The sequence below is a fragment of the Anaerolineales bacterium genome (assembly GCA_030583885.1).
In the GTDB taxonomy this organism is placed as follows: domain Bacteria; phylum Chloroflexota; class Anaerolineae; order Anaerolineales; family Villigracilaceae; genus Villigracilis.
In genome coordinates this window covers 2,184,037-2,643,407 of record CP129480.1, presented here as the reverse complement: position 1 = coordinate 2,643,407, position 459,371 = coordinate 2,184,037, and the positions used below count along the sequence as shown (strand labels likewise).

The 459,371-nt window shown below is 53.2% G+C and carries 447 protein-coding genes, 3 tRNA genes and 3 pseudogenes (2 of these 453 only partly in view); 228 read left to right on the top strand and 225 right to left on the bottom strand.

Annotation, left to right across the window (positions count from 1 at the left end; all coding sequences use genetic code 11):
• Nucleotides 1-1,352, bottom strand: partial view of a hypothetical protein gene (locus QY332_13185; protein WKZ34567.1) — the 5' portion only. It extends 697 nt beyond the left edge of the window; the window shows 1,352 of its 2,049 coding nt (coding positions 1-1,352); it begins with the start codon at nt 1,350-1,352; the stop codon falls past the left edge of the window.
• Nucleotides 1,353-1,487: 135 nt separating this feature from the next.
• Here QY332_13185 and uvrB point away from each other — a divergent pair, with 135 nt between their 5' ends.
• Nucleotides 1,488-3,527, top strand: a complete 2,040-nt coding sequence (uvrB, locus tag QY332_13180) for an excinuclease ABC subunit UvrB (protein ID WKZ34566.1) — start codon at nt 1,488-1,490, stop codon at nt 3,525-3,527.
• Between the two features lie 2 nt (nt 3,528-3,529).
• Nucleotides 3,530-3,796: a hypothetical protein gene (locus QY332_13175; protein ID WKZ34565.1), complete on the top strand. Its 267-nt coding sequence runs from the start codon at nt 3,530-3,532 to the stop codon at nt 3,794-3,796.
• Nucleotides 3,797-3,823: 27 nt separating this feature from the next.
• Here the strand turns inward: QY332_13175 and QY332_13170 are convergent, their stop codons facing one another.
• Genes QY332_13170 through fni form a run of 3 tightly spaced genes read right to left on the bottom strand, consistent with a single transcriptional unit; the run spans nt 3,824 to nt 5,613 of the window.
• Nucleotides 3,824-4,111 (bottom strand): toll/interleukin-1 receptor domain-containing protein, encoded by a 288-nt coding sequence (locus QY332_13170; protein ID WKZ34564.1) that lies wholly within the window; start codon nt 4,109-4,111, stop codon nt 3,824-3,826.
• Nucleotides 4,108-4,545 (bottom strand): toll/interleukin-1 receptor domain-containing protein, encoded by a 438-nt coding sequence (locus tag QY332_13165; GenBank protein WKZ34563.1) that lies wholly within the window; start codon nt 4,543-4,545, stop codon nt 4,108-4,110. The genes QY332_13170 and QY332_13165 overlap by 4 nt, the downstream gene beginning before the upstream one ends.
• A 42-nt stretch (nt 4,546-4,587) precedes the next feature.
• Nucleotides 4,588-5,613, bottom strand: coding sequence for a type 2 isopentenyl-diphosphate Delta-isomerase (fni, locus tag QY332_13160; GenBank protein ID WKZ34562.1), 1,026 nt, complete (start codon nt 5,611-5,613; stop codon nt 4,588-4,590).
• Between the two features lie 88 nt (nt 5,614-5,701).
• On the opposite strand from fni, the gene acpP reads away from it, so the two are divergent.
• Entirely contained in the window at nt 5,702-5,938 is a 237-nt protein-coding gene (gene acpP, locus QY332_13155; GenBank protein WKZ34561.1) for an acyl carrier protein, read from the top strand.
• 120 nt (nt 5,939-6,058) lie between these two features.
• Here the strand turns inward: acpP and sucD are convergent, their stop codons facing one another.
• From sucD to rlmN, 4 genes are all read right to left on the bottom strand, one after another.
• The gene (gene sucD / locus QY332_13150; GenBank protein ID WKZ34560.1) at nt 6,059-6,916 is read right to left on the bottom strand and encodes a succinate--CoA ligase subunit alpha; all 858 of its coding nucleotides are present in this window, start codon (nt 6,914-6,916) and stop codon (nt 6,059-6,061) included.
• Between the two features lie 2 nt (nt 6,917-6,918).
• Nucleotides 6,919-8,058: an ADP-forming succinate--CoA ligase subunit beta gene (gene sucC, locus QY332_13145; protein WKZ34559.1), complete on the bottom strand. Its 1,140-nt coding sequence runs from the start codon at nt 8,056-8,058 to the stop codon at nt 6,919-6,921.
• A gap of 115 nt (nt 8,059-8,173) precedes the next feature.
• A complete protein-coding gene (locus tag QY332_13140; GenBank protein WKZ34558.1) occupies nt 8,174-11,701 on the bottom strand; it encodes a TIGR03663 family protein in 3,528 nt (1,175 codons plus the stop codon).
• Nucleotides 11,702-11,842: 141 nt separating this feature from the next.
• Nucleotides 11,843-12,940: a 23S rRNA (adenine(2503)-C(2))-methyltransferase RlmN gene (gene rlmN, locus QY332_13135; protein WKZ34557.1), complete on the bottom strand. Its 1,098-nt coding sequence runs from the start codon at nt 12,938-12,940 to the stop codon at nt 11,843-11,845.
• A gap of 173 nt (nt 12,941-13,113) precedes the next feature.
• Between rlmN and QY332_13130 the strand changes: the two genes are divergently transcribed.
• Nucleotides 13,114-13,869: an NBR1-Ig-like domain-containing protein gene (locus tag QY332_13130; protein WKZ34556.1), complete on the top strand. Its 756-nt coding sequence runs from the start codon at nt 13,114-13,116 to the stop codon at nt 13,867-13,869.
• 71 nt (nt 13,870-13,940) lie between these two features.
• Here QY332_13130 and QY332_13125 read toward each other — a convergent pair whose 3' ends face one another.
• The 4 genes from QY332_13125 to QY332_13110 form a co-directional block, all read right to left on the bottom strand.
• Entirely contained in the window at nt 13,941-14,726 is a 786-nt protein-coding gene (locus QY332_13125) for an HAD-IIA family hydrolase (protein WKZ34555.1), read from the bottom strand.
• 114 nt (nt 14,727-14,840) lie between these two features.
• Nucleotides 14,841-15,452: an ATP-dependent Clp protease proteolytic subunit gene (locus tag QY332_13120; GenBank protein WKZ34554.1), complete on the bottom strand. Its 612-nt coding sequence runs from the start codon at nt 15,450-15,452 to the stop codon at nt 14,841-14,843.
• Between the two features lie 142 nt (nt 15,453-15,594).
• Nucleotides 15,595-17,004, bottom strand: coding sequence for a trigger factor (tig, locus tag QY332_13115; protein ID WKZ34553.1), 1,410 nt, complete (start codon nt 17,002-17,004; stop codon nt 15,595-15,597).
• A gap of 104 nt (nt 17,005-17,108) precedes the next feature.
• Nucleotides 17,109-17,190 (bottom strand) — tRNA-Leu (locus tag QY332_13110).
• Between the two features lie 168 nt (nt 17,191-17,358).
• On the opposite strand from QY332_13110, the gene bcp reads away from it, so the two are divergent.
• The 8 genes from bcp to QY332_13070 all read left to right on the top strand — a co-directional run bounded on the left by bcp (nt 17,359) and on the right by QY332_13070 (nt 25,039).
• Entirely contained in the window at nt 17,359-17,823 is a 465-nt protein-coding gene (gene bcp / locus QY332_13105) for a thioredoxin-dependent thiol peroxidase (GenBank protein ID WKZ34552.1), read from the top strand.
• 271 nt (nt 17,824-18,094) lie between these two features.
• Nucleotides 18,095-19,096: a cytochrome c oxidase subunit II gene (gene coxB / locus QY332_13100; GenBank protein ID WKZ34551.1), complete on the top strand. Its 1,002-nt coding sequence runs from the start codon at nt 18,095-18,097 to the stop codon at nt 19,094-19,096.
• A gap of 20 nt (nt 19,097-19,116) precedes the next feature.
• A complete protein-coding gene (locus tag QY332_13095; GenBank protein WKZ34550.1) occupies nt 19,117-21,009 on the top strand; it encodes a cbb3-type cytochrome c oxidase subunit I in 1,893 nt (630 codons plus the stop codon).
• Nucleotides 21,010-21,023: 14 nt separating this feature from the next.
• On the top strand, nt 21,024-21,791 hold the full coding sequence (locus QY332_13090) for a cytochrome c oxidase subunit 3 (GenBank protein WKZ34549.1): 768 nt from the start codon (nt 21,024-21,026) through the stop codon (nt 21,789-21,791).
• Nucleotides 21,792-21,880: 89 nt separating this feature from the next.
• Nucleotides 21,881-22,483, top strand: a complete 603-nt coding sequence (locus QY332_13085) for an SCO family protein (protein WKZ34548.1) — start codon at nt 21,881-21,883, stop codon at nt 22,481-22,483.
• 18 nt (nt 22,484-22,501) lie between these two features.
• The gene (locus QY332_13080; GenBank protein ID WKZ34547.1) at nt 22,502-23,008 is read left to right on the top strand and encodes a hypothetical protein; all 507 of its coding nucleotides are present in this window, start codon (nt 22,502-22,504) and stop codon (nt 23,006-23,008) included.
• Nucleotides 22,986-23,717, top strand: coding sequence for an SURF1 family protein (locus QY332_13075; protein ID WKZ34546.1), 732 nt, complete (start codon nt 22,986-22,988; stop codon nt 23,715-23,717). Before QY332_13080 ends, QY332_13075 begins: the two co-directional genes overlap by 23 nt.
• Before the next feature lie 5 nt (nt 23,718-23,722).
• Nucleotides 23,723-25,039 (top strand): heme o synthase, encoded by a 1,317-nt coding sequence (locus QY332_13070; GenBank protein WKZ34545.1) that lies wholly within the window; start codon nt 23,723-23,725, stop codon nt 25,037-25,039.
• Nucleotides 25,040-25,058: 19 nt separating this feature from the next.
• Here the strand turns inward: QY332_13070 and QY332_13065 are convergent, their stop codons facing one another.
• From QY332_13065 to QY332_13025, 9 genes are all read right to left on the bottom strand, one after another.
• Nucleotides 25,059-25,847 (bottom strand): hypothetical protein, encoded by a 789-nt coding sequence (locus QY332_13065; GenBank protein WKZ34544.1) that lies wholly within the window; start codon nt 25,845-25,847, stop codon nt 25,059-25,061.
• Between the two features lie 103 nt (nt 25,848-25,950).
• Nucleotides 25,951-26,768, bottom strand: a protein-coding gene (locus QY332_13060) for an IS5 family transposase (protein ID WKZ34543.1) whose coding sequence is annotated in 2 segments (ribosomal slippage) — nt 25,951-26,387 and nt 26,387-26,768 — 819 coding nt in all. Because the reading frame shifts where the segments join, the coding sequence is not laid out codon by codon here.
• Nucleotides 26,769-26,786: 18 nt separating this feature from the next.
• On the bottom strand, nt 26,787-27,413 hold the full coding sequence (locus tag QY332_13055; protein ID WKZ34542.1) for a glycosyltransferase family 39 protein: 627 nt from the start codon (nt 27,411-27,413) through the stop codon (nt 26,787-26,789).
• On the bottom strand, nt 27,403-28,866 hold the full coding sequence (locus QY332_13050; protein ID WKZ34541.1) for a hypothetical protein: 1,464 nt from the start codon (nt 28,864-28,866) through the stop codon (nt 27,403-27,405). Before QY332_13050 ends, QY332_13055 begins: the two co-directional genes overlap by 11 nt.
• Before the next feature lie 57 nt (nt 28,867-28,923).
• Nucleotides 28,924-30,138 carry a sigma-70 family RNA polymerase sigma factor gene (locus QY332_13045; protein WKZ34540.1) on the bottom strand — a complete coding sequence of 405 codons (1,215 nt, stop codon included), beginning with the start codon at nt 30,136-30,138 and terminating at the stop codon, nt 28,924-28,926.
• A 181-nt stretch (nt 30,139-30,319) separates the two neighbouring features.
• On the bottom strand, nt 30,320-31,030 hold the full coding sequence (locus QY332_13040) for a DUF4340 domain-containing protein (protein ID WKZ34539.1): 711 nt from the start codon (nt 31,028-31,030) through the stop codon (nt 30,320-30,322).
• Nucleotides 31,031-31,033: 3 nt separating this feature from the next.
• A complete protein-coding gene (locus tag QY332_13035) occupies nt 31,034-32,629 on the bottom strand; it encodes a Gldg family protein (protein WKZ34538.1) in 1,596 nt (531 codons plus the stop codon).
• Entirely contained in the window at nt 32,629-33,372 is a 744-nt protein-coding gene (locus QY332_13030; GenBank protein WKZ34537.1) for an ABC transporter permease, read from the bottom strand. Before QY332_13030 ends, QY332_13035 begins: the two co-directional genes overlap by 1 nt.
• A 9-nt stretch (nt 33,373-33,381) precedes the next feature.
• Nucleotides 33,382-34,308, bottom strand: coding sequence for an ATP-binding cassette domain-containing protein (locus QY332_13025; GenBank protein ID WKZ34536.1), 927 nt, complete (start codon nt 34,306-34,308; stop codon nt 33,382-33,384).
• A gap of 184 nt (nt 34,309-34,492) precedes the next feature.
• Between QY332_13025 and QY332_13020 the strand changes: the two genes are divergently transcribed.
• Nucleotides 34,493-35,212: an alanyl-tRNA editing protein gene (locus QY332_13020; protein ID WKZ34535.1), complete on the top strand. Its 720-nt coding sequence runs from the start codon at nt 34,493-34,495 to the stop codon at nt 35,210-35,212.
• Between the two features lie 92 nt (nt 35,213-35,304).
• Nucleotides 35,305-35,727 (top strand): hypothetical protein, encoded by a 423-nt coding sequence (locus QY332_13015; GenBank protein WKZ34534.1) that lies wholly within the window; start codon nt 35,305-35,307, stop codon nt 35,725-35,727.
• Nucleotides 35,728-35,848: 121 nt separating this feature from the next.
• Here the strand turns inward: QY332_13015 and QY332_13010 are convergent, their stop codons facing one another.
• A complete protein-coding gene (locus QY332_13010; GenBank protein ID WKZ34533.1) occupies nt 35,849-36,043 on the bottom strand; it encodes a hypothetical protein in 195 nt (64 codons plus the stop codon).
• Between QY332_13010 and QY332_13005 the strand changes: the two genes are divergently transcribed.
• Nucleotides 36,042-36,206: an aldo/keto reductase gene (locus tag QY332_13005; protein WKZ34532.1), complete on the top strand. Its 165-nt coding sequence runs from the start codon at nt 36,042-36,044 to the stop codon at nt 36,204-36,206. The genes QY332_13010 and QY332_13005 overlap by 2 nt on opposite strands.
• Before the next feature lie 44 nt (nt 36,207-36,250).
• Here the strand turns inward: QY332_13005 and QY332_13000 are convergent, their stop codons facing one another.
• Complete coding sequence (locus QY332_13000) at nt 36,251-37,198, bottom strand: pyridoxal-phosphate dependent enzyme (GenBank protein ID WKZ34531.1); 948 nt, start codon at nt 37,196-37,198, stop codon at nt 36,251-36,253.
• A 46-nt stretch (nt 37,199-37,244) separates the two neighbouring features.
• Complete coding sequence (locus QY332_12995) at nt 37,245-38,159, bottom strand: D-2-hydroxyacid dehydrogenase (protein WKZ34530.1); 915 nt, start codon at nt 38,157-38,159, stop codon at nt 37,245-37,247.
• 75 nt (nt 38,160-38,234) lie between these two features.
• Between QY332_12995 and QY332_12990 the strand changes: the two genes are divergently transcribed.
• Together QY332_12990 and fahA are read left to right on the top strand one after the other, a co-directional pair.
• On the top strand, nt 38,235-39,143 hold the full coding sequence (locus QY332_12990; protein WKZ34529.1) for a hypothetical protein: 909 nt from the start codon (nt 38,235-38,237) through the stop codon (nt 39,141-39,143).
• A gap of 80 nt (nt 39,144-39,223) precedes the next feature.
• A complete protein-coding gene (gene fahA / locus QY332_12985) occupies nt 39,224-40,465 on the top strand; it encodes a fumarylacetoacetase (GenBank protein ID WKZ34528.1) in 1,242 nt (413 codons plus the stop codon).
• Nucleotides 40,466-40,521: 56 nt separating this feature from the next.
• Here the strand turns inward: fahA and QY332_12980 are convergent, their stop codons facing one another.
• From QY332_12980 to purB, 4 genes are all read right to left on the bottom strand, one after another.
• The gene (locus QY332_12980) at nt 40,522-40,785 is read right to left on the bottom strand and encodes a GlsB/YeaQ/YmgE family stress response membrane protein (GenBank protein WKZ34527.1); all 264 of its coding nucleotides are present in this window, start codon (nt 40,783-40,785) and stop codon (nt 40,522-40,524) included.
• A 77-nt stretch (nt 40,786-40,862) separates the two neighbouring features.
• The gene (locus QY332_12975; GenBank protein WKZ34526.1) at nt 40,863-41,186 is read right to left on the bottom strand and encodes a BrnT family toxin; all 324 of its coding nucleotides are present in this window, start codon (nt 41,184-41,186) and stop codon (nt 40,863-40,865) included.
• A 27-nt stretch (nt 41,187-41,213) separates the two neighbouring features.
• Nucleotides 41,214-42,479: an adenylosuccinate synthase gene (locus QY332_12970; GenBank protein ID WKZ34525.1), complete on the bottom strand. Its 1,266-nt coding sequence runs from the start codon at nt 42,477-42,479 to the stop codon at nt 41,214-41,216.
• Between the two features lie 24 nt (nt 42,480-42,503).
• On the bottom strand, nt 42,504-43,853 hold the full coding sequence (purB, locus tag QY332_12965; protein WKZ34524.1) for an adenylosuccinate lyase: 1,350 nt from the start codon (nt 43,851-43,853) through the stop codon (nt 42,504-42,506).
• Nucleotides 43,854-43,950: 97 nt separating this feature from the next.
• Here purB and guaB point away from each other — a divergent pair, with 97 nt between their 5' ends.
• The 5 genes from guaB to QY332_12940 all read left to right on the top strand — a co-directional run bounded on the left by guaB (nt 43,951) and on the right by QY332_12940 (nt 49,633).
• The gene (gene guaB, locus QY332_12960; GenBank protein ID WKZ34523.1) at nt 43,951-45,393 is read left to right on the top strand and encodes an IMP dehydrogenase; all 1,443 of its coding nucleotides are present in this window, start codon (nt 43,951-43,953) and stop codon (nt 45,391-45,393) included.
• A 97-nt stretch (nt 45,394-45,490) separates the two neighbouring features.
• Nucleotides 45,491-45,871, top strand: a complete 381-nt coding sequence (locus QY332_12955; GenBank protein WKZ34522.1) for a DUF559 domain-containing protein — start codon at nt 45,491-45,493, stop codon at nt 45,869-45,871.
• 13 nt (nt 45,872-45,884) lie between these two features.
• Nucleotides 45,885-47,222, top strand: coding sequence for an aspartate aminotransferase family protein (locus QY332_12950; protein ID WKZ34521.1), 1,338 nt, complete (start codon nt 45,885-45,887; stop codon nt 47,220-47,222).
• A 12-nt stretch (nt 47,223-47,234) separates the two neighbouring features.
• Complete coding sequence (locus QY332_12945; protein WKZ34520.1) at nt 47,235-49,265, top strand: molybdopterin biosynthesis protein; 2,031 nt, start codon at nt 47,235-47,237, stop codon at nt 49,263-49,265.
• Complete coding sequence (locus QY332_12940) at nt 49,265-49,633, top strand: response regulator (protein WKZ34519.1); 369 nt, start codon at nt 49,265-49,267, stop codon at nt 49,631-49,633. The genes QY332_12945 and QY332_12940 overlap by 1 nt, the downstream gene beginning before the upstream one ends.
• A gap of 36 nt (nt 49,634-49,669) precedes the next feature.
• On the opposite strand, the gene QY332_12935 is transcribed toward QY332_12940, so the two are convergent.
• Nucleotides 49,670-50,428, bottom strand: coding sequence for a hypothetical protein (locus QY332_12935; GenBank protein WKZ34518.1), 759 nt, complete (start codon nt 50,426-50,428; stop codon nt 49,670-49,672).
• The gene (locus tag QY332_12930) at nt 50,425-51,462 is read right to left on the bottom strand and encodes a histone deacetylase family protein (protein ID WKZ34517.1); all 1,038 of its coding nucleotides are present in this window, start codon (nt 51,460-51,462) and stop codon (nt 50,425-50,427) included. Before QY332_12930 ends, QY332_12935 begins: the two co-directional genes overlap by 4 nt.
• A 46-nt stretch (nt 51,463-51,508) precedes the next feature.
• Between QY332_12930 and QY332_12925 the strand changes: the two genes are divergently transcribed.
• Entirely contained in the window at nt 51,509-52,069 is a 561-nt protein-coding gene (locus tag QY332_12925) for a nitroreductase (GenBank protein ID WKZ34516.1), read from the top strand.
• 22 nt (nt 52,070-52,091) lie between these two features.
• On the opposite strand, the gene QY332_12920 is transcribed toward QY332_12925, so the two are convergent.
• Nucleotides 52,092-52,973, bottom strand: coding sequence for a glycerophosphodiester phosphodiesterase (locus QY332_12920; protein ID WKZ34515.1), 882 nt, complete (start codon nt 52,971-52,973; stop codon nt 52,092-52,094).
• Nucleotides 52,974-53,100: 127 nt separating this feature from the next.
• Between QY332_12920 and QY332_12915 the strand changes: the two genes are divergently transcribed.
• The gene (locus QY332_12915; protein ID WKZ34514.1) at nt 53,101-53,298 is read left to right on the top strand and encodes a hypothetical protein; all 198 of its coding nucleotides are present in this window, start codon (nt 53,101-53,103) and stop codon (nt 53,296-53,298) included.
• A gap of 85 nt (nt 53,299-53,383) precedes the next feature.
• Complete coding sequence (locus QY332_12910) at nt 53,384-53,794, top strand: cytochrome c (GenBank protein WKZ34513.1); 411 nt, start codon at nt 53,384-53,386, stop codon at nt 53,792-53,794.
• 78 nt (nt 53,795-53,872) lie between these two features.
• Here QY332_12910 and QY332_12905 read toward each other — a convergent pair whose 3' ends face one another.
• Nucleotides 53,873-54,235 carry a response regulator gene (locus QY332_12905; GenBank protein ID WKZ34512.1) on the bottom strand — a complete coding sequence of 121 codons (363 nt, stop codon included), beginning with the start codon at nt 54,233-54,235 and terminating at the stop codon, nt 53,873-53,875.
• 204 nt (nt 54,236-54,439) lie between these two features.
• Here QY332_12905 and QY332_12900 point away from each other — a divergent pair, with 204 nt between their 5' ends.
• The 3 genes from QY332_12900 (at nt 54,440) to QY332_12890 (ending at nt 55,936) form a co-directional block, all read left to right on the top strand.
• A complete protein-coding gene (locus QY332_12900) occupies nt 54,440-55,144 on the top strand; it encodes a hypothetical protein (protein WKZ34511.1) in 705 nt (234 codons plus the stop codon).
• 90 nt (nt 55,145-55,234) lie between these two features.
• A complete protein-coding gene (locus tag QY332_12895) occupies nt 55,235-55,498 on the top strand; it encodes a DUF4404 family protein (GenBank protein ID WKZ34510.1) in 264 nt (87 codons plus the stop codon).
• Between the two features lie 69 nt (nt 55,499-55,567).
• Nucleotides 55,568-55,936 (top strand): hypothetical protein, encoded by a 369-nt coding sequence (locus QY332_12890; protein WKZ34509.1) that lies wholly within the window; start codon nt 55,568-55,570, stop codon nt 55,934-55,936.
• A gap of 86 nt (nt 55,937-56,022) precedes the next feature.
• Here QY332_12890 and QY332_12885 read toward each other — a convergent pair whose 3' ends face one another.
• Genes QY332_12885 through QY332_12875 form a run of 3 tightly spaced genes read right to left on the bottom strand, consistent with a single transcriptional unit; the run spans nt 56,023 to nt 57,437 of the window.
• Nucleotides 56,023-56,646, bottom strand: a complete 624-nt coding sequence (locus tag QY332_12885) for an NBR1-Ig-like domain-containing protein (protein ID WKZ34508.1) — start codon at nt 56,644-56,646, stop codon at nt 56,023-56,025.
• Between the two features lie 21 nt (nt 56,647-56,667).
• Entirely contained in the window at nt 56,668-57,030 is a 363-nt protein-coding gene (locus tag QY332_12880) for a hypothetical protein (GenBank protein ID WKZ34507.1), read from the bottom strand.
• On the bottom strand, nt 57,027-57,437 hold the full coding sequence (locus QY332_12875) for a hypothetical protein (GenBank protein WKZ34506.1): 411 nt from the start codon (nt 57,435-57,437) through the stop codon (nt 57,027-57,029). The genes QY332_12880 and QY332_12875 overlap by 4 nt, the downstream gene beginning before the upstream one ends.
• A 66-nt stretch (nt 57,438-57,503) precedes the next feature.
• Here QY332_12875 and QY332_12870 point away from each other — a divergent pair, with 66 nt between their 5' ends.
• Together QY332_12870 and QY332_12865 are read left to right on the top strand one after the other, a co-directional pair.
• Entirely contained in the window at nt 57,504-58,157 is a 654-nt protein-coding gene (locus QY332_12870) for a deoxynucleoside kinase (GenBank protein ID WKZ34505.1), read from the top strand.
• Between the two features lies 1 nt (nt 58,158).
• The gene (locus QY332_12865; GenBank protein ID WKZ34504.1) at nt 58,159-59,433 is read left to right on the top strand and encodes a SpoIIE family protein phosphatase; all 1,275 of its coding nucleotides are present in this window, start codon (nt 58,159-58,161) and stop codon (nt 59,431-59,433) included.
• Between the two features lie 30 nt (nt 59,434-59,463).
• Here QY332_12865 and QY332_12860 read toward each other — a convergent pair whose 3' ends face one another.
• Both QY332_12860 and QY332_12855 read right to left on the bottom strand, forming a co-directional pair.
• On the bottom strand, nt 59,464-60,603 hold the full coding sequence (locus QY332_12860) for a cystathionine gamma-synthase (GenBank protein ID WKZ34503.1): 1,140 nt from the start codon (nt 60,601-60,603) through the stop codon (nt 59,464-59,466).
• Nucleotides 60,604-60,647: 44 nt separating this feature from the next.
• Nucleotides 60,648-62,273, bottom strand: coding sequence for an ABC-F family ATP-binding cassette domain-containing protein (locus QY332_12855; protein WKZ34502.1), 1,626 nt, complete (start codon nt 62,271-62,273; stop codon nt 60,648-60,650).
• 253 nt (nt 62,274-62,526) lie between these two features.
• Here QY332_12855 and QY332_12850 point away from each other — a divergent pair, with 253 nt between their 5' ends.
• From QY332_12850 to QY332_12820, 7 genes are all read left to right on the top strand, one after another.
• The gene (locus QY332_12850) at nt 62,527-63,372 is read left to right on the top strand and encodes a PIG-L family deacetylase (protein ID WKZ34501.1); all 846 of its coding nucleotides are present in this window, start codon (nt 62,527-62,529) and stop codon (nt 63,370-63,372) included.
• Between the two features lie 88 nt (nt 63,373-63,460).
• Nucleotides 63,461-63,802 (top strand): PilZ domain-containing protein, encoded by a 342-nt coding sequence (locus QY332_12845; GenBank protein WKZ34500.1) that lies wholly within the window; start codon nt 63,461-63,463, stop codon nt 63,800-63,802.
• Between the two features lie 199 nt (nt 63,803-64,001).
• Complete coding sequence (locus QY332_12840) at nt 64,002-64,367, top strand: hypothetical protein (GenBank protein ID WKZ34499.1); 366 nt, start codon at nt 64,002-64,004, stop codon at nt 64,365-64,367.
• Nucleotides 64,368-64,378: 11 nt separating this feature from the next.
• The gene (locus QY332_12835; protein WKZ34498.1) at nt 64,379-64,675 is read left to right on the top strand and encodes a hypothetical protein; all 297 of its coding nucleotides are present in this window, start codon (nt 64,379-64,381) and stop codon (nt 64,673-64,675) included.
• A gap of 2 nt (nt 64,676-64,677) precedes the next feature.
• On the top strand, nt 64,678-64,992 hold the full coding sequence (locus QY332_12830; protein ID WKZ34497.1) for a putative quinol monooxygenase: 315 nt from the start codon (nt 64,678-64,680) through the stop codon (nt 64,990-64,992).
• A 192-nt stretch (nt 64,993-65,184) separates the two neighbouring features.
• Entirely contained in the window at nt 65,185-66,489 is a 1,305-nt protein-coding gene (locus QY332_12825; GenBank protein ID WKZ34496.1) for an aminotransferase class I/II-fold pyridoxal phosphate-dependent enzyme, read from the top strand.
• A 112-nt stretch (nt 66,490-66,601) separates the two neighbouring features.
• Complete coding sequence (locus QY332_12820; protein WKZ34495.1) at nt 66,602-69,415, top strand: M20/M25/M40 family metallo-hydrolase; 2,814 nt, start codon at nt 66,602-66,604, stop codon at nt 69,413-69,415.
• Between the two features lie 188 nt (nt 69,416-69,603).
• On the opposite strand, the gene QY332_12815 is transcribed toward QY332_12820, so the two are convergent.
• Nucleotides 69,604-70,797, bottom strand: coding sequence for an OFA family MFS transporter (locus tag QY332_12815; GenBank protein WKZ34494.1), 1,194 nt, complete (start codon nt 70,795-70,797; stop codon nt 69,604-69,606).
• A gap of 359 nt (nt 70,798-71,156) precedes the next feature.
• Here QY332_12815 and QY332_12810 point away from each other — a divergent pair, with 359 nt between their 5' ends.
• Together QY332_12810 and QY332_12805 are read left to right on the top strand one after the other, a co-directional pair.
• Nucleotides 71,157-71,636 (top strand): winged helix-turn-helix domain-containing protein, encoded by a 480-nt coding sequence (locus QY332_12810; GenBank protein ID WKZ34493.1) that lies wholly within the window; start codon nt 71,157-71,159, stop codon nt 71,634-71,636.
• A 25-nt stretch (nt 71,637-71,661) separates the two neighbouring features.
• Nucleotides 71,662-72,150, top strand: coding sequence for a transposase (locus QY332_12805; GenBank protein ID WKZ34492.1), 489 nt, complete (start codon nt 71,662-71,664; stop codon nt 72,148-72,150).
• Nucleotides 72,151-72,186: 36 nt separating this feature from the next.
• On the opposite strand, the gene QY332_12800 is transcribed toward QY332_12805, so the two are convergent.
• The 11 genes and pseudogenes from QY332_12800 to QY332_12750 all read right to left on the bottom strand — a co-directional run bounded on the left by QY332_12800 (nt 72,187) and on the right by QY332_12750 (nt 81,275).
• Entirely contained in the window at nt 72,187-72,441 is a 255-nt protein-coding gene (locus QY332_12800) for a Smr/MutS family protein (protein WKZ34491.1), read from the bottom strand.
• Complete coding sequence (locus QY332_12795; protein ID WKZ34490.1) at nt 72,441-73,067, bottom strand: histidine phosphatase family protein; 627 nt, start codon at nt 73,065-73,067, stop codon at nt 72,441-72,443. The genes QY332_12800 and QY332_12795 overlap by 1 nt, the downstream gene beginning before the upstream one ends.
• On the bottom strand, nt 73,067-74,473 hold the full coding sequence (locus QY332_12790) for an AAA family ATPase (GenBank protein WKZ34489.1): 1,407 nt from the start codon (nt 74,471-74,473) through the stop codon (nt 73,067-73,069). The genes QY332_12795 and QY332_12790 overlap by 1 nt, the downstream gene beginning before the upstream one ends.
• Before the next feature lie 72 nt (nt 74,474-74,545).
• Nucleotides 74,546-74,896, bottom strand: a pseudogene (locus tag QY332_12785) (STAS domain-containing protein).
• A 122-nt stretch (nt 74,897-75,018) separates the two neighbouring features.
• Nucleotides 75,019-75,912, bottom strand: coding sequence for a DMT family transporter (locus QY332_12780; protein ID WKZ34488.1), 894 nt, complete (start codon nt 75,910-75,912; stop codon nt 75,019-75,021).
• Nucleotides 75,913-75,938: 26 nt separating this feature from the next.
• Nucleotides 75,939-76,682 (bottom strand): HAD family hydrolase, encoded by a 744-nt coding sequence (locus QY332_12775; GenBank protein WKZ34487.1) that lies wholly within the window; start codon nt 76,680-76,682, stop codon nt 75,939-75,941.
• Between the two features lie 68 nt (nt 76,683-76,750).
• A complete protein-coding gene (locus QY332_12770) occupies nt 76,751-77,527 on the bottom strand; it encodes a CoA-transferase (protein WKZ34486.1) in 777 nt (258 codons plus the stop codon).
• A gap of 53 nt (nt 77,528-77,580) precedes the next feature.
• A complete protein-coding gene (locus QY332_12765; GenBank protein ID WKZ34485.1) occupies nt 77,581-78,426 on the bottom strand; it encodes an alpha/beta hydrolase in 846 nt (281 codons plus the stop codon).
• Nucleotides 78,427-78,431: 5 nt separating this feature from the next.
• Nucleotides 78,432-79,334: a CoA-transferase gene (locus tag QY332_12760; protein ID WKZ34484.1), complete on the bottom strand. Its 903-nt coding sequence runs from the start codon at nt 79,332-79,334 to the stop codon at nt 78,432-78,434.
• 1 nt (nt 79,335) lies between these two features.
• Nucleotides 79,336-79,614 (bottom strand): hypothetical protein, encoded by a 279-nt coding sequence (locus QY332_12755; protein ID WKZ34483.1) that lies wholly within the window; start codon nt 79,612-79,614, stop codon nt 79,336-79,338.
• 86 nt (nt 79,615-79,700) lie between these two features.
• Nucleotides 79,701-81,275, bottom strand: coding sequence for an aldehyde dehydrogenase family protein (locus QY332_12750; protein ID WKZ34482.1), 1,575 nt, complete (start codon nt 81,273-81,275; stop codon nt 79,701-79,703).
• Nucleotides 81,276-81,453: 178 nt separating this feature from the next.
• On the opposite strand from QY332_12750, the gene QY332_12745 reads away from it, so the two are divergent.
• Together QY332_12745 and QY332_12740 are read left to right on the top strand one after the other, a co-directional pair.
• The gene (locus QY332_12745) at nt 81,454-81,753 is read left to right on the top strand and encodes a hypothetical protein (GenBank protein ID WKZ34481.1); all 300 of its coding nucleotides are present in this window, start codon (nt 81,454-81,456) and stop codon (nt 81,751-81,753) included.
• Nucleotides 81,754-81,768: 15 nt separating this feature from the next.
• A complete protein-coding gene (locus QY332_12740) occupies nt 81,769-81,993 on the top strand; it encodes a hypothetical protein (protein ID WKZ34480.1) in 225 nt (74 codons plus the stop codon).
• 83 nt (nt 81,994-82,076) lie between these two features.
• On the opposite strand, the gene QY332_12735 is transcribed toward QY332_12740, so the two are convergent.
• Nucleotides 82,077-83,150, bottom strand: a complete 1,074-nt coding sequence (locus QY332_12735) for a hypothetical protein (protein ID WKZ34479.1) — start codon at nt 83,148-83,150, stop codon at nt 82,077-82,079.
• A 96-nt stretch (nt 83,151-83,246) separates the two neighbouring features.
• A complete protein-coding gene (locus tag QY332_12730) occupies nt 83,247-84,614 on the bottom strand; it encodes an MFS transporter (protein WKZ34478.1) in 1,368 nt (455 codons plus the stop codon).
• A gap of 262 nt (nt 84,615-84,876) precedes the next feature.
• Between QY332_12730 and ffh the strand changes: the two genes are divergently transcribed.
• The 7 genes from ffh to QY332_12695 all read left to right on the top strand — a co-directional run bounded on the left by ffh (nt 84,877) and on the right by QY332_12695 (nt 92,663).
• A complete protein-coding gene (ffh, locus tag QY332_12725; GenBank protein ID WKZ34477.1) occupies nt 84,877-86,199 on the top strand; it encodes a signal recognition particle protein in 1,323 nt (440 codons plus the stop codon).
• Nucleotides 86,200-86,220: 21 nt separating this feature from the next.
• Nucleotides 86,221-87,858 (top strand): hypothetical protein, encoded by a 1,638-nt coding sequence (locus tag QY332_12720; GenBank protein WKZ34476.1) that lies wholly within the window; start codon nt 86,221-86,223, stop codon nt 87,856-87,858.
• 86 nt (nt 87,859-87,944) lie between these two features.
• Complete coding sequence (locus QY332_12715; protein ID WKZ34475.1) at nt 87,945-88,415, top strand: DinB family protein; 471 nt, start codon at nt 87,945-87,947, stop codon at nt 88,413-88,415.
• Between the two features lie 121 nt (nt 88,416-88,536).
• Entirely contained in the window at nt 88,537-89,646 is a 1,110-nt protein-coding gene (locus tag QY332_12710; GenBank protein WKZ34474.1) for an aminotransferase class I/II-fold pyridoxal phosphate-dependent enzyme, read from the top strand.
• A 12-nt stretch (nt 89,647-89,658) separates the two neighbouring features.
• Nucleotides 89,659-90,531, top strand: coding sequence for a UbiA family prenyltransferase (locus QY332_12705; GenBank protein WKZ34473.1), 873 nt, complete (start codon nt 89,659-89,661; stop codon nt 90,529-90,531).
• A gap of 1 nt (nt 90,532) precedes the next feature.
• Nucleotides 90,533-91,777, top strand: a complete 1,245-nt coding sequence (locus tag QY332_12700) for a molybdopterin-binding protein (protein WKZ34472.1) — start codon at nt 90,533-90,535, stop codon at nt 91,775-91,777.
• Nucleotide 91,778: 1 nt separating this feature from the next.
• Nucleotides 91,779-92,663 (top strand): homocysteine S-methyltransferase family protein, encoded by an 885-nt coding sequence (locus QY332_12695; protein ID WKZ34471.1) that lies wholly within the window; start codon nt 91,779-91,781, stop codon nt 92,661-92,663.
• On the opposite strand, the gene QY332_12690 is transcribed toward QY332_12695, so the two are convergent.
• The 10 genes from QY332_12690 to QY332_12645 form a co-directional block, all read right to left on the bottom strand.
• A complete protein-coding gene (locus QY332_12690; protein WKZ34470.1) occupies nt 92,664-93,743 on the bottom strand; it encodes an alpha/beta fold hydrolase in 1,080 nt (359 codons plus the stop codon).
• A gap of 78 nt (nt 93,744-93,821) precedes the next feature.
• Nucleotides 93,822-94,697: a dihydropteroate synthase gene (locus QY332_12685; GenBank protein ID WKZ34469.1), complete on the bottom strand. Its 876-nt coding sequence runs from the start codon at nt 94,695-94,697 to the stop codon at nt 93,822-93,824.
• A gap of 103 nt (nt 94,698-94,800) precedes the next feature.
• The gene (locus QY332_12680; protein WKZ34468.1) at nt 94,801-95,958 is read right to left on the bottom strand and encodes a M20 family metallopeptidase; all 1,158 of its coding nucleotides are present in this window, start codon (nt 95,956-95,958) and stop codon (nt 94,801-94,803) included.
• Nucleotides 95,959-96,106: 148 nt separating this feature from the next.
• On the bottom strand, nt 96,107-97,525 hold the full coding sequence (locus tag QY332_12675; GenBank protein WKZ34467.1) for a trimethylamine methyltransferase family protein: 1,419 nt from the start codon (nt 97,523-97,525) through the stop codon (nt 96,107-96,109).
• 122 nt (nt 97,526-97,647) lie between these two features.
• Nucleotides 97,648-99,438: a S9 family peptidase gene (locus tag QY332_12670; protein WKZ34466.1), complete on the bottom strand. Its 1,791-nt coding sequence runs from the start codon at nt 99,436-99,438 to the stop codon at nt 97,648-97,650.
• A complete protein-coding gene (locus QY332_12665; GenBank protein ID WKZ34465.1) occupies nt 99,431-100,933 on the bottom strand; it encodes a trimethylamine methyltransferase family protein in 1,503 nt (500 codons plus the stop codon). The genes QY332_12670 and QY332_12665 overlap by 8 nt, the downstream gene beginning before the upstream one ends.
• 85 nt (nt 100,934-101,018) lie before the next feature.
• Nucleotides 101,019-102,497, bottom strand: a complete 1,479-nt coding sequence (locus QY332_12660) for a trimethylamine methyltransferase family protein (protein ID WKZ34464.1) — start codon at nt 102,495-102,497, stop codon at nt 101,019-101,021.
• Nucleotides 102,498-102,589: 92 nt separating this feature from the next.
• Nucleotides 102,590-104,041 carry a trimethylamine methyltransferase family protein gene (locus QY332_12655; GenBank protein ID WKZ34463.1) on the bottom strand — a complete coding sequence of 484 codons (1,452 nt, stop codon included), beginning with the start codon at nt 104,039-104,041 and terminating at the stop codon, nt 102,590-102,592.
• 90 nt (nt 104,042-104,131) lie between these two features.
• Nucleotides 104,132-104,797 carry a corrinoid protein gene (locus tag QY332_12650; GenBank protein WKZ34462.1) on the bottom strand — a complete coding sequence of 222 codons (666 nt, stop codon included), beginning with the start codon at nt 104,795-104,797 and terminating at the stop codon, nt 104,132-104,134.
• A gap of 12 nt (nt 104,798-104,809) precedes the next feature.
• A complete protein-coding gene (locus QY332_12645) occupies nt 104,810-105,544 on the bottom strand; it encodes a GntR family transcriptional regulator (protein WKZ34461.1) in 735 nt (244 codons plus the stop codon).
• 118 nt (nt 105,545-105,662) lie between these two features.
• Here QY332_12645 and QY332_12640 point away from each other — a divergent pair, with 118 nt between their 5' ends.
• From QY332_12640 to QY332_12620, 5 genes are read left to right on the top strand one after another with little or no spacing between them, the layout of a single operon-like run.
• Nucleotides 105,663-107,510 carry an NAD(P)H-dependent oxidoreductase subunit E gene (locus QY332_12640; GenBank protein WKZ34460.1) on the top strand — a complete coding sequence of 616 codons (1,848 nt, stop codon included), beginning with the start codon at nt 105,663-105,665 and terminating at the stop codon, nt 107,508-107,510.
• Nucleotides 107,511-107,522: 12 nt separating this feature from the next.
• Nucleotides 107,523-108,221, top strand: a complete 699-nt coding sequence (locus QY332_12635; GenBank protein WKZ34459.1) for a 2Fe-2S iron-sulfur cluster-binding protein — start codon at nt 107,523-107,525, stop codon at nt 108,219-108,221.
• Nucleotides 108,218-110,434, top strand: a complete 2,217-nt coding sequence (gene fdhF, locus QY332_12630) for a formate dehydrogenase subunit alpha (protein ID WKZ34458.1) — start codon at nt 108,218-108,220, stop codon at nt 110,432-110,434. The genes QY332_12635 and fdhF (QY332_12630) overlap by 4 nt, the downstream gene beginning before the upstream one ends.
• Nucleotides 110,435-110,488: 54 nt before the next feature.
• Nucleotides 110,489-110,869 (top strand): AraC family transcriptional regulator, encoded by a 381-nt coding sequence (locus tag QY332_12625; GenBank protein ID WKZ34457.1) that lies wholly within the window; start codon nt 110,489-110,491, stop codon nt 110,867-110,869.
• Nucleotides 110,870-110,875: 6 nt separating this feature from the next.
• Nucleotides 110,876-111,274 (top strand): VOC family protein, encoded by a 399-nt coding sequence (locus QY332_12620; GenBank protein WKZ34456.1) that lies wholly within the window; start codon nt 110,876-110,878, stop codon nt 111,272-111,274.
• A 266-nt stretch (nt 111,275-111,540) separates the two neighbouring features.
• Here the strand turns inward: QY332_12620 and QY332_12615 are convergent.
• Nucleotides 111,541-112,313, bottom strand: a protein-coding gene (locus QY332_12615) for an IS5 family transposase (GenBank protein WKZ34455.1) whose coding sequence is annotated in 2 segments (ribosomal slippage) — nt 111,541-111,980 and nt 111,980-112,313 — 774 coding nt in all. Because the reading frame shifts where the segments join, the coding sequence is not laid out codon by codon here.
• A gap of 235 nt (nt 112,314-112,548) precedes the next feature.
• On the opposite strand from QY332_12615, the gene QY332_12610 reads away from it, so the two are divergent.
• On the top strand, nt 112,549-113,187 hold the full coding sequence (locus tag QY332_12610) for a YigZ family protein (protein ID WKZ34454.1): 639 nt from the start codon (nt 112,549-112,551) through the stop codon (nt 113,185-113,187).
• 147 nt (nt 113,188-113,334) lie between these two features.
• Here QY332_12610 and zwf read toward each other — a convergent pair whose 3' ends face one another.
• The 3 genes and pseudogenes from zwf to pgl all read right to left on the bottom strand — a co-directional run bounded on the left by zwf (nt 113,335) and on the right by pgl (nt 116,576).
• Nucleotides 113,335-114,819 (bottom strand): glucose-6-phosphate dehydrogenase, encoded by a 1,485-nt coding sequence (zwf, locus tag QY332_12605; GenBank protein ID WKZ34453.1) that lies wholly within the window; start codon nt 114,817-114,819, stop codon nt 113,335-113,337.
• Between the two features lie 117 nt (nt 114,820-114,936).
• Nucleotides 114,937-115,851 (bottom strand): annotated as a pseudogene (gene gnd / locus QY332_12600) (decarboxylating 6-phosphogluconate dehydrogenase).
• A gap of 20 nt (nt 115,852-115,871) precedes the next feature.
• Nucleotides 115,872-116,576: a 6-phosphogluconolactonase gene (pgl, locus tag QY332_12595; GenBank protein WKZ34452.1), complete on the bottom strand. Its 705-nt coding sequence runs from the start codon at nt 116,574-116,576 to the stop codon at nt 115,872-115,874.
• A 40-nt stretch (nt 116,577-116,616) separates the two neighbouring features.
• Here pgl and QY332_12590 point away from each other — a divergent pair, with 40 nt between their 5' ends.
• Nucleotides 116,617-117,459, top strand: a complete 843-nt coding sequence (locus QY332_12590) for a crosslink repair DNA glycosylase YcaQ family protein (GenBank protein ID WKZ34451.1) — start codon at nt 116,617-116,619, stop codon at nt 117,457-117,459.
• A 13-nt stretch (nt 117,460-117,472) separates the two neighbouring features.
• Here the strand turns inward: QY332_12590 and QY332_12585 are convergent, their stop codons facing one another.
• Both QY332_12585 and QY332_12580 read right to left on the bottom strand, forming a co-directional pair.
• Nucleotides 117,473-117,856 carry a YkvA family protein gene (locus QY332_12585; GenBank protein WKZ34450.1) on the bottom strand — a complete coding sequence of 128 codons (384 nt, stop codon included), beginning with the start codon at nt 117,854-117,856 and terminating at the stop codon, nt 117,473-117,475.
• A gap of 253 nt (nt 117,857-118,109) precedes the next feature.
• Entirely contained in the window at nt 118,110-118,277 is a 168-nt protein-coding gene (locus tag QY332_12580) for a YqaE/Pmp3 family membrane protein (protein ID WKZ34449.1), read from the bottom strand.
• 190 nt (nt 118,278-118,467) lie between these two features.
• Here QY332_12580 and QY332_12575 point away from each other — a divergent pair, with 190 nt between their 5' ends.
• The 4 genes from QY332_12575 to QY332_12560 all read left to right on the top strand — a co-directional run bounded on the left by QY332_12575 (nt 118,468) and on the right by QY332_12560 (nt 121,758).
• A complete protein-coding gene (locus QY332_12575; protein ID WKZ34448.1) occupies nt 118,468-119,163 on the top strand; it encodes a TetR/AcrR family transcriptional regulator in 696 nt (231 codons plus the stop codon).
• A 46-nt stretch (nt 119,164-119,209) separates the two neighbouring features.
• Nucleotides 119,210-120,160 (top strand): SDR family oxidoreductase, encoded by a 951-nt coding sequence (locus tag QY332_12570; protein WKZ34447.1) that lies wholly within the window; start codon nt 119,210-119,212, stop codon nt 120,158-120,160.
• A 142-nt stretch (nt 120,161-120,302) separates the two neighbouring features.
• Nucleotides 120,303-120,755, top strand: coding sequence for a DUF2214 family protein (locus QY332_12565; protein WKZ34446.1), 453 nt, complete (start codon nt 120,303-120,305; stop codon nt 120,753-120,755).
• 88 nt (nt 120,756-120,843) lie between these two features.
• Nucleotides 120,844-121,758 (top strand): LLM class F420-dependent oxidoreductase, encoded by a 915-nt coding sequence (locus QY332_12560; protein WKZ34445.1) that lies wholly within the window; start codon nt 120,844-120,846, stop codon nt 121,756-121,758.
• 42 nt (nt 121,759-121,800) lie between these two features.
• On the opposite strand, the gene QY332_12555 is transcribed toward QY332_12560, so the two are convergent.
• Both QY332_12555 and QY332_12550 read right to left on the bottom strand, forming a co-directional pair.
• Entirely contained in the window at nt 121,801-122,904 is a 1,104-nt protein-coding gene (locus tag QY332_12555) for a glycosyltransferase (GenBank protein WKZ34444.1), read from the bottom strand.
• Entirely contained in the window at nt 122,901-123,947 is a 1,047-nt protein-coding gene (locus tag QY332_12550; GenBank protein WKZ34443.1) for a glycosyltransferase family 1 protein, read from the bottom strand. Before QY332_12550 ends, QY332_12555 begins: the two co-directional genes overlap by 4 nt.
• A gap of 43 nt (nt 123,948-123,990) precedes the next feature.
• Between QY332_12550 and QY332_12545 the strand changes: the two genes are divergently transcribed.
• The 11 genes from QY332_12545 (at nt 123,991) to QY332_12495 (ending at nt 135,011) form a co-directional block, all read left to right on the top strand.
• Nucleotides 123,991-125,322, top strand: a complete 1,332-nt coding sequence (locus QY332_12545) for an O-antigen ligase family protein (protein WKZ34442.1) — start codon at nt 123,991-123,993, stop codon at nt 125,320-125,322.
• 1 nt (nt 125,323) lies between these two features.
• Entirely contained in the window at nt 125,324-126,826 is a 1,503-nt protein-coding gene (locus tag QY332_12540; GenBank protein WKZ34441.1) for a glycosyltransferase family 2 protein, read from the top strand.
• A gap of 12 nt (nt 126,827-126,838) precedes the next feature.
• Nucleotides 126,839-127,753 carry a hypothetical protein gene (locus QY332_12535; GenBank protein ID WKZ34440.1) on the top strand — a complete coding sequence of 305 codons (915 nt, stop codon included), beginning with the start codon at nt 126,839-126,841 and terminating at the stop codon, nt 127,751-127,753.
• Nucleotides 127,750-129,174, top strand: coding sequence for a radical SAM protein (locus QY332_12530; protein WKZ34439.1), 1,425 nt, complete (start codon nt 127,750-127,752; stop codon nt 129,172-129,174). The genes QY332_12535 and QY332_12530 overlap by 4 nt, the downstream gene beginning before the upstream one ends.
• A 25-nt stretch (nt 129,175-129,199) precedes the next feature.
• Complete coding sequence (locus tag QY332_12525; GenBank protein WKZ34438.1) at nt 129,200-130,003, top strand: class I SAM-dependent methyltransferase; 804 nt, start codon at nt 129,200-129,202, stop codon at nt 130,001-130,003.
• A complete protein-coding gene (locus tag QY332_12520; protein ID WKZ34437.1) occupies nt 129,978-131,180 on the top strand; it encodes an oligosaccharide flippase family protein in 1,203 nt (400 codons plus the stop codon). Before QY332_12525 ends, QY332_12520 begins: the two co-directional genes overlap by 26 nt.
• Complete coding sequence (locus QY332_12515; GenBank protein WKZ34436.1) at nt 131,158-131,937, top strand: nucleoside phosphorylase; 780 nt, start codon at nt 131,158-131,160, stop codon at nt 131,935-131,937. The genes QY332_12520 and QY332_12515 overlap by 23 nt, the downstream gene beginning before the upstream one ends.
• The gene (locus QY332_12510; protein WKZ34435.1) at nt 131,934-132,830 is read left to right on the top strand and encodes a class I SAM-dependent methyltransferase; all 897 of its coding nucleotides are present in this window, start codon (nt 131,934-131,936) and stop codon (nt 132,828-132,830) included. The genes QY332_12515 and QY332_12510 overlap by 4 nt, the downstream gene beginning before the upstream one ends.
• Nucleotides 132,831-132,918: 88 nt before the next feature.
• Complete coding sequence (locus QY332_12505; GenBank protein WKZ34434.1) at nt 132,919-133,449, top strand: hypothetical protein; 531 nt, start codon at nt 132,919-132,921, stop codon at nt 133,447-133,449.
• Nucleotide 133,450: 1 nt separating this feature from the next.
• On the top strand, nt 133,451-134,233 hold the full coding sequence (locus QY332_12500; GenBank protein ID WKZ34433.1) for a DUF5668 domain-containing protein: 783 nt from the start codon (nt 133,451-133,453) through the stop codon (nt 134,231-134,233).
• A gap of 13 nt (nt 134,234-134,246) precedes the next feature.
• A complete protein-coding gene (locus tag QY332_12495) occupies nt 134,247-135,011 on the top strand; it encodes a hypothetical protein (GenBank protein WKZ34432.1) in 765 nt (254 codons plus the stop codon).
• Nucleotides 135,012-135,089: 78 nt separating this feature from the next.
• On the opposite strand, the gene QY332_12490 is transcribed toward QY332_12495, so the two are convergent.
• Both QY332_12490 and QY332_12485 read right to left on the bottom strand, forming a co-directional pair.
• Complete coding sequence (locus tag QY332_12490) at nt 135,090-135,335, bottom strand: NifU family protein (protein ID WKZ34431.1); 246 nt, start codon at nt 135,333-135,335, stop codon at nt 135,090-135,092.
• Nucleotides 135,336-135,349: 14 nt separating this feature from the next.
• Nucleotides 135,350-135,748 carry a cyclic nucleotide-binding domain-containing protein gene (locus QY332_12485; protein ID WKZ34430.1) on the bottom strand — a complete coding sequence of 133 codons (399 nt, stop codon included), beginning with the start codon at nt 135,746-135,748 and terminating at the stop codon, nt 135,350-135,352.
• 209 nt (nt 135,749-135,957) lie between these two features.
• Here QY332_12485 and QY332_12480 point away from each other — a divergent pair, with 209 nt between their 5' ends.
• Nucleotides 135,958-136,539, top strand: coding sequence for a redoxin domain-containing protein (locus QY332_12480; GenBank protein WKZ34429.1), 582 nt, complete (start codon nt 135,958-135,960; stop codon nt 136,537-136,539).
• A 22-nt stretch (nt 136,540-136,561) separates the two neighbouring features.
• Here the strand turns inward: QY332_12480 and QY332_12475 are convergent, their stop codons facing one another.
• From QY332_12475 to QY332_12425, 11 genes are all read right to left on the bottom strand, one after another.
• Entirely contained in the window at nt 136,562-137,857 is a 1,296-nt protein-coding gene (locus tag QY332_12475; GenBank protein ID WKZ34428.1) for a peptidoglycan DD-metalloendopeptidase family protein, read from the bottom strand.
• 193 nt (nt 137,858-138,050) lie between these two features.
• Nucleotides 138,051-139,625, bottom strand: coding sequence for a peptidoglycan DD-metalloendopeptidase family protein (locus QY332_12470; GenBank protein ID WKZ34427.1), 1,575 nt, complete (start codon nt 139,623-139,625; stop codon nt 138,051-138,053).
• Nucleotides 139,626-139,696: 71 nt separating this feature from the next.
• Nucleotides 139,697-141,283: a LysM peptidoglycan-binding domain-containing protein gene (locus QY332_12465; protein ID WKZ34426.1), complete on the bottom strand. Its 1,587-nt coding sequence runs from the start codon at nt 141,281-141,283 to the stop codon at nt 139,697-139,699.
• 80 nt (nt 141,284-141,363) lie between these two features.
• Complete coding sequence (locus QY332_12460; GenBank protein ID WKZ34425.1) at nt 141,364-141,810, bottom strand: CBS domain-containing protein; 447 nt, start codon at nt 141,808-141,810, stop codon at nt 141,364-141,366.
• Between the two features lie 72 nt (nt 141,811-141,882).
• On the bottom strand, nt 141,883-144,654 hold the full coding sequence (gene fdhF, locus QY332_12455) for a formate dehydrogenase subunit alpha (protein WKZ34424.1): 2,772 nt from the start codon (nt 144,652-144,654) through the stop codon (nt 141,883-141,885).
• A gap of 32 nt (nt 144,655-144,686) precedes the next feature.
• Complete coding sequence (locus tag QY332_12450) at nt 144,687-146,399, bottom strand: NADH-ubiquinone oxidoreductase-F iron-sulfur binding region domain-containing protein (protein WKZ34423.1); 1,713 nt, start codon at nt 146,397-146,399, stop codon at nt 144,687-144,689.
• 150 nt (nt 146,400-146,549) lie between these two features.
• Nucleotides 146,550-147,323 carry a formate dehydrogenase accessory sulfurtransferase FdhD gene (fdhD, locus tag QY332_12445; GenBank protein ID WKZ34422.1) on the bottom strand — a complete coding sequence of 258 codons (774 nt, stop codon included), beginning with the start codon at nt 147,321-147,323 and terminating at the stop codon, nt 146,550-146,552.
• Nucleotides 147,298-147,570 (bottom strand): hypothetical protein, encoded by a 273-nt coding sequence (locus QY332_12440; protein ID WKZ34421.1) that lies wholly within the window; start codon nt 147,568-147,570, stop codon nt 147,298-147,300. The genes fdhD and QY332_12440 overlap by 26 nt, the downstream gene beginning before the upstream one ends.
• On the bottom strand, nt 147,567-149,285 hold the full coding sequence (locus QY332_12435) for an alpha-glucosidase (GenBank protein WKZ34420.1): 1,719 nt from the start codon (nt 149,283-149,285) through the stop codon (nt 147,567-147,569). Before QY332_12435 ends, QY332_12440 begins: the two co-directional genes overlap by 4 nt.
• Before the next feature lie 15 nt (nt 149,286-149,300).
• Nucleotides 149,301-149,561, bottom strand: coding sequence for a cytochrome b5 domain-containing protein (locus QY332_12430; protein ID WKZ34419.1), 261 nt, complete (start codon nt 149,559-149,561; stop codon nt 149,301-149,303).
• A gap of 169 nt (nt 149,562-149,730) precedes the next feature.
• Nucleotides 149,731-150,240: a GNAT family N-acetyltransferase gene (locus QY332_12425; GenBank protein WKZ34418.1), complete on the bottom strand. Its 510-nt coding sequence runs from the start codon at nt 150,238-150,240 to the stop codon at nt 149,731-149,733.
• A gap of 125 nt (nt 150,241-150,365) precedes the next feature.
• On the opposite strand from QY332_12425, the gene QY332_12420 reads away from it, so the two are divergent.
• Nucleotides 150,366-151,199, top strand: coding sequence for a tyrosine-protein phosphatase (locus QY332_12420; GenBank protein WKZ34417.1), 834 nt, complete (start codon nt 150,366-150,368; stop codon nt 151,197-151,199).
• A gap of 21 nt (nt 151,200-151,220) precedes the next feature.
• Here QY332_12420 and QY332_12415 read toward each other — a convergent pair whose 3' ends face one another.
• On the bottom strand, nt 151,221-151,442 hold the full coding sequence (locus tag QY332_12415) for a hypothetical protein (protein ID WKZ34416.1): 222 nt from the start codon (nt 151,440-151,442) through the stop codon (nt 151,221-151,223).
• Nucleotides 151,443-151,447: 5 nt separating this feature from the next.
• Nucleotides 151,448-152,104 (bottom strand): hypothetical protein, encoded by a 657-nt coding sequence (locus QY332_12410; protein WKZ34415.1) that lies wholly within the window; start codon nt 152,102-152,104, stop codon nt 151,448-151,450.
• A 253-nt stretch (nt 152,105-152,357) separates the two neighbouring features.
• On the opposite strand from QY332_12410, the gene ftcD reads away from it, so the two are divergent.
• Together ftcD and QY332_12400 are read left to right on the top strand one after the other, a co-directional pair.
• Complete coding sequence (gene ftcD / locus QY332_12405; protein WKZ34414.1) at nt 152,358-153,890, top strand: glutamate formimidoyltransferase; 1,533 nt, start codon at nt 152,358-152,360, stop codon at nt 153,888-153,890.
• Nucleotides 153,891-153,978: 88 nt separating this feature from the next.
• On the top strand, nt 153,979-154,926 hold the full coding sequence (locus QY332_12400) for a M23 family metallopeptidase (GenBank protein WKZ34413.1): 948 nt from the start codon (nt 153,979-153,981) through the stop codon (nt 154,924-154,926).
• Nucleotides 154,927-154,975: 49 nt separating this feature from the next.
• On the opposite strand, the gene acs is transcribed toward QY332_12400, so the two are convergent.
• The 7 genes from acs to QY332_12365 are packed head-to-tail and all read right to left on the bottom strand — an operon-like array spanning nt 154,976 to nt 162,103.
• The gene (gene acs, locus QY332_12395; protein ID WKZ34412.1) at nt 154,976-156,883 is read right to left on the bottom strand and encodes an acetate--CoA ligase; all 1,908 of its coding nucleotides are present in this window, start codon (nt 156,881-156,883) and stop codon (nt 154,976-154,978) included.
• A gap of 60 nt (nt 156,884-156,943) precedes the next feature.
• On the bottom strand, nt 156,944-158,239 hold the full coding sequence (locus tag QY332_12390; GenBank protein WKZ34411.1) for an FAD-binding oxidoreductase: 1,296 nt from the start codon (nt 158,237-158,239) through the stop codon (nt 156,944-156,946).
• 2 nt (nt 158,240-158,241) lie between these two features.
• On the bottom strand, nt 158,242-158,733 hold the full coding sequence (locus QY332_12385) for an alpha/beta fold hydrolase (protein WKZ34410.1): 492 nt from the start codon (nt 158,731-158,733) through the stop codon (nt 158,242-158,244).
• Nucleotides 158,726-159,703, bottom strand: coding sequence for a DNA alkylation repair protein (locus QY332_12380; protein WKZ34409.1), 978 nt, complete (start codon nt 159,701-159,703; stop codon nt 158,726-158,728). The genes QY332_12385 and QY332_12380 overlap by 8 nt, the downstream gene beginning before the upstream one ends.
• A 48-nt stretch (nt 159,704-159,751) precedes the next feature.
• On the bottom strand, nt 159,752-161,191 hold the full coding sequence (gene proS / locus QY332_12375; GenBank protein ID WKZ34408.1) for a proline--tRNA ligase: 1,440 nt from the start codon (nt 161,189-161,191) through the stop codon (nt 159,752-159,754).
• A 58-nt stretch (nt 161,192-161,249) separates the two neighbouring features.
• Entirely contained in the window at nt 161,250-161,780 is a 531-nt protein-coding gene (locus QY332_12370) for an LOG family protein (GenBank protein WKZ34407.1), read from the bottom strand.
• Nucleotides 161,777-162,103: a nucleotide pyrophosphohydrolase gene (locus QY332_12365; protein ID WKZ34406.1), complete on the bottom strand. Its 327-nt coding sequence runs from the start codon at nt 162,101-162,103 to the stop codon at nt 161,777-161,779. The genes QY332_12370 and QY332_12365 overlap by 4 nt, the downstream gene beginning before the upstream one ends.
• Before the next feature lie 159 nt (nt 162,104-162,262).
• On the opposite strand from QY332_12365, the gene QY332_12360 reads away from it, so the two are divergent.
• Entirely contained in the window at nt 162,263-163,516 is a 1,254-nt protein-coding gene (locus tag QY332_12360; GenBank protein ID WKZ34405.1) for a hypothetical protein, read from the top strand.
• A gap of 65 nt (nt 163,517-163,581) precedes the next feature.
• Nucleotides 163,582-164,235, top strand: a complete 654-nt coding sequence (locus QY332_12355) for a DUF2726 domain-containing protein (protein WKZ34404.1) — start codon at nt 163,582-163,584, stop codon at nt 164,233-164,235.
• Here the strand turns inward: QY332_12355 and QY332_12350 are convergent.
• The 8 genes from QY332_12350 to ricT form a co-directional block, all read right to left on the bottom strand.
• The gene (locus tag QY332_12350) at nt 164,232-164,711 is read right to left on the bottom strand and encodes a hypothetical protein (protein ID WKZ34403.1); all 480 of its coding nucleotides are present in this window, start codon (nt 164,709-164,711) and stop codon (nt 164,232-164,234) included. The two genes, QY332_12355 and QY332_12350, sit on opposite strands and share 4 nt — an antisense overlap.
• Nucleotides 164,708-165,613, bottom strand: coding sequence for an NAD(P)H-binding protein (locus QY332_12345; GenBank protein ID WKZ34402.1), 906 nt, complete (start codon nt 165,611-165,613; stop codon nt 164,708-164,710). Before QY332_12345 ends, QY332_12350 begins: the two co-directional genes overlap by 4 nt.
• Nucleotides 165,610-165,957: a hypothetical protein gene (locus tag QY332_12340; GenBank protein WKZ34401.1), complete on the bottom strand. Its 348-nt coding sequence runs from the start codon at nt 165,955-165,957 to the stop codon at nt 165,610-165,612. The genes QY332_12345 and QY332_12340 overlap by 4 nt, the downstream gene beginning before the upstream one ends.
• 8 nt (nt 165,958-165,965) lie before the next feature.
• Nucleotides 165,966-166,496, bottom strand: coding sequence for a hypothetical protein (locus QY332_12335; protein ID WKZ34400.1), 531 nt, complete (start codon nt 166,494-166,496; stop codon nt 165,966-165,968).
• Between the two features lie 100 nt (nt 166,497-166,596).
• Nucleotides 166,597-167,175 (bottom strand): hypothetical protein, encoded by a 579-nt coding sequence (locus QY332_12330; protein WKZ34399.1) that lies wholly within the window; start codon nt 167,173-167,175, stop codon nt 166,597-166,599.
• A gap of 114 nt (nt 167,176-167,289) precedes the next feature.
• Nucleotides 167,290-168,480, bottom strand: coding sequence for an amidohydrolase (locus QY332_12325; GenBank protein ID WKZ34398.1), 1,191 nt, complete (start codon nt 168,478-168,480; stop codon nt 167,290-167,292).
• 82 nt (nt 168,481-168,562) lie between these two features.
• Nucleotides 168,563-169,285 carry a PIG-L deacetylase family protein gene (locus QY332_12320; protein ID WKZ34397.1) on the bottom strand — a complete coding sequence of 241 codons (723 nt, stop codon included), beginning with the start codon at nt 169,283-169,285 and terminating at the stop codon, nt 168,563-168,565.
• Between the two features lie 35 nt (nt 169,286-169,320).
• Entirely contained in the window at nt 169,321-170,250 is a 930-nt protein-coding gene (ricT, locus tag QY332_12315; protein WKZ34396.1) for a regulatory iron-sulfur-containing complex subunit RicT, read from the bottom strand.
• Nucleotides 170,251-170,418: 168 nt separating this feature from the next.
• Between ricT and QY332_12310 the strand changes: the two genes are divergently transcribed.
• Nucleotides 170,419-171,594 carry a transposase gene (locus QY332_12310; protein WKZ34395.1) on the top strand — a complete coding sequence of 392 codons (1,176 nt, stop codon included), beginning with the start codon at nt 170,419-170,421 and terminating at the stop codon, nt 171,592-171,594.
• Between the two features lie 229 nt (nt 171,595-171,823).
• Here the strand turns inward: QY332_12310 and QY332_12305 are convergent.
• The 6 genes and pseudogenes from QY332_12305 to iscX form a co-directional block, all read right to left on the bottom strand.
• A protein-coding gene (locus tag QY332_12305; GenBank protein ID WKZ34394.1) for an IS5 family transposase occupies nt 171,824-172,641 on the bottom strand; the annotation gives its coding sequence in 2 pieces (ribosomal slippage) (nt 171,824-172,260 and nt 172,260-172,641; 819 coding nt in all).
• A gap of 31 nt (nt 172,642-172,672) precedes the next feature.
• Nucleotides 172,673-173,752 carry an Mrp/NBP35 family ATP-binding protein gene (locus QY332_12300; GenBank protein WKZ34393.1) on the bottom strand — a complete coding sequence of 360 codons (1,080 nt, stop codon included), beginning with the start codon at nt 173,750-173,752 and terminating at the stop codon, nt 172,673-172,675.
• 83 nt (nt 173,753-173,835) lie between these two features.
• Complete coding sequence (locus tag QY332_12295) at nt 173,836-174,453, bottom strand: 4Fe-4S binding protein (GenBank protein ID WKZ34392.1); 618 nt, start codon at nt 174,451-174,453, stop codon at nt 173,836-173,838.
• A gap of 16 nt (nt 174,454-174,469) precedes the next feature.
• A complete protein-coding gene (locus QY332_12290; protein ID WKZ34391.1) occupies nt 174,470-176,215 on the bottom strand; it encodes an NADH-quinone oxidoreductase subunit C in 1,746 nt (581 codons plus the stop codon).
• A 146-nt stretch (nt 176,216-176,361) separates the two neighbouring features.
• Nucleotides 176,362-176,850 (bottom strand): annotated as a pseudogene (locus tag QY332_12285) (NADH-quinone oxidoreductase subunit B family protein).
• Nucleotides 176,840-177,049, bottom strand: a complete 210-nt coding sequence (iscX, locus tag QY332_12280; GenBank protein ID WKZ34390.1) for a Fe-S cluster assembly protein IscX — start codon at nt 177,047-177,049, stop codon at nt 176,840-176,842. The pseudogene QY332_12285 and the gene iscX overlap by 11 nt, the downstream one beginning before the upstream one ends.
• A gap of 205 nt (nt 177,050-177,254) precedes the next feature.
• Between iscX and QY332_12275 the strand changes: the two genes are divergently transcribed.
• Nucleotides 177,255-177,842, top strand: coding sequence for an ArsR family transcriptional regulator (locus tag QY332_12275; protein WKZ34389.1), 588 nt, complete (start codon nt 177,255-177,257; stop codon nt 177,840-177,842).
• Between the two features lie 592 nt (nt 177,843-178,434).
• Here the strand turns inward: QY332_12275 and QY332_12270 are convergent.
• Both QY332_12270 and mutS read right to left on the bottom strand, forming a co-directional pair.
• Entirely contained in the window at nt 178,435-179,160 is a 726-nt protein-coding gene (locus QY332_12270) for a hypothetical protein (protein ID WKZ34388.1), read from the bottom strand.
• A gap of 52 nt (nt 179,161-179,212) precedes the next feature.
• Nucleotides 179,213-181,756 carry a DNA mismatch repair protein MutS gene (gene mutS, locus QY332_12265; protein WKZ34387.1) on the bottom strand — a complete coding sequence of 848 codons (2,544 nt, stop codon included), beginning with the start codon at nt 181,754-181,756 and terminating at the stop codon, nt 179,213-179,215.
• Between the two features lie 164 nt (nt 181,757-181,920).
• Here mutS and gpmA point away from each other — a divergent pair, with 164 nt between their 5' ends.
• The 9 genes from gpmA (at nt 181,921) to QY332_12220 (ending at nt 196,066) form a co-directional block, all read left to right on the top strand.
• A complete protein-coding gene (gpmA, locus tag QY332_12260) occupies nt 181,921-182,667 on the top strand; it encodes a 2,3-diphosphoglycerate-dependent phosphoglycerate mutase (protein ID WKZ34386.1) in 747 nt (248 codons plus the stop codon).
• Nucleotides 182,668-182,745: 78 nt separating this feature from the next.
• On the top strand, nt 182,746-185,688 hold the full coding sequence (locus tag QY332_12255) for an FAD-linked oxidase C-terminal domain-containing protein (GenBank protein ID WKZ34385.1): 2,943 nt from the start codon (nt 182,746-182,748) through the stop codon (nt 185,686-185,688).
• Nucleotides 185,689-185,732: 44 nt separating this feature from the next.
• Complete coding sequence (locus QY332_12250; GenBank protein ID WKZ34384.1) at nt 185,733-188,477, top strand: DEAD/DEAH box helicase family protein; 2,745 nt, start codon at nt 185,733-185,735, stop codon at nt 188,475-188,477.
• 15 nt (nt 188,478-188,492) lie between these two features.
• Nucleotides 188,493-190,865, top strand: a complete 2,373-nt coding sequence (locus QY332_12245) for a P-loop NTPase fold protein (protein ID WKZ34383.1) — start codon at nt 188,493-188,495, stop codon at nt 190,863-190,865.
• A gap of 7 nt (nt 190,866-190,872) precedes the next feature.
• Entirely contained in the window at nt 190,873-192,681 is a 1,809-nt protein-coding gene (locus tag QY332_12240; protein ID WKZ34382.1) for a class I SAM-dependent DNA methyltransferase, read from the top strand.
• Nucleotides 192,671-193,789, top strand: coding sequence for a restriction endonuclease subunit S (locus QY332_12235; GenBank protein WKZ34381.1), 1,119 nt, complete (start codon nt 192,671-192,673; stop codon nt 193,787-193,789). The genes QY332_12240 and QY332_12235 overlap by 11 nt, the downstream gene beginning before the upstream one ends.
• Before the next feature lie 362 nt (nt 193,790-194,151).
• Entirely contained in the window at nt 194,152-194,538 is a 387-nt protein-coding gene (locus tag QY332_12230; GenBank protein WKZ34380.1) for an NfeD family protein, read from the top strand.
• A 115-nt stretch (nt 194,539-194,653) separates the two neighbouring features.
• Entirely contained in the window at nt 194,654-195,316 is a 663-nt protein-coding gene (locus tag QY332_12225; GenBank protein ID WKZ34379.1) for a TIGR02594 family protein, read from the top strand.
• A gap of 273 nt (nt 195,317-195,589) precedes the next feature.
• Entirely contained in the window at nt 195,590-196,066 is a 477-nt protein-coding gene (locus QY332_12220) for a CarD family transcriptional regulator (protein ID WKZ34378.1), read from the top strand.
• Between the two features lie 89 nt (nt 196,067-196,155).
• Here QY332_12220 and QY332_12215 read toward each other — a convergent pair whose 3' ends face one another.
• On the bottom strand, nt 196,156-196,350 hold the full coding sequence (locus QY332_12215; GenBank protein WKZ34377.1) for a PspC domain-containing protein: 195 nt from the start codon (nt 196,348-196,350) through the stop codon (nt 196,156-196,158).
• 131 nt (nt 196,351-196,481) lie between these two features.
• Between QY332_12215 and QY332_12210 the strand changes: the two genes are divergently transcribed.
• The 4 genes from QY332_12210 to QY332_12195 are packed head-to-tail and all read left to right on the top strand — an operon-like array spanning nt 196,482 to nt 200,123.
• A complete protein-coding gene (locus QY332_12210; protein WKZ34376.1) occupies nt 196,482-198,173 on the top strand; it encodes a sugar phosphorylase in 1,692 nt (563 codons plus the stop codon).
• Nucleotides 198,174-198,215: 42 nt separating this feature from the next.
• Complete coding sequence (locus QY332_12205; GenBank protein WKZ34375.1) at nt 198,216-198,584, top strand: hypothetical protein; 369 nt, start codon at nt 198,216-198,218, stop codon at nt 198,582-198,584.
• Nucleotides 198,544-199,554 (top strand): glycosyltransferase family 4 protein, encoded by a 1,011-nt coding sequence (locus QY332_12200; protein ID WKZ34374.1) that lies wholly within the window; start codon nt 198,544-198,546, stop codon nt 199,552-199,554. The genes QY332_12205 and QY332_12200 overlap by 41 nt, the downstream gene beginning before the upstream one ends.
• On the top strand, nt 199,551-200,123 hold the full coding sequence (locus QY332_12195) for a histidine phosphatase family protein (protein ID WKZ34373.1): 573 nt from the start codon (nt 199,551-199,553) through the stop codon (nt 200,121-200,123). The genes QY332_12200 and QY332_12195 overlap by 4 nt, the downstream gene beginning before the upstream one ends.
• Nucleotides 200,124-200,137: 14 nt before the next feature.
• Here QY332_12195 and QY332_12190 read toward each other — a convergent pair whose 3' ends face one another.
• The 5 genes from QY332_12190 to QY332_12170 all read right to left on the bottom strand — a co-directional run bounded on the left by QY332_12190 (nt 200,138) and on the right by QY332_12170 (nt 204,481).
• On the bottom strand, nt 200,138-200,788 hold the full coding sequence (locus tag QY332_12190) for a TrmH family RNA methyltransferase (protein ID WKZ34372.1): 651 nt from the start codon (nt 200,786-200,788) through the stop codon (nt 200,138-200,140).
• A gap of 12 nt (nt 200,789-200,800) precedes the next feature.
• Complete coding sequence (locus QY332_12185; GenBank protein ID WKZ34371.1) at nt 200,801-201,433, bottom strand: response regulator; 633 nt, start codon at nt 201,431-201,433, stop codon at nt 200,801-200,803.
• 40 nt (nt 201,434-201,473) lie between these two features.
• The gene (locus tag QY332_12180) at nt 201,474-202,205 is read right to left on the bottom strand and encodes a hypothetical protein (protein WKZ34370.1); all 732 of its coding nucleotides are present in this window, start codon (nt 202,203-202,205) and stop codon (nt 201,474-201,476) included.
• Nucleotides 202,202-202,876, bottom strand: a complete 675-nt coding sequence (locus QY332_12175; GenBank protein ID WKZ34369.1) for a hypothetical protein — start codon at nt 202,874-202,876, stop codon at nt 202,202-202,204. Before QY332_12175 ends, QY332_12180 begins: the two co-directional genes overlap by 4 nt.
• Nucleotides 202,877-202,993: 117 nt before the next feature.
• Entirely contained in the window at nt 202,994-204,481 is a 1,488-nt protein-coding gene (locus tag QY332_12170) for a methylenetetrahydrofolate reductase C-terminal domain-containing protein (protein WKZ34368.1), read from the bottom strand.
• Nucleotides 204,482-204,577: 96 nt separating this feature from the next.
• Between QY332_12170 and QY332_12165 the strand changes: the two genes are divergently transcribed.
• The 5 genes from QY332_12165 to QY332_12145 all read left to right on the top strand — a co-directional run bounded on the left by QY332_12165 (nt 204,578) and on the right by QY332_12145 (nt 209,111).
• Complete coding sequence (locus QY332_12165; GenBank protein WKZ34367.1) at nt 204,578-205,588, top strand: LysM peptidoglycan-binding domain-containing protein; 1,011 nt, start codon at nt 204,578-204,580, stop codon at nt 205,586-205,588.
• A 99-nt stretch (nt 205,589-205,687) separates the two neighbouring features.
• A complete protein-coding gene (locus QY332_12160; protein ID WKZ34366.1) occupies nt 205,688-206,575 on the top strand; it encodes a formate/nitrite transporter family protein in 888 nt (295 codons plus the stop codon).
• Nucleotides 206,576-206,590: 15 nt separating this feature from the next.
• Nucleotides 206,591-206,821, top strand: a complete 231-nt coding sequence (locus tag QY332_12155; protein ID WKZ34365.1) for an Lrp/AsnC ligand binding domain-containing protein — start codon at nt 206,591-206,593, stop codon at nt 206,819-206,821.
• Between the two features lie 84 nt (nt 206,822-206,905).
• A complete protein-coding gene (locus tag QY332_12150) occupies nt 206,906-208,396 on the top strand; it encodes an acyltransferase (GenBank protein WKZ34364.1) in 1,491 nt (496 codons plus the stop codon).
• A gap of 70 nt (nt 208,397-208,466) precedes the next feature.
• Entirely contained in the window at nt 208,467-209,111 is a 645-nt protein-coding gene (locus tag QY332_12145; protein ID WKZ34363.1) for a HAMP domain-containing sensor histidine kinase, read from the top strand.
• A gap of 156 nt (nt 209,112-209,267) precedes the next feature.
• Here the strand turns inward: QY332_12145 and QY332_12140 are convergent, their stop codons facing one another.
• Together QY332_12140 and panB are read right to left on the bottom strand one after the other, a co-directional pair.
• Entirely contained in the window at nt 209,268-210,530 is a 1,263-nt protein-coding gene (locus QY332_12140) for a hypothetical protein (protein ID WKZ34362.1), read from the bottom strand.
• A 20-nt stretch (nt 210,531-210,550) separates the two neighbouring features.
• Nucleotides 210,551-211,420 (bottom strand): 3-methyl-2-oxobutanoate hydroxymethyltransferase, encoded by an 870-nt coding sequence (panB, locus tag QY332_12135; protein ID WKZ34361.1) that lies wholly within the window; start codon nt 211,418-211,420, stop codon nt 210,551-210,553.
• A 165-nt stretch (nt 211,421-211,585) separates the two neighbouring features.
• Here panB and QY332_12130 point away from each other — a divergent pair, with 165 nt between their 5' ends.
• The 5 genes from QY332_12130 (at nt 211,586) to QY332_12110 (ending at nt 216,892) form a co-directional block, all read left to right on the top strand.
• Nucleotides 211,586-211,867, top strand: a complete 282-nt coding sequence (locus tag QY332_12130; GenBank protein WKZ34360.1) for a DUF4258 domain-containing protein — start codon at nt 211,586-211,588, stop codon at nt 211,865-211,867.
• Nucleotides 211,868-212,163: 296 nt separating this feature from the next.
• Nucleotides 212,164-213,261 (top strand): alpha/beta fold hydrolase, encoded by a 1,098-nt coding sequence (locus tag QY332_12125; GenBank protein ID WKZ34359.1) that lies wholly within the window; start codon nt 212,164-212,166, stop codon nt 213,259-213,261.
• A gap of 322 nt (nt 213,262-213,583) precedes the next feature.
• Nucleotides 213,584-214,609, top strand: a complete 1,026-nt coding sequence (locus tag QY332_12120) for an RIO1 family regulatory kinase/ATPase (GenBank protein ID WKZ34358.1) — start codon at nt 213,584-213,586, stop codon at nt 214,607-214,609.
• A 126-nt stretch (nt 214,610-214,735) separates the two neighbouring features.
• Nucleotides 214,736-216,154 carry a trimethylamine methyltransferase family protein gene (locus QY332_12115; protein ID WKZ34357.1) on the top strand — a complete coding sequence of 473 codons (1,419 nt, stop codon included), beginning with the start codon at nt 214,736-214,738 and terminating at the stop codon, nt 216,152-216,154.
• Nucleotides 216,155-216,190: 36 nt separating this feature from the next.
• Nucleotides 216,191-216,892 carry an NBR1-Ig-like domain-containing protein gene (locus QY332_12110; GenBank protein ID WKZ34356.1) on the top strand — a complete coding sequence of 234 codons (702 nt, stop codon included), beginning with the start codon at nt 216,191-216,193 and terminating at the stop codon, nt 216,890-216,892.
• Nucleotide 216,893: 1 nt separating this feature from the next.
• On the opposite strand, the gene QY332_12105 is transcribed toward QY332_12110, so the two are convergent.
• The 3 genes from QY332_12105 to QY332_12095 form a co-directional block, all read right to left on the bottom strand.
• Entirely contained in the window at nt 216,894-218,075 is a 1,182-nt protein-coding gene (locus QY332_12105) for a creatininase family protein (protein WKZ34355.1), read from the bottom strand.
• A gap of 95 nt (nt 218,076-218,170) precedes the next feature.
• Nucleotides 218,171-218,593, bottom strand: coding sequence for an N-acetyltransferase (locus QY332_12100; protein WKZ34354.1), 423 nt, complete (start codon nt 218,591-218,593; stop codon nt 218,171-218,173).
• Between the two features lie 3 nt (nt 218,594-218,596).
• Nucleotides 218,597-220,450: a S9 family peptidase gene (locus QY332_12095; protein WKZ34353.1), complete on the bottom strand. Its 1,854-nt coding sequence runs from the start codon at nt 220,448-220,450 to the stop codon at nt 218,597-218,599.
• Nucleotides 220,451-220,681: 231 nt separating this feature from the next.
• Here QY332_12095 and QY332_12090 point away from each other — a divergent pair, with 231 nt between their 5' ends.
• The 6 genes from QY332_12090 (at nt 220,682) to QY332_12065 (ending at nt 228,061) form a co-directional block, all read left to right on the top strand.
• Nucleotides 220,682-222,316 carry an ABC transporter substrate-binding protein gene (locus tag QY332_12090; protein WKZ34352.1) on the top strand — a complete coding sequence of 545 codons (1,635 nt, stop codon included), beginning with the start codon at nt 220,682-220,684 and terminating at the stop codon, nt 222,314-222,316.
• 64 nt (nt 222,317-222,380) lie between these two features.
• Nucleotides 222,381-223,409, top strand: coding sequence for an ABC transporter permease (locus QY332_12085; GenBank protein WKZ34351.1), 1,029 nt, complete (start codon nt 222,381-222,383; stop codon nt 223,407-223,409).
• A gap of 3 nt (nt 223,410-223,412) precedes the next feature.
• A complete protein-coding gene (locus tag QY332_12080) occupies nt 223,413-225,338 on the top strand; it encodes a dipeptide/oligopeptide/nickel ABC transporter permease/ATP-binding protein (protein WKZ34350.1) in 1,926 nt (641 codons plus the stop codon).
• On the top strand, nt 225,335-226,321 hold the full coding sequence (locus tag QY332_12075) for an ABC transporter ATP-binding protein (GenBank protein WKZ34349.1): 987 nt from the start codon (nt 225,335-225,337) through the stop codon (nt 226,319-226,321). The genes QY332_12080 and QY332_12075 overlap by 4 nt, the downstream gene beginning before the upstream one ends.
• A 26-nt stretch (nt 226,322-226,347) precedes the next feature.
• The gene (locus tag QY332_12070; GenBank protein ID WKZ34348.1) at nt 226,348-227,148 is read left to right on the top strand and encodes an RNA methyltransferase; all 801 of its coding nucleotides are present in this window, start codon (nt 226,348-226,350) and stop codon (nt 227,146-227,148) included.
• Nucleotides 227,114-228,061 (top strand): alcohol dehydrogenase catalytic domain-containing protein, encoded by a 948-nt coding sequence (locus tag QY332_12065; GenBank protein WKZ34347.1) that lies wholly within the window; start codon nt 227,114-227,116, stop codon nt 228,059-228,061. Before QY332_12070 ends, QY332_12065 begins: the two co-directional genes overlap by 35 nt.
• A 33-nt stretch (nt 228,062-228,094) precedes the next feature.
• On the opposite strand, the gene QY332_12060 is transcribed toward QY332_12065, so the two are convergent.
• Genes QY332_12060 through QY332_12050 form a run of 3 tightly spaced genes read right to left on the bottom strand, consistent with a single transcriptional unit; the run spans nt 228,095 to nt 232,270 of the window.
• The gene (locus tag QY332_12060; protein WKZ34346.1) at nt 228,095-228,403 is read right to left on the bottom strand and encodes a hypothetical protein; all 309 of its coding nucleotides are present in this window, start codon (nt 228,401-228,403) and stop codon (nt 228,095-228,097) included.
• Nucleotides 228,404-228,463: 60 nt separating this feature from the next.
• Nucleotides 228,464-230,383 (bottom strand): ABC transporter ATP-binding protein, encoded by a 1,920-nt coding sequence (locus tag QY332_12055; GenBank protein ID WKZ34345.1) that lies wholly within the window; start codon nt 230,381-230,383, stop codon nt 228,464-228,466.
• 48 nt (nt 230,384-230,431) lie between these two features.
• Nucleotides 230,432-232,270 (bottom strand): ABC transporter ATP-binding protein, encoded by a 1,839-nt coding sequence (locus QY332_12050; protein ID WKZ34344.1) that lies wholly within the window; start codon nt 232,268-232,270, stop codon nt 230,432-230,434.
• Between the two features lie 302 nt (nt 232,271-232,572).
• Here QY332_12050 and QY332_12045 point away from each other — a divergent pair, with 302 nt between their 5' ends.
• The 14 genes from QY332_12045 to QY332_11980 all read left to right on the top strand — a co-directional run bounded on the left by QY332_12045 (nt 232,573) and on the right by QY332_11980 (nt 250,195).
• Nucleotides 232,573-233,202, top strand: coding sequence for a hypothetical protein (locus QY332_12045; protein ID WKZ34343.1), 630 nt, complete (start codon nt 232,573-232,575; stop codon nt 233,200-233,202).
• A gap of 72 nt (nt 233,203-233,274) precedes the next feature.
• Nucleotides 233,275-234,171 (top strand): aminotransferase class IV, encoded by an 897-nt coding sequence (locus QY332_12040; GenBank protein WKZ34342.1) that lies wholly within the window; start codon nt 233,275-233,277, stop codon nt 234,169-234,171.
• Nucleotides 234,172-234,245: 74 nt separating this feature from the next.
• On the top strand, nt 234,246-234,794 hold the full coding sequence (locus QY332_12035) for a transposase (protein ID WKZ34341.1): 549 nt from the start codon (nt 234,246-234,248) through the stop codon (nt 234,792-234,794).
• Nucleotides 234,795-234,959: 165 nt separating this feature from the next.
• Nucleotides 234,960-236,306, top strand: coding sequence for a hypothetical protein (locus QY332_12030; protein ID WKZ34340.1), 1,347 nt, complete (start codon nt 234,960-234,962; stop codon nt 236,304-236,306).
• Between the two features lie 13 nt (nt 236,307-236,319).
• Nucleotides 236,320-237,183, top strand: coding sequence for an Mrr restriction system protein (locus tag QY332_12025; GenBank protein WKZ34339.1), 864 nt, complete (start codon nt 236,320-236,322; stop codon nt 237,181-237,183).
• Nucleotide 237,184: 1 nt separating this feature from the next.
• A complete protein-coding gene (locus QY332_12020) occupies nt 237,185-238,489 on the top strand; it encodes a hypothetical protein (protein ID WKZ34338.1) in 1,305 nt (434 codons plus the stop codon).
• A complete protein-coding gene (locus tag QY332_12015) occupies nt 238,482-240,446 on the top strand; it encodes an ATP-binding protein (protein WKZ34337.1) in 1,965 nt (654 codons plus the stop codon). Before QY332_12020 ends, QY332_12015 begins: the two co-directional genes overlap by 8 nt.
• A 23-nt stretch (nt 240,447-240,469) precedes the next feature.
• Complete coding sequence (locus tag QY332_12010; GenBank protein WKZ34336.1) at nt 240,470-241,159, top strand: response regulator transcription factor; 690 nt, start codon at nt 240,470-240,472, stop codon at nt 241,157-241,159.
• A 234-nt stretch (nt 241,160-241,393) separates the two neighbouring features.
• Nucleotides 241,394-241,831 carry a hypothetical protein gene (locus QY332_12005; GenBank protein ID WKZ34335.1) on the top strand — a complete coding sequence of 146 codons (438 nt, stop codon included), beginning with the start codon at nt 241,394-241,396 and terminating at the stop codon, nt 241,829-241,831.
• A gap of 31 nt (nt 241,832-241,862) precedes the next feature.
• Nucleotides 241,863-242,546, top strand: a complete 684-nt coding sequence (locus QY332_12000) for a response regulator transcription factor (GenBank protein WKZ34334.1) — start codon at nt 241,863-241,865, stop codon at nt 242,544-242,546.
• Between the two features lie 96 nt (nt 242,547-242,642).
• Entirely contained in the window at nt 242,643-243,908 is a 1,266-nt protein-coding gene (locus tag QY332_11995) for a hypothetical protein (GenBank protein ID WKZ34333.1), read from the top strand.
• Nucleotides 243,901-246,615, top strand: coding sequence for a tetratricopeptide repeat protein (locus QY332_11990; protein WKZ34332.1), 2,715 nt, complete (start codon nt 243,901-243,903; stop codon nt 246,613-246,615). The genes QY332_11995 and QY332_11990 overlap by 8 nt, the downstream gene beginning before the upstream one ends.
• 17 nt (nt 246,616-246,632) lie before the next feature.
• Nucleotides 246,633-248,579 (top strand): tetratricopeptide repeat protein, encoded by a 1,947-nt coding sequence (locus tag QY332_11985; protein WKZ34331.1) that lies wholly within the window; start codon nt 246,633-246,635, stop codon nt 248,577-248,579.
• A gap of 14 nt (nt 248,580-248,593) precedes the next feature.
• Nucleotides 248,594-250,195 (top strand): tetratricopeptide repeat protein, encoded by a 1,602-nt coding sequence (locus QY332_11980; GenBank protein ID WKZ34330.1) that lies wholly within the window; start codon nt 248,594-248,596, stop codon nt 250,193-250,195.
• A gap of 27 nt (nt 250,196-250,222) precedes the next feature.
• Here QY332_11980 and QY332_11975 read toward each other — a convergent pair whose 3' ends face one another.
• Complete coding sequence (locus QY332_11975; protein ID WKZ38470.1) at nt 250,223-251,398, bottom strand: NBR1-Ig-like domain-containing protein; 1,176 nt, start codon at nt 251,396-251,398, stop codon at nt 250,223-250,225.
• On the opposite strand from QY332_11975, the gene QY332_11970 reads away from it, so the two are divergent.
• Nucleotides 251,388-254,099, top strand: a complete 2,712-nt coding sequence (locus tag QY332_11970; protein WKZ34329.1) for a hypothetical protein — start codon at nt 251,388-251,390, stop codon at nt 254,097-254,099. The two genes, QY332_11975 and QY332_11970, sit on opposite strands and share 11 nt — an antisense overlap.
• A 318-nt stretch (nt 254,100-254,417) precedes the next feature.
• Entirely contained in the window at nt 254,418-254,714 is a 297-nt protein-coding gene (locus tag QY332_11965; GenBank protein WKZ34328.1) for a hypothetical protein, read from the top strand.
• Between the two features lie 561 nt (nt 254,715-255,275).
• Here the strand turns inward: QY332_11965 and QY332_11960 are convergent.
• The 4 genes from QY332_11960 to QY332_11945 all read right to left on the bottom strand — a co-directional run bounded on the left by QY332_11960 (nt 255,276) and on the right by QY332_11945 (nt 258,351).
• Nucleotides 255,276-256,310 (bottom strand): tyrosine-type recombinase/integrase, encoded by a 1,035-nt coding sequence (locus QY332_11960; protein WKZ34327.1) that lies wholly within the window; start codon nt 256,308-256,310, stop codon nt 255,276-255,278.
• Nucleotides 256,311-256,546: 236 nt separating this feature from the next.
• Complete coding sequence (locus tag QY332_11955) at nt 256,547-257,314, bottom strand: hypothetical protein (protein ID WKZ34326.1); 768 nt, start codon at nt 257,312-257,314, stop codon at nt 256,547-256,549.
• Between the two features lie 8 nt (nt 257,315-257,322).
• Nucleotides 257,323-257,478: a hypothetical protein gene (locus tag QY332_11950; GenBank protein ID WKZ34325.1), complete on the bottom strand. Its 156-nt coding sequence runs from the start codon at nt 257,476-257,478 to the stop codon at nt 257,323-257,325.
• 63 nt (nt 257,479-257,541) lie between these two features.
• Entirely contained in the window at nt 257,542-258,351 is an 810-nt protein-coding gene (locus QY332_11945) for a 4Fe-4S binding protein (GenBank protein WKZ34324.1), read from the bottom strand.
• Nucleotides 258,352-258,390: 39 nt separating this feature from the next.
• Here QY332_11945 and QY332_11940 point away from each other — a divergent pair, with 39 nt between their 5' ends.
• The 4 genes from QY332_11940 (at nt 258,391) to QY332_11925 (ending at nt 261,658) form a co-directional block, all read left to right on the top strand.
• Nucleotides 258,391-258,534, top strand: coding sequence for a hypothetical protein (locus QY332_11940; protein ID WKZ34323.1), 144 nt, complete (start codon nt 258,391-258,393; stop codon nt 258,532-258,534).
• Between the two features lie 68 nt (nt 258,535-258,602).
• Nucleotides 258,603-259,760: a radical SAM protein gene (locus QY332_11935; GenBank protein WKZ34322.1), complete on the top strand. Its 1,158-nt coding sequence runs from the start codon at nt 258,603-258,605 to the stop codon at nt 259,758-259,760.
• A 183-nt stretch (nt 259,761-259,943) separates the two neighbouring features.
• Nucleotides 259,944-260,432, top strand: a complete 489-nt coding sequence (locus QY332_11930) for an SET domain-containing protein-lysine N-methyltransferase (GenBank protein WKZ34321.1) — start codon at nt 259,944-259,946, stop codon at nt 260,430-260,432.
• A 65-nt stretch (nt 260,433-260,497) separates the two neighbouring features.
• On the top strand, nt 260,498-261,658 hold the full coding sequence (locus QY332_11925; protein WKZ34320.1) for a glycosyltransferase family 87 protein: 1,161 nt from the start codon (nt 260,498-260,500) through the stop codon (nt 261,656-261,658).
• Here QY332_11925 and QY332_11920 read toward each other — a convergent pair.
• From QY332_11920 to QY332_11900, 5 genes are all read right to left on the bottom strand, one after another.
• A complete protein-coding gene (locus QY332_11920; protein WKZ34319.1) occupies nt 261,620-262,588 on the bottom strand; it encodes an O-antigen ligase family protein in 969 nt (322 codons plus the stop codon). The two genes, QY332_11925 and QY332_11920, sit on opposite strands and share 39 nt — an antisense overlap.
• Before the next feature lie 319 nt (nt 262,589-262,907).
• Complete coding sequence (locus tag QY332_11915; GenBank protein WKZ34318.1) at nt 262,908-264,320, bottom strand: sugar transferase; 1,413 nt, start codon at nt 264,318-264,320, stop codon at nt 262,908-262,910.
• Between the two features lie 9 nt (nt 264,321-264,329).
• Nucleotides 264,330-265,058: a WecB/TagA/CpsF family glycosyltransferase gene (locus tag QY332_11910; GenBank protein ID WKZ34317.1), complete on the bottom strand. Its 729-nt coding sequence runs from the start codon at nt 265,056-265,058 to the stop codon at nt 264,330-264,332.
• Nucleotides 265,048-266,469, bottom strand: a complete 1,422-nt coding sequence (locus QY332_11905; GenBank protein WKZ34316.1) for an O-antigen ligase family protein — start codon at nt 266,467-266,469, stop codon at nt 265,048-265,050. Before QY332_11905 ends, QY332_11910 begins: the two co-directional genes overlap by 11 nt.
• A 14-nt stretch (nt 266,470-266,483) precedes the next feature.
• Entirely contained in the window at nt 266,484-267,290 is an 807-nt protein-coding gene (locus QY332_11900) for a DUF115 domain-containing protein (GenBank protein WKZ34315.1), read from the bottom strand.
• Nucleotides 267,291-267,394: 104 nt separating this feature from the next.
• On the opposite strand from QY332_11900, the gene QY332_11895 reads away from it, so the two are divergent.
• The 3 genes from QY332_11895 to QY332_11885 all read left to right on the top strand — a co-directional run bounded on the left by QY332_11895 (nt 267,395) and on the right by QY332_11885 (nt 270,936).
• A protein-coding gene (locus QY332_11895; protein ID WKZ34314.1) for an IS5 family transposase occupies nt 267,395-268,212 on the top strand; the annotation gives its coding sequence in 2 pieces (ribosomal slippage) (nt 267,395-267,776 and nt 267,776-268,212; 819 coding nt in all).
• A gap of 317 nt (nt 268,213-268,529) precedes the next feature.
• Nucleotides 268,530-269,426, top strand: coding sequence for a class I SAM-dependent methyltransferase (locus tag QY332_11890; protein WKZ34313.1), 897 nt, complete (start codon nt 268,530-268,532; stop codon nt 269,424-269,426).
• A gap of 61 nt (nt 269,427-269,487) precedes the next feature.
• Nucleotides 269,488-270,936: an oligosaccharide flippase family protein gene (locus QY332_11885; protein ID WKZ34312.1), complete on the top strand. Its 1,449-nt coding sequence runs from the start codon at nt 269,488-269,490 to the stop codon at nt 270,934-270,936.
• 45 nt (nt 270,937-270,981) lie between these two features.
• On the opposite strand, the gene QY332_11880 is transcribed toward QY332_11885, so the two are convergent.
• Nucleotides 270,982-273,264 (bottom strand): sodium-translocating pyrophosphatase, encoded by a 2,283-nt coding sequence (locus tag QY332_11880; GenBank protein WKZ34311.1) that lies wholly within the window; start codon nt 273,262-273,264, stop codon nt 270,982-270,984.
• 229 nt (nt 273,265-273,493) lie between these two features.
• On the opposite strand from QY332_11880, the gene QY332_11875 reads away from it, so the two are divergent.
• Nucleotides 273,494-273,910, top strand: a complete 417-nt coding sequence (locus tag QY332_11875; GenBank protein WKZ34310.1) for an iron-sulfur cluster assembly accessory protein — start codon at nt 273,494-273,496, stop codon at nt 273,908-273,910.
• 53 nt (nt 273,911-273,963) lie between these two features.
• Here QY332_11875 and QY332_11870 read toward each other — a convergent pair whose 3' ends face one another.
• Nucleotides 273,964-274,554: a hypothetical protein gene (locus tag QY332_11870; GenBank protein ID WKZ34309.1), complete on the bottom strand. Its 591-nt coding sequence runs from the start codon at nt 274,552-274,554 to the stop codon at nt 273,964-273,966.
• Nucleotides 274,555-274,587: 33 nt separating this feature from the next.
• Nucleotides 274,588-275,196, bottom strand: a complete 609-nt coding sequence (locus QY332_11865; GenBank protein ID WKZ34308.1) for an SH3 domain-containing protein — start codon at nt 275,194-275,196, stop codon at nt 274,588-274,590.
• Between the two features lie 49 nt (nt 275,197-275,245).
• Here QY332_11865 and QY332_11860 point away from each other — a divergent pair, with 49 nt between their 5' ends.
• The 5 genes from QY332_11860 (at nt 275,246) to QY332_11840 (ending at nt 280,558) form a co-directional block, all read left to right on the top strand.
• A complete protein-coding gene (locus QY332_11860) occupies nt 275,246-275,848 on the top strand; it encodes a zinc ribbon domain-containing protein (protein WKZ34307.1) in 603 nt (200 codons plus the stop codon).
• A gap of 95 nt (nt 275,849-275,943) precedes the next feature.
• Nucleotides 275,944-276,759: an FHA domain-containing protein gene (locus QY332_11855; GenBank protein WKZ34306.1), complete on the top strand. Its 816-nt coding sequence runs from the start codon at nt 275,944-275,946 to the stop codon at nt 276,757-276,759.
• Entirely contained in the window at nt 276,756-277,232 is a 477-nt protein-coding gene (locus QY332_11850; protein ID WKZ34305.1) for an FHA domain-containing protein, read from the top strand. Before QY332_11855 ends, QY332_11850 begins: the two co-directional genes overlap by 4 nt.
• Nucleotides 277,222-278,085, top strand: coding sequence for an S-methyl-5'-thioadenosine phosphorylase (gene mtnP / locus QY332_11845; protein WKZ34304.1), 864 nt, complete (start codon nt 277,222-277,224; stop codon nt 278,083-278,085). Before QY332_11850 ends, mtnP begins: the two co-directional genes overlap by 11 nt.
• Nucleotides 278,086-278,137: 52 nt before the next feature.
• Nucleotides 278,138-280,558 (top strand): FtsW/RodA/SpoVE family cell cycle protein, encoded by a 2,421-nt coding sequence (locus QY332_11840; GenBank protein WKZ34303.1) that lies wholly within the window; start codon nt 278,138-278,140, stop codon nt 280,556-280,558.
• Nucleotides 280,559-280,604: 46 nt separating this feature from the next.
• Here QY332_11840 and QY332_11835 read toward each other — a convergent pair whose 3' ends face one another.
• Both QY332_11835 and QY332_11830 read right to left on the bottom strand, forming a co-directional pair.
• Complete coding sequence (locus QY332_11835; GenBank protein ID WKZ34302.1) at nt 280,605-281,018, bottom strand: ferredoxin family protein; 414 nt, start codon at nt 281,016-281,018, stop codon at nt 280,605-280,607.
• Nucleotides 281,019-281,208: 190 nt separating this feature from the next.
• The gene (locus tag QY332_11830) at nt 281,209-281,814 is read right to left on the bottom strand and encodes a superoxide dismutase (protein ID WKZ34301.1); all 606 of its coding nucleotides are present in this window, start codon (nt 281,812-281,814) and stop codon (nt 281,209-281,211) included.
• A 131-nt stretch (nt 281,815-281,945) separates the two neighbouring features.
• Between QY332_11830 and QY332_11825 the strand changes: the two genes are divergently transcribed.
• From QY332_11825 to QY332_11800, 6 genes are all read left to right on the top strand, one after another.
• Nucleotides 281,946-282,869, top strand: coding sequence for a DMT family transporter (locus QY332_11825; GenBank protein WKZ34300.1), 924 nt, complete (start codon nt 281,946-281,948; stop codon nt 282,867-282,869).
• A gap of 108 nt (nt 282,870-282,977) precedes the next feature.
• Nucleotides 282,978-284,240, top strand: a complete 1,263-nt coding sequence (locus QY332_11820; GenBank protein ID WKZ34299.1) for an aconitase X catalytic domain-containing protein — start codon at nt 282,978-282,980, stop codon at nt 284,238-284,240.
• 125 nt (nt 284,241-284,365) lie between these two features.
• The gene (locus QY332_11815) at nt 284,366-284,800 is read left to right on the top strand and encodes a DUF126 domain-containing protein (GenBank protein ID WKZ34298.1); all 435 of its coding nucleotides are present in this window, start codon (nt 284,366-284,368) and stop codon (nt 284,798-284,800) included.
• Nucleotides 284,801-284,963: 163 nt separating this feature from the next.
• Complete coding sequence (locus QY332_11810; GenBank protein ID WKZ34297.1) at nt 284,964-285,434, top strand: gluconokinase; 471 nt, start codon at nt 284,964-284,966, stop codon at nt 285,432-285,434.
• Complete coding sequence (locus QY332_11805) at nt 285,431-285,913, top strand: YbaK/EbsC family protein (GenBank protein WKZ34296.1); 483 nt, start codon at nt 285,431-285,433, stop codon at nt 285,911-285,913. The genes QY332_11810 and QY332_11805 overlap by 4 nt, the downstream gene beginning before the upstream one ends.
• 245 nt (nt 285,914-286,158) lie before the next feature.
• The gene (locus tag QY332_11800) at nt 286,159-286,563 is read left to right on the top strand and encodes a DUF1801 domain-containing protein (GenBank protein WKZ34295.1); all 405 of its coding nucleotides are present in this window, start codon (nt 286,159-286,161) and stop codon (nt 286,561-286,563) included.
• 160 nt (nt 286,564-286,723) lie between these two features.
• Here QY332_11800 and QY332_11795 read toward each other — a convergent pair whose 3' ends face one another.
• Complete coding sequence (locus QY332_11795) at nt 286,724-287,671, bottom strand: IS110 family transposase (protein ID WKZ34294.1); 948 nt, start codon at nt 287,669-287,671, stop codon at nt 286,724-286,726.
• Between the two features lie 55 nt (nt 287,672-287,726).
• On the opposite strand from QY332_11795, the gene QY332_11790 reads away from it, so the two are divergent.
• From QY332_11790 to QY332_11755, 8 genes are all read left to right on the top strand, one after another.
• A protein-coding gene (locus QY332_11790; protein ID WKZ34293.1) for an IS5 family transposase occupies nt 287,727-288,544 on the top strand; the annotation gives its coding sequence in 2 pieces (ribosomal slippage) (nt 287,727-288,108 and nt 288,108-288,544; 819 coding nt in all).
• A 410-nt stretch (nt 288,545-288,954) separates the two neighbouring features.
• Nucleotides 288,955-290,121 (top strand): glycoside hydrolase family 99-like domain-containing protein, encoded by a 1,167-nt coding sequence (locus tag QY332_11785; GenBank protein WKZ34292.1) that lies wholly within the window; start codon nt 288,955-288,957, stop codon nt 290,119-290,121.
• Between the two features lie 258 nt (nt 290,122-290,379).
• Nucleotides 290,380-290,982, top strand: a complete 603-nt coding sequence (locus tag QY332_11780) for a hypothetical protein (protein ID WKZ34291.1) — start codon at nt 290,380-290,382, stop codon at nt 290,980-290,982.
• A 115-nt stretch (nt 290,983-291,097) separates the two neighbouring features.
• Complete coding sequence (locus QY332_11775; protein WKZ34290.1) at nt 291,098-292,546, top strand: AbgT family transporter; 1,449 nt, start codon at nt 291,098-291,100, stop codon at nt 292,544-292,546.
• Nucleotides 292,547-293,668 carry a M14 family metallopeptidase gene (locus QY332_11770; GenBank protein ID WKZ34289.1) on the top strand — a complete coding sequence of 374 codons (1,122 nt, stop codon included), beginning with the start codon at nt 292,547-292,549 and terminating at the stop codon, nt 293,666-293,668. It abuts the gene before it with no gap.
• A 45-nt stretch (nt 293,669-293,713) separates the two neighbouring features.
• Nucleotides 293,714-293,848 (top strand): hypothetical protein, encoded by a 135-nt coding sequence (locus tag QY332_11765; protein WKZ34288.1) that lies wholly within the window; start codon nt 293,714-293,716, stop codon nt 293,846-293,848.
• 29 nt (nt 293,849-293,877) lie between these two features.
• Entirely contained in the window at nt 293,878-294,282 is a 405-nt protein-coding gene (locus tag QY332_11760; GenBank protein WKZ34287.1) for a F0F1 ATP synthase subunit gamma, read from the top strand.
• Nucleotides 294,282-294,419, top strand: coding sequence for a F0F1 ATP synthase subunit gamma (locus tag QY332_11755; protein WKZ34286.1), 138 nt, complete (start codon nt 294,282-294,284; stop codon nt 294,417-294,419). The genes QY332_11760 and QY332_11755 overlap by 1 nt, the downstream gene beginning before the upstream one ends.
• Nucleotides 294,420-294,473: 54 nt before the next feature.
• On the opposite strand, the gene QY332_11750 is transcribed toward QY332_11755, so the two are convergent.
• From QY332_11750 to QY332_11710, 9 genes are all read right to left on the bottom strand, one after another.
• Nucleotides 294,474-295,439, bottom strand: coding sequence for a hypothetical protein (locus tag QY332_11750; protein WKZ34285.1), 966 nt, complete (start codon nt 295,437-295,439; stop codon nt 294,474-294,476).
• Between the two features lie 74 nt (nt 295,440-295,513).
• Nucleotides 295,514-296,551 carry an SIS domain-containing protein gene (locus QY332_11745; protein WKZ34284.1) on the bottom strand — a complete coding sequence of 346 codons (1,038 nt, stop codon included), beginning with the start codon at nt 296,549-296,551 and terminating at the stop codon, nt 295,514-295,516.
• Nucleotides 296,552-296,562: 11 nt separating this feature from the next.
• Nucleotides 296,563-298,167, bottom strand: a complete 1,605-nt coding sequence (locus QY332_11740) for a glycoside hydrolase family 3 N-terminal domain-containing protein (protein WKZ34283.1) — start codon at nt 298,165-298,167, stop codon at nt 296,563-296,565.
• A gap of 1 nt (nt 298,168) precedes the next feature.
• Nucleotides 298,169-299,011: a carbohydrate ABC transporter permease gene (locus QY332_11735; GenBank protein WKZ34282.1), complete on the bottom strand. Its 843-nt coding sequence runs from the start codon at nt 299,009-299,011 to the stop codon at nt 298,169-298,171.
• A gap of 10 nt (nt 299,012-299,021) precedes the next feature.
• Nucleotides 299,022-300,176, bottom strand: coding sequence for a sugar ABC transporter permease (locus QY332_11730; GenBank protein ID WKZ34281.1), 1,155 nt, complete (start codon nt 300,174-300,176; stop codon nt 299,022-299,024).
• 71 nt (nt 300,177-300,247) lie between these two features.
• On the bottom strand, nt 300,248-301,618 hold the full coding sequence (locus QY332_11725; protein WKZ34280.1) for an extracellular solute-binding protein: 1,371 nt from the start codon (nt 301,616-301,618) through the stop codon (nt 300,248-300,250).
• Between the two features lie 117 nt (nt 301,619-301,735).
• Nucleotides 301,736-302,584, bottom strand: a complete 849-nt coding sequence (locus tag QY332_11720; protein ID WKZ34279.1) for a PIG-L family deacetylase — start codon at nt 302,582-302,584, stop codon at nt 301,736-301,738.
• A 10-nt stretch (nt 302,585-302,594) separates the two neighbouring features.
• Entirely contained in the window at nt 302,595-303,980 is a 1,386-nt protein-coding gene (locus tag QY332_11715; GenBank protein ID WKZ34278.1) for an ROK family protein, read from the bottom strand.
• On the bottom strand, nt 303,980-305,128 hold the full coding sequence (locus QY332_11710; protein ID WKZ34277.1) for an ROK family transcriptional regulator: 1,149 nt from the start codon (nt 305,126-305,128) through the stop codon (nt 303,980-303,982). Before QY332_11710 ends, QY332_11715 begins: the two co-directional genes overlap by 1 nt.
• Nucleotides 305,129-305,301: 173 nt before the next feature.
• Between QY332_11710 and QY332_11705 the strand changes: the two genes are divergently transcribed.
• The 14 genes from QY332_11705 (at nt 305,302) to QY332_11640 (ending at nt 317,022) form a co-directional block, all read left to right on the top strand.
• Entirely contained in the window at nt 305,302-305,976 is a 675-nt protein-coding gene (locus QY332_11705) for a metal-dependent transcriptional regulator (protein ID WKZ34276.1), read from the top strand.
• A 28-nt stretch (nt 305,977-306,004) separates the two neighbouring features.
• Nucleotides 306,005-306,598: an isoprenylcysteine carboxylmethyltransferase family protein gene (locus QY332_11700; GenBank protein ID WKZ34275.1), complete on the top strand. Its 594-nt coding sequence runs from the start codon at nt 306,005-306,007 to the stop codon at nt 306,596-306,598.
• 84 nt (nt 306,599-306,682) lie between these two features.
• Nucleotides 306,683-307,309 carry an isoprenylcysteine carboxylmethyltransferase family protein gene (locus QY332_11695; protein WKZ34274.1) on the top strand — a complete coding sequence of 209 codons (627 nt, stop codon included), beginning with the start codon at nt 306,683-306,685 and terminating at the stop codon, nt 307,307-307,309.
• Between the two features lie 14 nt (nt 307,310-307,323).
• Entirely contained in the window at nt 307,324-308,250 is a 927-nt protein-coding gene (locus tag QY332_11690) for a zinc ABC transporter substrate-binding protein (protein WKZ34273.1), read from the top strand.
• 1 nt (nt 308,251) lies between these two features.
• On the top strand, nt 308,252-309,010 hold the full coding sequence (locus QY332_11685) for a metal ABC transporter ATP-binding protein (protein WKZ34272.1): 759 nt from the start codon (nt 308,252-308,254) through the stop codon (nt 309,008-309,010).
• Between the two features lie 78 nt (nt 309,011-309,088).
• The gene (locus QY332_11680; GenBank protein WKZ34271.1) at nt 309,089-310,216 is read left to right on the top strand and encodes a metal ABC transporter permease; all 1,128 of its coding nucleotides are present in this window, start codon (nt 309,089-309,091) and stop codon (nt 310,214-310,216) included.
• 2 nt (nt 310,217-310,218) lie between these two features.
• A complete protein-coding gene (locus QY332_11675; protein WKZ34270.1) occupies nt 310,219-311,328 on the top strand; it encodes a metal ABC transporter permease in 1,110 nt (369 codons plus the stop codon).
• A gap of 93 nt (nt 311,329-311,421) precedes the next feature.
• Nucleotides 311,422-312,441: an iron dependent repressor, metal binding and dimerization domain protein gene (locus QY332_11670; protein WKZ34269.1), complete on the top strand. Its 1,020-nt coding sequence runs from the start codon at nt 311,422-311,424 to the stop codon at nt 312,439-312,441.
• Nucleotides 312,438-313,277 carry a FeoB small GTPase domain-containing protein gene (locus tag QY332_11665; protein ID WKZ34268.1) on the top strand — a complete coding sequence of 280 codons (840 nt, stop codon included), beginning with the start codon at nt 312,438-312,440 and terminating at the stop codon, nt 313,275-313,277. Before QY332_11670 ends, QY332_11665 begins: the two co-directional genes overlap by 4 nt.
• A 41-nt stretch (nt 313,278-313,318) precedes the next feature.
• Nucleotides 313,319-314,755: a nucleoside recognition domain-containing protein gene (locus QY332_11660; protein WKZ34267.1), complete on the top strand. Its 1,437-nt coding sequence runs from the start codon at nt 313,319-313,321 to the stop codon at nt 314,753-314,755.
• A 94-nt stretch (nt 314,756-314,849) separates the two neighbouring features.
• Entirely contained in the window at nt 314,850-315,140 is a 291-nt protein-coding gene (locus QY332_11655) for a metalloregulator ArsR/SmtB family transcription factor (protein ID WKZ34266.1), read from the top strand.
• 36 nt (nt 315,141-315,176) lie between these two features.
• A complete protein-coding gene (locus QY332_11650) occupies nt 315,177-315,533 on the top strand; it encodes a rhodanese-like domain-containing protein (GenBank protein WKZ34265.1) in 357 nt (118 codons plus the stop codon).
• A 135-nt stretch (nt 315,534-315,668) separates the two neighbouring features.
• Nucleotides 315,669-316,094, top strand: a complete 426-nt coding sequence (locus tag QY332_11645; protein WKZ34264.1) for a rhodanese-like domain-containing protein — start codon at nt 315,669-315,671, stop codon at nt 316,092-316,094.
• A 1-nt stretch (nt 316,095) separates the two neighbouring features.
• A complete protein-coding gene (locus QY332_11640; protein WKZ34263.1) occupies nt 316,096-317,022 on the top strand; it encodes a cation diffusion facilitator family transporter in 927 nt (308 codons plus the stop codon).
• A gap of 53 nt (nt 317,023-317,075) precedes the next feature.
• On the opposite strand, the gene QY332_11635 is transcribed toward QY332_11640, so the two are convergent.
• On the bottom strand, nt 317,076-317,540 hold the full coding sequence (locus QY332_11635; GenBank protein WKZ34262.1) for a hypothetical protein: 465 nt from the start codon (nt 317,538-317,540) through the stop codon (nt 317,076-317,078).
• Between the two features lie 129 nt (nt 317,541-317,669).
• On the opposite strand from QY332_11635, the gene QY332_11630 reads away from it, so the two are divergent.
• Nucleotides 317,670-318,098, top strand: coding sequence for an acyl-CoA thioesterase (locus QY332_11630; GenBank protein WKZ34261.1), 429 nt, complete (start codon nt 317,670-317,672; stop codon nt 318,096-318,098).
• Nucleotides 318,099-318,123: 25 nt separating this feature from the next.
• On the opposite strand, the gene QY332_11625 is transcribed toward QY332_11630, so the two are convergent.
• Entirely contained in the window at nt 318,124-319,341 is a 1,218-nt protein-coding gene (locus QY332_11625; protein ID WKZ34260.1) for a glycosyltransferase family 4 protein, read from the bottom strand.
• Between the two features lie 51 nt (nt 319,342-319,392).
• Here QY332_11625 and QY332_11620 point away from each other — a divergent pair, with 51 nt between their 5' ends.
• Nucleotides 319,393-320,322, top strand: coding sequence for a hypothetical protein (locus QY332_11620; protein ID WKZ34259.1), 930 nt, complete (start codon nt 319,393-319,395; stop codon nt 320,320-320,322).
• A complete protein-coding gene (locus QY332_11615; GenBank protein WKZ34258.1) occupies nt 320,323-321,882 on the top strand; it encodes a PQQ-binding-like beta-propeller repeat protein in 1,560 nt (519 codons plus the stop codon).
• A gap of 82 nt (nt 321,883-321,964) precedes the next feature.
• Here QY332_11615 and QY332_11610 read toward each other — a convergent pair whose 3' ends face one another.
• From QY332_11610 to QY332_11565, 10 genes are all read right to left on the bottom strand, one after another.
• On the bottom strand, nt 321,965-322,402 hold the full coding sequence (locus QY332_11610; GenBank protein ID WKZ34257.1) for a CBS domain-containing protein: 438 nt from the start codon (nt 322,400-322,402) through the stop codon (nt 321,965-321,967).
• Nucleotides 322,403-322,469: 67 nt separating this feature from the next.
• A complete protein-coding gene (locus QY332_11605) occupies nt 322,470-322,706 on the bottom strand; it encodes a FeoC-like transcriptional regulator (GenBank protein WKZ34256.1) in 237 nt (78 codons plus the stop codon).
• The gene (feoB, locus tag QY332_11600; protein WKZ34255.1) at nt 322,707-324,386 is read right to left on the bottom strand and encodes a ferrous iron transport protein B; all 1,680 of its coding nucleotides are present in this window, start codon (nt 324,384-324,386) and stop codon (nt 322,707-322,709) included.
• Nucleotides 324,387-324,388: 2 nt separating this feature from the next.
• Complete coding sequence (locus QY332_11595) at nt 324,389-324,889, bottom strand: FeoB small GTPase domain-containing protein (protein WKZ34254.1); 501 nt, start codon at nt 324,887-324,889, stop codon at nt 324,389-324,391.
• Nucleotides 324,882-325,133 carry a FeoA family protein gene (locus QY332_11590; protein ID WKZ34253.1) on the bottom strand — a complete coding sequence of 84 codons (252 nt, stop codon included), beginning with the start codon at nt 325,131-325,133 and terminating at the stop codon, nt 324,882-324,884. Before QY332_11590 ends, QY332_11595 begins: the two co-directional genes overlap by 8 nt.
• A gap of 13 nt (nt 325,134-325,146) precedes the next feature.
• Entirely contained in the window at nt 325,147-325,812 is a 666-nt protein-coding gene (locus tag QY332_11585) for a metal-dependent transcriptional regulator (protein ID WKZ34252.1), read from the bottom strand.
• 204 nt (nt 325,813-326,016) lie between these two features.
• A complete protein-coding gene (locus QY332_11580; protein WKZ34251.1) occupies nt 326,017-326,964 on the bottom strand; it encodes a LysR family transcriptional regulator in 948 nt (315 codons plus the stop codon).
• A 190-nt stretch (nt 326,965-327,154) separates the two neighbouring features.
• Entirely contained in the window at nt 327,155-328,885 is a 1,731-nt protein-coding gene (locus tag QY332_11575; GenBank protein WKZ34250.1) for a rhodanese-like domain-containing protein, read from the bottom strand.
• Between the two features lie 46 nt (nt 328,886-328,931).
• Complete coding sequence (locus QY332_11570) at nt 328,932-330,203, bottom strand: cytochrome c3 family protein (protein ID WKZ34249.1); 1,272 nt, start codon at nt 330,201-330,203, stop codon at nt 328,932-328,934.
• Between the two features lie 9 nt (nt 330,204-330,212).
• The gene (locus tag QY332_11565; GenBank protein WKZ34248.1) at nt 330,213-330,443 is read right to left on the bottom strand and encodes a hypothetical protein; all 231 of its coding nucleotides are present in this window, start codon (nt 330,441-330,443) and stop codon (nt 330,213-330,215) included.
• Nucleotides 330,444-330,781: 338 nt separating this feature from the next.
• Between QY332_11565 and QY332_11560 the strand changes: the two genes are divergently transcribed.
• The 4 genes from QY332_11560 to QY332_11545 all read left to right on the top strand — a co-directional run bounded on the left by QY332_11560 (nt 330,782) and on the right by QY332_11545 (nt 333,991).
• Nucleotides 330,782-331,870, top strand: coding sequence for a vitamin K epoxide reductase family protein (locus QY332_11560; GenBank protein WKZ34247.1), 1,089 nt, complete (start codon nt 330,782-330,784; stop codon nt 331,868-331,870).
• 480 nt (nt 331,871-332,350) lie between these two features.
• Complete coding sequence (locus QY332_11555) at nt 332,351-332,734, top strand: endonuclease domain-containing protein (GenBank protein ID WKZ34246.1); 384 nt, start codon at nt 332,351-332,353, stop codon at nt 332,732-332,734.
• Between the two features lie 85 nt (nt 332,735-332,819).
• Entirely contained in the window at nt 332,820-333,134 is a 315-nt protein-coding gene (locus QY332_11550) for a transposase (protein WKZ34245.1), read from the top strand.
• A complete protein-coding gene (locus tag QY332_11545; GenBank protein ID WKZ34244.1) occupies nt 333,131-333,991 on the top strand; it encodes an IS3 family transposase in 861 nt (286 codons plus the stop codon). The genes QY332_11550 and QY332_11545 overlap by 4 nt, the downstream gene beginning before the upstream one ends.
• A 525-nt stretch (nt 333,992-334,516) precedes the next feature.
• Here QY332_11545 and QY332_11540 read toward each other — a convergent pair.
• Genes QY332_11540 through deoC form a run of 4 tightly spaced genes read right to left on the bottom strand, consistent with a single transcriptional unit; the run spans nt 334,517 to nt 338,581 of the window.
• Nucleotides 334,517-336,946 (bottom strand): aldehyde dehydrogenase family protein, encoded by a 2,430-nt coding sequence (locus tag QY332_11540; GenBank protein ID WKZ34243.1) that lies wholly within the window; start codon nt 336,944-336,946, stop codon nt 334,517-334,519.
• Nucleotides 336,947-336,992: 46 nt separating this feature from the next.
• Nucleotides 336,993-337,343 carry a DUF5615 family PIN-like protein gene (locus tag QY332_11535; GenBank protein ID WKZ34242.1) on the bottom strand — a complete coding sequence of 117 codons (351 nt, stop codon included), beginning with the start codon at nt 337,341-337,343 and terminating at the stop codon, nt 336,993-336,995.
• A complete protein-coding gene (locus QY332_11530; GenBank protein WKZ34241.1) occupies nt 337,343-337,576 on the bottom strand; it encodes a DUF433 domain-containing protein in 234 nt (77 codons plus the stop codon). Before QY332_11530 ends, QY332_11535 begins: the two co-directional genes overlap by 1 nt.
• A 42-nt stretch (nt 337,577-337,618) precedes the next feature.
• Nucleotides 337,619-338,581 carry a deoxyribose-phosphate aldolase gene (deoC, locus tag QY332_11525; protein WKZ34240.1) on the bottom strand — a complete coding sequence of 321 codons (963 nt, stop codon included), beginning with the start codon at nt 338,579-338,581 and terminating at the stop codon, nt 337,619-337,621.
• 81 nt (nt 338,582-338,662) lie between these two features.
• Between deoC and QY332_11520 the strand changes: the two genes are divergently transcribed.
• The 3 genes from QY332_11520 to QY332_11510 are packed head-to-tail and all read left to right on the top strand — an operon-like array spanning nt 338,663 to nt 341,595.
• Nucleotides 338,663-339,196 (top strand): DinB family protein, encoded by a 534-nt coding sequence (locus QY332_11520; GenBank protein WKZ34239.1) that lies wholly within the window; start codon nt 338,663-338,665, stop codon nt 339,194-339,196.
• Nucleotides 339,197-339,202: 6 nt separating this feature from the next.
• Nucleotides 339,203-341,272, top strand: a complete 2,070-nt coding sequence (locus tag QY332_11515; GenBank protein WKZ34238.1) for a S9 family peptidase — start codon at nt 339,203-339,205, stop codon at nt 341,270-341,272.
• Nucleotides 341,273-341,331: 59 nt separating this feature from the next.
• Nucleotides 341,332-341,595, top strand: coding sequence for a hypothetical protein (locus QY332_11510; GenBank protein WKZ34237.1), 264 nt, complete (start codon nt 341,332-341,334; stop codon nt 341,593-341,595).
• 48 nt (nt 341,596-341,643) lie between these two features.
• Here QY332_11510 and QY332_11505 read toward each other — a convergent pair whose 3' ends face one another.
• From QY332_11505 to trxB, 3 genes are all read right to left on the bottom strand, one after another.
• Nucleotides 341,644-342,960 carry a citrate (Si)-synthase gene (locus tag QY332_11505; protein ID WKZ34236.1) on the bottom strand — a complete coding sequence of 439 codons (1,317 nt, stop codon included), beginning with the start codon at nt 342,958-342,960 and terminating at the stop codon, nt 341,644-341,646.
• A gap of 73 nt (nt 342,961-343,033) precedes the next feature.
• On the bottom strand, nt 343,034-343,972 hold the full coding sequence (gene mdh, locus QY332_11500) for a malate dehydrogenase (GenBank protein WKZ34235.1): 939 nt from the start codon (nt 343,970-343,972) through the stop codon (nt 343,034-343,036).
• 163 nt (nt 343,973-344,135) lie between these two features.
• Nucleotides 344,136-345,077: a thioredoxin-disulfide reductase gene (trxB, locus tag QY332_11495; protein ID WKZ34234.1), complete on the bottom strand. Its 942-nt coding sequence runs from the start codon at nt 345,075-345,077 to the stop codon at nt 344,136-344,138.
• A 227-nt stretch (nt 345,078-345,304) separates the two neighbouring features.
• Between trxB and QY332_11490 the strand changes: the two genes are divergently transcribed.
• From QY332_11490 to QY332_11430, 13 genes are all read left to right on the top strand, one after another.
• A complete protein-coding gene (locus QY332_11490) occupies nt 345,305-346,270 on the top strand; it encodes an NAD(P)-dependent alcohol dehydrogenase (GenBank protein WKZ34233.1) in 966 nt (321 codons plus the stop codon).
• 79 nt (nt 346,271-346,349) lie between these two features.
• On the top strand, nt 346,350-347,897 hold the full coding sequence (locus QY332_11485; protein ID WKZ34232.1) for an aminotransferase class V-fold PLP-dependent enzyme: 1,548 nt from the start codon (nt 346,350-346,352) through the stop codon (nt 347,895-347,897).
• A complete protein-coding gene (locus QY332_11480) occupies nt 347,894-348,865 on the top strand; it encodes an NAD(P)-dependent alcohol dehydrogenase (GenBank protein WKZ34231.1) in 972 nt (323 codons plus the stop codon). The genes QY332_11485 and QY332_11480 overlap by 4 nt, the downstream gene beginning before the upstream one ends.
• 249 nt (nt 348,866-349,114) lie before the next feature.
• Complete coding sequence (locus tag QY332_11475; GenBank protein ID WKZ34230.1) at nt 349,115-349,798, top strand: response regulator transcription factor; 684 nt, start codon at nt 349,115-349,117, stop codon at nt 349,796-349,798.
• Nucleotides 349,799-349,820: 22 nt separating this feature from the next.
• Nucleotides 349,821-350,879, top strand: coding sequence for a HAMP domain-containing sensor histidine kinase (locus QY332_11470; protein ID WKZ34229.1), 1,059 nt, complete (start codon nt 349,821-349,823; stop codon nt 350,877-350,879).
• Between the two features lie 30 nt (nt 350,880-350,909).
• A complete protein-coding gene (gene uvrC, locus QY332_11465; GenBank protein WKZ34228.1) occupies nt 350,910-352,781 on the top strand; it encodes an excinuclease ABC subunit UvrC in 1,872 nt (623 codons plus the stop codon).
• Nucleotides 352,778-353,158 carry a response regulator gene (locus QY332_11460; GenBank protein WKZ34227.1) on the top strand — a complete coding sequence of 127 codons (381 nt, stop codon included), beginning with the start codon at nt 352,778-352,780 and terminating at the stop codon, nt 353,156-353,158. Before uvrC ends, QY332_11460 begins: the two co-directional genes overlap by 4 nt.
• Nucleotides 353,159-353,165: 7 nt before the next feature.
• Nucleotides 353,166-353,315 carry a hypothetical protein gene (locus QY332_11455; GenBank protein WKZ34226.1) on the top strand — a complete coding sequence of 50 codons (150 nt, stop codon included), beginning with the start codon at nt 353,166-353,168 and terminating at the stop codon, nt 353,313-353,315.
• A 155-nt stretch (nt 353,316-353,470) separates the two neighbouring features.
• On the top strand, nt 353,471-354,547 hold the full coding sequence (prfA, locus tag QY332_11450) for a peptide chain release factor 1 (protein WKZ34225.1): 1,077 nt from the start codon (nt 353,471-353,473) through the stop codon (nt 354,545-354,547).
• Nucleotides 354,548-354,584: 37 nt separating this feature from the next.
• Nucleotides 354,585-356,699 (top strand): ABC transporter permease subunit, encoded by a 2,115-nt coding sequence (locus QY332_11445; GenBank protein WKZ34224.1) that lies wholly within the window; start codon nt 354,585-354,587, stop codon nt 356,697-356,699.
• Entirely contained in the window at nt 356,692-357,540 is an 849-nt protein-coding gene (locus QY332_11440) for a carbohydrate ABC transporter permease (protein WKZ34223.1), read from the top strand. Before QY332_11445 ends, QY332_11440 begins: the two co-directional genes overlap by 8 nt.
• A 2-nt stretch (nt 357,541-357,542) precedes the next feature.
• Nucleotides 357,543-358,406: a peptide chain release factor N(5)-glutamine methyltransferase gene (prmC, locus tag QY332_11435; GenBank protein ID WKZ34222.1), complete on the top strand. Its 864-nt coding sequence runs from the start codon at nt 357,543-357,545 to the stop codon at nt 358,404-358,406.
• Nucleotides 358,396-359,004 carry an L-threonylcarbamoyladenylate synthase gene (locus QY332_11430; protein WKZ34221.1) on the top strand — a complete coding sequence of 203 codons (609 nt, stop codon included), beginning with the start codon at nt 358,396-358,398 and terminating at the stop codon, nt 359,002-359,004. The genes prmC and QY332_11430 overlap by 11 nt, the downstream gene beginning before the upstream one ends.
• A gap of 126 nt (nt 359,005-359,130) precedes the next feature.
• Here QY332_11430 and tsaD read toward each other — a convergent pair whose 3' ends face one another.
• The 6 genes from tsaD to QY332_11400 form a co-directional block, all read right to left on the bottom strand.
• Entirely contained in the window at nt 359,131-360,180 is a 1,050-nt protein-coding gene (gene tsaD, locus QY332_11425) for a tRNA (adenosine(37)-N6)-threonylcarbamoyltransferase complex transferase subunit TsaD (protein ID WKZ34220.1), read from the bottom strand.
• 4 nt (nt 360,181-360,184) lie between these two features.
• Nucleotides 360,185-360,955, bottom strand: a complete 771-nt coding sequence (locus QY332_11420) for an AAA family ATPase (GenBank protein WKZ34219.1) — start codon at nt 360,953-360,955, stop codon at nt 360,185-360,187.
• A gap of 93 nt (nt 360,956-361,048) precedes the next feature.
• Nucleotides 361,049-362,299, bottom strand: coding sequence for a M24 family metallopeptidase (locus tag QY332_11415; GenBank protein ID WKZ34218.1), 1,251 nt, complete (start codon nt 362,297-362,299; stop codon nt 361,049-361,051).
• Nucleotides 362,296-363,666 (bottom strand): L-seryl-tRNA(Sec) selenium transferase, encoded by a 1,371-nt coding sequence (selA, locus tag QY332_11410; protein ID WKZ34217.1) that lies wholly within the window; start codon nt 363,664-363,666, stop codon nt 362,296-362,298. The genes QY332_11415 and selA overlap by 4 nt, the downstream gene beginning before the upstream one ends.
• Nucleotides 363,647-364,066 carry a hypothetical protein gene (locus tag QY332_11405; protein ID WKZ34216.1) on the bottom strand — a complete coding sequence of 140 codons (420 nt, stop codon included), beginning with the start codon at nt 364,064-364,066 and terminating at the stop codon, nt 363,647-363,649. The genes selA and QY332_11405 overlap by 20 nt, the downstream gene beginning before the upstream one ends.
• Nucleotides 364,067-364,159: 93 nt before the next feature.
• Nucleotides 364,160-364,345 carry a hypothetical protein gene (locus QY332_11400; GenBank protein WKZ34215.1) on the bottom strand — a complete coding sequence of 62 codons (186 nt, stop codon included), beginning with the start codon at nt 364,343-364,345 and terminating at the stop codon, nt 364,160-364,162.
• A gap of 445 nt (nt 364,346-364,790) precedes the next feature.
• Between QY332_11400 and QY332_11395 the strand changes: the two genes are divergently transcribed.
• From QY332_11395 to QY332_11380, 4 genes are all read left to right on the top strand, one after another.
• Complete coding sequence (locus QY332_11395) at nt 364,791-365,303, top strand: nitroreductase family protein (GenBank protein WKZ34214.1); 513 nt, start codon at nt 364,791-364,793, stop codon at nt 365,301-365,303.
• A gap of 324 nt (nt 365,304-365,627) precedes the next feature.
• The gene (locus tag QY332_11390) at nt 365,628-366,200 is read left to right on the top strand and encodes a sigma-70 family RNA polymerase sigma factor (GenBank protein ID WKZ34213.1); all 573 of its coding nucleotides are present in this window, start codon (nt 365,628-365,630) and stop codon (nt 366,198-366,200) included.
• The gene (locus tag QY332_11385; protein ID WKZ34212.1) at nt 366,193-366,801 is read left to right on the top strand and encodes a zf-HC2 domain-containing protein; all 609 of its coding nucleotides are present in this window, start codon (nt 366,193-366,195) and stop codon (nt 366,799-366,801) included. The genes QY332_11390 and QY332_11385 overlap by 8 nt, the downstream gene beginning before the upstream one ends.
• Nucleotides 366,802-366,861: 60 nt before the next feature.
• Nucleotides 366,862-367,965, top strand: a complete 1,104-nt coding sequence (locus tag QY332_11380) for a hypothetical protein (protein WKZ34211.1) — start codon at nt 366,862-366,864, stop codon at nt 367,963-367,965.
• Nucleotides 367,966-368,069: 104 nt separating this feature from the next.
• On the opposite strand, the gene ftsH is transcribed toward QY332_11380, so the two are convergent.
• From ftsH to QY332_11365, 3 genes are all read right to left on the bottom strand, one after another.
• A complete protein-coding gene (gene ftsH / locus QY332_11375; protein WKZ34210.1) occupies nt 368,070-369,869 on the bottom strand; it encodes an ATP-dependent zinc metalloprotease FtsH in 1,800 nt (599 codons plus the stop codon).
• Between the two features lie 186 nt (nt 369,870-370,055).
• Nucleotides 370,056-370,619: a YdeI/OmpD-associated family protein gene (locus QY332_11370; protein ID WKZ34209.1), complete on the bottom strand. Its 564-nt coding sequence runs from the start codon at nt 370,617-370,619 to the stop codon at nt 370,056-370,058.
• Nucleotides 370,620-370,625: 6 nt separating this feature from the next.
• Nucleotides 370,626-371,153, bottom strand: coding sequence for a dihydrofolate reductase family protein (locus QY332_11365; GenBank protein WKZ34208.1), 528 nt, complete (start codon nt 371,151-371,153; stop codon nt 370,626-370,628).
• A gap of 68 nt (nt 371,154-371,221) precedes the next feature.
• On the opposite strand from QY332_11365, the gene QY332_11360 reads away from it, so the two are divergent.
• Nucleotides 371,222-372,928: a discoidin domain-containing protein gene (locus tag QY332_11360; protein WKZ34207.1), complete on the top strand. Its 1,707-nt coding sequence runs from the start codon at nt 371,222-371,224 to the stop codon at nt 372,926-372,928.
• Between the two features lie 19 nt (nt 372,929-372,947).
• On the opposite strand, the gene QY332_11355 is transcribed toward QY332_11360, so the two are convergent.
• From QY332_11355 to QY332_11340, 4 genes are all read right to left on the bottom strand, one after another.
• Nucleotides 372,948-375,395: a GAF domain-containing protein gene (locus QY332_11355; GenBank protein ID WKZ34206.1), complete on the bottom strand. Its 2,448-nt coding sequence runs from the start codon at nt 375,393-375,395 to the stop codon at nt 372,948-372,950.
• Nucleotides 375,396-375,428: 33 nt separating this feature from the next.
• On the bottom strand, nt 375,429-375,866 hold the full coding sequence (locus tag QY332_11350; protein WKZ34205.1) for a response regulator: 438 nt from the start codon (nt 375,864-375,866) through the stop codon (nt 375,429-375,431).
• An 11-nt stretch (nt 375,867-375,877) separates the two neighbouring features.
• Complete coding sequence (locus QY332_11345) at nt 375,878-377,347, bottom strand: PAS domain S-box protein (protein WKZ34204.1); 1,470 nt, start codon at nt 377,345-377,347, stop codon at nt 375,878-375,880.
• Between the two features lie 615 nt (nt 377,348-377,962).
• Nucleotides 377,963-379,591: a GMC oxidoreductase gene (locus QY332_11340; GenBank protein WKZ34203.1), complete on the bottom strand. Its 1,629-nt coding sequence runs from the start codon at nt 379,589-379,591 to the stop codon at nt 377,963-377,965.
• Nucleotides 379,592-379,685: 94 nt separating this feature from the next.
• Here QY332_11340 and QY332_11335 point away from each other — a divergent pair, with 94 nt between their 5' ends.
• Nucleotides 379,686-380,291 carry an isoprenylcysteine carboxylmethyltransferase family protein gene (locus QY332_11335; GenBank protein ID WKZ34202.1) on the top strand — a complete coding sequence of 202 codons (606 nt, stop codon included), beginning with the start codon at nt 379,686-379,688 and terminating at the stop codon, nt 380,289-380,291.
• Nucleotides 380,292-380,349: 58 nt separating this feature from the next.
• Here the strand turns inward: QY332_11335 and QY332_11330 are convergent, their stop codons facing one another.
• Both QY332_11330 and QY332_11325 read right to left on the bottom strand, forming a co-directional pair.
• A complete protein-coding gene (locus QY332_11330) occupies nt 380,350-381,264 on the bottom strand; it encodes a DUF5667 domain-containing protein (protein WKZ34201.1) in 915 nt (304 codons plus the stop codon).
• 2 nt (nt 381,265-381,266) lie between these two features.
• The gene (locus QY332_11325; GenBank protein ID WKZ34200.1) at nt 381,267-381,797 is read right to left on the bottom strand and encodes a sigma-70 family RNA polymerase sigma factor; all 531 of its coding nucleotides are present in this window, start codon (nt 381,795-381,797) and stop codon (nt 381,267-381,269) included.
• A gap of 154 nt (nt 381,798-381,951) precedes the next feature.
• On the opposite strand from QY332_11325, the gene ggt reads away from it, so the two are divergent.
• On the top strand, nt 381,952-383,583 hold the full coding sequence (gene ggt / locus QY332_11320) for a gamma-glutamyltransferase (GenBank protein ID WKZ34199.1): 1,632 nt from the start codon (nt 381,952-381,954) through the stop codon (nt 383,581-383,583).
• Between the two features lie 69 nt (nt 383,584-383,652).
• Here ggt and QY332_11315 read toward each other — a convergent pair whose 3' ends face one another.
• The 16 genes from QY332_11315 to QY332_11240 all read right to left on the bottom strand — a co-directional run bounded on the left by QY332_11315 (nt 383,653) and on the right by QY332_11240 (nt 398,140).
• A complete protein-coding gene (locus tag QY332_11315; GenBank protein WKZ34198.1) occupies nt 383,653-383,991 on the bottom strand; it encodes an STAS domain-containing protein in 339 nt (112 codons plus the stop codon).
• Between the two features lie 127 nt (nt 383,992-384,118).
• Nucleotides 384,119-385,087, bottom strand: coding sequence for a hypothetical protein (locus tag QY332_11310; GenBank protein ID WKZ34197.1), 969 nt, complete (start codon nt 385,085-385,087; stop codon nt 384,119-384,121).
• Between the two features lie 111 nt (nt 385,088-385,198).
• Nucleotides 385,199-386,527, bottom strand: coding sequence for a C69 family dipeptidase (locus QY332_11305; protein ID WKZ34196.1), 1,329 nt, complete (start codon nt 386,525-386,527; stop codon nt 385,199-385,201).
• A 113-nt stretch (nt 386,528-386,640) separates the two neighbouring features.
• On the bottom strand, nt 386,641-387,660 hold the full coding sequence (locus tag QY332_11300; protein ID WKZ34195.1) for an SH3 domain-containing protein: 1,020 nt from the start codon (nt 387,658-387,660) through the stop codon (nt 386,641-386,643).
• A gap of 247 nt (nt 387,661-387,907) precedes the next feature.
• Entirely contained in the window at nt 387,908-388,471 is a 564-nt protein-coding gene (locus QY332_11295) for an SH3 domain-containing protein (protein ID WKZ34194.1), read from the bottom strand.
• 58 nt (nt 388,472-388,529) lie between these two features.
• On the bottom strand, nt 388,530-388,955 hold the full coding sequence (locus QY332_11290; GenBank protein ID WKZ34193.1) for a hypothetical protein: 426 nt from the start codon (nt 388,953-388,955) through the stop codon (nt 388,530-388,532).
• Between the two features lie 18 nt (nt 388,956-388,973).
• Nucleotides 388,974-389,270 (bottom strand): class I SAM-dependent methyltransferase, encoded by a 297-nt coding sequence (locus QY332_11285; GenBank protein WKZ34192.1) that lies wholly within the window; start codon nt 389,268-389,270, stop codon nt 388,974-388,976.
• Nucleotides 389,271-389,320: 50 nt separating this feature from the next.
• Nucleotides 389,321-389,737 (bottom strand): DUF1801 domain-containing protein, encoded by a 417-nt coding sequence (locus QY332_11280; protein ID WKZ34191.1) that lies wholly within the window; start codon nt 389,735-389,737, stop codon nt 389,321-389,323.
• 63 nt (nt 389,738-389,800) lie between these two features.
• A complete protein-coding gene (locus tag QY332_11275; protein WKZ34190.1) occupies nt 389,801-391,483 on the bottom strand; it encodes an amidase in 1,683 nt (560 codons plus the stop codon).
• A gap of 24 nt (nt 391,484-391,507) precedes the next feature.
• Entirely contained in the window at nt 391,508-393,010 is a 1,503-nt protein-coding gene (locus tag QY332_11270; GenBank protein WKZ34189.1) for an aminotransferase class V-fold PLP-dependent enzyme, read from the bottom strand.
• Nucleotides 393,011-393,119: 109 nt separating this feature from the next.
• Nucleotides 393,120-394,694, bottom strand: a complete 1,575-nt coding sequence (locus QY332_11265; GenBank protein WKZ34188.1) for an FGGY-family carbohydrate kinase — start codon at nt 394,692-394,694, stop codon at nt 393,120-393,122.
• A 9-nt stretch (nt 394,695-394,703) separates the two neighbouring features.
• On the bottom strand, nt 394,704-395,348 hold the full coding sequence (locus tag QY332_11260; protein ID WKZ34187.1) for a hypothetical protein: 645 nt from the start codon (nt 395,346-395,348) through the stop codon (nt 394,704-394,706).
• Nucleotides 395,349-395,430: 82 nt separating this feature from the next.
• Entirely contained in the window at nt 395,431-395,733 is a 303-nt protein-coding gene (locus tag QY332_11255; protein WKZ34186.1) for an alcohol dehydrogenase catalytic domain-containing protein, read from the bottom strand.
• On the bottom strand, nt 395,734-396,360 hold the full coding sequence (gene upp / locus QY332_11250) for a uracil phosphoribosyltransferase (GenBank protein WKZ34185.1): 627 nt from the start codon (nt 396,358-396,360) through the stop codon (nt 395,734-395,736). It abuts the gene before it with no gap.
• A gap of 60 nt (nt 396,361-396,420) precedes the next feature.
• Nucleotides 396,421-397,764, bottom strand: a complete 1,344-nt coding sequence (locus QY332_11245; GenBank protein WKZ34184.1) for a GH1 family beta-glucosidase — start codon at nt 397,762-397,764, stop codon at nt 396,421-396,423.
• A gap of 16 nt (nt 397,765-397,780) precedes the next feature.
• Nucleotides 397,781-398,140: a hypothetical protein gene (locus QY332_11240; protein ID WKZ34183.1), complete on the bottom strand. Its 360-nt coding sequence runs from the start codon at nt 398,138-398,140 to the stop codon at nt 397,781-397,783.
• Between the two features lie 83 nt (nt 398,141-398,223).
• Here QY332_11240 and QY332_11235 point away from each other — a divergent pair, with 83 nt between their 5' ends.
• From QY332_11235 to QY332_11210, 6 genes are all read left to right on the top strand, one after another.
• A complete protein-coding gene (locus tag QY332_11235; GenBank protein ID WKZ34182.1) occupies nt 398,224-400,194 on the top strand; it encodes an AMP-binding protein in 1,971 nt (656 codons plus the stop codon).
• Nucleotides 400,191-400,433, top strand: a complete 243-nt coding sequence (locus tag QY332_11230; GenBank protein WKZ34181.1) for a hypothetical protein — start codon at nt 400,191-400,193, stop codon at nt 400,431-400,433. Before QY332_11235 ends, QY332_11230 begins: the two co-directional genes overlap by 4 nt.
• Before the next feature lie 124 nt (nt 400,434-400,557).
• Entirely contained in the window at nt 400,558-401,046 is a 489-nt protein-coding gene (locus tag QY332_11225) for a GNAT family N-acetyltransferase (GenBank protein ID WKZ34180.1), read from the top strand.
• Nucleotides 401,047-401,124: 78 nt separating this feature from the next.
• Nucleotides 401,125-401,370, top strand: coding sequence for a hypothetical protein (locus tag QY332_11220; protein WKZ34179.1), 246 nt, complete (start codon nt 401,125-401,127; stop codon nt 401,368-401,370).
• A gap of 83 nt (nt 401,371-401,453) precedes the next feature.
• Nucleotides 401,454-402,296: a pirin family protein gene (locus QY332_11215; protein ID WKZ34178.1), complete on the top strand. Its 843-nt coding sequence runs from the start codon at nt 401,454-401,456 to the stop codon at nt 402,294-402,296.
• Nucleotides 402,297-402,339: 43 nt separating this feature from the next.
• A complete protein-coding gene (locus tag QY332_11210; protein ID WKZ34177.1) occupies nt 402,340-402,804 on the top strand; it encodes an NUDIX domain-containing protein in 465 nt (154 codons plus the stop codon).
• Between the two features lie 24 nt (nt 402,805-402,828).
• Here the strand turns inward: QY332_11210 and QY332_11205 are convergent, their stop codons facing one another.
• Genes QY332_11205 through QY332_11165 form a run of 9 tightly spaced genes read right to left on the bottom strand, consistent with a single transcriptional unit; the run spans nt 402,829 to nt 412,589 of the window.
• Nucleotides 402,829-403,719, bottom strand: a complete 891-nt coding sequence (locus QY332_11205; protein WKZ34176.1) for a phosphatidate cytidylyltransferase — start codon at nt 403,717-403,719, stop codon at nt 402,829-402,831.
• Nucleotides 403,716-406,124, bottom strand: coding sequence for a PEP/pyruvate-binding domain-containing protein (locus QY332_11200; protein WKZ34175.1), 2,409 nt, complete (start codon nt 406,122-406,124; stop codon nt 403,716-403,718). The genes QY332_11205 and QY332_11200 overlap by 4 nt, the downstream gene beginning before the upstream one ends.
• On the bottom strand, nt 406,121-407,041 hold the full coding sequence (locus tag QY332_11195) for a UbiA family prenyltransferase (GenBank protein ID WKZ34174.1): 921 nt from the start codon (nt 407,039-407,041) through the stop codon (nt 406,121-406,123). The genes QY332_11200 and QY332_11195 overlap by 4 nt, the downstream gene beginning before the upstream one ends.
• The gene (locus QY332_11190; GenBank protein WKZ34173.1) at nt 407,038-408,645 is read right to left on the bottom strand and encodes an AMP-binding protein; all 1,608 of its coding nucleotides are present in this window, start codon (nt 408,643-408,645) and stop codon (nt 407,038-407,040) included. The genes QY332_11195 and QY332_11190 overlap by 4 nt, the downstream gene beginning before the upstream one ends.
• Nucleotides 408,642-409,673 (bottom strand): hypothetical protein, encoded by a 1,032-nt coding sequence (locus QY332_11185; GenBank protein ID WKZ34172.1) that lies wholly within the window; start codon nt 409,671-409,673, stop codon nt 408,642-408,644. The genes QY332_11190 and QY332_11185 overlap by 4 nt, the downstream gene beginning before the upstream one ends.
• Complete coding sequence (locus QY332_11180; protein ID WKZ34171.1) at nt 409,670-410,296, bottom strand: CDP-alcohol phosphatidyltransferase family protein; 627 nt, start codon at nt 410,294-410,296, stop codon at nt 409,670-409,672. Before QY332_11180 ends, QY332_11185 begins: the two co-directional genes overlap by 4 nt.
• A complete protein-coding gene (locus tag QY332_11175) occupies nt 410,293-411,171 on the bottom strand; it encodes a diacylglycerol kinase family protein (GenBank protein WKZ34170.1) in 879 nt (292 codons plus the stop codon). Before QY332_11175 ends, QY332_11180 begins: the two co-directional genes overlap by 4 nt.
• Nucleotides 411,172-411,208: 37 nt before the next feature.
• Entirely contained in the window at nt 411,209-411,826 is a 618-nt protein-coding gene (locus tag QY332_11170; GenBank protein ID WKZ34169.1) for a hypothetical protein, read from the bottom strand.
• 58 nt (nt 411,827-411,884) lie between these two features.
• On the bottom strand, nt 411,885-412,589 hold the full coding sequence (locus QY332_11165; protein ID WKZ34168.1) for a methyltransferase domain-containing protein: 705 nt from the start codon (nt 412,587-412,589) through the stop codon (nt 411,885-411,887).
• 57 nt (nt 412,590-412,646) lie between these two features.
• Between QY332_11165 and QY332_11160 the strand changes: the two genes are divergently transcribed.
• From QY332_11160 to QY332_11125, 8 genes are all read left to right on the top strand, one after another.
• Nucleotides 412,647-413,309 carry a class I SAM-dependent methyltransferase gene (locus tag QY332_11160; protein ID WKZ34167.1) on the top strand — a complete coding sequence of 221 codons (663 nt, stop codon included), beginning with the start codon at nt 412,647-412,649 and terminating at the stop codon, nt 413,307-413,309.
• Nucleotides 413,310-413,331: 22 nt separating this feature from the next.
• Complete coding sequence (locus QY332_11155) at nt 413,332-413,811, top strand: YbaK/EbsC family protein (GenBank protein ID WKZ34166.1); 480 nt, start codon at nt 413,332-413,334, stop codon at nt 413,809-413,811.
• A 12-nt stretch (nt 413,812-413,823) separates the two neighbouring features.
• Nucleotides 413,824-414,567 carry a TIGR02206 family membrane protein gene (locus QY332_11150; protein ID WKZ34165.1) on the top strand — a complete coding sequence of 248 codons (744 nt, stop codon included), beginning with the start codon at nt 413,824-413,826 and terminating at the stop codon, nt 414,565-414,567.
• Between the two features lie 72 nt (nt 414,568-414,639).
• Nucleotides 414,640-415,494 (top strand): SH3 domain-containing protein, encoded by an 855-nt coding sequence (locus QY332_11145; protein ID WKZ34164.1) that lies wholly within the window; start codon nt 414,640-414,642, stop codon nt 415,492-415,494.
• A 104-nt stretch (nt 415,495-415,598) separates the two neighbouring features.
• Nucleotides 415,599-416,726, top strand: coding sequence for a 4-hydroxyphenylpyruvate dioxygenase (gene hppD / locus QY332_11140; protein WKZ34163.1), 1,128 nt, complete (start codon nt 415,599-415,601; stop codon nt 416,724-416,726).
• A 15-nt stretch (nt 416,727-416,741) separates the two neighbouring features.
• Entirely contained in the window at nt 416,742-417,620 is an 879-nt protein-coding gene (locus tag QY332_11135) for a hypothetical protein (protein ID WKZ34162.1), read from the top strand.
• Nucleotides 417,621-417,638: 18 nt separating this feature from the next.
• Entirely contained in the window at nt 417,639-418,802 is a 1,164-nt protein-coding gene (locus QY332_11130) for a homogentisate 1,2-dioxygenase (GenBank protein ID WKZ34161.1), read from the top strand.
• Between the two features lie 52 nt (nt 418,803-418,854).
• On the top strand, nt 418,855-419,568 hold the full coding sequence (locus QY332_11125) for an SH3 domain-containing protein (protein ID WKZ34160.1): 714 nt from the start codon (nt 418,855-418,857) through the stop codon (nt 419,566-419,568).
• Nucleotides 419,569-419,636: 68 nt separating this feature from the next.
• Here the strand turns inward: QY332_11125 and typA are convergent, their stop codons facing one another.
• From typA to QY332_11080, 9 genes are all read right to left on the bottom strand, one after another.
• On the bottom strand, nt 419,637-421,496 hold the full coding sequence (gene typA / locus QY332_11120; GenBank protein ID WKZ34159.1) for a translational GTPase TypA: 1,860 nt from the start codon (nt 421,494-421,496) through the stop codon (nt 419,637-419,639).
• 206 nt (nt 421,497-421,702) lie between these two features.
• Entirely contained in the window at nt 421,703-422,443 is a 741-nt protein-coding gene (locus QY332_11115) for a polyprenol monophosphomannose synthase (GenBank protein WKZ34158.1), read from the bottom strand.
• 9 nt (nt 422,444-422,452) lie between these two features.
• Nucleotides 422,453-423,307: a response regulator gene (locus QY332_11110; GenBank protein WKZ34157.1), complete on the bottom strand. Its 855-nt coding sequence runs from the start codon at nt 423,305-423,307 to the stop codon at nt 422,453-422,455.
• 14 nt (nt 423,308-423,321) lie between these two features.
• Nucleotides 423,322-423,957, bottom strand: a complete 636-nt coding sequence (locus QY332_11105; protein WKZ34156.1) for a 4-vinyl reductase — start codon at nt 423,955-423,957, stop codon at nt 423,322-423,324.
• 10 nt (nt 423,958-423,967) lie between these two features.
• Nucleotides 423,968-424,339: a roadblock/LC7 domain-containing protein gene (locus tag QY332_11100; protein WKZ34155.1), complete on the bottom strand. Its 372-nt coding sequence runs from the start codon at nt 424,337-424,339 to the stop codon at nt 423,968-423,970.
• A 154-nt stretch (nt 424,340-424,493) separates the two neighbouring features.
• Complete coding sequence (locus QY332_11095) at nt 424,494-425,861, bottom strand: hypothetical protein (protein WKZ34154.1); 1,368 nt, start codon at nt 425,859-425,861, stop codon at nt 424,494-424,496.
• A 30-nt stretch (nt 425,862-425,891) separates the two neighbouring features.
• A complete protein-coding gene (locus tag QY332_11090) occupies nt 425,892-427,010 on the bottom strand; it encodes a hypothetical protein (protein ID WKZ34153.1) in 1,119 nt (372 codons plus the stop codon).
• A 12-nt stretch (nt 427,011-427,022) separates the two neighbouring features.
• The gene (locus QY332_11085; GenBank protein ID WKZ34152.1) at nt 427,023-427,538 is read right to left on the bottom strand and encodes a hypothetical protein; all 516 of its coding nucleotides are present in this window, start codon (nt 427,536-427,538) and stop codon (nt 427,023-427,025) included.
• A gap of 202 nt (nt 427,539-427,740) precedes the next feature.
• Nucleotides 427,741-429,078, bottom strand: coding sequence for an Npt1/Npt2 family nucleotide transporter (locus QY332_11080; GenBank protein WKZ34151.1), 1,338 nt, complete (start codon nt 429,076-429,078; stop codon nt 427,741-427,743).
• 198 nt (nt 429,079-429,276) lie between these two features.
• Here QY332_11080 and QY332_11075 point away from each other — a divergent pair, with 198 nt between their 5' ends.
• Nucleotides 429,277-430,026 (top strand): NYN domain-containing protein, encoded by a 750-nt coding sequence (locus QY332_11075; protein ID WKZ34150.1) that lies wholly within the window; start codon nt 429,277-429,279, stop codon nt 430,024-430,026.
• A 26-nt stretch (nt 430,027-430,052) separates the two neighbouring features.
• Here the strand turns inward: QY332_11075 and QY332_11070 are convergent, their stop codons facing one another.
• Nucleotides 430,053-431,306, bottom strand: a complete 1,254-nt coding sequence (locus QY332_11070; GenBank protein WKZ34149.1) for a glycosyltransferase — start codon at nt 431,304-431,306, stop codon at nt 430,053-430,055.
• Nucleotides 431,307-431,389: 83 nt separating this feature from the next.
• Between QY332_11070 and QY332_11065 the strand changes: the two genes are divergently transcribed.
• The 9 genes from QY332_11065 to QY332_11025 all read left to right on the top strand — a co-directional run bounded on the left by QY332_11065 (nt 431,390) and on the right by QY332_11025 (nt 440,301).
• A tRNA-Thr gene (locus QY332_11065) sits at nt 431,390-431,462 on the top strand.
• Between the two features lie 469 nt (nt 431,463-431,931).
• The gene (locus QY332_11060; protein WKZ34148.1) at nt 431,932-432,612 is read left to right on the top strand and encodes an FCD domain-containing protein; all 681 of its coding nucleotides are present in this window, start codon (nt 431,932-431,934) and stop codon (nt 432,610-432,612) included.
• Between the two features lie 22 nt (nt 432,613-432,634).
• On the top strand, nt 432,635-434,581 hold the full coding sequence (locus QY332_11055) for a 2-oxoacid:acceptor oxidoreductase subunit alpha (GenBank protein WKZ34147.1): 1,947 nt from the start codon (nt 432,635-432,637) through the stop codon (nt 434,579-434,581).
• Between the two features lie 12 nt (nt 434,582-434,593).
• Complete coding sequence (locus QY332_11050; GenBank protein WKZ34146.1) at nt 434,594-435,649, top strand: 2-oxoacid:ferredoxin oxidoreductase subunit beta; 1,056 nt, start codon at nt 434,594-434,596, stop codon at nt 435,647-435,649.
• Nucleotides 435,650-435,710: 61 nt separating this feature from the next.
• Nucleotides 435,711-437,036 carry an MFS transporter gene (locus QY332_11045; GenBank protein ID WKZ34145.1) on the top strand — a complete coding sequence of 442 codons (1,326 nt, stop codon included), beginning with the start codon at nt 435,711-435,713 and terminating at the stop codon, nt 437,034-437,036.
• 103 nt (nt 437,037-437,139) lie between these two features.
• Nucleotides 437,140-438,372 (top strand): hypothetical protein, encoded by a 1,233-nt coding sequence (locus QY332_11040; protein ID WKZ34144.1) that lies wholly within the window; start codon nt 437,140-437,142, stop codon nt 438,370-438,372.
• Nucleotides 438,373-438,398: 26 nt separating this feature from the next.
• Nucleotides 438,399-438,800: an alternative ribosome rescue aminoacyl-tRNA hydrolase ArfB gene (gene arfB / locus QY332_11035; GenBank protein ID WKZ34143.1), complete on the top strand. Its 402-nt coding sequence runs from the start codon at nt 438,399-438,401 to the stop codon at nt 438,798-438,800.
• Between the two features lie 60 nt (nt 438,801-438,860).
• Nucleotides 438,861-439,244 carry a hypothetical protein gene (locus QY332_11030; protein WKZ34142.1) on the top strand — a complete coding sequence of 128 codons (384 nt, stop codon included), beginning with the start codon at nt 438,861-438,863 and terminating at the stop codon, nt 439,242-439,244.
• A gap of 154 nt (nt 439,245-439,398) precedes the next feature.
• Nucleotides 439,399-440,301 (top strand): DMT family transporter, encoded by a 903-nt coding sequence (locus QY332_11025; protein WKZ34141.1) that lies wholly within the window; start codon nt 439,399-439,401, stop codon nt 440,299-440,301.
• Nucleotides 440,302-440,399: 98 nt separating this feature from the next.
• Here the strand turns inward: QY332_11025 and pyk are convergent, their stop codons facing one another.
• The 9 genes from pyk to QY332_10980 form a co-directional block, all read right to left on the bottom strand.
• Nucleotides 440,400-441,881, bottom strand: coding sequence for a pyruvate kinase (pyk, locus tag QY332_11020; GenBank protein ID WKZ38460.1), 1,482 nt, complete (start codon nt 441,879-441,881; stop codon nt 440,400-440,402).
• Nucleotides 441,874-443,073 carry a hypothetical protein gene (locus tag QY332_11015; protein WKZ38459.1) on the bottom strand — a complete coding sequence of 400 codons (1,200 nt, stop codon included), beginning with the start codon at nt 443,071-443,073 and terminating at the stop codon, nt 441,874-441,876. The genes pyk and QY332_11015 overlap by 8 nt, the downstream gene beginning before the upstream one ends.
• Before the next feature lie 269 nt (nt 443,074-443,342).
• On the bottom strand, nt 443,343-444,653 hold the full coding sequence (locus QY332_11010) for an acetyl-CoA hydrolase/transferase C-terminal domain-containing protein (GenBank protein WKZ38458.1): 1,311 nt from the start codon (nt 444,651-444,653) through the stop codon (nt 443,343-443,345).
• A complete protein-coding gene (locus tag QY332_11005; protein WKZ38457.1) occupies nt 444,650-445,741 on the bottom strand; it encodes an alanine dehydrogenase in 1,092 nt (363 codons plus the stop codon). The genes QY332_11010 and QY332_11005 overlap by 4 nt, the downstream gene beginning before the upstream one ends.
• Nucleotides 445,742-445,797: 56 nt before the next feature.
• Complete coding sequence (rocD, locus tag QY332_11000; GenBank protein ID WKZ38456.1) at nt 445,798-447,000, bottom strand: ornithine--oxo-acid transaminase; 1,203 nt, start codon at nt 446,998-447,000, stop codon at nt 445,798-445,800.
• 110 nt (nt 447,001-447,110) lie between these two features.
• On the bottom strand, nt 447,111-448,037 hold the full coding sequence (gene argF, locus QY332_10995; GenBank protein ID WKZ38455.1) for an ornithine carbamoyltransferase: 927 nt from the start codon (nt 448,035-448,037) through the stop codon (nt 447,111-447,113).
• 80 nt (nt 448,038-448,117) lie between these two features.
• Complete coding sequence (locus QY332_10990; protein ID WKZ38454.1) at nt 448,118-449,020, bottom strand: MBL fold metallo-hydrolase; 903 nt, start codon at nt 449,018-449,020, stop codon at nt 448,118-448,120.
• Complete coding sequence (locus QY332_10985; GenBank protein WKZ38453.1) at nt 448,993-450,306, bottom strand: DUF58 domain-containing protein; 1,314 nt, start codon at nt 450,304-450,306, stop codon at nt 448,993-448,995. The genes QY332_10990 and QY332_10985 overlap by 28 nt, the downstream gene beginning before the upstream one ends.
• Complete coding sequence (locus tag QY332_10980; protein ID WKZ38452.1) at nt 450,303-451,277, bottom strand: MoxR family ATPase; 975 nt, start codon at nt 451,275-451,277, stop codon at nt 450,303-450,305. The genes QY332_10985 and QY332_10980 overlap by 4 nt, the downstream gene beginning before the upstream one ends.
• 117 nt (nt 451,278-451,394) lie before the next feature.
• Here QY332_10980 and QY332_10975 point away from each other — a divergent pair.
• The 9 genes from QY332_10975 (at nt 451,395) to QY332_10935 (ending at nt 456,094) form a co-directional block, all read left to right on the top strand.
• Nucleotides 451,395-451,467: transfer RNA gene (locus tag QY332_10975), tRNA-Arg, on the top strand.
• A gap of 170 nt (nt 451,468-451,637) precedes the next feature.
• Complete coding sequence (locus QY332_10970) at nt 451,638-451,901, top strand: hypothetical protein (GenBank protein WKZ38451.1); 264 nt, start codon at nt 451,638-451,640, stop codon at nt 451,899-451,901.
• Between the two features lie 39 nt (nt 451,902-451,940).
• Entirely contained in the window at nt 451,941-452,213 is a 273-nt protein-coding gene (locus QY332_10965) for a glutaredoxin domain-containing protein (GenBank protein ID WKZ38450.1), read from the top strand.
• 7 nt (nt 452,214-452,220) lie between these two features.
• Complete coding sequence (locus tag QY332_10960; GenBank protein WKZ38449.1) at nt 452,221-452,874, top strand: hypothetical protein; 654 nt, start codon at nt 452,221-452,223, stop codon at nt 452,872-452,874.
• An 84-nt stretch (nt 452,875-452,958) separates the two neighbouring features.
• Nucleotides 452,959-453,705 (top strand): LysM peptidoglycan-binding domain-containing protein, encoded by a 747-nt coding sequence (locus QY332_10955; GenBank protein WKZ38448.1) that lies wholly within the window; start codon nt 452,959-452,961, stop codon nt 453,703-453,705.
• A gap of 148 nt (nt 453,706-453,853) precedes the next feature.
• A complete protein-coding gene (locus QY332_10950) occupies nt 453,854-454,318 on the top strand; it encodes a hypothetical protein (GenBank protein WKZ38447.1) in 465 nt (154 codons plus the stop codon).
• Between the two features lie 62 nt (nt 454,319-454,380).
• Nucleotides 454,381-454,761: a YtxH domain-containing protein gene (locus QY332_10945; protein WKZ38446.1), complete on the top strand. Its 381-nt coding sequence runs from the start codon at nt 454,381-454,383 to the stop codon at nt 454,759-454,761.
• Between the two features lie 55 nt (nt 454,762-454,816).
• A complete protein-coding gene (locus QY332_10940; protein WKZ38445.1) occupies nt 454,817-455,440 on the top strand; it encodes a methyltransferase domain-containing protein in 624 nt (207 codons plus the stop codon).
• A gap of 12 nt (nt 455,441-455,452) precedes the next feature.
• A complete protein-coding gene (locus tag QY332_10935; GenBank protein WKZ38444.1) occupies nt 455,453-456,094 on the top strand; it encodes a hemolysin III family protein in 642 nt (213 codons plus the stop codon).
• 6 nt (nt 456,095-456,100) lie between these two features.
• On the opposite strand, the gene QY332_10930 is transcribed toward QY332_10935, so the two are convergent.
• Nucleotides 456,101-458,134 (bottom strand): fused MFS/spermidine synthase, encoded by a 2,034-nt coding sequence (locus QY332_10930; protein WKZ38443.1) that lies wholly within the window; start codon nt 458,132-458,134, stop codon nt 456,101-456,103.
• Between the two features lie 68 nt (nt 458,135-458,202).
• Here QY332_10930 and QY332_10925 point away from each other — a divergent pair, with 68 nt between their 5' ends.
• Nucleotides 458,203-459,371, top strand: the 5' portion of a protein-coding gene (locus tag QY332_10925; protein WKZ38442.1) for a hypothetical protein. It continues 217 nt past the right edge of the window; the window shows 1,169 of its 1,386 coding nt (coding positions 1-1,169); it begins with the start codon at nt 458,203-458,205; its stop codon lies beyond the right edge, outside the window.

Sequence of the window (459,371 nt, the reverse complement as noted above, 5' to 3'; positions counted from 1 at the left end):
ATGATGCCCATGATCTCTTCGTCGGTAAAAATGGCGGTGCCTTTTTCGATCATCGGTGCGCGCCACAGCAGTTGCTGGAAGAAGCGCTGCTGCTTCGACCATGCGTATTCGAATTCCTTGGTATTGTCCAGGTGGAAGTTGACCGCCAGCGCGAGCAGCAGGGCGAGGAAGATGTTTTTCTTGTTCCTGTCGCCGATGAAATATCCCGCCAGCCAAAAAACGAGCAGGGCGGCGCCGAACATGGTGGGGATTCCAAAGCGCGAAGCAGAGAGCAGGTTCTTGCTTTCGACGATGTTGCGCCCGGCGAACCAGATCGGCAGCCCGCTGGTCATCAGCGCAGCAAGCGCCAGCATGACGGATGATTTTTTCCAGTCGTCGGCGGGCTGGTCATGTGCGGGGAGAAGTTTTCTCAGGTAGAGCCAGGCAAGCCCAAAAACGAACAGGCAGACGACCAGTTTGTAGCGAACGAACACCGACGAGAAATCGAACTGGGCGGCATCGGTTGCCCCTTGCCATCCGATGGTCAAAACGGAGACAGCGTCGGTGAAGAAGGCGGTGAACAGAAATCCAATCGCCTTGAATGGTTCGCTGAACAACTGGTTAAAGATCACCGGCTCATTGCGCGTCATCTCGAAGATGAAGATGCGCCAGTACATGAAAAGTCCCATCACGAACAGGTAGGGGAGCCAGTTCAGGAAGACATGCGCCGCGCGCTTGGGGAACGTCATTTTCTTGCGCGCAGCCAAAATCCACAAAATAACGATTCGGATCAATTCAAGCCCCGCAAAATACTCGCTGGTGAACAGATGCGCCGCCTCCAGTCCAAGTGCAGGAGCGATCCACAACCAGCGGCGGGGGGATTCTTCCCGAAAGCCGATCACCATCAGGATGAGTGAAGTGTTGAACGCTAGGAAGCCAAACCAATGGTGCGTGGACCCGACGGCAAACGGCTGGAGCATGAAGAACGGATACACCGCGAACAAAAGCGAAGCGACAACTGCCTCCCATTTTCGTTCGCTCCACATCAGGCGCATGAAAATATAGAACGTCACCGCCGTCCCGATCCGCATGACGAGTGCAAAGAGATGCCATGCCAGCGGATTGAAGTCCCACAGGCGGAACGCCGTCATGTACAGCCACGCGGCGTTCGGGCGTCCGTCATAAAACAGCAATTCGCGCAGTCCCTCGATGCCCTTTGTCCGCGCATAAAAAATATAGGGCCAATCGTCCATGTAAAATCCAAGACGCGGGATGAGCGAGCCGAAGGCAAGGACGCACAGGACGACCAGCGCGGCGGGCGCGCTTTTTTCGGTGAAGGATAAATTTTGGAAATATGCCCGGACTTTTCTCATAACGCCCGTGATTATAACCCTGATGCCGAATTCGCCTCTTTCCCCGTCCGAACCTGATTCTGTTTCACTGGTTTTTCCTCCGCCTTTGGAGTAGAATAGAACAGACGTTCCCATAATCAGACGAAAAGAAAACCAATGGAATTCAAACTTCAAGCACCCTTCATTCCCATGGGCGACCAGCCCGAAGCCATCCGCGGACTCGTGGAAGGCGTGAACAAAGGACTCAAGCACCAGGTTCTGCTCGGCGCAACCGGCACGGGAAAGACCTTTACGATTGCATCCGTCATTCAGGAGGTGCAGAAGCCCGCGCTGATCATGGCGCACAACAAGACGCTGGCGGCACAACTATACGCCGAGTTCAAGGAATTTTTCCCCGAGAATGCGGTTTCGTATTTTGTGTCGTACTATGATTATTACCAGCCAGAGGCATATGTTCCACGCCACGACCTGTTTATTGAGAAGGAAACCCAGATCAATGAAGAGATCGAACGTTTGCGGTTGGCGGCCACGACTGCGTTAATTTCACGGCGGGATGTGATCATCGTCGCATCGGTCTCGTGTATCTACGGTTTGGGTTCGCCGGAGGAATTCGGCAAGGGGACGGTCACTTTGCAGGTGGGGCAGATCTATCGACGCAATGCCCTGCTGCGCCAGTTGGTCGAGAGCCAGTACCAGCGCAATGACATGGAGTTGCGCCCCGGCACTTTCCGTGTGCGCGGCGATACATTGGAGATCGTCCCTGCTTATGAAGAAAAGCGGGGTTTTAAAATCACGTTTTTTGGCGATGAAGTGGAACGCATCATGCAGTTCAGCCCGTTGACGGGCGAGGTCTTCGAGGAGTGGAAGGAAGTTTCGATCTATCCCGCCAAGCAATATCTGACCGATTCGGATCGCTTGAAGGAATCGATCAGCAATATCGAAGCCGAGTTGGAGGAGCGCCTTGCCTTCTACAAAAGTCAGGGAAAGTTATTGGAGGCGCAGCGTATAGAACAGCGCACGCGCTATGACCTTGAGATGTTGAAGGAAGTGGGGTATTGTTCCGGCATCGAGAATTACTCGCGTCATCTGGATGGGCGCGAGCCTGGCACCCATCCATGGACGATGATCGATTTTTTGCCGAGTGACTATCTCCTGGTGATCGATGAGAGTCATATGACCGTGCCACAGATCCGCGGGATGTATAACGGCGACCGCGCACGCAAGGAAACGCTGGTGGAATATGGTTTCCGTCTGCCTTCCGCCATGGATAACCGCCCGTTGAAGTTCGAGGAATTCGAGCAGGTGATGGGTTCGACGATCTACACCACTGCAACACCGTCCACGTACGAGATGGGGCATGCCGAACAAGTGGTCGAGCAGATCATCCGCCCGACGGGCCTGGTGGACCCCGAGGTGATCGTGCGCCCAACCAAAGGGCAGGTGGATGATCTGGTTGGGGAGATCAGCCAGCGGGTGGAAAGAGGCGAGCGTGTTTTGGTCACGACCTTGACGAAGCGTATGTCGGAGGATCTGACCAAGTATCTGAAAGAGTTGGGGGTCAAGGTTCAATATTTACATTCGGAAGTGGAAACGCTCGAACGCGTCAGCATCCTGCGCGATCTGCGCCTGGGAACATTCGATGTGCTTGTTGGCATCAACCTGTTGCGCGAAGGGCTGGACCTGCCGGAAGTTTCCCTGGTTGCGATTCTCGATGCGGACAAGGAAGGCTTCCTGCGCTCGGATACGGCGCTGATCCAGACCATCGGGCGGGCGGCGCGCAACGTGAATGGACGCGTGATCATGTATGCAGACCGCGAGACGGATTCGATGAAACGTGCGATTGAGGAGACCAACCGCCGCCGTGCGAAGCAGATTAAGTTTAACGAGGAGAATGGCATTGTGCCGATCAGTATTCACAAGGAGATCCACGACCTGACCGAGGGAATGTCCGAGAAGGCGGTGGGCGAGCTGAGAGGTGAATATAAAGTGAAGGGCGCAGGCGCCATGCCGCGCGGCGAATTGCGCAAGATCGTTGCCGAAGTGGAAAGGCACATGAAGGAGGCGGCGAAGAACCTTGAGTTTGAAAGAGCTGCAGCGTTTCGTGACGAGTTGTATGATCTGAAGACGTTACTGGCCGAGGACGAAAGTTTGAAGCCCTGGGAGCGGATCAAATTGATGACGGGTGAGGAGGATTGACCATGCAGACTGATCCCGCCTCCCTTGACCCCGAAGAGCGGTTGAATAAATTTTATGCGCTTGCATCTGCTGCGCTCGGTGTATTGTGTCTGTGTACGGGTTTGGTTCCCATTCTTGGTGTCGGGCTAGGGGCCGCAGGAATCGTTTTGGGGGTATTCGGCAGAAGGTCGGAATTCAGAAAAGCCGCCACGGTGGGGATTGGGCTGTGTGTCATCGGGGTGTTGACGGCGATCATCTTTTCGATTTTGGTGTATGTGGAGACGTATTAGGCGGTTGGACATTTCATTCACTCGCCTTTAAAATCTGGAACGGTTCCTTGATCGCGGTTTTTGCGTCTGCTTCTCGAAATCAATATATTGCTTCTTAATGAGACCAATGGGAATCTCGCATTTTTTCAAATGCAGCGGGATGATCGTTTTCTGCGCGTTGCTGGCATAGGTGATTTCATTCCCAACCCACTCGGACGTAGCTGCGTCAGGCGTAAGAACGACGAGGAAGAAGTCGCATTGCTTGATGCCGCGTTCGATCTCTTTTTGCCAGTCCTGTCCGCCTTTGAGCCCCTCGAAATCCCACCAGACTTTCATGCCTTGACTTTTACTTTCATGCCTTGACGTTCCAGTTCACCTGCGAGTTTTTTGGCGAAGGATTTGTCTTGATGGGAATAACTGATGAACACCTTCACAGCTTGGTTCTTGGATGGACGAATCCCGTTCAATAATTCGCGCACGTTGATATCCACGATCTTGCCGTCAATGCTAGTGGGGAAGGAGTCGCGTTCGAGTTGCAAGAGAAAAGCGGGATCAATGGGATCAGCATTCGGGTAATTTGGAAGTGGTACTTTTTCCGTTGCCTCTATCTTGGCGATGGTTTTGTGAATGGCGTCGAACTCCATGCGAATGGCAGACAACTCGGCGTGTTCAATCGACTTCTCAATCGATTTATAGATTTCTTCAATTCTAGAAAGGTCTTGATGGCACAAAGTCAACCTATTTTGTATATACCTTTGTAGTGTTGCCATGGGTGTTTCCTTTCTGTGAGCGGATTGCCAACTTCCCGGCCTTCATCCTTCGACCAGGCTCTGGACAAGCCCTTCCAACGTTTCAACTCCACACGCAAACATGGTGACTTCGATCTGGCGTTTGGTCAGCTTCATTAGCTCAACGGCTTTTTCTGTCGAAACTGCCGCGGCTTTGAGGAATTGACCTGCCATGCCGCCGAGGGTCGCGCCAAGGGCGATGCATTTGGCGATGTCGAGTCCGTCTTTGATGCCGCCGCTGGCGAAAATCGTCATATCGGGGACGGCTTTCTTCACGTTCAAAATCGAGTCTGCAGTTGGTATGCCCCAGCCAACGAATGTGGCGGCGAGTTGACGGGTGAATTCGTCGGGCGCGCGGTGCATTTCGACCTGCGACCAGCTGGTCCCGCCCGCGCCTGCCACGTCAATCGCTTGCACACCGCAATCGGCTAACAGTTTGGCTGTTTTTTCGGAGATGCCCCAGCCGACTTCTTTTGCGATGACAGGCACTTCGAGTTTCTTGCACACGTCTTCGATCTTCATTGCAATGCCCATCCAGTTCGTGTCGCCCCCGTCCTGGACGGCTTCCTGCAAGGGATTCAAATGCAGGTAGAGCGCATCAGCCTGGATCATGTCCACGGCCCGGCGGCAATGGTCAATGCCATAGCCGTAGTTGAATTGTACTGCTCCGAGATTTGCGAATAATAAAATGTCGGGCGCGACCCTCCGCACTTGAAAGGTTCTCGCCTGTTCAGGATGCTCGATGGCGGCGCGCTGAGATCCGACGCCCATGGCGATGCCGCACTCCTGCGCAGCTTCGGCGAGACGTACATTTATCGTCTCGGCTTCGGGTGTACCGCCGGTCATCGAGCTGATCAGGGTGGGAGATGCCAGGGCCCTGCCGAACAGGTTGACGGTCGTGTCGAGGTGGTTCAAATCCAATTCGGGCAGGGCCTCGTGGGAGAAATGAAATTTTTCCAGGCCGCTGGTCAGGGCAGAACGCACATCCTGCTCTAAGTTGATTTTAATGTGGTCGGCTTTTCGCTGGTCTATCGGCGCAACTTTTGTCATGGGGTAGTGTTCCTGTGTTTGATAACTGGCTTGACAGGCTTTGTCAAGCGATTACAATAAAACACTCAACTAAAACTTGGAGGCTGTAATGTCCGAAACCTATACTGAACTTAAAGCGATTGTCAAGGATCTGCTCGGCGTGGATGAGCAGAAGATCACTATGGAAGCGCGCTTCCGTGAGGACCTTGAAGCTGATTCGCTGGATCTCGTGGAATTGATCATGGCTTTTGAAGATAAATTTGGAGCCGAGATTTCCGACGAAGATGCCCAGAAGATCACCACGGTTGGCGAGGCGGTTAACTATATTGAAGCCCGCAAGAAGTAATTGATTGTTGGGATTATAACCGTAGAGCCGCCCTTATGAGGCGGCTCTATATGATTTAAAGATGTCATTGCGCGGCGGAGTTTTTCCGTCCGAAGCAATTTCCTCGAAACGCCATGATGACTAGAGCAAGGTGGGGATTTCTTCCGGATGTTTTGCGACCTTCACGCCTGCGGCTTCGAGGGCTTTGATCTTGTCTGCCGCTGTGCCCGCGCCGCCTTCGATGATCGCGCCTGCGTGCCCCATGCGTTTGCCGGGAGGAGCGGTCTGCCCGGCAATGAAGGATGCAACCGGCTTGGTCATTTTGGCAGCGATATAATCCGCGGCTTTTTCCTCTTCGTTGCCGCCGATCTCACCGATCATGATGACCTTTTCGGTCTTGGGGTCGTGCTCGAACATTTCCAGCACATCGAGGAAATTCGTCCCATTGACCGGGTCGCCGCCAATGCCGACGCAGGTGGATGCGCCCATGCCGAGTAGTTTCATGGCGTACAGCACTTCGTAGGTCAGCGTGCCGGAGCGGGAGACGACACCCACGCTGCCCGGGATGGCAATATCACCGGGGATGATGCCGACTTTCGCTTCGCCGGGCGTTAGCAGGCCCGGGCAATTCGGTCCGATCAGGCGGACTTTTCTCTGGTCGAGGTAGTTGCGCACACGCATCATGTCTTGCACGGCGACGCCTTCGGTGATGCAAATGATGAGGGGAATGCCTGCGTCGGCGGCTTCGAACATGGCGTCCGGCGCGAAGCGGGCCGGGACGAAAATGATCGTGGCGTTTGCGTCCGTTGCGTCCCGGGCGGTCTTGACCGAGTCAAAGACGGGGATCTTTTCCAGCACCCATTCACCGCCCTTGCCGGGCGTCACGCCGCCCACGATGTTCGTGCCATAGGCGGCCATTTGCGTGGTGTGAAACAAGCCTTCATTGCCGGTAATGCCCTGAACAATGAGGCGGGTGTTTTTATCAACAAGGATGCTCATGATTATTTCCCTTTCTTCGCGGCCTGGACAGATTTCTTCGCCGCGTCGGCGAGGGTTTCTGCGGTGATCATTTTTGCATTTTCGAGCAGGCGGCGTCCTTCTTCGGCATTTGTGCCGACGAGGCGGACGACCATCGGAACTTTCGGTTTGACCTCATCCATGGCGGTGAGGATGCCTCTTGCGACTTCATCACATCGGGTAATGCCGCCGAAAATGTTGAAAAGCACGGCTTTGACATTCGAGTCGGTGAGGATGATGCGCATTGCCGCGGCGACCTTCTTCGAGTCTGCGCCGCCTCCCACGTCCAGGAAGTTGGCAGGCTCGCCCCCAAAGAGTTTGATCACGTCCATGCTGGTCATGGCAAGCCCTGCGCCGTTGACCATGCAGCCGATGTCCCCGTCGAGTTTGATATAGGAAAGCCCGTACTTGCGGGCTTCGATCTCAGCCGGCGCATCTTCGTCCGTATCACGCATTTCCGCGAGGTCGGGCTGGCGGAAGAGGGCGTTATCGTCGATCATCATCTTGCCGTCGAGGGCGATCAGCTTTTTATCCTTGGTGATCACCAGCGGATTGATCTCTGCCAGTGTCGCATCGGTGTTTTTGTAGACGTCCCACAATCCCATCGCCACTTTGACAAAGTCCTTCCAGTAATCGCGGGGAAGGTCGATGGCAACAGCCACGTCACGTGCCTGGTATTCGCGCAGACCGAGCAGAGGGTCAATGTGAACCTTGATGATCTTGTCGGGGTCTGTTGCGGCCACTTCTTCGATGTCCACGCCGCCTGCAGAGGATGCGATCATCACGGGTTTCTTCGCGGCGCGGTCATTGGTGATGGAGAAGTAAATCTCCTGGTCGATGGCGGAGGCTTCGTCCACAAGCACTTTACGGACCGGCAGTCCCTTGATATCCATGCCCAGGATTTGAGTGGCAAGCTGTTCGGCTTCCGTGGAATCTTTGGCGAGCTTTACACCGCCTGCTTTTCCGCGTCCACCCACCAATACCTGTGCTTTAATGACAACGCGGCCACCCAGCTCTTCGGCGATCTGCTTTGCCTCCTGAGCGGTAGCCGCAACCCTGCCCTTCGGAATCGGGATGCCATACTTCGAGAAAATTGTTTTTGATTGATATTCGTGGAGTTTCATACTTCTCCCTCGGGGGATATTTTGCTTGGAAGCAACGGCATTATACCACCATAAAATTTAGCGGCAATAAAAGTCCCGTGAGTATGATTGCTCACGGGACCTTCTGATTGACATGTTACGGCAGCGTGAACCTCATGATGCGGTTGAATGAGCCGTCCGTCACCCATACCTGACCATCGGCATCCACTGCAATTCCGGAAGCAAGACCAAAACTCAAGGCGGTGTTGCCGTAATCGCCCCAGGTGCGGACAACATTGCCATCCGGGTCAAACTCGATCACCCGAAATCCCTCAGGGTCGGTGATGAAAACATGCAAGTCATTGTTTACGGCAATGAACGGCTTGTTGTCCAGCGATTGCCCGAACCAGGCAAAGATGTCCCATTGCTTGTGCGGGATGAAGGTCAGGATGTTTTCGACATCCACCGGCAGAAAGACCTGCACACGTTGATTCCATGTGTCCGTTACATAGACAAGGCCATTTTTATCTATCGCGATGCCGACCGGCTCGTCAAACTCGCCGGGAGCAAAGCCCGCCGTTCCAAACTCGGTGATGAAATTCGCGCTCGCATCGAACACAACGACGCGCTTGTTGCCCGTATCCACGACATAAACCCGCCCCTTGTCATCCACCGCCAAGCCGCGCGGACCGTAGAAGGACTGAGGTGTATCACCCTGACCGAACACCCCCCAGGCTGTGATAAATCTGCCGCTTGCGGAAAATTTCTGAACGCGGTGATTCCAGGTATCGGTCACATAGACGGAGCCATCTTTTCCAATGGCGATGCCCCATGGTTCGTTGAACGTGCCGGGTCCAGCCGGGGTGTTGAGGCCGTCTGCAAAACTGCCCCATTCATGCAGGATATTCCCCTGTGTGTCCAGATGCAGGATGCGGTGGTTGCGGGAGTCTGCCACATACATTGTGCCATCCTTTGCAAAGGCGAGTGAACGTGGTGCATTCAACACCACAGGATTTGCCTGCGTGGCGTCAAGGATGAGATCTGCGGCAAGCGGCGTGTATTTGCCCTCGGTTGGGTCTTCCACCATTTGCTGGGGAGCCGGCGGGACGCCGTAATTCCAAATTTGCGCGGCAACATCCTGACGAATGTAAAGGCGCATCGGGTCGGCGGGCTGCCAGGTCGTGAGGGTCAGGTCCTGCCGTCCTTTTGCCTGCGCATACAGGCTGTAATCACGATTGAGCCAGATCTGTACGATGCCAGCGCGGATCTGCGGATTGGTGAATCCCTCGCAGAACCTTGCATAATCCCTTGATTTTCGCAATTTTAGAAAACTCATGACGCCATTGCAGGCGTAATCTTCCGGGAAGGGGGTGTTTGGGTCGCGCTGACTCACCAGGCCGAAATAATCCTGCATGGGCCACCACATGCGGATGTAATCCTCGCGGTAATATCCCGGTCCGATGGCGGGTTCGATCTTGTCGAAATTCTTTTCGTCCACGATGATGAGGACTGAATCGCGCAGGGAGCGCGTGGGCTGGTCAAAGGAACGCTGGTTGGTGAAATCGCGCAGGTACCAGACGAAGGGCCAGGAGACGCCTGTGTCGGGCGCTGAGGCGTCGTATGCAATTGCTACGCCCATGCCGCCCGTCGTGCGCTGTGAAATTTCCCTCGCCTGTTCGGTGATTTGCTTGATGCCTGTTGCGCCATGGGCGTAGACAAGGTATTCCGTTGCCTGATCATAGGTGATGTATGCGGCACGGAATGCAGCCCGGGTGGTAAGTAATGTCAGGAAGCCGAAAAATAGCAGCGTGAAGACGTGCCTGATCTCCTGGAAGGTCCACTCCCGCAGGATGTAGCTCAAGCCTGCACCGCTTAGGATGGTAACGACCAGCGGCAGGAGGAAGGAACTGGTTGCCTGCAGCTGCTCCAACTCCTGTCCCTGGAATGGGGGAGTTGGCCCGTTCAGGGCAAGGACGATGCCGGTTGTGCTGGCGATGAATACGGTTAAGGATGCCAGCGCGAGCGGCATACGCCGTTCCTTTAAATTTTCCCAATTGGTGGCATCGATCACCCGCCCCAATGCCCAGCCCGTGATCAGAATCATGGGCCACGCCATGTGATAGGTGAGCCAGGGCATTCGTTCGCCCGCATACGAGAATGCGGCCACACTGCTGATCGTCCACCAGATCAGCAGACTGAATGTGTTCGGGAAGTTTGTTTCCTCGGTTTCTGTGTGGTTGAACAGGCTGGCGACTTCAGCCTCATCCTGGCGGTCGACTTCAGACCTGAGCGCAGGCTTTCTTTTGAACCCGAGCACAAGTGCAAGAATAAAACCAAGAGCGGGCAGGAATTCATAGATGGGAATCTGTATCAGCAGATAGTAATACCAGGGCTGACTCCCGCGTTCCACATCCTGCTGGACGATCCAATAACCAAGCGAGCCGATGGTGCCGGTGAAGAATCCGTCGCTGTTGGTGAAGACAGTGGTGTATAAGATCGTGAATGGCACCCAGAAGATAAGTGCGGTCTTCCACCATTTTTCAGGATTCCACAACAGTCCGGCCGCGGCGGATAGGATGAACATAAGCAGGAGGAATCCGCCAATGATGAGGATGGAGCGCATATCCGCGCTCATGGCCTGGACTTCCGGTGCGGAGGTGGGGATCGCGACAGTTAGCATGCTTTCAAGGAACTTTATCGGGAATGGGGCCAGTTGCGGCAGGACGATTGTTCCGGAGACGATGAGCAGGTCGAAGGAACGTTCGTTGCGGATTCGCTCCCAGCCGTAGCCGCGGATGAGAAAAAAGGCGGTAACGATGAGGGCAATCAGCGCAGCTACGGCGAGGATCATTGTCGGGGAAAGCGGAGCAGATTCAGGTGTTGAGAGAGGCGCTGTGAGATCCGCCGGGTCCGCCGGCATGGCAGTCTCTGCTCCGGTGAGGGTTCTTTCCTCATGCGTGTAGAGTCCATACCCGGCGGCTATGCCGGCGAGCAGCACGGTGACACTAAGCGCAATGATGAAGGATCGGTATTCCTTTTCTGCATTATTCCACGAGCGGCGGGTGATCTGTGCGATGAAATAAATGGCGAGAAAGACAAGTGCCTGGGCGGTGTAGATAAACGAGGTTTCCTTTGACGTGTAATGCAGGGCAAGTGCGCCGGCAAGCATGAAGAGGTATTTTTTACCGCCGACTTCCAGATGACGAAGTACGGCGTACAGCATGAGAATGCCGGAGAAGCCGACAAATGATTCGTTTCGCACGTACCGCCCGTAATACAGCATAAACGGTGAAATGACCAGCAGAATGCCCGCGATGAGCGCCCCCCATTTGCCAAGATACCGCCGCCAGTACCAGACCATCCAAACCGTGGCGATGCTGAATAACACGGCCGGGATGCGCGAGGTGAAATCGGATACTCCGAAGATGAAGTACACCAGCGCAAGCGCATGGAACTGGAAAGGCCCATGCATCATGGGGGAGTGTTCGTAGCCCTGCCCGCGGTATAGAAGCCAGGAGAAATATGTATGCAGGCTTTCGTCGTGACTCATCACACGCGATTCAAGGTCGTAAAAACGCGTGACCAATGCAAGCAAAATAACGACCGCAAAAATTGCGATCTCATGGGTGATTTTGGGGAATGTGGGATGAATGGGGCGTTCGAGCCAGTTTCGTTTTTGATCCATTGAGTTTTCACCTTCGATAAAGTGGGTTGACCATGTTTCGATCGATTTCCAATTGCAAATAATAGCCGCAAAAGTTTAATGCGAAGTGAGAGGTATTATAACAAGAATATTGACTGCCTTCGTGTAGATGGCAAGGGTGTCCTACTTTGATTCGGCTCCTGCAAGCTGACCGCAGCCTGCGTTGATATCGATTCCGCGGCGCATACGGATCGTGCATGGAATTCCAGCCTGCTCCAGGGTTTCCTTGAATATGCCCGCCCGCTGACGGTCCGTAGCTTTGCCGCCAAACCCTGCGGTGGGATTGAGGGGAATGGCGTTGACATGGCACATCAGTCCGCGCAATTTGGATGCGAGTTTTTTGGCAATTTCCGGTGTGTCGTTCACGCCGTGGATCAGCGCCCATTCAAAAGTGACGCGGCGGCTGGTCTTTGCGACATAATATTCGCAGGCTTCCAGCACTTCGTCAATTTTGTAGCGTTTGTTGACTGGCATCATTTCGGTGCGGGCGTCATCGTCAACGGCGTGGAGCGAGATGGCCAGGTTGATCTGCCGCTGCTCGTCGGCAAAACGCCGAATCTGCGGGACCAGCCCGACGGTCGAGATGGTGAAGCGCCGCGCGCCAAAGTTATATCCATCAGAGTCGTTCAGCCTGTCAATTGCGGCCATCGTGTTCTCGTAATTGTGGAAGGGTTCGCCCATGCCCATGAAAACGATGTTGCTGACGGGTTGGTTCTGTTCCTTTAACATCTGCGCGTAATACATGACCTGTGCGACGATCTCCCCGCTGGAAAGATTACGCTTGAATCCCAGTTGACCTGTCGCGCAGAACACGCATCCCATCGCGCAGCCCGCCTGCGTGGAGATGCACAACGTCCTGCGATTCTTTGCACCGCGCAAATTTGCGCTGATAGGAGCGGCCGGGGTGATCTGTGGGTTGTCCGCAGGGTCGCCATAGCGCATCAACACTGCCTCGATCAAATTCCCATCGGGCAATTGGAACAAGGTCTTGCGCGTGGACTTGTCTGAAGAATCCTGATAGACCCTTACTGAAAATGGCGAAAAGGTAAAATTTTCCGCCATCTTCTCGCGCAGGGATTTTGGTAAATTTGTAAACTGTTCAGGGGAACAATAAAGATGCCCGTACAGTCCCTGCCAGACCTGCTTCGCGCGGTAGGCGGGCTCATCCCATTCTTTGAATGTGTTTGTAAGTGTGGGTTTATCGAGGTCGTAGATGAGCATGTGTCCCTATTTTAGCAGACATCAAGGGGAACTTATCCACCCCTTTTTCCGTTTGTTTTTTGCAAGGAGAATCATTTGCCATAAAACGAGAGTATGGAATTCGTAGGGAAACACCCATATTCCTTTAATTTCTTCACGCTATAATCCCAACCTTGTACTACAATGGAGGAACCATGTTGAAATCGAAATCGACCATACCGAACACAACGATCATCTGGGGGCTGGTCGCGCTATTGCTGATCGCCGGGGTTGTCGCCCTGATCTTTGCGTTCAGAAGCCCGAGAAATGCGCAGGATGAAGTTAACGCGATCTACACCAACGCAGCAATGACCCTCGAAGCCCAGCAATTGACCTTGCAGGCGGCAGAGCCAACTGCCACCGCCACATTTACCATGATGCCGACAGAGACCCCGACACTCTTCGTTACCATCACGCTTCCCGCCCAGCCTGTAATTGGCTCCCCTGCGACAGGCGGCGGATCCGGTGCAGCAGGTTGTGACAATTCAGTCTATGTTGCTGATGTGACCATTCCGGATGGCACAGTCATGGTGCCCGGACAATCGTTTACAAAAACCTGGAAGGTGCAGAACAACGGAACCTGCGCATGGACAGCCGCGTATCAACTCACCTTTGTCAACGGCGAAGTAATGGGCGGCAGGACAACGCCCATCGGCAGTGCCGTTGGGGCCGGCCAAACCGTGGATGTTTCCGTTTCAATGGTCGCACCCACGAAAGCAGGCGAGGTGATCGGGTACTGGAAGATTTTCAACGACAAGGGACAGCCGTTTGGCACGTTCCTGTCTGTGGAGATCAAGGTCGGCACTCTAACAGCAACCGCATCGTCCGGCACGCCGACAGCTACTTCCCCTGCGGCAACGACGGCTCCATCCAATACACCTGAAACGCCCACCGATGTGCCCCCCCCTTAAATCCGGGTGGACAATTTTTGTCAATTTTTGTATTGAAGAGACCTGCGGTTTTGCAGGTCTCTTTTTTTTGATTAACCAATCAGCGATGCCAGATCATCCATGATGATATTCGGAGCAGGCTTCCACGCCCGCGCCTGTTCCATGGATGAAACGCCGCTCAGCACCAGCGCGGTTGGGCAGCCCACCGCTTGTCCAGCTGCGATGTCTGTTTCCAGTCTGTCGCCGATCACGAGGGTTTCCTCTTTCCCTGTCCCAAGCTTTTCAAGGGACAGTTCCATCAGATACGGAAACGGCTTGCCTGCCACGGTCGGTTCCACGCCTGTTGCGGTGGTGATGACCGATAGCCACGCGCCCGACCCGGGGATTTCTCCGCGCGGGGTGGGGAAGGTGCGGTCTGTATTCGTTGTGTAGAACGGGATGCCCGCCCGCACAAGCAGGGCCGCTTCGGCGATTTTCTGAAAGGTGATGCCCCGGTCAATGCCCATGACAACTGCCCGCGCTTCGGGTGCAGTGTCCACGCCGAGGATCTCAAACCCCTCCTGCTCCAGCGCCACGCGGATGCCGTCTTCGCCGATCATGTAGACCTTTGTCCCGCGCGGATATTTTTGTGCAAGCAGGAAGGAAATGCCCAAAGCGGAAGTGACCATCTGGGAAGCATCGATCTCCACTCCAAGCCCGGTTAATTTTTGTTGATATTCTTCGGGCGTTTTTGTGCCGTTATTGGTGGCAAAGACAAATTTCAGACCGCGTTCGCGGATTCTGTTGAAGATGGATGGCAGGTCGCCGATCGGTGCATCGCCTTTCCAAATGACACCGTCCATGTCGAGGATGAGAGCTTTTATATTTGAAGGGATCATGTGATTTTCGTTTTCTTTTTTTATGCTGTCGTGCAGGGGCGAGTGCCGGTCCATTATAAACGCAAGACCTCGAAGAGGCTCCTCGAGGTCTTCATAAAAGTGGACTGTCAATCGCTACTTCGCCACTTTTTCCGGTGTTTCGATCACCTGATCGACCAAACCGTACTCCACAGCCTGTGCGGCATCGAGATAGAAGTCGCGGTCTAGATCGCGTTCGATCACTTCCAGCGGCTTGCCGGTGTGTTTTGACATGATTCCATTGAGCAAGGACTTCAAACGCAGGATCTGCTTGGCTTGAATCTCAATGTCCGTGGCCTGGCCCTGTGCGCCGCCGAGGGGCTGGTGCATGTGGACGGTGGCATGCGGCAGGGCGTAGCGGCTGCCTTTCGTGCCGGCGGTCAGCAAAACGGTCCCGAACGAGGCGGTTACGCCGACGGCAACCGTGCTGATCGGGTTCGAGATGATCTGCATCGTGTCGTAGATCGCAAGTCCTGCGTAGATCTGTCCGCCGGGCGAGTTGATGTACATGCGAATTTCCTTTTCAGGATCTTCGTGGTTAAGGAACAGCAGTTGGGCAACGATCACATTCGCAACCTGATCATCGATCGGCGTGCCGAGGAAGATGATGTTGTTGCGCAGCAGCAGCGAATAAATATCATAGGCACGCTCGCCGCGGCCCGTATTTTCAACGACCATTGGAACAACATTTTTGATATCAGGAATCATATTTGTCTCCTTTAAGTTGGGACAATCATACACAAAGTGTATTGGATTTTTATTATAATTTGATTGGCGGTGTCATTGCGGGGAATGACCGAATTCGCTTCTCTCTTAACATTGGCCTGTCGGCCGTCCACAAGCATCCTAGCTATTCGGAAGCCTTTTCCTGCTCATCCTCGGCTGGCGCGGATTCCTCCTTCGCCACTTCCTCCGCAAGATCTTCTTCCGCATTTGTCTCTTCAACAGGTTTGTATTCGCCCATCGCAATCGACTTGATCATATTGAGCGCCATGCGCGTCATCACACGGCTGGCGGATTCCATCGCGATGGCTTCGCTTAATTGTTTCTGTCCCTTGCGCCCGCCGCGGATCTTGCCAAAGTCAACACCCTGCATGGCAAGACCGTTGAGTGTGTTGTTGTATTCCTCCTCCAGCGCCTCATTATTGATCTGGATCTTTTCCCTGCGGACGATCTCGTCGAGAATGAGTCCGCGCTCCAGCCGTTTCTTCGCGACGGGCTTTACCTCATCTTCGATGAACTGTTCGCGCGTGGTATTGCGGACTTTGAAATAGGTATCTAAATCCATGCCCTGCTGGGAGAGGCGGTTGGACAGGTCCGAAAGCACATGCTCGCCTTCATGTTCGAGTGTATGCTCGTGATACTTGAGGGTTGCACCTTCCTTGATCTTTTCAATCAATTCAACAAAATATTTGTCATCGTATTCCGCCTGTGAACGGTTTTCCACGTCCTTTTTCACAGCTTCCATTAAAGCGTCCAGGGTTTCGCCCGCGCCTGCTGTTTTGGCGAACTCGTCATTGAGGTCGGGCAGGGTCACGGCGCGCACGGTCTTGACGGTTACTTCGATTTCGGAACTTTTTCCCTTCAACTCCTCCACTTCCCAGTCCTTGGGGAATTTGTGTTTGATGGTTGTGCTGTCGCCGGATTTTAGCCCGATCAGTTCCTTTGCGAAACCGTTGTAGGGCCATTCGGTATCCCGGTCTTCACTGCGGACGAAGGCGGCGAATCCCGTGCGGTTTAATTCGGCGGTTTCAGATTTTACGTCCACTAAAACATAATCACCGGTCTCAATGGCACGCTCTACGGTTTCCGTTGTGGCATACATTTGGCGCAGGTCTTCGATGGCTGTATCCACGTCTTTTTGTCCGGGAGTTTTCCACTCATATGGCAGGCGGACGGAGTGATAATCGCCAAGGTCCACATCCGGGGCAAGCGGTACACGGAAGGTAAACTTGGGCGGCTCGAGGCTGTCGATGGATTCGAGCGAGCCGGCTGCGCCGGGGTTTATATCCGCTTCTTTGAGGATATTCGAATATTCCATGTCGATGAATAGGTCCACAGCCTGTTCGGTGATCGCGCCTTCACCATAGGTGCGCACCACGACATCATAGGGCGCCTTGCCGGGGCGAAAGCCCGGGATATTTCCGCGTGAGGCGATTTTCGTTGCCGCGCGGCGTTTGTAGGTGGTCATCTTCTCCGCATCAACTTCCACGAGAAGTTTGATGGTGTGGTCTTCCTGATATTGTTTTTCGATGTTCAAGGTAAGTTCCTTTTTACGTCCTTGCGAGGAGGTGATTTTCCGACGATGCGATCCCGCTTACAGGGGTTGCATCGCGAAGTGCGCTCGTAAAGACGGGGTTGTAGTGAGGATGGTGGGAGTCGAACCCACACGCCTTGCGGCACATGATCCTAAGTCATGCCTGTCTGCCAGTTCCAGCACATCCCCGGGGATGATTTTTGTCTGCAAGAGCGCCGCAATTATACCGTAAGGAATGCCCGATGTTTGGATTTATGGATTTTATCAGGGTTTTCACAAGACGACTCTCACGAAGGCGAGTCTGCTTGATTGCAGTTATAATTGACAGTATCAACTCGCGATAGGAGAACCCATACCATGCCGATCTCTTCCGGGATTCCCGCGCCTGATTTCGAATTGTTGGACGATACAAACACATCCCGAAAACTTTCCGATTATCGTGGGAGGAATGTCGTGCTTTATTTCTACCCCAAGGACGATACGCCGGGCTGCGCGAAGGAAGCCTGCAATTTCCGTGATGATTACACCGCCTATGAAAAGGCGGGCGTGGTGATCTTGGGCGTCAGCCCGGATTCTGTTGAGTCTCATGTGAAGTTCAAGAAGAAGTTTCAGCTGCAGTTCCCGCTCCTTGCGGATGATGGGCATCGGGTCTGTGACTTGTACGGCGTGTGGGGTCCGAAGAAATTCATGGGCAAGGAATATGAAGGCGTCCTCCGTACCACCTTTCTGATCGATACGGATGGAAACATCAAGCGTGTGTTTGAAAATGTACGCCCTGCCGAACACAGCGCGGAACTGCTCGCTGTTTTGGGAGTGAAATAAGAATTGATTAATTTGGTTGAAGGGATATAACACGCGCATGCCGACGGTGGTGATGGAAAGGCCGTCGGCATGATTCTGTAAATGTATGGCGGACAGGTTGCAGGTAAGGAAGATGCGTACAATGTCCACCATAAATAGTGACAATTGTTAAAGAATTTGGTATATTGGTCTGGTTGTGAAAATAGTGACAATTCGCACAGGGTTAGTCCGATTTTAGGGCAACGAAACTTGGGGTGGTTTCCCCGTTTGAAAATTCATTAGGAGAGAGCGTATGCAACATTTTGTAATTGTTGGAATCCTGATCATTGTGATGTCCATCCTCACTTATTTTGGTCTGGATTCCGCAGGGCTTATGCCGGAACAGGCGAGCGCACAGGCGGTTTCAATTGACTGGCTGTGGAACTGGCAGGTGATCGCCATGTCCTTCCTTTTTGCGCTCATTGTTGTACCGTTGTTTTACAGTCTGGTCGTTTTTCGGCGCAGGAAGGGCGAAACAGGTGACGGCGAACATATTGAAGGCAACACCAATCTGGAGATCACATGGACTGTGCTGCCTCTGTTTGTGGTTCTGATTTTTGCCTATATGGGCGCGTACTCGCTCGGGGAAACCACCCGTGCCGACCCTGAGGCCATGGTGGTAAAAGTGCGCGCACAGCAATTCACCTGGATTTTTGAATACCCTGAATTCGGCATTGTCAGCAGTGAACTGCGCCTGCCCGTGAATAAACAGGTTGTGCTTAAGATGGAATCGGCGGATGTGATCCACTCATTCTGGGTTCCTGAGTTCCGCGTCAAACAGGACGTTGTGCCTGGGCGCGTGACCGAGTACAGGATCACCCCGACGCTGCTCGGCGATTACAAAGTCCGCTGCGCGGAGCTGTGCGGCATGTCTCATTATGCGATGGAAAACCCTGTCATTGTTAATACGCAGGCGGAGTATGATGCCTGGATTGCCGAACAGAGCGCGATTGCCGCCGCATCGCAGACTCCCGAAGGACAGGGACAATTGTTGACTGTAAAGAATGGCTGTATCGGTTGCCATTCCCTGGACGGTTCGAAGCTCGTCGGACCTTCCTGGCTGGGTGTGTACGAATCCACACGTGAATTTGCGGACGGTACCTCCGCAGTGGCGGACGATGCCTATATTGTCGAATCCATTCTTGACCCGAAGGCGAAGGAAGTGGCTGGATATTCCCCAACCAGCATGCCTCCTTATGTGTTCACGGACGAAGAAATCGCGAACATCATCGCGTATCTTAAAACGCTGAAATAAGTGGCGAAGGACTTGCAACCATGAAGAAATTCTTTAATACCGCCTTTGCTCGCGGATTGTTCTGGCAGTTGATCGGCACCCTGCTGGGGGCCGGCCTGGTGACGGGCATTCGTTTTGTAATGGGCCTAAGCACAATTGATACATTTTTCTTTACCGAACCGGCCTGGGTGCTGGGAGGATTTTTTGGCGTGCTTTTCTTCCTGGCCGGCAACGGCTCGGTGAGCGACTGGTACAAGTGGGCGCGCGGCATTGATACCCCTGAACATCATGAAGAGCATTACTCCGGCTGGGAGAAATATTTCCATGTTTCCCTCGACCATAAGGTGATCGGCATTCAATATACGGTGGTGGCGCTAGCGTTGATCAGCATCGGCGGTTTGTTCGCCCTCATCTTCCGCACCGAGCTTGCTGCGTCCGAATTACAGTTCCTGACGACGGATATGAAATTGTTCGGTCAGAATGGGCCGCAGCTTTACAATACACTCATGTCCCTGCACGGCATGATCATGATCGTATCCATTCTGCTGGGTATCGCCGGCATTATCAACTATGTGGTACCGTTGATGCTTGGCGCGCAAGACATGGCGTTCCCGCGCTTGAACGCTTTTTCGTTCTGGGTGGCTGTACCTGCATCGGTCCTGTTGTTGATGAGCCTTGTACTTGGCGGCTTCGATACGGGCTGGACCGGGTATCCTCCGCTTTCAGCCCGCGCCCCGGTGGGTATTCAGATGTTCTTTCTCGGCGTTTTTACCGCCGGCTGGTCGTCCATTCTCGGCGCGCTTAACGTAATTGCGACGGTTGTTCGTATGCGTTCGAAGGGAATGACTGCCATGCGCATGCCGATCTTTGTCTGGGCAGCTGTCGCCACATCCATCATTGCGCTGACCGCCACACAGTTGATCGGTCTATCCTTTCAATTGGTCATGTTCCAGCGTCTCTTCGGCATGGGTTTCTTTGATCCTGGCAAGGGTGGTAACCCCGTTCTCTTCCAGCATCTATTCTGGTTCTATTCACATCCCGCGGTATATGTGTTCGTACTCCCGGGCCTTGGTGTGATTTCCGAGCTGTTGCCGGTCTTTGCCCGCAAGCCTCTGTTTGGCTATCGCTGGGTTGCCATGTCCTCGCTGGGCATTGCACTGGTGGGCTTCCTGGTCTGGGCGCATCACATGTTCACCTCCGGCATGAACGAATACCTGCGTGTGCCGTTCATGTATAGTACCCTGCTGGTAGCCATCCCAACCGGGGTTAAGTTTTTCTCCTGGGTGGCGACCCTTTGGAAGGGAAAGATTGTATTTCCCACACCGATGCTTTTCGTCCTTGGTGCCGTTGTCGTGTTCCTTCTCGGAGGCCTCACAGGTCCCCCGAACGCCACGGTTTCCGTGGACCTGCATCTTCACGATACTTACTTCATTGTTGGGCACTTCCACGATACCATCTTCGGCGGTTTCGTCTTCCCCTTCTTTGCCGCGCTGTATTACTGGTTCCCCAAGGCAACGGGGCGCCGCATGAGCGAGGCACTTGGTAAACTTCATTTCTGGCTGATGACCCCCTCGTTCTTCGTCCTCACCTTTGGCATGATGCGTGTCGGGCTGCTCGGCATGCGCCGCCGCATCGCGGATTATGATCCTGCACTTGGCTTTGACAATGCTCATTTGGTTATGACCATCGCCGGTTATCTCATCGGCGTATCGGTGCTGATCTTCATCTACAACTTCTTCAACAGCATCAAGAATGGCGAAAAGGCGGATGGAAATGTATGGAATTCACGTTCGCCGGAGTGGCAGGTAACATCGCCAATGCCTATGCATAACTACGACCGGCCTTTTGAGGTTGTCGGTGAGCCATATGATTATGGCCTGCCCGGTTCGAAGTATGTTGAATTCATCGAGCCTGCCAAAAGCAGGCATCATTAAAGGGGAGGAGTCAAATGTCACATATTTTGGATAAAACTTCTGCTTTCCGCCAGGGCGTGGTCATCTTCGTTTATCTTGCCGTATTGACTGTGCTGGAATACTTTGTAGCGGTTACGTTCGAGGCGGTCTCGATTCTTGTCATTGTGGCGGTCATCAAGGTCGCGCTGGTCATGTATTATTACATGCATATCTATAAATTGAACGAAGATGGCGATTCCGACCCGCATTCCTACTCATTCAAAACCGCTACCAACCGCCTTGGTTTATGGCTCTTTCTGCTTTCCGATGCCTTTGTCTTTGCGGGCTTGTTGGCTGCGCGCGTCAACCTGCTGGGACTCACGCGTCCGCATTTGAATCAGACCCTCGGTCTGGTGGTGACCGCCGTGTTGTTGATCTCATCCTTCTTCATGAATCGCGGAGAGACTGCCATGGCGCACGGCGACAAAAAAGGATTCATGGTCAATACCATCATCACCTTTGTGCTTGGCCTCGGCTTTTTGCTCGGCGTGGTTGCCGTGGAATGGCCCCTCGCCGCCCACGAGGGGCTGACTGCCAGCAGCGGTGCAGCCGGTGCTGTCTTTTACATGATGACCGGCATGCATGCCTTCCATGTTTTCACCGGCTTGATCTTCCTGATCGTGGTGCTCAATAATGGTCGCAAAGACATCTATTCCGCCGACCGGCACTGGGGCGTGGAGGCTGCCGCCGTCTATTGGCACTTTGTGGACCTTGTCTGGATTTTCTTCTACCCCGCCCTGTACCTGATCGGGATTGCTTTATAAACCGTTGTTTTTCTGGTATATATAAGGTGTAACGAAACAAATGAGCGGGGCGGTCCTGTGAGGGGTCGCCCCGTTTTGGAGTAAAAAACATGGATAAAAGAGTCATCTGGGTTGGCATTGCCTCGTTTTTGATCATCGGCTTTACCCTTGTATTAAATATGCTCTTTACGCAAAATGTGGATTTTCGCGGCAGTTCTTACGTTGAACCGTACCCGGTCGCTGCGGATTTTGAATTGCTGCGCTCGAATGGAGATGTATTCCGCTTAAGTGGACAGCGCGATAAAGTCATCCTGCTCTTCTTTGGATACACAACCTGCCCGGATGTCTGTCCCACGACGCTTGCCGAATTGAACATGGCCTTGAACCAACTCCCAGACAAGGCGAAACAGGTTCAGGTTGTTTTTATCTCAGTGGATCCTGACCGTGACACCCTGCAAGCTGTGCAGGAATACGTTGGGCGTTTCAACCCGTCCTTCATCGGATTGAGCGGCTCCTTCGATGAACTTCAAAAGATATGGCAGGACTATGGTGTCTTCCGCGAAGTCACGCAGAGCGATTCGGCGGCCGGGGTCATCATCAACCACACCGCGCGCGTGACCCTGATTGACAGGCAGGGCAATCTGCGCCTCTCGTACGGTTTTGGCACTCCCGTTGAAGACATTGTTCATGATCTGAATTTGATATTGAAATAATCCTCCGAAAGAAAACTCATGCCTCCTGTTCGAATTGCAGTTAAACGAATACTTAACTCCCTGTTGATAGGCCTTGCGATTGGGATTCTCATTAACGAGTTTACCTTCCTGTTTTTGCGTGAAACTGCGCGCCCGCCGCAGGTGATCGAACTGGTCATTCCTGCAGGCACAGCTGAGGGGATTGCGCGCGGCGAGGCCCCGCCGAGCATCCCGGCATCCATGACCTTTGTGGTGGGCGACACATTGCTTGTACGCAACAACGACTCGGCCGATCACGAGCTCGGTCCGTTGTGGATTCCGGCCGGCTCCTCTGCCAGCCTGCCTTTGGACGCCGTTCAATCCTACGCCTATTCCTGTTCGTTTCAACCCGGCAACTACTTTGGCTTGGATGTGCGCGAACCGCTCACCGCTGGAACGCGGCTGTACGGGATTTTGTACTCCGGCATTCCACTCGGCGGGCTGATCGCCCTCTACTCGCTCATTATGCCGGCAAAGAAGAAACATGATCATAAAAAGGATGTTTAGCCGTGCGTGGTGGTTCACCACCATGCTGGTGTTTTTAGGCACAGCCGTGTGTATCCGTCTCGGCGTCTGGCAGTTGGAGAGGCTCGAAGGACGCCGCGTCTTCAATGCGCAGGTCGAATCCATGCGTGTCGCGGAGATGCTGGATTTGAATCAGGTTTTGCCTGGAGATCTTGCTGCGCTGGAATGGCGCGCTGTTCGTGTCACTGGCGAATATGATTTCGGGAATCAGGTTGCCTTGCGGAATCGCTATAACGGCGATCAATATGGCTATCATCTCATCACGCCTCTTCGCTTTAACAGCTCGGCTGTTCTGGTGGACCGGGGCTGGATTCCCGCTGATGGAAATTCCACTCCCGCCGATTGGCGAAAATACGATGAAATTGGAATGGTCACTGTCACAGGGCAGATCAGGCTCGGGCAGGACAAACCAGCTTTCGGTGGAGTTGCTGACGCGCTGCCCGCGAACGGTGAAATGCTTTATGTGTGGAATAATCTAAGTGTGGAGAGAATATCCGCACAGATTCCGTTCCCCATTCAGGATGTTTATATCCAGCCGAATGCAGATGCCGGGGATGCAACACCACCCATCCCGTTTCAGCCCGTGGTGGAAATCAGCGAGGGCTCGCATTTTGGATACGCCCTGCAATGGTTTACGTTTGCATCGATCTTGTTCCTTGGGTATCCGGTATATTTGAGAAAGCAGATGTAGTGAAAATGAAATATTCCTTGCGTTCATCCTTTTCGCGTTTGACGCTGGCATTGTTAGCCGTTGTTTTTTTGTTGACCGTTGTTGGGCGCATCGTTTCCGTAACGGGCGCGTGGGTCCATTGCATGGGCTGGCCCCTCTGTGTGCCTTCGAGCCCGCTGGGGTATTTGAAGCTTGCACATCTCCTTTTGGTGGGTGTGGCTTCGGTCTTCATGGCGGCGGTGTGGCGAAAAGCTTGGCGCGAACAGCGTGATCAGATTTTGCTTCTGCCGCTAACCACGGTAACGGGTGTTTTGTTTTTTGGGCAGGCGCTTGTCGGCGCGATTGAAGTGACACGCGCGTATCCGTTGCATTTGGTTGTGCTGCACGTCATGACCGCTGTTGTGTTGTGGATCTCGCTTGGTTTTTTGGTATTTGCTTCCGGCGCGCTGGCGCAGGATAAAACTGAGGTTATGAAATTTGACTTTCGACAGCGGTCGAAGGATTTTTTTATCCTCTCAAAACCTTTGATCGTGACGTTGCTGTTGGTGACAACATATAGCGGCCTGGTGGCAGGGAACAAGGCCTGGCCCTCCGCTTCGCTTACATTTTGGACGTTGCTTGGTGGCATGCTGGCGGCGGCCGGCTCAAGCGCATTGAACCAATATATAGACCGTGAATTGGACCGGAACATGCAGCGCACAGCCAAGCGTCCGCTTGCGGATGGGCGCCTGACCGCCGCAGAGGGATTGTCGTACGGGCTCGCGCTTTGTCTTGCCAGTTATTATGTGATGGCAGGCTTCGTCAATTTACTTGCAGCCTTGCTGTCGCTGGCGGGAATTTTTTATTATGTGATTTTCTATAGCGTTTTACTGAAGAAGACAACGGTACAGAATATTGTCATTGGGGGCGGCGCAGGGGCGATTCCGCCGATGGTTGGTTGGGCAGCGGCTACCGGGGAACTCAGCCTCGCTGCATGGATATTATTTGCCATCGTATTCATGTGGACTCCCCCGCATTTTTGGGCATTGGCGATTGTCCGTATGAAGGATTACGAGAAGGCCGGTGTGCCGATGATGCCAGTAGTGCATGGCGAGGAAAAGACTCGCAGGCACATCCTGATCTATACGATTGAATTGATTGCTGTGACTTTACTGCTCCCCATCTTCAACCTGGCTGGGACCGTGTATCTCATCTCTGCAATGGTGCTGGGTGGTTTGTTGCTGTATGCCGCGTGGCGGGTATTCAGGGTTGGCGGCAACAAGGCTGCCTGGACGATGTACCGCTGGTCGAGCATGTATTTGGCGTTTATATTTTTGGCGATCATGATCGATGCAGTGATGTGATTTTTCCTGGTGCGGCTGGTCAGGGAATTTTCCTGCTGTAAAGCAGGAGATTGATATCCTCCCGGGTCTCGGCAGCAAGAAGGGTAAAGTTGGCGTCCAAATACTCGAGATGCGGATGTTTCGTTGTATTCATCGACGTAAACTCGTCGATCGATTTTTGATAGATAACAAGCCATGTCCTGGTTGAGTTGGCAGTTGCGTCTTCAATCGTTGCGTAGTCGTTTAGGTTTAGGATTTCCCTTGTTGCCGGAGCAAGAGTATCTGTACTGCTGCCGGGAGGGTCAATGATGAAGCCTTGGGGAAGTGTCGGGGCATAATACAGCGTGGGCAGGTAGGATAGTTTTGACGAGTGGATGACCGCATCTCCCGGTTGTAGTTTGTTTTGAATTGATACACTTAATTCGTAATATGGTCCATATGGAAATCCCTTGTAGGTAATATGCTGATATATTCCCATGGAAGCACTTGTTATGACAAGAATTGCCAGCACACCTTGAATGACACGCGGGATTCTGGTTTGAGTCAACGACCATGCCAGCCAGATGCAGAAGATGGCATGAGAGGGGAGAAGAGCGCGTTCGATGTATATTGGCGAGACTTGTGAAGCCAACCAGAGTAATAAAGGAGGCGTAAACGACAGATACGCAAGCCAGAGTCCGCTATTTGCCTGCGGAGAATTTTCCTTGTAGGCGCGATAGGTTTGATGCGTTGCAAGGGCGACGATCAACGTGGCAACCAAGAGGCCAGGCAGGAGCAAGGAATTTGGAAGCGGCAAGTGTGGCAGGTACATCAAGAAGAGAGTGAACAACTTTTCAACACCTGGTTTCTCGATCCAAAAATTGGATGTGACTTTTGAAATCTGCGCAGGGAGTTGATACAGCCACGGGGAGTAAATAGACCTCTTGCAAAAGTCAAATTGAGTTGAGTTCAAGGTTGTAAATAGCAGCAATCAGGTTGAAGCGCAAAGCAAATCTCTTTCTACGATTGCGATACCTCTCGCTCAAAATGCGAAACACTTTCAACTTACGGAATATATGCTCAATCACAATCCGTTTCCGTGCCAAGCTTCGATTGCTCTGTTTCTCTCGTTTCGTCAGAGCATGGTATTTGGATTTCTTGAAGGGTGTTTGACTGTTCTGATGAAACTCCATCAATCCTTGATAGCCCGCATCTGCCAGAATACGCAGATGTTCAGAGAACTCACAGGCATCGTCTTTGAACAGTTGGAAGTCGTGTTTGCTTCCATGACTAAAGGCGGTGGTTATGATTTGGGTACTTTTTCGATCAGCCATCACCTGCGCTTTTTGGGTGTGACGCTTCTTTTTGCCACTGTAATGCCGTTTTTGGCTTTTTTTGGACGTTCCACTGGCTGTTCGCTGACATCAACCAGCACTACCTCGAACACCGTGTCACTGGCTTGGAGTGCCTTTTTGCCAGGCAAACGAAACTTTTTTGAACGGACTAAGGCCTCCTCTACCTTGCGAATGGTGCGGCAAACGGTTGCTTCACTGACACCATAGGATTGCGCAATATGAAATTCTGTGCGATATTCTCGCCAGTACATCAAGGTCATCAACAACTGATCGGCTCGGCTCAGTTTTGGCGGTCTCCCGAAGTCTCGCAGCCCTTTCTCAATGACTGTGAGCATCTGCTCGAAGGTTTCGCGCTGGACGCCAGTTAGCCGTTTGAAGTCACTACCTTTGAGATGTGCGATTGTCTTATAGTTCATGTGCCTATTATGGCACACTTATGCAAGAGGTCTAATGGTGATTGCAGCAAGCCCGGCCCAAATTAAAGAGCGAAGCGTTTTCCAATCCCGCTCAAAAACGGGCGAGAGAGCAAGCGGAAGCAAATAAAAGGCTGCCAGGTTGTGCGTGTATTGGGCGAGGGCGGCGGCGATGCTGAATAAAATCCACTGGCGCTTGAGGAAGGCATAAGTTGCCAGGCATAGCCAGAAGGTTAGCAAAACATACATGCGGATTTCCTGCCCGTAGTGGATTTGAAATGGCAGGATGGCAGCGAGAAACGCAGCGATAAGCGCGGTGGGCGGCTCAAATAACCGACTCGCAATCACGTAAATGAAAAGGACAATTCCGAGTGACAAAAGGATGGGAAGTATTCGGACAGAAATGAGCGAGTTTCCAAATACTTGAATCCAAGCCCACAGTGTGAAATAAAACGCAGGTGGATGCTCTTCTGCAGTGGCCGAGTCTGCGTCAGGTGTAAGCGTCCCACTGAGGACTGCGGCGGGTCCTTGTTCTGCAAAAAGGATCGAAAAAGTCTCGTCGTACCAAATGGGTCGCGAAGCAACACCGGCCAACCGAAGAGTCAAGGCAAGCAAAAAAACCAGAATGAGTTTTGTTTTATTCCGCATCTTTTTTTAGAATAGTGCCAGTGTCATCTTGATAAATAATGAGCCAATCGTCCTGTTGAAGCAATGTAGTTTCGAGGGCGGATCCTGTTGGCATGATGACGATGGAAATTTGATATTTTTCCAGGACACTATCCCATTTGTTGGACAGACTGATGACTTGCTCGTATTCCCTTGTAAGGGCCTCACCATAGAAATCGGTTTGACCATCTATAAATACCAATTGATCAGGCCATGTGCGATAAAGCAAATATCCTCCCCAGGGGAAGTGATTAAATATACGGCCTTCCTGTGGATTTTCAATCAACCAGTTGACGGCATTCACCGGAAATACGGACGGATCGTATCTATCGTACGCCTGAAGCGGCTTGGTACTTAATAGAATTATTGCCAGCCCCACACACAGCAGCGGCCAGAGCGCTCCTCGAACAGACCGGTCGATTTTCAAAAGCTTTGATTCAACGGCCATCCAGCGTGATTTTGAGATGGAATTCAATAGTGTCTCTGTCAGAATCGGCGCGGCGGCAATCACATACAGTGGAATGTTGCGCGCGCTATAGAGTCCCATAATTGTCCAGCCTGCGAGCAGCAGGGCGTGACTTGCGGGCAGGCGATGCTGCTTAAGGCTTAAAGCGAGGATTGAGAGGAAGATCATCAGCAGGAACGGCAGCGAGCCAGGGGTATGGAAGTTTATGGATTGGTATTCCTGAGTATGGCTGACCAGATAGGTGTTTCCTATGAAGCCAAAGCTTGTCATCCAAAGGCGGATGCCGTGCGGGTTAAATAAGGTCGCTATAAATGAAAGCAGCCCAATGCGTAGCCAGGTTTTCAGCTCTTTTTCCCGCCATTGTTTTTGTATCAAAGATTCGAGTATATGGCCTGCGGTATATGCTCCCCATGCTGCAAACCCGGCGATGAATGCGCCGTGTGTATTCGCCCAGAGCAGCATGATGAGCCCAAGGATCCAGGCGGGCACATTCTTTCCCCTCTGAATATTTTCCAGCAAATAGATCCAAACAGCTAAATATAAAAAAGTGAACGCATGTGGTCGGGCGAGCCAATGAAGGCTGGATGCCGCTGCCGCTAAAATTGTCATTCCCAAGGATAGAAAAGGCATGGTGCTGCGTTGACGGCTGTCATAATAAACCAGCACAAATGTGACTGTGATCAATATGGCGGTGACCAGAACAGGTCCGCCAAGAGATAGGCCTTTATGCGCCAGCGCAAAGATCAATTGGGACAGCCACTCATGCGGTGTGAGCGGTTCACCAAACAGGGTGTGGGAAAAGATATCCTGTGTGGGTATGGAGCGACTGTTTAATATGTGGCTGCCAATGGTAATATGACGCCCCAAATCCCCGTCGAGGTTAAATGTCCTGGGTCCAAGTAATATGACTGAAATGAACAAGGACAAAAATATCATGTCGCTTATTCTTGGAAGAATATATTTTGCCATGCGTCGAATAAAACAAGCAGAGACTGATCATCTTGACCAGTCTCTGCTTGTAGTTGCCTATTCGCCCAAATAATCCCGCAATTTTCTGCGGATGGATGGGTGGCGCAGGCGGCTCAAGGCTTGCGCCTCGATCTGCCTGACGCGCTCACGTGTGACACCCATTTTGCGTCCCACCTCTTCAAGAGTGTAGGCTTGTCCGTCGAGCAGGCCGTAACGCAGCTGCAAAATGCGTACTTCGCGCGGAGGCAGGCCATTCAAAACTTCGCCGAGATGCTCTCGCAGGAGGTTGTACGTGGCTGTATCATCAGGTGGAGGGGCTTCATCGTCTTCGATGAAATCACCAAGTACGGAGTCTTCCTCATCATCCGTTGGCGTTTCCAGTGAAAGCGGGCGGCGCGCCACCTGGATCATGTTTTCCACCTTCTTGGGCGGCACGTCCAGTGCGACGGCCAATTCGTCAACGCTGGGTTCGCGTCCGAGACGCTGCGTGAGTTGATGTTGAACACGCAGCAGCTTGTTGATCTGGTCACCCATGTGAACAGGCACGCGGATGGTGCGTCCCTGATCTGCAATGGCGCGGGTGACAGCCTGGCGAATCCACCATGTGGCGTAGGTGGAGAATTTATGCCCGCGCCGGTAATCGAATTTCTTTGTGGCGCGGATGAGACCGATATTTCCTTCCTGAATCAGGTCGAGGAAGGGAACACCGCGTCCCATGTATTTCTTGGCAACCGAGATCACGAGGCGGGAGTTCGCCGTAATGAGATGTTCGCGCCCAGCCCAGCCGTCCTCAATGGACCGGCGAAGTTCCAGCCTGCGCTTGGGAGGTACATTGCCATGCGCCAGTTCCTCGCGGGCGGTGCGTCCGCGCTCGATGCGCTGGGCAAGCTGTACTTCTTCGACGGCGGTCAGCAACGGTACGCGGCTGACCTCCTTGAGGTACAAGCCGATTGTGTCGTCCGTGTCAATATTCGCCAGATAGTCGTCCAGCGCCAGGTCTGGTTCGGGTTCGGCTTCTCCGCTTTCCTCCACCGCTGCAAGTTCATCCTCGGTGGGTTCAGGCAGGGCAACATCCTCCATGAATGGAATGCCCGCGCTTAATAAGGCGGAAAAAGCCTCTTCCAGTTGTTCCACATCCTGCTCGGCTTCGGGGAAGAAATGCAGGATGTCGTCCAGGGTTACGTATGATTTTTGGCGTCCCAGTTCAATGAGACGCGCAATGGCGGGAAATTCCTCTTCGTCGTCAACGATCAATATTTTCTCTACATCCATTCAGAGATCCAACTTTCGCTAATAATTTATCTTCAAAGCTCGAAATTAGAATACACTTTTTTAAGGTCAAAAGCAATACCTTCCTGGATTTAAGATGCTTTGCAATGGTTTTGTATTACGGCTGTCCACTGTAATACAGTGGACAGCCGTAGTGTGCCATTGACATCCCTTTTAAAACACCTTAAGGGGATGGGGTTACGGTTATTTCAGGAGCGGGTGCTTCATCAGGCGGCGAATCAGGCGTCGGCGTGGCGGGAAGCGAAGTGGGCGTGGGTGTATATAGGCGGGGCGGGAAGATGACCAGGTTGATGAGCGACTCGATTCCGCCGAGGGCAACGATCAATGTTTTTTTTCTGTCCAGGCGCACATAATATCCGCTGTTGGACGGTGTGTTCTCGCCGATTTCAAGTGTGTGTTTTTCACCGTCCGTGAATTCAATGATGATGATGTAGGCGGGCTTGTCGAGGCCGAGGATTTTCAGATCGGCATCCACTTCGCTGATGATCCTCAAGGCTGTGAGTTGGGATGCCGCCGCCTCCACCAACCCCTGGTCCGCCTCCGCGTCGTCCGGCAGCTTCAACACCCAGGTATTTTCCGCATTTCGCACCACTTTAACGGTTTCTCCATCGGCAGGTGTTATCTCGATGCCAGCAACGGTCCTGTCTTGATCAAAGACAAATGCAATTTCACTGGTTGGGAGCGCGTCAATATCTTCGCCGTCTTCCTCCCGATTCATATAATAGGTGACGCCGATCAATACGGCCAGCAGGAGCAGTGTGGCCCATGTGCCGGTTCGAAAGACCGGCTTTATCTGTTTGAAGGACGCAGCTTCCTGTGTTTTTCGGGCAGTTCTCTTTTTTTGTGCGGTCGATCTTGTCGTTTTGCGAGCCATTCTTTAACCTCTCTTGCGGCGGGCGAACCACGAGTAAACACCGGAGAACACCACCATTCCAGGAATGACCAATACTGCAATGATCACGAGGATCAGGAACCTCCCCTGTGTGGGCGGAATAAATACCCGCGGAGTGGACGGACGGGTCGTAATTTCAAGCAGGTCTTTCTGTTCAGCAGCCCAGTCCACCGAGTTGATGAACATGTTGCCGTTGCCGTAGGCGTCAAAGATGTCATCGGTCGCGTAGAGCGAGTTGCCGAACACAACCACGCGCCCCTCTGTTTCCGTATTTTCAGCGGCGACCGCCAGGTTTAGTGGTCCCGGGGTGTCGGTTTCAGGATCAAAACTTGGCACTTCTTCAGGGAGCAGTTGCGTTTCTCCCCAGGATTGTTCCGTGGTGCTGATAAGCGGGGTGGGGAAGACATTTTCGATCTGGGCGGTGATGCTGACGCTGCGTGCCTGTGGGAGGATGACGATGTAATTATCGGTCAGGTTTTGTGTGATCGGATGGCTGTTGTATTGTGAAGAGATCGCCTGGAACGGGTTTTGCGAGTTCACAAGGTCGATCACGATATCCTCATTCAAGCTGATGCCCCAGTCTGTTTCCAGATAATCAGCAAGCGGATCGGGGGCATCTCCAAACTCGGTGAAGAAGCGCGGATCCTGCATGACTACCAGCGAGCCGCCTGCGTCCACATATTTTTTGAGAAGGTTTACTTCCTGCCTGCTGACGGGTTTTAACGGTCCCGCAATGATGACAGCAAGCGCATCCTCGGGGATGCTGTTCGTGGAGATCAGGTTTAGCGTCCCTACCGTGTAGTTCTTCGATTCCAAGGTACTTTTGGCGATGGAATAGCTTAACTCGCCGCCCGGTTCAAGGCCGGCTTCTCCATGTCCCTGCAGGAAGTACACTGCACGGGGTTCCGGGCTGATCAGGCGGTACATGGTGCGGACAAGTTCCACTTCGGTCGCAAAGGATGCGATTTCCTTTGTATCGCCCATTTGTAATAAAATCTTGCCGTCCCCGGTGACGCCTGCCGCGCGGGCGGATGCGGGGTCAAGATCGGGATTTATAAATCTGTAGTCAAATTTTCCGTTGCTGTTGGACTTGAACTTCATCAGGAGTTCTTCAGCGGCGGCAGGATTAAGGTTCTGCGAGTAGAAGGCGGTAGCCGTTACTTTGGCCGGCAGGACGTCAAGGATATCCATGGTTTCCGGCGCAAGTGTATTGGATTGGTCCTGCGTGAAATCCCAGGACTTGGGATTGTTGAAGACGATGTAATTCGCCACAAACAGAACGCCCAGGAATGCCAGGGTGAGGATCAATGAATTTGAGCCGTAGCGCGCCTGACGCCCGGTAAAGAAGCGGCGGACGTTGTCTGGTGCCATGATTGCATATGCTGCCAGTCCGATCACGAGCACAGCGATGCTGATCTGCAGGGCGAGATTGAGGGCATCCGTATTTTCAAGGGTGAACATTTTCATTGCGAGCAGTGCGTTTGCTGAACCGATCAGCCCTGTGGAAATACAGCCGACCAGGGCGACGATAAGTCCGATGAAAGCGTACTGCGCGCTTGGGTTTTTCTTTTTGCCAGCCATTAGCGCCATCTCCGAATTTCAATTGCGGTGGTGCCGATGAACAAGCCCAGCGCAGTGAGGCTTAAGTAGTAGACAATATCTCCCAGGTTGATCTTGCCGACATTCATGTACTGGGAAAAATGAGTGGAGAGACTGAGGTAATTGAGCACCTCGCCGCCTTCCTGCAGGTAGCCAGCCGGCAGGCTGACCATGAACCATAGAAAGAAGAACAGCCCGAGGGTGGTGAAGAATGCCGCGAACTGGTTCGTGAAGATCGCCGAGATCCCCGTGCCGAGCGAAAGGAGTGCGGCACAGACCAGCACCAGGCCGATATAAGATGAGATGAGCAGCTTCCAGTCAAGCCCGGGTGAGATGAAGTTGTTCATGATGATCGGGTAGACAAGTGTGAGCAGGGCAAGAGACAGCACAAAAAGCATGGCACCCAGCCATTTGCCCGCCACCAGTTCAAAATCGCGCACAGGAGCGGTAAGCAGGAGTTCCAGTGTGCCCATCCGCGCTTCATCGGAAAGCAGGCGCATGGTCAGTGCCGGGCTGAGGAAGATCATTAAGAAAACGAACAGCCAGTTGATCGGGGTGGCTTCCGGCGCACCCCCGCCCATAAAGGCCTGCTCCGCGCTGACCCACATGATCAGAGCGAAATAAATGCCCAACGGCAAAAGGATGGCAAAGGCCACCACATATGCCAGCGGACTGTTGAAGTAATTGTCGTATTCGCGTTTTGCGATGGTCCAGATATTTCTCATGAGTTCCTCTTATTTATTCTTTGAGTCAGAGCCAGTGAGTTCGAGGAAGATTTCCTCAAGGCTCATGCCGAGAGGACGCAACTCAAGCAGGTCGTAGCCGGATTTGATGACCTGCTTGGCGACTTCCGGGCGCAGGTCCTTGCCGGATGCAAATTCAAATTCGACAGCGCCGTCTTGCTTGGTTTCCACGCCGCGCACGCCTTTTACCATTTTGATGGTATCAGCAAGTTCGTCCGCTTCGCCGCGCACGCGGACAATGACACGTTCCGCACCGATCAGACGGGCTTGCAGGTTTTCCGTGGTATCCTCCGCAACGATCCTGCCCTTGTTGATGATCAACACACGGTCGCAGATATTTTGCGCCTCGTGCAAGAGGTGGGTGGAAAGCAGAACCGTTCGTTCCTTGCCGATCTCGCGGATTAACTCGCGCACTTCGACGACCTGACCGGGATCGAGACCGATCGTCGGCTCATCGAGGATGAGTACTTCGGGCCTGTGGAGAAGCGCCTGGGCAAGCCCCACTCTCTGGCGCATCCCTTTAGACAGATTGCCGATGTAGCCGCTGGCGCGGTCAACCAGGCCCACCATATCCAAAACTTCATCGACTCGGTCTTCCACGTTGGGGATGTGGCGCAGATCGCCCATGAATTTCAAATAATCGAAAAGCACCATGTCCGTATAAAGTGGGACAGTTTCAGGCAGGTAGCCAACCCGCTTGCGAACCTCGAGCGATTCCTCCACAACATCATACCCGGCCACAATTGCCTCGCCATCGGTGGGCGGCATGTAGCCAGTAAGGATGCGTAAGGTGGTAGTTTTGCCTGCACCATTGGGACCGAGAAACCCCACAATTTCACCCTGTTGAGCCTCGAAACTCACATTGTGAACAGCGCGGCGCGCACCGTAGTCCTTTGTAAGACCACTTACTTTGATCATTGCCTCTCCTCTTGCAATAAAATTACGTAAAAATGGATTTTGACAAACAAAAGACACAGCCCGTGGGCGGTGCCTTAAACTTTGTGCCGTTGATTACTATACAATATGTCGAGTCGCAAAGTCAAGCGGGTAATCAACTTCTAATCCAATCCTAATCTTCAAAACAGCGCGCTATAATTACCGTATGACAGAACTGCTCTATCAAACCGATTCGTATCTCAGGGAATTTTCCGCATTCGTCACTTCCGTGGATGCTGAAACCCGCGCTCTGGTGCTGGATCGTTCAGCCTTCTATCCCGGTGGAGGCGGACAGCCCTGTGATTTTGGAACCCTGGAAGTCGGCGGCTTGACCCATCCAGTGGTTAAGATGAAGAGGCGGGGGAATGATGTTTTGCATTTCCTTGGTGGCAACGCGCCTTTGCCTGCCTCAAAATCCGCTTCGACTGGGACCTTGGATTGGGTGCGGCGATATGAATTGATGCGTACCCATACCGCCTTGCATATCCTGTGCGGAGTTGTCTTTCGTGATTATGGAGCAAAAGTTACAGGCGGTGACATGGATCCGCTTAAAGGCCGCATGGATTTTGAATTCGAGACCATGCGCGGGGATTTGGTGCGTGCGATCGAAGCCTCGGTCAACCTCGAGGTCCGGCAGGGACGCGAGATTAAAGTAAAGATATTGCCGCGGGAGGAGGCCTTCCAGATCCCGGACCTGATCCGCACAAAGATCAATCTTCTGCCGGATGGAATTTTGCAGGTGCGGACGGTTGAGATCGCCGGTCTTGACCTGCAAGCCGATGGCGGCACGCATGTGAGGATTACTTCCGAAGTGGGAAAAATAAAGGTCGTTGATTATAAGAGCAAAGGCGCGGTCAATAAAAGAATCTATATTGAAGTGGAATAATAAAAACTGAACGGCGAATTTGCATCGTGATGGTGTATAATGCTGCGAAATTCGGCAGCAGTATCTGCCTTAAACCAAAGGAGAATGTACAAATGAAATCAAAAAAACTTCCCATCCTTCTGGCTGTGGCTGCGTTGATTGTTTCAACGCTGGCATGCGCTGCCGGAGAACTCAGCCTGGAGAACGCCCGCCTTTCAAAGGACGACACCGGCGCACAGGCGGTTACCACTTTTGCGCCCGCTGACACGTTTTATGTCGTGGCCGATTTGAATAATGCCACTACCGGCACAGCTGTTGAGGCAAAGTGGTATCTGGTTAATGCGGCTGACTTCGAATCCGGACCAATTTCAGCCGACACTCCTGCTGTGGTGACGATTGAAGAGGATTCCTGGACCGGCACCGTGAACTTCTCGCTGTCCAGTGTTGACAGCGCCGGCTGGCCAGTCGGCGACTACCAGGTTGAATTGTATTTAAACGGGGCATTAACTCATACCCTGGATTTCAACGTTCGCTAGTGTGCGAAGAATAGTGGATGCCGTTTCCGGCGTCTGATGCGGCCGTCTATTTGGCGGCCGCATTTTTTTGTTCTTGAAGAAGGAAACCGATATGGAGTCTAGAAGACTTGGCAGAACCGGACTAGCGGTGACGCCTTTGTGTATGGGGGGCCATGCAGGTTGGCCAGTCGCTGGTCCCGTACAGCCCGCTGGTGGGAGACTTCTTCACTGGAAATTCCGCCAGGGACAGCCCCTGCCCAATAGCAAACGCGCCGAAGGGCGTAAGCGTGCCATGACCGAGAGTTAATGACGCCCTTTTATACGAAATGGAAGCCATGGTGCTACTTCACAAGGCAACCAGTGCACAGGTTGCCCTGGCCTGGATGCTGGCCGACCTCGTTAGTACCAGCCCGATCATTGGGGCAACATCCATCCTCCAAATAAATGAAAACCTCGGTGCATTAAGTGTGCTCCTGTCCATGACGAATGTGCATCCCTAGATAGTATGGCGGCGTGGAAAACAGATTCTTGATGTGTTGAATCCTTACATTTGCCACGGCAGCCTTGCCAGATCCACATTGCCGCCACTGACGATAACGCCGATCTTCAATCCATTCAGGTCAACCTTCTTTTCCCACAGTATGCCGATTGGAACTGCCGCAGACGGCTCGATGATGATTTTTGCACGTTCCCATACGAATTTCATCGAGGCGATGATCCCTGCTTCGCTGACCGTGACGATCTGTTCCACATTCTTATGAATGATCGGAAACGTCAGTTCACCCAACGAAGTCAGCAATCCATCCGCAATCGTTTTTGGATTTTCGGATGGAATGATTCTGCCTGCCTGCATCGAACGGAACGCATCGTCTGCCATTTTAGGCTCGCCCGCGATCACGCGAATGTTCGGCTTGATGCCCTTCGCCGCAATGGACGTGCCGCTCAGCAACCCGCCGCCACCGACGGGCGCGATGACCACATCCAGGTCGGGGACATCCTCCAGCAGTTCCAGCGCCGCTGTCCCCTGACCTGCGATGACGCGTTCATTATTGTAGGGATGCACGATGCTTGCCCCTGTTTTCTCGCGGATTTCTTCCATCGTACTTTCGCGGGCTTGCAAGGTTGGCTCGCAGAAGGTGATCTGTCCGCCATAGCCTGCCACCGCATCTTTCTTCACCTGCGGTGCATTGCTCGGCATGACGATATACGCAGGGATTCCGCGATTCCACGCCGCCAACGCCAGCGCCGCCGCATGATTCCCAGACGAGTGCGTGACCACGCCGCGCGCGGCTTCTTCGTCTGTGAGCGAAAATACGGCATTCGTCGCCCCGCGGAATTTGAACGCACCCACTTTTTGCAGGTTCTCGCATTTCATGAAGACCTGCGCGCCAACCTGCTGATTCAGACTTTGATTTGTCATAATTGGTGTGCGATGCGCGTATGGCTTGATACGTTCAGCGGCTTGTTGGATGTCGGTGAGTGAGACGGTCATTATTTCTCCTGTTTAATGCAACTTTTTAACCTTCAAACATTCAAACTTAATAACCCCGTTCAAAATCAACCTGATACTTCAGCGGCTTGCCTTCCACGTGCAGCCGATAATTTTCGATGAATACTTTGGCAATATCCTCCGGGAAACTCGGCGCGGACGTGTGGAAGGTCATTTGCAGGTTCTTCGTCGTCCAAAAGGGATGCTCTTTCGGCAGCGGCTCCTGCTCGAAGACATCCAGCACTGCGCCAGCGAGTTTGTCGTTTTCAAGCGCCCGAATCAAAGCGGATTCATCCACCGCCGAGCCGCGCCCGACGTTGATGAAGATGGCATGAGGCGGCAGCGCGGAGAGCAGGGTTGCGTCCATGATTTTGCGTGTTTTATTTGTATTGGGAAGAATAGAGACAAGGTAATCCAATCCATGTGCAAATTGCAATAATTCGTCTCCGTGAAAGTATTTATCCACGTGTTCACTTGCTTCACTTCCTCTCGTATATCCCCACACGGTCATGCCGAAGGATTTTGCCGTCCGCGCCACCTCCGCGCCAATGGAGCCGACGCCCAGCAGACCGATGGTCTTGCCGCGCAGTGTCCCCGTGATGGAACGATTCCATTCTTTTGCCCGCTGCGCTTGTGCGCGTTCAAAGATTTTGCGTTCATGCGCCAGCAAATACCCGAACACGAATTCAGACATCAATCCGCCGAAGACGCCGCGCGCATTCGTCAAAACATAATCGCGGCGCAGCGCGGGATCCAGCAACGGCTCGACGCCCGCCCAGGTGGATTGTACCCATTCTAGGCTGGGGAGTTTATCCAACTCCTTGCTGATCAATGACGGTGCGCCAAGAACGATCTCGCACTCATTCGTTGGCTCTGTGACGATCTTTAAATCAGGTAATCCTGCCGCTTCGATGATGGAGCGATACTCCTGATGATCTTTTGTAAGAATAAGAATGGTCTGCATAATGGCTCAATTGTACCCATGTTTCATACTATAATTGCGGACATGACCCCTCGGAAACCAGCGTTTCAAAATTTCATGTCCCGTATCATTGACTATGCGGGAATGTATCCGCCCGCGAATTTATCGTTGGAAGATGCCTTTCAGAATTTTGTGGAGTATCAAGACTCGCCCGACTCGTGGATGCTTGCGCGATTCGTCATCCCCGCCAAACGGCTTCCGCATCTGACTCCGCTCATGCCTGCTCCTGTTTCCGAATTATCTTTTACAACCCTCGGGCGGAGCAGCTCTAGCACGGACGAATTCCTCGCCAACCTCAAACTTGATATCGACGATATTCTTGCCTTCCGCGAAACGCATGGAGCAACCGTCGTCGTGGATATGTTCGAAGTTGCGCTCCCATCGTCCGCATTGATTGATCCCACCCAAGCACATGACCTAGTCAAAGAATCTTCCGACATGCTCAACAAGAATGGCATCACCGTCTTTTTTGAGTCTTCATCTGGCGAAGGCTGGCAACCCCGCGCGGAGAATCTCGTCCGCGCCCTGCGCAAACTCAAGGACCGTCACGTCGGATTCAAACTCCGCACTGGCGGCGTGACCGCGGACGCATTCCCACCCACCGAGCAAGTTGCATGGGCGATTGCCTCCGTCCGTGACGCGGGCGTGCCGCTCAAATGTACGGCGGGACTTCACCATCCCATCCGCCACTACAACGACGGCGTCCAAACCAAAATGCATGGCTTCCTCAACGTCTTTGGGGCAGGGGTGCTGGCAGAAGCAAAAGATTTATCGCAAGCGCAAATTCAGTCCATTCTTGAAGATGAAAATCCTGAACACTTCACCTTCGATGAAAACGGCTTCACCTGGAAGGGTTTTCGCGCAGCCACTTCAGAGCTCGCCTCAAGTCGCTTGTTTGCTGCCTCCTTTGGCAGTTGCAGTTTCGACGAACCGCGTGAAGATTTGCGAAGGTTGCGATTTCTGTAGGGGCGACCCTTTCTTAATGGATTGACGTAACGTTAAGCCCTGACGGGTCGCCCCTACTTCATGGAAATGGAAAATAGACAATGCTCAAACCCTTTATCGAAGTATCCCTCGAATCCGAATTTCCCATCCAAAACCTGCCGTATGGAATTTTCTCCGCCAAAGATAATCCGTCCCCGCGCGTGGGTACGCGGTTGGGTGATTTTGTTGTTGACCTTGCCTTCCTCGACGAGCAAAAATTATTCGGCCAGCCATACGGATTCTTTGCGGATGCGTCCCTCAACCGCTTCATGTCCGCGGGGCGCGAGACGTGGCGGGAAATCCGTCAGCGCTTGACCGACCTGCTCAGCGAAGGCGGTGACACGGTCTGGGAGGAAGCGATGCGTTTACGGGCATTGATTCCCGTGGGCGATGTCCACATGCATCTGCCCGTCCTCATCGGCGATTACACCGATTTCTACGCCTCGCGCGAACACGCCACCAACGTCGGCATCATGTTTCGCGGCAAAGAAAATGCGCTCATGCCCAACTGGCTGCATCTGCCCGTCGGCTATCATGGGCGTGCCAGTTCGGTGGTGCTTTCGGGCACGGATGTCTTCCGTCCGCGCGGGCAGGTCGCTATCAAAGATGCGCCGCCTGAATTCGTCGCATCGCGCTCGCTCGACTTTGAATTGGAGATGGGCTTCTTCATCGGCACGGGCAATAACCTCGGTGAGCCGATCTCCATCGAAAACGCGCATGAACACATCTTTGGCATGGTCTTGCTCAACGACTGGAGTGCGCGCGACATTCAGGCGTGGGAATACCAGCCGCTTGGGCCATTCCTCGCGAAAAATTTTGCGACGTCGATCTCCCCGTGGGTGGTGACGATGGACGCGCTCGAACCCTTCCGCGAGCAGGGACCCAAACAAGACCCCGTGCCTCTGCCTTACCTTCGATCTGATTCTCCAAATGGAATTGATATTACGCTGGAAGTGACTCTGCAGTCCGCAACGATGGACGAAGCGCTGACCATCAGCCGCTCGAATATGAAGCACCTGTATTGGAGCCTGACACAAATGCTGGCGCATCACACCGTCACAGGCTGTAACATGCGCACAGGCGACTTGTGCGGCACAGGCACCATCAGCGGACCGACCGAAGACAGTTACGGTTCAATGCTCGAACTCACCTGGCGCGGTGAGAAGCCAATTGAATTATCCAATGGGGAGACGCGAAAATTTTTACAGGACGGCGACACCGTGACGATGAAAGGCTACTGTCAGGGAGACGGCTATCGCGTGGGTTTTGGCGAAGTGACGGGGAAGATTCTGCCCGCGAAATAACAAAATAAAAAATTCCCGAAAATTTTGCGGGAATTTTTTTTGGCGAAAAATCTGAATTAACGGCGTCCGCTGATCAAGCCCACGACCCAGATCAGAACCACCGCCCCCAGGATCGCCACGAACAGGCTCCACAGGTCGAAGCCGGTAAACCCCTGATAGCCTAAGAAATTCATGATCGCGCCGCCGAGAAATGCGCCGACGATGCCCGTGACGATGTTGGCGAGCGCACCCATTTTGCGGTTCTTGCCGGTGATGATGCTGGCGATCCAGCCCGCGAATGCGCCGAAGATGATCCACAGGATGATATTGAGTAAACTCATGTCTGCCTCCGTAAAAATTTTTTGGACAATTATAACGCAGGGAATTTTCAACCCATGCAGATTAATTCCGATAAAGTCTACTGTATCTGATACCTGACCTTTTTCTCGGAATTTTCTTCATATTCCTGCTTCTCACCATGCGTGGAGCGGCGTGCGCTGATGATGTGGACCACGCCGTTGACGCTGGTGAAGAAGCAGGTCAACAGCCGCTTGCGGGCGGGCGACTTCCCGATGACCATTTCCCGTTTTTCCTTTTGTGAATGTTCGGCGTCGTCAAGGTAGATCGCATAACGATCAGTGAATACGGTGGCTGCTTCGTCAAAGGTGATGTCATATTTCTCCATATTCCTGACCGCTTTTTCAGCATCCCAGTTGAATTTGAGTGGTTTGTGTTTTGCCATGCGGAGGAGTATAGCATATCGAATTTGCTATCTCCGTATCGTCGCTTCCCGTTCGGGACCCACCCCAATCCATTTCACAGGCACGCCCGCCGCATCTTCGACCATCCTGACATACTTTTGTGCATTGACGGGCAACTCTTCAAACGACCTTGCCTTGCTGATGTCCTCGCTCCAGCCGTGGACGGTTTCGTAGACGCATTCCACCTTGTCCAAGCCGTACGCGTCCACATCCGCATAACGGACGGGGTCGCAGCTCAACTCGTAACGCGTACAAACTTGAATCTCTTCCAGTCCGCTCAGCACATCCAATTTGGTCAGGCAGATCTCGGTCATGCTGCTCAGTTGGGCCGCGGTTTTAACGAGTTCCAAATCCAGCCAGCCGACTCTCCGTGTGCGTCCTGTGGTCGCTGCCACTTCACCGAATTTTTTATAGGCATCGCTGTCGGCGTCGTGTATCTCCGTCGGCAACGGACCCGCTCCCACGCGGGTGGTGTAGGCTTTGGTTACGCCGATGACATTCGTAATGTACTTTGGCGGGATGCCAAGTCCGGCCGATGCCGCTGAAGGAATGGTCGTCGAAGCGGTCACGAACGGATACGTACCCCAGTCGGTATCCAAAAACGTGCCCATCGCCTGCTCGAGCAAAAAGGTCTTATCCGCTTTCAAACCGTCCTGCACCAGCGAGAACAATTCCTTGATGTACGGTTTTATTTTCAAATAATATCCGCGATATTCATCGCGCACGGCTTCATACTTCAACGCTTCGCCGCCTAATGCCGCGATGATCTTATTCTTCAATTCCAGTTGCATTGCCAGTCGCTTCTCGAACATATCGCTTGTAAAATCCGACCAGCGGATGCCGTTGTAGCTGACCTTGTCCGCAAAGACGGGACCAATTCCGCGCCGCGTCGTCCCCGTCGCGCCTGCGCCTTTGGCTTCTTCGTACAAACCGTCCAGCACTTTGTGATACGGCATGATGACGTGCGAACGCGGCGAGACCCACAAACGCCCGTCCACACCCACGCCTGCCTTGTTGAGCATTTCGATCTCTTCGATCAACACCGCCGGGTCGATTACCATGCCGCCGCCGATAAGCCCCGTCGTGTTCTGTGCGAAGATCCCCGATGGCACGAGATGAATCTTGAACGTCCCGAACTCATTGATGACCGTATGTCCCGCGTTGTTCCCGCCGTTGAAGCGCGCCACATAATCCGCGCGCTCCGCCAGGAAATCCACCGCCTTGCCCTTGCCCTCGTCGCCCCATTGCGAACCGATCACTGCGATTACAGACATTCGACCTCCGATATTCGATACTCGTTATTCGGTGTTTCGATTTTCGACTATCGAATCTCGAAGCACTTGATCAGCCAATTCGACCGCCAGCCCAATATACAATTCTGGGGATAAGGCTGACAATTGAATTCGCGTTTTTTCATCCACCTCCAACGCCTCGACCCAGACTTTATAACTGGTCCCATCCATCTGGCGTCCCCTCGTCTGTGACTTGAGCGTCTCGTATGCGTCGCTGCGTCCCGCCGCGCGGAGGATCGTTTGCGCCCCTTCGCTGACGACTTCCCAGTGGGCGTTCAACTCGGCTTTGATTTTCTCCTCATCCGCATCCACGCGGGACATGCCTTTGGCGATATTTGTCCATGCCAATAGGGTATGTCCGAGCGCAGTGCCGAACGTGCGGCGTACGGTCGAGTCGGATAGATCGCGCTGTAATCTGGAAACGGCTAACTTCTGTGAATAATGTGTCAGCAGGGAGTTGGCAACGCCGAGATTCCCTTCCGCGTTTTCAAAGTGGATCGGGTTGACCTTTTGCGGCATGGTCGAAGACCCGACTTCGCCTTGAATCACTTTCTGCTTGAGCCATCCATCGCTAATATATCGCCATATATCCTGCGTGTAGTCAAGTAATATGGTATTGGTTCGTTGAATGGATTGGAAATAATGAATCCAATTGTCATATGGCAGGATTTGGGTTGTGACAAGGTTGGGTTCAAGTCCCAGGCTTTGGATAAAGTCGCGGCTGAATGAAATCCAGTCAATGTTTGGAAAAGTGGCATGCAGCGCGTTGAAGTTTCCGACTGCGCCCGTCAGTTTCGCTTTAAATTTGTGATTCGCGATTTCATCACGGCAGCTTTTCAGACGGGCGATATAGACCGCGATCTCTTTTCCCAGCGTGGTCGGCACGGCAGGCTGGCCGTGAGTCTGCGCGAGCATGGGCAGGGCGCGGTGTTTGCGCGCGAAATCACGCAGGGAAGTGAGTACATCGTCTAATGCGGGGAGCAGGACCTGGTCGCGTGAATCACGCAGGGCCAGGGCTTGGGCGATGTTGTTGATGTCTTCGGAGGTCAGTCCGAAATGAATCCATTGATGAAGTTCAGGAGAAAGCTCTTCGCGTAAATAGTACTCGATGGCTTTCACGTCATGCCGCGTGGTCTTTTCGTACTCTTGAATTTTCAAGGCATTTTCGTCGGTGAAGGAGTCGAGCAAAAGGTTCGGGGGTGGGCAAATGCCCGTTTTGGAAAGAGCAGACAGGAAGTCCAGTTCGAGGCGGGCGCGGGCGCGGATGTAGGCAAATTCGGAGAAGAAATCCCGCAGGGGGGAGGTCTCTTTTTCGTAACGTCCATCCAGGGAGGAAAGCGCGTACAGACTCATCATCAAGCATTATATAATACCCACAGCCACAAATGGCGATTTCCACCATTAGAAAACGGCCATTTGTGGCTGCACTGGGTATAATTCGAGCGAGAGGAATATGATGAAGATTTTGCCGGATGTTGCCCTGACGTATGACGATGTGCTTTTGGTGCCGCAGTATTCGGATGTGGATTCGCGGCGTGTGCTTTCGACGAAAGGCTGGTTGACGAAAAAGATCGCATTGCAGGCGCCGATCGTTGCGGCGAACATGGATGTTGTGACCGAAAGCGAGATGGCCATCGCGATGGCGCGCGAGGGGGGGATCGGGATCATCCACCGCTTTATGACGATCGCCGAACATGCGCGCCAGATCGAGCGTGTGAAGAAGGCGGAATCATTCATTGTGGATAAACCCATCACGATGGCAGAGGCGCATACGGTTGGGGATGTGAAGCGTGTGGTGGAGGAAACGGGCACGGGGGGTATTTTGATCCTGGACAAGGACGATAAACTGATCGGCATCGTCACGACGCGCGACCTGTTGTTCGAAACCGATGATGCCAGGCCTGTAACTGAAATCATGACCTGTGAAGTTCACAGCGCGCCGCCGGATACGTCGTTGAAAGATGCGGAGCGATTATTGCACGAATACCGTGTGGAGAAACTGCCCCTGACCGATGCGAATGGCAAAGTGGCGGGATTGATCACGTTGAAAGATATCATGAAGATCACGCAGTTCCCGAAGGCGACGAAGGACTCGAAAGGACGGCTGGCTGTCGGCGCGGCGGTTGGCGTGCGGGACATGGAGATGCGGCGTGTCGAAGCTGTTTTGCAGGCGGGCGCGGATTGCATCGTGGTGGACATCGCGCACGGCGATTCGCACATGGAAATCGAAACGATCAAGAACATCCGCAGGCATTTCCCTAAGGCACAGATCATTGGCGGGAATGTGGCAACTGCGGATGGGGCGAAACGCTTGATCGAAGCAGGCGTGGATTCGGTAAAAGTCGGCGTGGGACCTGGCTCGATCTGTGTGACGCGCCAGGTGGCGGGTTCGGGTGTTCCGCAGTTGACGGCAGTGATCGAGTGTTCAGAGGCTGCGCGTCCCTATGGAATTCCCATCATCGCGGATGGCGGCATTCGTCATCCTGGCGATGTGGCGAAAGCGATTGCCGCAGGCGCAAGCACGGTGATGATCGGTTCGTTGTTCGCTGGCACGGACGAAAGCCCAGGTCTCATCATGACGCGCAGGGGTCATCGTTACAAGGCGTCGCGCGGTATGGCGTCATTGACGGCGAACATTGAACGAAATAAACGCGAAGGCAATGATTTGACGCGTGAAGAAATCGAAGACTACGTTGCCGAGGGCGTGGAAGCGGCGGTCCCATATCGCGGCAAGGCGCGGGAAGTGTTGACTCAACTTGTCGGCGGGTTGCAATCGGGGATGAGTTACAGCGGCGCGCATTCGATTGAGGAGTTTCAACAGAAAGCCATCTTCGTGCGGATGACGGGGGCTGGGCTGAAAGAGTCGGGTCCGCATGATGTGGAGGTTCTGGGATGACCCCCCAGCCCCTCCCCGACGAGCAGGGAGATGAGTGAGTACACCATGAAAAAACGATTTTCCACGACTGGATGTTTCCCCTGAAATTCGACGCAAATTGCTTGAAATTGCGCGTACAGTTAGGAGGGAGCCGACGAGAAGCGAGGCGATTCTCTGGCAGGCTTTGCGCGGGAAGAAACTGGATGGAATAAAGTTTCGACGACAACAACCGATTGGTAATTTTATCGTGGGTTTTTACAATTCCGCATATCGGCTTGTTATTGAAGTGGATGGCCCTGTCCATGTGGGTCAGGTTGAGTTGGATCGTGCCCGACAGGATGTTCTTGAACAACTTGGGCTGAATGTTTTTAGAGTTGGGTCAGATGATGTTGAAAAGAGCCTTTCGTCCGTTCTTGAGATGATACGCTCAAAAATCAATGAACTCAAAATAAATACCAGCGAGTCCCCCTCTCCGCCCGAGAGGCTGGATGAAGAATAAAATTGGAGATACCATGAGCCAAACAGACACTGCAACCTGGATCGAAAAAGATAAAAAACAATTACATCCCGTCTATCATCCCAAGTCCCATGCAAATCCTCTCGTGATCGAGCGCGGGGAAGGGGTGTGGTTGCACACTACCGACGGACGAAAAATCCTGGATGGTATGGCAGGGTTGTGGAACGTCAACGCGGGCTATGGGCGGGAGGAACTTGCCAAAGCCGCATACGAACAAATGAAGGAACTGGCGTTCACTTCCAATTTCTCGGGGATGACCAACCTGCCTTCGATCCAACTTGCCGATAAACTGGCGGGTTTCGCCTACGAGGGTTTGAACACCACCTTCTTCACATCCGGTGGATCGGAGGCAAATGATTCCGCGTTCAAAACTGCGCGTTATTACTGGAAACGCAAAGGCAAGCCGACCAAGTACAAGGTCATTGCGCGGCGCGGTTCGTATCATGGCATTACGCTTGCCGCCACCTTTGCCACGGGATTGGAAAAATATCACGCCATGTTTGGTCCTGCGCTGGATGGATTTGTCCACATCCCCGCACCGAACCGGTACCGCTATGAAGGTCAGTTGAAAGATGGGGAAACCGTCGGTCGGGCTGCGGCTCGGGAATTGGAAGAAGCCATCCTGCGCGAAGGAGCGGATACCGTCGCCGCTTTCATTGCCGAACCTGTCATGGGCGTCGGAGGCGTGATCGTTCCACCTGACGATTATTTCCCGCTTGTCCGCCAAATCTGTGACAAATACGAAACCCTTTTCATCGCGGATGAAGTCATCACAGGTTTTGGGCGCACAGGCGAATGGTTCGCGCTAAAACATTGGAATGTCAAGCCCGATATTCTTTCCTTTGCCAAAGCCGTGACCAGCGGATACGCCCAACTCGGCGGAATCCAAATTTCGGACGAAATTCGCGAGACGATGGAATCCGCGGTGGAATCCGAAACCTATATGCACGGCTATACATATTCAGGTCATGCCATGGCGTGTGCCGTGGGATTGAAGAACCTTGAGATCATGGAAAGGGAAGAATACCCGAAACGCGCGCGTGAACTTGGGAAACGTCTGCTTGAAGGGCTGCAATCGCTGATGGAATTCCCCTTCGTCGGCGACGTGCGCGGACTGGGCCTGGTCTGTGGCGTCGAAATCGTTTCAGATGTATCCACGAAAGCTGCCGACCCCGTACTGACGATGAAAATCTTCAAAGCCGCCGAGTCGCAAGGTTTGCGTTCACGCCCGCTTGGGAATACGCTTGCCTTTTCCCCGCCGCTCTCCATCCATGAAGAGGAAGTAGACGAGATTGTCAAGCGTCTCGGTGCGGCGATGGATGGAATCTCCTAAACCATAAACTCCATGTCTGTCTACCTGCATGATATCCCCCTTTCTCAAGCCCAGGCCCGCCTGGGTGAAGCCTTGCAGGATGCGAATCTCTGGCGCACGCTCGGCGTGGAAGAAATTTCCCTCGATGAACACGCGCTCGGACGAGTTACCGCCGAGCCGATCTGGGCGGAAATTTCCTCGCCGCATTACCACGCCTCCGCCATGGACGGGTTTGCCATCCGCGCTGCCGAGACGAACGGCGCACAGCCATCCGCGCCAGTGACCTTGTACACGGGCCCGCAGGCGCAGTACGTGGATACGGGTGATCCGCTGCCAGAGTGGGCGAACGCGGTCATCCCAATTGAAAACGTCGAATCCCTGGATGAAAACGGGGAGATCACCTCTGCCATCCGCCAACCAGTGTCCATTCGCATTCGCTCGGCGGTGGCTCCGTGGGCACATGTCCGCCCGTTGGGAGAGGATATTGTTGCAACACAGTTGGTCCTGCCTGCGGGACATGTCCTTAAACCTGTGGATTTGGGTGCCGTCGCTGCGGCGGGACATCAAACGATGCGCGTCGCGCGCAAGCCGAAAGTGGCGATTCTTCCAACCGGGACGGAACTCGTCCCCATCGGTTCGAAACTCAAGGCGGGCGATATTCTCGAATACAACTCGCTTGTGATCGCTTCTCAAATCCGACAAATGGGCGGCGAACCGACGCGCTATCCCATCACCGAAGATGACTTTGATCTGATCTGCCAACGCGTACAGGAAGCCGCGCAAACGCATGATTTGGTCTTGTTGAATGCAGGTTCCTCGGCAGGCGCAGAGGATTTTTCGGCACAGGTGGTTGAGAAACTCGGAACGCTATTGGTGCATGGTGTCGCTGTTCGCCCTGGGCATCCTGTAATTTTAGGTGTCATTGCGAGCAGAGCGAAGCAATCCCCTCATGCTGGAGAGATTGCTTTGTTGCCTGCTTCACAGTCTCCTCACAATGACATGGTTCCCATCATCGGCGTCCCCGGCTATCCCGTCTCCGCCGCGTTGACAGTGGATATTTTCGTTGAACCCCTCATTGCAAAATGGCTGGGGCGGCGGCCGTTGGAGTTGTCGACCGAGACCGCAATTCTCACACGCAAACTGGTCTCTCCTGCAGGGGACGATGACTTTGTGCGGGTTGTGGTTGGAAAGGTGGGCGAGAAACTGCTTGCGGCTCCGCTTTCGCGCGGGGCAGGGGTGATCACGTCGCTCGTGCAGGCGGACGGGCTGGCCTTGATTCCAAGTGGAACACAAGGCATGGAAGCGGGAGAGAAAATACAGGTCCGTTTGTATCGCAATCGGAACGAGATCGAAAAGACGATCCTGGCCATCGGATCGCATGATCTGACGCTCGATCTGATCGCGCAATTCCTTGCCGAACATGACCGCAGGCTGGCTTCCGCCAATGTCGGTTCGCAGGGCGGGTTGGTGGCGTTGCGGCGCGGGGAGGCGCACCTCGCAGGTTCGCATCTGCTCGACACGCAGACGGGCGAATACAACATTTCCTACATCCGCCAGTACATGCCGAATATTCCCGTCAAGGTCGTTGCGCTGGTGGGGCGTGACCAGGGTTTGATCGTGAGGAAGGGAAACCCGAAGGGGATCAAGAGCCTGGGAGACCTCGCAGGTTCGGGTCCGCCTGGAGGCGTGCGGTTCGTCAACCGCCAGCGCGGTGCGGGCACGCGCGTCCTGCTCGATTATCATTTGAACTTGATGACAATTTCCCCCGAGTCCATTGTCGGTTATGCTCAGGAAGAGTATACTCATCTCGGTGTTGCCGCCGCAGTTGCCTCGGGGCGCGCAGATTGCGGGCTTGGCATCGCCGCCGCCGCGCAGGCCTTGGGACTGGATTTCATCCCGCTGTTTCAGGAACGCTATGACTTGGTGATTCCCGGCCAATTTTCAGACGACAGTCTGCTTGCGCCTCTTTTCGAACTCCTGGCTGATATGCGTTTTCGGGAGGCGGTATCAGAACTGAAAGGTTATGACGTGTCTGTGATGGGCACGGTAATTTTGGAGGACTAATGTCAGAAGGTTTAATCATTGACGATAATCGTCAGACTGCAGATGCGCTGCAGCAAATGCTGGAATTATTGGATCTACCTGCACGGGTTGCTTATGGCTCCAGCCCCGCACTGGCTTATTTGGGAAGCCAGCTTCCCCGTTTTGTCTGTCTTGATATCAACATGCCGGGCGTGGATGGAACGGAAGTATTGGCCTACATCCGCCGCGAACCGCGTTTGATGAATGTGCCCGTGATCGTCATCACCTCCGACGACCAGCCCGAGACCCGCCAGCATGTTTTGAAGGGGGGTGCGCAGGCGATGTTAATCAAACCTGCCACGATCGACTCTCTGGAAGATGCATTGAAGAAAGCGGGAGTGCTTTCTTAAACAAAAAGCGGGCGCTGATCAGCGCCCGCTTTTTGTTTAAGGCTGGGGCCATGGAATATCCACCGGGTCGGAGTATCCGTGTTTTTCCACTGTGTAAAGTTTCCCATACGAAGGTGAAGCGCAGCCCGCCTCGTCTTCCACTGTATAGCTGGTCGTGTATTGGTCGGGATACGAAAATGTCCACCATATGTAGAAAGTGTTCTGGCAGACAAAGGCTTCGATGAAGTAGCCTCTGTCCTTGTCTTTTGTCATTTCCATTTGATCCCAGCTTATCGTGACCATGTCTCCATCGCGGACAGCGCTTACATTGCGCGGCGAACCGTATTGATTGCTGCCGATGGACTGTAAATTTGGCTCCACTCTTTTAAGTGTACTGACATCCCCGACAACATCCACCACGGAAGGGGCGACCCAGCACGAATAATCGAGTTTGTGGAATTTAACATACAGCCACTGGCTGTACACCCCTTTCCAGCGGGCGGCACCTGTATCTCCCGCATACAGGTCTGCGGCGTGTAAATAAGCGGCACTAGGCCCGTAGCGGCAATGAGCCTGCTTGTTGACGGTGACGGTCGGCAGGGCGGTAGTGGGAGTTGCAGCGATGGTGGGGGTGAATGTGAGCGTCGGCGTAAACGTGACGGTTGGGGTGGGAGTGAAAGTGGATGTGGACGTGGGTCTTCGCGTCGGTGTGGCCGTCCAAGCCACAGCGGTCAAGGTTGCCTGTTCTTCGGGAGAGGGTCCGCAGGCGGTGAGCAGGAAAATTACACTCCATGCAATTAATATGTGTTTTCTCATTTGAAATTCTCCAATAAGGTGACAACATTGTCGCCAAGCACCTCGTTGGCGTAGCCGCCCTCCATGATAATGGCGGTCGGGAGATTTAATCCAGCAACTCTTTTTCCGATTTCTGCAAACCCGTCCCGCGTAAGGCGAAACATGCCCAGCGGGTCACCATCAAAGACATCCATGCCTGCGGAGAGTACCAGGAAATCGGGCGCGAACCTGCGGATCATCCCCAGCACTTCGTCTAGGGCGGAGAGATAATCCTCATCTCCCGTGTCTTTTGGGAGCGGGAAATTTTTGTGAAAGCCAAGACCTGCACCCGCGCCGGTTTCGTCCGCGAAGCCGGCGTAATGCGGATACTCGTAATCGGGATCGCCGTGGATGGATATGGTTAACAAATCTCCGCGTTCGTAGAATATGTCCTGCGTACCGTTTCCGGCATGGTAGTCAATATCCAGAATGGTAACCTTTCCTTTTGATGAAAGTGAGTTTGCTGCAATTGCGGCGTTGTTGAAGAAGCAGTATCCGGCGGCATAATCCCTCCCGGCATGATGTCCGGGCGGGCGGCATAGCGCGAATGCCGCCCGCCGGGTGTTGAATACTGATTCTGCTGCACTCAATGCGCAGTTCACAGATGCAAGCGATGCTTGATACGTCCCCTCCACGATGCAGGCGGAAAGATCCATCAGGTAGTAGCCGCCTCGTCCGCGCAGGGAACTGGTGGCGCGAGCCTTGCGCCTCAGCGCAAAGGTGGCTGGCAGGAAGGCATGTCCTTCGGGTGAGGCTGCAATCTCTGGCTCAGAAGCCAGCCACTCGGTCCAGCAGGACGCGATGAAGTTAATGTAATCCTTGTCATGCACGGCAAGGACTGGGTCAAGTCCGAAATCCTGCGGTGCGTTAAAGTCCGCCCAATCTGTTTTTTGAAGTGCGGCGACGATCCGATCCATACGGTCCGGGTTTTCGTAATAAGGCACACGTATGCCGCCGTCAAAGACTTCAAACGGTGGGTAATGTTTGCGATGTTCTTCCGAGTAAAATATTCTCATGGTAAGACAATTTTACCCGCAAGCGTCTTTGTGACACGGAGGAACAATGGATGTATTTGATGCAATTCATGGAAGGCAAACGATCAGCAAGGTGAGACAGGATGCTGTGCCACGCGACATGGTCGAAAAACTCCTGAGCGCGGCTGTGCAGGCACCGAATCATTATAAAGTCCGCCCCTGGCGTTTCGTAGTATTGACTGGAGATGGGCGTAAAAAACTCGGCGACGAATTTGCCGCCTCTTTTCTGGAACGCAATCCGCAAGCACCAACGGCGGCGGCGGATAAGCCCCGTTCATTGCCGCTTCGCGCGCCTGTCGTCATTGCCATCGGCGTGGATAAACCCGCCCCGGACACCAAAGCCATCGAGATCGAGAACAGCGCGGCAGCATCTGCTGCCGCGCAAAATATCCTTCTCGCCGCCCATGCGCTTGGCCTTGGCGCGATCTGGCGCACGGGCGAGTGGGCGCGCGATTCCAGGGTGAAGGAATTTCTCGGCTTTTCCGCAGACCAGCATATCATCGGATTTATCTATATCGGCTTCCCCGAATTTTTACCGGAACCATATACCCGTGCGGGATTTGAAGATCGGGTGACATGGATGGAGTAGCGCTAAAGGGAACGAGATAAAGTTATCTGCCCAGCACGTCCAACAGGATATCCGGGCGGTCGGTGATGATCCCGTCCACTCCCCATTCGATAAAGAGGCGCATAATTTCGGCGTCGTTGATGGTCCACGGCTCGACGGCAAGGTTGCGGGCGTGAGCAGCCTTGACAAAGGATCTTGTCATCACGGTGATGCCACCAGATTCCTGCGGCACTTGCAATGAATAAAAGTGCGGCGAGTAAAATCCGCCGAGAAACGCTTTTGTGAGCAGGACGAAAACCGTGGTTTCATCCTTTGCGCTGGAAGTGGCAACCTCGGGACATTCCGTGCGGAATTCCCTGAGTCGTTCATCATGGAAGGATGCGACCAGTACTTTCTCAGCCATACTGTATTGGCGGATGAGGGCGCAGAAAGGTTGTGCCATCGAGGCGTTGGTCTTTTTGAGTTCGATGGTCATGCGCATGTGGGGGAATTCCGCAAAGACAGCCTCCATTGTCGGCACCGTGATACCCTGCCCGCGAAAAGGGAAGGTGGCTCCATCGTCACGAGTCCAGTCGTGGCCGGCATCAAGCTGTTTGAGTTCGCCCAGGCTCATGGATTCGATCTCACCCGTACCGTCCGTGGTTCTATCCACGGTTTCATCATGCATAAGGACGAGGATGCCGTCTTGTGTGATGTGCAGGTCCATTTCGAGTACGTCCACGCCAAGGTCAACCGCATTTTGGAAGGCGTGCATGGTGTTGCCTGGCCAGAGGTGATCTCCACCCTGATGGGCGATGACGAGCGGAAAGTTCAAGTTTGCGGCGTAATAGGGATGCTCAGGCGCGGACCTGGATGTGATGCGCATGAGGATGGTGACTGCCAGAATGAAAATGAAGGTCTTTTGCCAGGTTTTGAATTTCAGCATGAGTGCTCCGTAATGGTTTTTTTGATTTTAACTCATGTTGTTTGATTTCGTTTTATGCACCCACGTGTAGTAATTGACAAGCCTCGTTTTTTCACGTATAGTACTCATAAAACACATGGAGGCAGATATGCTTGCGTTCCGTTACCTTGCTGGAGGCGGCGAGATCCCAAATACCGCGTTGTCCTGGCTGATGTATGCCGGGATCGCTTTATTCGTTTTGGTCATTGCTGTCGGGTGGCTGACCAGCCCAAAGGAATCGGATCAGGTCGAGACAGAGCATGACGCGGTAAAGTCAAAGAGAAAGGTCAGGCGAAAGAGCGGGTAATGTGTAACTTAAGTCACTGCATGGCGTTTCGCAGCGCATATAATTCGGGTTGTTGTATGATATCCATTTTAACTGGAGGTCGTTGATGAAGAAAGTTTTGTTCGCGGTTCTACTTCCCGCCGCGCTCGTTCTTGCGGCTTGTGGAGGCGGGGGCGGCTCAGGATCGGACACATCCACCGTGTTGGAATCTGTTCCTGCGGATTATGCGGGGCAGTCCAATCCCTTTGGCGCGGATGCCGCGTCAGCTGGTGCGGCGGTATTCAAGACCAATTGCGAGTCCTGCCACGGCCCGGCAGGTGCTGGTGATGGCCCTGCCGGCGTTGCGCTTGATCCTGCCCCGAAAAATCTTGGCGATTTGCAGGCCAGAGCCGGCGATGACTATTTATTCTGGCGTGTTGCCACTGGCAAACCCGGCACTTCCATGGTTGCGTGGAAGGGGATCCTGACTGACGAGCAGATCTGGCAAATCGTTGCATTCATCCGCACGCTCAAATAAGGAAACAATCAGAGCGCAGCCAACTCCAAAAGACACGCTTGATATCAAGCGTGTCTTTTGGAGTATTCCAGGGCGGCATTATGCAAGTAATTCGTTTATTCTTTGCGCCAGATCGTTGGGACGAAAGGGTTTGGTGATATAGTCATCTGCTTCCGCGCCAAACGCAATCGCCCTGCTGTCCTCGTCATCCAGCGCGGTGATGATAATGATGGGGGTGTTGGTAAAATAGGGCTCCTGGCGCAGCATTCTGCATAATTTAAATCCATCTGGTTGCGGCATCATCAGGTCGAGCAGGAACAGATCGGGCTTGACCTGTTTTGCCATTTCGATGGCTTTTGAACTTTCGTTCAGGATGGCCGTCTCGTGTCCCGCCATTTTAAGCAAATCTTCGAGCAGGTTCGTTATGAGTGTGTCGTCGTCAACCACCATGATTTTCGCCATAGGTTTCCAATTCATTTCCTTGATTTTCGCTGGGCTGGTCAATCATATACTTAAGAGCAGTTTGTGACAAGGCTGTTGGTAATTGCAGCGCACCCTTCCGGCAACAGGAAACAGATCGCTTCTTTCCCCCAAACGGGGGAGTTTACGGTTGTGTAAATAATGGTACCATCCTTGGGTAATCAATTGTTCAAGGAGAATGTGTCCATGGAATTTTTAGCCCCCGGCTTGATCACGGTTTTTACTTTGTTGTGTGTGGGGTTGACCACCCTCATATCGCTTGGCGTGGCAGGTTTTTTCATCTATAGCGTTTTTAAGAACATGTCGGGCAACAGCACTGTGCTTAAGTCCGGCGTTTCCGCGCCGGCCGTCATCATCGGCGTGGAGGATACGGGCGTCACCATGAATTACAGTCCGCAGGTGCGCCTTACCCTTCAAGTAACACCTGCGGATCGCCCGCCGTTTCATGCTGTTGCCACTACGTTTGTGGGCCGTGTTCAAATTGGCATGATCGTCCCGGGTGCTTCTGTAACCATCCGCTACGACCCGAACGACACGAGCAAGGTGGCGATTGAGTCCATCGGTGCGCCGACCATGAATCCTACCGCCATCGCTGCTGTTCAGTCCGCCATGCAGGTCCAGGATCAATATTACGAGACGCTTCGCCGGACAGGCGAGGAAGCCGGAGCCAGAATCCTGACCGCTGAGGAAATGAACATCCGCGTGGAAGGCGGTGGTTCGATGGTCCGTTTTACCTTTGAGGTTATACCCAGGATCGGAGATCCTTTCAAGGCTGAGACTCAAGCCGCCGTTGCGGATGCATCGCGCGAGAAATACTCTGCAGGCAAGCTGGTATATGTCCGCTATGACCCTGCGAATAAGGCGCAAGTCGCGCTGGACCGTGCTGCTTAAGCGGGGAGGCAGCGGACATCAAACCGATGTAAAATAAAGGATGGAACGATCCATGCGAATATGTCTATATTATAAAAAGGAGTGTTTCCCATGCTGGACAAAAAAGTTCGTGAACTCCTTGAGCAATTGCAGGATGAACTCGATCATGTCGATTCCCTGGATCAAAAGGGACGCGACCTATTAAATAACATCGCCGCAGATATTAACAGGCTGCTGAAGAGCCCCAGCATAGAGCCGGACGAATCTGTATTGCGGCGTTTAGAGGATACGATCGACCATTTCAAAATTGAACACCCAAAACTGACAATGGCGCTTTCTGAAATGATGACGATCTTGAGCAATGCGGGAATCTAACCAAGGTACAGACCGCCTTCGATGGGTATAATTGGGAACAGAACCACATTTTAAGCAGGAGAGGATTACATGCATAAAAGGACTTCCTTCCTTTGGGCCCCGGTAATTGGTTTGCTGTTCCCTTTTTTGAACACGGCGGTTTTGGTGTTCGGTTTTGGGCAACTTCATGCGGAGGCTTCACTGGCTGATTATTTGATGTTTTTTCTGGCCGGCTCATTGATCGGTATCGGTCTGGTTTATTTCCTGCGCCGCAGCGAGGACCGGGGTGTCTTTCGGACTGTCCTTATCGCGTTTGTGGTGAGCCTGCCCTTCGCTTTGTTTGGGATGTTTTTCGGCGGTGCGATTGGAGGGGTCGGCATCTTCCTGCTGGGGGTATCTCCCGCAATATTTATTATTGGCGTGGGCTATTTTGCTGGCAGGATGCTGGCAAAGAAATAATGGTTGTGTGGCATGTAAATAGAACACAACAAGGGATTTGCCGACACGCAAATCCCTTGTTGTGTTAATACTCCGATTTTTTAGATTTACGGGGCGCTCGTTACTGTGGACGTGAGGTTGTTTCCGACAACAATGTTCACAGACAGGGTGTCGCCAAAGAAGTTGCCGTTTTCATCCGCCATGCGCCATGCGCTTTGGATCAACCCGCTTTGCCCGCTGGGAACCACAAGTTGAATCGAGATTTCGCGTATCGAGCCGGTTTGAATTGCATCCGGGAGTGTGATCGTGCTTCCGCGCATCAGGTCGCCGCCCACATGTTGAAATGTAAAGCCCGCCCTCCATGCACACCCACCGATGTTTTGCACGCGCCAGGCTTTTGTGAACACTTCGCCCGCCTTCATTTCCATTCCATCAGGGATGGTTACGTCTGCGATATACATCAGATTGTAGCAAGGGTTGACAGTTGGGGATGCTTCGATTGTGGCGGTGATGACGGGCGGGGTGCGGGTCGGCCCAACTGTCGGGGCGGGGGATGCCGGGGCTGGCGGTGATAGGGTCCCGGTCAGGGATGAGGCGTACGTAGCAACAGCTTCCGTGCGTATTGCGTCCCCGTCCAGCTTCTCGGATGGGGCAGAGTCTTTGATTCCGCATGAAAAAAGCAATACCCCCATGGTAAGAAGCATGACAAGGGTTAGAATTCTGGTTTTCATGTCTTTGATCAGCAGCACGCATTAACCCAATGTCAGCCAATCCTTTGCTTCAGATTCATTGTTGAAGTACATCAGGGGCTGCCCGGTGATCCTGGAGAGCAGGTCGCCAAGGGCGCGCTTGATGCCGGTGACGCCAAGTACTGCGGTCTTGCGGACATGTGCCTTGGTTTTTTGGGAGGATTCGTTGAGAAGGGGCATAAGGTTCATGGTGATCTCGGTATTGGAAAAATTTGAAAGCACGAGGACTGAATTTTCCGGCTGGCTGCGTACGATGGCTTGCACTGCGTTCAATTCCTCGATGACCGCTTGTTCGTTAAAAAAGAAATTTGAAAAATCCTGGTACAGGAATTGTTTTCCGTTGTGTTCCCGCCATGCGGATTTCATAGCTGCCTCTTATGGTCTTCCCTGTAAAGGGTAACGGCGGTGGCGAGCGCCCCGGCAAGTTCCCACAAGGCGACCCCGATGAATTTTTGCGGGGCGATTTCCAGGAAGACAATTATGCTGAATACAACAAACGTAAGCGTGCGGAAGGGTACTGTCCAGCGATAGAAGATTTTTACGTTGTTGAGTGCGGCGAGCATGTAATAAATGCCCACGTTAAATGACGCCATGGACGAGGCTGTCATGAAGACGATGGTGTAATCACCTGCTGCGCGCTGGACGCGCTCGATTACGTCAAAGCCGAGGATGGACAGAAGGATTTCAGGACGGATCAGCCCCAGGATTCCCAGCAGGAATGCAAGGATACCGAAGATAAATATGGTCCAGCCGGATGCGTCACGTATGTTCATTTGCGGAAATCTCCTGATTGAAAATTATACCCTCAATCATCATACATGATAAAATACGTCGCATCTATGGCGAAGCATTTGGTTTTGGTGGCAGGGAATATCGGCGCGGGCAAAACGACGCTTACCGAACGCATCGGTACACGCCTCGGCTGGTGGACAGGATATGAATCTGTTGCCGACAACCCATACCTTTCCGATTTTTACGGGGATATGCATGCCTGGTCCTTTCATTTGCAGGTATTCTTTTTAGGACATCGCGCAGACCAATACCTGGAGGCGGCGCGCGATGCGCGTTCCGCCATTTTGGACAGAAGCATTTATGAAGATGCGCATATCTTCGCGCGCGCCCTGCATCACATGGGGAATTTAGGCGAGCGCGATTATCTGGCATACCGCAGGTTGTTTGATGTTGTCGTCAACGGCTTGCCGCGCCCCGACCTTTTGATCTATCTGAAAGCGCCGGTGTCTGTGTTACTGAACCGCATCCGCAGACGCGCAAGGAATATTGAAACCGGGATTACCCCCGAATACCTTTCGCTGCTGGATTCCTTTTATGATGAATGGCTCGGCTCCTTCGACCTCTGTCCTGTATTGACCATCCAGACGGATGATCTGGACTATGTGAACCATCCCGGCCACCTCGACCTGGTCACGCAACGGATTCAGGACAAACTGGCTGGAAAAGAAGTCATGGACCTGACGAAAAAGAAGCCTTTGTAATATGAGTGTCAACCTGCTTTCCACAATCCCTTTATTCGCCGCCCTGCCTCCAGAGGAGTTGGACGCGTTGCTCGCTTCCCTGGATGTATGCAAGCTTGAAGACCGCGAAATCCTTTTTCGTGAAGGCGACCCCGGCGAGCATTTTTATGTGGTCTTGAAAGGGATGCTGGAGGTGCTTATGGCGGAGGATACGCCGGATGAACTCCTGCTTAATGTTTTGTACGAGGGAGAATATCTCGGCGAGATGAGTCTTATCACGCCCGGAGGGCAGCGCACTGCCAGCGTGCGTGCCCGCGGAAAATCCACGCTGCTTTCAATGAGTCGCGCCCAATTCCTGACCATGACGAAGAAGCATCCGGAACTGGCGCTTTCGATGGTGCGTGTGTTAAGCCAGCGTCTGGATGCGACCAATACCGCCACCTTCCGAGACCTGACCGAGAAGAACCGTCAATTGCAAACTGCGTATGATGAATTGAAGGCGGCACAGGCGCAACTGATCGAAAAGGAACGCCTTGAACGCGAGCTGCAGGTTGCCGCCGACATCCAATTAAGCATCCTGCCCGACGTCCTGCCCGATTTCGATGAATTTGGATTCGGAGCGTGTATCCTGCCCGCCCGTCAGGTGGGAGGTGATCTGTACGATGTCTTTCCTCTCAAGGATAACCGCGTGGGAGTCTTGATCGGCGATGTGGCGGACAAAGGCGTACCGTCCGCCTTGTTCATGGCGCGCGCCCACGCGCTTATCATGGCGGAGGCGGATATTGGGCTGACAGCCGGGGAGGTGCTCCGTCTGGTGAATATGCACATCACGCGCCTGCAGAAATCGACCCAGTTTGTAACAGTATTGTATGGAATATTGGATTTGAAGACCCGCGAGTTTTCCTATGCGCGTGCCGGACATGAACCGCCTCTGTTGTTGCATGTGGACGGCAGCGTCGAGCGCATCCCGCACGGCACAGGCATGGCCCTTGGCTTGTGGGATGTGGTCACCCTGGACGAACGTTCAATTACATTGCTGCCCGGCGACACGTTGCTGCTTTATACGGACGGGATGACCGATTGCCGCAATCCAAAAGGCGAGCCTTTTGGATTGGAGCGCATTAAGAAAATATTGAGCGGTTACGCATATCTCAGTGCGCAACAGGTTTGCGACAATCTTTTGGAGATGTTGAAGAATTATCAAAGCGGCTCCAAGCAGGATGACGATGTTACGCTGGTTGCGGTTAATACGGCGAGCGCCGCGTCAACAATACGATTGAAAAAAGGCGATCAATAAACGACGACCTCCCGTTCGGGAGGTCGTCGTTTATTTCAATAATGCCTGTTCAAGGTCTGTGATCAAATCCTCCGCATTTTCAATCCCGACCGATAGGCGCACGAGACCGGGATCGACCTCCAGCGTGGAGCCTTGTGTGGAGAGATGCGTCATCGCCGCGGGGACTTCGATCAGCGACTCGACGCCACCCAATGATTCTGCCAGCGTAAATAATTTGGTGGATTCCGCGACCTTGACCGCCGCATCGCGTCCGTCCTTCATGATGAAGGAGATCATCCCGCCGCCATTCTTCATCTGCCGCTTCGCGATCTGGACTTGGGGGTGACTCTCGTGATATGGGTAGATCAGCCTGCTGACCTTTTTCTGCTTCTCCAAAAACGAAACAATTTTTTCCGAGTTTTCGGCGTGTCTGTCCATGCGGATGGGGAGCGTCTTGATGCCGCGCAACACGAGGAATGAGTCCATCGGTCCCGGCACGCCGCCGATGGCGTTTTGTAGATAGGCAAGTTGTTCGCCGAGTTCTATATCTTTTCCAACTATCGCGCCGCCGACCACATCCGAATGTCCTCCGAGATATTTGGTCATCGAGTGGACGACCAGATCCGCGCCCAGTTCGAGCGGACGTTGAAGATATGGTGTGGCGAAGGTGTTATCCACGACGAGGATCGGTTTGTTCGGGTGACTCTTCACCACTTCCGCCACCGCGCGGATGTCCGTGACTGCCAGCAGGGGATTGGTGGGAGTCTCCAGCCACACGATGCGGGTTTGCGCGGTCAAGGCGTCGGCGAGGTTCTCAGGATCGGTCGTGTCGGCAAATGTAAAGTCCAGACCGAAGCGGCGCAGGACTTTATCGAAGAGACGGAACGTCCCCCCGTACACGTCATTGCCAGCGACGACATGGTCGCCATTCGAGAGCAGGCGCAGGACCGTATCGGTTGCCGCCATGCCCGAAGCGAACGCCAGTCCCCACTGTCCGCTTTCAAGTTCAGCGAGACAATCCTGCAATGCCTTGCGGGTGGGGTTGAGCGTGCGCGAATACTCATACCCCTGTCGTGGTTTACCGATGCCGTCCTGCTTATACGTGGACGTGAGATAGACGGGTGTCATCACCGCGCCGTTGTTGGGGTCGGGCTCCTGCCCGGCGTGGATGGCGAGAGTTTCAAATTTCATTCATGCTCCTTTGGCGGGGCACAACAACATTGAGCCCCTACGGGTTATTTTGAAATCTTACCATCTTTTGCAACCCAAACGTCGGTGGCGAACCGCTCGATAAAACTGCGGTCATGGAGGATGGCAAGGATCGTCCCGTTGAAATTTTCCAGCGCTTCTTCAAAGTGTTCGTGCGAGGGGATGTCGAGATGGTTGATGGGTTCATCCAGGATCAGGAAGGTGCATCCCTGTGCGACGAGCAGCGCCAATTGCAAACGTGCTCGTTCGCCGAAGGAAAGTTCACCTGCGGGACGCAGAGCGGCATCCCCTTTGAAGAGGAAATAGTGGAGGAAGTTCCGCGTCTCTGTCTCGTTGATGCTTGATACGGCTTGGATGGTTTGTACGCCACTGAGGGCGGGATTCAGCAATTCCTGCTCCTGCGCAATGTAGCCGAGTTTGACCGCGCGGCCCAAACAGAACGATCCTGCCAGCGGGGCAATCTTGCCAACGATGGTGCGGATGAACGAGGTTTTGCCTGAGCCGTTCGCGCCCGTCAATACTACGCGCTGACCTGCGCGGATGAACAGGTTGATATCCGTAAGCAGCGGATTTTCCTGCGTGTAGCCAATTGAGAGCGAATCTGTGACGAGCACGTCCTTTGATTGATGTTCAGGTGTACCGAAATCGAGTTTGAGTTTCCATGAGCCGTGCGGCTTTTCGATTCTTTCTTCGGTGAGCAGGTGATCAATGCGGGCTTCGATATTCTTGGCGCGTCCCGCCACTCGTTTGGTGGCACGGTTGCCGAAGAAACCTTTGGCGAACTTGTCGCCGCCATCCGCTTTGCCGCCTTTCTTCATCACGGTCAAACTGCGGATGTGTCTTGCTGCGCGGCGCAATTGGGCGAGTTCATCCTGCTGGTCTTGATAGGCTTGCGCTTGTTTGTCGAATTCGAGTAATTTTTGTTCGAGGTAGTTGCTGTAATTGCCGTCGAATGCGCGGATGGTGTGCGTGACTGAATCCAATTCGAGAATCGCGGTAACCGTGTTATCCAAAAACGTGCGGTCGTGTGAGACAATGAGCGCCGCGCCATGGAAGCGCTTCAGCCAGTCTTCCAGCCATTCGAGCATTTCGATGTCGAGGTGGTTGGTGGGCTCGTCCAACAACAGCAAGTGTGGGTCTTCGAGCAGTACCTTGGCGAGCAGCAGGCGCGTCTTCTGTCCGCCGCTGAGGTGGGCGATAGGGGCGTCGGCGGGGAGGTGGGCAAGCCCTAATGGACCGAGGACGATGGACAGTAGACCGTGGGAAGATGACAGTTTATGAAGCGCGTCGTCGTATTTGGCTTGGAGGGCTGGGTCGTTTGGGTGTTGGGATAAGGCTTGGGCGAGGGACTCCACTTCGAGGGCTGGGTCGCTTTGGGAATCAGAATCAAGCCCAAGCGCGGAGTGAAGCGTCTGCCCGGGTTGGATTTCCATGCTTTGGGCGAGATAGCCGATCCGTAGATTTGGGCGCGTCGAAGCGACATTCCCCGAATCAGGATGTTCGAGACCCGCGAGGATGCGCATGAGGGTGGTCTTGCCCGAGCCATTGGCGCCGATCAGACCGATGCGCTCGCCTGTGCTGATATGGAAGTTGATGTTTTGTAGAACGGGCTGGATGCCGAAATGTTTTGAAAGGTTGTGGATACTAAGCATGATGACACCTGTGGTTTCGATACGCGCTTCGCGCTATTCAACCAACTTAAAAAGAACACCGAGGGCAAGCCTCGGCTGTGTGGAACGCCATAGGGAACTGCCCTGAACACTTTGGTTGGCTACAAGTTGTCTGTCATTCGCTGGATATCCTTTTCGACGGGCGGATTGTATCACTGTGGGGTAAACTTGTGAATTGTTTGCGCGTCCATCAATGGACGAAATTTACTGAAAAAAGTTCCAACCCGAGGTGAATATGACGAAGAAGATTTTAGCAGTGCTGGCGCATCCCGACGACGAGTCGTTTGGCTTGGGCGGGACGCTGGCGTTGTACGCAAAACGCGGATATGAAACGTATTACGTGTGCGCCACGCGCGGCGAGGCTGGCACGGTGGACGAGGAGCACCTGAACGGCTTCAAAGATACGGCGGAACTGCGCACGCACGAGTTGATGAACGCCGCGAAACATCTGGGTTTGAAGGAAGTTTTCTTTTTGGGCTACCGCGATTCAGGCATGCCCGGCATGGAGGAGAACAACCATCCCGATGCGCAGATCCAGCATCCCATCGAGGAAGTGGCGGGGAAGGTCGTGAAATATATCCGCGAGTTGAAGCCTGATGTGGTCATCACGTTCGACCCGATCGGCGGATACAGGCATCCCGACCATATCCACATCCACAAGGCGACGACCTTTGCCTTTGCAAATGCGGACAATGACTCTTTTTACCCCGAGGCGGGTGCGCCGTTCAAACCGCGCGCGCTGTATTACCAGGTTTTCCCGCGCTGGTTCCTGCGTGTGATGACGCGCATCATGCCCATTCTCGGCAAAGACCCGACCAAGTGGGGACGCAACGGCGACATTAACTTGAAGGAACTCGCCGAAGTGGATTTCCCTGTGCATGTGCGCGTGAACATCCGCTCTGTGGGCGAGGAGAAGCGGCTGGCGAGCGCGGCGCACGCTTCGCAAGGCGGCATTATGATGCGGCGCGGGCTGATGGGATTTATCACCAAGGTGTTCGGCGAAAAGGAGGATTTCATGCGCGCCTATCCGCTCGTGGACGGGAATTTTCGCAAAAAACATGATTTGTTTGATGGGATTTAGTGAAGCGGCTGGATTTTTTCCAACCGCCTCACTGTTATTTATGTATAATCAGGGAAACGGTCTGATTGTCTAGCGAAAGTGAGGTCACATGCCTGAACGAAGGACCACTCCGCGAAAGAATTTTCCTTTTTATATGCGGGTCCTGAACGACGATACACAGGAGCTTCTTGGCCACATGGTGGAGATCAGTTCCGTCGGACTGAAACTGGAGACAATAGCACCTCTACCCATCGATAAGGATTATTATCTTCGCCTTGAATTGACCGCCGACTTGGCGGATCTCCCCTATATCGTGCTGATCGCCCGCACAAAATGGTGCGAGCAGGATACCATCGAGCTGACCCTCTACCGCGTTGGCTTTGAGCTTGTGGAGATCATGCCCGAAGACAGGGATATTTTCGTTCGTATTCTGGAAAAGTTTGGCAAATAAATAGAAAAACGAAGTATAAGAAGTCCTGCTAAACACGGGACTTCTTTGTTTCGGGGGGCAGGTGCACGGTCCGGCACGAAGCGTATTTGCATGTATTTGGCGGTGGATTGGAAAGAAATTCCATTTCTGGCGCTTGCGTTATTAGAAATAATGTTCTAAAATATATCAACTTTATCCGTTTTTAGAAAAGGAGAATATTATGTCCAAACGCAATGTTGTCCACGTTGAGATCCCCGCCGCAAATGGGGAAGCCGCTGGAAAATTCTATGCCGGTCTATTCGGCTGGAAACTCCAGCATATACCTGACATGAATTACACCTTGTGGGAGGCGGCGGATGGGACGGGCGGCGGCTTCCCACAGATTTCCAAAGAAAACCCAGCCGGACAGGTGCTCGTTTATATTGGTAGCGATGATATCGAGACGGACTTGATGAATGTGGAAAAACTTGGCGGAAAAATCCTGTATAAAAAACAGAGATCCCCGGTTTTGGCTGGATGGGGGGTTTTTCAGGACCCAACCTGGAACGTGCTTGCTTTGTATACGAGCATGAATCCCTCAGAGTAGGCAGGTGCATCATGTCTTCGGATGAAACGGTTCTTGCTCTTAACCCCGACCCGACGAAGCAGGCTGTCCGCATTGAGAAAGCAAAATACGATATTGTCCGCAGGGCGATTCTTGAGAATCTGCAGGCCTTCGGCCCCATGACGTTTATGAAATTAGGCGGGCTTGTCGCGGATCAGTTGCAAGAGGATTTTGACGGGTCGATTTCGTGGTATTACACCACCGTAAAGCTGGACATGGAGGCACGCGGCGAACTTCGCCGCGTGCCGAAGTCCAGGCCACAATTGGTAGAATTGAATGCGGGGAAATAATCATGTATGCAATGACGGGAAAATTGATCGCACGGGACGGGAAACGCGCCCAACTTGCAGAAATCCTGAAACAAGCCGCACAGGTTGTGGCAGCCATCCCTGAATGTCAAATGTACATTGTAAGTGAAGACCTTTCCAATTCAACCCATCTTTGGGTGTTTGAAATTTGGGACAGCAGGGATGCGCATGATGCATCCCTGGGCAACGAGCAGGTGCACGCTCTTATCGCGCAGGCAAGACCACTGCTTGCGGCCGCGCCAGACGGCGTAGAATTATTTCCAATTGGCGTACATGGATTAAACCATTCCATTGCTTGACGCAGATTGAGCGCGGTGGTATCCTTGCGCGCAATGTTCAACCTTTTGATCGTGGATACAAACACCAATTCCAACCTCACCAATTCAGCGGCGGGGTTTTGGTTGTTGTCGGGTGAACAGGAGCAGATTTGACCTTACCAGATACACCAAACGCCCCGATGCTCGGGGCGTTTTTCTTAAGGAGAAGAAAGCATGTCCACTTCCAACACCACCCCGGTCTTTGCTGTTGACGAACAGAACCTTATTCCTGTCAACAACCATCTCAAACAAATGATGGAAATCCCGCCTTCACGCATGTTCCTTATCAACAAATCATTGAAGGTATATCAGGAAAAGAATCCCGACTCGGCGGTTTATGATGCTTCACAAGGCGATGGAGGCGCATCATTGCCTGGAACTCCCAAACCGATCCTCGAACGCGCGCTTCAACTCCAGCTCGAGCATGGGACGTCCTACGATATGCCCTTCGGCACAGACGCCTATCGCAAGTCCGTGATCGAGCAATATTGGAAACTGGATTCCTCCTCAGGCCGGGGACCCGCCAACGTGCTCGGCACTGCGGGCGGACGCGATGCGCTCATCAAAGCCTATCAAGCCATGCTGGCGCTCGGTCACGGACGTCAGGGCGACCTCGTTATGGTCTCGCGCGTCCCGTGGATCTCCTACAACTGGGGACCATACGGAGTCGGTGCGAACGTCCTCTGGGCGCCGGGCGACCCCGCACAGGGATGGGCGTATTCTGAAGATGCGATTCGTGAAAGCGTGAAGTTTGCCGAGTCAAAAGGGCGCAAACTCGCAGGTCTCATCATCACCAATCCCGATAACCCCACTGGCTTGACCATAACCGTTGAAAAACAAGTTTCGCTCGCCAAGGCTGCATTGGAAGCCGGCGTCGCCTTTGTGCTCTTCGATTGGATGTATCACTACGTCACGGATGCATCTGCCATGGACTTGAATTCCTTCCTCAAGAACTTCACCCCCGAAGAGCGGATGCGTATCATGTTCCTCGATGGCATCACCAAATCACTCGGCGGTTCCAACATCCGCAATTGTCATTTGATCGCAGATGAAGCCGTGATCAAATTCATCACCGCCCGCGCCTCGCATGGGGTCATCCCCTCGTTCTATTCACTCGCCGTCGCCATGGCGGCCTACGAAATGGGATTTGCCGAAGCCGCCAGAACCATCATCGAGCCAACCAATGCCAGCCGTGTGGTCTTGAAGAAACTCCTAGCCGAAAGCGGACTGCAGCACATCATCGGGAAGGGTTATTATGCCTTCATGAACGTCGGCGAGTTCATCAAAGCAAAGGGATGGGCAGACAGCGAGCCGCTTGGCCAATACCTGGCGGAAAATCACGGTGTTGCCATTGTCCCCGGTGCGTTCTTCTCACCCTTCGGCAGCGAGTGGGTCCGCTTCTCCTATGCCACCCCTGCTGAACGGACAGAAGGGGCATTCCAGCGATTGATGGAAGGCTTGAACGCGCTGAAATACTAATTTCCCAAAATAATCTGCTGGTTCGGTGATTGGCAAAGCCGCCGTATCGAAATCACTAGCTCACTTATCGCCTATCCCTGTTTATCTCCGTTTATCTGTGGTTAAAAAGACTATGCCATCACAAAAATTCGCCGACAAATACCTTCTTGCAGTGGAGCAAGCCATCAAAGAAAGACCGCTGGGCGGACTCAACGGTTTTGAACAGGAGTGGAACCTTCTGGATGCTGAGTTGCGTCCCCTGCTCACCGTCGGCGCGGGTCCCAGCCGTCAATCCTTTGTGGATTACCTGCGCGCCGAGTGCATCCCGCACTGGCAGGCACAGTTCAGTCAACTCGAGATCTTTCACTGGATGGTCGAGTGGGCAACGCGTCCGTATTACAGTCCGCGCGGGACGATCTTTGAAGCGCGCCTCATCGAAGCTTCGCTCATCAACGCACTGCATCGTGCAAGTGTCAACTTCGGTGATCGTTTGCATTACTGGCATGGAAACCTCCTATTCCTCACGGAGATCAGCCATCATTCCATCCCTGATAGTTGGGAGATCGCGAAGCGCCGTTATCTCAAAAAATGTGTTGATCTGTATGGCGATACGCTTGCAACCGCGGGCATTCACAGCAACCTCTCCCTGCCCGATCCGCTCTTTGCATGGGATTTCATGCATCTTTCATCGAGTGAACGCGGCGATACACATCTTGATGAGTTCAAATCGGAATTCTATATAACGGCAACGCGCCTCCTGCGCGCGTTTGCCAGCCTGTTCATTGCGACCGCTGCGTCCACGCCGATGCAGGCTCAGGTCAGGGATGGACGCGCGGTGGTTGTCCTCACCGGGCATGATTCGGTCCGTAATCTCACCTTCCCCAATCCGCGCGAGCTTGATCTCCCTGATCTCTACCGTTCGTACAACGATTACCTGCAGCTCTCTTATGACCTCGTGCGCCGCGGCATGCGTTTCGGAAATAACAACTGGACTCCTGTGCGCGCGCGTTCATTTGCGGAGCCGGTCGAGCGGTTGATCTCCACCACAAGTGACGAGTTGACGCATCTTTATACCCGCGGCCTGTTTGCCGTGGGGCAGGCGGCGCCTCCCGAGGAGATGGCCCTGCAGATCGAAAAACAGAATCTCATGGCACGCATTAACCTGCCGATGGGGCGCGTCGAAATCCGCGTGGATGATGGCGGCCACAGCCTCGATCTGGATATTGCGAATCTGACCCTTAAACACCTTCTGCTTTTGCGCATCTATTCAGATCCGCAGTTTGCACGTGGTTTCCGATACGACCGCGAAGACATCGCCCGCGCCCGGGCCAACGAGACCCTCGCCGCGAAATTCAGCATGCGCGCCGAGATCGAAAATCCGCTGACTGCCAAGCCAACGGGCATGCGCGATTTCCTCAAATGGACACTTAATGAAGTCAGGCCGTTGGCTGAGGCATTGAACTTGTGGAACGATTTACATCCCCTCGTCGAAATGTCCGAAGGTGCCCGCAGCACTGCTGAAAAAATCCGTGCCCGCCTGCAAAGTCAATTGGGCGGCGGCAGCGAGGTGCCGCTGGATGTTTTGAAGGAGATTCATTTTGAGCGCGAAGCGCAGGTCAAAAGCGATGTGGAACGGATTGCATCTGATTACAAGATGCTCGGCGGTGACGCATCCAGGATCGCGGAATTCCTTCAGCGCGGGCGTGACGCGGCGAGGCAGTCATCTCAAACGCCAATCCAATTTCGCCCGCGTGCCCAGGCGGTTATTGAAGTTTCCTATCCGGATAAAACCAGCGAAATTCTTGATCTCGCCCAGCAATTGATTCGCATTCCGTCTGTTACGGCCAGTCCTGACGAACGCCATGATGAAGTCCATCGCGCAGGTTCATTGATCGATGATTACCTGCGAAATGTCGGCCTGGACGTAAAATTCTTTGATGGAAAATATCCCGCAGTATATGCGGCCTTTCCGCCGTTCACCTCCCGTCCGCACGAGAACCATCAACCCCTGATTCTGTTAACAGGTCACTTTGACGTTGTCGAACCCGAACCTGACGATTCGCAATTTACCCCGTATATCGAGGGGGATTATCTCTGGGGCCGTGGCGCAGCGGACATGAAAACCGTTGTAGCGACCTATATGGTGTGGATGAAGGATATGCTGAAATCGGGAGCGCCATCCCCCAATATTTCATTACTGCTGGTCGGTAACGAAGAAAATGGTGAAGCGGAGGAGTGGGGAACGCCGCATGTGCTGAAGGAATTAAATCTCATCCCCTCGTTGTTCGTCGCAGGCGAGCGGACAGGTGAAAAAGGCGACGAGCTCTTCGGCGAAATCTGCGTGGAGAATCGCGGCGTGATGCGCTTTGATGTCATCGCACGAGGAGCAAAAGGTCACAGCGGCGTGGCAGGCACAGGCGACTTGAGCGAAAAACTCATCGCCGCGCGTTCTGCGTTGAATGAAATCTTTTCCAAGCACCTCACACTGAAATCATCCGATGGCTGGCAATCGCAGGCGAAATTCCCGTTCATCAATGTCGGAACGCCGGGCGTGTACAACGTCACAGCCGGGGAGGGGATTCTCGGCGTGGAAATCCGTCCCATCCCGCAGGATGATGTCGAAGGGTTAAGGTCGCAGGTCGAAGCGTATTGCGAATCCAACGGACTGGAAGTCAACTTTTCGGTGATGGAAAACGGCGTGGCGTGCGACCCGAATACCCCGGCGTTGAAAGCGCTCATCCAAGCGGTCAAACAGGCGTCGGGTGGGAATGAACCGAGGATCGGGAAGAAGTTACCCGGTACCAGCGCGAGATTCGCCCCCGGCGGACAAGCCGTCGTCTGGGGTCAGTCGGGGATCGGTCCCCATGCAAAGAACGAGGCGCACTTCATCCCCAGCATCGAGCCGTATTACAAATCGCTGAACGAGTTGGCAAAGTTGTGGAAGTAAGATAACTCTCGGGCCTGCTATAAAAAGACAGGTCTGAGGGTTATTGTGCACCCTCGAACAATGCCTTGGAGAAAATTCATCATGTTAAAGATGGATTTTATTTAAGGCACTGTCAGCAAGTTCTTTAAGAGGAATTTCTGCTCAAGTCGTCGAGAACAATCTTGTTTAGAATACTTTTCGATATCTACTTAAGCCGCTGACTTTCCTGTTGCAAGCTCGGATTTCCTTTCGGTTAGCATAAACGCGATGGCAAGCCCTGCTGCAACTGCAAAGGTGGAAAAGATAAAAGTAGTTGTATAGCTTCCCACCAGAGATTTCAAGAAAATACCCGATAGCGCGGCGAGACCATACGCTTGATAGACGACGCCATAATTCGACGCATAGCGGTAGGAGCCAAATTCCTGATTTGTGAAAGTTGGAAATAAAGCCAGGAAACCGCCATAACCGACAGCCACGCCAATAACACCAAGGTAGAAGAACAGTTTAATTTGGGCTAAAAAGCTCAAGAACAATAAAGAGAGAATGGTGATTGTAAATATCCCTTTGAATACCTTCAATGTGCCAAGCTTGTCAGACAACGAGCCAGACACAAGCCTGCTGCCGGCATTGGAAATAGCCAGAATGGATATCACTGAGGTTGCGGCTACAGCCTCAAGCCCCGCCACCTCAATCCCAATATTCTTGGCGGCGCCAAGAACAAGCAAACCAGGTATGACTGCAAGCCAGTACATAACCCAAATCAGCTTAAACTTCCTCGTCTTAACCATCTCGGCAGTTGTGTAATCCCCTTCACCCTTTTCCCCGGCTTTCTTAACAAAGCCTACAGGGTTATTTGTGAGCAGGGCGCCAACCAAGATTACGCCCATGGAAATCATCCCCAGATATAAGAAGGCACCAGACACATCTGTAATCGTTAAAAAGTTTGAGATAACCCATTGAAAAATAATGCTGCCGCCGCCGAACACACCCACCGATAAACCTGTAATCATGCCGCGATTTTTTGGGAACCACTTGATTAATGTTGACAATGGGCAGACATATACAAATCCAACCCCTGCCCCAGACAACACACCGTAGGTTAAATACAATAGAATCGGCGAGGTAACGAACGAGGATAAAATCAGACCGCCGCCGTACAACAAGCCGCCGATAACCAACGCAATCCTCGGTCCCTTTCTGTCAACCAACCACCCCGAAAACAATGTACTGAACGCGAAGACAAACTGGGCTAACGCGTAAGGAACCAAAATCTCATTAGGTCCCCATCCCCTTTCCACTTCAAGGGCTCTCCCAAATATGCTCCATGCGTACAAACCCGCAATTGTCACTTGCGCAAGCAAGGCGCCTATTAATACTACGTACCTATTTTTTATTGTCCACATATTTTCTCCTCAAAATTAGTGAATACCGCAATTCGGCGCTGGATGCTATCACACTCAAGGCGTTTGTCATAGCGCGGATTCCGGCAGCAGCATGGCTTTTCCGCGGCTTTCTTCTCTTCCTTTTTCGGCTCCCTGGTGATTTGTACGGCTTGAAAGGGATGCGATTGCCGTTCCCGAACATCGATCAATGAAATGACAAGGAATGATAATCCAGCGATTGCCGGGTTTTGCAGGCTGGAGAAAAAACGCCGGGCGTACGCGCTGGCGTTTTTTGAAGATACCATACTATTCAGGTTTACTTAGATTGATTTACAATAGTCGGTATGACATGGAAACCATCATACCTAACCCGAGAACAAATGGAAGAAAGACGGCTTGAAGGTGGACGGCTGTTGAAAGCTGGAAAAATGTCAAAAGCCGAAATCTCAAGACACCTCGGAGTAAGCCGGGCCACGGTCGGCCAATGGGCCAGAATCATAGAAACAAAAGGTATGCGCGGACTCCAAAAAAGAAAAGCGGCTGGTAGCGAGCCGAAGTTGAGTAATCCACAAAAGCAAAGCTTAAAGAGGAAGCTGGAACGAGGGGCTTTGGCGAATGGATATCCAACTGATCGCTGGACATTGGACCGTGTCCAAAAATTGATCAAAAGAGAATTTGATGTCACTTATCATCCGAATTACCTCAATCGATTGTTGCGCAAACTAGGTTTCAGTCCACAAAAGCCAATGCCACAGGCTATTGAACAGGAAAAAGAGTTAGTGGAAGCTTGGTTGCTAGGAGATTGGCCAAGGATAAAAAAAGTCACATCGTCTCAAAGCAAAAATCGTATTTTGGGATGAATTTGGGTTCTCCTTTCAAGAAATATTGGCTACGACGTGGGCTCGGACTGGCAAGAGACCCGTTTTTCGACGGGTAACCAAAGATCGTCGAGCGCTATCGACAGCCGTAGCGCTGACACTTACAGGCAAGATCTACAAGAAATGTTTTGAAGGTTCGATAAAAAGCGATAACTTGATTGAGGCACTTGAACACCTCCGTAGGCAGGTACCTGGAAAAATCATCTTGATCTGGGATCGAGCCCGTATTCATCTTAGCAAGCTCACCAAAGCTTATCTCTGCCAGCATCCTGAGATCATGATTGAAGAGTTACCTGCTTACGCTCCACAGCTCAATCCGGAAGAGTATTGTCACGGAAATGTTAAACAACATCTCAGAAATGCTCGTCCAACTTCTAAAGAGGAGATTCGCTCAATGCTTGATCGTGGTTTTGCTCGCTTGCGTCGTCGACCAGACTTACTTCTTGGCTTCTTTCATGCCGCCGGTCTTTCTGTTAGGCAACTTCAGTTAACCTGAATAACAAGCTCGACTTGCATGTCTAGTGCGTTCACTTTAGAACCTGAAATGGATAAAAATCCGCCCGAAGTTCTTGTCGTCCTTCTCTACGCGGTGATACAGTTTTTTGATGTGATTTTGATTTAAAAAACGCATGACTTTTTTCTTGAGCTGTCCGCTGCCCTTGCCGGGAATGATCTCGACCAGTGCGATCTTCCTGTCAATGGCTTCCTCCACGATGCGGTTCAATTCCGCATCGATCTTGTCTCCGCGATTGTAGATCTCATGCAGGTCGAGCTTTAATTTCGCCATTATTTCTTCTTCGGCAGGAAATCGAACGGTGGACGCTGGTTCAACTTCATCAAGTGTGCGCCCATTTCGTTCACGTGCAATGCGGTCAGAGAGCCGGTATCGCAGCCCAGCCTCTGGAACTGGTCGAGCGGCATACCGAGAAAATGTGCCACCGCCAGCTTGATCGGGTCGGCGTGGAAAACAACCGCAACAACATCCTTTGGTTTACTATGCGCGTGAACGATTCCCTCCAACACATTCACGATGCGCAATTGACATTCGGGAAACGACTCGCCTTCGGGAAACCGAAACCGCGACGGGGCGTTCTGGATGATCTTCCACGACCTGGTCAGCCGCATGACCTTCCACGAACGCCCCTGCCATTTGCCGATGTGCGTATCCTTCAGGTCGGGTTCCTCGATGATCTTCAACTTATGCGACCCGCCAATCGGACCCGCTGTTTCCATTGCCCGATCCAGGGGACTGGAATACACTACCCTTAGCGGGACATCCTTCAACGCCTCTGCCAGCGCCTGAGCCTGTTTCTGTCCCCTTTCATTGAGATGCACGCCCGGAATGTGTCCTGCCATTTTTCCCGTCTTGACATAATCATTCTCGCCGTGGCGGATTAATAATAATAAAGTCATTACTTGATTTTCCTCTTCATTTCCTGGATTTGTTCCTCGCTCATATCGGGAATATTCTCCACCTTCGTGATTCCCAATGCTTTGCGCTGTGCCTCTCGCCACATCTCCAGACGGGACTTGACCTGTGACTCATAGCCTTCTTCCGATGGCGAATAAAAATATGTGCCGAGCAGCCGCTTGGGGAGATATTGCTGGGGTGTAAAGTGACCCTCGAACTCGTGCGGGTAGACGTAATCCCTGCCGTGTCCCATTGCGGCGGCATCGCGGTTGCCGTCCATGAGGTGGCGTGGCACGGAAGTTTGACCCTCTTCCTCGATCTTCTTCATTGCTTTGAAATATGCCCCCGCCGTGTTGGATTTGGGCGCGGCGGCGAGATACAACGTCGCTTCGACGATGGGATATATCCCTTCAGGCAGGCCAATATAATCAAAGGCTTGTGCGGCGGATGATGCCACTACCAGCCCCATCGGGTCTGCCAGTCCAATGTCCTCGCCTGCCAGAATGATCAATCGGCGGATGATGAATTTCGGGTCTTCGCCGGCGTAGATCATTTTTGCGAGCCAGTATAGGGCGGCGTCCGGGTCGGAGCCGCGCACAGATTTGATGAATGCGGAGATGGTGTCGTAATGTGCGTCGCCATCCTTGTCGTAGAGTACGGCTCTCTGCTGGATGGATTCCTGGGCCACATCCAGTGTAATGTGTATGACTCCATCGCTATCTGGCGTTGTGGATTCCACCGCCAATTCCAGCGCATTGAGCGCATTCCGTGCATCGCCGGATGCAACTTCAATTAAGTGGGATCGGGCCGCGAGGTCCAGATTGATGCGTTTGTTGCCGTAGCCGCGTTCCGTGTCCACGAGGACTCGGTCAAGCAAAATGCCGGTCTCCGCCTGGTTCAAATTGCGAAGTTGAAATACCCGCGAGCGGGAGATCAATGCCTTAATGACTTCGAAATATGGATTTTCAGTGGTCGCGCCAATGAGCGTAAATGTGCCGTTCTCGACGTGGGGCAGAAGGGCATCCTGTTGCGCCTTGTTCCATCTGTGAACTTCGTCCACAAAGAGGATGGTGCGTTCGTTGTGGAGGCGCCTGCGTTCAAGGGCTTGGTCAATGACAACGCGCAGGTCTGCTTTTCCTGCAAGGATGGCGGAGATGGTGACGAAGTGACTCTTTGTGGTATTTGCAATCACCTGTGCGAGGGTGGTCTTGCCCGTACCGGGCGGTCCCCACAAAATGATGGATGAGAAAAGCCGGTCCGCTTCGATGGCTCGGCGCAGGAGTTTGCCCTGGCCTACAATATGCTCCTGCCCGATGTATTCATCGAGGGTGCGTGGACGCATCCGTGCGGCAAGAGGAGCTTCCTGTTTCATGCGTTCGCGCATGGCATGGTCGAAGAGATCAGGCATGTATTGATTCTACCATGCGGGTTTTTGGGAATATAAAAAGGCACACATGGCGCGCCCAGGAGGGAATCAGGGTTAGAAGGATGCGATTGCTGTTTGCAGGCCGGAATGGATCTCAACGTACATGTCGAAGCCGGCCGTCTCGAGCGTCTTTCTTGACTGTTCCGACGGTTTAAGTAATTTTAGATGTGGCGATTTGTAGGTTCCCCCGCTGATGCCCTTGCGGAGTTGGTCATCGTCAATGTCTTTGTTGGGGGCGCGAAGCCGGTTGAAGATTACATGCAGCGCACGCAACCCCGCGCTGCTGACAAAGACTGCGTGTGACAGATCGACGAGGATACGGCGGGCACCGTTATTTATCAGACCTTCCATTTCGGCCTGAAAGGTTTCGTAGGAGGCCGAGTCGATATTCCCGTCCACGTGAACGACGGTAACGGGGACCCTGCCCGTTTCGGTCCTTGTTTTTAATTCCTTTTGCCATCTCCTCTAAAGCTTGAAAATAAATTGGATGTGCCTTGCAGGATATATATTTTATCCTGAAATTGGGCTTAGGCGTTCGGGGTTTCGCTTGTGGTCCGGGCATGGGACTGGTTGACAATATAGATGCCGGCCAGGGCGATTGCTCCCCCCAGCCATTGCAACGTGGCGGGCACCTCTCCAAGCAGGGGAATGGCAAGTATGGCCGTCAGGATGGGCTGCCCGATCAATGTGGGCGCAACGATCGATGCTGGCAAATGACCCAGTGCATAGGAAATTGCAAGATACCCTATCATTTGCGAGACGACGGCTGTTGCCAAAAAAATCATCCAGGTCTGCAGCGAATAATTCACAAGCTGATGTCCCAGAACGAGATTCATGATCAGCATCCCGATCGTGGCGCTGATGCCCACAAACCATATATAACGAAGCGGGTCGATGTGCCTGCGCCCACGCTGGGTGACGATCTGATAGGATGCGTAAAAGATGGCGGCTGTGCTTGCCATGAGATCGCCAAGCCCAAGGGTGGGGTGGCGCAGATAGTCGCTCCCCATGACAAGTGCAGCCCCGGTCAATGCAAGTATCAGTCCGGCCCAAAACGTATGGCGTAATTTCTCACGGAAAATAAAAAGCGCGCTGAGTGCGACCCATAGCGGCGAAGTATTTCCAAGCAGGGTGGCGTTTGCAGCGGTCGTGTACTGGAGCGAAGAATTCCAAAAGGCAAAGTCGAAGGCCGTGAATATGCCGGCAACCAGGGGAAAGATCAGATATTGTTTGTCGATGCTTTCCAGTTGTTTTTGTTGTCGGATAAAAAGAGGGGTTAGCAGGATTGTGGAAATCAGCAGACGATAGAAGCCGGTGACGGTGCCGGGCGCATCCGCCCAGCGCACGAACATGGCGGAAAGGCTCAACGCAAGGATGCCCACCGCAAGGGCGATGTATGCAAATAGCCGGGTTTGGGTCATCGGGGTGGATTGTACCGTGAGACTCGTTAAACGCGCGTAACAGAGAGTCTTTCCAAGGTGGGTAAAAGTTCATCAAGTTTTCGAAGGCTGAAGTCGGGTTTGACGCGGTGCATTTCCTCATTCGTAAATTGCGCGCGGCGCATGATCCAGATTGTTTTCATGTTCACTTGTTTCGCGCCGTGTATATCCGCTTCGAGACTGTCGCCGATCATTACCGCTTCATTGGGCGGGATGTTCCATTGGGCGAGCGCGATCTCGAATGCGCGTGGATGGGGCTTGCGATAAAAGCAGGCAGCGGAGGTCAGCACGAAATCAAAATACAGTCGGATGCCAAAGTTTTCGATCAATTGCTGCACATCCTTGTCATCGCCTGCGTTGGAAAAAATCCCCAGTTTAAAGTTGTTTGTTTTGAGCTTTTGGAGCGTTTCAACCGTATCCTTTTCAAGTTGCCAGTTGGTTTGCGTGACGGAATACATCGCGTCCAGTGCGGACCTGATGACTGGTTCGACGACTTCGGCATGTCCCAGTTCCTTGAGAAGTTCGTCCAGAACAAAGTGATACGTGGTTTCATGAAAATCCTTGTCGCGCTGGCTGTAATATTCGTGCAAACGCGCGCGAAAAATTTTCGGTTCGATCTGGATGTCGTGTTCAAGCAGTTTTTCGCCAAGCGCCTGGTCTGCACGCTTGTGGATGGCCTCCCACTCATTGCATGCATGCATGAGAGTGCCCCCAAGATCAAAGAGGAGATGGCGGATTAAAAAGGAGCTCATCAATTTTTGTATACCCCCGATGTCTGTTTACGGAAAGGGGTCATTGGTGGGATATGCGACTTGGGAGGCTATGCTGTGTTCTTAAGATAAATCCCAGTGGGATCAAGTTCTTTGCGCAATATGCTCAATTCCTTTTTTGTGACAGGCTCGGTGGTCCTTAATTCCGCTGTGACCTTCAAATCCCAGCCGGTGTTGGTTTTGGCCTCTTCCACGGTTTTACCGGGATGCAGGGCTGTGAGGATCATTTCGCCGGTTTCATCGGGCTCCAGCATGCCAATGTCAGTGACCACAGCCAGCATGCCTCCGCCTCGCAAGCCGGCGTTCCTGCGATCATCGTTTCCATTGATGAAGCCGGCTGAAGTCATAAATCCAACCTTTTCAGGGAAGCGGCGTTTCTGGTGCGGGGTCATGATATAGCAGCGGTTTGCCCATGCGGCGATTTCCTGCGAGCCGCCGGAGCCGGGCAGTCTGACCTTCGGCTGCGCGTAGTCACCAATGACAGTGGCGTTGATGTTTCCGTATTTATCGATCTGTGCGCCGCCCATGAAGCCCACGTCTACATTGCCACGCTGGAGGTAATTGGAAAAAATGTCATACATGCTCACAACCGAAAGTGCACCGCTGACGAGCGTTGGATCGCCGATGGAGAGGGGCAGACGTTCGGGTTCTGCACCGATGACACCCGCTTCGTAGATCATGACCAGATTGGGGGCGTGGGTTCGCTTTGCAAGGTTGCAGGCGAGGTTGGGTTGCCCCACGCCGACAAAGACTGTATCGCCATCGCGTAACAGGCGCGCGGCGTTGATGATCATCAGTTCGGCGGAGGAGTAGGTGAGTTCGGACATTTTAGTCTCCTGTTTGTAGAGTGGCCTCGCTACGGGCGGGAAAGGCATCCGTCCTACTCGACCAGCCTTGTAATCACAAAATTATCGATTATTTCCGCCACTTCCTGCGGGTGTTCGAGCGGCAGAATATGAGTGGCTTTATTAATCGTGTGAACTTGTATCTTCGGGTTCCTCTTTTTTACAAGTCTTTCGGCATTTGGTAGAAAGGTGTCTGTCTCTGCACCACGGATGATGAGGGCGGGTACTTTGAGGTTTGGTATTCCTCGCCAGAGATCAAAATCGCGGAGGCCGGTCAGGTAAATATGGGTTTCCCATTCGGGTGTGTAGGCAAGCTCGTACCCGCCGTCCGCTTTTGGCTTGGTTATGCCTGCGATGTAGGATTTCAACCCATCATCGCTCAGGTAGCGGAATATGGACTTGGAACGATAACTTCGAAATAAAGCATCAAGGTCATCAAATTCGCGTCTGCGTTTCTTTGCCGCTGGAATCAACGGGTGGGTCTTTTCTCCCAGGCCGATGGCGCGGATGAAATTCCACCCAACTAAGAAGGATGGAGCGAAGAATACGGGGTCAAGCAGGATAATCGCTCGGAATTTCCCTGGGTCGCGAATCGCTGCGCGCAGGGTGACAATGCCTCCAATGGAGTGGCCGACTCCAATGACAGGGCCAACCTCGAGGTCGGCGAGGAGGCGAATAAGATCACCTGAAAGCGGATGCCAGTCGTGTAGTGCTTCGATTGCCGCGCCATCCCACAACGGGCGAAGTTTCATTCCGAAAACATGATATTGTTCTTGTAAAAGTTCAAGGAGCGGCTTGTAACATTCGGGCGGATATCCGTTGGCGTGCAGGAAATGAAGCGGCAAGCCACCCCCGCCGAGATCGAAGTGTGCAATTTTCATTTACGTCAATACTGTCCGTAATTGACCTTTTCGCTGAAACGTACTTTTACCTTAAGGCGTTTGTGCGCTTTACCGCCGATTTTCTTCCAATAAGCATTACGGTCCTTCACGCCAAACACCCACTCATTGAGATACTTTTTCACACTTTCCTTTGATTCGCTGATCTTGTCCCATCCAAGGTAGAACTCATTGTCGCGGTCGTAATATCCCTGTGAGTAGGATGGATGACTTGCAAACGGGACATGACATACCGCGCTGACAACAATGCCGGGAATCATCGTGCGGTTCGGGTCGGACCGTATGACTGATTCGTCCACGATTTCTTCCGCCGTGAGAATGACCTTTTTTGCAGCGAACGCGGCCTCCTTTTGTTCGCCGATGATGCCCCACAAATGCGCATTACCGTTCTTGTCCGCCCGCTGCACATGGACAATCGCCACATCGGGATTCAAGGCCGGTACAACAATCACGTCCTTGCCGCCGTAGGGATCGGGGATTCGTTTGATGTTGGGATTTGCCTTTTCCAAATCCGTTGCGCCCGTTTGATTCATGGGCAGGAACGGCAGACCTGATGCGCCCGCCTGCAGGCGGGTGATCATGCCAAAATGGGAATACTCCTCCCATTCCAGTTCGCCCTTTTCAATGGCAGAGCGGACGATGCGCAGGGAGCCGACACCGGGATTCCCCATGTATGAAAAAATGATTTTTTTTGCGCATCCCGCCGCCGCCATTTGGTCGTAAAGCAAGTCCGGCGTTGCGCGTGCAAGGGTGAGATTTTTTCTGCCCTGACGGATGATCTCGTGTCCTGCAGCGAATGGGATGAGATGTGTGAACCCGGCCGCGTAAACGACATCGCCATCGTTCACAAATTCTGAAACTGCTTTTTTTAGTGGCATCAATTTTGGCATATTATTCTTCATCACTTGTTGGCGGAGCAACACTGCCGCCTTGTCCCTTTTGGTTTTTCCTGAAAACCCCTTTTATTCCTGAAAACCTGCCGGCCGGCGGGGGGGGTGCCTTCCTGCGCCGAAACACCCAACCAATGCCGATCAAGAGCATGGCTATAAAAAGATAATCAAAATCGACCTGATCGGCAAGGTCGGATGTTACAAACAGGATAAATGCGCCTCCCCCCATAACCATAAAGAATGTTCCCACACGGGCAAGGATCGGATCGGGGTTATCCATGTCTCTATTTTACCAAAGGCTTGCCTGTATTTTCCTCAATGAAAAGCCCCTTTTTCCAGCGAGAAGGGGCGGGTGGATAGTGCAAGTTATTTGATGAGCGTTCGGATCTGCTCGTGCATATAAAGCGGGAGATAATAGTGGCCGCCGGCATTCTTGCCGCTGGAGCCGGAGCCTTTCCATCCGCCGAAAGGCTGGAAGCCGGGCCACGCGCCCGTTGTTGCGCCCTGCGGACGATTGGCATAGGTCACGCCTGCCTCGATCTTGTCGAAGAACCAGTCGGTTTCCTCCTGCGAGCCGTAAAAGCCGGCGGTGAGACCGTAGTTTACGTCATTTGCGATACTCATGGCCTCGTCGAGATTTTTCACTTTACCGATGGTGGTGATGGGCAGGAACATTTCGTGTTTCCAAAGCCGATGGGTGAAGGGCAGGTCGGTGACAAAAGTGCTTTCGCAGAAATAGCCCTTGTCAAACAAGCCGCCGGTCTTGACATTACCGCCGACGAGGAACTTGCCGCCGCCCTGATCGGCCTCTTCACAGAAATTCTTGAAATCATGGTAGGACGATTTGTTGATGACTGGACCGTTATAGGTGGCCTTCTCCGTCGGGTCGCCGATGACCAGTTTTTCGGCAGCTTCCTTTAATCGGCTGACCATTTCATCGTAAACAGATTCCTCCACGAGGACGCGTGAAGCGGCAGAGCATTTTTGTCCCTGCAACCCAAATGCCGAGCGGACGATCCCGATGGTGGCGCGTTCCAGATCCGCATTCTTTGAAATGATGACAGGATTCTTTCCGCCGAGTTCAAGGATCACCGGGCGCACATATTTCCCCTTCGCGAAATCCTGGTACATTTTCATGCCGACATCGAAGGAACCTGTGAAGGTAACGCCATCCACTTCAGGACTGTCCACGAGTGCCTGCCCAAGTGTGGAGCCGGGGCCTGTGACAAAGTTCACCACGCCGTCGGGGATGCCCGCATCGCGGAAACAATCCACCAGCAGGCGTACGATCCAGGTTGTATCTGAAGCGGGCTTGATGACAAGTGTATTGCCAGTGACGAGTGCCGCGCCTGCAGGTCCGCCCGTGAGTGCATGCGGAAAGTTGAAGGGGGAAACCACCAGCCATACGCCATAGGGACGAAGCACGGAGACGTTTCGCGCTTCATAACCAACAAGCGGGTCCTTGCCCATCTCAACGATGTAGCCGTCATTCTTTTCCATTTGATGGCAGGAATAATAAATAAGATCGGCGGTTTCCTGCACGTCCCCCAAAGACTCCATGCGATTCTTGCCGACCTCCAGCGCCATTGCCGCGCCCAGTTCAAAAATGCGTTCCTCGATCAGTGAAGCCGCTTTGCGCAGCAGTTCTACACGCTTTTGCCACGGTGTACGGCTCCACATCGGGAACGCCTTGCGTGCCGCCGCCATTGCATCCTGGGCGTGCTTGGCGTTGCCTTTCTGCATCTTCGCCAGCACCCAATCGGTGTTAATGGGGGAGCGGTCTTCCAGCTTTTCATCGGCAAGCACTTCCCTGCCGTTGATGTACATGCCATACTCCACGCCCATATTCTTCTTAAGATTTTCCACCGCCTTGTCGAAACCGGTGTGTAATTCATCGGGCGGGTTGAACATGGTCGCGTAGGTGAGTTTGAAATCTGCCATAGGAATTCTCCTTTTGATGGTATCAGCTGGTCTGTAAATCAAGTATAGCGTAGGATGTACCCTCCGTCAAAGTGGTGAAACGATAATGAGTGTCACAAAAAAACATATAAGCGTATGGTGAATTTTACGTAAGAAGTGGCCAATACAGGGTATCATTTAATCATCGAATAGGAGAATTATGATCAAACCCCGCCTCTTTTTTTGGACCTTTGGCCTGTTTGCCGTTCTAATGTTATCTTCCTGCGCCTCGGCTGAGACTGTGCCTGCCGTTGTCCCGACAGTGGAAGCCATCCCTGCCACCGCCGCCCCTGCCGACTCGGTCAGTACTCCCGCCGCGACTGCAGATTCTCCCGCCCAAATTGCGGATGTGCAAGCCGTGCCCACCTCCCGCGGACCTGACCTGCACGCCAGTGACCCGGCCACTGTGTCGCTGGCATCCGGTGAATTGCAACTTGTTGAGTTTTTCCGCTTTACCTGAGGTACATGCCGTTCAATGGCGTCCATGGTTCATGGACTCGAAGTGGAATACTGGGGCAGGGTCACATTCACCTATCTCGATGCAGACGATCCCAACACGGTCGCCTTCCAGCGGGAACTCGGATTTTATTACCAGCCCGAGTTCTATCTCTTGGACGGAAACGGGAGATTGATCAAAAAACTTATTGGATTCGTCTCGGAAGATGAATTCAGAAGTTTATTCGATGCAAACTTGCAGTAATGGAACCGCCCGCCGTTTCAGGCGGGCGGTTCTTATGCAGGCCCTTGACTTTCAACTATTTGCAAACCAATTTCTTTGTCCGCCTAATTCGCGACAATGAGATTGCTCACGATATTGATAAAGATCTCGAAAAGGATCAACAGAAATGGGGAAACCAGTGTTGCCGTTAACCTGTACACCGTCGTGCCCTGGAACGGCCAATCACGGGCGTGTGAAACGGATTGGATGGTCTTTTCCAGTTGCGCCAGAGATGCGGCCTCCTTTGTATAGGCGGCAAGGCTGTCACTCTTCCCGAGTTTATTGTACAACCTTTGTGACTCTTCCTGAAAATCGTAATGAAGTTTATCCAGCATGATGTTCTTGATCCTGGACATGCGCTTCTGTGCCTCCCAGAGCGGCAGGAAGAAGCTTGCGGGGGCAACAATGAAATACAACGTAACGTAGATGGAGTACTCCAGGATGGGTGGATTGATGAATAACGGCTGCAATCCCAGATTCAAGGCGATGATCGCGCCGACGCCGACGAATTCAAGCGCAAAATTCTTAATACTGCGGAACACTTCAAGGCGGTCGGAATCCAAGGTCAGGGGCAGGTCTGCCCGCTCGAAGAGCGAGTTTAAGACAAGGGAGGCTGCAATATGGCGGCAGGTGGAGACGCCGATGCAGTAAAACGCAAGAAAACGGATGAATTGAACGAAGAGGATCTCGAACCAGTTGGCGCTGTACCAATACTCGCCAAAATATTGGACGCTATATGAAACCCCAAGCCCCGCGCCGAGCACTCCAAATAGTCCGCCGATGATCCACCAGATTTTGCCTGCATGGGTTGCCGCAATTTTGTCCAGATGGAACAGGTATGTTTGATCTTCCCCGCGCAAGTACCTTAAGACACTGTTGTATGTGCGCAGGATGCTTTTGGGCTGTTGGACGTAGAAATAACCCGCGGCGGGGAATACAAGGATGATGTTGATCAGATTGACCCCATCGATTTCAAGCGGATAGCCCCACAGGCGGGGCAGGACCGCAGCGTACAGGATGCCGCTGACGATAAAGAACAGCGCCATCACAACAGGCTTGAGCTGCAATCGATTCACTGCAAACCTGCCCAGCGGATCGGAACCGTGTATGTCCTTAATGGTCAATTCCCTTGAAGGCATTCGTTGTTCGATCCTTTATTTGCGTGTGGAATTATTTCGCGACATGCAAAAGAGTGCGGATAGAACGTGTCCGCACTCTTTTGCATCCAAATGGTTTTACACCGCTTTGGTGCCGTACTTCTTCGCGTCATCAATGGCTTTCTGCACGTTCACAAACGGCAGCAGGATCAAGCCCATGATGAAGAAGAAGATCAGCGAGAGGATGGCAATGCGCAGGTCTCCAAATATCTGGTTTGCGAGACCGAAGATTAAAGGCCCGATCCACGACGTACCACGTTCACTGACCTCGTAGAATGAGAAGAACTCGGCCTCCTTGCCGTTGGGGATCATCTGCGCAAACAGACTGCGGCTGATCGCCTGTGACCCGCCCATCACGAGGGCAATGAATCCTCCAAGGATGAAGAATTCAAGCACGCGTCCCTCACCTCTCAAGCCGCCGTATGCGTAGATCACAACTCCGGACCAGATCACGAGACTGACAATGACCGATTGTTTTGCGCCGATCCAGCCTGCCAGCTTGCCCCAGAACAATGCCCCAAAGAACGCCACGAACTGGATCATCAGGATGACAGCCGTCAGCGTGGTCTGATCGAGTTCGAGCCCGCCCTGGATGAGAGGCGCGGCCGCAAATGTCGCAGCGACAGCGATCACGGTCTGAATGCCGTCGTTGTAGAGGAAATATGCCAGCAGGAATTTCAGGGTTTCAGGGAAATGTTTTACTTCGCGGAAGGTCTTTGCCAGCTGTTTGAAGCCAATGCTTGCATAAGTGTCACCCGCAGGTAGGGCGCGTGCCGCGCGGCGGGAGCGCAGTCGCGACCATGTCAGGAATGAGAAACCCAGCCACCACAGACCGGCGGATGCGAGATTAATGCGCACTGCAATGGAACTGGGCACGCCGATGTCTTCACTAAAGATGAAGAACGCGAGATTGAGCGCGAGTAAAATACCTCCGCCCAGGTATCCCATTGCCCATCCATAGGAGGATACGCGGTCTCTTTCATCCTCGCTGGCGATATCGGGCAGGTATGCGTTGTAAAAAACGATTGCCGCGCCGAAGGACAGGTTCGCAACAATGAAGAGCAGACCGCCCAGCCACCATAAATTCCCGGTGACCAGGAACATCAGGATCGTGGCGACAGCCCCGATGGTCGCAAAAAGCTGCATCATGCGTTTCCTTAAGTGCGAATAATCCGCAATGGCACCAAGGATTGGCAGGAACAAAACCTGCATTCCGACCGAAAACGAAATACAATAAGGCAGAAATGAATCAGGTGCGACAGGGATTCCAAAAAAGGAGGCAGTGCTCGTCCCGGCTGCTTCCGCCGCGGCGCGTGCCAGCGATGCGACGTACGGTCCCAGAAATACGGTTCCCACCGTGGTGCTGAAGGCTGAATTCGCCCAGTCGTACATTGCCCAGCCGAAGATCTCTTTTTTGTCGTTGACCATTGGTATTTCTGTTGCCATAACTCCTCCATGCAGTGAACAGGATGCTAGCCGGAATACGCGCCAGTATAAGGAGTTTTGCCCCATGTGTAAAGAAGCAAAGGTAAAGGAATTGTACATGGATTCCCCGCCTCTTTCTTGACCCTCGACCTGCTACGCGCTACAATGCATTTCCTATGCCCCACCCTTCGTCATCGCGAGGAGCCCATACGGGCAATGCGGCGGTCCCTATGCAGGTGGGATTGCCGCGGGCTATCGCCCTCGCAATGCCATTGTGAATCCCATGTTTGAAACCCTGACTGGACGCCTCAACCAAATTTTCGATGGACTTCGCCGCCGCGGCAAACTCTCCGAAGCGGATGTGGATGCCGCCATGCGCGAGGTGCGCCTTGCACTCCTCGAAGCGGATGTGCACTTCAGCGTGGTCAAATCCTTCATTGCCAAAGTGCGTGAGCGTGCCGTTGGCGCGGAGGTATCGAAGGCGCTCAACCCCGGACAACAGGTCATCAAGATCGTCAATGAAGAATTGGCAGGCACATTGGGTGAACCTGCCCCGTTGAATTTGACGGGACCCAAGCCGCGCGTGGTGATGCTGGTCGGTTTGCAAGGCGCGGGCAAGACGACTGCTGCGGGAAAACTGGCGCGCCTGATGAAATCCAAAGGCGAGCGCGTTCTGCTCGTCGCCGGGGACCCGTATCGCCCTGCTGCGATCAAACAATTGCAACAGCTTGGCGAACGGCTGGATGTGGACGTGGAAGCGGATACGTCCGTCTCGCCGCCGCAGCTTGCGAAGCGGGCATTGGACAAGGCTGAAAAGGGTGGATTCAGCCTGATGATCGTAGACACAGCCGGACGGTCCCAATTGGATGCGGAGTTGATGGATGAATTGAAATCCATTGCTGCGAATATCAATCCTGTGGACATCCTGCTCGTCATCGATTCGATGATCGGTCAGGAGGCGTTGAATATCGCCCAGGGATTCAAGGAAGCCATCGATCTTTCCGGACTCATCCTCACAAAAATGGACGGCGACTCGCGCGGCGGCGCGGCGATCTCCATCCGCTCGGTGACGGGCGTGCCGATCAAGTTCATTGGTACCGGCGAAAAACTGGATGCGCTTGAAACGTATGACCCCGCACGTTTGTCGTCGCGCATTTTGGGCATGGGCGACATGATCGGCTTGATCGAAAAAGCCGAAGCGGTGTTCGATCAGCAGACTGCTGAGAAGCAGGCGCAGAAGATGATGACGGGCGGCTTCTCGCTGGAGGACTGGCTCGATCAAATGAAACAGATGAAAAAAATGGGACCGCTCTCGCAAATTATGGATATGCTGCCCGGGCAGATGGGCCAGGCGGCGCGGGGTGTAGACCCGTCAACAGTGGAGAAATCCTTCAAACAGTCCGAAGCCATCATCAATTCGATGACGATCAAGGAGCGGCGCAATCCTGATATTTTGAATGCGTCCCGCCGCCGGCGAATCGCTTCCGGTGCCGGCATGCAAGTTCAGGATGTGAACCGCCTCATAAAACAATTCCGTGAAGCACAGAAAATGATGAAGATGATCCAGAAAACCGGCGGCAAGGGCCTGGGGAAGATGTTTGGGTAGGCACTGGCAACAGGGAAAATCATGAACCTCCTTCACCGAAACCGCACCACCTTGCTCGATCTATTTGTATCGTTTCTTCTCATTGCCTGCACAATCTTCTATGCGGCTCGGTATGTGGATTTTGCCATCCCGCCGTTTGAGGATGCCGCCATGCTCATGCGCTATGCCCAGCATCTCGCCGGCGGCCATGGAATTGTCTGGAACATCGGCGAACATCCCGTGGATGGCGCCACTGATTTTCTCTTCATGGCCGCATCCGCCGCGCTTATCAAACTCGGCTTCACTGTCGGTCAGGCTGTGCGCGGCATCGGCTTTGCCTCGCATATCTTCACCATCATCATCATCTATTGGGTGAACCGGCGCATTCATAACGGCACCATCCCCTTTTCTTTCATAAGCGGGCTTTATCTGGCCGTTGGAACGGGCCTCTCCTACGTGTCTGCCTATTTCGGGACGCCGTTCTTTGCCCTCGCCGCCGCCTCCACATGGACCCTCGGCTTGATCCTGATGAAGCAGGAGCATCCCCGCTGGTGGCTTTCACTCGCCTTCGCCCTGAGTGGCCTCGTCACCGGCTTGATCCGCCCCGAAGGCGTCATCCTCGCTGTGTTGATGCTGCTTGCTGTCATCGTCATGCGTGGATTCAAAAATTCCATTTTGATCATTGTTGTGTTTGGCGCAGTCTTCCTGACCCTCGGCGGGGCGTACTTCCTCTGGCGCTGGGATTATTTTGGTTACCCTCTGCCGAATCCGTTTTACAAAAAAGGCGAAGGCGGATGGCAATGGGCGACGTTTGAAGCATCCATTCTGAATACATTGCGATTGTCCCTGCCGGTCGTCTTTGCATTCATCCTCGGTTTTCGCTCCAAAGAGATGATGAAGACAACCCTTGTCCATCTTATTCCCATACTCGGCTTCGCCGCCGCCTTTGGCATGATCTCCGACGAGATGAACTTTGGCGCGCGATTCCAATACGCGACCGTCCCGCTTGCGCTCATGTCCTGGATCCCGCTCGTGCGTGGATTCAAATTCGACTGGCTGAATCAACTTTCCGTCCAGGAAAGAGGCGTGTATCTCGTTGCATTGGCCGGCCTATCCGCGGGTCTCGTCTATTATGCGTGGTTCCAAAATTGCTTCATGGCGTTGCACCAACAAAGATGCGCCACCCCCTACGAGCGTGACGGCCGCCTGGAAATGGCGCGCATGCTTGCGGAATTTCGCAGCAGGGGTTATCTGATCGCCACCACGGAAGCGGGGCTCCTGCCTTATTATTCGGGCTGGGATGCCATCGATACCTGGGGCCTGAACGACCAGTACATCGCGCATAATGGCTTGTCGGTGGAATACCTGGACCGAAACAAACCGCACATCATCATGTTCCATGATTATTATTCGCCGCTCGTCCCGCCACGGTTGACCGAAGCCAACCTCGCCCAGCGCTGGTTCAGCATGACCATTCTGATGAAGACGTATGCCGAGGAGAACGGCTATGTGCTTGCCGCCGTCTTCGGTGACAGTCCTTACGACACGCATTATTATTATGTTCGTTCTGACTTTGAGGATAGTGAACGATTGATTGAACGTATTTCCACATTCCGTAATTATTTCTACCCGACCACGGGCAAACGCTCGATCAATTACGCAAATTTTCTCGAGCCTTAATGCTTGTACCGCCAAGAGTGCCAGGAACGCCAAGTAAATTTTTCTTCGCGTTCTTCGCTCCTTCGCGGTGAGAAAAGGAGAGCCACATGAATGAAACAGCCGAACTTGCCGAAAAACTTAAAATCGAAGGCGAACGCATGGCGCAATTCTTTTCCGAATTGACCGCCGAGCAATGGACGAACGAAGTCTACACCGAAGGGACGACGTGGAGCATCCGCAACGTGCTGGCGCATTTCGTCACTTCCGAACGTGGACTGGTCAAACTCTTCGAGCGGATTCGCACCACCGGCGAAGGTGCGTCAGATGATTTCTCGATTGACCGCTACAACGCCGCCCAGCAGGAAAAGACAAAGGACTTACCGCCCGCCGAGTTGCTGGAACAATACAGGCAGGTCCGCGCGGAGGCGGTGGCGTGGGTGAGCGGCTTGAAGGACGAAGAACTTGATATTAATGGACGGCACCCATTTCTCGGTCAGACCGTCATCCGTGAGATGATCAAGATGCTGTACCTGCATAATCAGTTGCATTATCGCGATGCGAAACGGGCGTTGAAATAATATGTCATTGCGAGGAGCCGCGTTGGTTGAGTGGCAGGCGTATCAAAACCGGCGGGGACGAAGCAATCCCCAGCGGCTTCGTGCATCTTCGTGACACTTTGTGGTTAAAGAGGTTTTTAAAATGCAGCTCCCTCCTTTCAAGCTTGAACGCTACTTCGCCAAATACGAGTTCACTACCGAATTCCTGCTCTGCTCCTCGGACTGTGAAGCCATGCCCATTGCGGACCTGCTTGCCCTCGAAGCCGGCGCGGCGGAGAAATTCCAAAACGTCTGGCTCGGGTATACCGAATCGCGGGGAAGTCCGCCGTTGCGGAAGGAAATATGCAATCTCTACACAATCATTCAACCGGAAGATATTTTAGTGCATACGGGCGCAGGGGAGGCAATTTACCTGTTTATGCATGCCGCCTTCCAAACAGGAGACCATGTCATTGTGCATTCGCCCGGTTATCAATCCCTTGCGGAAGTTGCGCGCGCCGCCGGCTGTGACGTCAGCCCGTGGCTGGCGCGTGAAGAGGGCGGCTGGGCGCTGGACGTGGACGAACTCCGCCAACTTCTGCGCCCAAACACCAAAGGCATTGTTATTAATACGCCGCATAACCCGACGGGCTATTTAATGTCCCGCACGGATTTTGAAGACTTGAACAAATTTGCACAGGAAAATAATTTGATCCTGTTTTCTGACGAGGTGTACCGCGAATCGGAATATAACCCCGCGGATAGACTCCCCGCCGCCGCGGACTATGGCGACCATGCTGTCTCGCTCGGCGTGACCTCGAAGACCTATGGACTGGCAGGCTTGCGCATCGGATGGATTGCGACGAAAAATAGAAGTGTGTACGAAAAGATGGCGTCGCTCAAAGACTACACCACCATCTGCAATTCCGCACCCAGCGAGTTCCTCGCGGAAGTTGCCCTGCGTCACCGTGCAAGACTCGCACAGCGAAACCTGGAAATCATCAAAAACAACCTGACCGTCATTGACGACTTGTTCGCCCGCCACTCGTCTTTATTCTCATGGGTTCGTCCGCAGGCAGGCTCGATGGGCTTTCCCAAACTGCTCAAGGGAAATGTCGAAACCTTCTGCGATGACCTCGTCAAGAAGGCCGGCGTGCTCCTGCTGCCCGGCTCGGTCTATGATGATACCCACAACCACTTCCGCTTGGGCTTGGGACGCAAGAATCTCCCGCAGGCTGTTGCGCGCTTGGAAGAATATCTTTCAAAAAATTGACCACCATTTTCCATGATCTCCTATCTCAAACTTTCCCGCCCTCTCCACCTGCTGCTCGCCGCGCTGACCTACCTGCTTGGCGCAAGCATCCCCGCCTATTTGGGCAAGCCCTTTCAGCTTGCGCCATTCCTGCTCGGCTTCGCAGGGATTCTCCTCGCGCAGGCCAGCATGGCGTTGCTGGGCGAGGTCTTCCGTCCGCACAATGAGCCGCTGGTCCCAGGCGAGACTCCCAGACAAAAGGAAACCCTGCGCGGTAACATGCTCCACCTCTCCATCGGCATGATCGCGTCGGTCGCCGTCATTGCCTTCATCATTTATCTAAATCACACGCTGTCCCTTTCTTCTTTTCTATTCCTTCTTTCCTCCATCGTTCTCATCCTGACCTACTCCATCCATCCCTTCCGCCTCGCGGATCGCGGCTTTGGGGAACTGCTCCTTGCCCTGCACATTGCCTATGTGATCCCTTCCATCGGCTTTCTGCTCCAGGCGGGGGAAAATCATCGCCTGCTTGCCGTCCTTGCGATTCCGCTGACTTCGCTGGCCCTCGCCTATTTTTTGATCATCAACTTCGCCGCGTTCAAAGGCGACGAAAAATATCAACGTGGCACGCTTCTCCGCTTCCTCACTTGGGAACGTGCCGTGCCGCTCCATCACGTTCTCGTCGCGTTCACGTATGTCATGTTTGCCCTCACGCCGTTGCTTGGCTTTTCCAGCGAGCTTATCTGGCCAGCCTTCCTCACCCTGCCCTTCGCTGTTTTTCAGATTCTCCAACTCCGCGCCATCGCTCTTGGCAATCCGCCCAACTGGACGTTGCTCACATCCACAGCCCTCGCCGTCTTCGGGCTGACCACATACTTTTTAACATTGACCTTTTGGCTTCGATAACATGCCTGAATTTTTGACTCTCCTTCCTCCAGACCAGGCGCGTGATAAATTATTCGCGCATCTTTCCATGCAGACAATTGACTCTGAAACCATTGTAGTCGATTCCGCTTTGGGTCGGGTCACCGCTGATGACATCCTTGCCCCGCATCCATTGCCTGAATTCCCGCGAACCAGCGTGGATGGATATGCCGTCCGCGCACAGGATAGTTTCGGCGCGACGGATTCGCTGCCCGCGTATCTCAACCTCATTGGCGAAGTGCCAATGGGGGATGCGCCGTCGTTTGAGATTGATGCCGGTCAATGTGCGATGATCCACACCGGCGGCATGCTCCCCAAAGGCGCGGACGCTGTGGTGATGTTGGAATATGCCCAATCCGCGCAAACGGATGAAATCGAAATCTTCAAATCCGTTGCGGATGGCGAGAACGTCATCCGCATTGGCGAGGACGTGGCAAAAGATCAGGTTGTTATCTCCAAAGGGACGATCCTGCGTCCCGCAGAGATTGGCGGCTTGCTGGCGTTGGGGATTACGGCTTTGCGTGTAGCCAGAAAAGTGAAAGTGGGCTTGATCTCAACTGGGGATGAGGTCATCGAGCCGGGTGGACGTCCGCGCCCCGGACAGGTACGTGACATCAACTCGTACACGCTGGGAGCGCTCGTCGAAAAAAGCGGAGGCATGGCGGTCCGCTATGGGATCTTTGGCGACCAGTTCGAGGTTCTGAAAGAGGCGGCGGCAAAGGCGCTCACCGAGTGCGACCTGGTCATCATCACCGCAGGCTCATCCGCATCCACGCGGGACATGACCGCCGATGTCATCCGCGGGTTGGGGGAGCCGGGCGTGCTGGTGCATGGCATCAACACGCGTCCCGGCAAACCGACCATTTTGGGCGTGTGCAAGGGCAAGGCAGTGATCGGCTTGCCCGGTAATCCCGTCAGCGCGCTGGTGAATGGATATTTGTTTGTCACGCCTGTCATCGAAAAATTATTGGGCGCCCTGCCAAAGCCAAAGGCAAGTGTGCGGGCCAGGCTCACGGTCAACCTTCCATCCCAGGCGGGGCGCGAAGACTGGTGGCCGGTCAAGTTGATTGAAAATCGTAAACCCGAGATCGCACAGTACGATGCCGAGCCAATCTTTGGAAAATCCAACCTCATCTTTACACTTGCTGCTGCGGACGGATTGTTAAAGATCCACCCGGACGCAACGGGCTTGAGTGCCGGCGAAATTGTGGAAGTGATGCTGGTCTGATATGGATTTTATTACCGCCCTTTCCCAACCTCGCAAACTCATCCTTGACGGTGCGACGGGCACGGAACTTAACCGCCGTGGCGTGGACACGGGCCTGCCGCTCTGGTCCGCCAATGCATTGCTGAACGAGCAGGATACAAAAATCCTGCAACAGATCCATGAAGATTATCTTCGTGCAGGTGCGGACATTATTACAACAAACACATTTCGAACGCACCACCGAGCTCTCGCGCCAAGCGGAAATGCTCATCGCGCGCTTGAACTGACTCGCCGGGCGGTGGATACGGCTCGGGCGGCAGTGACAGCTGTCCCGTCGGAATCGAGGCGTTTTATCGCCGGTTCGATCTCCACCCTGGATGATTGTTATCGTCCAGACCTTGTCCCAAACGATGTTGCGCTTCGCGCTGAACATTCCGAACGCATCCATCACCTCATTGAATGCGGTGTGGATCTGATTCTCATCGAGACCATCAATTGCATTCGCGAGGCGGTGATCATGGCGAAACTGGCGGTCATCACTGGTGCGCCGGTTGTTGTGAGTTTTGTTTGTAACAAGGATGGGAGGATTCTTTCCGGCGAATCGCTGACCGAAGCCGCGCATGAACTGCTCCCACTGGACGTCGCAATCATGGGCGTCAACTGCGGACCGACGCCCGATATCGCCAAGCCGCTGGCGGAATTGCGGATTGTGTGTGGGCAAGAATTTCCCTTAACTGCCTATGGCAATATCGGCTATGCGGATGATGATGTGGGCTGGGTCAATACAGATTCCGAGGACCCAAAAAAATATTGCCAGCATGCAATGTATTGGGATGCAAAGATCATTGGCGGGTGCTGCGGCACAACGCCCGGGCACATCCGCCAGCTGCGTACCACGCTAAAGTAATCATTTCAAATACGTGTCGAAGAATTCAATCGTCCGTTTCATGGCGGTGGAAAAGTATTTCGAGATGTTGTGGTTGTCGCCTTCGTAGATATATAGATCGGCGATTTGGTTCACAGCCCGGGCCTGTTCGGCAAGGCGGATGGAAAATTCCACAGGGACGTCCTCGTCATTGGTTCCATGGTGCAGTTGCAAAGGTCCGGAGAGATCGGCAAGATGTGAGTTCGCCGATACCGAATCCCAGAAAACGGGATTTTGCTCCGGTGTGCCGAACTGTTCGATCCAGCCCGAACGCCAGCCGATGCCGCGCGAACTTGGCGATGGCGTGAACGACCCTACGCGCCGCCAGTTGTACAGCATTTCCGGATATGAAGCGACCACGCCCGCCCAGATCACGCCGGCTTTTATATCGTTGGAAATAACCATCGTGCGCAGGGTGAGATAGCCGCCCATCGAATGTCCCCACATGCCGACCTTATCCGCGTTTACCTTGGGCAGCAGCTTGATCGCCGCAACCGCATTCAGCACGTCGATCTGATAACCAGGATTGCCGTACGCGCCGGAGGGTTCTCCTTCAGAGCGGTCGTGTCCGCGATAGTCAATGCGAAAGACAACGTAGCCCGCCTTGGCGAGTTCGTCCACGTAGGCGAGATATCTCTCCGTGGTGCGATAGACATTTGGCGGGATGTAGCCGTGATTGAAAACAATGGCCGGGAAGCCGCCTTCAGGCGGCGCGCTGTTGGGAATGGTCAGCAGGGCGTAGATCTTCAATCCCTCTGAAAGATAATATGCATAATATCGGCCGTAATTTGAGCCGCGGTCCAGTTCGCGGACGATGGCCACCTCACTGCCGGGGTAATCACCATTCCGCATGGCGATGATGCTCATCGGGTGGGAAACGGGTGTTGCACTTGGCAGTGGTGTGGATGGGGCAATCTCTTGGATGGTGGTTGGAAGAAGGGTTTCCGTACTGGCGGGTGTTTCCAAAACAGGGGCCGGCAGGCTTGTTGGCGCTGCCACCTGCGTCATGCACGCGGATATCATTAAAACAATACAGGTTAATACGAATAAGGTTTTTCTCATTTCCAAGGTCCTTTGCAGATTAAGATAACAAAAAGAGGCAGTTTATTACCGCCTCTTTAAGGACCACCAGGTTGACGATTACTGCTTTGCAGCTGCTTCCGCCTCGCGTAATTTCTCCGTGGCGCGGAAGTATTTGAGATAGCGCATGGAATTGGCGTCCCTTCCCAAGAGCAGGTCCGTCGCGCGGATGGCGCTGCCCAGCCTGATTGGGTCGGTGATGGAGCAGGTTGCCCCTGTTTGCATCGCAATTGCGAGGAGTGCCGCATTGACCGAGTGGCGGTCCGGCAAACCAAACGACACATTGCTTGCGCCCAAGCTGATGTTTACACCAAATTCCTTCCGCACCAATTCAATCGTTTTGAGCGTCACCATCGCCGCCTTGCTGTCGTGACCGACTGTCATCACCAGCGGGTCGATGATGATGTCTTCGATGGGGATCCCGATTTTTGCGGCGCGTTCGATGATCTTCCCTGCCGCGGCGAGGCGTCCTTCCGCGGTGGGCGGGATGCCGTCATCGCCAATCGCCAATCCGATGACGGCTGCGCCTCTTTCCCTGACGATGGGCAGGACCGTCGCCAGCTGCTTCTCCTCCCCGTTGACAGAGTTCACCAGCGGCTTGCCGCCTTTAATGGCGTTCAGGCCTGCTTCGAGAATCCTTGGTTCGTTGGAGTCGATGCACAGCGGGACATCCGTCACAGACAGCACGGCTTCCACGACCAGTGGCATGACCTCCGCCTCCTCGATCTGCGGATGACCGACGTTCACATCCAGGACATCCGCGCCCCAATCCACCTGGCGTTTGGCAAGCTGTTTGACGTACTCCATATTGCGTTCGACAAGTGCCTGCCCGAGTTTTTTTATACCCGTCGGGTTGAGTTTTTCGCCGATGACTACGAATGGTTTGTCGAACCCAATCATGACTTCCCTGCTTTTTGACTTTAATATGGTATGCATAGATGCCCTCCGATTTTGATTATGTCATTGCGAGGCGCGTTCCGCTGGGCGAAGCGATCCGATGGCGCAGGAGTCTGCTTCGCGGCAATCGCCCGCAGTGATTTTAAGATTTTAAAAACCTCAAGGCTGTCTCGGCCAATACCGCCGTGCCGACCGGCAAGGCGCGCTCATCCAGATCGAACTTGGGGTGATGAAGTTCGTACACTTCACGCCCTTCGATTTTTGTGCCGAGTGTGTACATCGCGCCCGGCGCATTCTTAAGGAATTCAGGAAAGTCTTCCGCCCCGAGCGTCTTGTGCATCGGGTGTACTTTGTCCTTCCCGAGCAGATCCCTCCCGACCTTTTCGATGACTTCCGCAACATGTTTGTCATTGATCAGCGGCAGGCCTCCGAACAGGAAGTCCAGTTCATAATCGCCGCCAAGCGTTTTGACGATCTCAAAAACCCGGGTCACTTCCTGACGGAGTATTTTCTGAACATCCAGTGAAGTGAAACGGATCGTGCCTTTCATTTCCACTTGGTCAGGGATGACGTTTTCCGTAAATCCGCCATGGACCGCGCCGATGCTGATGACCGCAGGCTCGAATGGGTCCAGCCTGCGCGGGATGATCGAGTTGATGCCCATGATGACATGCGCGAGCATGGCGAATGGATCCATGGATTTATGCGGATACGCCCCATGACCTCCCTTGCCTTTGATGGTGGCAGCGAACGAATCCACGCCGCCGCCGCTGGGACCTTCGTTGATGCGGATCGTTCCCACCGGGCTGGTCGGGTCCACGTGCTGGGCAATGACGTAATCCACGCCGTCCACTGCGCCTTCGGTGAACATGCGTTGCGCGCCGCTTTTTCCCTCGTCGTCTGCGGTTTCTTCGCACGGTTGGAATAAAAAGCGCACGCGTCCATTTATTTTTTTCTTTGCAAGGATCTGTGCGGCGCCCAGCGCCATTGCTGTATGCGAGTCGTGTCCACAGGCGTGCATTTTGCCTTCGTTCTTAGAGACATATTCTGTTTCGTTTTGCTCGAAGATCGGAAGTGCATCCATATCAGCACGGATGGCGACCATTTTGCCGCCCTCGCCGATCTCTGCGACGACACCGGTCTTTCCCACCCCGCGCCTGACCCGGTATCCCATCTTCTCCAATTCGTCCGCGACGATTCCCGCCGTGCGGTGGACGTCAAAACCTGTTTCCGGATGCATGTGGAAATCCCGCCGCCATTCGATCAGTTCCTCTGAAATTGCATGTGCCTGTTTGATCATAGTTTCTCCTTGTTCGGTGATCGAGTAGCCGTGAGTGATCTTCGAGCGGTGTATCGAGACCACCTGTTATTGAAATCATTTTAGTTAACGTATGGTCTCGATACGGGCTTCGTTTAACTCAGCCCTACTCGACCACCAGGTTTTGTAATTATTTTTTCTTCACCGTCTCCCGCTCTGCCGCTGCGAGAATTTTATCCAATTCCGCTTCCTGCGCAGCGTCCAATGGCGGGACAACATGTTCGCGCAGGATGCGCTCGGCTTCATCAACGGCATAATCTGCCATTTGCTTGCGGTTGAGTTTTTCCTCCCATGTTTCCCAGGAGTTGCGTTCGGCAAGCTTTGTCAGCGCAAGTTCGCCGCCGCGCAGGTGTTTCAGGGTGTGCTTCTGCCCAAGGAAGTTGCGCGTGCCGTTCATTACATCCAGAATAATGTTCACGGCGAGATGTCCCGCGTCTGCCGAAAGTCCTTTGCGCAGACGCTGCACACTGCTGGCCAATTCATTGTCCAATACCATTTGGGCAAAGGAGCCCATCACTCCCGCTTCCATTTCGCCGATGCCCGAGAGTTCATCAGCCCCAGCCAGAGCGGGGATGGCGGCGTTGAGTCCGCGCTCGAAGGCGTTCTGCGCATCGAGTGTGTGGGCATTGGTTGAGAATCCATAAACATTGACACTGAACCCGTAATGATGCCCGAGTTGAACCGTGGCGGCAGACGATAAACCCAACTCCACGCCACCCCAGATCAGACCCGTGCGCGGTTCCAACATCCCAAGCCTTCCGCAATAGACGAAACCACAGCCAGGGTTGATGATCTGCGCCAGCACCAGCGGAGCGAGCGACTCGGCGCTCTGTTGCACGATACTGCCCGTGATGGTCATCGGCGAAGTCGCGCCGCCTGTGGGGCAGGGCAGGTTGGCATGGATCACACCGTATTTTGCCATTTCCATGATCGCTTCGGCGGCAATATCGTGCATCGTCAATGGGCTGACGGGTGAAAGAGAAAGAGTCAATTCTTCGGGCTTTGTTCCCGCCACAGTTGCCATTTCCACGGCAAGGCGCACTTCATGTCCGAATTGGATGCCAGGTCCCTGAACAGGCTTGACCGTATTCGAAAGCGCATGGCGGTACATGTGCAGGGACAGCATTTCATTGCTGACATCTGGCGGCGTGAAGAAGGGTGTGACCGTATTGCAATTGGGCAGCGCATCCAATAGACGCACGGCATCGGTACAATCTTGTACAGTTGCCACGCGGCGGGTGTCGGTTCGTGCATCATACACATCCCGCGCGCCGCCAAGATTGTGAAAGTACAATGTGCCGTTGCCCAACTCATTAACCTGTCCATTGCGCCCGCGGATGACGGGGCGTTTGTTCGCCTTTGCAATTGAATCCATCACAAGGTCAGGCGGGAAGAAGACGCGATTATCCTTTACAATACACCCAGCGCCTTGCAAAATATCCAAACTTGGTTTGTGCGTCCAAAAAACACCCGCCTCATGCAACACTTGCATGGTTGCTTCGTGCATTGCTTGTATATCTTCGTCTGATAAAAACTTTAGTGGCTGCATAGATTCTCCTCTAAAAATTTTTTCACCACGAAGTGTCACGAAGGAGCACGAAGGAAACAACTTGAAATCCTTTGCCTGCACTGTGCGCAGGCACACGTGTGACCCTTTGTGTTCCTTTGTGGCTAATCTCTCAACACCTTCTCCAAAAACTCCACACGTTTTGTCTCTGAATCGATCACATTATTAATATTCAAAAACGAATGGCCTTCGCCCTTGTAAAGCAAAAACTCAACTTCTTTTCCAAGTTGAATGAGTTTATCACGCGCCTCCAGCGAATCCGATGAGGGGCAGCGCGGATCGTTCCCGCCGCAGATCAATTGTACGGGTGCATTGACCCTGTCCAAAAAGAAATACGGCGACCGCGCAATCCATAATTCCCGGTTCTCTTCAGGATCGCCCATGTTTTCGATGTTCCAATGTTGCAGGTCTTCACGCGAATCCTTGTGTGACTTGAACCAATTCAAAAACGGCACGACCGCCGAACCACCGGCAAACAATTCAGGGTGCGTCGTCAGGCAGGTCATCGTCAAATATCCGCCGTGACTGCGCCCTGTCACTGCAACTTTTTTTGCAAGCCCATTCTTCAACAAATACTTCGCCCCCGCCGCGCAATCATCATTGTCCAAGCCGCCCATGTCGTAACGGCTGGCATTCTGCCACGCCTTGCCGTACCCCGTTGAGCCGCGATAATTCGGCGCGAGCACCGTCCAGCCACCCGCCGCCATATAACTCATGAACGGATTCCACCCGAACGAGAAATGCCAGTTCGGTCCGCCATGAATATCCAGCACTGCGCGCTCATTCCCTGCGCGATACAACAGCGCGGGCACTTGCGTACCGTCCAAACCTGCATATGAAATTTCTTCGGGCTGCACAAAATTTAATTTTTCATCCAACCACTTCGTGAGCTGCTTGGCTTCTCCGCTTTCGAAATGCATCTTCCATAAATCAGGCGGATGATTGACATCCTCATAGACAAGGATGATCCCATCGGATACGAACTGCGGAAATGCATGGACGCCATCTCCAACTTTGATTTGGCGAAGTTCACCGCCTCCTTTCCTGATCTGAAGGCTGGTTCGTGCTCCCTCGGAATGAATCCACCCGATGAGTTCCCCGCCCTGCGACCACGCGGGCTGTGTGTCATCCCCCACGGATTGATTGATCCAGGCGATCTCCTGGGTTTCGACGTTGAACAAGCCTATGTCGTACCATTCATCCCGCTCAGCGGAGAAAGCCAGGGACTTCGAGTCTGGTGACCATGCAGGATGCTGTGCATTCAAGACTTTGCCGCCGATCTTCAACTGGACCGTATTTGCCTTTACGCCTTTGCGCCGACGGTTGACGGGCACAACATGAATACTTCGGTCGCTTGCCGTGGATTCGGACTCGACTGCGATCCATTGTCCATCCGGCGACCAAACTGCGTCCCAGCATGGATGGAATATGTTTCTCAGCAGCCGTGGACCGCTTCCATCCACAGGAAGCAGGTATAACGCGAACTGTCCCTTCGCATCGGAGAGTACTGCCAGCATTTTTCCGTCCGGAGACCAGGCGATATTCGGCTGGTGTGCGTGGATAATTCGAGGGGTGAGATCAGTTGTTGCGTTGTTCTTAATATCGTGGACGACGATGTGATACGACTCGCTCCCGTCAATGTCCAGTGCAAAGGCGATCATGGAGCTGTCCGGGGAATATTTGGGCGCAAATTTTGATCCCTGGATTTGCGCTATTGCTCCATACAATCTGATTTGCGGCTCATCCTCCCGCACTGAGATTTCGTACAATTCCCATTTGCCGGATTTGTTCCATGAAAAAGCGGCCTGCCTTCCGTCGGGTGAGATGTCAAATGGCAGGCTGTTATCGACGTGAGGAATGCGCAGAAGTTGAGCAAGATCGACCTTTTTATGCAAATTGAAAATCCTCCATCATTGGCAATTGCTTCATGCCTGCTTTTTTTGCGAGATCCAAAACATAGGCGTGGAGTTCCGCCTCTTTGGCGGGATCAAGCCCGGGGCGGGTATAGGAGGCGAGGATTTCCGTCACGCGGTTTCTTGCGCGGGTGAAGGTGTCCAACGATCCTGATTCCTTCCAGCCGCGCATCGAGTCGCGGTCGATCACCTTGCCCGGCATGTGCTGTTCCTTTTGGAAGAGCTGCATGGTGATCCTTTGCTTTAGAAAGTCACCGCCTTTGAAGTTGACACCTTCATAAAAACCCGTGGCAAGCGTTTCGGTCTGGATCTTCATGCCCTGCACCATGCGCTTGGCCATGGCGATGCTTTCCGCATCCACAACGAGTTTTTCCGGGCTTTGACAGAGCAGTGAATCAAGCATGCCGGAGCCGGAGATCATGTTGATGCCGCTCAACGCACCGACCAATGCTCCCATGCCGCTTTCGAGGCCTGCCTGCATATCCAAAATTTTCGACTCGGTCGCGCCGAGATAGGCGTGTGTCGGCAGGCCGAGGGACTTTCCAACCTGCGCGTAGGACGAATCGATCATCGCGGTTTCAACAGAACCAAACGGTGTGCCGCCCTTGCGCATGTCGAAAATGGATGGCGCCCCGCCCCAGACGATGGGCGAGCCCGCGTGCGCAAGTTGATGAATGGTGATGCCGGACAGGCATTCCGCCGCATGCTGTGTGACCGCGCCGAGCAGTGTCACGGGGGCGGCGGCGCCAGCCAATGGCATGGATACAATTTCAGCCGGCACGCCTGCGCGTGCCAGGGTTATCAGATTGCCTGCGCCAAAGTTCGACCAGATCAATGGCGGGGATGGACATGCATCAAATATGGCACGTGGATGTTCACGCAGGTTTTCGCGCCCGCCGGCAAAGATGGCAAGCATGTCGATCATGTGGTGTACGGTTGTGTTGGTGAATGCGCCCGTGACGATCGGCTTTTTTGAATACAACATGACGAGATACAAACGATACAGGTCATGCAGGTCCTTTGGCACATCATGACATACCACCGCTGTGGACTGCGCATCGTATTGTGGCAGGCTTTCCGCGACTTTCAAAAGGCGAATCAGATCCGCGGTTTCGGCCGTCTTGTGTTCCATCGTCTCCGGAATGAGGACGGAAATCCCAGAGGAGCCGGGATCGAAATGAACCGCATCGCCTCCGTACTGGACCTTGGGGTTGCCGTCGTAATCATACAGATGGAACTGGCGGGGAACAGTTTCCAGCGCCTTCCTGACGATCTGGGCAGGGAGGCGGACGACCAGCGTCTCTTCGTCCACTTGTGCGCCTGCCTCGGCAAGCAGTTCCCTTGCTTCGGCATTCTGTACTTTGATGCCCGGCTTGAGCATCAATTGGTACGCTTCCTCAATGATCCGGGCGATCAGTTCATCGTCTAACAGGGACAGTTTGGGTTGCATCATGCGACTCCTGGGTGGTTGATTCATGGGATGCGGGTAACGATCTGCAAGTTTGCCACTCGTTACAACTTAACTTTTATGAATTTGGCAATCACCCGGGCAGGCAGAGATGTTATGCGGGTTGGTAATCCTCTAGCGCGGGTAATTGTTCAAGACCCGCCTTTTTGGCGAGGTCCAGCATGAACGTGTGGAGTTCACTTATTTTGGCAGTGTTAATTTCAGGCCGGCGGTAGGAGGCGAGCAATTCCTTTACCATCACTTTTGCGCGCTCATAGGTGTCCAGTGAGCCCGCTTGTTTCCAGTCTCGCATGGAAGCACGGTCGATGACATTGCTCGGCAGGTGCTGTTCCTCGCGAAAGAGCTGCATGGTGATCTTCTGCTTGAGGAAATCGCCGCCTTTGAAGTTGATCTTGTCATCGTAAAAACCGGTGGCCAGCGTTTCTGTGTGGATCTTTACGCCTGTCAGCATGCGCTTTGCCATGGAGATGCCTTCTGCATCCACGACGAGTTTTTCCGCACTATGGCAGGAGAGGAAATCCAGCATGCCGGAGCCGGAGATCATGTTGATGCCGCTTAATGCGCCGATCATGGCGGTGATGCCGCTTTCCATGCCCGCCTGCGCGTCCACGAGTTTCGAATCGGTCGCGCCAAGATAAGTGTGCGTGGGCATCCCAAGCGATTTTGCAACCTGCGCATACGAGCAATCAAGCATGGCGGTTTCGACTGCGCCCATGGGGGTGGCGCCCTTGCGCATGTCGAAGATCGCCGCGGCGCCGCCCCAGACGATGGGGGAGCCTGCCTTTGCAAGTTGATGGATCGTGATGCCGGCGAGGCATTCTGCTGCGTGCTGGGTGACCGTGCCGAGCATGGTGACTGGAGCCGCCGCTCCCGATAATGGGACGGAAACGATCTCGGCAGGAATCCCCGCCCGTGCCAGTGCGATCAAATTGCCTGCGCCGAAATTGCTCCAAATGAGGGGCGGCGCGGGGCAAACATCGAAGATGGCGCGCGGCTTTGTGCGGGATGCGTCATGTCCACCGGCAAGGATGGCCAGCATGTCGATCATTTCGCTGACGGTTTTATTCGTAAACGCGCCCGTAACGATCGGTTTCCTTGAGTAGATCAGCGCCAGGTACAGGCGGTATGAATCTTGGATCGTTTGCGGCACGTCATGGCAAACCACTGCAGTGGACTGCGCATCGTACTGCGGCAGTTGCTCGGCCACTTTCAGCAGCCGAATCAAGTGCGGTGTTTCGGTCGTATCATGCTCCAATGTTTCCGGGTTGAGCATGGCGATACCTGATGAGCCCGGGTCGAAGTGCACGGCATCGCCTCCGTATTTGACCGTTGGGCTGCCCTCGTAATCATAAAGATAAAACTCGCGAGGGACGGTTTCCAGCGCCTTGTGGACGATCTGTTCTGGAATCCTCACAACGTTCGTTTCAGGATGCACTTGTGCGCCGGCGGATGCGAGCAAGTCCCTTGCTTCATCATTGTTCACTTTTATGCCGGGTTTCAACAATAGTTGATAGGCCTCGTCCAGAATGCGGGCAATCAACTCGTCGTTAAGGAGTGTGAGTTTGGGTTGCATAAGACACCTCTAAATTAAGATTTTCTTCTCTTTGGCGAAGAGTTCTTTGATGCGTGCAATACGTTATGGTTTGGAGACCCTGTACTTTTCAACTATTTCTCAACCGACTTGATGATCCCGTCGAACTCCCTTGTGATCTTTTCATCCAGCGGGTCCGGTTGATGTTCCTTCAATATTCTGCGGGCCTTGTTCACTGCCCAATCACGGGCATCGTCCTTCCTGGCCTCCCACTCTGAGTATGGACGGCGGTCCAGGAACTGCGGGAGGAATAATTCACGCATGTGTTTTTTTGTATGTTTTTGGGCGAGATAATGCCCGCCGGGGCCGACGGCAGCGATGGCGTCCAGTGCGAGCGTCTCGTCGTCTACAACGATGCCCTGCATCATTTTGTGGATGATCGAGAATATCTCGCAATCCATCATCATCTCGGCATAGGACCAGATGCGGCTGCCGTGCAGGAAACCGCATCCCAGCAGCATATCGGACATGACCACGCTTGCCATGAAGGTGGAAAGACTTCCTTCAACACCCGCCTGCCAGTTCGGTTCCTTGGCGCCGGTTGCAAAGGAACCCATCGAAAGCGGGATGTTATAGAAATCAGCCAGTACATTGGTGGCGGCGCCGAAAAGGAAGTCTTCGGGTCCGCCGCCTGTATAGGCGCCGGTGCGCAGGTCTGATGCAGTTTGTGCCGCGGCATAAAAGACAGGTGCGCCGGGATATGCGAGCTGCAAAAGTGCCGTTGCTGCAATCACTTCTGCGTTGCCAACCGTAAGAGTGCCTGCCATGGTCGCGGGTCCCGTTGTGAGACAGGCAGACATTGTCATGAAGCCGGTTGGGATGCCGGCCTCCGCAGCAAGAAGCGCCGCATCCAAACTTCCGCCATCGTGGCCCAGGGGCGGGGCGGTGCATTGCATCAAAGAGAGGACGGGGCGCTCGCGCAGTTTCTCTTTCCCCCCAACGAGAAGCGCAGCCATCTCGATTGCAGCTTTCGCTTCATGCACATTATAGATGGATTCGGATTGCACGTGTTTGGTGGAGTTCTCCCAAACCGCCTTGAGTTCATGCAGTCCACGTGCCTCCACCGGCGCATCCTGGGCGGAGACGGGAACCCAGTGGAAGGCGACTTCCTCGGTTGCATCGGCGATCCGCGCAATGTCGCGGACATCCTGCAGACATGAGGTGCGCTTCTCCTTTGTATGAATGTCGATCACTTCCACGCCGCAACCATCCGTGCCAAGATTGACATGATTTCCATCAAGTTGAAGATCCTGCTGCGGATCGCGTGCCGCGAGTTTGTACGCGGGCGGGGCTTTCTTGAGGGCATCTTCAATGACCTGCGGTTTGACGCGCACGATCTTCTTCTCGTGGTCCACCTTTGCACCATTGGCTTCCCATATCTCCAATGCGCGTTTGGACGGGAATTTCACGCCGACATGTTCGATGATGTGCAATGTAGCATCGTGAATTTTTTGCACTTCTTCAGTTGTTAAGATTTCAAGTTTCAACTTTGGATTGCTGATGGTCTTGATGTTTTTATGAGACATAAAGCCCTCCCGAGGCTATGTCTCCCTGCTCTCTCTGTGTTGATTTATTATGGTGCTGCGGGGGGATGGTCTTCCGCCTCGCAACAAATTTTATTGGTTTGATTTTCCAACCAATTCCTTGGCGATCTTCACTGCGCCGACAGCATCCTCGGAGTAGCCGTCGGCCTTGATCTTTTCGACCCAGTCCCGCGTGATCGGAGCGCCGCCGACCATCACCTTGATGCGCGGGCGCAGGCCCTCCTTATCCAACTCTTCGATCACCTCGCGTTGACGGACCATTGTGGTCGTCAGGAGCGCGCTCATGCCGATGATCTGTGCGTCAATTTCAAGAGCCTTGCCGATGATCTTGTCTGCGGGCTGGTCAACGCCCAGGTCGGTCACTTCGAAACCTGAAGCGCTCAGCATGGTGCCGACGAGCGTCTTGCCGATCTCGTGGATATCGCCCTCCACCGTGGCAAGCACGACACGTCCCATGGTTTCGCGGGTCTCTCCCAGCTTGAGCAACTCGGGTTCCAGCGTGGCTACGGCGGCTTTCATTGCTTCGCCTGCCATCACCAGTTCAGGCAGGAACGCCTCCCCCGCCCCGAACTGGTCGCCGATGTAATTGACACCCACCACAAAGCCTTTTGTGATCGCATCCAATGGATGCATTTTCAATTCGATGGCTTTCCTGGCAAGTTCGACGGATACATCAGAGTCTCCGTCAATGATACATTGCGCCATATCCTTGTACAATTTCTCCAGATCTTCCGACATGCTGCCTCCTGATTATTTTGATTTCTTCAACAAGGGTAATACCTGCTGTTCCTTTTCCCTTAATAACTTTGCAGGGATGTTGAGATAGTCTTCCAGCCATTTGCCGGAATCCATCACATGCTCAATCGATGCCTTTACGGTTTTTTCCGCATCACCCTTGGCAAGCGCATCCAATATCGCCACGTGTTCGTCGTGCGTTTGGGCGACACTGCCTGCCAGCAGTTCGGGCTTGCGATAGAGTGCTTCATATAAAAGCCAGTCAGGGAATGCGTTTGCCACCACGGCGTACAATTTAACCAACAGGTCGTTTCCCGAAGCGTCCGCAATGGCGGAATGGAACTCGCGGCTTAGCTGCCGTTCCTGCGGCATTTCGCTTAAATCAACGTGCCTGTTCATTTCATCCAGTATCTTTTTCAGGTTGGAGAACTGCGCAGGCGTGATGTTCATTGCCGCTTCCCTGGCTATCATTGCTTCGAGCATCAAACGCAGTCCGTATGCCTCCACAATATCCTTCGTGGACATTTCACGCACGCGCACACCTCGATACGGCACGCGTTCGGCCAGCCCTGTTGAAACAAGCAGATCGAGCGCCTCTCGAACAGGCGTCATGCTGACGCCCATCTGGCTGGCAATATCCTCCTGCCTCAGCCAGTCGCCGGGCGCGTATTTACCCGCAATGATCTGCCGATGGAGCGCATCGTAGATTTCCTCTTTTAGGGGTTTGTGGGTAAGTTCTTTATCGACCATTGACGCCATGATTATATATTATATATAATTCCGCCTGATTTCGGAAGTGCTGTGTGTCACGAAAAATGTCATCGGTTATATATTGCCCGTCGGGTATACTCGGTGTATTGGAGCCTTAATGTCTGAAATTGACCTCACCCTACTGAAACCTGCAATCGAAAAATATGCCCCCTTGGGCCGTTCAGGGCTTTTGCCCGCCCTGCATGCCGCTCAAAGCCTGTATGGCTGGCTGCCACAGGATGTCGTTTCGCAGGTTGCGCGAACCCTGCACGTGCCGCTTGCCGATGTACATGGTGTGATCGAATTTTATGCCCTGTTTTACAACGAGCCGGTCGGCAGAAAGGTGATTCGTGTCTGCACGGACCCCGCCTGTGGGCTCAAGGACTCGGATGGACTTCTAAAAAAACTTTGTAAACAATATGGCGTAAAACCGCATCCCGCAGGGGGACACGGTCAGACTCACCCGAAGTTGGATCTGACCATCGAGCCGAGTCCGTGCCTGGGCATGTGCGAACTTGCGCCTGCGGTGTGGACGATGGACAGTGGACGATGGACGGTGGGTGACGGCTCCATTGAAGAAGACCGCCCACGGTCTTTGATCTACGGTCCAATCCGTGTGTTGACGAAGAATTGCGGGAATGGCACGACCACCCTTGCCAGGTATGGTGAATATGATGGGCTGAAAAAGGTCCGCTCGCAAAGCCGCCTGGACGTGATCGATGAGATCAAAGCTTCCGGGCTGGTGGGGCGCGGCGGCGCGGCCTTCCCGACGGGTATCAAATGGGAAGGGGCGTTGAACGCTCACGCCGATCAAAAATACATCATATGCAATGCGGATGAGTCCGAACCCGGTACGTTCAAAGACCGCATTCTGCTGCTGGATGATCCGCACCGGACAATCGAAGGCATGTGCATTGCCGCGCACGCCGTTGGCGCAACAAAAGGGTACATCTACGTGCGCGCGGAATATCCGTATATCATCCCTGTTTTGGAGAATGCTTTGAAGGAAGCAAAAGAAGCGGGGTATTTGAATGATTTTGACATTGAAATCCGCGTCGGCGCTGGTGCCTATATTTGCGGCGAGGAGACCGCGCTGTTCGAATCCATCGAAGGGAAGCGCGGTTTCCCGCGTGTGAAGCCGCCCTTCCCGACGACTCATGGTGTGTTTGGAAAACCAACCGTCATTAATAATGTAGAAACGTTATGTAACGTGCCCCTCATCTTTGAAAAAGGCGCAGCGAACTACCGAAAGATCGGCACGGAGAAATCCCCCGGGCCCAAGTTGTTTTGTCTTTCCGGTGATGTAATCCGGCCGGGGTTGTATGAAGTCCCATTTGGGCTGACTTTGCGCGAACTGCTGGATATGGCGGGCGGCGTTGCAGACAAGAAACAATTGAAATCCGTTCTGTTCGGCGGCGCGGCGGGAGCTTTTGCCACATCCGAACATCTTGATGTAAGAATGACCTTCGAAGACCTGCGTGCGGCGGGACTTCCGCTCGGTTCGGGCGTGGTAATGGTCTTCGACGAAACCCGCGACATGCGCGACGTATTGAAACGGCTTGGGAAATTCTTCGCGCATGAGTCCTGCGGGAAGTGCTATCCCTGCCAGTTGGGAACCCAACGCCAGATGGAAATTTTGGACCGCATTGCCGAGGGAAGGATTGAGGAAGGCGACCTGATCCGCCTGCAGGATGTCGGCTGGACGATGACGGACGCCAGCATCTGCGGACTTGGGCAGACGGCGGCGAGCGCGACGCTCTCCGCGATGAAATTGTGGCCCGAGTTGTTCAGTGCGGAGGCTGGGAGTTCGCTTCCGAAGAAGAAAGATGAAAGAGGAAAGAAAGCGGCGGGCGCAAAGGCAAAGATTGTGAAAAAAGCCGGCGCTAAAAAGGCTGTGAAGGCAAAGCCTGCAAAGAAAAGTTCGGCAAAGAAAACAATAGCGCACAAATCCGCGAAGAAACGCTAAAGGCTGAGAGACATGATTGAGACAATCACCCTAAATATTGATGGACAGGAAGTAACCGCCGAGCAGGGCAAGACCCTGTTGGATGTGGCGCGCGAAATGGGCAAGGACATTCCCACGATTTGCTTTCACGAAGCGACGACGGCGAATGCGGTCTGCAGGATCTGCATCGTGGAGGTGGAGGGGCAGAGAGTGCTCCAGCCTGCCTGCATTGTCAAGGCGGGAGCAGGCATGCAGGTCCAGACGCGAAGCGAAAAGGTCATCCGCGCACGGCGCACCATTTTGGAGATGCTTGCGTCCACGATGGATCTGTCCGAGGCGCCCGAGATCCAGGGGATGATGCGCGAGTATGGCGCCTCAACAAATCGCTTCCCCGACGCCGAGCGCCGCGAGTCGGAGGTCAAGGATGACAACCCGATGTACATCCGTGATTACTCGAAGTGCCTGCTGTGCTGGCGCTGTGTGCAGGTCTGCGCGGACGATGCGCAATATACCTTTGCGATCAACTTCGACGGGCGCGGATACGAGACGCAGATCGGCACGTTCTTTGATAAAACCATTCCGGAAACGTCCTGTGTGCTGTGTGGACAGTGCGTGGCTGTTTGTCCGACCGGCGCGCTAAAACCGAAGCGTGAATTTTTATTGGAACAAGGCATGAGCCCGAATGAGATCAGCGTGATGAATACGGGCAGAAAGCAGAGAAAACCGCGATGATCAAATCAGACCGGGTGACCACCACCACCTGCCCCTACTGCGGGGTGGGCTGTACGTTGGAATTGCATGTGAAGGATGACTTTATTTACAAAGTCACCAGCCCGTTCGATTCGCCTGTCAATCACGGGAATTTGTGCGTGAAGGGACGTTTCGGTTATGATTTTGTCTATCATCCCAAGCGCGTGACCACGCCGCTTGTGCGCCGCTATTTGCTCGAAGGCAAACCAAAGCCCGAAGGACGCGAACAGGTCTTTGCTGTCAGTGTGGATGGCAAACCAATCCCTACTTCACAAATTTCCAACGATTGGGACTGGGTCGAAACCGATTGGGACACTGCACTGGATTTCGTCGCTGATAATCTCGTCCGCATCTGTCAACGCGACGGCTCGGACGCGATGGCGGTCTATTGCTGCGCCAAAGCCACAAACGAAGACAATTATCTGTTGCAAAAAATGTATCGCGCGATCTTCCGTACCAATAATGTAGATCACTGCACGCGTCTCTGTCACGCAGGTTCGGTGGTGGCATTGCAACAAGCGACGGGTTCGTCTGCGATGAGCAACACCGCCTCGCAGGTCATTATGAACGACGTGTTCATTGTGACTGGCTCGAACACGTCCGAGAACCATCCCATCATTGCTTTGCAAATGAAGGAAGCTGTGATGAAGCATGGCGCAAAGATGATCGTCGTGGACCCGCGCCGCATCGACCTGGTGGACATGGCGGAACTCTGGCTGCCGCTCAAGCCTGGCACGAACGTGCCTGTCTTTTCCGCGATGGCGCATGTGATCGTGAAAGAGGGATTGGTAAATTGGGAATTTGTAAAATCACGCACAGAGGGATTTGATGAGTTTGCCGAATCCCTTGAAAAGTTCACCCCAGAATACGCTGAAGAAATTTCAGGCGTGCCTGCTGAAGACATTCGCAATGCAGCGCGCATGTATGCCAAAGCAAAGAACGCCGCCATTTATTGGGGCATGGGCATCTCGCAACTTTCACACGGCACTGCCAGCGCCTTGGCGTTGATCAACCTCGCATTTCTCACGGGTCACATTGGACGCGACGGCACGGGGCTGAATCCATTGCGCGGACAAAACAACGTGCAAGGCGCGAGCGACATGGGCTGTATGCCTTTTCATTATCCCGGTTACATGCGCGTGGATAATCCCGACAACCGCGCCAAGTGGGAAAAGACGTGGAATATCGAAGAAGGCGGGTTGAGCCTCAAGCTGGGGCTCACCACCACTGAAATTCTCAGCCATGCGCACGAAGGCGGCGTCCGCGCGTTGTACATCATGGGCGAGAACCCAATGATGTCCGAGCCGAACCTCAACGAGACCCGCAAACACATGCAGGCACTTGAGTTCATCGTCGCGCAGGACATTTTCATCAATGAGAGTGGTGCGTTTGCGGATGTCTTCCTGCCCGCCACGCCCTTCGCCGAAAAAGACGGGACGTTCTCGAATACGGATCGCCGCGTACAGCGAGTCCGCGCCGCGCATCCGCCGCGTGGGGATGCAAGACCTGACTGGCAGATCATCTGCGATTTGGCGCTGCGCCTCGAATCACGCCTCGGCTTGCCCACTGCGAAATGGACCTATTCCAACCCCGAAGAGATTCTGCGCGAAATGGCGAGCGTCAATTCAGATTACGCGGGCATCACCTACGAGCGCATCGAAAAGGTCGGCTTGATCTACCCCGTGCCAACGCTCGATCACCCTGGCACGCCGACCCTCTTTACCGAATCCTTCCCGCGCGGACGAGGCAAGTTCCACCAACTCGATTACGTCCCCGTCATGGAAGAAGCGGACGATGAATTCCCGTTCATCCTCACCACGGGGCGCGTGCTCGAACATTGGCACGGAGGTACGATGACCCGCAACTCGGCGTTGAATGAGGCATACCCCGAAGCCCGCGTGGAGATTCACCCCGCCGATGCGGACATCCACGGCATACGGCATAACGACCCCGTGCGCGTAAAATCCCGCCGCGGGGAGGTCGTCCTGCGCGCCAGCATCACCGAGAAGACCTCCGTCGGCGTGGTCTTCATCCCCTTCCACTTCGCCGAAGCCGCCGCGAACCTGCTGACGAACGACGCGCTCGACCCGCAGGCGAAGATCCCCGAATTCAAAGCCTGCGCCGTGCAGGTCTTCCCCGCAAGGGAGAAGGATCTACCCAATCCCGAAGTGGTGTTGGAGCGTGGAAGATATTAGATAATGATACATTTGGAGTAGCCCGCAAGGTGTTAGGTGCAATAGACTTGGCGCATGGTCGCCACCATTCAAACCATGCAAGATCATTCGGACTGCATCGAGAACGTCAAACTCTACATCCGCGAGCATCTCAATGAGCCGCTGCCTCGTGACGTGCTGGCGGAGGTGGCGGGATTCTCCATCCCCCACTTCCACCGAGTCTTCACCGCGCAGACCGGCGAAAGCGCCGCCAGTTACATCCGCCGTATGAGGCTGGAACGTGCCGCGCGCAAACTCCGCATGGGCGCGGTGGATATCACCGAGGTCGCGCTCGCCGCTGGCTACGATAGCCACGCGGCCTTCGGTAAGGCGTTCAAAGGGCAGTTCGGTCTGAGTCCGAGCGAGTTCCGTGCCCTGGGTTGCAGCGCGGCGACACAACTCTTGAGAAAAGGATAACTCCACATGAAAATCAAACTGACCAGCGTTTCGATAGATGATTACGACAAGGCACTGAAGTTTTATACTGATGCCATGGGCTTTGTTCTAAAACGAGATATTCCCTTGGGAGACGGCGCGCGCTGGATCACCGTGGTCTCACCTGATGAGCCGAATGGCACCGAACTGCTGTTGGAGCCAAATGCCAACTACCCGGCGATGAAGGCGCTTAAGGAAGCGCTTGTCAAAGACGGGATCCCGTTCACAGCCTTCGAGGTCAGCGACATGCAAAGAGAATATGAACGTATGAAACAACTTGGTGTGGAATTCACGATGGAGCCGACGAATATGGGTCCCACCACTGTGGCGGTGCTGAACGACACATGCGGAAACTTAATACAGATTTATCAGGTCACGGGTGAGTGATACTTTAAACAAAACGGGACCGTGATTGAATACAGTCCCGTTTTGTTGATTACAATCAGGAGATCCGAGATTTCCGAAATCTCGGATCTCTATTTATATTTTGCCGATTTACTCAGTCTTGAACTCTAGTCACCAAAAGGCTAAGTTCTACAATTTCAAAAGTATTATCTCCCTTGTGATTTACGGAGTATTCCTCGGTGGTTGTCGCTCTTTTCAACCCGGGTATATGTGACATGTTTCCATCATGCGAATGGCTAGAAGTCATCTCAAAAACACGATCTGAATAAAATGATCATGCAGCCCAACAAGACAAAGGCAAGATAGTTTTCAAGGATCCGTTCATGTCGAGTCTGTATTCTCCGAAAGTTTTGCAGCCAAGCAAACAACCGCTCGATCTTCCAACGGTTTCGATAACGCCGCAGAGGCCTGCCATCTTGGGTGCGTGGCTTTGTGCGGTTGGTCTTGTGAGGTGCGATCAGCTCAATGCCTTGTTTTCGCAACCTCTCGTCAAGTGGGTCACTATCATACGCTCGGTCACCGATCAGTTTTCCCGGACGCTCCTTGGTGAAACGGCTTTTGAGCGTGCTTTCGACCAGTCTGACTTCATGCGGCGAAGCACTTTCAACGGATATGGCGATAGGAAGACCAGCGCGATCTGCCACTGCCATGAGCTTTGTACCCTTGCCCCGCTTGGTTTTTCCCACCCCTCGGCCCCCTTTTTTGCGATGACAAAGCTGCCATCGATGAAACACTCTGTCAAATCCAGCTTGCCACGCTCTTTCACGTCTCTCACCAGAGCCTGCAGCACCTTTTCGAAGACCCCCGCCTGCACCCACTCTTGAAAGCGTCGATGGCAAGTCTGGTATGGCGGGTAGCGCTCTGGCAAATCCTGCCAACGTGCTCCCGTTCGCAAAATCCAAAGGATGCCATTTAGGATCTCGCGATCATTGACCCTCGGCCTGCCGCGTCCATCCGCTCTTCTAACAGGCTTAGGAAGAAGGGGTCTGACAATTGCCCATTGTTCGTCTTTGATGTCCATTGGCTCGCTCCCAGTTCGGGTTTGAGCCCCAGTCTACCATTTTTGAGATAGCTTCTAATAATAAATGTTTGATGAACAACCAATGTGAAAACTCTGCCGTCTTCTGAAACTACATCAAACCTATCAACTTCTTTTATTTCTTTTTCACTCATGCGCCTCCATAATTCATTCGTTAAGGCGGTCTTCTCGATGCGCCCTGTCAGGTCTGCTATGATCTTCAAGTACAATCCCCCTCATGTCCAACCCCTACCTCGTCCCGCTCAACGAAATCCGCCGCGAGCAGACGGTGGTCAACTCGCGCTTCATTGCCACGCTCGCGCCCGCATTCTCCAGTGACGAAGCGCGGGCGTTCATCGCGCGCATCAAAAAGGAATTCGCGGATGCGACCCACAACGTCCCTGCGTATATCATTGGCGGCGGGAACACGGTCACGGAGTATTTTTCGGACGACGGAGAGCCGAGCGGCACGGCGGGCAAACCTGCGCTGACTGTCCTGCGTGGTAGTGGACTTGGTGATGCGGTTCTGGTCGTCACCCGCTATTTCGGTGGGACCCTGCTTGGCACGGGCGGATTGGTCAAAGCCTACACCGAAGCGGCGCAGTCGGTGGTCAATGCCGTGGAGCGGGGACGGAGAGTCCCAGTCCACGTGGCGATGGCGGCGATTCCATACAACCTGCTGGAGCGGATGCGTTTGTTGGTGTCAAAGAATCATGGGAAGGTTTTGGGCGAAGATTACGCGGGGGATATCACTGCGACTCTTCAATTCCCCGTGGAGAATTTCGAAGCGTTCCAGGCTGACCTGCGCGAACTATCTGCGGGGAAGATTCAGGCGGAAGTGATCGAGACCAAGGAAGAGATTGTGCCTGTCAAGTAGAACCATTGTTATGGAGGGTTGCCTGCGGTCATTACATAATTCCGCCCAGAATTTTTTGCGTGATAAAGTGCGTTGTCCGCCGCGCGTAGTACTTCATCCGGATCCTCCCCATGCAATGGGAACGCGGCAACCCCGGCTGTAGCGGAATCATGCCTGCTTTTCCAGCATCAGGCTGGCTTCTTCATTAAGCCAGCGGCGTCCGTCGCGGGCGAGCAGGGTATCTGCCTCGGGTGGGCCCCAGCTGCCTGGTTTGTAAACAGCCAATGGCGGAGTCTGATGCGTTTCCCACGTTTGCAAAATTGGGTCGATCAGCGCCCAGGCGGCTTCCACTTCATCTGCGCGGGTGAAGAGCGCGGCGTCGCCTTGAATGGCATCGAGCAGGAGTCTTTCATAGGCTTCGGGGATGGCGGTTTTGCCAAAGGCTTCGGCGTATTTGAATTCCATGTCGACCGAGCGCGTTTCAGAGACGGTATCGGGGGCTTTGGCCTCGAAGCGCAGGTGCACGCCTTCATCGGGCTGCAGGTAAAGCACGAGCATGTTCGCCTTCAATGTTTGCATGGGGAACATGGCGAGCGGGGGTTCCTTGAACTGGATGATGATCTGTGAATGTTTTTCAGTGAGATTTTTGCCCGAACGCAAAAAGAACGGCACGCCCTTCCAGCGCCAGTTGTTCACGAAGAGACGCAGTGCTGCGTACGTGGCCGTGGCAGAATCGGGGTTGACCTGGCCCTCCTTTCGATAGCCTTTATATTGAGCGCGTACCGTATTTGCTGACACCTGCTCGGAGGTCATCGGCTGGATCGCACTGAGGACTTTCACTTTTTCATTCCGCAAGTGGCCCGCGCTGAACGAGGCAGGAGGCTCCATTGCAACGAGGGTGAGCAATTGAAGCAGGTGGTTTTGGAACATGTCGCGCAGGATGCCAATGCCGTCATAGAATTTTGCGCGGTGCTCCAGGCCGACTTTCTCGGCAACCGTGATCTGGACATGGTCAATATAGGTGCGGTTCCAGACGGGTTCGAAGATGGTGTTTGCAAAGCGCGTAAACAGGATGTTCTGTACGGTTTCCTTGCCGAGATAGTGATCAATGCGGTAGATCTGATTTTCACTCAGTACCTTGTGGACTTGTTTGTTAAGCGTCACAGCAGACTCAAGGTCTGTGCCGAATGGCTTTTCCAGAACCACGCGTCGCCAGGCTCTATTCTCATGCAGTTGACCCGTCGAATCAAGGTTGTCCAGGATGGCAGGGAAGAGGGTGGGCGGAAGTGCCATGTAGTACAGGCGGTTCGCTTCGCCGTCTTCCAATTTGGCGAGTTGTTCACTAAGCCTTTGGAAGGCGCTTATTTCATTATATTTCCCGCACAGGTACCGCAGTTTTGGTGCAAAGAGGTTCCAGTCCTCATCAGTGAACGGATAACCCGCGTATTCCTTCAGTCCTTTGTGCAGGTGCTCGCGGAACTGCTCGTCGGTAAAATCCGTGCCGCCGAAACCGATGATCCGGAGATTCTTAGGCGTACGCCGTTTGTGGAAGAGATTGAACAGAGAGGGGATCAACTTGCGCTGCGTCAGGTCGCCTGATGCGCCAAAGATGATGATCGTGGCGGGGAGTCCGTTATAAAGTGGGATGGTCATAACACTAATTCCATATTTACTCCGAGGGAATACTGTTAAACTTCCTGCTTTTCATCAACTGGTGGTTTCGATACATCCCGCGAAAAACACGCGGGGTTACTCAAACACCGGATATGATTATTTCGCCTTTTTGACCGCATGCCCGCCGAACTGGTTGCGGAGCGCTGCCAGCATTCGGGCAGGGTAGTTCTCCTCATCGCGGCTGGCGAAGCGCATTTGCAGCGCGAGGGTGATGACAGGTGCGGGCACATCGAGGTCAATGGATTCGAACACCGTCCAGCGGCCTTCGCCCGAGTCCGCCACCCAGGGTTTGATGTCCTTTAGTCCGGGGTCTTCGTCGAGGGCATTTGCCGCCAGATCCAACAGCCATGAGCGGACCACGCTTCCGTGCTGCCAGATGTGCGAGACCTGCGCGAGGTCGAGTCCAAATTCATCCTTTGCTTTCAGGATGCCGAATCCTTCAGCAAAGGCTTGCATCATGCCGTACTCGATGCCGTTATGCACCATTTTGACGTAATGTCCTGCGCCATGTGGACCAACGCGCCCCCAACCCAAATCTTTTGCGGGGGCAAGCGTTTCGAAGATGGGGCGCAGGATTTCGGTCGCCTCGACCTTGCCGCCGATCATCAGGCTGTAGCCTTCGGCGAGTCCCCAAATCCCGCCGCTGGTGCCGCAGTCCACAAAGTGGATGCCCTTGGTGGCGAGCATTTCCGCATGCTGGATGGTGTCCTTGTAATTCGAGTTGCCGCCGTCGATGATGATGTCACCTTTGCGTAGCAACCCGACGAGATTTTCGATGAGTTTCTTGGTGGGCTTTCCCGCAGGAACCATCACCCAGATGATCCTCGGATGGGATGTCAATTTGCCGACGGCCTCTTCCAGCGAAAACGCGCCGTCCACACCGTTTTGGATCGCGGCTTCCACGCCTTCTTTTGAGCGGGTATGTCCGATAACACGATGTCCGCCGCGCACGAGGCGGGTCGCCATATTTAATCCCATTTTGCCAAGCCCGATCATTGCCAGGTCCATGTTGGTAAACTCCTTTGGGTCTTTTACAAAAAACTCCCCGCCGCTTCAGCAACCATCCAAACCAGATTCCCATCCACGGGCTGGATTCGTTGTGCGGGATATTTTTCAAGATTTCTTTCACCCTTCAAGACGTTTCGCAATGTCTCCGCTTTGCCGGCGCCTGTCACCAAAAACCAAATCTCTCTTGCCTGATTGAATACCAGCGGAGACAGGGTCACGCGGTTTGCGGGGCGATCTTGATAGTGCGCGGTTACAGCGAGTGCGGGTGTTTTAATGTCAATGGGCGATCCGGGGAACAATGAGGCGGTGTGACCGTCATCGCCCATGCCGAGCAGGACAAGATCGAAACGGGGAAAGCTGAACGGCGCGTCCGCGAATCCGCTCAGGGTTTGGGCATAGTCCTTCGCAGCGGAACCGGGTTCGAGTTCGGAACTGATGCGGTGAATGTTTGTCTTCCCGATTTTGTCGAAGAGGACTTTTTTTGTTTGTCCGTAATTATTGCCAGCATCGTCCACAGGCACACAACGTTCGTCGCCCCAAAAGAAATGAACGCGGCTCCAATCCAGTGTTTCCGAAGCGAGCCGTCCATATAACTTCATGGGCGTGCTGCCGCCAGAGAGCGCGACCAAAAAACGCCCGCGCTTTGCGATGGACTGGTTCGCGGTCTCGATGAATGCCACCACCGCAAATTGACTTAGCTCGTCCGTGTCCCTAAAGATTTTGATCATTTTCTTTGCGATTGTAACTCACATGGACTAAAATGCAGGCATGCTCAATGTTAAGAAATTGCAAACGCTTCGCGCGCGGACCTTCAACCTGCCTCCCGCAAAACGGCTTTCGACTCTGCGCCAGGCATTGACTTTTGTCAATCAGCGCGGCTTCGTCTATTTCTGGCCCATCAAAGGGATTGTCCTGCCCTCGCTGTGGACGGCGGTTGCAGGCGACCGACCTGTTGCCGACAAACACGATGATCCCGGTCACATCACCTGGGGCTGGAAGGATGATGCCCTCGATAAAAAGATATGGTATTACGGGAAAATTATGCGCGGCAAAGCGACGATGATCTCGCTGGAGATCGCACCCTATTTTTATGCGCTCTCCGAGAATTATGGTGAGCCTGAAGAAGATTATCTGATTGCCTATCACGAGGGACGCTTGACGCAAGCCGCGAAGCAGGTCTATGAAACTCTGCTCGAGCATGGCAAATTGAACACGCTGGACTTGCGGAAACTGGCGAAACTTTCCAATGTAAAGGATACGGAATTCAGCAAGGCGTTGGAATATTTACAGCGCGATTTCAAAATATTGCCGGTTGGCGTGGCACAGGCGGGTGCGTGGAAGTATTCGCACATCTACGGGATCACCACACATCATTTCCCCGACCTGTCCGAGCAGGCACGCAAGATCACCCAGTCACAGGCGCGCGCGAAACTGCTGGAGTTGTATTTCGACATGGTCGGTGCGGCTCAATTGCGCGATGTGCAGAAGTTGTTCGGCTGGGGGAATGAGGTGGTGAAGAAGAGCGTTGGTAAATTGGTTGAAATTGAAAAATTGTCAGCAGCCCAACATCCGAAACATGCCGGCGAGTGGATCGCTCTGTGGGGATTATAGACGGCTCAATTTTTCACGCCTGCCCCTGTTTCCAGTCATTATACTTGTGCAGATCCTGCTCGATCAGGATCAAACACGCTCCCATGACCGCAACATCGTCCAGTTGACCGATGAACGGCAGCATATCCGGTATCAAGTCGAAGGGATTTAGGACGTAAATGAGCGTGAACACGATCGATGTGATGGTGCCATAAGGGATCTTGCGATACGCGCCTGACCAGTAATCCTTGACGATCGCGATCAGAAGTTGACCATCCTCCCTAAACCGCGCCAGCGGACCCCTGGCGCTGAATTTCTTTTTGAGTTCTTCAGATTTGCTGATAATTTTTTCAACATCTTTTTCCGTGACGGTTTGCGCCCCTTCTTTGACAAACTCTTCGTTTGGTTTTTTAAACATGGTGCCTTGCTCCTTTTCAATCCACAGAAAACACGAGTTAGTGTGGTCTCATTGTATCAAAAAAGGAGATTAGCTTATTAATACCTGACATGCAACGCACAGTGGGGAGTTGTCGGAAAGCGGGAAATTGACCTGGGCTAAACATTCCAGGTCTGCGGGGGGGGGGGGGGGTGAAGGAAGTAATGTAGATTGCAATATTAAAGGACTTCCGAGGCTGTGACAGCCTCGGAAGTCCTTTAATATATGCGCAGCTTTACCTGGCGAAGATCACATACCAGGCGTGGAGCAAGCCGGGGATGCCGCCGAGAATGGTCAAGACGATATTCAACCAGAAGGTGTTGTCGATCTTGCCCGTTTTCATGTACACGGCGAGCGGGGGAATGAAAAGCGAGACGATGAATTGCAGGAACTTGTTATCCATTTGCGCATTTCTCCTTGGGGAATAATTTAGACTGACTGTATCTAATTATACCGCAATGCCAGCTGGTTTGCTATTTGTGATTTCATTACAGGGGAATCTCTGCGCGGACAAAGTTTTATCTCCTGGATATATCTTGATAAAATATACTTTACGATGTATATTTACATCGTAAAGTATATTGGGAGCCAACATGGCCAGGCCGAGCAAAAAACACCAAATCACTAATCTTCAAGAAGTCATCAAGGAAACATCATGGAAACTGACTGCCAAGTTTGGTGCGCCAGCTTTGTCGCTGCGTGCGATTGCGCGCGAGTTGAAGATAACTGCTCCCGCCATCTACAACTATTTCCGAGACCGCGACGCGCTGGTCACCGCACTCATCATTGATGCATACACTACGTTTGGCGATGCGCAGATTGCGGCGCGAGATGCTGTCCCGGAAGCCGATTTGGTGGAGCGGCTGCGCGCAATCGGAATGGCATACCGTCAGTGGGCGATCGAATACCCCCAGAGATACCAGCTGGTCTTTGGTACGCCCATTCCGGGATATGTCTCTCCGGTGAAGGAGGTCCTTCCTTCTGCGGCACGTTCGCTCAGTGCCTTGGTCAGTGTAATTGACGGTTTGCGTATAGCCAATAATCTGTCTGCGGAGAATTTTCCCGCCGTTCATTCCGGGTACGAACAACAATTAGATGTTCGGCAGGATTTTGCGGGAGATTACCATATTTTCTCGCTCTCTGTTGCAATGATCGTTTGGAGCCGCGTGCATGGACTGGTTTCACTTGAAATTTCAGGCAAAATGCCGCCATTTGGCATGGATGGAGCGGACTTGTATCGTTACGAGATCGATTCGATCATCAAACAATTTGTGAAAAGCGGGAACTAGGCATGGAAAATATTATCATTGCTCAAGCATAAACGGAGAAAATAGGATGTCTGTAAATCATGTTGTTTTTGGAACAGGTGCAATCGGACGCGCGATTGCGGTAGAACTTGTCAAACGCGGGGAATCCGTCCGCATGGTGAACCGCTCGGGGCGGATGGACGAAGTACCTGCCGGGGTGGAGGTCAGAGCCGCAGATCTGTATGACCAGGCACAGGTCAAAGAAGTGACGCGTGGCGCGAAGGTCGTGTATCAGGCGTCTCAACCCGAATACCACCAATGGGTCGAAAAATTCCCGCCGTTGCAAAAATCCATCATCGATGGTTTGACGGGAGGTGACGCCAAATTGGTGTTGGTTGAAAATCTATACATGTATGGCGACACAAACGGCGCGCCGCTGACGGAGGATTCGCCGCACAATGCTCATACGCGCAAGGGACGCGTGCGCAGTGAGGTCAGCGATGCCGCGTTTGAAGCGCATCACACGGGTAAATTACGCGTGACTACCGGGCGCGGATCGGACTTCTTCGGTCCGTGGGGGCTGCCGACGGCGGCGATGGGCGAGCGGACGTTCTATCCGCTGCTGCATGGAAAGGCGGCGAATTTGGTGGGGAATATCGACCTGCCGCACACGCATACGTTTGCGCCTGATTTTGGAAAGGCGCTTGTGATTTTGGGCGGTCGTCCCGAAGCGGATGGGCAGGCTTGGCACGTACCGAACGACTCGCCGCGCGTGACCCAGCGCGAGATGGTGACGATGATCGCCGAAGAGATGGGCATCCCACCTGCATTCAGCGCGATGGGACGGGCGATGATGTGGATCGGCGGTTTGTTCATCTCTGAAGCGAAGGAGATGGTTGAGATGATGTACGGGTTTGAGAAGCCCTTTATTGTGGATTCAAGCAAATTCGAGAATACCTTCGGAATGAAGGCTACACCGATGCGCGAAGCGATCAAGGAAACGGTGGCGTGGTATCGAAGTCATCCTGAAAAGAAATAAACGTCACTGAGTGTCACGGTCGGTTGAGCAGGGCGAAGCCCGTACCGAAACCAGGTGGCAAAGCAATCCACTATTGTGGCGGGGAGATTGCTTTGCCGCAACGAGCGCTCGCTCGCAATGACACGGCAAAAAGGAGAACATTATGATTATCGTAAATTCCATCATGGCAAGCCTGCACCACATCCTTGCATTCGCGCTGACGGCGGCGCTGGTGTATGAATTCGTCGCCTACCGCAAGGAACTGACCGTCCCCGAGGCGCGCCGCATCCAGCGTGTGGATTTGGTCTATGGCATTTCGGCGGGCTTGCTGATCATCGTCGGGTTACTGCGCGTGTATTTCTTCGAGAAGGGACCGAATTACTATCTGTACAACCACATCTTCTGGACAAAGATGGCGTTATTCGTGATCATCGGTATGTTGTCTGTTTACCCGACCATCCGCTACATCAAATGGAATCCGATGCTGACGCAAAATAAAGCGCCTGAAATCCCGGACAACGAGTATAAAAACATCCGCCTGCTGCTTTGGCTGGAAATGATCGGGCTGGTGTTGGTCTTGTTCGCCGCTCCGCTCATGGCAAGAGGGGTGGGATGAAAAATGCAGGATCGACAATAGTTCTTGGCCATTGTTCGCGGTCGCCCCTGCAGTATTTTTAATGTACACTCAGGGGGAAGGAGCCACCATGCTTGAAATCGCCATCATGATCGAAGGTCAAAACGGATTGAACTGGGCGCGCTGGCGGAACATCGCCCGCCTTGTCGAAGATTTAGGCTTTGTCGGCTTGTACCGCTCCGATCACTTCACCAACATGAATCCGCCCAACAAGGATTCGCTCGAGTTATGGGTCTCGCTGACCTGGCTGGCGTGCAACACCGAGCGCATCGAGTTCGGTCCCCTGGTCACGCCGTTTTCATTTCGGCATCCCGCGCACACCGCCCGCATGGCATCCGCCGTGGACGACCTCTCGAACGGACGGCTGACACTCGGTCTCGGCGCAGGCTGGCAGGAACGCGAGCATCATCTCTACGGTTTCGATTTGCTGGATGTAAAATCCCGCATGGAGCGCTTTGAAGAAGGCTTGCAGGCGGTGACTCAATTATTGAAAAGCGACTCGCCTGTTTCATTCGACGGGATGTATTACCAGATCCGCGAAACGACTCTGCTCCCACGTCCAAAACGCCTCGGCGGTCCCCCAATCCTGATCGGCGGGAACGGAAAGAATCGTACGCTGAAACTTGCCGCCCGCTATGCCGACGAGTGGAATATCATCTTTGCCCCGCCTGAGACGGTCAAAGAGTTGAATGGATTGATGCAAGAAGCCTTGAAAGCCGAGAACCGCGAGCCAAAGTCCATGCGGCGCTCGATGATGACGGGCTGTGTTTTCGGTCATACCGAATCCGCTTTGAAAGAAAAAGTCGAAGCCCGCGGACAATCGCTTGAGCAATTGCATCAGCGTGGAATTGTGGCTGGTTCCGCGAGTGGTGTCAAGGAGCAATTGCGCAAACTCGAAGAAAGCGGACTTCAACGGGTCATGCTCCAATGGCTGGACCTGGACGATCTCGCAGGCCTGGAGGCATTGGCGAAGGCTGTCATGTAATGTGTGCGAAGGCGACGGGTTTCGATGCGGTCTTGGGTCTGCTCAATCAAGGCCGCCCGAAGCAATCTCCTCAAAGTAGGCTGAAAACTCTTTCTTAAATCTCTCTCTCGAAAAGCGAGCCGCATTTTCTCTTGCGGCTTTGTTTTTTAATTCCTTCCCTTCAGATCGAAGAACCGCCTCGCACAAACCATCAGCCGTCTGATCGCTGAACAACAACCCTGTCTCTCCATCTCGAACGATCTCCGTCGCGCCGCCTGTCCGATATGCAATCACGGGACATCCCGCCGCCTGCGCTTCGACCATTGCGATCCCAAAGTCTTCGGTAGCCATGTACACGAATGCTTTAGCGCGGTTGAGCAGGTCGGTAACTACATCGTCAGGTTGATACCCCAGCAGTTTGACGTTTTCTTTCGTCAGTTTTTGCAGGTGTGACATTTCAGGTCCATCGCCGATGACGATGAGCGGAAGTTTCAACGCATTGAACGCTTTGACGATCTCCGTCGTCATTTTGTAGGGAACCAGCCGTGAAACGTGGATGTAAAAATCATCGCGCTCTTTGGCTGGCGAAAACCGCTCCACATTCACAGGCGGGTAGATGACATGCGACTCGCGTCCCCATGCCTGTTGAATCTTCTGTGCCGTCCATTGCGAGATGGCGAGCAGGTGATCCGCCCGGGCGGCGGAGACTTTGTCCCAACGGCGAAGCAGGCTCAAGGTCAGGCGCGCGGCGGAGCCGAGAATCGGCTTGTCCAAATGGTGTAGATGCAGGTAGTCGTCCTGCAAGTGCCAGGCATAGCGCATCGGCGTGCAGATGTAGGAAATGTGGATTTGATTTTTATGAGTTTTGATGCCGTGTGCAACAGCGTGGGAAATGGACAACACCATATCGTACTCGCGGACATTCATGCTCTCGATGGCAAGCGGCATAATCGGGAGCAGTCCGCGGTAGAGATGTTCGACACGGGGGATATGTTGCAGGAAGGATGTTTTGACGCTTTGCCCGTCGAGCGGTGTGCCGATGAGATTTGATTTGTTGTGGATCAGCGCGTGCACTTGCGCTTGTGGATGAAGTTTAAGGATTTCGGAAAGTAACTTCTCGGCTCCGCCGAACACATTCAGCCATTCATGGATGATCGCTAGTTTCATGGGATGTTCCTGATGATGGATTGCGTTTTTCGCGCGGATTCATCCCACGAAAGCTGTACCGCTTTTTCAAACCCGCGCTGGCGCAGGTTCTCTGCAAGCGATTTGTCTTCGATTATGTTCCGCATGGCGTGTGCGAGTTCCTGCGGCTCGCGCGGATTGATTGGAATCGCGGCATCGCTGTAGATTTCCCTGAACACTGCGCTGTCTGATGCGATAACGGGCGTTCCACATGCCATTGCCTCCAGAATGGGCAGACCGAATCCCTCATACAAAGATGGATAGACAAACGCCGTCGCGCCGGCGTACACGGCGGGCAAATCTTCGTCACTGACGTAGGTCACGCTAAGTGCCCTGAAAGGGTATGCAGCGTGACGGGCTACAGAAATTAGATCGGTGACGTTGAAAACATGACCTACGGATTCCGCGCCTGCAATGAACAACCCGTACCCTTTCAAATTTGCCAATTCCCAAGCACAAATCAAAGCCTTCAAATTCTTTCTAGGCTCCAGCGTACCGACAGAAAGAAAATAGGGTTTGTTCAGCCCGAATTTTTTCTTCATTTCATTAATTTGTTTTTGGCCCTGCGGTTTGAACGACTCCCCAACCCCGTTATACACCACATGGATTTTTTCAGCAGGGATGTTAAGGAAATGCTGTAATCTCTGCTTTGAAAACTCGGAAACCGTGACGATCGCCTTTGCCCGCTTCGCGAGTATTTTCCATGAAAGTCTCGTCCATGATGCAAAGGCGGGACGAAACCATTCGGGGTGGTCGAACACGCTTGCGTCGTGTATGGTCACCACCTGATTCGCCACACTCCACGCGCTGGAGTTGGCGGGCGACCACAGGATTTCACCTTCTTGAATTAATCGTGGCAAAACGAACTGCTCCCACAAATGCCCCGCTACCCGTCCAAGCGAACGGTTCGGTTTGATAAATCGTTTTTGCACGTTCAGTCGACGGGATATTTCATCGGCGTATCGATCCACGCCGGTGACGCGCCTGTGTTGAAAACGCCCATTGATGGCAAGTTTCAAATTCATTCACCGATTATAATAAGAAAGAGGATTATTAAGGTCTGATTTAATGTCATTATCTTTGCCGAATCGAGTATCGCACTATTTTCTGATCGCCGCACGCGTTGCATTTGCGTTGACGGTTCTCCTCCTTCCTCTGCGCTGGCGGCTGGACGTGTGGCAGCGTCCATTCTTCCCTGTTTATTCCGATTACACTGATTTTCATCTGTTTGGAAGTGACTGGACGTTGCTGTACATGCTTGTCTTTTGGGGCTGCTCATTATTGGTGAAGCCTCACAGGGTGCGTATGGGGAATGGATTGATCTGGATCTGTCTTACGGGCTTGGTTGTTGCAGGGTGGGTCTCTGTCATTGGGAGTGTGGATCCGTTCCTCTCTCGGTATCATGCTGCCCGGTTGCTACTTCTGCTTTTCTTATATTTTTTTATTGTCAATGAAATTCATTCCCCTGTTTGGGTGATTGTCCCTGTCATGCTTCAAGTTATCATTCAGTCCATGGTTGCTATTGGACAGTCGCTCGCTCAGTCCTCTTTGGGACTGCAGATCCTTGGCGAACATTCGCTTGACCCTGTCCGCTCCGGTGTGAGTGTTGTCATCGCGGATGGATCTCGCTTCCTGCGCGCCTATGGCTTGAGCGATCACCCGAACATTCTCGGCGGCTGTATCGCCTTCGGATTCGTCCTTATGCTGGCGGTGGTCTTGTACGGGAATCGCCGCCAGCACAGGCTGGCGGCGGTTGTCTTTTTGGTTGCATTTCCCGCGCTGGTGATGACCTTCTCCCGTTCGGCGTGGTTAAGCCTGATGGTGGCCGGCAGCTTCATGGTCGGATTTGAAGCGTCTGCCCGCAGGTGGGATTCTGTCAAACGGGCGATTCTGCTTGGGGTGTTGAGTCTGCTAGTCGTCACGCCATTCATCACAAAAAATATTTCCCTGTTCCAGTCACGGATCAATTCCGGGAACATCGCGCAGGACGATCAAATGCGGGAGCGCGTGTTTTTGCTGGGTGCAGGCAATACGTTATTCGTGGAGCACGCCGCGATCGGGATTGGTTTGGGCGCATCGCCGCTGGCAATGAAGAACCGTTTTGAAAATTTTCCCCTGGATTTTCAGCCGCCCCATTACGCGATGTTGAACGCTGCAATGGAGACGGGCGTGTTTGGCGGCGTATTTTATCTATTGCTATTGATTATCCCATTGATCATATTTGCCGTGCGCTGGCGTGACTTGATAAGCAGGCCTCTGGTGATGGGCTCACTTGCCTTGTTGCTTGCGGTGTTCGTGGTCGGGTTATTCGACTATTACACGTGGATGTATGTACCGGGGCGTTTGTGGCAATGGCTGGGCTGGGGCTTGTTTTCTGCGGCAGTGATAAGGACGACGTAGAATGAGTTTGTTGCCATATCTTCTTTCGCCTGTTCTGACCGCATATGTGTTTGCCATGGGGATGCTGGTTGCATATATTTTTAATATGCTTTTCCTTGCGTTACGTGGATTGAAACAGCGGGATAAACTTTTGGAGGCGAAGACGGGGGAATTGCAGGCATTTCCTTTTGTCACCGTGCAGCTGCCAATTTACAACGAGTGGTACGTGACGGCGCGCCTGCTGGATGCCTGCGCGGATCTGGATTATCCGCGTGGCCTGCTTGAAATCCAAGTCTTGGACGACTCGACCGATGATACTGCCGCATTGATCGCTGAAAAAGTGATGCGGCTGGAAGCGCAAGGGATCGATGTCATTCACATCCACCGCACGAACCGTGATGGATTTAAAGCAGGCGCGCTTGCCAATGGACTTGAGACCGCAAAGGGTGACTTCATCGCCATCTTCGACGCGGATTTCCTCCCGCAGCGTGATTTTCTGCGCCGCATGGTGCCGCATTTTCTCCATGATCGAGTGGCTTTTGTCCAGGCCCGCTGGGGACATTTGAACCGCGATTATTCACTGCTTACCCTCCTGCAATCCTTCTCATTGGATGCGCATTTCGCGATTGACCAGCTTGCACGTTCGAGCGCCGGGTACGTGTTCAATTTCAACGGCACGGCGGGCATCTGGCGCAAATCCGCCATTCTGGATGCGGGCGGCTGGCAGGCGGATACGCTCACCGAAGACATGGACCTGTCCTACCGCGCCTTCCTGCGCGGCTGGACCGCGCGCTACGCAGGTGATGTGGAAGCGCCCGCCGAACTGCCAGTCAGTTTTACGGCATATCGCCGGCAGCAATATCGCTGGGCACGCGGCAGCCTTGAATGCGCTGTGAAATATATTCCCGTGATCTGGAAATCGGATTTTTCATTTGCGCGTAAAACTCAAGCCACGCTTCATCTCACAGGCTATTTGCTTCATCTGCTCACCGTTGCACTGATGTTGTTTTACCCGCTGCTTCTTTGGTTTGCGAGTCAATACCCAACCCTGCTTCAACCCATCGGGCTTGGCTTGGTGATGAACTTCCTCGCGCTTGTGCCTGCGATCTATTTTTCCACCGCCCAGCAGCTTCTCCGCCGCCGCTGGTTTCAAGCTTTTCCGCTCATCTTTTTGATGTCCATGTTCGCGTCCGGCATGGCGCTCAACACGATGCGCGCCGTGTTCCAGATTGTCCGAAAACGCTCCGTACCATTCGAGCGCACGCCGAAGTTCGGCATCACGCATCGCGCCCAGCCATGGCTGGGCAGCCGCTATCAGGTCAAGGTTGATTCTCTCATCGTCTTCGAAATCCTTCTTGGCATTTTCAATCTTTTCACCGGCTGGTTCGCCTTTCATCTCGGTTATTATCTGGTAATGATCTATGCCTTTTTCTTCGCGTTGGGGTTATTTTTCTGCTCAGGCTTGACCATCGCCCAGTCCATCTCGGCCCGCTTCGCCCACGACGCCAAGCCTGCTTCTGCATAAAGGACCATGCTTTTGTCCCTGACATTCACATCCCAACCGCCCGCCCTTGTTGACTCTTCCCTGCTCGAACATGCCATCCTCGCCACGCTGGCATATTCCGACATTTTTGACCATCCGCTGACCATGGACGAGTTGCAGAAATTTCTCACCATCCCCGCCGGACGAAACGAAATCAAACTCTGCGCATCTCAAATGGACAAAGTATCTTTCAAAGACGATTGTTACTTCATCACAGACCGCCCCGAGATCGTGAACATCCGCAAACAGCGCGAAGCCGATTCCCACAAAGCCTTTGAGCGCGCCATGTTCTACGGGCGCCTCATCGGCAAACTGCCATTTATCCGCATGGTTGCACTGACGGGTTCCCTTGCCATGCTTAACCTCTCGAAAAACAATGACATGGATTACATGCTCGTCGTCAAGCCTGGGCGGGTATGGGCCGCCCGTGCTTTTGTTCTGTTGTTTGGCAAGCTTGCTCGCTTGTTCGGGGATGTCATCTGCCCGAATATCATTGTCTCTGAAAACGCGCTGGCATGGGATGTAAGAAATCTCTACACCGCCCGCGAATTCGCCCAGATGATTCCCGTCAGCGGGATGGATGTATTCAACTGTTTGCGCATGGTCAATTTATGGGTTTTGGATATTTTGCCAAATCTCAACACAAATGTCATCTTGAGCGATGCGAAGGACCTCAAAGCTGGCGTGGCAATCCAGATTTTTATTGAAACTCTTCTTGCCGGCAAACACGGCGATCTCCTTGAATCCTGGGAAATGAACCGCAAGATCGCCCGCTTCAAAAAACAAGCGGGCTATGGCGCCGAAACCAACTTTTCTGCCGATATCTGCCAGGGAAACTTCGACAATCACGGCTCAAGGGCGATGAGTGCCTATCAAGAGCGGCTTCGAGAATTGAAGGTGCATGCATGAAGAAAATTCTCTTCGGACAATCCTACTACCTGCGCTTCGACCCCAAACTCTGGGCTGCGATGATGCCCTACCCGCCGCTTGGGACGTTGTATGCCGCCAGTTACATCCGCGAAAAGGGGTATGATGTGGCGCTCTTCGATGCGATGCTGGCTGAATCCGAAGACGAATGGGCAAATTCGCTTGATGAACACCAGCCGCAATACGCGGTCATCTTCGAGGATAATTTCAACTACCTCTCCAAGATGTGTCTCCTGCGGATGCGCGAAGCCGCCTTCACGATGATCCGCATGGCGAAGGAGCGCGGATGCACTGTCATCCTGTGCGGCGCGGACGCGACCGATCACTACGACAAATATCTCGAACATGGCGCGGACTACTGTCTACTAGGTGAGGGAGAAGAAACGCTCGGGGAATTGCTGGACCAACTGTCGGCTGGGAAGGAAGCGAGCGATGTCATCGGTCTTGTGTCACGCATCACGCATCACGCATCGCGCCGACCTGATATCAAAAATCTCGATGCTTTGCCTTTTCCTGCGTGGGATTTAATAGAAATCCAAAAATATAAAACGATCTGGCACGAGCGTCACGGTTATTTCTCGATGAACATGGTCACCACGCGCGGATGTCCATATCACTGCAACTGGTGCGCCAAGCCGATCTGGGGACAGCGCTACAACTCGCGCTCGCCTGAAAATGTGGCGGCGGAGATGAAATGGCTGAGGGAAAATTTCGCGCCCGACCACATCTGGTTTGCGGATGACATCTTCGGGCTGAAGCCGAATTGGATGGAACGGTTCGCGGAGTTGCTCATCGAAGCGGATGCGGTCATCCCGTTTAAATGCTTGAAACGCGCGGACTTGGTCAACGAAAAGACGGCGTCCGCGCTGGCGAAGGCGGGATGCAAGACCGTGTGGATCGGCGCGGAGTCGGGTTCGCAGAAAATTCTGGATGCAATGGACAAGGGCGACAAAGTGGAAGACATCCACCGCGCTGCCGAGTTGCTGCACGCAAATGGAATCGAAGTGGGATTCTTTTTGCAGTTCGGTTATCCCGGTGAGATGTGGGAAGACGTGCAAAAGACCTTGAAGATGGTGCGCGAATGCATGCCTGATGACATCGGCGTTTCGGTTTCTTATCCGTTGCCTGGGACGAAATTCCACGAGCGCGTCAAAATGGAACTGGGTGAAAAACAGAATTGGTTGGATTCGGATGATTTGGCAATGTTGTATCGCGGACCGTTCCCGCAGGAGTTCTATCGTATCCTGCATGGACGAGTCCATCACGAATTCCGCCTGCGCCGCGCATGGCAAAAACGGGATTGGCGCAGGATCGCGCGCACGCCGTATTATCTGCTTGGGATGCTGCGGAGCGAAATGAGATTGAAAAGATTTGCCACAGATACCCATTCGGGTACGATGTGAACGCAGATGAATAGGTTTGCTTTCCATGCTTGATTTGAGCGCCGTGGATGAAGGCTTCTCGCGCAAAGCGGAAGTCTATGATGCCTATTGTGAAGGACATCCCGTCATCCGCTGGGCGCGGGATGTGATTCGGTGCGAAGTGATGGAGCGGATTCCAAGAGATGGTTCGATACTGGAACTGAACGCAGGCACAGGCTCGGATGCGGCTTATTTCTTTCAGCACGGATACCGAGTCCATGCCACGGATGTGGCGGGCGGCATGGTCTCGGCGATTCAAGCGAAGATCAAAAACCTGAATGGCGGGAATCGTTTTACTGCCCAGCAGGCTTCGTTCACGGATTTGGATGCCGTGCAAGGCGCACCATTCGATCTGGTCTTTTCCAATTTCGGCGGGCTGAACTGCATCCCCGATCTGCATGTCGTGACGAAATTCCTGCCGCGCCTGCTCAAACCGAATGGACATGTCGTCTGGGTCGTCATGCCGCCGTTCTGTCCGTGGGAAACCCTGCAAGCCCTGCGCGGACAGTTCCGTGTGGCGTTTCGGCGCTTTCATCCGAACGGCGTTTCCGCCAACGTGGAAGATGCGAACATCATGACGTGGTATCACAGCCCAAAGGCGGTACGCGATGCGTTTGGCGCGGACTTCCATCTTCTGCGCCGACGCTCCATTTCGTTGTTCTGCCCGCCGTCCTACATGGATCGCTTCCCGCACCGCTTTCCGCGTCTGACGAATGCGTTTCTTAAACTGGACGAGCGCATTGGCGCGTCCTTTCCATTCAATCGCTGGGGCGATTTTCTGATGTATGCGTTTCAGTATGCGCCTGTATAAAAACATCCTGTGGACGGTCGGCTCGCGCTATGGTTCACAGGCGCTGGCGGTAATATCCAATCTTCTGCTGGCGCGATACTTGGGAAGCGCAGGCTTTGGCGAATACGCATTCATCACAGCGGTTGTGTTGATCGGTAACGCCTTCTCCACCTTTGGCACCGACATGATTCTCATCCGCCGAATCTCCTCCGCAAATGATTTTTCAGACCTGCCCGCCGCGCTGGTTTTACAATTATCCATCTCGGTTGTTTTCATTTTGCTGGCGTTCGTCCTTGCGCCATTCCTGCCCGTCCAACGCCCGCTATTGATCTATGTCTTTGCGCTATTGCCCTTGTCATTCTTCACAATCTTCACCACCATCTTGCGCGGTGTTCAACAAATGGATGGATTTTCCATCATGCATTTCGCTTCCGCGCTGACGCACTTGCTGGCGGTCTTGCTCCTGCTCGGTATGCGCGGCTCGGTGGCGCAACTCGCATTTTATTTGCTCTGCGTTCACGTCATTGGCGCGGCGCTTGGATTCTTCCTTTGTCGCGGCTTTCTCGAAAAATGGATATTTGCCCCCCGTCGTATCCCAGCCCTGATAAAGTCCAGCGTGCGCATGGCGTTGATCGGGACTCTGCGCTTGCTGTATGAAAAGATAACTTTGACCATCCTCCCCGTCCTGACCACGGTCAGCGAGACGGGACTCTTCGCCTCCTCCGCGCGGACAGTTGATGCGGCAAAACTCGGGCATCTCTCCGCGTTGACGGCGATCTACCCCGAAATGGCGCGGACGAAATTGGCAGGCGCACATCTCAATCGAAGTGGATTATGGTTATTCGCCGCCGCTGTGATGATCGCGTTGATATTGTTTCTCTTTGCCGAACCGATCCTTCTGCTCTTGTTCGGACGCGAATTTTCTTCATCCGCTTCTGCGTTGCGGATTCTCGCATGGACGGTTATCCCGTATTATGTCGTCTCGTATTATTCGCTGGCGTTTGTCGCCGTCGAACGCGAGATGACAGTCCTGTCCGCGCTGGGATTTGCGTTTCTGATCTTGGTCGCTCTGCTGGTTTGGTTGGTCCCGTTGTACGGATTGCGCGGTGCAGCGGGGTCAATCTTGATTGCTGAAATTGTCCAAGCCGCCCTGCTCTGGCTTCATTGGAGAAGATATGTCCGTGCCAACCCTGCCTGAAAAATACAAAAGCGAAGCAATCATCCAACCCGCTGATATGCTTGCCCTCCGCCGAAAGGCTGGGAAATTTCCGAACATCCTGCCACCTGATGGCATGGTCATCTGCATGCGCGCGGATATTTTGCGCCGACTGCGCTGGCGTTTTCGCCTGAAGAAGATCACGCGGACGCTCGGCGATATTCATCTTGTCAAATCCACGCAGGGACGGGTGGGCGTGCTTTCCGATTTTGGCATCGGCGCGCCTGCGCTGGTCGCGTTCGTAGAAGAGATGACCGCCTGGGGCGTGAAACGCTTTATCCTGCTTTCGTGGGGTGGCGCGTTGAGTTCTTCTCTGCATGAAGCCAGCGTCGTGCTGGTTGACAAAGCTGCCCGCGATGAAGGTGTGTCGTACCATTACCTGCCTCCCGAAAAATACGTCCATGCGGATGATGCCTTCATCCAAAAGGTGGCATCGCGGTTGTCCGAACGTAACATAAAATTTATGTCAGGAGCGGCGTGGACGACCGACGCTCCCTACCGCGAGACACAGGCGGAAATAAAGCAATATCGGTCCGAAAATGTGCAGGTGGTGGAAATGGAAACCGCTGGCTTGTACGCGCTTGCCAAAGCGAGAAATGTCGGCGCGGCATCCATAATCATCGCAGCGGACAGCCTCGCGGATTTGTCCTGGCATCCACCCGTTGATATGCGGCGCATCAACCGCGCATTCGACGATTGTCTTCGCGTTGCGATTGACCTGCTCGATGAGGGCGCATGAAATTCGTTTGTCCGCGTTGTCGCGCTGAATTGCAGAAAATAACCGAGGCGGAGTTGCTCTGTCTGCGGGATTGGTTGACCTTCGAGCAAAGGGATGGGATTTGGCGTTTTCTGCTACCCGAACGCGAATCGCACTATGCCCGCTTCATCGCAGACTATGAAACTGTCCGCCGCGCGGAAGGTCGCTTCTCGGCGGACGCTTCGTACTATCGTTCCCTGCCATTCAAAGACCTGAGCGGACGCTTCTCCGCTGATTGGCGAATCCGCGCGGCGAGTTTTCGGGCACTGAAGGGATTACTGCGGGCGGAGTCGAAGGTTCTGGATGTGGGAGCAGGCAACGGCTGGCTGTCGAACCGTCTGTCGTCGCTTGGGCATCACGTTTGGGCGGCGGACTTGCTCGTCAACCCCGAAGACGGCTTGGGCGCATGGACTTTCTACGAAACGAAATTCGCACCCGTTCAAGCGGAGTTTATCCATTTGCCGTTTGCGGAGCAGTCTGTGGACGCGGTCATTTTCAATGCATCCTTTCATTATTCCGAAAGGTACGAAGTGACCTTACGCGAGTCACTGCGCGTGCTTTCACCCACTGGCAGGGTCATCATCATGGACACGCCTGTGTACCGCGATACGAACTCAGGGGTTAAGATGCTGGAGGAGCGCAGTGCGCGCTTTCTCGCGGGCTGCGGTTTCGCATCGGATTCGATTGCGAGCGAAGGCTTTTTGACCTACGCCCGCCTGGACGAGTTGGGGCGGACGCTGGGCATCCGCTGGCGGCATGTGCGTCCGTTCTATGGGTTGCGGTGGGTGCTTCGTCCGTGGTTGGCGCGTCTGCGCGGCGGTCGGGAGCCTGCCGAATTTGGCTTGTGGGTCGGCGAAATTGGGAAACCCGTCTGATGTTTGTGCGTATATCTTCAAAGGCTTTCAATTTCCAGCGAAAAGTTATACACTAGGAAATGAACCTCACAACAAAGGAGAATCAATTATGAGCAATTCAGGTCGTTCCCAACTGGCGCTCGGCGTCATTTTGATCTTGATCGGGGCGTGGTTCCTGCTTGACCGCACCGTGCCAGCCTTCAGCGCGTTCTTCTCAGCGTACACGCAATGGCCCACCAATCTGGTGCTGATCGGCGGGGTCATCTTCATTCTGGGGCTGGTGCTCGGCTCGCCCGGCCTGTCCGTCCCTGCCGCCATCGTGGCGGGATTGGGCGGCATTTTCTATTGGCAGGAGACCACCGGCGATTACGCATCGTGGTCGTACATGTGGGCGCTCATCCCCGGCTTTGTGGGAGTGGGGAGCATCCTCGCAGGCCTGCTTGGCGACCACACAGCGCACAACCTCAAGCGCGGGATGAACCTGCTGGTCCTCAGCGCCGTACTGTTCCTCGTCTTCTCCGCATCCTTTGGCGGGTGGAACATCCTTGGCAATTACGGTCCCGCCATTTTGTTGATCCTGCTCGGGTTGTATGTGCTGGGCAGCGGGTTGTACCGTTCGTATCGCAACAGGGATGAATGACATGCGCCGCTATCAGTTGTTCTGGGGCGGCATCCTGCTTCTGGTCGGTTTTTTGATGCTTGCCAGCGCCATGGGAATCACACTCCCGAACGGCAGCTCGTTGATGAGTATTTTCTGGCCCCTGCTGCTCATCGGTTTTGGGGTTTGGGTTCTGGCTGGCGTGTTCCTGCGCGGCAAAGTGGAAGAAGAGTCCGCCAGCATTGAATTGCAGGACGCATCCACAGCCAGCCTGCGGGTCAATCACGGTGCGGGCGAACTGCGCCTGCACAGCGGCGCTTTATCGCATGAACTCGCGCGCGGGATGTTCGTCGGAGGGTTGGAGCACAAAGCCTCTCGAAACGGCGACAGGCTCGAAGTCAAGATGCGACCCGCGCGGGATATTTCGTTCCCGTTCATCGGTCCGCGCTTCAGCCTCGATTGGGACGTCGCGCTCAATCCCTCCATCCCAACGGATTTGGAGTTCAATCTCGGCGCGAACAAATCCGTGATCGACTTGCGCGACATGAACATCACGGGACTGCACTTCAAGACGGGAGCCAGCGATTCGACCATCACCCTGCCGGCAAGCGGGCGCCTCAGCGCGGACTTTGAAATTGGCGCGGCATCCCTGACCTTGATCGTACCCGACGGCATTGCCATCCGCGTACGCGCGACGCTTGGCGCGGGCGACATGAGCGTGGACCGTTCTCGTTTCCCGCAGGACGTATCCCCCGATTTCGACACCGCCGCCAATGCAGTGGATATCAACGTCAAAGGCGGCGCGTGTTCCGTGCGCGTGAGATAAAAAAGGTGCTGACATGAAACGATTTGATCTAAGGATTGTCTTTGGTCTGCTGCTTATCCTCGGCGGCGGACTGGCACTGGCGCAGGCTATGGGCTACCTGCAAAACGCCTCCGACTATCTCTGGGGTGCGGTATTTCTCATTGGAGGGCTTGTCTTCCTGGCCCTGTTGTTCGGCGGCCATTGGTGGAGTGCGTTTCCCGGTTTTGCGCTTGCCGCACTTGGCATTTTGATCCTGCTTCCTGATTCCATGGACGAATTGGGCGGCGCGGTCTTTATGGGCGGCATTGCGCTTTCCTTCTGGTATGTGTATTTCACCAGCCGTAGTGAACGCTGGTGGGCGATCATCCCGGCTGGGGTATTGACCGTCCTCTCGCTTTTGATCCTTGCCTCCGCACAATTCGAGGAATATTCCGGTGCGATTGTGCTGGGTGGAATCGGGTTGACCTTCTTCGTTGTATATCTGACGAACACAATGGAACGCTGGTGGGCATTGATCCCCGGCGGCGTGCTTGCCACACTCGCTGGCGTGACTGTCGCCGCGGAGAGATTTGGTGAATTTCAAACGGCAGGCTTTTTCTTCTTTGGCCTCGCGTTGACTTTTCTGCTCGTCGCCCTGCTGGCAAGGATGAGTTGGGCGTACTGGCCCGCGGGCGTGCTGGGGATCATGGGCTTCCTTGGCATAGCATCCCTTTTGGATTTTGCCAATTACGTTTGGGCACTCGCCTTGATCATTGCCGGCGGCTTTCTGCTCTATCGATATTTTGCCGGCAGCAGATGATTTTGTATCTAGAGCGGAAGAGGACATCCCGCGCAAACGCGCGGGATGTCCTCTTCCGCTGCCTGCCTTGGCTGGCGTCTATTTTGCTTCGATCACATTCACGCCCGGGAAGAACTGGTGTACGGTTCCCGCCACCCAGCCATGCAGTGTGGATGGCAGAAGGGGACAGTTCAAACATGCCCCCCCCAGCCGCACTTCAAGGGTGCTGCCGTCAAACGAGACGAACTCCACCGTCCCGCCGTGATATTGTTCGATGTAGGCATCGAGAGTCTCGACCAGATGGCGGAGTTGAGCTTCTTTGTCGCGTACTTCTGTTGCTGCCATGTTCTTTCTCCTGTCTATTCCGATTGACCGGAATTCAAAAGCAATTGGATCTGCGCATGCGCGTTTTCCCAACGGGGTGAGACAATCCGGACAAGCCGGTCAATGATGATTTTACCTGTTTCCGGGTGTTCCCGAACAAGTTTCCATAGATCCCCCCCTCGTATGCGCAAGGCTTCCACTTGTGATTCGCTGATCACGCTGGAGGTGTAATTGCTGCTGCCAACCACTGCCGACCAGCCAAATACACCTCCTTCACGCAGTCGAGTCAGGGTCATGGATGGTCCGTCATATGGTTTGTAGTGGATCACAACTTCCCCCTTGAGGATCAGGTACATATAGCTTGCCGGGTCGCCTTGTTCAAAGATAATGGTTTCAGACGGGCAGGAAAATGCATTAAAAAGAGGTTTAAGCATTGTGATTTCAGCAGGCCTGAGATCCTGGAAGAAGGGAATATAAGGGAGTGACTCCAGCATTTGTCATGCATGTTAATCAACGTTTGGACAGGTTGCCAGTATCATATTTCCTAAAGACAGCGACATTTATCCCTTTTTAACAGGTTCGTTTTTTCCGGGTTATACTTTGTCAAATAGGTAATTTTATAAGGTGTAACAACTTCATAATCATGATGACTGAAACAGGTAAATGCTCCTCCACCCAACCATCCGCAGGACGTTTTATTGCCTTGCTGTTAATCGGGGTGGGACTCATCACGATTGGGGCCATGTTTATCATGCTTTGGGGATTTCCGCTCGCCTCCACTGAGGACTTTTCAACTGTTCCCGCCAAAGTTGATTTTCCCGCACCTGAGCTGACCCTCGAAGATCTTTCCGGGAAAATGGTATCCTTGAGCGACTCCCGTGGGAACGTTGTGCTGGTCAACCTTTGGGCAACGTGGTGCCCTCCATGCAGGGCTGAGATGCCCACCTTGCAGGCGTTCTATGAAAAATATAAATCATACGGCTTCGTGTTGATTGCAATTAATCAGGAGGAAGCGCGCCAGGTTGTTGCTCCTTTTGTCGCCGAGTTTGGGTTGACCTTTCCCGTCTGGCTGGACGAGAAGTACCAGTCCCAGCGAGAATTCAATACGATGAGTTTGCCGAGCTCCTACGTGATAGATCGTGACGGCTGGGTGCGCCTGATGTGGATCGGCGGCATCTCGGAAAGAAACCTGGAGAAGTATGTACCCGATTTGATCATGGAGTGAAACAGGAAAGCGGGGAGATTTTTTATGGATAACTTCCGCGTATGGCCGTCAAAGCGTCTCCGCAATCACAAGCCCTGGCGACGGCATTCCCTTTTTTGAGAGTGCCAAGATATTCGCGGTTTCCATTCTGTACGACCCAACCGTTCATTGTAAATGGGATGGCACTGTCTGCAACCATCCATTCGCCATTGTACTTGCGCGCAATGTGGACGTGCGTGCCCGTCGAATGTCCACCTTCGCAGGATGGATAGCCGATCTTGTCCCCGGCTTTTAATTCCGTGCCAAGCGGGGCGCGTTGTTCTGATGCGAGATGCAGATAAAAGATGACCCAGCCTGTACGTTCGTTTCCATCCATGTCGAGATCAAGAGCAAGTCCGTCTGTACCGGAGCGTACAACCAAACCATCCGCCATTGCGGTGACGTAATTTTCCGGCGGGACGCTTGTGCAGCCTGAATCTTCGCTGGGCGGGGCAAGGTCTATTGCAGCAAGAGGTTCGCCGGTACCCCAACCTGTGTGGGGTCCGCCGGTGTACGACCAGATCTGGTTGTATTGGAACGGAAGCATGAATTCCGGCTGTTGCAGGCTGCCGGGGATGAGCGTAAAGGGGTTATCCCAGGGGTTGCCAAATAGGCTTGCGTAGGTCTGAAGCAGGCCGTTCGGTCCGGTGGAGAGCGTGTACTCATCTCCCGTGAAAACCCTTGAGTAATAGTATTGAAGCGCAACGGACGCCGCGTTCTGCCATGGGTCGGGTCTGATCAAAATATTGTCGGCGTTTTCAAATTCGAGCAATTTTCCGATTCTCCAGCCGTAGTATCCGTTATTGAGGATGTTTGCGGCAAGAACGAGCTGCAGATAGGGAGTTTCCCAAAAAGTGCGCGAAAGCCCAAGCAGGCTTCTTCTTGACGGCAATTCAGGATTCGAAAGTGCACCGCCCTGGTATTCAAGAATCGCCAGCAACAGGCGTGGACTGATGCTGTAATTGGTGGCGACATAGTCCACCATTTCTGCCCCGCTGCGCCATTTACCGCTGGCGTATACGCGATAATTCTTTAACCAGCCGGGATTCGACTGGACGAACGCAGCAGTATTGAACCCTGTATTCGTAGGTCCGTTGACAAAGGCGTGGTCGGGAATGATCTGTAATGGGCTTGCCCAGAGCGCAAGGTAATATATGGGGATTTTCATGGGCATGCCGGGCGGCATGGTGGTGGCATCACGCGGGATTTGCGGATTAGCGGCCAATATTTCGCCCACTGTGGTGTTGAATCGCAATGCGAGCACGGGCAGGGCATCGCCTGTCTGCGCTGTATAGTCCACAAGTTCTCCGGGTTTGAATACAGATCGGGTTGGCAATGGGGTTTGGTTAAAAGCGAAATCCTGAGCATCTCCGAACTGCCCCGGCTCAGGCGTGCCGAATGGGTTTACGGTGGAAGATTGGATGCTGCACGATGTGATAGAAAAAACAGCACAAAGGGTTGCTGAAAAAAAGGTTTTAATTGTTTTTTCTTTTTTATTCATCTTTTTCACGGGTGATATGGGACCAATACTGGCTGAGCAGATCTGCGGTGATAACCTCGTCACCGCGGACAAGTTTTCCTTTGTAGGCGGCTTCACCGGCAACGACGCGCCAGCCGCTCAAAACAAACGGAATGGGACCATCAGCGGTAACCCACTCACCATTATATTTCCTTGCAAAGTGAAGGTGCGTGCCGGTGGATATGCCCCCCTCGCAGGAGGCATGACCGATGCGGTCATTTGTCTCAAGCCAGGTTCCGGCAGGGACGCGGTTCTTGTCGGCGATGTGCAGGTAGAGCAGGTTCCAGCCGGTTTGTTCAAAGCCGTCACCATCCAGGTCGACCATCACAACACCATTGCCCGAACGTACCACCAGGCCGGGCGCTGCAGCCAGCACCCAGGTTGTGGTGGGGACACATCCGCTCTTGGCTGCAGCGGGGGCAAAATCTATGGCGGAAAATACACTATGCGCCTGCCCGTAAATATTGGGATTAATCTGTCCCCATCCGTTGTGCGGTCCGCCTGTAAAACTCCATTGGACGCCGGGCTCAAATGGAAGAACGAGTGGCGGCTGGTTTAAGGTGGCAGGAAAGAGCGGACTGGCTTCATCTGCGCGTGCCCATGGGTCTCCGAACATATCCTCGTACATGGCTGGAAAACCAGATTCTGGATTGATAATCTGCGCCCATTGTGATTGGCTGTGCAGTTTTGAAAATAAATACTGGATGGCTACTGTTCCGGCGTTCAAGTGTGGGTCAATGCGCAGTTTTGTTCCGTCGGGAAATTCAAGGTGGGTGATTGTGCCTGCACGCCATCCGTAGTACGCAATGGACATTGTGTTGATCGCCCAGAGCATTTGTACGGACATGCCTTTGTAGCGATAGTCATTGAACCCCATTGGAAAATCCGTGTGAAGCAGGTCAACCGGCCGCCCGCGCACCCAGCGGCTTTCGAACTCAAGAAGCCCCAGGATCAGCCGTGGATTGATTGAATTTTCGGTTGCAAGCCTGTCAATGGCGGCATGCCCCTCTATCCAGCCGGTCGAGCCAAGATACTCCCTGTATGTACCCAGATAGCCGCCCTGCTCTTCGACATATTTTTCAATGTCAAAGTCTATGGCGGTGACGGAATAAATAATCTCAGCATCCGGCATGATCTGTATATTTGGCGTGGTTGGCTCGTTGATGGTATTTGGGATGATGAGCAGTGTGCCGGGTTCAATCAGCGTGGTTTTGGTCAAGTCTGCATCGGATGTGATCTCGGTCTCTTTTACCCCAAAGCGGTTTGCCACCGCAGACAGCATGTCCCCGCTTTGCGCATAATAAAGGAAAGGGGCCGAGTCGTAGGAAGGCGTGTAGGTAGGTTCGATGATTGGGGTGATGCCATCCGTAGTGGGTGTATCGACGATGCTGAAGGGTGGAGGTGTTGTGGTTGGGAAAACGATCGGGTTGTCTTGAATAGTAAAGGGGTCGAAAAAAGGCGGGATCAGATTTGACGAAACCGGAGTGGGAGTTTGATGAACGCCCCAGATCGAAGCCGACGATCTGCAGGCTGATAATGTCAGGGACATTATCGTAAATACTACGAGGGTGCGATGCATACGTGATTGAATTATATCCGCATAGATTAAGCGTGGATGAATTAGCGGGTAATCAGGTTGAACTCATTGGCGCTGTCCCACGCTTCAATGCGGGTTGACCCGCGCGTGAGGAAGCCGTTATATTCGCTCCCGCTGCCGCTGGAGATCCAGCCGTCTAGGTTGAAGGGGATGAGGCCGTCGGCGGCGATCCACTCGCCGTTGTATTTGCGGGCGATATGCACATGCGTGGCATTTGAAACTCCGCCTTCGCACGACGGATGCCCTACTTGGTCTCCGGCAAACAGATATTCACCCGGTTTTGCGCGGTCTTGTTCCGCAATATGCATGTAAAAGATCACCCAGCCGGTTTGTTCGTAGCCGTCATTATCGAGGTCTTGTATCACTGCGCCGTTGGATGCGCGAATGACCAGACCGTCTCCCAGAGCGGTGACCCACCTGGCAGACGCGGCACAGCTGCCTTCGCCGTTGGGAGGGGCGAAATCTAGCGCCGCCCACGCAGAACCCGAATCCCAGCCCCCATGCGGTCCGCCGGTGAAATACCATGCTTCCCCTTTGTTAAAGGGAAGGTTCAAGGCGGGCTGCGTAATGGATGGCGAGACAAGCGGCTCGATTGCATAGGTGAAGGGATTGCCAAATAGGACGTAGTACGTAAGGAAAACCCCGGTGCCGCTTACATCCTGCTGCCATGTAGGCAGGTCGCCGAGTTCTGAAAAGAAGTATTGGACTGCGGCAGTGCCGGCGTTGATGGTTGGGTCAATGGGGACAATCTGTCCATCGCTCATGACCCAGGTTGCGAGGGCATTTGCCCTCCAAAGATAATAGCCGCGGTTCAACGTGTCCGCCGCCCATGCCAGTTGACGGTATAAACCGAGGCGGCTTTCGTCTGCCAGGCCCATCGGATAGGATGTGTTGAATGGTGTGGGATTGGTCACCCATCCGCTTTGATACTCAAGCAATGCTACTAACAACCGCGGATTGACAGAATAATTCTGTGCAACAGTTGTGATCACCTCACTGCCTGATAATAGTATGCCGTTCACATCCTGGGTATAATTCTCGAGATAGCCATTCTGGCTTTCTGTAAAATCCATTACATCGAAATAAACACTTGCGGGACCATGCACCATTTCAGAGTCGGGAATGATCTTGAAGGATGTCCCTGCACTGACCGGATTGGGGACTGGTATTTTCAGCAGCGTACCCACGCTTAATAAGTTAGGATCGCCGATGTTGTTGGCTTGCATCAATGCCTGAACACTGATGCCATATCTCTCTGCTATCAGGCCAAGCGTATCCCCTGCCTGCACCTCATATTCATCCGCCTGCTGGCGAGGGGTTGGAAGGATGCGGAGCGTATCCGGCGTGGGTGTATTTAGGATTTGCCCGCCCGGTCCGGCTGCCAGTGGCGATACGGTAAGCGCCACACGGGTCGGAGTTGACGGCCGTGTGGCGGTGGGAGCCAGGGGGGAACTTGTGTTAGCGGCGGCAGGCTGTCCTGCAGGCTCTTCCTGAAGCGGTAAAAAGGGGTCATAGGTCGGGAAGATTATTGGTGTTTCCACCGCCGGCGCGCATGAGGAAAGCAGGCTAATTAACAGGATTGCAGCGTAGAAGTCTCTGTGAAAATACATGGATGAGATTTTACCAGCAGTATAAAAAAAAGAGACACGCGCTTTGTTGAGCGGTGCCTCTTGCAGGTCATTTGTAGTGTCTAGGATTGGAAGCCGGAGCCCATGATGTAATTTTCGAGCCCGCGGATCTCGCTTTCCCTGTTTTCGATGGCAGCTATCATTGCATCGCGCATCGAAATCAGGCCGACGAGCTGGTCGTTCTCCACGACGGGCAGGTGGCGAATCCGGTACTGTTTCATCAGCGCCATGCACTGATCCACCGTCGTGTCGTTGGTGACTGTAATCATTTTGGGCACCATCACATCCTTGATTTGTGTTTCCTTTGCAGAGCGCCCTTCAAGTTCGCCTTTGTATAGATAATCCCGCTCGGTGTAAATGCCGACGATCTTTCCTTTCTCTGTCACCAATATTGCTCCAATGTGGGCCTCCGCCATCACTTTTAGCGCTTGCAGGACCGTATCTGTGGATTCGACAGAGAAATTGGTTGCAGTATCCTTTGACTCAAGTAATTTACGGACAGTTGTCATGGTTCACATCTCCTTTGGTTTTATACAAAGTCCTCAAGGCGGCCTGATGGCTTCATCGCCGCCTTGGGTTAATTATACTAACTCCACCTTGACTGCTGTGATCTTGTAGGACGGAATTTTCGAGACAGGGTCAAGTGAGGCGTGTGTTAATTCATTGGCTGAAGCCTCAGGGAAATGGAAGTTCGCATACACCATGCCCGGCGGTACGCGGTCTGTAACCCAGGCTTTCGCTTCGATGCTCCCGCGCCGCGATGTCACGCGCACGTGCGTCTTGCCGTTGATGCCGATCTTCTCCGCATCGTCCGGGTTGACCTCCACCAGAGCCTCGCCGTACACCTGCATGATGCCCTCCGAGCGGCGTGTCATCTGTCCGCCGTGCCAGTGATACAACACGCGTCCGGTGTTCATCACCATCGGGTACTCGTCGTCGGGGCGTTCCGCGGGCGGCACATGATCAATCGGCATGAACTTGCCCAATCCGCGTGTGAACTGTTTGGTATGCAGGATCGGCGTGCCGGGATGTTCCGCGTTCAGGCAGGGCCATTGCAGGCGTTCGCCCGCTTCCAGCCTTGCGTGCGTGATGCCGCCATAGGATGGGGTGACCGCGTTGATCTCGGACATGATCTCGGCTGTGGATGTGTAATTCCATGACGCATGCGGCGCCTCTTTCTGGACCCGGTCACTGATTCGGTCCATCAGGCGTTTTGCCACCTCCGAGAGGATCCACCAGTCGGGTTTCGAGTCGCCCAGCGGCTCGATGGCTTGGCGCACCATCTGCACGCGGCGCTCGGTGTTGGTGAACGTGCCCGTCTTCTCGGCGAACGACGCGCCGGGCAGCATCACGTCCGCGTAGACAGCCGTCTCCGAGGGGAAGATCTCCTGCAAGACGAGGAAGTCCACCGCAGACAGGCATTTACGGATGTGGTTCGTGTCCGGGTCCGACATGACCGGGTCCTCGCCGAGGATGTACAGCGCGTGGATCTTGCCGTTCAGAATGCCGGGGATCATCTCGGTCACCGTCATGCCGACCTTGGCTTCCGTTGTCGCGCCCCATGTCTTCTGGAATTTCTCGCGCGCTTCCTCGCTGGTGACGGGCTGGTATGCCGGGTATACGTTCGGCAGGGCGCCCATGTCACATGCGCCTTGCACGTTGTTCTGTCCGCGCAGGGGATTCACGCCGCCGCCCGCCTTGCCCATGTTGCCAAGCAGCATTTGCAAGTTGGCGAGGTCCATCACGTTGCGCACACCGACGATGTGTTGGGTAATGCCCATCGCCCAAATAACAGCCATCGGCTTGGAGGAGGCGAGAATTTCCGCCGCTTCGTACAGTTTTTCGATGGGGACGCGGGTGATTTCCACAACCTTGTCAGGCGGGTATTGCATCACCGTGGCTTTGAACTCGTCGAAGTTTTCCGTGCGTTCTTCGATGAAAGCTTTGTCCTGCCAGCCTTTTTCAAGGATGATATACATCAATCCGTTCAACAGGGCGATATCCGTGCCGGGGCGGTGACGGAGATGCAGTGTCGCAAATTCGGTAATGTCAATTTTGCGCGGGTCAGCCACGACCAGTTTCGCGCCGCGGAATCTCACCGCGCGGCGGAGCATCGTGCCGAAAACGGGATGCTGTTCGGTGGTGTTGGAACCGATGATGAAGAAGGCTTGTGCATGTTTGGCGACATCGTCCATGCTGTTGGACATCGCGCCCGAACCGAAGGAGGCAGCCAGACCGGCTACCGTGCTGGAGTGTCAGAGACGGGCGCAGTGGTCGATGTTATTCGTTCCTATGACCTGCCGCGCCAGTTTGTTCATCAAATAATTTTCTTCGTTCAGGCATTTTGCCGAAGCAAGGAAGCCCGTGGTGTCCGCGCCGAATTTCGAGCGGCTCTCCGCGAATTTATCCGCGACGATGTCGAGAGCCTTGTCCCATTCGGTTTCGACCCAGTCCCATGCTTTGCCTTTTGTTTTTTTCTTCTTCCCTTCCAATAGATAGCGCCTGACCTTCGGTTTCGCGAGGCGGTCAGGATGATGAATGAAGTCGTAGCCGTAGCGGCCTTTTACGCACAATGCCATGCCATTCACGGGTGCCTTCGGGTTCGAATGAACGCCGATGACTTTGTTATCTTTCACCAATAAGTCGAACTGACAGCCCACACCGCAGTACGGGCAGGTCGTGGTGGCTTTCTCCACTTGATGCGCACGCGCGACGCCGTAATTCATCTTGTTGGATAATGCTCCCGTTGGGCAGTACGCCACGCATTGACCGCACGACTCGCAGCGCGCTTCGAGCATGTTCACGCCCGCGCCCGCCACCATGACTTCGTCAAAGCCGCGTTTTGCCACGCCCCACACATCACGGACTTGAATTTCTGCACACGCTGATTCGCACCTGCGGCACAGGATACACTTGTTCATGTCCACTCGGATGAAGGGGTTGGGGTCGCTGTCCATGGGATAGCGTGTCCCCTTCGCGCCCCAGGCAGGGACCTCGGCTTTGTATTCGTACGCCAGGTCTTGCAGTTCACATTCTCCCGCCACGTCACAGGTCAGGCAATCCTGCGGATGATTGGCAAGCATGAGTTCGAGCGTCAACTTGCGGTCTTTCATCACCCTTTCGCTGTCGGTTTCGATCTCCATGCCATCCCAGACGGGGGTGACACATGCGGCAGGGGATATGCGCCAGCCTTTGACGTCCACCACGCACATGCGGCAGTTGCCTGTCGGGTTCAGATCCTTGTGATAGCACAGGGTCGGGATGCGAATGCCATGATCCCCGGCAATTTGCAGGATCGTTTTGCCTGCTTTTGCCTGGATTTCTTTTCCGTTAATTTTTATATTCACTGTCATTGATTGCCTCGTTTTGATCCATAACCTGCGAATTACGAATTGCTTTCGGTGAACTCCGCTTCAAAAAGCGCCAGCGCGGACTTCATTGGGATGCCCACGCTCTGTCCCAACCCGCAGAACGAAGAGACTTGCATCAAGTCTGCGAGCGCCTTCAATTCGTCCACATCTCCCTTTTGACCTTTACCAGCCGTCATGCAGTCCAGAATTTCAAGCGAGCGCCACGTGCCGACACGGCAGGGCGTGCATTTTCCGCAGGACTCGACTGCGAAGAAGTGCAGTAATTCTCTCAGCATCGCAACGAGAGAGATGCTTTGGTCGCAGATCAGGAAGGAGCCTGCGCCGAGTGAAATTCCATTTTGCCCCGACGAAAAGTCGATTGGCACGTCCAGCATGGATTCATCTGCGATCATCCCTGCCGCGCCGCCGCACAAAGCGAATTTGAAATTCGATCCTTTGGTCATTCCGCCGCCAAATTCCTCGATGATCTGGTGCAGGGTCAAGCCGAACGGGGCTTCGAACAAGCCGGGATTTTTTACGTGCCCCAACACCATGTACATCTTCGTTCCGGGGGTTGTATCGGTGGAAAGCGAATTCCACCATCCCGCGCCATTCTTGATGATATGCGGGACGGCACAAAATGATTCGACATTATTTACCGCGGTCGGCTGTCCGCGGAAGCCATAGGTGGGCGGATACGGCGGACGCAGTCTCGGTTCGCCGCGTTTGCCTTCGAGCGATTCGATCAACGCCGTCTCTTCGCCGCAGATATACGCCCCTGCGCCGCGATGGACGTGGATGTCGAACGAGAAACCGCTGCCTAAAATATTTTCACCTAAAAGATTTTTTGCCCTTGACTGTTGGATTGCATTTTCCAGCCGCCGAGCCTGATATTCATATTCCCCGCGGATGTAGATCCACGCTTCGGACCCGCCGCAGGCGTATCCTGCTATCGTCATGCCTTCGAGCAACTGATGCGGATTCGTATCCATCAGCACGCGGTCTTTGAAGATCAGCGGCTCGGATTCATCCGCGTTGCAGATGATGTAGCGCGGAGTCCGCTTTTCGGAAGCGACGAAGCGCCACTTCCGCCCGACGGGGAAGCCCGCGCCGCCGCGTCCCTGCAAGCCGGAGGATTCCACTTCGGAAAGAACCGCTTTGGGGTCGGTTTGAAGCGCTTTTTTCAATCCGTCGTACACGCCGTTTGCCAGTGCGTCGTCAACCGAGTCTGGGTCGATCTTTCCGATCAGGGTTGTCATCACACGGACTTCACCTTTGCGGGCTTTGCTGAAATCCGTCGGCACGCCGCGCCAGCCTTCGCAGACTTTCTTTGCGTCTCTGGCTTCCACAGGACCCGCCTGTTCGTCATCCACCAGAACCGCAGGCGCGCGGTCGCACAAGCCCAGGCAGGAGGTGCGTTCTACTGACCATTGACCATCGACCGCAGGCAACCATTCTTCCACCGACGCTCTTTTAAGCCAGCACACGGGACCATCACACACGCGCAAGACTTTTTTGCGTTGTTCAAATGAAAGCATGGAATAAAATGTCGCCATGCCATACAGATGATGGGGAGGAAGTTTCAGCGCGCGGGCGGCATCGGCGACAGTGTCAGGCGTAAGCGTGGAGTGATGCGTTTGGATGTCCTTCAGCACCTCCAGCGCGGTTTCGCGGCTGCCACCGTGTTTGTCCGCAAATTCCTGTATTTCGGGCGAGATCAGTTTGTGGATGATATGTTTGTTGGTCATGCTTTTGCTCCATTGAAATTATTCCTTGTCCTGCCGTATTTGGTAAGTTTCTTTTCTCACTACCCAACGCGACATTTATCCCTTTATATAGTGACATATTTCACAAATAATTATAACAAAAAAAGCGGCGGTTAAGCCGCTCATCGAGATTTACAAACCGACCCGCTGCGGATTGGAATACACATTGAAGCGGTGTTTTCTAGCGTAGCCGATCAGCGTGATGCCGTATCGCTCCGCCATCTCGATGGAAAGCGACGAGGGGGAGGTACGAGAGATTAAAATGGGCGCGTTGAGTTGCGCTGCTTTTTGCAGCATCTCGGAACTGATGCGCCCCGTGGTGATAAGGATGCGGTTTTCGGGAAAAACATTTTGCATCAGGCACATGCCTGCGATCTTATCCAGCGTGTTATGCCTGCCGATGTCGTCCGCGGCGAGGACGACTTTTTCGCCGTCGCTCAACGCAGAAGTGTGGACGCCGCCCGTGTCGCGGTACAGTTCCTGTGACTCGAACAACTTCTCCACCATCTCCATGATCGCTTCAGGCTGGACCTTGAGCCTGTTTTCCCCAAGATTGACATTCGGCTTCGCGAGCAGGTCAACCGCAGTCACACCGCCCGTACAGCCCGATGTCCTACGCCAGTTTGTCGGCTGTTCGGCATCCTGGTTTAACCACACATCCACGTTATCGCCATGCTCACATAAACGGACGTCCGCCACCTGATCCATGCTTTGGATGATGCCTTCGTTATATAAAAACCCCACCGCCAGTTCTTCCAAATGGATGGGCGTGCACATGAACGTGATCCATTCCTTGCCGTTCACGGTCAGAGATACAGGCGTCTCGACGATGGTTTCAGCATTGTGGTGCTCCCATTTTCTGAATTCATATCTATGATATTCAATTGCTTTGCTTGAAAGAATCATTTTCTCTCCAGATACCAGTAAGACTTTCCATTTCGGTTTTTACTTGTGTTGCGGTTTTTTTCGAATTTTGATGAGCCTTGCAGAATATGGACGGGTCGGCAAGGAATGCGCCGAGACAGGCGTCCGTACACAGGCGGATGGTTTTCCCGCGATGTTGGGCGGAGGGGAAATATTGCGGGTCCGCATCGCGGAAGATGCGTCCGCACAGGGTGGCGAAGGCCTTGGGCTTTGTCAGATCTTCGCTCATGGAGTCACTTCCGCGATGAATACTTCAAATGGAGCGACCTTGAACTGCAGAGCTATCTCGCCGCCGCGGCGCTCCGCACTGGAGAACAGCAGGCTTAGATTGCACTTTTTGATCTCCTTTGTTTTGGAAAAATCCAGTTCGAGCAAGTTCTCGGAGAAATTCAATACAACCAAAACCATCTGTCCGCCGGCTTGGCGCAGGAGGGCGAAATACTCCTTTGCGTTTGGGTGCAGCGGAATGTACTCTCCCGTTTGCAGGGCAATGGACGATTTGCGGACATGCAAAAGGTGTTTGTAGTACTTGAGCAGGGAACTGGGATTCTTCTCCTGATCAAAAACATTGATGCCATTCTGGTAATTTGGGTTGACGGGCAGCCACGGCTCCACGCCTGCGGGAGAGAACCCGCCGTTGGCTTGGTTCGACCATTGCATCGGCGTGCGGTTCTTATCGCGCGTCATTTCGGCGGTGCGGAGCATGGCTTCCTCTGGATGGATGCCCATTTCTGTGACGATGGTATGGTAATACCATGACCCCATTGTATCCCTGACCTGTGAAATATCGGTCAGTATATAGTCGGTCATACCGATCTCTTCACCGTAATATAGAAAAGGTGTGCCTTTCAAGGTCAACACAAGGGCGGCATGCAGGCGGGCAAGTTCCGCTCCGTGGAATTTGTTCCCGAAGCGGGTGTATAGGCGGGAACAATCATGATTTCCCAAGGTGTTGCATGGCCAGCCTTTTTTCGCGGACAGATCGTCCAATCTTTTCAGCCTTTCCTTTTGATTCTTGCGGACATGCCCAGGTGTGATCCGTTCTGTTCGCATCAACGGGAAGTTGAAGACGAGGTGCAGTTCGTCATTTCCATTCCCCATGTAATCAATATTGTCATCTTCACCGACCAACATACGGTCGCCGTCGTATTCATCGAGAATGGCACGGAGTTCCTTCATCAAGTCATGTACGCCTGGCTGTCCCCACTGATGTTTGAACATATCGTGCCAGTATTTATCGCGCAGTTTCTTCTCTTTGGGCGTTTGCACCAGTTCGGAGAAGCGGCGCAGTTCTGCCAAATTCATCGGGACGTTGTGCGGAGCAAGTTTCGGGTCTTCGAAGATGGTGCCGATGGCATCGAGGCGGAAGCCATCCACGCCGAGGTCGAGCCAGAAGCGGACGGCGTCCCACATGGCTTGTTTCACTTCGGGGTTGTGCCAGTTCAGGTCAGGCTGCTGCTTCATAAAGTAATGATAGTAATACTGATCCCGCTTAGGGACATAGGTCCACGCGTCGCCGTCGAAGCAGGATTGCCAGTTGTTGGGCGGTGTGTCCACCCAGACGTACCAATCGGCTTTGGGATTGTCACGGCTGGATTTGGATTCGATGAACCAGGGATGTTCGTCCGAAGTGTGATTCAGCACCAGGTCCAGAATGAGGCGTATGTTCCTTTTATGCGACTCGAACAGGAAGTGGTTGAAATCCTGCATTGTTCCATATTCAGGCGCGACGTTGCAGTAATCCGAAATGTCATATCCGCAATCCCAGTTGGGAGAGGGGAAATGCGGCGAGAGCCACAGCGCGTCCACGCCGAGCGATGCAAGATAATCTAGTTTCTCGGCCGCGCCTTTGAAATCGCCGATGCCGTCGTTATTGCCATCAGCGAACGAACGCGGATAGATCTGATAAAAAACAGCGGTCTGCCACCATTTGAAATTTGTCATAAGTTCCTCCCAAACTCAGGAGACGTTGGACTCCAGCCTGCCAACGATCTTCACGCAATTATGCTTGAAAACTTCTTCCCTGTGCGGCGCTTCGGGGAGCTCACTGGTCAGGTCCTGCCCGGGGAAATGCAGCCATTCATGCATATCCAGCCGCCATTTGGGGCAGCCGGTCACATCATAAACGATGCCGTTATAGGCGATGAACTTTCGTGTGCCGCGCTCGCCCGTGCTGCGCTTCAATTCTGACAGGGAAATGAGCCTTTCTGGAATCCTCATGGAGGGGATTATATCGTTGAAATAGAATCAGGCAGCGGGGTCAGCCTGAGGCGGGGACGATGACGGTGCGTACGTCACTGCCGAGTTGTTCCAGCGCATCCAGCTCGGCATTGATCTGCATCTAGCGGGATGGTCTTGGTGAGGATGCGGGATATATCCAATCTGGGGGTTATAACTCGATGGAAAATAATTTCAAATCAATGTCACCTGCCGATAATTTAATCGTTTTCTCACAACTCATTCCGATCTTTTCCAGCACGCGGACCGAACTTCCGTTTGCGGGGTCGACGATGGCGACCAGCCTTTCCAACCCGATTCTATCCTTTGCGTATGCTTTCATCCCGAGCGCCGCCTCAACGGCATATCCCTTTGACCAGTAGCGCGGCAGGAAGGCGTAGCCGATATCCACATCGTCAAGTTCGTCGCGTTTGCTCAAGCCGCATATGCCGATGGATTCGCCCGTCTCCATGCGAATGACAAGGCTGAGACCAAAACCGTTCCTGGCATAACTGGCGGCGGGTCCGTTAAGAACATAGGCCTGGGCAGCTTCGGTTGTGCGGACGTTTCTGTCCCCAATGCTTTGAATAAAGGATGGGTTGTTCAGTAATTCCAGGATAAAGTCAGCATCTTCGACGGTGAGTTGGCGGATGAGCAGGCGCCCGGTTTCCAGTATTTTCATGCGGCGGATTATACCCGTGCAAGGCGGGTCTTAATAGAAGCATTATCCCGAAATAACCCCTTGTTAATCCAATCTTCGGAAGCTGGACTATACTCGGGCGAAGACTGTAAAGGAGCAGCGTATTGATGTTCGAACAAATTTCCATTCAGAAACCATTGCTAGAGAAGGCCGGGCTGAGGGCGAGACGCCGCCTGCCATTTTCAGGCGCAGGCAATTTCCGCGACCTGGGCGGCTATCCTGCCACGGACGGCGGGACCGTGCGCTGGGGAGTTCTGTATCGTTCCGGCGCGCTGGATAAAATGACATCCACCGACCTCAAATTTCTGGCGGCGTTAAATTTGGAGCGTGTAATTGATTTTCGTGCGGCGCATGAAAAGGAACGCGCGCCTGACCGGCTGCCGCCGGATGCAGATATGCGGGTGGTCGAAATTCCGATCCTGGATGCCAGCACAAAGGTCTGGCATGAGGCGCGGGAGGAGATGATCAGGAAGTTAAAGGATGTGGATCCCGCCGACTATATGACGGCGACGAATGTCGAACTTGCGACCACGTTCACGCCTGAGATGCGGAGATTTATCCGCGAAGTGCTTTCCTCCAACGGGCGCCCTCTTTTATTCCATTGCGCGGCGGGCAAGGACCGCACCGGGTTTGGCGCGGCGCTCCTGCTGCGGTTGCTGGGCGTGCCTCAGGATATTGTGATGCAGGATTACGTGTTGACCAACACATATTTCCTTGCCGCGCATACGTGGAGACTGTTTCTTGTGCGTTTGTCCCGGGGGGAGCGTTTTGCGTCCGTCATTCGCGGGTTCATGGATGCGCGCCCTGCCTATCTCTCGGCGGCCTTCGACGCGCTTGAGCGCGAACACGGCTCGTTCGAGAAGTATGCGCGTAACGGGCTGGGGCTTTCGGCGGGGGATGTGGAACGGTTGAAAGAGATCTATCTGGAGCAGGTGACATAGGCGCTGCCTGCCGTGCGCACGTCATTGTTTGCGCCTGGATTTTTCCTCTGCGAAGGCAATGGCTTCGGGAGGCGCGTGGGCGATCAGCCACAGGACGATGGCTGCATCGAGATGGCCTTTTGAATTGACCTCCATGGCATACGGCAGCACACGGACATCGCCTGTCAGTTCCAGCCACTCCAGCAGGGACTGTGCGAACAGGTCATAATCGAATGCGTCGTACTGGAAGGAGATGGAAGGCATCCCCTTCAATCCTCGTCCTGTAGAATGGCTTCCCCTTTTGTCAGCCATGAGACCCCAAAGGCGAGGATGGCGACGGTCTCCAGCCAGTAGAGCAGGTTGAGACCGTTGAGGCGGGTTTCCAGGCTGTGCGGCAGCAGGAAGAAGATGACGATCAGAAGAACGCACAGGGCCATGGTATAGCCGCAGACTTTGTACACGATGTTCCTTTGTTTCTTTCTGTTTGTCTGGCTTTTATTCGGGTGCGTCTTTGTGAAGAGGAAGAGCGAAAAATAGATCAGGGTCAGGAAGAACAGCGCCGCAAAGACCAGGTGCAGGCTTCCCACCCAGTCCCAGGTGTTTGGGCCCGCCTTGGCTGGCGTGGTCGGGAAAAGCGCCACGCCAATCGCGAACAGGCTGGCCAGGTTGCCCGCCCAGTTATCCTGGGGCTCATAGCCCTTGTAGGAAAGCAGGAAGACCCCGATGGCGAACAGCGTGCCGACGAAGACATCCCGCATGCCCGTGTGGTAATAACTGCTGATGGAACTCTGGATGCCGGTTTGGAAAAGCAGCCACGCCCCCAGAGACAGCATGAAGGGCAGGGCGGTGCCGAGTATTCCCACGGCTTTGCGCAGCGTCAGGTATGAAATAATCAAACTCATCTGGCTTGGACTGGCTTCTTTCATTGCTCAATTCTCCTCTGAGTGCCGGGTTTTGCAGGAACATTAATAGATAATATATCAAATGAGGCTGTTTTTCAAGTTAGGATTTCATGTGAGAGTCATCTGCCTTTACCGGTTGCGTATTAGGGCAGTTCGGGGTTTCTCAATATCAGGTTGTATGGAGTGTTTGATACTCATGTTTATTCATTTTCGTTTATGATACCGCTTATAATTAATTGCGCTACTCGTAAATCCAAAATCCCGTATTGGAAACCCCATGACCCAACTCATCGAATGCATCCCCAACTTCTCCGAAGCGCGGCGGCCCGAAGTGATCGACCGCATCGCCGCCGCCGTTCAATCTGTGCCTGACGTCAAACTGCTCGACCGCTCCTCCGACCTCGACCATAACCGCACGGTGCTGACCTTCGCGGGCAGTCCCGCGGGCGTGGAACAAGCCGCCTTCCTTGCCATCCAGACCGCCGCCGAATTAATTGACCTTGACAGGCACACGGGCGCGCATCCTCGCATCGGTGCGACGGACGTGGTTCCCTTCGTCCCGCTCAACGGCGCGAGCATCGAAGAGTGTATCGCCATCGCCAAACGTCTTGGCGAGCGCGTGGGCGGCGAGCTCAACATCCCCGTCTATTTGTATGAGGCGGCGGCGATGAGTCCCGAACGGGTCAACCTCGAAAATATCCGCAGGGGGCAGTACGAAGCGCTTAAATCTGAAATCGAATCCGACCCGAACCGCCAGCCCGATTACGGCCCGGGCAAACTGCCCAAGGCGGGCGCGACGGTCATCGGCGCGCGCGCTCCGCTGATCGCCTTCAATGTCTATCTCACCACCGACGATGTAAGCATTGCCAAAAAAATCGCCAAAGCCGTGCGTCATTCCACGGGCGGCCTGCGTTACGTCAAGGGGCTGGGTCTGCTCGTGGACGGGCGCGCGCAGGTCTCGATGAACCTGACCGATTTCCACCAAACGCCCATCGCGCGCGTGATCGAGTTCATCCGCCGCGAAGCTCAGCGTTACGGCGTCGGCATCCATCACAGCGAACTGGTCGGCTTGATTCCCCAGGAGGCGTTGGTGGATGCGGCGGTCTGGTACACCCAACTGGATCAGTTCTCTCCCGAACAGATTCTTGAATCCAGACTCTTTTCTTCTCCCGCCGCCGGCGCTTCATCCTCCCCCCAGCCTGCTTCCTTCCTTGACGAATTGGCCTCCGCGGTACCCGCTCCCGGGGGCGGCTCGGCTGCTGCGTATGCAGGTGCCATGGGAGCGGCGCTGGTATCCATGGTCTCCGGTCTCACCGTCGGGCGCAAGAAATACGCCGAGGTGGAAGCCGAGATGCAAGCCGTACACGTCCACGCGGAACGACTCCGTGCTGATATGACCCAGGCCGTCGAAGACGACGCCGCTTCGTTTGAAGCCGTCATTGGCGCCTTCAAATTACCAAAAGAGACCGAAGAACAACAGACCGCGCGTACCGCCGCCATTCAAGTCGCCACCATGAACGCCGCGCACATCCCGCTCCACTCGGCGGAGAACTCCCTCAAGATCATGGAACTTGCCGTCAAATGCGCCGAGAACGGCAACCTCAACGCCATCAGCGACTCGATGTCCGCTTTCGCCATGGCGCGCGCCTCGCTGACCGCTGCTGGCTACAACGTGCGCATCAACGTGGACTCCCTGCCGGATAAGTCCGCAGGACAGCCCTATCTTGACGAACTCACCGTCCTCGAAAAAGAAGCCGATAAACTGGAAAAGCGAATCCGCAAAGTGATGAAGGAACGCGGCGGGATTTAACTCTGGACTCGGACAGCTTGCTGTCCATCGCCTCCCAACCTGACAGCAAGCTGGTCGAGTCCAACATCTGCTCGAAGAGCACAACCATATGTATCGTGCATTAATTCTTTTCGTATTATTCATCATCGCCTCCTGTGTCCCTGTCCCTGCGCCCGTAGAGACAGTTGCCGTATTGCCGAGCGCCGCGTCAACTGAATTTGCGTTCACCCCTATCTCGACTTCAACGCCCACTACGATGGCACCGACTTTCACCCCCACGCAAATCCCCTGTGACCCACTCACCGCAGATTTCTGCATCATCGATTGGAAATTCCCATTCCATGCTCCCATCCTTCCGCCGGATACCGATTCAGTGGATGGGACGTACCGCTATGGTTCGACGCAAAGCGGGGCGCGTGACCCGCATCATGGCGTCGAGTTTCAGAACAGGTTCGGCACACCTGTATATGCGGCGGGGGATGGGGTGGTTGTGTTCGCAGACCCGGACAAAACCACCAAATTCAGCCCGTGGACGAATTTCTATGGGAATATGGTGCTCATCCGCCATGCGGGGGATTTTTACACCCTGTATGCGCACCTCTCGAATATTTTTGTTCAGGCGGGCAGTCAGATAAAAGCTGGGGAGCGCATTGGGGAAGTCGGTCAGACGGGAGGGGCGACGGGCAGCCACCTCCACTTTGAGGTCCGCAGGGGAGGCGCTGGCACGGATTATTTTTCCACCGAGAACCCGGAGTTATGGTTAATTCCCGCTGAAGGAACGGGCACATTGGCCATCACCTTGAAGGTGGACGTCGAGCGGAACTACGAGCGCCCGCTGGTGGTCACGCGCTTTTTGGATGGAAGCACAGACCCGCTGTTCGTTTATTATCTTTCGTCATACACGAAGGGATTTGAGCATAATGAAGAGGATGCCGTGCTGGGCAGTCTGCCGCCGGGTCGATACAAGGTTGCTTTTAGTGATGGGTCCGGGTTGCGGGAGCGCATTGTCCTTGTGGAGGCTGGTAAACTGACCCAGGTTGTGTTCGAAAAGAAGTAACCGCTTTAACCGGTTGAAAAAGCCGAGAGCTTGATCTCGGCTTTTTCTTTTATTCTTCAAGAGTTGAAATATCGCCTTCGGGCAGTCCCTGTGCCCTTGCCTTCAACACGCGGCGCATGATCTTGCCGGAACGCGTCTTCGGGAGTTTGTCCACGAACTTGACATCTTCAGGGCGGGCAATTGGCCCCATATGCGTGGCGACGTGCTGGCGCAGCTCCTCTGCCAGTTCAGGCGAAGGCGCGAAGCCGGAACGCAGCAGCACGAACGTGTGGATGGCCTGTCCCTTGACTTCGTGCGGCAGACCGATCGCCGCCGCCTCCGCCACGGCCGGGTGACTGACCAGCGCAGATTCAACCTCCGCCGTGCCCAGCCTGTGCCCGGAGACCTTGATGACATCGTCCACACGCCCGATGATCCAGTAATAACCATCCTTGTCACGTTTGGCGGAGTCACCTGTGGTGTAGCGTCCGGGGTACTTGCTCCAGTATTGATTGACGTAGCGTTCGTCATCGCCATAGATCGTCCGTAGCATCGCGGGCCACGGATTCAAGAGTGTCAGATAGCCTTCCGTGTCATCTGGGACGGGATTGCCCTGCTCGTCCACGATCTCCGCTTTCTGACCAAAGAAAGGCCGCGTCGCGGAGCCCGGTTTGAGCGGAACCACCGGTGTCGGCGTGATCATGAACATGCCCGTCTCCGTCTGCCACCAGGTATCGATGATCGGACATTTCTCCTTGCCGATCACGCGGTTATACCACTTCCATGCCTCGGGGTTGATCGGCTCCCCGACCGTGCCGAGCAGGCGCAGGGACGAAAGATCGTGCTTGTTGGGCCAGGATTCGCCGAAGCGCATTAATCCGCGTATGGCAGTGGGGGCGGTGTAGAAGATGGTGATGCCGTAGCGTTCGATGCACTGCCACCAGCGGTTCGGGTATGGGTAGGCGGGTCCGCCTTCGAACATGAACGATGTCACGCCGTTGATCATCGGACCATAGACGAGATAGGAATGTCCCGTGATCCAACCCGGGTCGGCGGTGCACCACCAGCGATCCACGTCGTTAACGTCGAAGACATATTTCAGGGTGGAATACGTGCCGACCATGTAGCCGCCGTGCGTGTGCAGGATGGCTTTCGGTTTGCCTGTGGAGCCGGATGTGTACAGGATAAAAAGCGGGTCTTCCGCGTCCATTACTTCGGTGGGGCATTTGCCGTTCGCGATGGGCAGCACACACAGGTCGTGATACCAGTGGTCGCGTCCTGATTCCATGGTCACGCCATTGCCGACGCGTTTGACCACGATGACGTTTTCAACGGACGGACAGCGCTTGAGCGATTCGTCCACGATGGCTTTGAGTTCGACGATCTTGCCGTTCTGGAACGAGCCATCACAGGTGATGACCAGCTTGGATTCGCTGTCCTCGATGCGCCCCTGCAGCGAGTCGACCGAGAAGCCGCCGAACACCACCGAATGGATCGCGCCGATCTTGGCGCACGCCAGCATGGCAAAGACGATCTCAGGCACGCGCCCCATATAAATGGTCACGCGTTCGCCTTTTTGAACGCCCATGGCTTTGATGATGTTCGCCATGCGCGACACTTCGCGGTTCATCGCAAAATAGGAATAGGTGCGGTGGTCCTTGCCGTCTTCGCTTTCCCAGATCAGTGCAAGCTGGTTCTTGCGGTGGGTTTTCAGGTGTCGGTCAATGGCATTGTGTACGATGTTGGTCTTTCCGCCCACGAACCATTTGAAAAACGGCTTATTTGAATCGTCCAGCACCTTGTCCCACTTCTTGAACCATTCCAATTCGGATGCTTCGTCCGCCCAGAAGCCCTGCAGGTCTTTACCTGCCTTTTCCGCCAGCGCGTCCCATTCCTTCAAGCGCGCCTGCTCCACCACCTGCTCGGATGGATAGTAAACTTCGCCTTCCATTGCTTTCGGCTTGCTGGTCTTCGCCATGGCAGTCTCTCCTCTGTCTGAGATTTTTGCAATTTTAATACTGTTTTTATGAATGTGCCATTATTCGATCCAATCCAAAATCCTGTACCACATCCCCGCGAACGGCAGGAACCACGGGTTCCCGTTGTACAATCCCAGCGGCGCACCTGGAAAATTGAACTTCGCGAACGGATGCTCTTTGATGGTTCCCTTCATCATGGCTTCTGCAACCGTTGCACCCAGGTAGGTAGCCATTGCCACACCGTGACCCGCATAGCCGAGCGAGTAGAAAATCCCATCCTCTTCGCCGACATGCGTCATCTGGTCGAATGCAAAATCGAGCGTGCCGCCCCACACATAGTCCACCTTTACATCTTTCAACTGCGGGTACACCTGGATCATCTCGCGCCGCAAAATCCCGCCGCTTTGCGTGGTCGTGTTTTCATTTTCAGGAAAGAACGCCGCGCGCCCGCCGAAGATCATGCGGTTGTCCCAAAGGCGGAAGTAATTCAGAAAATGTTTGTAGTCAAAGATCATGCGGTTTTTCGGGCTGAGTTCATGCGCAAGTTCATTTGATAACTTTTCCGTCGCAATGATGAACGAGCCGATGGGGATGATCTTCCTTTGTAGTTTCCTTGTGACATCTCCCGTATACCCAGATGTTGCCACCAAAATGGACCCGGCTTCCAGATTGCCCCTCTCTGTTTGGATGACGAACCGCTTCCCGCTTCGCTTGAGGTGGGTGACACGCGCTCGCGCGCAGAGCGTTGCCCCTGCCCGAGCCGCCGCATCGGCGAGACCCGCCACATATTGGGCAGGGTTCAACCCCGCGCTGACCTCATCCACCAGAGCGCCATGGTAGATGTCCGTGCCGATCTGGCTGCGTAAATCCTTCGGTGCGACGAGATGTACATTGTGGTTGAACTCCTTCGCCATGAAGTCCACTTCATCCTTGAGCGCGTCGTAGTGTTTCGGTTTATTCGCCGTCAATAAATGGCCTGTCCGCGCAAAGCCGCAGTTGATCTTTTCTTCCTTGACGATTTTCTCGACGATATCCACCGAATCCAGCGAACACTGGAATAATTCCTTTGCCAACTCCCGCCCATAGTTTTTGATGACCGTTTGCATGGCGGGCTTTAGACCTGTCAATGTCATGCCGCCATTGCGGGAACTCGCGCCCCAGCCGATGGTCTCGGCTTCGAGCACAACAACGCTTTCGCCCTGCTTTGCCAGCGTCCGTGCTGCGCTCAGTCCCGTATATCCGCCGCCGATGACCGCCATATCCGATCTGGCCGGGATGGGCGTTAGATTTGGGTCATCGGGCATTTGGACGGTGGTCTGCCAGTAGATGTGATGCTTCATTGCGCCTTCTTCCATGGTCAATCGTCAGTTCTCAAGTACTCTTCCCAATTCAATTTCTCGAACGCCTTGTGCAGGCGGTGGCCATCCTCCACAACAATGTATTCCAGGTTGATGAAGAGTTTCTCCGCAATTTCACGCACAGGTTCGAGCGGAACGATATCATCCTCACTTCCGTGGATGAGCACCGTTGGAACAGACACAGGTTCAATGTCCAGGAAAGAGCCGAAGCGTTCGCGCAGCAGGGCAGGTGCGAGCAGGATCAATTTACGCACTTGAGTCGGATGTTTGCAGGTGAAGACCGTCCCCATTAATCCGCCATAAGATGAGCCGATGATCGTCCAGCCTTCCTCTTTGCCGAGGATCGGATAAAGTTGTTGCATGCGTTCTTCAAATTCACCTGTAAAATCGGGGGTTGCCATGCCCGGGAATTTTTCGGCAAACTGGCGCGCCTTGCCGCTCTGGCTGGTGGACTCAAGTCCGTGCAGGTAGATTATCTTTTTGTTATCCATCTTTGTCCTTTTTGGCTGCGCGTTTGCGCGTGATGGTTTTGCCATTTTTACCGGCAGGCGTTTCCGTTGTTTTTGTTTTGCGAGGTTTTCTGATTTTTGCATCCCTGATTTCAGGAGCAGGTGGTTCTTCAATAAAATCATCCGCCTCCTTCGTGGGCTTGCGTGATGCAATTGGTTGTGAGCGCAAATTCTCCCTCAATTCATGTTGCAGGGATGGCGGGAAGGATGATGAAATCCTTCGCAATGTGATCTCCGTCATCGGGCTTTGCGAATTGGACAGCACATGCTTGAGCATGAAGATGGTTTCGTTGGGGGATGCACGGTATAACGCCACGATCAACTCGGCAAGGTCGTTCTGCAGTGAGGATGGCGCTTCTTCGATGATGGGTTCGACGATGTCGAAAATGGGGGGCAGGTTGGTGTAGGCTGTATCCGCAATCATGGGGATGAGGGCTTGAATGCCGTTCGACCATGTACGCGAGCGTTCGGGATGCAGGTATTCGCGCACAAGCGCAAGGAATTGTTCGGGCGATTCCTTTCTCATACGGGTCAGACTTGTGGACAGCAAAGCCGCGCGGACATCCGAGTCGCGAATCTGTTGTGTCCATGCGGTGATGCGGGGGAGCAGGCGTTCTTCCTGTGGAGGGATTCGTCCTAATAGGAATGCAGCCAACAGACGGGTCTCAAGCACGCCTTCATCCCAAAGGATGTCCGCCAGTTCCAATGCAAAATGCGGATTCTCTTCCACGATTGCCCGCAGCTCGTTTTCGATCTGGGTCAGCACTGCAGGCGGAGTGCGGTATGTTTTCAGATTTGAGCCGGGGGCGACATTTTCAACTTTCCGCAGGGTGTAATTGACGTAAAAATCCAGCATCTCGCGTAAATGCTTCATGAACTCGTCCGGCAGGAAGAAAAAGTCTGCCAGACGGTTGGCTTGTTTGCGGAGGCGGGCAAGGTCAATGGCGGGCATTAGATTTATTGCAGGGGCGCAGCGTCGCTGCGCCCCTGCGGAGAAGAATCAATACGCTTTCGCGAAATACACTTTCCGCTTGGAAAGCTTGCCACATACAATGCAAGTCCCTTCCTTTTCGGGCTGGTCGAAGGGGATGTTGCGCGTGGTGGCTTTTGCTTCTTCCTTGGCTTTGGTCTCGCATTCCGTCGATTCGCACCAATACGAGAATGCCCAGCCGTCCTGCGTGACCTTTTTCAACTCTTCGAAATCCTTCGGGTCGTGGATGTTTGCATCGCGGTACTCGGTGGCGCGTTTGAGGAGGGATGCCTGAATCTCGGTCAGCAAGCCTCTCACAGCGGAGTCCAGAGCCGCCTGCGGGACGAAGATTTTGCCCTCTTTGCCAGGTTTATCGCGACGGGCGAGCGCGATGGTTCCCTTTTCCACATCCTTGGGACCGATCTCCACGCGCACAGGTACTCCGCGCATCTCCCAATCGTTGAACTTGAATCCGCTGCTGACGTTATCGCGGTCATCCATTTTGATGCGGATGCCTGCGGTTTTGAGTTCCTCGAAGACACGCTCGGCAAGTTCCATCACCTTCGCTTTTTCCTCTTCCTTTTTGAAGATGGGTACGATGACCGCCTGAATGGGCGCGAGGCGCGGGGGCATGACCAGACCCTGGTCGTCGCCATGCACCATGATCATCGCGCCGATGATGCGCGACGAGATCGCCCACGAAGTGGTCTCGCAGAATTGCAAAGTATTGTTGCTGTCGAGATATTGGATCTCGAACGCTTTTGCAAAATTAGTGCCAAAATAATGGGATGTGCCCGATTGCAGCGCGCGTTTATCCCACATCATGGCTTCGATGGAAGTCGTGATCTGCGCACCTGCGAAACGCTCGGTCTCGCTCTTCGTGCCTTTGATGACCGGGATCGCCGCCTCTTCGTGACAGAACTTCTCGTAGATGTCGAGAATGCGATACATTTCCTCTTTGGCTTCGTCCGCGCCGGCATGTGCGGTGTGACCTTCGTGCCAGTAGAACTCCGCCGTGCGCAGGAATAGTTTGGTGCGCAATTCCCAGCGCAGTACCGAGCCCCATTGCACAATGAGGATCGGAAGGTCGCGCCATGATTTTACCCACTTGGCATACATGTGTCCGATGATCGTCTCGGACGTGGGACGTACCGCCAGCTTTTCCTCCAGTTCTTCGCCGCCGCCGTGTGTGACGACCGCCAGCTCGGGCGCAAAGCCCTCCACATGTTCTTTTTCCTTTTCAAAGAATGACAGGGGGATCAACGTCGGGAATGCCGCGTTTACGTGGCCTGTTTCCTTGAACGCGCGGTCCAACCAGGAGGTGATGTTCTCCCACAGCGCCCAGCCATAGGGTTTGACCACCATGCACCCGCGTACGGGAGCATAGTCTGCCAGATCCGCTTTGATAACGAGTTGGTTGTACCATTCTGCAAAATCGTCCGCTCTAGTGGGTAATTTCTCTTCAGCCATATTTCCTCTTTTTGGGTTCGCATGTTTGCAGGTTGAAACGTTTGAACGTTCGAACCGGTTAACTTTCCAACTTTTTTACTGCAGTTTTCACATCATCCGCAAAGTATAACAACTCTCGTTGATGGATGGGCATATAATTTTCAAACTCGATGAAGAACCGATCGAACGTGGACTGCCAGCCACGCCCGACCAGTATCAACGGCCTTCGGGGCAGGGCTTCCACGATCATTAGATTCCACATCAGGGTAATTTCTGTCAACGTACCGGGGCCGCCTGGTAGCGCCATCGCCGCGTCACAGCCATCGATCAGCGTGGATAAACGCTCCATTAATGATTTCTTCTTTCTTTCCTCTTTCACCCACTGATTTGCTGTTGTGTTTCTCCATGCTTCAATATCTTCACACGTCACGCCGATCACGTGCCCGCCTGATTCATATGCCCCGCGCGAGACGGCCTCCATCGTGCCCATGTAGCCGCCGGTTAAAACCGCATGTCCACGTTGGGCAAGCATCGCCCCAAGTTCACGTGCTTCTTCGTACGCGGGAGTTCCTTGCTTTGGCTGCGAGCCGCCAAAAACAGCTATATTCATCGTTCTACATCCCATATTCTCGTCTTGTTTACTTCGATCTTCTTCAAAACTGCTTCCTCCAGATCAATACCTGAGGTCGAAGCCAATTGCAGCAGATACAACATCACGTCCGCAAGTTCGCCGCCGAGTTCGTTGCGGTCTTTTATCTCATCGGTAAATTGGAAGTGTTCCAAAATTTCCGCTGCCTCAATGGAGAGCGATACCGCCAGGTTGCGCGGTGTCTGCGGGCGCTTGCTCTCCGTTTCGTACCAGCCCTTCGACTTCACCAGCGTATGCATTCGTTCGGTTAATTCTTTGATCGTCAGGTTTTTATCACTCATCATCAATGGTCCAATGTCCACTAAATAAAAACGGCTCGCCAAGTCTGGGAGCCGTTTGGGCGCACGAAAGCGAACCTAGCCAGACCTGGAGGAATTACACATTCTAGGGGACGGGTTTGGGTTCATTAACATGCGCAACATTATAAGGGTAAAATTGATTTTATGCAAAAGGATGACCTGCTCCGCCTCCTGCGTGACCCGAATCTGATTCCGCCCGAAAAGCAGGACCTTCTCTTGGACATCGCCTCCCAAGCCGCAGCGTTGGATTTTCCCTGCTGCGTTGTCGGCGGCTTTGTCCGTGACTTGTTACTTCTCCGTCCCGTCAAAGATCTGGACATCATAGTCGAAGGTGATGCGATTCGGCTCGGCAAAGCACTCATTAAAAAATACGGCGGCAAACTCACCCCGCACGACAAATTCCACACCGCCATCTGGCATTTACCTGAAACCTGGAACCTGACACCTGGCACTTTGGACCTTATCACCGCCCGCAAGGAGGCCTATGAAAAACCTGGCGCGCTTCCGACCGTAACCCCCGCCACCATCGAAGATGACCTGCGCCGCCGGGACTTTACCATCAACGCGATGGCGATCCGCCTGGACGGCAATCACCTTGGCGATCTGCTCGACCCTCTCAACGGGCAGTCCGACCTCGAGAAGGGGATTGTCCGCGCTCTCCACCCGCGCTCCTTCACGGACGACCCGACGCGTATGTTCCGCGCTGTTCGCTACGAGGGGAGGTATTCCTTCAATCTCGACACTTCAACCTCGAGCCTGGTCAACCCCGACTCGCTTTTGATCCTCTCCCAACTCAGCGGCGAGCGTATCCGTCACGAACTGGATCTGTTCCTGGAAGAGGAAAATACCGCTCAAATTATTTATCGTACAGCCAATCTGGGCATCTTGAAAGCAGTACATCCTGCCCTGCCGCCCTTCAATCCTATTTATTCCGACTTTCTCGATATGGATCCAGGGTTGGATCTTCCCGTGAGCCGTATCGCCATGGGGTACATGCTTTGGCTCCTGGACGAATCGGAAACTGATATCCTGTCCATCGCCAGGCGCTTGGATTTCACCTCCGATCTGACGCATTCGGTTTGGGCTGCCGCACAATTGAAATGGAGCCTGCCGTTTCTCTCGAACTCCAAACCAAGCGTGTGGACCTTCGCGCTCGAGAAACTACCCCTGCTCTCGATCTATGCGGTCTATCTCATATCCCGCGAAAATGCGCTTTTGGATTATCTTTCCATATGGCGGTATGTTAAACCACATACCAGCGGTGACGATTTGAACGCGCGCGGGCTTCAGCCCGGACCGCGGTTTGGGGAGATACTCTCGCAACTCCGTGCTGCATGGCTGGATGGGGATGTGCAGAACACAGAGCAGGAAAATAAACTATTGGATACCATGCTGTGAGTGGTTTTGTCATCGCCTGGAATTCTCCCGTTCCCCTGCACCCAGCTCAGGACCTGGAAAAGGGCGTGGAAATCGATCTGCTTTTTATCTTGTGCCATGTCTGCATCTTATTTATAATGGTTTCCATGAAGCAAACACAGGCGGATAAATCACGGTTTCCCTATCGCTTACGGGAGCCGTTTCTCGCAACAACGGAACTGGCTCTTTTTCGCGTGTTGACTGAAATCATGGGGACTCGGTATGTGATCTGTCCGAAGGTGGCTCTGAACGATATGTTTTACATCCTGAGGCCAAACGAAAACGTGCATTATTTCAATAAGATATTTCGCAAACACGTGGATTTTTTATTGTGTGACCCAAAATCGTTTGCCCCCTCCTTCGGTGTGGAAATGACCCGACTCAATCAAAAAGGCGGAACCCGTGAAGCGGACAGGTTCATGGATGAGTTGTTCATGGACGCGGGCATCCCCCTTGTTCACGTCCCATCCAGGGAGAAATATGACGTGGCGGACATCATCGCCTTGTTCCAACTGGCTTTGACCAAGATCGGTGGGACAGCGTCCCTGCGTGTTGACCATCCGACAGACACCGTGCCGAATTGTCCGGTCTGCGGGAAGATGATGGTATTGCGCATCCATCGCAATGGATCAAATTCAGGAAAGAAATATTACGGCTGTATGGACAGCCCGCGCTGTGCGGGTGTGGTTGGGATCGATTAATCCGCTGAAAGCGGCAATGAAGTTTCCTGCGAGATATGATTTTTTGCCTGCAGGAATTTGAATATTCCAAGTGCAATTCCCACGCACAAATAACCAAAGACCAGGCTGAGTACTCCCAGCATTAAAGTTTGCCCGAGCAGTTCCTGCATGAATTCGCCGACGCTATCCGCTGGCAGGGATATCAGCACCGTCTCGATGAGTATGAGGGCAAGGAACAAAAGGGGTGAGACCAGTGCGGCATTGCGGAGTGAGGTTATCGTTCTATTTTTGCTCCAAATCCACAATCCAATTGCCAAAATCGTGTACGGGACGAACCAGAGAATAATCCCGATTACGTAGAACATGACGGGTGCCAGCACGATGTTCCATGATTCCGTTGTCTCGATCAAGGATGGAGGGAGTGCCGCCAGGAGGCCGACTCCCCAAAGAATGTAGGGGGTAAACAGAGCAAGCCGAAAATAGGTCTGTGGTTTCATGAGTAATGCCTTTTCAATTCAGAAGCATAGTGTATGCCAACGGTATCCCGGTTTTCTTTCAGCCAGGCCTTGAAGGCGGTCTTGGTTCGGGCGGACCCTTTGGAAACAAGCAGATTTGCCATCAAGCCGTCCACTTCATCGGGGGTCAGAAGCACATCCTTCAGGAAGAGACTCAAAAACTGCGCAGCGCGCAACGCCAGCCGCGGCGGGACGGAGATCAACAGCCGCTTCGCACCTATGGTTTCACCGATCAATTGCACCAGTTCCTTGAAGGTGTATGCATCGGGACCAACGGCGTCGATCACATAATTTTCCTTGCTGTGCACAGCCTCCACCGCAAGGTCCGCCAGGTCGTCGACATGCACAGGCTGAATTCCGTACGAGCCATCGCCGGGGATGAAGAAGAACGGGAAGCGCCTCAATAAAAACGCGATGTTGTTAATAAGCACGTCCTCTCCGCCACCGACCAGCACCGTGGGGCGCAGGATCGCGTACGACAATCCTGATTCGATCACGGCTTTCTCGTTCGCCGCCTTGCCCCAATAATACGGCAAATGTGACTCCGCGAACGGGTTTGCGATGCTGATATGCACAATCCGTTTCACGCCCGCCTTCACAGCGGCGTTCACCAATTTCTGCGTATTTTCCACTGCACGCGGCTGGGTGTTTTTGCCTTTGTCAAAGCGCACCCAATACGTGTTGACCAGCACCTCCACCCCGCGCAGCGACTCGCTCATGCCCGCTTCGTCGAAATCCAATGGATAAACCTTCACTTGTCCATCGAACGGGTCGGGGCGGTTCGGATGCCCCGTCAGCGTGATGACTTCCTCGCCGCGCGCAAGCAGACGCCGCGCGATGTACTTGCCTGAATAACTGAATGCGCCGGTAACTGCGATCTTCATTGCGTTTCCTTTTTGCGCGGGGCGACCAATGCAAAGAAGGACACGATAATACCAGTACCAACCAACGCAACCAAAAAACCCATCAGGTTTCCGCTGATGCGGCGGATGATCTCAAAGAACAATCCCTCCGCATGGACTGCTTCGGGCTGGTAGGTAAGTGCGATCAAAAGCGGCAAACCTACCAGGACGATGCTCGAGAATACAGTCCAAAATTGCGCGCGCTCCTCCGTGCCGCATAAATCAACCAGGATGCGGTTGAGATATGGGCGCAGGTAACGAAAGACCAGCAGGCAGATTACGAGCGTGAGTGTCACTTCGAGCAGGAAGAAAAGAATGGTATTCATGTTTTACCTCATTTCAAAACAGATAGGATGGATTTGACATTCGTAAAGCCGAGGGTTTCCAGTTTGATGACCGCCTTCGCGAGACTGTCTATCGCGTCAAAGAAATCCTGTAACGCTTGCACCCGTCTGCGGACGAATTCGATCTCCGCCTCATCCCCTGACACGGAGCCTGATTCCAGTTTCTCGAGCGTTTCCCTCACCGACAAAACTGCCCGCTCGAACTCACTGTTCTGTCGTTCCCGTAATATCGAGCGGATGGACGCGTAAAAATCGCTCTCTGCTTCATAATAATCCTTGCGGTCGCCGAGTTTGGACGAACGGTGGACAAGCCCCATGCGAGCCAGCGTTCGCACTTCGGTACTGATGCCCCCCTTGGTCAAACCTGTTTGTTCGACGATCTCATCCAGCGAGAGCGGGGCGGGGGAGAGATACAGCACGGCGAAGATCGCGCCCATGCCCTTGGGGAAGCCCCAAAAACGGCTGATCTGACTTAAGCCCTCGGTGAAGTCCTGTTTGAGTCGAGGAAGTTTGACAGTCATAATGTTCCTTTACTACATTTAGTAGTTACTAAACACAGTATATGATAAGTGATTCCGTTTGTCAAGGATAAAAAAAGCCCCCCGGGGCGGCTGCTCTCCTTTATGGCTGGTTGTAAAACAGTCGGAACAATTCAGCGCCTGTTGTCCCCTGCGCTTCGTTTTGATACCTCTGGATCGGTACACGAAAGGCGATATGCTCGCCTTTATTTTTCTCGAACCTGAACTCCACAAAGCCGTAATTCGGACCCTGCATCTGCTCGCGGGGGATTTGGAGGATGATCTCCATCACGCCTGCGATCCATTTTCCCATTTCTGGTTCATTTGTCAAATCGTCCACGGGCAGGCGGACGTGGAAGTCGGTTTGCATTGCCCCAAATGTGGATTGGCCGTCCGCGTAAACACAATCTTCTCCAAACAGGGTCGCATTCGCAGTGGCAGCAGGATTAATGGCTTTGACTGCCGCGTCCAGCCGTGTTGTCAATTCGATATCGTCGCGGTATGCCCACACGAAATAACAACCATCATACGTTTCGGCACCTTCGGTCACTGATTCGGTTTTCGAGACACTTAAGTCGGGGATGGCTCCATCGTTAACGGGTGCGGCGATATTTTGCAATGCGAACATCCCTGCCGTGGCTGACAGAACGATGCCGATGATCCAGTTGCGTCTGTGTTTCATAGGATAACTTTACTACAAAACTTCTTCAGTGGCGAAGGCTTCTTTTATAGAAGCACCGGCGTGTGAAATGCCGCTTGGGAGCGTGCGCAGGCTCGCTGCCAGGTGGGATGCGCCTTACTTCATTAAATCAGCTGCGGCGGAAGCCATCAATGCCACGCCGTTGACAAGCGCGCCTTCGTCAAAGTCAAATTTCGGATGATGGTGATTGTAGTTCAAATTCTTCCCGGCGTTGGAGGAGCCGATCATGAAATAGCATCCGTTAGCTTTCTCCTGCATGTAGCCCATGTCCTCCGCACCCATGGTGAGGTAGGTATTGGTCTGGATGTCCTCTTCGGGGAAGATGCCTTTGGCGGTTTCGTACACGCTTGCCGAGACCCTGCCTTCATTGATGACAGGCGCGGTGACCTGTTTGATGGTGATCTTGACTTCGCAGTTCATGGCGAGCGCAATGTTGCGGGTGATCTGCTCGAAACGCTCCAGTACGGTTTTACGAACCTCGGGATCGAAGGTACGGATCGTGCCGTTTAACTCGGCAGTCTGGGGAATGATATTGAATGCTGTACCTGCATGAATGGACGTGACGCTGATGACGGCGGGTTTGAGTGCATCGATGTTGCGCGAGACGATGGTCTGCAAGGCGGTAACGATCTGTGCAGCGCACACGACCGGGTCAATGGTGGTTTCGGGAGCGGCGCCATGCCCGCCTTTGCCTGTCAGCTTGACGATGAACAGTTCCGCCCCCGCGAAGACGGGGCCCTCTGCAACGTGAATCCAGCCGATGGGTTTGTCGTTCCATAAATGCAGCGAGAGCGTCTTTTCGACTTTTGGGTTTTCCAGCACGCCGTCGCGCATCATCATCAACGCGCCGCCGACCTCTTCGCCGTTTGTGCCTTCCTCGGATGGCTGGAAGCAGAACTTGATATTGCCGGCCAGATTGTCTTTATATTCAGTCAAGATCTTTGCGACAGTTAATCCGATGGCGGTGTGGCCGTCATGTCCGCAGGCGTGCATGACGCCAGGGTTGGCGGATGCGTACTCCGCGCCGGTGTCTTCGGTGATGGGCAGGGCGTCCATGTCGAACCGCAGGAGGATGGTGGGGCCTGGCTTTGCACCTTCAAGATAGCCGACCACGCCTGTCTTGCCGACCCCTTTGGTGACTTCAAGCCCGAGCGATTCGAGTTCCCTGGCAACGATGCCGCCGGTACGGATTTCATTGAAACCAAGTTCGGGATGCTTGTGGAAATCACGGCGGAGAGCCTGGGTGTAGGGGAAGAGATCCTGGGCTTGCTTGAGGAAGTTGGGCATGCGGGCTCCTATGTGTCACTCCGAGCCTGGCGGAGTAGCTATGTTATTGTGTAAGAGATCCCTCGCCAGGCTCGGAGTGACATTAATATTTAACAACGCGAAATTGTTCTTCGTAGCGCGGGTTTTCATCCGTGCTGTCTTCGGTGCGGCGGGATTTTATACGCTCAATGAGTTTATTCACATCCTGCATTTGAGATTTGTGTTCGAGAATTGCCTGGATTTTTATGTCCAATGTCTCGGTGACGTCAACCGTTGTGTTTGGCTGGTTTGTCAGGGCGCACCATACCTCCTTTGGCATGTGCGGCTGGAAGCCGCCCGCAAGCAATTCAGGGAAGTAGGCCGGGTTGCCGGCGGCGGGAAAGACGGCATCGAGAACAACCTGTCCGCAAGCGCGGTGGTCGGGATGGTTGATGCCATACATGGCAAATAAATTCTGCGGGTCGCAAGTGACGAGAATATCAGGCTTGTGTTTACGTATCTCGCGGACAACATCTCGGCGGAGGTCCAGGCTTGGGGCCAGGTAGCCATCCGGCAGGTCCATGAAGTTAACTGCCTGTGCGCCGATGACCTTCGCTGCGTTTTGTTGTTCCTCATGACGGATCCCGCACAGGTTTTCAGGTGTCATTTCCGGGCGGGTGATGAGATTGAAGCCTTTATCTCCGCAGGTGAGCAGGAGGTAGGTCATTGCATGACCCGCACGCGCCCAATGAGCGAGGCTGCCGCCGCAGAAGAATTCGGGATCATCGGGATGTGCGAGGATGACAAGGATGTTTTGGGGAGAAGACCAGTTGTCGGCTTTTTCCATGAGGCGTTATTTGAGAGTCGGGGCCGGTTACCGAATTAAGATTCCCGACTGCCGTTCTTCGCTTTTCCGCAGGTGCAACCGCCGCCCTCATGGCGGTCACAGGGAGCCTGAGCTTTGCGGCGTAATGCCTCGAGTTCATCCCGGGGCTCGATCTCTTCGCGCGTAAAGGTCATCTGCTGCGGTCGGTCTGTGCCGCTTTCGATTAGCACCACAACCTTTTCGCTCATGGGGATGATGTCCACCACCTTGCCTTCGCCCTTGGGCGTGACCACGCGTTTGTTTCGTTTGGGCAGGGTTTTGCGCGCGGCAACGTATTGTTCATATTCGTAAATGAGGCAACAGCGCAGGCGTCCACACATGCCGGTGATTTCATTCGGTGTAAGTGATATCCCCTGTTCCTTTGCCATTTTGATCGAAATGGGGGAGAAATCGGTCAGGAATTTGGAGCAACAGCGGGTTTCGATCCCGCATGCGCCCATGCCGCCGAGTATCTTCGCCACATCACGCGGACCGATCTGCCGCATTTCGACATGCGTGGTCGAATACAACTCATGCATGTCCTTCTTGAGTGATTTCAAATCCACTTTTTCTTCGCTTTCCGTGCTGAAGAGAAAGGCGAGACGCGAGCCGTCGTAGTTGTATTCCGCGGAGATGATTTTGACCTCTTTCAAGCCGAGTTCAGATGCGCGGGCGCGGCAGTTGATCATGGCTTCGGTCTGTTTGGACTGCCAGGATTGCTGAAGCAGCAGGTCGCGCGGGGTGGCGCGCCTCTCCACAGACTTCCAGCCGCCCTCGGGCCTTTCCGGTGTTTCCCGCACGAGCTGGACTACTTCTCCGAGGTGCCTGCCGCGTGAGGTATCCACGATGACGTGCTCGCCAACCCCCACATCCGGGACGGCGTTTGAATTGAAGTGATAGACCTTGCCTATTTTGGTAAAGCGTACACCGATAATGTTAGTTTGCATGGATATAATTATACTGTATCGCAGGCAACTGGAAGCGTTCAGTGTACTTGGGGAGTTGAGGGTGGGGAAAATTGCATGCCGATGGCAGGGCGGAAATGGAAAGAATCAGTAGTTCACGAAAAGGCTTGAACGTGGTTAACTTGGCTCCGACCAAGGAAACCCATAACCATGTCCAAGCCCACAATCAAGATTACCCGAACAATTCATTCCGAGCAAGTGCTGAATGCTTTCATGACGGTGGTTCGCAAGAACCTGCCGCTGGAATTGCGAAACACCCGGATCACTGCCGAAGATATCCTGTATGTGTTGGCATACGCCAATGTGCATCGTTTGAGCATTGAATCGGCTTGTCTGGAGTTGCAGAATGCGCCTTCGGGTAATCGTCTGCGAGAAGTATTAGCCCAGTCGCTGCCAGACCGAGCCGGTTTGCAGAACCGATTGAACCGCATCTTTCATCGGCAACTCCATCCCAGTGTATGGAAGTGCAAACGCGATTTCAATGTGGCGATTGACCTGACCCTGATCCCATATCATGGTCAGCCGTATGAAGACAGAAAGGAGATCGTACGCAGTGCACCCAAGTCTGGGACAACCCATTTTCATGGTTACGCCACGGTTTCGATTGTGCGGGACCATCGGCGCTACGTTGTGGCGTTGCGCTTCATCGAACATGGCGAGGATATGGCCGACATCGTCCGCTGGCTGCTGAAACGCCTGAAAACACTCAAATTTCGCATTCGACGGGTGTTTTTGGACAAAGGTTTCTGCTCCAAGCCGGTTTTCAAGGTTCTGGACCAACACAAGGTCAGTTTCGTAACGCCCATTCCCGTGCGTGGCAAGTCGGGCGGTGTGCGGACTTTGTTTCAAGGTAAATCACGTGTCACCACCTACACCTTTAACAGCCCAAAATATGGCATATATACAGTGCAGGCGGTGGTCGTCCAGCGCTATTCCAAAGGACGCTATGGACGACACAAGAGCAAGTGGTTTGCGTACGCCGTCTCCGGATTGCCCTCTGGCATTTTGCCTGCCCAGGTGTTTGAACTTTATCGTCAACGCTTCGGCATTGAGTCGAGCTACCGACAAATGAACCAGGTGCGCGCTCGAACTTCCACCCGTAATCCTGTCATCCGCTTGCTGCTGGTTGGTTTGGCTTTTGTCTTGTTCAATCTGTACATTGCCTTGCGCCAGAATCTGGCCTCCGCGCTTAAAACACCGTTAGAATCTTTCAATCGCTTCTGGCTTTCTTTGCGCCGTGTCGCTTTCCTGCTCAGTCGTGCCATTGAACGCTTCTGGGGTGCGACTGAGGTCATTCAACATCAATCATGTTTTGTGCTTTCGTGATCTACTGAGAATAAATGATACTTTGATAACAATACCCATTAACGTATTCATATCGGCCTCCGTAGATCTAAAAAGGGTCTTCGAGACCAAGCGATAACACCGATGGTGCTTGTTAATTAATAATGGAATATGCCCCCTTTGTACCAGGTTATTAAACAACAAACCTGATCGCATAAACGGATCAGGTTTGTTGAATGGGTTGAGTTGCTTATTAGACCTCTTGCAAAAGTCAAATTGAGTTGAGTTCAAGGTTGTAAATAGCAGCAATCAGGTTGAAGCGCAAAGCAAATCTCTTTCTACGATTGCGATACCTCTCGCTCAAAATGCGAAACACTTTCAACTTACGGAATATATGCTCAATCACAATCCGTTTCCGTGCCAAGCTTCGATTGCTCTGTTTCTCTCGTTTCGTCAGAGCATGGTATTTGGATTTCTTGAAGGGTGTTTGACTGTTCTGATGAAACTCCATCAATCCTTGATAGCCCGCATCTGCCAGAATACGCAGATGTTCAGAGAACTCACAGGCATCGTCTTTGAACAGTTGGAAGTCGTGTTTGCTTCCATGACTAAAGGCGGTGGTTATGATTTGGGTACTTTTTCGATCAGCCATCACCTGCGCTTTTTGGGTGTGACGCTTCTTTTTGCCACTGTAATGCCGTTTTTGGCTTTTTTTGGACGTTCCACTGGCTGTTCGCTGACATCAACCAGCACTACCTCGAACACCGTGTCACTGGCTTGGAGTGCCTTTTTGCCAGGCAAACGAAACTTTTTTGAACGGACTAAGGCCTCCTCTACCTTGCGAATGGTGCGGCAAACGGTTGCTTCACTGACACCATAGGATTGCGCAATATGAAATTCTGTGCGATATTCTCGCCAGTACATCAAGGTCATCAACAACTGATCGGCTCGGCTCAGTTTTGGCGGTCTCCCGAAGTCTCGCAGCCCTTTCTCAATGACTGTGAGCATCTGCTCGAAGGTTTCGCGCTGGACGCCAGTTAGCCGTTTGAAGTCACTACCTTTGAGATGTGCGATTGTCTTATAGTTCATGTGCCTATTATGGCACACTTATGCAAGAGGTCTATTCCACAATATTGATCGGCAGGGTGTTGTTCGCACCAAGCGCTGCAACGGATACTTGCTGGGCGATCTTCTGTGAAATCTCCGTAAAGGCTTGCGCCACGGGTGAGTCGGGGAAACTGACGACGATCGGCTTGCCACTGTCCCCGCCGATGCGGACATTCTGGTCAATTGGTAATTTGCCCAGGAAGGTCGTCTCCGTTGCCTGCGCCAACTGCTCACCGCCGCCTGAACCGAAGATGTCCATGCGCGTCCCATCGGGCAATTCAAGGTGAGACATATTCTCGATGATCCCCAGGATGGGCACTTCCAGCTGTTTGAACATGTTGAGTCCGCGTGCTGCGTCTTCGAGTGAGACCAGCTGTGGAAGCGTAACGATGACCGCTCCGCTGAGCGGCAGTGCCTGGGCTAGGGAAAGAGCCGCATCGCCCGTCCCTGGGGGCAGATCTACAATGAGGTAATCTAATTCACCCCATTCAACATCGCCCAAAAACTGGCGGATGGCGGAATTAAGCATGGGTCCGCGCCAGATCAACGGCTGACCAGGCTTGACCAGCAAACCCATGGAGACCATTTTCAAGCCGTACGCCTGCGCAGGGATAAGCTTTTGCCCGTCGGGAGGCGGGAGTTTTTCCACGCCAAGCATGGTGGGTGTGTTGGGACCGTATATGTCCGCGTCCAGCAATCCGACCCGTGCGCCCGTCAGTGCCAGCGCCACCGCCACATTGACAGAGACCGTGGACTTGCCGACGCCGCCTTTCCCTGAACCGATTGCAATCGCGTTGCGGATGGGCATATTGACCAGTCCGCGCATGCGCCCATCGTTCGGAACATCCGAGTCCATTTTGATTTCGACCGTTTTTATGCCCTCGACGGTCTTTAGGGCATTGCGGCAGTCTGCTTCGATCTTTCCTTTTAGCGGACAGGCAGGGGTGGTGAGCATTACGCTAAAGGAGACTTGATCTCCCTGGATTTCGAGGTTTCGGATCATGTTGAGCGTAACCAGGTCCTGACCGAGATCGGGTTCCTGCACGGTTCCCAGTGCGGATAGTACCGCTTCTTTTGTAATACGAGTTGTCATTTGCTGTACCAATTAAAACCTTTTCACACGAAGCGGAAGGCCATTAAACCCTTGCAGGCTGCAGGCTCTTCGTGTCTCCTTAGTCATGCCGCAGACTTTGCTTCGGCTTTGGCGGCCTTTGCCGCTTCCTTTTCCTTGCGGGCTTCCTCTTCGCGGGCGTAATTCTGCGGGCGGATGCCGGCATAGTACGACGCGGACTTGAGTAGTTTCTCAAGGTTGTATACGTTGCGGTCAAACGAGGCGATGTCGAATTCATGATCCATCTTGATCGCATCGAACGGACAGTACTCTGCGCAGAAACCGCAGTTCATGCAGATATCCATGTCAATATAGAAATCGGTCGGGACCGGAACGGGTCTGCCGGTGGATGGATCGTTTGTCCGCACGATCCAGATACATTGCGGCGGACAAACCTTTGCGCAGATCCCGCACGAAGTGCAGCGCACTTCTTTTTTTCCGTCCACACCTTCATCGTACACCAAAAACGGAATGTAGCGGAACTCTTCGGGTGCCAGGAGCTGTTCTTCCGGGTATTGCACCGTGAAGATGCCGCGGGTTTTTGCGCTGGACCGATGTGCCACGCCCTCGGCTGTGTTGTAGCGTTTCTTTCCGCGCAGCATCCACGAAATATCCTCGAGATATGTATTCCAGAACCGCTTCCAGGTGACACTTAATCCTTTAAGAATGCCTTTTCCATACATAATTTACTCTCCTGTATTAGCGGTCCAGTTCGCCCATCACGATGTCGAGCATGGCAAGCAGGGCAACGAAGTCTGCGATCTTTGTGCCGACACACATCGTTTCAATGGCGGTCAGGTTGACGAACGAGGGCGGGCGCACGTGGTAACGGTATGGATTTGGCTTGCCGTTCGACACAACGTAGAACGCCAGTTCGCCTTTGGGCGACTCGATGCGGCCATACGCCTCGCCTGCCGGAACCCGAACCTGGTATTGTGGTTTCTGCGAGTTGATCGGTCCCCCGGGCAATTGCTTGAGGGCCTGTTCCAATATCTGCAGGGACTGCCGTATCTCATCGAAGCGGATGAGGTAATTATCCATCATGTCGCCGCTGTATCGGACCGCCACATCGAAATCGAAACGGTCATAGACGGAGTACGGGTCTGCACGGCGCAGGTCATAAGGTACGCCGGCGGCACGCAGGACAGGTCCGGTGACCGAGTAGCGGATGGCATCTTCCGCATTCAAAACCCGTACGCCCTTCAGGCGTGCAACCAGGATCTCGTTCTCGCTCAGCAGGCGTTCCATTTCATCGGTCTTGGCGGGGAGGCGGTCGTAGACCAAATCCTTTATCTTTAGCAAAACGTCATCAGGGACATCGCGCACCACGCCCCCAAAGCGGAAGTAGTTGCACATCATGCGCGCCCCGGAGACGGCTTCGAAGATATCGAGGATCAATTCCCGTTCTTCAAAGGCATACAGCGAGGGCGTGTACATGGAGCCAAGATCGTTGATCAACATGCCGATGAAGATCAAGTGGTTTTGTATGCGGCTCAACTCCGCCATGATCACGCGGATGTACTCCGCGCGTTCCGCGACGGGGATCTTCATCAATTTTTCAACCGTGGTCACATACCCAAAGTTGTTCATCATCGAGTTGAAGTAATCGAGGCGGTCGGTATAGGGGATGATCTGGAGATAGGTGTTGCGTTCGCCAATCTTGTCGTGGTTGCGGTGCAGGTAGCCCACTACGGGTTTGAGCCCGGTGATGGTCTCGCCTTCCAATGTCACCGCCACGCGCAGCACGCCGTGCATGGATGGATGGTGTGGACCCATGTTGACCACGAGGTGGTCGGTCTTCAGCCTGTCGTCATCGCCTTTGGATCTGAATCGTTCAAGCGAGGCGTACAGGTCGTCCTCATTTTCAGGTGCGTAATTTTCGGGGTCGAAACCTTCCGGGAACCTGAGGTTATCGCGGAACGGATTCTTGTCCTCGGAGAAGACATGATTGCCCTCAGGCCAGCGGCTCTTGAAAGGCTTTGTCTCCTCTTCGAAGAAAGGCTCCTTCCAATCCTTGCGGAGCGGGTGGCCGTCGTAACCTTCCCACATCAAAATGCGGCGCAGGTCCGGGTGGCCTGTGAAGCGGATGCCCATCAAGTCCCAGGCTTCACGCTCCTGGAAATCCACACCCGCCCAAATATTGATGAGCGAGGGGACTTCGACCGGGTCAACACGGTCGACCTGGACTTTGAAGACCAGGCCCGGCCCGCCGCTGGTTTTGTAGGCATGATAGACCACTTCCATTTTGTTTTCGGCAATATAGTCCACGCCGGTGACAGACGTGAGCAGGTCGTAGCCGAATTCGTCGCGAACGGCGGTTGCCACTTCCATGAGGTTGTCTTTATTGACGATGAAGCCTGTAAAACCAGGGCGTTCATCAGCAGTGACGAAGTTCGGGAAACGGCCAGCCAGGTCAACGGTCAGGGTTGAGGCGGGAGCGCTCATGACGCACCTTCCTGTTTGGCTGCGGCGGCTTGTTTGTATTCCGCGTTGCGGCGCACGTCGATCAGGTCGGGTCCCAAAATTGGCATGGGCACATAGTTTGCGTCCACCCTGCCCTTTTGATACCAGCGGACCTTCTTGATGGATTGCCTGTCGATCTTTTCCTGCAGCTTGATAAGACCTGCGATCAACGCCTGTGGGGTGGGAGGGCAGCCGGGGATGTATACATCAACGGGCAGGAATTTATCAATGCCTGCGACGACATTGTAGCCTTCCTTGAAGGGTCCGCCGCTCGTGGCGCATGCACCCATTGCCACCACGTATTTTGGTTCGGGCATCTGGTTATATAAACGGATGATGGATGGGAGCATTTTTTTTGTGACGGTGCCGGAGACCAGCATCATGTCCGCCTGGCGCGGGGTGGGGCGCATGACCTCCATCCCGAAGCGCGCCATGTCGTAGCGTGAGGCTTGCGCGGCGATCATCTCAATGGCGCAGCATGCCAGGCCAAACATCAGGGGCCAGACCGACGAGCGGCGTCCCCAGTTATACAGCCTGTCAAGCGTGGTGATGGCTACAGCATTTTCAATATCCTCTGGAATGTTGTAGTTCGGTAAACTCAGCTTTTCATTTTCCATGAATGTTCTCCTCGAACCAGTCTTGATAGATTGCATACAGGATGTCGTCGTTTGCGAGTGCGGGATCATCCTCAAATTCCGAAAGTTCAAGCGTCCATATGTAGATTTGTTGCAGGCTCACTTCTTCGAGTTTTACATCCTTGTGCTGCCTGCGCAATTCCAATGCAATGGCGTAGGTGGATTCCCAAATAAGAGTCATCGGGTATTGGTGGTGTTTTCCTTCACAATTGGCGGATTATAGCATGGGAAAGTAAAACTCGATTTAATTATGAAAAAATATATTTGCAAAAATAAAGAAGTGAGTATAATCATGGCGAATGGATGACAAGCCTGCTTCGTCCTTGACTGACAGCCGGGCGTGTTTAATGAGCATTTTCCACCTCGACCAAAAAACCAAGAGCAACATGTATACCTCCCGCCAAAAAGTATTGAACCATCTCAAAAAAAAACGCTCTGCTTCGGCGCGTGAGATTGCGCGCGCATTGAGGATGTCTGCTCCGAATGTGCGGCATCACCTGTCCATCCTGTGTTCGGATGGACGGGTCGAGATGACGGCGCTACACAACCGCGAAGGACGCGGCAGGCCTGAAAAGCTATATTCGGTGTCGCAAACTGCGTTGCAGGACAATCTGTCCGTTTTGACGGACGCCCTTTTGAAGGAAAAGTTCGATGCGGTAAAAATCGGGAAGCGAATTGCACAGTCTCATGCGCAGGCTGACCCTGCGGCAAACCAACCGATGACAAGGAGGTTGGCTGGGCTTGTATTGAAACTGAACGAAATGCATTATCAGGCGCATTGGGAGGCGGGGGCGGATGGGCCGCGGGTGTTCCTTGGGCGCTGCCCGTACTCAAAGGTGATTGAGGGACATCCTGAACTGTGTAAAATGGATGCAGCCATGCTGGAGGAGGCTCTTGAGCGTTCGGTAGCCCGGCTGGTGAAAAGCGAAGTTGTGCTGCACGGACTTTGCCCGTTCGTTTTTGTAGTGAAATAGGAATTAATTACCGATGTATGAGTTTACCGATGTATGAGTTTACGGAATCGGATTTGAAATCAAATAAGAACGGGTTTGTCAGCGGCGGGCAGAGGGAATGGCTTGATAATTTTGGGAGCGGAATTCGCAGCACACAGCGGGGAAGTGTCAGAGCGGCGGCATCTTCCCGTTCCTTGGTCTTTGCATTATTTTGGCAACAGCTCTTTCAAATGCGGATGCGCGAGCCGCCTTCTTTTCCAGCCGGGTGAATTTGGCGGTTCTTATTTGCATTGTCCCCTTATTGTTTTGATCTTTGCCGCGAGTATTTATTTTGCCGACCGGCACGCGGACCGGTTGTCCAACCCCGGGGATTTGAAAGCGGAAGGGGTGGTTGAATTGGACACAAGCCATTCCAGCGTTGGTGCGGCGTATTATGTCATTGTAGGGAAAACGAGTTTCACCTTTGGAGAGGATATCAGCAGGATATTTCGGGATGAGGCGTCGTACCGTATCTATCATTGCGAGACGTCCATGTTGACAATGATACTGTCATACGAGAAGATTACCTAAAAGCAGAACTCCGAGGCTTGTTCTCCCGGAGTTCTGCTTCTGTCTATTGCATGCAAACTGCATTGATTAGCGGTGTTTCAGCGGGCGGCGTTGATGGAATCGTGATTGCCTCCTGCGGGGTCAGTACCATGGTGGAAAGGAGCGTCTGAAAATCGGGTGTATCGAGGATGCCCTGGGGTATGGGGTTGATCAGGATCAATTTGTCAGGAGCAAGCCGGTGGATGAAGACGCGAATAGGCGGGTCATTCTGGTTGACCAAATTTTGCAGGGTCAGTACGGCGGCAGGATGCGCGCCAGTTTGCCGTGTTTCAGAAGATATAAGAGCTTGCATATTCGTATCCACCAGTTCCATATAGGCATCCGTATCGGAAAGTTGCGGATTCGCATCTTCGATTACCACGATCTCGATCTTGAGTGCGCCGTTGGGCCAATCCCAAAAGCCTTTTTGGGAATTTGCCATGAAGTACGCTTCGTCATAATTGCTAATGGTCATCACACCGCCCACTCCCTGCGGGGGGATGGGGCTTACGATCCACCAGCAGGGGATTGCCAGTCCGAAGCCGTAGCGGGCATCGCGGACTTCCCTCCATGCAGCGGAGGGTGTTTCAGCGGCAGGGCCTGCTTGAGGAAGAGGAACTGGTGTATCAGTCGGGGAAGGAAGCGTCGTTGCGCCGTCCGGCAGGAGTACGGGGGCAGTATCCCTGTGAGTCGCACACGCTGTCACCGATACTGCCATAGTTAAAAGGAAAGGAATCAGGTTTTTTGTCATTGGGTCTCCATGATAGGAGCAATGACGCCCTTGCAGGCCGGAAGGTTCCCGTCTATTTCGTAAACCTCTTCTGCCATTCGAACAACTTGTTTAACGCTTGAATTGGCGATAGGGCGTTGATGTCCAGTTCCTTGATCTCATCGAGCAATGGATTTGTTTCGGGGAACAATGCCGCCTGTTGCGCCGCCTGTGGGTTGATTCTCACGCCACGCGCTGCGGACTTTTCCAACTCCGCCATGATCTCGTTCGCACGTCCGATGACGGGCGCGGGCAGGCCCGCCAGTTGTGCGACGTGAATGCCGTACGAGCGGTCCGCGCCGCCGGGGATGATCTTGTGCAGGAAGACCACTTTGTTATCCGCTTCGCTTACAGCGACATTGTAGTTGCGAATGCCGGGCAGAAGGTCAGCGAGTTGAGTCAGTTCGTGGTAATGCGTGGCGAACAGGGTCTTTGCGCGCAAGTGCGGATGGTTGTGAATGTATTCGATGATTCCCCATGCAATTGACAAGCCGTCATACGTCGAAGTACCGCGCCCAATCTCATCGAGTATCAACAAGCTGCGCGACGTGGCGTGATGTAGAATGTTCGCCGCCTCCACCATCTCCACCATGAACGTGGACTGCCCCGCGTGAATTTCATCCTGCGCGCCGATGCGGGTGAAGATGCGGTCAACGAGGCCGATCTTCGCCGAAGCCGCAGGGACGAACGATCCCATCTGCGCCATCAACACGATCAAGGCGGTCTGCCGCAGGTACGTGGACTTGCCGCTCATGTTCGGTCCCGTGATGATGCGCACGATCTCGCCTTTTTCGAAGATGACGTCGTTCGGTATGTATCTGTCTGACTTCAATAATTGTTCCACAACGGGATGCCGTCCATCATGGATGTCCAATCCGCTTCCTTCATGGACCTCGGGCCTGGTGTAACCATTCAAAGCGGATACTTCGCCCAGAGCGGACAGCACATCCAACTCTGCGACAGCCCGCGCAGTGGACAGCAACTGATGCGCCGCTTTAGCCAGTTCAGCACAGATTTCCTTGAACAATCGCAATTCAATTTCGCGGACGCGCTCTTCCGCGTTCAATACCAGCGTTTCGTATTCCTTCATCTCCGGCGTGATGAAGCGTTCGGCATTGACCAATGTCTGCTTGCGGATGTAGTGCGCGGGAGCCTTTTCCGCCGCGCCGCGCGAGATTTCGATGTAATAGCCGAAGACCTTGTTGTATCCAACCTTGAGAGTCTTGATTCCCGTTTTTTGCCTTTCAACGGATTCAAGGTTGGCGATCCAATCCCGCGCATGTTTGGACGCGTCGATTACGCCATCGAGTTCCGCCGAATAGCCCGCGCGGATGATGCCCGTGTTTTGCAGGGTCGCAGGCGGATCATCGTCAATGGCGTTCTGTATTAGAGACAATTGTTCTGCGCAGACTGACCATTTCCCGTTGATTTTGGATGCCTGGCGAGTGACGGTTTCCTTCACGGTGGGGAGTTGCGCCAGCGTGCTTCGCATTGCGATTAGGTCGCGCGGCTGTGCCTGCCCTGCGATGACGCGGTTGACCAGGCGTTCCAAGTCCGCGAGCGGCTTGAGCGCGCTGCGCAATTCCGCGCGGATCATGCCTTGCTGGACGAAGTGTTCCACGCCGTTCTGGCGCTGTTGGATTTTTTCCACATGCAAAAGCGGCTGGCTGACCCATTGCTGGATGAGGCGTTTTCCCATCGGGGTGATGGTCAGATCAAGCGTGCCGAGCAGAGAGCCTTTTCTTTCACCCCGAAGCGTTTCATCCAATTCCAAATTGCGGCGAGTGGAGGCGTCCAGCGTCATGAACTCGTTCAGGCTGTACGAGCGCAGGGAGTTGAGCAGGTTGAGCGCGTCGGGCTGGGTCTCTTTGAGATATTGCACGATCGCCCCCGCCGCACGGACGGAGAGACTGTTGGCTTTCAGTCCAAACCCATCCAAAGTGGAGGCTTTGAATTGTGTCAATAACGTGTCGCGGCATTTGCCAGCTTCGAACTTCCATGAAGGTAACGCGGTGGTGTGACCAGTGACGCCGTCGGGCAGGGTTTGATTATCGGGGTAAAGGATTTCAGCGGGATGGAGTCGCGTCAACTCGGCGCGCAGGGCTTCGAGCGGAAGCTCGGTGACGGCGAATTCTCCAGTGGTGACGTCGGTATAAGAAACAGAAGCAGTTTGCCCGTCGAGAAAAAGCGAGGCGAGATAGTTGTTCGCATCCCCGGGCAAAAGGCTCGGCTCGGTCACGGTCCCAGGCGTGACGACGCGCACCACCTTGCGCGGAAAGATCCCCTTCGCGGGCTGGTCGCCGACCTGTTCGCAGATGGCGACGTGATAACCTTTTTCGATCAGTCGCGCGAGATAATTTTCGACGGCGTGATAGGGGATGCCCGCAAGCGGCACACGCGTGCCGCCGCCGACGGGGCGCGAGGTGAGCACGATGTCGAGTTCGCGGGCGGTGATCTCGGCGTCTTCATCGAAGGTTTCATAGAAATCGCCGAGGCGGAAGAACAGAACGCTGTCGGGATATTCCTTTTTGATATCGAGATACTGCTGGCGGACGGGGGTGACATCATCATTGGGCATAGGGGTGATTTTACTACGACCGAATGACTTGGGCTATAATCTCATGTCAGACCGCACTGGCGTGCGGCGCAAATGTTGCGAGGCGGTGAGTTTCCGCCGAAGCAATCTCATGTTAATTGGAGACTGCTTTGCTACGAACGCTCGCAGTGACATAGGAGCATACGATGTATAAACTCGTTCTCGTCCGACATGGACAAAGCACATGGAATCTCGAAAACCGCTTCACCGGCTGGACGGATGTCGACCTGACCGATCTCGGCAGAGTCGAAGCTGCCGAAGCGGGGAAGCTACTGAAAGATGGTGGATATGATTTTGACATCGCATACACCTCGGTGTTGAAGCGCGCCATCAAAACCCTGAACATCATTCAGGATGGGATGGATCGGGACTGGCTGCCTGTCGTACGTGCCTGGCAGTTGAACGAACGTCATTACGGCGCGTTACAGGGCTTGAACAAAGCCGAGACCGCCAAGGAATACGGCGACGAGCAGGTGAAGATCTGGCGGCGCAGTTATGACGTTCCGCCGCCCGCGCTGGAATTGACCGATGAACGTCATCCCAAATTCGACCGCCGCTACGCTTCGCTGACTCCCGAACAATTGCCGGCCACCGAGTCGCTGAAGATCACGCTGGAGCGGGTTTTGCCATACTGGCATTCCACGCTTGCACCTGATATCAAATCAGGCAGGCGCATAATGATCGTGGCGCATGGCAATTCCATCCGCGCGCTGGTCAAGTTTCTCGATGACATGTCCGAAGCCGATATTGTCGAGTTGAACATCCCAACTGGTTTGCCGCTCGTTTATGAACTGGATAAAAATCTGAAACCGATTCGGAAATATTATCTCGGCGACCCCGAAGAAGCCGCAAAGAAAGCCGCGGCGGTGGCGAATCAGGCAAAGGTGAAGTAAGTTTTCAAACACGACGGACACAAAGGGCACGAAGGTTTTCTCTCGTGTCCTTTGTCATTTAAAGAGTAGAATCTCGGCATGAATCCTGATTTTCTAAATGAACTAAAAAAACGCTTCACTGGCGATCTTCGGCTTGACTCTGCTTCAAAAGTTCTATACGCCACGGATGCTTCGATCTACCAGATCGAGCCGCTGGGAGTTGCCATCCCCAAAACGCAAGAGGACTTACACGCTGCGGTTGAACTTGCCGCCAAATACAAGATCCCGATTCTCCCACGCGGGTCGGGATCATCGCTTGCGGGGCAAGCCATCGGCGAAGCGTTGATCCTGGATTGCTCGCGATGGCTTGATTCCATCGTCGAAATTAATCCCGAAGAACATTACGCGGTTGTAGAGCCTGGCGTGATTCTTTCGAATTTGAACCGCGCCGCCGCCAAGCATGGACTGACCTTCGGTCCCGACCCAGCTTCCGCGGAACGTGCCACAATGGGCGGTGTGATCGGCAACAATGCCACAGGCGCGCACTCGATCCTCTATGGCATGTCCGCGGATCATTTGCTCGAAGCGGATGTGATTCTTGGAGATGGGAGTCTGGCGGTATTTGGTGAATGGAAAATGGAAAATGGTAATGAACGCTTGACCATGATCCATGAAACCATTCACCGAATTCGCGAAAACTACGCCCAAGCCATCAAACGGAACTACCCCAGATCCTGGCGCAACTCGGCGGGGTATCGCATCAATTATCTTTTGCCGTGGAGTCCCTCCATGCCGCCGCAGTGGATTGGAGAGAATTACCCGGCCAACCTGGCACCCTTCGACGCTGCTCAGGGCAAGCCTGATAGCTGGAACCTGGCACCCCTGCTTGCAGGCAGTGAAGGCACGCTGGCTGTCAGCCGCCGCATGAAAGTGAATCTCGTTCCCAGGCTGAAGCAGACTATGTTGGGCGTGCTTTCCTACGACTCCATCGCTGAAGCCTGCGATGATGTGCCACGTTTGCTGGAGTTCAACCCCAGTGCAGTGGAGTTGATCCCGCAGATGATTCTGCACCTGGCGCGCAGTATCCCCGCGTATGCGCGTCAGATGGGCTGGGTGGCCGGGGATCCCGCCGCGGTGTTGGTGGTCGAATTCAGCGGGAGCGAACCGCAGAAATTGAAGGAACAAGTACGTGGTCTCGACGAAATCTCGACCACCAGTAGATTATTGACCATTGCAGAATTCCCCGAAGAGCAGGCCCGCATTTGGAACATCCGCAAGGTGGGATTGGGAATTTTGGATTCGCGTCCGCAGTCTGCGCGGCCGCTGGCGTTCATCGAAGATTGCGCGATTCCTGTTGAGAAGCTGGGCGATTTCGTCCGTGAAGTGGAGCGGATTTTGGATGCGCACGGCACCTATGGCGGGATGTACGCGCACGCGTCGGCGGGCTGTTTGCACATCCGCCCTGTGTTGGACGTACAGCGCAGTGAAGGTGTGCGCGCCATGCGGAGTATCAGCGGGCAGGTCTTTGCGCTGACCATGAGTCTGGGCGGCTCGATGAGCAGCGAGCACGGTGACGGTTTGGCGCGCGGCGAATACATTGAGCGCACGTATGGAAATGAAGTGTCCGGAGCCATGCGTCTTCTGAAACGTGCCGCCGACCCGCATAACATTTTGAACCCGAAAAAGATGTTCGATGCCCCACCGATGGACACGCATTTGCGCTATGATCCACATTTCAAACCGCAAGTTTGGAAGCCAGTTTTACATTTTGAGCACGAACGCGGACTTGCCGGTGCGATCGAGTCCTGCAATGGACAGGGTGTTTGCAGGAAATCCACAGGTGTGATGTGTCCGTCCTTTCAGGCAACGCGGGAGGAAGGATTGAGTACACGGGGGCGGGCGAATTTACTTCGTGGCTTGATGACATCGAATGAACTTGAACCCGCTGTATTTCAAACGCTCGATCTCTGCCTCGCCTGCAAAGGCTGCACGTCGGAATGTCCGAGCGGCGTGGATATGCCGAAGTTGAAATATGAATTCATGAATGAGTATTTCAAAACGCATCGCCGTCCGCTGCGCGATTATCTGTTCGGATATTTTCACATCGTGGCGAAGTGGCTGAGTCCCATTGCCCCGCTGGCGAATTGGTTTATGCGGATGGGTTGGTCGCGGACGTTGATCGCGCGGACTTTGGGACTCGCGGAACAAAGACCGTTTCCCCGATTTGCGGGATCGCGCCTCAAGCCCGACCTGCAAACTGGTCACTCAAAATCGGTCATTTTTCTCTCGGACGTTTTTTCTCATTACATCGAATCCGAAGTGGAAGAAGCCGCCGTTTTCATCTTGAACAAACTCGGTTATGAAGTGATGATCCTGCCCGTGATCGGGGCGGGGGCGTCATTGCTCTCGAAGGGATTCATCCCAGCCGCGCAGCGGCATGCGGAAAACGTGTTGGGCGAAATAAAAAGATTGGGTGGCGAAGCCGGCATCCCCGTAGTCGGATGCGAACCGCCCGAGGTGTATTGCCTCAAGCACGAGTACAAATCCCTGCTGCCGGGTCGCCGCGAAGAAATCCAATCCATCGCACAGCGGGTTTGGTTATTGGACGAATTTGTCTTGCGTGTAGCCAGATCAGGTTTAGATATTCCAAAAGCAAGTAATGTTGCCCAAAAACTGACCTTCCATCCGCACTGCCACCAACGCGCAGAGGGACCTGCGGACGACGGCTTGCCTTCCGGCGTTTCCGCCACCGTTGAAATGCTCAAAGTATTCGGCTTCGATGTGGAGGTGATCGATGCCGGTTGCTGCGGCATGGCCGGCACGTTCGGATACGACGCCGAACATTACGAGCTTTCGATGCGGGTGGGGGAGCTGGGCGTGTTTCCGAAAATAAGAGAGCAGGGAATAGTGAATAGTGGATTGGTATCCAGCGGCGCGGCGTGCCGGTTGCAGATTCAACATGGCGCGGGAGTCGAGGCGCGGCATCCGCTGCTGGTGGTGAGGGACGTGATGCGAAAGGGCAATGCAACTCTTAAAATATAAATTTTCACCGTATAATTGGAAAATCCCAAACATGAGGTGGGACTTTGCGAAAGATTTCCGAAGATCGCACCCGCAAGGAAATGATCGACCCGCAGCTGGAACAGGCGGGTTGGTATCTACGCGATCATTCCAAGGTGAAGATCGAAATCCCTGTGGATGGTTATGATAAAGAGCCGTGGAACGGGGTTTCAGATTACTGCTTGTACCGCGAAAATGGGGAAGTGTTGGCGGTCGTGGAAGCCAAGAAAACAGTTATTGATGTTCGCCTGGCGGAAGCACAACTCACCTATTACGTGACCGAGATCGAGAAGCATCAAAGTTTCCGTCCATTTGGCTTTCTGGTTAATGGATTGGAAATCTATTTTGTAGATGTCGGCATTTCAGCAAAGCGTGAAGTGTTCGGCTTCTTCACGCGGGAAGATCTGGAAAACCTGCTATACATTCGCCAGAATGCAAAGCCGCTCAGTTCTGTTGAAATTAACAACAAGATCGTTGACCGTTCCTACCAGCACGAAGCCATCCGCCGCGTGGGAGAGGCATTCACAAACGGAAAACGCAAAGCCTTGATCGTCATGGCAACAGGGACAGGCAAGACGCGCACCACGATGGGCTTGATCGATGTGTTCATGCGCTCCAATCAGGCACGGCGGATTTTATTCGTGGCTGACCGCGATGCACTCGTTGAGCAGGCAAAGGATGATGGCTTCGAGAAATTCATTCCCAATGAACCCTGTACCCGCCTACATAGTTGGGACGACCCGAATGCGCGCACGCAGCGCTTGTACGCGGTAACACTCCAAACGCTGAGCAATATCTTCGAGCAGTTCTCTCCCGCCTTCTTTGACTTGATCGTCTTCGATGAAGTCCATCGCTCGATCTACAACAAGTTCAACGAAGTACTTGAGTATTTCGACGCCCGTCAGGTGGGACTGACCGCCACGCCCGCCAATTACATCAACCGCGATACCTTCCTTGCCTTCGATTGCACGGAAGGCAAGCCGACCTATCTCTACACCTACGAACAAGCCATCGAAGACAAATATCTCGTGGACTATGAACTCTACGCGGCGCGGACCAAGTTCCAGCGGCAGGGCATTCATGGCGTGGACTTGACCGAGGAAGAGCGCAACGCCCTGATCGAAAAGGGACTTGACCCCGACGACATTAACTACGAAGGCACGGAGCTGGAAAGGGAAGTCAGCAACCGCGACACGCTGCGCAAACAATGGGAAGAAATTTGGGAAGTGTGCAAGAAAGACTCTTCGGGGCAGTTGCCTGGCAAGACGATTGTCTTTGCAATGACACAACCGCATGCCCTGCGCTTGCAGGCTGCCTTTGATGAGATGTATCCGCAGTTCCCGAATTTGACTAAGGTCATCACGCATAAATCAGAATATCGCGGCACGCTGGTGGATGCGTTCAAGAAGAAGGACGAGCCGCGCCTTGCCATTTCTGTGGACATGCTCGATACGGGTATTGACGTTCCCGAAGTGGTCAATCTCGTGTTCATGAAGCCTGTGCAATCGCCGATCAAGTTACAGCAGATGATTGGGCGTGGGACGCGGGTTCAGGCGGCGTGTCGTAACTTGGCTTTACTGCCGAACTTCGAGAAGAAGGATTTTCTCATCATTGATTTTTGGGAGAATAACTTCAGCCGAGACGCCAAGGAAGTTGTTGATGTATCCACGCCTGTGTTGGTGACAATCTTCAATACACGCTTGAAACTGCTAGAGACCTATTTCAAAGACCAGAAAGACCCCGATTGCAAACAAGTGATTGCAGACCTGCGCGATCAGATTCAACAAATCCCAACTGACTCTTTTACCATTCGCAAGCACATGCCAGAGATCGAAGAAGCATGGACAGATGCCTTCTGGGACTATTTAATTCCCAGCAAGATCGAATTCCTGAAATTGAAAGTCGCCCCGCACCTGAGGCTCGTCCCTGGCGTGGACGTTGCCGCGGCGACCTTCATCAGTAAAGTGGAACGCTTGAAGCTGCTCAAGCGCACGGGCAAGGAAGCCAGTGGAACCATTCAATCCATTGTGGAAGATGCGCAGAGTTTACGCGACACAATTTTGTCTGACGGTGAAATCAAAGCAAAGAGCATGTGTGTCCCTGAAAAACTGGTTGAATTCTCGAACAACGAATTGAATTTGCTTCGAGATGTTCTTTCACCGTGTATGAAAAACAAAATGCGTTATGACTCTTTCCTTGAACTCGATTTACTGGATTCCATCGCCATCAGTGGCTACATTTTGCTCACCAAAAGCGGAGAGAAAATGTACGTGGCGGAATACCGTCGCTTGGTGGAAGCCCGCATTTTGGAACTGGTTACCAACCACCCGACAATTAAAGCCATTCAGCAGGGACAAAAGATTGACGACTGGCAACTGCTCGAACTGGAGCGCACGCTGACCAAGGAACTAGGCGAAGGCGATCTGGAAGTGACGCCCGAAAACTTGAAGAAGGTCTTTGCTCATACCGCCGATAGTTTTCTCGGCTTGGTGCGCCAGGTGCTGGACATGCAGTACCTGCCCGATTACAAGGATTTGGTGGCGCGGCAGTTTGAAGCCTACGTGACCCAGCACTCGCCAGCGTACAACGCCGACCAAATTCGCTTTTTGCGTGCCGTGCAAAGTGTATTCTTGCAGAAGCGCCATCTCGAAACCGCTGACCTATATGATGCGCCTGCTATAGTTGGATTTGGTCAAGATGCAGTGGAACGCTGGTTTACAGAAAATGAAGTTAGTGAGATCGTTGCCTTTGCAAATCGGTTGGAAGTCTAATTCGGGAAGGTTTTTATGGCAAAGAAAAAAGATTTACTTGCTATTTTTTCTGACAAGCCCGCGCGCAAAGACTTGTTGAATTTTAAGGACTATTCCAATTTGCTGGCAAATGTCATCACGAATAGTGAGACACCTTCAACCATTGGAATTTTTGGCGAATGGGGCAGCGGCAAAACAAGTCTTATGCTTATGATTGAAGAACTTCTCCAGAAGAAGGGAATCAAGACAATTTGGTTTAATGCTTGGAAATACGACAAAGAAGAAGCACTTTGGAGAGCATTGATTCTGAGCATTGTTCGCGGACTAAACACTGGACAAAAAGAAATAGACGATACGACTTTGAAATTGTATGAGGCTGTGTCAACAGAAAAACTTGGACAAGTTCAAATTGATTGGATTGAAATTGGAAAAACACTGATGAAAGGCGCTGCGTTCTTAGTTGCGCCTTTATTTTTGATACCTGGAATCGCCAATGCGTTTGCAAATGCAAGTTTTCTCGATCAAGTGTCTGATGCTTTTACCCGCAGAAAAATACAACAAAGCCGAGAAAGAATTTCATCAATTGAGCAATTTGAAGAATATTACAAGCAACTTGTGAGTAAACATATTAGTGGTGATGAGCGAATTGTTATTCTTATTGACGATTTAGATAGATGCGTACCAGTTCGTTCATTAGACGTGCTTGAAGCGCTAAAATCTTTTTTGGATGCAACAGGATGTGTTTATGTTGTCGCTTGTGATACTCGATTAATAAATCAGGGACTTTTGGAAAAATATGATAATAAGAGCGGAATTCACGTCGACGAATACTTAGCAAAGATAGTTCAATTCTCGTTTGCTATCCCGCCAATAAGAGTCGAAGATGCAGAAAAGTTCATAAAAAATTTTGGGTTGAGTGTTGATTCTCTGGAAATACGTCGGCTAATTGCAACAACTATTGAACGAAACCCAAGAAAACTCAAGAGGTTTTTGAGCGATTTAACAATAAAAACGCAATTAGTAAAAACCAGAAAATTATTACTAAAACCCGAAAACCTTGTAAAAATGTCTTGCATAGCATTGGCATGGAAAGAGTTTTGGCAGGCAACGCTTAAAGACGTGACCGTGTTCACTCGCGCTCAGAATATAGCAATGTCAGAAAAAGGGGTTGAGAAATCCCCTGACGACATCGAGTTCGAGAAGATTTTCCATATTGACAATCGCCTACAAGAGTTACTCCGCACTGCGCCTTCAGTTACAGATGCAGATTTGCATGAATATATTTTCTTGTCTACAGCTACATCCCTAGGTTCTTTCAAATCATCATTTACAGATGATGCACAGTCAAAAGCAACCACAAGAGGATTGTCGTCTTCAGAGATAGGCGACATTGTAATTAGTGATAAGCAAAAAGCGATATTGAGTAATGTTATTAAAGCGATTAGGCAAAATGAGTTCCTTATCTCTATAAAGGGAATGCCAGGATCAGGAAAGACTACCTTACTTCGAGTTTTGGAGAATACTGAGTCTGGGGATTTTGTTGCAGTGTACGTAAGGATGGATGGAATATTGAAATATGTTGCTCCAGAGCTTGTTAACTGGATGATTGAATTAGGTCGGAGAATTTCGCAGGAATTAAGTCAAAAGGGATTTCAAGTGCGTTTTCAATTTGATGAAAACAACTTTAGTATATTAAATTTCATTAAATTCTTGAGTGAAGCTACCTTTGCGATTAAGAATAGGCAACTGTTAATAATGCTTGACGAGTATGATGCTATGCCAAGTAGCGCACGCGATATTTTCGATGACCAGTTTATTCAGGTTTTTGACCCTGTTTTTTCAACGAACCCAAAAATTACTGTGATCGTTTGCGGGAGGGAACTCCGATACACAGATAAGTCACCAATGCAGATGGCTAATCTAGCTATAAACATAAGCGAAACAACAATCGAGGATTTTGCTCAAGAATATGAAAGGATCATTTCTTTGCCTACGACAGATTACGATCATGGCGAAGCGTTTAGACTTTTGTTCTTGTTTGAAAACGAACTTCGGCATTTGATTTCAAACCAATTTAATAAGAAAGATTGGTGGCAGCAAGGAGTTCCTCAGGATCTTTATTTTAAGGCGAAATATAGGATAGGAAATATGGAAAATGTGGGGGAAAGGTTGAGTGTGTTTTCTTTAGGTGAATTGTTTAAGATTATCTTGTCAAGCGATAATTGGGATCGTTTCTTCAATGAAATATTTGGTGATAGAAATGCTTTGTTGGCAAAATCGTCTTTAATAGTCAAGGCTAGAAACAGTATTGCTCATTCAAGAACTTTGTCTTTATACGAAATGGAACAATTAGTGTCTTCGGTAAAAGAATTGCTGGAAATTGTTCACAACCAAAATCTGAAAGCTTAAACCCCTCATGCTAACCGACCCTAAACTTCGCTCGCAAGTAGATGCCCTCTGGGATAAGTTCTGGACGGGGGGACTCTCTAACCCGCTCGATGCGATCGAGCAGTTTTCGTATTTGTTGTTCTTGAAGCGGCTGGATGACCGCGAGAACGCGGCTGAGAGGCAGGCAAAACGCAAGGGGACGACGTATCAGCCGTCGGTTAAGAGGGAGATGCGTTGGGGGTATTGGACGCAGATGAAGGCGGAGGAGGCGTTGAGTCATCTGAAGAATGTAGTGTTCCCAGGGTTGGTCGAGTTGGCTGATGTGAAGTCGTCGTTTGGGGAGTATATGAAAGGGGCGCAGTGTAAGATCAATAAGGCGGGGTTGTTGATCGAGGCGTGTAATTTGATCGATCAGATGAAGATCGCGGAGCAGAATCAGGATGTGCAGGGCGATCTGTATGAGTATATGCTGGGTCACATGCAGTTTGCGGGGCGCGGTGGACAGTTCCGCACGCCGCGGCATATTATCCGCATGATGGTGCAGATGGTGGATCCGAAGCCGCGCGAGCGCATTGGCGATCTGGCGGGCGGGACGGGCGGGTTTCTCGTCAACGCGCACCAGTATATTTTGGAGAAGCATACATCGGCGGGGATTTTGGAGTACGATGCCGAGGGGCAGGCACACCATCTGATTGGCGACCAGTTGTCGGCGGCGGAAAGATCGTTCATGTCGACGAAGAAATATTTGCGGGGTTTCGATAATGATTCGGGGATGACCATCCTGCGGATCGGGTCGATGAATCTAATGCTGCACGGGATCGAGTCGCCGCAGTTCTATTACATGGATTCGCTGTCGAAGTCGTTCGATGATGAGCGCGAGTATGACGTGATCCTGATGAATCCGCCGTTCAAGGGCGCGGTGGATAAGGGCGGCGTTCATCCCACGCTGCCAGCGGACACGACGAAGAGCGAGTTGCTTTTTCTGCATTTGATTTTGCGGGCGCTGGATATGGGCGGACGGGCGGCGGTGATCGTGCCCGATGGGGTGCTGTTCGGGTCGAGCCGCGCGCATGTGGAGGTGCGTCGCAGGATCATAGAGGAGAATCGGCTGGACGGGGTGGTGTCGATGCCTTCGGGTGTGTTCAAGCCGTACGCGGGGGTGAGCACGGCGGTTCTGTTCTTCACGCGCGGCGCGCAGACGAAAGATATTTGGTTCTATGATATGGCGCACGATGGTTTTTCGCTGGACGATAAGCGGGTGGCGATTGATGAGAATGATATTCCCGATGTGGTGAATTGTTGGGAGAAGCGGACGAATAAGAAGTTCGTGGAAAGTAGAAAGTTGCGCGTGGATGAATTGCGGACTTTGCTTGCGCCGTTGAAAGAGGAAAGACGAAAGATGCAGGCGGAGATTAATCGCCTCACCTTCGACCATGTGATTGGTTCTGCTTCGAGTGGCATTTCAACCCCCTCCGCCTTCGGCACCTCCCCCAAATCCGACATGGAAACTTTGGATGACAACCAAGATAAAACTGTCGTATTTGGGGGAGGACGGGTGGGGGCTGATTTATCTGCCGCGCAAACGCGCCTGTCGAATATCGAATCTCAAATCTCTGCTCCCCAATCTGAATTGGATCGTCTGACCCGCCAGTTCTGGGTGACGAAGGAGCAGGTGAAGGCAAACAAGTACGATCTCTCTGCCAGCCGCTACCGTCAAGTGGATGCGGACGCCGTTTATCACGAGAAGCCGTCTGTGACGCTGGAACGGTTGGCAAAGTTGGAAAGTGTGATGCTTGATGAAATAAAAGAACTTGGAAAATTGGTAAATGGTAAGTAGTAATTTGGCTGATTGGCAAAAAGTAACTTTTGAAGATGCTTTCACCGATATTACAGCGAAAGCCACAAAAGTAGACCAAAGTGAGTTTTTGCACTCTGGTAAATATCCAATTGTCGATCAAGGTCAAAATTTTATTGCAGGTTACACAGACGATGAAGAATTAGTTTGGGGAGATAATTTACCAGTTGTTATTTTTGGCGACCACACAAGAATTTTGAAATACGTTGATTTCCCATTTGTTCTTGGAGCAGACGGAACGAAAGTACTTAAGCCAAACAAAGATATTCTTCCATTATTTGCTTACTATCAATTATTGAGTTTTGATATTCCTTCTGCTGGTTACAGTCGTCATTTCAAATTTCTGAAAGACTATAAGTTTCAATATCCTTCGATGGATGAGCAAAAGCGAATTGCGTCCCTGCTGAGGCGCGCTGACCATCTGCGTCAACTGCGGCGTACTGCGCACGATCTCGGCGATGCCCTGCTCCAGTCCGTGTTTTTGGAGATGTTTGGTCACGTAAGAGTAAATGATAAAAAATGGGAATTGGCGAGATTTGAAGATGTTTGCGAAACTCGGTTAGGCAAAATGTTGGACGACAAAAAACAAACTGGCAAAAACAAGCGTCCTTATTTGCGAAACTTCAATGTTCGATGGCATAGTCTCGATTTATCTGATATTGCCGAAATGGATTTTGATGAAAAGGACCGAAAAGAATTTCGACTTCAATATGGCGATGTTTTGATTTGCGAAGGCGGAGAAGTTGGTCGAGCCGCAATTTGGCGTAATGAAATGGAAGAATGTTATTTTCAAAAGGCATTACATCGGGCACGCCCTAATTCAAAATTAGCAAATCCAGAATACATTGTTCATTTACTTTGGTGGATGGCGCAAAGTGGTGGCTTGGTTGATTCAACTTCACAAGTTACGTTTGCACATTTGACTGGTGAAAAACTGAAAGAATTGGCAATCCCTGTCCCACCGCTGAGCCTGCAAGAAGAGTTTGCGGGCGTGGTGGCGCGGGTCGAGTCCCTGCGTGGGCGGATGGGCGAGTCCACGCGGCAGGTGGAGGGGTTGTTTGAGAGTCTGCTGGCGGAGAGTTTTGGGTGAAGACCGTCCACGAATTTTTCACGAATGCACGAATGGATGACTCGCGGTTCGAGTATTCGTGGTTCCATTCGTGGATGATTTCCTTTGCGCATGTTGAGTCCCTGCGGGGGCGGATGGGGGAGAGTGAGAGACAGGTCGACGGGTTGTTTGAGAGTCTGCTGGCGGAGGCGTTCAATGGGCAGGGCGACTCTTCCATGCCGTCCGTCGTCATATCAAGCAGAAAAGTCTTGCCAGACGGGATGAGGGTCAATCCCTGGCGAGTCACCCTGCTTTGCGTGAAAAGGTTTGCTGCTGACTTTTGTGTAAAATGGACGATAGGCCATTCTAACAAATCGGCTGACAACTACTTGTAAGGAGTACACATGGAAAGTATCTACGGTTCCTTTTTTTGCCTCATTGCTGCAATATTCATTGTAATGTTCATCTCGCTTGCTACTGCCATTCGCATTGTGCGCGAGGATACACGCCTGACCGTCTATCGTCTCGGGCGGAATATCGGCGACAGGGGCCCTGGGCTTGTGCTGCTCATCCCGTTTATCGATAAGGGAGAATTTAAAAAACTGGGTGGCTTGGAAAAAGAACCGAGCGACCGCCCGGTTGGAGCGGTGGGCGAAACACTCACGACCGTTTTCCGGGATGGAAAGGTTCTGGTCTCGAACGGAGAATGGGATGCCGTCAGCCAGGCCCCAATTGCCTCCGGTCGGCGCGTGCGCGTGGTCCGCATGCTGCTCGAAGTGGAAGAGGAATAAATGCCGCTGTTGAGGCATTAGCACACTATTCCCTGTCCTTGATGGTCCAAACCCTTGATATGCGGGCGCGGCAGTGTAGAATCGAACCTGTGCCGGAGTACCCGATGGAGGCTGTATGGCAGAGGAAACCGGAAAATACCGCTCGATTGCAACCCTGAATGTGCGTGAAGCGCCCAGTGCCTCCTCCAAGGCGTTGGGCAGGCTGGTGGTTGACGAGGTCATCGAGAAGATCGGCGAATCGGAGGACGGTCAGTGGATTCAATTTCGCTTCAAAGACGCGGAGGCATGGTCGTCGGCGAAGTTCCTCGCGAAAGTCCCCTACATCCCGCCGCCGGGCGAGGATTTTCCCTGGATGGCAATCGCGGAGGCGGAGCAGGGAATCAGCGAGATCCCCGGGCGCGGGAACAATCCTCGTGTGCTGGAGTACCTGCGTTCCACAGAGAACCTGGGCACGCACGCCCTCTCCCGTGACGAAACGCCCTGGTGCTCCGCATTTGTGAATTGGTGCCTTCAGCAGGCGGGCTATGAACCTACGAAAAACGCGCTTGCCAGATCCTGGTTGTATTGGGGGCAGGAGGTCGAAACGCCTCGCAGAGGCTGTATTGTCATCTTTCGGCGCGAGAGGATCTATGGTCATGTCGGCTTCTATCTTGGAGAGACAGAGACTCACATCAAAGTGCTGGGCGGCAATCAGCACAATCCGCAGACGAAGATATTTGAAGTAAGTGAAAAATATTATCCAAAATCCGAGTTGATGGGGTATCGAATCCCAAAATAAGCGCCCTGGACGGGGAGTGACGAAAAGGATGGGCTTTCATAGACCACGAAGCCACAAAGGCTCGAAGACTCAAAGGTTTCTTGACGGCTTTGTGTTTTAGCGCCTTCGTGGTTAGCCCACGAAATTAGCCACTCCCCTGGACGAAGATGCGTCTCCGCCCGTGATGCGTGATATAATCATCGATATAACTCACAGGATCGACGGGTTCCAACTGCCAGTCCTTTAAAAGGGGTGGCGGTTTTCTTTTTTTCAAGACCAGACAAGGAGGCTACGATGGAATTCCAGACGGGTGATAATGTCGTCCACTGCACCCATGGGCTCGGGCGGGTGCTTGCGATCGAGGAACGCGTCTTCTTCGACAAGATCACCTCCTACTACATGGTCCAAATGGCGGACCTGACCATCTGGGTCCCTGCCGATGATAAGTTGAAACGCCGCCTGCGTTTTCCGAACAACACGGCCGGTTTCCGGAAGCTGCTTTCCATCCTGTCGAGTCCCGCGGAACCGCTCCCGGATGACCGCCGTCAGCGCAACCTGCAGGTGTCCGAGATGCTGGAGGACGGCAAGGCAGAGTCCCTTTGCAAGGCGATTCGTGACCTTTCCGCCAACCGTCAATCCCGCTCCTGGAGCGAATCGGATAACGCATTAATGCGGCGCGCCCAGAAGGCGCTGATCGGGGAATGGAGTTTTGTTTTCTCGATCACGCCGCTCGAAGCGGAGAAGGAACTTCAGCGGTTGTTGTTGCGTTAAATGGATCGACAGGATAAAGAAAAAAACTGATAAGAATATAAAAAGAAGACCCGCATGCGCGGGTCTTCTTTTTATATTTCAAAGGGTGCTTATTCCGAGGGGATCATGATCATCGCGATCAGGTAGATCAGTATCCCCGGCACGCCGCCCGGGATCAGTGCGATCACCAGCGCGAGGCGGAACCAGAAGGAACTGATCCCGAAGAATTCGGCGAGTCCCCCGCACACGCCGGCCACAATGCGGTTGCGTTTCGATCTGCGCAGGGGATGTCGTTGAACGGTCATTGCTATCTCCTTTCGTTATTCGAATTACTATACGCCGAAAATTCTAAAAAGTTGCGGTTCCCTCCCCTAAAATTAACGCTTCCTAAATATATTTATTCCCCTGCTTGCGACTTAAAGGTAAAATCACACCCATGATTGAAGATGTATTGGATGATCTGGCTTATCTTTATGGTTCCGGGAAAGCGCCCGAAGTAGATATCCGTCTACAGGAGATCATGGCAGGGTACCGCACGCGCCTGTCCGCGCGGGAGGGGGGAGTCACAGAACGGGATGCGATCCTGATCACGTATGGCGATCAGGTTAAAAGGCCGGGCGAGGCGCCGCTGCGAACGCTGGGCACATTTTGCCGCCATCACCTACGGGATGTTGTCAGCGGGATTCACATCCTGCCGTTCTATCCCTGGACTTCGGATGATGGTTTTTCGGTCGTGGATTACCGCGCGATTGATCCTGCGCTGGGGGATTGGGATGATGTCGCGGCGATGCGGGACGATTTCCGCTTGATGTTCGACGCAGTCGTCAATCATATTTCATCGCAGAGCGAGTGGTTTCAAAAGTTTTTACAGGACGACCCGCAGTACAAAGATTACTTTATCGTGATGGACGGCGGCGAGCCGAATCTTTCGCAGGTCGTCCGTCCGCGCGCGCTGCCATTACTGACCTCGTTTCAAACACCTTCGGGGGAGAAGAAGGTTTGGACGACTTTCAGTGACGACCAGATTGATCTCGATTTCAAAAACCCCGCTGTGTTGTTGGAGATCATCGACATCCTTCTGATGTATGCCGAACGCGGCGCGGACTTTATCCGCCTCGATGCGATCGCGTATCTGTGGAAGCAGACCGGCACGCCCTGCATTCACCTGCCGCAAACGCACCGCATCATTCAACTCATGCGCGCGGTGCTCGATGAGATTGCGCCGCATGTGCAATTGATCACCGAGACCAATGTGCCGCACGCCGATAACATCTCCTATTTCGGCGACGGCGCGAACGAAGCGCAGATGGTCTACAACTTTGCCCTGCCGCCGCTGACGCTGCATACCTTCCACATGGGCGATGCACACATTCTTTCGGATTGGGCAGACTCGCTGACCCTGCCTTCCGATAAGACGACCTTCTTCAACTTTCTCGCCTCACACGACGGGGTGGGCTTGAATCCTGCTCGTGGAATTTTATCCACCGCTGACAGCGACTCGCTCGTGCAAATGACTCTCGCGCACGGCGGCTTGATCTCGTACAAACAGAATCCCGACGGCTCGCAAAGCCCGTATGAAATGAACATCAACTTCTTCGATGCGCTTTCAAACCCACATGGTGACGAACCGCTGAGTTTGCAAATAGACCGTTTTATTGCGGCGCAGGCCATCATGCTTTCTCTGGTCGGCGTGCCTGGGATTTACTTCCACAGTCTGTTTGGCTTGCGCAATTGGTCGGAGGGTGTGAAGCAGACAGGTCGCAACCGCACCATCAACCGCCAGAAGTGCGATTTTGATTCCCTGCAGCGCAATCTTGCCAACCCGTCATCCCTGCGTTCGCAAGTCTTTTCCCGCTATCGTGACCTGCTCCGGGCGCGGAGACGTTCGCCCGCGTTTCATCCGCATGGCGGACAAAACGTGCTTGACCTGCACAAGTCAGTCTTTGCCGTAGCGCGGACTTCGCCCGACGGAACGTCTCGCGCTATTTGCCTGCACAACGTCAGCGCGGATACAATAACGCCCACTACGCCATTTGAAAGCGCGAAAGATTTACTGACTGGAAACATCGTGAACGGAACATCCTTGTCGCTCAACCCTTATCAAATTCTTTGGGTTACAAGAACCTAAGGGTTTTCAAAACTTTTAGGTTCTAAAGAATTGGAATAGATTATGACACCTCGAAACATCGGTTTTATCTCCACCCGCTTTGCCGGCACGGACGGCGTCTCGCTGGAAGTGACCAAGTGGGCAACTGTCCTTGAGCGCATGGGGCACAAGTGCTTTTACTTCGCTGGTGAAAGCGACCGTCCGGAGGATGTCAGTTATGTTGTGCCTGAAGTGTTCTATCGTCACCCTGAAATTGCCAAGATAAACCAGCAGGCATATTCAGGCAGTTGGACGGTCACCGAGGAGGCGCGTGCTGCCCACCCCGAAATTGGCGCACTGCAGAAGCCCTTCTTTTCAATTTACATCCGCCCGCCGCAGATGACTCAACGATGTGAACGAATTGAAGGAATATCTCAAGGGGGAGTTATATAAATTTGCACATCGCTTCAATTTGGAGTTGCTCATCATCGAAAATGCTCTCACAATTCCACTCAACCTTCCGCTGGGGCTTGCGCTCACAGAATTTGTTGCGGAGACAGGCTTTCCCACCATCGCGCATCATCACGACTTTCACTGGGAGCGCCAGCGCTTCCAGGTCAATTGCGTGGGGGATTATCTTGCCGCCGCATTTCCTCCCAATTTGCCTTCCATCCGCCATGTGGTCATTAACTCGATACAGGCACAGCAGATCGCATTGCGCTGCGGTGTGACTGCGCGCGTGATCCCCAATGTGATGGACTTCGACTCCCCGCCGTCTCCTCCCGATGACTACACTCAATCGGTCCGCGTCGATCTTGGCATCGAAGAAGGCGAGTACTTTTTTCTGCAGCCAACGCGCGTGATTCAGCGCAAGGGTATCGAACACGCAGTGGAACTTGTCCGCAGGTTGGGATTACCCGCCAAACTGGTCATTTCCCATGCGGCTGGTGATGAAGGCACGGACTATGAGCAGCGCGTGCATGAATATGCTGATTTGCTGAATGTGACCGTTCGTTTTGAAGACGAACAGGTCAATGAGCAGCGCGGCGTCACAAGGGACGGCCGAAAGGTGTACACATTGGGTGACGTGTATCCATACGCAGATCTGGTGACTTATCCCTCTGCAATTGAAGGGTTTGGCAATGCGTTCCTGGAGGCGGTTTATTTCCACCGCCCGATCCTGGTTAATAACTACTCCATTTACGAAGTGGATATCAAGCCCAAAGGTTTCCGTGTGGTCTGGTTCGATGGGTATATCAGCTCGGCTACGATTAAAGAGACCTGTCATATTTTACAATTCCCCGACGAAGCCCGTGAGTGGGCGGATATGAATTACGAGCTTGCCAGACAGCATTTCTCCTTTTCTGTATTAGAAAGGCGTTTGCAATCCATCCTCGCGGATTGTTTTGGCCAGCAGGTATGACGGAATTTTGGCTCATCCGCCACGGACAGACGGATTGGAATTTACATGGCAGGTGGCAGGGACAGGCCTCCTTTGCACCGGGCTTGAATGAAACGGGGTTTGCCCAGGCGCGTGCGCTTGCAACCGAACTTTCCCATATTCATTTTGCCGCGGTTTATTCAAGCGACCTGTTGCGTGCTCGGCAGACTGCGGAGACGGTGGCGAAACAACATGGTCTGCCGGTTCTTCTGGATGCGCGTTTGCGTGAAGTGAATCTTGGCGAGTGGGAGGGGCTGCTCTCGGAGGATGTCATTTCCGGCTATTCAAATGAGCTTAAACAGAGGGAGGAGAATCCGCTTCATGCGCGCCCTCCGCAGGGGGAGTCCCTCGCAGAGGTGGCGGAACGTGCCCGGGCGGCGTTAATGGATATTTCACGGCATCAACCGCACGGTCCGGTGGTGATCGTCTCGCATGGACTAACCCTGGCTTCTGTTATTTGCCTGGCAAATCAAATCCCGCTGGAGGATGCCTATCAACATGTCCCTGAGAATGCGGCACCATATTTAATAAAATGGCAGGCTGGTCTGTAGGTGTAGGTGGAAGCTTAATGATCCGTCAACGTGAATGCAGTGACACTGAAGGCAATTGCAACGTTTAAGGAGCGCTTCCCCCCGCGCATGGGAATATGAATGATCTCATCCGCGAGATCAAGCAGCCCGGGGTCTATACCGGTTACTTCATTGCCAACGATCAAAACCGTATTCCGGTCGGGCTTTTTAATATCACCTGCTTTTACCGCACGCTTGTCTTCCTCCAGCGCCAGAACTTTCCACCCCGCCTTCTTTAATCCATTAACCAACATAAGCGCGTCTTTGTGATGTGACCAGCTGACAAAATCCTCCGCGCCGAGTGATGTTTTTGCCACCGCCTCCTTCTCCGGGGTTGGTGTGATCCCGCATAAATAGGCATGGGCGAACCCAAATCCATCTGCGCTTCGCAAGATTGAGCCGACGTTCCATGCCGAACGGAGGTTGTCCGCCAGCACCGCAAGGATGGGCGTCTCTTTCGCTTCGATTTCTTTTTTTTGTGAGATTCTTTCGCCGCCCAGAACCTGCCTTGAGACCGCTCGTGTCTCTCCCAGGCAGTGCGGACAGCGAAAGCCGAACGTGCTGCCCTCGGTGCGTGGGTAACGCAAGCCGCAGGATAAACAGACACGGATCTCAAATGATTCGGGATGCATTGGTTGTGCAGCCAAACGGGCTTATCTTCATTCTTCCGATATTGTGAATGTGATGAGTTTTTCACGGGTCTCTTCAAGCAGATGCTGGATTTCCTGCCGCTCACGGATTGCCGTCTGTAAGGACGCTTCCAGATGCAATTTGTCGCCCGCGGTTGGAGTCTCCATCAATCTTTGGTCGCGCGCTATTTGTTTGGTTTTGTGATCCAGCTTTATTTTTAACCGTTTTAAGTACCCTTGATAGAATTCTATTTCATTGATATTCCCGCTTGGGGCGGTTTTGCCCCTCTTAAGGAGTTCTGCAATGGTTGGCAGGAATTCGTCAAAATTAACAGGCTTTTCGATAAAGTGGGTTACGCCAATGGTAAGCGCAAAGGCTTTATCTTCGGGGTCAATATAGGTGGCTGAAAGAAAGATCACGGGAATGTCACGGGTCTCTGGGTGTGTCCGCAGGCTGTGAACAAGTATAAAGCCATCCATCCTGGGCATCAGGATATCGGTAACGATGAGGTCTGCAGGTTCCCTTTTGATCAGTTCCAGTGCCTCCTGCCCGTCGCACGCCGTTTCCACGCGATATCCTTTGAACGTCAGGGTTGTATTCAACAAGTGGAGAATGTCTGGAATATCCTCCACAACGAGCAGGTAGCCTTGTTTTGTGTTCATGCCGTCAGTATGCGGTCTGCCGCAGGCATCATCCATTGTCTTATAGTATTAAAATCAATACGGCCCATGCGCCTGCCCCGCCCAGGGCGATGCCGCCGAAGATCGCGAAAGTCAGCCTCATGCGACTTTTGAGTGCCTGCGCGAGACCGAGGAGAAAGAACGCGACTGCCAGCACAGTCAACACGCTGACGTAGGAATCGGCCTTTCCGTTCCATCGGTGGTATTCATCTGCTGCAGAGTTTTGTTTCCCGGTCAGTTCATTTGCTTGTGCGCTGACATTCGCAAGGTAGGCGTCAAAATTCGGGGTTCCATCCGCGGTTATTGGCGCGTAGCGCGGATCTGTATAAAAGATGGAGAAAGACTTGATCTTGTCTGCGCGCGCCTGCGCTCCAAGTGCGCTCAAACTGCTTGCGGATGCTCCGGTCCTGTCGTTTTTCCCCTCCAGCTCAAGGGCGGTGATCTGCAAAACCAAGGCCTCCTGGGTAAGCCGCGTATGCTCGGTCAAAATGTCAAAATCGTAGCTGTTTTGCAGTCCCTGGCGGTGTATCTCGCCGGAGACCAGCAGGGCGTAGTACTGTGAATTGCGGTTGGCGGTGTTCGCGCGGATGTTGGCATCCGCCTGCAGGCTTGCCACGATGGCGGTGACGATGGTTGTGATCAACGTTAACACGATGATCATTGTTTTGTAGCGGTCAGTTTGCTCATGACGCGCGCTCTGCCCGTTTGGTGGCGCTGCAGGTTCAGGCGGAATTTGAAGCGCATTTTCGGTCATAGTGCACCTCCGCGTGTGATGAGAAAGACGATCTCTACCGCGCCGAACCATGCGATGCTAACGAGGTACAGTCCCAACCCGATGCCTAGCATAATGAGCCGCGAACGCCCCGTATTCAATTCCGCAAGTGCCAGCCAGAATAGTGTGATCGCCAGCAGGATGATATCGACTGTCAACCAGCGCTGTTCAGCCGCATAGCCATCGGACAGTTTGAAGGACGCCTCGGGATCGAGCGTGGATATGTCTGCTGCCTGGGTTTGCAGATCGGCAAAACGCAAATCAAGATCGTACCTCCCGTCGCTCATGAGGTATTTTGCGTCGGTACCGAGCGGTTGGGAAAGTAATTGTAAATTGGGCAGGAGATATTGCCGCAGGTTTTTTGCCTGCGCTTCCCCTATGGCGTCCCGGCTTGCCTCGTAGGCTTCCACCTGCGCCAGTGTGGCCGCGTATACCTGGGTATATCCTGCCTCTTCATACGTCTGCCGCCAGTTTTCGTTGGACGAGGCCTGCTTCTTCACTGCGTCAATCAACCCTTGGCGGATGGCATCACCTGCTGCGGAATTTGCCATGCTGGCGCGCCAGGTGACAAGGGCGGTTGTAGCGGATGCAAGCGCAATCGTCACTGCGATAAAAATTTCCAGTCGTGAAGATTCCATGATGCGTTTAAGCATAAGAAAAACTCCTGCATTTATTTTTTGTGTCTGAATATGTTAAGTATATACCAATCCCGCCGTTAAACATATATCAGGCTTTCCCTTTATGTGCAGGAAACCTGATGGGAAGCATCTTTACGCAGTTGCAGGGACGTTCGAGTCCGTTTCCAGCATGTGTTCTGCCGGCTTGCCAAGCGCATCCATGACAATGCGCGGCACGATTTCCTCCCATCCGACCGCCATCAGGTGAATTCCGCTCACGCCCTGCTTGGTTTTGACCTTATCGATCAACTCCAGCGCAATCTGTACACCCTCCTCCTGCTCGTTGCCTTTTTCCCTGGCGGCTTCCATCCGTTTTAGGATTTTTTCAGGTATGAACACGCCGGGGATTCTTTTGTTCATATACACAGCCGTCTTGTAACTTTTCAGTGGTGTGATTCCGATCATGATATGGACTTTATCCAGAATATCCCGTTTGGCAATTTCGTTCAGCCATTCGTCCAATGCATCCGCGTCAAAGACGACATTGGTCTGGAAGAACTGCGCCCCGGCGTTGACCTTCTTCTGTTCGCGCAGTGCCTGGAATTTCATGTTGGACGCAAATGGCGAGGCCGCCGCACCGATGAAATACTGCGGAGGCGTTTTGATCTCGCGGCCATCCAGATACTTCGCTTCATCCCGCATCCGGCGCAGGATCCACAACATTTGGATCCCGTCCAGATCAACGATGTCCATGCGCCCCTGCGGGCCGGGTCCAAGCACCATGCTGTCGCCCGTCAGGCACAGAATATTGCGCACTCCCAGCGCCGACGCCCCAATCGCGCTGGATTGCAGGCTAACGCGCGTATGGTCACGCCCGGTGATCTGCATGACGGGGTCGACGCCCAGTTCCAGCGCCACTTTACTGCATGCCCATGAAGACATGCGTGGAATGGCAGAGGGGCTGTCTGTAAAATTGATCGCTGCCACATATGGCTTGAGCAGTTCAATGCTTTGTTTGAGTTTATCGGTGTTGATCGAGATGGGCGGGGTGACTTCTGCAGCGACCACGAACTCGCCGGCCCTCAGTCTGCGTTCCAGTTCAGAGGCGGGTTCATCATATTGCGGTGCATGGTATTCCGCGTCCCCCTGCCACCAGTCCGGCTGGCGAACTGGCTTGAAGATGGCATCCATTGTTCGGGTAACAGAGCCAGCCTCACGCGAAGTCAGGCTCGAGGCGATGGTTTTCAATCCAATTTTGCCCGCCTGTTCAAATACATCACTCCAGGCATCCGTCCCCGCTTTTTCCCAATCCATTGGTGGAAGGACTTCGAGCAGCAGGGCTTCCCGTCCAAGTTTAAATGATCGTTCGTAAATCTTATACCAAATGCAAGGGCGCGATTCATCGACATAGCATTTTTCAGGAGTCGATCCGCCACATGGTCCGTTGCGCAGCCCCTTTGGGCATTCCATCGGGCAGATGAAGGCGGTTTCCTGCAGGAGGCAGTTACCGCACATTCGGCATCCGAAAAGTGGACCTTTGACGGCCAGTTCGAGCGTTGCAAGCGCGCGCTTTTTGAACGGCTGGCGCTTGAACGGCATGAAGGGGGGCTGATAGCGGCGACCTGGGGTAAAACCGGGCATGGGACTTGCTCCTGGAAATTATATATTATATATAATTTTACCCAGAGTCTGGATTTTTGGAAAGGTACAAACCGCCCGAAGGGTATAATCGGCACGATGAATAGATTATCCATTTGGATACTGCTCTCGCTTCTTACCCTGACCGTGAACCTGTTTCCGTCCGAAAAAGCGATTGCCCAGCCCGGGCATTTTTCGCGAAGCGTCTCCGCCCAGGATTTAATCGTTGAAGTCAACGTCCTGCGTGCTACGAATGATTTGCAGCCGCTTCAGCCCAATCCCAAATTGATGCAGATCGCCCAGGCCCATGCAGACTACATCGCCGCCACGGGTGTGCTGACGCAATTTAGTGCGGAGGGGAGGCGCCCGTATCAACGCGCATTGGATGCGGGCTATTCGGTTGCAGGGGATCTGTCACTTGGCGGACTTTTTGGCGAACTTATTCATTCCGGTTCAACCCTTGTGCCCGCCAATGTGGTTGCGTTCTGGCGGGGAAACCCGGACCAATTAAAGGCCATGCTCTCGTCAGACTTCAGGGATGCTGGCGCGGGGATGTCCGTTGCCGATGGAATAACATACTATGTTTTGGATGTAGGCGCGGAAAGCAGCACCCCGCTTGCCACTTCGACGCCCGACGTGCCCGGTCAATTTATTGTCTCCACGGCCGGCGCACGAGGTACGGAGGCGGTTATTGTCATAGTTAATACACCACTTCCGAATGGAGAGGTGTTCCACGTCATAAAAAAAAATGAAGCCTTGTGGAGCATCGCCCTTGCATACGGGCTTTCTGTTGAAGAGCTGAAAAGTCTGAATGGGCTTGTCGCCGACCAGATCTTTGAGGGCCAGACTCTTCTCGTCCAGCGCGCAGCGACGGAAACCCCAATACCAACAGCGTCTCCGGCGGGCACAGCCACGCTGGGCATCCCAACCTCAACCAACACAGTACCGGCCGGGCCAACCATCACGCCGACATCGACGCCGGTCCCCGCTGCCCCTGCGTCCCTGCGAAGTGGAGGAACGACAGTTGGTGTCATTGTCCTTGCAGCATTGCTGGCGGCGGGAATCGGCTCTTTGCTTGGCAGAAAAAGAGCCGATAAAGCTATGGATTAACATCACTCGCTTTCCATTACATACTAACTGGCCTCTTTTCTCCACGTCTGATATACTCGAGTTGTGAAATATATCACGAACAAATGAAAGGAACAGCCTGTGACTGAAGTAAGAATTGACTCATTGTTGCCCGCCGAAATGGCGACACGTGCCGAGTATCTTGGCGTTCGCAAGGCGGAAATGCCAGCCTTCACCATGTTGATGCTTTCCATTTTGGCGGGGGCATTTATTGCCCTTGGTGCGATATTTGCCACCACGGTTGCTGCAGGCGGAATGACCATCACTGGGGCAGATGGGACGGTGGCATTCTCCACCGGCCTGCCATACGGCATCACGCGTCTGCTGACCGGGCTGGTATTTTGTCTCGGTCTCATCCTGGTCGTCGTGGGTGGCGCGGAATTGTTCACAGGCAATAACCTGATTGTCATGGCCTGGGCGAGTGGCAAAGTGACCGGCCGCGCCCTCCTGCGGAATTGGGGTATTGTTTATGTTGGCAATTTCTTTGGCTCTGTTGCTACTGCGGCTGTAATGTTTTTTACCAGGCAGTACACATTTGGCGCGGATTCGGTTGGCATTGCGGCGTTGCGTACTGCCGCCGCAAAATGTGACCTTGGTTTTTTCCAAGCAATTGCCCTGGGAATCCTGTGCAATGCGCTGGTCTGCCTTGCCGTCTGGCTGACGTACAGTGCGCGCACCACGATAGACAAGATCGTCTCCATCGTTTTTCCCATTACCGCATTTGTGGCGGCCGGGTTCGAGCACAGCATCGCCAACATGTATTTCATCCCATATGCCCTGATTGTCAAAGGATTTGACCCGGACTATATGGCGAAGGTTGGAGACAAGATCCCAAACCTCGATGCGCTTACGTGGAATGCATTCTTTATCAACAACCTGTTTCCTGTTACCATTGGAAATATTATTGGCGGCGTGGTATTTGTGGCTGCCATCTACTGGGTTGTGTTCCTGCGCATAAAGAAAGATTAAACAAAAGGAGTTGCCATGAAAGCATATGTCCTGATCAAGATCCGAGCTGGTGATGTAAAAGACGTGGTTGCCCATCTCCGCAATATAGATGGCGTGATTGAAGCGCACATGACCTTTGGCCCGTATGATGCGGTTGCCGTTGTGGAGACATCCGACATTGCCAAACTTGGCAGGATTACCGCGTTGGAGATCCAGCCCATCCCCGGCGTCGAACAGACGCTGACCTGCCTCGCCGTGGACGTGTAAAAAGATAAATCACGGACAGCCGGGCTGATAAGAATCAGCCCGGCTTTTTCTAGTAGAATAGGGTGGATTTCCTTCCGAGGATATATGAAAAGGCTCGATCAATTAACTTTTACGCGTTTTGCCATCATTCTGTTGGTGCTGTTCTATCACGGCACGGCAGGTTTTTATATATCCTTCGTAAACAGCCCGGCAATCTCCGCCCTGCTGCGGGCGGCGCCGACAGGTGTGGGATATTTGTATGTGCTTTCCGGGTTTGTCATGTCGCTGGTGTATTTCCGCCCGAATGAGAAATTTGACATCGGCGGGTATTGGCGCGCTCGTTTTATCCGTATCTATCCCCTTTACATCATCGCCTTTCTACTGATCTGTTATTACTATATTGACGGTGTTTTCGCGATCAAACCTCAAAAGATTCTTGCGAATATTTTCGTCCTGCAAGCCTGGTTCCCCGCCTGGTCTCAATCCTTTAATTACGCGTCGTGGTCCCTGACGGTTGAATTTTTCTTTTACACTATTTTTCCATTTTTCGTCTTGTGGGCATATCGTCAATCCACCCGGAAATTGGTGTGGACTGCGGTTATTCTCTGGGTTTTCAGCCAGGTGATTTATGACATATTGTGGATCGGCTACATTCCGGAGCATCTCGGCTTTATCGTCTACTCTCCCATTTTTCACCTCAATTCATTCATTATGGGTGTGGTGGGCGGCATTTGGTATCTGCGCGAGGGCCGCCAGCAGGAGATAAAGCCCGTCATCATTCTTTTGGTGCTGGGGGGCAGCATTTTTCTCGCCGCATCATATACCGTTGCAAGCACGGTCTACTATCCTGCCTTGCCTCATGACCTTCAGCCTATGGCTGGATTACTCGCCCCCGTCTTGGTTCTTATTATCGTTTCCCTTGCAATGGACAAGTCGCGCCTTTCAAATTTCCTCAATCGTCCTGTGCTGGTCAACTTGGGGGAAATATCCTATGCAGTGTACATTCTGCACGTCCCAATTGCCTGGCTGTATGAGCGCGCATTGGAGGGATCATCCCTTGCGAACCCGCGTGCCGTCTTTGAAGTAACGTTTTTACCATTGATAATTTCGATTGGGCTGGTCTCCCATTTTTACGTTGACTCACCCCTGCGGCGGTGGTTAAGGAAAACGCTTCAACGCGTGAGCATGCGGCTTCTTATAATTGATCTTGCCATCATTGCACTTTCCGTTTATATAACGTTCCGTTTTCGTTTTGGCGATGGCAGGCAGTTCAACCAATATTGGTCCACAGCGCAGATTATGTTCTGGTCTGCCTTTCTCCTGCGGACGATCTTTTCCACGTACTTTAACAGTCTTAATCCGGCAGTCCTGCAGGGGACATTTTTACAGGCGGCAAAACCAGTTCTTGTTTCGGTCACCACTGCTTCGCTGGCGGTGGCAGGCGTTGTGTACTCGATTTACTCCCTTGGACTGATTGAAAATTTTCCGCGCAGCGTCTTTGCAATTGACTGGGCCATCGTGTTGAGCTTGTCCTTGTTTGTCAGGTTCGTTTTCAAGCTCTTATGGTTACCGTCATTAAGGCCTGCTTTAAAGTAGGCAGTTGTACAAGACCGTATCTCAGGGATGGGCATATATGGGTGAAAAACAAAAGGAATTCTTGCATCGCATGTCCACTTACTTCCGTGACGGACTTGGGGATATTAGGAAGAACGTCAATGAGCTGTATAGAATCGAGGAACTTGAAGGGTACGACTCTCCCATAGAGCATATCCTTGCCGCGCTGATGCCGATGGTTGTGCAGGTAAACGATTTCCATGATTACGCCCAGGCCGTGACAGGCAGAATGGAATTAAACCTGGAGGAAGTGGATATATATGCCGTGATGGATGGCGTGTTGACCATTGCCGGCCGGTTGACGGACAGCAAGCCTGGCTTGCGTTTGGAGGATGAGATTGCAGGGAACCTGCCGTCCATCGAGGCGGATGCAGAACGGCTCTCGCAGGCGTTGTTGCATTACATCCATAATGCGGTCAAATTCACCGAGGGCGGCACGATCACCATCCGTGTGACACGGGAGTCGCAAAATATTCTGTTCGAGGTCAGCGACACGGGGGCAGGAATCCCTGAGGAAAAACAGGAACTGGTTTTCGAGCCATTCGAGACGATTCTGGACGACAAGGACGACCCGCGCCTTGGATTTGGCATCGGGTTGAAGATCGTCGAGCATATCATTGACCTGCACGACGGCGAGACCTGGTTCGAGAGTGTGGAAGATCGCGGGAGTTCGTTCTTCTTTACGATACCGGTATGAGTGCCAGCTGGAGTGACACGGGAAGAAGATCGGTCCTCCTTCGATGAGGTCATCCGGAAATGGAAAGCGCCACGTTTGTAATGGTTTGACTCTACAGATTGAAAAGCAAACAAGCCCGACAAGCACTGCGTCGGGCTTGTTATTTTATTTGCGTACTTACTTGTGAAGATTATTGGCCGCGATGAAGCTCAACCCCGCCCGAGTCAGATCGCTGGCGGAGTGATTCGTTGCACGCACTTTTTCCATGAAGTTGCGTTGCAGGTGACCCCAATCGCCGCTTTCGATGACTTCCTTCTTCTCACGGAAGTAGTCAAGGATATCGGACGGGTGTTCAAGGGTTTGCTCCACTTCAGGGTCTCCGCCTTCGTGCTTGGCGGCAATGTTCGCCACATGGCCGGCGATCTGCACCAGTTCATCACGGCGGTTATACGGTTGGATGACGATGCTCTTCCACGTCTCGGTGATGTGGTGCTCGAAGCGGACAACCTTTTCAAAGCCAAGGGCTTTGCGGAATTCGGCTGTCAATTCCATGGTCTGGTTGTTGATCGAGTTCGACCAGTTGAAGCCGATCAGCGGACTCGTCCCATCATCACGGCTGAACAGTTTGGCCATGGTCATGATCCACAACGCGTGATATGGGTTGTCCGAACCGAAGAAGACCGAGATCTTAAACTGAATATTAACGCCAATACGGTGGAGCAGGAAGCCGAGCAGGATAGTGCCGGCATTGAAGTTCAGCACATGCTGGACGCCGTAGTTTGTGTAATAGTACAGAAACTCGTCGAGCCACATGAGCGCATGTTCATTGGGCTGACCAATGCCGCCGAAGTAGCCGGTGATGGTGGCCGGGCCGCCGAGATGTGGGTTGGATCCGTCTGTACCTTTTGTGTCCAGCGTTTCGACAAAGGACGCACCGATGATATCCATGGCGGCAACAATGGCAGGCAGGTCGCCATCGGCCTCCGATTCCTTCATCTTGCGGACAGCGATGAAACGTCCGGGAACAAGCGTTTTATTGGCAATGGCTTGTTCCGCCATGATGCGCACCCACGGGAAGTATTGCAGGGCGGAGACTTCGAGTGTGACCGCATATTTATCCTTGAACTTCATTGTGTCCGCGGCGGCACCCAATGTATTGCGCCGGTATTCAGCCACCGAAATGAAGGCGCTCCGGTCGCGCTGTTCGATCAGCCATTTCAAATCCTGAAGTGCGTCGGGGTTTTTCTCTTCAACCAGCTTGAAAAGGTTTTCCATTTTACGCGCGGTGCGGTGCTTGCGGTTGATCTCCTGCGGTGTGCCGTACTTTGCGACCACGGCGAAGAAATCCTTCATGACCTGCGAATCAGGGTCAAGCAGAACGGAGTTGAAGGCTTTGAGTTTGTCGGGTGAGATTTTAAGCAACTTTTGCAGTTCGTTCATGATTTCTCCTCTGGGTCTGCTCAAGACTTGATTTGGTGGAGCATTCCCTTTAATTCTTCAAATTCCTCATCCGGCATGCCAAACCAGTTTTCTGCTTGCGGGAATTTTTGGGCAATGACCTCATCATGATACGCCTTCAGCCCATTGAGGATGACCTCGCCTGCATTGCCATAGACCTTTGCCATCTTTGGCTTGAACTTGGGGTACAACCCAAACATATCGTGATAGATGAGCAGCTGGCCGTGCGCATGCGGGCCTGAACCGAGCCCCATGATGATGCAGTTCTCGGCAAGCTCGGTGATCAATTGGCAAAGACGGTCGGGGACGAGTTCGAGTAGGATGCAGAAGGCACCCGCCTGCTCTAGGGCTTTGGCGTCGTCCATGATCTTTTTTGCTAGCGAGGCGGATTTTCCTTGCAACCGGAATCCGCCTAGGGCGGAGACAGATTGAGGCGTCAAACCAAGGTGACCGATGGCAGGGATGCCCGCGTCCACGATCCCTTTCATGCGGTCCGCCATGGCCACGCCGCCCTCCAGTTTAATGGCGTCGCAACCCGCCTCAGACATGAACCTGCCAGCGTTACGGATGGCGTCCTGCACGGAAGTCTGATAGGTCATATAGGGCATGTCGCCGACGAGGAAGGCGGTGGGCGCGCCGCGGCGGACGGCTTGCGTGTGGCGGATCATGTCGTCCATTTTGACGGGCAGGGTGGAGTCGTAGCCGAGCATGGTCATGCCGAGGCTGTCGCCGACCAGAATCATCTCGATGCCCGCCTGTTCCTGCAAATAGGCGGTCGGGTAATCGTAGCAGGTCAGCCAGGTGATCGGCTCGCCTTTTTTTACCTTTTCGAAGAGATAGGGCAGGGCGATTTTCTTGCGAGGTTCGGACATTTCATCTCCTTCTTTTGTTTTCAGTATAGGTCTGAAAGAAGACGGCGTGCAATTGACGAAAGTCATAACAATCTACATAAGTTTAAATGCCTGTCTGCCCCTCTTTCTTGCGCGTAGCCAAATAGGTTGATATGAACCTCGTCATTTACGCTTATAATCCTAGTCGTGACAATCCCCGTCCTCCTGTTTCGTGCCCATGCTGTCCAGCGAATGTTTGAACGTGAAATTTCCGTCAGCAAGGTGCGCAGGGCACTGGGTGCAGGGGATGTGCTCGAAGATTATTCGGCCGAAATGCCGCAGCCGGGCGGTTTGGTAATGGGCTATCAGGGCAGACGCCCGTTTCATGTCGTGACATCCGAGAATATCCAAACGAATGTGATCACGATCATCACGGTTTACATACCTGACCCGCATAAATGGAAAAAAGATTTTCGGAGCCGCAGGTGATGGCTGTTAAACGCCAGGGGCCCGGAGTGCGCCAAGGCCTCCCTAATAAGCCGATGAACTGTTTAATTTGCAGACAAGCCGTCCTTGTGGACGGCCTTACCTCCATTTCTTTTGAACGTGGAGAGATGAACTTTACCGTGCATCACGTGCCCGCACAGATTTGTCCTCAGTGCGGAGAGGCGTTCGTGGCCGAGTCCGCCACCATTCATTTGTTGAACACGGCGGAGGCTGCTTCCGCGGAGGGGCTGTGGGGGCAAGTCCGGGAGTATGACGGAAATTGTTGATACAATCAGGACATGAAACAGTGCCTCCGCCTGTTCCTTTTTGTTTTTATTGCGGCGTGTACCTCCGTGCCCGCCTCGCCGGCAGCAGGGACGCTGCCGCCTCCCAATGTGACCATTATCCCTGCCACGTTGATCCCAACATACACGCCGGTCCCGACTGCCACGCGAACCACTGAAGATGCGATTCGGCCCTACACGATCGCTGGATTGCGTGAACATGATTATAAAAGCGGGGAGATCGTCATCCGTGAGACGCTTCTGGAATCACATAACTTCACCCGCTATTTGATCGAATACCCGAGCGACGGATTGACTATCAGCGGCATTTTACAAATCCCCACCAGTGGCGAGCCGCCGTATCCGGTTGTGGTTATGAACCACGGCTTCTTCTCGCGCACGGTCTATGTTTCGGGCGACGGTACAGATCGTGCCGCTGAGTTCCTTAACCGCCGTGGTTATCTGACGATCTCCTCCGATTACCGCAGTTGGGGTGACTCCGATACGGGTGAAAGTCTGTTTTACTCCGGGCTCGCAATTGACGTCATCAATTTACTGAACGCCATCCCCTCCATCCCGCAGGCTGACCCCGAACGCATCGGCATGTGGGGTCACAGCATGGGAGGGGGAGTGACGCTCAAGGTACTGACGGTTGATTCCCGCGTAAAGGCGGCGGTCCTGTATAATTCCGTCAGCGGTGATTTTGCCGACCTGATCGAGCGCTGGGGCCCTGGCTGTTTTGGGGATGTCTACGCCGGTGAGCTTGCCTTTGGATGTAATTCCTCGGATGTTCTTCCTCTGGATCTGCCCCCCGACCTGACCGCGGCCTACTTTAAAGCGTCAATGGATCCTGTCATGCTGAGGGCTTTTTCCCCGCTCTATCATTTGGACCATATCACCGCACCGGTTCAGATCGTGTATGGCACTGAAGATGGAAAGGTCTCCTCGGGTGCGCCGCCCGTCTGGTCATTGAAAATATATAATGCCCTCATCGAAGCTGGGCTGGATGCAGAACTCTTCGCGTATGAAGGCGAGAAACATTCCTTCATCGGCGATCCCTGGTTTGTGTTCATGGCGCGAACTCAAAAGTTTTTTGATTTGCACGTCAAATAGAAGGGAGTATTGTACGGCGAAATTGGGGCTTGACGTGGAATTATTGTTGGCATAAAATCCCTGCACTATCTTACTTCACCGAAAGGAGGCTCGAAAACATGCAAGCCATCTTGTCAACCACTGTCCATTCGTTCAGCGCGCCTCCTGTGCGTGAGTTGCTGTAATTCCCAATAAGTGACCCATCGACCGCAGGCGTGCTCCGCCTGCGGTTTTTTATCCCGTATCGCAAGATTTGTCCTGGGTTCATCGAAGGATTTATCTCGCGTTACTCAGCCGCAGGGTGTCGTATCCTGTGGTTTTTGTTTTAAGGTACTCAACAGCAATGAATACAAAGAACAATCTGCAAGACATGTACGAACTGTATGAAGAACTCGATGACCTCGCCAGCGACGGAACCAAGCCGTCCAGTAGGCGCGTCACGCAGAAGCGCGAATCAAAGAAGCGCGAAATGGAGGCGAAACTCTTCATCCGCGCGCAGGAAGCCTCGAAGGAATTCCAATTCACCTACAAAGCTGCGCGTTTCGAGGAGTGGTGGCTGTTGGATTCGCTGGCCGCATTCCATGATCACAAGTGGATTTCGGATGTCCTGCGCCGCGTCAAGGGAGGAAAAGAGGCTTCAGTCTATCTGTGCAGGCCCGGCGTCGAGGTGGATGCGCCGCTTCTGGCTGCCAAGGTCTATCGTCCGCGCTCTCTGCGTAATCTCAAGAATGACCAGCAATACCGCGTTGGTCGCACGGATCTGGACGAAGACGGCGTTGCCCTGTGGAAAGAGGCTGATATCAATGCCATCGTCAAACGCACGCGCTACGGCGAGGAAGTCCGTCATCACTCGTGGATCGCGTATGAATTCGTCACGATGGAGAAACTGTTCGCGGCGGGTGCGGATGTACCCAAACCGTACGCGAAGGAGAAGAATGCCATCCTGATGGAGTTCATCGGCGATGCAGGGACCGCCGCGCCGCCGCTCAGTCACATTGGACTCGACCCTGATGAAGCCCAGCCTCTCTTCGGGCGCGTCGTCCGCAACATGGATATCATGCTTGCGAACGACCGCATCCACGGCGACCTCTCGGCGTATAACATCCTGTATTGGGACGGCGACATCAAGTTAATCGACTTCCCGCAGGTGGTCATCCCCGAGTCGAATCCGTCTTCGTGGGGCATCTTCCAGCGCGATGTGCTCCGTATCTGTCAGTATTTTGCGGCGCAGGGTATCCGTACAGATGCGAAGAAACTCGCCGCCGATTTGTGGACGGCTCATGGGCATCGTGTCTTCGAGAAGGTGCATCCCAAATATCTCGACCCCGACAAGCCGGAAGACCGTCAGCGTTGGGAGAAAGAGAAGTAGAGCCTGTCATTGCGAGACGCGTCGCGGTGAAGCAATGACCAGGCAACAGTAGGAGATTGCTTCGTCTGTCGGCTCGCAATGACAGGCACATCATGGGATAAAATTGCAGGCGAGGAGAATGACTTTATGAACAACGTCCGCCCGCGATTGACTTTAATGAATGACGAACAAATACAGGAAGCACACCGGAATGTATTGAAGGTCTTGAGTGAAACAGGCGTGCGTGTCGATTCGCCTGAGATTTTGCATTTACTCGAATGGAAGTTGGGGTTGAAAGCAGAAGACCGCCTGATCAAATTCCCGCCGGAAATTGTGGAAGAGGCGATCAAGTCCACGCCGAAGACGATCGATGTCTACGACCGCCGCGGCGAACACAAGCTGAAACTGGGCGAAGACCGCCTGCGGTTTGGGGTGGGGGTGACCGCGCTGTTCTATCAAAACCCTGTGGATGAAACGCTCGACATTTTCAAACGCCAAAACTTCCGCGACCTGGTCCGCTTGGGCTCGAGTCTGAAATATTACGATGTCATCTCTACCGTGGGTATCGTACGCGATGTCTCCGAAGAACTCGGTGACCTGTATGGTTCGCTCGAACACATTGCCAATACAACCAAACCGCTTGTCCTGCTTGTCTCAGACGAAAACAAATTCGCCGATGTGCTGGAGATGTTCGAGTTACTGCACGACAGAGCCCTCGGCGACAAACCCTTCGTCATCCCGTATTTCAATCCCGTCAGCCCGCTGGTTATGAACGCCGGCACCGTGGACAAAATGAAAGTCGCCATCGAACGCGGATTGCCGGTCATCTTTTCCAATTACAGCATGGCTGGCGCGTCCACGCCGCTCACGCCTGCGGGCACACTGACCCTGCTCATGGCGGAACTGCTCGCAGGGCTGGTTGTCAGCCAGACCATCAAGAAAGGCGCGCCGATCCTGCTTGGTATGTTGCCCGTGTATTTCGACATGCGCACCATGCTCAACTTCTACGACCCGCAGAGCATCCTCATCAGCGTTGCCTGCTCGGAAATGATGAAGCAGTACGGCCTCCCGCATTGTTCCACTTCAGGAAGCGGGACCGGCTGGGGCATGGATTTGATCGCCGCCGATACCTACTGGATGAACACCCTTGCGCTTCTTCTCTCACACGGACATCTGGCGCCGTTCATAGGAGATTCCCTTGGCTCGAAGTCCATCTCGCCAACCACCATCGTTCACTGCCATGAGATCATTGACCAGGCTCTCCGCATCCACGATGGCTTTCAACTGGACGATATGAACTCGGCGGTGGATGAAATCTTCAAGGTGGGACCGGGTAAAAGTTTTCTCAACCAACCATCCACGCTGCGAAACTACAAAAGCGGCTATTATGTCAGCGGCGTGTATCCGCGCTACAGCATGGAAAAATGGCAGGAGGCAGGTGCTCCGCCCGCACGTCAGGTCCTTCGTGAAAAAACCCGGGAGATGATGGCGTCCGCACCAGCACCGGATGACCATGATGATTTTATTGCAAAAGGAGAGTCGTTCATCAAAAAATTCGAAGGGTGACGCATGTTATACTTATCTTGATTTTATGGAGCCTGTGTGCGTAAATTAACTCCTCTATTGGTTTTGCTGCCAATTGCGCTGACATGTATGCTTCCCGGCATGATCACACCTTCGCCCACCCAGGTTGCGAATCCTGCGGATCAGGCCTTATTACAAACGATCATCGTCGAAACTGTTTCCATTGCCCAGACTCAAACTTCGGCCGCCCAACCTCCGACCTTTACGCCCACCCTCACGCGCGAACCGGCATCGACGTTGATTGCAGAGCCGTCCACCGCAACCCCTTTTTTCATAATTACAGTCACTGTGCCGGTTGAAACCGTAGATCCGACATACGCAGCAGCGGGAATTCCAGGGTCGGTGAGCGGTTCCGGCGGCTCGGGCGATGAGATCAAATTTACCGGCAGGCCGTGGACCTGCACGGTTCGAGGAGTAAATCCGCCTAGAGGATGGGTGGTTCAGGCCGACAAGGAATTTTATGTGACCTGGACCGTGCTGAACACCGGCACAAAGAACTGGACGACCACAACGATTGACTTCATTTACAAAAGCGGATATCGCCATGAGGGCAAGTCGATCCAGGATCTTGCGAAAAACGTACCGTCCGGGGGCAAAATCAATTTGCGGGTATTGTTTAAAGCCCCCAAGGTGCCGGGGGAATATGCCGCAAACTGGATGTTGCGGGTCGGGAATTTTTCATTCTGTGAGATGCGCGTGACTTTTGAGGTCAGGAAGTAAGCTATATGACCTTTCCCCACAAGCCATAACCTTCATTTCGCCTTTTTTCGCGCCGTTCGTGTTGTTCATGGATCTGTTCAACATGGTCGGCTTTTTCTTTGATCGCGGCTTCCAGCCATAGCTTGCCTTTTTCTGCGGTGGCGTGACTTCCCGCCCCATACGCACCGGTAGCTGTATCGTCACCCCAGGGCGGATTCGCGACGAGGGAGCCGCCCTCGATCCAGTCCATGTAATAGTCGGGCGTGGCGATGAAATCTGTCTCGTCCACTACGCGCTCCATTTTGCACAGGTCGGGGCGCAGGTGCAGCATGTAGGAGGTCTCCAACTCGCCCGCATGTCCCATGCCGCCAATGGGAGAAGTGCGGTATTTCTCCAATGCTTCAGCGCCAATCCTGCCGGAAGTGTGCAGCCAGGCTGTGGCGCAGAAGATGCGGCGATGCCGTTCCCCGGCATACTTCACGATGTTGACCAAGAACGACGAGTTGCCGCCATGTCCGCTCATCAAATAGAAGCGGTCGAACCCGCGCGCGACGAGCACATCCACCACCGCCAGCCAGAAATCTTCGAAGACGCGCCCGCCTGCGTTCATCGTCGCCGCAAAGGACGAGCGATGCGTACTCACGCCATAAGGCATGACGGGTAATGTATAACTGCGTGTAGCCAGTTTTAAATTTGCTGTGCCCTTCGCGATGGCTTCAATAATAATCGTGTCCACCGAGAGGGGCAGGTGATAGCCGTGCTGTTCGGTGTGACCGATGGGAATCAGAATCACTTTGCCGCGTTCCCTATCGGGCGGGAGAAACGGCTTTGGCGCATTTTGCGATGGATGAAACTGCCGCAGAATGATGGGAGAATGGGCTCCGAGAAAGCTCGATTGCGGGTCAATTCCCTGCGGCGTAAGACAATAGACACGGGTAAAGCCGTCATCACGCAGGCTGTCCAGCAGGTTTGTAATGTAGTGCCAGAAGAATTGATCTGGCACTTCCAGCCCGCTGCCACGCCAACCGAAGGGAAAGGCTGGAAGCAAGCCGATTTGAGCAGGGCGGCTGAGTTGATCGGCGAGCATGCCCATATCATAGCCCGCGCCAAGCGGAAGAATTAGCGGCGTATCCCGCGGTAATTCCGCAACGACATCCCAAGTCAATCCGTCGTAATAGAAAAACTCAGTTTTGCGCGTAGCCAATTCATCGCCTCTCTTTATTTCCTTCAAACTTCACTCAAACAAAAAACACGGAAAATTCAGATGTGTATTTCACAAGTCCACCCGCAGGCAAGGCTTTAAACTTCATCGCCGTACTCATTTTGCAGACCAAACGCGCTTGCCTTCTCGAACCCGAAGTGCATGTAATATTTGGGACCGCCAAGCACAACCGCGTAGTCGTAACCGAGTTCTCTGCATCGCTCCAATCCTGCGCGGATCAACTGCGAGCCGGCGCCTTGCGCTTGAAAATCGGGATGAATTGCAACGGGCGCGAGACCCAATCCCTTTTCGGGAGTTGGTGGGTGAGTTGTGACAGGGCTGAAAAGAATATGACCGACCACGTTCTCGTCTATAACAGCCACGAGAGAGATCGTTGCGTTGCCGTTTGCACGGATGGCATTCACAACCTTGCTCTCGGCATCCGTGCGGAAGGCGGATGTGTGAATTGTTTCGACATGCGAATGATCTTCAGGAAATTCGGAACGGATGACAATATTCATGGATTACCTCGGTAACAAATACCAATCCAAAAAGCGTTCCATGCGTTCGTATACATCCAGCAGGTTTTTGCGCTTTAAAAAGCCGTGCGGCTCGGTGGCATACGTCTTGTACTCGAAGACCTTGTTCTCGCGGCGCAGGGTTTCAGCCCATTCCTCGCTGGCTTCGGGCGGGACAATCGTATCAAGCAGTCCATGCAGGATCAGCACAGGTTTTTGGATGTTCTTCGCCTCGGTGATGGGTGATCCTTTCAAATAAATTTCCATGTTGTCGGCGGGATGCCCCAAAAAGATCTCAGTATACAGCCGCAGGCGTTTCTCGCATTGCGCCCAGGAACTGATCAAATTTGAGTCGCCGTATTTGGTAATGCCACAGGCAAATAAATATTCCGGGTCGCGTGAAAGCGTGTTGATGGTCATGTAGCCCCCATAACTTCCGCCCGCAATTCCAATGCGGTCTGGTTTCACGCCTTTCAATGTCCGCAGGTACTTCGCACCGTGCAGGCAGTCCTTCATGTCGCCCACGCCCCAGTCGTTGTAATTTGCACGCTCGAAATCTTTTCCGTAGCCTGTTGAGCCGCGGTAATTCGGCGCAAGATAGGTGTAGCCTTTCGCAGTGAAATACTGCGCCACTTCATCCCAGCCAAAAATATACTGGTCTTTTGGTCCGCCATGCGGATACAGGATGGCTGCGCCATTCGATTTTTTGGGGCGATACAAAAACGCGGGAATGTCCAAACCGTCGTGGCTTTTGTATGAAACCATCTCAGGCACGACAAATTTATTTTTCATCATTGCAGGTGGATTTGAAAAGGTCAATTGTGTAACCTGCTTTGTTTTCAGATCCATGCGATAGATCTCAGGCGGTAGCGCAGGACCTTCGAATTCAAAGGTGATGAAGGACTCATCCTGCGACCAATACGGATTGGAATGGATACCAACCTCGCTTCGCAGGTCAGACGTTGAGCTTGATTCTGTTTCAACAAGCCTCAACTCAATCGAGCCTTGCTTGTTCGCCACTGCAAGGATTTGCCTGCCCGAAGGCGACCATTCGTACTGGAAGATATCCTGTTCAGCCTTGGTGAGTTGATGCAAGCCTTCGCCGTCGGGCTTGATGAGATACAGTTCCTCGAATTGACCTTCCTGCGCGATGAACGATATCCACCTGCCGTCGGGAGACCATTTCGGCGTCGTCGCCCGCGTGGACGGCTTGCCGTACAGCGTGGTTTGTTTGCCCGTCGCAATTTCCAGCAGGACAATATCGAGTCGGTTCAAGTCATCGAAGCGCCGCAGGTTGTAGACGATGAATTTCCCATCAGGTGACGGGCGTGCATCCCAATGGTCGCCGATGGTATCAGTCGTCAATGCGCGGGGCCAGGAGCCTTCACGGTCTGTCAGCAGGAGTTGGTCGGTATCCTCCCGCTCCACGGTGACGATCAACGCGTGCGAGTCTGGCATCCAGCGCGGACCGCTCGCGGCGGAGGCGAAGTCTGTGATCTTTTTCGGCAAGCCGCCATCATGCGGGACGATGTGGACATGTCCGTTTAAGCCGAATGCCAGCCAGCTTCCGTCGGGAGACCATTGCGGGATTTCATCATCCCAAAACGGGGCGAGACTGCGGTCGGTGGAGAGGCGCGCCAGCCAGCCGCCACTTGCGGGTATGCTGAACACATCCGAGGAGGTTTCGCCATCCTTGATGCAGGCGATCCGTCCCTGAGATGAAAGCATGTGCGACCGAACCCGCTCGAGGGAAGTCAGAAGCGGGAGGGTTAATCCAGGGGGAGGTTTAAGGTCTGTCCGCTTGAGTGCGGGCCATCCGTTGCGTTCGTATTTTTCAGTCAGCTTGATGGGATTTTCCATGTTGATCATCCTTTCGTAGATTTTACCAATAAACAGATGATGCTCCGGAAAATCACGGGAAAATCCACGCTATCCCGAAATTGGAATTTACAGTAAAATTTAAGCCTGATGTGTTTCCCTTCGGTGAATGCAAACAATCCCAACGCTCCGGCGCCACGGCAGCTGATTCTGCCGTGGCGTATATTATTTTCAGGGAAACCGAAATCTGTTCAACTCTTGAGAGGAGAAGATATGAAACAGAAAGTGCTGTATGTGATCGTGCTTGTTGCGCTGGTGCTTTCCGCATGCGGAGGCGGGGGCGGACAGGCGGCTGTTGTACGCATCGGCTGGGCCGGCAGTCCGGATACGCTGAATCCGGGCATGGCGATCCTGGTGGAGGCATATACGATCTTCGAACAGGTATATGACTCCATGTACGAACTCAACCTGGATGGGTCCTTCACCCTCAGCCTTGCAGAGAGTGTGGATGTCTCGGATGACGGCATCGTCTACACATTTAAGATCCGCGACGGGGTCATGTGGCATGACGGCCAGCCCCTGACCGCCGAGGACGTCGCATTTTCCTACAATCTATACAAGGATACGCCTGAATATCCCTATATGAATGGATATTACACGCCGTACTTTGACTCGATCGAGGCCACGGAAAACAATGAGGTCATTCTTACGCTGACGGAGGCGATCCCCAACATCGAAAGCCAGCTGGTGTTCCTGTACGTTCTTCCGAAACATATCTGGGAGAACGAGGACAAGCTCGAATACGAGAATTTTGAAATGATCGGCTCCGGCCCGTTCAAGATGGCGGAGTATGTGCAGAATGAATTTGTCCGTCTGCAGGCGAACAAGGAGCATTTCTACACGCCTCCCAAGGTGGACGAAGTGATCTTCCAGACCTTTGCCAACCAGGATGCGCTTGTGCAGGCGATCAAGACCGGTCAGGTGGATATGATCACCGAAATGCCAAATACGGCGGCGGCAGCGCTGGACGAAGACCCGAACATCGAACTGGTGGTCGGCGCACCTCTTGCGCCGGGCGTCACCGACATCATCTTCAATCAGATGGACCCTGAGAATTGCCCGGTCGACGAGGGCGGCATCTGTTCCGGCCATCCGGCCCTGCGCGACCGCGATGTACGCCTTGCCATGTCACACGCCACGGACAAGCAGCGTTTGATCGATCTGGTCCTGCTCGGCCTTGGCGAGCCCGGCCTAACGCTCATCCCCGACGGACTGGGCGTGTGGTACAACGATTCGATTGAGGACTTTGAGTATGATGTTGCCAAGGCGAAAGAAATCCTTGACAATGGCGGGTACGCAGATACAAACAACGATGGTGTACGCGAAATGCCGGACGGCTCGCTTCCGCTTAGCTTCCGCATGAACTGGCCCAGTGACAGCATCAATGCACCCCGCATGGCGGAACTCTTAAGTCAGATGTGGGGGGAGATCGGGATCGAACTGGAACTTCAGGCAGTGGACCCGGATGCGTTAACCGCTCAATGCTGTCCCGCTTTTGACTTTGACATCATCATTTGGGGTTGGGCATCCGATCCTGACCCAAGCGCCTTGTTGTACGTTTACACCACCGAAAGCATCCCCACCGGATCCAGTGAGACCGGTTATTCCAACCCTGTATACGACGAATTGTATGCAAAGCAACAGGTCACATTGGATTTTGATGCCCGCAAGGACATTGTTTGGGAAATGCAGCGGATCGTGCACGATGATGTTGTATATATAATCCCGTTCTACGATGCCAATGTTCAGGCATTCCGCACAGACCGTTTCACCGGCTGGATCACAAACGAGGCCAAGGTGGCACTTGAGGATGTAACCTCACTGGTGGTTATTGAACCAGTCAAATAAGTCGTAAGGGTCGGGTGCGGGAAGATTCCCGCACCCGACGCAATCCCCAATCCGGGAGAATGCCTTGAATCGAACCCGCATCCTTCTTCGAAAAATAGCCTGGTCCATTTTTACGATCCTGTTTGTCATTGTGCTGAACTTCTTTTTGTTCCGCGTCCTGCCCGGCGACCCGGCGCGGGCTGGCGTCCGCGATCCTCGTTTGAAAAAGGAGGCGGTTGAGATGCTGCGCGTCCGATTTGGGTTGGATAAACCGGTCATCAATTGCTTCGACTCTTTGAACCCAATCGAGTTTGGAAGCTGCGCCGTAAACCCAATGGAAACGCAATTCTTTATCTATGTCCGCAACCTGGTGCAGGGCGAGTTGGGGTTCAGTTACCACAGCAACCGCCCGGTGGCGGAGCTATTAGCCCAGCGGTTGTGGAACACGGTGCTCTTGATTGGCGCCGGGCAGATACTTTCCATTATTTTCGGCATGATCTTCGGAATTCTCGCCGCGTGGAAGGCGCGGACTGCCATTGATTATGGCGCGGTCATGGCAAGCTTGATCGCGTGGAGTCTGCCGACGTTCTGGCTAGGAATCATTCTTCTCTTTTGGGGAAGCGCAAACGGCTTCCCGCTGGCAGGCAAGGCGACCCCGGGCGCAAGCTCCCTGCCGCTCCTGCAGCAATGGGGCGATATTGCCCGTCATATGTTCCTGCCCACCTTGACCTATACCATCGTGTACATGGGTGAATACACGCTGATCATGCGCTCGAGCCTGATCGATGTGCTGTCGGAGGATTATATTCTGACTGCCAAGGCCAAAGGGTTGAGTATGTTTCAGATACTCAAGGACCATGCCCTTAAGAACGCAATGCTTCCGTTGGTGACGGTCATTGCGATCAATTTGGGGTTTACCGTTGCCGGCGCCATTCAAATTGAAGCGGTCTTCTCCTGGCCGGGATTGGGCAGTGCCATTTTCGAGGCGGTTGGACGGCGTGATTTCCCGGTATTGCAGGGTGCTTTCCTGCTGATCGCAGTGGCGGTTATCCTCGCCAATCTTGTCGCCGACCTGACCTATACGTATCTTGACCCGCGCGTGCAAACGGAGTAACTAATGCAAAACGCATTACAAACAGCTGAACCGCAAAGCCAGTTCGCCGCGCGATTACGGGGGTTTTGGAAGATTTTCAAGAAGAACCGCATAGGCATTGTTGGTCTGGGAATGCTTATCGCGATAATCCTGGTGGCGATTTTCGCACCAGTCATCGCACCATATGACAGGGAATATTCAACCTCGGTAAGTATTGGCGATGTGTATAAACCGCCAAGTGCAAACCATTGGTTTGGAACGGACGATGCCGGGCAGGATGTTTTTTCCAATTTTGTTTTCGGCGCACGCGTCTCACTGACTGTTGGTTTCTTCGCCGCATTCATCTCCATTGTCATTGGCGGAACCCTTGGACTCGTTGCAGGTTTTTTTGGCGGACGCTGGGAAAATTTCGTCATGCGCTTTACCGACATCATGCTTGTCATCCCGGACCTGCCATTGCTGGTCGTCATTGTCGCGCTGACAAAGCCATCGCTGCTCAATATTATTTTTGTGATCGGCCTGCTGGGCTGGACGACAACCGCACGTGTTGTCCGTTCACAAACACTGGCGGTGAAATCACGTAAATTCGTCCTGCGCGCACGTGCAATTGGCGCGGGAAAGGGACACATCATTTCCCGCCACATCCTGCCGATGGTAATGCCCATCCTTGTTGTGCAGGCTGTGCTGGTTATTTCCCTTGCGATCCTGAATGAAAGCGCCCTGTCCTTCCTGGGGCTTGGTGACCCAACCGTCCTCTCGTGGGGCCAAATGCTCAATTATGCATTTGGGCGGGGGGCCATGTCCACGGGGGCCTGGTGGGCCCTGGTGGCTCCGGGCATTGGGATTGTTTGGGTGGTGCTTGGTTTAACCCTGCTTGGGCAGGGGTTTGAACAGGTACTAAACCCGAGGGTCGAGACACATCACTTGATGCCGGGCAGGCCTCCCATCACGCATGAAGCGGGCACGGTGCCTGTCAGCAGAAAAAACCTGCTGGAAGTCCGAAATCTTTCGATTAACTATGTGAACGAGGGACAGCCTCCCGCGCGAGCGGTTGAAAACGTCAGTTTCTCCCTGAAGGAAGGCGAGTTGATCGGTCTGGTGGGGGAGAGCGGTTGCGGCAAGACGACGCTCATGCTTGCCATGCTGCGCCTGCTCCCCTCTGCGGGGCAGATCGTCAACGGTGAGGTTTACTTCAATGGAAAAGACCTTGTGACTGTGGGTGAAGATGAGTTAAATGACATTCGCTGGAGCGGGATTTCGATTGTCTTTCAAGGGGCGATGAACGCACTCAACCCTGTGCGGACAGTGGGCAGCCAGATCGCCGAAGCGATTACCAAACATATTCCCACCTTCCCGCGCGACAAGCTTCAAGACCGCGTAACCGAACTGCTTGACATTGTGGGGATTGCCGCCGACCAGAAAGACCTATTTGCACATCAATATTCAGGTGGAATGCGACAGCGCGCCATGATCGCGATGGCACTGGCCTGCAACCCGCAGGTGATCATTGCCGACGAGCCGACCACTGCCCTGGATGTGATGATCCAGGCTCAAATATTGGAGTTGCTGGATGAGCTTCGTAAGAAACTGGGGCTTTCCATTGTATTTGTGACCCATGATCTCGGTATTGTGGCGGAAATGTGCGACCGGGTACTGGTAATGTACGGCGGCGTGACAGCGGAATATGCCGATGTGGATGTCATTTACAACGAACCAAGGCATCCTTATACACAGGAACTGCTAAAAGCCTTCCCGGACCTGACCAAACCGAAGAAGAAACTTTCTTCGATACCGGGCTATCCGCCGCGCCTAGACGCACTTCCGCAGGGCTGCCGCTTTGCCCCGCGCTGCCCGCTTGTCTTCGACCGTTGTAATACGGAACAGCCACCTCTGTATGAACTGAGTGCCAACCATATTGTAAGCTGCCATCTCGCCGAGGCTTCGAAATGAGCATAGAGCATTTTCTGGAAATTCGCGGATTAAAAAAATATTTCGATGTCGGTCACCCCGGATTATTCTCCCGAAATTCCCGCGACCTGCACGCCGTGGACGGTATCGACCTTGTCCTGCGCCGCAGTGAAGTGATCGCACTGGTGGGTGAGAGTGGCTGCGGTAAATCCACTCTGGCGCTTATGTTAATGGGCCTGGAAGATGTAACCGAAGGCACGGTCATGTACGAAGGGCGCGATATCACGCATTTGAATGACCATCAACGCAAGGACCTGCGCCGCAAGATCCAAATGGTCTTTCAAGACCCGTACGAGTCGTTGAATCCCACACAGACCATCGAAGAGATCGTCTCGGAACCCTTGGTGGTGCATGGACTTGCAAATAACAAGGCTGAGCGCGATGAACGCGTCAGGAAAGCCATGGAAGATGCGGGTTTGAAGCCCGCCGAGATCTATCTTGGACGGTACCCGCATGAACTCTCCGGCGGGCAGCGCCAGCGCGTGGTGATCGCCGCTGCGCTTGTGCTGGAGCCTGAGATCATCCTGGCCGATGAACCTGTTTCCATGCTGGATGTCTCCATCCGTGCAGAGATCATCAACCTGCTTGCGGAACTTCGCATCACGCGCCAGATCGCGGTCATCTTCATCACGCATGACCTCGGTTCCGTCGGTTTCTTCGCCGACCGTGTCGCCGTCATGTATCTTGGGCGCATCGTGGAAATTGGGACCATGCTTGAAGTGCTGGAAAGTCCGCAACATCCGTACACCAAAGCCCTGATCTCCGTCATCCCCGTTCCAAACCCGCGCCTGCGCCACGAACGAATTATTCTGCAGGGCGAAACCCCCAACCCAATCGATATCCCCACAGGCTGTCGGTTCCATCCGCGCTGCCCGGTTGCTTTAGACGCCTGCAAAGCCAGCGACCCGCCCATGGTGACGCTCAGTAAAACGCATCAGGCGGCTTGTTTGCTGATCGTTAAGTAACGCGGTGTGAATGCCGCGGTGCATCCATGGACATCACCAGCGCCCAAAACCCAAAAATCAAACACATCGTAAAACTCCGCGAGGATAAACGTCAACGCCAGCGTGACAAATTGATCCTCGTGGAAGGCTTCGATGAATTAACCCTCGCTCTTGACTGTGGACTCCTTCCACAAACGCTTCTGACTGCGCCCGAACTTGCCACGCGCGCGATCAACACCCCCAACGCTGACATAACCACCCTCAGCCGCGCGGTCTTTGAGAAGATCTCATACCGCGATAACCCCGACGGCTGGCTTGGGATTTTCCCCACTCCCAAGACTTCGCTGGAGGATTTGAGGTTGTCCACATCTCCGCTGGTGATCGTGGCGGAGTCCATTGAGAAGCCCGGCAATCTCGGAGCCATTCTGCGCACAGCCGACGCCGCCGGGGTGGATGCCGTGCTCGTCTGTGATCCGCGCGTGGATATATGGAATCCAAATGTCATCCGCGCCAGCCGCGGCGCGGTTTTTACCGTACCCACCGTCGAGATCGAGGCGCCGAATGCGCTGGCATGGCTCAGGTCCAAAGAGATGCGGATTTTGGCAGCGACGCCGTCTGCGGAGATGCTGTATACGGATGTCAATTTGCGCGGACCTGCCGCCCTGGCCGTCGGCACGGAAGATGAAGGGCTGACCGATTTTTGGATGCAAAATGCGGATGTCAAAGTCGGGATCCCGATGATCGGCAGGGTCAATTCGCTGAATGTTTCGATCGCAACCGCATTGATCACGTATGAAATTGTGAGGCAGAGAAATGAAGGCATTGTGGCTGGAAAACAATCACATTGAATTGCGCGATGCGCCCAAGCCGGAACGAAAAAACGAGGCGCTGATTAAGGTCCGCAGGGCGGGCATTTGCAGTACCGATCTGGAACTGGTCAAGGGATATTATCCATATACGGGAATTCTCGGTCACGAATTCGTCGGCGAAGTAGTGGATGCACCCAAGGAAGGCTGGGTTGGCACACGCGTGGTCGGGGAGATCAACGCCGTGTGTGGAACCTGCGAAGCCTGCCGGTATGGACGGCCCACGCATTGCGAGAACCGCACCGTGCTGGGAATCGTTAACCGCAATGGCGTGTTCGCCGAATATACATCCCTTCCGCTGGAAAATTTACAGCGCGTGCCAGACTCCGTCCCCGATGATATGGCGGTCTTCACCGAGCCGCTGGCTGCTGCGCTGGAGATCCAGGAACAAATACAGATCCAGCCGACCGACCGCGTTCTGCTGGTTGGCGCGGGCAGGCTGGGGCAATTGATCGCACAAACACTGGCGCTGACAGGCTGTGACCTGCATGTGTTGGCGCGTCACCAGCAGCAAAAAGACCTGCTGACCGCGCGCAGGATTCCAGTCATCTCGGAAGCGGACATTCAGCCACGTAAATGGGATGTGGCTGTCGAAGCGACCGGCTCATCGGATGGATTCAACCTGGCACGCAATGCCATTCGTCCACGCGGGACGCTGGTGTTGAAATCCACCTACAAAGGTGATATGACCGTGAACTTCTCATCCATCGTCGTGGACGAGATCACCATGATCGGATCACGCTGTGGACCATTTGCGCCGGCCCTGCGTTTGATGGAAAAACGCGAAGTAGACCCGACAGTATTGATTGCGGATGAATATAAATTGAAGGATGCGGTTAAAGCAATGGAGAAGGCGGGTCAGGCGGGGGTGTTGAAGATACTGATCGCCCCCTAGGAGGAAAATATGCCGCCCTGCCACACCTGCAGGTTATTCGATAAAACCGGCGGCAAATTGGGTAAACAACAGCAAAAAAGGGACCGCCACCATACCAATGGCGAGCACCCCCAGGATCATCGAATCCCTCTTGAGAATGATCCCCATAAAACCCAGCGCAACCGTCAACGGCGTCAGGATGCAGTACAGGAGCGCCGTGATGGTATTCAGTTGATTGAACAGAAGCGGGGAGATGCGCAGGTAGGAAGACCCGATATTTGCCAGGATAAACAACACAGCCAGAATGCCCGTGAGGATGGCAGCCAGCCCGAAATAGGTTTTCCCTGCAGGTTGAATTGACATGCAGGGATTATACGCTAATAGAAAGCCTCCAGGTTGGCGGACAACCTGGAGGCTTTGCACTTAATCCGCGGCCGGGGCCTCTTCAACAGATTTCTCTCTTTTCATCATGATCGAATCCGCCGTCACATCTTCGCGGCTCTCGCCTTCGATCTCGCGCCTTGCGAGGACTTCGTCGGCAACCCCATAGGCTACTTCCAACTCATGGCGGAACTGCTGGGTGTACAGGCGGTAGTAATGTCCGCGTATTCTCAGCAATTCGGCGTGCGTGCCCTGCTCCGCGATGCGCCCGTCTTCGATGACGAGGATGCGTTCCGCGCGGCGGATGGTGGAGAGGCGGTGCGCGATCACGAACGATGTGCGTCCCTGCAGCAGCGCATCCATGCCTTTTTGAATCAGCGCCTCGGTCAGCGTATCCACTGACGAAGTCGCCTCATCCATGATGAACAACTCCGGCTTGGCAAGCACCGCGCGCGCCAGCGAGATCAACTGCTTCTGTCCCACCGAGAGCAGGTTGCCGCCTTCGCCCACGTTCTGGTCGTAGCCCTTTTCGAGCGTCAAAATAAAATCCTGCGCGCCAGCCACCTTCGCCGCGGCTTCCACGTCGGCGTCACTCGCTCCCAGCCGCCCGTAACGGATGTTCTCGCGTACCGTCCCCGAGAACAGGTGCGGTGTTTGCAGCACGATGCCGATTCTTTTGTGGATCGACTCGAGCGTGTACCCGGTGTAATCCCGTCCATTGATGCGGATCACGCCACTCTGCGGCTCGTAGAATCGGCACAGCAGGTTGACGATGGTGGATTTCCCGCCGCCTGTCGGACCGACGAGCGCGATCATCTCCCCGGGTTTCACCTTCAGCGTGAAATCGGTCAGCACGGGTTTGCGGTCTTCGTAGAAGAAGTCCACGTGGTCGAATTCGATCTCGCCCATCAAGGTCTTCGCTTCGATGGCGTCGGGACGGTTGTGTACGTCGGGTGGCGTGTCGATCAATTTGAAGATTCTCTCTGCCGAGGCAATGCTGTGCTGCATCTCGGCATAGACGCGCGCCAGATCCTGCACGGGCCACATCATGAAGGTCAGGTATGAGACGAAGGCTTGGATCCCGCCGATGGTGATCAACCCCAGCGAGATCTGCGTCCCGCCGTACCAGACGATGGCTCCCAGCGCGATGGCGGCGATGATCTGCACGGTTGGGAGGAAGAGCGCCGAAAGCCACGCCGCGCGGTAGGAGGCGCGGTACATTTTCGTCGTCAGGGTCTGGAATTCGAGCAGGTTCGCGTCTTCGCGTCCCAGCGCCTTGACCACGCGCACGCCCTGAATGTTCTCGTTGTACGCCCCGGTGATTTTGCTGTTCGTGCGCCGCGCATTGCGGAATTCCACCAAAATGTACTTCTGGAACTTGGTGGCGATAAAGACCATGACCGGGATGATAACCGACACGATCAGCGCCAGCCGCCAGTTGATGATCGCCATGAAGGTCAGCGAGGTGATGATGTTCATCAGCGCCCAGGTGCTGTCCACGATGCCCCAGGTCACCAGTTCCGAGACGCGCCCCGTATCCGAGGTGACGCGCGCGATCAGGCGTCCCACCGCGTTTTGGGCGTAGTACGAAAGCGACAAGTCCTGCAGGTGGTTGAAGAGCATCCTGCGCAAGTCATATTGCACGCGCTCACCCAGCACCCCCGCAAGGTAAATAAAAATGAAGATGAACGCGGCTTGCAGCAGCAGGAACGAACCGTACAGCCACGCGATCTGGATGATGCGTTCCCTGTCCCTGAGGTTGATGCCGTCGTCCACGATCTGCTTGTTCAGGTACGTGAAGTAGGCGTCCATGCTCGAGACCAGCGCGATGGTGATGAGAAATCCCAGCACCCACTTCCAATGCGGCTTGAGCAGGGTAAAGATGCGTTTAAGGATCGGCGCGGTCAATTGCGCTGTATGTTCCTCTTCTTCGAGTTCGATCAGTTCGATATCTTCAGCCATGGTTCATTCTCCGCAGGGGCGCAGCGACGCTGCGCCCCTACAAATTCATTAATTCGCTCTTGCGATCTCGTGCTCCAACTCCTCATCGATCCGCGTCTGGATGTCATAAATCTTGCGATACATCCCATCCGCCTGGGCGAGTAACTCCTCATGCGTGCCTTTTTGAACGACCCTGCCCTTATCCAGCACAAGGATCAAATCGGCTTTCATCACGGATTGAATGCGATGCGCGATGATGAAGGTGGTGCGGTTTTCCATCAGATCGTTCAACGCCTGTCGAATGGATGCCTCCGTCTCGGTGTCCACTGCGGAGGTGGAGTCATCGAGGATCAGAATCTTCGGGTTCTTCAGGATGGTGCGGGCGATGGTCACGCGCTGCTTTTGTCCGCCGGAGAGCGTCACGCCCTTCTCGCCGACAATGGTGTTGTAGCCATCGGGGAAACCGACGATCACATCATGCACGGCGGCGGCTTGTGCGGCGGCTTCGATCTCCGCCTGCATCACCTTGCGACCCACGCCGTATAAAATATTCTCGCGGATCGAGCGGCTGAACAGGAACGGCTCCTGCTGCACGATACCGATCTGCTCGCGCAGGTATTTACGCGGGAAGTCCTTTAAGTCCACACCATCGAGCAGGATTTCTCCTCCCGTGTATTCGTGGAAGCGGGGCAGCAGGTTGACCAGCGAGGTCTTGCCTGAACCCGTCGAGCCGAGCAGGGCAATGGACTGCCCAGGCTGGATGTGGAAGGAAATATCCTTGATGACCTCATGTGTTCCGTCCGAATAGACGAACGAGACGTTTTTGAATTCGATCTCGCCTCGCACTGGGCCTGCGGGTTGCACCTTGCCGCCATCGAGGTCTTCACGCCCCTGTTTGGTGATGTCCATCAGACGCTGGTACGAGACCATCCCCGTGGAGGTCTGCACAATAATGCGCCCCAGGTTACGGATGGGGAAGATCAGCCACACGACCAGCCCGACATAAGCGACATAGTCACCGATGGAAATCTCGCCGTTGATTGCCATGAACGCTGCGTACACAAACCCGAACAGCATCTGCGCGCCGAGCACAATATCCGAAAGGGGCCAGAAGAGCGAGTGCATCAACAGCAGGAACTTGCCCTTGATGTACTTGCCCCAGTTGTCCTTGTCGAATTTTTCCTTTTCGTACTCCTGCCGCGCAAAGGCTTTCACCACGCGCACACCCGTCAGGTTCTCCTGCAGGGTCGTGGAAAGCACTGCTTCCTGCGCCTGATAATCTTCGTAGGCTTTGGTCACTTTTTTGAAGAACCACAGCGACACCAGCAGGATGGGCGGAATGACAATCACTGACAGCCAGCCCAGTTTTACGTTGATATACAGAATGGCGAACCAGTTGATGAAGAACAACAGCACGATGCGTCCCACGCCGATGGCTTGCTCCGAGAAGAAGCGCCGCAAGGCATCCACGTCCGACGTGACGCGCTCGATCAGGTCACCGGTGGGGGTGCTGCTGTGATATGAAAAATTCAGGCGCTGGATGTGGTCGAAGAGGAAATCCCTCAGGCGGCGGGTAATGCCCTCCGCAGTGTAGGCAGCCAGACGTCCCGAAAGAAACGCGCCGCCGCCTTCCACAAAGGCGAGCAGGATGAATCCCAAGCCAATCCACAAAAAGGTCTGGGTCATCGTCGCGCCGAGCATCGCGCCTTTTCCGAGCACATCGTCTGCAAAGAAACGCAGCAGCAGGTACACGGAGGTCTTCGCCAGCGCGGAAATGGCAAGCGAGACCGTCGCCGCGATGTAGGGGAAGCGGTAGTCCGTCATCATGCGCCACAGACCAAGCAGGCGGTTCTCATTGAGCGCATTGCGGAAGTCAAAATATGGGGAGGTGGTGGTTACGTTCGACATTGTGGTTCTCCATCAAATAAAACAAAAAGGCTGCGGCGTGTGCGCCGCAGCCCAAAACAAGCAAAGGACAGAACAATGACCTAGATTCGGTCAACAGGCGCACTCCGAGGAGGAATTTTCCCAACTGCATCGGGGATAAAGAAGGTGTTGCTGGACATCAAGAGTGCGCTCCTTTCATAAAATTTTCGTACTTCGCATCGTAGTTTACACCCCGCCTGCCGAAAATGTCAAGGTGAGAAAAAATTAATTTTTCGAAATATGCATGTGAGATGACGCGTCCGATAGAGGAAGAGGAGAAGAAAATGAAACCATACTTGATCCTTGGCCTGATGATATTGACCGCTTGTGCGCCTGCAATTGTACAGGAAACCATCCCGCCTCCTGCCCCGACTGTACCTGCTGCATCTCCAACAGACTTGCCTGCAGCTGAAACTGAATCGGCCACTGACGTCACCAACATTTTCTCCGCGCTTCCAGCACCCTCCTGCAGCGGGGTATTGACTCCGTCAAATGCGGAAGGTCCCTATTACACTCCTAATACGCCTGAAAGAACATCCCTGCTTGAAGATGGTCTACGGGGCGAAAGGCTGATATTGATTGGTCATGTGCTGAACGAGGACTGCAAGCCCATCCCAGATGTATGGCTGGATTTTTGGCAGGCGGACGGGGACGGCGAATATGATAACGCCGGCTTCACTCTGCGCGGACATCAATTCACCGATCAGCAGGGAAGATATTCTCTTGAAACGGTATTGCCCGGCTTGTATTCCTCGCGTCCCATTCGGCATATCCACGTCAAAGTGCAAGCGCCAAATGGACAGGTCCTCACGACGCAGCTATATTTCCCCGAACAGCCTGTTGACAATTTGACGGTGCAAGTACAGCCAAAGGACGGCTTTCAACTGGCGTTGTTCGATTTTGTGATCGAGTAGGCACTCTTCCAGCGCAACAAATGGGGTTATCTTCCCTACGGGTGGGACGTCGTTGCAGTTTATAATCAGCGCATGGCAATCAAGTTATACAAGGTCTCAAAAAGCGGGAACCTGGACGTATCATTCCAAGCGTCGACATTGGATGAATTGACGCGCGACTTGCCGCCGGGTTTTTACACCACCTTTAGTACCCTCGCACAGGGGACACGGGTGCTTGGCATGCGTTCCCATTTACAAAGACTGTATCACCCGGCAAAAGAGGCGGGGCTGCATCCTGCTGTGGACGAAAACACCCTGCGGGGGCGAATTGCTGAATTCGTAAAGGAAAGCCTGCCGCACGAGTCTCGCGTGCGTGTGATATTGACGAAAGATAAGGGGGATGTATATATCTGCATCCAGCCGTTTATTCCATTACCCAGGTCGGCGTACGCGAATGGTGTACATGTATTAACATCCAATATTGCCAGGCATGATCCACGTATCAAGAATACGGTCTTTATCACAGAAAGCATCGACCAGAGAAAGTTATTGAGCAAGGATGTGTTCGAGGTTTTGATGACAAGGGATGGCAGGATACTGGAGGGAATGACATCAAATTTTTATGCCGTCAAGTATGTGATGACAGGTAATGTGGCAAAGGAATCCCAAACAAATGCCATCAAGATCATCACCGCCAAGCGTGGAATTTTACTCGGCGTCACGCGCAAAGTTGTGCTGAGGCTTGCAAGAGGGCAGGGGATTTCCATTGAATATCGCGCCCCAAAAATGAACGTGAATTTCGACGAAGCATTTCTCACATCCAGTTCACGCGGCGTCGTTCCAATCGTTCAAATTGACAACAGGATCATTGGATCAGGAAAATGTGGGAGGATAGCTACAAATTTGCAAAAAGCTTACAGTTTTGAAATGTTTCGTGTAGCAGAGCAAATTTTTGACCATTCCCTTATTGCAGTGCCAGAAGGATTGTGATATATTTCCACAGGATTGCGCATAGCTTGCTTACTTAATTGATAAGATTGGGTCCTCTAGAGCAAACAATGATCTTGACCACGACCATTCAACCCGACCTTGATGACACTGGAGTCAATCAGACTTCCGGGGATGTCCGTGTCGATACAAGGGAATCGGGTCATTTTCTTAAGGAAAAAGAGGAAGAAAGAGGCGAAATTGAGTTTCGCCAAGTAAACCACGATCCCTACAACCTATCATATGCCTGTCTGCTCATCCCTCGCTTTAGCAATCATATGCTTGTGGGGGATATTTTTTCCTATCTACAGATTTGGATGCAGCAAATCTGTATTTCATACGACTGGCAGCTGGACTATATCGATGTCCAGCCTGAATATTTACAATGGGTCATGAGCGTGCCGATGACATGTTCACCGGCACGTTTCATTCGCATAATTAAGCAATTTACGTCAGAACAGATCTTTGTTGAATTCCCAAGATTTAACAGAGAAAATATTTCAAAGGAATTTTGGGCAAATGGAAACTTGATTTTGGTTGGAAAGCGTCCACACCCGGAGCCGATGATCAAGGAATTCATCCATATTACAAGACGGCAACAGGGAATATCGCTCTGGGATCAATAAAGTTCAAATTGGGGTGCGTAAACGAAATCATTCAGTTCATGTCATTTTGGGGAGTAAAACGGCTAAGAACCTCGGGTTTTACCTGAATCCCTCAAAATGATAGGCCTTTTAAGGGGTTCAGAATGATATAATCATGAAAACACAGATCCCACCAAGCTTGACGCGATGATGAAAGATATGTATTTAGAATCCATTATTGAACTGATCATTGGTCTTCTGTTTACATGGTACATTCTTAGCTTGGCAACCATGCAAATTCAGGAGTGGCTTGCATCCCGGCAGCGCTGGCGTGCCAACGAATTAAAGTCAGCCATCCGCCGCATGCTTAATGACAGGGTTCTAACCCAGGTGTTTTACGAACATCCGATCATCAAAAGCATGTCCGGCATGAGGCATTCGGGCAAACTGATCCCATCCTATATTCCCGCCAATCAATTTTCCAACGTACTGGTCAGCATGCTTCTTTCAGCAGGCCACGAGGCGTTCCTGGTACGCTACAGCTTATTGGAGCTTTCTGAAAAATTATCAAAGATAAAAGACCGCCGCAAACAGCAGAATGCCCTGCAAACACATGAACGCTTAGTGGAACTCTCCTTTTTGCCCGACACGACCATCCAATCTGAAAATACAGCGTTTCAGGGGTTAATTATCGCCACGATTGAAAAGGAGCTGGATGCTTTTGCAGAACACTACCCAGAGATTGAATCTGACATTGAAGTTATCCGGGAAAAAATCAAGCTGACAAAGGAAAGAATTGATAAGCAGATCGAATCCATAAAAATAGCGGGGAAACCCGGGGGAAAGAAGGTGCCCGCTCTCCTATCCGGAATGGTCACACTTAGTGCCATCTCTCCCGATATCAGCAGGCTATTAAACAGTCTGCTGATCGGAGTTGACGACAACAGCAATGAACTTACCATCGAAAGACTTCAATCCAACCTTGAGCAATGGTTCAATGATTCCATGGACCGCCTTTCCGGGTGGTATAAACGACGAGCCCAGCTATCAGTTTTTTCTATCGGGCTGATAATTGCCCTGGTCTTTAATGTGGACAGCCTCGAATTGTCAGGCAGGCTGTGGCTGGAACCGGCGGTTCGACAGTCTTTGCGGGCAAATGCAAATTTGGCTGTTCAAAACAATCCCGCTTCAGAATCCGAGATTTATAATGAAAACCAAATCTCCATTATTCAGATAATCCAAAATGAGTATTATGCAATTCCTGTAGGCTGGAAGTTCACTGAAACCGCACTGCAAATTGGAGTTGAATGTTTGTGGGTTTCTCGCACACACGGCGATTTTGGAATTCAGATTGGATCAACCTGCTATCGGCCGAGCCTGTTACTTGGCATGGCAAACGGCTGGGTCTGGTTGTTTATAAAAACGCTGGGATTATTGACTACTGCGTTGGCCTGCGCACAAGGTTCATCCTTTTGGTTCGATATTCTTCAAAAGATAATCAATGTCCGCCTGTCGGGCATAAAACCCGTACCGTTTGATACAAGCCGTGGATAGTTCGAGAATTTCCATGCAAAACACAGTCAATCTTCAAAGAATCAGCGAACTTGTGCGTGCCGTCCTTGAATTGCTGTGGAATAGACCGGGCGGTCTGCCCGCAAGGGAAATCATTGCTTATCTTCCTCAAATTACCACTTTAACTACATACGAGAGGGAATATACGCCGCCATCCAACATGCCACGTTATGAACGATACGTTCGTCTGGCGACCATTCCGCTTGTCAAGGCTGGCTGGCTGGTTAAAAGCAACAAGGGACGCTGGTATATCACCGAAGAGGGCAGGGAAGCCTGCCAGAAATTCCAGTTCGCACAGGAATTTTACAATGAAGCGCTCAAGAGCTTTGAAGAGAATCGGCTTGTAAACCCCGGAATCATTGCAGAAGTGGAACAGGCCGAGGAAAAAGCCTGGGAGCAGATTCAGAACTATATTCAAGGATTTAAGCGGCGTGAATTTCAATTACTGACAGTTGATTTGCTTGTTTCCCTTGATTATCACATCCTTTGGGCTGCCCCCCCTGACAAAGAACGGGGACAGATTGACATTATTGCCACCACTGACCCATTGGGAACAAGAGATACAAGAATTTTCGTGCAAATAAGGCATGCCGACGAACCAATTCACATTAAGGGACTACAGACCTTTCAATCGTCCATCGGCACAAACAGTCACGGGGTTTTAATTTCCACCAGCGGCTTCACTCAGGAAACAATTGAAAAAATGGGGGAAAGCGCCCAATCCAAAATCACCTTAGTGGACCTGGAGGCATTTTTTGATTTGTGGGTGAAATGTCTTTCAAAACACAGCCACGAAGCCGTGCTGCGCTTCCCTCTAAGGCCAGTTTACTTCCTTTCCGGAGCAGGGACGACTGAATAAGATGGCAAAAGGAGAGAGGACATTTAGGGCAAATATCGCCACCCTGCATGATGAATTAATTGCAGCACATCAGTGGAGCCGGCCAAGCATTATCATTGCGATTTGCAATGACCATTGGGTCCAAAAAAAGGCCATGACAATCCTTGGGGAAAAATTTAAAAAATCTGATGGGCTTTCCGTGGTCGACTTTAACTTTTTTGCAAAAACTCCCGACATAATTCACCACTTCATGGATTTAGGTGAAAAAAACAACAGCATAGTATTTTCGTATAATCTTGATCAACCCGGAAGGGAAGATGAAGGAATTGCATACAGGGCATTAAACATGCAAAGAGAGTATTTTGTTGAGGAGGGGATTAAGCTGCTACTATGGTTAAACCCACATGAGGCATCCCTGCTCCCCAATCGCGCCCCTGACTTTTGGGCCTTTAGACACCTCGTAGTGATCTTTTCAGATGCGAAGATGATACCAAGGGTTGAAATTGGTTCACGGCTTATGCTCTGGCATGATGGCGAAATGAACATCCATCCTTCGGAACTGAACAGTAAAATTAACATTAACATGCAAGCCTTATCCAAATTGCCGGACAGCCAAGATGCAATATCGTCAAGAATCAGCCTGCATCAGCAAATGGCGCATCTTTACTGGAGCATCGGCGACCAGAAAAAAAGCCTGGGCATGGTCGAAACAGGCCTGAAACTTACTACGGATGCAGTGTTTTCACAGGAACATATTTTCTTTTTGAACATACTTTCCGTTATTCATCATGCACGGAATAAATATGCAGAGGCCGAAGAGGTATTAAAGGCGATTAACGAGCAGAACGGCTATGACCCCATAGTAATGATGAACTATGCGATTGCCCTGGTTTGCAACGGGAAAAGACGCCTCGCAATGGTTCTGGCGAAAAAAGCTGTCGAGATAGATTTGCATAATCCAATACTGGGGAGTCGGCTTGCCTATCTATCCCTTCTAACGGGCAAAATCAGTGATGCCATTCAGCAGTTTGAAGAAGTGCTCATGCTGGATCCCAGGGCTGAATTTAAAATTGCGCTATTAATTTGTAAACAGAACTTAAAGAGACTGGAGCAGGATGGAGTCAATGCCTTAATTGCTGATAATGATGATTTTATAACCAAGGCATGCCTGTTATTTTTAACAGGTGAAAGAGAAATTGCCATCAATACGCTATCGACCGCCGCCGAACTTCTTAAAATTTCACGGGACGGCGTTTTGACCAATCCAAACCTGTGGTTGCTAATGAATCCCAATGATTTCCCCGTTGATACTGGTGCATATGAATAATCAAGATGTTGTCACGCTGCAAAACATCCTCCTTCTGTTTAATGTTGCCATTTCTTTTGCAATAGCCTTTAGTCTTTTATTGAAACAATGGGCAAAGCCAGGGAGCATACCTCTTACCATGGCTTCCATTGCCATCGCAATCTGGTCAATTACACAGCTCGTCCAGCGGAATTCCCCAGTCTTAATAAATGCACCAGAGTTAATATCAGTCCTTATATTTACCTGCCTTATTGTTGCTGTATCAATGCAATTGGTGGCCGGCATGCTGATTGGACATCCTCGACATTGGTATCGCCGACTTTTGCTTTTAATCATGGTTTTTTTTATCTCATACCTGCTGCTGGCATTTGCAGGCTCCGGCATTGTTTCATATGCTCAATTTGTCATCACCATACTCCCCGTCTTGTCAGTCTCAAATATCGCCCTCGCGTTCTGCATTACTAAGCATGCATTATTTATTCCAAAAATTGACAGGGAATCAGTTGTGGAGGCAATGCTGGATGGCTGGATGGTGTTGGACGAGAATAGTAAAATCGTTGACCTCAACAAGACTGCCGAGGAAATACTTGGCAGCAAAAAAGAGGATGCCATTGGTAAACCCATCGAGGCTTATCAGATCGACATTCCATCCTCCAGCAACTTTACCCATTCTCCGCGCGACATGGAAATGAAGAGAAGTTTCAGGACACGCGAAGAAATTAAATATTTCAACATCAGGTTGTCCCCCATTCAAAACGAAAATAGAAAATTGTTTACACTAATCACCTGGCGCGACATCACCAACCGGCGCAAAGTTGAAGACCTCAGGCAAAAAGCCAGGGACGAGATGTTTGTTTTACTTAATGCCATATCGAGTGAGGCCAGTCAGTCTTTTTTGATGGAGGAATTTTTATCCGGCGTGATCTATCAGATTATTTTTCCTTTCAGAAGCCAGGCCGCGATTATCTACCTTGGGGACAATAATGATGCTGGCACCGCCAACCAGGTCTATCATCCCGCGTCAGTTTTTGGACTTTCAGAAGATGGCATAGAACCCATATCACTCTCCTCTGAAAGTTATAATTTACTCAATCAGGTTTTTATGGAGGGCGAGCCTTATTTTGTCGAAAACCCGATTGGCGATACACGGCTTCCCTCCGCGCTTCAAACCGATACCTTTAAATCCATTCTAATTCTGCCGTTGATTATCAGGAATGGGAGCGATGCACAAAATATGGGAATACTGATTTTGGCGCGCAAAGACCTCCCGCCATATAGTCACGATGAAATCGCGCGTTTGGGAACACTTGCTGATCATATTGCCAATTTGGTGGACAACGAAAGGCGCCGAAAACTGGCAATTGCCTTTTCGGAAAGACAAAGATTGATGCGTGATCTTCATGATTCTGTAAGTCAAAAACTCTACGGCCTGGTTACATTAACCGAGGCCGCTCAAGCAGCAATGGAAGCCGGACAAAACGCGGATCCCGGGGATGTCTTGATTCGTATTGGCGACAATGCAAGGCAGGCAGTCAAAGAAATGCGGCTCTTCCTTTATCAAATGCAGCCCGTGGAGATTGAAAAAGAAGGGTTGATCTCGGTCCTTCATCATCGCCTGTCTGCTGTTGAAGGACGCGCAGATATAAAAGCGGGCCTCATTGCTGATGAAACCATAAAACTGCCACCCGAAAAAGAAATCGCCCTGTTCTATATTGCCCAGGAAGCTTTAAACAATATATTGCGCCACGCTCGCGCAAAAAAAATATCAGTAACACTCAAACAGGCTCGAAAAAACCTCATCTTGAAGATCGAGGACGATGGCATTGGATTTGATGTAAAAAATGTCGATCGAACCGGACTGGGTTTGGCAAATATGAAAGATCGATCAGAAAAAATCGACGGGAAACTCAAAATTGAATCGACCCCTGGTGTAGGCACCACCGTCGTAGTGACCCTGCCAAAACCAGTAATAAAATAACACCACTTAATAGGCGGCTTAATATGAAAAAAATAAGAATACTGGTTGTGGATGATGAAAGCGTTGTCAGGGAGGGGGTAGTAACCATCTTAACGCTCCAGCCGGATATTGAAGTCATCGGACAGGGAAAAAATGGGGTCGAGGCGGTAAAACTTGCCAAGGAAAAAAAACCTGACGTAGTTCTCCTTGATCTGGTAATGCCGATTCAAGACGGACTGGTTACGATCCCAATTTTAAAGGAATTGTTTCCCAAAATAAAGATCCTTGTTTTGACCAGTTTTGCTGAGAGTAACCGGGTGTATCAGGCCATTAAATCCGGGGCGATGGGCTTTTTATTGAAGGATGCAACCCGGGCCCAACTACTTGAGGCAATTCATGAAGTCGCAGCTGGAAAAGCTGTCATCCAGCCATCCATTGCCCTCAAAGTGATAAATGAAATATCTAATCCATCAGAACTTTTTTACACATCGCACCCATTAACACCGCGCGAGCTTGAGACTCTTCGGCTGATTGCACGTGGATTAAATAACCACGATATAGCAACAGCCTTGTTCGTACATGAGCGAACAGTTGCCAAACATGTCACAAGCATTCTGGAGAAACTGCAGCTCGCCAATCGAACGCAAGCGGCTCTCTATGCAATTCGCGAGGGATTAACTGACGATCTTGAAACAAGAAAGCGGCAAACGCTTCCTCTAAAAAATCGGTCTTGAAAGACCGATTTTTTTTATTACGGGGTGAGTTCCGAAAGGCAACAATAAAACTTCGTCATCGACTAGACAATCTACCGTCAATTAACGCATGGTCATAAATGACCGTTCCGGGAAGCGCAAATGGGCAAATAGAGCCATGCAAACATTCGGATTTATTGGGTTGGCTACGAACCCGAAGAATCCTATAATGTTTGTAGTTACCAGGATATTAAATCTCACTTTGGGAGAACAGCGTTGTTACTCGGGAAACATGCCAGCACACTAGATAAACTCAATCGCTTCAAACTCCCCGAAGGATTCGTGGAAGAAATGACAGGAGAAATATATTTGATTCAAGGATTTGAGCAAAACTTACTCTGCCTCACGACAGATTCTTTTAGAGAAATATGCACGAAAATCACCGCCCAAAACATAACAGACCCGCTTGCAAGACTATTATCACGTATGATTTTGGGATCTGCACAAATAGTAAATATAGACATAGACGGCTTTATTCTGATACCGAACGTATTGGCAGAATTTATTAATGCCCAGGATCTTGTATACATAGTGGGGCAGGGGGAATATTTTGAAATATGGTCGTCTCAGCACTGGCTGCAACAAGAGGCGCAACTGCTGGATTGCGAACAAAATTCAAGTCGATTTTCTGCACTTCCAATTACGATACATTAACCACAATCAAATCACAAACCAGGTGCTTAAGATGAAAACAAAGGAAATAATTGGAAATTCCAAAAGGATCAATGTAATGATCGTCGAGGATCAGACGGTTGTACGGGAGGGACTTGCCGCTATCGTGTCCGTACAGCCGGATATGGAAGTGGCCGCCGGAGCGGAGGATGGCGTCCAGGCAGTAATCATGGCAAAAAAATACAAGCCTGACGTTGTTATCCTGGACATGGTCATGCCGCGCCAGGATGGACTTGCCACCATTCCAATGTTGCTGGCAATTAATCCCGATATCCGTATTCTAGTGCTAACAGGATTTGCGGAAAGCGACAGGGTTTTTCAGGCAATCAAGGCAGGCGCCCTTGGATACATGCTTAAAGATGCCACCCGCAGCCAGCTGCTACAATCCATCAGGGACGTTGCATCTGGTCATGCATCAATTCATCCATCCATTGCAATGAAGGTGATCAACGAATTTGATAAACAATCTGGAACCAGGGACACACAAACGACTCTCACCCGTCGTGAAATAGAAACGCTCAAACTCATCGCACGAGGTCTGAGCAATCAGGAGATTGCCCTTTCTCTTGTTGTGCATGAACGAACAATAGCAAAGTACGTGAGCAGCATCCTCGACAAGCTTCACGTTTCCAATCGAACCCAGGCAGCTTTGTACGCAATTCGTGAAGGCATCGCTGCTACACCGGTTGCACAATAGAAAAATTGACCAGGCAATAATGCCCATTATTATTTTCGCAATTTCTGGGTTCCAAAGACAGTTCAACTCAATACAATTAAACAATATGGAGCAAGAATGATGAACAACCTAGATTACATAACTGCACTTGACCTTGACAGAGCATGGTTGAACTTCGAACTTGACCTTCCACTTAAGCCGGATAAAGATGGAAGACCAAATCCCTTTTATATTAATCGTCCAGGGAATCCTATTGACGAGCTCACAGATGCCCTCATGTCGCCATTCTACCGGCCCCCAAAGTTTTTCTTTTCGGGGCACCGCGGTTGCGGTAAGTCCACTGAACTGCAACACCTTTTAAGCAATCCCCAGCTGCAAAAGAAGTACTGGCCGATTAATTTTAGCATTCGTGAAGAAACGGATGTAATTGATATTGACTTCCGAGATGTGTTGCTTGCCATTGGCGGGCGTTTGTTCCGTGAATATAAAAAAAGAGGCGGGGAGCTGCCAAACCAATTGCTCAAGGAATTGAATAATTGGAAGGGGAAGGTTGAAAAGGAAATATCCACAATACTGGAAGGGCGTATTTCGGATATTGAACTCAGCGGTTCCATTGACACCTTCTTTGCCAATGCAGGGCTCAAAATGAAACTGGAACCTGCAACGCGCACTGTATTGCGCCAAGTGGTGGAGACGGATATCACCGGTTTGATTGCCATCATCAATCACATCACCACCGCTATTTATAGTCGCGAACGCCTTATTCCATTGATCTTGATAGACGATCTGGATAAACCCGATCTGGATAAAGCACGCGCAATCTTTCACGACAGGCGCGAGATCATGATGCAACCCAGTTGCGCAATTGTATATACCGTGTCAAGCGCATTGTTCTACAGCAAGGAATTTGATTCGATCCGAGATCAGGCTTTATTCCTCCCCAATATCAACCTTCATTCGCCTTTGCATCCCGACGATCATAATGAGGAAGGGTATGAGACCTTGAAAAGATTCGTGGAAGTGCGAATGAGCCCGAACCTTATCGATGCGGATGCGCTTGAGGATGCCGTTGCATACAGCGGAGGGGTGTTTCGCGAAATGGCTCGAATTATGCGGACGACTATCGGCAGGGCGCGCAGAAGAGGTGTAGGCAGAATAGAAAAAGAAGATGTTGAATGGTCGGCCACCGAAATCCGGAATGAGTATCGCCGAATTCTTGATAAGGAAGATCTCAAGCTGTTAAAAAAAGTGCATGAAAACAATCGGCTGGAATACAGCGACCGTATGCGACCTTTATTACAGCTGTTGGCGATCCTGGAATATCGCAACGGCGAAAACTGGTGTGACGTACACCCTGTCTTAAGGAAACTACTACATGGCTGAGACAACAATTCAATTCACGCCTAAAACTATTGCCGACATGGATGAACGCCTGGAAATCATCCTTCGGGAATTCGAATTATCCATACGATGGCAGCGTCCCTGCATCCTCTTTGCGGTGTACAGCTCCGAATATGTTCGCGCCGATATCCAAAACGAACTTGAAAATTATCTATTTGATTATGGGCAGAAAATCGTAAATATTCGCGTTAAAGAACGCCAAAATCAGGACCTGATACAGATCATAGATAAACATGAACCATCCGCCAAGCATATATTTATTATTGAAGGTTTGCGATGGGGTTTGGATGAGCGCGAAAATTTGTACGAAGCGCTGAACAATCAGCACGATTATTTTTCGGAAAACAATATTAGGCTTTTATTCTGGCTGACCCAAAACGAAATCATCAGCCTTGCCCGTTATGCCCCTGATCTCTGGGGTCAGCGCCACCAGGTCGTTGAGTTTTCCGAATCGCCCAAAGGCGGCTATGTCCTGCAACAAAAACTTGAATCAGAGTGGCAGGGAACTGGCGAATATGACGGTCAGTTCGACGACACGGACGAAAAAATCTCCATGCGGGAGACAATGTTAACCGATATACCCCAGGAGGTTGAGTCCAGTTCGATACGCGCCAACCTATTGCTGACCCTTGGCATTCTCCACTGGCGAAAAGGAGATTTTGAAAAAGCAGATCAATTGCTTGATGAAGCAATGAACCTTGCAATCAAAATCGAGGACAATTGGTTTGAGGCAGAATGCCTGAATGCACGAGCCCTGGTTTACACCAGTTTGGAGAGAATTGACGAGGCAATTGATTCCTATAAGCAGGCAATTCATCTATTGCCGGGACAGATCTTTGCCTGGAACAATCTCGGAAATTTATGCACCAGAATCGGCAGAAATGATGAGGCAATTGTTACTTTTCTTAAAGCGGTCGAATGCAATCCGGAAGATTCAATTGCCTGGAACGGATTAGGGAATGTATACAAAAAAATTGGATACTACGATGATGCCATTGCCGCCTACCGCAAGTCAATTCAGTTCATGTCATCTTTTGCACACCCGTGGAACGGACTGGGTGATGTCTATTTCTCCATGGGCAGATTCAATGAAGCCATCAAAACCTATGAACAGGCGATTCAACTCAACAAGAGTTATCTGGCCCCATGGCTCGGCCTCGGAAATTTATACAACAAACAGGAGCGGCACCGTGATGCTGTCAAGGCTTTCCAACGCGCGCTCGCCATTGACGGAAGAAATTGCGAGATATGGAATGAACTTGGAACCGCTCAGATTAATTGTTCGGACTTTGACAGTGCAGAGAGGTCTTTTCTAAAAGCCATTGAAATTGATCGAGGGGTAGGCAACGCATACAGCAATCTTGGACTGACCTATGCCCATCAGGGAAAATTCCAGGAGGGAATCTCTATACTCCTCCGGAGTATAGAGATTCTGAACACACACTCCGACAAAGCTGTTTCGTGGAACCGGCTTGGAGACATCTACCGACAATTGAATGAATATGATCTTGCCATGCAGGCGTATCAAAATGCAGACGAGGGCAAACGGATTGAGCAGGATGCTCAATCCAGTTCCAAGAGCGCAAGCCGGCAGATATTCGAAAATATAAAACACGAAAAAACTCCTGAGTCAGCACAGGAAACTTCTATGAAGAATAAAAATACTCCAGGCCGTCCTGACATTGTGAAGTTGGATACCGTGGATTCGGGAGAAGTTATTAATATCTGGACAGATACACCGCCATTAATTAAGAAAGTAGATAATCCACCAAGCTGGTTAATCAGGCGGGAAGAAACCACGGGCTTGAATCAAGAAGCCGAATTAACGACTTTACTAAATACGCAAGGAGAAAACAACATGTCTCTAAAATCCGAGGAACTATTTCGAGATATTCAAGGTGAACAAAAAAACCAACCAACAAGCGACGGGGCAAACTCAGTCACAAGTGCAATTGCTTGGAATGAAATGGGAAACGAAAATTTCCATCAGGGGAATTACACAGAGGCTCTTGTCTCGTACAACAAATCCGTGCAACTGGATCCAAATTTTGGCTGGCCTTATGCAAATATGGGGTTAATCGGAATCATGCAGGGCCGGTATCTGGAGGCGGTTTTGTTGTACCGCAAAAGCATAGAGCTGTTGAATGCCGACAAAGATAAATCCATTGCCTACAATGGGCTTGGGAATGCGTATCGCGGGTTGGGGGAGTACGACAACGCAGTAGATGCTTTTCGCAAGGCCGCAGAACTCGATCCGGAAAATGCCGGCGTGCATGACAGCATCAATGTCTTTCAATTCGATGCATCCCCCCAAAATGGCGATTTTTGGAATGAACTGGGGAATGCTTTTCTTCAGAATGGGTCATATCATGAAGCAGTCACCGCTTATCAAAAAGCCGCCGAGATGAACCCGCAGGACGGGTGGGCTCACAGTAACCTTGGACGCGCACTGGCATCCATGGGAAAGCACAAGGAGGCAATTCCAGCATATATGAAAAGTATCGAGCTCTTTGAGGACAACAAGGATAAAGCCGTATCCTGGAATCGGCTTGGGAATACTCATCGAAAGTTAAATGATTACGACAATGCCATAAAAGCCTTTCAGGAGGCTGTGCTCTTGAATGACGAAGGCGTGAATCTTGTAACACGCACTCGTTTTAGCCTGCTTAGCAACTGCTACGCAGAGTAAAAATAATGGAGGTAGAAATGAGTAGCTTTGAATTTTGGGATGAGTTGAACAAGATATTTAATGCTGTTGTTGCATATCAGGAAAAATCTATCGAGTTCAACAATCGCTTCATCACTCCGTGGGTCCGCCTGGGCAATGTCTTCGATAAACAGGATCGTACCCGCGAAGCAATTGAGGCCTACAAGAAGTCGCTTGAGATCCAGCCAACAAACGCCCAATGTTGGTTTGACCTGGGAAATTCATACTTCAAAATAGGGGAACATGATGAGGCAGTTCTGTCGTTTCAACGCGCTATCGAATTGGAACCAGGTTTGGGCTGGGCATACAGCAATCTTGCGCTTGTAAATGTCACCCGAGGCAATCCGGAAAACGCGGTGCTGCTATACCAGAAAAGCATTGAACTGCTGAAGGATGACAAGGACAAGGCGGTTTCCTGGAATCGATTGGGCAATTTATATCGAAAGATGAATGAGTATGAGTTGGCGCTGGCTGCCTTTCAATGTGCTGATGAATTGGACAATGAAAACGGCGGCTCCAAAGATGCGCTTGCGCAGCCTTTGTCTGAGGAAACTGATAGATTGGAACAGCAGCGAAATGAGACCATCCCCAGTCCCATCAGTTTACTTATCAACAATGAACTTGATCCATTAAGGGATTCGTCGGAGTTGGTTTCTGATCAGCCGGAAATGGAAATAAAGGATGCCGTACTGGATTCGCAAGAGTTTGATGCCAGTCTCAGTGAAACAGAAACCGGCAGTCAGAATGCCGCAGAGATGGTATCAGATGAAACGAACAGCGATTTGGATGAGAAAATTGAAGTTCCAGAATCTTCTGAAAACAGTGAACCGGTTGTGGAAGTCAATATAGAGGCCACGCCTCCTGAAACAGATGTTCAACTTGAAGACAGCGAAGAAGAGGCGCAGCCTGAAGTGGACGCAACCTTGCCAGAGGAGACAGGATTTCAACTTGTAACAGAAGAACCTATCATCGCAAACCAGCTGCCTGAAGAAACATTGAATCCTTCACTGCCTGTTATGGTTGAGACCATGACAGATACTATGCTTGTACTTGGGACCACGACTGAAACAACCGAGATCCCAACGATCGAGCAAACGCAACAGGCGGCGGACGCTGAAGATAAGACGGCGGAATATTTCGTTCCTGTATCCGCTCCGGAAGAAACGAGCGAAGAAAGTGTTGTGCCTCAGGAAGCAAAACTGGAGGAGGCTGAATCTGGAGAGTCTGGTGACAACAAGGATGATTTTGTTGCCGTAGCAGCTCCGGAAGAAACAAATGAAGAAAATATTGAACTTCAGAAAGTAAATCTTAAGGGGGCTGGAGCTGGAGAATCTGAAGCCAACGAGGAGAAAATCGAAAACGAATCGGCGACCCGTGGTTTCTATGAAGAGTTTCTAAGAGACGACAATAAAATAATCGAGGCTCTTCCTGAAGAAGGAAAAACATCGGGTGAATTCGCAAGCACAGCATCCAATGCATCCGCCCAGATCGACCCGGTCACAGAGATTGATTCTCTGGGTGAAGTAAAAATGGAAATCGATGTCAATAACGCCAGGGTCTGGAACGAACTGGGTAATGTGTATTACAACAACGGCGCCGCCGATGACGCGATTATCGCGTACAGCAAGGCAATCGAATTGGATCGCACCTTTGCCTGGCCCTATAGCAATCTTGCGCTGACATATACCCAAAAGAATCGTCTGGCGGAGGCCGTCCTGTTGTACCAGCGTTCCATTGAATTGTTTGACAATGAAAAGGACAAGGCAATCGTATGGAATCGCCTGGGCAATGTATATCGCCGCATGTTCGATTATGCAAGTGCAATATCATCCTACCAGCGAGCGGACGAACTCGATCCTGACAACTCATCCCTTTCGATGCAGTCACGATACAGCCTGCTTGGATCATTGAGCGCGCCACAACTTGCTGTTCAGGAACAGGGGTAGCCTAAGGTGAAACCATGAGCGAACACGAATTATGGAATGAACTTGGCAACCTGTACTTCATCTCCGGCATGTTCGATCAGGCGGCGTATGCATACAATCGTTCAATAAAGATTGAGGAACGGTTTGGCATGCCCTACAGTAATCTTGCCTTCGCATACGCACAAAAAGGCCGCTTTTCCGAAGCAGCAGACCTGTTCCAAAAAAGTATTGAGCTGCTGTCACACGAACGTGACAGGGCGATCTCCTGGTACCGCCTGGGTGATGTGTATCGCCACTTGAAGAACTACAGGGATGCCATAATGGCCTATCAACAGGCGGACCTGCTGTACCCGGAGGCCGGAAAAATTATAGAGGGCAACACTGCTTTCCTATACGGGCCCTCGAACATTTCAGAAGAGTCCATGCTTCCGTCGGCGCAGACAGGGATGAGTGATGATGCCGAAATTGCGCACGCGTGCTATCCTGACAAGGCACGGGATGAAGCTGAAACCAATCTAAACACATCATCAGTTCAGAATGATCCCGTGCAGGATATTGAAGAACTTTCCAAGCTATCAGAGCATGGAATGTCCACAGGGTACATTGGAGATGAATCCCTCTCCGTCACGGTCGTTAGTGAGGCAGACAAATTTGATACAGATGCCGTGGACTACCTGTTCGAGAGCCTTGAAGGAAGTGAAACAGTGTCCGATGGTTTGGTAAGCAGTCCCGATGTTTCAAGCACCCTGGATGAATTTCAGGATGTGGCAGTCCATCTGGCGGCTGACGAACCCATGGATAGTTGGGAGGAGACTGTTGAGTCAGGTTATACAGAAACTGCCAATACTGAATTGCGTCATCCTGGCCCTACCCTGTCTGCAGATTTAAGAACAAATGGTGTCATGCTTGCAGCACAGGAGACGGTAGTTGAGGTAATCGACAAAAGGGCGGTTTTCATTGTGCCTGACGATGTCCTGGAGGATGATTCGAAACCGCCGGGCGTTTCGAATGAAGTAGGTGCGGATCTGGTTAATTCGCCCGAATTGCGTTCGAATGAATCCCTGGCGGAAAAAGAAAAAAATGAGCCATCCATTGATCATGAGATCGCAAGATTGGAACAGATCATTCAAGGCAACCCGCGCAACGCATCCAAGTGGGATGAATTGGGAGCCTTGTATAAATCCGCAAATCGCTATAAGGATGCCGTCCTTGCCTATCAGCAGGCCGTCCTGCTTGACTCGAATTGCGCGGAGTATCATCACAGCCTTGGAGTTGTGTATGCTGTGGAAGGACGTCATGAAGATGCCATTAATTGCCTGAAAAAAGTGATTGCGATCAAGCCGGACCACGGCTTGGCACACGCCACGCTCGGCGGGTACTTGCGAAAAATGGGTTTAGAAGAATTAGCAAATCAACATATAGGAATTGCCGTGAAAAACTTCATTGACGATGGAAATGAATACAACCGGGCATGCCTCGAGGCATTGTGTGGAAATGTGGAGCAAGCTGTGGAATACCTGCGGATCGCGCTCGACACCAGGCAGACACTTGTCGAGTGGATCCTGCGCGATCCGGATCTGGATGGTATCCGCTTCACACCACAGTTCAAGCAATTGATTGCCGAGTATGTACAATAGCAACGGTCAGGCGAAATTCCCGCCCGATCAACGTCCACCCCACAAGCTCTTCAAGAATTCTACGAATGCATCAATAAATTTATCCAGCAAAGAACTCGGCGGTGGAGCGATTGATGGCTCGGTTGGTCTTGGAACGATGGGAGTTGCAGATGCCGTGCTGGCAGCAGTTTCTGCGACTATCGCCGTCGGTGATATCTCCATGGTTTCGGTTGGTTGAGGCTGGCGTATGATACGCGGTGCGATCCACATGGCGATATCGTCATCGGATGGCCCAAGCGAGGACACTTCAAGTCTCAGTCGTACCGGCATGCCTGACAAGTAGGATAGATCGATCGTGTGATCCGACAACTGTCCGTCATGGAACTCCCCAATTGTCCAGATGGGGTTTTGCTGGCCAGTGCTGTCCAAATAGGAAATACTGAACAGGACGGAACACTTAAACGCGTCTTGCGCGCATCCAGTGCCCAGGATCAAACGGTCACCATTCTGGATGAGCACTTCAGGGAATATTGCCGAAATACTTGTTTCCGTATCCGAAAGGGGTAATTGCACTATAAGCGCTTGTCCAACCATCTGGTTGGTTTCTGAATAGGCCTGTGCCTGCTGGAATATCGCAGCGGTTTGCTGGCCAGATTCGACACCCTGACACGGTATCGGCAAGTCATCTACAAACCAGGCTGCATCACAGTACTGGCTGTATAAGTCAAGGACAAATTCTCCGGATTCGGGCGAAGGGGCAATGACCGCTGTGGGCAGCCCGGTTGGGGGAGTAGTTGCCGGTTCTGGTGTGAATGCGGAGGGGGAAGGTTCAATATTTACCTTTACCCATAATGGGGACGTGCCATCCACGCCAACCCCAAACCGCTCTCCATTCTCGGCTTCAATTTGCCAGAAGGTTTGGAGCGAACCGATCCTGTTCGGAATGGTGATGGCAATGGAGATATTTGCCATCGCGCCAGGCGGGACATTTTGATCAAATATCATATAAGCGGATGCACCCATCGCTTCACCATCGACCAGGACCAGATTGTACAAGGGGGTCCATGTGCATGTGCCTGCGTTTCTTATCTGCCAGGTTTTGACTAATTGATCCCCTGCATTCACGATCGAGTCGTCCGGAAGGCTTACATCGCCAACAAATAATGCCTTGTTACATTGCGGATCGAAGGTTGCAGTCGGTGTCTTGGAGGGCGTGAAGGTCAGCGTCGGTGTCTTCGACGGCGTGAAGGTCAGCGTGGGGGTATTGGACGGCGTGAAGGTCGCGGTCGGTGTCTTCGATGGCGTGAACGTCGCAGTCGGTGTGTTGGACGGCGTGAAGGTCGCGGTCGGTGTATTCGATGGCGTGAACGTCGCAGTCGGTGTATTCGACGGCGTGAAGGTCGCGGTCGGTGTCTTCGATGGCGTGAACGTCGCAGTCGGTGTGTTGGACGGCGTGAAGGTCGCGGTCGGTGTATTCGATGGCGTGAACGTCGCGGTCGGTGTCTTCGACGGCGTGAAGGTCGCGGTCGGTGTCTTCGACGGCGTGAAGGTCAGCGTGGGGGTATTGGACGGCGTGAAGGTCGCGGTCGGTGTCTTCGATGGCGTGAACGTCGCAGTCGGTGTGTTGGACGGCGTGAAGGTCGCGGTCGGTGTATTCGATGGCGTGAACGTCGCGGTCGGTGTCTTCGATGGCGTGAACGTCGCAGTCGGTGTGTTGGACGGCGTGAAGGTCGCGGTCGGTGTATTCGATGGCGTGAACGTCGCAGTCGGTGTGTTGGACGGCGTGAAGGTCGCGGTCGGTGTATTCGATGGCGTGAAGGTCGCGGTCGGTGTATTCGATGGCGTGAACGTCGCGGTCGGTGTATTCGATGGCGTGAACGTCGCGGTCGGTGTCTTCGACGGCGTGAAGGTCGCGGTCGGTGTCTTCGACGGCGTGAAGGTCGCGGTCGGTGTATTCGATGGCGTGAACGTCGCGGTCGGTGTCTTCGATGGCGTGAACGTCGCAGTCGGTGTGTTGGACGGCGTGAAGGTCGCGGTCGGTGTATTCGATGGCGTGAACGTCGCGGTCGGTGTATTCGATGGCGTGAACGTCGCGGTCGGTGTCTTCGACGGGGTGAAGGTCGCGGTCGGTGTCTTCGACGGCGTGAAGGTCGCCGTGGGGGTGTTGGACGGCGTGAAGGTCAGCGTGGGGGTATTGGACGGCGTGAAGGTCAGCGTCGGTGTCTTCGACGGCGTGAAGGTCAGCGTGGGGGTATTGGACGGCGTGAAGGTCAGCGTCGGTGTCTTCGATGGCGTGAAGGTCAGCGTCGGTGTCTTCGATGGCGTGAAGGTCGCGGTCGGTGTCTTCGATGGCGTGAACGTCGCGGTCGGTGTCTTCGACGGGGTGAAGGTCAGCGTCGGTGTCTTCGATGGCGTGAAGGTCGCGGTCGGTGTGTTGGACGGGGTGAAGGTCGCCGTGGGGGTATTCGACGGCGTGAAGGTCAGCGTCGGTGTCTTCGATGGTGTGAACGTCGCAGTCGGTGTGTTGGACGGCGTGAAGGTCGCGGTCGGTGTCTTCGATGGCGTGAACGTCGCAGTCGGTGTCTTCGATGGCGTGAACGTCGCGGTCGGTGTGTTGGACGGCGTGAAGGTCAGCGTCGGTGTCTTCGACGGCGTGAAGGTCAGCGTCGGTGTCTTCGACGGCGTGAAGGTCAGCGTCGGTGTCTTCGATGGCGTGAAGGTCAGCGTCGGTGTCTTCGATGGCGTGAAGGTCGCGGTCGGTGTCTTCGATGGCGTGAACGTCGCGGTCGGTGTCTTCGACGGGGTGAAGGTCAGCGTCGGTGTCTTCGATGGCGTGAAGGTCGCGGTCGGTGTGTTGGACGGGGTGAAGGTCGCCGTGGGGGTATTCGACGGCGTGAAGGTCAGCGTCGGTGTCTTCGATGGCGTGAACGTCGCAGTCGGTGTGTTGGACGGCGTGAAGGTCGCGGTCGGTGTCTTCGATGGCGTGAACGTCGCAGTCGGTGTCTTCGATGGCGTGAACGTCGCGGTCGGTGTCTTCGACGGCGTGAAGGTCAGCGTGGGGGTATTGGACGGCGTGAAGGTCGCGGTCGGTGTCTTCGATGGCGTGAACGTCGCAGTCGGTGTCTTCGATGGCGTGAACGTCGCGGTCGGTGTCTTCGACGGCGTGAAGGTCGCGGTCGGTGTCTTCGACGGCGTGAAGGTCAGCGTCGGTGTCTTCGATGGCGTGAAGGTCAGCGTCGGTGTCTTCGATGGCGTGAAGGTCGCGGTCGGTGTGTTGGACGGGGTGAAGGTCGCCGTGGGGGTATTCGACGGCGTGAAGGTCGCGGTCGGTGTCTTCGATGGCGTGAACGTCGCAGTCGGTGTGTTGGACGGCGTGAAGGTCGCGGTCGGTGTCTTCGATGGCGTGAACGTCGCGGTGGGGGTGTTGGACGGCGTGAAGGTCAGCGTCGGTGTCTTCGACGGCGTGAAGGTCAGCGTGGGGGTATTGGACGGCGTGAAGGTCGCGGTCGGTGTCTTCGATGGCGTGAAGGTCGCAGTCGGTGTATTCGACGGCGTGAAGGTCGCCGTGGGGGTATTGGACGGGGTGAAGGTCAGCGTCGGTGTCTTCGATGGCGTGAAGGTCAGCGTAAAAGTTGCCGTGGCTGTACTTAACGGGGTAATAGTTGCACTTGGGGTTTTGGACGGTGTAAAAGTTGCGGTTGGTGTATTGGAGGGGGTAAGGGTCGCCCTCGGCGTGCTGGATGGGGCGAAAGTTGAAGTGGGTGTAAAAGTTGCTGTCGATGTATTGGATGGCGTGATGGTTGCGGTTGGCGTATTGGATGGCGTACGTGTTACTGTCAGTGTTGCTGTCGGGGTTGGAATCACACACACAGGAATGGAATCCGAGCCGTCACGAGGATTCTGTGTTCTTCCATATTCATCATAAAATTTTACATACCGTACCCCGCTGAACTGCCTGAGGGTTTTACCCAACGGATCGGCAAAACTGTAAAAATCCGATTGAGCCTGGCAGTATCCAATCAGGTACACCTTTAATGTGCCGTCGATTGCCAGCTCATATTTTTTATATCCCAAAAACCCATTCCATGTGGCCGAAAGCCCGCGCCGCGCCTCCTGGGCGTTCGGACCGGTAAAGTACGCATCCAGCGCACCTTTTATCGGATCGGTTGTAAGAATTTCACGCCGGACTGCCTGATCGTACGGCTCGACCTTTTGTTCAAGGTTAGCGTTGTTCGTAAAATAAATGTTGACGACGATGGTGACCGGGGTGCTGGTGGCTGGCGGGGTGGGGGAGGGGGGGACAGGGTTTTCCGTGAACGCCTCTGGCGTCGGGGAGTCTGGCAACTGGAACGTGGCGGTGGCCAGGCTGACGGATGTTGGCGTCGCATCCACGGATGATGCGCCCACAGTGGGGGATGCGGGCGCATCGATAGCTGAAAAAAGGCCTGGAAGCGGTGGAAGTTCAAATACGGGTGTACCTGAAAATGCATACAGTGCGAGCGCGGTGGATGAGATTAATAAAATACCCCCAAGCAGATAGGCGTTTCGAGCGCTTGCCCTAAATTTTCCCCGAACCTGATAATTTGCCAAACCACGGCTGTTTTGCATGGCACGCATGCCAGCCCACAGGCCAAGTATCCCCAGGGTCAGCAGGATCCCTGCTCCAACGATGATGATTCCAAACGCCATTTGTGGAATTATATCATTGGAGCAGGGTGCCCTCAGTCATGCGTGGATAAAACACCTTTTTCACGGCATATCCGCATACGCTATAAGTCGGGAATGTAAGCGATCGAACAGCTGGCGAATACGAAAAAGATTAATTACCACGTTCAAAAAGACGGGTTAGCATCAATCGGGCAAGGTTGTGAATGCGTGTTTGGTCTTCTGGTGGATCCTCCAGCCAAAAACTGAGGTGCAGGTTTAAGTAGCTGTAGTGGATGAACACTTCAGATTCCATCGGGCTGGTCATGCAGTCGTATCTGACAGGGCCAAGTTCACCTATGCCACCGCCGCTGGGCTGGCAGTCTGTTTTTCAAAAAGGATGGGGATTCTCGAGGGGAAGCGTATCAAGTATCGTCGTGGGAGAGGCGCTGACTGGTCATTCGCCGGACTGATCTGATTGTCTTTTCTCGAAGACCTCGTAGTAGGCCTTGTCCAGCTCATCGTTCGAAAGATGGGTATATCGTTGTGTAACTTGAATATTTTTGTGCCGTGCAAGTTCCTGCGCAATCCTTAAATTTCCAGTACCGCGCAGCACGGACGTGACAAAATAATGGCGGAAGGAGTGCGGGGTGATCTTGCCGGCCATCTCCCTGCCTAAAAATTGCAGCACTCGTTCCTTGACGATGTTGCGGCCGGTGGCAGGCGTGATTGGCTTGACCTTTTTGCCGGCGCCTTTATCGTGGCGGGCAAAGAGAGGCAGGGAGCTCAATTGCCTGCCTGAATTTCCATCGAGTGCGGCGCGTTGGGCGAGATACTCCTGGATGGCTTGCAGGGAACGCGATGTAAAGCGGACCACAGCCTGCTTGTCGCCTTTACCAATAATGAGGGCGCGCTGTTCGTTCCAGTCGATATCGCCGCGCCGAAGGTTGCAGGCTTCATGGACACGAAAGCCTGTATCTGCCAGAGTAAGCAAAAAGGCACGGTCGCGGTATGCGCGTAGCTTAACGTTTATGAACTCATCCACGTCACTGGCGTTCATGAGCAGGTTTTCAACGCGTTTAGCCTTCCCTAACAGCGTATCAATGTCCTCTGCGGGGAACTGTGGATAGCGTATTCCGGGGCGGCGTGAGCGTTGCCTGATAAGCACCGTCACACGCGATTGGTTGATATTTGCCAGACGCTCAGAATCCACATACAGCAGGAACCCCTTGACAGCCTGCAAATAGAGTTGCTCGGTGGCGGGGGCGAAGACTTTTAGATAGTCCGCCATGGGCGAGATCAGGTCTTCTGTGAGTTTTTGGATGGGTGTGGAGTCGGGCTCCAGCGACTTTTCCACCAACACTTGGTGGAAGATGCGCATGGCATTCTTGTACGCAAGCATGGTATGTTTGCTGCGGGAGCGTTCCACCATGTCCAGATAATTCCTTATCACAGCAGAAATGGTGATGGAAATGTTGGATGTATCTGTCATGGGGATGATTATACGAATTTCCGCCGATCTGTCAATGTTTTTGATAATAATACTTATCGAAAACATAAGATATATTTTTGAAGTTGATGGGAATTTTGCGAACCTTCATTCCCCCATTACCGTATTTGACCGTGGACGATGGACGGCAGACGTTGAATTGTTTTTTGATGAAAGGATGGTGATCAACATTCATGCATCACGAAGTACGCATCACGCGCCGCGTCTCACGAACTCCCCTACCCCACCCGCCTCAGCGCCCAGAAGACGAAGCCAAAGCCGATGCCCAGCAGTGCGAACCAGACCACACAGCGCAAGGATTCGGGCAGCGCGGATGCCGCCAGCATCGCCAGCGGAAAGCCGAGCGTCAGCACGGCCAGCACGCCGACCACGCGGCGCGATCTCTGCTGTTGTTGGATGACGAGATCGTCTTCGATGGGATTGGCGGGTTCGATGTATGAATCCGCTTCGGCTTCGGTGCCGATGACTTCGGCAGAGAGGATGACCGGCATGGGACCAGGGAGAAAGTACAGGCGGTAGGACTCCCCCACTCGAAACGAGTCCAACTGTCCCTGCGTGATGAGGCGGATCTTCGTCCTGCCGATCTTGATCTCAAAGTTGGCAGAGTCCGCGCGGATTTTGCCATGCGCCGCCTCCCCTTCCGCTTTTTGGATCTGTCTCCCACGCGCTGCGGCGAGATGCTTTTGACTGGCAAACAGCGAGACGACGAGGACGAGCGCGAACACGCCGATCAGAACGCCCGTGGTGACCATCGTATCGAAGGACGATGCGCCTGCGTTCGCGCCCGAGGCGGAGGAGATGATGAAGAAGACACCGAGCGAGCCGAGCATGACCACGACGAAGAAGGCGATGCCGACTTTGAGGCTCGTCCCCAGCGCGGACTGGCGGGCCTGTTGACGTTCGGAGAGTTTGCCGGCGCGGTTGGCGAGCAGGTCGTGCGAGGAGAAGTGGAAGGTGTCACGGAGGTTGCGGTTGAGTGGGTTCATGCTCGTGATTATATTTGAATTGTCTGTAAAAAAGCCAGCCCCTTAATCATCACTGACTGAGGGGCCGGCTTGTCCATTACTTCTTCGTCTCCTTCGGCTTCACTTTCTTTTTCTTCTTCTTCTCCTTGTTCTTTCCCTTTTGTTCCTTGTTCGCCATGATTCAACTCCTTTCGATATTAACAGACAAACGGGCTTGTCAATGCACATTATACATCAGTGACGGCGAATCACCACAGCCCGACTGCCTCCGCCACACTTTCCCGCGGGGAGAGCGTGATCGCATCCTTGCTGCAACTTGCGCGGCACACTCCGCACCCATAACACACCGCCGGGTCGATTGTCACCTTTTTATTGTTCGACGAATAACGGATCGCCCCATACTGACACTGGCGCATACACAGCCGGCAGCCGTTGCACACCTCGGGCGCGACCTCCGCGATCCACTCGGCACGGAACATGACCGGGTAATCTCTGCGTGCGTGTGTGATGCGGTATGCCATGCAGTCCTGGTCGCAGTTGCACAAACCGCCGATGAAGGGAGTCTTGAAGGTCCACACCGAATGGACCAGTCCTTCCTTGTCCAATTTGCGAATGGACTCCAGGGCTTCTTCTTTCGATAACGTCTCCAGATTGAACGAGTCGTCCAGCGCGTCGTACATCTGCTTGTCCATCGTCAAGCCGTAGCAGTAGCGCGCGTTCATATTCCCTGTCGTCACGCGCCGGCACACGCACGGCAGGCGCACCGCTCCCTGTACCATTGCCTCGAAGATTTTTTCCACATCCTCCAATGGCACCACCTGCCCGTAATGATCCTGCTTCTGGTGATGCGTCAGCACGGGCTTTGCCAATTTCATCAACGGCGTCTTGCGGATCACGTCCAACTGCTTAATGCTTTTCGGCACGCGCTTATGGAATCCGTTCAGGAAGTCCGCCGCATACTCCCGCCGCCGATTCTGGTCCAGCAGGTCTTTGGAATAATTTTCCATCGTCAGGTACCACTTCTCCCCTTCCCCGTGCTGCGTGCAAAATTCACACATCTAAGCCTCCTGAGAAATGTCGTTGCGAGAAGGAGTGGCATGAGACGCGCCACGACGACGAGGTTGGGGCGTCCGAGCATGGCTTCGGTGCAAGTGTACGCCCTGCGGGCTACTCAACCGACGGCAGTTCGCAATGACATGATTTCCATCAGTATATCCACCCCATCCACTGCGCCCAAGTGACAAATTTCCCCCATTTTGCCTGAATTTTCCCTCTTGAATATTCAGAACATTTATTCTATAATGGATGGATGAACTCGCTGGAAACGCTCAAAGAGTTATCCTCCCAAATGCAATTCGAAGCGGATGGAGAGCCTTCCGCGTCTCTTCACGCTCCAGCCTGCTACTCCCCTAAAGAAAATAACCACGCCTTCACACATCCCGCCCAACTCCCCAACGGGCAGAAAATCGTCCTGCTCAAAACCCTGCTCTCCTCCGCCTGCGAGCGTGATTGCCATTACTGCCCCTTCCGCGCAGGACGCGATTTCCGACGCGCCACGTTCAAGCCAGATGAATTTGCAGGGTTGTTCAGTAAAATGAATCGGGTTGGAATGGCGGAAGGTGTATTCCTCAGCTCCGGGCTGGCGGGAGGCGGAGTCCGTACAATGGACAAGCTTCTTGACACGGCGGAACTTCTGCGAAAGAAGCATCAATTTCGCGGGTATGTCCATCTCAAGATCATGCCCGGCGCGGAGAAGGACCAGGTCTATCGCGCCATGCAGTTGGCAGACCGCATTTCCGTCAACCTCGAAGCGCCCAGCACCGAACGGTTGGCGCGGCTGGCTCCGCACAAGATTTTCTTTGAAGAATTGCTGCGTTCGCTCAAGTGGGTGGAGGAGATCAGACGTACGGTGCCTGCATATAAATTCTGGAACGGTAAATACCCATCCAGCGTCACCCAGTTCGTGGCCGGTGGTTCGGATGAAAGCGACCTCGAACTGCTCAATACCACGCAATGGTTGATGAAGAACGTTCACCTAAAACGCGCCTATTTCTCCGCCTTTCATCCCGTCCGCGATACACCTCTCGAGAACAAGCCGGCCGTGGACCCCATGCGCGAACACCGTTTGTATCAGGCATCTTTCCTTCTGCGCGATTATGGTTTCGACCTCGAAGACCTGCCTTTCACGGCGGATGAAAACCTGCCGCTGCATGCCGACCCCAAACTTGCCTGGGCGCAAATGAACTTGATCCACACCCCCATCGAGATCAACACGGCGGACAAACACCAGTTGATCAGGATCCCCGGCATTGGCATCAAAGGCGCGGATGCAATTCTACATGCAAGAAGGATCAAGCGCCTGCGTGACCTTGCCTCATTGAAAAGACTTGGCATCATCGCCGAACGTGCCGCACCATACGTTCTGCTGGATGGGCGCATGCCCGGCGCGCAGCTCCATTTGTTCTAATCCGGCTCACAGCACCGCAGTGTCCACTTTTAATGCGCCGCCGATAACTTGGCGGTGAATATTTTTTACCAATGTTGCAACCTTAAAATATTTCAACAGGTCTTATTAACCCTTGTAATTAAACCCATAATGACTATACTAAAACAGATGATTTAATATTATTTGTAAAAGGAGAAAATATAAATGATCACAACAATGGAAACAGTAAGTGTCAAAACAGAAAATAAATTTAGAACCTTAATCACCAAACAAGCCTATAAGAAGGGCGAGGTGATCTGCTCCATGCCCAGCGAGAACATCATGGACAAGCCCAACCGCTTCACCGTCCAGATCGCGCGCGAGCGGCACACCCACGTCGGCAAACTTGCCGCGTTGAACCACTCCTGTGACCCGAACGTGATCCTCGACACTGACAAAATGCTGATGATCGCGCGCCGTGACATCGATAAAGGCGAGGAACTCTCATTCTTCTACCCATCCACGGAATGGGAAATGCAGGCACCCTTCATCTGCCTGTGCGGAGCCGCAAATTGCATCCACGTGGTTGCCGGCGCACGTTTCCTGCCGCTCTCCACACTGGAAAACCACTATCTCAATCCGCACATCCGTGATCTAATGATCGAACTGCTCAAGAATACAAAACTACATCTGAAAAATTTACAGGAAAAGTAGGACAAGAAAAAATCCGGGCCGAAAACGGCCCGGATTTTTTAATTACACGCACGATATAATGAGAAATGCTTAAAACAAAAAAGTGGTTCACGATTGTTGGATCTATAATGGCGGCCGCCTGGATGCTTTTTTCAATCTCATTTAATTTCAATGTGGTCTCCTCCTCCCGTAACGAACTGGCGGACTTCGGGTCATTTATCGCATCGGGCATTGAATTAAAAGCGGGGAATAATCCATACGGCACTTCCTCCCCACTGATTTTCGAAGCCTACTTCCCTCGTGTGCAAAGCGGCGGAAAACTACCCAACTTAAACCCGCCCATAACCCTGTTGGTATTTGAATCACTGGCCGACAGCGATCCGCTCCGGGCAATCAATCTATGGAGAATATTATCATCGCTTGTCTACGCCATATCAGTGCTGGTATTGTCAAACCAATACAAACCGTCTGCCCTGCGCATCCTCTGGGCATTTTCGCTTGCGGGTTTTTGGCATACGACAGGGTTGGGACAAATATACACCCCGCTACTCCTGCTCGTGTCTCTGATTTGGATCAATTCACTCCGGAAAAACCAACTCTATGCGGGTATATTCCTGGGGTTGTTGATCAGCATCAAGCCCAATTTCGCCATCTGGCTGCTGTTGCTCGCCATTGCAGGGAACTGGGCCGCATTAAAGGCTTCGGTCGCTACAATTGCCATCACCGGACTTATCCCGTTGACCCGAATGCCGCCCACGGTTTATCTGCAATGGCTGGAGGCGGCAAATGTGGACAACAAGATATTGTCCATGCCCGGGAACAGCTCTCTAATCGGGCTGACAAGCAGAATCGGTCACCCGGAAATCGGCATGGGTCTGGCTGTCCTGCTCATCCTGATCACCATTTTTCTCATCCACCGTGCCCGCATTAACAAACAGGAAATCCCATCCGAGGTTGTGAATTCCGCGGGTGTTTTGTTGTGCCTGCTCGCCTCTCCCATTTCATGGGCAGGGTATACGATCCTTGCGCTCCCCATCTTTTTCTCGCTAAAAAAATGGGGATTGTCCACAAGCATTGCGGCGGCAATGCTGACCGTCCCCTTCAATTTCATCATGCACTTTTATTATTTGGGTTCGATTAATTTTATATTCTGGGGGTGGTGGTACGGGCTGGCATTGACGATCTGCATGACTTATGTTTTACAAGGTTTATTGCACAGTGACCGCATCGCCGTCAAACGGTCTTGATACAAGAATATAAACCATGACGAACACCATCCACACAAAGTAATCCACTTCCATTAAGAAACTGTACGCCAAATTCCCTGCAAAAACATACAATAAGGCAAGGACCATCAAGATGTACATCCATGACCGCGTTGAACGCAAGTGCTTCAACGCGCGTAAACCTGCAAAACCAAACATGATCAAAAATGAAATCAGACCCACCACACCCAAATTCAAAAGAATGTCAAGAAAACCATTATCGGCGAAATATATCGGGTGACCCCAACCCTGCCGGTTCTGCATGAAAACCCGAAAACTCTCCTGCATCCATATTGCACCGAAGCCGTGCCCAAGGATCGGTCTTGCAGGAAAAACATTAACAAGGAGATCTTCCCAAAGCGGTGTCCGCCCTGTCATGGTGGACGACCGTCCCAAAAGCCCAAAGAAGAAACCCAGGTTTGCAACAAAAATCATAAACCCCGAAAATACTGTAAAGAAAAATGAATAATAATGCCATGGTTTTAACTTCTCACGAAAGGAAATCCATCCAAAGGCAATCAAGGTCGAGAAATTCAGAAAAATAAAAACCAGTATTCCAGCGGCAGAGCGGCTTTTGAACACGTGGATTGCGGTTAAAACATAGAATAATCCAAAAAATAGTCTACGGGGAAATCCTTGTTTATCCATTAGCAAGCGCACAAGGAATAACATATTAAAAAAAGCCATCAAACTGCCTGCATGGTTTCGATGCCAGAACATGCCATCCCATGAACCTGTAAACGGTTGATTCGGCATCACGCCATATGGAGTAAATAGCGCAAGCGCAAAACCAGCCACTGTGGCAGCTACCGCAGTCCAGGTCAAAATATTGATCACCCCTAATAGCCGGTAGTGGAGGGCAAAGTAGGCAGCCGCAAAGGTGGAAAAGAAGAGGAAGGAAAGTTCGTACAATGTGGCTTGCAGAGAAACCGTCCACGATAACGACAACAAAGCAAGGAACAAAAAAAACAGCAGGGGCCGGCTATTTGACAGCACGGAAATAAAATCCCGATGCAAGCCGTGTCCGATCAAAAGCAAACCAACGACCAGGGTGCCATAAAAACAGCCAAGCGCGGTTTGCCAGGCTTCCCCGCCAAACGAATCAATGTTCGGGAACTGGTTCGACCCAAACGCCGAATAATTACTCAAGAGGAATGCCAATAACAAAAGCAGACCGTCTCCAAAACCCGTTAAGTAACTTATGGACTTTGCACGTATAACTGCATTCATCCTAGTAGGATCCCTTCCCCATCAGTACCACCCAAACCGTCCGCAACAGGATCTGGATGTCCAAAAATATCGAGTAGTTCTGAATATAATACATGTCGTCCTCTGTATGCAGGTGCATGGGTTTGTCGCTTCGTCCGCTCACCTGCCACCAGCCGGTAATGCCCGGCGGGATCGCAAAACGCTTTCTTTGCCAGGGTTGATACTTTTCAACCAAATACGGAAGTTCGGGGCGCGGCCCGACGAGACTCATATCGCCGCGTAAAACATTGAATATTTGCGGCAGCTCATCCAAACTAAAGCGGCGCAGGAATCGCCCAACGCGCGTGACGCGCGGATCTTCCTTTGATTTATGCAGGATGTTCCCGTCTGCATCCCGCTTCTCCACCTGGCTTTTCAACTGCTCGGCATTTCTGACCATGGTCCTGAATTTGAGCATTTCGAACAGGCGTCCATTTTCACCAACACGTTGCTGCCGAAATAATATCGGGGAACCGCCTTCAACATAGATGACCAGCGCAGAGAAAGCCATGAGCGGCAGGGCGGGTATCAACGCGGCAAGACCGATGGAAAAGTCAAAGGTACGCTTCATCATCCGCTGATAATCGTCAATGGCGGAAGCCCTCAGATCCAGCATGGGGATGCCCGCAAAATCTTCGATGGCCGTCTTATATAATGCAAGGTCAAAAAAGCCGAGCGCCACCCACACCTGCACAGGGACGCGTTCAAGTTTTTGGACAATGTCACTCATTTGGTGGTATTCCGAATGCGGCAGGGCGATCACGACATCGGATATCTTATGGTCTTGAACAATCGCGTCAATCCCATCGTTTGTGCCCAATAAGGAAAGCGGTTTTGTTTTTAATTGCCCGCCGTGATCCGTAAAGCCAATAAACTCCAGGTTGGGAAGCTCAGAGTCAAGCATTTGCTCGCGGACCCTTTGCCCCAGCGAACCGGCGCCCACCACCAGAACACGGCGAAGACGGTCGGGGAAATTATTCTGGGTGCGGAAGTAGAGACGGACAAAGGCGCGCCACAACAAACCAAGGATGTACACAAGGACAATAAAGAACAGGACAAGCGCGCGGGACACCTGTCGATACGAAAAATACAAAACACCCGCTGCGGAAACAGATGCAATCAACATCGCCAGTGATAACGCGGCAAATTCATCCACGACCCGTATGTATTTTCTGCCGTCATAGATGGAGAGGGCTGAATATATGAGAATCCAAATCAATGGAAATATGACATAGAGCGGGGCAGGCGTGGCCACAGGTGACGAAACAAGTTCAATTCCGGGAAATCGACTTAACTGTGGGCGCAACGCTGTGGCGAGCCACAGGGAGAGTGCAACCAGGAGTCCATCCAGCAGCATGGACAGGAGCGCGAAGTTGACCGAAAAGCGTCTGAGCATTGTATTATTCTAACGAAGAAATCCCAACAGATCGGCAATTGCAAGGAATATAAAACGCGAGTTGTGATAAAGGTAACGTCTCCACAGTCTGCGTGGCTCGGTCAAAAGCCGGAACAACCATTCCAAGCCGATGTTCTGTGTCCATAAAGGAGCCTGTGGTTTGAATCCGGAATGAAAATCAAATGCCGCGCCAACGCCGAGCATGACCGCATTGATCCGTCCACGATGCCTTGCCATCCAGATTTCCTGCCTGGGACAGCCAAGCCCTATAAACAATATCCGCGCGCCGGATTGATCGATGCTCAGCACAATTTCATCCTCCTCCCGCTGACTTAATTCCCGAAACGGCGGGCTATATGAATACACGACGTCCAAGCCCGTGCAACGCGCCTTCATCCGCACCACAAGAGCATTCAGTACTTCAGGCGTTCCTCCATAAAAACCGACAGGGATGTTCTCCCGCGCAGCGGACTCCAATACTTGCAGCATCAGGGTTGGTCCATATACCCGCTGTTGGCTCCTTGCGCCTTTAAGGCGCATCATCCAGACGAGGGGCATGCCGTCGGGAAGGACCAAGTCAGCGCCATTTATTATTTTTGAAAAATCGGACGAGTCATATGCTTCCATAAGCACATGGACATTGGCGAAGCAGGCGTAATAACTTCCTCCTGCCTGCGCCCAATCTACGACCTGTGCAACAAACTCACCGGATGTTACTTTGTTTATCTTAAGATTCAATATCATTGGCTGATAAAAGGGTCATAATGTTTATTGCGAGGAACATGGCAAAAGGTATGTAGTAATCCGGGGATAGAATCGATTCAAGCGTGCCCGCAAAAACAATGTATATCAATGCCAGCCTCATTCCCTTATAAAAACCAGAGTTATCTTTTTCAATCAGGGTATATAACCTTCCGGCGGTTTTGTAGAATAGGAAAAGTGTCCCTATTACCCCGATATAACCTATTTCAGTAATAATTTGCAGCCATATGTTATGAGAGGACGCAAACCGCCTGTATACAAAACTTAGAAATATACACGAGAGGTCTTCCGAGATTCCTGCATCTACTTGGCCACGGTATCCATAACCCACCAAATGCACGAATCTCGGGTGTTTGAATTCGTCTAGAGCAACTGCCCAAATTATTGGACGGTTGCTCAATGGCCCGGCCAATGGTTTAACCTTATCGGCGCAAAATTCTTCCTCCAAAACCATGCGCTGTTTTTCCGTCAAATTTCCGGGTGGGCGGGTAAATCCATACTCAAAGTTAAGTAGAGCTGGAAAAAATAGCGCTACCAGCAAAGGAAGAAATGATACGAACACAGATAACCAGATAAGATGCTTCGAAATTCTCCCCGGCAGAAGGTACAGAAAACCAGCAATCCAGGCAAAGAGAATCGCCCCGCGGGAATCCGTCATCACCATTACCGCAATGGAAGATAGGGAAAAGAACATACTCGTTAATTTGATTAAAGTATCCTTGGTAGAGAAAAGTATGGGAATGAAAAGCACTAAGACGGCGCCGGCTGAAACCCCGAATGAATTTATTCCGTCAGCCAAGGGAAACAGTATACGATTCCCTTGGCTGCCAAGCATGGATAATAATTGTGATGGATATGACGTGAGATAGATACTGGAATCAGGCATCACCCCAACCGAAAAAGCAAGCAGGTTTAATCCCACGTAAAAACCGAACCCCCAAAAAACGAATAATAATACATATCCCATCGAGTTCCGACTACCCCTCTGATTTTGAATTACCATGAAGAGATAGGTTGCATAGACTAGCCAAAAAATCAGGTTACAGAGGGCAACCAGGGCATTAAACAAGTCAAATTGCAGTAGATCTCCGATTATTCTCCGTACGAAGGCGATCAACCAGATTGATCCAAACACCACGGTCCCAAGGTAGTGTAAATCTAAACTAGATCCCGACCAAATTGACGGAAATATACAGGAGGAATTTAGGGACAATCGAAAAAAGAAACCAACCAAAAAAATAGACAGCAAGATAACTTGAAATAACCAATAGAGCTCCAAACCAACACCCCGGAGCAGTTTCCAATACACCAGGACGGTCAAAAGCCATAAAAAATCAAAGATCAATAGTTGCGGTTTAGTAACAACAGATCTGAATTTTACTTTCATGTAAGAGAACCTGATTAAAAAAGTTTATCATACTCCACGCGTTGAAATACCGGACATTTCCCCCCCAAGGTTGCATCCCTAACAAGCCTGCCATTCGCTCTGTAAAAGTTGTCTGCAATTTTATAGGCAAGTTCGGAGCGCCTTAAATCAGGCAACTGCCATTTTACCCCCTTCGGAAAATAGTCGGGATGAAAGTGATTATTGTCTACATCGCTTTTTTGAGTTACAGTCGCGTTTGGGACGCCCTTGTCTTGGAAAGAATGGTCCAGACCAACAAGAATGACTTCGGAAAAGCCCATCGAATAGGCGATCTGGAGTGCCACGTAAGTCACTGTTCCTCCAGAATATAGTGGTTTCCTGATATCTGATTGAAATCCATCACGCAGGGTGAGTAACAAACGCACAAAGCCCACACTCGGGTCGTTTAGATCAAACACATGCCTGCTGCCCCAGTTTAGAAATTTCGGCATAGACAAACCCGATATCTCCCTTGAAAACTGAGCAAGAACAAGTTCATTGACACATACGTAATAGGTTGGCAGAAATTCCAGCCTGTCGAACAAAAGATAAATTCTATTAAGCCCAAAGGTAATTTCATTCCTTAATGGAGAAAGATCCATGCGTGACAGGCTGGGTCCATTCGCAAGGATAAAACACCGCTGCGCAGTGTGAACATCAGAGTAATTGGACAGGTATTTCCGATTGCGATTAGCAATAAAAGGATTATTCCATGCGACTGAATGGGACAAATCACGAACACGGCGAACAGCCCCGCCAAACAATCGCATTATTGACATTTCATGTAGTGTAAATCTCTTCATTGCAATTTGCTCCTGATAAAATTCCCTGCATGCGCAAGGGAATTTCGGTATTGCTCGTCGAGTCCTATAATAGACCTCTTGCATAAGTGTGCCATAATAGGCACATGAACTATAAGACAATCGCACATCTCAAAGGTAGTGACTTCAAACGGCTAACTGGCGTCCCGCGCGAAACCTTCGAGCAGATGCTCACAGTCATTGAGAAAGGGCTGCGAGACTTCGGGAGACCGCCAAAACTGAGCCGAGCCGATCAGTTGTTGATGACCTTGATGTACTGGCGAGAATATCGCACAGAATTTCATATTGCGCAATCCTATGGTGTCAGTGAAGCAACCGTTTGCCGCACCATTCGCAAGGTAGAGGAGGCCTTAGTCCGTTCAAAAAAGTTTCGTTTGCCTGGCAAAAAGGCACTCCAAGCCAGTGACACGGTGTTCGAGGTAGTGCTGGTTGATGTCAGCGAACAGCCAGTGGAACGTCCAAAAAAAGCCAAAAACGGCATTACAGTGGCAAAAAGAAGCGTCACACCCAAAAAGCGCAGGTGATGGCTGATCGAAAAAGTACCCAAATCATAACCACCGCCTTTAGTCATGGAAGCAAACACGACTTCCAACTGTTCAAAGACGATGCCTGTGAGTTCTCTGAACATCTGCGTATTCTGGCAGATGCGGGCTATCAAGGATTGATGGAGTTTCATCAGAACAGTCAAACACCCTTCAAGAAATCCAAATACCATGCTCTGACGAAACGAGAGAAACAGAGCAATCGAAGCTTGGCACGGAAACGGATTGTGATTGAGCATATATTCCGTAAGTTGAAAGTGTTTCGCATTTTGAGCGAGAGGTATCGCAATCGTAGAAAGAGATTTGCTTTGCGCTTCAACCTGATTGCTGCTATTTACAACCTTGAACTCAACTCAATTTGACTTTTGCAAGAGGTCTAATTAATAATACACAATACACAAGGCGTATATTAATAATATTCCCAATTTCAAAGGCGAGATATCCATTTGAGCGAGGCCGGGTTCGCTCGCCATAACAAAGCACCTCTACCTGGGCCCCGGTAGTCTGCGATAAAGAGCGGCAATGGCCCCTGCTAAAAAAAGCCCGGGGTAACCCAATTCTCTTCGCACAGCAACACCAATTCATCAGGGTAATTATAAATGCAAAAAGATTGCTAACCATGATTTAATAAGTTATAGTTTGCAGTATAGTAAACACCTGATCAAGGAGCATTACCGTCGTGGAAAGCAGAATCGAACTCATTTCTACAAAAATCCTCACTCATTTCCCAGATCTATCATCAGAATTAATGAGGATGGGGAAGACATTGGCATTGTCTAGTGGCTGGCATTACGCCTTGGACTGGACATGGGTAACCAACAATATTGGAGAAGCAAACGGCAAAACCATCCTTGACGCCGGGGCGGGAATAGGATTAATGCAATGGTATTTTTCAAGCAAGGGTGCAAATATCATAAGCGTGGATCGCTCAGATCGAGTCTGTATCCCTTTTCACCTTTTGAACAAGTTTAATGTGACAGGATACAGGACGGAAGACAATCCGCTTAATATCAAGGATGTGGTAGACATCACAAACGGTAGAGTCGGGATTCTGAAACGTATCACATCTTTGATCCGCGGGACCATTGGCAGTGCCACGCTGTCAGGCAGGAGCTACATCGACAGAGGCTCCATACGGTTCCTTAACAAAGATTTGCGAGACTTGTCAGAAATCCATGACAACAGCGTAGATATTGTGGTCTCGATATCTGCTCTTGAGCACAACGAACAAATTTCGAATATCAAGGAGATCATACGGGAACTGGAAAGAGTGCTTGTTCCGGGCGGAATGATGCTTGTCACCCTGCCTGCATCTGCTGAAAAGGACTGGTTCTTCTCTCCAGCATATTCTTGGTGCTTAACGGAATCCACCTTGCGGGATCTTTTTGATTTAGACAAAGATACTTCTTCAAACTTTCAAAATTACGAGGAAATCCATAGGGAATTGAAACGATCTGAAATCCTGAAGAAAAATATCTCGCTCCGCTACTATTTCCAACCAAAAAGCGGCATGCCCTGGGGAAGGTGGGATCCAAAATACATCCCTGTGGGCATCCTAAAAATCAAGCAGGCCTAATATAGACAATAAATTCACCCCCCATCAACAAAACCTGATTACCATATCTGGTATAGCAACAATGGGACGGGTTCTAGGTAGAGGAATAGGCTATCTTGCCCAGATCATGTTTGCACGCGTCCTGGCTCCGGAAAGTTTTGGGTTGTTTGCAATTGGCTGGACTCTTCTTCGTCTGTTTTCGATTGCAGGCCATTTTGGAATGGATTCCGGTGTTATCAAGTTCGGAGGTCAATACTGGCAAAAAAATGCTTTGAAATTAAGAAGTGTTGTGCTTGTTTCTTTGACCAGCGCGTTTTTGTCCGGCGCGATAATGGGGATGCTTTTATATGTATCCGCCCCCTGGCTCGCCGAGGTTTTTTTTAGAAAACCCGCCTTGGTCCCCATATTTCGCGGTTTTGCGATCATTTTTCCTTTTGCCACGATCTTGCGAGTGGCGGCGGCAACCAGCAGCCTTTCTGGAAAAATGCTGTGCGGAGCAATCTCAGAAGATATCGCCCAGCCAATTCTTCAAATAGGATTGTTCCTTGTTCTCTTCAACATGGGAATGGGCTTGAACGCTGCCATCCTATCCATTGGTGTATCGTATGGAATATCTGTCATTATTGGCTTGGTTTGTGTAGCAAGATCAATTCCCGGCATCATTGGTCTCGGCAGAATCCTGTCAGACGACCTTGTACCTATCCTGAGATTCTCTTTTCCGGCGATTGTAGGAGTAACACTTGGGGCTTTCAATTTATGGGGAGATCGCCTCCTAGTCGGTTATTTCAGCACCGAAGCCAGCACCGGAATCTACCAATCCGTATCGGTTCTTACGATGTTCACTACGATCATATTAAGTGGATTCAAAATTTCCATTGCACCGGCAATAGCGCACCTGTACTATCGCGGGGAGCATGAGGCCGTAAAAACTCTTGTCAGATCGGTTATCCGCTGGGCGCTTTATATTTCGCTACCCATTCTCATATTTGTTTTTGTTAATGCCAACGGTTTAATAATCGGTTTATTTGGACTGAAATACCAAAGCGGGACAGTTCCCCTGCTCATACTGACCATTGGTCAAGTTTTTTATGTGGCGTTCGGCATCGCGGATCAAATTTTTCTGATGAGTGGGAGGCAAAAGGAGTGGGTAAAAATCTCCGCATCTATTTTTGCCTTGACCATTGTTTTAGATGCAATTCTGATACCCCGCACAAATTTAATCGGCGCAAGCGTTGTATCCAGCGTCATGATGTTGCTGCTTGGGGCCGTGGCGACAATGAGGTTGAAACATCACCTGAAATTTTGGCTCTTCGATAATTATCATGCAAAAATCATTGTGGCCTCAGTGATTACTACACTAATAACTCATCCAATAGCAACCAATCTGCCTTTCGGGTTCGCGGCAAATGCACTCGTAACAATCTTGATTATATGTGCGTTGTTCATGACGATTGTATGGGCTTACGGAATGGAAACAGGCGACAGGGCTATCATTCATCAAATCATAAGAAAAAAAACGCCCCGCCAATAATTGGCAGGGCGTGAATGTCAATGCAGCAAGCCCGTTACATCTTCCCTACCTCCCCAGCAGCATCACCAACAAGCCCTGACCATTGCCGAACGCCACGATCAAACCGGCAAAGACCACCGAGACCATGGACATGAGTTTGATCAGAATGTTGAGCGAGGGGCCGGAGGTGTCCTTGAACGGGTCGCCGACGGTGTCGCCAACGACAGCGGCTTTGTGGGCATTCGAGCCTTTGCCGCCATATGCGCCGCTTTCGATGTACTTCTTGGCGTTGTCCCAGGCGCCGCCCGCATTGGACATCATGATCGCCAGCGAGAAACCTGCGCCCAATCCGCCGACCAGCAAACCAAGCACGCCCGCCACACCGAATACAACGCCGATCAACACAGGCACGATAATCGCCAGAATGGAGGGGGCGACCATTTCACGCTGTGCAGCCAGAGTGCTGATCTCCACGCAACGGGCGTAGTCAGGCTTGCCTTTGCCGGTCAGGATGCCTTTGATCTCGCGGAACTGGCGGCGGACTTCCTCCACCATGCCGCCCGCGGCGCGTCCGACCGCGCTCATGGTCAGCGCAGAAAAGAAGAAGGCAGTCGCAACACCGCTGAACAGACCCACCAACACGGCCGGGTTGAACAGGTTGACGTTGTAATAAGTTACGAAGTTCTGTACCGTGAGTTCGGAAAGCGGGATTGTCACGCCATCCACCGCCAGAGAAGTCACGCCGCGCAATTCTCCCAACACAAGACGGATCTCCTCGAGATAGGCGGCGAGCAGAGCCATGGCGGTCAATGCGGCGGAGCCGATGGCAAAGCCCTTGCCGATGGCGGCAGTGGTGTTGCCGACCGCATCCAACTGGTCGGTTCGATGACGGACCTCAGGCTTGAGCCCGGCCATCTGAGCATTACCGCCCGCGTTATCCGCAATCGGGCCGTAGGCATCGGTGGCAAGCGTGAAGCCGAGTGTCGAGAGCATGCTGACCGCGGCAAGACCCACGCCATACAAGCCCATCAGGATGCTGGCCGCGCCGCCAGCCACGTAGAAGCTGATTACGATTCCAATCAAAATGGAAACGAGCGGAAGACCTGTTGAACGCATACCGAGTGCAAGCCCTTCGATCATCGCGGTGGCGGTGCTGGTATTCGCCTGCAAGGCAATCTCGCGGGTGGGGGCAAACGCATGGGAGGTGTAGTATTCGGTTAGTTTGCCGACAGCTATCCCGACGCCCAGACCCGTCAGCACAACGATCCAGAGTGCGAGCCAGTTCTCAAGTCCCATGAAATAGAAGGCGGGCAATGACAGGACGGCAATTCCAGCCGAACTGACATACAAACCGCGGCTGAGCGCGTTGATCAGGTCGCCCTGAGTCGCATCCTCATCCGAGCGGACGACATACAGCGCGACAATCGAAAGAACGATCCCCAGCGCCGCGAGCACAATCGGCACAGAGATGTAAAGCATGCTTTCGGCAATGTCGGCGCCTTTCAACCCGACCGCGGCAACACCGAGTGCGGAAGTCGCCAGAATGGAGCCCGCATAGGATTCGTACAAGTCAGCACCCATGCCAGCCACGTCGCCGACATTATCACCGACGTTATCTGCGATCGTGGCGGGATTGCGCGGATCATCCTCAGGGATGTTTGCTTCGACCTTTCCGACCAGGTCTGCACCGACATCAGCAGCCTTGGTATAGATGCCGCCGCCGACACGGGCGAACAACGCCTGTGTGGAAGCACCCATGCCGAAACTGAGCATGACCGCTGTGATTTGCGGCAATGGATTTTCGGCAACGCTGATGAAGTTGGTGGGGAAAATTTTGGGGAAAACTTCATAGAGCAGGTAGAACCAGGCGGTGATATCGAGCAGGGCAAAACCGACCACCACAAGTCCCATCACTGCGCCGGCACGCAGGGCGACCTGCAAGGCACTGTTCAGGCTTTTCGTCGCGGCGTAGGTGGTGCGCGCCGAGGCGTTGGTCGCCGTCTTCATACCGATGAAACCGCACAAGCCCGAGAACAGACCGCCCGTCAAAAAGGCGTAGGGCACGATTGGGTTCTGCAAATGGAACCATGAAAGGACAAGAAACAGGGCGAACAACACGGCAAAGACAATGGCGACCACACGGTACTGGCTTTTCAAGTACGCCATGGCGCCTTCACGAACCGCCTGGGCAATTCCCACCATCTTCTTGTTGCCTTCACTTAACTTCATCAGCTGGCGATACAAGAAAAAGGCAAACACAAGCGCAATCAAAGCCGCTATGGGACCAAGCCACCATAGCATGGGCAGGGGCGGTCTCGCTGCCGGGGTTAACAACAAATCAAACTGCATAACAATCCTCCACATTTGGATTAATGAACTGCGGAGAAGGAAATTCTCCGTTTTCAGGCCGGGACGAGGCGGCAAGCCGCCTCCAGAGCAGTCGGATTTTACAAGCGCAATTGGAATGTGTCAAGAAACACGGGTGGAATCATCCCCAGGCCGCCCGGGCAAGTTGACAATGCCCATCAAATCTGATAAGATTTGGCGAAATTAGTCATACCTACAAGGAGAAAAAAATATGCTCCAGGAAATCGATACCCAACTTTTTACACTTACACCCGCCGCAAGCCAGGCTGTTAAGGATATTCTCGAGCAACGCAACCTTGAGGGCTACGCTCTGCGCGTGTACGTGGCGGGAGGCGGTTGCTGCGGGGTGAACTTTGGAATGGCGCTGGATAATAATTTCCGCGATGTGGATACCACGTTCGAAGCGAACGGTGTGAAAGTCGTTGTGGACGAAGTCTCCATTGACTATCTCCGCGATGCCACGGTTGATTTTGTAAACGACCCCCAGCACGGGCAGGGATTTGCAGTCAACAGCCCGAATGTAAAGAGCGGGCATTCTCATGGCGAAGGTGGGTGCGCCTGCGGAAGCAACGAAAGCGGCAGCGGCTCATCTGGCTGTGGCGGCGGTTCCTGCGGCTGCAACAACTAAATCGTACAAGTAATATAAAAATGACCGGGAAACCCGGTCATTTTTTGCTTAAACTACTGTCCGCGCAGGAAGGATATCAGCGCGCCGAACGCCCCAATGAAGCCAAGCCCGAAGATCAACAGACCCATCGGAACCCTGTTGATGGTTGTTTCATCAGCGAGGAAGGTGGAGATCACCAGCGGCGCTGGCGGAGTGAAGGTTGGCATGCGGGTGGGCGTTACGGGGGTGACGAATGCCGCCGCAAGGGTCGGGTTGATGGTGGGTGTGGAAGCCGGGGTCGGCGTGGCCGGCGCGCTCACCATGGGCAACTGACCCGTTTTTACAATTCTGACGTAAGGTCCATAGACCCATGCAACCGAACCCGAAACGCCGGGATAATAAACCTGTATCCAATTCCTATCCTCGGAGATGCCCAATGCGGGCACTTCCTGTCCTTTCAAAAGCAGTCCAATCGCGGGATAAAGATATGAACTTGGACCCGAATATACAGCCACGGTGTCAATATCCAGATTTACCGCAACGATCATTCCAGAAGGTGTGCCGGTTACGGTTGGAACGGAACCGGTGGGCTGTTGTGCGTGGACAGGGAAGGAATCGGGCCCGGAAAGCAAAATCCCCGCTCCCACGAATATTAAAGTAATCACAATAATGAATCTAAATTTATTATATAACATCATTTATCGACGGATCAACGAGAGCAGAAAACCGACCAATCCCAAAATCGCGAACGCAATTATGATCGTGGCGAGCGGTACCGAGGCGGCGGTATTTTTCACGGGGACTTCCGTGTATGTATATGCGGTCAATGCTGGCGGCGGCGTAAAAGTCGGCATGCGCGTATTGGTGGGAAGGATGCTGAACTGCGCAGCCAGGGTAGGGTCGATTGTGGCAGTTGGCGGCGGGACCGGAGTGGGCGGCGGCTCGGCAACCTGCAATGTGCCGGGGGATAATTGAACAAGCGGGGAATAGACCCAGCCCATTCCGCCGGGAGCAGACGGGAATTCGATCTGGATCCAATCCCCGCCCTGGGATCTCCCCAGGGCGGGGGCGGTCGCGCCCGATGGGAGGGTACCAACCACCGGATAAATGGCTGAATTTGGTCCCAGGCGGACGTTTATCTGTGGTTCGTCAAATAATACAGTAATAAAAATCCCCGTCGAGGAGGTCGGCGTGTCCGCCGGTTGTTGAGCCAGCACGTCGGCCGGGACGGATGCGAAGAATGTCCCGAACAAAAAAAAGGATGTGAGCAGAAAAATGAGAATGGGGTGAAACCGGGTTTGCATCATTTCGTAGGACTCTTAAAGGAGAATCGCAAAGGCGATTATAATCTACTTCATGGAACGGAAAATCTTTCACGGGAACATCAAGCCGGTGGACATCGCGCAGGCCTTGCTTGGCGAGTTCAATCGGGGCAATCTGCGGGCACAGACGCTGGGACAGAGCGAAAAGATGGTCGTACAGGTTGGCACCCGGCCTGACGCCATGTCCGGCGGGCAGACAGCCATGACGGTCACGATCCAAAAACTGGACGACGGCGTGATCGTCGAACTGGGACAGCAGGCGTGGTTGGGAGTGGCGGCGAGCCTGGGAGTGAGCGCGTTATCAGCTCTTAAAAACCCCTTCAGCCTGCTTGGCCGGCTGGATGATATTGCCCAGGATATCGAGAACCTGACGCTGAGCGAACGCATCTGGCAGGTGATCGCAAAAACTGCGCGCGCGGCAAACGCCTCCACGGATCTCTCGGAGAAGCTCAGGCGCCTGACCTGTGAATACTGTCATGCGGCAAACCCGGTTGGGGAGCCCTCCTGTGTTGCCTGCGGTGCACCGCTTGGAAAGGTACAACCAAACACATGCGGGTATTGCGGCTATGTGGTGAAAATAACCGACAAATCCTGTCCAAATTGCAAACAAATATTAGGAATTTTCAGGGACGGTTAAGGCGCCGGCCGGTTTTGACATTAACCTTGCAGAAAAGCCAGCCTCATTCTATAATGGATAACACTTATATATGCAGGGAAAAGTATGGTTAAATTATGAACCTGAAAGAACTTGAAACCCGTCTCCAAACGTTGATCGAAGTGGATCTTTTGAACGTGCTCCCTGGGAAAAAAGTGGAGGATATGATCGTTCAGAAACTAGCAACGGCGATCCAGCATAACAGCATTACCATGGAGGACGGCTCGGTCATCTCGCCGGATGTGTACACCCTTTTGATGCACCCCGAAACTTCGGCGAAATGGAACGACCAGCAGCTGCTGGCCATTATCCTGCATTCGGTTGTCACGGTTGTCCAGGAGGCGGGATTTCGGTTTACGATGTCACCAACGATCACCATATCGACCGATGAAAAAATCCCCTTAAATGATGCTGAAATCGTAACATCCCACCGCATCGAGTCCATGGCGGACACGAACGCAACCCCGCTCGAGACGGGACCTCTTGAAGACAGCAGCAAAATGCCTGAAAATGCATTTCTGATCGTGGAAGGCGTAAAGGTCTATCCGCTGCTTGTGCCGGTTGTGAACATTGGCCGAAGGCTCGATAATCAGCTGGTCATCGACGATCCTCGTGTATCCCGCAACCATGCGCAGCTGCGCACGATCAAGGGGCGTTTTGTAGTATTCGATTTGAATTCAACCGGGGGCACATTTGTGAATGGACAGCGCACCAGTCAGAGCGTGCTCTATCCCGGTGATGTGATTTCCCTGGCAGGAGTGGCGCTTATTTTTGGGCAGGACAACCCGCCGCCCCGCCCGGACCTGAAGGATACCAGCCCGTTCCAGCAAAGTGCCGAGCGTCCCACGGCAATTTTAAAAGACTACTACACCTCAAAACTGAAGAAAAAATGAGCGGCTCGATTGTATTGGCGCTGCGGGTCATCACAGCGCTGGCATTGTATGGCTTTCTTGGGTGGGTATTGATCTTTCTTTACCGTGAAATACAAAGACAAAGCTTTTCACTGGCAAACCGCCGCGTCCCGGGCATCAATATCCTCATCCGGCAGGGACACGGTTCGCCTGTTCTCAAACATTTTTCCCAGCCGGAGATCATATTGGGACGCGACCCTGGCTGCGACATCCCCCTGACCGACGACACCGTATCCACCCGCCACGCCCAATTGACCTATCACCACGGGCAATGGTGGCTGGAGGATCTGGCCTCCACAAATGGCACGATGCTTAATAAATCACAGGTGAACATGCCGACGGTGATCACTTCCGGCGATGAAATCAAATGCGGCGCCGCGCGTTTGATCATCAGCATGGCCGAAAATGTGGTCATAGAACCTACGCAGAAAATTGGAAAAAGAGATGACAAATAAAGCGACGATCGCGATCATTGGCGGGTCCGGCCTGTACCATATGAGCGGGCTTGAACACACCGAGGAACTGGTCGTGGATACCCCCTTTGGGAAACCCAGCGCGCCCATCACCATCGGCACGTTGGAGGGTACGCGCGTCGCCTTCCTCACGCGGCACGGCATCGGCCACCATATCACGCCGTCGGAGGTCCCATATCGCGCCAATATCCATGCGCTGAAATCGCTGGGCGTGGAGCGTGTGATCAGCATCAGCGCCTGCGGGTCGCTGCGGGAGGACTTCGCACCGGGACACATCGTCATCCCCGACAATATCTTCGACCACACAAAAGACCGCGCCCGCTCCTTCTTCGGCGAGGGGCTGGTCGCCCACATCAGCGTTGCCGACCCGTTTTGCAAGGACCTTTCCAACCAGTTGGAATCAGCCGTCCGCACGACGGAAGCGCGTGTGCATCGCGGAGGGAATTTCATCACCATTGAAGGTCCGCGCTTTTCCACGAAAGCTGAATCCAATGTCTACCGCGCCTGGGGCATGTCCATCATTGGAATGACCGCCGCGCCGGAGGCATTTCTTGCGCGTGAAGCGGAATTGTGCTATGCGACCATGGCGCACGTCACGGACTATGACGTCTGGCACGAGAGCAAATCACCGGTGACCGTTGAGATGGTCATTCAAACCTTGAACAAAAACACCGAAATCGCGCAGGAAGCCATCCGCAGCCTGGTGCGCGAACTGAAGACCCAACGCGACTGCACCTGCGGGCAGGCTCTGGCCAGCGCCTTGATAACCAATCCCAAGGTGATTCCCTCAAAGACCCGCAAAAAGCTGGGTGTACTGGTCAACAAATACTTGTAATAGCATCTTCACAAAAGCCCGCGTTTTTCAAAAATGATGTACCATATAATACATGCATGACCTGGCACAGAGCCGCCTGCTGCGTTGGGCGACTCTCTTTCTCTTTATTCAATCGATCATCCTGACACTCTCCCCGGCGGTGCGCGAACGATCCTGGGCCGTGGAGTACAGGCTGTCCCACTGGGCGGGTTTTGTAATCTGGGTTTTGCTCATGACCGCAGCCCACCGCGCTGCAATTCGGTATCTCCCGGAACGGGATCCCTATCTGCTTCCAGCAGCAGCACTGCTCAGCGGCTGGGGCCTGCTTACCGTCTGGCGGCTGGACTCCGTTTTCGGCATCCGGCAAACGATCTGGCTGACCGTAAGTGTTTTCGCCTTCATCCTCGGGATGGTTTACCTGAAAAAACTTTCGCTGATTCGGCGCTACAAATATGTCATCCTGAGCAGCGGCCTGCTCATCACCGCACTGACCCTGCTTTTTGGCACGAATCCCCTTGGCTTTGGCCCGCATTTATGGCTGGGGTGCTGCGGCGTCTATTTCCAGCCCTCCGAGCCGCTCAAATTACTGCTGGTCATTTACCTGGCTGCATATCTGGCGGACCGCGCCAGCATTCGATTATTTTCCCTGCCGCTGCTCATCCCCACCCTGGCTGTCACCGGACTTGCCCTGCTCCTGCTTATCGTCCAGCGCGACCTCGGGACGGCATCCATATTCATTGCCATTTTTACCATGATCATCTTCCTGGCGACGGGCAGGCGGCGCGTATTATTAAGCGCGGTCATCTTCCTCGTCCTCGCCCTGCTGCTCGGTTATTTCTTTATCGACATTATCCACATCCGCGTGGTCGGCTGGATCAACCCCTGGATGGACCCGTCGGGAAATTCATATCAGATCGTGCAGTCCGTCCTTGCGGTGGCGAACGGCGGAACGATCGGCAGGGGGATCGGGATTGGCAGTCCACTGCTCGTGCCGGTTGCCATCTCCGATTTTATCTATGCGGCGATCGCGGAGGAAACGGGTCTGGTCGGGACGATGGGTCTGCTGGCCGCCATCTGGGTGATTCTCGCCCGGGGCATGATCGCCTCCCTGCGTGCAACGGACAGGTTTCGCCGCTATCTCGCGGCCGGCTTGGTCACGTACTTTGGTGTCCAGAGCCTGCTGATCATTGGCGGCAACGTCAGGCTGCTCCCGCTCACGGGAGTCACCCTGCCGTTTGTTTCCTACGGCGGCTCCTCCCTGCTGACATCCTACATCGCCCTCTTTCTTATGATGGTGATCAGTAACGTGGAAGACGGCGAACCTGCCGTGCTGCATGACCCAAAACCTTATTCCATGCTGGCGGGCGCGCTTGCGCTGGGACTCGCTGCATGCGCACTGGCGACCGCCTGGTGGGCAATCGTCCGCGGACCAGATCTGCTGCTCCGCACCGACAACCCCCGCCGCACCATCGCGGACCGCTATGTCCCGCGTGGAGACCTCGTGGATAGAAATAACCTGCCCATCAGCATCACCGAAGGGCAGAGCGGTTCCTATTTGCGAAACTATATATATCCTGACCTCGCTCCCGTTATTGGCTACACGCAATCTATTTACGGCCAGGCCGGCCTTGAAGCCGCCCTGGACAGTTATCTGCGCGGGCTGCAGGGAAACCCAATGAGCCGCATCCTGTGGGACCAATTGATCTACGGCACTCCCCCTCCCGGGCTGGATGTGCGCCTGAGCATCGACCTTGTCCTGCAATCCACGGCGGATGAACTGCTGGGGGTTCATCGCGGCGCCGTCGTCCTGATGAACGCAGAAACGGGCGAGATCCTTGTCATGGCCTCCCACCCAACCTATGACCCCAATACGTTGAGTGAGCAGGCCGAATCGCTCTCACGCGATCCGGCCGCGCCCCTGCTCAACCGCGGATCGCAGGGTCTGTATCCAATTGGAAATGCCCTGCTGCCATTGATCCGCGCGGAGTTTGGAGAGAGACAGCCGGCGAATGCCGAATTACAGGCGTTCCATGAGAGGCTTGGCCTGTACCGGGCGCCGGTATTGAACATGCCGGTTGCATTTGATGCAGGCAATAACAGCGTATTGAACCTGCAGGCGAGTCCTTTGCAAATGAGTCTCGCCGCAGCTGTTCTGAGTTATAAGGGGATTGCGCCGGCGCCGAGGATGGCAACTGCGGTCAATACGCCCGAGCAGGGATGGGTGGTATTACCCGCCCTGGGCGAGGCGGTTGAGGTGATGCCGGCCGAGGCGGCGAATGAGGCGGCTCTATCCTTCATCAAGCAGGGCAAAGCCTACTGGAGCCATAGTGGGCAGGGAGGCACAGAAGAAAACATCGTCACCTGGCTATTGGCGGGGACGCTGCCGGATTGGCGCGGTACGCCGCTGGTGCTGGTGGTCGCGCTGGAGGAAAATAACATCACCCTGGCGGAGCGCATCGGCGAAAGGCTGTTGGATGCCGGCTTAAGCCAGTAAAAGGGAAATAAAAAAGGTCAGGCGCGCGCCTGACCTTTTTATCTGTTTACATGCCGTCGTCACTGTCCTTGGCGGAGTAACCGGGGCCGCCCTGGAAGAAATCGTAATTGGGTTTGATATCGGGGGTGAGATCCACCACCTCACCGGCTGCAAGCTGCCGGGTGGTCTCCAAAACGACCGGCTTGCCGTGATGATTGGTGGCTTCATAATGACCGCTAAGCCCAACCTTGCTGATGTACTCGCCGCCCTTGGCAGTGTACGCCGCAGGGACCTCATCTTCGGGGAAGATGGCGGCAAACGGGCACTCCGGAACGCACGCGCCGCAGTCAATGCAGGTGTCGGGATCGATATAGATCCAGGGCCATTCCGCCACGGGCTGGCCGGGGATCATACACTCCACGGGGCATACTTCGATGCAGCCGCGGTCACGAACGCATAAACTGGTGATAATGTGGGTCATGTTTTTTACTCCTTGTGGGATTATGGACAAATCGAATACGGCTATTATATCGTTGTTTATTTTTGTGACAAGGTGTAAAAGTCTGGTTCGATCAGGCGGATCCGGTCTACATAAAAAAGGGCCTCATGGATCCGTACATGCAGACCCGCGAGGCCCTTTCTGACAGAACCAACACATTCGATGAATCGAACTACTTCGCGGCGAATTTCTCCGCAACTGCATCCCAGTTGATCACATTCCAGAAGGCGGCGATGTAATCGGGGCGGCGGTTCTGATAGTTCAGGTAATAGGCATGTTCCCACACGTCGATGCCGAGGATGGGGGTCATGCCCTCCGAAAGCGGACTGTCCTGATTGGCGGTGGAGACAACAGCCAGGCCGCTGCCCTTTTTGACAAGCCAGGCCCAACCGGAACCGAAGCGGGTGGTGGCGGAGGTCGTGAATTCCGCCTTGAAATCGTCGAAGGATTTAAAGGACGCATCAATGGCCTTGGCCAAATCGCCCTTGGGCGCGCCGCCGGCCTTGGGTCCCATGATCTCCCAGAACAGGTTGTGGTTGTGCGTGCCGCCGCCGTGATTACGGACCACGCCGCGCACACCTTCAGGGACGGTATTCAAATCGCTGAGCAATTCCACGACGGTCTTGCCAGCCAGTTCGGGTGTCTTTTCGACCGCACCGTTCAAATTGGTGATATAGGTCTGGTGATGTTTGGTGTGGTGGATCTCCATCGTGCGCGCGTCGATGTGCGGCTCGAGGGCGTCGTATGCATATGCGAGTTTGGGAAGGTCAAAAGCCATTATTCTCTCCTTGGTTGGGATTATTTTTTTCGTTCGTAGCGTATAATTCGATTTTACCCTCGAACCAGCCAGCCCGCAAGAATTTAGACAATTTTTATACAAAAATCATATAAATTGATGGATTTTTTCCTGTGACCGAATCCCGCGCGCGTCTTTTTCTGCCATTTGCCATACTGCTCGCCATCCTCGCGGTTTCAGCCGCGAGCGTTTTTATCCGCTATGCTCAAAACGACGGCGCGCCTTCGCTGGTGATCGCCGCCCTGAGATTGACCTTTGCGACACTCCTGCTCGCCCCCGTCGCATTGACCCGCCACCTGGACGAGATAAAACGCTTCACGCGGACCGAGATCCTGCTCGGCGGTTTCTCGGGCATTTTCCTCGCCGTGCACTTCGCCACGTGGATATCGTCGCTCGAATACACCAGCGTCGCCAGTTCGGTCGTGTTCGTCAGCACGGGTCCGCTGTGGGTGGCGCTGCTCTCCCCTCTTCTGCTGAAAGAGCATCTCTCGCGGACAGCCATGTTCGGGCTGGGACTCGCTTTGGTCGGCGGGACAATCATCGGGTTGTCTGATGCGTGCGTTTGGGACGCTGGTCTCACCTGCCCCGCGCTGGCAGACGCCCTGCAAGGTCGCGCCATCTGGGGCAACTTCCTCGCGCTAGCCGGCGCGTGGACGGTGACGGGCTATCTCATCATCGGGAGGAAACTGCGTCCGCAGATGTCGTTGATCGCGTATATTTTTCTGGTGTATGGCATGGCGGCGATGGCTCTGTTGGTCTTCATGTTCGCGGCGGGACAATCGCCGTTTGGATACTCACCCAAAATCTACGGTTGGATCTTCCTGCTGGCGGCGGTTCCGCAATTACTCGGACATTCAACATATAATTGGTTATTGAAATACCTGTCCGCGACGCTGGTGGCGGTGGTGACGTTGGCAGAACCCATCGGCTCGGCGATGCTCGCGTTTTTCTTCTTGAATGAAACGCCGACGCTTGGGGTCATCGCGGGCGGCGCGTTGATCCTGCTTGGGATTTATCTGGCATCAAGACAGCGGTAGTTTCATTTTTTTCACCGCGAAGGGACGAAGGACGCGAAGAAAGTCTTTTAAGAACTTTGCGACCTTCGCTTTTTCGCGGTTCAAACAGGACGAGATCATGGAGAACAAATGACGCTGACGTTGACTCAAAAAGACCGCGCCATGCTGGACGGCGAACACGGACCTGCCACAAAAATGGCGATGTCCATTCTCGTGCGCATGGCGGAGGTGACAGGCGTGGACGAGCTGCTCGATATTACAGGCGCGCACATCGACAGCACGGTCTATATCGGCGATGCGGGGCTGGAATTTGCCGAGCGGCTGGCGAACCTCGGCGCGAAAGTTGCCGTGCCGACTTCGCTGAACGTCAGCGGCGTGGACGAGCATCACTGGCAGGAATGGTCGGTTCCCTCGGAGTGGGCAGCGAAGGCGCATCGGCAGATGGTGGCATACCAAAGCATGGGGACCGTCCCAACCTGGACGTGCGCGCCCTACCAGACGGAGTTGAAGCCGCAGTTCGGTCAGCAGATCGCGTGGGGAGAATCGAACGCCATCGTGTTCGCCAACTCGGTCATCGGCGCGCGGACGGAACGCTATCCAGATTTGTTCGATATCTGCTGTGCTATCACGGGACGCGCGCCGGCAATGGGACTGCACCTGACCGGAAACCGCAAGGGACAAATCTTGTTCCGTCTCGTCGGCATTTCGGAAGACCTGCAACGCAGGGATGACTTTTATCCGGTGCTGGGCAACCTGATCGGCAAAATGACGCTGGATAAAATCCCCGTCATCGAAGGCATGATTTTCACGCCTGATGAAGACCAGTTGAAAGCCTTCGGCGCGGCGACGGCGTCCTCGGGCGGCGTGGCGTTGTTTCACATGGTCGGGGTCACACCCGAAGCGCTCACGCTGGAGGCGGCATTTCAGGGAAGCGCACCGCAACAAATCATCGAAGTTGACATGGAAAAATTACGCCAATCCCGCCGCGAGTTGACCCACACCGATAACGACGAATTGCATCTGGTCGTGCTGGGAAGTCCGCACTTTTCGCTGGCGGAGTACAAACGGCTGGCGGGATTGGTGGCGGGGAAAATAAAACATCCGCAGGTCAAGTTCCTCGTCACCTCAAGCCGAGCGATGACACAACTGGCAGAGAAGGCGGGCTTCCTCGCATCCGCGCTGGAGTTCGGAGCGCAGGTCACGGTGGATACCTGCATCCTGACTTCGCCCATGCTGCCCGATGAGATCCAGAATTTGATGACGAATTCGGCGAAGTTCGCGTATTATTCGCCCGGGCTGTTGAAGAAGAAGATCGCGTTTGGCAGTTTGGAGGATTGTGTGGACTCGGCGGTGGCGGGGAAGGTTGTGAGGGATGAGTCGTTGTGGAGCTAAATTCAAAATCGTTGACCGCAGAGACGCGGAGTTCGCAGAGTTGAAAAATTGTACCCGGTGGTTGAGTAGCCCGAAGGGCGTATCGAAACCAACGGGGTTGCCAGTGACGGAGTATGATAGAAAACATGACTGAATTAACCTTGCAAGGCAAAACCATCATCCCAGGCGAGGCGCGGGGGGTGGCGCTGGTCAGCCGTGAGCCGCTTTCGTTCTGGGGCGGGTATGATTGGCAGACCGGCGAGATCATTGACCGCCGCCATTCGCTTTCGGGGCACATTGCGAAGGGACGCATCCTTGCCGTGCCGTTTACGCGCGGATCGTCCACGACGACGGCGGTTCTGCTGGAAGCCATCCGCGCGGGGACGGCTCCCGCCGCGATCATCACCACGGATACGGATTTCTTCTTCGCGCTGGCGTCGGTGGTGGCGGATGAGTTGTATGCGTCGCCGATTCCGTTGGCGGCGTTGGGAGAAGCGGATTTTGCGAGGTTGGAGACGGGGGATGAGGTGCGGGTGATGAGCGATGGGCGGGTGGTTGTGAAAAAGCAGGAGAGCGCCTGAAAACGCTCACGCCGCCGTCCCCGGCGGCGGTTTCCGAAAAAATCTTGCGCCGAGGACGGCGCAAGGAGCATGTCGGGCAGGGCTGTTGTGCAAAAGTAGGAGATTGATTACCACTTCGTGGCACACGTCGTCGGGCTGCGCCTCCTCGCAATGACATGAAATTATGAAAATCATCATCATGGGTGTATCGGGGTCGGGGAAGACGACGGTTGGGGAGTTGCTGGCGCGGGAATTGGGCTGGCGGTTCTTCGATGCGGACGATTTCCATTCGGAGGCGAACCGCGCGAAGATGTCGCGGGGGATTCCGCTGACGGACGAAGACCGCGCGGATTGGCTGGCGGCGCTGAAAACCGTCCTGAGGGAAAATGCCGATTGCGTGCTGGCATGTTCGGCGTTGAAAGAGGCGTATCGCGGCGTCCTGCGGGTGGATGAGTCGGTCCGCTTCGTCCATTTGAAAGGGACGTTCGAGCAGGTACAATCCCGCCTGGAAAAACGCAAAGGACATTACATGCCCGTCGGGCTGTTGCAGAGCCAGTTCGAGACGCTGGAGGAGCCCGCCGATGCCGTCGTCGTGGAGGTCGCATCCGCGCCCGAAGCGCTCGTCCCGATCATCCGCAAAGGACTCGACCTATGAAACTCCCCGCTCATCTGCATCTCGAAAAACAGGACCTCCCCTACGAGGCACGCAGTTTTCCGCCCGAGACCGAAAAGGGCGCGGCGAACGTGGCGCACGCGTTGGGTTTCCCGGAACGGCAGGCGGTGAAGACGCTGATCTTCCGCGTGGCGGATACGGGCGAGTGCGCCCTGGTGATGCTGGGCGGCGACCAGAACGCCATTTCGGGGAATTTGAAACGCGCGATCGGTTCGCGCAACATCCAGATGGCGCCGCCAGAAGTGGTGAAGGAGGTGACGGGATACGTCATCGGCTCGATCCCCGCCTTTGGCTGGCAGCCCGTCGGATTCCGATCCTTCCTCGAAGCGACTCTGATGAACGAACCCGTCCTCGGCACGGGCGCAGGTCAATGGGGCGAGGAGATCATGATCACGCCCGAAAATCTGGTGAAGGCGAGCAATGCGATCGTGGTCAATTTGACGGTGCGGGAGGGGGAGTAATTCGTTGACCTTTCCCCCGCGCGCACGTATAATTTGCGCATCTGGGTTTAATCTGTCGCCGTCCCCGCCTGACCGACTGAGTCCCGTTTAGAGTGAAAATCGGGCGCTGGATCAGCTATCCACCTCGCGTTCTGGCTGAAAATATGGTTTTTCGACAGTCTCGTTGGAAGGTCTAGATTCGCGGGGCTTACTTACACAGAACAAAGACGCTATAATTTGCCTCCATTAATGTCAAGGAGTCAAAAATGGCTGAGATGAAAACGAAGGTGAACGAGGCGAGCGTCGAGGGGTTTTTGAGTAAAGTCGAAGACGAGCAGAAGCGCAAGGATAGCCTTGAGATCGTAAAGATCATGCAGCAGGTGACGAAGCAAGAGCCAAAAATGTGGGGACCTGCCATTATCGGTTTTGGCTCATATCATTACAAGTATGAAAGCGGGCGGGAAGGCGATATGCCGCAGATCGCATTCTCCCCCCGCAAACAGAACATCACGCTCTATATTGGGGTAGGCGACAACTCTGACAACCCACTGCTCAAGAAACTTGGTAAATATACAACGGCCAAGGTTTGCTTGTATATTAAGAAACTGGCAGATGTGGACAGGAACGTTTTGCAGGAACTGATCGCGGACTCATTCAAAAGGGCTCTTTGATCTGGGTACGCTTTAAGTCATCTCATATATGTCGTCCCGAGCAGATTGATGAGTGGTTGCAAAGGTTTATCGCCGCAATCACGAACCGCCAATACAGCGTGCAGCAACTGTCTTGATTGTCAAGAGCAAAAACCACTTTAAAGGGAAAAACCAGTCCGTCTCAGGCTGTCACCGTCTGCCTGAATGGGACGCGATCTCGCATCATCGCGTTCAGGATGGTTAAGAACTTTCGCATACAGGCTGTCAGCGCTACCTTCTTGACCTTGCCCCGTCTCAATAATTCCTGATACTGTGCTTTGACCATCGGGTTGTACCTCGTCGCCACCAAGGTCGACATGTACAACACACTGCGCACTTCGATCCTGCCTCCCTTCGTCTTCCGATAGCCGCGTTTCTTCCCGCTATCCGAGTTCATCGGTGCCAAGCCCACTAAAGCCGCGATCTTCTTGCGGTCCAGTTTTCCCAACTCAGGCAGTTCCGCCAGCAGGGTGGCCGCGGTTACCCGTCCCACACCCTTGGCACTGCACAGGATCTGCTCCTGTTGTTGCCAGTCTTCATGTTCTTTCATGAACCTGTCCAACTCCCCTTCCAAGCGCTTGATCTCTTCCTTCAAGACCTTGATCATCCGCTCCAACGAGCCGCGCATATCCGCATGCACCGTCCGTACACGGCTTTTTTCCGCCTTCAGCATCTCTTCCACCTGTCTGCGCCTCACCAAAAGGGCGGATACATAGCGTCCTGCCTCACTTTTGGCCTCAAACCACCTCGGTCTCACCTGTTTCCCGAACTCTGCCAGGTTGAAGGCGTCCAATTTGTCGGTCTTGGCAAGCAGCCCGCAGGCTCGCGCGTATTGTCTCACCCGCGATGGGTTGACCACTGCCACGGGCAATCCTGCCTCATACAATCCCAAGACCACGGCTCGTTGGTAGCCGCCCGTCGCTTCCACCACGATCAGTTCTGGTCCTAGCGTTTGCATTTTCTTGATCAGGCTGGCGATCCCTTTTTCATCGTTTGTGACCTGGCTTGCTTTCGTTTCCCCCAACACGGCAATGTCTAACTTCTCTTTGGCAACGGCGATCCCTACGAACTTTCCGCTACTAGTTGTCATTCCTGCCTCCGTTTTGTATAATAGACCTCTTGCATAAGTGTGCCATAATAGGCACATGAACTATAAGACAATCGCACATCTCAAAGGTAGTGACTTCAAACGGCTAACTGGCGTCCAGCGCGAAACCTTCGAGCAGATGCTCACAGTCATTGAGAAAGGGCTGCGAGACTTCGGGAGACCGCCAAAACTGAGCCGAGCCGATCAGTTGTTGATGACCTTGATGTACTGGCGAGAATATCGCACAGAATTTCATATTGCGCAATCCTATGGTGTCAGTGAAGCAACCGTTTGCCGCACCATTCGCAAGGTAGAGGAGGCCTTAGTCCGTTCAAAAAAGTTTCGTTTGCCTGGCAAAAAGGCACTTCAAGCCAGTGACACGGTGTTCGAGGTAGTGCTGGTTGATGTCAGCGAACAGCCAGTGGAACGTCCAAAAAAAGCCAAAAACGGCATTACAGTGGCAAAAAGAAGCGTCACACCCAAAAAGCGCAGGTGATGGCTGATCGAAAAAGTACCCAAATCATAACCACCGCCTTTAGTCATGGAAGCAAACACGACTTCCAACTGTTCAAAGACGATGCCTGTGAGTTCTCTGAACATCTGCGTATTCTGGCAGATGCGGGCTATCAAGGATTGATGGAGTTTCATCAGAACAGTCAAACACCCTTCAAGAAATCCAAATACCATGCTCTGACGAAACGAGAGAAACAGAGCAATCGAAGCTTGGCACGGAAACGGATTGTGATTGAGCATATATTCCGTAAGTTGAAAGTGTTTCGCATTTTGAGCGAGAGGTATCGCAATCGTAGAAAGAGATTTGCTTTGCGCTTCAACCTGATTGCTGCTATTTACAACCTTGAACTCAACTCAATTTGACTTTTGCAAGAGGTCTAATGGAGTTGAGCCCACGCTAGTATTCGGTCTTTATGACCTTGCAACTGTTCGGGCTCTACTGGCGAAACGGACATGGCGATCCTGCTGCACGACGGTCTGCTACGACCTACCCGACATCGATCTGCCATGTCCGCTTTTCATGATACTAGCCCGTCTTCGCGGGGCGAACGGCCTGACGCTGGGAACTGCCGCTGCGCGGCGTATGCACATCCCAGGCAGTTTTCTACGCCTTATCATTTTTCTGGCTGGACGGCTTCGCCGTCCCTGCCCCAGCGCAGTGCTTCGCGATCCCACTCGCGGAGTTTATCCTGAGCGAAGCCGAAGGGCTCGGGGACGATGGCGCAAACCGTTGGGCGCAACCTTGCGCAATCAAATCAAAAGGAGAGAGGATCATGGAAAAATCAATTCAATCTGTATTTCTTGCGTTTGTCTTGCTAACGGTTTTGTTGAGTGGATGCGCTCCTGCTTCTACGCCTATTCCGCCCGCCCCTACATCACCCATTGCACCTACCATACAACCTACAATTGAAACGCCCATTTCTACGCCAACGATTTTCAACGAAACTGTTACTCCTTCTTTCTTCATTCAACAACCTTACCCAACTCGCACAAAATTCACACCAGCTGAAATCTATAAACCCGAAAAGCTTGTATGGGCGATATATTATGGTTGGTATATGGATATGTTCTACCCGCGTACCTGGTCCAGTGATATTTGGACAGACCGCCCCTTGATACCCTACGAATCGGATGATCCAGACGGGATTCGGCAACATATTTTATGGGCAAAATCTGCTGGCATTGACGGGTTTCTATACGAGTGGTGCGGGGATGGGCTTGCCGGAGACGACGCTCGCACAATGGATTCCGTGTTCGAACTTGTTCTTGACATTGCCTATCACATGGACTTCAAAATAGCGGTGTATTATGACCAGTTATGCATGAACCCATTCGAAACAAAACAGGTACAGTCACAAATGGAATACCTCCTCAGGTATCGGGCTGTTCATCCAGCCTACTATTGGACGAATGGTAAGCCAGTCGTCGTTATATACTATACGACTGATCTGGAGTTGTCCGAGTGGAAAATCATTTTTGACAATCTGGAAACCGATGGGTTGCAAGCAATATACATTGGAGAGAGTTATGATCCGAATGAATTGAATGTCTTTAACGGTCTCCACCAGTACATAAATTTACCCATGAAAGATCTCCCCCAAACATATTCGGATCTCTCGCGGCAAGTACAAGCGCTTAATCGGCAAAAACCAGGCAGGGAGCATCTCTGGATCGCGACAGTCTCGCCTGGGTTTGACAACACGCCACTTGTCAACAGAAGTGATGCGGAAGAAGGCAGCATCCCGACGATTATTGATCGCCTTAATGGACAAACATATAGCACATCCTGGGATAAGGCACTTAATAGCGGTGCAGATTGGATAATTATAACTAGTTGGAACGAATGGCAAGAAAATACACATATTGAACCCAGTCAAATTTATGGCGACACTTATTTACGAATCACCAAGCAATACACTATGCAATGGAAGAGACCATAAGGAAAAAATGATATTCGCGTAGCGCCTAACACAGCGTCCACTTGACGGGGTTGTCGCCCCGCGGGTACGGTGCGCGATTTGGGAGAAATGGCGCGATAATATCGACTAGGTTTGCCAATCCGCCCCACCAGTGGCGCAAACCGTTGAGACTGTCGAAAAAGTCTCGTTCGGCGTTTCCTTGTGGAATTTGTGTAAACGCTTTTTTGATGAAACTTTTTTGATTTAATAACCGTCATAAATCACAAGGAGATTAGAAAAATGAAAAACAAGCTGATGGCTATTTCATTATTGGTATTTGTTCTTGTAGCATGTGGCACTCAACCAACACCTACTATTGAACAAACTATTTCACCTGCTTCTGTAGTTACAGCGCCGATGTCAGAGCGGATTGTTTATTACTACTTTGTGACAACAGCCGAAAATCTCCGCCCTGAAGGGAGTGTAGTAATAATGCCAGACACATACATCCTTGCGCCAACGACAACTGACTTAATATATAGCCCTGATCCAGCCGCTAACTTACGACTCGCCCTAGAAGCAGTTCTAAGTGACAGCAGGAACGGCTGGACAAGCAATAATCTGGAAATTAGCGGTGTCACTTTTAAAGACAGTCACGCAAATGTGGTATTACAAGGCGAATATTTTGGAGTAAGTGATGTCACGCTTATCGCTGCCAAAATGCAGATTCTTATGACCGTATTTGCAAATGCTTCTGTGCAGACTGCCACCATCACACTCAACGGAGATACAATTAGCAATATGGGTATCTCCATTAGCATAAATGCTAAACCTGCCGATTATGTTTTCACTCGCGCTGAAATCGAGACATTTATTAGTGAACATGCTTATGCGTCACCTTGATGTCAAACAGAATTGGTGTTCGTGACCAAGAAAAACGCCCACCGAGGTATGCAACATGTTTCTCATCGATCTTTTCAACGACTTGTTTGTATAACCACCCACAAGGAGCATCATCATGGAAGAAAGATCAGGCGCACAGATCAGCCGGAAGGCATTCCTTCAATCCGTTCTCATCCTGCTGGCATTGATCATCGTCTCAGGGATCCTCACGCTGGTCATCCCCGCGGGCGAGTACCAACGCATCGATGTGGACGGGCGCGAGACCATCCTGCCTGATTCATTCGCGATCACCGCGCGCCCCGATTACCCCATCTGGCGCTGGTTCACCGCCCCGCTCGAAGTGCTGTCAGGCCCAGACAGCCTGACCATCATCGTCATCACCGTGTTCATTCTCATGGTCGGCGTGGCGTTCGCAGTCATGGACAAAAGCGGAATTCTCAAATCCGCGCTGGCCCGCATCGTCAAACGCTTCGAGAATCAGAAGTACATACTTCTGCTCATCATCACATTTTTCTTCATGGCGCTCGGCGCGTTCTTCGGAATCTTTGAAGAAGTCGTGCCGCTCGTGCCGTTGATGATCGCGCTCGCCTACTCCCTCGGCTGGGATACGCTGACGGGCCTGGGTATGTCCATCCTCGCCACCAACATGGGCTTCTCCGCCGCCATCACCAATCCCTTCACCATCGGCGTGGCACAGGGCATTGCCAGACTGCCCGCCTTTTCGGGTTCGGGCTACCGCATCATTGTATTCATCTTCTTTTACATTCTCCTGGCAGTCTTTCTTACCCGCCACGCCCGCAAAGTGGAGGCGAACGCCAAAGCCTCGCCTGTTTATGAGGAAGAGCAAGCCACCCGCGCAAAATACAGCCATTTCACCACAAAGTCCATCGCGGATGAAAATCCGCGCACCACGCCTGCCATCATTTTCCTGCTCGTCTGCGTCGTGTTGATCTTCGCCGCGTTGTTCGCAGGTCCGTTCGTGCCCGTCATCGGCGACCTCGCGCTGCCCATCGTCGGGTTGCTGTTCCTCGTCGCAGGCATCGGGTCGGGACTGATTGCGGGCATCGGCAAAAACGCCTGGAAAGCCGCATGGGACGGACTGACGGGCATCGCGCCAGCCATTCCGCTGATTCTCATGGCGGCAAGCGTCAAATACATCATCGCTTCGGGCGGCATCCTCGATACCATTTTATTCAACGCGGCAAACGCTTTTCAAGGCACAACCCCCGTCGCCGCCGCACTGCTGATCTACGTCCTCACGCTCATCATCGAGTTCTTCGTCTCCAGCGGCTCGGCGAAAGCCTTCCTGCTCATGCCCATCATGATTCCGCTCGCGGACCTGGTCGGCGTCACACGCCAGACCACCGTGCTCGCCTACGTCTTCGGCGACGGCTTCTCCAACCTCGCCTACCCCACCAACCCCGTCCTGCTCATCTGCCTCGGCCTGACCGCCGTCACCTACACCAAATGGATACGCTGGGTGATGGGCTTGTGGATCTGGGTCATCCTGGCCTCGCTGGGGTTCCTTGCCATTGCCGTGATGATTCAATACGGACCGTTCTAAATGCTGGACATCCCCGCAACCTACGAATCCTCGCGCGAGAGATTCCGCTCCCTGCCCGCCTCTTTCCCGGACCATTGGCCTGATTCTCGATTAACCAGCATTCCTCTCGCTGACGATTCTGACTTAACCATCGACGTCATCCGCGCAGACGCAACACGCGAAAAACAAAGGTTGTTTATCCTGACCACTGGCTTGCATGGCATTGAAGGCTACGTCGGCGCGGGCGTGATACAGCTCTTCATCGAAGAATATCTGCCGCACTTCGACTCGGGAACGACGGGCGTCGTGATCGTCCATCCCATCAATGCATACGGGATGAAACACCGCATGCGCGTCAACAAAAACAACGTGGATTTGAACCGCAGTTTCAATGAAGATTATGGCGGTCTAAAATCGATCAACCCCGATTACGAATCATTAAATTTTCTGCTCAACCCCGCGCGCCCGCTCAAGAGTCCATTTTATGAAAAAGCCGCGTTCTTATGGAATGTGTTAAAGGCACTGCCCAAAGGTGTCCGCCACATCCGTGAGACGGCATTGATGGGACAATACCGCGTCCATGATGGGATGTCTTTCGGTGGTTTTGAGTTACAGGAAGAAACCAAAGCCATGCTGGGGCTTCTCGAAACCGCCGTGAGTGGCTATGCGCAAATCCTTTTTCTGGATGTTCACACGGGCTACGGTCCGCGCTGGCAGATGACGCTGCTGAATCCTCCGACAGAGAGGATGACTGCCGCAGAAACAGAGAGCAGGTTCAAAGTCCCGCTCGTGGCGGGGGTAAATCCAGAGGAGTTTTATTCCATTAATGGGGATATGCTCGAATATTTCTGTAATATGATTAAGGCGAATTATCCTGAAAAAACGTATTACGCGGGCGCGTTCGAGTTTGGGACGTATGGCGATTCACTCTGGCAGGGCATACACAGCCTGCGGACTACGGTGCTGGAGAATGCACTGCGCTGGTTCGGCGGCAGCGATGCGGCACGCGCATGGATGAAACGCGAGTATGACGAGTTGTTTTTGCCCTCGGAACCGAAGTGGCGCGAGAAGGCCTCACATAATGCACGGGTCGCGTTCGATGGGATCTTCGGCGCAGAGGGCTTTCTCGAACATTCAACATAAACGGTTACTCATAATTTCATATCATGCGTGGATTATAATCACCACATGCAGGGCAAAAATCTGGGTGCGATTCGTTCCGTGCGCGGCAGTGAGGTGGGTATGTTCTTCCCAAAGCGCCTGCCGGACATCTACTCCAGGCTGGTCACGGGGAATGACTCTCCTACAGATCGTACGCACTGAAAGATTTGGCGAATTGCGAGGCGAAGAAAATGGCCATCGGTCAGCGGGCAGGCTCGAGGTTGGAAGAGGCGGGCAGTTCCTTTGAAAGTTTATTCCCTGTCCCCAGTTCAGTGGATGGAATCAATCCAGCAGTGCGGTCGCTTTTATTGGAAATTTACACCTTGCGCGAACGCGATGCAGTGGATAAGGTTATTTTGTATTACAACCATCCAATCTCAGGTTCGGCATATCGATCGGTGTGCAAGCAGTTGGTGCCGGTGGACATGAGCCTGTTTAGCACGCCCGTGCGGGAAATCAGCCCATCCAGAAGCCTGCCGATGTACACAATGGATCGGGAACGGTTATTGTCTCGGCTGGTCAGCCAGTATCTGTTTGCACAGCTGTACCGCGCATATGCTGAATCATTGGCAAGCGAAAACGCCAGCATCGTCTAATGACGATGCAAGCCGCGGAGAAAAATATCGAGGAGCGGTCGGACGAATTGAACGCTGTTTATCATGGACAACGACAGGACGCGATTACCAGCGAACTGCTGGATATCGTCTCCGGGGTGGAGGCACTGGGGGATTAGGATACAGCTTTCACAAGCAATCTCCTCAAAACCTGTTCAGACAATGTCAAAATTCTATTTTGCTATCCGTAGTTTTTGCCTGACAAAGGCCGCCTGAAACATGCGGTCAAAGAAGACCTTGTAGCCGCCCGGGTCGTACAGGATCATGTAATCTGCAGGACCATATTCCTCCGGCTTGAACATGATGCCACCGTTCGGGTTGATCTCCAAAATATATAATTCGCCTTTTTCGTTCATGCGGATGTCGCAACGGCCATAGCCCACACCGTCCATGGCCAGGTACATCCTGCCGGCGATATCCTGCAGACGCGATACCAGTTCGGGGTCGGTGACCTGTTTGAAATCGAATGGAACGTCATAGTTCCATTTCACGTCCACGTGCCAGAATTCTTCGCCGGGGGGGAAGACCAGTTCCGCCGGCGGGTACGCAATGGGTTTGCCAAGATCATCGGGGTTATCCATCACCAGCACATTATATTCCTTGCCGACAATGAATTCCTCCATGCGCGCCGCACCAAATTCGGAGCAGATCCGCTCCACTTGAATCAATAACTGTTCGGGGGTATCCACCCGCGATTCTTTTATCATCCCCGTGCTGCCGTAGCTTTTTGGATGTTTTATCATGATCGGATAACGCAAATTCCCGACCAGTGACCCGGCCTGATCCACGCTCTTGACACGATAACCTTTTGCGAAACTGATCCCATTTGCATCAGCCGCCGCCTGCATTTCCTCGCGGGTGGGGTCAAAGAATTTTGAATCCGCACCAGTGAAAGGCAGGTTGAGGAACTCCAGCGCCTTGACAACATCCACGCCTTCGTAGCCGTGCTCATCACTGTAGTCATTATCATATCCCTCGCACAGGTTCAGGTACACATCGAACTCCCTGCGCGCCTCCAGCGAACGGAGCACATCCATCAACGGCTCAGACATGGTCACCATTTCCCAGTCATAACCATCCATGAATGGGGCCGGGTTGAAATCGGAGAGTTCTTCATCTGAAAGAATGCAAATACGCATAGGGTCACCTCTTTTATAACAGGCATTATCATATAAAAGCAGTTTTCATACAATACTTTTTGGGAGGAAAAAATTCAGCGTGTCGTCGTCACCTTGCGGATACTACGGGGATGCTCCGGGTTATATCCCTTTGCCTGGGTGAGATGGTAGGCAAACAACTGTGCCGGGAGAATACACACCAGGGGTGACAGCCATTCAGGCACATCTGCGGGAATGGGCAGCGGAACCTGTGCCAGCCCCAGCGCACGCTTGTCGTTCGAGATCACGACCAATTCAGCTGCAATATCCGAACGCAGGCGCGTGAGCATCTCCAGCATCGAAATGAACACCTGCCCCCTTGGAGAGACCGCAAAGACAGGATATCCACTCTCCATCATTGCAATTGGTCCATGCGCAAAGTCAGCGGACGAATACGGCTCGGCAATGATATAGGTCAGTTCTTTTAGTTTCAACGCCCATTCGAATGCAGTCGAATAGTTATAGCCGCGCCCCAGCACAACGGTCTGGTCCATGTAGCGGTAACGCTGGGCGGTGTCCTCAATGAAGGGATCCTGCTTCAATGCGGTTTTCATCCAGCGCGGCACCTCGCTCAGATCCTCCCATAGTGATTTGCCTCCGTTCAATGCGGCAGAAAGCATGGCAATCGACATCAACTGGGTAGTATAGGTTTTGGTCGCGGCAACTGCCCGCTCAGGACCCGCCTGAATATCCAGAACAAAGTCCGAGGTCCGTGCAAGCGGCGAACGGGGTTCGTTCGTGATGGAAAGCGTCAGACATCCCTGCCTTCTGCCCTCCTCCAATACGCTGACAATGTCGGGCGATTTGCCCGATTGCGAAACGCCTATCACCAGAGCATTTTTCAATTTCGGCGGACGCTTGTAAAACGTGAATAGCGAAGGCGTCGCCAGCGCAAGCGGAAGTCGGTTCAATGCTCCAAGCAGATAATTGGCATATCGTCCCGCATTGTCAGAAGTCCCGCGCGCAGCAAGAAACACATATTGAATATCGCGCTTTTGGATCTCAGACGCAATCCGTTCAACGGTTTTCCGATGGGAGGATAATAGATGTTTGATTCTTTCAGGCTGTTCAAATATTTCAGAATAAAGGGTCATGATTTCTTTAACTATACCATCTGGGATGAATAACCCGCTTCATACAGGCCCGGAATTGATACCGGCAAATGACCAGCCATCTCCCCGTGACCAAAAAGTGCCCGCGCCGCCGCCCGCATGGACGGTTCCAAAATGCTGTACACACAAACAAATGTGGAAGCCTCGGGAAAGGCCATTAAATCATAAGGCAGACGCATGGAAACCACAATGGTCGGAATGCCAGTTTGTAATACACTGCGGACGAACTCCGCCTGTTTTTCCTCGGCATAGGCATTGATCGTGCCAATTACGATCAAATCGTATTCCTGCGCCTGATTGATAATGGATGCCTGTTCCTGCTCATTTGTTGATAGAGAAATAACGAATTCATCCACACGAGGATGATAGGCGTGGATGGAGTCTGCAAGTTTTGGCATCACGTATGAGGAAGTGTCCGCTGGCGTGAGGTCTTGCGGCGCCGGGATAACCACCGCGATCCTTTTATCAGATTCAAGCCTGATCGGCAGCAACCTAGAGTGATCGCGCACCAGGGTAATGGACTTTTCAGCGATCTCATCTGCAATTTTCTTATGCACTGCACTTTGAATCACATCCAACTCCGGCGCGGGAGGCTGCCCACACAACCATTTTTTCAACTGCGCTATTCGGGCAATAGAGGCATTCAATTCGTCCATGCCAAATTTACCTGTCTGTACGGCATTCAGCAAGGATTCGTACACTCGTGTTTGATCCAATGGATCGCTGGTGACGAGCAGAAGGTCGGCGCCTGCTTTTGCAGCGCGGAGCGCATCCTCGCGAAGCAACTCTCCCTGGTGGATGGCGCGCATGTCCAATGCATCTGTGATGACAACGCCGGAAAAACCAAGTTCGCGGCGCAATAATCCATTAATGATATTGGGAGATAAAGTGGCTGGAGGAGCGCCGGGACCATCCACAGAAAGGATGCCGAGGTGTGCGGTCATCACCAGTTTGACATCCGCTTTCAGGGCGGCAATGAACGGGGGCAATTCCACAACGCCGAGTCTTTCCATCGAGTGCGGAACAGTTGCCAGTCCGAGATGTGAATCGCTGGCAGTATCCCCATGACCGGGAAAATGCTTGACGGTCGCCGCGACGCCCTGGGATTGAATCCCTTCGATCATGGCGGCAGCCAGTTCCCCAACCAGAATCGGGTCTTCGCCAAAGGACCGCGTGCCAACAACCGGATTTTGCGGATTGACGTTCACATCGGCACAGGGCGCGTAATTGACATTGATCCCCAAGGCGGACATCTCGCGCCCCAAGACTTCGCCAGCTTTGCGTGCCAGTCCCTTGGAGCGCGCTGCGCCGAGCGCCATGTTGCCGGGAAGCTGCGTGCCATCACCAACCGCCATCAATTGTCCACCTTCCTGATCAGTGGCGATGATCAATGGAGGCAGGTCGAATTCACGAGCGAGACGTTGAAGCGATGCATTCAACTCCCTGATCTGGGGAAGAGTCCCCATGTTCAGACTTCGAAAAAGTGAAACCCCACCCGGATGATATTTTTTAAATGCGTTTACGATCTCAGGCGAAGGTTTCTCCCTGCCATGGAATGCAAATAAAAGTTTTTGTCCTATTGAACGTTCGATATCCACATTAACCTTTTAACCCTGAAACCACAACACTTTCAAGAATGAAGCGTTGGGCAAAAAAGAACACGACGATCAAGGGCACGGTGGTTAACACGGCGGCAGTCATGATGGTGGGCCATTGCTGAACCGTGCTATTGATGTTGTAAAGTGTGGACACATAAACAGGCAGGGTATATAAGTCGACAGTTTGCAGATACATCAATGGGGTGAGCAGGCTATTCCACAAGCCTACAAAAAGAAAAGTGGCAACAGTAGCAAGGGGGGCTTTCACAAGCGGCAGGACGATCTCCCACCATATCTGGATATGATTCGCCCCATCCACAAAAGCAGATTCATCCAATTCCTTTGGGATTTGCGCCATAGCCTGCCGCAGGAGAAAGATCATTGCCGCGCCGCCGGCAAAATAGCCGGGAATGATCAGAGGATTAAAAGTGCCGATCCATTTTAGTTTATTGAAGAAAACATATTGAGGGACGATCAAGGCCTGCGGAGGAATCATCATGGTGGAAAGCATGAGGAAGAATACGATATTCCGCCCCGGCCATTCAATCCGGCTGAAAGCGTAGGATACCGCCGCAATGGAAATGAGAGTCCCTGCCAGTGCCAGAGTGACGTAAAAAACAGAATTAAAATAAGCACGCAGGAAATTCTGGTTTTGGAAAATTCCGATGTACGCCTCCCAGGTGGGATTATTTGGAATCCAGACGATGCCGGGAGAATTCGTCTCCTGTAATGTTTTCAGGGAGGATGAGATCATCCAAAACAGCGGAAAGGACATCAATACCGTCGCGCCTGTGAGGAGGACGTAAAGGATTGTACTTTTAAGCATGGATGTGTGTCGTTTCATTTTGCCTTTCCTAATAAATCTCATAGGTCACCCAGCGATCCTGTACCCTGAACTGGACCACCGTAACGATAAAAATGATCACAAGAATTACCCAGGAGATGGCGGATCCATAGCCTATTTCAAAATGACTGAAACTCTTTTGCCATAAATAGTAGACCATTGATATTGTCGATGAAACAATCGGCTGATTATCACGATAGAGGACAAAGATCGGTTCGAAAATTTGAAGCGAACTGATCAATCCCACAATAAGGTTATAAAAAATATATGGGGACAGGAGCGGGAAGGAAACTTTCCAGAAGCGTTGCCAGGCTGAGGCACCGTCCACTTCGGCGGCTTCGTGCAGTTCCCTGGGGATATTATTCAAACCAGCCAGGAAGATCAACATCATGGTACCGCACCCCCAGATCATCAACAAAATCACGGACATCTTTGTCCATAACGGGCTTTGCACCCAGAGAGGTACACGGTTTTCGACAGGAAAGCCTGCTTCAAGTACCTTGATCATTAAATTGAATTTTCCCGTATTGATCCCAAGGAAGAAGGACGTGATGATCTCCTGTACGAAAATCAGCGCGCGGGTCACGTAGCCAAACGGCGGAAAGGAAGACGAAAGCGCACGAATAATCTGGTTGATAATACCCGTGCCCGTATTCAGCATCAAACGCCAGCATAGAAGTACGGCAGTATTGAAACCAAGAATGACAGGCAGGTAAAACGCCATGCGAAAGATGCGTTCGCCGCGCATCTTTTGGTTGAGCATGACCGCCAGAAATAACGCAACTCCCATCTGCAGAGGCAGTCCGATCACGGTCAAATAAAGCGTGTTCACAATGGAGGCGCGGAAGCCTGCATCTTTAAATAGGATATTGTAATAATTTTCAATTCCCACCCAGTTCGCGGGATCACGTGATGTGACCCGATAATCGGTAAAACTCCAATAAAGGGAAAAAAACAGAGGGATGATGACAAAGATCGCAAAACCCACGATCCAGGGAGCGGCAAACAGATACCCTGCAAAGGTATCTTCCTGATAACTACGGGGCGCGCCGCGTAATTTTACGATAAAGCGGGCAAGGAAACCCAATCCATAGCTGCTTGTGATAATAAAGATGACCGTCAAAAAGACAGTGACCAGCACATTAAGATATGGATTGCCAGGCATCGCTTGCTCCTCCAAATCACAAAGAAAGGGTTGGGCAGGAAGATCCCTGCCCAACCCTGACATAATGGGGTCTACTGACCGAGAGCAGTCGCATATTCCGACTGAATCCGGGCAATTACTTCTTCTGGAGTGAGTTCTTCGGTGATCAATTTACCGAGAGCATCCTGCATGATGGTGGAAAGCTTGGCGGCTTCCTTGATGCCGGCAAAGCCAACACCATATTCAGCGGCTAATTCAGCTTCGCGTTGGAGCTGTGGGGAATCTGTTACGTACCCATATTGTGCATCATTGCGGGCAGGGATCAAGCCCATGGTCTCGTTCCATTTATGATTGGCTTCCTTGCTGAATGCCATCTTCAACCATTCAGCGGCAAGTTCCTTGTTCGGGCTGTAGTCAGCAACCGCCAGCCAGTCATTGAAGGCAAGCACAACTGGGCGGCTGTTGGGGAAGTTGGCGGGATCGCCATAGAAAGGCTCAATGGTGATTTTATCCCAGATCGGGCGGTCAAAAGCGGGGGCAGCCCAGCCTGAGTGAGCGAGACATACAGCGCCGTTATCGTTACCAGTGGCATCGTCGACGTCTATAACAGAACCCTGTCCAGTGGGGAGAGAGCCAACCGCATTTGCAGCATCACCATAGGTAGCCTGGCGCATATCAAACAGGAATTGGGTCGCCGCCAGAGCTTCAGGGGAATCGAAGTTGGGGGAGCCATCCGCTTTGTAGAGTTCGCCGCCGAGAGAGTAGTACACCAGCAGCCACCATTGCCAATCTGCCATCGAACCAGCATCCACAGGGACGAGCGCCTGTTGAGTTAATGAATTGGTGGCGGGATCGATCACAGAAGCCTGCGAGGCGAAGGAGGTCCAGTCTGCAAAGTTCTTGGGTGTGCCGGCAGTCCAACCAGCCGCTTCCATCAAGTCAGTACGGCAGAACACGTAACGCGGAGCGGTGAAGATCGGAAGACCGCGCAATTTGCCTTCAAACTTGGCATTTTCGAGAGCGGGACCAAAATTGGAAATTTCATCCCATGCGCCTTCGCCAAGATAGGGATCCATGTCCGCAAGGCTTTCACCATAGAGGGTGTTCATTTCAGAACCGAGATTGATGATATCAGGGCCTTCGCCAGCGGCAAAGAAACCGCTGAAGGTGGTATCCCATCCGGACCATGAGCCTTCTGTAATCTCAACCTTCACCCCAGGATTAGCCGCTTCAAAAGCCGGGTTAATTTCACTATTGAGCCATGCAATCGTATCCGGAGTGTAATCGAGCAGATAGATCTTCAAGGTTGTGGATTGACCTGAGGTGGAAGGTGCTGAAGTGGCCGCGGCGGATGCATCACCAGCTGCAGGCGCTTCGGTGGCAGGAGCCGGGGAGCCGCAGGCAGTCAAAACAAGGCTGGCCAAAACCAAAACAGACAACAAACCTAACAGTTTCTTATTCATCTTTCTTCTCCTTATTGTATTTTGAGAACAGGTATCCAAACTCATATCTCGATACAGGAATGTCTTGTCTCCTCATCCTCCTTTCTTTCGGATGATTGAAATATTCCCAGGAAATGTTTAGCTCATCCGCTTGATACGTTCACCTACATCCTGTGCAAAGCGCTGGATAAACTCCTGTGTAAATTGCGCGGGGTCTTTTTGAGCATCGTTCATCAAGGAAGTCATATCCATCGCATAGGACAACCCGGTCGTTATATCCACGCCGTGCGATTCGAAATAGGTCGCATTGGCACGGCGGCGCCCCATCGAAGCGAGGTCGTAACGCTTTCCCCCGGCGATCTGCGAATCGAAGACGCCCAGCAGGGCAAGTTGCAGATTTTCATGATCGGACAGATTCATCAAGACCTTGTCCGCATCCACCATCCAGTCCAATGCGCGCCAGACCTCACAGCCGACGACTCGTTCCGGACGTTCAGCCTGCCCCAGCCTCCGAACGGCTTCGATCACCCGCAGAGCGACCGCCACATGCGTATCGTGTTTGTCCGCAAGATTGTGGGTGTACACAAAGTGCGGTCTTGCCGCGCGCAGGATTCTGACCATATCCTCGACGGGCTCGCTTCTGGAACCCTCCTTGACGATTTTGCTTGGATAATCCAGCATCGCCAGCGCGGAGAACTCGCCCACATATGCAGCCTTGCGCTGTTCCTTGAAACGCGTCAGGCGCATTTCATCATCGCTGTACTCATCATAGATACCCTTGCGCGGAGAGCCGCGTCCGTCCGTGACGACCACGCCCGTAAACCACTTATCCCTCCGTTGAAAGCACTCAAATATTGGCTGCGCAGCCATGATCTCGATATCATCCTGATGGGCGGAAAAGCACAAATGCGTGGTGCGTGAAAGCGCTGTTTTGGTATTTTCGCCATCCGGCATGTAAATTTCAGCAGTGTCGAGGTGAAGCTTCATTCATCAATTCCTATTCGATTACCGGCAAACTCGCCGCAGCGACAGACTGTCCCACACGGCGGATCTTTTCATCGGGCAGGTGCAGTTTGATTTCCTTTAATAATTCGTGGAATTCAACTTCAAGAACCTTCTTCGCACCTTCGATCAAAAGCTCCCCGCCGCGCCCCGACGTGCAACGCCCCAGGATCAGGACATGCTTGAGATCGTAGAAATCCGCATAATGAACAATGCCATACCCAAGATAAATGCCCATGGTTTGCCAGATGTTTGCCGCGCCTTCGTGCCCTGCATCCAATTTTTCCTGCGCAAATTTCAGTCTCTCGGCATCCGGTGCGTCTGAGGGGATTTCAATGCCTGCCTTCTCCGCAAGCCTGAATACACATTGTTGCGAGAAGTATGAAGCTCCGCAACCCTTATCGCCAGACCACTCTTCCACAGGGGCATTCGGGCTGTAATCAATGGGGGCAAAAGCCAGTTCGTTCAACCAGCCCGTAATATGCCCGTCCATGTTCACATATCCCGCAGCTTCACTTGAACCGAGCGCTATTCCCAAAATCCCGTTATCTTCAATGGACATGGAGCCGGCCAATGCAGTGACATCGCCATCATTGATGACATCCAGCGGCACGCCCATCTCATTACGAATTCGCAGAAACATGTCCCGAATCTCGCCAAATCGTTCCTGCGGGATTCCACGGAACAGCGAAGCAACCATTGGGCGGTTGTCAATGTAAATGCCCGCGGAACTTCCGCCGATTGCATCCACACGCGGCATTTTGCTTGCGGCGGTTTTCAACGCGGTCATAATTTCACGGTAGTGATATTGAGGGTCGAAATTTTTGCGCGGCTCCCAGACCACTTCCTCGCTGAAGATCGGTGTCCCATCCACAACAGCGCTTACCTTGCGATCGGAAGCTCCCAGGTCAAACCCAATGCGATGACCCTGTAAATTACGACCGAGCAGTTTCCCCGTCTCGCGCGAGGCGGGCACTTCCTCCGCTTTGCAGGAAACAACTGAAAACTCTCTTTCGTACACTTGTTCTCCCATAAAGTGGTAATCGAATTTTCGTGCGCCATCCTTGTTATATATTTTCTTCAAATATTCAGCTATTTTTGGAGAATTGCCAACATATAGTGTATGACCGCCGCGCTGCCAAAGCAAAAACTTAACGATGCGCTCGACATATCGATAATTGGAGTCGAAATTCGCATGGCCTTCAGGATAGATGGTTAACTCACAGCGGGACACATCACTGCCGCTTCGTTCCAGGCCGATCACGATACGCTCCCCAACCAGCTGGACAACACGCTGAAAGTTTCGATTCGCCAAAACTGCCGGACGGAAATTCTTATCCAACGGAGGTATTACTCGCGGCCCGATCAACTGCATGGACATTAATTTTCCTGTGTGAATAACAGCGAATAATCATCGAGCAATAAAAATGCGGAAGCACCGAGAATACAGGCGCGATAATCCAATGCGCCCAATTCAAGGCGGGTGCCTTCAGACATGCGGGACAACGCCGCGCCCTGCATGGAGGAATTTACTGCATCCAGCCATGCGTTGCCAAAACGGGTCATATCGCCCGTGATCACAATCTTTTGAATGTTTAAAGTGCCGATCAAATTCCCAAGGGACTTCCCCAAAAAATGTCCCGCTGTCATAACGACCCGATTGGCTTCCGCGTCCCCGGCCTCAAAAGCCGACTGTGCCTGATCAAGTGACCTCGCCTTTAATTGTTGAATCACAGCCCGCGCACTGGAAATTGTTTCCAGACAGCCGCGTTTTCCACAGCGGCAAAGCTCGCCATTCTCCTGCACCACTACGTGACCAATTTCCCCCGCACCGCCGCCATCTCCCTGAAACAATCGACCACTGATCAGGATGCCTGCGCCAATGCCGTGTTTCACATTTACAACGATAAGGTTTTCATCGGCGGCATGTTGCCCGCCATAGACGTATTCACCAATGGCGGTTGCCTGGCTGTCATTCAAAACCGAAACAGGGAGTTTGTATTTCTTCTTAAGCAATTGACCCAGTGGAAGGTCCTGCCACTGTAAATTAACGGCATCGATCACAACGCCTTCGCGCGTATTAATGAGACCTGGCGCACCCACGCCAATACCTACGATCGGCTTTAATCTCTTTCGGAGCAGCTGGTCAATGATCTGGTATACAAGTTCGAGCGCATTCCGCCCATTGTCATCATGGACTGGCGCTTCGACCATTTCCTTGATATCGCCACGCAGATTCACAATTGCGCCAATGAATTTATCCTGTGCCAGATTTAATCCGATCAAATAACGCGAGTCTGCAACCACGCTCATCAAGATCGGAGATTTTCCCCCGATCGATTCACCCCTGCCTACTTCCTCCACCAATCCTTCAGTGAGCAGCCCACTCACCACCTCGGAGACAGTCGTTCGCGTGAGATTAGTGACGCGCGCCACTTCCGCGCGGCTGACCGATTCGTTTGCAAAGATGGTTCGCAAAACGAGGTCACGGTTGTGCTGCTTGGTTTGCTGGTGAGTAGCCTTTTTCATGGGAAGTTCCTGATGCCTACACGAAAAGACGTAAGCCGGTCTGACCACTTTGTAAATTCATTGTACTAACAAACTTATTGTACAGATTCTCCCACTAAAAGTCAAGTCTCGACCTTGACAAAATATTTAGTTTAGCCTAAAATATATTTAGCCGAACCTAATTTTCAAAAACCATGAAAAACAGAACATCCACCCAATCTGTTCAGGATTACCTGAAACGCATCTACGAACTGACCGAAAACGATTCGCCCGCCAGCACCAACGATCTGGCGCGCGAACTCAATGTCAAACCCGCCTCCGTCACGGGCATGATGCAAAAACTAGCAGCTGAAAAGCCTGCCATGGTCGAGTATCAAAAACATCAGGGCGTTACCCTCACCCCCGCGGGGAAACGCGCCGCGCTCGAGGTCATTCGTCACCATCGTCTGCTCGAAACCTGGCTGGCACAAACACTCGGATATTCGTGGGATGAAGTGCATGAGGAGGCGGAACGGCTGGAACATGTCATCTCGGAGGATTTCGAGCGGCGCATCGCTGCCGCACTCGGCAACCCCACCCGCGACCCGCATGGTGAACTCATCCCCACAGAAAATTTGAAAATGCCCGTCGAGGATACGACGCCCCTATCTTCTCTACGTCCCAATCAGACTGCGACGATATTACGCGTCGTGGCCACGGACCCGAACCTGCTTCGCCATCTTGACAGTTTGGGACTCACCCCAGGCATTCAGATCGAGGTGACAGAATACTCCGCGTTTGACAACAACCTGACAGTGAAAGTCGGCAGGAAAATCAATGTGCTTGGCTTGAACATCACTACAAAAATATTTGTTGAAACCACAAACTAAACGTTATCAATAGAAAGGCTTTTCTGATATGAACGAAACAATCTTTAGAATTCTCGCCGCCCTTATCCTTTTCACAGGAGCAGGCATCTCCATTTACTTCCGCATGAAAGCAGACCGCGACTCGGGCGAAAGACTTTCCCGCAGCGCAGACGGCACGCCGATGATGCTTGTCATTCGCATTGGCGGTTTGATGTTGTGGCTCAGCCCCATCGTGTACCTGCTCAACCCGCAGTGGATGGCATGGTCGAAGATCGGGCTGCCCGAATGGGTACGCTGGTTCGGATTCGGGTTTGGCATCATCGTGGTCGGGCTGATCTACTGGCTGTTCATCAGCATTCAAGGCGGCATTACGCCTGTCAGCGCCACGCGCACGAATCACAAACTTGTGACTCACGGAATTTACCGCTGGGTACGTCATCCACTTTACACAGTTGGGTCATCGCTTTACATCGCCTTTGCATTGATGGCAGACAACTGGTTCATTATTCTGCTGGCAACACTGGCATTCATCGCCATGGCGATCCGCACGCCAAAAGAGGAAGCCAATCTCATTGAGAAATTCGGAGATGAGTACCGAGAGTACCTGAAGCACACAGGCAAGTTTCTACCGAAGTTTTTCTAGCCACAGGAGGTGACAGTCACTTTACCCACTCTGCTTTGCTGCGGGATGCTTCGCAAAAGTGACTGTCACCTACGTGAGAAAACCATGTTCCTCGAAATCTTTTTCAAGATCGCATTCTTTATCATCTTTTTCAGTTTCGCGCATGTAATGACCGCTTACTCAAAAAAGGCAAAAGCTGGCAAGGAAGATAAAGCCACACGCGTGAAAATGCACAATGAAAACGAAATTCCGCTTTTATTGAATCTGCGCACCATTTTCGGCGTTCCCTTTTACCTTGGTGTGCTAGTATGGACGTTCGCCCCTTCATTCATGAAATGGTCGTACATCCCCTTTCCCGTTTGGGTGCGCTGGGCTGGATTGGCGCTTGGTCTCTTTGCCATCGTTATCAATGCCTGGGGCCATAAAACGCTCAGCCAAAAGCTCAGCGCGGACTTTGACCCTGCGCTGCGTTTGATGAAAGTCCCTGCCTTGGTGACAGAAGGTCCCTATACGCGGATGCGTCACCCGATCTACTTTGCCTTCCTGCTGATGCAGATCGCGGTTCTTTTCCTGACCTCGAACTGGTTCATCGGCTTTTGCGGACTCGCCATCATTATTTCTGTCATCGCCATTCGTGTGCCTGAAGAGGAGAGACTTCTCATCGAACAATTCGGCGACGAATACCGTAATTACATTAGACACACGGGAAGTTTATTTCCCAAACTCAGATAATTGGAGAAAGACTTATGAAGAAAATCGTTTTAGTCGTATTGACCCTATCCCTGCTCCTCAGCGCGTGTGCAACGGAGACGGGCGGTAATTCAAATGGCAAGCTCAATATTGTCACCACCACAGGCATGATCGCAGACATTGCCAAAAATGTAGGCGGGGAATACGTGGAAGTCACCGCCCTGATGGGACCAGGCGTAGACCCTCACTTGTACAAAGCCAGCGAAGGCGACATCCGCCGCTTACAGGAAGCCAATCTTATTTTTTATAACGGCTTACATCTTGAAGCACAACTGGGTGAAGTGTTGGAGAAGATGAATGATTTCAACATTACGACTGTCGCTGTGGCAGATGAAATCGACCCAACTGCATTGCTTGCTCACCCCGAATACGAAAATTCCTACGATCCGCACATTTGGTTCGATGTGACTTTGTGGATGCAGGCTGTCCGTCGGGTGCAGGACACGCTTTCAGAAACTGATCCAGCCCACAAGTCCGCGTATGGGGCGAACGCGACAGCGTATCTCGCTCAACTCGAAGAATTGCATCAGTATGTTTTGAGTCAAGCAGAAACCATCCCCGCTGAAAAGCGCGTCATCATCACCGCACATGATGCGTTCAGTTATTTTGGCAGGGCATACGGCTTTGAAGTGCGCGGCTTGCAAGGCATCAGCACCGAGTCGCAGGCGGGCACAGCGGACGTGCAAGCGCTGGCAGGTTTTATTGTTGAGCAACAAATTCCCGCCATCTTTGTCGAGTCTTCGGTGCCGCAGCGCAATGTGGAAGCGGTGCAGGCGGCTGTGCAATCACAAGGCTTTGATGTGCAAATTGGCGGCTCGCTTTTTTCGGATGCGATGGGCAGTGAAGGCACGCCTGAGGGAACCTATATCGGCATGGTGCGGTACAACATCGATACCATCGTTGCCGCGCTGAAAGGTGAATAAGATGGCTGTCAATGCAATTGATGTGACCGATCTTACGATCGCCTACAAGGACAAACCCGTGTTATGGGACGTGGATATGGAAGTGCCATCGGGTACGTTGATGGCGATTGTGGGACCGAATGGCGCGGGCAAGACCACGATGATCAAATCCATTTTGGGGTTGATCAAACCCGCCGCGGGACAAGTGCTTGTGTATGGCAAGCCGTATGCAGAGCAGCGTCATCTCGTTGGCTATGTGCCCCAACGCGGCAGCGTGGATTGGGACTTCCCCACCAGTGTCTTGGATGTGGTCATGATGGGACGCTATGGCGCACTCGGCTGGCTCAAACGACCAGGCGCTTCAGAACGCGCCGCAGCGTTGGATGCCCTCGATAAAGTTGGGATGAAGTCCTTTGCCGAGCGGCAGATCAGCCAACTCTCTGGCGGACAGCAGCAGCGTGTCTTTTTGGCGCGCGCGCTCGTACAGGATGCGCAACTGTATTTTATGGATGAACCCTTCCAAGGCGTGGATGCCACTACTGAACGCGCCATCGTCACTTTGTTGCAGGAATTGCGCTCGGCTGGAAAAACCGTAGTCGTCGTTCACCACGACTTGCAGACCGTGCCCGAATACTTCGACTGGGTCACCATGCTCAACGTCCGCCGCATTGCCTGCGGACCTGTGGGCGAAGTCTTCACCGATCAGAATCTGCGCAAGGCATATGGCGGCAAGGTCGCCTTCTTGAGCGCGGATGACGCTGTGAAGAATGGAAAGCATTAATACCATCCGCAGATTGAACAGATTTCGCCGATTTTTTTTTAATCTGCCTAATCGGCGAAATCTGTGGATAAAAATCTTATGGACATCTCTCAACTTTTTTACGATCTCTTCTTTGATTACACCCTGCGCACCGTGGCGTTAGGCTCGGCGATTCTGGGAATCGTCAGCGGGGCGCTTGGGTCGTTCGCAGTGCTGCGCAAGCAAAGCCTGCTCGGGGACGCAATTTCCCACGCAGCATTGCCGGGCATCGTGATCGCCTTTTTGCTCACCCGCAGCCGTGAGCCTGTCATCCTCATGTTCGGCGCGTCAATCGCGGGCTGGCTGGCGACGCTCTTCATGCTCAATATCATCCGCACCACACGCATCAAAGACGATAGCGCGCTGGGGCTGGTGCTCTCAGTCTTCTTCGGCTTCGGCTTGATGCTGCTGACCTTCACCCAACGTCTGCCCGATGCCACGCAAGCGGGCTTGGACAAGTTCCTCTTTGGTCAAGCCGCCACCTTGTTACAACGTGACGTGGTAACGATGGCGATCATCGGCACGCTGGCGATCATTCTGCTGATCGCCTTCTGGAAGGAATTCAAACTCATCACATTCGATACCGAATACGCAGCAAGCCTTGGCTACCCTGTCCGTTTTTTGGATGTATTGCTCACCACCCTGCTGGTCATCGCCATTGTGCTTGGCTTGCAAACCGTGGGCGTGGTGCTGATGTCCGCGATGATCGTGGCGCCAGCCGCGGCGGCGCGTCAGTGGACGGACAAACTCAAGAACATGGTCGTCCTCGGCGGGCTGTTCGGCGCGATTGCGGGAGTCAGTGGAACGCTCATCAGCGGTTCGGCGGAAAAGATTCCAACGGGTCCAGTGATTGTCTTATGTATGAGCGCCATCGTCCTGTTCTCGATGCTGTTCGCCACCAACCGCGGACTGGTCTGGAACTGGTTCCGTAATTTGCAGAACCGACGTCACCTGCGCGCACAGGCAGTACTGGGCGATCTCAACACACTTGCCATGCAGCATCCCAACGAAGAACGCGGACATTCCTCCGCGGTGCTGCGGGCGATGAGCACCAATCCCGATGGCGTTTCGTTAGCGTTACAGCAACTCAAAGAACAAGGCTATGCTCAGGAGCTCGGCAAAGATGCCTGGGCGTTGACTCAGTCTGGGTTGGATGAAGCAGGTAAATCTCAAGAGAAGGAAGCGTAAGTATGTCATCCGCACAAATTGAAATTCAGATCATCGCTTCCATCGTTGCAGTCGCGTGCGCATTGCCTGGTGTCTTCCTTGTGCTGCGCCGCATGGCAATGATGAGCGACGCCATCAGTCACACGGTTTTGCTTGGCATCGTCATCGCGTTCTTCATTACAAAGAGTCTCAACTCGCCGTTGCTGCTTGTTGGCGCGGCGTTAATGGGTGTCATCACCGTCGTCCTCGTGGAATTGCTCAACCGCACGCAACTGGTGCGCGAAGACGCTGCCATTGGTTTGGTCTTCCCCGCCATCTTCAGCATCGCGGTCATTCTCATCACGCGCTTTGCGGGCGACGTGCATCTCGATACCGATGCCGTCCTGCTCGGCGAACTGGTCTTTGCGCCGTTCAACCGCCTCAAACTTTTCGGCATGGATATTGGACCCGAAGCGCTGTACACCACCGGCGGCATTCTGCTGCTCAACCTGGTCTTTGTGCTCGTCTTTTACAAGGAACTCAAACTCGCCACCTTCGACCCCGCCCTTGCCGCCGCGCTTGGCTTCGCGCCCACCCTCATTCACTACGCACTGATGACGTTGGTTTCACTCACTGCCGTCGGTTCCTTCGACGCCGTCGGCTCGGTGCTGGTGGTCGCGTTCATGATCGCGCCGCCCGCCGCCGCATACTTATTGACCGACCGCCTCTCGCGCATGTTGATCTATTCCGCGCTGATCGGGATATTCTCCGCCGTGAGCGGATACTGGCTCGCCTATCTTTTGGATGCCTCCATCGCGGGCTCGATGGCGACGATGACAGGCGTTTCTTTCTTAATCTCGTACCTGTTCGCCCCCGAGCGCGGACTCCTCGCCCATGCACGGCGCCGCCAAAACCAGCGCATCGAGTTCGCACTGACCATGCTCACCATGCACATCGCCAATCACACCGCCGCACATGAAGCAGAAATCGAGAACGAAGTTGTTCATCTCAACGAGCATCTCAAATGGACGCCGCAATTCGCGATGGAAGTCGTCGGCATCGCCGAACGCAACGGCTTGATCCAACAAAGGAACGGTCTGCTTACACTGACAGACAGCGGACTGAAAAGATCACAACAGGAATTCAGTTCGTGAAAGATACGAGAACGAATCGATAATGCATACCTTCCCACTGGTTTGGAAAAAAATCCGGGCCAGTGGGATAATTTTTGAAAGGAGAGTATTTCCATGAACTTGGTCTGGCTACTCATATTTACTGTCACCATCTGGGTCATCTTTCGCCCCGAGCAAGGCGCTTTCTGGCGCTGGCAGCGCGCACAAAAACTGACCACAAAAGTGTTTCAGGAAGATGCGCTCAAGCACATCCACCAATGTGAGATCGACGGTGACAAACCATCGATCAAGAGTTTGGCAGGCGCGCTCAACACCAGCCCGGATGAGATCGCAAAAATTCTCGACACCCTTGCATCTCATGAACTTCTGGAATTCCAAGGCACAGAATTTCATCTCACATCCGCCGGGCGGGATTATGCGCTGCGAATCATCCGCGCGCATCGTCTTTACGAACGCTACCTCGCGGATGAGACCGGCTACAACGAGACCGACTGGCACGACCGAGCTGAGCGCTTCGAACACATGCTGACTACTGACGAAGCCAACGCGCTTTCCGCCCGCCTTGGCAACCCGACCCACGACCCGCACGGCGATCCCATCCCCACCGCCAGCGGACAGATTTTCCAGGTCGAACACACCCCATTGACGAATATGGCGATCAATAAACCTGCCCGCATCGTCCATTTGGAGGATGAACCTGAAGTGGTCTATGCCCAACTCGTGGCGGAGGGACTGCACGTCGGGCAGGTGGTGCGGCTGCTCGAATCTTCGCCGCAGCGTGTGCGCTTCTGGGCTGGCGGAGACGAGCACCTGCTCGCCCCGGTCGTCGCGGCAAATATCGCAGTAACGCCAATGCCTGAGATGGCGCAGCAGGTCGAGGTTAAGGGAGAGGCGCTTTCCAGCCTCAAACCCGGGCAGACTGCGCGTGTCGCACAACTTTCGTATCGCATCCGCGGCGCAGAACGTCGCCGCTTGTTGGATCTCGGCGTTTTACCCGGCACAAAAATATCGAACGAAATGAGCAGCGCATCCGGCGATCCATCCGCATACTGCATCCGTGATGCGGTGATCGCTTTGCGCAAATCACAAGCTGATCTGATCTTTATCAATAAACAGGATGAGGATACACAATGACCGCTCAAACCCCAACTCAAGAGACAACCGCCGCATGTGAGGCTTGTCCGGTTCATAATGCCGCCGCGCTGAAAAAACTCGGCGTGGATATGACCAACTTCGATTTCGTGGTCGCATTGGCGGGCAACCCCAATACTGGCAAAAGCACGGTCTTCAACGCCCTGACCGGTTTGCGTCAACACACGGGCAACTGGCCCGGCAAGACCGTCACACGCGCAGAGGGTGGCTTCGAATACGGTGAAAACAAATACAAACTGGTGGACCTGCCCGGCACGTATTCACTGCTGGCAACCAGCCTGGATGAAGAAGTGGCGCGCGATTTCATCCTGTTCGGTCAGCCCGACGTGACCATCGTTGTGGTGGATGCCACGCGCCTCGAACGCAACCTGAACCTTGTGCTGCAAGTGATGGAAATTACCAACCGCGTGGTGGTGGCTTTGAATTTGATGGATGAAGCGAAACGCCACGGGCTTCAAGTTGACGAAAGACGCCTCGCGCGCGACTTGGGCGTGCCCGTCGTCCCCATGTCTGCCCGCCAGGGACAGGGGATCGCGGAACTCTTAAAAGCAGTCAGTGAAGTTGCAAAAGGCGAAGTGGTCGGCACACCGTATCGCGTCAAGTATGTTTCCCCCGAACTCAAGAAAGCCGTTGACGAATTGACGGCCCAGATCGATACTGCCTTCCCCGACCTGCCCAATGCCCGTTGGGTGGCGTTGCGCCTGCTCGACGGCGATGAACGCATCGCCGAAGCCCTGCGCAAAGGTGAATTGGGCGACCTGACCCACGGCAGCATCGAACAACGCGCAGCCCAGCTGCAAGTGATCGGGAATCAATGATCTATTCGCTTCGCTCAGAATGACATCACGAAGTTAATCTTATGACAACCTACTTAAAAAATCCCGAAGACATCATCAACAACGCGCAATCCCTGCGCTGGCAGATCGGCGTGGATTTCCACGAGAAATTGATGGAATCCATCTACACCGATGCGGCTCAGATCGCAGACCGTGCCGTCATCCGCCCCGACAAAAAACCGCGCTTCGACCTCGACCGGACGATTGACAAACTGGTCACCAGCCGCACTTGGGGCTTCCCCATGATGCTGGTTTTGCTGACACTCGTCTTCTGGTTGACGATCGCAGGCGCGAACATGCCTTCAACCATGCTTGCTACCCTGCTGTTGGACATAATTCATCCCTTCTTGAAAAGCGTCTCCGCGAGCATCGGCATCCCGTGGTTCATCGACGGATTGCTGCTGGATGGCATGTATCTCGCCACAGCCTGGGTCATTAGCGTGATGCTCCCGCCGATGGCGATCTTCTTCCCGCTCTTCACTTTGCTGGAAGATTTCGGTTATCTGCCGCGTGTGGCATTCAATCTGGATAACCTGTTCCGAAAGGCAGGCGCGCACGGCAAACAAGCCTTGAGCATGACGATGGGCTTTGGCTGCAATGCGGCAGGCGTGGTCGCCACGCGTATCATTGACAGTCCGCGCGAGCGCATGATCGCAATCCTCACAAATAACTTCGCGCTCTGCAACGGACGCTGGCCCACACAAATCTTGATCGCCTCTCTTTTTATCGGCGCGTTAGCCCCTGCCTACTTGGGAGGCTTGATCTCGGCATTGGCGGTGGTGGGGATCGCGGCATTAGGTGTATTGCTGACGTTTGTGTCATCCTGGGCGCTCTCGCGTACCGTGCTAAAGGGCGAAGTCTCCACCTTTAGTTTGGAACTCCCCCCCTACCGCCCGCCAAGAATTTGGCAGACCATTTACACATCCTTCATTGACCGCACCCTGATCGTCCTCTGGCGCGCGGTAGTTTTCGCGATGCCCGCAGGTGCAGTGATCTGGCTGGCATCCAATATCAACATCGCCGGAGAAAGTATTGCCGCCCATTTGATTAATTTCCTGAATCCGGTGGGTTTGCTGATCGGTTTGAACGGCGTGATCCTTCTGGCATATGTCGTTGCCATCCCCGCCAATGAGATCGTCATCCCGACCATCCTGATGTTGACCGTCCTTGTCACCGGAACGACTGATGTTGGCGCCGGCGCGGGCGTAATGTTCGAACTCGAATCAGATACCCAGACGCTGGCACTTTTCCACGCAGGCGGCTGGACCCTGCTGACGGCGGTCAACCTGATGCTATTCAGCCTGATCCACAACCCATGCAGTACGACCATCTACACGATCTACAAGGAAACCGTCAGCAAAAAATGGACGATGGTTGCCGCCCTTATGCCGGTGGTGATGGGCTTTATCGTCACCTTCGTTGTGGCGCTGGTCTGGCGGTTTATTGAAAGCCTTTTGTGAGCACAAAAGACAGGGTATTTGATGCGCCTGTCTTTTTTCTTGACATCTTTTTCCTCCTCGGATAATATATGAATATTTGCTCATATATTCAACCATGAAACTTACCGAACTAAAAGCCATCCAGTTAGCCGAACTCTTCAGCTCCCTCAGCGACGCGAGCCGTATCCGCATCATTGCCAAACTCATGGGCGGGGAAATGAGCGTCCGCACCCTCGCGGATGGACTCGGCATGACCGAATCCGCCGTCTCCCATCAACTGCGCGGATTACGTCAAATGCACCTCGTCCGCACGCGGAAATCTGGCAGGCAAGTCTTCTATTCACTGGACGACGAGCATGTCTCGCGCCTGTTCACCTTGGGATTGGACCATGTCCAACATGGATAATTTTATGATCGACAACACTTTATAAAGGAACTTAACATGCCAAAAAAGAAGAAAAACAGCAAGAACTCCTCTTTCCCAACCATCCTGTTCGTTGGCGGTGGTATCGCATTGATCGCTGCGGCGTTTATGCTTTTCAGCCAGAACAGCAACCCTGCGCCGGTTGCCGAAGCGCCCATCGAAGAGGAAATTCCGTATCCTGAAATTTCCAGAGTCTCTCTTACTGAAGCCAAGGCGGCGTTGGATTCTGGGTCTGCAATCCTTCTGGATGTACGTTCAGCCGAAGCGTTTGCAGGGCAGCATATTACAGGCGCCGTCAACATCCCAGTCAACGATCTGGAAGCGCGCCTCGGCGAACTCGACCCAAATCAGTGGATCATCCCCTACTGCACCTGACCAAGCGAAGAATTGAGCGCCCGTGCGGCGTCCATCTTGCTTGAAAACGGTTTCTCCAATGTCACCCCCATGCTCGGCGGTTTTGCAGCCTGGATCGATGCAGGGTATCCAACAGCACCTTAATTGAAAAAAAATATGTTCAACAAAATTCGTTTCGTAAATATCCTATTGCTCATGGCGTTCCTGCTCGCTGCCTGCCAAACTGCCCAAGAACCACAGGTCGGCATCGAAGCAGACATGGGTGGATACAAGTACCGCGTCATTTCTGTGCCTGAAGCGCAGACCATGCTGGAGAACAAAGACTTCGTCATGCTCAACGTCTACACCCCGTGGGAGAAGGACATTCCGCAGACCGATCTGCGCATCGGCTACGACGTGCTCGCAGAAAACATGGACCAACTCCCAGCAGAGAAAGATGCGAAGATCGTCGTCTATTGCTTAAGCGGGGGCATGTCCAAGAAAGCCGTTGCCACACTGGTCACCAAGGGCTATACCAACATCTGGATGCTGGATGGCGGAATCTCCACGTGGGAGGCGGCAGGCTTGCCAACAGAAAAATAAAATGCACGATCATTCTCACATCGGCGACCTCACCCAGCAAACCACCAAACGCCTCGCGCTTTCACTGACCCTCACTGCCCTCTTCGTGCTGGTTGAAGTGGCGGCAGGCATTTGGGGCAACAGCCTCGCGCTGCTCACCGATGCCGCGCACAACTTCACGGATGTCATCGCTCTCGGCTTGAGCTGGTATGCCTTGCGCATCACCGCCAAACCCGCCAACGCCGGCAAGACCTTCGGCTATCATCGTGTGGGGATTCTCGTGGCGCTGGTCAACTCGACGACATTGATCCTGATCGCGCTGGGCATTTTCTACGAGGCCTGGCGTCGGTTCATCTCCCCGGCTGAGGTCAATGCGCCAGTTCTGATCGGCGTCGGCATCGCGGCGTTCATCATCAACCTTGTCACCGCCCTGCTCGTCAAAAAGGGAAGTGAGAACGACCTCAACCTGCGGAGCGCCTTCCTGCACCTGATGGGAGATGTCCTGTCTACACTGGGGGCGGTCATCGCGGGTGTGCTGATCTTCTTCACGAACTGGAACTGGCTCGATCCGCTTGTCAGTGTATTGATCGGCGTGTTCATCCTGTGGAGCGCGTGGGGCATTTTGCGCCAATCCATTCACATCCTGCTCGAAAGCACCCCCGCAAATATCGACGTCCCAAAAATGCTGAAAGATATTTGTGCCGTCGAAGGTGTGCTTGGCATCCACGACCTGCATGTATGGAGCATCAACGAAAATCTGCGGCTGCTCTCCGCGCATGTGGTGACGGACAATATCCCGGTCAGTGAAGGGACATCCATCCAACAGACCATCTACGAAATACTTGCTACCAGCTATAACATCCAGCATACGACGCTGCAACTGGAATGCGAAGGCTGTCATGAAAATCTTTTGTATTGCCATATCCTGACGGAACGTTATGAAGCATAAAAGGAGGCGGTCACTGAGAAGTGCCGCCTCCTTTTATATTTAAATTTGGCCCCTTACGGGTTTGTTTGTCCGTTCCCGCGTCCCATCATTCCATTCCCGCGACCGCCCTGGGGACCGGTCCCATCGCAAGTGCCATTCCCCATCCCGCCGCGTCCGAAACCGCGGGACTTCATCCAGTCCGCCTGCTCCTGCGTGATGACATTGGCTTTCACCGCCGCATCCAGTGCATTTGCACGAACTTCCTGAAGCACGGCAGGGAATTCTTCAGCAGTCACGCCCGCGGAAAGGGCGATGTCCCGTAGGGTTTCTCCAGCCGCGAGGCGGGTATTGACGTCATTCACGTTGAGTTTCAACTCCTTGGCGAATTCCGTCACCATGAAGGTGTGCAGAGGGCCCTGCCCATTGTGCATTCCACGTCCACCATACGGCGGTGTGCCATCCTGGGCGTATGCAACACCCGCCCCCGCCACTGCCAGCGCAATTACAACAAGCGCTACGATCAAAATTGTCTTTTTCATAATTTTCTCCTTTCGTCGAAAAAGCGTTTTTTCTTACAGCTACAGTCTACAGCGGGGATGTGAAGGTTCTGTAAAGATTTCGTGGAGATTGGACGAAGAATCCCGGGTAGGATTCGGTAAAATTCAACCATGCCCATCTCCCCCACCTACACAAAGACCGTCACGATTCGCAAATCCGCCATTGACGGGAACGGACATGTCAACAACGTCGCCTATGTACAATGGATGCAGGACATTGCCCTCGAGCATTACAACTCCATCGGCGGCATCGCAGCACAGGGACCTGATTCCACGTGGGTCATCCGCGAACATCGCATCGAATATCTGCTCCCCGCGTTTGAAGGCGAGGAGATCGAAATCCGCACCTGGGTGGAGAATATCCGCAAGGTGCGCTCACTGCGAAAGTATGAATTTGTGCGGAAGAGCGATGGGAAAGTGTTGGTGAAGGGCGAAACGGACTGGGTCTTTGTAGATGTGAAAACAGGAAATCCGAAGGCGATACCAATGGAAGTGGGGAATGTGTTTACCTCCACACAGCCTCCCCCAAATCCGCAATAAAATTATCGGGAATTATGTGAAACTTTCATGCGGATTTGGGGGGCAGCCTGCCTTTCTTTGGGTAGGTGCCGAAGGCGGAGGGGTCCAATAGTCTTTCATACACCTTCCCCAACTTTTTCTGCGACTCGTGCCATGTAAACTTTGTCAGCACGCGCTGGGAGGCGGATTCGGCAAGGCGTTGGGATAGCTTAAAATCGTTCAGCAGCGCCAGCGCCTGACGCGCAAGGTCGTTGGGGTCGTTCGGGGAGAAGAGCAGACCATCCACATCTTCACGGATGAGTTCACGCACGATGGGCATATTGGATGCCAGCAGGGGGCGTCCCGCCGCCATGTATTCCAGCAGCTTGATGGGACAGGCTCCCTGCGTCACATTGCGGTCATTCAAGCCAAGCGGAGCCACGCAAATATCCGCGCTGGCAATGAGATTTGGGATTTCGTGATGCGGCACGGCAGGCTGGACGGTCACATGCTCGTCCAAGCCGAGTTTGCGGATCTGCCTGGCTAGCATCTTGCGCTGACGGGAACGTCCGCGCCCGACGATATGGAGTCGAACAACTTGTTGTTCGAGAATTTTCGGCAAAGCCTTGATGACGATATCCAAGCCCTGCCAATCGGCAAGGGTGCCGATATAGAGCAGGACAGGCTCACGTCCTTCGCGGCTGGGCAACGGGGTGGCGGAAAAATCTGAAGGGCTGACCCCGTTTGGGATGACAGTCACCAATTGTCGGTTAATTCCGAGCGAGGCGATGAAGTCGCGAGTCACCCGTGAGGGACAAATAATCGTGTCACTCAGGTGCAGGGTGGCAATCTCCTGCTCCTTGATCTTGGCAAGCAACTCCAAATCCAGGCCGGGGTAATGATATTTGAGTTCTATCGAAGACAGTCCGTTCACCTCGAAGAGTGTCTTGCAGCCGAACTTCCTTTTATTTTGCGTAATGTGAAAGCCGTCCCAAATATTGCGAAAGTGAACAACGTCATATTCGGGGCGCAGCGCAAGATGCGACAGCACAGACCTGCCAAAATGCACGGCGCGGGCGAGAAAATTCTGCGAAAGGTCCTGCGGGATGCGGGTGACGCGCGCGCCTTCAATAGTATCTTCGGGGGGGAGCAAACCATCGTTGGGCGTGATAAGATGGACATCATATTGGCAATTGACCAGTCCGCGAATATTATGCAAAATATGCGTTGACGCCCCCTTGGGGCTTGGTACAATATCGAAGGCTGTATAAAGTATTTTCGGCATCACTGAATTATACCCAGCGCCGTCATTTTAAAAAGGTACCCGGAGGAGTGAATGGTTGTTTTTTGCGGAATTCTCGTTGTCATCGTAATCCTGTTCTTTTATCTGTTGAACACGGCACGCAAAAAAGTGACGTACCCAAACACAGGGACAAAACAATTTACGCCCGTGTACGTCTCGATCGCCGACAAGCCCGATTCAATCATGCGCGGCATGGATGCCTTTCTAGCGAAAGTGCAAAAAACCGAATCGGCTGGTGATAAATGGCGCTGGGTCCCGCTGATGATCTTTTTCGTCGGCGTGGGCCTGGTTGCCGTGGACGCGCTCCTGACCCTGTTCGGCTATTTCTCGATCATCTTTTCGGTTGGCGCATTTGCGTTGTGGCTGGCGGCGTTCATCCTGGCACGGAGTTTGCGGAAGAGCGACTCGCACGACTTTTCGCCGCGCTATTACGGGACGAAGGAAATCCTGCACACGCTTCGCGACGACCTTAAACCCGATTCCACATTCCTTGGGCATCTCGACCTGACAGGACCCCTGCTCCCCACCAAAGTTGCGCGTGAAACGCAGGATACGCAAAACCGTACCACCCAATATTTCAGCGACCAATGGCTTTCACTAAAAGCCAAGCTGTATGACGGCAATGTCCTGCGCGTGGCCGCCATTCAAAAAACCAAGAAACGGAAAAGCTACTACAAGCGCAGCCGCATCAGCGGAAAGATGAAATCGAAACCCGAGAAACTCAAGGGTTCGGAACAGGAATTGAAAGTCCGCATCGTGGTCAATCCACAGGTCTATGACATCAAACCATCGCCCAAATTCTCACGCGGACAGAACGTCGGCAAGTACACCGTAGCCGAGTTGAACACCGAGGGCGGCATGATCAACATCCTCGCCAAATCACCTTTTGAGGAAGTGGAAAAGGAACACATCCTCAGCTTTTTAAAATCCGCATATTCTCTTTTACAACGAAAGGCTGCATAAATGAGTCGCAAAATCATTCCCTTCATTGTTGCATTCGTGCTTTCCTGCCTCGTCATGGTCGTGGCAGGCGTGTTCGCCTTCAGCGGTGCAGTCACCGCCGAAAAATTCGGCAGCGACGTGATTTGGACGAAACCCTATGCCACCGCCGAAAGCATGAAGGTCATCGACCTGACGGGCGATAAGCAGGACGATCTCTTCATTCAAAACACCAGCGATGTCTCGGTCTATGACGGGAACGGAAACGCCCTTTTTAGTTTCCCCTATTCCTCTGCAAAATCAACGCTCGCTGATGTGAACGGCGACGGCGTGGAGGATATCGTCGTCTTTCACAATGGCAGGGGCATGTCTGTGGATGTGATCTCAAAGGGACGCGTGACGACTCTGGTGGAGGGCCTCAGCATCGGCTTGCCTTCACGTGTGGCGGTCATCCGCTTCGCCTCCGGACCTCAGATTGTGCTCGGCGATACGAGCGGTAAAATCCTTGCCCTGGGCCTGGACGGAAACCCGCTCTGGGAAGCCCGGGTCGGGTCGAACGAGATCCGCGGCATGGACGATGCCCGCATTGGCGGACAGTTCCATGTGGCAGTTGCCACCAATGACGGCTCCATCGCCGTGTACAACGCGCAAGGCAGGGAAGTCTGGCGAACATCACAGGAACAACTGCGCCGTATGCGCGCCTTCGACCTGAACGGCGACGGGGACAGCGAGATCATCACCGGCGGCGAATACGGCGCGTTCAGAATCTACAACGCTGCCGATGGAACCATCCTCTTTGAAAAATCACTTGGACAAGCCGTCAGCGAAGTCCGCGAAGTGGAATTGGACGGCGACCCATCCTCACGCGAGATCATCGCCGGCGGAAAAGACGGCGGCGTGTGGGCATTCTCATTTGACGGAGCAACTGCCACCCAAATGTGGAGCGGTTCGTTATCCGATAAAGTGACCGAGATCTCAGGCCTGGACATTGACGAAGACGGCAAGCAGGAAGCGGTCATCGGCGATGACTCGGGCGTTGTGGCGATCTTCACCGACAGCGGCGGCCGCAACAACCTGCCCAAACATTCGAGCGGCATCACCCGCATTGATATCGGCAGGCTCGGCAGCGACCGCCATGTGGTCATTGCGGACTATGACGAAGTGCGGGTCAACAAGATCAATTTCAGTTCAATTCCCGGCTTCCAATACACGCCATTGATCGTCGGGTTGCTGGTCTCTGCGATCATTCTGGTCATCGCTGCGATCCTGGCGTCCATCCCGCCGAAACCTGAGATGAAAGTCTCCTTCAAGGATAAAAGCCGCGAAAGCCTGGACGCCGAACGGCGCATGCTGAAGGAACACATCGCGGACGTGGAACGCCTGCGCAAATCCGGTGAGATGAGCGGTGACGCCTATCTCGCCCGCCTCAAACGCCTGCGCGGCGACCTCGCGGAGAATGAAGCCGCATTCAGGGAGGCCGGCTTCCAGGTCAAAGTCGAGACCTTTAACTGCCCGAACTGCGGCGGCACGCTGGAACTTGGCATGGATAAATGTGAATATTGCGGGCAGGTGCTGTTGTCGTAGACAGACAATATCGTTTTAAGAAAAATGAAAGACGGAGTCGGGATTTACCGACTCCGTCTTTCATCGCTTGGAAGGCGGGCGTCTACCGTCCGCCGCCCGTAATGTAATGTTCCAACTGCGAGATCATGAATTTCTGCACATCCACCACTTCCTTTAGTACATCGCGCACAGAGATCAAGCCCAGCAATTCCTTGCCGTCAAAGACAGGCAGGTGGCGGATATTCTTGTCGATCATCAATGCCATGCATTCCTCCAACTCCTGCCCCGCCTCCACATAGATCACTTTCGTCGTCATGATCTCACTGACCTGTATGGTTTTGGCAGTCTTGCCTTCCAGGTCCACCTTGCGCACACAATCCCGCTCGGAAAGGATGCCCTCCACTTTATTACCCCTTACCACCATCAAGGCGCCGGTATTATGTTTCGCCATGACGGCCAGCGCATCATAAACGCTTGCATCGGGGAGGATGGAAAAAACCTCGCCTCCCTTTTTACGGATCATATCGCGTACTGTGGGCATGGCATGTCTCCTGAACTGGATTTCGGCAAAGTATAGACAATAAATGGAATAATGACAAGCGCGGAATTTACCCGTTGACCATGTACCGCTTCCCCTTCACCGCCAGCAATTGACAGTTGGATTCCAACCCGCACGCTGCACAAACCCTCCCATCCGGGCCGACCTCCACCAGCCTGCCCTTCCGCACCAGCAACTCCAACATGGATTGCACCGCCGTGGGCTGGGCCTTCACCAGACGGCTGATCTCAAACAGACTCAAGCCGTCGGATTTGCCTTCAAGAAGGAAAAGCAATTGTGTCAGCATTTATCCAAACCCCAAAAGCCGCCCAGCCTGATATAGCAGGAATGCCGCCAGCCACGCCACCGCAGTCTGATACACAGCCGAAGTCACCGCCCAGGATGCCCCAAATTCATGCTTGATCACGCCCAGCGTGGCGACGCACGGCACATACAAGAGGACAAAGACCAGCAGGGCAGTTGCGCTCAACGGTGTGAAGTGGTTGCGCAGGGCGCGGCTCAGGGTGGTATCCTGTGTTTCGGCTTCCTCATCCACCATATTCACGCCGGGGATGATGCTCAGCAGAATCTTGCCTGAATTCACGGTCGCGTCCACAAAGCCCAAACCGATGCCCACCAGGTCTTCACCAAAAGTAGTCGGCTCGGGGACTTCTTCGCCAACATCTGCGTTGATATAGATCTGGCTCAACGTACTGACCACGATCTCCTTCGCCATGAAACCCGTCACCAATGCACCGCTGGTCTGCCAGTCGCCAAATCCGAGCGGAGTAAAAACAGGTGCAATCGCGCCGCTCACCTGTCCAAAGTATGAATCGCGTTTGTCCTCCACACCCGAGGGGAAGTTAAGCAGAATCCACAATACCAGGGACGCCGCCAGGATCACCGTCCCTGCCTTGCGGACGAATTCACGCGTGTTCTCCCACATGTGGATCAGCACGCTCCTCAAGGCGGGCTGGCGGTATGGCGGTAATTCCAGCACAAAAGCAGAAGACGAATCGGGCTTCAGAATTGTTCGTGTGAAGACCATGCCCGCCAGCATCGCCACGACGATGCCCAGCGCGTACATCGCCCAGATGACCGTCCCTGCGCGCGCGCCGAAGAAGGCAAGGCCAAAGACCACGTACACGGGCAGACGCGCCGAACATGACATGAGCGGAACGAGCAGTGCTGTCAGCACGCGGTCACGCCAGCTGGCAATCGTCCGCGTTGCGTAGATGGCAGGGACAGCGCACCCAAAACCGAGAATCATCGGGATGAACGATTTACCGTGCAACCCTACCACGCGCATGAAGCGGTCCATCACGAAAGCTGCGCGGGACATGTAGCCCGAATCCTCGAGCAGGGCAAGGAAAAAGTACAGGATCAGCAAACCCGGGACAAAAACAAGTACGCCTCCGACTCCGCCGATGATTGCCTCCACGACGAGGGAATGCATCCACGCGGGAGCAGATAAAAGGACGAGAAGATGCGAGAACCATCCCGCAATCGGACCGGTGATGACTGAGTCCGTCCAGTCCAAAAACGGCGCAGAGACGTCGATCACGAGTCGGAACATCACATACATCATGGCGAAGAAGATCGGCAGGCCCAGCCACTTGTGCGTGACGATGTCGTCGATGCGGTCGGTCAGCGTGATGCGGTCCATGTGCGGGCGGTGCAGGGACTGGCGCACGATGCCGTTGATGAAGCCGTAGCGGCGGTCCGCGATCAGGATGTCCACATCATCGCCCAGCATGGATTTGAGTTTCTCCGCGCTTCCTTCGGCAAGCGAAATGACCTTTCCGCCGTTCGGCATCCTGCGCAGGATATCCAGCACTTCGGCGTCGGCTTCCAGCAGTTTTAGCGCCAGCCAGCGTTGGGGATAACGTGCAGTATCGATTTGAAATTCGGAAAACGATTCGATGATGTGCGTGATCTCGCGTTCGAGCTTGCCGCCGTAATCAAGCCGAAAGAGGGTTGTTGCCATCGTCATTGCTCTGCCGCCCTGACCGCTTTGGACATCAATTCACGAATCCCCATGTCGCGGTTCGCCGTTGTGGATACGATGGGAATGTCGCCAAGGAATCGCGAGAGATGATCGAGATTGATTTTCGAGCCATCCCTTTGCAGTTCATCGGTCATGTTGAGCGCCATCACCACAGGGACATCCAGTTCGAGCAATTGCACGGTGAGATACAAGTTGCGTTCGAGATTGGTCGCATCCACCACGTTGATGACCACATCGGGGCGGCCCTCGATGATGAAATCGCGCGCGATGATCTCTTCGGGGGAATACGCGGTCAGGCTGTACGTGCCGGGCAGGTCCACGACGTTGACGAACATTTCCCCGACCTTGATCCTGCCCTCCTTTTTTTCGACCGTTTTGCCGGGCCAGTTCCCCGTATGCTGGGATAACCCTGTCAGCGCATTGAAGATGGTGGTCTTGCCGGCGTTCGGATTGCCAGCCAGCGCGATGGTCAAATCAGTCACCGGCGCCCTCGTGCAAAAGGACTTCGATATGGGCGGCTTCCTCCCTGCGCAATGCAAGATGATAGCCTTTGATGAAATACGCCACCGGATCGCCCAGCGGAGCGTCGCGCTCGATCAGAATGGTCTCACCTTTGACGATGCCCATTTCCACGAAGCGGCGGCGCAGCGCCTTCGCGCCGTTAACTTTCGAGATCGTCCCGCGCTGGCCGGGTCGCAGCAGGTGAAGTAGAATTGATTCAGCCATTATGTTTTCCTTGTTATTTTTTGGGTTTCACAATCACAAATTCAGCCAGTGACAGCCCCAATGCCACTTCCTTCCCCGCCACCTTTAATGTCAACGGACCTTGCATCGGCGCGGCTTCCATCACCTCGATTTCGCGCTCAGGCAGGATGTCCCGCTCCTGCAAATATTTCAGCACGTCCGTTGCCGTGGCGTTGACCGCCAATACGCGCACCGTCGCGCCGACTTCCACTTCGTTCAGCGTAATTCCGTCCAGCGGCTCGAACGATCCATCCGCGGCGGGGATCGGGTTTCCACGCGGGCAGGTCTGAGGGTGATCCAGAAACGCTGCCAGCGCCTCGGTCACATCCGGCGCAGTGGCATGTTCCAGCGAACATGCAAATTCATACACCTGCGCCCACTCGATGTTCAATTGGTCGTACAAAAAACGCTCCCACAACCTTTGCCTGCGCAGCACATTCCCCGCAACCCCGCGCCCCTTCTTCGTCAAGGTCACGCCTTTGTATGGCTTGTGCAAAACCAATCCCTGCTCCCCCAGCCGCTGCATCATCTCATTTGCGGAAACAGGCGTCACGCTCAAACGCTCGGCAAGGCGCGCGATCGCCACCGCATCGCGGTCGCCCAGCTCCACAATGGCTTTGAGATACATCTCCGTGCTTTCGCTCATTGGCTTGGAATTCATAAGGCTTGCCTTTCAAAAATTGTTATGGTCAACCTTATTATTTCAGATGTTCTCGCTTTTCGCCATGGATGGAAATCACGGTTTTTTGTGAATTAAGTCACAACGCTTCATGCCCACCCCATTGCCTGATTCTCTTAAACAAACAGACCCTGCGCCTCGGCAGAGTCTGCAAACGTTGCGCCAGCAAGCCGGCTGTGCTCGTATTCAAACCGCAACTGCGTAATTGACCAGGCTGTCCCAAATCTCCGAATTCAACTGCCCGCGGCGGGACTGTGCAAAATCCCAGAACAGGGACTGCGCCCGCGTGAAGGGATGGTGCAAATTACGGGCGATATACACCGTGCGGCGCAAGTCGAGTCCCTGCAATTCCACTTTCTTGATGCGCCCGAAGGCAAGTCCGCGCGCCGCCACCATTTCCGAGACGAAAGCAATCCCCACGCCGCGTTCCACAGCCATTTCGATGGCTTCGGGGTTGCCGAGTTCCATCGTCACGTTGAGCATGTCGGGGGTGATGTCGAAATTCTTCAAACTTTGCTGTACGGTTTCACAGGTGCCGGACATTTCCTCGCGCATGATGATGTGCTGGTCCAGCAGGTCGTCCGGGGTGGCTTGCCCATATTCCGCCCAGGGATGATCCGAAGGCACGATCAGGTAAATACGGTCATCGAACAGCGGCAGGCATTCCAGGTCTCGATGCTCGAAGAATTTACTGGAGACCCCCATGGGAATACTCTGGTCCAGCAGGCGCTCATACACACCGTCCCGCCCGATTACCCGCACCCGCGGATGTACGGCGGGATACTCATGTTGAAAATCCGAGAGCAGGACGGGCAATAGATACTTCCCCGCCGATGTGGAACAGCCGATCAGCAACTCCCCGCCGACCTGGTGATGGATCTCTTGAAAGCCGTCCTCCATCATGCGCGCGGCGCGCAGGACCTCCCGCGCCATCGGCAGGATGGACTGCCCCGCCTCGCTCAACTCCACCGAACGTCCGCGGCGGATGAACAACTCCACGCCGTACGCCTTCTCCATGGACTGGATGTTCTGGCTGACGGCAGATTGCGATATGTGCAACCGCTTTGCCGCATGGCTAAAATTCTTTTCCTCCGCAGCGGCGAGAAAGACCCGCAAAGTGGATAACTCAACCATCTTTTTCTCCATGTCCAATAAGTGACGGTGATGATTTCTTTGCATAAGAATAAGCCTTTCTCATAAGTCCGACCAGTGACAATCGTCAAATTCTGAACATGACGGTGCGCCAGCTGTTTTAAATCAATCTGCCTGCAAGTCCTCCTCGCAGGCAGATTCTGTTTTTAGGCAGGAGCAGGCTCCCGCTTCTTTACTTGACGATCGGCAGTTCAGCCCCAATCCAGCCGTTCATGCCGCCGTTCAGGTTGCGGACATTGGTGTAGCCCAATTCCTGCAAGTACATCTGGGCGGGCGTGCCGCGGTGACCGGTCGCGCAGATGACCACAATTGCAGCGTCCTTGTCAGCGGGCAATTGATCGAGGCTGGCGGGCAGGCTGTTGAGCGGAACCAGCACCGCGCCGTCAATGTAGCCGTTCTCGTCCCATTCCGCCTGGCGGCGGACATCGAGCAGGAAGAGTTCCTTGCCTTCCACCAGTTCGGTGTTCAATCCATCGTTCTTGACGGAGCCAAAACCGGCGGCCGGGTCGAGATTGCTCAGGTACTTGTCGAAGTACGCGAGGCGGATGGCGTCCACATCCGGCGTGCTGATGGATGCGGCGGCTTCGGGCATGCCTTCCACCACGGCGAATTCGGCTTTTTTCCATGCACCCATGCCGCCGTTCAGGTTGAAGACGTCGGTGTAACCAAGCAGGCGCAGGGCAACCATGGCATAACCGCCGCGGTGACCGGACGCACACACCACCACGATCTTCGCATCCTTGCCGGGCAGTTTGTCCAGGTTCTTCAGCAGTTCGCGGATCTCCACATGGATCGAACCTTCGATGTAGCCATTCGCTTCGAGTTCGGATGCCTGGCGCACATCCACGATGAAGGGCGCATTCTCTGCCAGCATCTGGTTCAGGTCGGCGGCGGTCACCGAGTAGAATTTCTGTTCGGCGGGCAGGTTCGTGATGAAGTCAGAAAAGACGGCGGGCCAGTCAACAACACCGACGACCGGGAAGCCGGCGCCTTTCCAGCCGTTCATACCGCCGTTCAGGTTGCGGACATTGGTGTAGCCCAATTCCTGCAAGTACATCTGGGCGGGCGTGCCGCGGTGACCGGTCGCACAGATGACCACAATTGCAGCGTCCTTGTCAGCGGGCAATTGATCGAGGCTGGCGGGCAGGCTGTTGAGCGGAACCAGCACCGCGCCGTCAATGTAGCCGTTCTCGTCCCATTCCGCCTGGCGGCGGACATCGAGCAGGAAGAGTTCCTTGCCTTCCACCAGTTCGGTGTTCAATCCATCGTTCTTGACGGAGCCAAAACCGGCGGCCGGGTCGAGATTGCTCAGGTACTTGTCGAAGTAGGCGAGGCGGATGGCGTCCACATCCGGCGTGCTGATGGATGCGGCGGCTTCGGGCATGCCTTCCACCACGGCGAATTCGGCTTTTTTCCATGCACCCATGCCGCCGTTCAGGTTGAAGACGTCGGTGTAACCAAGCAGGCGCAGGGCAACCATGGCATAACCGCCGCGGTGACCGGACGCACACACCACCACGATCTTCGCATCCTTGCCGGGCAGTTTGTCCAGGTTCTTCAGCAGTTCGCGGATCTCCACATGGATCGAACCTTCGATGTAGCCATTCGCTTCGAGTTCGGATGCCTGGCGCACATCCACGATGAAGGGCGCATTCTCTGCCAGCATCTGGTTCAGGTCGGCGGCGGTCACCGAGTAGAATTTCTGTTCGGCGGGCAGGTTCGTGATGAAGCCGGCGAACATCTGCGCCATGCCCATTTCAGGCTCCTCAACGACCGGGGCTGCGGGTTCTTCCACCGGCGCTTCCACAATGGGTTCGGCAACCGGGGCGGGCGCACCACATGCACTCAGGATCAGGCTGAGCGCAAGGAATAGTGCGAGGGGTAATTGGAACTTCTTGAACATTGTTTCTCCTTGTTTGAAATAACGTTTTAGTGATTATCAAGCGCCGTCAGGGCAGCTTGTGACATCCAGAACAACTATCGTTGTTGAATTCCACATGGTTCTGCGGGAACACAGGGGCGTTCCGTATGCCGTCGGCATGACAAGCCATGCACGCGGTTGAGGCGAGGTCGGCATGATCGGCGGGCTGGGGCATGGCGGCAAAGATCAGGTCCAGCCGGGCGGGTAGAGCCTGCACGATCACTTTCAAATTCGCGGACAACTCGGATTCCTTCACTTTGTCGGCGGTGAGGAAAATGTCCGGGTTGCCGTGGCAGGCTTCGCAGGAGGCGTTCTGAGGCGTGTTCCGCTGGATGTTATGCGGCGTGGCATACACCCAGGTCGGCAGGGCGTCGAAGTTCGACAGCAGGTTCTCGCCGTAGAACTGATAACTGGTCGGCGCGATCGGCACATGGCGGACAGGGACATACCGATACGGTCGGTCTTCGCTTTGGATCGGATTCTTCCCGATGAAGAACGTCATGTAGGTCGCCTGCGTCTCGAAGAAGGGATTGCCCGTTTTCTCGCTGATCGCCACGTGACAGCCGTCGCAACTGGTGTAACTGATCGAGTGGCAGACCTGGCAGGAAATCGTCGTGCCATCGCCGTGATAGGTATGCATCTCGATCCCATCCGCACCGCTCGCTGCATCCGCATGGCAGTCGCTGCATTTCGGGTCTTCCGCGCCGCTCAAGCGGTGATCGGGTGCAATGGACGGGTCGCCGTGCAGAGCCTCACCCGTGTGGCACTTCACGCAGTTCATACGCGCCTCGCGGAAATGCACATCGCCGGGGAAGCCTTCGTTCTTCCCAAGATACTCATTGCCCACGCGGCTGCCATGACAAGCCGTGCACGAGCGCGTCATTGGCGGGGTCTTCTCGAACACATGACCGCTGAACAAACCGCCGCCCACGTTCTTCGGCTGGCTGACGTGGCACTCGCCGCAACTCGTATGACACGAAGCGCAGTGATTTCCAAACATTTCGTTCAATGCGGGGTGGTCTTCCGGCACATTGCCGTTGCGGGCATTGATCGTCGTCCAATAACCAGTCTGGGTATTGTGCAGGGCATTCGGGTACACGGCAACCTGCTCTTCATGGCACTCCGCACAATAAATGTCGGATTGTTCGCTTGGGGCGGCAATTAAGTCCACATGCGCCTCGTCCTTGACGGATACATTCACGCCGGCATGGCATTCGATGCACGTCATTTTGCCGTGTTCAGTCTGCAGGAATTTCTCCGCATCGACAATGGCTTTCTCCCATGGCTCCAACGGAGCCACATCGCCCCCTCAGCCAACCCCCTTTGACTCAGCCTCGTGATCCGCCTCCTCAGGCTTGGCCGTATCCATGAGACGCTGCATATCCGTGTGACAGGCCAGACACTCGCCTGACTCCGGCGCGGCCACGACAGCAGCCTGTGTTTCCGCGGGGACAGCCGTCTCGGACGGCGTTCCTGCCGAACAGGAAGCCAGGAACAGCCCCAATAGAATCAAAGTACCTGCAAACGTCTTTTTGATCATCGCATCTCCATTTGTGACTTTATTCACAATATGGATTGTATACCAATCCACCATGCGAGTAAGTGATAAAGGTAACATTCCACTATTAGATTCACTAATGGATATGTATAATCGGCGCAAGTAGGTCGGATTACCTGAAAATCGCGTTCCAAATTGCTTTAACATCCTGCCAAATGATGACATCCTACACTTGCCCCCCAAACAAGGGACGTTAAAATTCATCCGGAATGTACCAGGATAATAATGCCGTCTCCGCCGTTGGAATGGAGGCCCGCTCTGCACTTGAAAGGCTGTCCCCTTTCCATGGGATGGCTTTTTTTACAGACAAGGAGAACCCCGTGAAAAAATTCCGCGTCCTGCTGAACATGCTCATGCTTGCCAGCATCCTGATGGTTTCCCCCGCCCGGGCGCAAACGACAAACGCCGTGGTGCACGCCGTATTCTTCTACTCCCCCAGCTGCGGGCATTGTCATTACGTGATCGAGAATACCTTTCCGCCGTTATTCGAAAGATACGGCAACCAGCTGGAGATCGTCGGCGTGGACGTCACCACGCCCGAGGGGCAGACCCTCTTCCTCGCGGCGCTGCAAAAATTCGGTCTGGATCGAAGCGGGGTGCCCTTCCTCGTCGTCGGAAATATTTATCTGATCGGCTCTGCCGAAATCCCCGAACAATTCCCGATCCTGATCGAGACCTATCTGGCGCAGGGCGGTATGGACTGGCCCGACATCCCGGGACTGCGCGAAACGCTGGGACTTTCCCCGACCGCCGCGCCTCCAACCGACCTTGAACCTGCCGCCACACCCCAAACCGTTTCCCCCGGCCTGACCTTGACGGACGACGCGACCTGGCAGGAAAAATTTGCCCGCGACCCGGCCGGCAACTCGCTGGCAGTGATCGTGCTGGTTTTCATGCTGGCGGCAATCGCCTGGGCCATGAACGAATTCCGAAAACAACCGCGGAAAAAAGGCGGCGCCAAACATCCCGTTTCGTGGACATGGCACATCCCCGCCTTGTGCCTGCTCGGGTTTGGCGTGGCCGGCTATCTCGCGTATGTGGAGACCGCCCACGTGACCGCCGTGTGCGGACCGGTGGGAGACTGCAACACCGTGCAACAGAGCGCGTACGCACGCCTGTTCGGGGTGCTGCCCATCGGCGTGCTGGGAGTGATTGGCTACATCGCCATCGCCCTCGCCTGGCTGGCCGCCCGCTACGCAAAAGGGACTGTATCCAACTGGTCTGCCGTCTCCCTGCTTGCCCTGAGCGGCGGCGGGACGCTCTTCTCGGTCTACCTGACCTTCCTTGAGCCCTTCGTCATCGGCGCCACCTGCGCATGGTGCATCACTTCCGCGATATTGATCACCATGGTCATGCTGTTATCCATCCGCCCGGCCAGGGCCGCGATGGAATCCCTGCGTTGGATATAAGCTCTTCATTACCTGGTAAGCGTCAAGCCCAAAATGCCTATACGCAAAACAAATCAGTGACGGGTAAAAATCCTGTCAAGGGAGGATTTAAATCGTGTCCAGAGAGGATTGCAAACGAGTCTAGACTCGTTTTAAAAACTTTTCGATGTTTTGGAAAAAACTTCTAAATGTTTTTGGGAAAACTTCTAAATGTTTTGCCAAAGACTTCTAAATGTTTTTCTCCCCCCAAAAATAACCCGTTTTTCGCCGAAAATTGACGTTTTTCAGCCAAAAGCAGACATCGGAAATCTCAGAGACTTCCGATGTCTGCTGAACTAGTACCGAATTCCCTGCCCCACCCCCACCCGTCCTACCACTCGCATTCGCTCGGATACGCGTCCCCCAAATGCGACGGTATTTCTGTCCCATTTGGGGGACGTGCCGCGTTAGTCCCCGTAGGGGGAAGGCGGAGGGGTTTAATCCCTGGGGTAAAATCGCCAAATGCCAGCCCGCAGAACCACACCCAAAGGTTATCAACGCGCCCGCGAACTGCGAAAGGAGCCCACACCCGACGAAGCCAAACTGTGGGCGTACCTCCGCAATGGCCAATTAGGGGTGAATTTCAGAAGGCAACACGCTATTGGCAATTACATCCCTGATTTCTGCTGTATCAAAAAGAAACTCATCATTGAGTTGGATGGAAGCCAACACCTTGACCAAGCTAAGTATGATGCTGAAAGAACAAAATACTTTGAGTCTTTGGGTTATAAGGTGATTCGATTCTGGAACAACGATGTGATGAATGATATCAACGGGGTGATACGAGCGATTCAGTTTGCGCTGGAAAACTACCCCCACCCGTCCTCCCCCAAATCCGACAACTGAAATTTTAGGAATTATGATCTTGTCCTAAAAAAGTGGACACAAAAAATGTCTGGATCCAGTAGACTTGGAAAACAGGAGCAGGATCATGGACGAAAAGAAAACAAGGTATCGGAAGTACACCGAAGAGTTCAAATTAGAGGCTCTGGAACTTTTGAAGAGCAGCGGAAAGAGTGCCGGGCAAATTGAACGCGATTTGGGGATCACGCCCGGACTGCTGGTGAAATGGCGCGATCGATACCAAGTGATATCCCAAGGGACAAACCCAATGCACTTGGAAGTTAGTGACTTTGAAGCTGCCAAGCGTGAGATCAAACGCTTGCAACGACGGTTGGCAGAAGTGGAAGAAGAGCGCGAGATCCTAAAAAAAACAATCAACATTTTCTCCCGGGAAAACCAATGAGATACAAATTCATTCGGGAGCATTGCCAGGAGTATAGCGTCAAGCGGATGTGCCAGGTATTGGGTGTGACGCGAAGTGGGTACTATGCCTGGCAGCCAGAAGCAGTCGGTCCGCGAGAGGTGGAGAATCGGATTCTGGTGGAGCAGATCCGGGCAGAATACAAACTGAGTCGCGAGACCTATGGCAGTCCGCGCATCCAGGCGGGTCTACAACGCAGAGGGTTCGCCTGTGGACGACATCGAGTCGCACGTTTGATGCGGAGAGAAGGAATTCGCCCTCAAAAACGAAGGCGCTGGCGTCCCATAACTACGCAGCGCCAGCCAGGTGTGATCCCAGCACCGAATTATCTGAACCAGGATTTTTCTGCCAGCGCGGCAAACCAGAAATGGGTGAGCGATTTCACCTACATTGATACCGCGGAAGGTTGGTTATATTTAGCAGTGGTTCTGGATTTGTTTTCACGAAAAGTAGTAGGCTGGGCGATGGCTGCACAAATGGATGCAACCCTTGTCGAGGCAGCCCTGGACATGGCTTTACAAGGACGACAACCGCAGGCAAGCCTGTTACATCATTCCGATCAAGGCAGTCAATATACCAGTGCCGCTTATCAAAGCAGTTTAGCAGATGCACATATTCAGGCGAGTATGAGCCGAGTTGGAAATTGTTATGACAATGCGGTGGCAGAAAGTTTCTTTGCTACCCTCAAGGTGGAGTGTGTGACCTCTCAATTTGCAACGCAAGCAGTAGCTCGAACAACGATTTTTGAATACATTGAGGTTTGGTACAATCGCCAACGCTTGCACTCTTCACTTGGCTACCTCAGCCCGGTTGAGTTTGAGCAACAATCTGGACTTTAATTGTGTCTATTAAACCGGGGCAAGATCATGTCCCCAAGTCCGAATGGAGGAGATAAAAGACTAATGCAAATGTCTTAATTCGGACTTGGGGAGGGTGTCACGCAGTGACGGGTGGGGCTGGCGGGAGGGACTATTCCTCCATCAGCACCCAACCCGCCGCCTGGAGCACGCACTCAAATGCCTATACGCAAAACATCAAGAAAAGGAAGAATCCTGTCAAGGGAGGATCGAAAACCTCTCTTGAGAGGATCGGAATCCTCCCTAGAGAGAATTTAAAACCTCCCTAGAGAGGTTTGGAAACCTCTCTAGGCAGGTTTTTAAAAAACTGCTAGCAGTTTTGGAGAAAACTCCGAACAGTTTTTGAAAAACACCTAGCAGTTTTAAGAAAAACTCCTAACAGTTTTTTTCGCCCAAAAAGCCCGTTTTTTGCCGAAAATTGACGTTTTTCAGCCCAACAGCAGACCTCCGAGCCTGTGTACGGAGGTCTGGTCATTTATTTTCTACTTTCTAATGCTCTGCTCTTCCCTACTCCCCCGTCGGCACCCAGATGTTCTTGACCTGAGTCGCCTCATGCAGGAACTCGTGACCTTCGCCTTGTTCGCGGGACAGCCAATCGCGGGGCAGACCGTAGCTTGTCCACGTGCGCTTCATATTCGCCGCAGACTCGTTCTCGACGTGGTAACTGCCATCCGCGGGTCCGAAGTACCAGACCGAATCAACGTCTTCGTGCTGGACGAGCGTCTTGGTCAAATGGTCACGGTCGCCTGTGACGATGTTGACCACGCCGCCAGGCACGTCGGAGGTGTCGAGCACCTGATAAAAGTCCGTGGCGGAGAGCGGATATTTCTGGCTGGGGATCATCACCACGCCGTTGCCGCGTGCAATCGCAGGCGCCATGAGCGAGATGAATCCAAGCAAAGGCATTTCATCGGGGCAGGCAATGCCGATCACACCGACAGGTTCATTGACCGCGACGGTGATTCCGCGCAGGGTGGTCTCTTGCACGGTGCCGCCGTATTTGTCTGCCCATGCGGCGTAGGTGAATAATCTTTCAACAGAAGCGTCCACTTCGGCTTGCGCGGACTTCTGCGTGCGTCCCGTCATTTCGACAATGCGTTTGACGAACTCTGCGTTGCGGGCATCCAAGTTCTCAGCGATGAAATATAAAATTTGCGAACGGTTGTATCCGTGGCGCATCGCCCAGCCTGATGTCCGCGCTTTATGAGCGGCTTCGACTGCATCACGAATATCTTTGCGATTCCCGTCACCGACCTGCCCGACAATTTTTCCCTTGGCGTTCAACACCGTTGTGGTGTACGCGCCATCAGGACGAACTTGTTTGCCGCCGATGTACATCTTCGGGGTGCGGTCAACGGGAGGTAAATGTCCATTTGTTCGAGCAGTTGTCGGCTGAGAAGGAAGCGTAGGCACGTGTTCGCCCCACTTCTTCTTTTCATCCAGTACAAACTCAGGGCGTGGACGATCCATCCATGTCGGTCTTAAATATTCAAACAGACCTTCACGTCCGCCTTCGCGTCCGTAGCCCGACTCGCGATAGCCGCCGAAGCCCGAAGCGCCGTCGAATTGATTGGTGCAATTGACCCACACCGAGCCCGCCTTGATCTTGCTCGCCACATCGAGCGCGAGGTTGATGTTATCGCTCCACACACTCGCCGCGAGACCATAGCGCGTGTTGTTCGCAAGTTCGATGGCTTCGCTCGGCGTGCGGAACGTGAGCGAGACCAGCACGGGTCCGAAAATTTCTTCCTGCACGGTTGCGGCGGCGGGGTCAAGCCCCGTAATAAGCGTCGGTTTATAGAACAGTCCCTTTTCGGGCAGCGCGATATTCGGCTGAAAACATTCGCCGCCTTCGGCAATGCCCGTCTTCACCCAACCATCGATCGTATCCCATTGGCTTTGGTCAACGATCGCGCCCATGTCAATCGACTTATCAAGCGGGTCACCCACGCGCATGTGCTCCATGCGAGCCTTTAATTTTTGGATGAACTTCGCTGCGACATTTTCCTGCACAATGAGCCTGGACCCTGCGCAACAAACCTGACCCTGATTAAACCAGATCGCATCGACCACGCCTTCAACTGCTCCATCCAAATCGGCATCGTCAAACACGACGAATGGACTCTTGCCACCGAGTTCAAGCGAGAGTTTTTTTCCAGAGCCAGCGGTCTGCCTGCGGAGAATGCGACCAACATCCGTCGAACCCGTGAAGGCGATCTTATCCACATCGGGATGTTCAACAATCATCGAGCCAGCGCTGCTGCTTCCAGTAATTACATTTACAACGCCAGCAGGAAGTCCCGCCTCGGCGACGATTTCAGCGAACAACAATGCCGTGAGTCTTGTGTACGATGCAGGCTTCAACACCACCGTGTTGCCCATTGCAATCGCAGGCGCGATCTTCCACGCCAGCATCAACAGCGGGAAGTTCCACGGGATGATCTGCCCGACCACACCGACAGATTGATAGTCACGCAGTTCGGTTTCCATCAACTGCGCCCAACCCGCATAATAGTAAAAGTGACGCGCCAACAAAGGCACATCAATATCTCTTGATTCACGAATTGGCTTGCCGTTGTCCATGCTTTCGAGCACTGCCAGCAAGCGTGAATGTTTCTGAAGGTTGCGGGCAATGGCATATAGATACCGCGCACGAGTCACGCCTGGGGTTTTGCTCCAGGTTTTGAGCGCCTCACGCGCCGCGCCTACCGCCGCATCAACTTCTTTTTGTCCAGCCTGTGTGGTCTCGGCTAATAACTCGCCATTCGCAGGGTTGTACGAAGGATAGAACTTCGCACCCTTCGGCGTCACCCATTCATTGTTGATGAACAAGCCGAACTTACGTCCGTGCTCATCCAGCCACGCCTTGACGGCATCAGGCGCCTCGGGCACAGGTCCGTATTCCATGGTGTTGAAGATTTCAAGTATTTTTGACATAATATTTCCTCAAGTGACAGTCACCTTGAAGGTGACTGTCACTTAATTAAACTTTCCGAATGCGAACTGCCCTCTCAGTAATCACACTGAATGCCGAAAGAAGTTCACTTCCATGTTGAGATATTGCTAAAGAAACAATTTCTGCTTTCTCTTGAGAAGAAAGCCCTGCGAGCCGATACAGAACAACGCCGCGTTTGACATAACCCTGGCGAAAGATCAATTCGCCAAAATCCTTATCAGCAGTCAATAACAAGGTATCTTCTTCACTAGCCAACACCAAGACTTCTTCATCCATAATACCTGGGGACATTTCAGCGACATAGCCACAATCATGTCCATCACGTCTTAACCGCAGGACGATTTCGTTATCCACACTTTCGTCAGCGAGTATTTTCATTAGACAGACTCAGAAATGGGATAAATGACATCCGCACGCAGGGCTTCACGGGCAAATTGTAAGGCGGCTTGAATCCCTTCTTTCGTCAAGCGTGGGTGCGCCTTTAATAACTGGTCAAAAGATTCACCTGCTGAAAGCCCTTCAAGAATTAGGTCAACGGTAATGCGGGTTCCTGAAACAACGGGCTGTCCCATCATGATTTTTGGATTCGAAATAATGATTTGCGTTTCCATTTCAATTTTCCTTTCTTTGCGTTCTTTGCGGTTAATAAGCCTTTATCCCATCGGCATGTGATGTTTTGCCGCGTAGTGACCTGTGATATAGTGATACAACTGCCGCTCGATATCGGTCAACAAACTGCTCGCGCCAATGCGGAACAGGTCATTCTTCAGCCATTCATCGCTGAGTTCTTCCTTCATCAACGACTGCCACGCCATCGCCTGCTTCGCGGAGCTGATTCCGCCCGCGGGCTTGAATCCCACTTTATAGCCGAAGCGGTCGAGATAATCACGCAGGGCGCGGATCATCACTAGGCTCACTTCCAGAGTAGCATTGGTTGATTCTTTTCCTGTGGAGGTCTTGATAAAGTCTGAGCCTGCCATCATTGCCACGAGGCTGGCTTGATAAACCTGCTTGAGCGTGCCGAGATCGCCCGTGGCAAGGATGGTCTTCATGTGCGCCGCATCACCGCAGGCTTTACGGAATTGCTGCAGTTCGTCGTACATGGCAGCCCAATCACCAGTGAGAACATAATTGCGGGCGATGACCACGTCAATTTCTTTTGCGCCTGCTTCCACGGCTTGCTCGATCTCTTGGATTCTTTGTGGCAGAGGAGTCTGCCCCGCAGGAAAACCTGTCGCGACAGAGGCAACTGGAATGTTAGAGCCTTGAAGCGCGTGAACTGCATCTTTCACCCGATTTGGATACACGCACACCGCGCCAACGGTGATCCGCTCGCCATTGAGTCCGAGGCGTTCCAGCATATCGGGGCGCAGGGGTTGTTTCGCCTTGGCACACAAACGATGGACGCGCCCGGGCGTATCGTCGCCTGCGAGGGTGGTCAGGTCAATGCAGGTGACGGCGCGCAAAAGCCACGCCGCCTGCCAGTCTTTTTTGATGGTGCGGCGTTTAGGGAGGGATTCAACGCGCCGCTCCACCGCGCTTTTGTTGACGCGCGCGCCCATTACCCAATCGAGATCGAGAGGCGCGCCGGGATTGCGAGTGTGCTTACTGGTCATAAAAACCTCATTTTTATCAGGCATCTTTAAATTAAATATATCATATTGTGGGCAGATAAACACCTACGCTATAATTATGAGATGAAATTACTCACTCCCCCGACCACCGAAGAATACGCCGCTTTTTATACAGATTACATCCAGCGCGCCAGGGCTTGCCGGAATGTGCTTGACGCCCTGCGCGGGCAAATTGGGGAAATCCAATCCACACTTGGGCATTTGACGGATCCACAAGCGCGCTTTCGCAACGGACCCGGGGAATGGTCAATCAAGGAAATCGTCAGTCACCTGATCGATGGGGAGCGCGTCTTCTCCTATCGTTTACTGCGCATCTCCCGCAAGGACAAGACTCCCCTGCCCGCCTTCGAGCAGGAGGATTTTGTCCGCGAATCCGGCGCGGATGAGGTTGCGCTCGGGGACCTGCTAAACGAGTTCGTGCATCTTCGCCGCGCGAATGCGATTGCCATACAAAACATGAGCGAAGAGTCTGCATCACAGGTGGGGACAGCCGGCGGCGCGGCAGTAAGCGCACGGGCATTGATCTTCATGCTCGTGGGTCATGTCGAACATCACATGGCAAGCCTGCGTGAAAAGTATCTCCCCAATATTTCATAGGAAAACATGACGGCATATCCAATCCCACCCAAACGAGAATTCAGCATCACCCAACACGGCGTCACACGCCGGGACGAGTATTATTGGATGCGTGAACGCGAAGACCCGCAGGTCTACAAATATTTGCAGGAGGAAAATGAATATCTGGAGAATGTCCTCCGTCCCATCAAACCGCTTCAGGAACAACTCTTCCAGGAAATGAAAGGCCGTGTGCAGGAGGTGGACAGCAGTGTCCCTGAAAAGGTCGGAGCGTATTTCTACTACACACGCACGGAGGCTGGGAAACAATATCCCATCTTCTGCCGCAAAAAAGATTCCATCGATTCACCGGAGGAAATCCTGCTCGATCAAAACCTGCTGGCCGAGGGTCATGGGTTTTGCAGTGTCAGCGCGTTCAGCGTCAGCCCCGATCATTCCAAACTTGCCTATTCCATCGATCTGGAAGGCGCGGAAATATACACCGTCCAGATCAAGGATCTGGCCAGCGGTGAGCTCTACCCTGAACGGATCGGACGGGTTTACGGCAGCGTCTATCATCACACCGGGGTGGAATGGGCGGAGGATAGCCAGACTCTATTCTATATCACCCTTGATGAATATCACCGCGCAGACAAGCTCCACCGCCATAAACTCAACACAGACCCGAACCAGGACGTCCTGCTATTTCACGAAACGGATGACACCTTCTCGCTCTCCCTCTACAAGACACGCAGCAGGGCATTTCTGATGCTCCACCATTACAATACGATCTCGCAGGAGATGCGCTTCCTGCCGACCGACCAACCTGATTCCGAACCCCGGCTGATCCAGCCCCGCGAGCCCAAACTGGAATACCATGCCGGGCATCACGGAGATTTCTTCTATATCCTCACGAACAAGGGTGCCCGTAACTACAAGCTGGTCAAAGCGCCGATCTCTGCGTCTGGCATGGAAAACTGGCAGGAGGTCGTCCCTCACCGCGAGGATGTGATGCTCGAACACTTTGAGTTGTTTGAAAATCATCTCATCCTGCTTGAGCGCAGGGATGGACTCCACCAGCTGCGTATCAGCCAGGTGGATGGAGCGAGTGGCGAACATTATGTTAAATTTCCCGATCCAACCTACGAGGTCACGATCGCGACAAATCCCGAATTCAAGTCGGATGTCATCCGGATTCGGTATTCATCGCTGATCACGCCAGGCTCCATCGTAAACATCCGTCTGGACACAGGAAAATGGGAGCTTTTGAAGGAGGATCAGATCCCAAGCGGATATGACAAGACGCGGTATGTCACGGAATTCATATTTGCGGGGGCGAAGGATGGAAAAAAGATCCCGCTTTCCATTGCCTACAAAAAAGGTTTGAAGCGGGATGGGCAAAACCCAACCCTGATCTATGGCTACGGTGCATACGGCGGATCAGGTGAAGCACATTTCAACTCCAATATTATCAGCATCCTGGAACGCGGGTTTGTTTTTGTCATTGCCCATGTCCGCGGCGGTTCGGAGATGGGGCATGACTGGTATGAAGATGGCAGGTTGTTGAAAAAGAGGAACTCCTTTACAGACCTCATCGCCTGTGCCGAGCATTTGGTGGAGGAAGGATTCACCTCCCCTGAAAAACTCGCCATCACCGGCAGTTCCGCGGGCGGATTGCTGGTCAGCGCCAGCATGATCCTGCGCCCCGATCTGTTCAAGGTGGTTATTTGCAAGGTCCCGTTTTTGGACGTGGTCACCAGTATGAGCGATCCGACCATTCCGTTAACGACGCTCGAATATGATCAGTGGGGCAATCCTGAGGAGAGCAGGGAGGCTTTTGATTACATGCTTACCTATTCACCTTATGACAATATCCAGTCCGTTGAATATCCGCACCTGCTGTTGACCACGGGATACAATGATCCGCGAGTGGCATATTGGGAACCTGCAAAATTTCTGGCACGGTTGCGGGATAAAAAGAAGGGTGGCAGCCTTGCCCTGCTCCAGACCAACTTCAGCGCAGGCCATGCAGGTGCAAGCGGACGGTATGATTTTCTCAGGGAAAACGCCCTGGATTTTGCGTTTCTGATCGACAGGCTGACCCAAACTGGTGATTGAAAATCAAATCAAGAAGTTCTATAATCTCCTTAAATTTTAGAGTTAAACAAGGAGTTGACATGGAACGCTTTGTGATCGAGTCGCCCCATTCGGAGGAAAATTGCGACCAGGTGGTACGGGACCTGCATGCGGCGGGCTACCTGCACCAATTCGAATGGGGGTGCAAGGATAATCACCACACGGCCTGGGCTATAGTGGATGCGGAAAACCGTGAACATGCCAGACAGATCGTCCCCTGGTATGTGAGGGATAAGGTTCGGGTCGTCAGGCTGGTCAAATTTGAAATTGCGGACGAAGAACACCATAAAACGGACAACGTGTAAATAGAAAAAATCCCGAAGCCATTTGACCTCGGGAATTTTTTTATTCGCCTACGAAGGTTGTGCCGTTCTTGCGACCATATCCTCAAGCATCTTTGTCGTCAGCGATTTAGGCCGCTCAATAGGCATGCCAAGCGCGCGCGACCAGACATAATTCGGGGTCACGCCAAGTGCGCGCCCCACGCCGAATAGCACCGTATAGAAATCGAAGTCACGCACGCCGTAGTAATGCTGTAATGTGCCGCTGATGGCATCCACGTTCGGGGCGGGATTCTTGGCTTTGCCTTGTTCACGCAAGACCTGCGGAACCACGTCGAAGACCATATCTGCCAGGCGCACCAATTCATCATCGGGGAAACGCTTCTTGGCGAATTCCATCTGCGCAGTGAAGCGCGGATCGGGCACGCGCAAAACGGCATGACCGTAGCCAGGGATGACATGTCCGCTGTTGAGCGTATCCCATGCGAATTGATACAACTGCTCGCGTGTCGGCACGCCGCCGAACTTCTCCTTTACTTCAATTAACCAGCCGAGACACTCCTGATTTGCCAGACCATGCAAAGGTCCAGCCAGACCGTTGAGTGCGGCGGAAAAGGAAAGATATGGGTCAGACAGTGCCGATCCTACAAGATGCATCGTATGAGCAGAAACATTTCCAGACTCGTGATCGCTGTGCAGAATGAAGTACAGGCGGGCAAGTTCGGCATACCCCTTCTTATCCGAAACCTTCATCATGCGCGCAAAGTTCATTCCGTAATCCTGCCCGGGGTTATATTTGGGCTTGGTTTTTTCGCCATAATATTTCATGCGATAGATATACGCCGCGATGACGGGAAGTTTCGCGGTCAGGTCCAGGCTGTCTTCCAATGCCGCTTCCCAATATTGATCTTTTTTCATCTCGCGATATTTCTTCGCAAAGACCGAGTCGTTTTGCATAGCCAGCACCGCCTGTGAGAAGAGCGTCATCGGGTGCGTCTCTTTCGGCATGGACTTGAGCATCTTAAAAACATAATCAGGGATGCTGGCACGCTTCGCCCATTCATTCTCAACAGCCTGCGCCTCCTCCTTGGTCGGTACTGCCCCGATCATCAGGAGATAATACAAGCCGCCCACAAGAGGCATCTTGCCGCCGCGCGCTTTGGGCAATGCCTTGAGTACTTCGGGGATGGACATACCCCGGAACCGAATCCCCTCTGCAGGGTCCACATATGAGACGTCGGTCATCAGGGATTTGATATCACGCATTCCGCCGATCACCTGGCCGACCGTGACCTTATCCACAACCACTTCACCATGTTCCTTCGCAAGGGATTTGATGCGTTCGCGCCATGCAGGCAATTGAACAGAGATTTTTTCATGCAAGATCATGAGAGACTCCTATATTTTCCAAGTCAAAATCAAAGGTCGAAAGTCCTCAATCTGACCTCGACCTTTGAAAAATTTACAAGCTCACCAAACTCTTCAACGCCTGATGCGTCTCTTTTACCGACGCGGCGGACTTTTCGAACATGGCCTTCTCTTCATCATCGAATTTGTATTCGATGATCTTTTCCATGCCGCCTGCGCCGAGCATGACGGGCACACCAAAGTACATATCCTTCAAGCCGTACTCGCCGTTCATATATGCAGCGCAGGGGACGATCAATTTCTTGTCTTTAAGAATTGCCTCTGCCATTTGCACGCAAGCCATGGATGGCGCATAATAAGCAGAACCCGTCTTGAGCAGGTTCACGATCTCGCCGCCGCCCTTGCGCGTACGGTTGACGATGGCTTCTAGCTTATCGGCAGGCAGATACTCCTTCAATGGGATGCCGGCGACATTGGAATGGCGGGTCAGGGGGACCATCTCATCACCATGTCCACCAAGAACATAACACTGGATGTTCTCCACGCTCACGCCGGTTTCCATGGCAACGAAGGCACGCATGCGGGCGGAGTCCAGAATGCCAGCCTGACCGATCACGCGCTCACGCGGAAGCTTGGTCGCTTTCATTGTCAGATATGCCATTGTATCGAGCGGGTTGGTCAACACAATAAAGATCGCATTGGGCGAATGTTTTAACGTCTCCGTTGCAGCTTTGCCGACAATATCCGCATTGGTCTTGAGCAGGTCGTCGCGGCTCATGCCGGGTTTGCGCGCAATGCCCGCCGTAATGATAATGATGTCCGAATTCTTCGTGTCCGCATAATCGTTCGTGCCAAGCACATGCGAATCCTTGCCGATAATCGGCATTGCCTCGAGCAGGTCGAGACTTTTGCCCTGGGGCATCCCCTCCACCACGTCCAGTAAAACAATATCGGCAAGTTCACGTTCGGCGAGCCAATGCGCGGCGGTTGCGCCTGTATTGCCCGCGCCGATGATCGAGATTTTTTTCATCATTCCTCCAGTTTGAATCGGCTTCAAAAGCCGTTATTTTGAATTATTCTAGCCGAAAGTGCGGCGGGCTATAAGTACAAAATGTCACGTTTTTACGGGTGGGCAAAAAGAAGGACTCCGCTTACCGCTTCGGTAAAGGAGTCCTTGCCCGCTTCTTTTTTTATCCCTAATCTGATTCTGCTTCGAGAAACCTTGTCGCCTGGATTGCCGCCGCCGCCCCCATCCCCGCGGACGTGATGACCTGCCTGAAGTGAGGGTCGGCCACTTCACCCGCCGCATATACACCGGGGATATTGGTCTCCATTTTGTCATTGACCTCGATGTAGCCAAGGTCGCTCATGTTCAGTTTGTCCTTGAACATCTGTGTGTTCGGTGTATGACCAATGAAAATGAACAGCCCGTCGGCTTCAAAGACCGTCTCTTCGCCGCTTTTTACGTTCTTCAACTTCAATCCCTCGAGTTTTTCCGAGCCCAACACTTCGGTCGCCACGGTATCCCAGATAAAGTTCATCTTTGGGTGGTCCTTGGCGCGTTTTTGCAAAATTGGGCTGGCACGCAATTCGTCGCGGCGATGGATCACGGTCACGCTGGATGCGTAGCGCGTAATGAAGAGCCCCTCTTCGAGAGCGGAATCCCCGCCGCCGACGATCACAACTTTCTTGTCCTTGAAAAACCAGCCGTCACAGGTGGCACAATATGAAACTCCGCGCCCGGTCAATTCCACTTCGCCGGGAATGTTGAGGTGATTCGGACTGGCCCCTGTGGTGACGATGAGTGTATCGGCCGTATATTCGCCGCTATCCGCAGTCACCCTGTATGGACGTTGTGAAAAATCCACCTCGTGCGCCATGTCGAATTCGACCCTCGCACCAAAATGCTCAGCCTGCTTTTGGAACAATTCGCCCAGCTGTGCTCCGCCGACACCTTCCGGAAAACCAGGATAGTTTTCGATGGCGTGGGTCAGCGCAGCTTGACCGCCCAATTGCATGCCTGTCAACACCACGGGAGCCAGCTCTGCACGCGCGGCATATAATGCCGCCGACAGCCCCGCCGGCCCGGACCCCAGGATCAATACTTTTGCGTGTTTCTCATTTCCATTGTTGGACATTGCGTTTTCCTTAAGGCATTTTCCGCCTGAAATTTATTTTCATTCATACTCAGGACGCTTCTTCGCGCCTTGTTATTACCGCCCGCATTGTATCAGATGCTTACAGGCGTGAAAAGTTAACATTCATCATATACAAACCTCCACAATCCCTGACCGTCTCATCCATAATTCATCCACAATGGGTTGATATATTTGAAGCATGCAACCATCCAAGGAGAGAGCAACCCATGAAAGCCGCTGTTTTCAAAACGTACGGTCCGCCTGAGGTGTTGAAGATCGAGGAGATCGAAAAGCCCGTCCCGAAAGATGACGAGGTCCTGGTCAAGGTTCGCGCCACGTCGGTGAACCCGGCCGAATGGTATGGAATGACCGGTCTATTCCTCGCCCGCATCGGCAACGGACTCCTCAAACCCAGGGACACCCGCCTCGGCGTTGACTTTTCCGGCATCGTCGAAGCCGTCGGCAAAGACGTGACCCAATTCAAGCCCGGAGACGAGGTCTATGGCGCACGAAACGGAGCCTTTGCCGAGTACGTGTGTGTCAAAAGTCATGTCTATCCGAAACCAGCGAACATCACCTTCGAACAGGCTGGGAGCGTCGGCGTCGCCGCGATGACCGCCTTGCAGGGATTGCGCGACCATGGCGGACTGCAAGCCGGGCAGACAGTCATCGTCAACGGCGCATCAGGCGGCGTGGGCACGTTCGCCGTGCAGATCGCCAAAGCCATCGGTGCGGAAGTGACCGCGGTCTGCAGTTCCGGCAACGTGGAGTTGATCCGTTCGCTCGGTGCTGACCACGTCATTGACTACATCAAAGATGATTTCACCCGCAATGGCAAACGCTACGACATCTTCCTCGACATCGCCGGGAGCCGTTCGTGGCGCGAGTGCAGTCGTGTGCTCAAACCCAACTCGAAATTCGTCATCGTCGGCGCGCCCAAGGGAAATAAAGTGATCGGTCCGCTCGCCCACATCATCAAATTGCGCGTGTCGGCGCTGGGCGCGAGCCAGAAACTTGTCTTCTTCGTGGCGAAGTTCAACCGCGAAGACTTCCTGCTCCTGAACGACATGTTCACGCGCGGACAGGTCAAGCCGGTCGTGGAAAAATCCTATCCGTTCGAGAAAACCTCCGAAGCCATGCAACATCTCGGCACGGGTCACGCCAAAGGGAAGATCGTTGTCACGATGAGATAATCGAAGACTGAGAGCGGCAACACCTTCTTCAGAACAACGTGTACTAGAATCAAACAACGGCACTCGTAGAGGCAATCAAATGGAAATCAAATATTTCGAATTCTTGAAATATCTCATTCGTTTCAACCGGCAGGTTTATCTTGACCATAATGCAACGACGCCTGTCAGCAGTCACGTCCAGAGCAAGATGAATCGGGCTTTGAAATATCAGTACGGCAATCCATCGTCCTTTTATGGCAGTGGCAGGAAATCAGCCGGGTTGGTGGAACAAGCTCGGAAACATGTCGCAAATGCCATTCACGTTGACCCATCTGAGATTATTTTTACCGCTTGCGCGACCGAATCGAATAACGCCGTGCTCAAATCGGTCAGCGCCAATTTTAATCCCAAAAAGAAAAAGATCGTTTCCACGCCGATCGAACATCCTTCCGTGTTGAACGCACTGGCATATCTGCAAACCCAGGGAATGGTTGTCGAATATTGTCCGGTGGACGACAAAGGACGCGTGCTGCTTGCTGAACTGGAAAAGCGGGTGGATGAGGATACCTTTCTGGTCTGTTGCATCCTCGCGAACAATGAGACCGGGGTCATCCAAAATATCCGTGCTGTCACGAACATCGCCAGACAACAAGGCGCGCTGGTGCTGACGGATTGTGTGCAGGCGCTGGGCAAGATACCAGTGGATGTCCACGCCTGGGGTGTTGATTACGCCACTTTCTCAGCGCACAAACTCTACGGGCCGAAAGGCATTGGCGCATTGTACGTCAAGCAAGGTCGCCCATTTACTTCGTTCCTGCATGGCGGACATCAGGAAAGCGGACTGCGGGCCGGCACGGAAAGCGTCCACAACATCGTCGGGTTCGGCGCGGCATGTCAGGATGTGGACAAACTCCTGGCGGATGCCGGACGGATCCGGGCATTGAAACGGCAATTGATCCAGCGACTCAAGGAGATCAAACCGGATTGCGTGATCAATTCTCCGGAAACGGACTGTCTGCCGAACACGCTCAGCATCACCTTCCCCGGCGTGGACAATGCCGGGCTGATGGGGATGCTGGATTATCGCGGCATCTCGGTCTCGGCCGGGTCGGCGTGCAGCACCGGGGAGGACGCCCCCTCGCACGTCTTGAAAGCGATCGGCGTGTCCGACCAGGCCGCGCGCGAAACGATTCGAATCAGCCTCGGACATGGAACCTCCGCGCGGGACATCCGCTATGTGACGCGGGTGGTTCGGGATTATATTGAAGGGCGAATCTCTTTTGTCAACATGCTTGCCCCCGCCCAATTGAACGAAACCATTCTGTTCGACGAGAACACATTCATCCTCGATGTGCGTCCGCCGGTGGATCGGAAACAATCCAAGGGATTACCGAACGCTCACGAAGTCAACCCACTCCAGGTTGAACAATACTTGAAACAACTGCCGCGCGACAAGCAAATCCTGGTGTATTGCCCGGGCGGCGGACTTTCCGTCATGATCTCGTATTATCTGAAAGCACAAGGCTTTAAAAAAATCACCAACCTGCGCGGCGGACTCGACGCCTGGAGAAAGCGGCGCGGCGACCTGTATGAAAAATACGCGGGGCAAAACGTCACCGTCCTTGAACCGGATAAGGTGGATTCATGAAAGCCATTCGTTACGACACGTTCGGTCCGCCCGAGGCTTTGCAACTCAAAGAAATCGCGAAGCCTGTCCCCCAGCCTCATCAGGTACTCGTAAAAGTCTGCGCCGCGTCCATCAACGCAAAGGAGTGGAGGCGCTACGAGATGCCCTCGCTCCTGGTACGCTTGCTGACTGGCGGATGGCGCAAACCGAAAGACCCCGTCATCGGCACCGATGTTGCCGGTATCGTGGAGGCGGTAGGCGAAACCGTCACGAGGTTCAAACCAGGCGACGAAGTGTTTGGATGCGCTCACGGCTCCCTGGCCGAGTACGTCCTTGCGCGCGAAGCCTTCCTGACGGTGAAACCTGCCAACTGCTCATTCGAAGAGGCTGCTGCCATGCCACTCGCCGCGCTGACGGCGATACAGGCCGTGCGCTACGCAGGAGGGATTCACGCCGGGCAACAGGTGTTGATTCAAGGCGCCTCGGGCGGAATTGGGACATTTGCTCTTCAACTGGTAAAAGCCTCCGGCGCAAAAGTGACCGCCGTATGCAGCGCGCGGAACGTGAGCCTGGCGCGTTCCCTCGGCGCAGATCACGTGATTGACTATGCCAAAGAAGATTTCACAAAAAGGGGCAAACACTATGATTTGATTTTTGCGATCAACGGCTATCGCTCGTTGTGGGCGTATCGGCGCGCGCTGAAACCGACAGGGTTATACGTCTTCGTGGGCGGCGCTGTTCGGCAAATATTGGAAGTCCTTCTGTTTGGAAAATGGCTCTCCCAAAAAGGCGGCAGAACGATGGGCAATATGGGCGTCACGAAAATCAACCAAGACGATTTGACACAGATCAGCGAACTCTTCAAAGACGGCAAGCTCATCCCAATCATTGACTGCAGTTACCCGCTCAGCCAAACCGCCGACGCCATGCACTACCTCGTTGACCAACACGCGCAGGGCAAAGTCGTAATTCAGGTTTCAAAAGGATAAACCCATTCTCCGCAAAATGCGTTTTTGGCTCATCTACAGGAAGTATGATTGTTGTTGCGAGGGCGGTGAACTTCCGCCCGAAGCAACCCTCTCGATGTGGTGTGGACTGCCTCGTCGGAAAGATCACCCTCCTCGCACATCGTCCCGATGTCCTTCGGGAGAGACAAGTATCATTCTATTTACACATCAGCCACGTTTTTGCTCCCTTCTTTTCTTCATAATTCCACCTTCATCCTTTATACTCACCCCATGTCCTCCCTCATCCTCGTCGTGGACGACGAACCCAAGGTCGCCCGCCTCGCCCGAGACTATCTGGAGAAGAACGGGTTCCGCGTCCTCACCGCCGCAGACGGTCAATCTGCGCTGACGCTTGCCCGCCGCGAAAGACCCGACCTCGTCATCCTCGACCTGATGCTCCCCGTCATTGATGGGCGCGAGGTCTGCCGCATCCTGCGCCGCGAAAGCGATGTACCCATCATCATGCTCACCGCGCTCTCCGAGGAAATTGACCAGGTCACGGGTCTGGAAATCGGCGCGGACGATTACATCACCAAGCCTTTCTCTGTCCGTGCCTTGGTGGCACGGGCGCGCGCGCTCCTCCGCCGCACGCGTGGGGAAGTCAAAGCGCCGGGGATTGTTCGCGTCGGTGGGCTTGAAATTGACTCGGAAAAATATTCAGTCATGTTCAACGATAACCCAATCAAACTCACACCCAACGAATTCAAACTGCTCCACCTCCTCGCCAGCCGTGCAGGTCAAACCTTCACGCGCGAACAACTGCTCGAAACCCTGCATGGCGCTGCCTCCAGTTTTGACCGCAGTGTGGACTCGCACATCAAGAACCTGCGCAAGAAACTAGAAGCCGCATCCGGCCAATCCGTGATCGAAACCGTCTACGGTATTGGCTATCGCTTTATTGAACCGAACTCCTGACCTTCATCGCTTATCCTTTCCCATGTCAGCCTCCCCTACTCCCAAAAAACGACGCATTGGCCGCATGTTGGCGTTCGCGCTGTTCTTCATCATTTCCGCCCTGCTTTTCGTTGGCGGCGCGGCGGCGCTGCTCTACTTCCTCTTTTCGGAATACACAGGGGTCCGCAACATCTGGCTTCTCGCCTGCGGCGCGCCTGTGGTTGTGATTGCGCTCATCATCCTCGTTGTCTTCAACCTCTACCTCCGCTTCGGCAAGCCGATGGAAAATCTCTTCGATGCCATCAACGCCATCGAGGAGGGCGACCTGTCGGTGCGCGTGAAGGAAAACAAAGACGACATGTTCAGCGACCTGTTCAAGCGCTTCAACAAAATGGTCGGCGAACTCGAGCGCGCCGACCAGCAGCGCCGCAACCTCACCGCCGACATCGCCCACGAACTGCGCACGCCGCTCCACATCATTCAAGGAAACCTCGAGGGCGTCATCGACGGTGTCTATCAGCCAACCACCGAACACATCAAGGACACGTTGGACGAGACCCGCCTGCTCACCCGCCTCGTGAACGACCTGCAAACCCTGTCCCTCGCCGAAACGGGACAACTTCCGCTTCACCCCACCCGCTTCCTGCTTGCCGACCTGATCCAGGATCTCACTTCGAGCTTTGCCTCCCAAGCCGCCTCCCTCGGCATTGACCTGCAAACGCACCTCGCCGACACAAATCAACAAGTCACTGCCGATTACGACAGGCTCAATCAAGTGCTGTCCAATTTGATCTCAAACGCCCTGCGCCACACGCCTCGAGGCGGGACAATTTTCCTCGAAACGGAATCAGGTTCGAACGAGGAAAGAAGCGTGCGGATCATGGTCAAAGATACGGGTGCGGGGATCGCATCCGAAGATCTGCCCTTCATCTTCGACCGTTTCTGGCGCGGCGACAGGTCGCGCAGTGACCGCCTACACAGCGGGCTGGGATTGGCAATCACAAAACAACTAATCCAGGCGCATGACGGGGAGATCTCCGTGCAGAGCGAGGTCGGCAGGCGAACGACCTTTACGATTGAATTGCCGGAACAAATTTCATAATTTTCGCAACAAGCGGTAGAATTGCCGCCAATGGAAATATCGGAGAAAATTCAAGGCATTCTTGCCACACTGCCCGCCAAACCGGGTTGTTATATCTACCGCAATGCCGAGGGTACGATCATTTACATTGGCAAAGCCATCAACCTCAAGAACCGCGTGCGGTCCTATTTTCATGCTGATTTAAGTCACGATGGAAAAACCCGGCGCCTCGTGCGTGAGATCGAGGATATCGAGTGGATCATCGTCGGGTCGGAGCTCGAGGCGCTCATCCTTGAGATGAACCTGATCAAGAAGCACCGCCCGAAATACAACATCCGCCTGAAGGATGATAAGCGGTACCCGTACATCAAAATCCACTGGAATGAGCCATTCCCCAAAGTGACCGTCACCCGCCAAATGGCGGAGGATGGGGCGCGCTATTTCGGTCCGTACACCTCGGCGTGGGCGGTGTATCAAACGCTTGAAGTCCTGCGGAAGATTTTTCCATATCTGACCTGTGACCGCGAAATTACAGGCAACGATCCGCGTGCGTGCCTGTACCACGACATCAAATTGTGCACTGCGCCTTGCATCGGGGCCATCTCACAGGAAGGTTACCGCCGGGTGATCTCCGACCTGATGGATTTCCTGAGCGGACACAGCGAAGGCATCGTCCAACGACTGCAAAACGAGATGCAAAAAGCATCGGACGAGGTGCGCTTTGAAAAAGCCGCCGCCTTGCGTGACCAGTTGAAAGCCATCCAGTCCATCATCGAGCGGCAGAAGATTGTCTTTGCGACCGACTATCAGGATTCGGATGTGCTTGCCATGGCACGCACGGACGGAGAAGCCTGCGTGCAGATTTTCTTCATCCGTGGCGGAAAATTGATCGGGCGCGAGTATTTCATCCTCGAAGGCACGGAGGATACCGCCGATACCGAGGTGATGGCGGAATTTGTCAAGCAGTTTTACACCGAAGCGGCGAACATTCCTGAGCAGGTGATGCTGCCGCAGGAGATCGAGGAAAGGATTATCATCTCGCAATGGCTGCGCTCCAAACGAGGCGGCAATAAAGTAGAATTAGTTGTGCCGCGGGAGGGTCAGCCGCATGAATTGGTACAAATGGCGGCCGAAAATGCGTCTGAAACCCTGCAAGCCTTGCGCGCCCAATGGCAGGCGGATGCGCACAAGCAGGAACAGGCGCTCGGTGAATTACAATCTGCTTTGAATCTGTCTGCGCCGCCGAACCGCATCGAATGTTATGATGTCAGTCACACGCAGGGTGTGGCAACTGTCGGTGCAATGGTGGTCTTTGAGCAGGGTGTGCCGGCCAAGAGGCTGTATCGCAAATTCAATATCGAAAGCACGAGCATCGGTGCGCCCGATGACTTCGCTTCGATGGAGGAAATGCTCACGCGCCGCTTCCGGCGCTGGAAAGGTTCGCAGGAAACCGAATCCAAGCCCGGGTCCAGGCCGGATGCGTCCTTTTCCTTCCTGCCTGATCTGATCATCATTGACGGCGGCAAGGGTCAGCTGGGCCGTGTGGTCACAGTCCTGGAGCAATTTGACCTGTTTGGCAAAGTGCCGGTGGTGGGACTGGCAAAACAGGAGGAGGAAGTTTTCTTCCCTCATAAGCGCGAACCCCTGGTCCTCCCCCGTCATTCGCAGGGATTGTACCTTGTGCAGCGCATTCGCGACGAGGCGCATCGCTATGGGATCACAGCCCACCGAAAAAAACGCTCGAAGCTGGGCCTTGCCTCCCAGCTGGATTCCATCCCCGGCATTGGTCCCACGAGAAGAAAAGCCCTCTTGAAACATTTCGGTTCTATGGATAAGATTAGGGTAGCGACCCTGGCAGAGTTAGCCGCAGTGAAGGGCATGAACGCATCTGCGGCGGAAAGCATTAAGGTATACCTCGAATGAAGGAAGTTTGGATCGTTGACGACGACGACGAAATGGGCAGGGCGATCAGTTTGATGCTTCAGCTGCTGGAGTGTCATACAAAAATTTTCAACAACCCGCGCCCTGCCGCGCAGGCGTTGCTGGCCGGCGGGAGACCCGACCTCCTGGTGCTGGATATCAACATGCCCGAGGTGTCCGGTCTGGATATGCTGGAATTCCTGCGCCGTCGAAATGAATGGAAAGACCTGCCTGTCATCATGCTTTCCTCCGAGGCGGCGGATGTGATGGTGGAAAAAGCCATGCAAATGGGTGCGGACGGGTATGTGATGAAGCCTGTTACGCTCGATGAGCTGGAAAAGGCGATGTCGCAGGCATTTTACAAACGCATGAAGAAGTGAGTGAACGATGGCTGGAAAAAATACAAAGAACAAAAAACAGACTAAATCCGTGGATACGAACCCAACAGGCCAGAACAGGGCGGCTCAAATTCTTTTTATCATGTTCGCCGTGTTGATCATCCTTTCCATGGTGCTTTCGGCAACAACAAGTTACTAGCGCCGGTCCGAATGGTATAATCCTGTCCGCGCGGCTTTCTCAGCCGCGCTTTATTACGTGAACATGTCATTACGAGCAACGCGCAGCAAAACCTAAAACCGGGAAGATTGCCTGGTCGGCCCGAAGCCCGTCTCGCAACGACACGAGGAAACCCTATGCTCGACAAATTAAAGGCAATTGAAGAAAAATACGAACAGCTTGGCAACGAGTTCCTGGAAGTGGGGAATAACTATCAGCGCGCCGCCGAGATCAACAAGGAGCGTGTGGACCTGGAGCCCATTGTCAACAAGGCGCGGGAATACCGTCAGGCAATGAAAAGCATCGAGGAGGCCAGGGCGATGATCGTGTCCGAGAGTGATGCGGAATTGATCGCCCTGGCCAAGGCGGATGTGGATGACCTGACCCCGAAGATCGAAGTCCTCGAAAAGCAGATCAAGAGTCTGCTCATCCCCAAGGATCCGCGTGACGACAGGAATGTCATCGTGGAAATCCGCGCAGGCGCCGGCGGTGATGAAGCCGCCATCTTCGCCGCGGATCTATTCCGCATGTACACACGCTATGCCGAAGAAAAAAAATGGAAACCCGGCATCCTGTCTGAGAGCGTGATCGGTGTGGGCGGCTACAAAGAGGTCATCTTTGAGGTCAAGGGGAATGGCGCGTATTCGAAATTGAAGTATGAATCGGGCGTGCATCGTGTGCAGCGCGTGCCGGCCACCGAAGCCCAGGGGCGCATCCACACCTCCACCGCCACTGTCGCGGTGATGGCGGAAGTGGACGAAGTCGAAGTGGACATCCCCGAAAGTGACATCGAATTTGAAGTTTTCCGTTCCTCCGGTGCAGGCGGGCAGAACGTGCAAAAGAATTCGACGGCAGTGCGTTTGACGCATAAGCCGTCGGGCATTGTCATCACCTGTCAGGATGAACGCTCGCAGTTGCAAAATAAACTGCGTGCCTTGAGCATTTTGCGTGCGCGCCTGTATGAAATGGAAGAGGCAAAACGACACGCGGAGGAGGAAGCCAACCGCCGCTCACAGGTCGGCTCCGGTGACCGCTCGGAGAAAATCCGCACGTATAATTATCCACAGAATCGCGTCACCGACCACCGCGTGGGATATTCAAGCTACAACCTGCCCGCCGTGATGGATGGAGACATTGACCAATTCATTGATGAACTATCGACCCGGGACGAGGCCGGCAAACTCGCTGCCTCTGGTGTAGATGACGACGAGTAATTTAGGGAGAGGCGCGGCAACGCGCCTTTTATGAGTAATGAATAAAAAAATCATCTTTCGTGTTCTCGCAGTTATTCTCGTTGCTGCCCTCGCGTGGACATTACGTCTGCGCGCCGTGAACATGCTCCCCATTGACTTCGACGAAGATGATTACCTGCGTGCGGGGCAGGAATACGCGCATCTTATCCGCGCTTCGGACTGGTCCGGTTTTCTGGAAACGAACTACCGTCCCGAGCATCCTCAGCTGGCAAAGATCGCCATGGGACTCAGTTTGCTCTCCGCACCTGAAAGGGATTTGACTCCCGATGCATCCACAACAGAGGGACCAAACACATCCCTGCCGCTCGAACTCGTAACACCAGCGCGAACCATCAATGCCGTCTTTGGGGTAATTACCGTGTTCCTGCTGGCACTGGTCAATCCACTGGCAGGGTTATTGCTTGCGACACATACCTTTACCATCAAATATGTCTCGCAGATCATGCTGGAGGCATTACCCGCGCTGACCAGCCTGGCCATGGTGCTTGCTTACCTGCAATTCAAAAAGAAACAAAAAATTGGCTGGCTCATCCTCTCCACCCTGTTTCTTGGTCTGACCGCGGCTTCCAAATATATCTACTGTCTCGTCGCAATCGCCATTCTCATTGATTGGTTTCTGGAAGAAAAACAAAATCTCGCACGGTTTTATCAACACGCCCTGCTCTGGGGAATAGTTGCAGTCGTTATCTTTTTTGCGGCAGACCCATTTCTCTGGCCAGATCCAATTGGAAGGTTGAAAGAATCGGTCTTCTATCATGCCGCCTATTCCAGCGGTGCCAGCGAAGTTCAAAGCGCGAATTTCCCGATCTGGCAGCCTTTCGTCTGGATCACGATGTCCCCTGCGCTCTGGCATCCGGATGTATTTGTGATCGCCACCGATCTTTTTATCGCGATTTTTGCCTGTTTTGGCGTCGCTCGTTTGTGGAAAAAGGAAAGAGTATACGCACTCTGGCTTGGCATTGCCATTTTCTTCCTGCTCCTCTGGCCAACAAAATGGCCTCAATACATCCTCGTACTGACCGTTCCTCTCTCCCTTTCCGCCAGTGAAGGTATCTCACAATTATGGCAAAACATTATCGAATGGTGGAAAGATCGAAAAACGCGCGAGAAAATCATTTACAAACCGCAGGAGACCCGCCAGGCAATTCCCTGGCTCGTGCCGGGACTGTTCGCCTTCGCCCTGCTAACCCTGTTTCCTTTCATCTTTCAAATTGTCGTCTCACTGACAGACTTTAACAGCGCATCCATTCGTGACGGGTTTCAGGGTGGCATCTGGCGCGAATTTATTGGAGGCATCACCGGGCAGGTCGCCCCTGCTGACGTTGAATTCCCATTCCGCTCAAATCAGGTTCAGTATACAGGTTTCTCCAATTACTCCCTCATGCTGCATTTTATAACCAGCAACGGGATCCTCATCTTCAATATTCTCTGGGCAGGTATTTCCATCATTCTGCAAACCCTGCTCGGCCTGGGGCTCGCACTCCTGCTCCACCAAAAAGGAGTCCGTTTCGGAAAAATCTGGCAGGTGGTTTTTATCCTGCCCTGGGCGATCCCGGAGATGATCGGCGCGTTGCTCTGGCTGAACATCTTCGTTCCTGAAATTGGATTCCTCTACCTGGCCGCGCAAAAATATGGCGAGAGCTTCCCGCTCAATTTTTTGATCGGCTGGCATACCACGCCGAGCCTATGGTTCCTCGTATTAATGCTCCCGGCATTATGGTATGGTTTTCCGTTAATCATGCTCGCTTCCAGTGCAGGATTGAAAATCATTCCCAAGGATGTATTCGAAGCCGCTGCCCTCGACGGCGCGAACATCTGGCAAACGTTCAGGCACATCACCCTGCCGCTCCTCACACCTCTGCTCCTGCCAGCCATCATCATCCGCGCCATCTTTGCCTTCAATCAGTTTTACCTGTTTCAGGCATTCCTGTTCCAGCAAAGCACACTGGCCACCTTTTCCTATAACCTGTTCAACCCCTCCGGCTTTTTCAGCATCACCGGACAATTCTCCGCATCCGCCATCATCAACATCATAACCGTCATCATTCTGGCTGGGTTTGTGGTGTTATTCAACCGCGAAACCAGATCGAGGGAGGAGATGAAACATGCGTAAAATCCCATTGCTCAGGCAGATCGTCACCCAGGGGATATTTATCCTTATCGCATCCTTCATCCTGATTCCGATCTGGGGAGCTGTACGCCTCGCATTTGACGGGTCACTGCGCGGCAGACCGACGGAATTCAGTTTTCTGCCAAAGGAATTCTCATTCGCCCCCTTCCTCAAAGTGCTGGATCGGCCCTATCAATCCGTTGAATTCGAGGTCCTGCTTAGGAACAGCCTGATCGTCTCGCTTGCAGCGGCGGCACTCGCCCTTATTTTGGGGGCAAGCCTCGCCTACGCTTTTGCGCGTTTCCGATTCCCCGGCCAGGAACCTGGTCAATTCACTCTGCTGCTGGCCGCCATCCTTCCGCCCATCGCTTTTGCAACGCCTCTTTACATCATCCTAAGCCTGCTTGGGATCCGCGCAACATTGGTCGGCCTGATCATCGTCTACGCCGCCTTCGCCATGCCCTTCGGCATTTGGAACCTGCGCGCCGCATTTCAAGCCGTCCCCAAGGAGGTGGAGGAAGCTGCCTATCTCGACGGTGCGGGTCACTTTCAAACCTTCTATCTCATCAGCCTGCCAATTTCCCTGCCAGCCATATCTGTCACCGTGCTGATCGCATTCCTGATGGGCTACACCGAATTCGCGATCGGCTGGCTCTTCGTGGATAAAGCCGACAACGTGACACTCTCCATGGCAATCTATGCGCTGGTCAACGGACAATTCTCCGGCGCGCAGCCTTGGAGCGACCTCGGGGCGCTTTCCATCATCATGTCCATCCCGGTCATCATCATCTTCATCATCTTCCAGCGCACGCTCATGGAGCGCATGCTCTTCGAAGAAACCTAACCATGGCGATGACCATCGACGAACTCGTTGGAACGTATGCATCGCAAAACGCAAGTGAATTTCAACAACTCGATGCACAGCTGATCCTTGCCCATATCCTGAACAAACCCCGCACATGGGTTGTAACTCATGGCGACGCATCTCTGACTCCGCCGCAAATTGAATCTGCTCAAAAAGCATTCGCCCGTTTAACAGCGTGTGAACCGCTCCCCTACATCCTTGGTCACTGGGAATTCTACGGACTCGATCTCGATATCACGCCGGGTGTACTCATCCCACGCCCCGAAACTGAGATTCTGGTGGAAAAAGCCGTCAGATGGCTGGGCAACTCCCCCGAAAGAAGAACCGTGGCGGATGTTGGCACAGGTTCCGGGGCGATCGCCATCGCCGTCGCCATGCACATCCCGGGTGTGCGCATCCTTGCTACGGATATTTCCCACGCGGCGCTGAAGGTCGCCAAGCGCAACGCGGAAAAATTCCATGTCCATCACAGGATTGATTTTCTGCAATGTGACCTGCTCCCTCAGCATATCGATCCGCTCCCCACCGACAGTCACTTCGACCTGATCTGCGCCAACCTGCCCTACATCCCAACTCAAACACTGCACGATCTTCCAATCTTCGGGCGCGAACCAACCCTTGCCCTCGACGGCGGAGTTGATGGACTTGACGTGTATCGCCGCCTGTTCAAACTCGCCCCCGACTGGCTCGCGCCGAACGGCATGATGCTTTTTGAGATCGAGTCATCACAAGGCACGCAAGCTCTCAGCCTCGCCTATGACTCATTCGAAGACATGAGCATCCAATTGCACCAGGACCTCGCCGGTCACAACCGCCTGCTTGAAATACAATTGCATGAAAACTGAAACCATCCCTGCCTCAGAAATCGAAACCGCATTGACCATCCTGCAAACCGGCAGCATCGTCGCCTTCCCCACCGACACCGTGTACGGTCTTGGCACACTCGCCTTTGATAACGCGGCCATCGAAAGCATTTACACAGCGAAGGACCGCCCGGTCGAAAAAGCAATTCCCATTTTGATCGGGGATTTGAGCGATCTCGACAAAATTACGGATACCATCCCCGACATGGCTCTCCGTTTTGCCGCCCGCTTCTGGCCTGGACCTCTCACCTGCATCGTCCCCAAAAAGCGGACTCTCCCCCCTGCGGTTTCCGCCACTTCCACCGTCGCAGTCCGCATCCCGGATCATCACGACGCGCTTGCTTTGCTCCGCGCCGCAGGACCCATGGCAGTCACCTCCGCGAACATCTCCGGCAAGCAAAGCCCCACCACGGCACAGGAAGTGCATGAGCAGCTCCACGGGCGCATCTCTTTGATATTGGATGGCGGCAAAACGCCCGGCGGAATTCCCTCCACGCTGGTGGATTGCACGGGCGGACAACCCATCATCCTGCGTGAGGGTCCAATCTCAATGGATGAATTGCTGGCTGCCATCCGTTAAATTTTCTTATCCACCTCTTAATCAAGGTTCAGACTTCTCTTATCTCCCCACATATAATCAAGGTTACATTCTCCTGATTACTCCCCCGTCTGGCTTGGGCAAGCCGCAGGGGAGTGATTTTTTTAATTACGAGAGGGGCCAGGTCGGAAGCACGTCAATATCCAATTCAGAGACATGTCCCAGTGCATAACGATAATATCCAGCCGCCGCGATCATGGCGGCGTTGTCGGTGCATAACGAAAGCGGAGGAATATGCACAGGGAACTCAGTCTGTGACCTGAACACCTGCCGCAATGGGCGGTTCGCCGAGACGCCGCCCGCCACAAGAATTTCCCTGGCACCGAATTCACGCGCCGCGTTCATCGTTTTCTTGAACAGCACATCGATCACAGCCTGCTGGAAGGATGCGGCAAGGTCGGGGATTGGCAGGGCATTGTACTTCTTTTTTAATTCCCGCACTTCATAAAGTACGGATGTCTTTATCCCGCTGAATGAAAAGTCATGGGTTCCGTCCAGCCAGGCGCGCGGGAAGTTGAAGCGGTTCGGGTCGCCCTCCTCCGCTGATTTCTGGATGGAGGGTCCGCCGGGGTAGGGAAGCTCAAGCAGGCGGGCAACTTTGTCGAACGCCTCACCGGCCGCATCGTCGAGGGTGGAGCCGAGTCGTTGATACGTCAAATGATCGGTCATGAGGTTTAGTTCAGTGTGTCCGCCGGAAACAAGCAAAGCCATCAGCGGGAATTGAGGTTGCGGCGGGACGGGGTCGCCCGCGTTGCCCCGCTGTGCGGGACCATCGTATACCCAGGCTGAATAGAGATGCCCCTCCAAATGATTGACGCCGATCAGCGGTTTTTCCGCGCCAAGGGCAATGCCTTTTGCCATGTTCATGCCAACTACGAGCGAACCCGCAAGTCCAGGTCCCTGGGTAACGGCGACGGCGTCAATATCGTGGAGTGTGAGGTGTGCCTGTGCGAGCGCCTCTTCCACAACCGGAATAATACTGAGGACATGCTGGCGCGACGCGACCTCCGGGAAGACACCGCCATACCGTGCATGGATCTCCATTTGCGAGGCAACCACAGATGAAAGCAATGCGCGTCCGTTTTCAAGGACGGCACACGCGGTCTCGTCGCAGGAGGTCTCGATGGCCAGGATTCGGGCGGGCTTAAGTTCGGGCATGAAATTATAAATGCATTAAAAATGATTCGGGATTGGCAAGAAAATCCCGTGTCAGATTGACATGTTCGAGTTCATTATATTTCACTTCACGGATCGCGCCATCCTGAAAGAGAAGGACCTGCGCATTGGGAAATGCGAGGAGGATCGGCGAGTGCGTGGCAATGATGAACTGCGAATCCTCCGCGATCATCTGTTTCAACGCGGAGAGAAAGCTCAACTGCCGTGTTGGGGACAATGCCGCTTCGGGCTCGTCCATCAGATACAAGCCGCCGGGCACAAACCGCGCCTGGAATAATGTCAGGAATGCCTCGCCGTGGGAATAATTATCGAGGTCCTTGCCATAGCGATTTTGCATTGCGGATAACTGCCCGGCGTACGCCGAACGCGCCAGGTCCGCCGCGTATTTCGAGCGTCCCTTGTACTCGCTTTCCACATTGTTGTATTCCCCCTCCAGGTCCTCCCGCGTTTCGCGCATGGATCGGGCATAGCCGAAGAAATCCTCGGCGCGCATGAAAAATCCCTTGCGAGTGCGTTTCGTCCATGTCAACTTGAAATATTTAGCCAGCCTGCGGATGAGCGCAAGGGTCTTGTCTGTTTTCACGCTTTCACTGCCCACCGTGATGGACTCTACTGCGCAGGCAATAGCCTCCATGATTGTGGATTTACCCGACCCGTTCTCTCCAACAAAAAATGTCACAGGCGCGGTAAATTTGAGCTTGGAAAGGGAGCGGATGACAGGAACAGTGAACGGGAATTCATCTGCTTCGCTTTCCAAGAAGGGGCGAGATATGAGGGATTGGAGGTGAATCATATATGAACGATGGACAAAGGACGATAGACCGCGGTCAGCGGTCTATCGTCCAAAGCCCTATTTCTTCCACTTCTTCATCGGCAGAACAAAATCGTACGGATAATCCGCAAGTTTTTCAAGCGTTCCCGCAGGATTGATCCAAAGCGTATCCTCGATACGAAAGCCCATCCCTCTTTCAGGATAGTACAGACCCGGCTCCGAGGTGATGACCGCGCCCGGCACAAGCCGCTGGTCGTCTCCGGAAGTTAAGCTGCTGAACGGCCGCTCATGGATATTCAGCCCCACGCCATGCCCCAGGCTGTGGACGTATCCCTCCACCGGCGCCTTGGTATTGAGGGGAGTCTGGTGGCCTTTGGATTCAAAATATTCGCAGGTCATTTTATGATAATGTTTGAAGGGTGTATTCAAATCGAAATTATCCATCAATTTGTCATAAATATCCCTGACCTGCTCATAGAGTTCCTGCGCTTGCGGCGTGGCATAGCCCAGGCTCCAGGTACGCGTGAAGTCGTAATAATAGCCGCCGCCGGCCTCAGCCGGATAGATATCGAAGACAATGGTCTGACCGAGTTTCATCAAGTCTGCCGGGTTGCCCGCGGAATGGGGCACGCCTGCATCGCGTCCGATGGCAAAGATGAAACCGGAAGGCAGTTCCGCGCCGTGTTCCGAAACCCATAAACGGATCCTGGAATGTACGTCTCCCACGCTTAACGGTGTTCCGTCCTCCTTCAGCAAGACCTCATCGTTACGCACATCACAGGAAGTGAGATACTCGCGGACCCTATCCACGACGCTGACTGTCACCCTGCCCATTTTACGGATGCGTGCCACCTCATCTTCGTCCTTGGTTTCCATTGCGCGCATAAAGATCGAATCTTCGCGAGGCTCGCCCACGAATTCAATTTCAGGCAGCAGTTTTTGCAAATGATTTAATTGTCCAAACACCGCACTTAAATCATAATTGCCGTACACTCCTGCGCGTCCCCTTGTCACACCCACTTCCGCAAACATCATCTGGCTGCGCAGGGCGCCGGCCAGTAAGAGATCGCCATCCGCTTTTTTCAAAAGCGCTTCGTAGTCATATGTACTGTAGGGGATCAGTTTCAATCCGCTTTTGGCGGCTTCATCGCGTTCCATGTCATTGTGGAAATACACCGCCTGCTCGCCGCGCCTTTTTATGATCGTGGCGTGGCTGACATGTCCACCGCCCGTCAGATAATACATGGGCGGGTTGTGTTCGGCATTCCCAAATACGACGATCGCATCCAGATCGCGGGAGTGCATGAGGGCGTCCAAGTCTGATTTCATATGCTTTCCTTCTTCAATAGATTTTTCAGCCCGACCAGCAGTGCGCCTTCCTGTTCCGGCAATACCGTGCGCGGGTCGAGCAGGACCTTGTCATTTTCTGTGCGGGCGATGATGGGCGGGTTATTCTTCCGCAAGGCATGCAGGAATTTTTCGGCGGATTTGACGTTCAACTCAAGCAAAAAGGTCGGGATGGATTCACCGGGCAGCGAACCGCCGCCCACTGTGGATTCGCCTTTCACCACCGCGCCTTGTTCCAACTCCGCCCGCCACGCTTCGGCCCGTCCTTGAACCTGCTTCAATGTCAGGGACATCATCCTCAAAATGGGCACTTCCCGCTCCGCTTCATCCTTAAGGTAGTGCAGCAATGTGGCAGATAGGCCGGCAAGGCACGCCTTGTCCGCACGGACGGCTCTCGCGAGGGGATGTCTTTTAACTTTATCCAATAAAGGCTTTTTTCCGATGATAATGCCCGCTTGTGGCCCCCCCAGCAGTTTATCGCCCGAAAACAGGATCACATCCGCGCCGGCCTGCATGGACTCCCGCACCGTCGGTTCGTGGGCGAGACCATATTTTACCGTATCGTACAATGCACCGGAACCGAGGTCATCCACAACAGGAACACCTGCCTTGTGCGCAATATTCGCGATATCGTTGAGTTCAGGTTCTTCGGTGAAGCCGACCAGCTTAAAATTGGAACGATGCGCGCGCATGACGAGTCCCGTCGATTCGGTCAGTGCTTCTTGATAATCCGAAAGGTGGATTTTATTGGTTGTACCCACCTCCACCAGCTTTGCGCCTGATTGTTTCATCACATCCGGCACGCGGAAGCCGCCGCCGATCTCGACCAGTTGCGAGCGGGCAATGACCGCGCGTTTTTTATTTGCAAGCGCCGAAAGAACAAGCAAAACCGCTGAAGCGCAGTTATTAACAACCAGTGCCGCTTCCGCACCCGTTAATTTTTGCAGAAGCGATTCGGCATGCAGCAGCCGTGAGCCGCGCTTGCCTGACCCAAGATCGAATTCAAGGTTGGAATATCCGCGCGAGATAACATCCATGGCGCGGATGGTTGCAGTGCTCAGCGGCGCGCGCCCCAAATTTGTGTGCAGGATGACCCCTGTTGCGTTGACAACCGGGATGAGAGTCGAGGCTGTCCACGTGGTGAGGATGGATTCTGCCCGGGTGATGATCAGATCCAAGGAGGGCAGGGCAGGTTTCGGGTCATGATTGAAGCGCTCGCGGACTTCCTCCAATGTGGTTCGAATCGCATCCAGCATCAAAGGCCTTCCGAATCTCGCAATGAGATGTACAGCGGCTTCTGTTTGCAGGATTCGTTCCACAGAGGGGATGTTACGAAGTATCGTCATCATCGGAAACCACGGGCGCAGGGCGGTTTGCCTTCTCGCGCAGGCGAATGAAATACTCTGCAGCGATCAGCCCGCCTGCCAGCCCCAGAATTACATAGAGGGTCACGAGACGCCCAAGTTGAAGCCATGCAAGCGTGACGCCGTACACGCCCACCCAGAGTGACTGACGTAAAATGACATTCGACTCAACAGGCTGCTCGCTCGGAAAGCGTTGATGGAGGAAATATACAATGGGAAGGGCCATGCCGGTGAGCGCCATTAAGGCAAAGACGAAAAACGCCCAGCGCGACCAGACAAAGGGAAGTGAAAAAAAGAGGATTGAAAACAACCCGCCCCAGCCAATCACGATGAGGGTGACGGCAGATGGCAGAACCCTGCGGAATGTGATTATACGTGAATCCATTGCAGGAATTATACCCGCAGAAGGATTCGGCCACTGGAGGGCGAAATATCCTCAGGATGTGAAGCTCATATATACCGACCTGCGCGACGATTGTTATTGCAATGGATTCCAGATGATCGAAAGCACAATGGCAAGCATGACCAGCAGGGCCGCCACCGCCGCGCACATGGCGCTGATCTCTGTTGTTGCGGTGACGGTGATCCATTGCGTGGGCAGGTTTTCGTACACCTCGCGTAATTCCGTTGAGCTTTCAGCCAGATGATAGGCCCCGCCGGTCATGTCGGCAACCTGCGTGAGGGTTGCCTCGTCGATCTCCCTGCGGAAGCCGCCGCCCCCGCCACCATTCAGATCTTGATTCCGATTCGCTCATGCACCTTTCCTTTGGGAAGTAACGGCTGTGTGCTTCGGGGTCGATCAGTGAACCTGCCAAACCAGAATGGCTGTCATCCCTATAATTTGCGGATGAGAAGGAAAGATGAGAATAATTCTCCGTTTCTTACAATCCAAGCGGATGTATATCAACTCTCAGGAAACTCACACAAATTGATCGCAATCCATGTATACTTTTGTGACTGTCATGTCATCGCGAGCCGTCAGTGCTTGTCTGACAGCGTGGCGATCTCAAAAAAAGCGGGAGATTGCTCCGTCGGGTTGGTCTCGATATGTTGCTTCGCAACTACTCGACCAACGTCCTTCCTCGCAACGACATGTAGAAGGAGAAACCATGAACGTATCCGATGCCATTCGATTGAAACGTGCTGTACGGAAGTTTCAAGACACGCCCCTGCCCGATGACGTAATCCATGCCATTCTCAATGCAGGGAGGCGCTCACAGTCATCAAAAAATATTCAGGCGTGGCAGTTCATTGCCATGCGGGACAAATCCATTTTGAAGGTACTTTCGGCATGCGGCGAGTGGGCGGGACATCTGGCGGGCGCGGCGTTGGGCGTCGCCATCCTGACCCCCGACCCAAGCGAGAAATTTCAGACGATGTTCGATGCGGGACAAGCCGCGGCGTTCATGCAGCTCGCCGCATGGGATTTGGGAGTCGGCTCCGTCCCTGCTTCGATCTATGAGCACGAGAAGGCACGCAAAATTTTAGGCTTCCCCGCAGAGTGGCACTTACGCATCGCACTCTCGTTCGGCTACCCGCTGGAGGAGCAGAAATTGTCCGCGCCGCCAAAGAAGGGCGGGCGGGCGGCGTTCGAGGATGTGGTGCATTGGGATCGGTGGTAGCCGAAATTATTAGCAATATTTGCAATGATGCGTCCCGGTTCGTAACAGATTTTTAGGACGGGAGGCAAAATATGCACTCGCACATGGACAGGCTACGGTCTGCCCCGCGATTGGATAGATCGCGAGCAGGGCGAGGGTCATGAGTTCCCGCACGAGGCAACGCAAGTCAAGAATATCTGGGTGCCGACAGGGGAGTAGGGGAAGCCAAATAATTGGAATAAGCAGTGCTTCGAGAATAGTCTCGAAGCACTTATTGTTTAATTCGAATAAAACCGTTGACTTTTACGTTAAGATAATGGCAGGAGAAAAGGAAGCCAAACGGTGGTGACTGTCTACACAACCAATGAAACCCAACTAGTGACCCAGGCGCAAAACGGCGACCGCAACGCGTTCAGCGAATTGGTCCGCCTGCATGCGCAGGGTGTGTTGAACGTCATCCATCGCATGTGCGGGGACGCACAGCTGGCGGAAGACGCCGCGCAGGAGACCTTCATCCGGGCCTGGCAGAACCTTTCCTCCTATCGCCCGGGGACGCCGCTCCGCAACTGGCTGTACCGCATCGCCGTCAACGCCGGGACGGATATGCTCCGCAAGGAGAAGCGCATCCTGCCCGACGCCATTGAAGACCTGCATCTGACGGATGGACGACCCGGACTCGAGTCGCTTGTCTCACAGCAGGAGAGGACAGCCTTGGTGCAGGAAGCGATCCTGTCCCTGCCGGATGCGAGCCGCGCTGTGCTGGTGCTGAGAGAATACGAAGGACTTTCCTATCAGGAAATCTCTTCCACATTGGATATACCAGTCGGAACTGTGATGTCGCGTTTGAATTATGCACGCAATTTATTGAAAGCAAAACTGGAACCGCATTTGTCTTTACTGGAGGTTGAACATGTCTAACCACGTCAGTGAATGGTTGAACGCCTACCTCGATGGCGAGTTGACGGGCGGAAGGCTTCAGCAAGTGGAGGCGCATCTTGCCGGATGTGAAGCCTGCCAGACAGGGTTGGAATCATTGCAGGCATTGTCGGCATTGCTGCATGAAGTCCCTACGGCGGAGTTTACTTCGAATGAACGCTTCGTCTCACAGGTGAACCTGCTTCTGCCTCAAAAGCAGACAGCCGCCCCGAGGCGTCAACTGCTCGAAGTCGGCTGGTGGCTGATCCCAGTCGGGCTGCTGATGGCATGGATATTTGTTGGTACGACCATCCTCGTCAGCGATATGGTCTCTGCGGCGCATAATTTTGGGCTGCTGGACAGCGGCACAACTTTATTGGTCTCCGACCCATCCACCGGCATGTATTGGACCTCGATGCTGGGACAAATCGGACTACTCGAAGGTGACAGCCTGCACTGGGCTGGGAGGACCGAGAGGTACACAAGGAACGTAGTACCGCAATACATCTGGCAGGTATCGGTTGCATTACTTTACCTGACATGGATCGCGATCTGGTGGGCACGCCACAGGCGTCAGGGGCAGGTACCGCTCCTCGGAGGCTGAGGCAGGCTCACTGTCTGGAAAAGAAGCGAAAGAGAACGTTCGTAAACAAGGAGAAAAACAATGGATCCCGTCAAAATCTTAAAACGTGCATGGCACATCCTGTGGAGTTATCGTGCTCTGTGGGTATTTGGCTTGATATTGGCGCTTGCCACCGCTGGTTCAACCGGCGGCGGTTCGAACAGCGGATCGCGTTATTCCGTGGACAGTGAAAGCCAGCAGATGCCGCTCCCAAAGAACATCCAACAGGGGATGGAAGAATTCACGAGGGAAATGGAGCGACTCTTCGATGAGGGTCCGCGAAATGTGGACATCCCGCGTGAAGAACTGACCGCCCTGCTCTGGATCGCCGTTGCCTTCACACTGGTCATGATCGTGCTGGGCGTCATCGTGGCGGTCGGGCGCTATGTGTCCGAGACCGCCGTCATCCGCATGGTGGACGAATATGAAAGCACGGATACCAAAATGACCGTGCGCCAGGGTTTCCGTATCGGCTGGTCGCGCACATCGTGGCGGTTGTTCCTGATCAATTTGATCGTCAGCCTGCCCGCCATTCTGCTGGCATTGGTTTTGCTCTTCATGGGCATTGGCGTGTTCTTTGCGGTTGAAAATGGAAACCTGACCTTCACGGCATTCAGCGTCATCGCCATGATCGGTGTGGTGTTCCTGCTTGTCTTCGCAGTCGCCATTTTAAGCATCCTCCTGCGCCTGCTTCGAAATTTCTTCTGGCGCGTCTGCGTCCTCGAAGGCGTTGGTGTGCAGGAGGCGCTTCTCCGCGGCTGGATGCTGGTGCGTGAGAACTGGAAGAACGTCGGCCTGATGTGGCTGGTGATGATCGGTCTGGGGATCGCATGGGCGGTTGCCTCCATCCTGCTCATGATCGTCACCATCCCGGTTGTGATCGTCACGCTCATCATCGCAGTCTTAATCGCTGCCATCCCTGCGCTGCTGCTGGTCGGTCTGTTCAGCCTGTTTCTGGGCAACGTGCTGGCCTGGGTGCTCGGCATCGTCTTCACCCTGCCGTTATTCTTCACGATCGCCTTCTCGCCCTGGCTGCTGTTTAGCAGCTGGCAGGCGGTCTTCACTTCAACGGTCTGGACGTTGACCTACCGTGAGATCAAAGCCCTGCCCGCCGAACTCACAGTGGATGAACCCGCCGTGAGTTGACCCGCGTCTCATTACGAACAAAGACCCCGCCTTGAGCGGGGTCTTTGTCATTTAACCTTCGAAGTCGGAGGCATTCTTGTTATCAAATGAAGTTTCAGGCAAAACTATATCAGCGCGATAAACTCTTCGCGTGACAGGGTCTCTTGTCCGAGCAGGGCTTGCGTCACCCGCTCAACCGCATCCTGTTGTTCGCTGACGATGCGTTTCGCTTCCTGATAACACTCGTCCAGAATCTCGTTGATCGCTTTATCGAGCGCTTCAAATGTTTTTTGACCAGTCTGTGGCGTCAAACCTTCCACACCTTCAGGTCGTTTGAAAACCCGCAAACCGCTGACGCTCATCCCGAGGCGCATGACCATGTCCTCAGCCAGTTGCGTGGCAACCTGGAGGTCGTTGGAGGCGCCGCTGGTAATGTCAGTGCAGAATATTTCCTCTGCCACACGCCCGCCCATCAGACCGATAATCCGCGCCATGATCTGGTTGCGGAACATGAGGATGCTGTCCTGTTCGGGGAGCGCCATGGTAAAGCCGCCTGACCCTCCGCGTGGGATGATCGTGATTTTGTAGACAGGGTCGGAGTGTGGCGTGGCGTGCATCACGACCGCATGACCCGCTTCATGATACGCAATGGTGCGTCGCTCGCCTTCGCTGATGACTCGGCTCTTTTGCTGGACGCCGCCGATCAAGGATTTTTCGACAGCCTCCTGAAAATCGAGCACGGAGATCGTCTCATGTCCGCCGCGTACGGCTATGATTGCCGCTTCATTGACAATATTCGCCAGGTCCGCTCCGACCAGCCCCGGCGTGGATTTGGCAATATCCATGAGGTTTACATCTTCTGCCAGTTTCCGATCTTTGACATGCACTTCCAGAATGGACACGCGCCCCTTCACGTCAGGACGGGATATATTCACGTGGCGGTCAAAACGACCGGCGCGGATTAATGCCGGGTCGAGCACATCCACACGATTGGTGGCGGCAAGGACGACCACACCATCAGTGGCGGAAAAACCATCCATTTCGACGAGCAGCTGGTTTAGAGTCTGATCCGCTTCCATTTCTCCGCCTCCACCGCCGCCGGCATGACGCTTCCGTCCCACTGCGTCGATCTCGTCAATGAAAATAATGCAGGGGGCTTTGGAGCGGGCTTTCTTAAATAGCGAACGTACGCGGCCCGCACCCACACCCACAAAGACCTCCACAAATTCAGAACCAGATGTACTGAAGAACGGCACGCCAGCTTCCCCGGCGATTGCCTTCGCAAGCAGCGTTTTGCCCGTTCCAGGGTCGCCTGCCAAAAGCACGCCGTGCGGCATGCGCGCACCCATGCGCTCGTAAAGTTGGTTATCTTTCAGGAAGGCGACGATGTCCACCAATTCCTCGCGGTTCTCATCCATGCCGGCGACATCCTTGAAGGTGACATTCGGGATTATCCCTTCCGCATATTTTTTACGGCCGATCATGCCGCCTGAAAACCGCATCAGGACAAAGCCCATCATGCCGAGCATTGCCAGGCTTATCACGGTGCTGATGACTTTATCGCTGGATGCCAAACTCGACACCACGACCTCATATTCCAGCTTCGATATCTCGCTCCTGCTTACGCCAAGGAACTGCATTTGCTCCAGAAAGGAAGTGGATTGGTCTCGCCGCGTTTTGTCCTGCGACCCGTCCTTGTAATGGATGATCAGGATATCCCCGCCCTGAATTTCCTCGATTCGTACCACCTGCCCGGCTGAGATGGCTGTTGCCACATTGCTCAACGCAACTGGTTTTTCCTGCATCATGGAGCGAATCAATAATCCACTAACGGTGACCAACCCAAGAATTAATAGGATCAGGCTTATCCTGCCGTATTTGTGTTTTCTAAAGAACTCTAATATTTGATTTACAGATTGTTTCATGTCTCCTCGGTGTTGGTAAAGATCCAATACAGATTGCATTAAGTACCCCTTTATCTTATCCCGTTATGGATGTCTATCCATTAACAGCTTCGATAGAAGCGTGTACGAATTTGGTAAGAAAGCCTCGGTTATACAGGTAAGATTCCAGTCTGGTCAGCCACTTTACCCCACTTTGATTAATGATTGCTAATAATGCTTCTCGATCCCGCCGAACCCGAACACTTTATTCTTTTCCGACATCTCGATGAAATGCTTTAATCGCTTCTCGAATCCTTCGGGACGCTTGCGTGCCCCTTCAACAAAAGCGACTCGTATCCGAATATAGGAATCGGAGAACTGTTGGAAGTTCTTCCAGGCTTCCTTGTTGGCTTGGATGGCTTTCAAAATATCGGATGGGATGACGAATTCCGCGTTCAGAACATCCTCCAGGGTATTTGCCACTTCCTTGATGACTTTCTTTCGCGCCGCCAATGTCCGCAGGCGCTCGATGTTGGCTTGCGAATATTTGGCTTTTGGCTTTCTCGGCGAAAAGCGCTGGACAGTATGGTCATCGTCGAGTTTCTTGATGATCGAGTCGATCCAGCCGAAGCACAGGGCTTCCTCCACTGCGCCGTTGTATACGATGCGCGGTTCCCCCGTCGCTTTTTTAGGGTAGACCAGCCAGATCTCAGGCTGGGTTTTGTAATTCTTTTTCAGCCAATTCCGCCAGTCCTTGCGGTTTGTGACGTAAAGGGTTTGAGAGATTTCCATGGTTACCTAGAAAACCTTGTATTTATTCTGCACAAACCCATTCTTGAATGATTCGGATTTCAGTAATTCCAATATTATATCCCCTTCCAATTTTCCGAACAACGACAGACCTTCGCCGATGAGGATGGGAATGGTGGTGATGGTCATTTCATTTACAAGACCTTCGCGCAAGAAGCGTTGGATGGTCACACCGCCATCGAGATAGATGTGTCGGCTGTTGCGTCCTTCGAGTTCACGAATCAACCCACGGGGAGGTAAATGAAGCGCTTCGGCTTTGCCGGTCAGTTCGGGCGCGAGAGTCAAATCCCTGCTGGTGAGCACAATCACCTTTTTCTGGTAATGCCAGCCGCCGAAGGTCAGCACTTTTTCGAATGTGTTGCGTCCCATCACAACATGGTCAATATCGGACATGAATTCCGCGTAGCCGTACTCTTCACTGCTCCCGCCGCCTGTGAGCCAGTCAATATCTCCATTCCGGCGGGCGATGAAGCCATCCAGGCTGACGGCAATGTACACTGAAACCTTAATAGGCATGAGGTTTCTCCTTGAGCCATTATATAATAGGAGCTGAGTTTATCGTCCTTTTCGCCAAGGAGTGACAGATGAATAAAATACGATCCGGGTTGAATGTGGTGATTCTTCTGGCTGTTGCATTGTCATCCTGCAACATGCCGCTGGATACAGCGGAAGACGGCGCTAAAGCAACGCCTTTTGATGATCAAACGAACAATCCGCAGCAACAGGCGGAACACCGCATTGGAGTACGGCAGGTGGATGGCACGGGGGAGTTTTACGACAAACAGACGGGCGAAACCTTCATTCCGCGCGGGGCGAATTATGTCTTCGTCCCTGCTGGGAACGGAATCACAAACCTGTTGCTGCGCGTGAATACCTACGACCCGCTGCGAACACGAGATGATTTCTCCCGCCTTGCGGGACTCGGTTATAACACCGCCCGCGTTTTTCTCGATCAATGCAGCCGCGGACCGGGTTGTATCGCCAACGCGGATTCGGCGGGTTTGAATCCGCAGTATCTCGATAACATCGCGGATATGACCCTTGCCGCAAAAGAAGCGGGGATTTACATCCTGTTCACGTCCAACGACCTGCCCGATGACGGCGGCTATGCGGAGGAGGCCAACTTCGGTTCGGGCGGCGACTTTGCAGGCTACCGCAACTCCTTCTATTTGCGCCCCCAGGCAGTTTCCGCCACCCGCCGCTACTGGCGCGACATCCTGACTGGATTGGCCGAGCGGAACGCCGCATTCAATGCCGTGCTGGGCTGGCAATTGCTCAACGAGCAGTGGATGTTTATTGACCAGCCGCCGCTGTCCCTGACGAGCGGAAGCGTGGAGACCGCCACAGGCACATACGAGATGGGTGATCCCGAACAAAAGAAACAAATGGTCAGTGATGGTCTTGTCCATTATATTGCCCAAATGAAGGAGGAGATTCTTTTCCACGATCCAACGGCACTGGTCACAATGGGCTTCTTCGCGCCTGAGATCGCCGCGCCGGGTTGGTATGTGGAGACTGCGTCCCTGCTCGAAAATTCAAATCTGGATTTCTTTGACTTCCATGCCTATTCGGGTCCATTGGGCTTGCAGGCATATGTTGAAGCCTTTGGCATGATCGGTTATGATGCCAAGCCGATCATCCTTGGGGAATACGGTCCATTCCGCCATACGTATGCGGACATTGAATCCGCCGCGCGCGTGACCTCGAACTGGGTTGCCGAGTCCTGTGAATACGGTTTCGATGGCTGGCTGTATTGGACATATTATCCGGCCGCCGCAACCACCCATGACCGCACCTGGGGACTGACGGATGAAGATGGATACCTGCTGGAATTATTTGCGCCGCTCAACCAGCCTGACCCGTGCGCGGCGGTTGATATCCCGAACGATAATATCGCTTACGGAAAACCCGTCCGCGCATCGAATAGCCTGACCAATGAACCCGCGTCAAACGCAGTGGATGATAATTCTGCCACCCAGTGGGGTGCGGGCGCACCCCCTCCGCAGTGGCTCGAAGTCGATTTGCAGGGCGTGTACCGCATCACGGAGATCCGCCTGCAGGTGGCGCAATACCCGGTCGGGAACACAGTTCATCGAGTACAGGTGCGTTTTTCGAATGCCGATGCATTCATAACAGTCCACGAGTTCAGCGGCTACACGCAGGACAACGAATGGCTGACTTTTACTCCGGATGTCCCGCTTGAGAATGTCACCCAGATTCGCATCCAGACCGCCAGCAGTTCCTCGTGGGTGGCCTGGAAGGAAATTCAGGTGTTCAGCGAAAGCCGGTAGAAATATCTGGAATGGCAGTTTATTCTGATTCGCCCGGTTTTATGATCTCGTTCAGGAATATCTCCACAACTTGCGGATCGAAGTGCATCCCGCTGTTTTCACGAATATAGTCGATGGCTTTTAAGTGAGGCCAGGCTAGCCGGTAAGGACGGTCGCTGGTCAGTGCATCCCACACATCCGCTATCGCAAAGATGCGCGCCGCCAGCGGAATTTGCTCGCCCTTCAATCCGCGCGGGTAGCCTGTGCCATCCCATTTTTCGTGATGGCAGAACGGGATGTCCAGCGCCGGTTGTAGATATGGAATTGGGGTGAGCAGGTCATATGCCAGCTGCGGATGGCGCTGCATGATCTCCCATTCATCCGCGGTGAGAGGGCCGGGCTTGAGCAGGATGTTATCCGGCACGCCCATCTTGCCGATATCATGCAATAACGAACCCCGCCGCACATGCACGATCTGGCTGTCCGTGATACCCATCAGGCGGGCAAGTTTTATGGTCGCTTCTGTAACGCGCTGGGTGTGCCCCTCAGTCTCCTTGTCACGCAGGTCGAGCGCATGAGACCAGCCTTCGATGGTCGCATTGTATGCCATCTCGAGGTCAAAGTTGGAGCGCTGGATCTTTTCAAATAACAGGGCGTTGTCAATCGCGATGGCGGTCTGCCAGCTTAGTGAATCGAGGAAATCCAGCCAATCCATGTCCACATGCAGGGGGGAGCGGTTGAAGATCTCGAGAATGCCTTTCACCTCCCCTTTTGCGGTCAATGGAACACCGAAATAGGTGACGAATTCCTCGTCTGATAGTAGGTCACGGCGCGAGAATTCTACGCTGCTTTCTTTCAAGTCTTTAACATGCACGATCTTTTTTTCCAGCACGGCTTGTCCGGCCAGGCCTTCCCCGAGGCGGAGGCTGGTGGAGGTAATTGCCCGGGTGCGGAATCCTCTTCCGGCGGCGTATTCGAGGCGGTTTATGTCCGCATGCATCAACAAGACGCTGGCGGCATCCACTTCCAGTTGCGAAACAACCTGTTCGAGCACCGTGTTGAGCGCGATACGCATGTCCAGACTGTTGCTAATCGCAAGGTCGATTGTCCGCAGACTGCTCAAGCGGTCGATCTGCTTAATGCTTTGTTCGAGGAGTCTCATGCGATGGATGGCATTGCCGCCGATCTCAGCAAGGGCATTAAGAATGTGTACTTCATCCGTTGTTAACTCACGCGGCAGGCGGATGTTGATGAACATGACGCCCACGATATTCTCGGCGTCATGAAGTGGAATGCAGGCCCCGCCAATTCCTTCCGGCAGAATATCGCGATCCTCCTTTGCGATGTTGGCGTCGGTCTGGAATTCCCTTGTAATGATGAATTTTCCGTTTTGTAAAACCAAACCCGGAATCCCCTCGCCACGCCGTACCGATGTTTTTTTACCGGTTTCCCAATTCCGCTGGGTTTCGAGGTGGATCAGATCTGTAGCGGGGCTATACAGCCAGATACTGCCCGCATCCGCCTTGATCAAATTGATCGCTTCGTCCAACAGGCGGTTCAATAATTCCTTGAGAGATTTTCCCGTACGCAGCACCTTGCTGAGGAATGCAATCGCCTCCAATTCACGCTCGTGCTGTTTGCGATCGGTAATGTCCACAAGGGAAACCAGGACTCGTGAAAATGTTTTTTCATGCCCCGGCGCAACCGCCCAGCTTAGTTTTGCATACAGGCGCCGTCCATCCAGTGTTTTTACCACCACGTCCGCGTCCAATTGCTGCAGTCCTTTGGAAATGGCGAGGAGTTCCTGTATAAAACTATTGGTGCTTTCCGTTTCAAATGTTGATTCGAGACTCGCAAGCAGTTCGTCCTTGTTCTTTGCGCCGAGCAATCTTAAGGATGACTGGTTGACATCAATGATCTTGACCAGACTCATACATTCCACCAGCGCCCGGGGGTGATCGGAAAAATATTCCTCCAGGTCCATGGATTCGTTTTTGATCATCAGGTTGTCGAGGTAGGATTTTACATGCGAGAAATCCTCCTCCCAAATGGATACAGGAATATTTTCAAACAGGCCGTGGAAGCGCGCATTGCTTTCACGCAGGGCCTCATCGGCATCCCTCTGCCTGCGGCGGGTTTCTGCATTCTTTAGTTCCCGCTGGATGGCGGGAATGAGCCTCGACAGGTTGCCTTTGATGATGAAGTCATCCGCGCCAGCGACCAACGCTTCAACGGCGGTCTCCTCCCCAATTGTCCCCGAGACGATGATGAATGGCAGGTCGTAGCCGCCAGTCTGCAGGACGGATAATGCGCGAGGGGCGTCGAATTTTGGCAGCGAATAGTCGCAGATGACCAGGTCCCATGCCTGGCGCTCCAGCGCCGACCGCATTGTTTTTTTAGTTTCGACCCGTTCATATTCCACCAGATAGCCTGCGCGCTGGATCTCGCGGGAAAGCAATTTGGCGTCATCGTCAGAGTCTTCAACCAAAAGAATCTTTAAGAGTTTATTCAGCAGGTACCTCTATTTCGGCGGCGGCTCATTCAACACCAGCCAATATAGCCCAAGCTGGCGGACTGCCTCTACAAACTGAATGAAATCCACTGGTTTGCGGACATAGGAGTTCGCCCCCAGACTGTAGCCCATGATCAAATCCTGTTCCTCCTTTGATGAGGTAAGGATGACAACCGGGAGCAGGCGGGTGCTCTCGGTTTCACGGATGCGGCGAAGCACTTCCAGCCCACCCACTTTGGGCAGGTTTAGGTCCAACAGGACAACCTGGGGCAGGTTTTGAAATTCGCGAGTGGCATGCGCCCCTGTTCCGAACAGGAAGTCCAACGCTTCAGCGCCGTCTCGCACCACCACCAGGTTGTTGCCGATATTGTTTTTCTTCAACGCGCGCACGGTCAGCGCTTCGTCGTCGGGGTTGTCCTCCACAAGCAGAATGAGCTTGTCTTCCATTCTTGTCTCCTTTATAACCTGAAGTAAAACGTCGCGCCTCTTCCCTCTTCGCCCTCGGCCCAGATACTGCCGCCATGCATTTTTATAATGCGTCGAACGGTGGCGAGGCCCACACCGGTGCCGGGAAATTCAGCTGTCGAATGAAGGCGTTGAAAGACCCCAAACAATTTGTTCACATACGCCATGTCGAATCCCGTGCCGTTATCGCGGACAAAGAAGGTCCGTTCTTCCACCGTGTTTTGCTGCCCAAATTCGATGAGCGCCTGCTCTTTTTTCGCCGTGAATTTCCATGCATTACCCAGGAGGTTTTCAAGAGCAATATGCATCAGGCTGGGGTCGCCATTGATCCGCAAATCCGGCGTGATCGTGAAGGTGATGTTGCGTTCGGGGCTGTCCTCTCTGAGAGTGCCTGCAATGTCTTCCGCCATTTCGCTGAGGTTGATCAAGGTTGGTTGCAGGGGAGACCTTGTCACGCGCGCGAGGTTCAAGAGATCGTCGATCAATCTCCCCATGCGTTGAGCGGCGGCGCGCACACGTTCCAGGTAGGCGCGTCCTTCCGCGGGGATTTTGTCGCTATAATCCTCAAGCAGGATCTGGCTGAATCCGTCAATTCCGCGAAGGGGTGCGCGCAGATCGTGAGATACAGAATAACTAAAGGCTTCCAATTCCTGATTGGCGGCTTCCAATTGCGCGGCGCGCTGCCTTAAGTCCTGGTTCAATTTTTGGACGTCTGCCTCCGCCCGTTTGCGCTCCGTGATATCGCGGATGGCGGCAATGACCAGAAGGTCCTCTTCCGAATCCAGCGGACTGAGACTGATCTCGATCGGGAATTCGCTTCCATTCTTTCGCATGCCGAAGAGGTCGAGACCGATCCCCATGGGCCGCACAGGATGCTCGACATAATAGCCGTTACGGTGACTGACGTGTTTTTTTCGAAAGCGCTTCGGCACCAAGACCTCAATCGGGTGTCCAATCATTTCGGCCCGCACATAGCCGAACATTTTCTCTGTTTGTGAATTGACCAATTGAATGACCCCGGCCCGATCCACTACGATGATCCCATCCGGGGCGGATTCCAAAAGCCCGCGGAATTTTTTTTCGGCGTGCTGGCGTTCTGTCATATCGCGGATGGCGGCAATGGCAAATATGCCCTCCTCTGTTTCCAGCGGGCTGAGGCTGATCTCAACCGGAATTTCGCTGCCATCCTGCCGCAAGCCGAATAATTCCAAACCGTTGCCCATCGGTCTTACACGCATGTCGGAGAAATATCCAGCGCGATGTGTCTCATGGTTGCGGTGATATCGAATGGGAATAAAGGTTTCGATGGGTTGTCCCTGTATCTCATTGCGAGACCATCCAAACAATTTCTCGAATTGGGTATTAACCAGCATAATATTCCCTCTGCCATCCACAATGACCATTGCATCAGGCGCTGCCTCCAGCAGGTGGAGGAATTTTCGATCTCTGAACACGGATTTCATGCCTTTCGTCAGTATATAATGGCACACTCTACGAGGAAGCTTTGAAATTGATAAAATTAGATAGTTTTTATCCAATTTTATCCGACTATACAACAGTATCCAAAGAAAATCAAGTAACCAAAAGTAATGGTTGGTACCCATATCCCGTTGTTTGTTTAATGGCCGCGCAAACGTAGATCGAAAAAAGTCAGGGCCGGGAAAAGGGTTCTGAGGATTACCGACAAGTTTTTCGAATCGCTTTCCATGGGAGCAATACAGGCGGCGGGTGCCGAAGTCATCCTGCCGACGGCTGCGCTTCCAACGCCCTTCAAACTGCCTCCGACCCAAACGAATGTCCATCCAACCCGACGCATATTCAGGTCGGGATGACTGTCCGCTTGCTGGATTTGTTGAACTTCCGCGCCGCTCCCGGGCTTGGGAAAACGATCTAACAGACCTGGTATACAGATGAAAGTGGTCGGCGGACCCTTTTGCACACAACAGGGTGGAAATCCGCCCTGAGCCTATTGGTGGTGAAACTTCCACATGCAAGACAGACGCAAAAGCTGGCCTGCTGAAGCACCGCTGGTTTCACGAATTTTTTTTGAGCCTGTTCGGTAATAAAAATCCCCCGCCTCATTGTGGGAGATTTTTATTTTGCACTTTGCTCATCGCATATTCCGCCAGCGCGGTGATCGTCAGCGATGGGTTCACACCCGGATTGGCGGGCATGATCGAGCCGTCGATGATATATAAACCGTCGAAATTGTGGATGGCAAAGTCTTCATCGACAACCCCTTCATCGGCATTCTGTCCAATCGGCGCGCCACCCAAAATATGAGCGGTGGTGGGCAGCCCTAAAATATTCTCACCAACCGACCCAAGCGCGACACCGTTCGTACGCTTTGCGAATTCACGCGTGATCTCGTGCGAGCCTTCCACCTGCGCGTTGATGGTATAGCCGGGTTCCTCCTCCGCCACCAGGCCCGTGCGGAAAAGCGTGAACAAACTGCGCCCAACCTTGAAGCGCATACGGTTATCCGCGTGCTGCATCACAAGCAAAATGGTCACGTTGTGCGCCCAGCCCGGCAGGATGAGCGCCCTGGCAAAGTCAACCGGGTGCGTGAGCGCCCAGATCAGAAAATTGAGAATGCGGCGCGGAACGCTGAAATTCTTGTCAATGAGCGGCGTGGCGAGGAAACGCATCAGCGACGACCCATCGGGGTAGCGCACGGGTTCGATGCGCGTCATCTCATCGTGATTATAGATGGACGAAATGGATACGCCTTCCGAGTAATTTATATCGGACGTTCGCGCCACGCTTCCGAGCAGGCCCTCGGAGTTGGTCCTGACCATCGTGCCGAGTCTTCGGGATAGTTTTGGCAGTGATTTCTTCACATCGCGCAGGTTCAACAGCAGTTTCATCGTCCCCATCACCCCCGCCGAGAAAATGACGTTGTTGGCATGGACAGTTTGTGCCCGCTTGAAGAGTTTGGTGGAATCGCGGAAGGTGATTTCGTAACGAGCATCAGACGGTAGGCCGTTGACCGTCGGCCGTCCACCGTTCATGGTCAAAGGTCTAACATCGGTCACCTCAACCTCTGCTTTCACCTTCGCCCCGTTCTTTTCTGCAAAATACAAATAATTCTTCGGTATTGTGTTCTTGGCGTTGTGACGGCATCCCACCATACAGCCGCCGCAATGTTTACAACCCGCGCGCGCAGGTCCCTCTCCACCGAAGTACGGGTCTGGGACGGTGGCACCAGCCTCCCCGAAGTATGCGCCGACATCCGTCGCGCGGAAGGTGTCTCCCATGCCGATTTCTTCTGCCATCTCTTTTAGGATCAAATCTGCCTTCCATAATTTTGGATTGCGCGAAACGCCGAGCATTCTCTTTGCAGTTTCATAATGAGGTTTCAATACGTCGCCCCATTTGACATTTTGATTCCATGCTGGAGTTGAAAATGTTTCATCGGCTGGAACTTCCAACACATTGGCATAACCCAAACTTCCACCGCCGACTCCTGCTCCGTGTAAAACCATCACGCCTTTGAGAATGCTGATTTGCAAGATCCCATGCGCGCGGATGGCTGGCATCCAGAGATATTTCCAATACTGCCAGTTGGTCTTGGCGAAGTCCTTGTCTTCAAAGCGCATGCCTTTTTCAAGCACGAGAACGGAATAGCCTTTTTCCGTCAGCCGCATGGCGGAAACGCTTCCCCCAAACCCCGAACCAATGATGACGTAATCATATACCTGGGACATCTGTGGACCCTCCGCGTTGAATTGGTGTGATTATAGCATTGCCTCTTGATTTATTTTTTATGTGGAATCTGATGGGAGCAAGGAAATCTTTCTCATGAACCTTGAAACCATCATCCGTTGGCTGGGCGGCCTGACTGCCTTCTTAACACTTGTCGTTTTGGTTTATGGAATCTGGCGCGGGACTCAACAAAAAGCAGGACGCGTCACAGGCGGCGCGGATCGCTTTCTGCGTTCGTCGTTGTTCTATTTTCTTGCCTCGGCATTTTTCTTTGGATTGGCTTATGTCGGGTGGAAACCCATCCCTTGGGGCATCTCTTCGCAAGCCCGCGTGTGGATGCTTGTAATCGGTTCGCTCTTATACTTCCCCGGCATGGCATTCCTGCTTTGGGCGCGGCTGACTCTTGGAAAATATTACTTCGTCTCCACTGGGTTGGGCGCGCAACTGTTCGCAGACCATCAACTGGTGAGGACAGGTCCGTATGCCATTATGCGCCACCCCATGTATGTGGGACTCGCCTTCGCTGCATGCGGTGCGCTGTTGATCTACTTCACATGGACGACGGTCTATTTTGCCGTCTTCGCACCCATGCTTGCCCTCCGCGCACTTCGAGAGGAGCGAGCACTTGCGGCAGAATTCGGTGAGCGGTGGCGGGAGTATTGCACGCAGGTTCCTGCATTCGTTCTGAGATTGAGAAAGTGATTGTAGAAAAGAAAGCAAACGAACTCCCCGTCAAATGACGGGGAGTTCGTTCAATTAGTTACGGGTTCTTACCACCCGAACCGCTTCCACCAGATCCATTCCCCCCCGAGCCGTCGTTGCCCGATCCGGGCGTTGTGCTCGGTCCGCCAGGCTCAAGGTTTGGACCTGAACCGCCTCCAATGTCGTTGCCGCCGGGTTGAGGTTCGCCTTCACCATTCTGCTGGCCGTTTCCATTTTGTGCAGGCGGTGTCTGGTCTTCTTCCTGCCCATACTGGAATTCGTTGCGGACCGTGTTGCGGAACTTTTCAGAGTCTATCAGCCCGCCATCCACCAGTTGCAGGCGGAGTTGCAGCATTTCACGTGTGCGTTCGAGAATGGGCTGCGCATCCTGTGTTGCATGGATCTGCAGCTGCTGCATAATGCGGTCCTGTTCCTGCAAGCGGTCGCGGATTTGCAGAAGCGTCTGGCCGAGCGTCGCATCATCGAGGGTGCTGCAAATCTGAAGCGCCTGATGGATGTGCTGTTCAAGCCGCAGTGCAACCTGATCGGGCGGAGTCTGGCTGTCCTCCGTTAACTGGGTCATTTCCTGAATGCGGATCTCCGCCAGTTCCATTAAACGATCCACTTTTAATTGCGGGTCATTCTGGAATTGCAGGCTGATATCCTCGCTCCATGTTTTCAATGCATAGAGCGGTTCATTTGGCAGGTTATCCTGCGCTGCGTTCACGGTCGCCCCGCCGCCGAACAACAGACCTGCGATCACAAGGATTGATACTAACATGTTCATGGCAAACTGTTCCTTTCTGAATATGAACTTCCACCCTGTACGACGCGGGAACTCGCTTGCAGATACTGCTTGGTTTAAAAATAATGCGCGTCCGCGCGCGGCAAGCTGTGGGTCGCGTTCGGGAACCGCCTTGATCTCGTCAAGCCGCGCCTCGATCATCTTCTTGACTTCGTGATTATCTTTCATCGTCAACTCTTTTCTTCCAACAATCTTTGCAGGCTTTTCAATGCGCGGTGCTGAATGGACTTGACCGCGCCAACCGGCTTTTTCAACGCGCGCGCAATCTCTTCGTTGCTCCATTCTTCCAAATACTTCAACGAGATGACCTGTTGCTGGTCGGGCGTCAACTCACGGATTGCCTTGCGCACCTGCGTTTGGCGGATATGCTTCGCCGCCTCTTCCTCAGGGACATCTGCTTCGCTCCGAATTGCATCGCTCAACTCTGACGTCTCTTCCTGCTTGCGATAGAAGTCCGCGATCCAGTTATGAGCGATGCGATACAGATAGGCCTGCAAATGTTCACGCGGACCGTGCCGCTCCTGCAGAGATTTCAAAAAGCGCGCGAACGTTTCCGAAACACAGTCTTCTGCCAGCGACATGTCGCCGATCAGACGCATGGAATAGCGATACACGCCCGGGCTGTAGGTATCGTAAATTTCCGCCAGGGCTTTGGTATCAAACCGGGATGCGCGCCGCAACAGTTCCTGCTCTTCAGGCACGAGTACTCTCACTTCTTATGACGTTGATTTGACGTTTTGGATACTCCCCATCAATCATAGCAAGGAAATGTAATGATTTTGTGAAGATTTGATATTTTCTCAAAAATGATTTCAAGTGATTGGATAATCCGTTTACTTTTGTTACAATCCAAACATGACCAACACTACTTTCACCTCCCGTCGTTCGCCCGTGTACAGCCGCCGCGGAATTGTTGCCACGTCTCAGCCGCTGGCAACGGCTGCGGGTATTGAAGTCCTTTCCAAAGGGGGCAATGCCGCGGATGCCGCCGTTGCCGCCGCCGCCGCACTGAATGTCACCGAGCCAACCTCCACGGGCATTGGCGGGGATATGTTCGCTTTATATTATGACGCGGGGAATCGGCAGGTGACCGCCTTAAATGGCTCGGGGCGCGCCTCGTCCGCGCTGACGCTTGATCGGCTAAAGCGTGAGGGACTCCTCGCTGAAAGTTTGCCGCCTTTCCACCCGCATACGGTCACTGTTCCCGGGGCATGTGCAGGCTGGTGTGACTTGATCGAGAAGCACGGCTCACTCGGCCTGACTGAAATCCTCGCGCCTGCGATTCGACTCGCGGCTGAAGGCTTTCCCGTCGCGCCGCTCACATCTTATTTTTGGGCGCGCAGTGCTGACAGGCAATTGAAGTCCGCGTTGAATGGGCATGAGATGACCATCAACGGGCGTGCGCCAAAGGCTGGCGAAATTTTCCGCAACCCGGGGCTGGCGAAAACATTCCAGGTTGTTGCCGAGAAAAAAGCCGAGGGGTTTTACCAGGATCTCATTGCTGAATCTATTGTCGCCGTGATCAAAGAGGCGGGCGGATGTATGTCACCTGAAGACCTCGCCTCGCATGTGTCTACGTGGGAGAGTCCCATCTCCGTTGATTATCGTGGTCTGCACGTGTACGAATGCCCACCCAACGGGCAGGGCATTACAGCGCTCATCGCGTTGAACATCCTCGAAGGGTTTGACCTCGCGGGGCTGGAGACACTCTCGACCGAAAAGATGCACCTGATGATCGAAGCCATGCACCTCGCCTTTGCGGATGCAAAATGGTATGTGTCTGACCCCGCGTTTTCAAAGATACCGATAGATGAGTTGCTGTCGAAAGGCTATGCGAAGGAACGCGGCAAGTTGATCGACCTGAAACGCGCAACGATAGATTCGCGGCGCGGCGCGCCTGTGGCGTCTTCGTCCACGGTGTATTTGAGCGTGGTGGATGGGATGGGCAATGCGTGTTCGTTCATCAATAGCAATTACATGGGCTTCGGCACGGGCATTGTGCCGAAGGGCTGGGGCTTCAGCCTCCAAAACCGCGGACATAACTTCAACCTCGACCCAAATCATCCCAACGTGCTCGCGCCCGGCAAGCGACCGTATCACACGATCATCCCGGCGATGGTGACATACGCTTCAGATAATTCGTTGTATGCGTCGTATGGCGTGATGGGCGGATTCATGCAGCCACAGGGACATGTGCAAGTCTTGTCCGCATTGAAGGATGCAGGGGTTGACCCACAGTCCGCGTTGGATCTTCCGCGTTTCTGCATTGACGTGGAAGATTCAGGCGGGCGGGTTGCAATTGAAGAGGGTATGCCGAAAGAAACAACGGACGCCCTGCAAAAGATGGGACATCCGTTGTATGGAGTTGGCGGATATGAACGCGCGTTGTTCGGGCGTGGTCAGGTGATTCTGCGTGATGCTGAATCGGGTGTGCTATGCGGCGGGAGTGACCCGAGAGCAGATGGAGTTGCCGGGACACTGGCATAATCAATGCGAGCCGCTTGATTCAACAAAAGACACAATTGTTCCTCTTCCTAACAGTCACCTCCACATTGATCAGAAAGCAGCAACAGCCTCATCCACAGAAGGATGGGCTTCCAGTATTTGCATCACTCCAACGGTTTGCAGGACTTCATCCACGAGTGCGGGGACGCGCGCCAGTTTGACACCGCCGCCTGATCTTTGCGCGGTCTGCAGTGCCCTCATAATGGCGCGCACGCCTGCAGACGATAAATATGCCATGTCCTTAAGGTCAAGCACCAGTTTTTTGTTCTCCTGCACAATCTTTGCCAATTCCGCATCCAAGGTCGCCGCAGTGAAAGAGTCCACCCTGCCGGCAACGGTAACAACTGCCACGTCCCCGCTTATTATGCGTGATATGGAAAAATCATCCATCCTTCTCTCCTTTAGGTTATTTTCTTCCTTAGCGGCGGTTGGGTATTGATAAAATTTCATTTTCGAAGCAGCGCATGTTGTGCTTCTCCAATGACCTGCGATAGCCGCCTCTTTCGAGGTCGTTAGTTCAATTCAGATCGGAGAACTGCTTTTCGATCTGCTCAAGGTACGCGACCAGTTCCGCCTTGTCCGCACCGCGATTAATAGTCTCGATCATGTATGTCAACGTTAGGCGGAAAAACTCATTGACACGTTCCTCCCTGCGTTTTTTATGATCCAGATCATTGTAGGCGCTCTGCAGCTGTTCCTCGGCCCGCTTCATTTCGACAAGCTGCTGACTGATCACATTATAGGCGTTGTGTATCTTTTCCTCAGCCTGCTGCTGCTCGACCAGTTGCCACCTGATGATATTATCCGCCCGCCTTACGAACAGGAACAAGGCGATAAACAGGAGGGTCAATACCAGCGTCACCCAGATGATAATATTCCTCTGTGCGATCGAAATACTCTGCAGCAAGGGGGTTACATCGTCGTACACCTCAAATATCCCCTCCACACCGGAATTCCCGCGCCGAATCGGAATGTAACTCGAGATCACATCACGATCCTCGATCTCAGCCTCAAAGGCGCTGAAGGTGTCGCGGTGGGTCAACTCGCTGGCAAAACCGCCGTCAAGTGCGCTGAGGAATCCGGCATTATTGCTTTTATCCTCGCCGATCTGGCTCTCCTGCGTGGAAAAGACCGTGTTCCCTTCGAGATTATAAATCTTGATCTTGACAATCGAGAGGCCCCGCATTTGATCGAAGATGGCCTGCCGCAACCGTGCAGTTTCAGGATGGGCGCGAATCTCCTCCGCGCCCACGCCTGATAAAGAACTGAGAAATGGCGCAAATTCCGGCCAGATTGAATTTGAGAAAGTCTGGGTTAAAGCCACATTTTTAGATTCCCCGATCGCAATCAGATCGTTGATGGCGATGCGCCGATAAAAGGTGACCAGTAAAAACTCGACCAGCACAAAGGCGATCAGGCTGGTGATGGTGAAATACCGCAGAAGAGGGAAGGGCGTGCTTTTGGCCACGCTTTCTTTGTTATCCATAGATTGTTGGCTAAATCCTCCAAATCAACGGGCGGGTTCCTTGCGGATTATTATACCGAAAAAGGTCTTAATAGGGGAAATCCAACACCGTGAAAAATCCCCCTATGACATTTAGCCTGCCACTCCTGCCTTCCTGTCAAACCCGTCCCATGCCATTGAAAACAGAAACGATCTCTTCGCGGGGACGGCTTCCACACGTTTGAGCCACTCGGTTTCGGCGGCGCGGGATTCGGCGAGACATTGTTTCGAGAATGCTTCGCGTTCCCTGGCGGAAGCGGACTGTAACTTCAATGCACCTTCGATGAACTCCTTTTCCAGCGCGTCACGGTCGGCGGCGTAGGTTTGGATGCGTTCGGGATAGTTGAGCAGCGTGGCGCGGTGCAGGCGTTCGTGAGTCCAATACAGGGAATTGGAGTCCGCCTGGGAGGTTGGAACAGGCTCATCGTCAAGGAAGGAAGCGGCACGCGAAGCGATCCAGAAGGGTTTGAAGATGCTTGTGCACGGGGCGGATGTGCCGGTGGCGAAAATGATCGGATTGGCTTTATCCAGATAGGTGACCATCGAGGCGGTGCTTTGGCTGATGCGGATCGGACCGAAGCCCGCGTGCATGCAAACGTTGACCTCGGCAATGCCGCCCTGGGGATCGAAATTCTCGTTGTTGTGATGACGCAAGGTTGCCATCATCGTCTCAATGCCGACTTTTCCTTTTTGCGCGTCGAGCGTGGTGATGGTTGTCTCGCGACGGATGCGCCCCCTGCCGAAGTTGGTGTAGAGAAAGTCGGAATAATCGTGTGCGAATTTGAACTGGCTTCTGGATTTGGTCATGCCTTTTTGGATGGCGAGGTCCACCAAGCCTTCGGACGCGAGATCGTATTGCGCCCCGATGGTCAGACAGTTCGAGATGGTGTACACGTCCTTGATCTGGCGCGCCGCCCATTGCTTGTCCACGGTTTCAAGCACCCACGCGTCTTCGGCGTTGGCGATCAGGAAACTGTTGTGATAGTACATCTCGTTGCCGTGCGAGAGACAGTTGCCGCCCTGACCGAATTCTTCGAGCAGTGCCACGATGACGTCGATCGCTTCGCGCGGTGTGATGGCGCGCTCGAGTGCGGCGCGCAGCATATCCATGCCGAGTAGGGCAGGCTCCTTGTTGGCGGGGATCTTGGAATAAACCGCCTCGTTACCGATGACCAGGCCGTGTTCGTTGACTCCCATTTCCGCACCCCACATCCAGAATGGTTTGGAGAGCAGAACGGCATGAGTCTTTTCCGCCTGGGGAATTTCGATATACGTGCATTTGACCTTGCTTCCAGCGGGGTATTTTTCCGCAGGGAAACACACCATGGACTGCCCTTCGTTGGGCGGGCGGTCTGAGTTTTTTCCGAAGACGGCGACTCCGTCTGCTGTGGTTAACCTGGTTGCAATAAGAGTGTCACACATAAAAATTTCCTCGCTGGTGTTCTTGTTTTGGAAAGTATAGCATACAAAATTGCCCGCCCATTTTTCTTTTTTGGAAAATGGGCGGGTTTTAATTCAAAGATGAACAGGGTACCCTAGGGCCAGGTACGGCTTAGTGCTGCAGCGTTATCCGCAGCCACCTGGGATTTAACGGCCGGCGTTACGCATATACGGTCACCCGAAAACGCCTCGCGCCATACATACCCTGAGATGCAGTCATCCGCACCCGCCACACGCGAACTTGCGGCGGCATTATCCGCTGCTGTCTGGGTCCGTACATCCGGGGTGACACAGACCACGTCACCAGCCGTGGCCTCGCGCCAAACGTACCCCACGATGCAGCTATTGGGACCGTATGCCCCGCCGGGATCCACTCGTGAAGCGGCCGCGGCATTATCCGCCTGTGCCTGGGAGCGGGTGGCTGGTGTGACACAGACTTTATCACCGGAATATGCTTCGCGCCAGACAAATCCATCCTTGCAGGCGCCTGCGCCGTATACCGTGACCAGTTTACGCGAAGCTGCCGCCGCGTTATCCGCATCCGCCTGGGCTTTGGATGCCGGCGGTACGCAGGTTTTGTCGCTCGAGTTTATCAACCTGTGAACAAATCCATCCCTGCATGTGCCGCTGGCCGGCAGGGGTGTGGGCGGAGCTGCGATGATTGCCACGGAGGCGGGAATACAGGATGATGTTACCGTGCTCCCCGCAATCCAGCCATGACCTCCCGATGCGGCCGGATACACGATGTACCACCATGTGCTTTCGGCATTTTTTCCTGCCACGGTGGCGGTCTGCCCAAGCAGGAGTGCGCCAACCTGCGGATACACCGTACCCGGACCGGAGCGAACATTGGCGTTCACATTGGCAGTCACGCTCGGATTGCACGATGTTGGCGTGAAGGCGACAAGTTCAGTCGTTTGCGGCGCAATGCCGGTAAAAGTGGGGGTGACCTCCCCAAAGGACGACGACGCGAGCGCGGTCATTGTACCTGCCACAGCCTCCTGAACAGGGTCATTCGTCGGCGTCGCCTGCGGATTCGTTCCGCCGGGTAAATTGCACCCGGCAATTACCAGTAAAGATGCAATGACTGTGAAAAACGATCTATTTTTTGCCATGCCTCTCTCCTTTCCTTCATATTATTTACCCTTAAATGCAAAAATACAATAGGTATTTCGGTGGATGATCCCATTGTAGTTCTGTATGTTTGTCCCATTTTTCGCCTCGCCCGCCTATCCACATCGTTCGAAAGCGAAAATTTTTTCCACGCATTATCACTTCTAACAGTGGAAATATAAAATCCCGGAGCGCCTTGATCCGGGATTTTATAAAGTGGCATTGAAATGGTTAATAAAATTATACTGACTAAGGAAATGGAAATACCGGGAATAAGAATATTGGTGTTGGTGTCGGTGAATTGATTGGGAACAACGGGAGGGGAAAAATGAATATCAGGGGGGTTGACGTGACAGAAGGTGCTACCGCAACAACGGTATTTGACGGTAAGGCAGTTGGGACAACTGGTGTGGGCGGCGCGGCAATGGATGCGAGTGTGCTGGGAATACAATCCGCAGTGGTTACACTTGCGGCAATCCACGCATGGCCGCCTTCACCGCCTGAAAAATCAATGTACCACCAGGTTCCGTCGTAGTTTTTTCCCGCCACCGTGGCCGTTCCGCCCAACGGAAGGGAACCGATGATCGCATACACCTGCCCAGGCCCATTGCGGACATTGGCAACCGTGTTGGCGGTTACCTTGGGCGTACACGCCTCAACAATCGGGGTGGGTGTTTCAGATGCAGTAGGCGTTGCAGTATCCTCCACCGTTGGAGTTTCAGTGGGCGGTGCGCCTCCGGGCAGGTTGCAGGCAAGCACTGCCAGGGCGACCAGTAAGACTGACAGAACAGTTTTTATCTTTTTCGCAAACATGGGATTTTCCTCCGAAAAATAGAACAGCAACCCGATTATAGGTGTTCTCTGTTGAAATTCAACCCCACCATTTGTCCCATAACGTGATCAGCATTTTGACACGCACCCGCACGCGCGCATCCGTTCCCGCGGAAACCCACAGAGTACCCGTCTTTCGGTAGACGCTCTCCTCCAATTTCTCGAAATCCTCCCACTCGCTTTCCATGAACGCCTTCATTTCCGAAGGCGTGTCCCAATAATAGAAGAAGTCGAATTCCCTTTCTTTCTCCTTGACGTACCACCCGTTGGACTCTGCCTCCCGCATGGCCTTGAACGCTGCTTCATCATCGTCCACCGCAGCCGGCAGATCACTCACCCTGCCCGACACCTGCCAGCCCGCCGACGAAACCACCTCCACCGACCAATTTGCCTCCACAGGACGCAGGTCGATCAGGATGCCTTTTGGCTTCAGTACTCTTCGAATTTCATCCAGAGCATGCACCATGCTCGCATGCTCCACTCATCAGAGGGACCAGGCGAGTATTGCAATGTCAAATATCTCTTTTTGAAAGGGGATGTGTTTTGCGCTCGCCCCCGTAAAATGGACATGTCTGTCCAAATCCACAGGGCAGTCCGCGCGGGCGACGCGCAGGGAGTCGTGATCGGGATCGAATGCCACAACCCGTTTCGCAGACCCCGCATACTTGAATGTCAAACGTCCCTCGCCGCATCCGATTTCAAGCACGCGCTTATCCTTAAAATCAGTGAATGCATGCAGGATTGTCTGCTCAATGCCTTCGGGATCTTTTTGTACGGTCATGTTTTTTCTTTGGCCGGCAGGCACTTCGAGATGTGCCTGCCGGCCGTATGTTACTTTGCCGATTGCTTCATGGCCTTTACCGATTCGCTCACCAGTTCCTCCAAAACCTGCCTGTCGACATCTGCGAGCCTCTTGATGTACAGGCAGGAGACACCGGTGGAGTGTTTGCCGAGTTTTTTCAACAGGTCATTATAGCGTTCAAATCCGGACATAATGTAAAGGGTCAGGTTTTGCTTGCGTGGTGAAAAGCCCGCCAGGAACCAGTCATTTTCACGCCCACTCGCATATTTGTAATGGTATTCGCCAAACCCGACAATGCTCGTTCCCCACATTTTCGGCTCGGCTTTTGTGGCTTGCTTCATGATTTCGAGAATCGCGAAGCAGTCCTTCCTGGTTTCCACATCGTTGATCGCATTTAGAAAATCAACAACGCTCGCTTCGTTTTTTTTGGTTATCAGCTCAGCCATGGTTTTCTCCTTCGAGTACAGTAAATTGGAGAGATTTTAGCACGTTTGTTCTGTTTTTGCAATTTACCCGAGGATTTTAAAGTACACCTGCGGCGCTTTGCGTTCCACCGCCTGCTCGGCTGCAAGTGCCATGCGAAGTAGATTTGCCTCGTCCCATGCCCTGCCAATCACTTGCAAGCCAATCGGCAATCCCTTTTGGCTGTAGCCGACTGGGAATGTGATCGCAGGCAGACCGGTCATGTTCGCGGCGGTGACGAAGCGCATGATCTCGATCGTGGTTGTCAAATCGGATTCGCCGTCGGGCAGTGCGCCTTTCTTGATCTGGGGCGCGGGGATCCCTGTTGCAGGTGTCAGGATCATGTCCACTTTCCAAAATGCGTTCTTGAAGTGATTCATCATCCGCGTGCGGATACGCTGCGCGGTGACATAATCCGTTCCGGCGAGCTGGCGCGCCATCGCAAGGTTGATGCGGACGTCGAGCGCATGTTCCTTGTGATGCCTGTCGTAGGTGGCGTTCATGGCCTGCGCCATTTCACTGAGGATGGTGACGCTGTGCGCAACACGGTTGGCTTCAAGGTTCGGGATGACGATCTCCACGATCTGGCAGCCCATCTTTTCGTATTCTTCGAGCATGGCTTCACACGCAGCGACGATCTCGGCATCCGCGTGACGGAACCAGTCCCGGTACACGCCGAGTTTAAGTCCTTTGAGATTCAGATCGTCCCAGCCTTTCAAGGATGGCAAGGGCTGGTGCAGTGAGATTGGGTCTTTCGGGTCGGGGCCAGCAATCAGGGCGTAGGTTAATGCCGCATCGGTGGCAGAGCCAGCCAGCGGTCCGACATGAGCGATGCTCCAATCCAGTGGAAACGTGCCGTGTCCGCTGATTCTTCCGTAAGTAGCCTTCAATCCGACCAAGCCGCAAAACGCGGCAGGGATACGGATCGAGCCGCCGCCGTCCGCTCCGATGGATATGGGAGTGAGTCCAGCCGAAACCGCAGTTGCCGAGCCGCTCGAACTTCCGCCCGTGAAGTGATTCGGGTTATATGGATTGCGCGTCGTGCCATGTACGGGATTCAAACCGAAGACATTGATGCCGATCTCGTGCATGTTGGTTTTACCGGCCAGCAATGCGCCCGCGCTTCGCAGACGTGCGACAACGGTGGCATCTTCCTTCGCGGGAATTATTCCAAGAAACGCCGTGCCAACCGTGGTTGGATAGGGCACCATATCCATTTCATCCTTGATCGCAACAGGTACGCCGTCGAACATGCTGAGCGGCCTGCCTTCTTTAATTCTTTGTGCAGCCTCGCGAGCCTGCCGCATCACATCCTCACCATTGACAGAAATAAATGCCCTCAGGGGTTTATCGCCCGCATCGCTGGCCTGGATGGCGGCCAAAACTTTTCCGGCAACTTCTTCGGGCGTGGTTATTCCGTTTCGATAGGCATCTGCAAAATCGAATGCGCTGGCGAACTGAAACCCCCTGGTCTTGCCCGCTTCGCGAGGCATTTCATTTGGAGGAACCGCCGACGCTTCCTTTTGTAATTCGCCAGTGAAGTGAATAGGTTGATACGTTGGATTTTCGTCAAAATGTTGTTTGCGCAGCCAGTTGATGCCGGCGCTTTGGAACAGGCTCGGCGTGAGCAATCCGCGCAGGGGACCTTCGACCAGCGACGCGAACAGTTTCAACATGCCACCAGCGAGATATGGCAGTTTCACAGATTTTAGATCATATTCATTTTTCATGTTCTGCCTCTTTACATAGAAAGATCAAACTTTGAATATCAAATCCAGGTACTTTTTCAACATGTCGCTCACCAGTCCGCGCATGGGCATGCTGGCGGCCATGCCATATATGGGAGCCATGCTCCCTTTTTCCTCGGGGTGATTCTTTACGTGCGCCACGGCAGACTTGAGGTCGGAGATGAAGCGCTCCTTCACGCCGGGCTGTGTATGACGCAATGTTACGCAGATGTGCATGCAGGGTGGTTTGTGTAACCCGTTTAGGCTCCATCTTTTATGAGTCATGGAGTCCAGCACCTTGTAAATATCGAGCGAGTCGGATGCGAATGCGATCACAAACAAGGGATCGCCTATCAGGCGCAGTTCGGGGACCTGCCGGATTTCGTTTTTGATGTACTCGGCGGTTGCGAGAATCTTTTTGGTCGCTTCCATGTAACCCTGTTCGCCCATGGATGTAAGCGCTGCCCAGCATGCCGCGCTCAATGCGCCGGGGCGGCTGCCTGCAAAGGTGGGTGAAAAATACAAGCCGCCCGGCCACTCGGTGGTTGTGTAGTATTGATAATGACGCAGTTCCTCGTTGCGATACAAAATGACTGAGGTTCCTTTCGCGGCGTACCCGAATTTATGCGTATCCACTGAAATGGACGTGACGCCGGGCAGACGAAAATTGAAAGGCGGGATGTTATAACCAAGTTTTTCCGCCCATGGCAAAACGAATCCACCGAGGCACGCATCCGTGTGAAAGCCGGCATTGTGACGGCGCGCAAGTCCGGATAATTCTTCGATCGGGTCGATCGCTCCGTGCGGGAACGATGGCGCTGATCCCACAATGACAACCGTGTTGCGGTTGATAGCCTTGCTTGCCGCGTTCACGTCGGCGCGTGAGTCCGCATCCACAGGGATCTTGACCATTTTAATCCCGAAATACTGGCTGGCTTTATCGAATGCGGCGTGCGCGGTGACCGGTGCAATCATCTCAGGTCTGGTGATGCCCTTCGTCTCGCGCGCCCGATCGCGGTAGGTCTTCATCGCCAGCATAATGCTTTCCGTACCGCCTGATGAGACTGTCCCGCACACACCCTGACCCGCGCCTCCAAGCATCTCCGCGGTCATGGATACGATCTCCGCTTCGAACTTGGTCGTGCTGGGCCATACATCCGCGTGCAGCGGATTACTCTGTGAGTTGATCGCGTACACCTGATTCAAAAATTCGATGTGTTCCTCGTCGCCGTGATAGACCGCGCCGGAGACGAAGCCGTCCTTCCAGTGCGCTTCCTCCTGTTCGTGCAAGGATTCCATATCGCGCAAAATTTCCTCGCGGCTGCGTCCTGTCTCAGGCAGTTTCGCAAATGTTTGGAATTTGTCCTTGTATGGTTTCAGGGACGCCTCAAGCCCGCCCATCATTTCATCGTATTCCTTCTCGATCTTGCGGCTGATGGATGGAATTTTCTTGAGCCGCTTTTCGATCCACGCCACCATTGGCGCTGGCAGTTTGCCGATATGTTTCATCAAAAAGTCTTCGAGGTTCATATTTCTCCAATGTCGTTGCGAGGGCGCTCTTGTTCTTAGCCTGAGGCAATCCCATCGCAACAGGAGATTGCCTCGCCTCCAAATCCAGGAGGCGGTTTGCAATGACAAATTAACTTTTATTCAACCTTGCATACATCTTTTTATTGTTTTCATAGATCGCCAGGAACTCATGGAATAGTTCGTCGTGCACCTTGCGATGGTCAGGGCTTGGGGTGTACGTCTTCGCTACAGGCACGCGCGAAGCGATGTCATCATAACGGATGTGGCCTAATGCCGCGCCCGCCAGCAATGCCGCCCCGCGCACGTTGACCTCGATCGGGTCCTTCATCTGGCGGATGGGACGGTTCAGCACATCCGCATGGATCTGGCACCAGACATCCGACTTTGCCCCGCCGCCAACCATGTTGATCGCCTCGACTGGCTTTTTGATGAAGCGCTCGATGTATTTCAGCAGCCAGCGCGCGTTGTATGCCACGCCTTCGAACACAGCCCGCACCATGTGTTCCCGCGTGGTGTGCAAGGACAGGTTGAAAAATCCCCCGCGCACGAAACGGTCCTCGACGGGAGTCCGCTCGCCGTACAGCCAGGGAGTGAAGATCAGCTTGCCGCTTCCTGCAGGTGTCCGCTCGGCGATCTGGTCGAAAAGTTTATAGGTATTTTCAGGCTTTGTGGTTGTCAATTCATCCTGATGGAAGAAGATGTTATCCCGCAGGTATTGCAGGTTCATGCCGGCGCAATCCTGTTCATTGGTGAGGAGATACCTGCCCGGAATGGATGATGGGAGCGCGGCGAGACTATGGAGTACATCCGTTTTCTTGGCTGGCATGTGGCAGGTCATCCAGGCGGATGTGCCAATGTAGAGATGCGTTTCGTAATCCGCCACCGCCCCCGAACCGACCGCCGCGGAATGCACATCCGGCGAGCCCATAATGACCTTCACATCTTCACTCAGCCCCCATTCCTTTGTGGTGGATGGCAGTAGGGGACCAAGCACATCATTTGGAGGATATAAGTCAGGGAGTTTGTCCCGCTCAATTCTTGAAAGCCTGATCAGGCTTTCATCGTAGGCGATGTTGTTGATGTCCCTGTTATCGGTTATCCAATGCAAAACAATCGAGTTGATGGAAGCGGCAAATTTGCCCGTCAATAACAAGCCGATGTAATCGATCGGCTCCAGGAATTTGTACGTGCGTTGGTAGATTTCAGGGTGGATATATTTAAAATATAAAATATGCGCAATCGGATCTTTTCCCGCATAGCCCGGGACTCCGCCCGTGACCTGGATCCATTTCAAAAGTTTTCCAAGGGCATAACCCTCCACTTTGATTGCGCCATTCATGATTTCACGCACGTAAGGCTCGCCGCGCGAATCCATCCAGATGATTGCGTTCGACAGTGCGTTGCCATCTTTGTCCACCGCCACCGTGCCGGACCATTGACCCGTGATTCCAATTGCAACGATATCATCGTTGGAAACCAGTCTTCTGCCGAGTAATCGTTTGACAGCTGTGTTGATCGCATCCCACCACTCGGCTGGGGATTGTTCCGCGCCACCGTCAGGCAGAAGTAGAACGCGGTTCTCCTGAAACTCACTGCCGATCAATTCCCCCTGCAATGAAAATAGTGCAACCTTTGGTCCCGATGTCCCCAGATCAATCGCAAGGATATATTTTTCAGATGACATGCCCTCTCCTCAGTTGATGGTTAATACTTTCGCTCCGCGAATTTTTCCCTGCTTCATTTCGAACAGTGCCTGGTTGGCGTTTTTTAATTCGTATTCCTGAAATTCAGGTTTGATATTTGCTGACGCCGCAATCTGTAAAAACTCGCGCACGTCCACGCGCGTCACATTCGCAACCGATTTGGTTTCCTTCTCCATCCACAACTGTGACGGGTAATCCAGTTGGAGCAGGACATCCTTGTCCTTTTCCTCTTTACGGATCGCGTTGATGACCAGCCGTCCGCCTGCCCTCAAGCATTTCAACGCTTCCATATCTGGACTCCAAACTGGGGTGGTATCAATGACCGCATCCAACGCCTCAGGCGGAATCTCATTAATCGCTCCCGCCCAAGCTGCGCCAAGTGAGAGGGCGAACTCACGTTCTTCGGGATTTCTGCTGAAGACAAAAACTTTTGAATTTTGGAATTTGTGCATTGCCAGCTTCAACACCAAATGATTCGACCCGCCGAAACCCATCAATCCCAGAGATTGGCCGTCCTGCAAATTGCTCAATCGCAGTGACCGGTATCCGATCGCGCCCGCGCACAATAACGGTGCGGCTTCGGAGTCGGAGAGTGTTTCGGGGATGGGATGCACGAATTCCGCGCGGACTTTCATATACTCGGCATAGCCGCCATCCACGTCGCGCCCCGTCGCTTTGAATTGCGGACAGAGATTCTCACGCCCCGTTTTGCAGAAGTCACACTCGCCGCACGCCGACGCGCTGACCGATTTGGAGTCTGACCTCTTGCCGTTGAGTTCGCGACAGCAAGCTGTCTGACTCCATAACTACTCCCACCACCTGATGCCCCAAAATGACAGGCAAACGCGGTGGGGGTGTCCGCCCTTCGATCTCGTCCAGTTCCGTGTGGCAGACTCCACAGCGTGTCACTTTGAGCAGCACTTCGCCCGGGGCGAGAGTCGGCTCGGGATGTTGAACCAGCTTCAAGGGAGGATGAAGCGGATCCACATCCCCAAGCGATTCGAGCAGCATCGCTTTCATTTATCCTGTGCCGAACTGCCTGTCTCCTGCGTCGCCCAGACCAGGAACAATGTAAGCGCGGTCGTTAAGATGATCGTCAATCGCGGCGAGGTAAATATCGATATCGGGATGCGCGGTTTGCATGGCATTGATGCCTTCTGGTGCGGCGATCAAACCGACATATTTTATTTTTCTCACGCCCCAGCGTTTGAGAATATCCGCTGTAGCGGTGGCAGAACCGCCCGTGGCAAGCATCGGGTCCAGGATGAGGCAGACCGAAACACGCGGGTCGACGGGGAGTTTGTTGTAGTATTCCACGGGCTGGAGGGTCTTTTCGTCGCGGTACAAGCCGATGTGCCAGACCTCGGCGCTTGGCATAAGTTCCCAGATGCCTTCGACCATGCCCAGTCCTGCGCGCAGGATCGGCACAAGCCCGATCTTCTCTTTGAGTTCCTGTGCCTTCATTTTTTGGAGCGGGGTTTCGATCTCTACTTCCATGGTTTGCAGGTCGGCAGTGGCTTCGTATGCGAGAAGTCCCGCAATTTCTCTGACGAGTTCGCGGAACTTCTTGGGTTCGGTGTTTTTATCGCGCAGGCGCGCAAGTTTGTGTGCCACCAGCGGGTGTTTGGATTCGTGAACAGTGGACATGATGCCTCCGAAGAATTTTGATTGATTATAGCCGTGAAGGTGGTGTTTTTTTGTTTTTTGTTAAACGTCCAAGGCATTGTTGCGAACGACTTCTGCAAACCAGCGCCCGCTGTCCTTGATGATGCGCTTCTGCGTTTTGAAATCCACGTGGATCAAACCGAAACGCTGACAATATCCATGTGACCATTCGAAATTGTCCATCAGCGACCAATGCAGGTAGCCCTTTACAGGGATGCCACCCTGCATGGCACGATGCACCTGCGCAATGTGGTTTTGCAAATAACGGATGCGCCGTTCGTCCCGCACGCGCCCGTCGAAGTCCACGCCATCCGGTACAGGCACGCCGTTCTCTGTGACCATTAATTCACACACGGGGTTGTAATCCCAAACAAGTTTTAAAGTCTCATACATGCCTTCGGGATAAATTTCCCACATGCCCGAATATTCGCTTCCTTCTGGGTGTACCTGTTCCACATTCACGACCGGGACCTTGCTGGAATGTTTCATCACGGCGCGCGAGTAGTAGTTGACACCCAGGATGTCCAGTTGGTGAATCTTCTCCAAGTCGCCATCCTGAATGATGCGCCTCGTCAGCAATTTGGCAATTGTGGATTCCTGGATCGGCGATGTTCCTTTCAGCAGCGGGTCGAGTACGATGCGGTTCATGAACATGTCCACGCGTTCGGCAGCTTTGTGGTCTTTCTTCGAGTCCGTGGCGGGGTGGACGGGGTTGAGGTTGAGTGTCACACCGATTTTGAGGGGCTGTTTGGCTGCGACCCGCATTGCTTCTGTTGCCAAACCGTGTGAAAGCAAAAGATAATGCAGGGATTTTACCGCCGCGCCGATGTCCTTTTTACCCGGCGCGTGGTCGCCGAGAAAATGACCAACAAAGGCAGTGACCCAGGGTTCGTTGTGCGTAAACCACACGCGCACGCGGTCGCTCAATCGTTCGGTTACGATGCGGGCATACTCTGCAAAATGGGCGGTAGTATCACGGTTTGTCCATCCGCCCTTGTCTTGTAGTGTCTGCGGCAGGTCCCAATGATACAAACAGACATACGGTTCGATTCCTCGTTTGAGCAGGTCATCCACAAGCCGGTCGTAGAAATCCAATCCTTTTTTGTTGACCCGGCCCCTTCCTTCGGGCAGGATGCGTGGCCATGCTGTCGAGAAGCGATATGCCTTGACTCCCAATTCCGACAACAGCGCGAAATCCTCCTTCCAGCGGTGATAGTGATCCGCAGCAATGTCGCCATTCTCATTATTGGTCACTTTGCCGGGCGCATGGCTGAACGTATCCCAAATGGATGTGCTGCGCCCGTCTTCGTTCCATGCGCCTTCGATCTGGTATGCCGACGTGGAAACGCCCCAAATAAAACCGTTCGGAAAATTTATTTTTGTCATTGCAGTCTTCCTTGAACTATCGGAACAGATTCAAAATGAACGGCAGCGCGCCCAGCGCGATGCACAAAAGGAAAAACAGGACAAGAATGATCAAACAAGCTGGGACAAGACGCCGAAGCCATGTCCACGCGGCGAACAGATTCCACGCGCCGATGGCAACAGGCTGCGCCTTGCGAAGCAGGTCAGCCGCATCGATCTCTGGACTTGGAACTGGTCTTGTCTTCGTCGGCATTTCCTCCGCTGAGACTTTGGGCATTGCCCGCAAATGCTCGGGAATGGTCAGGTTCGCGCCGCAATATACACATGAAATGCGAATCGCTCCCATTTGAGGTTCGTTCGGTGCTCCGCAGGCGGGACAGGCAAAGGTTTGTGTCATGAAATGATATTCTCTAATTCATGCCAATTATAAAAGCAAGATGCGATAGAATCAGGATGAATCCAATCCTGAGGAGAGAGTCCATGGCGGAGCAATTTACATTTGGCGGAGACATTGTCTGGCGTCCAACGCCTGAGCATATCGAACACGCGAACCTGACGAAATTCATGCGCCTGCATGGAATCACAGATTTCAACGAACTTATGCAAAAATCCACGGGGGACGTAGCGTGGTTCACGGACGCCGTGCTGAAATTTCTCGATATTCAATTCTACGAACCCTATTCAAACGTGGTTGATCTTTCCGAAGGGATTCAATTCCCGAAATGGTGCGTGGACGGGAGGATGAATATCGTCCATAATTGCGTGGATAAATGGGTGGTGGACGGTGGACGGCAGACGGCGGTAAGTTTCGAAGGGGAAGAGGGGGGGACACGCACGCTCTCGTATGAAGAACTATATAAAGAGGTAAACAAAGCTGCCAACGCCTTGTGCTCGTTGGGGTTGGGCAAGGGCGATGCAATTGGCATCTTCATGCCGATGACGCCTGAAATTGTCATTGCCTTGCTGGCGATTGCCAAGATCGGCGGGATCATCCTGCCGTTGTTCTCGGGCTACGGCACGGGAGCCATCGTCTCGCGCATGGTCGATGCGGAAGCCAAAGCCCTCTTTGCAGCGGATGGTGCATTTCGGCGCGGCAAGCCCGTCGAGATGAAGTCCTTTGCAGATGAGGCGGCGGAGGGTATCCCGACGTTGAAGCACATAATCGTTCTAAAGCGCACAGGGCAGGAAATAAAAATGCAAGATGGCAGAGACCACTGGTGGCATGAATTGGTGGAAGCACAAAGCGATGTGTGTGAAACCGAAAAAACATCTGCCGAAGACCCGCTGATGATCATTTACACCTCCGGAACAACGGGCAAACCGAAGGGCGCGCTCCACACACATTGCGGATTCCCCGTCAAAGCTGCGCAGGATATGGCGTTTGGGACCGACGTTCATCACGGCGATGTCATTTATTGGATGACCGACATGGGCTGGATGATGGGTCCGTGGCTGGTGTTCGGCGGACTTTTGCTCGGCGCGACGGTTTTTCTTTATGATGGCGCGCCTGATTTCCCGTCACCGAGCCGTTTGTGGGAGTTGGTGGAAAAGCACAAAATCAATCAAATGGGCGTCTCGCCGACGTTGATTCGTGCGTTGATCCCGCACGGGGATGAGCATTTCAAGAAGCATGATTTGTCTTCATTGAAATGCTTTGCCTCCACCGGTGAGCCGTGGAACCCCGACCCGTGGATGTGGCTGTTCGAGAAGGTGGGCGAAGGGAAACGCCCGATCATCAACTATTCAGGCGGGACGGAAATCTCAGGCGGCATTGTGATGGGCAATCCGCTCTTGCCCCTCAAGCCGTGCGCTTTTTCCGCTCCGTGTCCCGGCATGGATGCGGATGTGGTGGATGAGAATGGAAATCCTGTACGCAATGCAGTGGGGGAACTGGTCATCAAGGCACCGTGGATCGGGATGACACGCGGCTTTTGGAAGGACAAACAGCGTTATCTGGACGCCTACTGGTCACGCTGGGAGAATGTCTGGGTACACGGCGATTTCGCTGCGATTGACAAGGACGGCTTGTGGTACATCCTTGGACGTTCGGACGATACGATCAAGATCGCAGGTAAACGGCTGGGACCCGCTGAAGTGGAGTCCATCCTCGTCCGCCACGAATCGATTGTAGAGGCGGCCGCAATCGGCGTGCCGCACGATGTCAAAGGGAGTGAACTGGTCCTTTTTGCAGTGACCAAGCCCGGGGTCGAGCGGAGCGATGCACTCCGTCGGCAATTGCACGAGATGGTCGTTGCAGAGATGGGCAAGCCACTCGCACCGAAAGCCATCCTGTTCGTGAGCGACCTGCCGAAGACGCGCAATGCCAAGGTTATGCGGCGTATGATCCGCGCGGCATATCTGGGCCTGGAGTTGGGCGACACCTCGTCGCTGGTGAACCCGGCGGCGGTGGACGAAGTAAAGTTGCTGAAGAACCAGGCTATCATCAAATGATTTTTTTCGCGGATCGATCCGCTGCATTGAAACGCCTGCGAAACCTGATTCCCTCGGGCGGACGGTTCGCACTTGCCAATTGGCAGGAGATCGAAAAGCACGACCTGTCCAACGAGTCTGCAGTGGTCGAATCCCGCCATCTTGCGCCTCGCGGCGTGAGTTATGACGACCTGGTCGCCCGAACGCTGCGGACCGCATCCGCGATCTATTGGAAGAGGCGGCATTCTCCGCCTACTTGAAAGCGGTCGAAGAGGAGATGCGCGACATCTTGACACGCTTCACACAGGGCGACTTCGTGGTCTGCCCAATGACAGCCAACCTCGCCGTTGCCTGTGTAAGTTGGAAATCGTAACAGGATAAATCATGGCTAACTCAATCGAATACGAGAAAACAATAACGCTCAACGGCGATCCATTCCAGTTCAAACAGGAATACCTTTCCGCCGAAGAATACATTGACTTCCTGAAAAAGTCTGACCTCGGACAGCAATATCCCAAAGAGGACTTCGTCAACCGCATCAACATGCTCGTGGGAAATGTGCAGATCAGCCTCGTGGTCAGAAACGCCGAGAACAATATCATCGGCGTCTGTTTCGGCTTGACCGATTTTGCCTACTGGCTGCTCCTGACCGACCTCGGCGTTAACAGGGCCTATGGACGCAAAGGCATCGGCAAACTCCTCGTCGAAACCGCGCACGAACTCGCGGGCGGGGAAAAGAATATCGTTCTGTGCGCCTACGTCAACGACAAGGCGATTCCGTTTTACGAAAAGTTGGGGATGAAAAAGTCAGGTGATGTGATGGAGAAGGCAGATATTGACTGGACGCCGTTTGAGGTTGGGCAAGACGACTGACGATAGTGATTCACACATGGCTGGATGGTACAATCGGCGCCATAAATTTTATTTTCCACACTTGAACTGGAGGATATTATGTCAACTCGCACACGCTGGCTTTTGGTCGTTACATTGGGGCTGATGGCGCATTTGTTCGGGGTCAGCATAGTCGTTGCCAAACTCAGCCCTTTCTACAACTTACCTACCTACACAACCGGGCTACCCCCCTATGGTCAGGTAAACTACCAAACTGCCGAATCGATTGCCTTTATCGTCCAACTCGTGGTGGTTGTCTTTTGGCTGGCATTAGCCGTCTCCCTGCTGCGGGATAAGCCCCAATAAGGCTCCCCCAAGCGAAAAGCAGATCATAGCCGAGCTCTTTTCAGACAAGTAATATCCACATTCCCCACCTCATCTATACGCACATGAATAACCGAACCATCTCCCACATTATCGAACCCCAACTCGTGATCGAAGGTGCAGGCGTTTTACTGCGGCGCTCCTTCGGTCCGCACGCCAGCAACAAATTCGACCCCTTCCTGCTCTTCGACCACTTCGCCTTCAACAACCCGCTCGAAGGTCCCATCAAGGGCTTCCCCACCCACCCGCACCGCGGCATCGAAACCGTCACCTACATGCTCGAAGGCACCGTCCGCCACCGCGACAGCCTCGGCAACCAGGGCATCATCGCCGAAGGCGATGTCCAATGGATGACCAGCGGGCGCGGCATCCTGCACGAGGAAATGCCCCGCCGCAGCGAGAACGGCAACATCTACGGCTTCCAATTGTGGGTCAACCTGCCCGCCGCGCAAAAGATGGGCGAACCCCGCTATCAGGAAGTTGCAACAGGCGAGATCCCCGTCGTCGAAAAGGACGGCGTGACCACGCGCCTCGTCGCAGGGACACTGGACGGCGTCACTGGACCCGTCGGTGAAATTGCTGCTGCGCCTCTTTACATGGACGTGAAGCTGGATCCTGGTTCCCGATTCATTCTCCCCATCCCCAGCGGACACACGACGCTCGCGTACGTCTTTGAGGGCGTGGGCGAGTTTTCGGGTCAGGCAGTCGAATCCGTCAGCATGGTGGTATTCGCCGACGATGGCGAGCAGGTCGAGGTTAAGAGCGAAGCGGGAGTCCGCTTTATGCTCATGGCAGGCGCACCGTTCAAGGAACCCATCGTGCCTTACGGTCCTTTCGTGATGAATACTCGCGAAGAGATCGAAGAGACCATCCGCGACTTGCGGAATGGGACATTCATCAAACCATAATTCTCCTCTCCCGTTTTGGGAGAGGAGTTAGGGGTGAGGGAAAATGACACAAATCATCTACGGACCCCGCCTAGGTAAAGAAGGTGAATTGCGCGTGGGATGCAGCGCAACCATCTTCGATGAAAATCGCGAAAAAGTACTGCTCACCCAACGCACCGACAACGGTCACTGGTGCCTGCCGGGCGGCCACATGGAATCAGGCGAAAGCGCCGCCGAAGCCTGCGAACGTGAAGTGCTGGAAGAAACGGGCTTGAAAGTGCGCACCACGCGCCTGCTTGGCGTGTACAGCAATCCCGACCAGTTGGTGATCTACAAAGACGGCAACAAGGCATTTTTTGTGGTGCTGAATTTTGAGGCAGAGATACTGGAAGGCGAATTGGGCTTGAGTGATGAAACCACCGCCTTTGGCTGGTTTTCGCTCAAGGAAATGGAATCCATGCCGGTCCACGCCAATCACCAGCAACGGGTGGAAGACGCCCTGCGCGGCGGGGATGTGGTCATGAAATAATCCTAAAAGCCGTAATGAACGAATTCAAGGAACAATCACCAACAACAAATAAAACACGGGTGCGGCAAAGATCAAGCCGTCGAAGCGATCCAACACGCCGCCCTGCGCGCCGAGCAGGCCGCTGTAATTTTTAATCCCCAGAACGCGTTTCCATATGGAGGCGGTGAGGTCGCCAGTCAGACCTGCCAACCCCAGAACCAATCCAAAAAATCCGCCTGTGAGATACGTCAGGCCGGTTGACTGGCTCAATGCGATTCCCATACCAGACGCGAACAAGACGCCGCCCAGCGCGCCTGCGACTGTCTTTGCAGGGCTGATCTGCGGAGTCAACTTCCGCCGCCCGAACAATTCTCCGGTAATCTGTGCCAGCGCGTCGTTTGTTGCAATAACGAGATATAAAAACACGGCCCGAAAGCCCGATGGGTCGCTTTGCTGAACGGAAAGATACGCGGCGAGACAAAGGGGAATGTATACGACACATCCAGTCAATGCAAACGCATGCCGGGGGTAATCGTCAGGCTTTCCCACCCATGTCGCAACAGCGCCGGCAGACAGGAAAACCGCAAGCCAAATCTTCAACCAGGAGGTCATATCCAAAATTCCCGCAATGAGTATCAATAAAAAAGCTGCAACAGGGAGAAGAAACATCCGCGGGGATTGAACCAATACCCGCGCCAGTTCCCATGCTGCCAGCGCGCCCAACAGCGCGAGCAGAAACGTCAACAAATGGAATTCAGGCGGCGACCAGCACGCGGCAATAAAAACAAGATTGATGAAAATATACGCGGGGTATTTACGCCAGACGCTTTCACCACGCCCGCCGGGTTCCAGCCAGCGGCGCATCAGTGCAAGCAACGTGGCAGCCGCCGAAAAACCAGCATAAATCAGCAGAACATTCCAATGCGCAGATGTCATGGGGATAAGCGCACTGTGCCGCGCGCTCCATCCATTTCCACCCTGTCGCCGGATTTCATACGCGCCGTAAGCTGCGGAATATTCACAATGATGGGCTTTCCCATCTCGCGCGCGACAATGGCGGAATGAGATAACGGGCTCCCCCGCTCGACCAAAATCCCGGAAGCGGATGGATAAAGGAACACCCAGCCCGGGTCGGTCCGTTCAGCGACAAGGATTTCTCCTCCCAGGTCGTTGACTCCATCCACGCTTCGCACCACCCGAACCCTGCCGCGTACAACACCGGAACAACAGCCTGTCCCTAGCAGGGTGTTTGCATCGGACGATAAATCCGCCAGCAAATCGCGCGGCGTATCGAGATAGGGGATCCCGAATGTCTCAAAGCGGTCTGGCAATGGCATGGAACTGGTCTTATGTTTTTCGAAGTCCGCGCGGCGCAATTCCACGAGCCCCTTCAAGTTCTGGGTCACGGCGGTGCCTTCCACAAAATCCCAGATCTCGTTCACGGTCAGATAATAAATATCCTTTGGCTCGTTCAAAACATTCGCAGCAGTCCATTGAATTCCCAGAGGGTTGAAAATGCCGCGCAGCAAACCGAACAGCCGCGAACGCGCGAACCGTAAATTCTCACGGTTGCGGACGTAACGCCGCGCGTGTTTCATCACCCAGCGGAAGAGAATCCGCTTGAAGAACGGCAGGCCGGCAACCCGCGCTTCCGCCGCCGAGCGGACATGAGATGCGCCCGTCATCTCGACCGGGTTTTTCACCGCGCCTGCTATCATGCGCACTAATGGAGTTGGGTCGTCCCGCAGGTTCGGCTCTTCGAGTTTGAGTTCGTTCATGCAACGGTCGCCGAAGCGATGCAGGTAATCCTCCAATTCAGCGCGGAAGGACGCAAACTCGTTCTGAGTTCGGATACGCCGGATCATTTCACCCGGCTGCAGTTCAAAGACTTCCATCAATCTTGTATCACCGCGCACATGTCCCGCCAGCCTCTGTACCCACCGTGCTGGTTCAATGGATTCGATCGCGCCATCGCCTGCCAGCAGATCGTTGTGGAGCGAACCGCCGGGGTCGAGCCAGCGTTCGCTCAACCGGCGCAGGATGCCGAAGAAAATCATGGCAAGGAAATCCGTCAGGATCGGAGCTCGCCAGTTGCCAAGCACGCGTGACTCAAGGTCGAGGTATGCCTCATGTAATCGATGCGGAGACATTGTCACGAAATCCTTCGCCTGATACTCCGCCAAGACCGCATTGAAATGTGCAAGAAAATCACGAGCTCGTTTTTCACTGGTGCGATGCAAGCCGATCATCCGCAGGACCCAGCCAAGCAACGCCAGCTTTCCTCCCGTCTGTCGCGCGGCCTTCTGCCCTGCCGACTGCTTGACACCCATCATCTGTTCCAGAAAGTGCCTGTTCTGTTCGAACGCAGGTAGCCAACCCAATGCCCGATACCAATTCAACAACTGATAATAGACCTGCCCGTTATAAAATCCGAGCAAATTCCGCAGAACCGATTCGTCCATGCGCTCCACACCCATCAGCGTCAAAAACTGCCGATATACGTTCGCATACGAACCGCGAATCACCGAGAACGTCAGCGGCGAGGTCACACCCGAATAACTCTCGGTGATGTTCGAATTGTCCCATAGCATGTGCTCGGTAAAGATCGGCGTGGTGATCGGACGCGTCTGCAAAATGAATAATTCGTCATCCGCAATTGCAAACTCGATATCCTGCGGCAGACCGAAAAGCGACTCGATCTTTTCCGCAACGGATTTCAACTCCTGAATATGAGCCCGCTTCATCACTTCACCATCCGCCTGAATCTCACCATCCAGGCGATTGACACGGATGGTTTCTCCCGCCACCTGCCCCTGCACGAGCGCCTCCCCCAACCCCTCCGAGGCGGAAATCATCATCCAGCGCGGGTCGCGGGCGACGGGGTCAGCGGTGAAAATAACGCCCGAGATTTGCGCAGGCACCATCACCTGCACAATGACTTCCATCGCTACATGGTCGTCGGATAGATTATTTTCCCTGCGATACACCATCGTCCGTTCACCATACGCGGACGCCCAACATGCCCTGACGGCATCAAGAACATTGTCAGTGCCGCGAATGTTCAGATACGACTCCAACTGCCCGGCGAAGGAATGACGCGCAGAGTCTTCATTCGCCATCGAGGAGCGGATCGCCAGGTCGGACTCCAACAGCGGGCGGACAATATCCAGGATTTGTTTTGAGAGTGAATCTGACAGTGGCGCGCGCAAAATCGCCTGTGCACTCACAGGTTCGGATAATTCCCCGCAAAATTCATTAAATATCCCTGCGGGAACAACGACAAAATGCGGAACGTTGAATTTTGCCTCGCGGAGTTTTTGCAGGTTCGATGCCTTGCTCATGCCAGCCTCAATCCATGCAGGCGGACAAGTTCGACCGCCAGTAAAATATCGAATGCAAAAATAAACATGCCCGCGTAGATTTGCAGATTGGCAGCGGTGGCAGTCGTGGTGCGAAAGCGGAAATGAAGCACGCCGAACGCCACCATCAACAACAGCACAGCGACGACCGAATGATACCACCACGCGAAATGCAGCAACACACCCACAAGCGCGCTGATAATGCCCGAAAAAGACAACGCCAGCAACACCCCCCACGCAGGCGGGTACGCGCCCATCACACTTGAATAGGTGATCAAACCAGGGCGCTCGTCCGCCGGCGCGCACGTTTTGCGCGCCAGTTCAAACGCGAAACCCACCCCATAACTGACCCAGGCGTACAACAAAACCGGCAATGGCGCCTGCCAGGGAAATTCACGGGCGACCACGCTGAATACGTACAAACCATATGCGGGCATGATGAGCAGGTGGATGAACGCGTTTGCCAGCAGGTGCTTTTCCAGGAATTCAGCAATATGGAATTCCCTGTAGATCAGCCACGAGAGCGCCAGCACCGCAAGACACATAAAAAAAGCCGGCATGCCAAAAAGATAACTAAGGATCAACTCAACCGCAACGGCAGACAGTCCGACAACACGCAGCTGCTTTAAGGTCACCAACCCGCGCGAAAGAACGCGCCCGGGGTGGACGATGCGGTCCCGTTCAAAATCCTTGTGCTCGTCAATCACGCGCATGTGAAAAAACATGAACAAAAGAACGATACACCCGGCTGGAAACCGCCACGAGATTTCCAGTGGTTGGCCGTTTTGCAAGGTTGCACCGCGCGCCAGCACATAGTTTGCGGTGAAGTAGGACGCAATCAAAACACCGTTCGATTGCAGCGGAAATCGTTCATGCAGGTAAGCCCAGAAATGTTTCATGGAATTTCCCTGCCTTTGGTTATCTCCCAGAGGGGGATGGGATTCCGCCGCCTCGAGAAAAATTCTTTCAGCTTTTGATAATCGATGCGCGCGTTGTGCCGCACATCCACAGGCAGTTTTCGTATCGGGCGAATCTCATCCGCAACACATCCGCGCTCGGAAAGCAGCGATTGAATGATCGTCCGCCAATTTTCCGGCAATGAAACATCCTTCGAAAATTCCACAAATAACACTGTGCGCTCGCCCAGAATTCTATCCGCTGCACCGACCAGCGCTGCGCGCCGGACGAACGCCAGGGTCTCAACGATGGTCTCGGCAGGGATGGGATGGATCGGTTCTCCATCACGCATGATCACCGTGTTGACGCGCCCAACCAGCCACAGGCATCCATCCGCATCCATGCAGCCGACGTCACCCATGCAATGCCAGAGTTTGCCGTCTGCGCTGAGGTATTTATTCACAGCATCCGCCTTGGGGTTTGAAAAATAACCGCGCGCCACATGCCCGCCGCTGACCCATATCTCACCAACCTGATTTACCGGCCGTTCAGCCCGATTCTCATCCAGGATGCGGACACAAGCCTCGGGGACGCTTCTTCCCAACGGGATGCCTGATCCTCTTTCGATGCGTCCTGTCACTTCATCGGACACATCTTCAAGCCGCAATACTGCAACGGGCTCAGCTTCCGTACTGCCATACAGGTTCAAAACTTCGGCGTTTGGTGCGATACAGCTCAACTGTTTCATCAAATTTGGAGAGGTCGGCGCACCGCCCATGACAATCCGCCGCAGAGGCAATTTCACTTTATTACGCAAACAAAACTTGACGATTGCTGACCAGTATGCAGGCGAGCCTGATGCAGTTGTAATTCCCTGTCGGTGAATTTGCCTCAGAATCTTATCAGGCTGAACGGCAGCAGGCTGGCGAAATGGAAAATCGGGAATCACGCTGGGTATTCCCGAGGCGAGGTTGTGCAGCGTTGCTACAGGGAACGCAGGCATATCCACGTCATTCTCCTGCACAGGCAGTATTCTGCTCAGAGCATGATGCTGCTCGATAAGAAGACGATGCGTCCTCAATACGCCGCGCGGGGATGAGTCGGTCCCCCCGCCGGTAAATGTAATCAGCGCAGGATGCTCGTCCTCCACATCCGCGATTTCCGTCCGCGGAGAAAATGTCAACGCCAGACGGCGAAGCGAGCGCGCGCCATTGCCTTCCGTTATGAATTTAACCTCGATGCGCCGCAAAGCAGGAAACACAGCTCCAAGCCACATTGTCCGGCGTGTGCCTATAATAGCGCGGGCATCCGCCAGTTCCACGGCACGATTCAACTGCCTGAATCCCGTCTGTGGATCAAGGAAGACGGCGGTGATCCCCAACTTGAACAATGCAATCAGTCCGGCATATAACATGGGAGAAATGGGAGCCAGCACAATGACGCGTTCCCCCGCCCGCAAACCCGCCGCATCCATCCCCGCCGCCAAACGGGAGGACAAATCATCCAGCCCGCGAAAGGTGAGCATGGATTCATTCGTACCCGAAAAGATTATGGCTGGGCGGTCCGGGTCGTTTACTGCCGCAAGGAGCGAGGCGATGTTCATCATGAGACTGAACGGGCAAACAGGGTATAGGTACGGGTGATTTTTCCAAGCCCGCCATCGAAATTATCAGCGCGGTTGCCGGCGCTCATCAGGCAATGATTGACCCGGGCAAACCCCCGTGCTTGAAATCGTGAGTACATCTCATAGGCAAACCCCGCCCCCACCCCTTCATTTCGAAATTGAGGCAGGATACCAAAGGTCTTTAGATTAACCGTCCCTGACCGGCGGTGATCAGCAAGGCTGAAACACAATCCGGCGGGTTTGCCGCATGGATCAAGTAAAAATAAAAACAGTGCGGGGTCGAGGTTTCCCGCTGCGCCCGCGTACAACGCGCGGAACTCGGCCTCTGAAATATCGGTAAAAAACAGGTTCTCGCGGAATATGCTGAGTGACAAACGATAAATCAAGGACATCTCCTGAGTGACTGCACCGAGGTTGAATGAACGAACGGAGTATCCCTTTGACAGCATATCATTACGATACGATTCCCAGAATGCAAGCAGAGGCGAAAGCTCATGAACAGTTTTTGTAATGTACTGGGACGCAGGTGTAAATCCCAGATCCGCAAACAAGGTTGAATAATACGATGGATTGTACGGCTCCATAAAAAAGGTTGGCTCGTCGAATCCCATGGTGCGAAGGCGATAGGAGTGCCAGGTGTCGAAGTTCATCGGGGCAAGGAGTTTTCCTTGTGCGGGAAGGTCAGCGCGCAGCCAGTCAACAGCAGCATCAACCAGCAACTGCGCCGTGGACAGGTCGTCCACACATTCAAAGAATCCGAGTTGCCCGCAGGGGTGGTTGGTTTCATCATGCAAACGCGGATTGATGATGGCAGTTACACGCCCGCAGACTTCATCCCCGTCCAGGGCAAGAAAGTTACGCCAGCGAATCGAGCGGGAATTGCCCCCGGTAAGCAATTGCCTTTCGGCGGGGTCGGGCATCCAGTTCGGGTCCGAGGCGTAGTGTCGTCCTGGAAAATCCAGGAATTTTTCCAGAAGTACAGAATCAAAATCAAATCCAACGATCTTCATGGGACGTGGATGCCCAAAACGTAAAGGGCAAAATATAGTGCCGCGACAGACAGAATGATGGCGGTTTGAAGCCTGTACCAGATTGGTTTTGGGAATTTCAGGTTTCGGATCATGAAGAAACTCATCCCAAACAGGAGCACGATCAAAGGATAACGCGCCAACGCACCCAGCCACATCCAAAGGGGGAACGCCAGCACAACCAGCAGTTGACTCCAGATGACCTGCAAGCCGATATGGTACGCGACGCCGCGCTCCTCCACCATGCCGACGATGTTAAAGCGCGAAAGCCGCAAAATACCGCTGACAAGGAAAACGAAAAGCGCGGAGAGAGAAAGCCAATCCCGCATCCCAAATTGATAAAGGATGAACAGCGGCAGAAGAAGATAGGTGAGCATATCGCAGAAACCATCGAGCTGGCGCCCGAACTCGCTTTCGAGGTTCATGCGGCGCGCAAGGAAACCATCAAGCATGTCCACGAACATGGCAAGCAGCATCAGGCTGATCGCAAGCGTGAGTCTTCCATGAAACGCAGAATACAAACCGAGACTCGCAAGGAGCAGACTCCCGAGGGTCAACCAATCCACCCAGGTCGGCGATACGATGAAATATGTTTTATCTTTCATGCCACACACTGAAGTTTACGAGGCAGAATCTCAAAGTGGACTTCACTCACGTCCTCCCACAATTCCCCGTCAATCATCAACCGTTGAGGAAAAGATACTGCCAGGCGAATTTTACGCGCTGTAATTTCGGCGGCGGTTTGATAAAAATAGGTCTTGCTTAACACCGCCAGATTGTGCAGGAACTGTTTCCCAAAGCCTGCCCGCGCCATGAGCACCTCCATCAATCCATCGCCCAAATCGGAAGTGCGGAACGCGCTGAAGTTTCCGGCATGACGCGTGTTGTTGACCATGATGTTGCTCAATTGCCGCTCGACGGATTCGCCATCATCCACTGACACGCTCGATGAAAACGCCCTTTGCCGCACCGCCTGCAACGTGGCTGACAACGGATAACACCAGCCGCCCAGTCTCTTGAAATAACGATTTGCCAGCACCACCACTTCGGCGGCATACCCCACAGAGGCAGTGCTGATCGCCAGGCGCGAGTGCAATTGAGCATTCGTTCGAAAAGTTACATTGACAAGGTCAAGCAACTGCAAACGCTCCATGTGCGCCGCGGAGATCGCCATATTCAGTGAGGTAAGCCCCAGGTCGCGCGCCAGCCCGTTGCCTGTCCCGCCGGCAAGAAGCAGCAACCGCTGGCGATTGAGGTCCATGCCATTGACAACATCGGCAATGGTGCCGTCGCCGCCAAAGACCGCCAGCCCATCCTTGTTTGATGAATGAGCCAGCTCTGCTGCATGCCCGGGATATTGGGTAAAGACGACCTCCGCGTCCAACTCACGGCGAAGCTGTTCTGAAAAGGAACGCCGCCAGTCTGCCGAACGCGAATACCCCGCAATTGGATTAACAATCGCCAGCCAGTGTACGCCCATAAAATTTGTGCTGTGCCGGAGAGGTACAGAAATCCGGCTAGGCCGTTACGGAAATCTCTTCACGCCATTCGACATACCAGCGCGCCAATTTCACCCAATCGGAAAGTTTGCCGGAGGCATCCGCGGCCAGAACCCGTCGCTGGAAGTCCAGCAGCTGGGCGGACGTAAACGCCACCCGTCGTTTGGGTTTGCCGTATAAACCGGGGATCACCAGCCACTGTTTATTAACATGAACGATCGTTACCTGCACATCCTCCCTGCCGTCAGGGTCAAGGAGTGTTTCCTGCCAGTGTGTATCCACCTTGACGATCTTGTGGAGTGTGGGATTGTTCAGGATCGGCATTTCTAATGCGGCACGCAGGCAGGGAATGAGCATGAATTTCACGATCCTATATTCCTCCTGCGCATCGATCGTATCATCGGAAAAAGCATGGGTCAGTCCGTTAATGCTTTCGCTTGCCAGTGGAATGACAAAATTGGGCTTTTTGGCTTGAAACCCCGCGACGATCTCCGCCCGGTCACCGTGATGGAGGATCGTAAACTTTTCTCCCGTATCCGTAATTTCCAAATGTGCCTCCGAGAACAACCCTTTGAACCATTCAACTGCCGATTTCTTATTTGCCAATTGTTCCAAGTGCTGTTGATTTGCGCTCATACGATCCTCCTTTGGATTTAAACTTGAAATGCAAATTATGACACATTTCAGGCAAAAATCAAGAGCCGCTCATCTGTTTCCACCACACCCCCGTACATTCGGGCAGGATCATCCAGCCATTCTCCCGCACTTTATCGCCCAACTCATCGCCGAAGAAAAAACGGGACAGCCCCTCCGCCTCCTCGAGGGATGCAAATTTGTAATCCGTGCGGATCCATTTGTTTTGGAATCCCGCTTCATCGAGCCAGGGATAATAACCCTTGAGATGCTCCAAATGGATCGGCGACTCATTCCCCGTGCCCAGTGATTCAAACAGGACGATGTGGCTGTTCGGTTTTAATACACGTTTCATTTCACCCAGCCATTTCTCCAACTCAGCCCGCCATGAGGCGGGATTCCACACCGCAAGGTAACTCACGCTCCAGCCGGAGACGACGAGGTCAGCCGAGTGATCGGGAATTGGCAATGAGCGGTGGTCGGCGACTTCCACTTTCCAGTTGGACAGTCCGCCGGCTTCGAGACGAGTTCGGCAGACACGCAACATTTCCTTCGAGGCGTCGAACGCCCGCATGGACTTCGCCCGCGGCGCAAGCATCATAGCCAGCCGCCCCGTCCCTGCGCCGAGGTCGAGGATGTCCAAGCCGTCAGGGTTGACAATGTCTTCCAGCATTTTCAGGATATTGCCTTGATAATCCTCGCGCGCAATCAGGGCTTCGTAGCGGTCGCCGTCGGTTTGATAGATTTTTCGTTGTTGGTCGCTCATCCATTCTCCTGTATACTGTTTACGAAGGGATTCTACCTGGTCAATATGAAATCGGAAATGGAACGAGTGCCTCGTCCAAAGTATAAAGCGCGTGAAAGCTACAACATCATGTCCCGCTGGTACGACTTGTTCACAAGCAGTGAGAAGCGATTTACCGATATTGGTATCCAAATGCTTGATGCGCAATCAAATGAGTCCATTTTGGAGATCGGCTGCGGGACAGGTTATGCACTGGTGGAGTTTGCGAGGAAAGGTGGAAGGGTCGTTGCAATCGACTTGTCCGAGAACATGCTTCAAGTTGCACGCAGAAAAGTTAGAAGCACATGCATAGGGCTGTGTCAGGCGGACGGATTGTCCATCCCATTCCCTGATAACAGTTTTGATGCCATTTTCATATCCTTCACTCTTGAATTATTCGACACACCAGAAATACCGAATGCGCTGAAAGAATATCATCGAACCCTAAAACCCGATGGTCGCATCGGCATTGTCTCACTTGCCAAACAGGAGACAGCGGCTGTCCGCATTTACGAATGGTTCCATCGAAAGATGCCAACGTTCATAGATTGCCGCCCGATCTATCTGCAACGTATTTTGAAGGAAGCAGGGTTTCAAGTCCGAGAGTCCACGATCAAAAAGATGTGGGGATTGCCTGTTGAAATTGTAATTGCAAAAAAAGGCGAGAATGCTTCGAGCGAAAAAACACCGCTCCCGCCATGACAGAATACAATATAATTACCGAATGTCAACACTCTCCCCCTCCGCACAAAAGATACAAAATTTATTGAACTCGCTCGGCTACTCGTACACCATAATCGAGCACGCCGAGTCCACGCGCACGGCGCAGGAAGCCGCCGACCGCGCGGGCTGTGAACTGGGACAGATCGTCAAGTCGCTGATCTTCAAAGGCAAAGAGTCGGGCAAGCCGATCCTGGTGCTGACCAGCGGACCGAACCGCGCGAACGAGAAGCGCATCAGCGAATATGCGGGTGAATCCATCGGCAAAGCCGACGCCGATTTCGTCCGCGCTGTGACGGGCTTTGCGATCGGCGGCGTGCCGCCGCTTGGTCACATCGAAAAAATGGAAACCTACATCGACGAGGATTTTTTGCAATATCCCACCATCTGGGCGGCGGCTGGCACGCCGAACGCGATCTTCGAGTTGAAGACCGAGGATCTGCAAAAGATGACGGGCGGGACGGTCGCGAAGATCAAGCAGTAGAGGAATGGAAACATGGAAAAATACTTTTCGCTGGTCTATGCAGGCCCGGCGTTTCAACTTTTTGGCGTAAACCATTTAATTGCAATCGGGCTCATTACCCTGTTTTGTCTTTCCTTTCTCTATTTCCGTAAAATATGGGGCGAAAAGGAAAGGAAGATCGTCCGCTGGACGCTTGCCATCGTGCTGGTCATGAACGAGTTGTCATTGCACGTCTGGTCGGCGTATTGGGGCATCTGGGATGTGAAGACCCTGCTCCCGCTTCATTTGTGCAGCATCATCCTGTGGCTGACGCCCATCATGCTGGTCACAAAAAATTACACGATCTATGAATTCCTGTATTTCCTTGGGATTGGGGGAGCGATGCAGGCAGTGTTGACTCCCGCCGACGCAGCGAATTACAACTTCCCGCACTTCCGCATCATGCAAACCTTCATTGCACATGGATTATTGATCGCCATCGCCATTTACATGACTGTGGTCGAGGGACTCCGTCCCACACTGCGGTCTTTCTTGCGCGTCATCCTCTGGACGAATATCTACATGGTTCCCGTCTTTTTCATCAACCAATGGCTTGGGAGCAACTATCTCTTCGTCGCGGGCAAACCAGATTTCCCGACACTGCTCGATGCGCTCGGCCCCTGGCCATGGTACATTCTGCAACTGGAACTGGTCGGGTTCGCCATCTTGTTCCTGCTCTACCTGCCATTCATCATCCAGGATAGATTTACAAATAAATCCGGCGGGCTGTCTGTATAAGCCCCTACCAGAGTTCCAGTGACAATATCGGATATTTAACATAAAATTAGTGAAAATCCATAGGAGGCTGAAATGAAGTTTAAAAATAAGAATTATCTGATACTGCCCCTGTTTATGATCCTTTCCATGGCTTGTGGTTTATCGGCTGCTCCCGCTGCAGAAGCGCCAACAGCGGAAGTCATCACAGTGGTGGTCACGGCTACGGAATCTGCCGTTGAGGAGGCATCCACTGACAGTGCCACCGCAACTCTCAATCAGGATCTTAATGTACGCGGCGGGCCTGGAACCGCCTACCCCATCGTGACCGCACTTACAGGAGGCGCAACAGTAGACATCATCGGCAAAAACGCGGACGGAAGCTGGTGGCTCGTTTCGCTTGAGGGTGGAAAGACGGGATGGATTTCTGCTCCGTTCACAACAAGCAATAATACTGAAAGTGTTCCGGTTGTGGATGTACCTCCCCCGCCACAGCAAAGTTCATCCGGTGGAAGTTCCGGGGGAAGCTCCGGCGGAAGCGGTTCAGGCGGCAGCGGTGGTTCGGGCGGTGGCAGTTCCGGCGGTAGCGGCTCCGGAGGACAAACTGCTCCTTCAGATAGCGATATTAAAATTAATATTAATGTCAAAAATGGCAGTGCTAATCAGTCCGATGCTGTTTCCTATCCCAACGGCGATACCACCGACAAAATCTTTGTAACCGTAAATGGATTCGACAGCGTGAAAACATCGGGATTTATCACCTATACATTGACATGTTCAGGCGGCACTCCCAATGTCAAGGCGGTCGGAGGCGCAGTGACTGGATCGGTTGGCTGTAACAAAACATGGAAGGTCTTTTACACCAATGTGAGTTACAAGGAAACCATAACCATCACTCAGGGTTCGGATGGTTATACCAACTGGACGCTGATTGCCAGCGCAGGCGGCTAAACAAACATCATGCCCGGTCAATTGGCCGGGCATGATGTTTGTATTATTATTGCGTCCATACCCGCTTTATCGTACAATCACCAAAGCCAGCCAAAGGAGAGACTATGGTCACAAAAGAAAAACCCGAAACCCGCCCCATGACCGAGGAAGCCGACTTCCTCCAGATCAAATCCGTTGACCACGTGCATTTCTACGTCGGCAACGCCAAGCATGCCATGTATTATTGGTGGAAGGCATTTGGATTTAAGCCCGTGGCATATTCCGGGCTCGAAACCGGCAACCGCGAATTTGCCTCGTATGTCCTTGAATCGGGGCAGGCGCGCCTGGTCGTTTCTGCTGCCTACTCACCCTCCAGCCCGCTCGCCTCACATCACTTGGTGCATGGTGACGGCGTCAAGGTCATCGCTCTTGAAGTGGACAACGCGGAAAAAGCCTGGCTGGCAACCACCTCGCGCGGCGGAAAGTCCGCGTGGGCGCCGCGCGAGGAGAAGGATGACTTCGGCATCTACCGCACCTCCGCCATCTACACCTACGGCGAGACCCTGCACGTCTTTGTGGACAGAGGCGATTACAAAGGCGTCTTTGCTCCTACCTATAAACCCATTCAATACGAAACCGAATCGACCGGACTAGCCGCCATCGACCACATCGTAGGCAACGTGCAACTCGGCAAGATGAACCACTGGGTGAATTTCTATCACCAAGTGATGGGCTTCCGCCAGTTGATGCACTTCGACGACAAGGACATCTCCACTGAATATTCCGCGCTCATGTCCAAGGTGATGCAAAATGGAAACGGACGCGTCAAATTCCCGATCAACGAACCAGCTGAAGGCAAACGCAAAAGCCAGATCGAGGAATATCTCGATTACTACATGTCGCCCGGCGCGCAACACCTCGCCATCATCACCGGCAACATCCTCGACACTGTAGACAAACTCCGCAAAAACGGCGTTGAATTCCTGCGCGTGCCAGACACCTACTACGAATTACTGCCCGACCGCATTGGCAGCATCAAGGAAGATTACAAAGCCATTCAGGAACTCGGCATCCTGGTGGATAAGGACGACGAAGGCTACCTCCTGCAGATCTTCACACGCCCCATTCAAGACCGCCCGACCATGTTCATCGAGGTCATCCAGCGCCACGGCGCGCAGGGATTTGGAAAGGGCAACTTCAAAGCCCTGTTCGAATCGCTCGAACTCGAACAACAGCGCCGCGGCAATCTATAGAAAAAGAAGGAAGCAATGAAAAGGCAAGGGATCGCTCTTGCAGTTCTGTTGTCTCTCTCGCTCGCGTGCGGATTGGTCGCCCCAGCCGCCGCGCCCGAAGCAACAGATACGGAGTCAATTGTCTCGGCTACACTGACCGCCATTGCCGCGGAGATCGAATCCACACCTGCTCCTCCAACTCAAACAGGAGGCGTCGCTGTCGGTTTTTCCGGTAATGACTTCGTCATTCCACAAGGATTGGCAACAAGCGCGACACCTTCCACTATCCCCGCATCCCTCGACTCGCAGGCGCCGTATTGGGATATATACCCATCCTACGTGGAATTCGCGCTGGATGGGTATATCCTGCAGGGAACGTTCCACGAACCGCGCATCCGCATTTATCCCGTTGCTGAATTTGAAGCCGCCAACGAAGGCGCAGTGCAGATCATCGAAGAACTGCGGACATTGCTTGCCGCGCAGGGCGCACCTTTACCAGCCAACCTGCCTTTTCTGCCCCTCTTCAATGCAGGGCAGATGTTCCACGCGCAGGAACAATTCATTACGTTTCAGAATGGAGCGGGCATCCGCTACCTGACACAATATGGGCAGGACATATCCCCGGTAAACAACCACGCCATGTTCTATACCCTCCAGGGGCTGACCAGCGACGGAAGATATTACGTCTCAGCCATCCTTCCATCCAATGCGCCTTTCCTTTCGGAATTTCCATCGCCGCAATTTCCCGTCCCCTTGGATGGTATTCCCTTCGACTGGGAAAACTGGGAAAATGCGCAGACATACATGGATGCCGTCACGCAAAAGTTGAACGAAACCGACGCGGCAACATTTATGCCGTCCCTTGCCTCACTGGACACAATGATGCAATCCCTGCTTGTTACCGAGATCCCTTAAACGACCAAGGAGAAAAAAATGCCTTTTTACCACAAACTTGGAACGATCCCCCACAAACGCCACACACAATTCAAAAAACCCGACGGCAAACTCTACCGTGAAGAACTGATGGGGCTGGAGGGTTTCTCATCCCTGCAATCCATCCTCTACCATCATTTCCTGCCGCCGCGCATAAAAAAGATGGCGGATATCGGACCCGCCAAACCCGAGTATGTGGATTTTGGCCCCATCCGCCACCGCGCATTTGCCACGGCTCCCACCCCGCTCGGGGCTGATCCTGTCGCCGGGCGGATTCCCCTCCTCGGCAACAATGACGTCATCCTCGGCATTTCCCGCGCCCCCAGGGGAAGGATGGACTACTTCTACCGCAACTCGCAGGCGTATGAAACCTGGTGGGTTCACGAAGGGAGCGGCACGCTCAAGAGCCAGTTCGGTAATCTGCCCTTCCGCAAGGGGGATTACATCGTCATCCCCTTTGGATCCACATGGCAGATGGAACTGGACGAGGAGTGTAAATTCTTCACCATCGAAAACCCGAGTCAGATCGAGCCGCCCAAACGCTACCGCAACCCTTATGGACAACTGCTTGAACATGCGCCCTACTGCGAGCGTGACATCCGGGTACCTGAAGGGCTGGAAACGCACACCGAACGAGGTGAGTTCGAGGTCCGCGTAAAAGTGCGTGATCGTATCTCCCAGCACATCCTCGACTATCATCCCCACGATGTCATCGGCTGGGACGGCTATCTCTACCCGTGGATATTCAACATCGAAGACTTCGAGCCAATCACGGGTCGCGTCCACCAACCGCCGCCGGTGCACCAGACCTTCGAAGGCTGGAACTTCGTCGTCTGCTCCTTCGTCCCGCGCCTGTTCGACTATCATCCCGAAGGCATCCCCGCGCCCTACAACCACTCCAACATCCAATCGGACGAGGTCATTTATTACGCCGAAGGGAACTTCATGAGCCGCAAAGGCATCGACCGCTCCGACGTCAGCCTGCATCCGTTCGGTCTGCCACACGGGCCGCAGCCCGGCATGACCGAGGCCAGCATTGGCAAGACCGAAACCCGCGAACTCGCCGTAATGGTGGACACCTTCCATCCCCTGCACCTGACCAAACAGGCAACGGAAATGGAAAAGCCCTACATGGAAACCTGGTTCGAAGGCGATGGCGAATAGCAAGACCACTCAACCTGCAACAATATAAACAAACACTGGAGAAAAGAAACACATGAAGAGGATCGCCTTTCCTGCAGTTATGGCAGCCATCATGCTCTCAGCCTGCAACCTGCCCGGCGCAAGTCCGATAGATCCGCAACTGGCCACTTTCGCCGCATTGACTGTGGAAGCCGCGCTCAACGCAACCCCGCTTGCCGATGCCATATCGGTCACGCAGGCCGATATAGAGGCAACAGCCACGTTTTCCCAACCTCTGGCGAGTGTGGGCGATGTCACCAACTGCCGCACCGGGCCGGGGGTAAATTATCAACGGATCACTCAGATCTTGCCGGATGACCCTGTCGAAATTATCGGCTTCTTCCCGCCAAACTATTGGATCGTATCCACGACGGCGGGTACCTGTTGGGTATCCGGCGAATTCGTTACCCCATCGGGAAGTTTCGCCGCCGTGCCAACAGTCACCGCGCCGCCCACACCTTTTGGCGGAGATCCGGATGCTCCATCGTTCGCAAAAACGGACGGCTGGAGTTACTTCTGCTATAGCGGCCTGGCAGACATCACCTTGAAATGGGTTGACAAATCCACAAGTGAAACGGGATACCGGGTCTTAAGGAACGGCGAGGTTGCCGCCGAGCTCCCAGCAAATTCAAGCACCTACTCTGAAACCATTAGCCTGCTTTCAGGGCAAAGCGTGGGCTATCAGATTCAGGCATTTAACGCCGCCGGTCAAGCCACAAGCAGTGTGGCAACCATGACCTGCCCGTAGGGTTCCCGGCATCAATGAGCGATGGCCGTAGTAGCCATCGCTCATTGATGCCGGGGATTGTCCTTCTGCTATGCTTCCCCAAGCTGTTCCTTCACTTTTTTAGTTTGCTTGCCACGCTCATCCGTGGACAGGACGCGCTTGCGAATACGGAAACTTTCAGGGGTCACCTCAAGCAACTCGTCATCAGAGAGGTATTCAACTGCCTCGTCGAGTGACATTTGCCGGGGCGGAGTGAGGCGGATTTCCATGTCTCCACCGGATGCGCGCATATTGGTCAGATGCTTCTTTTTACAAACATTGATCGGCAAATCACTCCCCCGCGCATTTTCGCCAATAACCATGCCCTCATAAACCGTTTCACCCGGGCCCACAAACAACTGTCCGCGTTCCTCTGCGCTCTTGAGTGCATAGGCAGTGGTCACGCCTGCCTCCCATGCAACGATGGACCCCCTCGTACGCGATGCAATCGGGCCGGCCATTTCATCATAGCCACTAAAGATGGTATGCATGACGCCGGCTCCGCGGGTGGATGTTAGAAATTGATAACGGAAGCCAAGCAATCCGCGGGTTGGGACGAGGTAAACAATGCGCGTCATTCCCTGACCTGCATCCTGCATGTCCATCATTTTGCCGCGCCTGCTCCCGAGCATTTCCACGACAACGCCGACCGTTTCAGCGCTGGTCTCGATATGCACCTCTTCAAACGGTTCGAGTAATGCACCGTCTTCGGCTTTATGAAAAATAACCTCAGGCCGGGAAACCTGGAACTCATATCCCTCACGGCGCATTGTTTCGATCAAAATACCCAAATGCAGTTCGCCGCGCCCGGAGACCAGAAAGTTTTCAGCGGAATCAGTTTCTTCCACGCGTAAAGAAACATTGGTGCGGAGTTCATCAAACAACCGTTCACGCAGTTTTCGCGAAGTACCCCACTTCCCCTCCTTGCCTGTAAGCGGGGATGTATTCACGCCAAATGTCATTCGGACGGTCGGTTCCTCCACCTTAATGGTCGGCAGGGCGACCGGGTTGGCAAGGTCAGCGAGGGTTTCACCGATGGCGATCCCTTCCAACCCAGCCAGCGAGATAATATCGCCTGCCTTAACCTCGTCAATTTCGATCTTGGTCAAACCTTTGAAGGTATAAAGGTAACGCGCACTTTCGGGCAGGATTGTTCCATCCAGCTTGATACGAGCCATCTTTTGGCCAGCCTTGATCGTGCCTGCAAAAACACGTCCAATGGCGGTCACGCCGCGGTAATCGTCATAGCCAAGCGCTGTGACGAGCATTTGCAAAGGCGCGTTGGGATTGACCTTAGGGGCAGGGATATGCTTGAGGATCACGTCAAACAAAGGCTGGAGATCGGGTCCAAGGTCCGCGGAGAGACCCGCTTTGCCGGCCGTTGCCTGGGCGTAGACAACCGGGAAGTCCGCCTGCTCTTCCGTTGCGCCCAATTCAATGAACAAGTCGAATGTTTCATTCAATACACGGGAAGGCTCGGCATCCTTGCGATCCACTTTGTTAATCACAACAATGGCTTTGTGTCCCATTCCGAGCGCTTTCTTCAACACAAAGCGCGTTTGCGGCATGGGGCCTTCCGCAGCATCCACAAGCAGGAGGACACCGTCGACCATGTTCATGACGCGCTCCACCTCACCCCCAAAATCGGCGTGACCTGGCGTATCCACAATATTGATCTTGACAGGCAGCTTGGTTGACGGGTCAGCCAGCGAGATGGCCGTATTCTTGGCAAGGATGGTAATCCCGCGCTCACGTTCCAGGTCGTTTGAATCCATCATGCGCTCTTCCACGTGCTGGTGCTCGCGGAAGGTGTGGGATTGTTTCAGCAGTTCATCCACAAGCGTGGTCTTGCCATGGTCAACGTGCGCGATAATGGCGATGTTACGAAGGTCGGTTCGTTCGATTATCATACATTTCCTTAAGCAGGCACACAACATGCAACTCTCTGGCACGCTGTCGCGCGTTGCAATATTTTTACACACAAAAGCCCCCGACGGGGAGGCCGAGGGCTTGAAGTCAGTGGTTCGGCGTGCGGAAGGTATTTTATCAGAGAGACGGGGTTTGGGGAAGGGAATTAAGAATTGCAATACCATGTTTTCAGCAGTAAAAAGCGGGATTATAACCTCGCCAGCCTGCCCGCCTTTTTCAAACCACGATAATTCCACCTGACCTGCCAGACGCGAAGGGCGGCCTCCAGCTGGATCTTGAGAGACATCTTGGATTTTCCCCAGCGACGGTCCGCAAAATAGATTGGCGATTCACCGATCTTGAATTCAAGGCAATGCGCCAGGTATATCATTTCCACAAGAAAAACATAGCCGCTCGATTGAATTCGCTCGAACGGAATCCGCTTCAACGATTCGCTCCGCCACATGCGATATCCCGTGGTGACATCATGTAAAGGCAGACCCAAAATATTACGCGCATAAAAATTCCCGAACGCAGAGAGACTCTTCCGCCAGAAGGGCCATTCGCGGTCCACGGAACCGCCTCGTATATAACGTGACCCCAGAACGACATCGAACTCTTCAAGGAGCTTTGACATCCCCGCAAGTGCGTATGGATCGTGAGAGAAATCCGCATCCATCTGGACGACTGCCTGGGCGCCGCCGTCCAGTATTTTTTGAAATCCGTTCAAATACGCCGAGCGCAAACCCATTTTCCCCGGACGATGGAGAACCTCGATAAGGCCAGGAAATTTCAGAGCCAGTTCATCAGCAACCTGACCCGTTCCATCGGGACTGTTATCATCCACGACCAGCAAATGCAAGTCCAGCGGAAGCGAAAATAAAGCGGAGACCAGCTTGGGAAGGTTCTCCGCTTCGTTATACGTGGGGGTGATGGCTGTGATACGCAAACCGGCCTCTTATTCCTTAAGTCGCATCAATTCCGCTATTATCTGCTCAACGTTTCTAGGCTTGTTTTTCAGGGACGCAATTACCGCCAATTTTACGCCAAGGCGATCTGTCTGTTTCGAAAATCGATCACGATCCTTGATAGGATAAAAATATTCCATGGACTGATCCAGGCGGGCACGCAGTTTCTCGGCTAGTGCGGCAAGGTTTGATGGCGGAAGAACAAGCAGGAAATCCGTGGCGCTGACATGGCCCAGGAAATCCTCAGGGCGGCTGACCTCGCGCATGGTGGTGACGATCATTAAACTGGTCGCACGCAACACATCGTCCGAAGCGACGAACCCATATGCCTCACGGAAAGCGCCCATGTTCTCCAGCGAAATAAACAATAACGCCGCACCATCGTCACCAAGCACTTCAGAGAGTTTTTCATCCACCAGCGCACCTTCGGGCAATCCGGTCACAGGGTTGGTCAATGACTCTTGGTTGACACGTTTAAGGGCATTTTGCACCCGCAGCCGTAATTCCTGCACATCGAAAGGTTTGGTAATGTAATCGTCGGCTCCAATCTCCAACCCCTGGAGGCGGTCAGAGCGATCCCGTTTTTCGGTCAGGAAAATAATCGGGATATCCACAGTGCGCCGGTCGGCGCGCAACCGCCGGGCTACTTCGTATCCATCAATATCGGGAAGACGGATATCGAGAATGACCAGGTCGGGATGAAATTGCTGCGATGAACGAACTCCATCCTCCCCCCAATTAACAGTGAACACCTCATAACCCTGCACGCTGAAATACGCATTCAACATTTCAGCCACATCAAGATCATCTTCAATGATGAGTATTTTTGGCTTGGTGTCCGCCACGCCAGACCTTTTCGCTAGGAGATGGGTTCTTTTTGGACAATGAATTCGCAGACATTGTCACCAATTGCAACGCACTTGGACTCGTTCACGCGAAATTCATTACCGCCCGAGACCCACTTAAGGCTTTCCTGCAACAACCCCGTTGCAATGAAACAAACGGGTTTATCTGCGCCAGTGCGTCCCCAGCAACACGGACATTTATGGATTGTCCATATCCATTCCGTGTCTTTCTCCTCGACCGTTGTCTGCTGGTCGCTTAATTGGGAGAAGATCTTTGCAAAGGCCGGCAGACCAATCCTCAGCTTGGATTGAAGCGGGAGGACGACAAACGCCAGGTCCGCGGCGCCTGCCAGTGCCCCGAAATTCCTCAAGGCGTCTGAAAAGGTTGCGCGTCCCGCGCGAAGCGCGAGTCCGCGTCCGCCACGCGGTCCATACATTTCCTCCAGGGCGGAGCCAATTGCAGAAAGTTCAACAAAATCAAAGCCTTTATCGAGGTTATCGGGAGGATAATTTTCGATGTAGTGATTCATGCCGGCAAGATTCAAGATCGCGTTCAAGCCGTTCTTACCCATCACTTCTTCGAGGGACTTGATGGTGATCAGGCCAAATTTATTGGGATAATACAAACCGCTTTTTTCAATAGGGCTCATAACAACTCCACTAGATCAACTTCGCCAGATCTTCGGCGGCTCGACGCATATCAAGGAAGATCAGGCCAAGTTTGGCCTGTTCGCGTGCCAAGGCGGTGAGGACTGCCTCTTCGCCAACCGACATTAAAACAACGTACCCTTTCAAGCCCTTAATGTAAACCTGCTCAAGAGAGCCACGTCCAAGCTCGCCAGCGATACGTTCACCCAGCGAAAGCATCGCCGCAGACATGGCTGAAACACGATCTTCCTCCACGCCTTGAGGGAGAGCCGAGGCAATGCTAAGCCCATCAACACTGACGACCGCCGATGCTTCAATATCTGGTGAGGATGCCTGCAATTCACGCAGGCGATCCACCATTTGTTGTGTACGGTTTTTGGTCAAGCCGGCCCTCCTGGGGAAATTTCTCTCGCCCGGATAATATCCCAGACGCCAATCTCATTTTCGTGCAACTATTTTAGAACATGGCATGCATTGTGTCAAGTTCGGCTATTAAAAGTTTGCAGATTCGCAATCTGCGGTACGATTGCACCACCCTTTACAAAGGTGGATTTTTTCCTTCAGCATGCTGCCGAATACGCTCTTCAACCTGCCTTTTAAGAGCGAACACCCGCTCTTCTGATGAGGCAGCGATGATATAGCCAAAGCGGTTTTTTATAAGGGGGGTCGTAATCGTTATAACGATCCCCAAGGGTTCGTTTCCAGGCATTGGGAACAAGAAGTCCTTTAACACATCCAATAATACCTTTGCATCTGTGATTGTCCCTGAACTCGCCGCTTCAAAGCTCAACAGGGAAGTTGTTTTGATGTAATCATCGCCTATGGCGTGTTTTGCGAATTCATGGACATGCGTGCCGCCTGTGCGACGCGAGTTGATCTCGAGCAAATAGATTTCATTCTCATTGCTCACAATACAATCCAAATCAAAATGCCCGACATATCCCATCGCCTGCAGGTTATGCGCCAGTTCCAAAGTGCATCTTTCAAGGTCTGGGTACCAGGGCTGGCTGTAGATGGATCGGTCCACTTGGACTCCACAAAAATCACCAAAACCCAGAAACAATTGATTGGATATATAAGTAATATGGGGATTGCCCTCGCCGAGTTTCGGTACTTTCATCTCAATGGACGGTGAAAACCCATTGGCGGATGGGATATAACTTTCCACAACTATCAATTCATCTGCATAAAACGGATCTGATTGCAGCCGGCTCAAGATTCTCTCCACGGTCAAATCCGGCTCCGTCATAATTATGGTTGTTCCGATTCCGCTCTCGCCGGTATCCGCCTTTACAATACATGATTTGCCATGGCTGGAAAACCAGTGGGCAGTTACCGCAGCCTGTTTTAAATCCCGACAGACAAACCCAAACGGAATAAATTTGTTTGCATCCGGCAACCAGTGAGATGCCAGGGATCTGTAGCCTGTTTTTGTGTCAACATAATCGCGGATCCAAAGATGATCCGATTCAGGGCTTTCGGGCGTTAATACCCGCAGGTTGAAATCCCCGCGTAATTTATCCACCAGCTGCAAAAACTCCCTAGTAGTCGCATAAGGGATCATTTGCACCGTGCGGTCTGCACCTGAGTACTCAACAATACTCTCCAGCAAATGCTTTTCACGTAAAATATCCAGACATAAATAATGCGTCGGCTCCCTGGGCGCAACGTGAGAGGTGTTTGGGTAGTTTAATCGCGTAGCATTGAAATCCGCGTGGGCAATGGGATAACTGACAATGACCAATTTTGGGTCACCAGCCCACAAAATTATGCGATCCCCATGGTAATCCTCGCCATTGATTAAATCATCCCGCTCTGCCGGCTTGTCACTGCGACTCAAAAAATCGATATGTGCTTCGGCAAAATTGCCCACCAGGACCGTGGGAATCTCATTGAGAATCGGCATGGGAAGATACAACCTTATTTCGATTCATCGTCATGATTTTTTGTGCTGCTGCTTGCGCATCTGCTGCGCCTTTTCCTTCAGCTCCTGGAAAAACTCCGATTCGACAATATCCTCCACCTGCTTGCGGCGCTTGGATTCATCAATGACGATCTTTAATTCTTCCACCTGTTTTCGCAGCACCTGCTCGCGCTGATAGACCTTGTCAACCATGCCTCTAAAGACCCGTTCCATCGTCTCGATTTCATCGGGGAAATTGTCGGAAAGATTAAGTTCTCCCAAATATTTCACCCCGACCTCATAATTACCATCGCCGATCTGCTCTATGGCGCGGGTAAACCCCACCAGCGGACGGGTGAAAAATTGAGAAACAAAATACACCAATGCCAGCAGGATGACATATGTAATAGAGAAGGCGATGTAAATATTTCTTAATATCTGCGCCCTCACCTCATTTACATACGTCGAGGTAAAGTCAATGCCAAGCGCTGCGATGGCTTCTCCCTTCGAATTCTTTATGGGCGCAAAAGCGGAGACCCATGAACCAAAACCATCCGAGTAAATATGCGGGGTGCAATTTTTATCAACATATGCGCACCAGCCCGTTTCGGTCTGGAAAACAACCTGATCAAGCCCTGCCAGGTTGGGACCAACATTGACATCATATGACAGACGAAAACTTGCAAATTCATCCCAATCAGGATCCTGCAAACATGCCCCCCAGCTTCCAATAAAGACAATTTCGTCCGGTGCATCGCCTTTGATGTAGGTATATGGACTGGCGCGAGGCTCTAGGCGCTTGATCTCACACAGCACCCTGACCTGATCCCAATAACGTGGATCGTCCGACGTGAATCCATCCTTTCCCACCTGCCCTTCGCCAATCAACCCCTCCATCGAGTCACCATCAATAATCTGGACGCGGTCCCCATCTTCAAGGATACCGGTTTCGGTCGCGCCAATGATTGTGTCGTACAGGCCTTCCTTTATTTGATCCATGGCCTCCCTCTGGGCGAAATCATAAAACCAGTAATAAGTGGATGCAAATACCAGCGTAAATATCAGGGTAAAACCGATGATCAACTTAGTTTGCAGGCTGACAAATCTCCTGCGTAATCTACCGGATGGGACACCATTTGATTGCCGAGTCATAATTTTTCTCTCCTATTCGAGGATATCCTGGAGCATCTTCCGCACCAGCCAGTGTTCGTCGGGTAAATGATAATGATCCTTTAACAGCGTAAAAAGAATGGATTTAAGAACACCCGGGTCTTCCGGATTGAAGGGATGACCGGGGATTTGAAATGCGCCCAGATACATTCTCTCATAGTCCATTTTATCAAGGTTTTCCGTCACATAGGATGCTTCCCTCAGTTCCGGTGTCGTTGGAGGCTCAAAATATTCAAACGGGAGGACCACAAAACCATACTCCACATATCTCCAAACCAGATGGTCGTATTCCACCTCCGCGATCATACAAAGGGGGGCGGTGCGCCCCCGCTCTTGAGCATCCAAAATAAGCTGCTGCATGGCAAGGTTTAAACAAAAATGCGCCAGCCTCTTGCCTTTATGACAGATCCTGCGCGCATGCGGCCTGATGGCAAAATCGAGTAAAACACCAGTGTTCCTCTTGCTGTTGTAAAGAAAGCCGACAATACCGACGGGCTCATCCCTAATCATGAGCAGCCATTGGTGCCATGTTTCATTCGCGGATCTATCCGTGGGGGTTTCTGCGCGCTGGCGCATTATCGGAACATAGCGGGAATATTGAGGGAACAGCTCATGATAGATCCTGATATAGTCATCAATGTAAGAGACATTACCTCCTATCAAATCATGAACAACCAGATGTATTCCCAAAACCCTACGCACAGGCTTAATTTTAGAACTCAATCCCATCCAGCATGCTCTTTCGTTTTGATCTTGCCAATCGGTAATTTAACATGCTGGTATCAAAGGACCTCCACAGGTATACGCTGGTAACTATTCCGGAAATTGAAGCACCCACTGCGATGCCCAGATAGATCCATCTGACAACCTGCCTGGTGATCAAACCTGCAGACTCCAGACCCAACAGGGAAACCAGCAAAATACACCCCAAAACGGTAGCCGTCGTGATGAAATAACTGTCCATAAAGGCGGAGATTCGCCCGCGTCGCTCATCAGGAACAAGACCTTGCAGGGCTTTTCTCGATGGATCATCCCAGGCAGTGTAAACCGTGCGCGCGACAAAACGGGCGGATGCAGCACCGATCATCGTTGAAACGCCCAACGCCAACCCGCTGGCAATGAACATGGCAGAGGGCAAAACCGCAAACGCCTTCTTTAATTGTATTTTTGCAAGCAGGCGGCTGGTGACAAGCCATTGAAACATCAGCAACCCGCTTGTTTGGACAGCTTTATAATAGCCAAGAAATCTTTGAAACTCAAGGTCGCTGCCAACAGCAACATCAATTGCAAAAAGAAAGTTGAACTCTATCAATGTCAATATAAAACCTGTGAGCAGCATCAAAATGCCCACCGCTTTAAATGCAGGGATGTTTAGAAAGTAATCCAAGCCGATTCTAATCGTGTCGCGCAGGCCGGCGTCTTCCTCCCGCGACTGCCGCGTTTTTATCGTGGTCTTGAGAAATGTAAACTGCAAAAACGCGGCGCTCAGGATTAACACCACGGCAATCGCAGTAAATATCTGGGAAAGACCGAATGAGTATTTCTCGGCAAGGTATGTCACCCATGCCGCCGTACCATTTCCGATCAATCCGCCGATCACGGCGCCGGAAGCAATAAATGGGAAAATCCGTTTCGACTCGGACACTGCATAAACATCGTTCGCCAAAGCCCAAAACGCAAGAGGCATGATCATGAATTGCTGGTCTGCCAACAGATAGAGGACGGGATAGGTGATCCAATCAGCCACCTGAAAAGCGAACATGAACTGGAGCAACAAATAAAGGGCAGCCAGCCCGATTAACAACCATGAAACCAATTGCAAGCGCGGATAACGGTCGATCACCACCAAGTAACCGCCGACAGCAAACATGGTCAACAGGGTCGTCCCGATCCAAAGCAGTGGGACCTTATCGACACCAAGATTACTGACAAACCCGGCTGTTGCCACCACATCTGACAACTCCAGTACCAGTGTATTAATGGCAATTAAGAGCCATAACGAGAACGCCAGCTTCAACTCCCCGGATTTAAGATTAAGAAATCTGCTCATTTTTTTTCCTTCATACAAACCTGACAGTAAAAACAGCGAGGGTGCGTTCCCGGAAGCAAAACATCCCGGCATTTTATCAGTTGCCGGCACCAGAAGTAAAGGGTCGAGGCTGCTTTCATAGTTTCGATATGGGTGTGTAAGGTGGCCCTATTTTAAAGTTTCGGCGCAAATTCAATTATTAATAGGTATAATCATTATATGACAGACGAACAGATAAAACCCCTCGCCCGAAACAAGATTGCCATGCTGATCGACGGCGACAATGCCCAGGCCGGCCTGCTCTCCCAAATGCTCGTGGAAGCCGGCCGCTACGGGCAGGTGACCGTCCGCCGCATTTACGGGGATTGGACCACAACCAGCATGAATTCATGGAAGGACACGCTCAACTTCCATGCCTTCCAGCCCATTCAGCAGTTCCGCTATACCATTGGAAAGAACGCAACGGACAGCGCCATGATCATTGACGCAATGGACATCCTGCATTCCGGGGTGGTGGACGGCTTTTGCCTCGTGTCCAGCGACAGTGATTATACACGTCTGGCTACACGCATCCGTGAGACGGGGGTCTTTGTAATGGGTATGGGTGAAAAGAAAACGCCAAAACCCTTTGTAAACGCGTGCGATGTTTTTGTTTATACCGAAAACCTGATCTCAACAAAAAAAATGACAGCCCAGCCCCGTGCGCAAAGGGGCGGCACAAAAAAGAAGGAAGAAGCCGATCCCATGCCTGTCTTAATTCAGGCTTTTGAAATGGCGGTTCAACAGGACGGATGGGCATCTTTGGCAAACATGGGCAATGCACTTTATCAGGTAGACCCGAGTTTTGATCCCCGCACGTACGGTCATAAACAACTCTCGAAGATGATCAGCAAATTAAGCGACCGTTTTGAAATGCGCGCACAGGAAAACGGCGGACCGATCATTTTTTACGTAAAAATGAAGGAATAGAAACCACGGCAGATTGCCAAAGAAAATCAGGCAATCTGCTTTTTATTTATGGCTTCCTTGTATACATCGATGATCTGGGAGGTAATTTTCCCCCACGCGTAATCAGCGGCGTACTCCGCAGCACGATGCCCCATTTCATGACGCAAATCCGCATTCCCCAAAAGCATGGAAAGCTTTTCGCACAACGCTTGAGGGTCGCTGTCGGGAATCGTATAGCCTGTGAGTCCGTTCTGCACCAGATACCCAAGCCCGCCCACTTCCGAAGCCACGACGGGCACGCCGCAGGCCATTGCCTCAAGCGCCACCATCCCAAACGATTCGTACAGCGACGGCATTACAACCACCTCCGCCGCCGAATAATAATAAGGCAGGGTATCCTGTCCGCGTTTCCCCAGAAAGACAACCATCCCGCCCATGCACAAATCATCGCACAGGTTTTGCAGGCGCGTCATTTCATCAGACATATCATCAGGACTGACGTTCACATCACCACCAATGATCGCAAGGTGAACCGGACGGTGCACACCCTGCAGATCAAGGCAGGACATCGCCTGGATCAAGGTGTCCACACCCTTCAACGGTTCGATCCGCCCCACAAAAAGCACCATACGGTTCTCAGGTCTTAAGCCGATATACTGTTTTGCCTCATCCGCAGGGATGGGATAAAAATGACTCGTATCCACACCGGGCGGTATGATGACCATTTTGTCGGCGTCCGCTTTATATAGAAAACGCAATTGGGTCAGCTCCGCCATCGTGGCGACGACGATCCGATCAGCCCTGCGCAGCACTTGCCTCTCACCATTGAGGCGATCCTCGCCTGCGCGTTCAGCCTCCGATCGCGCCACTCGATTCTTCATCTCCCCCAATGTATGGAACATGTGCATAACGGGAATGCCGCCCCAGGCATCGCTCAACGCCTCCGCAGCCAGTCCGGACATCCAATAATGGCTGTGGATGGCATCATATTTAATTCCTTTGTCAGCCGCAAACTGCCTGATCCCAGCCACAAATTCAGGAACATATCCTGCAATAGCACTTTTGCTTTTCGGCTCCTCGGGTCCTGCAGGGATATGCACCACGCGGTTGCCGTATCCCAGATCGTGCAGTACATGTGGCACATGCTCATCCTGTGAGCGCGTGAATACATCCACGTGGACGCCCATCCGCCCCAACTCCCGCGTCAGATCACGGACGTACACGTTCATTCCGCCGGTATCCTTGCCCCCAAGCGTCGCCAGCGGACAGGTATGGTAGGAAAGCATTGCAATTCGAAGCATGTCGGTTCTCCAACACCTAGACGACATGAAATCATAAAAACTTGCGGGTTTAATCCAAATCCTTTATAATCCTGCCCGCTCAAGCCACCATAGCTCAGCTGGTAGAGCAAACGATTCGTAATCGTTAGGTCGTGGGTTCAATTCCCACTGGTGGCTCAAAAAGGAACCCGGGCAGATCTGCCCGGGTTCTGGCTATTAATCCGCCTTATGTGCAGAATAAGCGCATCGGAATAGTTCCTATTCCTGGGATTCACAATTTTTTTGTCCAAATACCTGTAAATCCTACTGAACCCGCCCCGGATTTGGAGACGGAAAAAAATTGTGATCACGCCGGGTGTCGTATTCCTGATATCACTCGGGCTGGTGATTGGTCTTCAAACTCACATCCAAAAACCTGAGGCCTGCAAGCGTTGAAAAGTGAGTTGATAAAACAGGAGGTCCAGATTGGAGAAGATGGCGTTGATCTGGAGCCTTCCCGGCTTTCGTTCTGGAAACTTGATTTATGTTTATCAAGACTAGCCATCAACCTACAAGTTGATCTATCATTCCGAATAAATTACAAAAATCACCTTGACCATTCACAGTCTCCGTAGTAAAATACGATTAATCGGATTAATAAAACAATATGCTGCGTGAACGCGTTTCCCCCAATATTTCTGAATTTTTTAGCTATCTGGCATCACACCCGGAGGCGGAGAACAAATTGCCGCCATTGACCGAACTCAGCCGCGAGCTGGGTGTGGGTGTGGCGGCACTGCGGGAACAACTCGAAGTGGCGCGCGCGCTCGGGCTGGTGGAAGTCAAGCCAAGGACGGGAATGAGGCGCAAGCCCTACACCTTCGCGCCGGCTGTTATGCAAAGTCTCGAGTATGCCATCGCGCTCAACAAGGACCATTTCATCGCCTTTGCCGACCTGCGCCAGCACATCGAGACCGCCTATTGGCATCAGGCCGTAAGGTCATTGACGCCGGAAGACCACAGCGCTTTGCTGGAACTTGTTGCACGCGCCTGGGGAAAACTGCGCGGATCGCCCATCGAAATCCCCCACCCCGAACATCGCGAATTACATCTCACCATTTACCGCCGCCTGAACAACCCGTTTGTTTCAGGCTTGCTGCAATCCTATTGGGATGCGTACGAAACCGTCGGTCTGAACTTCTTCACCGATTACAACTACCTCACCGAGGTCTGGAATTACCATCAACAAATGGTCGATGCCATTTGCGCAAACGATATGGAGGCGGGCTACAAAGCCCTCTCCGAACATACCGACCTGATCCACCAAATCATTTCATCGTCTGAATGACGAAAACGTTACGAGGAGTTCCATGAACAGAAAAGTGAACGATTTTTCGATCACCGTTGGCACCAAGAACGGCTCCGGCAGTTCCACCGCCAACAACACCATCCTGCGTTCGATCTTCAAGATGGGCATCCCGGTTTCGGGCAAGAACCTTTTCCCATCCAACATCCAGGGTCTGCCGACGTGGTACACCATCCGCGTCAACAAGGACGGGTTCATCGCGCGGCATGAAGCCAACGATATCGTGATCGCGATGAACCCCGATTCGTTCGCACGGGACCTGGTATCTGTCTCTCCGGGCGGGGCGTTTTTCTACGCCGATGATATCCGCCAGCCCATCACCCGCGCGGATATTACCATCCACCCGATGCCGATCAAGACCATCGTCAGGAACGACCCGAACGTGCCCACGGATTTTCGCGACCTCGTCGGCAACATGGTCTATGTGGGCATCCTCGCCCAGATGATCGGCATCGACATGGAAAAGATCCTTGCCGCTCTGACCTTCCATTTCAAGGGCAAGCAGAAGCCGGTCGATATGAACTTCAACGCCCTGAAGGCCGGCGCGGAATGGGCAAAGGATAACCTCGAAAAGAAAGACCCGTTCCACCTCGAGTCCATGGACAAGACCGACGGGCTCATCATGGCGGACGGCAACACCGCCGCCGCCATTGGCTCTATTTTCGGCGGCGTGCAATTCGCGGGCTGGTATCCGATCACACCGGCCTCCTCGCTGGCAGAGTCGCTCAATGATTTCCTGCCCGTCCTGCGCAAGCGCGAAGACGGTAAGCACACCTACGCCGTCGTACAGGCGGAGGATGAACTCGCTGCACTCGGCATGGCGATCGGCGCCGGCTGGGCGGGCTTGCGCTCGATGACATCCACTTCCGGCCCCGGTCTTTCGCTGATGACCGAATTTGCAGGCCTGGCGTATTATGCCGAAGTGCCTGTGGTCATTTGGGATGTCCAGCGCATCGGTCCCAGCACCGGCCTGCCCACCCGCACGTCACAGGGCGACCTGACCTTTACGCATTTCATCGGCCACGGCGACTCGCACTCGGTCATCCTGCTGCCCGGCGATGTGGGCGAATGTTTCGATTTCGGCTGGCAGTCCTTTGATATTGCCGAACGCGCCCAAACCCCCGTCTTCGTCCTGAGCGACCTCGACATGGGCATGAACCAGTGGATGAGTAAGCCCTTCCAATATCCGGAAACCCCGATGGATCGCGGCAAGATCCTGACCGAACAGGACTTGGAGGGGCTCAAAGGCAATTGGGCGCGCTACCTCGACAAGGACGGCGACGGCATCCCCTACCGCACACTGCCCGGCAACAAGCATCCCATGAGCGCGTACTTCACCCGCGGCACAGGCCACGATGAAAACGCCAGATACACCGAGGAATCCGATGTGTACATCCGGAACATGGAGCGCCTCAAGGTGAAATACTATAATGCGGCAAACTACATGCCAAAACCCGTTACCCACCCGCTGAAGGGCGCGAAGGTCGGCATTCTTGCCTACGGCTCCACCGAAAATGCAATCCTCGAAGCACAGCATCAACTTGACATCGACCACGGCATCCAGGCGGATTTCATGCGCGTGCGCGCCATCCCCTTTACGGATGAAGTGACCAAATTCATCGAAAATTATGATCAGGTCTTCGTCGTGGAAATGAACCGCGACGGACAGATGCACCAGATCCTGCTGACGGAATATCCGCAGTTTGCGATGAAGTTCAAATCCGTGGCATATCATGACGGTCTGCCCGCGGCTGCCAAATGGGTACGCGAGGGCATCCTTGCCAAATACACAAGGACGGAAGGCGAAAAGCAGAAAAAGGCGTCAGCTGCAAAAACCGCCGTGAAGGCGAAGGCAGCTAAACCGTCGAAGAAAGCTGCGGTGAAGTCATCCACCAAGGCAAAGAAGCCTGTAACCAAATCGAGGACATCCGCGAAGGCGAAGAAGAAATAGGAGTACATGACAATGGCTGAAACTCTCCCCATGGCTGGCGCAACTGCGAATACAAACCTCGCCGGCCTCACCAAAAACGATTACCGCGGCAACCCGACCACGCTGTGCCAGGGCTGCGGCCATAACTCGATCTCGAACCAGATCGTGACTGCGTTGTATGAAATGAACACGGTGCCTGAAGCCGTGATGAAGTTCAGTGGCATCGGTTGTTCGTCCAAGTCGCCGACCTACTTCCTGAACCGCACCTTCGGCTTTAACAGCCTGCATGGACGCATGCCGTCCATTGCGACAGGCGCGTTGTTCGCCGATGCGCACATGAAAGGCATAGGTGTTTCCGGCGACGGCGACTCAGCCAGCATCGGCATGGGCCAGTTCAAACATGTCATGCGCCGCAATGTGAACATGGTGTACATTGTCGAAAATAATGGTGTGTATGGCCTCACCAAAGGCCAGTTCTCCGCCACCGCCGAAAAGGGTCTGCAACTCAAAAAGCAGGGCGAGAATCCCTACATGCCCGTGGACATCTGCATGGAAGCGCTGGTGTCGAATGCGACCTTCGTGGCGCGTTCCTTCGCCGGCAACCCCAAACAGGTCAAGGAGCTGCTCAAAGCCGCACTCGCTCATGATGGCATCGCCGTGTTGGACATCATCAGCCCATGCGTGACCTTTAACAACCAGGAAAATGCCTTCCATTCCTACGCCTGGGGCAAGGATCACGAAGAACCCTTGCACGAGATTTCCTACATCGCGCCGCGCAATGAGATCATCCTCGAGCGCGAGATGGAGGAAGGCGAGATTCGCGAAGTTGCCATGCACGACGGCTCGACGGTCATCCTGAAGAATCTCGAAAAGGGATACGATCCCAAGGACCGCTACGAAGCCCTGCGTGTGATGGAGGAAGCCCAGCGCAACAACTGGCTGGTGACAGGCCTGCTCTATATCAATACGACCAAGCCGACATTGACCAACATCTACAACCTTGTGGACACACCGCTCAACCGCCTTACCGAAGCGGACCTCAGGCCTGAGCGCTCGATGATCGATGAGGTCAACGCGTTGATGTTCTAATTAACCCAGCCTGCCCTCCCCCAAATCCAAAGGTTTGGGGGAGGGTTTGTTTTTGGAAAACATGACAACAGAAACCACAAACGAAAAACTCAATTTCAAACGCATCCTGCCCGTGCTTGTCATCGTGCTTGTGGACTTGATGGGACTGTCCATCATCATTCCGCTTTTGCCGTTGTACGCAGCACGCTTCGGTACGACGCCCCTGGTCATCGGCATTTTGCAAGCCACCTACCCGATGATGCAGTTCGTCGGCGCACCAATTCTGGGACGATTATCCGACCGCTTCGGGCGCAAACCTGTTCTGGTCGTCAGCCAGATCGGGACACTCAGCGGATTCATCCTGCTCGGCTTCGCAGATTCACTTCTCCTGCTGTTTATCTCCCGCATCATTGACGGTCTCTCCGGCGCGAACATCGCCACCGCCCAAGCCGCCATCGCAGACAGCACCACCGAGAAAACCCGTACACAAGGATTGGGCTTGATCGGCGCGGCATTCGGCGTGGGTTTCGTGCTGGGCCCGATCATCGCCTTCATTGTCCTTGCTGCAACGGGACAGAATTATCAGGCCGTGGCGTTCACCGCTGCGTTCTTCTCGTTCATTTCCATTTTACTGACTTCACTTTGGTTCAAGGAAACCGTTCAACAAGTTGAAAACCCCGAAGTGTCGCGCAAACGCCGTCCGTTCTCGTTCGAAGCCATGCGGAATGCACTTAGCCAGCCCGCCATCGGTTTCCTGCTTGCAATCATGTTCTTTTATCGCATCGCGTTCGGCGGATATGAACAACTCTTTTCATTGTTCACGCTCACCCGTCTCGGCATGGACGCACGAGACACATCCGGTCTGTTCGTCTTGGCAGGCATCACCATCATCGTCATTCAAGCCGGACTGATCGGCAGGTGGTCGCGCAAAAAAGGCGACCGCTGGCTGGTGTTTATGGGACTCGGCGCGCTTGCCATCGGCTTGATTGGAACCGCGCTCACCCCTGCCTCCCCCGTTCCTTGGTATGAAAAAGAAAAAGTGCTCGAAAGCATGGCGGGCAAGGGCGAACATCGCGTTTCAATCCAAAGCATCAACATCCAATTGCCCGAAGAAACCTCAAAAAGCTGGAGCGGCATCACATGGCTTCTGGTGGCAAGCATCCCTGCGGCAGTCGGCGGCGCGGTGCTTCATCCCGCCATCAACAGCCTGATCTCGAAGTCCGCAAATCCTGGTGAAGTTGGCGGCACATTGGGAGTCTCCGCGGCAGCCTTCAGCGCCGCCAATGCCATCGCGCCCCTGTTCTACGGAACGCTATTTCAAGTCTTCGGAGGGCCTGTGCCATTTTTCGTCGGCGGGTTGATGCTGGCAGGACTGCTGCTTTTTGCTCCGAGAATGGTAAAGGCGTAACTCAGAACACCCATTTCCATTTTGACCCGCACACTAAAATGTGATAGAACAAAAAAAGAAGATAAAATCGAATGGCGGACGGCAGGAAATTCACGGAGCCGATATGATAAAAGGAAAAACCCTGACAAAACGCGATGTATTCGACAAACCCGGTGGAAAGGTGACCGGCAGGTTGGATGCCAACGTCGAGATCCTCGCCAGTGAAAACAGATTTCAATGGCTTCGTTTGGCGAACGGCGGATGGGTGAACGCCGGCATCCTCCAGCAATACATTAAATGGCAGACAGTGCCTGACGCAGCCCCGCTGTCCCAGCCCCCCACTACAAGGCCTGGCACAGGCGCCAGCATCATAAAAGGCAGGACACTTGTAAAGCGCGACATACTCGACAAACCTGTCAACGGAAAAGCGATCGGCAGGCTGGACGCCAATGTCGAGATCCTTGCCAGCGAAAACAGGTTTCAATGGCTTCATTTGGTGAACGGCGGGTGGGTGAACGCCGGTCCAAGCCAGCAATACATTAAATGGCAGGCGACGCCAGCCGCAGCTACTCCCCCGCCCGCTGCACCCGGAGCCGACATCCCGCCGCCCCAACCCGATGTTCCCAGCCCGGTGACAGAAATAAAACGGATGGGCAGGATCGCAACCCTGCTGGTCGACTGGCAAAACCCGAAATGGGAATTTGCTCCCCGGAATGTGGGTCCACTCAATGCGTATCCCCAAACTGTCACCTTCAGCCACGTATGCGACCACAGAAAGGGTCCCCGCATTCCATTAACCGATGCGATACTGGAGTATGTCGGCAGGTTGAACGGGGAACGAATAAGGGAACAGATACTGATACCGGATGCGGGATGGATCAATAATCCAACGATCCCGCCAACCATTGAACGAATCACCTGGGCGGCAAATCATGTGATCGTCAAAGAGACGCGCATCGAGGACGGCGTGGTATATTGCAATGTTCACGCTTCCAGTTGTTACGCAACCGACCTGAGCGGAACGTTCTTCGACCTGGATATGCGTCTGGTCGTTCACAAATTCAACGCTTTTACGCAAAACAGAACCATGATCAAACTTGGAAATGGCATCAATTGCTATACGCCGTTCATCTCCGACCCCCATATCACAAACGGGGATATGTGGATCCGCTCCGATTATTTGGAAATGTGGCCCAGCCTGCCTTTCGTGCTCGCAGACGGAACAGTGGTCGCCGAGTACGAACTTCACGGGTATAGAATCTATGGACGGCAGGTGGATGGAAGCGCCGTCCTTCTGCGCGATCCCAGCGGGTTCAAAACAAACTGGAGAATCAATTCGCCGGAAGTGCCTGTTTGACGCGCTTTACTTATAAATTCGGGGAAATGAAAAAACTCGACGCTGAAATTATCCTCGAATACATCCGCGCTTCGGGACCGGGCGGGCAGAACGTGAACAAGGTTGCGACGGCGGTGCAACTGCGCTTCGACGTGCTCAACTCCCCGTCCCTCGCCTTGGACTTAAAGTCGCGCCTGATTCGAATTGCCGGAAAACGGGTCAACGCGGACGGAGTCTTCATCCTCGAAGCGAAGCGCTTCCGCACGCAGGAGAAAAACCGCGAGGATGCCATTCAGAAATTTTACGATTTGCTCAAAAAAGCAAGCGAGAAACCGAAAGTCCGCCGCAAAACCAGGCCGACAAAGGCATCCAAGGAGGAAAGGCTGAAAGCCAAGAAGAAACGCAGCGAGGTCAAGAAATTGAGGCGGGGAAAACCCGGTATTGAATGAACCAACAAAGGAGCCTTTAATGACAAGGAAAAAACTCCTGCATCAGATAAGTTCTTTCGCATGCTTGGCTGGCTGATCCTGATCGGGTTCGTCGCCAGCATTCTTTGGTCCATGTGGGTGGATACACTGCAACCGGTAATCCGGACTGGGGATACGCGCGCATTAATATTACATATGATCGGCCTGCCGGTCATCCTGCTGGGAGCGGGGATCTTCGTCTATGGCGGTTTGCTGTTTGTCCGCAGAACATTCAATGCAATGGGGGCCCCGCAAACCGCCGAAACCATGGCGCTCATGCGGGATGGGAAATTGCCCCCCGAAGAATTGAGGCGGGCGCGTATGCAAAATCTGAAGGCCCTCTGGGATGCATGGAAACATCCGCTGCTCTGGCTTGCATTTGGGTTTGCGTTGATCGCGCTTGGCGGATTTTTGATCAACCGCTAAAGGAGGAGTCTTCACATGAACGCAAACCGCATGGCAAAATAAGAATCGACCATCCGCATTGTCCTTGAAATCAATGAGGCGTTCAGCCGCCATGACGTCGCAGGCATGATGGCGCTCATGAGCGATAATAGCGAATTCGATATAATCAGGGACTATGCACAGCAAATTGCCAAAACATCACCCAATTGCAGGGTTGATCGCAGGTCTTACCGCCGCCTCCATTTGGGGCGGGATGTACGTCGTCAGCAAGGTGGTATTGGAGGTAATACCACCTTTTTCATTGCTCGCGTTACGCCTGGTGCTGGGCGCAATGACATTGGGTCTTGTCATTTCCCTTCGCAGCAAAAAAGCGGATGAAAAAATCTCCATCACAAAAGAATTCTTTTGGACGAGTTTTCTGGTTGGTTTTGTCGGTTACGGAGTTTCGCTCGGGTTTCAATTCGTCGGCACAAAACTCTCGACAGCCTCGAATGGCGCACTAGTCACATCCGCCACACCGGCATTCGTTTTGCTATTCGCGCCTTTTTTACTTGGTGAACGTGCCACACCGCGGCGCATCGTCGCATTGGTCATTTCCACGCTGGGCGTCCTCGCCGTGGTCGACCCGCGCAATGCCGAATTGTCCCCATCCCTGTTTTGGGGCAATATGAGCTTGCTGGCGGCGGCACTCACATGGGCATTGTATTCCGTGCTCGTGCGCAAAATCTCGAAATCCACAGACCTGCTCATTTCCAGCACGATCATGTTTTTAGGCGGCCTGCCTTCAAGCATTGCGTTTGGAATTTGGGAAATCAACACGCAGGGAATCGGCGGAATTACATTGGGAATCTTCGGCGGGATTCTATTTTTGGGGATCATCTCCACCGCGATCGCGATGTTCCTTTGGAACTATGCCTTCGCGGAATTGCCGGCCGCCCTCGCCTCGTTGACGTTCTTTGCCCAGCCGGTGGTTGGGTCGCTGCTCGGATGGTTTTTCCTCGCCGAGAAAATCACCCCTCTCTTCATTACAGGCGGGGTGCTGATCGGTGCCGGTATTCTGATCGCGACGAGGGATTGAGAAAACAGGACTAGTCATCCGTTAAAAAAGAAGCCGGTGCAATTCAGGAGGAAACTGCATCCACCGGGTAAATGAAGTTAGGGATGAAAATCCTACCTCTATTTTTTCAAGTTCTTTTCCGCCAGTTTACGCGCCAAACTCACGGTTGCATCGCTCCCCACCGTATGAAGCAATGCCATGTTGGGCGGACGTTGCTCTCCGATGGGATATCCACAAATCAGTACCAGCTGTTGCCCGGGCTGGATGCCGGATTTTAGCAGTGCCGCATCCACATCCGAAAGCATGTCGTCCATTGTGTTGGCATACTTTGCAAGATGAGGTTCGACACCCCACAAAAACGCAAGTTGATTGAATGTTTCAGCATCCGGCGTAAAGGCAAGGATCTGCTTCAACGGGCGCGCCTTGGACACCAGCCACGCAGAACGACCCTGCATCGTGAAGACCGCCACAGCGCGGACATCGGGATCTTTCGCCAACGCATTCGCTGCGCGCGCCATCGAAGCCGCATCGCTCTCACCCAAACCTGCCCGGCTATCCTGACGGCTCCCCCACTCGAAGAAATGCGACTCCGCTTCCACCACAATGCGCGACATCATGGCAACCGCTTCACTGGGGTATTCTCCCGAGGCTGTTTCAGCGGACAACATGACCGCATCCGTGCCGTCGAAAATGGCGTTGGCAACGTCAGATGCCTCCGCACGCGTGGGCAGCGGATTCTGGATCATGGACTCAAGCATCTGCGTGGCAGTGATGACCAGCTTTGCGCGGGCATTGGCAGCATGGATGATCAGCTTTTGCAGGGAGGGCACCCGTTCCGGTGGAAGCTCCACGCCAAGGTCACCGCGTGCCACCATCACGCCATCCACCACATCCAGGATGGCATCCAATTCATTCATGGCTTCGGGCTTTTCCAATTTGGCGATCAGCAAAGGCGTGCGCTTCCCTTTGGAAAACTCCTCAATGGCCTCCCGCACGGCCTTCACGTCATCCGCACTGCGGACAAAGGAAATCGCAACCGCATCCACGCCCTGCGAGATGCCAAAGGCAAGATCGGCCTTGTCTTTTTCGGTGAACCCGGTGATACGGAGTTTTACGCCTGGCAAATTAATTCCCTTGTGCGAAGAGAGCTCGCCACCAACCAAAACTCTGGCATGGATAAGCCGCCCCTGTGCAGAAACAACCTCTAGGGCAAGGCGACCATCATCGAGCAGAAGCCTGTCACCCGCCTGAACCGACTCGAAGAGTTCACGGAAGTCCACAGGCAGAAGTTGGTTATCCGTTTTCGGCGCTTCGTCCTGTGTGGCAAATAAACAGACTTGTTCGCCAGCTGATAGTTGAATAGGTGCCTCCAATTTGCCAACCCGGATTTTCGGTCCCTGCAAATCCTGTAAAATTCCGACGGGTGTACCAATTTTTTTTGCCACAATTCGTATCTTGGCTACACGCAAGGCATGTTGCTCGTGAGTTCCATGAGAAAAATTCAAACGGGCGACGTTCATCCCGGCTTTAACAAGTGACGCCAGTGCCTCTTCCGAATCAGAGGCCGGCCCGATGGTCGCTACGATCTTTGCTCTACGCATTAGAAGTTTTCCTATTCATATCCATGTATGATTTAATCTGAACGATAAAAAAATCCATCACAAATAATGTCAGAATCCAAAATCCCAAACGCAGCATGATTACATGATATATGGAATGGCGCGCAATATCGTTCGCGTCTGCATTCCATATTAAAACCGCCTGCGGGTACGAAAAGAGGATGAGCATCAACGGAATGGCCCACAGGGTGTTTCTGTATTGAATCGCAGGATAAAGCAGAGCCACAGCAAGAATATTTACAAGAAACGACGCCAGCAAACCAAAACGGGTCGGATAAAGCAGTTCGTTCAAGCGGGCATCCTTCAAAATGGGCCGATACCCAGTGGCGGCATAATAATACACATCGGGGTTAAAAACCAACTCCGCATCCCGCAGCGGATTTTGCAGAGTATCCGCCTTAAAGAACCACAGGAAGCGTACAAATTCACCACGCCCATGCTCCTTCGCCCACTGTCTGAATTCTTCGAGGTCAGGAGCATACAGCATGGCAACATCGTCAGCTTGAATTGGTTTGCCCGCCCTGTCCATTAACTCATCTGAAACGGGCATGCCGCGCGCCTCGAAATATGCCACATATTCCGAATTGGGAAGAATGCGCAACCCCATGGTCATCAAAAATGCTGTATACCAGTGAGCCCCCATTACCGACAGCGTATTCACTGCGAAAAAGATGGCAACGAATAAACCGAGAACCGCAAAGATACGCTTCCGTTGATGGGTGAAAAAAAACAAAACAAGTACGCATCCTCCCGCCATCAGAAGGAAATAAGCATAGGTGTCGCGGACAAATGCCAGCAAAACCGATGAAACAACGAACAGGACAAAACGGTAGCCATCCCATTTCGCCAGTAACCACAAGCCCGCCGCCAGAAATAACGCCAGCAGGGAAATTGACAGCGAATCACTAAGAATCAAAGCATCCCATAGAATCACATTCTGCACCAGGCTGAAAGCCAGTATGAGAACAAAGGCCGCGGGCTTAAGCCAGGAATTACGTATGACCGCAGCAAGAACAAGTGCCAAAACACCCCAGGCGAGGATGGACACCCACAACTGCGCGACGACAATCTTCGATACATCCAAGTCGAGCAGTCGAAAAAATAACGAAGTGACGGGGGGTTTGTTTGTGATCCAAAAAGTGGAGGATGTCAGTGGGCGGGATGCAAATTCCATGAACTCAGTTGTGTCGTAAAATTCGCGCGGCTCTTTAATTCGGAGGATATGCCGAACTCGCAGCCAAATATAGCCTGCATACGACAGTATCATAAAAAGAAACAAGGTTAAAGATCTATGCGATGGTTTTTGCATGCAACTCCTTATGCCGGGGCGCATTGATAATAGGTAAAAAACCGCATACTGTCAAGGCGGAAAAATTTATCAAGGATTAACGATATAAAAGGACGTGGAATGGCGTTCCCATCCACGTCCTTCCGTAGATTCTGCTACATGTAATTCAGTTCTTTTGCCTGCTTTTTCAACTCATCATGGAACTGCGGATGTGCAATCTTGATCAAGGCCTGCGCACGCTGGCGGATGGTCCTGCCATACAGATCAGCCACGCCATACTCGGTCACCACAAAGCGGACGTGATTGCGGCTTGTCACCACGCCGGCACCCTGCTTAAGCATGGCAGTGATCTTACTGATCTGGGTACCATCCCTCATGACGGCTGTACTTGGCAGGGCAATGACGGGCACCCCGCCTTTGGAACGTGATGCGCCATAAACAAAATCCAATTGCCCCCCGACTCCGCTGTACAGTTTCGGCCCGATGCTATCCGCACAGACCTGGCCGGTAAGGTCCACTTCAATGGCGGAATTAACCGCCACCATGCGGTCATTCTGTGCAATGACAAACGGGTCGTTCACATATTCAGTGCGGTGCAGTTCGATCAGAGGGTTATCATGCACCCATTCGTACAGCCGCTTCGTGCCAAGAATGAAGCCCGCCACGATCTTGCCCGGGTGCAGGGATTTACGAGCATTGGTCAGTACCCCGGCATCAACCAGATCAATCACGCCGTCAGAAAAGAGCTCGGTATGAATACCCAAATCTTTTTTGTCGGAGAGGAACTTCAAGACGGCATCGGGAATTGAACCAATCCCCAACTGCATGGTAGCGCCATCGGGGATCAGGGCGGCAACGTGCCCCGCGATCTTTTCAACGATATCTGTGCTGCCATCGGATGTCATTTTATGCTCGGGGATCGGATAATTAACCGGCACAATATGTGTCAGGCGGCTGACGTGAATGAACGAATCGCCGAGCGTGCGCGGCATCTTGTCGTTGACCTCAGCAATGATGATCTTCGCCGATTCGGCAGCGGATTTGGTCAAACCAACCTCCACACCAAGACTGCAAAAGCCGTGCTCATCCGGTGTAGAAACATGAATAATCGCCACATCCACAGGTAGTATCCCATTTTTGAACAGGAGGGGAAATTCGGAGAGCAGCACGGGGGTAAAATCTGCGCGCCCTTCCTGCACCGCCTTGCGGATATTGGCACTGATGAACATGGAGTTCACGCGCAGATGCCCCTCCATTGCAGGGCCCACATAATCCGCCGCACCAACTGTCAATGCCTGGCAGATCTCCACATCCTTCACATTGGGGGCATGGTTCACCAGCGCAGCCAATAGCGTTTGGGGGACGGATACATTTCCCGTAAGAAAGATGCGGTCTCCTGTCTTGATGACCTTGACCGCCTCTTCGGCAGTGGATACACGCTCCTGATAAATACCTGCCGCATTCATTTCGCTTCCTCCCTGGCGCTCAGGCGCAGTAGATGAAGCAGTTTACCGCCGTGGGCGTTGATGGCGGCTTCGATGTTTGGATGACTCTTCATCACCGCATCAATGCCCTGATTCGCAACCTCCCGAATGTATGGGATGGCCGCATTGACAAATACATGGCTGGCAGTACGGGCAACCACGCCAGGAATGTTCGGCACACAGTAATGCACCACATTATCTTCCAGATAAGTCGGGTTATCGTGCGTCGTCGGGCGCGATGTTTCCACACAGCCGCCCTGGTCAATGCTCACATCAATGATCACTGAGCGCGGCTTCATGGCCCGCACCATTTCGCGGGTCACCACGATGGGAGCACGCTGGCCGCTGACCAGCACGGCACCGATTACCACATCGGCATAGGCAGTGGCACGTTCGATATTGCGTTTGGTCGAGATCATGGTTACAACCCCGGAAAAACGCTCGGTAATTTTCTCCAAGGCCGGCATGCTCCTATCAATAATGGTCACATGTGCGCCGGTGCTGAGCAGGGTCTTGGTCGCAGATGTTCCCACCGTTCCGCCGCCGATGATGACAACCTCTGCAGGGGGCACGCCGGGCAAACCACTCAACAAAATCCCTTTGCCGCCGCGGTTGGTCTGCAGGAGCCGCGCCGCTATCTGCGATACCATTGTGCCGCAGATCATGCTGAACGGACGCAAAACAGAGAGACCGCCCGAAGCATCAGCAATCTGCTCATAGGCAAGTGCTGTGATCTTCTTTTCAAGCAACAAGTCAATCTGGTCCTGCGAACTTGAAGCGAGATGCAAAAAGCCCGCAAGGATCGCTCCTTCTTTCAACCATTCCAATTCCTGCTTCAATGGACGGGTTATTTTCAATAACAAATCCGCCCTGCCATAGACCTCCTCCGCAGAATACGCGATGCGCGCCCCGGCCTGTTCATATTCCTGGTCGCTGAATCCTGCCCCCATCCCCGCCTCATGCTCAATAAAAACCTGATGCCCGTGCTGGGACAGAATCTCCACCCCGGCCGGGGAAAGACCCACGCGATACTCGAAGGGTCTGCTTTCTTTTGGAATTCCAATATACATAATATGCCTCCATAAAAAGACCCTGAAGGTTACAAAACCTTCAGGGTCCGGTTTTGTTACGTCATGTTGAGCACTTCCCGAATGGACGGGAGCGCCCAGTCAATTGTCTCTCTATCAATGACAAGAGGAGGCGCAAAACGGATCACGTTATCATGGGTCTCCTTGGCAAGGATCCCCTTCGCCTTCAACGCCTCGCAAAAACGGCGCGCACCCTTTGCTTCAGACTTGAGCTCGACGCCAATCAACAATCCCTTGCCGCGTACTTCCTTTACATGCGGGCTGGGTATCTCGCTCAACTGTTCGATGAAATAGGTGCCCGACTGCGCGGAACGTTCCGCCAGTTTCTCTTCACGGATCACCCGCAGCGAAGCACGCGCCACCGCCGCCGCCAGCGGGTTGCCGCCAAACGTTGAACCATGTTCACCGGGCTGGAACAGGCCCAGCACGGACTTGTCTGCCAACACGGCAGAGACAGGGTAAAAACCACCCGAAAGCGCCTTGCCGACAATGGTGATGTCAGCGCGGACATCTTCATGATGGGCAGCAAACAGTTTCCCGGTCCTTGCGAGACCGGTTTGAATTTCATCCGCCATGAACAGCACATTGTTCTTCCTGCAGATTTCCGCAACCTTCTTCAAGTATCCAGCCGGCGGAATAATGACGCCTGCCTCACCTTGAATCGGTTCGAGCATGACTGCAGCCGTATTTGGTGTGAGCGCTTTTTCAAGCGCATCCGCATTGCCATATTCGACGACGACAAAACCCGGCGTGAACGGACCAAAATCATCGCGGTAGGACGGCTCGGTGGAGAATGAAACGATCGTCACAGTACGCCCGTGGAAGTTGTTGCCGGCAACGATGATCTCCGCCTGATGGCGCGGGACCTTCTTGACCTGGTACGCCCATTTGCGCGCCAGCTTGACAGCCGTCTCCACCGCCTCCGCGCCTGAGTTCATCGGCAGGGACATTTCGTACCCCGTCATCTCGGAGAGCTCTTTATAGAGTAACGGCAACTGGTCATTGCGGAAGGCGCGGGAAGTCAGCGTGACGCGCTTCGCCTGATCCAGCATTGCCTTCAAGATTTCAGGGTGAACATGTCCCTGATTGACCGCCGAATATGCGGAAAGACAATCGAGATACTTCTTTCCCTCGACATCGTGCACCCATACGCCTTCAGCCTTCTCGATCACCACATCCAACGGGTGATAGTTGTGCGCGCCGTATTGCTCTTCGATCTTGATAAAGTCTTGTGTGTCCATATTCACCTTTTACTATTATTGCGGTGGTTGAACAGCCGCGGAACGGCGTATTGAAACCATCCTGCCTATGGATTGCATTTCCGTAAACGGTCGTTTTCGATATGGGCCAACTACACCACACCAAACACGCGTGCCAGAATCGCCTTCTGCGCGTGCAAGCGATTATGCGCCTGCGGGAAGATCACTGAATGCGGGCCGTCGGCAACTTCATCCGTGAGTTCCTGCCCGCGATGTGCGGGCAGGCAGTGCATCACAATCACGTCCTTATCCGCCTCGCCCACCAGTTGCGCATTGACCTGATAGGGCGGGAAGATCTGCTCACGTTTTGCGGTCTCCTCCTCCTGCCCCATGCTGGTCCAGGTGTCAGTATAGATGACGTGCGCACCCTTCACGGCTTCATGGACATCACGCACGAAGGTCAATGTACTGCCTGTTTTCTTGGCAATATTTTGGGCGATCTCTACTGCTTTGGGGTTCATGTCATAGCCTTCAGGAGACCCGACGGTCACATTCCAGCCGAGCAGCGCGGAAACGTGCATCAGCGAAACCGTGACGTTGTTCCCATCCCCCACGTAACTGACATTCAAGCCTTTGGATTTTTTGCCGAACTTTTCGATAATGGTCAACGCGTCCGCCATGCCCTGACACGGATGGTTGTAATCGCTCAGGCCGTTTACAACGGGGATTTCCGACCATTTCGCCAGCTCCAGCACATGTTCATGTTCAAACACACGCGCCATTAATCCCTGCACGTAGCCCGACAACACACGCGCCACATCCGCAATGGATTCACGCTTGCCCAGACCGATCTCGTTCGGGGAAAGATACAGCGCATCACCGCCACAATGACGCATTGCCATGTCAAACGAAATGCGCGTGCGCAGGCTTGGCTTCTGGAAGATCATGCCCAGCACCCTGCCTTTGAAGATCTTCTTGTTGCCTTTTTTGAAATAATCCTTTTTCAGCTTAATGGCAAGGTCGAGCATATCCCGAATTTCGTTCGGCGAATAATCCGATATCGCGAGAAAGTCCTTCATAATTAACTCCTTGTATTGAAAGTATATCCTTCTTGTCCAGTTTTGCCATGTTTCAAGCATCACGCATTCCGCATGACAAATTACGCGCCTCCAAACTTCTTCCAATAGCGCATCAACCCGTCCGCGCTCATGGCAACGGGGTTCGCCAAAGAATAGGCACGGATCACATCCTGACTCAAATTCTTCACATGCCCCTGTTCCTGCATCCAAATGCTGAACGACTCGCGCAGCTCCTCAATGGACGGGTCATTCGCCATCACGATCTCCAGCCACGTTTCCACCTCAGCCAACGCCTTGTCCATCTCGTCCAACTGCCAGGCTGCATCCTCGAAAATTCCGAAATGGGTTGGCGCAATCCGTGAGAATTTTAATGACCTCAGCCGGGCTATGCTTTCATGCCAGCGCCCGAAATGCAATTCAGGCGGCGGCATCGGCGCGCGCAGATAAACATAACCCGGAATACGCACCCCGCCCACATCACCACAAAAACACAAATCTTCAAACAAATAGGAATAATGATGCTCCGCATGACCGGGCGTATTAACCGCCACAAATCGCAAATTGCCGATGACGATCTCTTCCGCATCCTGCGGGACTATGAGCTGGTTCTCTGCAACGGGTAGAATCTCACCCCAGAGCTGGTCCATCTTTTCGCCATAAATGCGCGTAGCGCTGGAAATGAGTTTTTCGGGGTTTATCAAATGCGGCGCACCGTTCGGGTGGACGTACACCTGCGAGCCCTGCTTCGCCAGCCAGCCTGCCGCACCAGCATGGTCGAGGTGAATGTGCGTGACGAGGACATGGGTAACATCACGGGAAGATAATCCTTCGTTTGCCAGACCAGCTTGCAGTGCGGGAAGAGTCGAGCCCGGGCCGGTTTCGATCAGGACCGCCCCGCCGGTATGTCGAATCAAATAGGACGCGATGGCTTGCGTCTTATTTTGATAATTCAAATCTATTGTGACAATGCGGGAGTTCGCCATGGACGCTTATCCTGTGAATTGAAGGTTGATGGGATTTTTGAAAGCGCTTGTGACAGGTCATCGTCACATCGAATGACGGTGACGGGCACACGCCGCTCGCGCAGGGAATTGATAAGGCTGACCGTACCGCGCGGTCCGCCGAAGGTTTCAATATCGAGCAGGACAACCAGCGGGTGCAGATAGCGCATTTGCAGGTCGTCCACGGCATGCAAAAGATCGGGCAGGACCGTCGGAGTGATGAGGATGACGCTGGAGCCCTGGGGAAGTTGCGAGGCTTGCGCCGCAACGAGAGCCGCAATCGAAAGTCTTCCATTCGCCTCAACGAAGGCAAGTGTTTCCAGAATTTTTGTCTCCTGCCTTTCGCTTCGTTCCGCAGGGTGGACGGTAAAGGTCTGCCCCGCACTGACATAGCCAACCGCCCGCCTTTGGCCGAGGAAATAATGTGCAAGCGATGCCGCGATGCTGACGGCATATTCAAGGGTGGAGGGCGGCAGTCTGAACTTCGGGCGCTTGACAAACATCATGGAATCCAGCGGTAATTCATCCTGCTGATGAGGCTTTTCGTAATGCACCGCCTTCTGGGAATCGAGATATAGCCAAATTTCAGCCTGTGGGTCCTGCTCAAATTCCTTGACCATCAAGTGATTGGAGCGTACGCTTGTGGGCCAGTGAATACGTTTCATGGCGTCGCCATGCACATATTCGCGAACACCCGAAGCATGAGGGGTAATATCGTGGGATTTGCGGCGAATGACCTGTCCGCCAGGCAGAAGCCCGGGCGGGAATAGAAACGAAGCGATTTCATGAATCACAGGGAATACAACAAGCGTTTCCAGAGAAGCGAAGACCTTGCCTGCACTGAACAGTCCAAACGGATCGCCCGTGGAGATCCGTGTGGGACCCAACTGAAAACTGCCGCGGCGGGTAAGCCATGTTCGCGCCAGATAGCTGCGTTTTTGACGCCCGAGCACAAAGGTAAACAACCGTGAACCGGCTGCAAATGGTAGCGCGGATCGATTCATGACCTCGATCCAGGGGGCAGGGATACGGCTGTTATTGGGGACTTCATAGCTCTCTTCGAAAACATCCCCCACATTGGCGCGCAGCACGCGTGCACTTCTTCTTAAACCCAAACCTCTTGCCGCCCAGCGCGTCCAAATCCAGCTAAAAACCGTCAACAAAACGCTGATATATAGAAAGCGCGAATAGATGGCGCCGCCGTTGACCAATGCTCCGAAAAGGCCGGTAACGAACAACAAGGCGAGAAAGATCCGCCCGGCTCTCATTTTGCCTTCTTCCTCACAAGCTCAGGCGCGAACGCGCTGCCAGGCACAGGCGCGGCAAGCACAATTTCCTGCACAATGCGGTCCGAACTCAAGTCCCGCAAACGCGCCGCCGGGCTGACGATGATACGGTGCGCCAAAACAGGTATCGCCAGCGCCTTGATATCATCCGGCAAAACGTGGTCGCGCCCATTCAAGGCGGCCCGCGCCTGACCTGCACGAGCCAGCGAAAGGCTGCCGCGCGGGCTTGCGCCGAGATACACGTCCGCACTCTGGCGCGTCCGCGTGGTTAATTCCACGATATATCTCTTGATCACCTGGGAGATATAAATACCCTTGACAGCATCAACCGCCTGCAGAATCTCCCGCAGCTTTACAACGGATTTCAATGACTCAAGCGGATGTTTCAACTGCTGGTCATCCATCACACGGACTTCATCTGCAATATTTGGATACCCGAGGCGCAGGCGGAGCAGGAAGCGGTCAAGCTGTGCTTCAGGGAGCGGAAAGGTGCCCTCGTATTCAATCGGGTTTTGTGTGGCAAGCACCATGAAAGGCTTGGGCAGGGCATGTGTCACACCGTCCACCGTCACCTGGCGCTCCTCCATTGCCTCCAACAGCGCGGCCTGCGTTTTGGGCGTGGCACGGTTGATCTCATCTGCAAGAATGATCTGCCCAATGATAGGGCCGGGGCGGAATTCAAATTTATTCTTCTGCTGGTTATAAATGGACACGCCGGTCACGTCGCTGGGGAGCATGTCCGGCGTAAACTGGATGCGGTTGAACACACAATCCAACGAACGCGCCAGACTGCGCGCCAGCATGGTCTTGCCGACGCCGGGCACATCCTCGATCAAAACGTGCCCCTGGCACAACAACCCGATCACGATCAACTCAATGGACTGCCGTTTCCCGACAATCACTTTCTCAAGGTTACCGATCACACGTTCACCAAATGCCTGTATATCTGCCATCAAACATCCTTTTGGAAGAGATACGTGATTCTAACACGCGGGTCGGCATGCATGCAAACCTCCGCTTGCCTTATATAAAACCAATGCGCAGGGCAAATCGTGTATAATTTTGCTCACGCCTCAGTAGCTCAATGGATAGAGCGCCTGACTTCGGATCAGTAGGTTGTGGGTTCGACTCCTGCCTGAGGCGCCTGTTTTATGCCAGCGGTTGTCCCCATTCAGGGGATGGGATGGGTTCGACTCCTGCCTGAGGCGCCTGTTTTATGCCAGCGGTTGTCCCCATTCAGGGGATGGGATGGGTTCGACTCCTGTCTGAGGCGCCTGTTTTATGCCAGCGGTTGTCCCCATTCAGGGGATGGGATGGGTTCGACTCCCGCCGGAGGCGCCTGTTTTTTTAATATGGATGAAGAACCGCTTCCCCTCCTCCGACTCCTGCTTGCCCGCCTTGAAAGAATCTCGGCTGATTCATACTGGGCACACCGTGCCAGCGGTGTACGCGGGTCACTGATGAGAATGCTGGAAATACTGGAGAACGGCGGGGCAGTTCCAGGGTCCGAATTGAAGCGAATGACCGATACGGGATTCGCAATGCTTGAATATGCCGCAAAAGAATCGGCCCGCTGATATAACACATCCCCAGACAAGGAGGCCCGGAGAATCCCCTTGAACCATCTCTACACCATGCACCCACCCCGGATCGTCATGTATACAACCGAATACTGCCCGGACTGCCATAGTGCAAAGGCGTTCTTTGAAGCGCATGATATTGAATACATACGGGTCGGGCTCGAGGAAAACCCGCAAGCGGCGGAATTCGTTATCAATCTCAACAAGGGCAACCGCAGTGTGCCGACCATCATCTTCCCGGACGGCTCTGTTCTGGTTGAGCCCAGTTGGGATGAACTTAAGAAGAAAACAATCACACAAAGCGTATAATGGATGTATGAAAAAGATTCCTGTTTTTCTTTTCCTCGCTTTTATCCTCGCCGCCTGTGACACATGGGGAATTCCGCCTCAACCATTCCCGGTGTGGACACCCATTCCATCCCGGACCCCCGGCATTGTAACAGCCACACCTCTGATCCTATTGCCGCCGTCCATTGATACTTTCACCCCCGGCGTCATTCCTGCTTCCCCAACAAACACAGACATCCCATCGCCGACCGAACCGCTCGAGCCGCCGTCTCCGACGCAAACTTTCACAGCGGTCTCTGCACCGGCGGTGGAACTGGACATCCTTGGATGCAATACAGGGCTGGATATCCTGCATGGCATGGGTGAGGTGACAAATGCCTACGTGAACATCAAGAATACGGGAAATGTTGACCTGCCCAATACCTGCGCCCTGCTGCGTGCCATCGACGAAGACCGCGAACATCCAGATAAAAAACGCTGCATCGACAACCTGCCCGCACAACATCAGGTGAAATTGAAATTAACGGTCGACTCGCAATACAAGGTGGATACGATCATTCAGGTGGAGGTTGCCTCCAGCGAAACGGTGTTATTACGGGTGGAACAACAATCCTGCAGAAATATCAGCCTCTTCGGAGGCACGCCATCGGATGTGAACGTGGTCAAGCCAATCGGACCATGATTTCTCTTTTTGCATGGAACTTTTCCCGCTTTTGAGCGTCTGTAAAACATCGGATTTATTTTTTTACAGATAGAGAGGTTCACCATGTTCAACAAAAATTTTCTACAAATCCTTTTACTCATCGCCGTGCTCTTCGCTTCGATGGGATTCACGGGCACAGCCTCCGCCTATTCGTGCGGAACCAGTTACACGGTCCAAAAAGGCGATACGCTGGGCTCCATTGCAACAGCATGCGGCACCTCCACCGCTGCGCTCAAGCTTGCCAACCCTGGTCTCGGTCAGTACATCTACGCAGGACAGGCGCTTGTTCTGCCCGGCGCATACTGGGATAACGGGAACGGCTATGGAACGTACGTCGTGGCCCGTGGTGACACACTGAAGGCACTGGCCAACCGCTTCGGCACCAGCATGGACGTGCTCGCCTCGCTCAACGACATCAACAACTACAACCTGATTTATGAAGGCCAGAGGCTCACAGTCCCGGGCGGCGCCGCAGTCCCCGTTCCTCCGCCCTCTTCACCGCCCCCTGTCAGCGGCAACGCCTACACCATCCAAAAGGGCGACACCCTGCGCAAGATCGCAGACCGAATTGGCGTGACCGTCAGAGACATCCTTGCTGTCAACCCCAAAATCACCAATGCAAACCTGATCTACGTTGGACAGGTCATCAACCTGCCGGCAAGCGCCTCACACCACACTGTGCAATCTGGTGACACGCTGAAGAAGATCGCAGCCCGCTACGGCACGACCCTGGACGCTCTCATCACGCTCAACCCGCAGATCAAGGACATCAACAGGATCTATGTCGGGCAGGTGGTACGGGTATGGTAATGAAAAAGCTGATAACAAAAATCCCGCGGAACAATTCCGCGGGATTTTTGTTATCAATGGAACGAGACTCACCGTCACTCACCGTCAAAAAAAATAAAATATGTGCAATAAAGTGGTTTTTGCAAATAATTAATGCTATAATGAATTCATGGCAACACCATTTCAACCACAACAGCCCGAAACTCCCCCAACACATACTCCTGAAGAACTCGCTGCCATGCGGGAGGCTGAACGCAAGCAAAAGATGGTCATTGCAGGCATCATTGCAGGGATCGTCATCATCCTTGCCCTGCTTGGATGGGCAATTTATGCCCTTTTACAGCCCAGTGCCCCCACAGACAGGATCCGTGACATCTTCATCATCGTCGTGGCATTGGAATCCCTGGTCATTGGCGTGGCGTTGATCGTGCTCATCGTCCAGCTCGCCAGCCTGATCAACCTGCTTAAGAACGAAGTACGCCCCATCCTGAACGCCACGAGCGAAACCGTCAACACCCTGCGAGGCACAGCGGAATTTTTGGGAGAGAATGTTGTGGAGCCCGTCATAAAGCTCAATGGCTATCTGGCCGGCTTGAAGCGTATGTTAGAATTATTAGGTGTCAAGCCCAAGTAATAACAGGCAAATGTCATAGCCTTTGCCTTCCTCAATCAAACTAAAAATAAAGGAGAAATACCATGACTGACCGTGATGAATTTGGAGCCTTTCTCGTAGGATTTGTCGTTGGCGGACTGACCGGCGCCGTCGTAGCCCTGCTTTTCGCCCCTCAATCCGGCGAAGAAACCCGCGCACTGATCAAGGATAAATCGATCGAACTGCGCGACCGCGCCGCACACACCGCCGAAGAGGCGCTCGCCCGCGCCGAAGCAGCCGCATCCGAAGCCCGCGCACGCGCAGAAGAACTCACCCGCGAAGCCCGCCGCCGCGCAGAAGAACTCACCAAGGAAGTTCGCGAACGCGGCACGGAATTTGCAAATGAAGTACGCGAACGCGGCAAGGGTGCCCTGGACGCCGTCCGTAGTAAGACAAAGAAAGACAGCGGCGAAACTCCCGCATAACCAGACACGCACATAAGGCAAGGGTTTGACGTGATCGTCAAACCCTTTTTTATTTATGAAACTCGTTCAACGCTTCATGCGATTTTTCTTCCACCTGCTGTACCATCCATTCGCCTTTGCCTACGACCTCGTGGCCGCCACCGTTTCTTTCGGCAGGTGGAACGACTGGGTCTCCAGCGTTTTTCCGCTTATCGAAGGGACCCGCATCCTTGAGCTGGGACATGGTCCCGGTCATTTGCAGCGCAGCCTGCTTGGCCGAGGTTTATTCACGGTTGCGATGGACGAATCCAGACAAATGGGCAGACTCGCGAAACGGCGCATCGGCACATCCCACAAGCTGACGCGCGGAATAGCCCAATCGCTGCCCTATCCACATGAAAGCTTTGACAGCGTCGTCGCCACATTTCCAAGCGAATACATATTTGACGCGCGCACTTTGTCAGAGACGCATAGAGTCCTTCGTAACGGCGGCAGGCTGATCGCCCTGCTTGCGGCGTGGCCCAAGAGTCCGCTGCTGGCCTGGCTGTTCAAAGTCACTGGTGAGAGCCCGGATGGCGCGCACGAATCCATAAAATTTAAAATCAAGGAACAGCTGGCGCATTCAGGGTTTGCAGTGGATGTTGACATAATTGAAGTAAAATCAAGTCACTTGCTGGTGATTAAAGCGCAGAAGGAATGAAAGGAATTTCAAATGTTAAAAAAATTGCGCGAACCCATTAACAGCCTGACCCACTGGGCCGGTGCGATCCTGGCGCTGGCAGGTCTGGTTGCCTTGCTGATCGTAGGGTGGGGAACGCCTGCCAAAGTCGTCTCGCTGGTTATTTACGGCGTAAGCCTGGTCTTTCTATTTTCGGCGAGCGCCACCTACCACATGGTGCGCGTGAAGGACAGGGCGCTGGAAATCTTCCGCAAAATTGACCACGCCGCGATCTACGTTTTAATCGCAGGGACATATACTCCGTTCTGCGTCAACGCCTTTGACGGGTTTTGGAAGTGGGGCATGCTGAGCATCATCTGGTCGCTGGCAGTCATCGGGATTGTTGTGAAGATCTTTCTGATCCGCGTGCCGCGCTGGCTGAACGCAGGCATTTACCTCATCATGGGCTGGCTGTGCGTTGCCGCAAGCGGGCAATTGCTTGCAGCGCTGCCCGCCTGGGTGCTGGCCTGGCTTATCATCGGCGGGATCGTTTATACGCTCGGCGCAGTCGTTTACATCACAAAGATATTCAACTTCGTACCGGGCGTATTCGGTTTTCATGAAGTCTGGCATATCTTCGTGCTGCTCGCCGCCGCCGCGCATTTTGTGGCAGTGGTCGGTCTGGCGATGTATTAGCGAGCCTTATTTTAGTATCTGGAATAGATTACTATAATCATCCGTCCACAAGTTTACGAACGTGGAATATCCATCGAAGGCAACTGCGCCCGACTTGATGCCGGGCAGTTCAAAGAAGGCCGGGCTGCGCGAGAGCAATATCCATTCCGAGGGGAATGTACTCCCCGCCGCAGCTGCAGGCCTGTTCACCTGAACGATCGCAAGCTGGTACTCCCGAGCCAATTGCCAGAAGACGGGATGGAGGTCCAGGTGGCGGTTCGAGATGTGCGCGGCAATGACACCGTCCGCTGCGAGGTGCTCCAGATAAAGGGCAAGCGCCTCCTTTGTGACCAGATGGACGGGGATCGAATCACTGCTGAACGTATCCAGGATCAGCACGTCAAAATTTTGTCCATCCCCTGCGGCAAGTTCCTGTTCAAGGGATATGCGCGCGTCCCCTGTAACGACGGTGATATCCGCCCTGCTGTCCTGCAAAAACGTAAATAAGCCGCCCTCCCCTTCCGCCAGCCGCACCACCACCGGGTTGATCTCATAAAAACGGTACGCGTCGCCGTCGGCGGCGTACGCGGCAACGGTTCCCACACCGAGGCCCAGCACGCCCACACGCAATCCGCTTCCGCGCAAGGGATGATTGAGCAGCACCAATCCCACGCCGCTATCCTCCACAAAATAGGTGGTTGGATCCAGCGAGCGGTCATCCGTATATTGAATCCCATGGACGGTCATGCCGTGGATCATCGCATTGGCATTCCCATCCCATTCCCGCACGCGGATGACACCGTAAAAATTCCGTTCGGCAAAAAACTCCCGCCGGTACGAGTTCAACCCGAGGGATAAAAGCGCAACTCCGAGAAGAAATGAAACGCTCATGGCGCGCGCCTGGGTCCCGATGTGCGTGGAGGAACGCGGCAGCAACATGACTACCAGCAGTGTGATCGCAAGCAGCCAGGCGAGATAAAACTCCCAATATCCCGTGAAAATAAAGGGCGCAACCAGGTTGACGAAAATCCCGCCCACAGCACCGCCGACAGATACCATCAAATAAAAGGAGGTCAAATGGTCGGCGTGCGGACGAAGGCGGTATAACTCGCCATGGCATATCATGCAGGCCAGGAACAGCAGGATGGTGTAGACGGCAATTTGCATGATCACATTCAGGGTGCCCGCTTGGGTCAACACCCAGAGCATGGCGAGGCTTGCCATGCTGAAAAGCAGGGCGTACAACCGCCTGTCATACCAGCGTGAATCGGAAAATGCCAGAATGAATGACAGGAGATAGACGGTTAATGGCACAATCCACAAAAATGGAATGACCGCCACCTCCTGCGAGATCTGATTGGTAACCGAGAGCAAAAACAGGGAGGCGGTTGCGCTGAGCACAATCCACATGACCCGCAACGATGCAGACGGCTTTTCGCTGACTACGGCGATGATCCTGCCCTGCTCAGCACGTGCGTGATAGCTTAAAACGCCAGCCACCAATACAAAGAGCGCCAGACCCGCCGTCCACGCCCAGCCCTGCTGCCGCAGGGTGAGGCTGGGTTCGAGCAGAACAGGATAGGCCAGCAAGCCAAGCAGTGAGCCGGCATTCGACAGCGCGTACAAGCGCGCATAGGACCGTTCGGGGAAAATGCGGCTGAACCATGCCTGCATTAAGGGACCATTCGCGGCGAGGACAAAGTAGGGCAGCCCGACGGAAGCCATCAGCAAAAAAAATATCTTGAATACAGGAAAACTCACGTCCACGGGGCGCATGTCAGCGGAGGGGGTGATCGGGGACGACCATGCAAACCCAAGCGCAGCAAGCAGCGCGGTCATGATCCCCAAAAGCGCCAAATGGATCCACCCCTGCCGCGGTCGTTTCACCAGCCAGTAGGCGTAGGCATAGCCGCCCGTCAACATGACCTGAAAGAATAACATTGCCGTGGACCAGACGGCCGGCGTCCCGCCAAACCACGGCAGAATAAATTTACCGACCATCGGCTGGATTTGAAACAAAAGAAATGCCGAAATAAAAATGCTCAGGATGAAAAACAACATTGTGCCTCCGCCAGCTATTTTATGCAAAATCATTTAAAATGACAGCCACAAATTTGAAAGGATGATCCATGCGTCCGTTTGAAATTACCATCTCACTACTGCTCGCCTTTTATCTGCTCTGGCGCCATCCGCGCCCGCTTGCGATACAGTTGCTTCCCGCCCTTGCACTGATCGCCAACCTGATCCATTTTTATGCCGAGGGATACCGCTGGCAGATGATCCCGCTCTATACACTGGCACCCATACTTGCCTGGAGCAGTTTGACCAGAATCTACAGCGCTTCGGATGGGAAACCCCGCGCTTCGTACCTGGCCGTGATCCTGCTCGCTGTTTCGACAGCCTTGCCCATCCTCCTGCCTGTCCCGCGCATCTCCGCGCCCGGCGGACCGTATCCGGTCGGCACAATGACCTACGAGTTGACGGATCCCTCCCGAACAGAATTGTACTCGGGCAGGGACGAACCGCGCCGCTTCATGGTCCAGGTTTGGTATCCGGCAGAGATCAGCACGGGGGATGAACAAGCGCCATGGATGTCAAATGCCGGAATTTACGCGCCTGCCATCGCAACCTACATCAACCTGCCTTCTTTTTTCCTCGATCATCTTGAGTTGGTGCACATCCCCGCATTTCAGGATGCGACCGTGGCAACCAGCAATGACGGGTTTCCTGTCATCCTCTTCTCACACGGCTGGAACGGATTCAACGCACAGAATTCGGGTCAGGCATTGGAGCTGGCGAGTCACGGGTTTGTCGTGATTGGAATTCAACACACTTATGGCGCGGTCGTCACTGTGTTTCCGGATGGGACCGCGGCTCCCAATCAACCCAATGCACTGCCTGAAAATACAGACGACCCCAAGTACGAAGTTGTGGCCCGCGTATTGGTCGATCAATGGGCGGGCGACATGTCCAATACACTGGATTTTTTCTCCATTCTCGTTATGGATATAAGAGGCCGATGGTGGGGAAGACTGGATTTGAACCGCGTCGGCGTATATGGACATTCGACAGGCGGCGGCGCGGCGATCCAATTCTGCGGCACAGACCCGCGTTGTCAAGCCGTACTGGGAATGGACCCATTCATGCGGCCGGTCTCCGCTGAAGTGATCGAAAACGGCGTAAGCCAGCCGTCTTTCTTCATGTTCAGCCAGGCATGGGCAGACATCCCCGACAGCAAGAACAATCGGCTCTTTGATCAGTTTTATCCAAATGTTTCGGACAGCAGGGGCATCATCAG

What these genes read in the sequence shown, in the direction of transcription:
- QY332_12935 (WKZ34518.1), bottom strand. Translation starts at nt 50,428, where the DNA reads ATGAGAAAACACATATTAATTGCATGGAGTGTAATTTTCCTGCTCACC.
- QY332_12800 (WKZ34491.1), bottom strand. Translation starts at nt 72,441, where the DNA reads ATGGCGAAATTAAAGCTCGACCTGCATGAGATCTACAATCGCGGAGAC.
- hppD (WKZ34163.1), top strand. Translation starts at nt 415,599, where the DNA reads ATGGTCACAAAAGAAAAACCCGAAACCCGCCCCATGACCGAGGAAGCC.
- QY332_11705 (WKZ34276.1), top strand. Translation starts at nt 305,302, where the DNA reads ATGAAAAACAGAACATCCACCCAATCTGTTCAGGATTACCTGAAACGC.
- QY332_11965 (WKZ34328.1), top strand. Translation starts at nt 254,418, where the DNA reads ATGTTGACGACGATGGTGACCGGGGTGCTGGTGGCTGGCGGGGTGGGG.
- QY332_12980 (WKZ34527.1), bottom strand. Translation starts at nt 40,785, where the DNA reads ATGAGTTTACTCAATATCATCCTGTGGATCATCTTCGGCGCATTCGCG.
- QY332_10955 (WKZ38448.1), top strand. Translation starts at nt 452,959, where the DNA reads ATGTTCAACAAAAATTTTCTACAAATCCTTTTACTCATCGCCGTGCTC.
- QY332_12410 (WKZ34415.1), bottom strand. Translation starts at nt 152,104, where the DNA reads ATGAAAGAAGCCAGTCCAAGCCAGATGAGTTTGATTATTTCATACCTG.
- QY332_12870 (WKZ34505.1), top strand. Translation starts at nt 57,504, where the DNA reads ATGGCGAAGCATTTGGTTTTGGTGGCAGGGAATATCGGCGCGGGCAAA.
- QY332_12590 (WKZ34451.1), top strand. Translation starts at nt 116,617, where the DNA reads ATGCTCAATGTTAAGAAATTGCAAACGCTTCGCGCGCGGACCTTCAAC.
- QY332_10940 (WKZ38445.1), top strand. Translation starts at nt 454,817, where the DNA reads ATGAAACTCGTTCAACGCTTCATGCGATTTTTCTTCCACCTGCTGTAC.
- QY332_11385 (WKZ34212.1), top strand. Translation starts at nt 366,193, where the DNA reads ATGTCTAACCACGTCAGTGAATGGTTGAACGCCTACCTCGATGGCGAG.
- QY332_12825 (WKZ34496.1), top strand. Translation starts at nt 65,185, where the DNA reads ATGTCCACTTCCAACACCACCCCGGTCTTTGCTGTTGACGAACAGAAC.
- QY332_11700 (WKZ34275.1), top strand. Translation starts at nt 306,005, where the DNA reads ATGAACGAAACAATCTTTAGAATTCTCGCCGCCCTTATCCTTTTCACA.
- QY332_11080 (WKZ34151.1), bottom strand. Translation starts at nt 429,078, where the DNA reads ATGAGCAGATTTCTTAATCTTAAATCCGGGGAGTTGAAGCTGGCGTTC.
- QY332_11360 (WKZ34207.1), top strand. Translation starts at nt 371,222, where the DNA reads ATGAATAAAATACGATCCGGGTTGAATGTGGTGATTCTTCTGGCTGTT.
- QY332_12575 (WKZ34448.1), top strand. Translation starts at nt 118,468, where the DNA reads ATGGCCAGGCCGAGCAAAAAACACCAAATCACTAATCTTCAAGAAGTC.
- QY332_13080 (WKZ34547.1), top strand. Translation starts at nt 22,502, where the DNA reads ATGCCTCCTGTTCGAATTGCAGTTAAACGAATACTTAACTCCCTGTTG.
- QY332_12945 (WKZ34520.1), top strand. Translation starts at nt 47,235, where the DNA reads ATGTCTGTCTACCTGCATGATATCCCCCTTTCTCAAGCCCAGGCCCGC.
- QY332_11300 (WKZ34195.1), bottom strand. Translation starts at nt 387,660, where the DNA reads ATGGCAAAAAATAGATCGTTTTTCACAGTCATTGCATCTTTACTGGTA.
- QY332_11345 (WKZ34204.1), bottom strand. Translation starts at nt 377,347, where the DNA reads ATGAAATCCGTGTTCAGAGATCGAAAATTCCTCCACCTGCTGGAGGCA.
- QY332_11835 (WKZ34302.1), bottom strand. Translation starts at nt 281,018, where the DNA reads ATGACCCACATTATCACCAGTTTATGCGTTCGTGACCGCGGCTGCATC.
- QY332_12210 (WKZ34376.1), top strand. Translation starts at nt 196,482, where the DNA reads ATGATTGAAGATGTATTGGATGATCTGGCTTATCTTTATGGTTCCGGG.
- QY332_12380 (WKZ34409.1), bottom strand. Translation starts at nt 159,703, where the DNA reads ATGCCCGCCATTGACCTTGCCCGCCTCCGCAAACAAGCCAACCGTCTG.
- QY332_11755 (WKZ34286.1), top strand. Translation starts at nt 294,282, where the DNA reads ATGACGATGCAAGCCGCGGAGAAAAATATCGAGGAGCGGTCGGACGAA.
- QY332_11415 (WKZ34218.1), bottom strand. Translation starts at nt 362,299, where the DNA reads ATGAAATCAGACTTGGACGCCCTCATGCACTCCCGCGATCTGGATGCG.
- mdh (WKZ34235.1), bottom strand. Translation starts at nt 343,972, where the DNA reads ATGATGAAAAAAATCTCGATCATCGGCGCGGGCAATACAGGCGCAACC.
- QY332_12620 (WKZ34456.1), top strand. Translation starts at nt 110,876, where the DNA reads ATGAAAATCAAACTGACCAGCGTTTCGATAGATGATTACGACAAGGCA.
- QY332_13130 (WKZ34556.1), top strand. Translation starts at nt 13,114, where the DNA reads ATGTTGAAATCGAAATCGACCATACCGAACACAACGATCATCTGGGGG.
- QY332_12205 (WKZ34375.1), top strand. Translation starts at nt 198,216, where the DNA reads ATGACACCTCGAAACATCGGTTTTATCTCCACCCGCTTTGCCGGCACG.
- QY332_12920 (WKZ34515.1), bottom strand. Translation starts at nt 52,973, where the DNA reads ATGCTGAAATTCAAAACCTGGCAAAAGACCTTCATTTTCATTCTGGCA.
- QY332_12660 (WKZ34464.1), bottom strand. Translation starts at nt 102,497, where the DNA reads ATGCAACCCAAACTCACACTCCTTAACGACGAGTTGATTGCCCGCATT.
- QY332_11725 (WKZ34280.1), bottom strand. Translation starts at nt 301,618, where the DNA reads ATGAATAAGAAACTGTTAGGTTTGTTGTCTGTTTTGGTTTTGGCCAGC.
- QY332_12995 (WKZ34530.1), bottom strand. Translation starts at nt 38,159, where the DNA reads ATGCAGACCATTCTTATTCTTACAAAAGATCATCAGGAGTATCGCTCC.
- QY332_11130 (WKZ34161.1), top strand. Translation starts at nt 417,639, where the DNA reads ATGCCTTTTTACCACAAACTTGGAACGATCCCCCACAAACGCCACACA.
- QY332_13120 (WKZ34554.1), bottom strand. Translation starts at nt 15,452, where the DNA reads ATGATTCCTGATATCAAAAATGTTGTTCCAATGGTCGTTGAAAATACG.
- QY332_12485 (WKZ34430.1), bottom strand. Translation starts at nt 135,748, where the DNA reads ATGCTTAAACCTCTTTTTAATGCATTTTCCTGCCCGTCTGAAACCATT.
- QY332_11680 (WKZ34271.1), top strand. Translation starts at nt 309,089, where the DNA reads ATGGACATCTCTCAACTTTTTTACGATCTCTTCTTTGATTACACCCTG.
- QY332_11720 (WKZ34279.1), bottom strand. Translation starts at nt 302,584, where the DNA reads ATGAAGCTTCACCTCGACACTGCTGAAATTTACATGCCGGATGGCGAA.
- QY332_11670 (WKZ34269.1), top strand. Translation starts at nt 311,422, where the DNA reads ATGAACTTGGTCTGGCTACTCATATTTACTGTCACCATCTGGGTCATC.
- QY332_11405 (WKZ34216.1), bottom strand. Translation starts at nt 364,066, where the DNA reads ATGGATTCACGTATAATCACATTCCGCAGGGTTCTGCCATCTGCCGTC.
- QY332_12335 (WKZ34400.1), bottom strand. Translation starts at nt 166,496, where the DNA reads ATGACTGTCAAACTTCCTCGACTCAAACAGGACTTCACCGAGGGCTTA.
- QY332_10930 (WKZ38443.1), bottom strand. Translation starts at nt 458,134, where the DNA reads ATGTTGTTTTTCATCCTGAGCATTTTTATTTCGGCATTTCTTTTGTTT.
- QY332_11075 (WKZ34150.1), top strand. Translation starts at nt 429,277, where the DNA reads ATGACAGACGAACAGATAAAACCCCTCGCCCGAAACAAGATTGCCATG.
- QY332_11540 (WKZ34243.1), bottom strand. Translation starts at nt 336,946, where the DNA reads ATGTCAAAAATACTTGAAATCTTCAACACCATGGAATACGGACCTGTG.
- QY332_11675 (WKZ34270.1), top strand. Translation starts at nt 310,219, where the DNA reads ATGTCATCCGCACAAATTGAAATTCAGATCATCGCTTCCATCGTTGCA.
- QY332_12390 (WKZ34411.1), bottom strand. Translation starts at nt 158,239, where the DNA reads ATGGAAGAAGGCGCAATGAAGCATCACATCTACTGGCAGACCACCGTC.
- QY332_10980 (WKZ38452.1), bottom strand. Translation starts at nt 451,277, where the DNA reads ATGGCAGATATACAGGCATTTGGTGAACGTGTGATCGGTAACCTTGAG.
- QY332_12795 (WKZ34490.1), bottom strand. Translation starts at nt 73,067, where the DNA reads ATGACTTTATTATTATTAATCCGCCACGGCGAGAATGATTATGTCAAG.
- QY332_12950 (WKZ34521.1), top strand. Translation starts at nt 45,885, where the DNA reads ATGAGCCAAACAGACACTGCAACCTGGATCGAAAAAGATAAAAAACAA.
- ftsH (WKZ34210.1), bottom strand. Translation starts at nt 369,869, where the DNA reads ATGAAACAATCTGTAAATCAAATATTAGAGTTCTTTAGAAAACACAAA.
- QY332_12835 (WKZ34498.1), top strand. Translation starts at nt 64,379, where the DNA reads ATGTCTTCGGATGAAACGGTTCTTGCTCTTAACCCCGACCCGACGAAG.
- QY332_11980 (WKZ34330.1), top strand. Translation starts at nt 248,594, where the DNA reads ATGAGCGAACACGAATTATGGAATGAACTTGGCAACCTGTACTTCATC.
- QY332_10990 (WKZ38454.1), bottom strand. Translation starts at nt 449,020, where the DNA reads ATGGCGAACTCCCGCATTGTCACAATAGATTTGAATTATCAAAATAAG.
- QY332_10935 (WKZ38444.1), top strand. Translation starts at nt 455,453, where the DNA reads ATGTTAAAAAAATTGCGCGAACCCATTAACAGCCTGACCCACTGGGCC.
- QY332_11640 (WKZ34263.1), top strand. Translation starts at nt 316,096, where the DNA reads ATGCACGATCATTCTCACATCGGCGACCTCACCCAGCAAACCACCAAA.
- QY332_11305 (WKZ34196.1), bottom strand. Translation starts at nt 386,527, where the DNA reads ATGTGTGACACTCTTATTGCAACCAGGTTAACCACAGCAGACGGAGTC.
- QY332_11395 (WKZ34214.1), top strand. Translation starts at nt 364,791, where the DNA reads ATGAACGTATCCGATGCCATTCGATTGAAACGTGCTGTACGGAAGTTT.
- QY332_12235 (WKZ34381.1), top strand. Translation starts at nt 192,671, where the DNA reads ATGGTAAGTAGTAATTTGGCTGATTGGCAAAAAGTAACTTTTGAAGAT.
- QY332_11295 (WKZ34194.1), bottom strand. Translation starts at nt 388,471, where the DNA reads ATGTTTGCGAAAAAGATAAAAACTGTTCTGTCAGTCTTACTGGTCGCC.
- QY332_13075 (WKZ34546.1), top strand. Translation starts at nt 22,986, where the DNA reads ATGATCATAAAAAGGATGTTTAGCCGTGCGTGGTGGTTCACCACCATG.
- QY332_12025 (WKZ34339.1), top strand. Translation starts at nt 236,320, where the DNA reads ATGCAAAACACAGTCAATCTTCAAAGAATCAGCGAACTTGTGCGTGCC.
- QY332_12680 (WKZ34468.1), bottom strand. Translation starts at nt 95,958, where the DNA reads ATGATCAAACAGGCACATGCAATTTCAGAGGAACTGATCGAATGGCGG.
- QY332_11905 (WKZ34316.1), bottom strand. Translation starts at nt 266,469, where the DNA reads ATGAAAGTAAAATTCAGATCTGTTGTTACTAAACCGCAACTATTGATC.
- QY332_11470 (WKZ34229.1), top strand. Translation starts at nt 349,821, where the DNA reads ATGTCAGCCTCCCCTACTCCCAAAAAACGACGCATTGGCCGCATGTTG.
- QY332_12115 (WKZ34357.1), top strand. Translation starts at nt 214,736, where the DNA reads ATGAACAACGTCCGCCCGCGATTGACTTTAATGAATGACGAACAAATA.
- QY332_11645 (WKZ34264.1), top strand. Translation starts at nt 315,669, where the DNA reads ATGTTCAACAAAATTCGTTTCGTAAATATCCTATTGCTCATGGCGTTC.
- QY332_12635 (WKZ34459.1), top strand. Translation starts at nt 107,523, where the DNA reads ATGATTGAGACAATCACCCTAAATATTGATGGACAGGAAGTAACCGCC.
- QY332_13085 (WKZ34548.1), top strand. Translation starts at nt 21,881, where the DNA reads ATGGATAAAAGAGTCATCTGGGTTGGCATTGCCTCGTTTTTGATCATC.
- QY332_11480 (WKZ34231.1), top strand. Translation starts at nt 347,894, where the DNA reads ATGAAAGCCATTCGTTACGACACGTTCGGTCCGCCCGAGGCTTTGCAA.
- QY332_11990 (WKZ34332.1), top strand. Translation starts at nt 243,901, where the DNA reads ATGGCTGAGACAACAATTCAATTCACGCCTAAAACTATTGCCGACATG.
- QY332_11045 (WKZ34145.1), top strand. Translation starts at nt 435,711, where the DNA reads ATGACAACAGAAACCACAAACGAAAAACTCAATTTCAAACGCATCCTG.
- QY332_11520 (WKZ34239.1), top strand. Translation starts at nt 338,663, where the DNA reads ATGAAATTACTCACTCCCCCGACCACCGAAGAATACGCCGCTTTTTAT.
- QY332_11780 (WKZ34291.1), top strand. Translation starts at nt 290,380, where the DNA reads ATGAAAAACAAGCTGATGGCTATTTCATTATTGGTATTTGTTCTTGTA.
- QY332_12705 (WKZ34473.1), top strand. Translation starts at nt 89,659, where the DNA reads ATGATCTCCTATCTCAAACTTTCCCGCCCTCTCCACCTGCTGCTCGCC.
- QY332_12030 (WKZ34340.1), top strand. Translation starts at nt 234,960, where the DNA reads ATGATGAAAGATATGTATTTAGAATCCATTATTGAACTGATCATTGGT.
- QY332_12930 (WKZ34517.1), bottom strand. Translation starts at nt 51,462, where the DNA reads ATGAGAATATTTTACTCGGAAGAACATCGCAAACATTACCCACCGTTT.
- tsaD (WKZ34220.1), bottom strand. Translation starts at nt 360,180, where the DNA reads ATGCCCGAACTTAAGCCCGCCCGAATCCTGGCCATCGAGACCTCCTGC.
- QY332_12055 (WKZ34345.1), bottom strand. Translation starts at nt 230,383, where the DNA reads ATGGCTGAAGATATCGAACTGATCGAACTCGAAGAAGAGGAACATACA.
- QY332_12790 (WKZ34489.1), bottom strand. Translation starts at nt 74,473, where the DNA reads ATGCCTGATCTCTTCGACCATGCCATGCGCGAACGCATGAAACAGGAA.
- QY332_12695 (WKZ34471.1), top strand. Translation starts at nt 91,779, where the DNA reads ATGGATTTTATTACCGCCCTTTCCCAACCTCGCAAACTCATCCTTGAC.
- QY332_12290 (WKZ34391.1), bottom strand. Translation starts at nt 176,215, where the DNA reads ATGAGCGCTCCCGCCTCAACCCTGACCGTTGACCTGGCTGGCCGTTTC.
- QY332_12700 (WKZ34472.1), top strand. Translation starts at nt 90,533, where the DNA reads ATGCCTGAATTTTTGACTCTCCTTCCTCCAGACCAGGCGCGTGATAAA.
- QY332_12860 (WKZ34503.1), bottom strand. Translation starts at nt 60,603, where the DNA reads ATGAAATTTGAAACTCTCGCCATCCACGCCGGGCAGGAGCCCGACCCC.
- QY332_12320 (WKZ34397.1), bottom strand. Translation starts at nt 169,285, where the DNA reads ATGGAAAAAGCCGACAACTGGTCTTCTCCCCAAAACATCCTTGTCATC.
- QY332_11340 (WKZ34203.1), bottom strand. Translation starts at nt 379,591, where the DNA reads ATGTCCCAGGTATATGATTACGTCATCATTGGTTCGGGGTTTGGGGGA.
- QY332_12435 (WKZ34420.1), bottom strand. Translation starts at nt 149,285, where the DNA reads ATGACAAATTTCAAATGGTGGCAGACCGCTGTTTTTTATCAGATCTAT.
- QY332_12710 (WKZ34474.1), top strand. Translation starts at nt 88,537, where the DNA reads ATGCAGCTCCCTCCTTTCAAGCTTGAACGCTACTTCGCCAAATACGAG.
- QY332_12195 (WKZ34373.1), top strand. Translation starts at nt 199,551, where the DNA reads ATGACGGAATTTTGGCTCATCCGCCACGGACAGACGGATTGGAATTTA.
- QY332_12875 (WKZ34506.1), bottom strand. Translation starts at nt 57,437, where the DNA reads ATGAACATACGTGACGCATCCGGCTGGACCATATTTATCTTCGGTATC.
- QY332_11685 (WKZ34272.1), top strand. Translation starts at nt 308,252, where the DNA reads ATGGCTGTCAATGCAATTGATGTGACCGATCTTACGATCGCCTACAAG.
- QY332_11200 (WKZ34175.1), bottom strand. Translation starts at nt 406,124, where the DNA reads ATGAGCAAGGCATCGAACCTGCAAAAACTCCGCGAGGCAAAATTCAAC.
- QY332_12360 (WKZ34405.1), top strand. Translation starts at nt 162,263, where the DNA reads ATGCAAAAGGATGACCTGCTCCGCCTCCTGCGTGACCCGAATCTGATT.
- QY332_12755 (WKZ34483.1), bottom strand. Translation starts at nt 79,614, where the DNA reads ATGGATAACCCCGATCCGATCCTTGCCCGTGTGGGAACATTCTTTATG.
- QY332_11330 (WKZ34201.1), bottom strand. Translation starts at nt 381,264, where the DNA reads ATGAAAGATAATCACGAAGTCAAGAAGATGATCGAGGCGCGGCTTGAC.
- QY332_11095 (WKZ34154.1), bottom strand. Translation starts at nt 425,861, where the DNA reads ATGCCGATTCTCAATGAGATTCCCACGGTCCTGGTGGGCAATTTTGCC.
- QY332_11530 (WKZ34241.1), bottom strand. Translation starts at nt 337,576, where the DNA reads ATGGAAACGCAAATCATTATTTCGAATCCAAAAATCATGATGGGACAG.
- QY332_12895 (WKZ34510.1), top strand. Translation starts at nt 55,235, where the DNA reads ATGCTGGACAAAAAAGTTCGTGAACTCCTTGAGCAATTGCAGGATGAA.
- QY332_12075 (WKZ34349.1), top strand. Translation starts at nt 225,335, where the DNA reads ATGAGCATAGAGCATTTTCTGGAAATTCGCGGATTAAAAAAATATTTC.
- QY332_11265 (WKZ34188.1), bottom strand. Translation starts at nt 394,694, where the DNA reads ATGTCATCTGAAAAATATATCCTTGCGATTGATCTGGGGACATCGGGA.
- QY332_11285 (WKZ34192.1), bottom strand. Translation starts at nt 389,270, where the DNA reads ATGACCGTACAAAAAGATCCCGAAGGCATTGAGCAGACAATCCTGCAT.
- bcp (WKZ34552.1), top strand. Translation starts at nt 17,359, where the DNA reads ATGCCGATCTCTTCCGGGATTCCCGCGCCTGATTTCGAATTGTTGGAC.
- QY332_11275 (WKZ34190.1), bottom strand. Translation starts at nt 391,483, where the DNA reads ATGAAAAATGAATATGATCTAAAATCTGTGAAACTGCCATATCTCGCT.
- QY332_12180 (WKZ34370.1), bottom strand. Translation starts at nt 202,205, where the DNA reads ATGACCGAAAATGCGCTTCAAATTCCGCCTGAACCTGCAGCGCCACCA.
- QY332_13045 (WKZ34540.1), bottom strand. Translation starts at nt 30,138, where the DNA reads ATGGATGTAGAGAAAATATTGATCGTTGACGACGAAGAGGAATTTCCC.
- QY332_11455 (WKZ34226.1), top strand. Translation starts at nt 353,166, where the DNA reads ATGGCTGGAAAAAATACAAAGAACAAAAAACAGACTAAATCCGTGGAT.
- QY332_11445 (WKZ34224.1), top strand. Translation starts at nt 354,585, where the DNA reads ATGAATAAAAAAATCATCTTTCGTGTTCTCGCAGTTATTCTCGTTGCT.
- QY332_11590 (WKZ34253.1), bottom strand. Translation starts at nt 325,133, where the DNA reads ATGGCTGAATCAATTCTACTTCACCTGCTGCGACCCGGCCAGCGCGGG.
- QY332_11175 (WKZ34170.1), bottom strand. Translation starts at nt 411,171, where the DNA reads ATGGGCGTACACTGGCTGGCGATTGTTAATCCAATTGCGGGGTATTCG.
- QY332_11380 (WKZ34211.1), top strand. Translation starts at nt 366,862, where the DNA reads ATGGATCCCGTCAAAATCTTAAAACGTGCATGGCACATCCTGTGGAGT.
- QY332_11335 (WKZ34202.1), top strand. Translation starts at nt 379,686, where the DNA reads ATGAACCTTGAAACCATCATCCGTTGGCTGGGCGGCCTGACTGCCTTC.
- QY332_11290 (WKZ34193.1), bottom strand. Translation starts at nt 388,955, where the DNA reads ATGGTGCATGCTCTGGATGAAATTCGAAGAGTACTGAAGCCAAAAGGC.
- QY332_12810 (WKZ34493.1), top strand. Translation starts at nt 71,157, where the DNA reads ATGGAAGAAAGACGGCTTGAAGGTGGACGGCTGTTGAAAGCTGGAAAA.
- QY332_11810 (WKZ34297.1), top strand. Translation starts at nt 284,964, where the DNA reads ATGAAAATCATCATCATGGGTGTATCGGGGTCGGGGAAGACGACGGTT.
- QY332_11875 (WKZ34310.1), top strand. Translation starts at nt 273,494, where the DNA reads ATGCTCCAGGAAATCGATACCCAACTTTTTACACTTACACCCGCCGCA.
- QY332_11635 (WKZ34262.1), bottom strand. Translation starts at nt 317,540, where the DNA reads ATGAAAAAGACAATTTTGATCGTAGCGCTTGTTGTAATTGCGCTGGCA.
- QY332_12295 (WKZ34392.1), bottom strand. Translation starts at nt 174,453, where the DNA reads ATGTATGGAAAAGGCATTCTTAAAGGATTAAGTGTCACCTGGAAGCGG.
- fdhD (WKZ34422.1), bottom strand. Translation starts at nt 147,323, where the DNA reads ATGATTCTTTCAAGCAAAGCAATTGAATATCATAGATATGAATTCAGA.
- guaB (WKZ34523.1), top strand. Translation starts at nt 43,951, where the DNA reads ATGATGAAGATTTTGCCGGATGTTGCCCTGACGTATGACGATGTGCTT.
- QY332_11220 (WKZ34179.1), top strand. Translation starts at nt 401,125, where the DNA reads ATGTCAACTCGCACACGCTGGCTTTTGGTCGTTACATTGGGGCTGATG.
- QY332_12440 (WKZ34421.1), bottom strand. Translation starts at nt 147,570, where the DNA reads ATGAGCGAAGATCTGACAAAGCCCAAGGCCTTCGCCACCCTGTGCGGA.
- QY332_12565 (WKZ34446.1), top strand. Translation starts at nt 120,303, where the DNA reads ATGATTATCGTAAATTCCATCATGGCAAGCCTGCACCACATCCTTGCA.
- QY332_11610 (WKZ34257.1), bottom strand. Translation starts at nt 322,402, where the DNA reads ATGCCCACAGTACGCGATATGATCCGTAAAAAGGGAGGCGAGGTTTTT.
- QY332_12690 (WKZ34470.1), bottom strand. Translation starts at nt 93,743, where the DNA reads ATGAGAAAAACCTTATTCGTATTAACCTGTATTGTTTTAATGATATCC.
- QY332_12050 (WKZ34344.1), bottom strand. Translation starts at nt 232,270, where the DNA reads ATGTCGAACGTAACCACCACCTCCCCATATTTTGACTTCCGCAATGCG.
- QY332_12865 (WKZ34504.1), top strand. Translation starts at nt 58,159, where the DNA reads ATGAGTGTCAACCTGCTTTCCACAATCCCTTTATTCGCCGCCCTGCCT.
- QY332_11745 (WKZ34284.1), bottom strand. Translation starts at nt 296,551, where the DNA reads ATGACCCTTTATTCTGAAATATTTGAACAGCCTGAAAGAATCAAACAT.
- QY332_12020 (WKZ34338.1), top strand. Translation starts at nt 237,185, where the DNA reads ATGGCAAAAGGAGAGAGGACATTTAGGGCAAATATCGCCACCCTGCAT.
- QY332_11925 (WKZ34320.1), top strand. Translation starts at nt 260,498, where the DNA reads ATGCTTAAAACAAAAAAGTGGTTCACGATTGTTGGATCTATAATGGCG.
- QY332_13070 (WKZ34545.1), top strand. Translation starts at nt 23,723, where the DNA reads ATGAAATATTCCTTGCGTTCATCCTTTTCGCGTTTGACGCTGGCATTG.
- QY332_12100 (WKZ34354.1), bottom strand. Translation starts at nt 218,593, where the DNA reads ATGAATATTGTCATCCGTTCCGAATTTCCTGAAGATCATTCGCATGTC.
- QY332_11245 (WKZ34184.1), bottom strand. Translation starts at nt 397,764, where the DNA reads ATGACAAAAATAAATTTTCCGAACGGTTTTATTTGGGGCGTTTCCACG.
- QY332_10985 (WKZ38453.1), bottom strand. Translation starts at nt 450,306, where the DNA reads ATGAGAGCCGGGCGGATCTTTCTCGCCTTGTTGTTCGTTACCGGCCTT.
- purB (WKZ34524.1), bottom strand. Translation starts at nt 43,853, where the DNA reads ATGATGAGTCTGTACGCGCTTTCCTCCCTGGATGGACGTTACGAAAAA.
- QY332_12720 (WKZ34476.1), top strand. Translation starts at nt 86,221, where the DNA reads ATGAACCTCCTTCACCGAAACCGCACCACCTTGCTCGATCTATTTGTA.
- uvrC (WKZ34228.1), top strand. Translation starts at nt 350,910, where the DNA reads ATGGAAATATCGGAGAAAATTCAAGGCATTCTTGCCACACTGCCCGCC.
- prmC (WKZ34222.1), top strand. Translation starts at nt 357,543, where the DNA reads ATGGCGATGACCATCGACGAACTCGTTGGAACGTATGCATCGCAAAAC.
- QY332_11235 (WKZ34182.1), top strand. Translation starts at nt 398,224, where the DNA reads ATGGCGGAGCAATTTACATTTGGCGGAGACATTGTCTGGCGTCCAACG.
- QY332_11865 (WKZ34308.1), bottom strand. Translation starts at nt 275,196, where the DNA reads ATGATGCAAACCCGGTTTCACCCCATTCTCATTTTTCTGCTCACATCC.
- QY332_11760 (WKZ34287.1), top strand. Translation starts at nt 293,878, where the DNA reads ATGGCCATCGGTCAGCGGGCAGGCTCGAGGTTGGAAGAGGCGGGCAGT.
- QY332_11855 (WKZ34306.1), top strand. Translation starts at nt 275,944, where the DNA reads ATGAACCTGAAAGAACTTGAAACCCGTCTCCAAACGTTGATCGAAGTG.
- QY332_12770 (WKZ34486.1), bottom strand. Translation starts at nt 77,527, where the DNA reads ATGTCCGAACTCACCTACTCCTCCGCCGAACTGATGATCATCAACGCC.
- QY332_11155 (WKZ34166.1), top strand. Translation starts at nt 413,332, where the DNA reads ATGTCAACACTCTCCCCCTCCGCACAAAAGATACAAAATTTATTGAAC.
- QY332_11280 (WKZ34191.1), bottom strand. Translation starts at nt 389,737, where the DNA reads ATGGCTGAGCTGATAACCAAAAAAAACGAAGCGAGCGTTGTTGATTTT.
- QY332_12675 (WKZ34467.1), bottom strand. Translation starts at nt 97,525, where the DNA reads ATGCAGCCACTAAAGTTTTTATCAGACGAAGATATACAAGCAATGCAC.
- QY332_12735 (WKZ34479.1), bottom strand. Translation starts at nt 83,150, where the DNA reads ATGCCTTCAAGGGAATTGACCATTAAGGACATACACGGTTCCGATCCG.
- QY332_11650 (WKZ34265.1), top strand. Translation starts at nt 315,177, where the DNA reads ATGCCAAAAAAGAAGAAAAACAGCAAGAACTCCTCTTTCCCAACCATC.
- QY332_12350 (WKZ34403.1), bottom strand. Translation starts at nt 164,711, where the DNA reads ATGAAACCACAGACCTATTTTCGGCTTGCTCTGTTTACCCCCTACATT.
- QY332_12245 (WKZ34383.1), top strand. Translation starts at nt 188,493, where the DNA reads ATGGCAAAGAAAAAAGATTTACTTGCTATTTTTTCTGACAAGCCCGCG.
- QY332_11350 (WKZ34205.1), bottom strand. Translation starts at nt 375,866, where the DNA reads ATGGAAGACAAGCTCATTCTGCTTGTGGAGGACAACCCCGACGACGAA.
- QY332_12095 (WKZ34353.1), bottom strand. Translation starts at nt 220,450, where the DNA reads ATGGAAAATCCCATCAAGCTGACTGAAAAATACGAACGCAACGGATGG.
- selA (WKZ34217.1), bottom strand. Translation starts at nt 363,666, where the DNA reads ATGATGACGATACTTCGTAACATCCCCTCTGTGGAACGAATCCTGCAA.
- QY332_12900 (WKZ34511.1), top strand. Translation starts at nt 54,440, where the DNA reads ATGGAATTTTTAGCCCCCGGCTTGATCACGGTTTTTACTTTGTTGTGT.
- QY332_11945 (WKZ34324.1), bottom strand. Translation starts at nt 258,351, where the DNA reads ATGTGTGAATTTTGCACGCAGCACGGGGAAGGGGAGAAGTGGTACCTG.
- QY332_12975 (WKZ34526.1), bottom strand. Translation starts at nt 41,186, where the DNA reads ATGGCAAAACACAAACCACTCAAATTCAACTGGGATGCTGAAAAAGCG.
- QY332_12165 (WKZ34367.1), top strand. Translation starts at nt 204,578, where the DNA reads ATGAATAGATTATCCATTTGGATACTGCTCTCGCTTCTTACCCTGACC.
- QY332_12685 (WKZ34469.1), bottom strand. Translation starts at nt 94,697, where the DNA reads ATGCATACCATATTAAAGTCAAAAAGCAGGGAAGTCATGATTGGGTTC.
- QY332_11535 (WKZ34242.1), bottom strand. Translation starts at nt 337,343, where the DNA reads ATGAAAATACTCGCTGACGAAAGTGTGGATAACGAAATCGTCCTGCGG.
- QY332_11070 (WKZ34149.1), bottom strand. Translation starts at nt 431,306, where the DNA reads ATGCTTCGAATTGCAATGCTTTCCTACCATACCTGTCCGCTGGCGACG.
- QY332_12230 (WKZ34380.1), top strand. Translation starts at nt 194,152, where the DNA reads ATGGAAAGTATCTACGGTTCCTTTTTTTGCCTCATTGCTGCAATATTC.
- QY332_12000 (WKZ34334.1), top strand. Translation starts at nt 241,863, where the DNA reads ATGAAAACAAAGGAAATAATTGGAAATTCCAAAAGGATCAATGTAATG.
- QY332_11315 (WKZ34198.1), bottom strand. Translation starts at nt 383,991, where the DNA reads ATGGATGATTTTTCCATATCACGCATAATAAGCGGGGACGTGGCAGTT.
- trxB (WKZ34234.1), bottom strand. Translation starts at nt 345,077, where the DNA reads ATGTCCAACAATGGAAATGAGAAACACGCAAAAGTATTGATCCTGGGG.
- QY332_11210 (WKZ34177.1), top strand. Translation starts at nt 402,340, where the DNA reads ATGACACAAATCATCTACGGACCCCGCCTAGGTAAAGAAGGTGAATTG.
- QY332_12580 (WKZ34449.1), bottom strand. Translation starts at nt 118,277, where the DNA reads ATGGATAACAAGTTCCTGCAATTCATCGTCTCGCTTTTCATTCCCCCG.
- QY332_11050 (WKZ34146.1), top strand. Translation starts at nt 434,594, where the DNA reads ATGGCTGAAACTCTCCCCATGGCTGGCGCAACTGCGAATACAAACCTC.
- QY332_12125 (WKZ34359.1), top strand. Translation starts at nt 212,164, where the DNA reads ATGAAACAGTGCCTCCGCCTGTTCCTTTTTGTTTTTATTGCGGCGTGT.
- QY332_11195 (WKZ34174.1), bottom strand. Translation starts at nt 407,041, where the DNA reads ATGAAACATTTCTGGGCTTACCTGCATGAACGATTTCCGCTGCAATCG.
- QY332_11930 (WKZ34321.1), top strand. Translation starts at nt 259,944, where the DNA reads ATGATCACAACAATGGAAACAGTAAGTGTCAAAACAGAAAATAAATTT.
- QY332_11055 (WKZ34147.1), top strand. Translation starts at nt 432,635, where the DNA reads ATGAACAGAAAAGTGAACGATTTTTCGATCACCGTTGGCACCAAGAAC.
- QY332_11955 (WKZ34326.1), bottom strand. Translation starts at nt 257,314, where the DNA reads ATGAACCCACTCAACCGCAACCTCCGTGACACCTTCCACTTCTCCTCG.
- QY332_12490 (WKZ34431.1), bottom strand. Translation starts at nt 135,335, where the DNA reads ATGGCAGCAACAGAAGTACGCGACAAAGAAGCTCAACTCCGCCATCTG.
- QY332_12330 (WKZ34399.1), bottom strand. Translation starts at nt 167,175, where the DNA reads ATGAAACACAGACGCAACTGGATCATCGGCATCGTTCTGTCAGCCACG.
- QY332_12925 (WKZ34516.1), top strand. Translation starts at nt 51,509, where the DNA reads ATGGATGTATTTGATGCAATTCATGGAAGGCAAACGATCAGCAAGGTG.
- QY332_12215 (WKZ34377.1), bottom strand. Translation starts at nt 196,350, where the DNA reads ATGACCGTTCAACGACATCCCCTGCGCAGATCGAAACGCAACCGCATT.
- QY332_11125 (WKZ34160.1), top strand. Translation starts at nt 418,855, where the DNA reads ATGAAGAGGATCGCCTTTCCTGCAGTTATGGCAGCCATCATGCTCTCA.
- QY332_12425 (WKZ34418.1), bottom strand. Translation starts at nt 150,240, where the DNA reads ATGAAAATACTGGAAACCGGGCGCCTGCTCATCCGCCAACTCACCGTC.
- argF (WKZ38455.1), bottom strand. Translation starts at nt 448,037, where the DNA reads ATGAAGGACTTTCTCGCGATATCGGATTATTCGCCGAACGAAATTCGG.
- QY332_12045 (WKZ34343.1), top strand. Translation starts at nt 232,573, where the DNA reads ATGAAACCATACTTGATCCTTGGCCTGATGATATTGACCGCTTGTGCG.
- QY332_11090 (WKZ34153.1), bottom strand. Translation starts at nt 427,010, where the DNA reads ATGACTCGGCAATCAAATGGTGTCCCATCCGGTAGATTACGCAGGAGA.
- QY332_11730 (WKZ34281.1), bottom strand. Translation starts at nt 300,176, where the DNA reads ATGCCTGGCAATCCATATCTTAATGTGCTGGTCACTGTCTTTTTGACG.
- QY332_11690 (WKZ34273.1), top strand. Translation starts at nt 307,324, where the DNA reads ATGAAGAAAATCGTTTTAGTCGTATTGACCCTATCCCTGCTCCTCAGC.
- QY332_11505 (WKZ34236.1), bottom strand. Translation starts at nt 342,960, where the DNA reads ATGATCTTGCATGAAAAAATCTCTGTTCAATTGCCTGCATGGCGCGAA.
- prfA (WKZ34225.1), top strand. Translation starts at nt 353,471, where the DNA reads ATGCTCGACAAATTAAAGGCAATTGAAGAAAAATACGAACAGCTTGGC.
- QY332_12750 (WKZ34482.1), bottom strand. Translation starts at nt 81,275, where the DNA reads ATGGCAGATTTCAAACTCACCTACGCGACCATGTTCAACCCGCCCGAT.
- QY332_12905 (WKZ34512.1), bottom strand. Translation starts at nt 54,235, where the DNA reads ATGGCGAAAATCATGGTGGTTGACGACGACACACTCATAACGAACCTG.
- QY332_11940 (WKZ34323.1), top strand. Translation starts at nt 258,391, where the DNA reads ATGAGACGCGCCACGACGACGAGGTTGGGGCGTCCGAGCATGGCTTCG.
- QY332_12555 (WKZ34444.1), bottom strand. Translation starts at nt 122,904, where the DNA reads ATGAAACTAGCGATCATCCATGAATGGCTGAATGTGTTCGGCGGAGCC.
- QY332_12840 (WKZ34499.1), top strand. Translation starts at nt 64,002, where the DNA reads ATGTCCAAACGCAATGTTGTCCACGTTGAGATCCCCGCCGCAAATGGG.
- QY332_12040 (WKZ34342.1), top strand. Translation starts at nt 233,275, where the DNA reads ATGGCAATCAAGTTATACAAGGTCTCAAAAAGCGGGAACCTGGACGTA.
- QY332_12730 (WKZ34478.1), bottom strand. Translation starts at nt 84,614, where the DNA reads ATGGCAACAGAAATACCAATGGTCAACGACAAAAAAGAGATCTTCGGC.
- QY332_12400 (WKZ34413.1), top strand. Translation starts at nt 153,979, where the DNA reads ATGTATCGTGCATTAATTCTTTTCGTATTATTCATCATCGCCTCCTGT.
- QY332_10950 (WKZ38447.1), top strand. Translation starts at nt 453,854, where the DNA reads ATGGCAACACCATTTCAACCACAACAGCCCGAAACTCCCCCAACACAT.
- QY332_12010 (WKZ34336.1), top strand. Translation starts at nt 240,470, where the DNA reads ATGAAAAAAATAAGAATACTGGTTGTGGATGATGAAAGCGTTGTCAGG.
- QY332_10960 (WKZ38449.1), top strand. Translation starts at nt 452,221, where the DNA reads ATGAAAAAGATTCCTGTTTTTCTTTTCCTCGCTTTTATCCTCGCCGCC.
- QY332_12225 (WKZ34379.1), top strand. Translation starts at nt 194,654, where the DNA reads ATGGCAGAGGAAACCGGAAAATACCGCTCGATTGCAACCCTGAATGTG.
- QY332_13170 (WKZ34564.1), bottom strand. Translation starts at nt 4,111, where the DNA reads ATGAAAGTCTGGTGGGATTTCGAGGGGCTCAAAGGCGGACAGGACTGG.
- QY332_11005 (WKZ38457.1), bottom strand. Translation starts at nt 445,741, where the DNA reads ATGTATATTGGAATTCCAAAAGAAAGCAGACCCTTCGAGTATCGCGTG.
- QY332_11800 (WKZ34295.1), top strand. Translation starts at nt 286,159, where the DNA reads ATGGCTGAGATGAAAACGAAGGTGAACGAGGCGAGCGTCGAGGGGTTT.
- QY332_11030 (WKZ34142.1), top strand. Translation starts at nt 438,861, where the DNA reads ATGCTTGGCTGGCTGATCCTGATCGGGTTCGTCGCCAGCATTCTTTGG.
- QY332_11960 (WKZ34327.1), bottom strand. Translation starts at nt 256,310, where the DNA reads ATGACAGATACATCCAACATTTCCATCACCATTTCTGCTGTGATAAGG.
- QY332_11735 (WKZ34282.1), bottom strand. Translation starts at nt 299,011, where the DNA reads ATGAAACGACACACATCCATGCTTAAAAGTACAATCCTTTACGTCCTC.
- QY332_12325 (WKZ34398.1), bottom strand. Translation starts at nt 168,480, where the DNA reads ATGCCCAACTTCCTCAAGCAAGCCCAGGATCTCTTCCCCTACACCCAG.
- QY332_12550 (WKZ34443.1), bottom strand. Translation starts at nt 123,947, where the DNA reads ATGAATTTGAAACTTGCCATCAATGGGCGTTTTCAACACAGGCGCGTC.
- QY332_13165 (WKZ34563.1), bottom strand. Translation starts at nt 4,545, where the DNA reads ATGGCAACACTACAAAGGTATATACAAAATAGGTTGACTTTGTGCCAT.
- QY332_12185 (WKZ34371.1), bottom strand. Translation starts at nt 201,433, where the DNA reads ATGAACACAAAACAAGGCTACCTGCTCGTTGTGGAGGATATTCCAGAC.
- feoB (WKZ34255.1), bottom strand. Translation starts at nt 324,386, where the DNA reads ATGGCAACAACCCTCTTTCGGCTTGATTACGGCGGCAAGCTCGAACGC.
- QY332_12300 (WKZ34393.1), bottom strand. Translation starts at nt 173,752, where the DNA reads ATGACAACTCGTATTACAAAAGAAGCGGTACTATCCGCACTGGGAACC.
- QY332_12545 (WKZ34442.1), top strand. Translation starts at nt 123,991, where the DNA reads ATGTCATTATCTTTGCCGAATCGAGTATCGCACTATTTTCTGATCGCC.
- QY332_12480 (WKZ34429.1), top strand. Translation starts at nt 135,958, where the DNA reads ATGATGACTGAAACAGGTAAATGCTCCTCCACCCAACCATCCGCAGGA.
- panB (WKZ34361.1), bottom strand. Translation starts at nt 211,420, where the DNA reads ATGTCCGAACCTCGCAAGAAAATCGCCCTGCCCTATCTCTTCGAAAAG.
- QY332_13040 (WKZ34539.1), bottom strand. Translation starts at nt 31,030, where the DNA reads ATGGCTCGCAAAACGACAAGATCGACCGCACAAAAAAAGAGAACTGCC.
- QY332_12765 (WKZ34485.1), bottom strand. Translation starts at nt 78,426, where the DNA reads ATGAAAATTGCACACTTCGATCTCGGCGGGGGTGGCTTGCCGCTTCAT.
- QY332_11400 (WKZ34215.1), bottom strand. Translation starts at nt 364,345, where the DNA reads ATGACCGGCGGGGCCTATCATCTGGCTGAAAGCTCAACGGAATTACGC.
- QY332_12570 (WKZ34447.1), top strand. Translation starts at nt 119,210, where the DNA reads ATGTCTGTAAATCATGTTGTTTTTGGAACAGGTGCAATCGGACGCGCG.
- QY332_11430 (WKZ34221.1), top strand. Translation starts at nt 358,396, where the DNA reads ATGAAAACTGAAACCATCCCTGCCTCAGAAATCGAAACCGCATTGACC.
- QY332_12220 (WKZ34378.1), top strand. Translation starts at nt 195,590, where the DNA reads ATGGAATTCCAGACGGGTGATAATGTCGTCCACTGCACCCATGGGCTC.
- QY332_12990 (WKZ34529.1), top strand. Translation starts at nt 38,235, where the DNA reads ATGTCCCGTATCATTGACTATGCGGGAATGTATCCGCCCGCGAATTTA.
- QY332_12850 (WKZ34501.1), top strand. Translation starts at nt 62,527, where the DNA reads ATGACGAAGAAGATTTTAGCAGTGCTGGCGCATCCCGACGACGAGTCG.
- QY332_11225 (WKZ34180.1), top strand. Translation starts at nt 400,558, where the DNA reads ATGGCTAACTCAATCGAATACGAGAAAACAATAACGCTCAACGGCGAT.
- QY332_12155 (WKZ34365.1), top strand. Translation starts at nt 206,591, where the DNA reads ATGAAAGCATATGTCCTGATCAAGATCCGAGCTGGTGATGTAAAAGAC.
- QY332_12270 (WKZ34388.1), bottom strand. Translation starts at nt 179,160, where the DNA reads ATGACAAAAAACCTGATTCCTTTCCTTTTAACTATGGCAGTATCGGTG.
- fahA (WKZ34528.1), top strand. Translation starts at nt 39,224, where the DNA reads ATGCTCAAACCCTTTATCGAAGTATCCCTCGAATCCGAATTTCCCATC.
- QY332_11205 (WKZ34176.1), bottom strand. Translation starts at nt 403,719, where the DNA reads ATGACATCTGCGCATTGGAATGTTCTGCTGATTTATGCTGGTTTTTCG.
- QY332_11440 (WKZ34223.1), top strand. Translation starts at nt 356,692, where the DNA reads ATGCGTAAAATCCCATTGCTCAGGCAGATCGTCACCCAGGGGATATTT.
- deoC (WKZ34240.1), bottom strand. Translation starts at nt 338,581, where the DNA reads ATGACCAGTAAGCACACTCGCAATCCCGGCGCGCCTCTCGATCTCGAT.
- QY332_11550 (WKZ34245.1), top strand. Translation starts at nt 332,820, where the DNA reads ATGGACGAAAAGAAAACAAGGTATCGGAAGTACACCGAAGAGTTCAAA.
- QY332_12500 (WKZ34433.1), top strand. Translation starts at nt 133,451, where the DNA reads ATGCGCCGCTATCAGTTGTTCTGGGGCGGCATCCTGCTTCTGGTCGGT.
- QY332_12465 (WKZ34426.1), bottom strand. Translation starts at nt 141,283, where the DNA reads ATGTATTTTCACAGAGACTTCTACGCTGCAATCCTGTTAATTAGCCTG.
- QY332_12910 (WKZ34513.1), top strand. Translation starts at nt 53,384, where the DNA reads ATGAAGAAAGTTTTGTTCGCGGTTCTACTTCCCGCCGCGCTCGTTCTT.
- QY332_11490 (WKZ34233.1), top strand. Translation starts at nt 345,305, where the DNA reads ATGAAAGCCGCTGTTTTCAAAACGTACGGTCCGCCTGAGGTGTTGAAG.
- QY332_11565 (WKZ34248.1), bottom strand. Translation starts at nt 330,443, where the DNA reads ATGATCAAAAAGACGTTTGCAGGTACTTTGATTCTATTGGGGCTGTTC.
- QY332_11255 (WKZ34186.1), bottom strand. Translation starts at nt 395,733, where the DNA reads ATGAAAGCGATGCTGCTCGAATCGCTTGGGGATGTGGATCCGCTTCAT.
- QY332_12560 (WKZ34445.1), top strand. Translation starts at nt 120,844, where the DNA reads ATGCTTGAAATCGCCATCATGATCGAAGGTCAAAACGGATTGAACTGG.
- QY332_13000 (WKZ34531.1), bottom strand. Translation starts at nt 37,198, where the DNA reads ATGACCGTCTCACTCACCGACATCCAACAAGCCGCTGAACGTATCAAG.
- QY332_12015 (WKZ34337.1), top strand. Translation starts at nt 238,482, where the DNA reads ATGAATAATCAAGATGTTGTCACGCTGCAAAACATCCTCCTTCTGTTT.
- QY332_12970 (WKZ34525.1), bottom strand. Translation starts at nt 42,479, where the DNA reads ATGTCTGTAATCGCAGTGATCGGTTCGCAATGGGGCGACGAGGGCAAG.
- QY332_11060 (WKZ34148.1), top strand. Translation starts at nt 431,932, where the DNA reads ATGCTGCGTGAACGCGTTTCCCCCAATATTTCTGAATTTTTTAGCTAT.
- QY332_12665 (WKZ34465.1), bottom strand. Translation starts at nt 100,933, where the DNA reads ATGAATCAACCACCCAGGAGTCGCATGATGCAACCCAAACTGTCCCTG.
- QY332_12645 (WKZ34461.1), bottom strand. Translation starts at nt 105,544, where the DNA reads ATGGTCGATAAAGAACTTACCCACAAACCCCTAAAAGAGGAAATCTAC.
- QY332_13095 (WKZ34550.1), top strand. Translation starts at nt 19,117, where the DNA reads ATGAAGAAATTCTTTAATACCGCCTTTGCTCGCGGATTGTTCTGGCAG.
- QY332_11010 (WKZ38458.1), bottom strand. Translation starts at nt 444,653, where the DNA reads ATGAATGCGGCAGGTATTTATCAGGAGCGTGTATCCACTGCCGAAGAG.
- QY332_12090 (WKZ34352.1), top strand. Translation starts at nt 220,682, where the DNA reads ATGAAACAGAAAGTGCTGTATGTGATCGTGCTTGTTGCGCTGGTGCTT.
- QY332_11815 (WKZ34298.1), top strand. Translation starts at nt 284,366, where the DNA reads ATGACTGAATTAACCTTGCAAGGCAAAACCATCATCCCAGGCGAGGCG.
- QY332_12815 (WKZ34494.1), bottom strand. Translation starts at nt 70,797, where the DNA reads ATGTGGACAATAAAAAATAGGTACGTAGTATTAATAGGCGCCTTGCTT.
- QY332_11555 (WKZ34246.1), top strand. Translation starts at nt 332,351, where the DNA reads ATGCCAGCCCGCAGAACCACACCCAAAGGTTATCAACGCGCCCGCGAA.
- QY332_12065 (WKZ34347.1), top strand. Translation starts at nt 227,114, where the DNA reads ATGAAGGCATTGTGGCTGGAAAACAATCACATTGAATTGCGCGATGCG.
- QY332_11830 (WKZ34301.1), bottom strand. Translation starts at nt 281,814, where the DNA reads ATGGCTTTTGACCTTCCCAAACTCGCATATGCATACGACGCCCTCGAG.
- QY332_12830 (WKZ34497.1), top strand. Translation starts at nt 64,678, where the DNA reads ATGTATGCAATGACGGGAAAATTGATCGCACGGGACGGGAAACGCGCC.
- QY332_12855 (WKZ34502.1), bottom strand. Translation starts at nt 62,273, where the DNA reads ATGCTTAGTATCCACAACCTTTCAAAACATTTCGGCATCCAGCCCGTT.
- QY332_11785 (WKZ34292.1), top strand. Translation starts at nt 288,955, where the DNA reads ATGGAAAAATCAATTCAATCTGTATTTCTTGCGTTTGTCTTGCTAACG.
- QY332_11150 (WKZ34165.1), top strand. Translation starts at nt 413,824, where the DNA reads ATGGAAAAATACTTTTCGCTGGTCTATGCAGGCCCGGCGTTTCAACTT.
- QY332_11880 (WKZ34311.1), bottom strand. Translation starts at nt 273,264, where the DNA reads ATGCAGTTTGATTTGTTGTTAACCCCGGCAGCGAGACCGCCCCTGCCC.
- QY332_11185 (WKZ34172.1), bottom strand. Translation starts at nt 409,673, where the DNA reads ATGAAGATCGTTGGATTTGATTTTGATTCTGTACTTCTGGAAAAATTC.
- sucD (WKZ34560.1), bottom strand. Translation starts at nt 6,916, where the DNA reads ATGAGCATCCTTGTTGATAAAAACACCCGCCTCATTGTTCAGGGCATT.
- QY332_13005 (WKZ34532.1), top strand. Translation starts at nt 36,042, where the DNA reads ATGGTGCTACTTCACAAGGCAACCAGTGCACAGGTTGCCCTGGCCTGG.
- QY332_12640 (WKZ34460.1), top strand. Translation starts at nt 105,663, where the DNA reads ATGTCTGAAATTGACCTCACCCTACTGAAACCTGCAATCGAAAAATAT.
- ffh (WKZ34477.1), top strand. Translation starts at nt 84,877, where the DNA reads ATGTTTGAAACCCTGACTGGACGCCTCAACCAAATTTTCGATGGACTT.
- QY332_11985 (WKZ34331.1), top strand. Translation starts at nt 246,633, where the DNA reads ATGAGTAGCTTTGAATTTTGGGATGAGTTGAACAAGATATTTAATGCT.
- QY332_12470 (WKZ34427.1), bottom strand. Translation starts at nt 139,625, where the DNA reads ATGTCCCTGACATTATCAGCCTGCAGATCGTCGGCTTCGATCTGGGGC.
- QY332_13020 (WKZ34535.1), top strand. Translation starts at nt 34,493, where the DNA reads ATGACAGAACTGCTCTATCAAACCGATTCGTATCTCAGGGAATTTTCC.
- QY332_11475 (WKZ34230.1), top strand. Translation starts at nt 349,115, where the DNA reads ATGTCCTCCCTCATCCTCGTCGTGGACGACGAACCCAAGGTCGCCCGC.
- QY332_11485 (WKZ34232.1), top strand. Translation starts at nt 346,350, where the DNA reads ATGGAAATCAAATATTTCGAATTCTTGAAATATCTCATTCGTTTCAAC.
- QY332_12070 (WKZ34348.1), top strand. Translation starts at nt 226,348, where the DNA reads ATGGACATCACCAGCGCCCAAAACCCAAAAATCAAACACATCGTAAAA.
- QY332_12495 (WKZ34432.1), top strand. Translation starts at nt 134,247, where the DNA reads ATGAAACGATTTGATCTAAGGATTGTCTTTGGTCTGCTGCTTATCCTC.
- gpmA (WKZ34386.1), top strand. Translation starts at nt 181,921, where the DNA reads ATGTATAAACTCGTTCTCGTCCGACATGGACAAAGCACATGGAATCTC.
- QY332_11620 (WKZ34259.1), top strand. Translation starts at nt 319,393, where the DNA reads ATGGTTGTTTTTTGCGGAATTCTCGTTGTCATCGTAATCCTGTTCTTT.
- QY332_12845 (WKZ34500.1), top strand. Translation starts at nt 63,461, where the DNA reads ATGCCTGAACGAAGGACCACTCCGCGAAAGAATTTTCCTTTTTATATG.
- QY332_11770 (WKZ34289.1), top strand. Translation starts at nt 292,547, where the DNA reads ATGCTGGACATCCCCGCAACCTACGAATCCTCGCGCGAGAGATTCCGC.
- QY332_13090 (WKZ34549.1), top strand. Translation starts at nt 21,024, where the DNA reads ATGTCACATATTTTGGATAAAACTTCTGCTTTCCGCCAGGGCGTGGTC.
- rlmN (WKZ34557.1), bottom strand. Translation starts at nt 12,940, where the DNA reads ATGCTCATCTACGACCTCGATAAACCCACACTTACAAACACATTCAAA.
- fdhF (WKZ34458.1), top strand. Translation starts at nt 108,218, where the DNA reads ATGATCAAATCAGACCGGGTGACCACCACCACCTGCCCCTACTGCGGG.
- QY332_11160 (WKZ34167.1), top strand. Translation starts at nt 412,647, where the DNA reads ATGGAACGAGTGCCTCGTCCAAAGTATAAAGCGCGTGAAAGCTACAAC.
- QY332_12080 (WKZ34350.1), top strand. Translation starts at nt 223,413, where the DNA reads ATGCAAAACGCATTACAAACAGCTGAACCGCAAAGCCAGTTCGCCGCG.
- pyk (WKZ38460.1), bottom strand. Translation starts at nt 441,881, where the DNA reads ATGCGTAGAGCAAAGATCGTAGCGACCATCGGGCCGGCCTCTGATTCG.
- rocD (WKZ38456.1), bottom strand. Translation starts at nt 447,000, where the DNA reads ATGGACACACAAGACTTTATCAAGATCGAAGAGCAATACGGCGCGCAC.
- QY332_13015 (WKZ34534.1), top strand. Translation starts at nt 35,305, where the DNA reads ATGAAATCAAAAAAACTTCCCATCCTTCTGGCTGTGGCTGCGTTGATT.
- QY332_11915 (WKZ34318.1), bottom strand. Translation starts at nt 264,320, where the DNA reads ATGCTCAGACGCTTTTCGGTCAACTTCGCGCTCCTGTCCATGCTGCTG.
- QY332_13140 (WKZ34558.1), bottom strand. Translation starts at nt 11,701, where the DNA reads ATGGATCAAAAACGAAACTGGCTCGAACGCCCCATTCATCCCACATTC.
- QY332_11655 (WKZ34266.1), top strand. Translation starts at nt 314,850, where the DNA reads ATGAAACTTACCGAACTAAAAGCCATCCAGTTAGCCGAACTCTTCAGC.
- ftcD (WKZ34414.1), top strand. Translation starts at nt 152,358, where the DNA reads ATGACCCAACTCATCGAATGCATCCCCAACTTCTCCGAAGCGCGGCGG.
- QY332_12780 (WKZ34488.1), bottom strand. Translation starts at nt 75,912, where the DNA reads ATGACCCAAACCCGGCTATTTGCATACATCGCCCTTGCGGTGGGCATC.
- QY332_11025 (WKZ34141.1), top strand. Translation starts at nt 439,399, where the DNA reads ATGCACAGCAAATTGCCAAAACATCACCCAATTGCAGGGTTGATCGCA.
- QY332_11135 (WKZ34162.1), top strand. Translation starts at nt 416,742, where the DNA reads ATGAAAAGGCAAGGGATCGCTCTTGCAGTTCTGTTGTCTCTCTCGCTC.
- QY332_11545 (WKZ34244.1), top strand. Translation starts at nt 333,131, where the DNA reads ATGAGATACAAATTCATTCGGGAGCATTGCCAGGAGTATAGCGTCAAG.
- QY332_11365 (WKZ34208.1), bottom strand. Translation starts at nt 371,153, where the DNA reads ATGCCTATTAAGGTTTCAGTGTACATTGCCGTCAGCCTGGATGGCTTC.
- QY332_12510 (WKZ34435.1), top strand. Translation starts at nt 131,934, where the DNA reads ATGAAATTCGTTTGTCCGCGTTGTCGCGCTGAATTGCAGAAAATAACC.
- QY332_12420 (WKZ34417.1), top strand. Translation starts at nt 150,366, where the DNA reads ATGTTCGAACAAATTTCCATTCAGAAACCATTGCTAGAGAAGGCCGGG.
- QY332_11630 (WKZ34261.1), top strand. Translation starts at nt 317,670, where the DNA reads ATGCCCATCTCCCCCACCTACACAAAGACCGTCACGATTCGCAAATCC.
- QY332_12525 (WKZ34438.1), top strand. Translation starts at nt 129,200, where the DNA reads ATGCTTGATTTGAGCGCCGTGGATGAAGGCTTCTCGCGCAAAGCGGAA.
- QY332_12170 (WKZ34368.1), bottom strand. Translation starts at nt 204,481, where the DNA reads ATGCCCGGTTTTACCCCAGGTCGCCGCTATCAGCCCCCCTTCATGCCG.
- QY332_11270 (WKZ34189.1), bottom strand. Translation starts at nt 393,010, where the DNA reads ATGAACCTCGAAGACTTTTTGATGAAACATATCGGCAAACTGCCAGCG.
- QY332_12820 (WKZ34495.1), top strand. Translation starts at nt 66,602, where the DNA reads ATGCCATCACAAAAATTCGCCGACAAATACCTTCTTGCAGTGGAGCAA.
- QY332_12450 (WKZ34423.1), bottom strand. Translation starts at nt 146,399, where the DNA reads ATGACCAACAAACATATCATCCACAAACTGATCTCGCCCGAAATACAG.
- QY332_10945 (WKZ38446.1), top strand. Translation starts at nt 454,381, where the DNA reads ATGACTGACCGTGATGAATTTGGAGCCTTTCTCGTAGGATTTGTCGTT.
- QY332_13055 (WKZ34542.1), bottom strand. Translation starts at nt 27,413, where the DNA reads ATGCGGAATAAAACAAAACTCATTCTGGTTTTTTTGCTTGCCTTGACT.
- QY332_13025 (WKZ34536.1), bottom strand. Translation starts at nt 34,308, where the DNA reads ATGATCAAAGTAAGTGGTCTTACAAAGGACTACGGTGCGCGCCGCGCT.
- mtnP (WKZ34304.1), top strand. Translation starts at nt 277,222, where the DNA reads ATGACAAATAAAGCGACGATCGCGATCATTGGCGGGTCCGGCCTGTAC.
- QY332_12515 (WKZ34436.1), top strand. Translation starts at nt 131,158, where the DNA reads ATGTCCGTGCCAACCCTGCCTGAAAAATACAAAAGCGAAGCAATCATC.
- QY332_11230 (WKZ34181.1), top strand. Translation starts at nt 400,191, where the DNA reads ATGATTTTTTTCGCGGATCGATCCGCTGCATTGAAACGCCTGCGAAAC.
- QY332_11575 (WKZ34250.1), bottom strand. Translation starts at nt 328,885, where the DNA reads ATGTTCAAGAAGTTCCAATTACCCCTCGCACTATTCCTTGCGCTCAGC.
- QY332_11795 (WKZ34294.1), bottom strand. Translation starts at nt 287,671, where the DNA reads ATGACAACTAGTAGCGGAAAGTTCGTAGGGATCGCCGTTGCCAAAGAG.
- acpP (WKZ34561.1), top strand. Translation starts at nt 5,702, where the DNA reads ATGTCCGAAACCTATACTGAACTTAAAGCGATTGTCAAGGATCTGCTC.
- QY332_12740 (WKZ34480.1), top strand. Translation starts at nt 81,769, where the DNA reads ATGGCGTCCATGGTTCATGGACTCGAAGTGGAATACTGGGGCAGGGTC.
- QY332_11900 (WKZ34315.1), bottom strand. Translation starts at nt 267,290, where the DNA reads ATGAAGAGATTTACACTACATGAAATGTCAATAATGCGATTGTTTGGC.
- sucC (WKZ34559.1), bottom strand. Translation starts at nt 8,058, where the DNA reads ATGAAACTCCACGAATATCAATCAAAAACAATTTTCTCGAAGTATGGC.
- zwf (WKZ34453.1), bottom strand. Translation starts at nt 114,819, where the DNA reads ATGACCATCCCACTTTATAACGGACTCCCCGCCACGATCATCATCTTT.
- fni (WKZ34562.1), bottom strand. Translation starts at nt 5,613, where the DNA reads ATGACAAAAGTTGCGCCGATAGACCAGCGAAAAGCCGACCACATTAAA.
- QY332_12775 (WKZ34487.1), bottom strand. Translation starts at nt 76,682, where the DNA reads ATGAGCTCCTTTTTAATCCGCCATCTCCTCTTTGATCTTGGGGGCACT.
- coxB (WKZ34551.1), top strand. Translation starts at nt 18,095, where the DNA reads ATGCAACATTTTGTAATTGTTGGAATCCTGATCATTGTGATGTCCATC.
- QY332_12885 (WKZ34508.1), bottom strand. Translation starts at nt 56,646, where the DNA reads ATGAAAACCAGAATTCTAACCCTTGTCATGCTTCTTACCATGGGGGTA.
- QY332_12520 (WKZ34437.1), top strand. Translation starts at nt 129,978, where the DNA reads ATGCGTTTCAGTATGCGCCTGTATAAAAACATCCTGTGGACGGTCGGC.
- QY332_11775 (WKZ34290.1), top strand. Translation starts at nt 291,098, where the DNA reads ATGGAAGAAAGATCAGGCGCACAGATCAGCCGGAAGGCATTCCTTCAA.
- QY332_11605 (WKZ34256.1), bottom strand. Translation starts at nt 322,706, where the DNA reads ATGCTGACACAATTGCTTTTCCTTCTTGAAGGCAAATCCGACGGCTTG.
- QY332_12060 (WKZ34346.1), bottom strand. Translation starts at nt 228,403, where the DNA reads ATGTCAATTCAACCTGCAGGGAAAACCTATTTCGGGCTGGCTGCCATC.
- QY332_11170 (WKZ34169.1), bottom strand. Translation starts at nt 411,826, where the DNA reads ATGAGCGCAAATCAACAGCACTTGGAACAATTGGCAAATAAGAAATCG.
- QY332_11805 (WKZ34296.1), top strand. Translation starts at nt 285,431, where the DNA reads ATGAAACTCCCCGCTCATCTGCATCTCGAAAAACAGGACCTCCCCTAC.
- QY332_11180 (WKZ34171.1), bottom strand. Translation starts at nt 410,296, where the DNA reads ATGAAAGATAAAACATATTTCATCGTATCGCCGACCTGGGTGGATTGG.
- QY332_11615 (WKZ34258.1), top strand. Translation starts at nt 320,323, where the DNA reads ATGAGTCGCAAAATCATTCCCTTCATTGTTGCATTCGTGCTTTCCTGC.
- QY332_12345 (WKZ34402.1), bottom strand. Translation starts at nt 165,613, where the DNA reads ATGAAGATCGCAGTTACCGGCGCATTCAGTTATTCAGGCAAGTACATC.
- QY332_12655 (WKZ34463.1), bottom strand. Translation starts at nt 104,041, where the DNA reads ATGTCTCATAAAAACATCAAGACCATCAGCAATCCAAAGTTGAAACTT.
- QY332_13175 (WKZ34565.1), top strand. Translation starts at nt 3,530, where the DNA reads ATGCAGACTGATCCCGCCTCCCTTGACCCCGAAGAGCGGTTGAATAAA.
- QY332_12255 (WKZ34385.1), top strand. Translation starts at nt 182,746, where the DNA reads ATGAATCCTGATTTTCTAAATGAACTAAAAAAACGCTTCACTGGCGAT.
- QY332_11580 (WKZ34251.1), bottom strand. Translation starts at nt 326,964, where the DNA reads ATGGTTGAGTTATCCACTTTGCGGGTCTTTCTCGCCGCTGCGGAGGAA.
- QY332_11710 (WKZ34277.1), bottom strand. Translation starts at nt 305,128, where the DNA reads ATGAAAAAGGCTACTCACCAGCAAACCAAGCAGCACAACCGTGACCTC.
- QY332_12415 (WKZ34416.1), bottom strand. Translation starts at nt 151,442, where the DNA reads ATGCCTTCCATCTCCTTCCAGTACGACGCATTCGATTATGACCTGTTC.
- QY332_13030 (WKZ34537.1), bottom strand. Translation starts at nt 33,372, where the DNA reads ATGAGAAATATCTGGACCATCGCAAAACGCGAATACGACAATTACTTC.
- QY332_11820 (WKZ34299.1), top strand. Translation starts at nt 282,978, where the DNA reads ATGACGCTGACGTTGACTCAAAAAGACCGCGCCATGCTGGACGGCGAA.
- QY332_11885 (WKZ34312.1), top strand. Translation starts at nt 269,488, where the DNA reads ATGGGACGGGTTCTAGGTAGAGGAATAGGCTATCTTGCCCAGATCATG.
- QY332_12940 (WKZ34519.1), top strand. Translation starts at nt 49,265, where the DNA reads ATGTCAGAAGGTTTAATCATTGACGATAATCGTCAGACTGCAGATGCG.
- QY332_11515 (WKZ34238.1), top strand. Translation starts at nt 339,203, where the DNA reads ATGACGGCATATCCAATCCCACCCAAACGAGAATTCAGCATCACCCAA.
- QY332_11860 (WKZ34307.1), top strand. Translation starts at nt 275,246, where the DNA reads ATGGAACGGAAAATCTTTCACGGGAACATCAAGCCGGTGGACATCGCG.
- QY332_11935 (WKZ34322.1), top strand. Translation starts at nt 258,603, where the DNA reads ATGAACTCGCTGGAAACGCTCAAAGAGTTATCCTCCCAAATGCAATTC.
- ricT (WKZ34396.1), bottom strand. Translation starts at nt 170,250, where the DNA reads ATGCAAACTAACATTATCGGTGTACGCTTTACCAAAATAGGCAAGGTC.
- QY332_11585 (WKZ34252.1), bottom strand. Translation starts at nt 325,812, where the DNA reads ATGAATTCCAAGCCAATGAGCGAAAGCACGGAGATGTATCTCAAAGCC.
- QY332_12540 (WKZ34441.1), top strand. Translation starts at nt 125,324, where the DNA reads ATGAGTTTGTTGCCATATCTTCTTTCGCCTGTTCTGACCGCATATGTG.
- QY332_11765 (WKZ34288.1), top strand. Translation starts at nt 293,714, where the DNA reads ATGCAGGGCAAAAATCTGGGTGCGATTCGTTCCGTGCGCGGCAGTGAG.
- QY332_12240 (WKZ34382.1), top strand. Translation starts at nt 190,873, where the DNA reads ATGCTAACCGACCCTAAACTTCGCTCGCAAGTAGATGCCCTCTGGGAT.
- QY332_12760 (WKZ34484.1), bottom strand. Translation starts at nt 79,334, where the DNA reads ATGCCAAAATTGATGCCACTAAAAAAAGCAGTTTCAGAATTTGTGAAC.
- QY332_11370 (WKZ34209.1), bottom strand. Translation starts at nt 370,619, where the DNA reads ATGGAAATCTCTCAAACCCTTTACGTCACAAACCGCAAGGACTGGCGG.
- QY332_13050 (WKZ34541.1), bottom strand. Translation starts at nt 28,866, where the DNA reads ATGGCAAAATATATTCTTCCAAGAATAAGCGACATGATATTTTTGTCC.
- typA (WKZ34159.1), bottom strand. Translation starts at nt 421,496, where the DNA reads ATGATAATCGAACGAACCGACCTTCGTAACATCGCCATTATCGCGCAC.
- QY332_11165 (WKZ34168.1), bottom strand. Translation starts at nt 412,589, where the DNA reads ATGAGCGACCAACAACGAAAAATCTATCAAACCGACGGCGACCGCTAC.
- QY332_11510 (WKZ34237.1), top strand. Translation starts at nt 341,332, where the DNA reads ATGGAACGCTTTGTGATCGAGTCGCCCCATTCGGAGGAAAATTGCGAC.
- QY332_12150 (WKZ34364.1), top strand. Translation starts at nt 206,906, where the DNA reads ATGAAAAGGCTCGATCAATTAACTTTTACGCGTTTTGCCATCATTCTG.
- QY332_11850 (WKZ34305.1), top strand. Translation starts at nt 276,756, where the DNA reads ATGAGCGGCTCGATTGTATTGGCGCTGCGGGTCATCACAGCGCTGGCA.
- QY332_12145 (WKZ34363.1), top strand. Translation starts at nt 208,467, where the DNA reads ATGTCCACTTACTTCCGTGACGGACTTGGGGATATTAGGAAGAACGTC.
- QY332_13010 (WKZ34533.1), bottom strand. Translation starts at nt 36,043, where the DNA reads ATGGCTTCCATTTCGTATAAAAGGGCGTCATTAACTCTCGGTCATGGC.
- QY332_13035 (WKZ34538.1), bottom strand. Translation starts at nt 32,629, where the DNA reads ATGGCTGGCAAAAAGAAAAACCCAAGCGCGCAGTACGCTTTCATCGGA.
- QY332_11040 (WKZ34144.1), top strand. Translation starts at nt 437,140, where the DNA reads ATGATAAAAGGAAAAACCCTGACAAAACGCGATGTATTCGACAAACCC.
- proS (WKZ34408.1), bottom strand. Translation starts at nt 161,191, where the DNA reads ATGGCTGAAGAGAAATTACCCACTAGAGCGGACGATTTTGCAGAATGG.
- QY332_12275 (WKZ34389.1), top strand. Translation starts at nt 177,255, where the DNA reads ATGTATACCTCCCGCCAAAAAGTATTGAACCATCTCAAAAAAAAACGC.
- ggt (WKZ34199.1), top strand. Translation starts at nt 381,952, where the DNA reads ATGACCAACACTACTTTCACCTCCCGTCGTTCGCCCGTGTACAGCCGC.
- QY332_12505 (WKZ34434.1), top strand. Translation starts at nt 132,919, where the DNA reads ATGAGCAATTCAGGTCGTTCCCAACTGGCGCTCGGCGTCATTTTGATC.
- QY332_12430 (WKZ34419.1), bottom strand. Translation starts at nt 149,561, where the DNA reads ATGAGGATTCCAGAAAGGCTCATTTCCCTGTCAGAATTGAAGCGCAGC.
- QY332_11310 (WKZ34197.1), bottom strand. Translation starts at nt 385,087, where the DNA reads ATGGATAACAAAGAAAGCGTGGCCAAAAGCACGCCCTTCCCTCTTCTG.
- QY332_11665 (WKZ34268.1), top strand. Translation starts at nt 312,438, where the DNA reads ATGACCGCTCAAACCCCAACTCAAGAGACAACCGCCGCATGTGAGGCT.
- QY332_12175 (WKZ34369.1), bottom strand. Translation starts at nt 202,876, where the DNA reads ATGCTTAAACGCATCATGGAATCTTCACGACTGGAAATTTTTATCGCA.
- QY332_12385 (WKZ34410.1), bottom strand. Translation starts at nt 158,733, where the DNA reads ATGGATAACAAAAAGATAATCTACCTGCACGGACTTGAGTCCACCAGC.
- QY332_11145 (WKZ34164.1), top strand. Translation starts at nt 414,640, where the DNA reads ATGAAGTTTAAAAATAAGAATTATCTGATACTGCCCCTGTTTATGATC.
- QY332_12585 (WKZ34450.1), bottom strand. Translation starts at nt 117,856, where the DNA reads ATGTTTAAAAAACCAAACGAAGAGTTTGTCAAAGAAGGGGCGCAAACC.
- QY332_11105 (WKZ34156.1), bottom strand. Translation starts at nt 423,957, where the DNA reads ATGAGCCCTATTGAAAAAAGCGGTTTGTATTATCCCAATAAATTTGGC.
- QY332_12120 (WKZ34358.1), top strand. Translation starts at nt 213,584, where the DNA reads ATGAATACAAAGAACAATCTGCAAGACATGTACGAACTGTATGAAGAA.
- QY332_11015 (WKZ38459.1), bottom strand. Translation starts at nt 443,073, where the DNA reads ATGGAATTTGCATCCCGCCCACTGACATCCTCCACTTTTTGGATCACA.
- QY332_11260 (WKZ34187.1), bottom strand. Translation starts at nt 395,348, where the DNA reads ATGAAAGTCCGCGCGGAATTCGTGCATCCCATCCCCGAAACACTCTCC.
- QY332_11995 (WKZ34333.1), top strand. Translation starts at nt 242,643, where the DNA reads ATGATGAACAACCTAGATTACATAACTGCACTTGACCTTGACAGAGCA.
- QY332_11215 (WKZ34178.1), top strand. Translation starts at nt 401,454, where the DNA reads ATGAATAACCGAACCATCTCCCACATTATCGAACCCCAACTCGTGATC.
- QY332_11460 (WKZ34227.1), top strand. Translation starts at nt 352,778, where the DNA reads ATGAAGGAAGTTTGGATCGTTGACGACGACGACGAAATGGGCAGGGCG.
- acs (WKZ34412.1), bottom strand. Translation starts at nt 156,883, where the DNA reads ATGGCGAAGACCAGCAAGCCGAAAGCAATGGAAGGCGAAGTTTACTAT.
- QY332_12880 (WKZ34507.1), bottom strand. Translation starts at nt 57,030, where the DNA reads ATGAAATCCGCATGGCGGGAACACAACGGAAAACAATTCCTGTACCAG.
- arfB (WKZ34143.1), top strand. Translation starts at nt 438,399, where the DNA reads ATGAAAAAACTCGACGCTGAAATTATCCTCGAATACATCCGCGCTTCG.
- QY332_11695 (WKZ34274.1), top strand. Translation starts at nt 306,683, where the DNA reads ATGTTCCTCGAAATCTTTTTCAAGATCGCATTCTTTATCATCTTTTTC.
- QY332_12915 (WKZ34514.1), top strand. Translation starts at nt 53,101, where the DNA reads ATGCTTGCGTTCCGTTACCTTGCTGGAGGCGGCGAGATCCCAAATACC.
- pgl (WKZ34452.1), bottom strand. Translation starts at nt 116,576, where the DNA reads ATGATCAAAATCTTTAGGGACACGGACGAGCTAAGTCAATTTGCGGTG.
- QY332_12650 (WKZ34462.1), bottom strand. Translation starts at nt 104,797, where the DNA reads ATGTCGGAAGATCTGGAGAAATTGTACAAGGATATGGCGCAATGTATC.
- QY332_12365 (WKZ34406.1), bottom strand. Translation starts at nt 162,103, where the DNA reads ATGATGAGTGATAAAAACCTGACGATCAAAGAATTAACCGAACGAATG.
- uvrB (WKZ34566.1), top strand. Translation starts at nt 1,488, where the DNA reads ATGGAATTCAAACTTCAAGCACCCTTCATTCCCATGGGCGACCAGCCC.
- QY332_11625 (WKZ34260.1), bottom strand. Translation starts at nt 319,341, where the DNA reads ATGCCGAAAATACTTTATACAGCCTTCGATATTGTACCAAGCCCCAAG.
- QY332_12340 (WKZ34401.1), bottom strand. Translation starts at nt 165,957, where the DNA reads ATGAATACCATTCTTTTCTTCCTGCTCGAAGTGACACTCACGCTCGTA.
- QY332_12625 (WKZ34457.1), top strand. Translation starts at nt 110,489, where the DNA reads ATGGTCGCCACCATTCAAACCATGCAAGATCATTCGGACTGCATCGAG.
- QY332_12140 (WKZ34362.1), bottom strand. Translation starts at nt 210,530, where the DNA reads ATGAACGAACTGCAAAAGTTGCTTAAAATCTCACCCGACAAACTCAAA.
- QY332_11840 (WKZ34303.1), top strand. Translation starts at nt 278,138, where the DNA reads ATGCATGACCTGGCACAGAGCCGCCTGCTGCGTTGGGCGACTCTCTTT.
- QY332_12610 (WKZ34454.1), top strand. Translation starts at nt 112,549, where the DNA reads ATGTCCAACCCCTACCTCGTCCCGCTCAACGAAATCCGCCGCGAGCAG.
- QY332_12530 (WKZ34439.1), top strand. Translation starts at nt 127,750, where the DNA reads ATGAAGAAAATTCTCTTCGGACAATCCTACTACCTGCGCTTCGACCCC.
- QY332_12890 (WKZ34509.1), top strand. Translation starts at nt 55,568, where the DNA reads ATGCATAAAAGGACTTCCTTCCTTTGGGCCCCGGTAATTGGTTTGCTG.
- QY332_11660 (WKZ34267.1), top strand. Translation starts at nt 313,319, where the DNA reads ATGACAACCTACTTAAAAAATCCCGAAGACATCATCAACAACGCGCAA.
- upp (WKZ34185.1), bottom strand. Translation starts at nt 396,360, where the DNA reads ATGTCCACTGTTCACGAATCCAAACACCCGCTGGTGGCACACAAACTT.
- QY332_11190 (WKZ34173.1), bottom strand. Translation starts at nt 408,645, where the DNA reads ATGATGAACATCGCCTCGCTCCTTGCGGCAGTAAACGACCCGGACCGC.
- iscX (WKZ34390.1), bottom strand. Translation starts at nt 177,049, where the DNA reads ATGACTCTTATTTGGGAATCCACCTACGCCATTGCATTGGAATTGCGC.
- mutS (WKZ34387.1), bottom strand. Translation starts at nt 181,756, where the DNA reads ATGCCCAATGATGATGTCACCCCCGTCCGCCAGCAGTATCTCGATATC.
- QY332_13125 (WKZ34555.1), bottom strand. Translation starts at nt 14,726, where the DNA reads ATGATCCCTTCAAATATAAAAGCTCTCATCCTCGACATGGACGGTGTC.
- QY332_11085 (WKZ34152.1), bottom strand. Translation starts at nt 427,538, where the DNA reads ATGATTAGGGATGAGCCCGTCGGTATTGTCGGCTTTCTTTACAACAGC.
- QY332_10970 (WKZ38451.1), top strand. Translation starts at nt 451,638, where the DNA reads ATGGGTTCGACTCCCGCCGGAGGCGCCTGTTTTTTTAATATGGATGAA.
- QY332_12370 (WKZ34407.1), bottom strand. Translation starts at nt 161,780, where the DNA reads ATGAATATAGCTGTTTTTGGCGGCTCGCAGCCAAAGCAAGGAACTCCC.
- QY332_11715 (WKZ34278.1), bottom strand. Translation starts at nt 303,980, where the DNA reads ATGTCCATGCAGTTGATCGGGCCGCGAGTAATACCTCCGTTGGATAAG.
- QY332_12310 (WKZ34395.1), top strand. Translation starts at nt 170,419, where the DNA reads ATGTCCAAGCCCACAATCAAGATTACCCGAACAATTCATTCCGAGCAA.
- QY332_11750 (WKZ34285.1), bottom strand. Translation starts at nt 295,439, where the DNA reads ATGCGTATTTGCATTCTTTCAGATGAAGAACTCTCCGATTTCAACCCG.
- QY332_11240 (WKZ34183.1), bottom strand. Translation starts at nt 398,140, where the DNA reads ATGACACAAACCTTTGCCTGTCCCGCCTGCGGAGCACCGAACGAACCT.
- QY332_12460 (WKZ34425.1), bottom strand. Translation starts at nt 141,810, where the DNA reads ATGACAACTGTCCGTAAATTACTTGAGTCAAAGGATACTGCAACCAAT.
- QY332_12715 (WKZ34475.1), top strand. Translation starts at nt 87,945, where the DNA reads ATGAATGAAACAGCCGAACTTGCCGAAAAACTTAAAATCGAAGGCGAA.
- QY332_12745 (WKZ34481.1), top strand. Translation starts at nt 81,454, where the DNA reads ATGATCAAACCCCGCCTCTTTTTTTGGACCTTTGGCCTGTTTGCCGTT.